The sequence below is a fragment of the Kribbella sindirgiensis genome (genome assembly GCF_004331435.1).
GTDB lineage: Bacteria > Actinomycetota > Actinomycetes > Propionibacteriales > Kribbellaceae > Kribbella > Kribbella sindirgiensis.
In genome coordinates this window covers 1-452006 of sequence record NZ_SJKA01000004.1, presented here as the reverse complement: position 1 = coordinate 452006, position 452006 = coordinate 1, and the positions used below count along the sequence as shown (strand labels likewise).

The following is a 452006-nucleotide window of genomic DNA, read 5'->3' as shown; positions in this document are numbered from 1 at the left end:
GGTTCATGCTGCGGATCGGTTTCGGGTACCCGAGCCCGGCGGAGGAGTGGGAGGTACTACGGCGCCGGATGAGCCGCCGTACTGAGGACCAGTCGGTCGAGGCGGCGACGGATGCCGCCGGGCTGCGTGCGGCGCAGCGTGCGGTCGAGACAGTGACCGTGGACGACACCGTCGGTCAGTACTGCGTCGATCTCGCCACGGCGACCCGTCGGGACTCTCAGGTCCTCGTCGGGGCGTCGCCACGTGGGTCGCTGGCGCTGCTGCTCACTGCGCGCGCGTACGCCGTCATCAACGGACGGGACTACGTCGTACCGGAAGACGTGAAGGCGGTCGCAGTGGCTGCGCTGGCGCACCGGATCACCGTGCGGCCGGAGCTGTGGCTGCATGAGGTCAGTGGCGCGACGGTAGTGCGGACTGTGCTCGCCTCGGTTGCAGCGCCACCCACCGTGGTCAGCGCCCGACCATGAGTTGGCAGCCGACACACGCGCAGGTCCGGGCGATCTGCGTCGCTGCGGTGCTGCTTGGCGCCGCCGTGCTGCTGCGGCGGCCGGATGCGGCCGTGTTCGGTCTGCCGCTGGCGTTTCTCGCCGCCTGGGGGCGGTTCTTCCGGCCACGCGAGCGCCCGGAGGTGCACACCGAGCTGGACGCGGACGTGCTGTTCGAAGGGCAGGGTACGACGTACCGGATGCGGGTGCCGGAGTCCGTCGACCCGGACATCGATCTGATCGTGGCGGCGTTGCCGCGGACGCTCTGGTTCCAGTACGACCCGCCGCAGGCTGCGATCGCCGAGCCGGTCTCGCACGGTGAGGTGCGCCTGGAGGTCGGCGTACGGTCGAAGCGGTGGGGACTGCGGTCGTTGGAGCGGCCAACGGTCGCGGCGACGTCGACGGTCGGGGCGTACCGGATCCAGGTGACGTCGGCGGAGTCGCAAGCGGTCACGACGCTGCCGTTGCGTGAGGGGTTCGAGGCGGTGGACGCCGTACCGCGGCCGGCCGGACTGGTCGGGTTGCACAGGTCGCGGCGGCCGGGCGAAGGGACGGAACTGGCCGGGGTACGGCCGTTCCGCACCGGGGACCGGTTGCGGCGGATCAACTGGGCGGTGTCGGCGCGGACGCAGGAACTGCACGTCACGTCGACGTGGTCGGACCGGGACACCGAGGTCGTGATCATGGTCGACACCGGCGGCGAGATCGGGATCAGCGAGGGGATCGACGGGCGGTCCTCGAGTCTCGACACCGCCGTCCGTGCTGCCGCCGCGATCGCCGAGCACTACCTGCGCAACGGCGACCGCGTGCGGCTGATCGACACCGGGAGCCTGTTCCGCGGTGTGCGGTCCGGGAGCGGGCGGGCGCATCTGCGGCGGATCCTGGACACGCTGGTGCACGCGGACCGGCGCGGCCGGCAGCAGGACGAGGAGCAGTTGGCGCGACGGAACCGGGTCCGCTCGGACAGCCTGGTGCTCGTCCTCAGCCCGTTGCTGCGGCCGACGATCCTCGGCTACATCGTGACGCTCGTCCACTCCGGCTGCACCGTGATCGCGGTCGACACGCTGCCGCCGGATGTTGTGTCGATCATGGACCTCGATGCGCACGACGCGCGTTCGTGGCCGCTCGCCTGGCGCCTGCGCCTCCTCGAACGCCGCCGCGACCTCGACCGCCTCAGCGACCTCGGCGTACCAACCGTCCCCTGGCAAGGCGCCGGCACCCTCGACGAGGTCCTCCGAGACGCCGCCAGACTCTCCGCCGCCCCAAGGATCCGCTCATGACCGTACTGATACCTCGCCTCGGGTGGTGCTCATGACAGCCGACGAGAAGATCACGCTGTGGTTGGCGCAGGTGCGGGCGTCTGGGCAGGCTGTGGTGGTTGCTCGGCTGGTGATTGCGCTGGCGGGTGTGGTTGCGCTGGTCGTGCCTTCGGTGCAGTCGTGGGATCAGGCGGATCTGGTCCCGATCGTCGGCGCCGCGCTGCTGCTGTGCACCGTTGTCCTACCGGATTCCCTTGCTGCCCTGCTCTTCGTGCTCGTGGTGACGCTCGGGTGGCTCATGCGTGCACCCGGCGCTCCGAGCTGGAGCCTCGCCATCACAGCGATTGCGCTCGTCGTACTCCACCTGGCCGCCGCGTTCGCCGGCCAGCTGCCGTCGTACGCGCGGGTGCACCGCGCAGCCCTGCGACGCTGGTGGTTGCCGGGAGCAATCGCCGTACTGCTGGCACCAGCCGTCGCCGGAGCGGCAGCCCTGGTCCGCGATGCCGACGTCGCCGGCTCGCTCCTGGTGACCGTCGCCGCCACCGCACTGGCCGCCGCGACCATCTGGTTCGCCGCCGGCCAGAAACTCGGCCGCGACTAGTGCTCGCCGAACGTTCCCTGGATCTCCTCGGCCCACGGCATCGGGATCGCGTCCGGGCCGAGGACCTGCATGGCGGACATGACGGTCAGCAACATCCCCGCGGAGAGGAACTCCCGGGCCTGCTGGGGTGACGCGCCGGTCAACTCGCGGACCAGGTTGTAGATGCGACCGAAGCGCTCCCGGACACAGTCGCCGATCACAGGGTCGCCGCTGGCGGAGAAGCCCTGCAGCAGCACGAGCAGGATCTCGGGCTCGTCGAACAGCCGCTCGTAGTTGCGGCCCAGCGTGCTCAGCTCCGGCGTCTCGTCCGCGGCGTCGCGGAAGGTCTGCTCGATCCGGTCGCAAGCACTCCGCACGGCGGCCAGGAAGAGCTCCTGTTTGGTGCCGAACAGCCGGATCACGTAGGGCTGTGAGACCCCGGCCAGCCGGGCGATCTCGTCGGTCTTGGTGCCGTCGTACCCGGACATCGCGAACGCCTGGACCGCGGCCTGCAGAACCTCGGCGCCGCGCTCCTTGGCGGTCAGCCGAACCTTGGGCGTCATCCGTGCTCCTTCCACTCCCTTGACATGTTATCAGTCGATGCATACTCTCGTCATCGAGCTTGTTATCAGTCAATTACAACTAGGGGTACGAGATGACATCGACCGCTCTCGACGAGAGGGAACTGACCGCTCCCCGGAGCCGCGGACTCGGGCTGGTGCTGGCCGCCGTGGGGATTCCGGTGTTCATGGTCACGCTGGACAACCTGGTGGTGACGAACGCGCTGCCGGTGATCAAGTCCGAGCTGGGCGCGTCCCTGTCGGACCTGCAGTGGTTCGTGAACGCCTACACGCTCGCCTTCGCCGCCTTGCTGCTGACCGCGGCCGCGATCGGCGACCGGCTCGGCCGGCGGCGGGTGTTCCTGGGCGGGATCGCGCTGTTCACCCTGGCCTCGGCGGCCTGCGCGCTGGCGACCGAGCCGTGGATGCTGATCGGGTCCCGCGCGATCCAGGGCATCGGCGCGGCGGCCGTGATGCCGCTGTCGCTGACGTTGCTCGCGGGCGCCGTCCCGGAGAAGATGCGGAGCGCCGCGATCGGGATCTGGGGCGGTATCTCCGGCCTCGGGATCGCGGTCGGTCCGGTGGTCGGCGGTGCCGTCGTCGACGGTCTCAACTGGCAGTGGATCTTCTGGCTGAACGTTCCGGTCGGAGTCGTCGCCATCGTGCTCGCCGCCCGGGTCCTGACCGAGTCGCGCGGTACGGCGAAGCAGCTCGACCTGCTCGGGCTCGTGCTGGCGACGTCCGGCGTACTGTCCGTCGTCTGGGGTGTCGTACACGGAGCCGATGACGGCTGGACGTCCGCCGGTGTGCTGGGTTCGCTGATCGCGGGTGGGGTGCTGCTGGCCGCTTTCCTCGGGTGGGAGCGCCGGACGGTTGCGCCGATGCTGCCGCTGCGGTTGTTCTCGGTTCGCTCGTTCAGTGTTGTGAACGTGGTTGCGTTCACCTTCGCGGTCGGTGTCTTCGGGGCGGTGTTCCTGCTGGCCCAGTTCTTCCAGGTCGTGCAGGGGTACACGCCGTTCCAGTCCGGTGTCCGCACACTGCCGTGGACCGCGGCCCCGCTCGTCGTCGCGCCGATCGCCGGCCTGATCGTCGACCGCGTCGGTCCCCGGATCCTGATCGTCCTCGGCCAGACGCTGCTCGCCACCGCGCTGGCCTGGATCGCCCTGGCCGCCACGGCAACCACGCAGTACGGCGAACTCGTCGTACCGTTCATCCTCGCCGGCATCGGGATGGGCCTGACCTTCGCCCCGTCCGCGAGCGTCGTGATGGAAAGCGCCTCGGATGCGGATCGCGGCGTAGCCTCCGGCACAAACAACACGATCCGCGAGGTCGGAGTAGCCATGGGCGTAGCCGTACTGGCCTCAGTCTTCGCCTCAGCCGGCTCCTACGAGTCCCCAACCCAATACGCCGCCGGCCTGGTCCCCGCCGTCTGGACCGGAGCCACCATCGTCGCAGCCGGCGCCCTGGCAGCCCTCCTCCTACCAGGCCGCGCTCGGTCAGCCGGGTCGTCGAGCAACTAATCACACCGGGAACACTCCGCAGACTCTGGCGACAGGCTATTACCTGTTCCCAGGTCCCGCCGGGTGTTCCCAACAGCTCGCTCGCCACCCTCCTGAGCAGCAGTGGTGGTGTTGGGGGCGGGGGGTTCTAGAGTGTGGGGGGTGTTGGATGCTGAGGATGTGCGGCGGGTTGCGCTCGGGTTGCCGGGGGTTGTGGAGAAGCAGCGGTGGGGGCATCCGACGTTTGATGTGGGTGGGCGGATGTTCTTGACCGTGCCGGATGATCAGACGTCGTTCGCGGTCCGGTGTCCTCGGTTGGAGCGTGAGGAGTTGATCGCGGCGGAGCCGGAGAAGTTCTGGGTGCCGAAACACGAGGCGGGCTCGAACTGGGTTCGAGCCCGCCTCGGGGCGCTGGAGGACGCCGACGAGCTGTACGACATCCTCGTCGACTCCTGGCGGCAGGTGGCGCCGCCGGAGTTGTCAGCTGACGTTGGCCGGTGACGCCGAGAAGGTGTTGCAACTGGCCGGGTTGGCCGTGTTGAACGACTTCCCCATGAAGCGTGCCTGACTGGCCACGCTGCCGTGGTCGCCTTCTTCGGGCTTGTCGCCCGCGGTGACGACGTACTTCTTCCACACGTACAGCAGGTTGCCGTTGATCGGGTAGCTGCGCTTGTTCGCGGCCAGGAAGACACCGGCGAAGCAGTTCGCCTGCAGCTCCATCCGGCGCGTCATCCGGGTCCGGCCCTCGTAGTCCGGCTGCTCGTAGCGCAGGTTGCTGGACGACTGCAGGATTCCGGTCAGGAACTGCACGGCGTGGCCGTACTCGTGCGCGATCGAGCGGCTGTACCACATCCGCGCGTACGCCTGGCCGATCGGATCACCCGGGTACTGGGTGTACGCCTTCACGAAGACGTCCACCTTCATGTACATCATGTGGTTGCCGGAGCAGTAGAACGGTACGGCGACCGGTCCGTCGCCGCACGGCGTGGACATCGAGGTCCCGGACCAGTACGTCATCCGCGGCGCAGTGAACTTGTAGCCGGCCTTCGCCACCAGCGGCGCCCAGGACTTGTCCAGGCAGGGCTTGATCGCGGCCCAGTACGCGGCCGCGCCGCGGGCGTTCGTCGGCCGTGCCTTCGGCTCCTTGCAGTTGACCGTCTTCATCTGGCCGACCTTGTAGAGCGCGTTCTTGCCGACCACGACGGCGTCGTCCGGCTTGTTCGGAGTACTCGACGTCTCCGTGGTGGTGGGCTCCGTGGTCGTCGGCTCCTCGGACGGCGACTCGGAGGGCTCCTCGGTCGGCTCCGGCGACTCGGTGGGCTCCTCGGTCGTCGGGGAGCCCGTCGGCGACGGCGTGTACCGGCTCGGCGTCACCGGCGGGGTGGTCACGTCGGTGGTGGCCTTGCGGACCAGGCCGATGATCGTGCCGCCGACGACGGCGATCCCGACGATCGTCAGGATCGCGATCAGTGGCGCCTTCGACTTCTTCCGCGGCTGCTGCGGCTGCCATCCCATCCCGGGACCGCCAGGACCGCCAGGACCACCCGGGCCGAAGCTAGGGCCCCAGCCGAAGCCAGGACCCTGCGGCGGAGGCCCGTACTGCGAAGGGCCGCCGTACTGGCCCTGGGGCGGACCTCCGTACGGCGCCTGCGGCGGCGGACCGCCGTACTGGCCAGGGGGAGGACCGTACTGACCCGGTGGCGGGCCCTGCGGTGGGCCCTGCTGGTACGGCGGGTTCTGGCCGGGCGGCCCGTAGGGTGGCTGGCTCAACGCCGTTCCTCTCGTCCCTCGTGCTGGCATTCAGCGACCGCCACAGTATCGGCAACAAACAGGTCAGTCCCCGCTGCCCTCGACAGGTAGGGTCGATCAGGTGACTGCAGCCACCACACCGAACAGCCCGATCGACCAGCTCGCCGAGCGGCACCTGGAGCAGGAGATCGTGCTCGACCCGATCCTGGCGACCGAGCTGGGCGTCGCCGGCCACGACCACGAGCTGCCGGACTTCACACCGGCCGGATTCGAGGCGCGGCTCGAGCTGCTCAAGAGGTCGCTCGCCGAGGCCGCCGCGATCGAGCCGGCGAGTCCGCGGGAGGAGGTGGCCAAGGACGCGTTCGTGGAGCGGCTCGGCCTGGAGCTCGAGCGCCACGAGGCCGGCGTACCGCAGCACCAGCTGAACGCGATCGCCTCGGTGCCGGCGGGGTTGCGGCAGGTGTTCGACCTGATGTCGACCGGCACCGAGCAGGACTGGGAGATCGTCGCGATCCGGCTGAATCAGGTCGGTACGACGCTCGACGGGTACCGCGAGACGCTGCTCGAGCAGGCCGATCAGGGCCGGATCTCGGCGGTGCGCCAGGTGACCGGGCTGGCCGGGCGGATCGCCAGCTGGACCGGTGCCGAGGGCGACGACTTCTTCGCGGGCCTGGCCGCGCAGGCGCCCGAGAGTGCCGTGAAGCCGACCGTCGAGGCCGCAGCCGCGGCAGCGCGGAAGGCGTTCGACCAGTTCGGGTCGTGGCTGACGTCCGAGCTCGCGCCGCGGGCGCCGGAGCGGGACGCGTGCGGCCGGGAGGTGTACGAGCTGGCGTCGCGCAGCTTCCTCGGCGCCAAGATCGACCTCGAGGAGACGTACGCGTGGGGCTGGCAGGAGCTGGCCCGGATCGAGAACGACATGCAGGCGATCGCGGCCGGCCTGAACGGCGGCGACCGGAACATCGAGGCGACCGCCGCACTGCTGGACGACGACCCGGCGCGGACGATCCACGGCAAGGACGCGTTCCGGGACTGGATGCAGCAGCAGTCCGACGCGGCCGTCGCCGAGCTGGCCGGTACGCACTTCGACATCGCCGACGAGATCCGCCGGCTGGAGTGCATGATCGCGCCGACCTCGGACGGCTCCATCTACTACACGCCGCCGAGCGAGGACCTGACCACCCGGCCAGGCCGGATGTGGTGGGCGGTGCCGAGCGGCGTCGAGAAGTTCGCCACCTGGCGCGAGGTCACCACGGTCTATCACGAGGGCGTGCCCGGGCATCACCTCCAGTGCGCGCAGACGATGCTGCGTACCGACCTGCTGAACCGCTGGCAGCGGATCGCCTGCTGGGTCTCCGGCCACGGCGAAGGCTGGGCGCTGTACGCCGAACGCCTGATGGAGGAACTCGGCTACCTCGAGGACGCGGGCGCGCGGTTCGGCATGCTGGACGCGCAGGGGTTCCGCGCGGCGCGGGTGATCGTCGACATCGGCATGCACCTGGAGCTGGAGGTGCCGAAGGACAACCCGTTCGGCTGGCGGCCGGGGGAGCGCTGGAACGCCGACCTCGGGTTCGAGTTCCTGCGGGCGCACTGCCGGATGGAGGTCGAGTTCCTGCAGGCCGAGCTGAACCGCTACCTCGGATGGCCGGGCCAGGCGCCGGCGTACAAGGTCGGTGAACGGATCTGGCTGCAGGCGCGGGAAGAGGCCAAGCAGCGCAAGGGATCCGCGTTCGACCTGCGGACGTTCCACACCGACGCGCTGAACCTCGGGTCGATCGGGCTCGACCCGCTGCGCCGGGCGCTGGCGAACCTGTGAGCGTCCGGTTCGTCCTGGCGTCGGCGTCACCGGCGCGGCTGAAGACGCTGCGCGCCGCGGGGATCGAGCCGGAGGTGATCGTCTCCGGTGTCGACGAGGACAACGTCACCGCGGAGAGCCCCGGTGAACTCGCCCGCCTGCTCGCCACGCTCAAGGCCCGCGCGGTGGTCGCGAACCTGACCGATCACGCGACGGTCCTCGGCTGCGACTCGGTCCTGGAGTTCGACGGCGTCGCGTACGGCAAGCCCGAGACCCCTGAGGTCGCCCGCGAACGCTGGCGGATGATGCGCGGGCGCAGCGGCGTACTGCACACCGGTCATTGCCTGTTCGACACGACCTCCAAGCAGGAGATCCGGGAGCTGGCGTCGACGCAGGTCCAGTTCGCCGACCTCACCGACGAGGAGATCGACGCGTACGTCGCGACCGGCGAGCCGCTCGTGGTGGCCGGCGCGTTCACGGTGGACGGACTCGGCGGCCCGTTCGTCACGGCGATCGAGGGCGACTACCACAACGTCGTCGGGCTCTCGCTGCCGTTGCTGCGCCGGATGCTGACCGACGTCGACATCACCTGGCCCGAGCTCTGGCGCTCCCAGAAACCCTTCACGTACGACGAATCCGTCGCGGAGACGTACGACGAAACACGCGGCGGACCCGCCCGCGCCGCAGCCGCCGCGCGCGCTGCCGACTCCCTGCTCCCCAAGGGCGGACGAGTTCTCGAACTCGCGGTCGGGACCGGGATCGTCGGCGCCGAGCTGGTTGCTCTGGGCAACCTGGTGCACGGCGTCGACCTGTCCGCGGCGATGCTGCAGCGCGCGAAGGTCCGGCTGCCCGGGCATGTCGCGGCCGCCGACGCGGCGCGGTTGCCGGTGGCCGATCGCCGGTGCGACGCGGTCGTCGCCGTCTGGCTGCTGCACCTGCTCGACGACAGCGAGCCGGTGATCGCCGAGGTCGCGCGGGTCCTGCGCACCGACGGCGTCTTCGTCACCACCGCCGAGAAGTCCGACGCCGGCCGCTACGCCGACGGCCGCGGCCCCAACGACACCCGCTCCCAGGACGCCCTCGCCCACCTGGTCGCGGTTGCCGCACGCCACGGTCTGGTCCTGAACGGTGCGACCACCTTCCCCGGCCCGCCGCGCAACACCGGCGAGGCGCCGACGTACCCGCTGGTCCGCTTCCGCCGGCTGTGAACCCTTCGTAGCGGACTCTGTAACCCGGCAACGGGAAAGGGGTACGAGGTGGCGGTCGTGCACGACAAGGTCTGGCAGCTGCTGCAGCAGACGCGGGCCGCGATGCGTGACGTCGGCAAGTTCTACGGCGGCGGTCACCCGGATCGGACCAGGCTGGAACGCCCACAGGTCGACTGGAGAGTCGGGCGCGCGCTGGTCCCGGGCCCGGGCGTCGAATCGCGGGCGGTCTTCGGAGCTGACGCCCACGACGCCCTGAAGGACCTGGTCGCACCGAGTGCGGCCAAGCGCTTCAGCCGGTGGCGGGGCGGTCCGGAGCAGGCCGCGCAGGAGGCCCACGACAATCACGCCGTACGGCAGAGTGCGCTGATCGACTCGGTGCGAATGGTTGCCGAGCTGTCCGAGTCCCGCAGCTACGCGAACGCCGACCCGGCGTCCGAGGACGTGGAGTACGGCGCATTGCAGGAAGCGGTCGGCGGCGCCTGGACCGCGGCGCATTTCGACCGGGTCGTCGAACGGCTCGAGGGCTTCGGGCACCTCCCGCAGGGCACGGCCGCGCAGGTCGCTCTCGGGTGGAACGAGGCCGACCGGCAGCAGATCCTGGACCGCGTGCACCCGCAGGCTCCGTCCGGCTACGCCTTCGCCGAGGAGGTCGGCAAGCAGGCCGGTATGTCCGCGGACCGCACTCTGCACTGGTTGAACAACGCGCCGCCGCACGTCGCTCCGGGCGTCGCGGCCGACCTGCTGATGCGGGGCTCGGACGCCATGCAGACGCTGGCCGAGCAGAACCCGGTCGAGTACGCGCGCTTCAAGGGGGACCTCGGCGAGAACATCCGCGAGAACTTCGAGGAGCTCAACCACACGCTGGACAGTCACGAAGCGCGGACCGCCGGCGTCGACCACGCGACCCAGGCGTCGAACGGCGGCCGCCGGATCGCCGACGCCGCCCTCGCACTGATCGCAGCGAAGGAAGCCGAGCTCACGTCCGCGGCAGGGCCGGCGTCCGTCGCGCGCGACACCGCGGTCGAGTTCGACCCGCGGGTAGGCGTGGGCGATCCCCGCGGGTCAGCGCCTGCCGAGCCGGCGTCGGGTGCGCCGACGGTGGTCTGGGCTCGCCCCGACCGTTCGCCAACCCGCGATCAGGGGTGAGCCGAGGCGCGCCACTGGCCCGGTCCCGGGTGGAACGGGGTGCGCGCATTACGCCAGTACGTGGCCCAGTTGCTGGCCCGGTCCGGGTCAGCAGCCGGTGCCGGTACGGCGGCCCGGGCGGCGATCACCGTGATCAGAGCGGCGAGCTCTTCCGGTGTCGGGTTGCCTTTGCGGATCTCGATCACAATGGGATGTTCCCATGCTTCTTCGGGGGCAGGGTGTCGCGCTTGGTGCGGAGCAGGCGGAGGGCGCGGACGATCTCGGCGCGGGTCTCGCTCGGTTTGATCACCGCGTCGATGTAACCGCGCTCGGCGGCGATGTACGGGTTCGCCAGGTGGTCCTCGTACTCGGTGATCAGTTCCTGGCGGCGGGTCTCGACGTCCTCGGCCGCGGCGAGTTCGCGGCGGTGCAGGATGTTGACCGCGCCCTGGGCGCCCATCACCGCGATCTGCGCGGTCGGCCAGGCGATGTTCATGTCGGCGCCGAGGTGCTTGGAGCCCATGACGTCGTACGCGCCGCCGTAGGCCTTGCGGGTGATCACGGTGATCATCGGGACGGTCGCCTCGGCGTACGCGTAGATCAGCTTCGCGCCGCGGCGGATGATGCCGTTCCACTCCTGGTCGGTGCCGGGCAGGAAGCCGGGGACGTCGACGAAGGTCAGGATCGGCAGGTTGAACGCGTCGCAGGTCCGGACGAACCGGGCCGCCTTCTCGGACGCGTCGATGTCCAGGGTGCCGGCGAACTGCATCGGCTGGTTCGCGACCACGCCGACCGGGCGGCCCTCGACCCGGCCGAAGCCGACGATCAGGTTCGGCGCGAACAGCGTCTGCACCTCGAGGAAGTCGCCGTCGTCGACGACCGCCTCGATCGCGGTGTGCATGTCGTACGGCTGGTTCGGCGAGTCCGGGACCAGGGTGTCCAGCGCGAGGTCGGTCTCCGTCGGCTCGAGATCGGCGGGCGCGTCGTAGACAGGCGGGTCCTCGAGGTTGTTCTGCGGGAGGTGACCGACCAGGGCCTTCACCCACTCGATCGCGTCCTCCTCGTCGGATCCCAGGTAGTGCGCGTTCCCGGACTTGGTGTTGTGGGTCCGGGCGCCGCCGAGTTCCTCCTGGGTGACGTCCTCGCCGGTGACGGTCTTGATCACGTCCGGGCCGGTGATGAACATGTACGACGACTCGTCGACCATCACGGTGAAGTCGGTGACCGCGGGCGAGTACACCGCGCCGCCCGCGCACGGGCCCATGATCAGCGAGATCTGCGGGATCACCCCGGACGCGCGGACGTTGCGGCGGAAGATCTCGCCGTACAGCCCGAGCGAGACGACGCCTTCCTGGATCCGGGCGCCGCCGGAGTCGTTGATGCCGATCAGCGGGCAGCCGATCTTCATCGCCAGGTCCATCACCTTGACGATCTTCTCGCCGAACACCTCGCCGAGGCTGCCGCCGAAGACCGTGAAGTCCTGCGCGAACACGCACACCTGACGGCCGTCGATGGTGCCGAACCCGGTCACCACGCCGTCGCCGTACGGGCGGTTCGCGTCCAGCCCGAAGCTCGTCGAGCGGTGCCGCGCGAACTCGTCCAGCTCGGAGAAGGAGCCCTCGTCCAGCAGCAGCGTGATCCGCTCCCGCGCGGTCTTCTTACCGCGGGCGTGCTGCTTCTCCACCGCACGCTCCGACCCGGCGTGGACGGCGTCGTCGAGCCGCTGCTCGAGGTCCGCGATCTTCCCGGCGGTGGTGTGGATGTTCACGGTCTCTCCCATGAACGGGCAGCCTACGCGCCAGTACGCCGTACCGCCTGTGACGTCGCTCGCAGCGGGTCGCTGAACCGGTCCGGGCGATAGGTTCCGCAGGTGGCAGACGCGAATGTCGACAAGCTCGTCCAGAAGGTCAACCAACTCGTCGTGCTGGACAGCATCGACGGCGTGTCCTCGCTCCGGCGCGGGCAGACGCTCGACCTGAGCGACGGGCATGTCGAGATGCTCCGACCGCTCGCCGACAACCTGGACCTTCCGGGACGGCTTGCGAGCTCGCTCCATTCGATCTCGGACACCCGAGGGCGTTGGCACGACCGGCGGGAGGACGCCCGCGCCGGGCTGACCGAACTGGTCGCGCTGTGTGCGGACTCACTCGAGCCGGACAGCTCATTGCCGGAGCCGGCTGACGCCGCAGCGCGGGACCGGCTCGCGACGGCCGTGTGCCGCGCGTACGCCGCCAACGCAACACCGCGACTGGTCGCCGGACTGTTCCCGAACGGGCGGCCGGACGACCTCGGGCGGTTCCCGCTGCCGCAGCTCGAGGGCGACGTCGCGGCCGCGCGGGCGATGGCGGTCGCGATCGGGGCGCGCACCGCGTCCGGCGAGGACGCGGTGCTGAAACGGCTCGTTGCCGCCGGCCACGGTGGGGCCGCGTACGAGGCGGCCGGGATGCTGCTGGAGGCGCGTATGGACTACGCGCGGCTGCCCCAGGGACAGCGGGCGGGGATTCGCCGGCAGCTGGCCACGAGCATCGAGGCCGGATTCGCCGAACGGGACTTGGAGCGGGCCGCGGCGCGCGAGCTGACCGAGGAACTCGAGAACCGGCGTGAAGACGTCACCGGCGGCGCCGGCGCGATCGACACGGCCAGCGGGATCGCCACCGAAGAGGTCGGCAAGCTCCACGAGTTCCTGCAGAAGATCGACTACTGGGAGAAGCCGGCGGACCAGCCGTTGCCCGGTCTGCCGGCCGAGCGTCCGCAGTCGCTGGAGGACCTGTTCCAGCGTGTTCACGGGACGGTTGGCGAATTGACCGGAGCGCAGGAGTCTTCCTGGAACGGCGAACAGGCTCCGTGGCCGGACATGACCGGCCGGGCGACCCAGTCGCTCGACGGGATGCTCCATCTCACCCGCGACGCCCGACTTGAGCTGCACGAGCTGACACGGCACGGGTCGAGTCAGCTCACACCGGAGCAGGTCAGCGGGGCGCGCGGGGCACTCCGGGACCTCACCGCGGAGTACGCGCTGATGGCGGGGCACGCTCGTCAGGAGGGGCTGGCCGCCAGCTTGACCGAGAGGGAGTTCACGCCGGCCGAGCGGGCCGTCGCTGCCGAGTTCGCGGCGCAGAACCTCAACGACGTCGCCGTACGGACGTTGCCGCCGGAACTGGCTGCCCAGGTGGTGATGCCCGAGCCGGCGTACCCCGACACCCAGCACGGTCAGGTCGTACGGGGCTTCGCGAACGCGGTCGACAACCTGAAAGGCCTGGAGACCCGGCCGAGCGAGTCCCTGCGCCGCATGGCCGGCAGCGCCGACTTCGGAACCACCGCGGGCGAGTTGCTGGTCGTTGACTCGGAGCTCCCCGAGTCCGCCCAGCCGGCCGCCGTACAGGCGATCGCCGCGACGGTCGACCGTGGCCTCACCGACGTACCCTCCACCGCCACCGCGAACGAGGCCCTGATGCACGGCCAGGAACTCGGCCGCAAGGCCTACGCCCACACCCTCGCCCCCGACTCGCCGGCCCGGTTCGCCGTCGACGCTGCGCTCACCCGCCCACAGACCGCGGCACCGACGAGTGCTCCCACCACAACTGCCAAAACCACCCAACCCAACCCCACTCAGACCCGCGACCGCTGATTACAGAGGGCCGGCGCTGAAGAGTTTGGGGAGGCGGGCGGCTTGGGCCAGGTCGCCGCGGACCGAGAGGCGTTGTTTGAGGACGGCCAGGACGGGGTCCTCGTTGCCGGTGACGATGCGGAGCAGCGTCGTGGGGTCGGTGCGGATGGTGATGTCCGGGGGAGTGGCGCCTGGGGACTCGAGCGTGCAGCGACCGTCGTGGACGCGGAGCCAGTATTCGTCGACCGTCTCGCGGCGTCCGCCCCCGCCCGCGCCGGTGATCTGCCAGCTGATGACAGCATCGAACCCGGCGGCCCGGGCGGGTCGGAGGTACTCCGGCATCCGTCGAAAGATCTCGCGCAACGCGATCTCTCGTACACCCCCGATGAGTCGATGCCGGAGCTCCCGCTCCGACGTCCGGTCGACCAGCCGGGCGAGCTCACCCGCGTCCAGAGCCGTGAGGCCGTCGGACTCGAGCCAGCCGGCGCTGCCTCGTACGGTCATGGACCACCCCCGTTGGCAGTTCGAAGGAACACTCGCCGGACATCCTTCGGCGCTTGCGGCGCCCAGGCACGCACCTGAACACCGCAATCACTCGAAGGCTGTCCGGCGAGTGTTCCTACCAGACCGTAGGAATTTCCTACGATGCGATAGCTTTGTCAAGTGGTCGATGACGGTGAGAGGCGCCGGCGCGCGCCGCACCTCGGGCCGGAGCGTCGCCGTCCGCTCGTCCTGGACGCGGCTCTGGAGGTCTTCTCCGCGAAGGGGTACGCCGGGACCACGATGCAGTCGGTCGCGGACGCGGCCGGGGTCACCAAACCGGTCGTCTACGACTGCTTCGCGAACCGTGACGAACTGCTGCTGGCCCTGCTCGCCCGCGAGGAGCAGCACCTGGTCATCTCGATCGTCTCCGCGCTGCCCGCCGACCCGAACGTCGGCACCCCGGAGCAGCACGTCCTCGAAGGCGTGACCGCGTTCCTCACCGCCGTCGCCAAGCAGCCGCAGTCGTGGCGGATCGTCTTCGGCGCACAGTACGGCGCCGCGCCCGTCGTCGCCGAACGGGTCCTCGCGGCCCGCGCCTTCCTGGTGGAGAGCCTGCGCCTGACCCTGGTCAAGTCGCTGCCCGGCGTCACCGACCCGGACGCGAACCTCCCGGTGCTGGCCGAGCTGCTCGCCTCGATGATCGAGGCCAGCGCCCGGATGCTCGTCGTCGACGGCACCGACCGCACCCCGGCCGAACTCGCCAGGACGGTGGCCCAGGTTGTCGGCGGCGGCTTCGGCACCGTCTGACCCCGGCTTACTGTTTCGGATTACTGTGGAGTAGCTGGGGGTGCGGTCACGGTTGGCTTCCAGGGGGCGGACTTGTGCGGCATCGACGGGCGTCCGCCGATAGGGTGGGCGAACGTGAGCGAGACCGGAAGTGAGACCCGTACCCGCGCGCGGTTCGAGGTGCCTGAGGAACTCAGGGCCGACGTCCGCCTGCTCGGCGAGATCCTCGGCAAAGTTCTGGTCGAGTACGCCGGTCAGCCGCTGCTCGACGACGTCGAGAAGCTGCGTGAGCTGACCATCGCCGGTGACGGCGCCGCGGCCGAGCAGCTGGTCGCCTCCTGGCCGCACGAACGCGCTGAGGATGTCGCCCGCGCGTTCACCTGCTACTTCCACCTGACGAACCTGAGCGAAGAGCTGCACAGGGCCCGCGTCCTGCGTGAGCGCGACCGCGCCGGCAGTGAGGCCGTGGTGTCCGAGCTGGCCCAGGCGGTGGAGCAGATCACCCGCGACAGCGGCGAGCAGCAGGCCCGTGCGCTGCTGAACGGCCTGGAGTTCCGGCCCGTGCTGACCGCGCACCCGACGGAGGCCCGGCGGCGCGCCGTCCTGGCGACGATCCGCCGGATCACCTCGCTGCTGGACGAGCGCCACGACCCACGGGCGGGTGACAGCGACCTGGCGGAGAACCGTCGCCGCCTGGTCGAGCAGGTCGACATCCTCTGGCGTACGTCGCAACTCCGCACCAGCCGCCCCTCGCCGCTGGACGAGGTGCGCTCGGCGATGGCGGTGTTCGAGGAGACCCTGTTCAACGTCGTCCCCAACGTGTACCGCCGGCTTGACGACGCACTGGCCGGTGACGAGGCCGGCACGCGCACGCCGGTGGTGGCGCCGTTCGTCCACCTGGGCTCGTGGATCGGTGGCGACCGCGACGGCAACCCGAACGTGACCGCGGCGATCACCCGGGAGGCCATGCAGATCCAGGCCGACCACGTCCTGCGGGCGCTCGAGCAGGCCACCGAGGCGCTCGGCCGCGCGCTGACCCTGGACGCCGCGACCACACCGCCGTCCGCGCCGGTACGCCGCATCCTGGAAGACGCCCGCGCGGTCAACCCGGAGCTGATCACCGACATCGAGACCCGCTCGCCGGCCGAGCCGCACCGGCAGCTCCTGCTGCTCGCTGCTCGCCGGCTGGCCGCGACCCGCGCCCGCGACGCCGACTTCGGGTACCCGCGGGCCGCTGACTTCCTGCACGAGCTCAAGGTCCTGCAGGACTCGCTGGTGACCGCCGGTGCACCGCGTCAGGCGTACGGCGAGCTGCAGCAGCTCATCTGGCAGGTGAACTCGTTCGGGTTCCACCTGGCCGAGCTGGAGGTCCGCCAGCACTCCTCGGTGCACGCCAAGGCGCTGGAGGAGGTCCTCGGCGGTGGTGAGCTGTCCGACCAGACCGAGGAGGTGCTCGCCACTCTTCGCGTGATCGGTCAGATCCAGCAGCGCTTCGGCCCCGAGGCCTGCCGCCGGTACGTCGTGTCGTTCACCCGCAATGCCGGCGACCTGGCGGCTGTGTACGAGCTGGCCGACGCGGCGCTGGACGGGCGCCCGATCGAGCTGGACGTCGTACCGCTGTTCGAGACCGGTGAGGACCTGCAGAACTCGGTGGAGGTGCTGGACAACGCCATCCAGCTCACCCGGGTCCGGCACCGGCTCACCGCGAACGACCGCCGCTTCGAGGTCATGCTCGGGTACTCCGACTCCGCGAAGGACGTCGGGCCGGTGTCGGCGACGCTGGCGCTGTACGACGCCCAGGCGCGGATCACCGCTTGGGCGCAGCGCAACGCGATCCGGCTGACGCTGTTCCACGGCCGCGGTGGCGCGCTCGGGCGTGGCGGTGGCCCGGCGAACCGCGCCGTACTGGCGCAGGCTCCCGGCTCGGTGGCCGGGCGGTTCAAGTTGACCGAGCAGGGCGAGGCGATTCCGGCCCGGTACGGGAACTCGGCGATCGCGCAGCGGCACATCGAGCAGGTGACCGCGGCAACGTTGCTGGCGTCGACGCCGGCGATCGAGGAGCGGGCCCTGGTCGCGGCTGACCGGTTCGCTGTCGTCGAGAAGACGCTCGACGAGGCAGCGCGTACGGCGTACCACGCACTGGTGAAGGCTGACGGCTTCGCGGAGTGGTTCAGCACTGTGACTCCGCTGGAGGAGCTGGGCCAGCTGCCTCTCGGGTCGCGGCCTGCCAGGCGTGGGGTTGCGGTGTCGTCGCTGGAGGACCTGCGGGCGATCCCGTGGGTGTTCGCGTGGTCGCAGGCCCGTGTGAACGCCCCTGGTTGGTACGGCCTCGGTACGGCGCTGGCCGCGGTGGGAGACGTCGACCTGCTGCGGGACGCGAACCAGAACTGGCCGTTGTTCCAGGTGATGCTGGAGAACGCGGAGATGTCGCTGGCCAAGACGGACCGGCGCATCCTCGGCCGCTACCTGGAGCTGGGCGACAGGCCGGAGCTCACGCAGAAGATGCTGGACGAGCATGCGCTGACTACCGAGTGGGTGCTCAAGGTGCTCGACCAGGAGCGCCTGCTGCAGGGACGCCGCGTGCTGGGCCGTGCGGTCGAGCTGCGCAACCCGTACGTCGACGCGCTGAGCTACCTGCAGCTGCGGGCACTGCGGACGCTGCGGACCGATGACTCACTGGACGAGGAGCAGATCGTCCGCACTCGGCGGCTGCTGTTGCTGACCGTTTCTGGCGTTGCTGCCGGTCTGCAGAACACCGGATGAGGTTCAGCGACCTGGAGCGGCCCCCGCTGGATGAGCAGTTCCTGCGGGGGCGGTTGGTGCGCCCCGGTGCGTTGTGGACGCAGATCGACGTACTCGCGGAGACACCGTCGACGAATGCGGTTGTGGCAGCTGCGGCCGCAGGTGGTCAGCCTGAGGGGCTGGTCGTTGCTGCGGAGTACCAGTCGTCCGGTCGCGGGCGGCTGGGGCGTACCTGGACCACACCGCCGCGCTCTGCGTTGCTGATGTCGGTTCTGCTGCGTCCGACCGCTGTTGAGGCGTCACGGTGGCCGTGGCTGGGCCTGCTGGTCCCGCTGGCGGTGGCGGCGGCGGTGCGGAAGGTCGGCGAGATTCCGGCGCAGGTGAAGTGGCCGAACGACGTACTGGTCGAGAACCGCAAGCTCGCCGGCATCCTGCTGGAGCGGGTCGAGGGACCGGCGGCCGTCATTGGCATTGGTCTCAACGTGACCCTCCGCGAGGACGAGAAGCCGCACGAGGCAGCCACCTCCCTGGGGCTGGAGAAGGCGGCAACCACTGACCGAGCCACGGTCATGGCGGCAGTACTGCGTGAGCTCGCTGCGCGCTACCGGTCGTGGGTAGACGCCAACGGTGATCCGGACGCGGTTCTCCCGGAGTACCGCGAACTGTCCGCGACCCTGGGGCAGGCGGTGCGTGTGGAACTCCCCGACGGCACCTTCCTCGAAGGCACGGCCCGCGACCTGGCCGACGACGGCCGCCTGATCGTCGATACCGCGGACGGTCCCCGGCCGCTCGCAGCCGGGGACGTCACGCATCTGCGAACTAGTGCGTAAAGAGTTTTGCCGCGGTGATCAGGGTCTGGATGATGCCGTACCCGAGGAGTACGGCGACCAGTAGCCAGGAGATCACCAGGCGCGGGGTCTGGTTCATCGGGTTGCCTCCACGGTCGACTCGGCCTTCTGTTCGTGGAATCGCTCGGAGACCGAGCGGATCAGCAGGTTCGCGACGAACCCGACGGCCAGCACGCCGACCATCGTGAACAGCGCCGGCCGGTACGCCGCCGCGGTCAGCGTGCCCGGTTTGCCCTCGCGGTCCAGGAACCCGTTGATGATCAGCGGACCCGCGATCCCGGCCGCCGACCACGCGGTCAGCAGCCGGCCGTGGATCGCGCCGACCTGATAGGTACCGAACAGATCCCGCAGGTACGCCGGAACCGTCGCGAACCCACCGCCGTAGAACGAGATGATGACCGCGGCGAGCAGTACGAAGACCACCGTGCTGGTGTGCCCGACGGACGCCAGCAGCGTGTACGCGACGATCCCGACGCCGAGATACATCGCGTAGATCGGCTTCCGCCCGATCACGTCGGACGTCGACGACCAGCCGAACCGGCCGGCCATGTTGAAGATCGACAGCAGGCCGACGAACCCGGCCGCGGCCGCGACCGCAACGGTCGACTTGCTCCCTGCGCCACTGTCACCGCGGAAGAAGTCCTGGATCATCGGGCTGGCCTGCTCGAGGATGCCGATCCCCGCGGTGACGTTGCAGAACAGCACGACCCACAGGAACCAGAACTGCGGCGTCTTGATCGCGGTCGCCGCCGAGACGTTGCCGGTCGTGACGAGCGCCTTCTGCCGCACCGCCGAGGAGTCGAACCCGGCCGGCGCCCAGCCGTCGGCGGGGACACGGATGTTGAAGACGCCGAACATCATGATCACGAAGTAGCCGACGCCCAGCGTCAGGAACAGGCCGACCAGCGCGCCGCCGCCGGCCACCGACGTGCTCACGTTCGGGTCGTAGCCGGAGTCGTAGAGGCCGAGCAGTTGGCGGGACAGCGGGCTGGCGACCAGCGCACCGCCGCCGAAGCCCATGATCGCCAGGCCGGTCGCGAGGCCCGGACGGTCCGGGAACCACTTGATCAGCGTGGAGACCGGAGAGATGTACCCGATCCCGAGGCCGATGCCGCCGATCACGCCGTACCCGAGGTAGACCAGCCAGAGCTGGCCGGTGCCGATGCCGAGCGCCCCGACCAGGAACCCGGTCGCCCAGAAGCAGGCGGCGACGAACATCGCCTTCCGCGGTCCGTTGCGTTCGACCCAGGTGCCGCCGACGGCGGCGGACAGGCCCAGCATCACGATCGCGATGCTGAACACCACGCCGACCGCGGTCTGGCTGGTGTCGAAATGCTTCACCATCGACGTCTTGTAGACGCTGGTCGCGTACGCCTGGCCGATGCACAGATGGACGGCGAGCGCGGCCGGCGGGATCAGCCAGCGGCTGTAGCCCGGCGGTGCGACGGTGTGCTCCCGGTCGAGAATCGACAAGACTGCCATCACGGCTCCTTCTGGTCCCCAGCTTGTTAACCCACCGCGCATCCTGGCTCACTGTATGCATTTTGTGAAGTGTTAAACCTTTTCGTCCCTGGATGCTGCCCGTGTGGCTGCCCTCGATCGTGTCGGGAGGGGACAACCGAACCCGGTACCTGTGAGACTGGGGCCATGGCGATCTCGGCGAAGTTGTTGGGTGAGGACGAGTACGTCGTCGTCAGCACCCGGACGCACTGGAAGGCGCTGATCGGGCCGGTCTTCCTGCTGCTCGTGGTGGCGGGCCTGGGCGGCTTCCTGGCCGCGATCGTGCCGACCGGGTCGCTGCAGACCCCGGCCCGGATCGCGATCCTCGCGGTCGGAGTGGTGATCCTGGCGACGTTCGCGGTGAAGCCGTTCCTGAACTGGTTCTTCTCGACGTACACGATCACCAACCGGCGGCTGATCACCCGGCACGGCATCCTCACCCGGACCGGCCGGGACATCCCGCTGATGCGGATCAACGACGTGTCGTACGAGCACGGCCTGGTGGATCGCATCCTCGGCTGCGGCACACTGCACATCGAGTCCGCCGGCGAACGCGGTCAGGTGGTGCTCCCCGACGTACCGCACGTCGAGCACGTCCACCTGCAGATGTCCGACCTCCTCTTCGGCGGCCCGGAGGGCCGACCCGGCGACGGCATCCTCGAGGACGAGCAACCCCCGGAACACATGCGCCGCCGCCCACAACAGCAACAGCCCCGAACCGACGAAGGCGACACCATCTTCAGCTCGGACGACGACCGCTAGCGCAGCAGCACGGACGGGTACAGCTGCTCGGCCCGGGCGAGCAGGAGTCTGCTGGCGGTCAGGCAGCCGACGTGGAAACCGGTGGCGAAGCCGGTGTCCCCATTGATGGCACCGGACGGCGCGACCTGAGCCGCCAGTTCGAGGAGGCGCTGTCGGATCTCGAGCCGTTCCTTGCGGGCGGCGCTGAGCAGATTCCACTGGTCGAGGAGATCGCGCCGCAGCTCCTCCGCGGCCAACTGGTGGGCCTCGGCCTGCTGCTGGCTCGTGTCCACGACGTCGAGTGGCGGGAGCCCGGTGGCCAGCGCCCGGACGACCGCAGCCTGCTCCGGGCACTCACCGAAGTACTCCCGGAACAACCGGTTCAGGTGCGCGACCCGCTGCTCCTGCGTGCGCAGGCCGACCACGTGGATGGTGAGCGGCCGCCCCGACAGCTGTCCGGTTCGGTCGACGCGTGGGTGGATCGGATCGATGAGGCTGCGAGCCGTCCGGCCTTCGTCACGGGCATAGTCGAGTACTTCGTTGCGCGCGGACTTCAGACCGGCCCGCCGGCCGTCCGCGAAGACGCTCGGGTGCTTCGACGGCCGGAGCACCAGTGCGTCGGCGACAGCGCGCAGCTCGTGACGCAGACTTCCGTAGCGCCTGGGTGCCTCGACAGCCCGGAGGTGGTCGACGACCGCGGCGTTGTGCCGCCAGACCGAGTCGGCCTTCTCCAGCGCTTCGACCTCTGGTGACGCGTCCATGACGGAGTCGACGAATCGTTCCACGGAGCGCCAGGCGCGTGGAAACACGTCCCAGAGCGCATCGACCAGGGCTGTCCTGGTGTGCTCCGGGAGGTACGGCTCTCCTCCCGGTTTCCGGAGCTGGTGGTCGATCATGCTGCCTCCGGGTCCTGGTTCGTTCCAGGAACCTAGTCAGCAGCGATGACATCTCGATGACATCGGCGTCAGAAGACCTCCAAGCTGACGGGTGCGATCGGCCAGTTGAAGGCGGCGGTTGCGCGGTTCAGGGTGGCGGGGGTGTGTTCGGTGACGCGGCCTGTCGGGGCGAATTCGGTCAGTGGGCGGCCGCCGAGGTAGATCGCGCCGAGGGTCCCGATCGGCAGACTGAGGTCGGCGGGGGCGTCGGTGCGTTCGCAGGTGACCGACGACTCGTCGGCGGTCAGGCGGAAGCGGCCGGTGTTCGTCTCGATCAGGTCGTCGGTGACGTCGAGGACGACGTCGACCGGTACGGCGTACTGCCGCTGCTGGAGCGCCCGCGGTACGTCGGTGACGCGCAGCCACAGGGACTCGCCGACGCGGCGCTCGAGGGCGGTGGGTGTGCTGACGAGTTGCTGCAGCGGCTCGTCCACGGCGGCGTACCCGTAGCCGAGCTTCGCGCTCAGATCCATGGTCAGCAGGTGCTGCCACAGCACGCGGTACGCCGTGGGGTCCGGCGCGACGAGTTCCTCGACAAGGACCTCGTTCGCCGGGCCGGTCGGGACCCAGTTCATCTTGCCGCGCCAGAGCGCGTACCCGGTGATGGTGCCGGCCTCGTCGCGATGCACCAGGATCTGTCGCGCGGTCCGCCCGTTGCGGTCGTCCGGCTTGTCCTCCAGATGGCCCTGCCACCGCAACTCCGACCGCCCGGACACACCGGGGCGTTGCTCCTGCGCGCGCCGCAGTACGGTCGGCAGCTCCTTGAGCGCCTCGTCCACGGTCAGTACGCCGAGCGCGCCCGGACGGATCCTGTCGTCGGTCGGACCGACGCGGCGCAGGTCGATCTCGTAGTTCGTGCCCCACGCGGCCGCGCCGTACCCGAACCGCCCGTAGATGGCCGGCTCGCTCGCCCACAGCACCGCGATCGCCTCCTGCACCTCCCGCAACTGCCGCCCGATCAGCGCGGACATGACACCACGCCGCCGGTACGTCGCGCGCACGCCGACGCCGGTCACATGGGCCGCGTCGACCACCGCACCGGGCACCGAGAGGTCCCGCGTCAGCGCCCTGGTCGTCCCGATGACTTCCGCGCCGTCGGTCGCCATCAGCGCCCGCTCCGGCTCGAACAACTGCCGTCCGAGCTCACTCGGCGTCGCATCGAACATCATCGCCTCGCCGAACACCCCCGAGGCCACATCATGCTCGTCCGCCCGCGCTACCCGCACCTCGAAGTCAGTCACCACCGCATCTTCACATGCCCTACCGACAACCAACGCGCCTGATCGACCATCAAGGCAGGTAAGGGGGTGGTACCAATTATCAAACAGCCAATCGCGGCCGCCGTGCTCGTCGCCGCAACCATGGTCCCCACGACCGCGTCCGCCGCACCCACGGCCAACTGCGCGCTCGGGGTGGGATCCGTGACCGCCGGCGGCGACCACACCGCCCAGGTCGTCGTGGCCACCAAACCGCCGACCGCGCGGGCCAAGGAGACGACGGCGAAGGACGTGTACGCGCCCGGGCAGATCAGGGTCAGCGCGTCGATGAACGTGCTGGACGACGGCTTCGGGGGCGTCAACGTCTTCGGCTACGTCATCGGCGGCAGCACGCTGTACGCAAGCGGCTATCACGCGACGAACGGCGTCCACGACGGTGCCCCGCTGGCGCCGATCGGCGGTGGCTGGGGGAGTTTCGTCAGCCTCGAGGAGGCCGACTACCAAGGGCCCACGCAGACGCACATCACGCGCAGGAACACGTACGCCCTGCGCAACGACGGCACGCTCTTCCGCTGGACGCTCGTCAACGGTGCCTGGCGGTACAGAGCGTCCGCGCCGGGGTTCGCGGCGGTCAAGACGATGGCGCTGGTCAGCAAGTCGGCGACGTACGACACGTTCGTCGCGACGACGCGTGGCGGCGCGCTGTACACGATCCACGTCCCGACGAGCACACCCATGAAGCCGGTGGTGAAGCGGGTCCGGAGCAGCACCTGGCAGGGCTTCGAGACGCTGCTCGCCCAGAAGTGCGGTGTGTACGGGACGTTCCTGGTCGGCATCGACCACGACACGAACTCGGCGTACGCGTACGCCGTCGGCCGCTTCAACGGTGCGTCGACCGTCATCCAGGGCCTCGGCAAGATCCCCGGGACGTTCCCCGATGCGCTCTACTTCCGCTGGAAGGACCCGGGAGCGCCGCTCACCGGGGAGTGACCGCTACCGAACGACAGGCAGGTCGCCCGTGGACTCTCCGTCGAGTTCTGCCGGGGAGTCCGGGGCCGGGGTGTGTTCGGCCTCGTCGAGGGCGAGCTCTTCCCGGAAGACGAACTTGCGGTACGACCAGAAGCGGAACAGGGTGCCGAGGCCGAGGCCGATGAAGTTCGCGGCGATGTTGTCGGACAGCCAGCTGTGCAGGTCCAGGACGTACCGCGAGAAGGCCAGGCAGCCGGCCGCGATCAGCAGGCCGATGCCGTTCAGCACGAAGAACAGCACGTACTCACGGTGCAGGCCGGAGCGCTCCCGGTGCCGCCACGTCCAGTAGCGGTTGCCGAAGTACGTCACGATCGTGGCGACCGTGACCGAGATGAACTTCGCGGTCAGCGGCTTGTGGTGCAGCATGCCGACCCCCGAGTCGGCGAGCACCAGCGGGTTGTTGAAGACCAGCCAGTTGTAGATCGGCAGGTCGACGACCAGACCGAGCAGACCGACCACACCGAACTTGGCGACTTCGTGCACCAGGTGCTGGAACTGGCGGTACAGCGTGGTGACGAGCTTCAACGGTCTTCGGAACCTTCTGTGATCACACCGCGACGGGGAGGGCAGCTTCCCACGGTACCCGGCGACCGGTCCGACTCCGAAATCGCCCGCGCGCCGCGACAGCCGCCGTACGACCGATGATGTATGGACATTAGGCTCACGACCGTGAAGTTCGATCGTAAGGATCTCCCTGTCGGTACCCCGGTGGTCGGCATGGTCGGTGGCGGGCAGCTGGCCCGGATGACCCAGGAGACGGCCGTCGCCCTCGGAATCCAGCTGCGCGTGCTCGCCGAGGGCGAGACGGTGTCGGCCGCGCAGGCCGTCGCGGACGCCCCTGTCGGCGACTACAAGGACCCCGAGACGGTACGGCGGTTCGCGGCCGAGTGCGACGTGGTGACGTTCGACCACGAGCACGTGCCGACGGACCTGCTGCATGCGCTCGAGGCGGACGGTGTGAAGGTTCACCCCGGCCCGGACGCGCTGGTGCACGCCCAGGACAAGGCCGTGATGCGCGCCCGGCTGGACACCTTCGACGCGCCGGCGCCCGCGCATCAGGTGGTCGCCACGCCCGGCGACGTCGCGGATTTCGCCAAGCGGGTCGGCGGTTTCCCGATCATCCTGAAGACCACCCGCGGCGGATACGACGGCAAGGGCGTGTGGTTCGTCGACGGTCCGGAGGACCCACAGATCGCGACCGCGTTCGGCAGCGGCGTACCGATCCTGGCCGAGGAGAAGGTGGACTTCGTCCGCGAGCTGTCCGCGATCGTGGCGCGCTCGCCGCACGGGCAGGCGGTCGCGTACCCGATCGTCGAGTCGGTGCAGCGGGACGGCATCTGCGTCGAGGTGACCGCGCCCGCGCCCGACCTGGCGCCGGAGCGGGCCGCTCAGGCGCAGCAGACCGCGTTGCGGATCGCCGGCGAGCTCGGCGTGGTCGGCGTCCTCGCGGTCGAGATGTTCGAGGCGCGGGACGGGCGGCTGCTGGTCAACGAGCTGGCGATGCGCCCGCACAACACCGGGCACTGGACGATCGACGGCGCGGTCACGTCCCAGTTCGAGAACCACCTGCGGGCTGTGCTCGACCTCCCGCTCGGCTCACCGGCCGCGCGAGCGCCGTACACCGTCATGGTCAACGTGCTCGGCGGGGACGTCGAGGACATGCACCGCGGCCTGCTGCACTGCATGGCGCGCGACCCGGGCCTGAAGGTCCACTTCTACGGGAAGTCGGTGAAGCCGGGCCGCAAGGTCGGCCACGTCACGGCGTACGGCGACGACCTCGAGCAGACCCGTGAACGCGCGCGGCACGCCGCGGCGTACCTGACCGGCACGATCGACGAATAGGACAAGAGCATTGATTGGCATCGTGATGGGGTCGGACAGCGATTGGCCGACCATGAAGGCCGCGGCCGAGGTGTGTGCCGAGTTCGACGTGCCCTTTGAGGCAGATGTGGTGTCGGCGCACCGGATGCCGGCCGAGATGATCGACTACGGACGGTCAGCACACGAGCGGGGTCTGAAGGTGCTGATCGCCGGCGCCGGTGGGGCCGCGCACCTGCCCGGGATGCTCGCGTCGGTGACCCCGCTGCCGGTGATCGGCGTCCCGGTGCCGCTGAAATATCTCGACGGCATGGACTCGCTGCTGTCGATCGTGCAGATGCCGGCCGGTGTGCCGGTTGCGACCGTCTCGATTGGGAACGCTCGTAATGCCGGGTTGCTCGCGGTACGGATCCTGGCTGCGTCCGACGAGAAGCTGCGGGACCGGATGATCGCGTTCCAGGAAACTCTCGCGGAGGTGGCACGGGCCAAGGGCGTCACGGTGCGTGATGGGGCGGCAGAGCTGCGTAAAGGCTGAGGCAGTCAGTGGTTTTCCACAGGAGGGGGCGGGTAGTCATGAGTTCCCATTGCTTGTCGTCTAAGGTCGTCGATCGTGACTCCGCCCACTGACTCGGATACGCAGCGCATTCCGGTCCGCTATTGGATCTGGCTGTTCGGCGCCGTCGTGTCCCTCCTCGGTGATCTGACGATGACGTTCGCCATCAGCTGGTCCGCCACCCGGCACGGCGGCAGCGTCGCCGGCCTGATCCTGCTGCTCGCCGCCTCCCCGCGAGCCGTCCTGCTGCTGGTCGGTGGCGCGATCGGCGACAAGTACGGCGCCCCGCGCGTGCTGCTCGCGAGTTGTACGGCGATGTTCCTGGTCACCGCGGCCCTCGTCCCGGCCACCCTGGCCGTCGGCGAACCCGTGTGGCTGCTGATGATTCTCGCCGTCGTGGTCGGCACGATCGACGCGTTCTTCCTCCCGTCGTCACGCTCGATGCCCCGCCTGCTGGTGCCGCCGGCGCAGGTGCCTCGAGCGCTCGCGAGCTTCCAGGTGACCGGTGTGGTCTTCGCCGTCACCGGCACCGCGGTCGGCGGCGTCCTGGTGAGCTGGGCCGGACTCACCGCGGCCGCCGGTTTCGACGCCCTGACGTTCGGCGTGATGATCGTCGTCCTGATCCTGCTGCGGAAGACGATCGCGCCCCCCGGCCGGATGCCGGCCGGCATGTTCCGGTCGATCGGCGCCGGCATCCAGGTTGCCTTCGGCCGCCCGCTCACCCGGGCGCTGCTGATCACGATGACGGTTGCGGCCGGTCTGCTGATGCCGATGGACGCACTGCTGTTCCCGCTGCTCGCCCGCGACCACGGCTGGGACGCCGCGACCGCCGGTCTGCTGGTCGCCAGCCGCAGCCTGGGGGTGGGGGTGATCGCCCTACGCATCCTGATGTGGGGCGCGTTTCCCCGGCCAGGGATCTTCGCCGCACTCGGACTCCTGGTGGCGGCTGCCGGACTGCTCGGCCTTTCGGTGCTCGATCCGCTGCCGTTGACGTTCGCCGCCGGTGTGCTGAGCGGGATCGGCGTCGGCACGTTCACCGGTCACGTGCTGCCGCTGCTGATGAACTCGGTGGAGCGTGAGTTCCAGTCCCGCCTGCAGTCCATCGTCGTGCTCTGCCAGAGCATCGCGATCATGGTGGGGAACCCGCTGCTCGGCGGCCTGGCCGATGTGAGCGGCATCGGCATCACCGGCGTCTGCCTGGGGATCTCGGTGGCAGCCGCCATCACCGGGTGCGTCGTACTGACCCGCCCGGTGCTGCGGTCGGCAACCGTCGCTTAGGGCCTGCCCGGCGCGCGGTAGGTCCAGCCCGCGGCGCGCCACGCCGGGGCGTCGAGGTTGAGGCGGGCGTCGATGACGACCGGGTTGGTGACGACGTCCCTGAGTGCGGCCGGGTCGAGCTGCCGGAACTCTGGCCACTCGGTCAGGTGCAGTACGGCGTGCGCCTCGCGGCACGCCTCGACCGCGGTGGACGCGTAGCGCAGCGTCGGACGGACCTTCCGGGCGTTCTCCATCGCCTCCGGGTCGAACACGGTGACGTTCGCGCCGTGCAGCTGGACCCGCCCGGCGACGTCCAGCGCGGGCGAGTCGCGGACGTCGTCCGTACCGGCCTTGAACGCGGCACCGAGCACGGTGACGTTCTTGCCGATCCACTGGCCGCCGAGCATCTCGTGGGTCAGGTCAACGATCCGGGCCCGACGGTGCTGGTTGATGTCGTCGACCTCACGCAGCAGCGTGATGACCTCTTCGACGCCGAGCTCACCGGCGCGGTGCATGAACGCGCGCAGGTCCTTCGGCAGGCAGCCGCCGCCGTACCCGGGGCCGGCGTTCAGCGCGCCGCGGCCGATCCGGTTGTCGTACCCGAGCGCCTCGGCCAGCTGGGTGACGTCCGCGCCGGTCGCGTCGGCCATCTCGGCGAGCGCGTTGATGAACGAGATCTTCGTGGCCAGGAACGCGTTCGCGCCGCCCTTCACCAGCTCCGCGGTCGGCAGGTTGCACACGACCACCGGTGAACCCTCCTCGATCGGGGTGGCGAACACCTCGCGCAGCCGGGCCTCCGCGGCCTCGGACTGGACGCCGAACACCAGGCGGTCCGGGTGCAGCGTGTCCTCGACGCCGTGCGCCTCGCGGAGGAACTCGGGCTGCCAGGCGACCTCGACTGCCGACCCGGCCGGGGCCTGGCGGTGCAGGCGCTCCTCGACCGCCTTCGACGTACCGACCGGGACCGTGGACCGGCCGACCACCAGGGTCGGCTCGGTGAGCAGCGGGGCGAGCATGTCCACGACGGAGTACACCTGGGACAGGTCGGCCGCCTCGCTGCCCTCGAGTTGCGGGGTGCCGGCGCAGATGAAGTGCACGTCGGCCCAGTCGGCGATCTCGGTGTAGTCGCTGGTGAACCGCAGCCGGCCGGAGTCCACGTGCTTCTTCAGCAGCGGGTCCAGCCCGGGTTCGTACAGCGGGGCCTTGCCGTCGTTCAGCAGCTTCAGCCGGTGTTCGTCGATCTCGACCCCGATCACGTCGAAACCGAATTCGGCCATCCCGGCGGAGGTGTTGCAGCCGAGGTAGCCGGTGCCGATCACGGCGATCCGCAGGGGGCGGGAGGTCGCTTCACTCATGTCCGGGACTCTACCCATCGTGGTTATCGGCCGGTGACCGGCTCATGTCCGGCCCGTGCGTACTTGGTCACTTTCGGGGTACGACGTCCTCCGTCGGCGAGAGGTTCGTCGTACTGTGTGACTCGTGAGTAACTCATTCGAGCTGTACGCGCTGTCCGAGGAGCACCAGGCGATCCGCGAGGCCGTTCGCGACGTCTGTGACGCCAAGGTCGCCCCGCACGCCGGGGACGTGGACGAGCTGGCCGAGTTCCCGAAGGCGTCGTACGACGCGCTGAAGGCCTCGGACTTCCACGCGCCGCACATCCCGGAGCAGTACGGCGGCGCCGGGGCGGACGCGCTGGCCACGGTGATCGTGATCGAGGAGGTCGCCCGCGCGTGCGCCTCGACCTCGCTGATCCCGGCCGTCAACAAGCTCGGCTCACTGCCGCTGCTGCTGTCCGCCTCCGACGAGGTGAAGCAGCGCTACCTGCCGCCGGTCGCGGCGGGCGACTCGATGTTCTCGTACTGCCTGTCCGAGCCGGAGGCCGGTTCGGACGCGGTCTCGATGAAGACCCGCGCGGTGCTCGACGGCGACTCGTACGTGCTGAACGGCGTGAAGCGCTGGATCACCAACGCCGGCGTCAGCGACTTCTACACGGTCTTCGCGGTGACGGACCCGGACGCCCGGTCGAAGGGGATCTCCGCCTTCGTGGTGGAGAAGTCCGACGAGGGCGTCTCGTTCGGCGCCCCGGAGAAGAAGCTCGGCATCAAGGGCTCGCCGACCCGCGAGGTGTACTTCGACAACGTCCGGATCCCCGCATCGCGGCTGATCGGCGACCCGGGCACGGGCTTCGGCACCGCGATGGCGACCCTCGACCACACCCGCGTGACGATCGCCGCACAGGCGCTCGGGATCGCACAGGGCGCCCTCGACTACGCGCTCGGATACGTGAAGGAGCGCAAGCAGTTCGGCAAGGCGATCGCCGAGTTCCAGGGCCTGCAGTTCATGCTCGCGGACATGGGCATGAAGATCGAGGCGGCCCGCCAGCTCACGTACGCCGCGGCCGCCCGCTCCGAGCGCGGTGACTCCGACCTGACGTACTTCGGCGCCGCCGCCAAGTGCTTCGCCTCCGACGTCGCGATGGCCGTCACCACCGACGCCGTCCAACTCCTCGGCGGCTACGGCTACACCCACGACTACCCGGTCGAACGCATGATGCGCGACGCCAAGATTACTCAGATCTACGAAGGCACCAACCAGGTCCAACGCATCGTCATGGCCCGCCAACTCCTCAAGGGCATCAGCTGAGGCTGTTTCCGCAGGTCAGCAGCATATTCTGGCTTCCCGGCCGGCCTCTGACACGCTCGGCCGGCGGCGCTCAGGCTGCAGCCGAATCGTCTCTGCTCCGTGACTGCTCCGTCAGCCGCAGACGGAGCCTCGCGAGCCGCCGATCGACGGCCTGACGCGCGCGGTCGTGCGACGACGGCAGAAGATGCGTGTAGAGGCGAAGTGTGAAGCTCGGGTCGTGATGGCCCAGGTACTCCGCGAGCTCCTTGATGTTGACCCCGTCCTGGAGCGTGACACTGGCGTAGTGGTGCCGCAGAGCGTGCATGCCGGTCTTACGATCTGTGACAAAGTGGCGGCGGCCGCGGTTGTCTCGGGTGGGGGCGGGATGACGCCCGCCAGCGCGAGTGAAGGCTTCCAGATCGTCTCGTCGAAGTTCCGCGCTCGGATCTGTTTGCCGTCCGACCACGTGAACATGAGCCGAACGGCCTGGAGGTCGCCATCGAGCCGCTCCCAGGGGAGCGAGACCTCAGTCGTCCCGAAGCGGGCGATGTGTTCCTGTACCAGCTCGGCGACCGAGTCCGGCATAGGCACGGTCCGCACCTTGTCGTTCTTCGGAAGCGCGAAGACGAAGTCCTTGCCGAGCTTCTTCACCTGCCGACGGACCCGGATGACCCGCTCCTCGAAGTCGAAGTCGTCGGGCGACAGCCCGAAGATCTCCCCTTGGCGCAGGCCCGCTGCGTCACCAATGATCGGGATCAGACGGTACTGCTCCGGATGTGCAGCGATGATCGCGTCGACGGTCTCGTCAGGCCAGACGACGATCGAGGGATCGACCGTCGGTGGTCGCTTGACGAGCTTCGACTTCGCCGGGTTCTTCTTCAGCGCCTCGTCCTCGACCGCCAACTCGAGGCATCCGAACAGCACCAGGAACGCGCTACGCGCGGTCGACGGCCCAAAGGTTGCCGTCAGCTCCTTCAGCCAGACGGCGATCTCAGACGGCTTGATGCTCTTCACCTGCCGCTTCCCGAATGTCGGCGCGACGTGCAGCCGCCACTTCGACTCGTACTGGATCTCGCTCGACGGATCAACCGACCGTGACTTCATCCACCGCTCCGCGACTTCCGCAAGCCGCATCTTGCCGGCAGCCGGATCGATGTACTCGCCGCGAGCGATGTCGGTCTCCATCGCGTTCCCGTGTCGCTCGGCCGCGATCTTGGTCTCGAACGCCATCGACACCTCGTCGCCGTTCGGGCCGTGCCACACGGCAAGCCACCGCTTACCCTTGCCCCACCGCGCAGGCTTCCGCTCCCGCACTACCTCACCGCTGGGCTGCTTCACCGCCCGCGTCCACTGATCCTTTACGAACGCCACCGACCACACCTCCGGTTCCATGGACTCCGGTGGCTCAACGTACGGCTGCAGATCCGTTTGGCTGTGATCGCGAGACGCTGCCTGTGGATAACTGAGGTCAGGTTGACGCGATCCGGCTGCTCGTCACACCAACCGAGGGATGATTCGACTGAGCCAGCTCGCGCAGTTGCTGAAGCTCTCCGGAGTTCCACCCCTTGCTAGCGGCGGGTGGGATTCTGCCGCCGGAGGATGTTGGGCGCACGGATCGCACCGATCGGCGCAGCGCTGACGGTGAGGCCCACGAGCCCCAGATGACGATGCCCCACCCTGCGGCGGCGGGATAGACGACGAACCGAACATGGCGACAATCTGCCGACCCGATCCTTCGAATGCATGGGATGTTCTGGTTTGGTGGGCGTGCGATTTCGCCCTTTTCTGTTGGAGTTTGAGTGCGACGCGCGAGCCGCGCGACGGATTCCCAAGTTGTCGGGCCGGGGTTCTACCCTGATGGGTAGCCCACCGAGCGTCGACGGGCTGCATGAGGGATCACGCCGAGCGCCGTCAGTCCCTGGATGCTCCCCTCGAACACCATGGCGGCGGTGGGGGACCCAGGAGTTTGGGTCTCGACCGTGAGTGGTCGGAACCCTGGGGTGAAGTCCGCGGGAGCGGACCGGGCCATGAATCCCAGCCCGAACCCGACAGCTAACTTCACAGGCGTCTGAGGATTCGTCATGCCCAGAACCGGGCTCACCGCGCGCTTCGGCGTACCCGGAACCTTGCCGGCGCCTGTTGCCGCCCCGACGTGGCCGGTGCCACGTCCGCCGTGTCCCAGCACGGCCACGCCCACCCTCGCACGTACCAGCGCGGCCCGCTCGGAGCAGGCCTGCGCGGAGCCGGGAAAAAAAGTTGGTTCGGAGTTGGGGGGTAATCGGCAGAAGTGCATATACGAGGGGGTGACCCCGACGGAGTCGCGGTCTCTCCCGACGAAAGAGGCAGGTCATGCAATCCGGTGAGGCGGACGAGCTGGGGAAGCAGCCAGCTGCCGCAGCGCCGTTACAACCGGACGTAGGTGTCGGCCTCGAACCGCACTGGAAGAAGGCGGCGGCGACGTTCAAGGAGGCCGACCACGTCGACCGGTTGCAGGCCGACTACGAGTTGGTCGTTGAGCTGGGCTGGCTGAACTTCGAGGGCCCGGAGTACGACTACTTCCAGAGCGAGCTGGTGAAGTACGCGATGGCGGTGTTGACGTCCTGGATCCGGAAGCGGACGATCTTTCACTACTGTCGGCAGCGCGGGCATGGTGGTCTGCCGCCGGCGCCGGCCGGCGCGTTCGAGGACCCGGGGTACGTCGAGGATCTCGTCGTGGAGACCGTGGGTAAAGCGCTGGTGAAGTTCCGCGACTACGTCCTGGTCGGCGGCCGCTGGGACTACCGGCGTGGTGCGTCGCTTCGGACGTACTTCGTCGGGCAGTGCCTGATCCAGTTCGCGAACGTGTACAACTCCTGGCGGCGGCACGACGCCGACCGGGTCCAGGCGGTGGCGGTGGCGGAGCCCCGCGAGTTTCTCCAGCGGCACGACCCCAGCCCGGAGGAACTCGTGGTGCAGCAGGAGTACGTCGCCGGATTCCTGCGCGGCATGAAGCCGCGCGACCGTCAGATCTTCACCATGATCGGCCAGGGCCTGACCCATCTGCAGATCGCCCAAGAACTCGGGGTCACGGTCAAGGCGATCGAGCGGGCAGTTGCCAACCAACGCGACCGACTGCGCAAGGAGAGGGAAGCATGAGGAGCGAGTTCCGCAAGAAGGTCGAGAGGTCGTCGATCGGTACGCCGGCAGCGCGCGCTGCCCGGGAGACCGTGTCGACCAGGAGGGCCGCGGCGGTCGTCGCCCGGGCCGCGCAGATTCGCCGAAAAAGTTCGCGGAGGGATGGGGGGTAATCGCGATTTCTGCATATACACCAGGGGTGTAGAGCCGGGTTCAATCCAGAACCCGGCGTACCGCACACCAAGGAGAACCGATTATGGCCAAGAACACCGGGAACAACTCCCGAAAGGGCGCCGTCACGGGCCGCTCGCAGGTCCGCACCCCGAGCGGGTGGACCAAGCGCGACACCGGCACCGGGCGCTTCATGGACGGCAAGGCCGACGGCAAGCCGTTCAAGGGGGTCCGCCGCGAGGACTGACCTCGTGGCGCGGTGACGGCCCGGGGTACCGAGAACGCCTGAATCGTTCTCGGTATCCCGCGGCCGTAGTTTGCAAGCACCAGACGTGAGAGCCCGCGGTGGGAGAAGGAGCCGATGTCCATACCGTCGACAGCGACCCAGTTGCTGATCATGCTGCTGTTCGTCGTACCCGGGTTCGTCTACCAAGGCGTGAGGGTGAACCTACGCGGCCGACTGGCGACCGATGTCGACCTGTCGACCCGCCTGGTCGGGGCGATCGTCCGGTCGGCGATCTTCGGGCTCGTCTACCTCGCGATTGGCGGAAAGCTCCTGGTCGAGGCTGCCAACGGGAAGGGGTGGCTGATCGATCACGTCCGCGTAGCCGCTCTCATCGCGCTCGTCGGTGGGTTCGTTCTGCCGGCGCTCCTCGGGCTGGTGACAGCGCCGGACAACGCCGCGCTAGTGAAGTGGTTGCGGGAGCGGGAGGTCTCGCAGTGGTTCAGCAACCTGTTCTCGTACGACCACACGCCGACGGCTTGGGACAAAGCCTTCCAGGACCGCACCCCGTGCTTCGTGCGGATCCTGACCTCCGAGAAGGAATGGATCGCCGGCTACTACGGCCTGAACTCCTACAGCACGTCATTCCCCGAGAAGCACCAGGTGTTTCTCGAGGCCTGCTACGAGGTGTCCAAGACCGGCCAAATCGGAGATCCAATCCCAGGCTCAGAAGGTGTGATCGTCTCGTGTGAGTCGGCGATCTCGATCGAGCTGATCGCACTCGAGGAGTCGGATCAGCGCACACTGGAGCAGGTCGAGGAAGGAGCGCCCGATGGTTAAGAACCTTCCGCCAGGTCGCGGCGGCTACCGAGCAAAGACAGCGACCCCGGCCGCCAAGACGACCGGCGCGGAGGGCACCAAGACGAACTCGCCCCCCACCCGGTTTCTCCCCAAACCACCCAAACCAAGCAAAGGCGGTCCAACAAGTGCCGAATGACCATTACGGGGCGACGGGCCCTGGAGAGACTGAGGAGAAGGGCTGGAAGCCCAAACCAGCCACAGCACCCCCCGCGCCTCGGACCCCACCTCCACCTCCCCCACCAAAACCGGCGAAGTAGAAGGGATCATCATGCCGAACGCCAACCCGCGCGGCCGCTCGCCCAGGGGCCCGTTCAAAGGTGGCTGGAAGGTGGCTCCGCCGAGGCCGCCTGAATCGGTCAGCAAGCCGCCGCCACCGCCACCGCCGCCCACATCCAGCGGTGGTGCAACCTCGAAGAAGTGACGGCATCCTGAGCGGACCACGGCTCTGGTCGGGTCCCTCCCTCGTTCCGCCAGTTAGAGCCGATCCAGCAGTTCGTCGTCCCGCCGTACCGGGTCCTGGCACGGTGCCGACTGCCGGGTGATGATCGCCAGCAAGCCGAGCAGCCACGGACCCGATCCGCGATGTACGGATCGGGTCGGGACTGCCGGTACTGGCAGCGTCGTCGCGTCACAGATCTCCACTCCTCCCCTGGAAGAGATATCGGGATCGCGTCGTACGCCGTTACGTCGGCCAGCCGCTACACCGCGTCCGGCGAGTGGGTGGATCACGGCTTCTTGTACCCGAGCACGCCGCACGTCGCGGCCCACACGGTGCCGATCACGCCCGCTGCGATGGCGTGGCCGGCCAGGGCGAGTATGACGATCGCGGCGAACGCGACCACCGTCACCGCCAGGATCAGGACCACCAGGTTGGGTGGGGACGGTGGCCTGCCAGCGGTCGAGGTCTCTACGCTCATGGATGAGCTGCCTTTCCTGAGTTGGTCTCCGGATGTGGTTGGTCAGCCGGGGCGGCCCCGCTCCCACGGGACCGCCCCACCTTCTGCCCGCAGAAGGCCGAGACTTGGGGCTGTTTGTGACAGCTCTTCCTCGAGTTCTTCGGGGTGGTTCGTGCAACAAGCGGCGGTTTCGCTGCCTGACGACTGGCAGGCTGTACCAGCCGCAGGCTTAACGTCGCGTCGAGCGATCGACAGCGGTGGGACCTTTGCCCGTGTCGGAGATTAGGTGTGTCATCCAGGGCCCGCGTGCTCGAGTTTCAGGTTGTGTGACCTACGGCCTCGCCGTGCTCACCGCTAAGAGGTCTCCGGAACAGCATGGCTGTGCTCAGTGGAGTTGGGTCAGCCGAGCCGCTCGTGCTCACTCGGCGCGTCGTGTCCGAGTACAACTTGGACCCTCAGGTTGGCGTAGATCTTCTGGACCAATCGCCCAGGTGGTGCAGATTCGCCGGGTCGCAGACGAACCGGAGCAGGTGCGGCGAAGACGTCCGTGATGATCGGCGACCCGATGGACACCGACATCTCGAGCCGATCATGAAGGAACTCATCGGCCGCGACCTGCGGTAGATCTCTGGTTTCCTAAACGGTGCGTGGTTCTTCGTCCTGGTCCCTGAGCCGAAGACGGTGAAGAACCAGACATCGCGGTCCGAGGGGGCTTGTTGGTGCAGGTCCGGAGCTGCCGGTGCCAAGCTCGGGAAATTTGGGGGTGGTCGCCACTATCGTGCGTCGAATGAACCTCAAGTGGATGGTCGAGCGCATCCTCGCCTTCCGCACGACCTGCGTCCTGATCTCGCTGTCCCCGAGCCGGATCGACGGAACGTTCGCACCTGAAGATCCCTGGATTGCGCGGCTCGCGCCAAGGCCCGACTTGGAGGCGAGGTACAGGTCCCAGCTCCCGACGTTCTTGAAGATCGCCAGGGTGCTCGAGGTGGCGCTGCCGGGCACAGTGCCGGTCGACGTGAGGAAGCAGGCCCGCATCTACAGGCGGGTCACTGACACAGCGTTGGGGGTCGCCAGGGACTGGGAGCTGGTGAAGAAGAACCTCGCCCCTGATGGTCCGACCGTTGGTGCCGACCAGTTCCACCCCCACGTCTGGGCAGCTGCCGAACCTCTGTGGGGTACCGGCCAGTTCCGGGTCGCGGTTGGAGCAGCTGCCACGTCGCTGTCAGCCCACATTGCCCAAAAGGCCGGCAGCGACCTCGTAGACCGTGCGCTGGTCCAGGACGTCTTCGCCCCGAAGGCCACGTCTGGACGGCCACGGCTGCACTTCCCCGGCGACCCGAACAGCGACCTGTGGCGGTCTCGCCAAGAAGGGCTCCACCTCACGGCGCAGGGCGCCTTCGCCGGCATCCGCAACGTGGCCGCTCACAGCCACGAGGAATGGTCGGAGCAGTACGCCCTGGAGATGCTGGCGGTCCTGTCCGTCGTCGCCCGCTGGACAGACCAGACCGAGCTGCGGGCAGGCTCGACCGATGCAAGACCCGCCGCCCAAGCCGCGGGCGAGATTCGGGTCTGACCGGAGAGGGTGCCGACCTCGTCGACGAGATGCGCGAGTACACGCGGTGTGACGGCCTTAGAGGACGGCGGTGGGTGGTGATCGGGACCATTAAAAACTCCTCACCGGGCGTGCAGGTGGTTCGCCCGGGGAGGAGTTCGACCAGCTGAATCAAGCTGTACCGCTGCACTTGCGTCCAGCGGCACGTGTCCGTACCGAACAAGTACGGCGTACCCCCTCACCGCCGCCGCCGAGAGCGCCCCTTTGCGTTCTTGGCCTTGAGCGACCGCGTGCGCGACGCACGGGCCGCTGTCGGAAGCGGGTGCACGTTCGGCGGCGCCGGCTTGGTGGGCGGCTCGTCGTCCGGGTCGCTGGAGTGGCGCTTGCCGAAGAAGTAGGCGACCACGATCAGCACCAGGTTGAAGATGTGATCGAAACCGATCATCACCCACGTGATTGCGTCCTCGGGGTTGAGCCTGGTCACCACGATCGCGAAGACGACGAGCATCTCCGCCATCAGTGCGAACACGCCGATGATCAGACACCGACGCGCCCAGTCCGGGGTGGACAGACTCCTCTTCACTTCCCGTGTGAGATCCCTGCCTGCGCCGTACTTCGGCTTCGGCCTGGATTTCCACTCTCCTCCTGTAACCACTGGTTTTCCTTCCTCGCCCGGGAGGGGCTTGGGTTCCGAAGAAGCCAGGTGCTCAGAGGGGAGGTTCGTGCCGTTCACCAGGGGAGATGGCACGACCACTGATGGCAGTGGTGCCGGCGACCAAGGGATACCAATCGATCACTGGTCATATCTGAGCTAGTCAGCATTGTGGCTGAAGAGTGCCTAAACACGCAATGAACACTGTCGTATGACGGCCGTGGTACTTGTGCTTTACCCTCAAAATACTGATAGTGGTAACCCGATCGGTGTGCAATTTTACGAAGAGTGATCACTGATCGGCGCTTGGTGACCCCCGGGAAGGGGTTTCCAGGGTTCGGACAGGGCTTCCCCGAGTGAGATGGAGATCACAATGCCGGAAGTGCAGAAACTGGACACGGAGCGTGCAAACCGGGGAGGTACCGACACCCCGGGTGTCGACAACGCACGACTGCAGATTGTTCTGGGACGCGAGGCGATGACGTCCCTGAAGGAGATCGCTGGCCGAAAGGGGATCAACGTCAGCGAGGCAGTCCGTCGAGCCGTCTCTCTGTGGGAGTACACGGAGAGGGCGATGGACCGAGGCGCGACGCTGGCCACGATCGAAGACGAGAACGGCAAGACCAAGATCAGGGAGGTGGTTCTCCTCTGATCTGGCGCTGCTTCACCGCATTACCAGCACAACCCGCCCCCGGCAGCTCAATCAGTCGGCGAAGCCCTAGCCGTACGAGGGTGTGGTTGAACCGCCGGCCCAACCCCAGAGGTGAGAGTGAAGGTACGGGCTGAGGCGCCCGGCTCCATGTGGTCAACTCGCCGACTACAAAACCAGAGGTCCCCAGGGAGGGAGTGACCTCTGAATCCCCGATACCGCCACAACAGGCACTAGAAGTTGAGGGACCCCCCGAGAGGCCGGGCGGGTCCCTCCTTCATTTCGTTCGACACACGGTCGTTTCTCGTACCGTCCGACGCGGCTGATCGGAGCTGGCCCGGAGCGCAGGGGCCCGTAGTAGTTCTCCGCGCCCGTTCTCCGGGAACTTGATCCAGTTGGTCAGATCGGTGACCTGATCGAAGCTACGGTCCGGCGGCCACGCGATCGAGCAGCTCGTCGTCGCGACGTACCGCGCCGGGCCCGCGCACCGGCGGACCGGCGACGAGTGCCAGCAGTCCGCGGAGCCGGCGAACCAGGTCTGCGGCGTACGGGTCCGGCTCGCCGGACCCGTACCTGCAGCGTCGTGTCACGGATCCACTCCTCCCATGAGAGGAATCGGGGTCACGTCCGCCGCCGTTACGTGCACCCCGACGGGACGGGCGTCCGCTGAACGTACGGATCTTGTCGTCGGCGTAGCTGAACTCGGCATGCGCCGATGTCCGCTGAGGATCTGGTGAATGTTGAGGCTCCGCGACTCGCTGAGTGGCTCGCATACGTGGGCTGGCATTCGACGAATTCGATCACCTCGCGAGAGCGCCGGCTTCAAGGCCCGACTGCAGACCGCTCTCACGGGAGTTGCTGGCGCTCGGTCTGGCGAGGAGGGCAGCTGGATCCGAGACCGAGTTCAGCGGGCTCCTGGATTGCGTGATCCTGGTTCTGCGGCGGGGTTGGGAAGGCGATCTTCGGCTCATGGATCCTGAGAAACCGGACGTTGAACCTGCTGCAGCGCGAGGGCGGCTGCATGCTGAGACTGGGGCGGATCGCTCTGGATGGAGTGTCCGCAAGCTCATCGAGTTGGTTGATGAGGCGATCGATTCGGCGGGGGCTCAGTTGGCCCGTTCGGCTGGGCTGCGGGCGGACTCGACTGTTCCGTTCCGTGAACTTGATCGGCCGGTGGTGCGTCGCCGGTCTGCCTCGCTGCCAGCGCGGTCGCTGCTGGAAGAGCCAGACAGGTACGACGGCGTCGGTCCTCTGTAATACGTAGTTCGGCAACGGTGTCCTTGATCCTTGGTTCCAGGTTCTGCTGGTCGCGTGGTTGGGGTGAGCTTCGAGGCAGTCAGAGGTTCAGCGGCTTCGGAGGTCTTGGTGAGTTCTCAGGGGTTTGGGCTGTCGATTGATGAGCGGCGGCGGTTGCTGGCGGCGAATGCTGCGGCTGCGCAGTTCTTCCGGCGAGAGTTGCTGCGGGCAACTACCGGGTGGCCGTTGGAGTATTTGAGGGCCTATGGGGCTGGGTCGGTATTGTCGGCGGAGTCGCCGTGGAAGGTGGGGTACGCGCCGCAGAGCTGGTCGAATCTGGTTGATCATCTCCAGAAGCAGGGGTTTGCGTACGGGACGCTGGTGCGGGCCGGTCTGCTGACCTGGAATGAGCACGGTGATGCGGTTGATCGGCATCGGGACAAGTTGATGTTCGTCGCTCATGATCGGCGGTCATCGGCGGTTGGGTTTGTCGGTATCGGTCCGGATGGTGTGGCGCGTTCAGCGACTCAGCTGACGCCGATTCATCGGCCGTCGAACGTTCTGGTTGGAGCTGTGGAGCAGCGGGGTCTGCTTGCCGGTGGTGCGGTTCCGGTGATCGTGGACGAGCCCGTAGATGCACTCGCTGTGTCGAATGCCGGCGTACAGGCAGGTGGCCGGTGGGCTGGGATCCCGGTGTACAGCGGAGGCTTGTCCACGGCCCAGGCGAAGTTGCTGCGCGAGTTCAGTACGAGCGACAAGGTGGTCGTTGTTCTGGCTGGGAACGAGGCGGAGCGGAATCAGTCGGCTGGTTACTTGCTGGATCTCGCGTTCTTCTTCGACAAGGTTCGGGCGGTTGCGTTGCCTCCGGGGGAGTCGTTGGCTGGTTTGGCGCAGGAGTCCGGCGCGCAGCGTGTGCACGATCTACTGCTGACGTCGCGCCCGTTGATGACGTATCGGGCCAGCGGGCGCGGCTTCATGGCGCTGCACAGCACGGATCTGGATCCGCCGGGAACGGGGCCCGGACTCTGATGCGCGTTGTTGCGTTGGAGTTCCTGGAAGTCGTGATCCGGGTTCGGAAGCGAGCGATCTGAGGAGACCTTCGAGGCCGGACGTTTCGGCTCTCGGAGGTTTAGATGAATGATCCTGGCTTTGCGATCACCATGGAGGAGCGGCGGCGGTCGCTCGAGGCGATCGTCTCCGCCGCGCAGTTCTTCCGGGGTGAGTTGCTGCGGGCAACGGGTTGGCCGTTGGAGTACTTGAAGGAAGAGCAGATCGAGCAGGTGCTGTCGGTGGACTCGGCCTGGATGGTCGGATACGCCCCGGACACCTTGACGAGCTTGGTAGACCACCTTGCCGCCGAGAACTTCGCGTACTCGACAATGGAAAGTGCGGGATTGATCGACCGCGTGGGGGATGGCGCCGTCACGGATCGGTTCCGCGATCAGCTGGTGCTGGTCGCCAGGGACGCCCATCTGCATCCGACAGGATTCATCGGGATCGGGCGGGATGGCCGGGCTCACTCTCTTAGCCCGGCCACGGCGATTCATCAGCCGTCCAACGTCCTGGTCGGGATCGCGGAGCAACTGGATCTTCTGCGGGGCGGAGCGGTTCCGGTGCTCGTGGATGACCTGGTCGACGCCATTGCCGTGTCGAGTATGAGCCGGGAGACCGATGGCCAGTGGGTGGGGATTCCGGTCTTTGGCGCCGGGCTGTCGACCGCGCAGGCGAGGATGCTGCGAAAGTTCAGCCTCGGGGACACAGTGATCGTTGTTGCCCACGGCGACGAGCATCGTCGGAAGCTGACAACGGGCTATCTGTTCGATCTGGCGCTGTACTACGACCGGGTTCGCGCGGTCGTGCTGCCGCACAGCCCGAGCAGCATCGTGAACGCCGAGCACGGCCCGCAGACCATGAACGACTTGCTGACCACGGTTCGGCCGAGCCTGACCTACCGGTTCGGCGGTGCGGTGGCTGCCGAGCTCATGGGTTATCCGGAGCCACCGGATCGTGGACCGGACTTGTGAAGGACCGGCTGTACGACGCTCACGTCGCGGCCGTCTCGTTCTATCGGCGGCAACTTCGGGAGCGGCCTGGCGGGTGGGCAGCCGAACATCTGTGCGCCCGCGGCCTAGGTGCGGTGCTGGCGCCCGGCTCTGAATGGTCGGTGGGCTATGCGCCCGACGGCTGGTCACAGTTGGTCGGCCATCTCCGCCGCGCTGCGTTCGACGATCTGGAGATCGTCGCGGCAGGTCTGGCGTTCGTGACCAGCAACGGCTACCTGGTCGATCGATTTCGAGACCGCATCATGTTCCCTGCGCCCGACAAGTAGCTCCGCCCGGTCGGCTTCATCGGACGTGCCGCCGGCGATCGACTGCGCTACCTGAACACGCGCAACACGGAGATCTACGCCAAGGCGCACACGCTTGTCGGACTCGATGCTCAGGCCGATCGGCTGCGCTCGGGTGCGGTGCCTGTGCTCGTCGAAGGCACGATGGATGCACCTGCCGTCAGCCTCGCGGGCGATGAATGGGCTGGCCTGGCTTGCTGCGGTGCGGCGATCACGCCTGAGCAGGCCCTGATCGCGCGATCGCACTCGCAGACCGGCACGGTCCTCGTTGCTCTGGACGGTGACCTGGGAGGCCAGGCTGGCGCAATGCGGAGCCTGCCAGTGCTGTCAGAGGCGTTCGACGAAGTGCTCTTTGCAAGGCTGCCGAACAAACAGGATCCGGCTGCGCTGCACGCCGCTGGCCGAGGTCTGCTGCGTGACGTGCTGGGATCGGCGCGTCCTCTGGCCGACTTCGCGATCGAGGTCGAGCTCGCGAAATGGAGCAACGTTCTCGATCACCTCAGCGGCCAGGTCAACGCCGTCCGGGCCATAGCGCCATTGGTGGCGAGCCTGCCCACTGGGCGCGTTGCCGGCGAGATCACGAGGCTCGCGCGGGTTGTGCACCTGGACGAACACATCGTGTCGCGCGAGGTACTCGCGGCCGTTGGGAGTCGGGGGCCGACACGGTCGCGACAACGAGCAGTCCGTAGGACGGGCGCTGATCTGGAGATCAACGTACCGCACAGCTACAGAGATCTGTGACGCTGCGGGAGATTTCCAGGAGTCCTTGATCGCGGGATCCAGGTTCTGGATCGGGGCGGCGGACAGCAGATTGTGGGCATGGACGTTGACCTGGAGGAACTGATCGCGGAGGCGGCTCGGTCGGGGTGGGCTCCGGAGCCTTCGCGGCGGCTGGCCGAGGAGATCGAGTCTCACATCGTTGTGCCGCTGTGGGGCCGGTTGCGGGACGTGCTGGGGCGTGACGAGGCCGAGCAGATGGCGCGAGTAATCGCTTGGGAGCGGTGTCTTGAGTTGGCGACTGCGCCGCCAGCGGATGGGGTGTCGTGGGGCTACTTGGCCAAGTTGGTGCGGTGGCGGCTGCTGGACGCAGCCCGTGTGACGGTTCTGCATCACCGGCGACACAAGTTGACACACCGGCTTCCCGAGCCGCGCCCTACGCATCGCTGGTCCCTCGGACCGCATCTCGAGCGGATCGCGTACGAACTGGAGAGCGAGGGTTTGCCGGCTGCGGTCGGCCGCCGGCTGATCCGCGTCGCAGCCGACGGACCGCCGTACTATCGCGCGGGGATAATCGCGCGCCTTCGGCGAGCGCGTGCGACGGCCGAGCAGGCGGAGGGCTTGGCCTGGTTGCTCCGAGGCGGGGCCGGCAGGCCGTCGGCGCTCGCGCGACTGGCCCTTGGCGAGGCTCCGGACGAGGTCTTCAACGATCCCGGCGTACGGCGATGGATCCGGGCCGCAGCCGGCGGTGACCAGCGGTTTTTCAGCGGACCAAGCCGTCTCGGCCTCCGCCGAGCGGCCGGCGTCGAGTGGCTCGCCGCAGCTTGACGAGCCGCCTGACGAAAAGTCTCCCGGGCAAATCCGTTGAGACCCGGCATGACCAGCATCCACCTTCGTCCACCCAGCCATCACCTGTTCGTCCAGTGCTGCCGCGCGCCGTTCAAACTCGCCTCCCACCTCTTCGTGGCGGCGTGGATCATCCCGCAGCTGGTGGCAGCCGCCGGGTCCGCGGCGGTACGCCGTACCGAGCTCACCACGAAAGGAATGCCTGTGAAGTCATCGAGCCGGCCCAGGGTCGCGGTCGCGATCCTGGCTGTCGTTGGCGTGGCCGCGTTGATCGCCATGGTGGTCGCGCGCTGGCAAAGCCCAGACGAAACGCGCGGTACGGCGAGCACGGGCGGCACGACCTACCCAGTCGAGGCGCCTAGGCAGCTGGAGGCCTGGGCACGTCCGACCACGACTGACCCGCGCGCGTTCGCCATCGCCTATGCCCGGGCGATCTGGACCTACGACACCTCTCGGCACAGCTATGTCGACTGGCAGAACGCGGTCAGCCTGTTCGCCGATCCGACCTCGGCCGCGCCCCAGGTCGCCAAGAGCCTGTTGCCGCAGTGGGCGGAGTGGGACCAACTGCAGTCGAGCAAGGCCCACGCCGTGGTCGGCGGCATCACCGCAGAGGTCACACCGGCGCTCGAGGCAATGATCAACCGCGGCCAGGCACTGCCCGGCTGGCACGCCTACGTCATCCACGGCAAGCAGACAGTGATCACGGACACCGACACCAGGTTCCTGGACCGGCAGGCAGCGGTCGCCGTCGTCTGCACGCCAACCTGCCGCTTCTGGTCTGCGACTGCACAGGTGTCCCCGTGATCGTCAAAGTGGCCCTCGCATCGGTGCTGCTGCTCGCCTCCACGGCGCTCATCGCTCCGATCGCGCTTGCCGCGCGCGACACCGAAGGTTGCGTTGAGACAACAACCACCGACACCCCGAGCAGCCCGAACCCCCGCCAGCCCGCCTCGGCTGGCCTGGCTCCGGCCCCGACCGAATGCCAGACGCCGTCCGACGCGGGCGGCGCGCTTGCTGGAGCCGATCAGGCCGTTGCTCGGGCGATGAACCTGGTCGGAAGTCACGGTTACTACCAGCTGTGTGCGCGGCTGGCGGCGAACATCTGGGGCCGGCCTCGTGCCGGGTACTTCTCGGCCGCCGAGCAGTGGCGCCAAGTGGTTGCCACCAACAACGCGCACCCGGGCGACCGACTACCGCCCACTGGTGCTCTCGTGTTCTGGGACACCGGCGGACCGTACGGCCACGTCGCGGTGTACGTCGGCGACGACCGCATCGTCTCGAACGACATCGGCGACACCATCCCTGGCGAAGGCGGCGTGTACCTCGTCGACTTCGCACTCATCGAGTCCCAGTGGGGTGCCACGTACCTCGGCTGGGCGCCGCCCATCTACTCGACTACGTGAAGGAAATCGACGTGTTCCAAGGCAACGCATCGCTTCGGCAGCTGGTGATCATGCAGGACCCGGGCGTCAAGCCGAACACCTACGGTCTGCCGGGGCTTCCCGCCGTACAGACATTGGCCGGCGCGACGATCACGTTCGCGCTCGTGTCGTGCGTGGTCGCACTGATCATCTCCGCGGCCGCATGGGCCCTGGGCAACATCAACAGCAACGCGCACGTCGCGAGCCGGGGCCGGATCGGTGTCCTTGCGTCGCTCGGTGCGGCGATCCTGATCGGCTCGGCCAACGCCCTGATCCGCTTCTTCAGCGGCATCAGCATCAGCTGAAAGGACCGCCGATGCCTTGGAAGGATTGCTTGCTGAATCCGGCCGATTGCGCGCGGGATGCAGTCGACGGCACAGCCTGGAACATCGTCGCCAACTGGATGGCCAAGGGGCTCTCGGACATGGCGATCAACGTGTTCGACAAGTTCAGTGCCAGTACGACGCCCGACTTCAACCAGACGTGGTGGCGAGACAACCTCGACATGATCGTGACGATCTCGTTGCCGCTGCTCGTCATCGCATTCGTCCTGCAATGCGCGGCGGCCGCGATCCGCCGCGAGCCCGCGCGCCTCGGCTCCGCGCTGTTCGGAGCCCTCCTGGGTACGGCGGGCGTGCCATTCGCGATCGCGGTGGTCGTGGCCAGCGGGCATATGGTCGATCAGATCGCCTCCACGATCCTCGGCCACAACCCCGCGACCATCCAAGGTTTCCGGCGCATCGTCGACATCACGAGGGTGCTCGGGCACGCCACCAACGGCGGGTTTCTGATCATGGCGATCGAGTTCGCGATCCTCGCGACGATGGCCCTGTACTTCGTGATGCTGGTCCGCGAGGTAGCACTCGTCGCCTTCGTCGTACTAGCACCCATCGCGCTCGCCAGTTGGACCTGGAACGCGACCCGGCATTGGCTGCGTCGCTGGATCGAAGTCGTCGGCGCTCTGCTGTTCTCGAAGATCATCATGGCCGTCATCTTCACCATGGGACTGTCGGCCATCGGCAACACCGACCAGGCCGGCGACTCGAGCCTTGGCACGTTCCTGGCCGGAAGCCTGCTGCTCGCGATGGCCGCCTTCGCGCCGTTGGCCACCTACTCGTTCATTCACTGGGCCGGCGATCAAGGGCAGAGCGCCCTGTACGCCGTGCAGCAAGGAACAGCGGGCGCGTCCGCGATCAAGGATCGTCTGGAACAGGCCCAGCGCTGGGCTGCGTTCGACTTCACCGGTTCCCGCGGCCAATCAGGGCCGGGTCCTGTCGTCGGCGGAGACAGCGAGTCAGGCGACGAGACCGCATCGGGCAACGATCCCTCTACTCAGGGACAGCCCGGGAGTGACATCGGACCGGATTCGTCGCCTGCGACCGCGCCTGCCGATGTCGCGGGCACCACTCAGGCGTCAGTCGATCGGTCCGTGGGTCCGGGGGCGGATCACGAGCCCGGCAGTCACGGCGACAGCGATGGCCAAGGCGGTGAGACGCGGTGACAAACCCCGATATGCTCTCGACCCGCTTTCCGCGGCCTGAGCAGCACGCCGTGCTGCTTGGGCTCCGACCGGTGCAGGTCGCGCTGCTCCTGACTGCGATCGGCCTCGTCACCCTGTCCTTCCTCACCCAGATGTCCGCGGTCGTGAAGTTCGGCGGACTGCTGACAGCTTCCGCCTGCGTCGCCGTGGCGTTCGGTCGAGCCGAAGAGCTTCCCGTGTATCGATGGTTGGTCCTCCGCGCGATCCACGTCTGGAGATCGCTTCGCGGTCAGCAGTCGTACCGCGCTCGCGTGCTCGAGCCGCGCCAGCACGGTCGTCTGCAGTTGCCGGGGGAGCGTGGGACGTTGCGTGTCCTGACGGCGGCCTCGGGGTTTGGCGTCGTACACGATCCGCGGCGTCGACGGCTGATTGCGGTGGCACGGATCGAAGGCCCGGCACATCTCCTGCAGAACGCGGATGAGCAGGATCGGCGGGTTGCGGCGTACGGGCAGCTGATCGCCGGCCTGTGCCAGGGCAACCGGATCGCACGCGCGCAGATCCTGGAACGCACGCTCCCCGATCCTGCTGATGAGCTCGGACAATGGGCCAAGACGCGGAAGCTGGATCCGCATACGCCGGCCGGCGCGATCTACACCGACCTGCTCGCCCAGGCAGCACCGACCGCGGCGAGACACGAGACGCTGTTCAGCTTTGCGGTCAACCTCGACGCCGTATCTCGTGAGGTCCGCAAGCACGGCGGCGGTCTGACCGGTGCGACCGCAGTCCTGGAGTCCGAGGCACGAGCGTTCCAGACCTCGCTCGCTGCTGCGGGGGTGGCTGGTGCTTGGCTCGGCGCTGGAGACATCGCGTTTAGTCTGCGTACTGCCTTCGACCCGGTGGCCACTCGGACGGTGCCGAACCCGCAGGCTCTCGACGCGGTCGACGCCGCGCCGCTGGCGGTCGACGCGACGTGGGATCGGCTGCGGACGGACTCGTCCCTTCACCGCGTGTACGTCATCACCGAATGGCCACGGATCCGCGCGACGCCGTCGTTCCTCAGCCCGCTGTTGTTGAAGCCAGGCATCCGCCGTACGTTCACGCTGGTGCTGCAGCCGATCCCGATGGCCAAGGCGCTACGCGATGCGCGCCGTCACCAGGTCGAGCGCGTCAGCGATCGAGCCACTCGCTCAAGGATCGGGCAGTTGGAGACCGAGCAGGACCGCCAACTCGACGCCGACGTAGCCCAACGCGAGCGCGACCTCGCGGCCGGCCACGGGGATGTGCGGTGGCTCGGTCTGCTCGTCGTCTCGGCCGACACCGAAGAGGCACTGGACGACGCATGCATGGAGATCGAAATCGCCGCCACACAGGCACTTCTCGATCTGCGGCGGCTAGTCGGTCAGCAGCTGGAAGGCTTCATCGCCGCGGCCCTGCCGTTGGGGGTTGGGCTCTGATGACTCGACACTCGGTGTACTACGAGAGCGAGGGTGCTGACCGTGTCACCAGGCGCGCGAATCGGCGGGCGAAGCACGACGTACCCGCAAGGCCGCGGCCAAGTGCCATCGAGGGCGAGTCGGGGACCGGCCGCGGTCGGCCGCTCCGTGTCGACACCCATCGAGCCACGACCAGGGTGCTGCGGGTCGCCTACCCGTTCCTGGCCGAAGGCGGACTCGGTGCCGACGGCACCTACATCGGGTCCGACGTGTTCAGCGGCGGCTCGTTCGTCTACGACCCGTGGGAGCTCTACCAGCGCCGAGTCATCACCAACCCGAACGTCTTGCTGGCGGGCGTCATCGGCAGTGGCAAGTCCTCGACGGCCAAGGCCTTGATCACCCGTTCCCTTGCCCTCGGCCACAAGGCATACGTCCCATGTGATCCGAAGGGGGAGTGGACCGCAGTTGCCGAGGCGATGGGCGGTGCCACGATCAAGCTCGGTCCCGGACTTGCAACTCGACTGAACCCGCTCGATGCCGGGCGCAAGCCGGCAACCGTGCAGGCCGACGAGTGGCAGCGGATCGCCTGGTCTCGTCGCCGAGCCTTGCTGGGCACGCTGGCCGAGTCGACGCTCGGCCGGCCGCTTGCTGCTGTGGAACACACGGCGCTCGACCTGGCGCTCGACACAGTGTCCAGCCAGGTCACCACGCCGACGATCCCAGACGTGGTCGTCGCACTCTTTACCCCGGACTCGGCGTTCGCTCAGCGCGCCGGCCTACGCACGACGAACCTGACTGACGACGGCCGCGAGGTCGCTCACGCGATTCGCCGTCTCGTCCACGGCGACCTGTCCGGAATGTTCGACGGTCCGTCGACGACCGAGTTCGACCCGACCTTGCCGATGGTCACGCTCGACTCCTCGTGGCTCGGAAGCGGCGGCAACGACGAAGCCCTTCGCCTCACCCTGGCCTGCGCGTCGTCCTGGCTCGAAGCCGCAGTCGCCGACCCCGCCGGCGGCAACCGCTACATCGTGTACGACGAGGGCTGGCGCGTTATGCGCGACGCCGCACTGCTGCGCCGCATGCAAGAGCAGTGGAAACTCTCCCGGGCGTGGGGCGTCTCGAACATCCTCATCGTCCACCGCCTGTCCGACCTCGCAGCCGTCGGCGACCTCGGCTCCGAAGCCCGCGCCCTCGCCGAAGGACTGCTCGCCGACTGCTCCACCAGAATCATGCTCCGGCAAGAACCTGACCAGCTCTCCCGCACCGCGAGCCTGCTCGGCCTCACCGACGTCGAGATCGCCACAATCGCGAAACTACCCAAAGGCCGCGCGCTGTGGCGCCTGCCCAACCGATCCTTCGTCGTACAACTCGTCCGCCACGCCCGCGAAGTCGAACTCTTCGACACCGACGCCCGGATGTAGAGATGCAAAAGCCCCAACAAGACTTCACCGAGACCCTCTTCATCGGCGCCGGGATCCTCTTCTGCTGCGCCGGCATCTGCTATCTGGCAGGCGGACTCACGCGCCTAATCTCGGCCGGTCGCTGGGTCACATCGCAGTGGATCGACGCCTTATGGGTCGTCAGACATCCGGGCGAGCCAGCGCGCGCCTTCGGTCTCCCCGCGACAGAGATCGGCCCTGTCACCTACTGGTGCATCCTCGCAGTTCTCGTCCTGGTTCCTCTCTCCGTTGGACTGCTCGCTATCCGGCTGTTCCAGGGAAGGAGATCCAGCCGGACAAGTCGACGACGCGCGCTCGCGGCCCGCCCAGGGCTGGCAACCGGGGCCGAAGTCGAGGCTGCCGTCGGTCGGCGGCAGATCGTACGACGAGGACGGTCAGCCCGACCCCAAGCGCCCACAAGATCGGCGCGTGAGGTCGGAACCTTGCTCGGCCACTCCCGCCGCCGCGAATGCTGGGCGTCCGTCGAGGACTCACGCATCGACGTCGGCCCGCCGCGTTCCGGCAAGGGCCTCCATCAGATCATCGGCGCGATTATCGACGCACCAGGCGCAGTGGTCACGACCTCGACCCGACCCGACAACCTCGCCGCCACCCTCGAGCTCCGCCGTGACATCGGACCCGTTGCTGTGTTCGATCCGCAAGGTCTCGGCCGCACCGAGGGCATCCGCTGGTCACCCGTCCGCGGCTGCGAGAACCCCACCACGGCGATGGTCCGCGCCAGCGGCCTCGCAGCCGGCGCAGGGTTCACCAAAGGCGGCGTCACCGATGGCGCCTTCTGGCACGGCCAAACCGAAATGGCGCTCCGTGGACTTCTGCACGCCGCTGCGCTCGACGACACGGGCATCGAACAGCTCTACCGTTGGAGTCTCGAACCAGCCTCTGCCACCGAAGCAGTCACGATTCTCAACCGTTCTGACGACGCTGCCGAAGGCTGGGGTGACACCCTCGACGGCATCGTCCGCATGGACGGCCGCACCCGCGATGCCATCTGGGCCGGCGTCCGCTCAGCCCTGTCCGCGCTCGCGGACCCCGCCGTACGACGATCCTTCGACCCACCACCCGGCCAAGGCCTCGAACCAGCCTCGTTCATCCGCGAACGCGGCACCATCTACCTCCTCGGCACCGGGGCAGGCGCCAGCGCCACCTCGGCCTTCATCGCAGCCCTTCTCGAAGACATCACCGAAACAGCCCGCCAACTCGCCGCGCATAACCCTGGCGGCCGCCTCGAACCACCGCTTGCCTTGGTACTCGACGAGATCGCCAACCTCTGCGCCGTTCCCTCCCTGCCCGGGCTGATGGCCGACGGTGGCGGCACCGGCATCTCCACCCACGTCGTCATCCAATCCCTCGCCCAAGCCCGTGAACGCTGGGGCGAACAAGCCGCAGCCGCCATGTGGGACGCCGCCACCCTCCGCCTCATTCTCGGCGGCTCGGCTCAACCCCGCGACCTCCAAGACCTCGCAGCCGTCTGCGGCGAACGCGACGAAGAGATCCGCAACTGGAGCCGTGGCCCAGACGGCGGCCGCACGACGTCGACCAGCACTCGGCGAATCCCCATCCTCCCGCCCGACGTCATCCGCACGCTCCCGTTCGGCACCGGCGTTCTCCTGGCCAGAACCGCCCCACCCATCCTGCTCACGATGACGCCCTGGACCGGACGCCCCGACGCCGACCGAATCCGCGGCAGCATCGGCCGATCGCTCCTCCGATGAACCCCGACGACGACCTCGCCCGCGCACTCGCGTTCGCCCCACCGACAGACCCGTACGTCGTCTGCTGGCGCGACCTCGACCCCACCAGCACCACCGAAGAACTAGAACGCCTCGCCGACTGGGTCACCTGGGCCACCACCCGCTACACCCTCGACCACAAAGTCATCCCAGCCTGCTGGCCCCACCACGGCGCCATCGTCGAAGAACTCTCAGCCCTCCGCACATTCTGGGAATCCAGCTACCAACCCGACGCAGCCCCATCTGAGCCGCTGGCCTTCCATCGAGACCTAACCCTCGCCCTCCGCCGCCTCCGAGACTGGACTTCCCTCCTCGGCTGCACACGCACGACGCACCGCCCCCAAGCCGGCAGTTGACCGGAGGCAGCAGACCAAGCGGCAAGATGAATTCACGCTAGGTCGCCAGCCATGAGCCGGGCTGTCTGCAGACCTTCGTCATCTCGGCGTCGGTGGTGGTGGATGCGTTCGAGGGGCGCGCACTGCTCGATCGCTTGCGATGTCCGGGGCGTGCCTCATATCTCCTCGTGCGACACGAACTGCCTTAAGGCCCGCCTGCACGTTCAAACATGCCTGCCGCGTAAGACTCGGATTGTGACAGACGAGACCGTCAACCGAGGCGCCGGCGGAGCGATACAGAGCGCTGCGAAGTCACTCTCTCAGCTTGCCGCCAAGATTCTGGAACAACTCTCCATCAGCGCATGGCTGCCGTCTGCGGCCTTGGCGCTCCTCACCCTGTTCGTCATGGAGCTTGGTGCAGTGTTGGATGGGAGCAGCAGCGATCTTGAAGGCAGACAACCCTCACTGGACCCTGGGGTCGCCATCCCCTTGGCTCTGCGTGCGATGGGCAACACTTCGCTCGGTGGGCTGGTGCTTCTCGTGATGGCCGTGGTCGTGCTGACCATGCTCACACAGGCGTTCGCTTTCGAGTCCATTCGACTACTCGAGGGGTATTGGGGCGTGAGCCGCCCACTCGAATGGCTCGCCGACGCCAGAGCTGAGCGATGGCGCAAGCATCACAAACATCTCGCGAAGCGGCACGCCAGGTTCACCAAGGCTGCATGGAAACGGGCGAAGCGGCAGATCGCAGCGCGTGAAGACTTCACACGGGAAATGATCGCCGTTCTGCAGGTTCAGATCCTGGGTAGCAGGTCCGCCGCTGGATCCGAGTTGTCGAACCGGCAGGAATCGCGCCTTGAGTTGACCGACGAGGAACAGAGCAGAGTCGACGAACTGGACTGGCGGCTACTAGCTCCCGGTGAACTCCTGCGCCGCCGGGTGAATCTGGAGCTCAAGCTGGACGATTTCCCGGTCCACCGGAACATCATGCCCACCCGCCTTGGCAATGTGCTGCGTCGCTATGAGGACGAGACTCGCCGCCAGACGGTTGAGTCACTCGTCGATCAAGTCTTCGATTCACTGCCGCCCTCCTTGCGCTCCTCACATGATGAACAGCGCGGCCGACTGGACTTGTATTGCACGATGTATCTGGTACTAATGCTTGCGGGCGTGATTGCTGTTCTTCGGTTCATCCCTGTTCACTGGGGCTACAGCGTGGCCGCAGTCGGCATCACGGCGCTGAGCGTGTGGACCGTCTACCGTGCCGCCGTCGCTAGCGCCCGCTACTACGGCAGCTTGCTCGTCACCATCGCGAACTACGACGACCGCCACGGCGCAGCGACGGACGAGGCACAGCCGTGACCGGGCGCGAGCCCCAAGAGCACGGATGCTCAGTCCGGTGCTCGGTACTTGGCGCAGCGGAGCGCATCAAACCTTCGGAGCCCTGGGCGCGACCAGGAACTCGCCGGGATGCCGTGGGCACTCTGGCGGCCTGCTACCGCGTCTCTTCAGGCTGGCATCACCTGGGGCTTGCGGACATACCCAGACAGGTTCACCCTTCTGAGGCCCCGGAACACGGCGGTCGATCACAGAACCAGGATGATCCCGAGTCGCACGAATGTCGATATCGGGACCAAACGTAGTGCCAACACCATCCCGCCTGCCCTAGAAAATCCCCTATTCGCCGCGGCATGAGTCTGTCTCGTGGAGTGGTTGACGCTCTTCGGCATGTCGGTACGAGCATGGCGCCACACCTGGCAGCCGCTACGCCCGGAATCGTGGTGTCTGGCGCCAAGGTTCGCTCATGCTGTCACCGATCTGCATCGTGCGCGGCGGGCAAAGTGCGCTCAGGATGACGTTCGACGGCACCAGAATGTGCGGTGCGGAACATAGACAGCAAACGCTCGTATTGACGGCGTTGGAGGCGCTGATCGCTTGAAGGTGTCGTGCCGAGCGGCGAAGCGCTGTGCACGCCGTATCGCTCCCTGTAGGCGGCAATGTCGCGTACGAGTGCCTCGGTCGCGGTCAGCGATTCCTCCAGTTGCTGGTGCCAGATGGGTCTTTCGGACATTGCCTCTGACGCCAGCCAGTCGGCGCGCTGGGCGATCTGCGCCTCGAGTTCTCTGAGCGGACCTATCAGCGTGGGGTCGTTGACGTGAATCGCCGGTATGACGAGGCCGGCGATTTCTGGTGCGGCGCCCTGGCACCGATACCTTGCCATGAGCCGCCCGACTCTGGCGTGAAGGACTGCGGCGAGGTCATGGGCGTTGGCGGTTGTTGTTTGGTTGACGGCGCGACGCAGAAGCTCTGGGACGTCGATGCCTGCATTCTCCGCGCGGCGTAGCTGCGCGATGAAGGGGCCATAGGCCGGAGAGGCTTGGAGTGCGGCCCGGTCCATTGAGTCGAGGCCGGAGGAGGCGATTGCCGGCTGGTAGCGACTCTGGGCGTCGAGCTGGCAGAGGTGTTCGTGGATTGGAACAAGGCGATCGAGACAGCTGGCGTTGTCGAGTTCTCGGCGCATGACCTCGTGGGCGGATTGTTCAACGCCGGGGTCGCTGAGGACGGCGTCGAGTACGTCTTGCATGGTCTGTTCGGGGTGGGGTTCGTGAAGGTCTGACGTGGTTTGGTGGGTGGCTACGTAGGCGGCGTTGGTGTGGCGGCCGCGGGTCATGCCGACGTACATCAGGGCCCGGGTGAGCTGGTCTGTGACGACGAGGTGGGCTGCGTCGACGGTGGCGCCTTGGGCTCGATGGGCTGTGGTGGCGTAGGCGAGTTCGACGGATTCCTGGACGTAGCCGCTGGGCAGGGTGACAGTGTCTCCGCGATGGTTCTGGACGGAGAGCGAGCCGTCTGGCCACCGCTGGATCACCGTCCAGTGGTCGCCGTTCTTGACGAAGTTGGTCGTGCCGTATCGGAGCCGGCGGTTGTTGAGGCGGGTGACGACGTGGTCGCCGAGGCCGACGTGGTTGCCGTTGTGGAGCTCGATGCCGTCGGGTTCGACCTCGCCCGTGGTGATGCGGTCCAGGCGGGCGCGGTCGTTCAGGCGGGCGACGGTGGTGTTGTCGGCGGCGATTAGCAGGCTGGACCGGCCAGCTCTGGCGTCGGCGTGCCAGGCTTTGTACGCGGCGTCCTCCATCTCTTCTGATGATCCGGTGGTGAGCCGGTTGTGGCCGTCGTAGATGTCAATGGCGGTGATGTCACCTCGCCGGAGCGCGAGGCTTGCGTCGCGCTCCCAGGGGTTGGTGAAGCGCCAGACGTCGGTCAGTTCCGCGGCTTGAGTGTCTTTGGCGATGAGGCGGAAGGCGCCGCCGGTGTCGGCTGCCGAGAGCTGGGCGTCGTCGCCGACGAGGAGGAGTTTCGCGCCGGCGGTGTTGGCGGCGCGAGCGAGGGTGGCGAGTTCCATGGTGCTAGCCATGGAGGCCTCGTCGACGATGATGAGTTGGTTGGTGCGGAAGTTCCACTTGTCGTGTTCTGCGTGCAGCGCCGCTAGCTGAGCGGTGAGGCGCTGGTGGCGGCGTTTGCGACGGCCACTGTAGGCGAGGGTGGCGGCGTACTGGGTCTGCTGGATCATGTCGCGGCGTTGTTCGGCGCCGAGGCCGGCGGATTCGTAGAACGGCCGGCACTGTCGACCACCTGTGTGCGGGTGCTGGGGGAGAAGGTCAAAGCAGCTGTCCGCGACTACGACCGCTCGGAGTGCTGTCCTCCTCCGCGGAGGAAGGCACTCGCAAGCTGAAGGAAAGAGGCGCCCGATCGGCCGCGGCGCCGTACCCACAAGCTGCTCGTGTGCTTCGGCGGATCGTCGTACGACGGGCAAGGTCGAGGCGCAGGCGTAATGAGGGTGCGCAGCGGAGGGCAGCGCCTCAAGTGGCGAAGAGACCGACCAGCGGGCGACGTTGGATGAGCTGCTTGGCGTGGAAGCGCTCGCTGCCGGGCCGGGTCGTGCGTGCACAGGCCGGTCAGAGGGTTGGCCAAATTGGCGCGGCGTGTCATGTTTGGCACTGTGCCATTTGTGCCATACTCGAATCATGACTCCTCCGATTCCGCTGTCGCAGTGGGCAGAGCAGAACGGCGTGCCGCGTCGTACTGCGTACAACTGGGTGAAGAACGGCAAGCTCCCGGTGCCGTTCCACAGGACCATCACGGGCCGGGTGATGGTCCTGACCGATGACGAGCAGCAGGACAAGGGCGACCGGGTCCATCCGTTCAGCCAGGCGTACGCGGAGGCGCTGAATCTGCCGGCCGAGGTTTACAGCGGTGCGACTTACTACTCACCGCTGCTCGATGCGTGGGGCCGTGATCTGTATGACTCGGTCGACGTCGACCTGCGCCCGGCGGCGCTGCATCTCGCGATACCCGCGGCGTGCAACCGTCCGAAGCGGGATGTGTTCTTCCGCCTGGCTGACTGGCTCGGCCGGGTCGAGCCTGCGGCGTGGTACGTCGACACCGGCTTTCTTGAGGCCGCCAAGATGTTTCCCGGTCGCCCGGTCATCGTCGACGCGGACAGCTTTCTGCGGGGCTGGCCGACAGGCGCGCATTCCTTCGAGTGGCGTGACCGGCTCGACAAGGTCGTGGACGAGTACGCCGACCAGAGTGCTGCGCGGTACGACGATGCGGAGCCTGCGGTCGAGATGCTGGCAGAGTACGGCTTGGTCGCCCTCGACACTGCCGGCTTCGTGTGGCGTCGCGAATCGATGAGGAACGCCCTCGATCCGTTGTCGCGAGAACGTGACGGCGACCGGACTCTGCAGGTCCATGGTCCAGATCGGGGTGACTTGTGGGATCTGAAGGCTCTGCTCAACGAGCCGATGTATACCTCGGTGCGGCCGCTGGCGCGTGCGACTGCGCGGATGTTGTGTGCTCAGTCGGGGATCGCGCCGGATGACCCGGCGCCGGCTGACGGGCATCCGGTGTACGAGCTTGGCTATGGCGCTTGCAAGGCCGCGGTACGGGCTGCGATAGCTCCGTTGGTTCACGCCGCACATGTGCGCGAGATGGAGGCATTCCGGCTGGTCGCGTTGGGCAAGTCGTTCCCTGAGTTGGGGGAGGCGGTTGGGAATGGAGCGTGAGAAGGCCATCGCGTTGGTCGATGTGATGCTCGATCACCTCGACGCAGGGAAAACGGAGTGGCCACTCAGCCTGGTGCGCGAGGTCGCCGTGTTCGGGTCGTTCGCGCGCGGAGCGGTGCAACCCAAGGACGTCGACCTCCTGATTACGCGGGATACGGACGAACGTTGGGTCTCGCACTTTGTCACTTGTCTGTCCTACGGGCGAGATCCCTACAGCGTGTTCCGGCAAGAGCTGATCGGGCGACGCCGTGGTTGTCAGCTCGTCTTCGAATACGGTGATCCAGCTGAACTCAGCCCGATCGTCTTGTGGCGGGTCGGTGACTCGGTCGAGACCGCGCGGCAGCGGCTCCGAGCGATCCCGACCGATCCGACCGCCGGCAGGGCACCGCGTCACGCGATGCTGCCGGAGTTCGAAGGTCTGGAGGACTGGATTCCACGAGCCGACCGTGAGGTGTTGTGCAACGCGCTCGACAAGGGAGCGATCGGCCTCGAGCGACTTACGCTCGAAGAGGGTTCGGTCCGTAGCCGGTTCGCGATGGAGCACGCTGAGGATCGTTGGGCGCCATCCAGCCCGCTGTTCCGCGCAGGCATCGCAGTCCTCCGGTATTGGGAGAGCTGCGGCGTCAATCCAAGGCTCGGCCACTTGCACGGCGTGGATGTCGACAAGCCCGTTACGCCGTACTTCGCGGGCTTCAACCAGCGCTACTTGCGCTCCATCCCGCGCTGCCTGACGGAGTTCGGAGGCAAGGAATGGATCGAGGTCGTGCATCCCACCAAGACCAGACCGCTCGAGTGTCTTCGGATCACCCCACGTGACACAGACGTGCTCGCAAGCCTGGACTTCGGGTAGAGCGCCTGACAGCCAATCTCCGTTGTGGACGGACGTGTCACCAGCAGCGACAGGCGATCTTGTTCTCGAACCCGCTTGAGCTGCTAGGAGGAGAGCATGGAGAAGCCGCCCCAGAAGACCACTGCCCGGGAAGTTGTCGAAGCGACCGTCGAGGGCGCGGCAGGCATGATTCCGGTGGTCGGCAGCCCTCTGGCCGTCGCCTTCGCGGTCGCGATGGGATGGACCCACAACAAACGAATGACGCAATGGTTCGAAGATCTGGCCGATACCGTCACTGAGCTGCAGGAACAGGGCTCCGGCCTGACCTTCGATCAGCTGGCCGATGACCCGATCTTCACCGACGCGGTGATCAATGCAACCCGCGCCGCCCAGGCAACACACCAGCAAGAGAAACTTGACGCACTCCGCAACGGTGTACTGAATAGCCTCGGTCCTGGAGCGCCGTCGGTCGACGAACAGAGCAGATTCTTCCGTCTGGTCGACGAGTTCGGGGTCGCGCACCTAACGATGCTGACCTTCCCGCACAACCCCCGCGGCTGGTTCGACGACCGCGGGCTACAGCAGGAGACGTACATGATGGGCGGCCGAGGTCTCCGTACGCCGTCCGCGAAGAGCGCTACCAGAACGTGCACCCGATCCGATGGTCTGGGCGGGGCCAGATGACCCTGCTCGCGCTCAAGCGATATGCGAGGCCGTTAGTTGCTCGCCGGCGCGTGCTTCAAAGATCACCAGAACAGATCGTGAATGCGGCAAGACCTCGCGCATCCCGGCGACCGTGATGTTGTTGCTGGTGAAAGGACCGAAAGCGCAGTCATGGTGGGGGATTTCAGGTGACGATGGGCGAGGCGATGACGACGGTGACGTCGGCCGGCTCGGTGCCGGTGCGGTAGATATGAGGGGCGTCGCCGGCGAAGGCGAGCAGGTCGCCCGGTGCAAGCGGGTGAGGCCCCTCTGAAGGGCCAGCGGTCAGATGCCCCGTGGCAACGAGTAGGTGTTCCACGGTTCCGGTCGCGTGTGGAACTCCTGCCAACTCGGTGTCAGGCGGCATCCGCAGCCGCCAGATTTCGAGGCTGTGCCCGCTGCTGATCCGGCGCAGCAATTCGCGGCTGACCTCGTTCTGGGCGAGGTCGGTGCCAGGCACGAGGACCGGGCCGGGATCGGTATCGCGGGTGAGCAGATCGTTCAACGGGATCCGGAGAGCTATCGCGAGCGCGTCGAGTGTTTCGATTGTCGGGTTTCCCCTGCCGGCTTCCAGTTGCGACAGTGTCGCCTTGCTCAGGCCCGCCCGACGCGCGAGCTCGGAGCCGGTCATCCCACGCTGTTCCCGACGCTTGCGGATCTGCGCTCCGACCGCTTCGGCAGTGCTGCTGGTGGTGCGGCCTCGTGACGGAGTCATGAGCGTGACTCGTGGCTTGCCGAGTACGAGACGCGGATGCGGCCGCGTTTGACCTTCAGTGTCGACAGATCCACGTCACTCAGGTCACCGAGGCGGCGCACATGGGTGCCGCCGCATGGAGCGGAATGCAGCGAACCCAGAGAGACCGCACGCCGGCCCTGCTCGTCTACAGCCGCGGTCACGGGCAGGCTCTCCGCAATCGCAGCCGCGACAGTTTTCCGCAGCTCGGTCAGTATTTCCTGGCGGCCTTCGGGCTCGGTCAATCGTGGATCCACTTGCGGGGTGGTGAACTCTATGCGCGCCTGGCCGGGGAAGTGGTTGCTTCCAGCCGGCTCCCATCCCTGTGCACGGCCGGCAGCATCGATCAGATGTCCGGCGGTGTGCAGTGCCGCGTGCGCCATGCGCGCGTCCAGGTCGATTCGTGCTCGCACCGCCTGCCCCTTGGCGAACTCCGGCCAACCGGCGCTCGCGGACGCGGACATCACCGTAACCAGTCCCAACCGGTGGTCCCAAACGGGGACGACCTCGATGTCCTCCAGGGATCCCCGGTCCGCGGGCTGGCCGCCGCCCTGCGGATGGAACAGGCAGTGTTCCACGGCTACCCACGGGCGCCCTTCATGATGTCCCGTGGCGATCACCCTTGTATCGACCTGCTCCGCATAGGTGTCGTCGAGATACGTCCGGATCTGCATCGCGTCCCTCCGGAATACTGAACGTTATGTCGATTATATCGAACATCCGGACGGTATCCGCGTGCGCTGCCTCGCGACAACAGGTTTCTCGGACAGCAGTGCGGGCTGGAGCGCACGGCGCGGCAGCTGCTCGTCGGCAACCCGCGGCGCCACGAGTGATCCATGCGTCGGCGTACGGCGTACGGCGTACTGCTTGTCGTGGAGTCGGAATGACGAAAGGAATGGCGATGACTCACAAGGTAGCTTGGCGGACGATCTGTGCCAGCCTGTTGGCGGTTCTCGGGTTGGCTGGCGGCGCGTCTGCAGCGGTCCTGCTGCCGGATGCCGCGCATGTCGACCTGACACAGGCAGCGGACCCGGTCGGTAGTTCTTCGACGAACCACAATGAGGTGTTGCTCCAGCTGTGAGTCGCTTGATCGAGGGGAGGGATCTGCGACGAGCCGGCCGGTACCGTGAGGCTATCGCCGTACTGCGCGAGGTGCTGGAGCGGGCAGGGGCCGAGATCGAGCTGGTGGCACCACTGAACGAGCTGGGAATCGCCATGAAGTACACGGGAGATCTGGACGAGGCCCGGCGGCTGTATGGACAGGCTCTGCGAATCCTCGACACACACCGCCTTCGAGAGAGCGTCCAGGCAGCTGATCTCCTGCACAACCTCGCCGGCTTGGCGCACTCGCGACGTGAACTCGAAGCGGCCGAGAAGCTCGCCCGCGAAGGGATCCGCGTCCGTTTGCGCCTGCAGCCGGTGGACTCGCTGGCCCTCTCGCGGGATCAAGCGGCGTTTGCCGCGATCCTTGTCGATGTTGGTCGACCCAGGGAGGCTCTCGAGTTATTGAACGAGGTACGAGCTGTATATGCGTCCACGTACGGTCCGGCGCACCATGAGATCGCGGTGGTGCTCCACAATCTGGGGAGCGCTCATGCTGTGCTCGGTGACACCGACGCAGCGTCGGACCGCCTTCAGGAGGCCGTGGTCATGAAGGAGCGCGTGCTCGGTGGAACGCATCCTGAGCTTGCCACAACATTGCACAACCTCGCGTGCGTCCAGCTGGCGCAAGCTCGGATGCAGTCCGCCGAGGCCAATCTCGAGCGCTGCGTCGCGATCCTGGTCTCGACGGTGAACCGGGGTCACCCGACGCTCGAGTCCGCGCGGTGCAAACTAGATGCGATCAGGCTCCGGGTGCCGAGCTGAACGCAATCCGCACGATCGGCCCTGGTTGCCCCGTGAACTGCGCCGGGGGTCAAGCGGCACCGTCGAAACGCGCTTTGTGGGAGGCGGCGGTGACCGAGGTGCTGGCCGGGTACATCCAAGGGCTGCAGGCACCAGAGAAGAGTCCACTGGTGTGCGCCGCCGCCCACCCCTAGTTCATCGCGGCAACGAACCAATGCTGAGCGGAGCTTCGTACTCGTAGGGAGACGAACAGGCCGGCCGCAGATTCCGCCGGTCGCGATGGAGGTGTCGATGAAACCCTTTCGAGTGGCGTTGGTGGGAACCAGTGGTGCCGGGAAGTCGACTACCGCCAAGCTTCTCCGTGATTGGACAGGCTGGATGGTGCTGTCCGGTGTGCGGAGCCACGAATCGGTCACAGGTCCGTTGTGGGATCTTTCGCTGAGCCTGGAGGCAGCTTCGGCGCTCGCCGACAGGTGCGACAGCGCCGACTTGAAGCTCCTGACCTCCTATCTGAAGCTATGTATGTTCGGCCCTATGGAGAGGTTCTGCGCAGACGCGTACGCACCCGACGTCGTCATAGCCGACCAGCATCCGCTGGTCGACGCGGCAGTTGAGCTACCTGTGTCGGGCCACCGGTTGACCTTCGGCGACATGCGGCCGTTCCTGAGAATGATCGATGCGGTCGGGCGACCGCAGATCGTTGCGTGGGCAGATGCTCAGGCTCGAAGGCTCGGACGTGCGTTGGAACCTCGGGACTTCGTCATCGAACTCGCGCGGCTGAGTTCACTCCGGCTCGCCGATCGGCTGCAGGCTCTCCAGAATCTGCTGAACTGCGAGCTGCCGGATCTCATCGTCCACCTGGACGTTGCAACTGAGACAGCCAGGCGCCGGGCCGAAAAGCGCGACGGTGCAGGAGACCGTGACCTGATGGCTGATCCTGAGGAGCGCGCACGGTATTCGGATCTGCTGGCCCATCTTGACCCGACGCCGGTCGTTCGAATCGATGTGGGCACCAGATCTCCTGACGCGATTGCTTCACTCACCCTGCAGGCGATCCGGGCAGCCAAGGGCTAGGCGGCCGGCGCGATCCGAGCACTGCACGCGGCGGCCGTTGCCCCACGAGAGTTGCTCGTCCGGCGGCGGGCAACGGCCGCTGGCCCAATGACAAGAGAGACGCTTCGAGGAACTGGAGATCCGAGACCGCCGGAATCTTCGTACTCCTGTGTTGGCGTGCGCGACGCACGCAATCAGACATCGGAAAGGACGTTCGATGCTCGTTCCGGCTCAGCCCCTGTGGGAGCGTCTCCAACGCAAGCGTTCAATCACCAGCCTTGCATGTGCCCTTGTCATCGCCGTGATGGCCACACTGCAGACGGTGGGCACTGTCGCGGGCTCCGCCCACGCGGATGCGATCGTCACGACCGGGCCGCTACCGCAGCCGAACTACGATCCCATCGCGGTCGGCAGCCAGACGGCCACAGTGTCGGCGACCTCGACACCGATGGGAGGCACTTCAGGATCGTTCACGGTCGGTGAGAACGGCGAGGCCCAGTACGAGGTCCCGCTGCAGGTAGTGCCGGGACGAGGTGGATTCCAGCCACGATTGTCGTTGAGCTATCGCAGTGGTGGAGGAAACTCTCAGCTCGGCAAGGGCTTCACCTTGTCCGGCCTGGCGCTGATCAGCCGTTGTGCGAAGACCGTCGTGGACGATGGCATCGCGATGGGGGTGCGACTCGACAGCACAGACAGGTTCTGTCTGGGTGGGAAGCGGCTGGTTCCGGTCAGCGGCACGTACGGCGCGGACGGTGCCGAGTATCGGACCAAGCCGGACTCTCATGTGCGCATCCGCTCCTACAAGAGCAGCGCCGACGCCGAGGGGCCGACCCACTTCAAGGTATGGCTCCCGGACGGGACGGTCCAGGAGTACGGCCTGACCGGCGAGTCGACAGCGAAGGTCTATGTGGACGGGCCGGCCGGCTATTACGCGAACATCGCCTGGAATTTGTCGAAGGCGACGGACCGGTCTGGCAACACGATCACGTACAGCTATGGGGTGCGGTACCGGTCCGCGTCGGTGCTGAGCGAAGTCGAGCGCTGGATCAGCCGTATCGCCTACGGCCACGGCTCAACATTGGACCGCGAGGTGACGTTCGGATACGAAACTCGCCCCGATCGGCTGCTTGGCTTCGCTCTCGGTGAGCGTCGGGAGAGCACGAAGCGACTCACATCGATCACGATGAGCAGCTACAAGGGGGCGATCGCGGGGTGGGCGCAGGCGCGCTCATACTCGCTCGAGTACCTGAACCTCGGCGTCGGCAAGGCGAGCAAGTTGTGGCGGTTGAAGGAATGCGGAACTGTCCAGACCGAGTGCAAGCTGCCGACAGTCTTCTCCTGGTCGCCTGGTTACGAGGGCCTCGAGGCGCCGGTGAACCAGACGTCGACGACGGGCGCCTCGCTGGTGCCTTCGTCCGATGAGAGCCAGCTCATCACTGCCGATTTCACCGGCGACGGCCGAACCGACCTGGCCTGGCCGGAAGGCAACGAGTTGGGCGAGAAGAAGGTATGGAAGCACGTGGATGCGAGCGCGCTCGGTGGTTACAGCGTGGTGCACGAGGGTGTCGCCAACCCGTTCAAGAGGGCCGCGACAGCGTATGCGGTGGACTACGACATCGACGGTATGGTCGATCTGATGCCGCGCAGCGCTGCGATCACGTCGTACCGGCCGATCCTGTCGCGTCCGGGTGATGTGCATCGCATGGCCGAGACGACGTTCTACGGGGGCTTCAATCTACTGAACAACTCCGCGAGCAACTCCGGTGCGCTGCTGGGGGACTTCGACGGCGACGGCTATCAGGACGTGCTCGAGTACCGCGACCCGAAGAGCACATCACTTCCGGACTACCAGTGGCAGTTCCGTCGCCGCACCGGAGAGGTGAACCCCAAGATCGACAACACCGGTCCGTTCAGCGATCCGGCGACGCGGCCCTTCGACGACAAGGCATTCAGCGCGCCGACGGTCGTGCCGTGGCTGGACAATGTCGCGCCGGACAAGGCGGTGGTGCTCGACCTCGAAGGTGATGGCCGCGATGAGTTGTTGTGGGAGAAGAACCCGAGCGGGGACCTGAGTCTCTCCGATCCCGCCGCACCTACGCCCGGCGTCAAGTACACCAGGAACCTCAATGCGTCGCTGCTCAAGACCGACTCCTTGTTCCTCGATCTCAACGGAGACGGCCTCCTCGACGTGGTCAACGACGGAGTCGCTCCGAATGACAAAGGCCGCCTGTTCTACCAGCTGAACACCGGTCTTGGCTTCTCCGTCAGTGAGGCAACGAGCATCGTCTTCAAACCGGGGTCCCTGAAGGCGGCAAAGGTCTTCGATTACGACAGCGATGGACGACAGGATTTGCTGCTGCCGCACTGGGGCGGGACTGCTTTCACTGGCATGGATGTGGTGCGGGCAGCCACCTCCACCAGTGGCAGTGTCACACTGTCGGTCACCCCGCAGGTCGTCTCGTTCGCTCCGAAGGCACTTGACACGCTGGTCAAGCAGGAGCGTGTGGTTGATGCCAACGGCGATGGTCACGACGACCTGTTGCTCGTGGACCGGCCGGCCACAGGTCCGGCCGCGCTGAAGCTGTGGCTGCACAATGGCAGCCGTACCGTCACCGACAGCGGGCCGGCGCTTGTCAAACAGGACTTGCTGACGAAGGTGACCGAGGGCAGCCTGACGACGACGACGCCGGCGAGTGTCAGCATCACCTACTCCACGCTGTCCGACACCGAGGTCTACAACCGAGGTCCGTGCCCGCGCACTCCGTACCAGATGTGCATGGTTGGCGGCACTTACGTGGTGAAGCAGCTACTCACCGACGCCGGACTCCATGACAACCCTTCAGTGAAGAACACTGCGAGGTATGAGTATCGCGCCGGTCGACTGGACAAGAAGGCACGTGCGTTCCTGGGATTCGCGGAGATCCGAGTACACGACAAGAGCGGCTTCGGCGGCTACGACCCGGGCCTGCGGCGGACCTTCTACTCCAACACTGTGCCGCAGAAGGACCCGCGGCCGGTCGAGACCTGGACCGTTAACGCGCTGCCTGGAGGCAAGTACGCCATGCAGCGAACCAATCTTGAGTGGCAGGATCGGTCCACGGTGGCAGGCAGCTACTTCCCGTACGTCACGCTGACCAAGGAACGCACCTACGAGTACGCGATCGCGTCGTGTGTCCCTTGCCACGCTGACTGGACGCCGGCGCACTTCGACAGTCTCGGCAAGGCTCCGTACGTCACTGTCACCGAAACCGTCAGCGGAATGGACGAGTACGGCAACGCCAGGTTCCTCGTCTCGGACACGAGCGACACCGGCGGATCTGCCAGCACTACCACTACGGAGGTGATACCTGACGTCGACACCGCCGAATGGCTGGTTTCCAGGGCGGACAAGGTGATCACGACCGACACGCGGCACGAAGGAGTGGACTCAGCGCAGACCCGGATCACTGAGTACGAATACAAGCCGCTGACATCGCTCGTCGTGCAACGGCGGGTCTCCGGAGGGTCGCTGCCTGGCGGGAACGTCCTGGTCGAGACGTTCGGTCATGATGCCGAGGGCAACGTTATACGGATCGAGTCCCTCGACGAGAAGACCGGTGAGTCCGTGGAAGCGACAGCGGTGTACGACCCGTACGGTTATCCGCACGCCATGATGAATGCGCTCGGTCACATCGTGCGCACTGGACACGATCAGGTGACGGGGTTGCGCAAGGTGCTGGTCGACGCAAACGGGCTGCGCAGCGACTTCACCTACGACACACTCGGCAGGACTGTAAAGGCCCGGACACCGGCGGGTGCGCAGACGAACGTCGTGTACTCCTCTGAGCCTTCTGGCCAGGAGGTCCTGAGCAAGGCACGAATCACCCTCGGCACGGGTGCGGTTTCCGAGGTGCTGACCGACAGGCTGGGCCGTGCCGTGGTCGAGCGGTTCAAGGGCTTCGACGGAACAATGCGCATTCGCGAGGCCGGCTACGACAGTCGTGGACGCCTGATCTCGACCACGCTGCCTAGACCTCTGGGTGCCACGACGTCACCGGAGAAGGTCACGTACACCTACGACGACTTGGGCCGGCCGGTCTCGCAGAAGGATCCGGCAGGCGGGCTGCAGACCTGGTCCTACGAGAATCTGAACGTCTCCTACACAGATGCCGACGGGCGCAAGAAGCAGACGTTCGGCAATGCCCGCGGTGAGACGACGCGCACCGTCGATGGCGGCGGCAGCAGTGCGGAGACCGCACGCAAGTACGAGTACGGGCCGTTCGGAAATCTCACCAAGACCTTTGTAGAAGGTGTCAGCGGCTCAACCTCGACGTTCACCTATGACGCTCAGGGCCACCAGTTGACGAGCAAGGACTCCGAGCGTGGAACGACAGTCAACACGTTCAACGCGTTCGGCGAAGTGGTGACCAGTACCGATGCTCTCGGCCGCCTGACGACAACGAAGCGTGACGCGGTCGGACGTGTCGTAGAACGGTCGGTGACCCAGAACGGCATCGGCAGAAGTCACTCCAACTTCTTCTACGACAGCATCGGCGGTGCTGCCGTACACAACGGCAAACTGATGCGGGCAGTTCTTCTTGACGGAGGTGAGTCCACCTCGATCACCAACACCTACGACAGCATGAGCCGTCTCTCGTCGGCGGAGTACACGCTGCCGGTGCAGAACGATCCGCAAGACCAGGACTTGGAGGAGACCTTCCGAATCGGCTACGACTACGACGCGCAGAACCGGGTCACCGGCGTTCGATACCCGGCCCTGCCAGGACAAGTTGCTGGTGCTCTGGTGGCTTATGAGTACGGCGGCAATGGTCGTCTTGGCGCCGTCAAGGTGACCGAACCCGCCGCCGAGGCCGCGACGATCTGGACGGCGAAGGGCACTGACGCCCAGGACCGACTCGTGACCCATGAGTCCGGCGACGGGACGAAGACCAGTCGCACGTTGGACTGGCGAGGCTCTGTCCGCGATCTGCTGGTAACGACGTCCGAGGCGGACGCCGATCCGTCCCGTGAGCTGTTCAACGAGGAGTATTCCTACAGCCTGGCCGGTAACCTGACCGCGCGGAGTCGCCGCGACCCGAACAACGGCCTGCAGCGTGAGCTCTTCGGCTATGACGCACTGAACCGGGTGTCCTCCCAGGTCCTGAGTTACACGTTGTCGAGCGGGCAGCCGGTGACTCAGCAGACAGACGACTGGGCCTACGACAAGCTTGGCAACCTCACCAAGAGCAAGCGCCGCGGCTCCTACGGCTACGATCCGGCGCGTCCCACGCTGGCGACGTCTGTAACAGGCGGAATCTTCGGTAACCGAGCGTTCAGCTACGACGCGGTCGGCAACCAGATCGCACGCCCGGGCGAGCAGGTCACCTACAACGACTTCAACCTTCCGTCGAAGTCCCTCTCCGCCAAGAACGGTGACTCCACGTTCCTCTACTACCCCGACGGCGAGCGTGCGCGGAAACAGACCACGAAGGAAATCGTGACCACCGTGCCGGGTCTGTACGAGCGGCACACGACGGCGGCCAAGACACAGCATCGGCTACTTGTGCAGGCTGACGGTGCGACCGTCGCGGCCTTGGAGTACGACCAGGTCACCGGGCAGGCCGATGTCGCGAAACAGCCGACGTTGCACCTGCATGCTGATCGACAGGGCACGACGAGCCTTGTGACGGCTGATGACCTGGCGGGCGGTCTCAAGGCCGCCGTCAGGGAAGCGCGCAGCTACGACACGTTCGGCAAGCTGCGCAATCCCGACTGGCGGCTGGGCGACGCCGGATACACGCAAGGGATCCAGCCGGCGACCGTCGATCAGGGGTACACCGGGCACGAGGACGACCGCGACACCGGCCTGATCAACATGGGCGGGCGAATGTACGACCCGGCGCTCGGGAAGTTCCTCACCCCCGACCCCAACGTCGACGGAGCAAATGCCACCCAGGCTTGGAACGGTTACACCTATGTCTCGAACAATCCACACCGCTATACCGACCCCAGCGGATTCAAATCGTGTATGAGCCACTGCTCCCTTCCCGATCACGTCTGGGGGTTCGTGAACGCATCGCAGATGTTCTGGAATTCAGGCGCCTGGGGCATCTCGCCAATGAACCCGGACTCGCCAGAAGGTGGCAAGCGGTTCGAGAGCGAGATGGAGCGGTACTACGAGCGTCAGTATGAGCGTGACTTCGGATCCGGAGGCACCGAGGAGGCGACGCCGTCCATCGACGGCACCGCGACGCCGGAGGACACCCTGGTCTGCGCCGATGGACCATCGGGACCGAGCTGTAGCGGTGTCGGGGTCGCGCCGGAGGTCACAGTCCAAGCGACGAATCCAGTGAACGACTGGGGGCACACTTGGTGCGGTCCGGGAATTCCCTGTGGCCTTGAAAGTCAGATGCGCGCTGAGGCCTGGGCCACCGAGCTCGAGCGCACCATGAACGCCTTGGTCGTGGAACAGGTGATCAACTGGCTTTCAGTGTTCGGCGTGGCGAGGGGCGTTGGCGGGCCAGAAGGTGAGCCGGGAGTGCTCGACGTTCACGGCGGCAACAAAAAGATCCCGCCGGTTCCAGTTCCAAGCGCGGTCCCGGCATCGCCGGCGCCTGCCCAAGTGGCGCCGTCGAAGGTCGACTCCATGTCGGCCACCGGGCAACGACCGGACCAGGGAAACCTGACGCAGGCAGGTCGCTCCTATCAGAAGCACATGGCGAGAGGAGAGCTGCCCCAGGTCCCTGGCAAGGAGCTCAACCGTGCCGGTCAGGACCTTCTCGACGGCATCTTGACGGATCCGCACGCGGATGTTCAGCCCATTAACAAAGGTGTCTTCAATGGTGGTACCAGAGTAATTAGCAATACGACGTACAATGACAGATTCCTGGGGGCGGCATTCAATGCCTCTGGTGAATTCCAGTACTTTGGAACTTACCAATGAGTGAACGGAGGGACGAGCGGATGTCCTGGGAAGCTCTGCGCCACTTCGTGGGCAGGACGGTTGACCGGATCGACTATCTGGTGTCGGCGGGAGACGGGTCGACGGGGATCTGGGACAGGCAGCTGTGTCACGAGGTTGACCATGGAGTGCAGTTGTCGATGAACGACGGCGCCGTCCTGAGGCTGAGTTGGGAGATGTCGGGACTTGACGAGTTCTTGACGACAGACTCAGCAGCTTTGAATGAGTCGATCGCGCATGGCCGTATCAGGGCGGTCGATGTGTCTTCGGTTCAGCCTTGGCCATCGGCAGTCGGCGCGAGCATTGTGCGCGCTGGTGTGGCACTGCACGCTCCGGGCGAGGGCGACACGCAGATGCCCTGGGCTGCCCGGCTTGAGCTGTCCACAGGTTTCGTCGTGGCGGTTGCTCTCGGAGAGGTGCATCAGGATGCACCGCGGTATCTTCCGGAGTCGGTCGTGGTTCTGTTCCGTCGGGCGGCCGCGGAGGCCTATCAACCGGAAGCAGGCGGGAGCACCGCCTGGGGTGTCGATGTCTGACACAGTGTTGGACGGCACCGATCTCAGTGGCCAGTGAATCAACACGATTTCTGTTGCGTACTGGTAGGTGAACGGGCTGCTGCAGAGAAAGCACCTGTGCTCGTTGCGTACTGACTCCTCGGGACGCACAGACGGCGATCGCCCTTGGCGCCACCTCGGGCGATCGCCGCGGTCCGTTGTGTCGACGAAAGGTGCGGCACTGGCTCCGCGGCTCTTGGGCCACTGGCGTCAGGGCATTCCCAATCAACTCTGACGCATAGCCGGCGTGATCCAGCGGGGTCCTGAAGTGCGTACTGCTCCGTAGGGCCGCTGACGTGTGGCCAACGGACCGCACAGAACACGGAGTAATCGTGAAGATCGGCATCGGGATGCCCAATCAGGTCAGGAACGTTCAGGCGCGGGGTATTCCAGCCTGGGCTGCAGCCGCGGAAAGCGCTGGGTTCAGCAGTCTGTCGTCGTTCGGGCGTCTTGCTTACCCGGGCGTCGCCGACACTGTCGCACTGGCCACCGCGGCAGGCGTGACGACGACGATCGCCCTGACTTCAAGCGTTCTGATCGCTCCAGTGTGGCCGGCGGCGCTTCTCGCGAAGGAGCTTGCTGGCATCGATGCCGTCTCCGGTGGCCGGCTCACGGTCGGCATTGGGGTGGGACCGCGTCCGGACGACTTCACGTCCGAGGAACTGGCGTTTGCCGACCGAGGGCGCCGTCTGGATCGTGACCTTGCGATCTACCGTGACGTGTGGGACGGGAAGCCGTTCGGGAACGGCGACAACCCCGCGGTGTCGTCCGATGCCCGGAGGATTCCGATGCTGTTCGGCGGGTTCGCTCCGGCCGCCCTGCAGCGGATGGCGAGGTGGGGAGAGGGCTACATCACCGGCGCCCTTGCCCCAGAACTGGTGGTCCAAAGTCTTGACGCCGCGCGATCCGCGTGGAGGAGCGCCGGCCGCACAGAGCGGTTGCGCCTGGTCGCGATGTCGTACTTCTGCCTCGGAGACGAGGATCTCGCTCACAGAAACGTGCACGACTACTACAGTTCGGTTCCAGATTTCGCGGGCCTGGTGTCGCAGGGGGTTGCCGTCGGGCCGGCTGCAGTCAAGGAGAGAGTCGCCGCGTTCAAGAATATGGGCGTAGATGAACTCATCTTCGCTCCGACCGTCGACGATGGCGACGACTTGCGCCGCCTGGCAGACGCAGTGCTGTGACGCTCTGGCTTGTCTGACCGCGAAGGCGTACGCGAACGGGATGCTGCGAGATGGCCTGAAGATCGATCATGACGTCGTACGGCGGGCTTCAACCAACTCTTCCTGCAGGTTGAGCAGGAACTGACATTGACGACCGCCGAGCTGATCAGGGCTCAACTCGTGTGCCGCCTTGCATTCGCGCAAGCCGGCCCGCAGCAGTTCACTCGTTCGTTCCTAGGGAAGATGCGGCAATTCGCCAAGTACGCCGGACGCGGCCGGAGGGACGTGTCCTGCCCGCGCACCAGATGGCCAGCGCCGCCGGAACGATCGGCCAAAACCCATCGGTCCGCCTGGTCGAGCCACTAGGTGGCCGAGTTGTCGCCGCTGCGGGACGCCTGTCCGTGGCCACAGAGAGGCACTTGCCACCGCCGCAGCTGCTACCTGGCAACGTGAGAACCGAACCGATGTCTCTCGACACGGGGACCGAGAACTCGATCGCGGTTTGTGAGTAGGATCCCCAGGCTGGGTTCCGCGCCAGCGACGCCAACGCGAAGGCCGAGGTCATGAAACGGTCCGCGGGAAGAAGTCCGGCCGGATCTGAGCCCGACTCTCGATTCCGCGGGGCCGCTCGCTTTCAACCAACGTCAGCTTCGCCAACAGGGACGTCAGACTTCTCGGTCAAGCCCACTTTGTGGATCGAAGGCGATCGGACTCATTGAACCGCCTGCTGAGGCCGATTGATGAGCAGACGTGGCAGGGCTGCGGAAGGATCCGGTCAGCGATCGGATGACGTCGTTCGGAGTCGGCATCGCATGGATCTCATCGCCCACGACACGAGCTGCGTCCGCGTACCGAGGTTCATGGAGGAGCCTCTCTGCCGCTTCGGTGATGGCGATTGAGATTTTCCCGGTGCTGTTGATTGCCAACCCAACGCCCGCCCGCTGGACGGCCGCGCCGTTGTCGAACTGGTCGGCGCCCTGTGGCATCACCAGTTGTGGCAGTCCATGCGCTAGTGCGCCCAGGACGATTCCGGCTCCTCCCTGGGAGACAACCAACCGGCAGCGGGGCAACAACAGTGCGTGGGGGAGATACCGCTCGACCACAACATTCGGCGGTTGCGGGCCGAGGCTTGCGGGGTCAACTCCCGGTCCGACTGTAGCGATGACGTTGGCGTCCAGGTCCCGGAGGGCCGCGATTGCTGCCGCGAGCAGGCCTGGCCTGCGTTGGTGAAACACGGTTCCGAGGGTGAGATGGACGTTCTCTTCGTACGGCAGGTCCGCCAGCACCGCAGGAAGCCGTTCACCCGGCGCCGGCTCACCCAACGCGGGACGCACGGACAAGAGCTTCCGATCGCGTAGCTCCGCCGGACGCAGGGATGGTGGAGCTACGGAGAGGTGCGTTGCGCTTCGATATAGGTCGAGAAGGTGGGGGAGGCTCAAGGTCGTCCCGAGCCGGTCCACTTCCGACGCGAGCACCTTCCCATCACCAGCTGCAGTGATGCCGAGACCATGGACAAGTAGAGGCGTCTTGTCTCGGGCCGCAGCGACGACACCGCCGAACTCCAACTCCTCCGAGATCACGAGATCGGGACGCCAACGAGCCGTGAGTGAGGTCAGATTGTCTGCACGCTGCTGACCCGTGTGCCGGAAGAACGCCGGCGAACTGGGCGTTCCCGCTTCGTCCGCCGTAGGGCCGACCTTCCAGAATGTGAGACCGCGATTGGAGACGTGGGCTGCGAAGTCGGCACCGCTGGCGAAGCGAACCTCGTGACTGGCGCGCTTGGCGGCCAGCGCGAGCGGAAGGATGGTATTTACGTGACCGTAGAACGGGCTGGCGGTGAAGAGAATACGCATCGGTGTTTCCTTTAAGGTTGCGGCGCGGGGACGGTCAGCGATCCCCGGCACCCGGCGAGTCCGCAGGTCAGAGCCATGCTTCTAGATCGCGTCACCTGAGCAATACGCCGAAGAGCGCCGCTGCGGTTTGCGCTGCGCGGTCTGACCTGCTGATCCCGTAGGTGACCGCCTCGTCGACTGTGACCTTCACACGGGCAGTCTCGATCAGGCTGATCCGGGTCTTGCGCCAGCCGAGCCTGGCGACGGGCAGACCAGCTTGGTCGCTCCACAAAGCAGCCCGTCCAGGGCGGTCTGTTGCCTGTGGCTAGTCGCATGCGCTGGGCTGCGGCCATTGTCCCGTGACTCCTCAACCTGCCTCTCATTGCGTGTCCGCCCCCGAGGAGGCGAGTTGCGACTGATTGGAGGTGCGCGGGTTCGGGTTGTGGAGAACCGATCGCAGTGTCGATCTCGTATGTACGAGTTGGGCGCGCATGCGTGGGTTTGTGATGTGGGTGGTGGGTGCTTCGCCGAGCAGCGTTCGAGACGGTCCGCGGTTAGGCAGCCACCCATCGCGCGCGCAGTAGCTGCTGCCCTGAGCAACCACTGCGCCCAGGCCGCTGCGCAGCTCTGATTGAGAAGTGAGGGATTGCCCGCATATAGGGCGCGACAAGATTCCTACAAGCTGATCTCCACGTGGCTCGATTCGCAGCCAGGTTTCCAGCTCCGTGGGGAATGCGAGGGATGGCAGCGTGAGCAGGCACAGTAGACGAACTCCTGATACCGACCTGGTGGGCGGGTCGGGACGTCTGCTGATCGCGCCAATCACTATCACTGCGACGAAGCCGTTGTTGCCAAGTCACGCGAAGGGTCTCTTCTGGGTAGATGTCGCGTACCGTGCTACTCGACGAGTTGCGGACGTGGATTATCACTGGAGTTCGAGGCTGCCGCATCTGGCTGGCCAGACTGTTCGATTCTGGGAGTATCTGGACCGAACATCAGGGGCCGTCGACTACGCACGCTGGTCCGAAGACGAGCTCGGGCAGGCTTATGTACGCTTTCACACCGAACCTGAGCCGCGAACCTATGAAGAGATCCGCCCGTACGTCGAAAGGGCTGAGACCGACGGATGGGTTCACCCGGCCAGTCGCCGACTGCTGCAGTGCTGGAAAGAGCAGTTGGAGCTGCTCGGGGTTGTGGACCCTGGACTGGAGCGCAACCAGCCGTTGGCTCTGTCGATCGACGGGTTGATCGAACAGCTCGGCCAGGCAGGGCTCGTGCTGGATCATCGACGATTCGGCGGGCCGGCGTACCTAGACGGCACGAGGTGGGGTCTACCGCTGCGGCCGGGAATCAGCGCCGATGGTCATGCGAACTATGTCGTCATGTTGTTGCGTGACCTGTTGCCGATCGTCGGCGACTATTCGGCGGTCCTGATGATCCATGATCAGGAGGTCACGGCGGACTATGTGCTGCTCGCTCGGATCCTCGAGGCTTTCGGCGGAACGATTGTCCGGATGCCGCTGGCACGTGTGCCGATCGAAGGCACAGTGCAGTCGAGCAGATATGGCGGTTGGGCCGGCGTCACGCTGCGCGAGCTCATCGCAGCATGTCGGCAGGACTTCTCGGATGACGCCTGCCGGCTCGGGATGCGGATGTACTTCATCGCGATGCTGCAGCGTGCCGCGAGTGACTCGTTTCGTTTGGACCTGTTGCGCCGTGCGGTGGCGCGAGCTGAGCGCATTCTCGAATCAGCTGACGACCGTGCCGATGCCAAGGATTTGGTGAGGCATCAAACGGAATATGGATGGGTCGATCCGTACCAACTGACGGCAGATCTGTTGAGCCGCCGGAGACCACCAGGACAGGCGCTGCTGCGCGCTGTCTACTTGTGAGGCAAGGAGTGATGCAGTTGCCAGCGTTCAGCCATCAGGCAGAGCCTGTTCGCCAGGTACCCGTCAGCGAGAAGCAATCGATCGTGCTGGCCGAGATGCTCGCGGCGAATCGGGAGTCGGCGTTCGGGCACGCGCACGAGCTCGGCAAGGTCCGGACGATCGACGACTATCGGAAGGCTGTTCCTATTCGATATCAAGAGGAGTTTGCGCCTTGGGTGCAGCGGATGGCCGACGGTGAGTCCCGCGTACTCAGCTGCGAGCCACCGATCGCGTTCCTGGCAAGTAGCGGCACCCTTGGAGTCCCCAAACGAACTCCGGTCACCCGCACCTACCTCGAGCGGTGCTACCTGCCCTTCTATCTCGAGGCTAGCGCCCGTCTGATCGGGCTGCAGCCGGAGGCGCTCGGTCGCAGCGACAGCGCGCTCAACCTTTGGCAGGACTGGCGCGGACACGGCGAGGGAGCCTATGTCGGCCCCAGTCAGCTTGACTATCGCAGACTCGGCGTTGGCGCCGCCGGGGGAAGTCAGGCTCCATGGACCTATCTGCCTGCCGAATTCGACCACTCCGGGCCGTGGGACAGGGCGTACCTCCGCCTCAGGATTGCGGTTGAGCACAATCTGCACTTCGTGATCGCGATCAATCCGGCGATCGCGGCCGCGCTTCCGTATCAACTCGACCTCTGGTGGCCGCGACTCGTCGAGGATCTGGCGCGCGGGACAGTCGGGGGGATCCCGTTCGGACCGCCCAACCCGCAGCGTGCGCGCCAGATTGAATCCGTTGCCCAGCGCACGGGAAAGCTTCGGCCGTCCGACATCTGGCCGGAGCTGAAGGCCGTACTCACGTGGAACTCGTACATCGCTGAGTTGTACTTGCCGTCGGTCTTGGCCGAGTACGGTGCGACGGTACGTGCCGTTCCGGCGCCGATCGGATCATCTGAGGGGCTGATCGCGCTGCCGACCGACCCGGATCGAACGGATGGCCCGCTGGCCGCGAGTACCTGCTTGTATGAATTCGTTCCCGCGGATGGAGAAATCAGCCCCGACAGCCCGACACGGCTGGCGCACGAACTGGAGGCAGGCCAGGACTACCACGTAGTCCTCTCGCATCTGGGAGGTCTTTACCGATGCGCGACACGGGACATCGTGAGCGTGACCGACCACCAGGAGGACACCCCGTGGCTGTCGTTCGCAGGCCGTGACAGCGGTGCGCCGGCACCGGGGGGAGCGAAAGTTTCCGAGCCACAGATCCTGCGTGCTATGAAGGGCGCGGTCGCTGCGACTGGAATGCAGATCCGAAACTTCACTTGGGCGCCCCAGTCCGATGCACATCGGCTCGCGATCGCGTTCGACCGAGCGCCGGCACCTGCAGACGTCACGCAATTCAGCCGGATCCTCGACAAAGAGCTCGCCTCGCAGAGCCCCGCATACCGTGGTGCGCGCGCCGCCAACCGTGTCGGCGCTGCGACGACTCTCGCCGTACCTAACGCGAACTTCCTTGCGCATTGGAGCGGTCGAGTCCAGGACGGAGAGCGGCCACCGTTGGTCAAGGACCGAGTCTTTCAACGGGACATCGGGATATGGACTGAACTTACATCTGAACCGTTGTCCGGAGGTGGGGACTGAAGATGGTTGCCTTGGGCTCACGCCTCGTAAAGGGCTGCCGGCGAAGGGGACCTCGAGGTACGGTGGTGCCTCCGCTGCGGGTCGCGTTGGTTGGCATCGACGGGTCTGGCAAATCGACTGTCGCCCGGCTCCTGCAAGGGGATGCCGGCTGCGCCGTCTTGTCCGGGATGCGAAGCCATACGAGATCCGATGCGCCCCTGCACGATCTGTCGATGAGTCTGGCCACGGCGTCGGCGGTTGCTGATCGGACGGCCGATCTGCGTCTGAAGCTGCTGGTCCTCTATCTCCAGTTGTGTATGTTCGGTCCGATCGAACGGTTCTGGCTCGATGCCTGCGCGCCAGATGTACTGGTCGCGGATCGGCATCCGGTGATCGACGGCCCGACATACCTGCCGGTCTTCAGCCAACGGCTCGCGTCCGCGAGCGGAGGCCCAGATCTGAGCGCCGTTGACCCGATCGACCTGGATCGAATTCTGTGGTGGGCGGATGCTCAGGCGTCTCGTTTGGGTCGATCGCTTGATCCGGGGCAGCTGATTGCCGAGCTCGTGGGCCTGGGCGAACTTGATGACGGCGCGTTGTTGCGCGAAGTTCCGGCCTGGCTGAACTGCGGCTTGCCTGATCTGGTCCTGCAGTTCGTTGTGCCGCCGGAGGCCGCTGCGGCACGATTGCAGGAGAGAGGCGACAATCGTGAGCTGCACGAGAACGTCCGAACGCTGGCGGTGCTCGACGCCCGCTACGACGCCATGGCCGGGCGGCTGGATCAGGCTTCCTTTCGTCGTCTCGATGCATGTCAATCTCCCGAAACAGTCGCAGAGCTGGCCAGGCAGGCGATCGACGAGGCGCGGGCGCAGCTGTGTTGACCCAGGCGTGGCTGAAAGAGGCGTACGAGCGCAGGGTCGAACGCATTCTTGCCTTGCCCGGCGACGGGCAGCAGGTGCGTGCGGTAGCCGTGGTGGGCGAGTTCGATCTCGCCATGTTCGTCAGATCCTCAGCGGACTTCGCCGCATGCGTTGATCCGGATATCGGCATGGCCTGGCAGCAGAGCTTCACGCGCACGATCTTCCTGGCGGGCGATCCACACAATTTGGTCGAACGCCAGCCCGCAGCTCATCTCGCTGACGATGGAAGTGTTGCGTGGTACGGGCCTGATCGCCCGGAAGCCTACGAGGGGCTGAGTCGGCTGCTACGGCCCCTCAGCGGACCGACGGGCCTGGGTGTTGTCGCGGAGCGGCCCGAGGTGCCGTTGTCATGGTCCGCTGATCGATCCGTTGACCTCGTGGCTGTGACTTCCGAGGTCAGCCTGGAGGCGACCGTTGTGCACATCAACCACTTGGTCGCGGAGGCGGTTCTTACCGGCGCTCTGAATTCGGCCGGTGCGATCAAGATACGAACGGTTGAACAGATCGACGCCATCGAGGGGGAGTGCCTCGCGTTCCGCGTGGCGCCCAGGGACGGGAATGACGAGTCGCTTCGATGCTTCGGGTATCTCCGCTGGTCGGAATGAGTACTCCACCAGCCAGACCATCTCGAGTTGACAAGGAGGAATTCGATGACAGCCGTTCAGATGGGATCCGCCCCGGACATCCTTATATGGAGTCGTCGGCAGATCGATGGGGATCTTCGGCGCGCCATCGAAAGTCTGCCTATCGCAACAAGGAGAGTCGCTGCCTATCACCTCGGTTGGGAAGATGAGGACGGGCGGCCGGCGCACCTTGATGGGGGTAAGGCGATTCGACCGGCGCTTGTGCTGCTCGCAGCACAAGCAGTCGGCGGCATCTCGGAGGTCGCAGTGTCGGCCGCGGTCGCGGTCGAGCTGATTCACAACTTCTCCTTGCTACACGACGATGTAATGGACTGCGACCTGACACGAAGGCACCGCGCGACTGCATGGACCGTGTTCGGGCTTGGACCTGCGATCATGGCCGGCGACGCTTTGCTCGGCCTGGCATTGGATGTGCTTCTCGCGACTGGCCATCCGCGTGGCGGCGACGCCGCTCGGATGCTCGGTGCTGATGTGCAGAATCTGATCGAGGGGCAGATGGCGGACGCTGACATGGAGCGCCGGGACCACGTGGACTCCGCCGAGTGCCTGCGGATGGCACAGTTGAAGACAGGCACCCTCCTGGGCGCCAGCACGGCCCTCGGCGCCTTGCTCGGGGGCGGCGATCCCCGGCAGATCGAACATCTCAGGCGGTACGGAGAGAATCTGGGGCTCGCGTACCAGTACGTCGACGACATACTCGGGATCTGGGGCGCGTCGGATGTCACCGGCAAACCCGTGTCGTCCGACTTGCGCAGGCGAAAGAAGTCTCTCCCAGTTGTGGCTGCTCTGAACTCAGGTACGTCGGCGGGTCGCAAACTGGCCGTCCTGTACCGGCGGGAAGTGGACCCAACCGATGCCGATCTCGTCGAGATGGCTGAGTTGATCGAACAGGCCGGCGGGCGTCGCGACAGCCAGACCCGAGCGAATGCGCTGTTGACGGCGTCGTTGGAGGAGCTGACGGCGTCGGGCATACCTGCGGCTGAGGCCACCGGGCTGGAGAGGCTGGCGCGGCTGGTTACCTCTCGCCAACACTGAAGGGAATCTTGTTGACGACTCGAACCATTCTGCTCCCGTCGCCACGCGCGTTCTGCGCCGGTGTCGAGCGAGCTGTCGAAATAGTTGAGCGGCTCCTTGCCGATCAGGGGAGCCCGATCTACGTGCGTAAGCAGATCGTGCACAACCTCCACGTTGTGGACGACCTACAGAGCCGCGGAGCGGTATTCGTGGACGAGCTCGACGAGGTTCCCCCGAGCGCCACAGTGGTCTTCTCTGCGCATGGCGTGGCGCCGGCGGTACGCGCTGAGGCCGTCCGGCGCGGGCTGGACGTGGTCGATGCAACCTGTCCATTGGTAACTAAGGTGCATGCGCAGGCACGCAGGTACGCCGCGGCGGGGGACACCGTGATTCTGATCGGCCATGCCGACCACGAGGAAGTGGAAGGGACGATGGGTGAGGTGCCTGAACAGACCGTGCTGGTCGAGACCGTTGATGACGTCACCGGGCTGACCGTCAGCGACCCAGATCGCATCGCATATCTGACCCAAACCACCTTGAGCGTGGACGAGACTACTGTGATTGTCGAGGCACTGCGCAGCAAGTTCCCAAGCTTGCGTGGCCCGGCAGTTGCCGACATCTGCTACGCGACGAGCAACCGGCAGGCGGCGCTCAGCGCAGTGGTCCATGAAGCCGATATCGTCCTGGTGGTTGGGTCCGAGAACTCCTCCAACTCGCGCCGGCTGGTGGAGCTTGCGCTGCGCAACGGCACACCCGCACGTCTCATTGACGACGCGGACGAGCTACAGCCTGAGTGGCTCGACGGTGCGCAGGTGATCGGGATCACGGCCGGTGCATCTGCTCCGCCCAGGCTCGTCGACGAGGTCGTTCGCCGAATCGCATCCCTCGGCCCGGTCGAGATCATCGAGCGCGCAGTGGCCGTCGAGGACATGACCTTCACCCTGCCGTTGTCCGTGAGACAGCCAGCATCCACCGAGGTCGGACGTGGCAACTGAGAGCCCTGAACCGTCGTCCAAGCGCCGTGCGTACTTGATGACATCACATCGCTCCAGTCTCTCTTGGCCCGACGGCGACGGTTCGATCAACCCGAGCATGTCGGACACATCATCTGGGACCGGAAGGAGACCGGCACATGATGGATTGGCGCGACAAAGCCGCCTGCCGTACCGAGAATCCCGAACTGTTCTTCGCCGGGGACGGGGGAATCGACTCCCGGCAGGTCAAGGTGGCCAAGCGGATCTGTAGACGCTGCGTAGTGTGCGGCGAGTGTTTGGCTTGGGCGCTGAAGGTCCGCCAACCGTACGGAATCTGGGGCGGAAAGTCCGAGACCGAGCGGAGGGTCCTGCTTCTAGCGACCGAGGATCAGAACAACGTGTGACGTAGCCAGTCCCTCCTGTCCGTCGGAGGCGCACCAGATCGATCTCGCGCGTCGTGTCGACTCTGAAGCGATCCACTGCGGTGCTCATCTGCGTACTGCTCTGCACATCGGACACTAGAGGAGATCCGTGGTGAGAGTTCTAGCCGGAAAGTCCGCGCTCGTGACGGGAGCCAGCAGGGGGATTGGCCGCGCTATCGCACTGCGTCTCGCACAGGACGGCGCACAGGTCGCCGTTCACTACGGAAGCCACGAGACCGATGCTCAGGAAACCGTCGCATCCATCGATGCTGCAGGCGGCTCCGCGTTCGCGATCCGGGCGAATCTTCGCGAGCCCGACGACATACGCGCCTTGTGGACCGCGTATGACGCCGAGGCTTCGGGGGTGGACATCATCGTCAATAATGCCGGAACCGCACTACTGCAGCCCTTCGAGCAGCAGACCGCGGCCGACTTCGACCAGGTGTTCGCGGTGAATGCGCGGGCACCGTTCCTGCTGATTCAGGCGGGCGCACTGAGGCTGCGCGATGGCGGGAGGATCATCAACATCTCGTCGGCTGTTACGCGCGTCGCGTTCCCCGATGACGTCGCTTACGCGATGACCAAGGGCGCGTTGGCGACGATGACGTTGACGCTGGCAAAGGTCTTCGGTCCTCGGGCGATCACCGTGAACGCCGTCTCCCCAGCCGTCGTTCGGACGGATATGACCGCCTGGTTGGCGAATCCGGAACTCGAGCAGGCAGCGGCACGGCTCTCGACCTTCGGCCGGGTTGCCGAGCCGGGTGACATCGCGGACGTCGTCGCCTTCCTGGCGTCGGACGACGCGCGGTGGATCACCGGCCAATGCCTCGACAGCAGCGGTGGCACCCAGTTGTGAATTGAGGTCAGTCAATGAGTTCGGCCGTCTGTCACAGCTCTAGTGTCAGCGGGATTCTGCTCTATGCGGTGGCGTTGAGATCGCTGGTCGTGAGTTCGGCTCCACATGAGTGGGTCTACCCGGTTGTGACGGACAACCGAGGTCGGGAGCTTGTGCTCCGGAAGGATGTTCATCATGGAGTCCACGGGCGAGAAGAAGCCGGGGCCTCGTCGTTGGTTCACGTCTGAGTTCAAGGCCGAGATCGTCGAGCTGTGCCAGCGCGGTGACCGGTCGATCTGTCAGGTCGTGAAGGACTTCGATCTGACCGAGGCAGCGGTGCGGGAGTGGCTGAGGCTGGCCGAACGTGGCGCCGGCACCGGTGATGGCGGCTTGACCTCGAGCGAAAAGGACGAACTCGCGCAGTTGCGCCGGGAGAACCGGCGGTTGCGCGAGGACCTGGAGATCCTCAAGCTGGCCGCGGCCTTCTTCGCGAAGGAGGCCCAGTGAACGTCTACCCGTTCATCGACGCGGAGAAGCAGGGCGACCACAACGACAAGCGGGCATGTGAGTTGCTCCGAGCCTCCCGTTCGGCCTACTACGTCGACCGCGCCGGTGGGCCTCCTCGCGTGCGCAACGCGGCGCCGAGCTGACAGGCAAGATCGCCGAGATCCACGATGACTCCCCGAGAAACGTACGGGTCGCCGACTAGCGCGGACGGATGCCCAGGAGGTCGAAGAGACCGCCGTCGCTGACGCCCCATCCGCCGCGCACGCCGGGATCTGATCGGCGGTAAAGTCCCGATCGATCCCGACGGGCCGGCCGGCTGCACACTCGACGGTGCCGCGACATCGACTGCATCCGGACCTGGGAACGCTGGCTCGACCTGGCCACCGTCACCGACCTCGCCACCCGACGCGTGGTCGGGTGGGCGGCCGCCGAATTCACCTTCGTCCACTTGATCCGGTGAGCTTCGTGGCTATCGATTGGTCGGCCGGTGGTCTGTTAGCTGTCGGGACCGGCGTGGCGCAAACGTGTCGTGCACGACGAGCCCTCGGGCCCGGGGAGCGGCCGGCCTTGGCCGAAGGCATCATTGACGCCTGCAGCCAGGGCCTGGCGCGCGATGGGCTGGCGACGGGTCATGCAGCTGTACGCCGTGTATCCGGGTTGAATCTGTTGCCGCGGCACGTGGCTCTGCGTGTCCGTCTGACTCGCATAGCTCGTCGACCTGGGACTTGGATCGAACACGCTCTGATGATCCGATCAGCTCGGCCGGGCCGTACTGCGTTCCAGGCAACGTGATCAACAGAGAGGAACGCCATGGTCGAGGAGAATCAGATCTTGGACGATGACTTCAAGATCGAGATCGAGGACGTCCGCGAGCCCGACTCCTACGCGGCCGAAGTCCTGATCATCCATCTCTACTGAATCTCACAAGCGGGTGGCAGGGCTTCGGCGCCCTGTCGCCCGTCGGGCGCCATCACCGTCGGGAGTGTCAGACGTGGACTCCAATCTTCTTGCCAGCCTGGTCGATGACAGCGACCAGTTCATCGCGGAGCACTGGCTCGAATCGCCGTACCTGGGCCGCTCCAAGGTTACTGATCCGGCAGCACTGCTCTCGATCGCGGAGCTGAACAAGATCCTGACGAGCACGGCGTTGCGAGGACCGCACATTCGCGTGATGAAGCGTGGCCGTCCGGTGGCTCGGCAGGACTACCTGCGGATGTTCCAGACGACGGCTGACTACATTCCGGACAGAGCAGAACCCAACCTGGTAATCGGCGAGTTCGCGAGCGGCGCGACGCTGGTGATCGATCGGGTCGAAGACTTCGCTCTGTCGGTCCGTGAGGCCTGTGACTCGTTGGCGCACAGTCTCGCGACGACGATGCGGGCCCATGCCTTCATCACGCCACCTGGCGAGACCGGATTCCAAGCGCATCATGACCCACTGGGCGCGTTCATCGTGCAGGTGCATGGCGAGAAGCTCTGGCGAATCTATTCGCGGATGTCGACCGCGTCCGTTGGTCGCATCTACCCTTCCGACGGCGAGGGACGGGCGCTGGATCTAGGCGATCCGATCATTGAGACGACCCTGCGCCCCGGCGATGTCCTCTACCTCCCTCAGGGCTTTCCGCATGTCGCGACAGCCCCTGACGTCTTGTCCGTGCACATCACCATGGTGTGCCAGACTCCCGACTGGGCCGCCCTCGTTCGCCCGCTCGTCGACGAGGTCTTGAACTCGACCGAATTCCTGCAGATCCCGAATCTGCTCACAACCGATTCGACGAGCCTTCACCAAACACAGTTGACGCGTGTCGCTGACTTCACGCGGCAGTTGGCCGAGAAAGCCGGCCACAATCGGACCGAGCTTGGTGTTGCTCCCACGGACACATCCTCCGTCCTGACGAAGCTCGAGATCCTCGCGCGCCTACCCGCGGAGGAGATTCGGATAGCTGCGCTGCCGACTCTGCAGGAACTCGCCGGTTCCGAGACGCACGACGCTCTCGAGGTCGAAGGAGCGATCATCAAGCTACCGGCGGCCTTCAGGCCCGCCCTGCGACTGATCCTTCAGAACCAGGAATGCCTGCTCTCAGAACTTGTCGACGCCATCGGCAGACGACCCGCGCTGTCGCTCATCAGCAGACTCGCAATCCACGAGGCGGTCTCGGTTGCCGACAGGCGCGGCGAAGGCAGGACATGAGACCGTCAGACTTGGCCGACACCGGCGATCGTGGCTCACACGAGCTTTTCCTAAGCGAAGCGCTCGTTCCGGATGAGCCATCGATCCCGTCGCCGCCGGACATCGACCGCGGTACCGGCAAGGCGGTGATGCTCGGGACTCATCGCGTCGTGACAGCGAACGCGACCTGGCGGCGTGCGCGAGACGTGTTCTCCATCGTCGGCATCAGCCGCGTCGGCGATCTCACGATGCTCGACGAGATCGGAATCCCCGTGTGGCAGGCGGTTCGTCCGAACGCGGCGACCCTGTCCGTCTCCCAGGGCAAAGGAATCAGCCACGATCTCGCCCGGGTATCGGCAGCGATGGAGGCGATTGAGCTGTGGCACGCCGAGCAAGCCCGGGCTCCGCACGTCGTCGACTCCATAACAGACCTCCAGCCGGTATTGACCTACAACGTCCGGACGTTGCATCTCGCCGGCGGATCACTGCTCACCGAAGCTCTGGAGATCCCGTGGATCGAGGGCGAAGACGTGCTGACCCTCTCACGGACGCTTGTGCCGCTCGAGTACATCGTGCTCAACGATGAGCCGTCCGGCGACCTGTCCGCGCCACTCTTTGTTCAGTCCAGCAACGGTCTGGCCAGCGGGAACTCTGTAGCCGAGGCAACCTTGCACGGCCTGCTCGAAGTGCTCGAGCGGGATCTGACAGCTACCGTCGGTAGGTCATCACCCTCGTACGTCGGGCAGGTAGATCTTGACAGCATCGAAGACGGCTGCAGCCGTGTACTCGTCGATCTGCTGTTGTCCGCAGACGTCCACCTGCGCGTCACCGACTGCGGGACGGACGGCATCGCCTGTTTCTCGGCATCGATTTGGTCGGTGGACTTCCCATTTGTGTTTGACGGGTTCGGCTGCCACTTCGACCGGGACGTTGCCCTTGCGAGGGCCCTGACGGAGGCCGCTCAGTCACGCCTGACCGCGGTGGCCGGCGCCCGCGACGACCTGCCTTTTTCGGTCTACCGTGACGTTCAACTGCCCAACAGCGCCCACCCTCCCTGGCCCCCAGCGCCTGTTCGGTCTGATGTCCGCTTCACCGACATCGCTACGACCTGTCGACCTGGTATCGAGGATGATGTACGGGCCGCGGCGTCATTGATCGCTGCGAGAACGGGACAATCCCCGATCGTCGTTGATCTCACCCACCCCCAGGTGGGCATCCCGGTCGTAAGAGTCGTGGGCCCAGGACTGGGCATGGGAAGGCAGCGAGCGGCGTGAGCAAGACCTACATCTTCGTCGGGCCGTCTGCGACACGGTCCGGCAGAACGCCGTCCAGGACGCCTGATCGTCACTGCGTACTGCTACCTCCGGCAGAGGCAGGCGACCTGCTGGATCTGGACGCCTCGCCGGGAGACATCGTCGTGCTCATCGACGGCTACTTCTACAAGCGGCCCGCGGTTCGGCACAAAGAGATCCTGTATCTACTCAGTCGCGGCATTCGCGTCCATGGGGGAGCGTCGATGGGCGCCCTCCGGGCCGCTGAGCTCCACGACTACGGAATGGTGGGGCACGGCTCGGTCTTCGGCGCGTTTCAGGATGGAGCTCTGGTCGGCGACGACGAGGTCGCTGTCCTGCATGCCGACGCCGAGAACGGCTTTCGTCCTCTGACTGAGGCGCTCGTTTCGGTTCGGTACCACCTGAGCCGCGCCGTCGGCTCGGGAGTCTGCGACGACGAACTGGCACGGTCGGTGGTGCAAGCGGCGAAGACGTTGCATTTCTCGCGCCGTACCTGGCCGACGATTCTAGCCGGCGTGCGAACGAACTCGCCCGATGCCGGGCGGCTGGCCGAGCTTCACGACTTCGTTCGCAGTAGCGTCGATGTCAAGCAGGTCGACGCAGCGACAATTCTGACAAGAGCTTTGGACGGCACCCTCGATCTGCCTCGCGACGAACCGCCTGGTTGGCTGTTTCACGAGACGGCCATGTTCTTGCAGTGGCGGCGGCCTGAGCCCGAATGGCTTCGTCTGTGCAGGCTCTTTGCCGCCGACTATCCGGCCTTTCATGAAGCGACGGCGCTCGAGGACCTGGCCCGACGCGGGCACGGGCCCGTTACGACAAGGCAAGCCGAGACAGTGACGGCTGCCCTTCGCTTTGCGGCGAACAACCGCTTGGTCGACGTCAAGGCAGCTCCGTCCACCTACTCGTACTGGCTACTCAGTGCGGAACGTGAGCTGGCCACGGAGGTCCAGTTGGCGAAGGTCGCCTCGCGTGCACTGTACGGGGAGCGGGCGCGGCTCCGGACCGACCCGATGTGTACCGAGGCGGCAGCGCTTGCTGTCCGGGCGGAAGCGAGCTCGTACCTGCTTCTCAACGACGCTCAGCGATCGCATACGCCGGTGCCCGACCATGAGCTGGACCCGCAGCGGGTCATCGATTGGTTCAGACGACGCTGGTGCGTCGACGCTGCCGACTTCTTGCCGATGATGCGGGCACGAGGGTTCGACAGCACGCGGTCCTTTCTTCGTGCGGCCCGTCCGTACTATCTGTTCGACCGCTACCACCAGCCGATCCACCTCAGCATCAGGAACGACGAGGCCTCTTCGTGACAGGTCGGCCGACACTGAGTTTGGCCGACTGGCTGCACGTGAGGTGTTGACGGTGGCCAGATGCTGTGTCGGCCCGGCGAGGAAGTGACGGTCGTTCCCCAAACGTTTCTTGAACCGCGTTGTCCTCCTTGGTGTCACAGGTGCTTTCGCGATCGCCGCCGACCCGACCGCCGGCTGATGGACCGCCGGCGCGCTGGGCAAGGCCAACAAGCCCGGCGCAGATCTCCCCTACACGGCGCGGAGCCAGCCGTCCTGCACAGACTTGAGCTCGACCATCCGCATCGCTTCATAGACTCCCGACGCCGGAATTCGCCAAAAGTGGAACCGTTCTTCGAGGCCGAAGCCATCGACCTCCCCGATTGGATCCGACAAGCTCGCCACGTGCGTAGTGCGGTAGAGAGCGAGAGGCGGGAGTCTGATGACCTACGGATTGCAGCTCGACGAAGGTGAGCTGAATCGCTATCGAGCGATGTCAGCAGCCGCGTCCGAGCATGAGATGGACGACTGGCAGTTGGCCGGCGTGTGTCCTGGCGCGTCGGTAGCCGATGTCGGGTGCGGTCCCGGTGCGGTGCTGCGCAGGCTGTCCGAGGCTGTAGGAAGGTCCGGACAGGTGGTTGGCGTCGACCGCGACCCCGAAGCGTTGCGGTTGGCAACCGTCGAGGTCGACGACCTGCCAAACGCGAGCGTTGTCTCAGGGTCCGCCCAGGACACCGGACTGCCGCTCGGCACCTACGACGTGGTGATGTGCCGGCATGTGCTTGCGCACAACGCGTCCGATCAGGCGGCTATCGTCGGACACCTGCGTGACCTGACGAGACCTGGGGGAGCTGTCTACCTCGTCGACGCCGATCTCACCAGTGGCGTCCTGTTTCCTGAGCCGGAGCCCCTCCTTGTCGAGCTCGGGGAGCGGTACCGCCGTTATCAGTCGTTCTTGGGCAATGACGGCCGTAATGGAGCACGTCTCGGCGGTCTGCTGGACCTGGCCGGTCTGTACGTCGAACGCTTTCATGTGCCGAACCCTGCATTTCGCCTTCCTGCACGCGTTCGAGGACCGGAGTGGACTGCCCGTGCTGCCATGGTTGCTGCAGGTTTCGCGACGTCCGAGGAGGTCCGGGCCTGGGAGGCTGCCTTCGAGCGCCTCGACGAGGCACGATATCGCCCGTGGGTGGTGCTGCCGATGTACGTGGCCATCGGACGTAAGCCTGCCCGAGACGTCCCGATAGCCCCTACATCTGAGGGATTACCCGCATAGGCGTGAGAGTCATGGCCGAGCAGGATGAGTCCCTGCAGGGGCCGAGCGGGCCGAAAGTCGCCTGACACATCGGCAGATCCTCTAAGGATGGATGTCACATGACCCGAACTCGTGGAAGACGCGCCGCGCTCGTCGGCCTGGCCATGTTGGCCGGCCTCGGTTTGCCACTCACGGCCGCGGCGACACAGGTCTACTACCGGGCGCAAGCGCTCGGCGAACAGACCAACAGAGTCTGGACCGCTGTCGGGGGTGCCGGCGAACAGATCCTCGACAGCGTCGCCAATGGATCCTCCGAACAGCAGTGGGAATCGGTGCCTGCGGTCGGCAGGCCGTCCGGGCAGGTCAACTTCGTCAATCGGGGAACCGGCCTCTGCCTGGATGTCGACAAGACCGGTCCCTTCGGCGTGATGACCCTGGGGGCAGCTCTTGTCCAGTCGTCCTGCGACGGCAATCTCAGCCAGGTCTGGGTCTATCGGACGGACTTCGATCCGTGGTTCGCCCACGCGTACAGCGTCCAGAATCAGGCGAGTCTGTATTACGTCACGATCAAGGACGCCAGCTCGGCCGACAACGCACCACTCGTGCAGGACGAGCAGTTTGGGCCATGGGGTGGCGGCAAGCACCAGTTCTGGCGTCTGACTCCGGGGGGATGAGGGCAATGATCTCGGGCGTTCTTGAAGCATCGTTGCGAACATCCGTCAGGTGGCTCGAGCGGAGAATGGGCAGCCGGTCCCCGATCGGCGACCAGCCCTTCTTCTCCACCGACGTGTTTCCGTGGATCCCCCGTCTCGAACAGCAGTGGACCGAGGTTCGCGCTGAGCTCGACGCTCTCCTTGTCCATCGAAGCGCGTTGCCGAACTTCCAGGACATCTCGGCTCGGCAGCGAGAACTGTCCGACGACGACAACTGGAAGACGTTCTTCTTCGCCGGATACGGACTGCGAATGGAGAAGAACCGAGAGCTGTGTCCGCGGACAGCAGCCCTGCTCGACGAGGTTCCGGGTCTGACGACGGCCTTCTTCTCCATCCTCGGTCCTGGCAAGCACCTTCCCGAGCACCGTGGTCCGTACAAGGGGGCTGTGCGATATCACCTCGGGCTGAAGATCCCGGATCCTGCGTCGGCATGCGGTATCCGCGTGGGCGGCGTTACGGCTCACTGGCAAGAGGGTCGCAGCCTGGTGTTCGACGACACCTATCCACACGAGGCCTGGAACAACACCACGGAGGACCGGGTGGTCCTGTTCGTCGACATCGTCCGACCGTTGACGTTCCCGTACTCGCTGATGAACAACCTGCTGATGTGGGGGATCGCCCGCAGTGCGTTCATCCGCGACGCGAAGAACGCGCATGACGCCTGGGAGCAGCGGTTCGAGGCGCTGAAGGACAGACGCCCCGCGACCTGACCCTCTTGCCGGCCTCCGAGGAACGAGCTCTCCCGTCACCGCGGGGGAGCTCGCTCCATGATCCGCGCGTGTCCGACGGTGCGTACTGCTGGCTGGACGGGCCCGCTCCAGGGAAAGTGGGATCGTCCAGGGTGCGCTCCCAAGAGGAGCGCACCGCGGCGATCGTCCCGAGGTCACCTCGGACGATCGCCGCATCCATTGTGTGCTTCAAGCTTGAGCAATGGCCGGACGGTCAGTTGCGGCAAGGCAGGTCGCCGTGGATCAGGTACGACAGTTGTGGTCCGAAGTGTGGGATCGGATGGCCCTCTCGGCTGACCGCCATGCCGATTCTGCGGTAATAGGGCACCATCGGCCCGGCGCACATGCCGTACGCCTGAGTGTAGGCAGAGTTCGCGATCAACCAGCTCGCGGCACGGTACAGCAACAGGCACGCCGTTCCCACGCCCGCGGCAGGGTGCGCGACGAAGCGTCCGACTTCGAGGCATCGATCGTCGAGCGGCGGCAACGCGAACGGCAGATCGACTCCTGAGAGCTCGCCGATCCCGGACGAGTACGGCACCGCCCGGATGGTTGCCAAAAGCATGTTGTCCGCTTCGGCCATCCAGACGAAACCCGCCTGGTCTCGAGCGTCGTCCTGATCTGGGTGAAACCAGGATTGCGCGTCACACTCAGTTCGGCGTAGTTCCTGCACGCGGCAGAGGTCGCGATCGGTCTCGGCAAGGCGTACGACCAGCGTGTTGTACATGCGGGGCTCCTAGAGGACGACGTCCGGCGAATCGGACCGTACACGAGATCCTCGCGTCCGACATGGGGGGCAAGGTGAGGAGAATCCCTCATGTCTTCGGGGTTCCCACTCGTTATGGTGCTGACGAGATGCCCAGAGCTGACCCGGCACACCAGGAGGTACCGACTGTGGAATCGAACGCCGGCGACTACACGCTTGATGACTTCCTGGCCGAGTTGGCTTCCGTCGTCGAGTGCGTGAAGTCGCAGACCTACGACATCGGCGCTGCGACGCCGATCGCTCAGCTGGGTCTCGACTCTCTTGAAATGCTCGAGGTTCTGGTCATGATCGAACAACGGTGCAGCACGACCCTGATCGGAGACCCTGGCCTGGTTCGCGCCACCACCTCCGAAGACCTGTACAGGCTCGCTCAGCTCAACCGGACGAACGATGAACCGTCTTCGAGACCCGTTGCGTATAGCCAGGTAGGAAGACCCGGTGAATGATCGGCGCATCCAGCGTTCTGGTCGCCCCGTGATGCGCCCGCACCGAGTCCGGTGATAGGTCGGTCGAGCCCCCTCGCTCCGATTCGATCGACGTCACCACTGCCGCTGCCTGGCCGGTTCCACCCCCCTGACGGCCGGGCAGCGGCCCCTTACAAGACGAAGCTCCGGGATGCCGATTCGTCGGCATCCCGGAGCTTTGCGTTCGGCGTCGAGCCGGGATCTACTTGGTGGTCTTCTTGATCACCGGCTTGCCGTCGGCCTTGACGACAGACCAGTTGCCGCCGACACCCTCACCCTTCATGTCGGTCGGGACCTTGTCATCCTGGAATTTGTACAACGGCCATCCTCCGAGTGTGACCTGGGTGTACTCGGTGCGGTCAGGTCGGCCGACCGTGCCGACCAGCGACTGATCGATGCCGTCGACCTCGACCTTGCTGCCGTCGGTCAGCGCCGGCGGCCAGGTGATGAGGCAGTCGAAGCCACAATTGACCTTGGGTGGCTTGTTCCCGTCTGCCTCGAAGCGGTATGCCGTCCAGCCGTTGATCGTGACGATGTCTGCCTCGACACCTTTCACCGTGGCATGGCGGAGCTCCAGCTTGATCGGACCTGGAGTGACCGTCGGACTGGGGACCGGCTCCGCCGGACTTCCGGGTTCCGTGGTGGTAGCCGACGGCTCCTGAACGGCCAGGCTGGGCGAGCTCGCCGACCCGCCTGAGCTGTTGCCGGTGCTGGAGGCGTCGCAGGCAGTGAGGCCGAGTACCACTGCACAACTGATGGCCAGTAGGGGTGTGTATCTCATCGCTGTCTCCATGACGTGGCTACCGCACGTCGTGTGACGGGCAGCGCCGGGGATGACGCGCGGTCGGGACGCCGACCGGCATCCGGTCACCTGTCTCTACGAACGGCATGACGCGATCGGTTCTCGGGACGAACCGATCGCGGCTCGGCGTGCGTACTGCCGCGCGAGGGAACAACAAGGGACGGATCGAGCATGGACGAGATCGAGATGCGCGCGAAACCGGCGACGAGAACTGGTCGGCCGAGTCATCACAAACCGCGTGAAGTGGCGGCAACGGCGCTGGCAGGTGTGGCGCTCGTCGGAGCACTGGTGGCGGTCGCCCTCGGGACGTACGGCCGGTCCCACACTCCGACCGGCAGGCCGCTCGCACTGGTCATCGGCTTCACCGACATGGCCCCGATGAAGGCGTGGCTTGCGACCGCCGGGGTGCTCCTCGGCCTCGCTCAGGTGTTGTCCGCGGCCTGGATGTGGGGTCGCCTGCCAATACGCCGAGAGGCCCCGCACTGGCTCGGGCAAGCTCATCGATGGTGTGGCTCGCTGGCTTTCGTCCTCACTCTGCCCGTCGCCTACCACTGCCTGTGGAGTCTTGGGTTCGGAACGGATTCGCCCCGAACCGTTCTGCACTCGGTCTTCGGCTGCGCGTTCTACGGCGTCTTCGCCAGCAAGATGCTTGCCCTGCGCACCAAACGACTGCCCGGCTGGCTGCTTCCTGCTGCCGGCGGCCTGCTGTTCGCACTACTCGTCGGGGCGTGGGCGACCGCGTCGTTGTGGTACTTCACCCAGCCCGGCGTGCCGCTCAAATGATGCCACCTATGAAGAGGAGTCACCGATGATGACGCATGGCCGCTCCCTGGATCGCCGCGCGGTCCTGCTCACCGGTTCACTGGCAGTCGGCGCCGCCCTGACCGGCTGCGTGGTCGAGCAACCGGCGAGTTCTCCGGCCGCCCCACCACCGGCATCCACCGGGTCCGGCAACGGACAGCAGCCCGAGCCTACCGAGCGGCCTCAAGGCGGCGGGGTCAAGCCGCTGGCCGTGGTCAACGACATCGCGCCGCAAGGCGGCGTGGTCGTCAAGGACGAGAAGGTCGTCGTCACACGCGACGCGGAGGGCACGCCGCACGCGTTCTCCGCGGTCTGCACGCACCGCGGATGCCTGGTCGCTTCTGTTGAACAGGGAACCATCAACTGTCCGTGTCATGGGAGCAAGTTCGACATCGCCACCGGCGCTCCGGTCGGCGGGCCGGCCAAGAGCCCGCTCGCCCCGGTGTCGGTCGAACTGCGTGACGGCTCCATCTTCCGGGCGTGAGTCGTCGTGCCTTGGATCAAGAACCTGCCGACGACCATCTGGGTGGCCGCCGCAGCCGCCACACTGACGTGCTTCAGCCCGGTCGTTGGTCAGGTCGTCACCAGTCCTGCAGCGACGTCGAGTGCGGTCGCGCCCGAGGCGCCGGTCGACGCTGGAACCGTGACGACGCCTGGGGGCGAGGCGCCTGCTACGCCGCAGTCCGTCTCGCCGCCAAACACACCGCCTGTCGAGTCGAGCACGCCTAAGCTGTCGGCCGAGACAGTCGCGGCTGGAGCGACGGCCCTGGGGCCTGCTGCTGTCGACAAGGACGGCCACACGTTGTACCTGTCGGTGCTCGACAGCAACGACCCGCCGCGCTCGGTCTGCCTGAGTGACAAGTGCCTCGCCGCCTGGAAGCCGCTGTACGCGCCCGACGGCCACGCGAAGCCAACAGCAGGCCTTGGAGTCGATCCCTCACGTCTTGGTGTCCTGGAGCGGCCGGACGGGCGACGACAGGTGACGCTCGGGGGATGGCCGCTCTATCGATTCGACGGCGACACATCGCCGGGCGAGGTCCGAGGAGAGGGCCTCAAAGGCACCTGGCACGTCATCCGTCCGGACGGCAAACGGGCACGGTAATCGGAGCGGCTGACTGCGAACCGTCACCGCTCTACCCGGCGTAGTGCTGAGTGACAGCAACGGTGGACGGAGGCTGGGAAGAAGATGAGGGACGAGCAATCTCAGGATTCGGTTGCGAGCGGTGATCGTGAACTCGAGTCGCTCCTCCGGCTACCGGAGATGTGGGCTGCGGTACCGACAGACCTGAAGGAGCGCTGCCTCGCGGTCAACCGAGCGCCCGGGTCAGATCTGGAGAATGTCGTGCCGTTCGGGCGTCCCCGTTCGCTCCGTCATCGCGCTGCGCGGTCACGGCGACGCTTGGTGGTTCTGGTCGCGGCGGCCGCGGCCATCGTCGTGGGCGCCACCGGTTTGGTGACCACGCTTACGCAACCGGACGCACAGACGTTCGCGCTCTCCGGTACAGAGCTGGCGACAGGTGCCAAAGCGCGGGCCGAACTGCGGGACACACCGAGCGGTGTCGAGATCACCCTGCGGACGAGCGGCCTCGACGGCGCCGCCCCCGGCACGTACTACGAGGCCTGGGTCAAGGGAGCAAAGGGACTGGTTCCGATCGGCACCTTCCACCTTCGCGGCGAGTCGGATCGCGTTGTTCTCTGGTCCGGGGTCGACATGGCGGCCTATCCCGCTATGACCGTGACGGTTCAGCCGGAAGGGGGAGGCGCCGCGTCGTCGGGACGCGTGGTTCTGTCCGGAGCGGTACCTCCCGGCAAGCGCTGACCCGATCTCACTCCGAGCCTTGTTGCCCGTGCGGCAGCAGGGCTCGGCTCGCCATACCTAGGCATAGCGGCGCGTCTAGGTATCCGTTCGCACGCGGAATTAGGCATTCACATGCCGATGCTGCCCACCACCGGAGTGCCGCATCTTCGAGGAGTTGGGGAGCTCGATCTAGGAGGAGCGGGGACATGTCCGGACGTGGCGGTTGGTGGATGAAGGCAACCGATGGCTGAGCAGTTCTACGGCGAGCCGACACTTGCTGAACGCTTTCGCGACGGTGACTCATCCGCGTTGTCCGAAATGTACGGGAAATACTCGGCGCCGATGTTCGTCATCGCGCTCAAACTTCTCGGTCGGCGTGATCTCGCGTCCGATGCGGTGCAACGGGCGTTCGTTCAGGCATGGCAGGCGGCCGATCGTTTCGACGTCAGCCGTGAGTTGCAGCCGTGGCTGTATGCGATCACGCGAAGGGCAGCGATCGATGTCTTCCGGCGCGAGCGCCGTGCTGCGGACACACTCCCCTTGGAGCCAGAGCAGCTCGACCGCGTGGTGTCCGTGGAGGACGTGACGATGGAAGAGACATGGCGGATCTGGCAGGTCCGGCGTGCGCTGGACGAGCTGCCGGCGGACGAACGCGATGTACTGCGTCTGGCCTATCACGAGGGCATGTCGCAGAGTGAGGTCGCACAGCATCTCGGCATCGCACTCGGTACGGTCAAGAGCCGGACGGCGCGCGCTCAGCGTCACCTTGCGGAGAAACTTGCCCATCTCCGGGAGGACGTGCCGCTCTGACGCGGTCGAGAACCGGTGCGCCGTGTGCCTCCGTACTCCTTGGCAGACAGTCAAGTCACCAAGAATCTCTGCAAGGAGTACCGATGAAGAATATGTCGCGCCGCCTGCTCGGCGTAGCCGTTACCGCCGTCGTGGCGGCAGGTGTGGCCGTCGCGAACCCGGTGGCCGCTCAGGCCGCGGACCTCCCGCTCGCGGAGGTCGGCATCCGGTCGGACGCCAACCAACTGCTGATGATCACTGCCAACAAGGGGTTCAGCGGCATCGCGAACGTCTTCTTGGGCAAGGCGCTGCCGACCTCGCCCGTTCCGGACACTCAGCGATTCCTTCCGTTGAAGATGAGTGACGGGTCGTATGCCCTGTGCAGCAAGAGTGTCTCGGCCTCCGGCGGTACTCCCCTCAGCATCAGCTGCCTGGACATCACGGCCGACTCGACGGCACCGGGCGCGACGCTGATCATCAAGCCGTTCGACGGCACGCCGTCGCAGCGGTGGGTGGTCGAGAACAAGGATCCGGCGCGTCCGAAGACGTTGACCCTCCGCAGCAAGTGGAGCGGGCTGTACGTTGACGCCGGTACGAGCCCGGTTGACCACTCGCTGCCGAAGCAGCAGAAGTTCAAGCCAGGCCCGAGCCAGCGGTTCTTCATCAAGACCGCCTGATCCACCGGCGCGTAGAGGAGACGAGATGCCGCAGCGGCGCCCCGACATCCATCCGGTGCTCCGGCAGCGCTGGAGTCCGCGGTCGTTCGACCAGCAGGCGGAGCTGTCGAACGACGAGTTGAAGTCGCTCCTGGAGGCGGCTCGCTGGGCGCCATCGGCGGGCAACTCGCAGCCATGGTCATTCCTGCTCGCGCGGCGGGGCGACGACCAGCACCGTCGCATTGTCAGGCACCTGGCGCCGAGCGCGGCCGCGTGGGCGCCTGCTGCCGGCGCACTGATCGTCAACCTCTGCCATCGGTACGTCGAAGGCACCGACTGGGACTACTCGGAGTTCTCGGTCTACGACCTGGGACAAGCTGTCGCCCACCTGACGATTCAGGCGACGTCGATGGGTTTGGCCGTGCGCCAGTTCCGCGCCTTCGACAAGCAGGCGCTGACCACCGATCTGCAGGTTCCGAATCACTGGGACATCATGACGATCGCCGCAGTCGGTGCATCCGTCGCAGGACAGGGCGCACAGCGTGACCGCCGGCCGGCCCATGACCTCCTGTGGTCGCCGGCTCGAAAGCCTGCCGAGTCAGAGATTCTCGTTTCGTAGTCCAGTCTGAACTCCGGTGAAGCCGGCACGGCAAGTCCGCCGTTCTCGATGCGTTCCTCGGCCGCGTCGATACGACGGTCGACGTGCTGGTCGGACGACGCGATGACCTGCTGGCGCCCAGGGTCCTGGACCCGATCAAGGAGGCGGTCCGTGGCTTCGGCGGGTGGTCCCCGGCTCCGCGGATCTGGACCTCGTCGAGCTGCTACTCGGCGGCGCAGTCACGGTTCTGGCCGAAGCCGCTGGGGGGCCTGACGGTCGATCGGGGACGTCTCTCCTTCCGCCGCGAGATTCGCCAGATGCACCGTCGAGCAATCATTTCCGGTGGTGCGCCGGCGGCTGCTGAACCAACGCGTCGTGGAGGCGCTGCAGATGATCCGGAGCCAGATCTCCCGTCGATCGTCCACCATGCGGCCTACGCACGTGACTATCCCAACGTACTTTGGTTCGCACCTCAGGCCGCGCGCCAGGCAACCGACGCCTGCTCGCACCGCCAGGCGTTGACGACCCTCGAGGCAGTGCTACCGTACGCCGGCCCTCTGCCGTTCCGGCTATGCGCAGATCTGTACCACGGGTGTGCCAGAAGTTGCAGGCTGCCAGACGGCGAGCACGTCGCACGGGTGCGGATTCATCGCTGCCTACGCCTACTTCAGCCTCGCCGAAGTAGCGTGCCGAATCGTGTGGTGGGCCGGGCCGGCGGAGGAGATCGAGGCAGAAATAGCGCTGCCCGGAGAAGTTGCTGCTGGTTCTGTGCGAGGGAGCTCGCGGTCATTTCGATATCGTGATTCTGATCGCGAACAGGCTGTCTGATCCCGAGATCGCCGCCAAGCTCGTTCTCGGTCCGGACCGTGCATCACCACGTCGCGGCCATCCTCCGGAAGCTGAATGTATCGAACCGCCGAGAGGCAGCGGCGACGGCGCGTTCATTGGGTCTCTTCGGAGACCTGCGGTAGCGATTGGCGCTCCGAGCAGGTTCCGCTGTGCAGCGGCTGCAGATCAGAACCGCCCTGGTCGTCGTGCGCGATCGGGAAGCCGCACACGACGCAGGTCCGGAACGGGAACTCGCGCGCCACTAGCGAACGGTTCCGGGCAGTTTGGAGGCTGATGGCCGTCATGTCCGGGTCACTCCTTCATCGTCGGCACTCCTGTCAGGCTGTACGACCGGGTCTCCGGCAGTGGTTCGCGGGGTCCGATCGGTGGTCACCGAGAACCGACCGGGGCCGTTGGTGCGTAGTGCACTGATCAGGAAGGTGGTGCCGCCATGGCTTTGACCGTTGAGGACGACTATCTGTCGTCACTGCCCCAGCTCCGCTACTTCTCGACGCCACGACGCGTTCGCGCGGAGGCCTTCGGCCGAGTTCTCGTCGAGAGCGGAAGCGCCCGCCTCGTGTGGGAACCCGGCCGGGTCGTTCCGCAGTACGCCGTACCAGTCGCGGCGTTGCGGGGTGAGCTGTCCGACTCCTCGGCCGCGGTACCGGACGCGCGGCCGGTCACGTTCCTCGGCGTGGAGGCGCTCGATCCGAGCACGCCGTTCGGGGTCCATAGTTGCCCAGGGCGATCAATGCGGCTCCGGGCGCCCGGCGGAGATCTGGACGGCGCCGTTTTCCTGCCCGCCGACCCGGATCTGGACGGCTGGGCGGTCCTCGACTTCGAGGCGTTCGACACCTGGTTCGAAGAGGACGAGGTGATCTTCGGTCATGCGCGTGATCCTCGCTCGAGGGTCGAGGTACGACGATCCGCCCGGCATGTCGTGGTCGAGGTGAACGGCACGGTCGTCGCGGACTCGAGACGGCCTGTGCTGGTGATGGAGACATTCCTCCCGACGCGCTTCTACTTGCCCCGGGAGGACGTGGCCATGCGGCTGCTACGGCCCAGCAGCACCCGGAGCACGTGTGCGTACAAGGGTCATGCCTCGTACCTGTCCGTGGACCTCGGTGCGGATCTGCACCAGGATCTCGCCTGGACCTACGAGGACCCGGTCGCGGAGGTGGGAAAGATCGCCGGACTGATCGCGTTCCTCGACGAGAGGGTGGACGTGACGGTGGACGGCGAACACCAGCCACGTCCCAGGTCCCCTTGGAGCTGAGGCGCACCCCGAAAGGGGGGCGGTCGGCTACGTCGACCGCGCTCGCTTCTTCGCCGCGATGATGGTGCGCCAGGGAATCGGTGGCGGGTTCTGACCGGTGCGGCGCAGATAGCCCTCTGCGTCCTCTCGCGACTTGGCGAGTGAACGAAGGGCCGTGCGCATCAGACCGACCGGATTGCCCCGATTCCGCATGATCCATCGGAACTGTGCAGGCATGAACACGATGCCCATGCCGTCGGACGTCGTCGTTCCCTTGGCGATCAGGCCGCGCAGCTTCCAGCCGTGTTTGTCGTGGCTGTGCGCCATCAGACAAGCGGGTCCGGAATCGAAGCGGAGCCACGCGGGTCGCCGGATCCTCAGAGCCTGGCCGTCGTTGACCGGCTCCGGTCGGCAACGAACGGCTACCGGATATCCGTCGGGTTCGACGAGCGCGAGAACGGCGCCGTACTCGAACGTGATTATCGCCTGGTTGATCTCGCGTCCGAGGCTCACAGTTTCACCACCTTCGGGCTGGTCGTCATGTCGCCGTCCGGCCACCAGCGGATCCGTTGTGGTACGACGTGGATCTTGACCCGTTGGTAGTACCACGACATGTACTTGCGTGTGATGGGGTCTGTTCCGATGCCTTTGGTCTGCTTCTGCCAGGCCACCGAGTACCACTCGGCCAGCTCGTCGTCCCAGGAGGTGACGGCAGAGACCGTGGCGTCGCCCTGTATGAGGACCGCCGGTTCGCCGTCGAGCCCGCTACCTGTCGGGTCCGAGTAGAGTACTGACACCTTCGGCGTCCGGCGGATGTTGTAGATCTTGTGCGGCAGTCCGATGCCGGTGGTGACCATGACGCGCTGATGCCGGGACTGCCAGAGCGGCAGCACCGGGACGGTGACGGGTTGGCCTTGTTGGGACACGGTGGTCAACTCGGCTGTGATGTAGGCCGTCAGGACACTCATGACCTCGGCCGGAACGGCATTCATCAGCACACCATGCCGCCGACAGTCCACGCGCGCCATAGGCGATGGATGCCCATTTCCACCGCGGTCGGTGTCCACGGAGTACCTAGGCAGACGGTGAACTGCGCGATCATGACGGAGCGAGCAGTTGCCGGCAGACCGCCTCGTGCAGCCACCACTCGAACTCGTCGGGCGACCAGCCACGGTCGAGTACCAGTCGCACGTAGACGTGTGGATCCGTGTGGAGCCACGCGATGTCGACCGCATGCTCGATGCGGAGATCCTGCCGAAGTGCACCCAGCTCGCGGAGACGGGGGATGACCAGTTCGGACATGAACTTGCGCCGCTGCTCCTCCAGCTCGTCGAGCAGTACCCGAGCGGCTGGGTCCTGGCCTGCCGCCGCGATGAGCACCTCATAGAGAGCGCCCAATCGATTGTTGATGCCGGCAACGATCCGGGCCAGGCCTCTGAGTAGGGCGACCGGATCTGATTCCAGCAGCGTCGAACGCATCTCTGGTCGCTCGGCCAGTGCGATCGCTTGCTCGTCGCCGACGAGAAGCCAATCCAGCGCCACCTTCAGCAGTTCGACTTTGCCACCGACAGAGGTGAAGACCGTCTTGCGGCTGACGCCTGCTGCGTCGGCGACCGCGTCGATGGTTGTTGGCCCGAACCCGCGCTCGATGAACAGCCTCGTGGCTGCGGCGACGATTGCCTCTTGGGTTCCCCGGGCTTGCCGCGCCCGCAACGTCGATGTGTAGGTCCGCTTGACTGCGTCGACCATTTTAGGTAACCATAAGTGTAGTCATTTCCCTGAATGTAACACTAAATCGGCTCCCGAGTACAGAGCCACCTGAGCTGGATGCTGCAGTCGGAGGGGTGTATTGGCGATGTCGGGCGCGAGGAGGGCGAAGTCCGTACTCGTGGAGCGGGATGGCGTCCTTGAGGGACTTGTGTCCGCCGCCAAGCGCTTGCGAGCAGGTGGCAGTTCTGTGGTGATGATGAGCGGTGAAGCCGGCATCGGCAAGACCACCGTCATCAACGCCTTCGTCGAGCGTCTGGACACCGACTTTCGGCTGCTCCGTGGCAACTGTGACGATCTGCTGGCGCCGACCGCCCTCGGTCCCTTGCGTGAAGCCTTCCGCGACAGTGACGACGGGGTCCGGGCACCTATCGACGTTGGCGATCTGGGTTCGGTACTGCCGGCGATCGTTGCCGACCTCAGCGGCAAACGCGCGACTGTGTTGATCCTCGAGGACATGCATTGGGCTGATGACGCATCGATCGATGTCGTCCGGTATCTGGTGCGGCGGCTCACGCAGCTCAACGTCCTCCTGGTGATAACCGTCAGGTCCGACAGCCTGGCGGCGCGTCGCCCCTTGCGAGCCCTTCAAGCAGCGCTCAACGGCGCGTTCGTGCAGCGAGTCGTCCTCGGACCTCTGTCGCCGGCCGGAGTTCGAGTCCTGGCGGAGGGCTCCGGCCGGGATCCGGAATACTTGCACAGGTTGTCTGCGGGCAACCCGTTCTATCTCACCGAGTTGCTCGAGGCACCCGGTGACGGCGGCACCCCGCTGACGGTCGTGGACGCGGTCGTCGGTCGGGCCATGGCCCTCGATCCTGCAGACCGGGCGGCAGTTGAGCAACTGTCGATCGTACCCTGGCCTGTCGATCTCGACTTCGCCGAACGGCTGCTGGGCGAGGGGTTCAAGGGCCTGGCCACCGCAGAGACCAACGGTCTGCTCGAGTTGAGTTCCGGAACCGTGCGCTTCCGTCACGAGATCGCGCGCCGGGCGATCGAGGAGACGATCCCTCAGATCCGTCGCATCGCGATGCACCGGGCGGTGGTCACAACTTTGCTGGCCCGCGTCGAGGTCGACAGCGCCGCAGTGGTGCACCACGCCGTCGAGGGTTTCGATGTGGCGACCATCCTCCGTTTCGCCCCGAGCGCCGCGCGGCAGGCGGCGCGCGCCGGATCGCACAGGCAAGCCCTGATCTGCTTCGAGGCGGTGGTGCCGTTCGCAGACGGATTGGAGGCCAGCGAGCGGGCGCAGCTTCTCGACGACTATGCGTGGGAGCTCCATATCGCCCACCGGTTCGATGACGCCGTCAGGGCGGCTGGGCGCGCGGTCGGTGTTCGCCAGGAGGTCGGCGATGTCGTGCCGTGGATCGAGACGATGCTGCGGTTGGCCCGCCATCGCTACATGGCTGGTGATACGGCCGGTGCTATCACGACCATCGAATGCGCCGAGCAGCTTGCGCGGCCGTCCGATTCCGCTGAGGCGCGGGCAGCGACGATGACGTACCGCGGCATGATCCTTGTGCAGACCGGACTGCTCGACGCCGCGATCGCCCTGCTACCCCGAGCGCGCGACGCCGCGGTGCAGGCGGGCCGGCCAGAGCTCGTCTCACTCTGTTCGAACTATCTCGGCGTCGCCCTGACAGACGCTGGTGACGCGCGCGGTCTGGCCTGCTTGCGGGACGCGCTTGCGAGCGCTCTGGAAGGTGGCCACGACGAGGCTGCGGCGCGGGCCTACACCAATCTGGCGGAGATCCTCTTCCGGCATGGCCTGATCGACGACCTCGGCAGCGTGCTCGAAGCAGGAGCGCGGTTCACCCAGGAGCGCGGTTTCTGGTCACACGCCTTCGGCCTCGAGGTGCACGAGGCACAGTGCAGTCTGCGTCGGGGCGACTGGGACGATGCCGAGCGCCGGTTGCAAAGCCTGGAGGACTCCGCACCGGATCCCGGGATGCTCGCCGTCTACCATCAGCCGATGGCAGCCCGGCTCCGGCTGCGTCACGGCGATCTGGTCGAGGCACATGACCTGGCTAGGGCGAGCTGGCACCAGGCCTGGATCCAGCAGTCTGTTGTCGGCATCTTGTACGGCGGGGTCGCCTACGCCGAATGGGCGTGGGTTGCCGGCCGTGGTGACATCGCCCAGGAGATCCACGATCGGCTCGCCCAGTACGACGTGCCCGCCGGTCTGCTCGAGAGCTTCGGCCAGATCTACCGGTTGCTGGCCCTGGCAGGCGCCGACGTGAAGGCATCGGAATCCATCGGCTCGCCGCCGATCGCCATCCGGGACCCGTACGAGCGCGCGGCCGGACTGGCATCCTCCGGATCGGTGGGCGATGCGCTGCAAGCGATCAGCATTCTCGACGCCCTGGGAGCAGTCGCGCCCGCGGACGATCTCCGCGGGCAACTGCGCAGGTTGCGGATCGCTGGCATTCCGTCCGGGCCGGTCTCTCGGGTCGGTGGCGGCAGGTTGACGCGCCGGCAGGCGGAGGTGCTGCGGCTGCTCGGAGCAGGACTGACAAACGCCGAGATCGCTGCCAGGCTCGTCGTCTCGGTCCGGACCGTCGACCATCATGTCTCGGCGATCCTCGGTCGTCTTGCCGCGGGCACCCGTCGCGAAGCCGTCGGACAGGCGGTGGCCCTCGGCCTGCTGGCAGCTCCGGTGGATGAGAAATCTGGCTGAGCCGAGAACCGTCGGCCGGTCGGCGCGCGTATAGCCTGACGAACCTTGATCGCGGGTCAGTGGCGGCCGCCCACGGGCGGGAAGGCAGCTGGGGCACGGAGCCGGCGATTCATGGTGCGCGAGTTGCGCGGTCGTCCGCCACAGTGCTGTTGTCCCGGCGGCCGCAGGCGACTCGAGCGCGGCCGCTGCCCTCCTCCCCAATGTGGGCAGCGGCCGCTTCATCAGCCACGGCTGTGCCACGCGACGTTTCCGTCGTGAATCAGTTTGAAGGTAACCCCCGATATCCCCAGCTACGGATCAGGCTCGAACGACGCGCTGCGAAACGTGGATCCGTCTGGCCACCGGTGCGGTATGTGCGGATGAGGTCACTATCTATGGCTACCCGCTGGACCCGGACGACGATGTCACCAACCCGGGAGGCTGATGACGATCACGGTTGTCGGAGCAGGGTGTCGTCGCGGTCATCGTGCTCGGACCAGGACCCGCGGCTCTGGCCGCGCTGTGAGCACGGGCAGGACGCGGTACCCAGGTGCTGCGTCCGGCCGCCTACGGTAGGCACGATTCCGGCGGAGTGATGACCTCGGAGCCGTAGAGGAAGGTTGCAAGCCGCACCCGTGACCGGACGTTGAGTTTCGTGAAGATCGAGCTCAGATGGCGCTCCACCGTCTTCTCGCTCAGGAACATCGCAGTCGCAATCTCACGGTTGGTGAGGCCGCGCGCAACATGTCCGGCCACTTCGTACTCCCGACGGCTCAAGGTTCCGAGGCGCTCCTCTGGTTGGTGCTTGCTGGAGGTGGGGGAGTAGTGGACTCCGTGTCGACGCAACTCGCGAATCGCGGCCTCCTCGAGGCGTACGGCGCCGGCAATGGTGAACGCCTGATGGGCCGCCCGGAGCTCGCTGACAGCGGCGCTCCGCTTGCCGTCGGCCCGGAGCGCACTGCTCAGAACGACACGAGCCAGCGCAGCCTCCACTGGCATGGGCACAGTTGTGAAGAGTTGCTCGGCCGTGGCAGCGCGCTCGACTGCCGCCGCACTGTCGCCGCGGTCGAGGAGCAGCCTGCTCTCCGCAAGCGCCGAGTAGGCAGCCGCCGATCCTCCCAGCTCCTGGCTGGCCTTGACGGCCCCAGCAACCAGCTGCCGCGTAAGGATTCGATCTCCGCGCGCCAGCGCGGCGCGCACGAGGAGTTCGAAGGTCGCGGATCTCCCAGTTGGATGGAGGCCGGCCAGCTCAACACCGCCGCAGCCGCGCATCACGGCTTCAAGGCAGGACAGCGCCTCGTCGGCGTCCAGCAGCACCCGGCCATTGGCCTCGACGCAGCAGGCTGTCACCCAGTTGGTCCCACTGCGCTCCTTGAGCCGAACAGCATCCGCGAAACGCGCCGCCTCCGGCCTGTCGCCCTGAAGTAGCACGACCTCCACGAGTACCGCCGAGGAGAGCAATGCGAGGTGATCGGAATCCAGCAGCCGTGCGAGCTCGAAGGCTTCCAGCAGCGCCCGCCGTGCCTCGGCCAGCCGGCCGAGGCGGCGAAGCGCATGGCCATGAACGGTCAGCAGGAGGGCAAGAGCCAAGACCTGCTCGGACTGACGGGCAAGCGCAACTGCGCGAACGAGGCGGGCGATCGTCGAATCGGCGCGGCCCGAGACCAGCAAGGCCCAGGAGCACCAGGCGACCACGATGACATCTTCGAGCAGCGCTGCGTCGGGCATCGAATCGATGGCCTCACCAGCGAGGTCCGCATGGTGCGACCCGGCTCTGAGATCACCGTCGAGGACGAGCACGTACGCCGCAACGCATCGGGACGCCACACCGATGCTCGTGCGCCCGAGTGGAGCCGCTTCGGAAAGGAGTCGATTCACGTCTCGTCGTGCGCCGACGCGGTCACCCTCAAACCACCGGGTCAGCGCACGATGCTGAACAAGCCTTGTCGCTGTTGCGGACGGGCGCGTCACGCAGGCGTCGATCTCGGCGCTCAGGACTGCATCGGCCTCGGCGTACCTGCCGCTGTACTCGGCGGCCTTCGCAGCGCCTAGGCGGGCTCTGGACCGAAGCGCCGAAGGCAGTTCGGCATCTCGTAGCGCATTGAGGAACACTTCCCTGCTCTCCTGCAGCGCGCCGGCATCCAGGCCCGCCTCGGCCTGGGCGACCATGAGCTCCGCTCGGCGCGAGTTGGATCCGGCGTCGTCCGGAAGAAGCCGGAGTGCACTGCGATACCAGCGTGCCGCCGACGCGGGCGAGGTCCATCGGGCCGAGTCGCCGGCGCGCACGAGGACCTCGATGGCGTCGCGGTCGCCCACCGTCGCTGATTGCTCGACATGGTGTGCCCACAGCACTGCCGACGCGTGGCTGTCACGAAGTGCCTGCGCGGCCCGGAGATGGGCCAACCGGCGCCAACCTCCGCCGGAAGTCTCGTAGACCGCATCGCAAACAAGGCGATGCCGAAACGCGAGTCGCCCCGGAGTCTCGGAGAAACGAAGGATGTCCCGCCTCTCCAGGTCGTCCAAAGCCATGACCACTTCCTGGGAAGGGAGATCTGTCACGGCAGGAATCAATGCTGGATCGAAGTCCGGCCCAAGCACCGAGGCGGCTTGCGCTACCAGCAGAGTCGGTTCGTTCAAAGGTGCCAGCTCCGCTTGCAATGGTGCCGAGATGCCGGCGTTCGTCGGACTGCGTCCGTGGTCGGCGGCGAGGGCCAGAAGGTACTGCGGGATGCCGCCACTCAGAGCGTGCAGGCGATGCGCATCGAGGTCCTGGATGTCGTCGGCCAGCAGTTTTCGCGTCTCGCCGACGGATAGCGGAGCCAGCGGCTGACTGATGGCGTCGCCGGCTACAAGCATGGCGTCGACCACTGCGGTGAAGGTGCCGGGCGTCTGGCGAGGTCGGTAGGCGAGACCGAACACCACCCCGGTCGGAGGCCGGCGACACAGCTGCCCGAGGAGGTCGAGTGTGCCCTCGTCCGCCCACTGGAGATCGTCGATGATCAGGGCAAGAGGGCTCTGGTCGGCCAGCGCTTCCAGGAGGATGCGCGCCGCGGTCACCCGTCGTTGCGTGGCAGGCGGTCCCGGGACGGTGGCACGGGCCGTCGATGACGGTACGAGTGGCCGCAGTTCGGAAGCGAACTCATCGAGGATGGTGCTTACTCCGGGCGCGTCGCGATGTCGTGCGACGTACGGGTCCAGCGCGGCCGCCAAGGTTGCGAAGGGCCGGGGCGGCCGCAGTTGCCGGCCCTGAGCCGTGAGCACCGTGTGGCCGAGGTCGATGGCGTGGTCACGGAGCTCCGTGAGGAGTCTTGACTTGCCGAGCCCGGGGTCAGCGATGACAACCAGGGTGCGAGGTGATCGGTCGGGCCGGCGAAGCACAACGTCCCAGCTGTTGAACTCGGCCTCCCGGCCGACGAGGCGCCGGCGGTGCCTGCTGGTCTTCGGCCCCACTAGCATGCTTCAACACCACCAGTTCTCGGCTGATCCCGTACCGGTACAAGGATCAGTACGAACGCTCGGGTGGGATCGGATCACTAGCGGCCGGCTTCTCGCGCGACGACGTCGATGACAATCTGCCTGCCGATGATCAACCAATGACGCCTGCCGTGCCGATCCGTCCAGGGCGGGCGAAGCAGGCCGTGCACCGCGTCGCGCCAGGCTCGTGCTTCCGTGCGTTCGCCGGCAACCTCGATGGACAGGCGTTCGGCGGAGGCATGGATGTGCCGCACGCCCTCAGCCAGCGCAGGATCCTTGAGGATCGCGTCGTACCGGGTGATCAGATCCTGGGAACCGGATGTCGTCCGCGGCGGGTCGCTGGCCATCTGCTCAGGCCTTTCGCGCGGTGACGAGCCATGCTGCCGAGTTCAGCAGAACTCCGCCGGACACGAGTTGCCGAGCGGTCAAGGCAGCCCGCAGCTCGTCTTGCTGGCGGCGGTCGTGTGGATCCCGGGAGACGACAGCGCGCACGAACATGTCGGCTTCCTCGGCATCGACCCCGAGGAAGAGCGGTTGCCGGACGTCGGTGAAGGCGATGCGATCGAATCCGGCGTTGGCCAGCAGGTCGTCGATGACTTCCGGGCCACCTGTTCCGTCGTCCGTCCATCCGAACATGTGCGACGCCCTTGGGCCGAGGGAGTCGTCGATGACTCGGACCCATTCGTTTCTGTCCCGCGTCTGCCAGACAAGCATTGTCAGCTGTCCGGCGTCTTGCAGGGCCTGCCCGATCCGGTGGAAGGCGGTCGCGGGCTGCCGGAAGTACATCGTTCCGAACCGGCTGATGATCGCCTGGTAAGCCTGTGCCCTGAGGGGATACGACTCCGCGTCCGCCTGGAGGTAGGAGACGTTGGACTGTCTTCTCGTGTGCTTGCGGGCGACTGCGAGGACTGCCGGGGAGAGGTCGATGCCGAGCACCCTGCCGGACGGCGCCAGTTCGGCGGCGGCACGTGTCAACGTGCCGGTTCCGCAGCCGATGTCGAGTACCTGGTCGGTTCGCGAAATGCCTGTCATTGCCAGGAAGGCGCCGTTGTACCTGGCCAGCATGCGGTCGAACCGCGGCTGATGGACGGCCCAGACCTCGCCGAGCCGGTCCGTCCAGGACGCCATTCCCGCACAGCTCGGCGATACCGTCGTTCGGCTCTGAATCATGGTCGGATCGCTCCTCTCGGATGGTTGCATCTCTGGGGGCTCAGCAGGCATTACGGCCCTGCCCCACCCTGCGGATCACTCGTCGGTGCCGCGGTCGGGAACTTTGGGGGACTTCCCTACTCCGGAATGTGGCCGAACGGGATGCACGATCCGTAGGACTGCTGTCAGGGAGATCTGGAGGAACGGATGGAGAACATCAGCGCCCCGCGTGGCCTGCTCGACTGGCTGGAGAGGCCGACGGGGCAGTTCGAATTCCTCGACGATCGGGGGACCTGGCAACCTTGCCCGCTGCCTGATCTGGCGGCCCGGACGAACGGAAACGCGGCCCGGCTTCGGGCTCTGGGGCTACGGCGCGACGACCGCGTGGTCGTTCTGCATCGAAGTGGTCCCGCGTTCGCTGTGTCGTTCTTCGGGGTCCTCGCCGCCGGTGGAACACCGTGCCCGCTGGCCCCGCCACAGGCGACCGGATACGTTGAGCGGTGGCTTGAGGGGGCGGCCAGGGTCATATCGGCCTCAGCCGCACGCCTCGTTGTCACCGATCCGGAGCTTGTCGATCTCGCAAACGACGCCGTACGGCGCAGCGGACGGTCGGCCACGGTCTGCGAGGTGGACATGTCCGCCTCGGAGGACTTTCAGCCACAAGCGGCCGCGGAACTCGCCCTGGTGCAGTTCACGTCTGGCTCCAGAGCTACGCCGAGAGGCGTACGGGTCTCCTGGGAGAACCTCGAGTCGAACATCGAAATGATCTACCGGTGGATCAACCGGCCTGAGTCCCTCGGTACAAGTTGGTTGCCGCTCCACCACGATATGGGCCTGGTCGGCGGCTTCCTCGTTCCGCTGGTCCGGCAGTTGCGGCACGGGCTGATGCGCCCCGAGCAGTTCATCAAGAACCCGCTCATCTGGCTCGAGCGCTACGGGACAGGGATCGGTCAGGTCATGGTGATGCCGAACTTCGGCTACGACTACGTCGTGCGACGAGTCTCGCCCGACCAGCTGACCGGGCTGGACTTCTCGGCGGTCGAGGTGGCGGTCAGCGGCGCCGAACGGGTGCGCCGTTCGACTCTCGATGCCTTCTACGACCTGCTCGGTCCGTTCGGTCTTGATCGGAAGAGCATGCAACCCGCGTACGGGCTGGCCGAAGCCACCTTGGCGGTGACGGGCGTCCGCTTCGGAGAACCGCCGCTGGCCGTCGGCGTCCCGCGTGGGAGCGATCGGCAGTCTGCGGAGATCGCCGTCGTCACCGAAGCCGGTGCGGATCGATGGGGGGAGGAGCCTGCGACCAATGACCTCGTGTGGCACGTGAGCTGTGGACAGCCGCTGAGTGGCATCGACGTCACGATCATTGACGACTCAGGTCAGCCCGTCGGTGAACGCATCATAGGTGAGATCGCCGTACGGGCGCCGTCCGTGGCAAAGGGCTACACGCAGAACGTGTCCGGCTCGTCGACAAGGTTCGTTGCCGACCAACTGCTGACCGGTGACGCCGGGTTCAAGCATCGGGGCGAGCTCTTCGTTCTCGGCCGCATCGGCGACAGCATCCAGGTTCGGGGCCGGAACATCTATGTCGAGGACGTCGAGAGTGCGCTGTCAGATGCCTTCGTACGCGCTTCCGGAAGGATTGTCGCGATCGCGGGGTCTCGTGACGGCGTGCCGACGATCTGTCTTCTCTCGGACCATGAGATCCCGGTGGTCGACGTCGACCCGATCCGGAGGCGGGTCGAAGATGTCACCGGCGGCAAGGTGCCGGTCGTGCTGCTTCGGGTACGTCGGAGTGCCCTCGAGTACACCTCGAGCGGCAAGCCGCGCCGAGTCTCGATGTGGAACAAATTCCTTGCTGGCGAACTTGCCGGTGCTGTCGAAATCCATGATTCGGCTGCGTCGTGAATCCACCCCTGGCACGGGAGACGTACTGATGTCCGGGCGGCGTCGAGCCGGCCCACCGACCGATGAGGAAGTCGCGCGAAAGGCCAGTGGGAATGATGATCGACTATGCCGCCCGGATGATCTGGAGGTGGCGCGAGCGCCGCTTCGCGTGGACACCGACGGCGGAACGTCTGGTGCGTTCAGCAGATGTTTGGGCGTCGGTGCCGAGGACCTTGGAGGTCGAGGTGCAGGCGGCTTTGGGAATCGGTCCTGACGGTTGGTCCGTCGGGACCCGGTCACCGTTCCACCGTCCGCGGGCCAGCAGGTGGCGGATCTATGCGCCGAGCAGCGTCGCCGCCGCGGCTGCGACGCTGGTGCTTCTCGCCACTGGCTATCTTGCGCAGGCCGAGGCCGACGCGACGCGGACTGCGGCGTTGTCCGGGCCGGCGAACTCATCGACGCCGGCGGCGTGGGCCGACCTGCGGAACAAGCCCAGCGGCGTGGAGATCACGTTGAGATCGGCGACGCTGCATCCGGCGCCGGCCGGCAAGTACTACGAAGGTTGGGTCAAGGGAGCTCGGGGAACGGTCTCGATCGGCACGTTCCATCTGCGACACCAGTCCGAGAAGGTCGTTCTCTGGTCGGGGGTCGATCTCGACGAGTATCCGACGATCGCAGTCACGCTCGAGTCTGAGGACGACGATCCTGCCTCGTCGGAACAGGTCATCGCGTCCGGCGCAGTCTCGCCGACGGATCGCTGATCGGGCAGTCAGCCGGCCCTTCGCAGTTCCCTTAACAACTGCTGCCTCGTGAGGCGGCGATCAAGGTCGCTGACGGTGGCGGCGTGTATGCCCGAAAGATCAGGTTCCCGGCCGCTTGACGCGTACGCTGCCCGCCACATCTCGGTCCGCGCGCGATCTTGAGCGACCACGTCCTCGAAGTGTGGAGCTATACGACCGACAACCTCCTTGTCGACCTCGAGCGTTTGCGCGGCCAGGTCGGTTGGATACTTGCGCAGCGCCTCGGAGATGATCACCGCCTGTTCCAGCGCTAGTGATACGCCCAGCGCGAAGACCTGATTCGTCATGCAGAGGCTGTCGCCGACCAAGTGCAGGCCATGAACCACCGGCCTCCCGTCATGGGATACCAGGCGACGCAGTCGGTTCCGCAGCGCACCGATCGCCAACGGCCGATCTGTGACCGGTCGGCTCCGGTTCGGATCAACCCATGCCGCGATCGCCGGCAGCTGTGCGGCGGCAGCGGCGAAGAAGGCGGGTTCGCGCAGCAACTTGAGTTCTGGGTCGTCGGGCAAGACACCGAAGCTCACCGAGAAAAGGTTGTTGTCGGCAAGCAGCAACTTTCCCGCGAACCCGTCGTAGACCCCGCCCGCGCTGACGGGACTGTCCAGCGGTCCCGGGGCTGCGTCCTGGCGCAGTCGGTAGAACCGTGAGTACATCGTGAGATGGGTGGATGTCTCAAGCAGCCAAGGCGCTGGAGCTCCGTCCCCCAGGAGCCATTCGGAGGTTCGATCCCGACGACCGCCTGCGGAGACGACCAGGTCGGCGAGAAGGGGGCCTCGCGTTGTTCGGACGCCGATGACGCGACGCGGAGCGACCGCGTTCGCGAAGCACAATCCGCTGACCTCGGTGCCGGCGGCGTAGGTGATGCTGGATCGCCGGGTCACGGCGCGGCGGAGAGCGGCTTCGAGGACCGCCCGGCGAACCAGCAGCACGGTGGACCGACGTCGTCCGTCATCCTCAGCTGCACGATGACCCTGGACTACGCGTTCCTCGCCGCCGGCTGCGCGCACCTCGGCCAGGACGTCGGGAGCGAACCTCTCGAGGACACGGTGCGTCTGTTCGCGGAACAAATGCGGATGCTGCCAGTGGGGCACCGATCGGCGCCGATCCGTGTCAGGGAGATCCCGTTCGGCGATATGAACCTCGTGGCCGTGAGCGGCGAGTATCAGTGCGCAGGCGAGGCCGGCCACGCTGCCACCGGCGATCACCGCACGGGACATTGGCCGGATCCCGGATGCCGAAATGCGATGGGTAGATGCTCTAAACCTCTCCGGAGGAGACCCGAACGCCAGCGCAGAGTGCCGGCGTCGGCGTCGAGGCGTAGGTCTGGAAGGCGATCGAGGACGGCGGCGAACACTATTTCGCCCTGGAGCCTGGCGAGTGGTGCACCCAGGCAGTAATGAATGCCGAAACCGAACGCGACGTGTTTGGAGCCCGCGCGCGAGAGCTCGAGGCGGTTCGGCTCGTGGAACGCTGCCGGATCCCGGTTGGCGGCGCCGAGCGAGACAAGGACCGGATCACCGGCACGGATCAGCGAGCCGGCGAGCTCGAAGGACTCGGCTGCGAAACGCCACGTGGTGATGTCGACGGGGGAGTCGAAGCGCAGCAACTCCTCGATCGCGGGACCGAGAAGGGCCGGCGTTCCTCGGAGGTGCTGGAGCTGCTCGGAATGGGTGAGCAGTGCGTGCAGACCGTTGCCGAGCAGGTTGATGCTGGTTCCGTGCCCGGCGATCAGCAGCAGGAAGACCGTCGAGATCAACTCTGATTCGTTCAGTTCGCCGTCGTCCGTCGCGAGGACGAGGTCGGCCAAGAGGTTCTCTCCCGGCGCCCGCCGTGTTGCGTCGATCAGTTCCCGGACGAATCGGCGCATCCGTCGGCCGGACCGGCCGACGCGTCCACGAGCACGATGTCCAGCAAGATGGGGATCCGTGATCTCACGGAACTCGGCCTGCAGGTTGAGCGGGACGCCGAGCAGCTCACACAGGACGAGCGTCGGCAGAGGATGCGCAAAGGCGGCCATGAAGTCGGCATGCCCCTGATCGACAAGTGGATCGAGCAGCTGGGCCGAGATGGCTTCGACTCGGCTCCTGAGTAGTTCTGTCCGGCGAGGGGTGAAGGCGGCACCGGCTACTCGTCGCAGCCGCCGGTGGTCCGGCGGGTCGGCGTTGACCATGTGATGACCGAGTCCCAGCCGGAACTCGTCCGGGAGCCCGACGGCCTGGCGCGGAATCGAGGGTGACAGGAACCGCGGGTTCTTCGACAACCTGGGGTCGGCCAGCGCCTCGCGTGCCGCTTCGTGGCTGGTGACGAGCTTCACCGGCACACCGCGTGGCAATACGACGTGCGCGACAGGCTGAATCGATCTGAGCCAGGAGTACGTCGGATACGGATCCTGCATGAACTCCCTCGTGAACAGCCCGGGCAGCTGCGCCGGAGGCGATGGCTGTGCGAAGTCTTCCTCGAGCCTGCCGCCCATGTCTGCTCCTCGTCGTTCGACATGTCGCCACAACAGCAAAGGACCCGGGTTTTAGAGACCCAGGCCCTTGTGCTGTCCGGCCGTGGTTCGAGAACTCCGGCCGAGTGCGAACCCGAGTTTTAGAGACCCTGGCGTCGCGGGGCGTCGGCAGCTGGTTTTAGAGACCCTTTGCTGACGTCGGGACAGTGGTCCGGAGACCCTGGCCCTGCTCCTGAACCTTGGTTTTAGAGACCCTGGCTCCTTGAGCGATGTCTTAAGACTAGGCCCGGATTTGGAGCGGTCCCATAGCCACTATGCATGTCTTCCCAGCCGAAACTGGTCTCCTCCGAACGCCCTTGGTCTCGATCCGCCGCTGCCGCCGGCTGCGTACTGCCGAGCGAATGGTGTCCTTGCCGGGCGATCGGGCTGGGGTGAGCAGGAAGGCAGACCGAAGCATGCGAGTCTCCTCGGTAGTGCGGCTACCGGTTGCCGTGGATCGGCACAGTCCGCATTCGCTCAGTCGGCAGATCGTCGATCAGATTGTCCTGGCCATCGAGTCGGGAGCGCTCGGCGCCGGATCTGAGCTCCCCTCCAGCCGTGCCCTGGCGCAGACGCTCGGGATCTCGCGCAGCGTCGCCCTGGCTGCGTACTCCGAGCTCTTCGCGCGCGACTACCTACGATCGCTTCCCGGCTCGGGAACCTTCGTCTCGGATGTGGTGGGCGCCAAGGTGCCGGCTGCCGATGCGGCCACATCGTCGCAGCGATGTTCGGTCGATTTCAGCCCTGGGATGCCGAATCTGGAGCGCTATCCCAGGTCAGCGTGGAGATCTGCCTGGCAAGCGGCGAGCTACGTTCCGCCCACGGCGACCCACGCGCCTCGGATGGGTCTGCCACAGCTCAGAGAGCAGGTGGCAGCACACCTGAACCGAACCAGGGGCATCGGCTGCGTACCGGGGCAGGTGATGATCACGGATGGTCTGGCGCAGGGCCTCGAGGTTCTCGCCGAGCTGGCCGGGCCTGAGGCATCTGCGGTGATCGAGGATCCGGCCCATCCGCTCCTCGCGTACCTCCTGGAGCGACGTCGGCTGGCGACGGTTCCGGTTCCGGTCGGTCCAGCCGGCATCGACCTCGAGTTGTTGCCGGCTTCGGCCTCGTTGGCTGTCGTTACCCCGTCCCAGCAGTTCCCACTCGGTCGTCAGATGCCGCTGCACAGGCGTCATGAGCTGCTCAGGTGGGCAGAGCGCAGCGAGGTGTTGCTGGTCGAGCTGGACATCGCGGACGAGTTGCACAGTCGCGAAGGATTCGTTCCGTGCCTTGCGTCACTCGATATGTCGGGGATCGTCGCATATCTCGGGACGTTCGAGCATGCCCTGTCACGCGACCTGCCACTTGGGTACCTGGTGCTGCCTGAAGCGTTTGGTAAGTCTGCAGAGACCCTTCCGATGGCAACCACCGGGCCTACGCCTCTCGCCCAGCGTGCCGCGCTCGAGCTGTTCTCGCGGGGCGACGTCGCCAGGTATGTGAACCGGCTGTATCGAAGCTACCAGGAGAAGCGAGCAGTGGTCCGTCGGCAGCTGGAGATGCTCCCTGTCGAGTCCGTGACCGGTCTGTTCGGCAACCACGTTGCCGTTCAGCTGAGCCCCGGGCGATCGGCGGAGGGTGTCAGTGAACGCCTCGTGAATGCCGGGGTTCTGATTCCTCCGGCTTCGGCCTACCGTCGACGCTACGCCCCGGACCACGTCGACGACCGAACGGTTGACAGCACCCTGATCGTCGGCTTCGGCCATCTCACCAGCGCGGAGATCGAGCAGGGTCTGCGGGCCCTGGGCCGAGCGCTCGACGTCAGTTAGTACCCTGAGAGGGCCGCGGGTGACGCTCGGCGAGTAGTTCGAGCTTTGCCAGGAGGGCGGCGGTAAGGTCGACGTCGAGCACGTCCGCGAGCCGGAGTATCGACCAATAGATGTCGCCCATCTCGCACCGCACATCGGCGGCGAACCGCTGATCGGCCATCCTCGCCGCTGCCTCGCTGGGCGAGAGCCAACGGAAGAGCTGCGCCAGCTCACCTGTCTCGGCGACGAGGTTCAGCAACAGTGCTGCCGGAGCCGAGATCTCGTCCCAGCCGCGCTCTCCTGCGAATCGGCGCACCTGTGCGCGCAGGTCGTCCGGAGAACCGGACGCACCTGGCGGGTCGCCGTCGTAGCTCAGCATTCGCGGCTCGACACCAGGAGATCCAGCGCCTGGTCAGGCGACGTCGCCCATCGGATGTAGCGGTGGAGCTCCGACGACATCATCCCCTGGGTGAGCAGCAGATCGAGCTGGGCGCGGAACAGTGCGAAAAGAGCGTCAGGGTCCAGGACGACCAGTGGCTTGCGATGAGCATCCAACGCGCGCCCGGTGAGAACCTCGAGCATCTCGCCGAGTGTCCCTACTCCGCCCGCCAGCACGACGAAGGCATCGGCGCGTTCGATCATCAGCTGGTTCCGGACCTGGAGGTTCGGTGCGACGACCAACTCGTCGGCGTCACCGTCAGTCAGGTCAAGGCGATCCAGCAACGGTGCCCGGACGGCGATCCCGACAGTCCGGGTCCCGCCGGCTCGTGCTGCTCTGGCGAGTGCGCCCATACTGGACACTCGGCCGCCGCCGCTGATCACGGTGTGCCCGCGGCGGGCGAGCTCCGCTCCCAACTTCTCCGCAAGTGCAAGGTGGCGCGGATTGCTGGACTGCGCGGAGCAGAAGACGCACACGGCCGCTGGCTTTGTCACTCGGTTCGCCGGGCGACGACGTACCGCATCGGAATGTCGACTGCTGCACCTTCCGCCGATGTCTCGGTCGAGCGCCACAGATGCGAGCCTGAGGCAACGATGCGGTAACCGGCATCGAGGAGCAGATCTTCGGTCTCATGCTCGCCGAGGTCGGCCGGCTGGATGCCGTAACGCAGGATGCGTGCCACCTTCGGCGGTGGACCGTCCGGCTGGGCCAGCAGCTCGGCGAGCAACCGCCCAGCGGCCGGGGCCGGTTCGTAGCTGAATAAACGGCCAGCGGCTCCGTTGAGGACCGCAAACGAGGCAACGGCCGTTGCCCGCTCGTTTGGGGTGAAGAGGTGTAGGAGTCCACGTGCGTAGACATTGCTGTCTCCGGTGAGGAGATGAATGGACGCCGCGTCCGCAGGATCCAGAACATCCAGCCGACGGAACTGCACTCGATCGTCGACCCCGGTACGGGCTCGATCGAGCGCTGCGACGGAGATGTCCACGCCGAGGATCGTCGGGAATCGATCGGCGAGCGCTCCGGCGTGTGTGCCGTTGCCACAGCCGACATCGATGAGAGGTAACTCGGGATGGAGATGTCCGGAGACCAGCTCGTACGGGACCGAGCTCGCCGGATCGCCATCCCATAAGGCCTCTCCCTGACCTGCGGGAAGATCACGCCAGTAACTGTCCCAGATCGTGCTGTAGGCGGTAGAACTCACCTTGTACGCCCTCTCATCCATTCACCTGGTGATGTCAACAGCTGCGCGATTCGCCGGATGGAGCAGGCACGCCGAGCCCGGGTAGACCCAGCGAGATCGCCGGCCGCTTCGGCGCTGTCCGGAACAGGCGCCCCTCCCACGCGTCGCCGGCGCGGGTCCTCCGATGCGTCAAGACTCCACCGTCAGCGATCAGATGATGCGGGGCGGCGTCGGTGATCTGAACCGTGACGACGTCACCGGGACGGATGGACTTCTGGGCGCCCTGCACCGCATCGCCGGACGGGCGTGTTGCGCGGAAGTGCACCAGCCGGTTGTCCTCAGCGCGACCCGACATCCGTCCCGTCGACTCGTCCTTGCGCCCGTCGTCGGCGGAGACGAGGAGCGCGGCGGTCTGCCCGAGCTGCCGCTGGTTCTCGCGTAGAGAAATCTCATCCTGTAGGACAACTAGGCGCTCGTACCGCTCCTGGATCACCTCCCGCGGGAGTTGCTCGGCCAGGTCAGCAGCTGGAGTACCGGGCCGTTTGGAGTACTGGAAGGTGTAGGCGCCGGCGAATCCGGCCTGGCGTACGACGTCCAACGTGTCCTGGAAGTCCCGCTCCGTCTCACCGGGAAAGCCGACGATGATGTCGGTGGTGATCGCCGCCTGGGGGATCGCAGTGCGAACGTGGTCGATGATCGACAGGTAGCGCTCCTGCCGGTACGAACGTCTCATCAGTCGCAGAATCCGATCGGAGCCGGATTGCAGTGGCATGTGCAGGTTCGGCATCACATTGGCAGTCGACGCCATGGCGTCGACGACGTCTCCCGTGAACGCCGCCGGGTGTGGACTGGTGAACCTGACCCGTTCGAGTCCCTCGATGTCACCGCAGGCCCTGAGCAGCTTTCCGAAGGCCAGCCTGTCGCCGAAGTCCACACCGTAGGAGTTGACGTTCTGCCCCAGCAGCGTGATCTCGAGGACTCCCTCGCCGACCAGCGCGGTGATCTCCCGCAAGATCTCGCCCGGTCTGCGATCGGTCTCCTTCCCGCGTAGGGCCGGCACGATGCAGAACGTACAGGTGTTGTTGCAGCCGACCGATATTGCCACCCACGCTGCGTACGCCGAATCGCGGCGGGTCGGCAGGCTGGAAGGAAACGTCTCAAGTGTCTCGAGGATCTCGACCTGAGCTTCCTCGGCGAACCGCGCGCGATCCAGCAGCGATGGCAGGGAAGCGAGGTTGTGGGTACCGAAGACAACGTCCACCCACGGCGCACGGCCGAGGATGTCACCGCGGTCCTTCTGGGCAAGACAGCCGCCGACCGCGATCTGCAGGTTCGGGTTGGCGCGCTTCAAAGGAGCGAGGTTCGCCAGACTCCCGTACAGCTTGTTGTCCGCGTTCTCGCGCACTGCGCAGGTGTTGAAGACAATCAGGTCCGGGACTGCGCCCGCAGCGACCGGGGTGTAGCCGGAGACGTCGAGCAGCCCGGAGATGCGCTCGGAGTCGTGGACGTTCATCTGACACCCGAACGTGCGCACCTCGTAGGTGCGGCCGAGGCCGTCCGGTGCCGCTCGAACCGGGTCATTCGGCATGTGGGCCCCCAATCATGAATTGTCTCCAGGCCCCTCAAGGTTCATCAGAGATCGCGCGGACGCCAGATCCGGATTGAGACCGGATCGCCCGCTTTCCGGCTCGCGTATGTGGTTCGGTACGGCCACAGGCTGGGAACATGCACCCCACACCTGTGATCGCGGTCGTCGGTACGACCGCCTCGGGAAAGTCCGACCTCGCAGTGAGCCTCGCGGAGGCGCTCGGTGGCGAGATCGTCAATGCGGACTCGATGCAGCTCTACAAGGGCCTGAACATCGGAGCGGCGAAGATCACTGCGGGACAAATGCGGGGCATCCGGCACCACCTCCTCGACGTCCTTGACCTTGATCGGCCGGCCGACGTCTCCTGGTACCAGGAGACGGCCCGCGAGGTCGTCGATCGCCTGCGCGCTGCGAGGCGAGCCGCGATTCTCGTCGGCGGATCGGGTCTGTACCTGCGTTCCGTTCTTGACGACCTGAGGTTTCCACCGACCTCGGCCCCGCTCCGCCATCGATTGAATACAGAGCTCGAGCGCGTCGGATCAGTCGGTATGCACGCGCAGCTCCTGGCGGCGGCGCCCGAGGTCGGGGCTCGCGTCCCGGCAGGGAACGGGCGCCGCATCGTCCGGGCACTGGAGGTACTGGCCCTCACCGGGAAAGGCCCGGCCACCGCACTGCCCGAACCCCGCTACGTGTATCCCGCGGTGCAGATCGGTCTGTCCGTACCGCGCGACGTTCTCCATCGGCAGATTGCCGCTCGACTCTACCGGATGTGGAACAGCGGGCTGGTCGAGGAGGTCCGCCAACTCTTGGACCTGGGGCTGCGCGACAACCCGACCGCTCGGCAGGCACTCGGCTACGCGCAGATCATCCGTCACCTCGACGGCGAGTGCACCGCGGAGCAGGCCTATCGTGAAACTCTCCGCCGAACCAAGCGCTTCGCAAAACGCCAGGACACCTGGCTCCGTCGCGACTCACGGATCAACTGGCTGGACCACGACCGCCCAGACCTCGCCCAAGCCGCCCTCGCGATCGTCCGGCAACATTCCGAGGACCCACCCCAAGATGTTGCCTAAGACAACTACGCCATCCCACAAGGAGTCTCTGATGCGGTCCGTTCGACGAGTGTCACGACTTCGGTCGGTCCTGTGCCTGACTCGCCGAGTCGATGACTGCCGCTCCGCTGCGCGTCGAACGGAGCTGACCGAGCGCGCAGCGGAGCCTGGTTCAGAAGCCGCCCTTGTTGCTGCACTTCCGGCACACCGGGATCGGCACGCCGTCACTGGTGTCACCCACGCCGCTGTCCGCGGACGCGGTCGAGGTGACTGGCGCAATCGCAACCAGAGCCACGACCGCACCCGACAGGGAGATGGCCGTTCGTACCAAGCGCTGGATCACTGGAAGTCCTTTCTCGTGGTCACGGAACAGCCACACGCGATGACGCCGTTCCGATCGGTCATCAGAGCAGTACGTACAGGTATGCCGGATCGGATGCGGCAGACCTCACTCGAAAACAGGAGGCCACCGTGCCCGACGACGCAGCTGATCGACGCAGCGATGTGTTCTTCTACGGGCTTTACATGGATCCCGAAGTCCTGGTCGGCCAGGGAGTTGAACCCTGTCGTCCGCGGCCGGCGGCCGTGAACGATCACGTACTTCGGATCGGGAAACAAGCGACGCTCGTGCCATGTCATCACGAGCAGGCGTTCGGAATGGTGTACTCGCTGACACAGTCCGAGGTGAATTCGCTCTACGGGCGACCTGGACTCGAGGGCTACCGAGCCGAGCCTATGCTCGCTCGCCTTATCGAAGGCGGCGTCGTTCCGGCGCTTTCTTACATCCTGTCGAAGTCGCCGCCTGAGGATGAGGAAGCGAACTGCGAGTATGCCCGGGCTCTGCGCGCTGTCATGATCCGTCTTGGACTTCCTACCCCGCCCGAGGCGCCGCCGTGCACCACGAGTTGACGAGTGTGACGAAAGTAGGTTCCGATCAATGACTTCACGGACAGACGACGCGAGGTCCTCCGGCTGAATCGGCCGTCCCAGCAACAGTTTCAGAGAGCCGTGAGGACGGGACGTCCGCTCATCATCGCGGGATGCGCCGAGGAGTTGTCACGCGGCCACACCTACAGCCTCGACCTTCTACAGCGAGCCATCGGCAACCGGCGGATCGAGGTCGACAGGCGACCGTCCAGGAACACTCCTCAGGATCCCCAGTCGAGACCTGACTTCCAGCGTGTCCGGTTCCAGGACTTCCGCCGGCGGCTGATGACCGAGACCTTCGACGGGCCGCGGACATACCTGCAGGACGACGTCAACCACATGCCGGGCCTGCGGCCCTTCTACGGTGAGCCCGAGTACCTGCGTGATGTGACAGTGACCAGGACAAAACTCTGGGTCAGTGGTCGAGGGCTGGTTACGCCGCTCCACTATGATCCGGTGGAGGTCGTCCACTGGATGATGGAAGGCAGCAAGCGGTGGGTGCTGGTTCGACCAGGTCTGCGGAACCTGTACCCGTACGGCCTGCGTACGAAGGCGGCGATGTTCAGCCGGGTGGATCCGGATGCTCCTGACCTGAAGGCGTTCCCGCGCTGGCGCGGGGTGCGTCCCATCGAGTTCGATCTTCAGGCAGGCGAGTTGCTGTACATCCCCGCGTTCTTCTGGCATCGAGTGGAGTCGACGTCGGATTACAACGTCTCGATGAACTACATCTGGGTCGCATCGCTGCGCAAGATGTTGCGCTATCTGCCTGAGTTCGGACATGCCGTGCCGTTCGTCAGGTGGCAGGCCAAACGCATCTCCGCGGCACGGACAACGATGCACGAAGACAGGCGGGTGCGCCTGTAGAGCGCCGAGCTGTTTGTCGTCAAGTAGCGAACGGGCCGTGGGACTCGTTAAGGCTCTCGTTGCTTTCGGCAACTGTACTCAAAGACGTCGTACGGCCTGTCCGCCTCTGGGTGTTGTCGACGGGATGCTGTTCGGTGGATCGGCCGGCTGGCTGTACGCCGAGGTGATCCAAAGCGCACGCCTACGCGTACAGCAACGCGAATGGTCCCGCGTATGCGCTTAGGAGGCGATCGATGCGGCCCGATCCCGAGCTGTTCGTCCGAGGAATTCGTCCCACATCCAGCGGAAGACCTCGCATCCGTTGGCTCCTGGCGCGGGCTGCAGTGATCGCCACTGCGATCGCCGTCGCCGTGCCTGGTTCGGCCTCGGCTCAGCTGCCATTGCCCACGAAAGATCCGGCCAAGGTGGCGAACCCGTCGTCAACGGTGCCGGTCGGCGCCCAGGCGGTCGGCGGCGTCAAGGGGTCGGCGTCGGTGAGCGCGACCGGTGTCGCGGAGTACGAAGTACCTCTGACCGTCGTCCCCGGCCGAGCCGGATTCGGGCCGAACTTGTCGGTCAAGTACTCGAGTCAGTCCGGCAACGGCCAGCTCGGGATGGGTTTCAATCTGAGCGGTCTGTCCCAGATCTCGTTGTGTGCGAAGTCGGTGGCCGACGATCAGGTGGCGCAGGGCGTGCAGTTCAACGGCTTTGGCCCGTTCTGCCTTGACGGCCAACGGTTGATCGCGAAGACCGGTCAGTACGGCGCGAACGGCACGGAGTATCGGACCTTGCCGGACACGCACGTGCAGGTGAAGTCGTTCCGAGCCGCGGGCACCCCGTCGTCCGAGATCGGTCCGACGTACTTCGAGGTGCGCCGGCCGGACGGCCGTGTGGAGACGTACGGCGACACGTTCAGCGACAACGCCCGTGCGCGGGTGGCCGCCGGCAACCAGATCGTCAACACCGCGTGGCACATCCAGTGGTCGCGTGACCGTTCCGACAACGAGATCAAGTTCGAGTACGGCCGCCGGACGGCGGCGGCCTCGAACCCGTCCGAGATCGAGCGCTGGATCGACAGGATCAGCTACGGCCGCGTCGGGCAGATGGACCGGCTGGTGGAGTTCGGCTACGAGACGCGGCCCGATCCGCGGTTCGGGTACTCGCTGGGACAGCCGCGCGAGAGCACCAAGCGGCTGAAGTCGGTGACGATGAGCCTGCTCGACGGGGTCGAGAAGAAGCGAGCACGCGAGTACTCGTTCTCGTACCTGAACGACGGAGCGACCAAGAACAGCAAGCTGGCTACGCTGCGCGAATGCGGTGTGATCGCGTCGGACTGCAAGCGCGACACGCACTTCACCTGGTCGTTGGGGTCGGAGGGCTTCGCGGCCGGGAAGGCGCAGACGACCCCCTCGGGCGGGTCACTCGTGCCGCCGTCGGTGAACAGCCAGCTGATCGCCGCGGACTTCGACGCCGACGGACGGAGCGACCTGGCCTGGCCGGACGCCTCGAACTGGAAGTATCTCCTGGCTCAGCCGACCTCCGGCAGCCAGATCTACACGACCAAGCTCTCCGGCCCCGAGAACTCCCTTGGTGTCGGTGCCACGGCGTGGCCGCTGGACTATGACGGGGACGGCAGGGTCGATATGGTCCGGCGCTCCTGGCCCGGCGACCCGAGTTGGAAGGTCCTGCTGACGAAGCTGGTCGGACATGGCCCGACGACGCTGGTGTCGACCCCGTTCACCGGCGGCCTCAACCACAACGATCCGGATGCCGGCGCGATCCCGGGCGACTTCGACGGCGACGGCTACCAGGACGTGATCGAGTACGCACGCCAGCCCGGCACCAACCTGTGGAATCGCTGGTGGCGGCGTAACTCCGGTACCGTCAGCCCTGGGATCGACAGCGCGACACCGTACGACACCCAGGCTTTCTCGGTCCCTCTCGATGCCGGGCTGAGCAGCGAGAACCCGGCGAGCCTGACGGTCGCCGATGTCTTCGGCGACGGCCGGGACCAACTGCTGTTCGGCGTTGACGGTCAGTTGATCGCCAAGGACATCGCGAAGGGGACGACGGTCGACACGAAGCTGCCGTCGAACGTCCTGAAACTCGACAAGCAGTGGCTGGATCTCAACAACGACGGACTGACGGACCTGCTCACGAACGGTACGGCGAGCGGGGTCAAGGAACCGAAGCTGTATTACTGGCTGAACACCGGCCGCGGCTTCAGCGGCGCCAAGTCGGCTGGTGTTTCGGCGGATGGGTTCGCGCGAGCTCTGGTCGTCGACTACGACGGCGACGGCACCCGGGATCTGCTGGTGCCGCGGCCGGCCACGGGTGGCCAGATCGTGCCTCTGTGGGTCGGACTCGATGTCGTCCGGGCGAAGGCCACCGCCGCGGACGCGCTGTCGTTCAACCGGCTGGCGACGACTGTTTCCTTCGAGGCGATGCCGACCGAGGCCTTCAGGTTGCAGGGGCCGCGGACGGTGGATGCGAACGGCGACGGACTGACCGATGTGCTGCTGGTCAACCGCCCGTCCGTCGGAACCTCGGGTACTCCGACGCTGCAGTTGTTCCTGCACAAGACCGATGGTGGAGTGTCGGGTGCTCGTCACGATCTCCTGTGGCAGGTGTACGAGGGCGATCAGAATCCGAAGGGTCCGATTGGCTCGCTGCCGCCGACGGTGGAGTTCCGGTACAGCCCGCTGACGAACACAGCGGTCTATGACCGCGGCAGTTGTGCACGTGCTACCGGCTTCGCCTGTCAGTTCGGTGGCGGCGCGTACGTCGTGGAGAAGGTTCTCCGCGACTCCGGCATCGACGACCATACTCAGATGGTGTCGGAGTATTTCTACCGCGACGGCCGCACCGACAGGTTCCGCAGGCAGAGCCTCGGGTTCGCCGAGCGGCGGGTGATCAGCTATCCATCCGACCATCCGGACCAGCGGATCACCGAGAGGGCGTTCTACGACAACACTGTTCGCTGGAGCTCGCCCCGGCTCGAAGAGCGGTGGATCATCACGCCGCTGTCCGGTGGACGGAAACGGCTGGAGCGCGCCGAGAACGACTGGGCGAACCGGACTACCGGATCCGGGAGCCAGCTGTTCTTCAGCTATCCGTCGGAGACCAGGCAACGCAGCTACGAGTTCCCTGACGTCGCGAACCTGGCGGTGATGACACCGTCCCAGTTCACCGTGCTGAACAAGAAGGCGTTCAGGGCGATAACGACGCTGGTGAGCGGGATGGACGAGTACGGCAACGCCGGGACGACCGTCACGCGCCGGGTCGCCATCGACAAGGTGCAGGAGAACAAGACCACGCTGACGCTCACCCCGGATCTCGACGTCGCGAACTGGCTGGTGAACCGTCCGAAGAAGATCGTGGAAGCAGACCAGAGCGTCGATCAGGCAACTGGCACGTTCCGGCCGGCGCAGACCCGCACGAGCTCGTACACCTACGAGGGACCCACGAAGCGTGTCGACACGCTGAAGACCTACGGCTCCGACGCCGCGCCGGGGCGGCAGCTGCTGACGTCGTTCGACTACTCGTCGGGAAACGTCATTCGTCGCACGATGACCGACCTCGGCACCGGTGACGCTCGGGAAACTACCTACGCGCACGACGGCTTCGGCTACCTGCATGCGACGCAGAACGGCAAGTCGCAGACGGCCTACACCGGCTACGACCCGGTGCTCGGGGTGCTGAAGGTCGCTGTCGACATCAACGGTCTCCGAACGGATCACACCTACGACACGTTGGGGCGGCTGGTGAAGACGCGAACGCCCAGCGGCGTGGAACGTACCATGACCTTCACCCAGGTGCCGGTCGGCACTGAGAACCTGCTCCAGATCGAGGTGAAGGACGGGAGCGGCGCCGTGACGCAGTCGGTTGCGGATCGCCTCGGCCGACCGGTGACTGAGAGGTTCAAGGCCCGCGACAACGGCATGCGTCAGCGGTTGCTGACCTACGACGGCCGGGGCCGGCTGGCGTTCGACACCACGTTCCACCCTGTCGGTACGGTCGTGACGGAGAAGACGAAGTACGGTTACGACAACGCCGACCGGATCGTCTCGGTGCGCGAGCCCTACACCGCCGCGCCCGCCACCTGGAGCTACTCCGAGCTCACCACGACATCCACGGATGCCCGCGGCAACACCAAATCGAGCACGGTCAACCAGAACGGTCAGGTGGTGCGTCAGGTCGATGACGACGGCACGTCGACGCCGCCGACGAGGACATATGTCTACGGCTCGTTCGGCACCCTGCTGAGCACGAGAAACTCGGCCGTCGCCGGCAGCGAAACCCGCTACGAGTACGACGCTCTGGGCGCCCAGGTCACCAGGACAGATGGTGAACGAGGCAAGACGAGCTACGCATACAACGCCTTCGGTGCTGTCATCGGGATCGACGATGCGAACGGCCGCCACGCCGCGATCACGTACGACGTACTCGGCCGGGAAACCCTGCGGAGTACTTCGAAGAACGGGATCGGCACGTCGACGACGACCCACACCTGGGACACCGCCGGAGGGCGGACGTTCCGTGGCGCGCTGATGCAGGTGACCGCTGACGAGCGGATCATCCCGAAGGCCATGGCAGTTGTGACGACCGACTACTCGTACGATGCGTTCGGCCGCCTGGATCTGGTCAGCCAGACCCTGCCGCAGACCGCGAGTCCGACCGCTCCGCTCGAGACGTTGTCTGCCGACTACGACTTCGACAAGTTCGGCCGGCTAAGCACCCTGCGTTACCCGAAGCTCAAAGGACAGACCGAGGGCACGAAGGTGCAGTACGCCTACGGAGCGCCAGAGACGACGAACGGTCAGCTCAGCGGCGTCACCTCAGGTGCCGCGACGTTGTGGACCGCCGACGAGGTCGACACCCAAGGACGTCTGGTCGGCGAGGAGTCGGGCGACGGCGTGACCACCAGCCGGACCCTGGGCTGGGACGGCCGTGTCCTCGACATCAAGTCGCTCACCTCGAGCACCGACATCCACCCGAACAAGGTGCTCTTCGGTGAGCAGTACACCTACGACGACCAACGGAACCTGGAGAGCCGCGTTCAAGGCGCGGTCACCGAGAGGTTCACCTACGACCAGCTCAATCGGCTGGCCACCGGCAAGACCTACAATTCGACGACCGGCGCGGTCTTCCAGACCGATGACTGGCATTACGACAAACTCGGCAACCTCAGCTCGAGCGAGCTCCGCGGCACCTACACATACGGCGATCCGTCCCGTCCCACCCAGGTCACGAAGGTGACGGGCGGACTGTTCGGAACCCGTTCCTACGGGTACGACCCGGTCGGCAACCAGACCGTTCGGCCGGATGCCAAGCTCACCTACAACGACCGGAACCTGCCGGTCCTGCTCGCTCCCGCCAGCGGAACCGCGACGTCGTTCTCGTACGACGGGAACGGGGAACGCGTCCGCAGTTCCGGCAATCGGGGAACGACGACGTACCTGCCGGGCCTGTACGAACGTCAGCAGAGTGCGGCCGGCACCGAGCATCGGCTGCGTGTCCAGGTCGAGGGCCGCGACGTCGCGACCCTCGTCTATCAGGAGGCAGTCGGAGCCGCAGGTGTGACCAAGCAACCCACGCTCTACCCGCATGGAGATCACCTCGGCTCCACCCGCTTGGTCACCACGAACAAGTCGGTCACCGACAGCGCCTTCCAGGCGATCCCCGTCGAGACACGGAGCTACGATGTGCTGGGGAAGCGTCGCAATCCCGACCTGACCCGCGGGGACGACCAGTACACGAACGGCATCCAGCCTCGTGTTCTGAACCAGGGTTTCACGAGTCACGACGATGACGACGACGCCGGCCTGGTGAACATGCGCGCACGTCTCTACGACCCGGACCTCGGTCGCTTCACGACGCCCGATGCGTTCGCCGCGGGCGCCAATCCGACCCAGATGTTCAACCGCTACACCTACGTGTCGAACAACGCGCTCCGCTACACCGACCCGACCGGGCGCGCGGAGTGCGATGCCGGCAGCCACTGCGATCTCGAGGTCTGCCCGCCGGAAATGACGACCTGCATCGGCGGGACGTCATCCGGCGATGGGGCCGGCGGGACGGGTACACCCTCGGATGGGGACTGCCCGCCAGGCGCATTGTGTGCAGACGAGGTCGTTGTGGTCGGCCGCCCGGAGAAGCCGGTCGGCGATCCGGCGCCCGGGCCGTATCACGGTGGTCAGCCAGGCTCGCATGAGCCCGGCGGACCTGACGAGACATCTGGAGACGGTTGCGGCCGAACCCACACGTGTCACGACATCGAAGACCCGGACGAAGACCCGGACAAAGAAAGCAAGAAGTGTGAGCCGTTGTGCAGGGACGGGTTCGGCTACAAGAACCCGGGCAGTCAGCCGACGCAGACCAACACCGTCACTCCGGCGGGCAGCGGCGGCAACCAGGCCGCGACGGATGTCAAGCCCGACGCCGACGGCTACGTGGTCCCCACGCGGACCCGCGACACCGATAAGTCGATGGGAGCTGACGGAGTGACTTATCCGAGCGCGGCTGCCGCCGCGGCAACCGAGCTGGCAAATCAGCTGGACGCCATCGCCGAGGGGACCCGGAAGAATCCGGTTGCCGGCACCTGGGTGTCGATCGCTGCGGCAACCGGAGCTTCGCCTGCAGAAATGGCCGAAGCCGCGAAGGCGGCCGCACCGTTGTGGGGCGTGGCCAGATGGGCGTCGCCGATGGCGGAAGCCAACGGTGGCTGGCGGCCCGGGATCGGGATCTCCGGCGGGGTCTTTAGCGGCTACTCTGGCGTCATGCAGCACGGCAACACCACCACGAGATGAGGCCGTGAGTTACGCCGCCACAGAAGAATGCCGGGACCTGGAAGGCCGCACCTTCCAGGTCCCGGCGCTCGTTTAGCCCGTTGGCCACACCACCCACCTGCTGATCGGAGCCGACCTGGCTTCGCGGCGCCGAGCGGGTACTGGGTCGGGCTGAACAGTATTTCCGTTCGGCGGGACACCTGGAGTTGTTCCGGTCGGGGACTCCGGCGTGGTGACGTAGGCGGTGCCGCTGAAGGTTGTCGTGGGCCGCAGCGATTTCCTTGGCGATGTCATCTGGATCGCCTCGAGGAGGGACGTTATCAACGGACAGGTTGAGCAGGGATCCGCAACGTTGACCTTTGTCAGCGGCGATCTAGGGCTTGGCAAGACCAGGCTGTTCGAGGAGTTTCGGCGCCGTGCTGAGAGCGACGGTGTTCCGTCAGCTCTGGTACGGCCGACGGAGGCATGCAGACGTCGTCCCTACGCGGCACTAGCCAGCGCCCTCGACCCGCTGGCCGGTGCCCTCCGGGGCGAGATGGCCGACTTCCCGCCAGGCCTGGCGCCGGCCTTGCTGACACTCGCGCCGGCGATTGCCTTGGGCTCCTGTCCGGCGGCCGAGCCGAGGCCGCAACTGTTCGAGGCGGCGGTGCGGGAGCTGGTGACGAGGCTGTCGTATGGCCGAGGGCTGGTCCTGCTGATCGACGACGCGCACTGGGCCGACGACGCGAGTCTGGACGCCCCGCTGTCGTTGTCGCGGACCTCGATCACGGATGGCTTGCGAATCAGCCTGTCGTACCGGCCTCGGCAGCTGTCTCCCCGTCTGACGGCCGCCGTCGAGAACGTCACCCTGAGTGGCGTGGCGCGGATGTGTCGTCTGAGCCCATTGACCGTGGACGAGTCGCGCCGGATGATCGGCGATCGGCGATCGGCTCGACGTCGGGACAGGTTCGCGCGCGCTACATCGTGAAAGCCTCGGGATACCGCAGTACCTGCAGATTCTCTCCCGAAGGACACGGGACCGCGGCGACTCCGGCTTGGTGGTGCTTGCGGCCGAACTCGACTCGCTGTCGCCCGAAGTCCGTGAGATCGGGCAAGCGGCGGCCGTTCTCGGCGAAGTGTTCGATCCGGGCATGGTGTCCGAAATCGCTGGCTGCCCGACCGGCAGGTTTCCGAAGGTCTGGACGAGCCGGCGTGTCGAGACATTATCCGTCCGGCCGCGACTCCGAGAGTGCAGTGTTTTCGGCATGCTTTGATGAGAGATGCTGCGTACAGCCTCGCGAGCCTGGACTGGAGACGGACAGCGCACGCTCGCGCGACAGTGGCTCTGCGCCGTGGTGAGCCCGCGGCCGCCGAGCGATGCGCACTTGAGGCCCGCAGTTCGAGCGAGCAGTGCGGAAACACATTGCTCGCTGGTGCGGGCGCGGCGTATCTCGCCTGGACGTCGACGGTGCAAGGATCCGCCGACGCTCTCCGGCTCGGAGATGACGCGGAGCGGTTTGCCGTGTACAGCTGGTCCGGGCTCGGCGTCTCGTCGGTCGCGGTGATGGGTGAGCTGAGTCTCATGCGGGGTGACGTCGCACGGTGTGTGTCGAGGATCCTGAGCTCTGCCGGGGGGTGTCGAGTTGATCCGTGTTGGGCGTCCCGCACGAGCGCTGGTCTACGAGTTGCTCACCCGGGCCGAGTTGGCGCGGGACGACGTGAAGTCCGCACGGACCTGGGCGGAGCGTGCGTCTGACGCTGCTTGGAGCGTTGATTACAGCGAGGCCGCGGCCTTCGCCATGTTGGCCGGCAGCCAAGTTCAGCTCGCGGCGGGCGACAGGGTGGGGGCTGCGCGACTGGCGCGCACGGCGCTTGAAGGCTTCGAATCGATCGGAAACCATCTGGAGTGCAGTCGGGCTCGCTCGGTGCTGCATCGAGCGTCAGCAGGATGGAGAGACCCAGCCGAGGGAGTCGCGTGGTCCGGCGTGGAATCGAACCAGCCCTCGTACCGCTAATTGATGCTGTAGCCGGTAACAACACGCCCAGTGGAACGCGAACCAACGCCGCGGCGCGGCGCCGCGGCGTTGGTTCGCGTTCGGACCTACCTACTGCTGCATGTTGACGAACGTGCTGCCGAAGATCTGGATGTGCTTGAGCCTCTCGGCGTTCGAGAGGCCGACGTTGACGTTGCTCGGCTCGAGGATCGCCTGACCACTGTTGCTGCCGTTGTTGTTGTTGGTGAGCACCAGCACCTTGCCGGTCCCGGGCAGCAGGTTCTGGAACGTCGACCCGTTGCCACTGAACAAGCTCACTTTCCAGCGCTGACTGAGCGTGCCGTCGCACACCGCGAGGACGACCTTGGCGCCAACCGCCTGCCCCGGGTTCTGCTGGGCTCCGGCCTCGACGTCGGCGCACTTGCCGGTCGCCTTGTTCACGAGAGATACCCCTGTGGAGTTGGGCACGAACTTGACCTGGCCCCAGGCCAACTCTGATGGCGTGTTCGGCACGCCACAGGTCGCACAGTCCGAAGTTCCCTGAAACCGCGGTACGAACTTCAGCGCGGAGTTGTTCTGCGCCGAGCTGATCGACATCTGCAGGCTTGCCTGCTGGCCCGAGATGGACGTGCTGTTGACAGTCCGGAAGAACGTCGCGGCAGAAGCGGTCTGTACCGCCTGACTGGCCAGCGCCAGTCCCGCGGACGCGGCGAGCATGGCGACGGCCGCAGGCCGACGGAGACGAATGGAGCGCATCGGAGTGATCCCTTCAAGAACTTGTTGGCTCGTTCACCAAGCGATACGGCCCTCGCCCCAGAAGCGGTTCGGACCAGAGCTGCCATGTCGGTGTTGCCCCGGCCACGCCTGATCCTGTTGAGGATGGGATCCGGACGTTCATCAATAGACCTCCGGCCGCGCGAGTGACTATGCCTACCGAGGACTTAGCCGCCGGCAGCGATGTGTGAACCGACGCGGCCACCGGCCCCGTACAGCACGTGGAACTGGGCGAGCGTGGAGCCCATATGGCGACGTACAGGAGGCAGGATCAGTGTTCAAGAAGCGGCTCCGCAGAGCGCTTATCGCTTGCGGCATGGTGGCCCTGACGGCCGGTACCGCCGCGGCGACGCCGGCCCATGCGGACGGGTTCCCAGTGGACTCGAGTTTCTCGACCAAGTGGCTGGTACGCAGCAGTGGCAAGGCGTTGGCCGTCGGCTCCTGGTGGCAGTCTCCAGGTAGCGTCTATCAGCAGACCTACGAGGGTCTGGCGAACCAGAAGTTCAAGTATCGCTATTTCGCTGACGGGCATTTCAGCCTCGTCGACACCAGTTGGTGGGGAGGCTGCCTGGATGTGGAGAACGACTCCATCGCGATCGGTGCAAGGATCATTTCCAAGACGTGCGACGGATCGCCGAGCCAGAAGTGGGACTACTCCAGCGATCCAGGAAATCTTGCTCACGTCTACCTTCGAAATGTCTTGAGCGGCCTCTACATGACCCTTGAGTCGCCTTCTTCGCCGACCGTCTTCATCAGATTCGTTCAGAAGCCGAAGACCGGGACCTTCGCACAACAGTTCACCAAGTCAGTCGCCTGATCCTCGAGAGCATTGCCTCCCACGCGGTCGGGCCGGCGTGGCTCGATCGCGCGGGACAGCGCACTCGGCGTCGACGACGGGCTATCGGACAACCTTGCAGATCATCCGCCGGGGCGGTCTTGGCGTGGCTACATCCAGGCCCAGGCCCGGGCAACAGACAGCGGCTGCGAGCGTTCACCACCGTTCGATATCAGATGACCTGACGCGACGTAGATCCGCTCGCGGCGAACAGGACACCGAGAACGCGGCAGTGCGACGGCCGGCCAGGGATGCCTCCGAACGGCACGCCCAGGCATAGAGACTCGGTCACGCCTGAGGAGCCGACCGTGAGCGGGGTCGCTAACACGGCGCATCCTCCGCAGACTTGAAGAGCGTTCTCGAGCAGTACTCCGGATCGAGGCAGCGGTCGCCTCGTCGGCCAGGGTGGCCTCGACCACGACGGAATTCTAGTCGCCGTGGCCGAGGATCACGTGATCGATCGCCGCGGAATCGAAGGATGGCCGGGCGAGCATCAATCAGGCCGTATGCGCCAGCCTGTGACTCCCAAGCCCGGCACAACTCGCAGCACCCGGCTCGGGACCGCTGCTGCAGGTCCTACGTCGCACTCATGATCCGGATCCGCATCAGCTCGCGTATTGCTGATGATCCAGGCCAGCGTCGACAAGAGGGTAAGTCAAAGTGGGAAAGAACATGTCGGCCCGCCAGCAAGTGATGCTGCCCGGCCAGGCGTCGGCACCAGGTGGTCCTGTCGACCTGGTGGCGATGTACATGATGCACTTTGCGCTTCGCCGGGACCTGGCCAACTTCCTAGCGGCAGTGCAGCGAACTCCACCCGCGGACACACCGACCTGGATCGCGCTAGAGCAACGATGGCGGCGTTTCGGCGAGATTCTGCACAAGCACCATTCGGCCGAAGATGCAGGTCTGTGGCCGCTGCTGCAGCAGCGAGCCGCGCAGGCATACGACGTTCACGGGCTGGAAACGCTGCGAGACATGGCGCAGGAACACGCCGGCATCGACCCTCTCCTGGCGGCTTGCCTGGACGGTTTCACATCCCTGGCAAGGGCTTTTGAGGCATCGGCGAGAGACCGGCTCGCGCATGAACTCGCGGAGACCGCCAGAGCCCTCGACTGGCACCTCGGACATGAGGAGCGAGAAGCGATGGCGCTGGTCCAGCGGCACCTCCAGCATGCCGACTGGGTCGCCGTCGAGAAGCGACACTTCAAGACGGCATATGCGCCCAAGGAGATGCCCTTCATGATCGCCTGGGTACTGTCAGGCCTCACCGACCGCGATCGTGAGCGAGTGCGCTACGCCTTTGGCGGTAGGCCTATCGACTTGGTATGGCGCCTATTTCTTCGTCGTGGGTTCGAGCGGAAGGAGAGCGCCGCCTTCCGGTACGTCCCACAGCGGGTGGAACCTCGCTGACGGTTTGGTGACAGGTATCGCGGGCACCGTCGGTGGTGCAGCTCGCGGCGCGCGGGCGCTGGTGCGCGACGTCGGTCGAGCCGCGTTCCTCCTGCCCGAACGGGTGACCCCTGTGCTGGGTGATCTCGGCGATTCCGCATCGGTGCGCGCTGCACTGGTTGGGGTCGAGGCGGCGCTGTAGGTCGCACCGCATGAACCCACTGAGGTCGAGATAGCCCAGGCGGTCATCAGCCCGTGTGAGGACCTGAGACGCGATGACTGTTTGTGGGCGCAAACGTCGACGGCCCCAACGCCCTTTCGCGTTGGGCTATGCGCACCATGTTCTGACTGATGCTTGCTACCGAGCACGTTGCGCATCGGTCAGATGATGGCTGCCCCGAAAGACGCGGCCGGTCGTGTCATCGCTGACCAACTACTTCCACTACGACGAGCTGATCCGCGAGGCTGTCTTGGCAGGTGCATGCCCGCCGCCGCTGAAGTCAACCGGATCGATGTGCGCGATGCAGGCGGACGTGCCGGCGTTCCACCATGCAGCCGCACGATGTCTGCCGACAAACGTCGCCTGTGCTCCCCAGGATCCAGGCGCGAAGGTAGTCGGAGACCGTTGGCCAGGGCGGAGAAGTCGGCAGGCGGCGCCTGCCACAGGCAGCAGTTGTGGGTGGGTGACGGATCGCGTCGCCAATGTCGCGTCAGGGGGTCGGACCCCGCGCGGCCCGGCACCGCCAGCAGGTACGAAGCGGCTGCTGGCCTGCCATTCCGGGTCGGTGGTGCCCGACGGTACCGGCGCGTGCGGCTGATGGTCAGGTGCTGGATGTCCGGCGCCGGGGGAGCGGCCTGGCCGCAGACCAGGTCTGACGAGACTGTGGGACGCCGCTGACTCGCTCTTAACGGGCTCGTGGTCAGGACCTCGTAGAGGCTGCAGCGAGGGCGTCGGAGAACCGGCCGCGCAGATGGGGCGTATTGCTGAGTGACGAGGCGCTCGGAACCGATTGACCTCGCGTGCTGACGCACACTATGCAACGTCTTTAAGAAACGGAGCTCTCATGTTCATGTCGTCTCGTGCTCTTCGCCGGGCGGGCGCAACAGTCATCATTGCGGTTGCAGGAGGGATCATCGGTCCCCTCGCCGCATCAACACAAGCTGCCGCCCAGCCGTCCGCGACAGTCGCCTTCTTCAAGGCACGTAACACCAATGAGCAGCTGTTCGCGACGAAGAACCCGAATTTCAATCTGTCGAGTGTCAAGACTGGGCCTCTCACGGGGAGCCTGGCGGCTTGGGACCTTACGACTTCGCCTGACGGTATCTCCGTCATCGCGAAGAACCGAGCTACCGGACACTGCCTCGACACGCAGGATGGTGGCTCGAGTGGTCTCGTCGCCGGCCGACCCTGTGACGGAACGCTGAGCCAGAGGTGGAACCTCGACTTTGTCTCCGGCGGCTTCAAGCTGATCCGAAACGGCTTCACGGCCAAGTTCCTGACGAAGCAGGTCGGCAGCAGTTCGCCTACCCTGCGAGACTTCAGCGGAAGTACCAACCAACACTGGATCAGGACTCCCTGACAAACCTCAGCCCTGATGAACCGTTCGCGCTCGTCCTTCTGCGGACAAGAAGAACACGTCCGGCGCGCATGCAACGGAGGACGAGAGTGTCGCGGTGGGGTGACCTCCGCCCGCGCTTCGCCGCAGGCCGCTGCTACTGCCGACCGCCGCTGCCGTCGGCGGTGGCGGTGGCGGCGGTCGGGTGAGGAGTGCGGTGGTCAGGCCTTCGGGCCCGAGGTGACGGCCGCTGGGGTGGTCCGGCTGGCCCGCGGGATGACGCTGAAGTGCGCGGCGGTCGAATTGCCGCATGGTGGCGCGAAGTCCGGTATTGCCGCACCGGCGTGGCTGGACACCCGCGAGCAGGACGCGCTGATCCGGTCGTTCGCAGTGCGGATCTCGGACCTGACCGACGACTGGCCAGGCCTGGACATGGGGACGGGCGAGACGGCGATGGCCTGGTGCACGACGAGATCGGCCGATCCGTCGGACGGCCGACGGCCCTTGGCGGGATCCCACTTGACTCGCTGGGGGACATCGCTGCGGCCCGACCGCCTGTGCCGAGACGCTCGATGAAACAGACCGGCTGATGATGGACGGTGCCCGGATCGTGGTGCAGGGGATTCGGTGCGGTTGGGCGTTCGGTGGCGCTGCGGCTGTACGACCGGGGCGCCGGGTGATCGCCGTCTCGGACCTCGAAGGGGCGAGGCGGCCTGCAAGTCGTTCAGCCGACCACACCTCCGCGGCCCCAAGACACCGGCCGGCTGCGCGACGTACCAACCGAACCCAGGCAGTCCCGATCGACCCGAGCCTCAGTGGGCTGTCACGAGGCGGTAGCCGAGGTCCAGGGTGTCGGCGTTGAGGAGAGACTTGCGGCCGTGGTGCCAGCGGCCGGTGGTGATGTCGGCTTTGAGGCGCTGGAGGGCCGGCCCGAGGACGTGGCGGTCGAGGTGCGTGAAGGCGGAGATTGCGGCGCGCGCTTGCGGATCGAGGTACCGATGCGTCTGTCGCCAGTAGGCGCCTAGGAATCCGTCGGTGCAGTCGGCCGGTATCGGAACCGGCACGACGCTCACGTCCGCCCCGACTCGTGCCAACGAGGTCACTACGGCGTCGAGCGAGGTGAGTCCGGCGGTCTTCTCCGCGAGTTCTGGAAGGTACTCTCGCAGCAGCCAGAATTCTCGCTCTGTGACTGGGTCCCAGGTGAGGATCACCCGGCGGGCGGACACTCGTCGCAGCTCGGCGGGGCCGGCTGTCAGGTCGGACCAATGGTGAACCGTGAGGATGGCCATCGCTGCGTCGAGCGACTGTTCCGGGAACGGGAGCGATTCGGCATACGCCCGGGTGACCGGAGCGCTACGACGTCGATTCCGCGAGATTGACGCCATCATCGACCATGCCACCGGCGTTGGGGCTCGTACGATCCTGATCAGCGAATCGCTCGGAGTGGAGCTGGAGGGCCGGGTCGACGTGGTGCTGGCCACGCCGCAGACGACGCACGCTTTCGCCAGCTCCCTTGCCGCACCGATGGCTCTTGTTCACTCACTCACGTTGGAGGTCGCACCGCGCAAATGTGAACGCGCCCTGGACGCTCGTCAACTGACCAACAAGCTTCGTTCCGGGGCCGTAGGGGCCGATCTGGACGTTGACCTTCCCTTCATCACCACTCTGCCGGACGGTGCGGACGGCCCGTGACGAAGTTCAATCAACCGCATCACCATGGAACTCTGTCTGCTCCGTTCCTGCTCCGTCAGAGGCTGACGAACGTCGAGAACTGATGGACATCGTTGGGCACGAACGTGCAGGTCAAGGGCCAGATCGGACCCATGCCTAGATCGGGCCTGTCAGCGACGCCAAGATTACTCAGATCTACGAAGGCACCAACCAGGTCCAGCGCATCGTCATGGCCCGCCAGCTCCTCAAGGGCATCAGCTGAGTTCAGAACGCTCGCGATCCTGCGTGAGGATTGCCGCCCTGTCCTGGTCGTCCATGTCGGCGCGCAACGGACTCAGCAACACCCGATCGCCCAGCAAATGCAGGGAATCGGCCTGGGCGAGGGCTTTGACCGGTACGTCCCAGCTCACCTCGCCTGACCCGGTGTCGAGCCGCGACAACCGCACGTCCTGATCCGCCGAGTCCCCGGAATCATTGCCGCGGACGGTGAAGAGCGCGTCGCCCTTGGCCACCGAGCGCATACCCTGCCTGGCGGCGACCCCACGCAGGGCGGCTGGTCTCGCCGCCGACCTGCACGACGCCGCCGGACGTTGCCGTTCCTTTCAGACCGCCGGCACCGATCACGAGCCTGACGTTGCTGTCCTCGGAGCCGGCCAGTTGCGCGCCGGCGACGCCGTAGGTGTGCGGTACGACGACGGCGCTGCGGGCCGCGCCCAGCGGGGCGACGGGACTCTTCGCGACCGGGAGCGAGCGGAACTGCCCCAGCTCCTTCGACGGGATCTCGTCGAAGGAGGCAGCGCACCGCGCATTCCACACCGGGCGCCCGATCAGGAACCCTCCGCCCGCGAGCCCACCGAGTGCGACGACGATGGCGATCACGAGACGACGGCCGCGCAGCAGTCTTCTGATCACCGTCAGTGATCTACCACAGCGGCGGTCCACACCTTCCCGGCGCTGCCGGGTTACCGGGTGACGCGGTCGATGCGTTGGCCGTGGAGGTCGAAGATGTGGAGGCGGGAGGTGTCGACGGTCAGGTGGATCTTGCCGCCGGTGGTGAGGCTGGTGTCGGCGGCTACCTCGAGGACGAGGTCGGCTCGGCGGTGCGTCGGGGAATCGTCCGGTTCGGTGGGAGGCGGTGCAGCGGAGCGGCGGAAGACCGATCTGGCCATCGTGCTCAGGGCCGATCCGTGGGCGGCGGCATGCCGGATCCGCGGGCGTTCGACCAGCGACCGGGACGTGGTCGGGGCCGGTCCGACGAAGTCGGGGTTGAGTACTTCGATACCGCAATGGATGAAGGCGATCCACTGATTGCCGTGGAACTCGAGGGCGCGCAGCGTTCCGGACAGCTGGTCCGTGTCGTCGCCGTCGGCGGCCGGTGTGATGGCGTCCGAGCGGGCGCCGACGATCACGCGGGCGCCGTCGTGCCGGCTCAGGATCAGTGATCGGCGGTCGGTCGGCGGCAACGGGAGGGTCTGCGTCCCGAAGTCGAGGCTCACCCGGTGCCGTGCGGTCACCCGGACGGTCGCGGACAGCAGGTTGATCCGCGGCGTACCGAGGAAACCGGCGACGAAGGCGGTGGCCGGGTCGTTGTAGATCTGCGCGGGCGTCCCGACATCCTCGATCCGGCCGTCGCGCATGATCGCGATCCGGTCCGCGAGGGTGAGCGCCTCGACCTGGTCGTGGGTCACGTAGACCGTGGTCACCTTGAGATCGCGGACCATGGCCCCGATCTCCTGACGCAGCTCCGTGCGCATCGTCGCGTCCAGGTTCGACAGCGGTTCGTCCATCAGGAAGATCCGCGGCTGCCGCACGATCGCGCGGCCGATGGCGACGCGCTGCCGCTGGCCGCCCGACAGGGTGCGCGGCAGCCGGTCGAGGGTCGGGACGATGCGCAGGATCTTCGCCAGCCCGGCGGCTTTCGTGCTCGCGGCGGCCGGCTCTTCGCCGGCCATCCGGAGCGGGAACATGATGTTCTCGCGGGCCGTCCGGTTCGGGTACAGCGCGCCGCTCTGGAAGACGAACGCGACACCGCGGTCCTTGGGCGTCAGATCTGCGGCCGGAGTGCGGTCGAGCCACAATTCTCCGCCGGTCAGTTCCTCCAGACCGGCAATCATCCGGAGCATGGTCGTTTTGCCGCACCCGGACGGTCCGAGCAACACCATGAATTCGCCGTCGGCGATCTCCAGTGAGACGTTGTCGACGGCAAGATGATGTCCGCCGTACACCTTGGACACCGACTCCAGTTTGATGGCTGTCATCGTCACCTCCTCAGCGCCAACTTGCCGAGTACACAGGTCGGCGTACGGATTGTCCAGAGTTCACCGCGCGACCTGGTCGTTGCCAGAAGCAAGATGAAACGGCCTCACCGATCGCTGTACGGTGACCACGGCCAAATCCTGAAAGGCATCGGATGAGCAATTCGGCGCGGGTGTTTCTGCGGGCGCTCGAGTTGGCGGATATCGCGACCTACGTGTCGTGGGGGCGGGATCGGCGGTTCTGTGAGCATGCCGGGTGGACGGTGGACCTGCCGGACGCCGCGCTCGAGGAGCATTGGCGGGCGCTGGTCGAGCGGCCGAATCCGGATCTTCTCCGACGTGCGGCGGTCGCCGGCGACGACGTGATCGGGTACGTCGATCTTGCGGGCGCGGAGCCGGCGCATCGAGAACTCGGGTACGTCGTCGGGCCCTCGGGTCGTTGGGGTCTTGGCCTCGGAGGGACCGTCGCGCGACTTGGGCTCGAGTGGGGATTCCATGAACTGGGGCTCGAGGAGATCTGGGCCGAGGCGGTGGATGCCAACCAGGCGTCTGTGCGGATCCTGGAGTCGCTGGGGATGACGGAGATCGGGCGCGGGGAGGACGAATCGTTCCTCGGGGTCGCGAGCTACTACCGGCGCTTCACGATCAGAAGACCGTGATGGATTACGGTGTGCGTCGAGCTGCGATGTACTAGGAGGTCCACGGGGTGCCGGATGTGTTCGCCGGGCGGTTCGAGCTCCTCGACCCGATCGGGGTCGGTGGAGCAGGGACGGTGTGGCGGGCCTGGGACCGGCGGCAGGAGCGGCTGTGCGCGGCCAAGGTGCTGCGGCAGCGCGATGCCGGTGCGCTGCTGCGTTTCGTCCGCGAGCAGGGCCGCCGGCTGGATCACCCGAACGTGCTCTCGCCGTACGGCTGGGCGGCCGACGACGACATGGCCTTGCTGGCGATGGATCTCGTCGGCGGCGGCTCGGTGGACAACCTCGTTGCGGATTTCGGACCGCTCCCGCCGCGGCTCGCCGCCGAGCTGCTGAGTCAGCTGCTCGGGGCGCTCGACAAGATCCACACCGCCGGGGTTCTGCATCGCGACGTGAAGCCCGCGAACCTGCTGCTGGAGACCACGGGCACTGGTCGGCCGATGCTCCGGCTGAGCGACTTCGGGATCGCGATCGCGATGGGGGAGCCGAGGCTGACGGTTCACGGGACGGTCGTCGGTACGCCGGGTTACCTCGCTCCCGAGGTACTCGCCGGGGCCGCGCCATCACCGCGGCAGGATCTGTACGCCGCCGGCGTGACCGCGTGGCAGCTGCTCACCGGCGCCGAGCCGCCCGAACGCGGATCCCTGCCCACACGTCCATTCGACGCTACCGACCCGATCTGGGACGTTGTCACCGACCTGACCCGCGCCGACCCCGCCGACCGCCCAGAATCCGCAGCCGAAGCCCTCGCCGCCCTCGCCCCGTCCCTGGCCGAGCCGCTCGTAGTTCCCGTCCACACCCCCGACGGCGAAGTCATCGAAGTTTTCGACCACCTACCCGAGCAAACCCCCGAGCGCCGGAAGGGCGGGCGGCGTACGGCGGTTGTTGTCGCGGCGGCTGTGATGGTGGCGGTGGTTGGGGGCGGGAGTGCTGCGTTGCTGGCGGTGTTCGATCCGTTCGGGGAATCACCTCTGCCGCCGGGGACTTCGGCGTCGCCGCTTGGCACTGGAGTATCCGAAACCGCGACGCCCGCGAGCTCGGCGACACGGTCTGCGGATCCGCAGATCCGGGCCGGGCAACCGTGCGGGTGGCAGGTCGCGGGCACGGTCGAAAAGGCTGCTGACGGCACTCGGGTCGAGTGCCGCCAGCAAGGTTCGTCGTACCTGTGGGTGAAGATCAGTTGAGTGGGCGGCGGTTGCGCAGGATCAGGGCGATCGCGACACCCGTCACCGCGAGCAGTCCGGCGGCCCCTCCGATGACCCAAGGGAGCGCCGACCCGGAGTCGTCCGAGGTCGCCCTACCGTCGATCGGACCGCTCGCAGTCCCGGAGCCGTTCTCAGGGGTGGAGGACGGCGAGCTGGTGGGCGTTTCGCTGGGTGTCGCCTCGGGTGTGCTGTCCACGGTGTTGTACTCGGGTCCGTTCACCTTGGTCCCCGCGACCGCCAGGTCGATCTTGACCGGTACGCCGCCCGCGCCGTCGGCCGCACCGAGCTTGACCATGATGTAGTACCAGCCGTCGACGGCCATCTTCCGGATGTCGGCGGCGCCGCCCTCGCGATTCAGGTACATGACGCGCGTCGTGGCGATCGGCTTGCCGTTGTACGGCAGCGTCATCGTGTTCCCGGTGTACGCCGTGGTGTCGCTGTCGATCTCGTCCCGCACCGGGTTGAACAGCGACGTCGCGACGTTGACGGTCTTCCCGTCCGGCACCCCGCCGTACGTGATCCGGTACGCGAGCCCCTGTCCCCAGTCCAGCTTGACCCGGTAGAACAGCTGCTCGCCGTAGTACACCGTCTCGGCGTACCGGCCGGGACCGGCCAGTGTGGTGGCCTCGTTGAACGACCCGCCGCCACGGACCGCCAGACCGGCGCCGGCCGGCTGTCCCGCGAACTCGACGCGCGCGGCCTGCTCCGGATCGCCCTTCCCGCCGGTGACCGGCGGCTCGACCCGGACCAGCAGCTCGACCGGCACGCGATCGGTGCCCTTGTTGTCGCGGGTGAGCCGCAGCGTGTAGCGGCCTGCTTCGTCACACGTCCTGCTCTGGCTGGTGCCGTCCGCCAGTTCGTCCCAGCGCAGAACGGTGCTCAGGCTCCCGCCGTCGGCCTTGGCGCGGGTGTGGAGTTGCCGTTCGCGTTTGTTGCAGTCGGCGCCGCCCGGGCCGGTGATGCGGATGTCCAGCGCTTCGACGTCGCGGACGTTGCCGCGCGGGAAGATCGCGGTGCCGGCGAAGTACAGCGTCTCGCCGTCCTTCAGATCGACCGTGTAGAAGCGTTCTTCCTGCGAGTTGAGAGTGTCGACGTACTGCCCGGGCGCGACCAGCGGCGCCGTGGTCGGGTCGTTCGTGCCGGTGACCGGCTTGCCGATCGGTTCGTAGTGCCGCAGCGCCTTCTCGGTGACGCGTCCGAGTACGCCGGTCAGCGTGCCGGCGTCGTCGGCGTCGTGGTACGTGCCGCCGGTGGTCTGCGCGATACAGGCGAGCTGCGCGCGGGCGGCGGCGCCGACCCGGAAACCGATGGTGTGAACGTGCAGGTCGATGCCCTGCCGGTGCAGCTCTTTCGCGACCTCGCACGGCTGCGGCGGTGCGCAGGTGTCCTCGCCGTCGGAGACCAGCACGATCGAGCGCTGCCCCTCGGCGGGAAGCTGCGCCGCGGCGGTCCGCAACGACTGGCCGATCGGGGTGTAGCCGCGCGCCTGGGCCCGGTTCACCGCGGCCTTCAGCGCCGGCTTGTTCACCGCGCCGACCGGCTGGACCACCTGGACGTCGCGGCAGCCGGCGGCCTTCTCGGACCCTGCCGATCCGGTGCCGGCTCCGTAGACGGTGAGCCCGACCCGGGCCTGCGCCGGAAGCCCGTCGACCATCGAGGAGACGGCGCGCTTGGCGGCGTCCATCCGGGTCCCCGGGCCGCCGGCGTCCCGCGCCTTCATCGACCCGGACGAGTCCAGCACGACCATCACCGGCGAGTACGGGTCGGCGGCCGGGGTCGCGGCTGCGTTTGCAGACGTTAACGCGATGGCGAGCCCGACTACGGCCAGCAGTGCAGCGCGGCGTATCATTGCTAACTCCCAGTGTTTGCAGATCGGAACAAGTGCGACCCTAGCGTTTGCATTTGTGATTTGCAACCGCAAAGCCTTCGGAGGAACAGTGACCGACGCGCACACCCGCAACGTCGAGCGGCAGATCGAGTGGTACGGCGAACCGCTCGGCGACCGGTTCGGCCGGCTGCTGGCGCGCCTCGGGCTCTCGCAGGCGCAACTCGCCGGAGTACTGGGACTCTCGGCGCCGATGCTGTCGCAGCTGATGTCCGGTCATCGGTCGAAGATCAGCAGTCCCGCGGTGCTCTCCCGGCTGCTGCACCTGGAGGCGATGGTCGGCGACGCCACGTGGGACGAGCTCCCGCCGGACGAGCAGTCGCGCCGGCTCGCCGACGTACGGGCGGCCGAACGTTCCACGCTGACCATGGTGACGCCCGAGGCTCCACCCGCTCGCCCTCAGCAAGCGGGGGATCCGGTGACGGTGATCCAGGACGTACTGCGGGCCGTGGCGTCGGCCGCCGAACTCGAAGCCGCCGCCCACCTGCTCGAGCGGGACCACCCCGACCTGGCCGAGGCCCTCCGCGTCTTCGGCACCGGCCGCACCCCGGACGCCCGCGCGTACTACTCCCGTCTAGTGCGGTAGCTCAGGTCAGCGCGAGATCGTTGACGAAGCTGTCCGACCAGTCGGAGAGCGTCGGCAGGCGTTCGGACCAGATCTTGGTGCGCGGTGTTCCCGCCGTACCGGGCTCGGCGTCGTCGGGCCAGTAGCCGATCATCGAGCGCAGCGTGCCGACGTGCTCGGCGAAATGGTCGTCCACGCGGACGATCGTGGCGACGCGGGCGGCGCCCAGGCGGGCGATGACCTCGGGCTCGCGGAACACGGTCCCGAGCGCGCCGCCGAGGTTGGCCAGCTGGGAGTCGCAGGGATGGGCGGTCACCGGCTCGGTGATCACCAGGGTGTGGGTGTCGGGGAGGTACCACCCGTGGCGCTCGGCGATCCGGTAGAGCTCGGTCAGCCGGGTCCGCAGGTGCGGCGTGGTGGCGAGTCCGGTGCCGGCGTCCTCGCAGGAGGAGGCGTGCAGGTAGGTGAGCGTGCACTCGGTCCAGCTCTGGCACAAAGCCCGGATCGCCTCGAACGACGGCTCCTCGCCGGCCGCCGAATACGTTTTCCGCAGTACGTCGAGGGCCGCCGTCAACGGAACCTCGCGCTCCGCGAGCCGCCGTCCCGCGGCTGCCGCATGCGGCACAGGATCCGATCCACCCGCCAGCGCCTGAAGCAGCGGGCGGAACACCGTGTCGTGGCTCGGCCCGCGCAGCCGATGCCGCCCTCGCGTCGCTGGATCTGGTTCGTGCAGCAGCTTGTCGATCACCATGGCGGGTCCCCGTTTTGACTACCGATCGTGGTCGCCCACCTGGCCGGCGGGCGACTCGTACGCCCTGAGACGCTCGCGCCGCCGATCCATGACGCGAAATTCAGGATCCGGTGGCCGCGGCAGCGTGGAGGAGGCGTTTCGGCCACTCCGGGTCGTTGCTCTGAGCGATCGGATACCCAGAGGCCCAGGGCCCTTCCCAGTGCACCTCGATCCCCGGTCCGTTTCTCAATGCGGTGGCGGCCAGAGTTGGGGCTGGATTGCCGGGTCCGTGTAGTCGGGGTCGGGGTTGTTGCGGGCGAGGAGATCGTTGGAGTGCGTGGACCCGGGGCGCCAGCGGTTGTCGAGTGGCTGGAGGTGGATCGCGAGCGATCGGCGGGGCGCGTTCGAGAGGTTGGCCGAGCTCCCGTGCACCGTCCGGCAGTGGTGGAAGCTGACCTGGCCACGCTTCATCCGCGGGACGAACGGGACGGGGTCGTAGCCCTGGGCGACGATCGACGCCTGCAGGCCGGCGGAGTCCTGCGAGAAGAAGTCGAGCCCGGTGACGGACCAGCGATGGCTGCCGGGCATGAACCCCACCGCGCCGTTCACCTCGTCCACGTCGTGGAACCCGACCCACGCGGTGAGCATCTCGTCCGACGTGCACGACTGCCAGTACTGGCGGTCCGTGTGCCAACCGACCGTGGCCGAACCGCCCGGCGGCTTGAACAGCAACTGGTCGTGCCACAGGCGGATGCCCTCCGCCCCGGACAGTGCAGCGGCCGTCGCGCCGATCGCCGGATGCCGTACCAGCGCGGCCAGTTCGTCCACCCGGAGTGACGCGTAGTCGTTCTTCCGCAGTACGTCGCCGTCCGCCGGCCGCCAGCCGCGCGTCGCCGGTATGTCGGGCAACGCCCGATCGTGATCGTCCGCGTAGAACCGTTCCATGCCGCGCTCGGCCGCATCCAGTACGTCGTCGGGCACGATCACGGGTGAGATCCAGTAACCGTGCTCGCGGTAGAAGGCAATGTCGTCAGCGTCCATGCCCATCAACCTACGAATCGTTCGACCTCCGCGGCGTTGCCGATGTTCAGGCAACTGGACACAATCTTCAGGTGTCCCTCCATCGGCCCAGCGGCCTGCGCGCCGGCTTCCACGCGGACGGATTCGCGCCGGGCAGCGGCCTGCTGCACGCCGGCGAGCAGTGGGTGCCAGAGCAGTTCCTGATCGAGCCGCACGACCACCCGGTGTGGGAGATCTACCTGCAGCAGCACGGCACCACGCACTGGGTCGCCGGCGGCGAGAGCTACGCACTGCGTCCAGGGCACCTGTTCGCCGTACCGCCCGGAGTCACCCACCACCTCGCGGGTCGATCCGGCAATCACCACTTCTATTTCGCCGCGGTCGATCTGGAGGTGGTCGGCGCGCGCCACCCGGGACTCAGGATGCCGCGGACCGTCGTCCATCGAGAGGCCGGCGAGCTCACGTACGCGTTCGCGCAGTTGGTCCGGGAGCTGACCACGCGGTACGAGTACGCCGAGACGGGGCTGGCGCTCGCGGTGGACCATTTGGTGCTCGCGTTCTCCCGGTCGCTGGCGCCGGCCGCCGTACCGCAGCTCGCGATGCATCCCGCCGTACGGACGGTGAAACGCCTGCTCGACCAGGAGTTCCACGAGCACTGGACGCTCAAGGAGTTGGCGGACCGCGTCGGGCTCGCGCCGGCGTACCTGGCCGAACTGTTTGCCGGTGAGCTCGGCCAGCCGCCGCACCGCTACCTCAACGAACGCCGGATCGACCGCGCCCGCCAACTCCTCGAGACCAGCGACGTGACCGTCACCGCGCTTGCGCTGAGCCTCGGCTTCAGCTCCAGCCAGCACCTCGCTCGGGTGTTCCGCCAGCTCACCGGCGCCACGCCGACCGCTTTCAGATCGTCACGATCGCGGTGACGCCGAGCGCGATCCCGACAAGATAGGTGCCCAGGGCACCGATATCGCGGAGCGGTCCGTGCGCGGCGAGCGTAGCGGACCGCAGCATGCCGATCGCGTGCGTGAACCGGACGACGACGGCCGCGACGGCGAGGACGTCGATCAGCCGGCTGTCGGACAGCGCCGAGCAGACCAGCAGCAGCACGATCATCGTCGGGATGTACTCGGCGGCGTTGCCGTGCGCGCGGACCGCGATCAAGAGCCGGTCGGCCGGGTCGGTCGGCTGCTGGTTGCCGCCGCCGCGGAGCGCCCGGTTCCGGGTGACGTTGGCGCCGAGCAGGAACAACAGGATGGCCAGCAGGGCCGTACAGACAACGGTGATCGTGCTCATACCAGTGCTCCCTTGAACAGACTGCTGACGATGGTGTGGCTGAGGTTGGTCCCGAGCAGGGCGTCGGTCTTGTGCATGCCGCCGGGACAGGTGACGTTGACCTCGATCAGCCGGCCGTCGATCACGTCGAGACCGGCGATGACCAGGCCGTGCTCGCGCAGCACCGGTCCGAGGGCGCCGACGATCGCGCGGTCGTGGTCGTCGATGTCGGCCGGCGCGACCGGCGGCCCGATCCGGAAGTCGTCGGCGGCCGGGCGCCGCAGGACCGCGCCGACGATCTCGCCGTCCAGCAGGAACAGCCGCTTGTTGCCCTGTGCAACTGTCGGCAGGAACTGCTGGGCGATCACGTGCCGGCGCCCGCCGTGCGTGGCCGACTCCAGCAACGCGATCGCGCTCCGGTCGTCCCGCACGATCCAGACGCCGATCCCCGCGAACCCGTCGACCGGCTTCACGACCGCCGTGCCCACCCTCCGCACGAACGACCGCAGCGCTTGCGGATCAGCACCGACGTACGTCGGCGGGCACAGCTCGGGGAACTGCAGCGCGACGAGCTTCTCGTGCATCGCCCGGATCCCCTCCGGCCGGTTGATCACCCGCGTACCGGCTTGTTCGACGAGGTCGAGCAGGTATGTCGTGTGCAGGTACCGCGCGTCGACGGGCGGATCGATCCGCAGGTGCACCACCTCGAACGACGCGACGTCGACGACCGCGGTACCGAGCTCGTCCCACCACGTCGGGTCGACGATCCACCGATGATCGTCACTGGCGACCCGCGGACGCAGCCGGATCCGGCGGGCGTGCGCGCACACCCGTCCGTCGACGACCGCGAGCTCTTCCGGACCGCAGCACCAGACGTCGAGTCCCAGATCCTGCGTCGCACCCATCAACCCCACGCTGGCGTCGATCTCGCCCTGCAATCCAACCAGGGGATCGGTGACGAACAGAACGCCGCTCATGCCGCCATCTCCTGATCAAGTGCGCCGACTGCCGCCGCGCGCCACAGCTCTGCCAAACGAGACCCTTCGAGCGCCCGCAGTACGTCGCGCCGGCGTACGTCGTCGTACATGAGCTGCTCGAGTACGGCGACCGCTCGCTCTACTGCGTCCGGTTCAAGCGCGTCGAGGAAACGCACCTCGAGGTACGTCCCGCGCGGGCGGACGGGTGGGAACAGCGTGCTCAGGTGCCCGACCGGCCCGTCGACGAAGACGGTCGCGGCCGCGGCGAAGGCGGCGTACGACGCGACCGGGTCCTCATCGCGCAGCAGGCTGTCGTCGAAGGCGGTCCGTGCCGGGTCGACCGCCAGCCAGGTCGCGAGCCGGTCGCTGCGATTGAAGCGGGCCGCGAGGAACGGACCGGCGAGGTTCAGTACCCGCCACTGCTCGATGCCGGCCCGCCCCGGCCACCAGTCCAGGCAGATCTGAGTGGACGCGGTACGGCGCATCATCCGTCGACCGGCCGGCCCGATGCGGTCGAAGTGCCGTTGCATCGCGACGTACCGCGCCGAGGTCAGCTGCAGCGGCACGTCCGGCCGCGGGTCGACCGGGACCGCCCGCAGCGTGATCCCGCCCAGCCGGCGCCGGAGGTCGGCCGTCAGCGAACGCAGGTCGCCGAGCGGATCGTGCGACGGCGGCAGGCTCAGTTCGAGCTGTCCGCCGGGTTCGAAGCTGAGGTGCGGCGCCGCGGGCGACCCCTCCGCCGCCCGCCGCAGTTCCTCGATCGGCACCACGCTCCCATCGGCCGCGGCGACGACGTACTCCTGCTCGATCGCGACCCGGACCGTCCGCCGCCCCCGCGCGAACAGGTCGGCCACCACCGGGTGCAGCTCCCTGGCCTCCATCGGACCCTCCCTGATACTGTAAGGCTTCCTGTCGAAATATTGGAAGGTATCCTTACGACATGTCAAGGCCTCAGGTGCCACGTCTCGATCGGAAGCCGCTGATCGCGCTGGTCGAGCGCGCCAACCGCGCGCTGCAGTCCGACATGGTCCGCCGTGCCCATGCCGACGGGCACACCGAGGTGAAGATGGCCCACAACTCGGTCTTCGGCTTTCTGCCTTCCGACGGCGCCCGAGCCGCCGACATGGCCGCCCGGGCCGGGATCACCCGCCAGTCGATGGGTGAGGTGATCCGCGACATGGTCGCCCTCGATCTGCTGGAGATGCGGTCCGACCCGAAGGACGGCCGGGCCAAGGTGGTGACGTACTCCGAGCGCGGACTGGCCGTGGCCGGCGACGGCTTCGGGCATCTGACCGAGCTGGAGCGCCGCTTCGCCGAGGAGTTCGGGGAGGAGGAGTACGCCGTCGCACGCGACGTACTCGACCGGCTGGTCGGCGTCCTCGACCGGCTTGCGTCAGAGGAGGATCAGACACCCTCTTCGGCCGGTGGCAGCGTCGGGTAGTCGCCGATCGGGTAGAGGCCGACCGTGAAGCCGTACGTCGTGTCGCCGGCGCGGGGGAGCTGGTCGAAGGTGTGGATCAGTGCGTCGACCTGCTGCCAGAACTCGGCGGCCCGCTCCTCGGGAATGCGGGCGTGCCGGATGAACGAGCGCATCTGCCCCGCGTCGTACGCCGGTTTCGACTCCTCGGCCGCGACCTCGAAATCGTTGAAATCGTGGGGCAGCTGCCCGTGGTCGCCCTGCCGGCCGAGGCCGACGAAGAACATCCGCGCGGCGCGCCCGTAGAACCGTTCCTCGATCGCCCGCACCCGCCGGGTCCGGACCACCTGCAGGATGCCGGCGTCGGCGAGCACCTTCACGTGGTGCGCGACCGTGCTCTTCGGCCGCCCGACCGCGGTGGCCAGCTCCGTCACCGTCGCCGCCCGTTCGTGGAGCAGCCCGAGAATCGTCGTCCGGAGCGGATCGCTGATCGCCCGCACCTGCTCCGCGGTGGTCAGCTCGACGGTGTCCGCGAGTTCGTAGTCGGGGACCTTGTTCGGCATGGTTCGAATAGACTAGCATCGCCGATTGTTCGAGATATTTGGATCATTGGAGCTGATGATGGCCGAGGTCGTGCTGTACCACCACTCACAGGGGCTGACCGACGGGGTGAAGGCGTTCGCCGACGAGCTCCGGCAGGCGGGCCACACCGTCCACACGCCGGACCTGTACGAGGGCAACACCTACGCGACGCTCGAGGAGGGGATGGACTACGCGCGGACCACCGGTTTCGGCGTCGTCGCGGAGCGCGGCGTCCAGGCGGCGCAGAGCCTGCCCGAGAACGTGGTGTACGCCGGGTTCTCGCTCGGCGTGGTGCCCGCGCAGCAGCTGGCGCAGACGCGTCCCGGTGCCGCCGGCGCGCTCTTCTACTACTCGTGCCTGCCGGTGGAGGAGTTCGGCGCCTGGCCCGACGGCGTACCGGTGCAGGTGCACGGCATGGACGAGGATCCGTTCTTCACCGAGGAAGGCGGCGACCTGGACGCTGCCCGCGCACTGGTCGCCGCCGTCGACGAAGCCGAACTGTTCCTCTACCCCGGCAAGGAGCACCTGTTCGCCGACTCCTCACTCCCGGGCTACGACGAGGTCGCCGCCAGACTCCTGCTCCAGCGCACCCTCGCCTTCCTCGCCTAGCTGCGGGAGAACAGTACGTATACCTCCACTACGCCTGATTCGCCGAGCCGCTGAGCGTGACCGCTTCTGCAGTGGGGGTATACGTACTGTCGAGCTGCTGCTCGGTGCGGCGGGTGGGGATGAGGGATGCGATGGCGAGGGCGGTTAGTGCGGCGCCGGCGCCGATCAGCAGGACGACCCGGAAGCCACTCTGCGAAGGCAGGGTGTAGCCGCCCAGGCTGATCGTCAGGTTCGCGAGGATCACGCCCGCGACCGCGCTGGACACCGAGGTCCCGATCGACCGCATCAGGGTGTTGAAGCTGTTCGCGGCGGCGGTCTCGGAGACCGGTACCGCGCTCATGATCAGCGCGGGCATCGCGCCGTACGCCAGGCCGATCCCCGCGCCGATCAGCAGCGACACCAGCACGAGCTGCCAGACCGAGCTCATCAGCACGGCGCCCACGCCGTACCCGGCCGCGACCACGAGCGCGCCGAGCATCAGCGTCACCTTCGGGCCGCGGGTCTTCGAGATCTTCGCCGAGAACGGTGCGGCGACCAGCATGATCAGACCCGACGGGCCCATCACCAGACCGGACGCGAGCATCGACTGGCCGAGTCCGAAACCAGTTGCCTTGGGCATCTGCAGCAACTGCGGCAGGACCAGCGACATCGCGAACATCGCGAAGCCGAACACCATCGACGCCAGGTTCGTCAGCAGCACCTGCGGGCGTGCGGTCGTGCGCAGGTCGACGAGCGGCTCGGTGGTACGACGCTCCCACCAGCCCCAGGCGAGCAGCGCGACGACTGCGAGCGCGAACAGGCCGAGCGTCCGGGCGCCGGTCCAGCCCCAGCTCGCGCCCTGGGAGATGGCCAGCAGCAACGAGATCAGGCCGATCGACAGTCCGAGCCCGCCGAGCAGGTCGAACCGGCCGCCGGAGCGGACCGCCGACTCCGGGACGAACCGCAGGACCAGGCCGAAGACGATCACGCCGAGTCCGGCCGACAGCCAGAACAGCGTGTGCCAGTTGAAGTTCTCGGCGAGCAGCGCCGCCGTGGGCAGTCCGAGTGCGCCGCCGACACCGAGCGAGGCGCTCATCTGCGCGGTCGCCGTACCGAGCTTCTCGGTCGGCAGTTCGTCGCGCATGATGCTGATGCCGAGCGGGATCACGCCCGCGGCCAGGCCTTGCAGCGCACGGCCGGCGATCATCGGCGTCAGTGAGTCGCTGAGTGCTGCGACGACCGAGCCCGCGATCAGCATGCCGATGCTGATCAGCAGCATCCGGCGCTTGCCGTACATGTCGCCGAGGCGGCCCATGATCGGGGTCGCGACCGCGGCGGCGAGCAGCGTGGCGGTGATCGCCCAGGCGGTTCCGGCGGCCGAGGCGTGCAGCAGCCGCGGCAGCTCCGGGACGAGCGGGATCACCAGGGTCTGCATCAGGGCGACCGTGATACCGGCCGAGGCGAGCACCGGCACGACGGCACCGGTGCGAACCGGCGCTGGTGGCGCCTCACCCAGGTCGGTGGGGGTAGCGGACATCGGGAGCCTCCGGGGACGAACTAGATAGTTGGTTTGTGCAACTAGACTTTAAGTCAGGCAGTTGACTTAAACAAGTCCAGCGGGCAAGCTGGAGAGGAAATCAACGCGGAGGTGGTTTCCAGTGACGGATGGTGACGAGATCGTGGACTACCCGATCCCGCCCGTGAACGCGATCCAGCCGCCGGCGGAATGGGAGCGGCTGCGGCAGCGATGCCCGGTCGCCCACGTCCGGCTGCCCAGCGGCGATCAGGCCACCTTGCTGACGCGGTACGACGACGTGAAGCAGGTGCTGGCCGACCCGCGGTTCACCCGTACCGCAGACGATGCGGCCCGGGTCAGTGAATCCGGTGGCGTGTTCAACAGTGAGATGGCGAGTTCGCTGCCGCAGTCCGGTGCCGCGCACCAGCGCTGGCGGCGGCGGATCACCAAGTGGTTCACGGCCAAGCGGATGATCGCGCTCCGCCCCGGAATCGAGGCGATGGCCGACCGGCTGGTCGACGAGATGATCAAGCAGGGCAGTCCGGCCGATCTCAAGGCGAGCCTGGGATTCCCGCTGCCGGTCTGGGTGATCTGCGACCTGCTCGGCGTCCCGGAGTCCGATCGCGACCGGTTCGCCTACTGGTCCGACACCCTGCTGAACCTGACCCGCTACGAGCAGGCGGAGATCGACTCCGCGCAGGCGGAGTTCGTCGCCTACATGGCCGGTCACATCGCCGCCAGGCGCGAGGCTCCGGGTGCGGACCTGCTCAGCGAGCTGATCACCGGCACGGACGCCGCGGGGGAGCGGATGACCGACCGGATGCTCGTCTCCACCGGCATGGGTCTGCTGGTGGCCGGCCACGAAACCACGGCCAACATGATCGGCAAGATGCTGGCGATGCTGCTGGCCGACCGCGGGCACTGGGAGGCGCTGCTCGCCGACCCGGCCCTGGTCCGGACCGCCGTCGAGGAGACCTTGAGGTACGACGCCAATCCCGGTTTCGGCATGATCCGGTACCTGTCCGAGGAGGTCGAGGTGTCCGGCGGTGTACTGCCTGCCGGGACGACCGCGGTCTGCAGCATGGGCTCGGCGAACCGGGACGAGGCGGCCTTCGAGGACGCGGCGGAGCTGGACCTGAGCCGCAGCCCGAACGTGCACCTGTCCTTCGGGGCCGGTCCGCATTCCTGTATCGGGCAACCACTCGCGCGGCTGGAGTTGCAGGTGACGCTCGAGGTGCTGCTGCGCCGCCTCCCGACGCTGGAGCTGGCCGTCGCGGCGGCAGACTTACGTCCGGTCGAGGGGCTCGCAGTCGGCGGGCTCCGGGAAGTGCCGGTGAAGTGGTGATGATGATGGCCAAAGACGTGCGAGCGGTCCGGGTGAACGCGACCCGCGAGCTGATCCTGACCACGGCGGAGCGGATGTTCGCCGAGCGTGGTGTGCACGAGGTGTCGAACCGGCAGATCAGCGAGGCGGCCGGGCAGGGCAACAACACCGCGGTCGGGTACCACTTCGGTACCAAGACCGATCTGGTCCGGGCGATCGCGCAGAAGCACGCGGGACCGATCGAGGAGCGACGCAAGGAACTGGTGGCCGAGGTCGAGGGCAGCACCGAGGTCCGCGACTGGGTGACCTGCCTGGTGCGGCCGGCGACCGACCACATGGCCGGCCTCGGCAACCCGAGCTGGCTGGCCCGGTTCAACGCCCAGCTGATGAACGATCCGGTGCTGCGCGAAGTGCAGATCGAGGAATCACTAACCTCGCCGACCCTCCGGCAGATCCTGGACGGACTCAACGCGTGTCTGGCCGACCTGCCGATTCCGGTGCGGATGGAACGCGGTGACATGGCGCGGCACCTGATCGTCCAGATGTGCGCCGAGTACGAGCGTGCTCAGGCCGAGGGGACGCCGACCGCCCGCGCGACCTGGCAGGAGATGGCGGACGGTCTCATCGACGGCATCGTCGGTCTCTGGACCGCGCCGGTGACTTCATGAGCGTCCTGGTCGTCGGTGCGTCGGCGGCCGGACTGTCGACCGTGGAAGCCCTTCGGCGTAACGGATGTCAAGAGCCGATCACCGTGATCGGCGCCGAGTGGCACCTGCCGTACGACCGGCCGCCGCTGTCCAAGCAGTTCCTCTGCGGAGACTGGGACGAGGACCGGACCAGGCTCCGTCCGGACACGATGCTCTCGGCGCTCGGGGCCGAGTTCGTCCTCGGCGACTCCGCCGTCGGGCTCGACGTGGACCGGCGTACCGTGCACACGGCGTCGGGCCGGGAGTTGCAGGGGGACGCGGTGGTGATCGCGACCGGATTGCGAGCCCGCGTACTGCCGGGGCAGGGCGGTCTCGACGGAGTGCACGTACTGCGGACGCTGGATGATGCCGCCGCGCTTCGAAAGGAGCTGCTGGAGGCATCCCGAGTGGTCGTCGTGGGCGACGGCGTACTCGGCGCCGAGATCGCTGCCACCGCCCGGAAAATGGGCCTGGCGGTCACGATGGCAGGGCCGCAGGCGGCGCCGTTGCAGAGCCAGTTCGGTCCGGTGGTGGCCGGGTTGCTCGCCGAGTTGCACGCCTCCGCGGGGGTGCACCTGAAGCTCGGTAAGGCGGTGACCGGGCTGACGGACGACAACGGCCGGGTGAACGGCGTACGGCTGGAGACCGGCGAGGTGCTGCCCGCTGATGTCGTCGTGGTGGCGCTCGGTGCCGCACCGGCGACGGAGTGGCTGGTGGACAGCGGCCTGCGGCTCGACAACGGGGTGGTGTGCGATACCCGCTGCCGTGCGGCCGCAGGGATCTATGCGGCCGGTGATGTGGCTCGATGGCAGCACGAGGACTCCCTGCTGCGCTTGGAGAATCGGACCAACGCCACCGAGCAGGCGGCCTGTGTCGCGGCCAACATCATCGGCGACGAGCAGCCCTATCGTCCGGTGCCGTACTTCTGGACCGATCAGTTCGCCACCAAGATCCAGGTCCACGGCCTGCCGTCGGCGGCCGCCGACGTGACCGTTGCTGAAGGCAACCTCGACGAACGCCGGTTCGTCGTCCACTACCGCCGGGACGGCCGCGTCGTCGGCGTCCTCGGCTGGAACATGCCGAAACAGACTCGCCTGCACCGGGAACACCTGGTGCCTGCGTAGACCTCTCTGGGGAAGGACTCGCATGACCACTCCCGTCTATCCGATGGCCCGGGCGGAAGGCTGCCCGTTCGATCCACCGCCGAAGCTGCGCGAGCTGCAGGACGAGGCTCCGCTGGTGAAGGTGCAGGTCTTCGACAAGACCGCCTGGCTGGTCACCCGGTACGCCGATCAGCGCAAGCTGCTCGCGGACCCGCGGCTGAGCGCCGACGTCACCGCACCGGGGCATCCGAGCCAGACCGCGATGGCGCCGCAGTCCGGTGAGGGGGTCGGGATCGGGTTCATCCTGATGGACGATCCCGAGCATGCCCGGCTGCGCCGGATGGTGACCGCGCCGTTCATGATCAAACGGGTGGAGGCGATGCGCCCGGCGGTGCAGAAGATCGTCGACGGGCTGATCGACGACCTGCTGGCCGGTCCGAAGCCGGTCGACCTGATGGAGGCGTTCGCGCTGCCGGTGCCGTCACTGGTGATCTGCGAGCTGCTCGGTGTCCCGTACGCCGACCACGACTTCTTCCAGGTGAACAGCAAGCAGCTGATCAGCCTCACCGCGACGCCCGAGGAGCGCGGTCAGGCGCACGGCAACCTGGGCGCCTACCTGTACAACCTGGTCGGCGAGAAGCTCGAGAACCCCGGCGGCGACCTGCTGTCCGGGCTGACCGAGCGGGTCAAGGCCGGTCAGCTGACAAAGCAGGACGCGGCTGGGATGGGTGTGCTGCTACTGCTCGCCGGGCACGAGACCACTGCGAACATGATTGCCCTCGGCACTCTCGCGTTGCTGGAGCACCCGTCGCAGCTGGCCGTGTTGCAGGACACCGATGACCCGAAGGTTGTCGCGGGTGCGGTCGAGGAGTTGCTGCGGTACCTGAACATCACCCACAACGGCCGCCGCCGCGCGGTGCTCGAGGACATCGAGTTCGACGGTCAGCTGATCAAGGCCGGCGAGGGTCTGATCTTCCCCAACGACATCGGCAACCGGGATCCGTCGGCGTTCCCGGACCCGGACACGCTCGACCTGCACCGCGACGCCCGGCATCACGTGGCGTTCGGCTTCGGCGTACATCAGTGCCTGGGGCAACCATTGGCGCGGATGGAGCTGCAGGTCGTCTACAGCACCCTCTACCGCCGCATCCCCACCCTGCGCCGGGCGGCCGAGCTGGCCGAGATCCCGTTCAAGCACGACGGATCCGTGTACGGCGTCCATTCGCTGCCCGTCACCTGGTAACCAGAGGAGCCACTATGAAGATCATCGTCGACCAGGACAAGTGCGTCGCGTCCGGCCAGTGCGTCACCGCGGCCGTCGACGTCTTCGACCAACGGGACGAGGACGGCATCGTCGTCCTCCTCAACGACAACCCGCCGGAGGACCTCGCCGCCGACGTCCACCAGGCCGCGGCCGTCTGCCCCGCCCTCGCGATCGTCGTCGAGGACTGAGCCCTCTTTGGGCACGGGTCAACCAGAATCCGGCGCGGACTTTGGTTGGTGCGTGCCCAAGGTCGTCGGTGTGTGGCGTTAGGCGAAGGTCGCGAGGTTCCGGTCGGCCCAGGCGCGGAAGGTGTGTGCTGGCCGGCCGGTCAGGTCCTCGACGGTCGTGGTGACGAGGTCGGAGGCCGGGCGGTTCTGGGCGCTGCCGATGAGCGCCTCGACGAGAGCCGGCGGGCGACCGTCCGCGAGCAGCTGGGCGCGCGCGTCGTCGAACGGTGTCGCGTCGAACCGCAGTTCGCGACCGAGCGCCTCGCCGAGGATCCGCACCTGATCGGCCCGGCTGAGTACGTCGGGACCGGTCAGCGTGTAGGTCGTGCCGGGCCGCGAATCACGCAGTACGGCGGCAGCGACCGCGGCAATGTCCGCGGGGTCGATCACGGCGGTGGCGGCGCTGTCCGGGCCGCGTACGACGTCACCCGCCTGCAACTGACCCGCCCAGCCGAGCGCGTTGGACGCGAACGTGTCAGCGCGCAGGATCGTCCACTCCAGCCCTGACGCCTGCACGGTGGTCTCCAGATCGGCGTGCAGCCGCGTGATCGGGTCCGTGTCGGCCCCGAATCGGACCGCCGACGACGACAGATAGACAACCTTTTGCGCGTGCTCTGCGATCTTCGGCATGAGTGTGCGTGCACCCTCGGACGTGAGAAATGGCCAGACCAGGAAGACGGTGTCGACGCCCTTCAGGTCGAGCGTCTCGGGCCGGGCGAGATCGGCGCCGGACGAGCGGTCGAGGGTCCGCGCCTCCGGTAACAGCTCGTGGAGTTCGCGCCCGACGTTGCCCGTTGCACCAGTCAAGAGGATCACTTAGTCGGCAACCTGCCCCGGCACTGTCGGTATTCCCGGCTACAGTGCTGAAGATGATCAACGAGCGCATCGTTCCGGTTGCCAGGCGGGGTGAGGTCGGCCTGTTCGAGCCGTTGCACGAGCGGGCGCATGATCTCTGAGTTCCGGATCGCCGTACCGGACGCGGAGGTTGTGGACCTGCGTGACCGGCTGGAACGAGTTCGTTGGCCTCGGCAACTACCTGGTGACGGGTGGGACCGCGGGGTGCCGGTCGGGTACTTGCAGCGGGCGGTTGAGCGCTGGGCGGCGTACGACTGGCGGGTCTGGGAAGCGCGGCTGAACGCGTATCCGCAGTACACGACCGAGATCGACGGGCAGACGATTCACTTCCTGCACGTGCGATCGGCCGAGCCGGACGCGGTGCCGTTGGTGCTGACGCACGGGTGGCCGGGGTCCGTCGCCGAGTTCCTCGACGTCCTCGGTCCGTTGACCGATCCGGCGGCGTACGGCGGGGACCCGCGCGACGCGTTCCACGTCGTCGCGCCGTCCGTGCCCGGGCACGGGTTCTCGGTGCCGTTGACCTCAGGCTGGAACCACGAACGGATCGCGCGCGCGTGGGCGGAGCTCATGCGTCGCCTGGGGTACGAGCGGTACGGCGCGCAGGGCGGTGACACCGGATCGGTCGTCTCGCCCCTGGTGGGACAGGTGGATCCGGCGCACGTGGTCGGCGTACACATCAATGGGGGACTGGCCTATCCGGCTCTCGAGCCGGGCGATCGCTCCGCTTTGACCGCGGTTGAGCGCGAGCGGCTCGCGGCCGCCGAGAGGTTGCGCGCGGTCGGCACCGGGTACGCCGACCTGCAGGGGACCCGGCCGCAGACGGTCTCGTTCGCGCTGAGCGACTCACCGGTTGGGCAACTGGCCTGGATCCTGGAGAAGTTCTGGGAGTGGACCGACCCGGCGCGCGACCTCCCCGAAGACGCGGTAGACCTCGACCACCTGCTGACGGACGTCTCCATCTACTGGTTCACCAACACCAGCGCCACCTCCGCCAACCTGTACTACGAGAACCGCTCGGGTGCGAACGACGTACGACCAGGTGTGCCGACCGGTGTAGCAGTCTTCCCCACCGACCCAGCCATCCGCCGTGTCCTGGACCGCCGCCACCACATCATCTACTGGTCCGAGTACCCCCGCGGCGGCCACTTCGCCGCGCTGGAAACCCCCGACCTACTCGTCAACGACATCCGCACCTTCTTCCGCCTGCTCCGCTAGCCGCGCCGGCCGGCGGGGCTGGGGACAGGAAACGGGGACTGTGGACAGGCTATTTCGTGTCTCCAGCCATCACAGGGTGTCTGCGGCCCCGTGAACTGGCAGCGAGGATCCAAGATGCCGGCCGGCTCGGCGCCATCACGCGGGCTGGGGCTGTGAAGGACAGGAGGGCTCCGTCGCGTTCTACGGTCGCGTCGGGCCAGCGACGGCGGATCATTCGGAGGGAGCGTTCGTTGGCTGCGCTGACGACGAAGAGGAAGTGGGTGGCGCCGGCTGCGATCGCGTCGGCGGCGGCGATGGAGAGCATTCGGATGCCGAGGCCGCGGCGCTGGTCGTCCTCGGCGATCACGGCCGCGAGTTCGGCGGTGGATTCGCCAGGTGCCCAGGCCCACATCGCGTGGCCGACGATCGTCTGGTCGCGGGTTGCGACGAAGGCGGTGCCGGTGGGGCACAGCATCCGCAGCAGCAGCGCCGGGCGTGGCGGCGTACCGATCGCGGTCTGGAACCGGAAGTAGCGGCTGAGGTCCGTCAGCCCGGACAGCATCCTCGCCAGCTCGTCCGCGTCAGGTTCGCCGGCGCGGCGGACGAGTGGCGGTCTCGTCTGAGTCTGGTTCACGGATTCAGCCTGGCTCGACTTGGCTGAGTCTGTCAAGCGGACTTATCATCGAGGTATGGGTACGGCAGTGAGCGAACAGATGCCGGAGGCGATGAACTGGTCCACGGAGAACTGCACGATCTCCCGGACGATGGACATCCTCGGCGACAAGTGGACTTTTCACGTCCTGCGCGAGGTCTTCGTCGGCGTCCGCCGGTTCGAGGACATCCGCGCCCGGGCCGGCGTACCGCGTCAGGTCCTCACCGAGCGGCTCGCCGCGCTGATCGAGCGCGGTCTGATCCGGCGTCACCCGTATCGCCTGCCTGGCCAGCGCGAACGCTCCGAGTACCGGCTGACCCAGGCGGGGCTCGACCTCTATCCGGTGCTGGTGGCGATGATCCAGTGGGCCGATCAGTACCTGCCGCTCGACTCCGGCCCGCCGATCGAGCCGCGGCACCGCGGCGACTGCGGCGAGCGCGTCACCGTCGTCATGCAGTGCGAGGCCGGCCACGAGCCAAGCCCGCGTGAAGTTGCCTTCCGCCCCGGCCCGGGCGCGCAACCGCGTTAGGTCCTAGAGGTCGAGGTCCGCGATCGCCCTGCGGAGGATGGATTCGGTCTCGCGGGGCTGGGCCGCGGTGATCGACACGGAGTCCATGGTGACGACGTACGTGTCCAGTTCCTCGCGCTTGTCGAGGTAGACGGCGCTGGTCAGGTGCTCGATGTAGACGATGTCGGGAAGGTCGGCGTCGTTGAACCGGAGCAGTGTGAACGCGCCGCCGGTCGCCGTGTACCCGCCCTTCTCGAACGGGATGATCTGCAGCGTCACGTTGTGCCGGCGCGCCGCGTCGATCAGGAACTCCAGCTGGGCCTTGAGAATCTGGCGGCTGCCGATCGGACGTCGCAGGACCGCCTCGTCGATCACCGCCCAGAGTCGCGCGGGTCGTTGCCGTGTCAGCACTTCCTGGCGGCTCATCCGCAACGAAACAAGGCGATCCTGCTCGGCCCGCGACAGCGGCTTGTCCTGCCGGCCGAGTTGTACGACGGATCGCGCGTAGTCCGGTGTCTGCAGCAGACCCGGTACGAACTGCAGCTCGAACGTACGAATCAGGTCGGCCGCCATCTCCAGGCCGAGGTAGGAGTGGAACCACTGCGGCGTCAGGTCGTCGTACCGTTGCCACCAGCCCGGGTTGTTCGCGTCCCGCGCCAGCGCGAGCAGCCGGTCGCGCTCCTCCGGGTCCTCGAGCTTGTACAGCGTCAGCAGGTCGTCGACGTCGCGGACCTTGAACCCGACGCGGCCGAGCTCGAGGCGGCTGATCTTCGATTCCGAGCCGCGGATCGCCCAGCCCGCGTCGGTGCGGGAGACGCCCGCGTTCTCACGGAGCCGGCGCAGGTGCACCCCAAGCATGATGCGCAGGGCGGTCGGGCCGCCGTACGCCCCCGGCTCGGTCACCTCAGGCCTCCCAGCAGCAGCGTTCCGGTGTGCAGCAGTTGATCATTTCATGACGGATCGTGATTGTGTCCAGCCGCACGCGCCGACACGGTGTGTTCAGTGCGCCGTACTCTCGGTAGAGTCGGGCGCACAGACGCACCCTTCACTCTCTGCGAGGTCCACTGATGGTCGATGCCGCCAACGCGCCAAGCTCGATCCCGGTCGGCGTCGACACCAGCCGGGCCAGCATCGCCCGGGTGTACGACGCCTTCCTGGGTGGCAAGGACAACTACGAGGTCGACCGCGAGGTACTGCGCGGGGTCCAGGCCGCGGCGCCGCAGGCGCAGGACCTGGCCTGGTCGAACCGGAACTTCCTGATCCGTGCCTGCCGGTTCCTGGCCGGCCAGGCTGGGATCACGCAGTACCTCGACTGCGGGTCCGGTCTGCCGACCGCCGAGAACACCCACCAGGTCGTGCAGCGGATCCAGCCCGAGGCCAAGGTCCTCTACATCGACAACGACCCGGTGGTGCTCGCGCACGGCCGCGCGCTGCTGGAGGAGAACGAGAACACCCTGTTCGTCAGCGCGGACATCTTCGACCCGGACGAGGTGCTGAGCCACCCCGAGGTGCGGGCCTTCCTCGACTTCAGCCAGCCGGTCGCCGTGATCCAGAACGGCACGCTGCACCACTACATCGGCGACGAGGGCGCGCAGATCATGCAGAAATACGTCGACGCGGTGGTGCCCGGGTCGTACACGGTGGTCTCGCACTTCTTCGACCCGGAGACGCCGGAGCACACCGAGGTCGCCCAGAAGATGGAGGACAAGTTCATCCACAGCCCGATGGGCAGCGGCCGGTTCCGCACCCGTAAGGAGCTGATGACGTTCTTCCCCGGCCAGGAGCTCGTCCCCCCGGGCCTGGTGCTGTGCGACGACTGGTGGCCGGACGGCCCGCGGCTCAAGCCGCTGAACCAGGTCGAGGAGTGCATCGTCGGCGGGATCGGCCACAAGGTCTAGCAAGGGATCTTCACCGTACGTCGCGACGCCCGGGACCGCTGTGTGCGGTCCCGGGCGTCGTCCGTTGTCAGACCGTCCAGCGTTGCGCCGCCGAGTTGTTGCAGGTGGCAACAGTCACGGGATTGCCCAGGGTTGCCGGTGCGGTGAGGCAGCGGCCGCCGGACCGGATCGTGCCGTCGCCGGGCAGCGTCCACTGCTGGTTCGTGCCGCCGTGGCAGCTGTAGAGGATCACGGTGCCGGCTTGTGTGGCACTCGCGTCGAGGCAGCTGAACAGGGCGTGGAACGTGGAGTTCTCCGCGTGCACCCAGTTCTGGTTGTTGCCGCCGGTGCAGGTGTACAGCAGGATCGTCGTACCGTCCGAGCCGGAGACGTCCAGGCAGCCGCCGCTGCCGCGGATGTCGCCCGAGGCCGAGTTGCCGATGCCGTTCTCCTGGACGGCGGTCGATCCGTTCAGCGTGACCTGGCTGTCCGCGGCGCAGCCGCTGCTCTCCGACGTACCGGTGAAGTGCGCGGTGAGGCTGCCGCTGGTCGGCACGCTCATCGTCAGCTTCGAGTACGGCTCGTCGTCGCAGGTGGCCTTGTCGTTGTTCCAGTCGAAGTACTCGGTCCAGCTGACCATTCCCGACGTACTGATCGTGTTCCCGGAGCCCGTTTGCAGGCTGCCGAGTTTGAACGACGTACCGGCGGTGAGGTCGCGGACCGTCACGCCGTACCAGCCGCTGCCTTCGCTCGCGACGGCGAACCTGTAGGTGTGGCCGGGGGTCGGAGCCTGGTCGAGGCGGCAACTGCCGCCGGTCCCGTCCTCCTGGAACTGGATGCAGTACGTGCCCGCGTCGCCGGCCTTCCAGGCGGTCGAGTTCCAGAGTGAGTACAGGAACATGCCACCGCCGTCGCGGTGCGCCTGCATGCCGGTGTACCCGCCGACGTCGCCGCCGGTGAAGCCGAACTGGTTGGCCCAGTAGACGTTCGCGCGGCCGGGGGAGGCGTTGATCGTCATCGTGAACTCGGCCTGGGTGAGCGAGGCGGTGTCGAACGTGTAGTTGACGTAGGTGCCGGGCGTGACGCCGACGGCCGACGCACTACCCGGGACGAGGGCGGCGGCGAGGCCGAGAAGAGCGCACAGCAGTAAGGACTTGAGTCTCATCGGGGGTGCTACCTCCAAGCGAAGTGGGGCGGACTTCAGCCAGAGAGCTCTCTCGATGACGATGATGCGCAGAGCTGCGCGCAGATGTCCAGAGGTGAGCGGTTAACGTTACACGTGCTCGGAAATGAGCGTGGCGACTGTTCCTTCCTCCAGGGCTTGGAAGATGTGCGGGAGGTCGCCCGGATAGGCGATGTAGTCGCCCGGTTTGAGTTCGACCGGGTCATCGAGCGGGCCGACGAGGGCGCGGCCGGAGCCGAGGACGACGTGTTCGACAACACCGGGCATATGCGGCTCGGACTTCCGGCCGGGGCCGGGGGCGACGACGATGCGGTAGATGTCGCGGCGTGCGTTCGGCGGGCTGGAGGCGACCAGCGTGGCGCTGTAGTCGGCCTGGTCGGAGTAGATCGCCGGGCCTTCGCCGGCGCGGATGACCTGGACCTTCGGGCGCGGCGGGTCGAGCAGCGCGGCGAACGGGGTGTCGAGCGCGACGGCCAGTGCCCACAGGGTTTCGACGCTCGGATTTCCGGTACCGGACTCTAGTTGGGACAGCGTGGACTTGGCGACCCCGGCGCGTTTCGCGACCTCGGTCAAGGATAGTCCGGCGCGGGCGCGGTGCCGGCGCAGGGACGACGCGATCACGTCGAGGGGTGCCTTGGTGTCCATCGCTGTTCGCTCCATCGGTCTATTCGTTCGGCTTGACGAACGAGGGGTGCGCTGTTCATCATAATGCCCATGCGTTCGATATGGCGAACACTCGATCGGGGACTCGCCCGTGACATCGGTCTGGTCTGCCTGGCCGACGGTGTCGTCGGGGTGTCGTACGGCGCGATCAGCGTCGGCGGCGGGCTGCCGTTGTGGGTGCCGATCGTGCTGTCGATCGTGGTCTTCGCGGGCGCGTCGCAGTTCCTGTTCGTCGGGATCGTCGCCGCCGGCGGGAGCCCGATCGCGGCGATGGTCGCGGGGCTGCTGGTGAACACCCGGCACATCGCGTTCGGGCTGGCGGTCAGCGACGTGATCGGCGGCGGGTGGCGGCGCTGGCCGGGCAGTCACCTGATGACCGACGAGAACGTCGCGTTCGCGATGGGACAGGACGAGCTGAAGCAGCGGCGCGCGGCGTACTGGGCCGGCGGGATCGGCATCTTCGTCTGCTGGAACATCGGGGTCGTGATCGGCGGACTGGCCGGCTCGGTGATCACCGACACCGACGTCTTCGGACTCGACGCGGCCTTCCCCGCGGTGCTGCTGGCGCTGGTCCTGCCCGCGCTCCGTGACCGGTCGACCCGTACGGCGGCGTTCGTCGGTGTTGTGATCGCCTTGATCGCTACGCCGTTCCTGCCGTCTGGCCTGCCGGTACTGCTCGCGCTGGCCGGTCTGCTGTTCTACCGCGCCGGGAAGCCCGCACTGGAGGACGCGCACCATGAATAACACCCCACTGCTGCTGGTCGCGATCGGAGTGCTTGCCGTAGGCACCTTTTCGATGCGGTTCGCGGGGCCGGCGCTGCGGAGCCGGTTCGAGGTGCCGGAGCGCGCACAGCAACTGCTCGCCGCGGCCGCGATCGTCCTGCTGACCGCACTGGTCGCCACCTCCGCACTGACCGACGGCCACGGCCCCGCGGGCGTAGCCCGACCGGCAGGCGTACTCGTCGGCGGCATCCTCGCCTGGCGCAAGGCGCCGTTCGTACTGGTGGTCGTCGCCGCCGCGGCAACCGCCGCCGCCCTACGCCTGCTGGGTGTGCCGTAGCCGGCTGGTGGTTGCTCTTTGGTGGAGGCGGGGGACGATGGCGAGTTTGGTGGGTGGGTGGACGTCGTGGGTGTGGTGCCCGCGGCTGGAGAGGCGGTCGACGATCATCTCGACGGCGCGCTTGCCCAGAGCAACGCGGTCCGGCGCGATGGCACTGAGGCCGCCGGCCGGGTTGCTGGGGAGCCCGTCGTCGTACGACAGGATCGACACCCGGTCCTTCAGGAACTCCCGGGCGGCAACTGCGTCTTCGTCGGTGTGGATGAAGAGCGCCGTCGGCTCCTGATCGCGGAAGACCTGCTCCAACGCGTCGGTCAGCACACGTCTCTGGTCGGAGGAGCGTTGCAGGCGGGTGATCCCGAGCGTGACCCCGCGCGCCGGAGCGATCGTCGCGCCGTACGCCGATGCTGTTCGCAGCAACGTCGGCGCGGTCGGGGTGTCGCGGATCAGGCAGTGGATCGTCCGGTGTCCAAGGGCAGCGAGGTGATCGAGGCCCAGTACCGCTCCGGCCTCGTGGTCGGTGAACACGTGGTCGACGGGCGAGCGGGCGGCGGCCACGGACGTTGCCGGGTCGAGGTCGCGGACCCAGCCGAGCTCCCACGGCCGTTCGATCAGCACGACCGGTACGTCGGTGCGGCACAGCTGACCCCACGTCGTCGCCGGGAGATGCGGCGTGACGAGTAGTCCGTCGAGCTCGAGGCTGGTGATGCGTGCGTACCGTGCCGCGGCGAGATCGTCGGTGTAGTCGTAGTCGGCCTCGATCAACGTGCTGCCACTCGCGGCCGCTGCCTGTTCCGCGCCCGCGAGGACGGCGTCGAAGCAATAACCCCGCGTCGGGACCAGGATGCCCAGCCGCAGTTGTGCGTCGACAGGCTTGCGGCGCCCGGCCCCGACAGCTCCGCCGTGAACGCGGGTCAGCCGCCCGGCCGTCGACAGTTCCTCGATGTCCCGCTGAATTGTGCGGACGCTCGCGCCCAGAGCCGTTGCTGCCTCGAGGGCAGACACCGAGCCCGTGCGCTCGATCCACTTGACCAGAAGCTCTCTGCGCTGTGCCCCGAGAAGCTGCCTCATGCTCCCAGGACGATACGTGAGGACGTGTCGTCTTTTGTCCGAATCGGCGCGCCGCGGCGGGCAGCCGTGGTGACCTGTCGTCGGAGGTGGTCAGCATGAGACTGAAGATCGCGCTGGCGTTCGTGGTGCTGCTCGTGGCCTCGGCGCTCACCAGCGCCAACGCGTCGGCGGCAGGGTCCTCGTACTACGTCGACTGTTCGGCGGCGTCCGGCGGCAACGGCAGTCAGGCAGCGCCGTGGAACTCGCTGGCGACCGTCAACGCGCACGTGTTCGCGGCCGGAGACAGAGTGCTCTTCGCCCGCGGTGTCACCTGCGCCGGCCAGCTCAAACCGTCGGGATCCGGAACCGGCGCCGCGCCGATCACCGTCGACGCCTACGGAACCGGCAGTTCGCGCCCCGTCGTCGCCGGCGGGGGAACCGTGTACGCCGCGGTCCACCTGTACAACGTCCAGTACTGGGAGATCCGCGGTCTGGAGGTCACCAACCAGGGCGCCGCGGTCGCCGAGCGGAACGGGATCCTCGTCGAGCTCGCCGACTTCGGCACCGGCTCGCACTACGTCGTCGACAACGTCTACGTGCACGACGTCAACGGCGGCGACACCAAGAACAGCAACGGGATCCAGTTCCGGGTCAGCGGGACGACGACACCGACGCACTTCGACGGCGTCACCGTCGAGAACTCCGAGATCTACCGCGTCGACCGCGAAGGTCTCACCACCTCGTCCAGCTGGGGCTGCCGCGCGATCTACGCGTGCACGTCCGGGCCGGTGTGGACCGCGAACACCGGCATCGTCTTCCGCAACAATCGCATCCACGACATCGGGGGCGACGGGATCGTCCTGCGGATCGGCGCCGACGCGGTGGTCGAGCACAACACGGCGTACGACATCTGGATGCGCTCGGCGGGGAACAACGCGGGCATCTGGACCATCAACAGCGACCGGACCCTGGTGCAGTACAACGAGGTCTACCGGGTACGCCGGCCGTGCTGCAACGACGGGATGGCGTTCGACTCCGACGGCGGCAACCGCGGCGTGATCTTCCAGTACAACTTCAGCCACGACAACGAGGGCGGGTTCGTCCTGTTCTGCGGCTGTTCCAGCGGCTGGAGCACCTCCGGCACCATCGTGCGGTACAACCTCTCGATCAACGACAAGTCCCGCATCCTGTACGCCGCGGGTGAGAGTGCCGCGCAGATCTACGGGAACACGTTCTACATCCCCAGCGGATCGTCGACGAAGGTGATCGAGGACAACGGGTCCGCGTCCACCAAGGCGACCTGGACGAACAACGTCATCTACAACCTCGGGACCGGCGGGTACGACCAGGTCGCGAACCACGTGTTCCGCGGAAACCTCTACTACGGCAACCATCCGTCGTCGGAGCCGGCCGATCCGTACAAGTCGATCGCGAACCCGCTCCTCGCCGCGCCGGGCAGTGCGACACCCGACGGGTACAAGCTCGGCCCCGGATCGCCCGCCCTGCGGACCGGGCTGAACCTGGTCGGATCCAGTCCCAAGGACTACTTCGGCGGTCCGGTCCCGGTCGCCTGCCGGCCGGACATCGGCTTCCATCAGCGCTCGACCTTCGACGACACGGCCTGCGCCGGCACGAACCTCATCCCGGCCGGCGCGTTCGAGTCGGTGAAACTCGGTCCGGCCCCGGCGAGTGCCGAGCAGGTCGTCACGGTGCAACCCAGTACGACGTACGTCCTGTCCGGCTGGGGTCGCGTCTCGGCGTACGACACGGAGATCGTGATCGGGGCGAAGGCCTTCAACGGTACGTCGGAGGTCCGGGCGCCCTCGTTCGTCAACACCACGTGGCGCGGCGGAAGCGTCACGTTCACCACCGGCCCGAGTGCGACGACTGCGAAGGTCTACTGCTTCACGCGAGCGGGCGCCGGGTTCGGCTACTGCGACGATCTGACCCTCACGCGGCAGTCTCCGTAGCAACCTGCACCAGATACCGTGCGGGTATGACGTACCCCGGAGCTCCGGCCGAGAAGAAGTCGGTCCTGCCGAAGATCGCCATCGCGTGTTTCGTCGTCGGCGCGCTGGTGGTCGGGTTCTTCGTCTGGCGGATCGTCGTGACCGCGCCGCGGACGCCGCAGCCGATCGAGGACGGGGTCGTGCACCTGACGAAGGAAGGGCTGACGATCTACGCGTCGATCCCGGTGCTGACCCCGCCGTGCGAGGTGCAGGACGCGAATGGCAACGACGTACCGATCAAGCCGCCGACCGGGTCGGAGACGATCACGATCAACGGCGAGAGCTGGTACGTCGTCGCGCGGTCGACGCGGACCGTACCGGCCGGGGACTACAGCATCTCCTGCACCGACGACGAGACCAGTGCGACGTACGCGGCCGGTCCGAAGTCGTCGGTGGTCGCGTTCGTGCTGTCGATCCTCGGCACCGTGTTCTCGTTCCTCATCTTCCTCGGCCTCGGCATCACGTTGCTGACTGTCGGCGCGGTGAAGAAGCGGCGGCGCAACCGTCCCGCGAACACGTTCCCCAATCAGCCCGGTGCCTACCCGTACCCGCCGCCGCAGAACCACACCTTCCCGGAGCCCCCGCCCTACAATCCGGGACCGAACCCGGACCGCCCACAGGACAGGTGACAGCGATGGATCTCGATTGGCCCGGCTGCCGCAACGTCCGTGACGTCGGCGGCCTGCCGACCGCCGACGGACGTGTGGTGCGGGAGGGCGTGCTGATCCGCGCGGACAGCCTGCAGTACCTGAACCCGGACGGCGTCGAGGCGGTCCGCCGGTCCGGCGTGAGCCGGATCCTGGACCTGCGCGGTGACGGCGAGGTCGCGATCGCGCCGACGCCGTTCACCGGTACGCCGTTGGCGGTCCGGCAATCGCTGGCGGATCCGGCGGATCCGGATCACGGGCAGCCGACCATCATCGCGGCGTGCATCTGGATGCTGGACAAGCGGCCGGAGCTGTTCGCGGCGGCGGTGAAGGCGATCGCGGACGAGCCGGAGGGCGCGGTGGTCGTGCACTGTCACGGCGGCAAGGACCGCACCGGCATGATCGTCGCGCTGGCGCTGAGCGTGGCCGGCGTACCCGAGGAAGAGATCGTTGCCGACTACTACCTCACGCAGTCGCGGCTTGCGCCGTGGCTGGAGGAGCAGCTCGCCGAGGAGTTCGACGTCGCGAAGCACCCGGAGCTGATCGAGTTCCGGGACACGCGGGCCGAGTCGATCGTCGCGATCCTGCGGCATCTCGACGAGAAGTACGGCGGACCCGAGGCATACCTGCGGCACGGTGGTCTGACCGACGACGACCTGGACAAGCTGAGAGCCCGCTTAGTGGCCTGACCTGAGTCACCGCCACGTCACACACCGCAGTACATTGGCGCAATGCCAACCGCCGCAGAGCAGACCGATGCCGCGGCGTTGGCGCGACGCTACGGACTCTCCAAGAGCTCTGTCCGCCCACCGCTCGGCGCGTACCTGCACGAGTTGTGGAGCCGTCGCCAGTTCGTCGTCAGCTACGCCGCCGCCCGAACCTACGCCATGTACGCCGGGGCACGTCTCGGGTCGATCTGGCAGGTACTGACGCCGCTGCTGAACGCGGCCGTGTACTACCTGGCCTTCGGTGTCCTGCTCGGCACGAAGAACGGGATCGACAACTACGTCGCGTTCCTGCTCAGCGGAATCTTCGTGTTCACGTTCACGCAGCGCTGTATGACCGAAGGCTCGCGGTCGCTCGCGCTGAACCTGTCGCTGATTCGCACGCTGCACTTCCCGCGCGCGACCCTCCCGCTCGCCTACGTGCTGAACGAGCTGAACCAGATGCTGGTCTCGCTCGGCATCCTGTTCGTGGTCGTCGGGTTCACCGACGGGCCGGCGTGGCGGTGGCTGCTCGTCGTCCCGGCGATGCTGCTGCAGGTCATGTTCAACATCGGGATCACGCTGGTCTTCGCCCGGATCGGGACGTTCGTCTCCGACATCACCCAACTGCTGCCGTTCGTCACCCGCACCTGGCTGTACGCGTCCGGGATCTTCTTCTCGCTGCCGGCCAAGCTGCACCAGATCGACGCCCCGGGCTGGGTGGTCCAGGTGCTCGCGTTCAACCCGATCTCGGCGTACATCGACATCATCCGCCGGTCGTTGCTCGACGAGCACGAACCGAACCAGCTGCCGCACGCCTGGTCGATCGCGATCGTCTGGTCGTTCGTGATGCTGGCGGCCGGATTCCTCTACTTCTGGCAGGCGGAGGACCGTTATGGGCGAGGCTGAGCCGACGGTCATCGCCGACCGCCTCGACATCATCTACAAGGTGATCGCCGGGCAGGGCGGCAAGGGTACGGCGGCGACCGCGCTGCGCCGGATCGTGAAACGCCAGGACCGGCCGACGATCCGCGAGGTGCACGCGGTCAGAGGAGTCAGCTTCACGGCGTACAAGGGCGACGCGATCGGCGTGATCGGCCGCAACGGCTCCGGGAAGTCGACGATGCTGCGCGCGATCGCCGGTCTGCTGCCGCCCGCGTCCGGGGCCGTCTACACCGGCGGCCGCCCGTCGCTGCTCGGCGTCAACGCGGCGATGATGAACGACCTCACCGGCGACCGCAACGTCGTCCTCGGCTGCCTCGCGATGGGCATGTCCGCGGCCGAGATCCAGCGCCGGTACGACGAGATCGTCGACTTCTCCGGGATCGGCGACTTCATCGACCTGCCGATGTCGACGTACTCCTCCGGGATGGCGGCCCGGCTGAAGTTCGCGATCGCGTCCGCGAAGACGCACGACATCCTGCTCGTCGACGAGGCGCTGGCGACCGGTGACGCCGAGTTCCGGGTCCGGTCGGAGCGCAAGATCAAGGAACTCCGCGACCAGGCCGGCACGGTGTTCCTGGTCAGCCACAGCCTGGACGTGGTGCAGGAGACCTGCAACCGCGCCCTCTGGCTGGACGCCGGCGTGCTGAAGCTCGACGGCCCTGTCGACGAGGTCGTGGCCGCCTACATCAAGTCGACCCGCGGTTAGACGGCCTTCGGCCTCTCGCGGAGGCCGATGAGGAAGCCGAGGCCCCAGGAGACGTGCATGGTCGCGCAGACCAGCGGCATCCAGAACAGCGCCTTCCAGGGCAGGTAGCGGCCTTCCATCGCGGAGCCGAAGATCAGCAGCAGGGCGTAGCCGATCGGGGCCAGGAAGCCGATGTCGAGCCAGCTGATGCCGGTGGCCAGGCCGATGATGCCGAGGACGGTGCCGACGGCCAGCGCGATCACCGCGACCGGCGGTGCCAGGTACCGCTTGCTGGCGGTCTCCGGGTGCCGGCGGATCACCTCGCGGCGCCACTGGCCGGTGTGGAAGAACTGCTTCGCCACCGCGGACAGCGACGAGCGCGGCCGGTACGTGACGGACAGGTCCGGGCTGAACCAGATCAGGCCGCCGGTCTTGCGGATCCGGTAGTTCAGCTCCCAGTCCTGGGCCCGGTGCATGGTCTCGTCGAATCCGCCGACGCGCTCCAGCGCGGCCCGACGGAAGACTCCGAGGTACACGGTGTCGGCCGGACCGGCCTTGCCGCCCTGGTGGAACGTCGACGCGCCCAGACCCAGCCGGGAGCGGTACGCGCAGGCGACCGCCATCTCGGTCGGGGTCCGGCCCTCGGCGGCCATCACGCCGCCCACGTTGTCCGCGCCGCTCTCCTCCAGCACCTCGACCGCGCGGGTGATGTACCCGTCGGTGAGCGCGCCGTGCCCGTCGACCCGGACCAGGATGTCGTGCTTGGCGTGCGCGATGCCGACGTTCAGCGCGGCCGGCGTCTTGCCGGTCGGGTTCGGCACGATGCTGATCCGGTGGTCCTTCTCGGCCAGCTTGTCCGCGATCTCCTGGGTCCGGTCCTTGCTCGGGCCGATCGCGAGGACGACCTCCAGGTTGCCGGGGTAGTCCTGCTCGAGGACGCGGCCGACCGCCTCCTCGAGATGGCGTTCCTCGTTCAGCACGGGCATCACGACGGACACGGGTGGCCAGTGGGACAGCGGCATATCAGGTCAGGCCTTACAGATCGATGCGACGTCGTCGACGCCGGTGGCGGGTGTGGTCGGTGAGCTGGTCGGTTTCTTCGTGGTACCGGAGGTCGGCTTCTTCGTCGTACTGGTCGTCGGCTTGCTGCTACTCGGAGTGCTCGAAGTCTTACCGTCTCCTCCCGAGCCGCCCTTGTCCAGCTGTTCGGACTTCGTAATCGCCTCGGCGACCTTCGTCCGGATCAGCGCGAAGTCCGGGTTGCCGGTGTGGATCAACGGCGGGACCGCGGAGAAGCTTGACACCGGCAGCTTCTTCGCGTCCAGCGCGAGATCGGTGAAAGTGCCCAGTTCACCCGCCGGAATGTTCGTCTTGACCACCTGTTTGCTGGCCGCCGCGATGCCCTGGAACTTGGTCAGCACCGTCTGCGGGGACAGCTGGTTCAGCATCGCGGACATCACGCACTTCTGCCGCGCCATCCGCTCGTAGTCCGACGACTCGGCCCGCGAGCGGGCGAACCACAGCGCGTGGTATCCGTCCAGGTGCTGGTTCTTGCCGGCCTCGATGTAGCCCTTGATCGGCGAACTGCCGCCGCCGATCGGGACCCGTTTGCCGATGTCCAGGGTGATGCCGCCGACCGCGTTCAGCAGGTCGCGGAAGCCGGCCAGGTCGATCAGCACGTAGTAGTTCAGCTTCAGCCCGGTGACGGCCTCGACGGCCTGCATGGTCGCGGTCTCACCGGGGTTCGCGTCGCCCGGGAACAGGTTCTTGTGGTTGACGGCATAGGTGTAGACGGCGTTCAGCAGGCACTCGGAGCCGCAGTCCTTCCACTTGAAGCCCTCGGGGAACTGCTTCGCCATCGCCGTACCGGCCGGGAACGGCACCTTGGCCAGGTTCCGCGGCAGGCCGATCAGGACCGTCCGGCCGGTGTCCGCGTCGATGCTCGCCACCGTCATGCTGTCCGGCCGGGTGCCGATCCGGTCCGCACCGGAGTCGCCGCCCATCAGCAGCACGTTGTAGCGGCCCTTGTCGGCCTTCGACTTCTGCCCGTTGCCGAACACGCTGGCGACGAAGTCACGCTGGGTGTTCACGATCACGCTGGCGTAGACCAGGGCGCCGACGACCACGAAGATCAGGACGCCGTCGAGGATGCTGGTGATCAGCCGGTGGTTGCGTTCCAGCGTCAGCGGCTGCGCGATCCGGTACGCGTCCACGAACAGGGCCGCCCAGCCGATCGCGAGCAGGATCAGCAGCACCTGCACCAGCCGCAACGTGCCCGGCCGGGCCAGGAAGTTGATCGTCCCCGAGCGCCAGATCAGGCCCAGGACGACCAGGAAGACGACGATCGCGATCAGTCCGGCGACCACCCGCCAGGCCCAGCGGCCGGCCCGCTTGCTACCGGCGACGATCTGCGCCGAACCCGGGAGGACCAGCGTCATCAGCAACAGTGTCAGCGCCCGCTGGAACCGCTTCGGCTCGCGGAGATTGCGCAGGTCTGGCTTCTCCTGCGGCATGACGTCCTTCCCCTGAAAATCCGACGCAGTCCTCCGGGCGGCTCTGCCGACCGTACCCTGCCGTTCCTCGTCAGTCGGTATGACGTGCCGGGGTCGGCGATGGTTCGAGACCGGGCGGATCCGGAAACGAAGAGTAGCAGGATCGATACTCAGCGCAGGAAAACCCCTGATCTCACCCTGCTTCACACAGCTGTGATGGTCGGCGGCGGTGGGATGCGTTACGAAGACCTGTACGCCCAACAAGTGAGGAAACCGCCCCATGAAACTGTTCCGCACGCTTTTGGCTGCCACCGCGGTCGTCAGCACCTCCGTCCTCGGCACCACCGTCGCTCAAGCCGCGCCGGGTGCCGACTTCACCGGGATCGCCGCGCTCAGCAACTGCTCCGCGTCCCTCGTCCGGTACGCCGAATCGGTCAGCACCGACAAGGCGCTCGTACTCACCAACGGGCACTGCTACGAGGGCGGGTTCCTGCAGCCCGGCCAGGTGCTGGTGAACAAGAACTCGACGCGCTCGATCACGCTGCTGAAGCCGGACTCCAGCCGGGCCGGCACGATCCGCGCCGAGAAGATCCTGTTCGGCACCATGACCAAGACCGACATGATCGTGTACCAGGTCAACGAGACCTACGCGTCGATCAAGAGCCGCCTGAACGTGACCCCGCTGACGCTCGCCAAGCAGGGCCCCGCGGACGGCGCCGGTATGGCCGTGGTGTCCGGGTACTGGAAGCGGATCTACACCTGCTCGGTGCAGGCGACGATCCCGCAGCTCCGCGAGGGCGACTGGACCTGGCAGAACTCGATCAAGTACCAGCAGCCCGGCTGCGAGACGATCGGCGGTACGTCGGGATCGCCCGTGGTCAGCACCTCGACTGGTGAGGTGATCGGTGTGAACAACACCGGTAACGAGGACGGCGAGCAGTGCACGGTGAACAACCCGTGCGAGGTCGACGCCGACGGCAACGTCACGGTCGACCAAGGCGCGGCGTACGGCCAGCAGACGTGGTGGCTCTACACCTGCCTGACCGCGAACCGCACCATCGACCTGAACAAGTCCGGCTGCGAACTCCCGAAGCCGACCCGTCGGCACTGAAGGCGCTGACCGCAATTTGAACAGAAAGTAACGATGCCTGCGGGGTGACGCAGAGCACTTCGATATCCGGTAACGTCGCCCCGCATGGCAGTCGACTCCGCTACTGATCCCGTCGTCACGACCGGTTGGCCGAGCCCGTTCGGGGTTCGGACGCGGTTGGTCGCGTCCAGCGCGCTGATGCTGTTCGTCGAGCTCGCGCTGATCCGCTGGACCGGTTCCAACGTCGTGCATCTCAGTTACTTCTCGAACTTCGTGCTGCTGGGCTCGTTCCTCGGGATCGGGATCGGCGTCCTGCGCTCCGGCCGGGCGAAACGGCTGCCGTACTACTCGCCGATCATGCTCGGCCTGCTGGTCCTGGTGATCGCGTGGAAACCCGTCACGGTCGACCGCGGCAGCTCGTCGAGCGTCATCTACTTCACCAGCCTGAACACCACGGGCCCGCCCGTCTGGGTGATCCTGCCGATCGTCTTCGTCGCGGCCGCCGTGGTGCTGGCCGGGCCCGCCGAGCTCGTCGGACGTTGTTTCGCGGAGCTTCCGCGACTGACGGCGTACCGGTTCGACCTGGTCGGATCGCTGATCGGGATCATCACGTTCACCGCGCTGTCGTTCCTGGGCGCACCGCCGATCTGGTGGGGGCTCATCGTCACGGTGGTGTTCGCGGTGCTGATGATCCCGCGGGCCTCCGGAGCCGGCCGAAAGGCGGTCGCGACCGCGCTGAGCGCCGCGATGGTGCTCGCGCCGCTGCTCGTGATGCTCGGGGTGCTGTTCAAGGAGTCGACCAAGTCCGACAACAGCTGGTCGCCGTACTACAAGGTGCAGACGAAGCAGTACACCTGGGAGGGTGTGCCGCTGCTGACGATCACGGTGAACGGCGTACCGCACCAGCAGGCGATCCCGGCCGACGCGCGGCTGCAGTGGGAGCCGCAGTACGGCCTGCCGTACGAGCGCGCGAACGCGGGTAAGCAGCCGAAGAACGTGCTGATCATCGGCGCCGGATCGGGTTCGGACGTGGCGATCGCGCTGAAGAAGGGCGCGCAGCACGTCGACGCGGTCGAGATCGACCCGCGGATCCGGGACCTCGGCAAGGCGCTGCACCCGGACCGGCCGTACCAGGACCCGCGGGTGAGCTCGCACATCGACGACGGGCGGGCGTTCCTGTCCCGGACCGACAAGAAGTACGACCTGATCCTGCTGGCGCTGCCGGACTCGCTGACGCTGGTCAACGGCGCGAGCTCGCTGCGGCTGGAGAGCTACCTGTTCACGCAGCAGGCGTTCGAGTCGGCGCGCGACCACCTGAACCCGGGTGGCGCGTTCGCGATGTACAACTACTATCGCGAGACCTGGCTGATCGACCGGCTCGCGTCGACCGCGCAGCACGCGTTCGGGCACAAGCCGTGTGTGGACAAGATCGGCGACGGCCTGCAGCAGGCGGTCGTGACGGTCGGACTCACCGAGCAGGACCAGAACTGTTCCGCCGAGTGGGCCGGTGCGACCGCGGAGACGCCGCCGCCGGCCACGGACAACCGCCCGTTCCTGTACCTGTTCACGGACCGGATCCCGTCGCTCTACCTGGTCACGCTCGGGCTGATCCTGGTCGCCGGTCTCGTCGGCGTCGGGATCGCCGGCGGCGGGTCGTCGTACCGGCGGATGCGCCCGTACGCGGACCTGTTCCTGCTCGGGGCCGGGTTCATGTTGCTGGAGACGAAGAGCATCACCGGGTTCGCGTTGCTGTTCGGTACGACGTGGGTCGTGAACGCGATCGTGTTCGCCGGCGTGCTGGTGGCGGTGCTCGCGGCGGTCGAAGTGACGAGACGGTTCAAGACACCACCGATCAAGGCGATGTTCGCCATTCTGTTCGGCGGGCTCGCGTTGTCGTGGGTGTTCCCGGACAGTTGGCTGCTGTCGATGCCGGTCGGGTTGCGGGCGCTGGTCGCGGTGCTGATCGCGTTCCTGCCGATCTTCGCGGCGAACGTGATCTTCGCGAAACGGTTCACCGACACCGCCGACGGTACGGCGTCGTTCGGCGCGAACCTGCTCGGCGCGATGCTCGGCGGCTGTCTCGAGTACGCCGCGCTGATCATCGGCTTCCACGGCCTGCTGATCATCGCCGCGCTGCTGTACGTCGGAGCGTTCGTCCTCACGCCAAAAGTCCGTGCGGTCACGCGGAGCTAGTGTCCTGCGTCGCAACTTCGCGTCGTAAGTCAATCCTGATGCGATCGCGGCCCAACTGACAGAGCCCGCAGCTCCCGACCAGCACGGTCCGTGGACGGGACCGGGGAGCGTTACAGCCAATTTCGGGAGGGTAGAGCTCCCCAAAGCACCCTTCGTCGTGGGCGCAGCGCTCGGTCTCGTGCCGACGCGCTGGTGCGGTGCCCGATCCGGGAGTACACACCCCCGGACCTCGCTGGATAGCTGCTAGGTTCTGATGTCTGGGTCGCTCGGACCTCCGCGAACCTGGAGGTTGCGCAGATGAACGAGCTCGCCGACTACTACCGCGAGCGTGCCGGTGAGTACGACGTGGTGTACGAGAAGCCTGAACGGCAGGAGGACCTCGCTCGCCTGCGGGCCCTCCTGCCACCGCTCGTCGCGGGTCGCTCGGTGCTGGAAGTTGCCGCTGGCACCGGTTACTGGACGAAGGCGTTGGCGACCACCGCGGAGTCGATCGTCGCGACGGACCTGAACGACGAGACGCTCGCCGTCGCGCGGACGCGGTCCTACGGTCCGGCCGACGTACATTTCGAAACCGCGGACGCGTACGACCTGGGCGTGGTCCCGGGGTGCTTCGATGTGATCTTCGCCGGCTTCTTCTGGTCGCACGTGCCGCGGTCCGACGGACGGCGGTTCGTCGAGGGCCTGCGGGACCGGGTCGAGCCGGGTGGTGTGGTGATCCTCGCGGACAACCGGTACGTGGAGGGCAGCAACTATCCGATCACCCGGATCACGGACGACGGCGACACGTACCAGACGCGCCAGTTGTCGGACGGGCGGACGTTCGAGGTGCTGAAGAACTTCCCGAGCCGCGAGCAGTTCGCGGCCGATGTGGCGCCCGCCGAGGTGGAGTGGACCGAGCTGACTTACTTCTGGCTGGCAACTGTCTGCTAGTTGGTACAGGTTCGGCCCGTTTCCGGGGTCCCGGTCGGATTCCGGTGGCAGGATCTGAGACATGACGTGGCTCGTGACTGGTGGTGCCGGATACATCGGGGCGCATGTGGTGCGCGCCTTCCGCAACGACGGGATCGACGTGGTCGTGATCGACGACCTGTCGAGCGGGAAGGCGGAGTTCGTCCCGGACGGCGTGCCGTTCGTGCAGGCGAACCTGCTCGACGGTACGGCGGTCCGCCGGGCGCTGGAGGGTGTCGACGGCGTCGTCCATCTCGCGGGCTTCAAGTACGCCGGGGTGTCCGTGCAGCGCCCGCTGCACACGTACACGCAGAACGTGACCGCGATGGTGTCGCTGCTCGAAGCGATGGCGGAGACCTCGGTGCGCAACATCGTGTTCTCGTCCAGCGCCGGCGTGTACGGAACCCCGAAGGACGAGGTGGTGACCGAGGACACCGCGCCGGACCCGCAGTCGCCGTACGGCGAGTCGAAGCTGATCGGAGAGTGGCTGCTCCGCGACCAGGCCGCCGCGACGGACCTGCAGCACACCTCGCTGCGCTACTTCAACGTCGTGGGATCCGGTGACCCGACGGTGTACGACGCCTCGCCGTACAACCTGTTCCCGATCGTCTGCGACCTGCTCACCAAGGGCAAGGTGCCGCAGATCTACGGCACCGACCACCCGACCCCGGACGGCACGTCGGTCAAGGACTACGTGCACGTCGCCGACCTGGCCCGCGCCCACGTCGCGGCCGCCCGGGCCCTCGAGTCCGGCAAGACCCTCGAACCCGTCTACAACCTGGGCAGCGGGACCGGTACGTCGGTCCGCGAGATCATGGACGCCGCCCGCCGGGTCACCGGCATCGACTTCACCCCGACCGAGGGCCCGCGCCGCCCCGGTGACCCGTCCCGCGTCGTTGCCAACGGCGACCTGGCCGCCCGCGACCTCGCCTGGCAGAACACCTTCACGGTCGACGACATGTTCGCGACCGCGTGGGAGGCCTGGCCGAAAAGCTGAGTGGTGACGATCCCCCGGCGGTTGTACCCTGTGGCGCAGTTCACAGTTGCGGCCCGGACAACGGGCGCCGATCGAGGGGTGCGATCCATGAGTTACGAGAGCCTGCCGCAGTTCCTGGCGAAGATCGACCTCTTCGAAGGACTGCCGAAGGAGACACTGTCCGAGCTGATCGAGCGTGGCACCACGCTGAAGGTTCCGGCCGGTAGTCATGTGGTCGAGCAGGGCGCCCACGACGCGGGCCTGCAGGTGGTGCTGGCGGGCTCGGCCGTGGTGTCGGTCAACGGCGTCGAGCGTGAGCCGCTGGAAGTCGGTGACTACTTCGGCGAGGTCTCGCTGATCGACGGCCTGCCGCGCTCCGCGACCGTGGTGGCCGGGCCGGACGGGCTGAGCACGTTCGCGCTGTCCGCGCTGGCGTTCGAGCCGGTCGTGCGGGCGAACCCGGACGTCGCCCAGTCGCTGCTCAAGGCCCTGACCGCCCGGATCCGCAGCCTCGAGTCCGGGAGCTGAACCGATCCGGCAGCCGCCTGGGGGCCCCATGACCGAGGAACGCAAGGTCGTCACGGTGCTGTTCTGCGACCTCGTCGGGTTCACCACCGCGTCCGAGGTCGCCGACCCCGAGGACGTCCGGCGCTGGCTGGCGCCGTACCACTCGGCCCTGCGGCAGACGGTCGAGCGGTACGGCGGGACCGTGGAGAAGTTCGCCGGGGACGCCATCCTGGCCGTCTTCGGCGCACCGCGGTCCCGGGAGGACGACGCCGAACGGGCGGTCCGGGCCGGCCTGGCGATCCTCGAGGCGGTGCGGACGCTGCCGGACGGGCCGCTGGAGGTCCGGATCGGTATCGAGACCGGCGAGGCGCTGGTTGAGCTGACCGCGCGACCCGAGCTCGGCGAGCCGTTCGTCACCGGCATGGTGGTCAACCTCGCCGCCCGCCTGCAGTCCTCCGCGCCGATCGGGGCGATCGTCGTCGGTCGCGGCACCCACGAGGCGACGAGTCGCGTCTTCGGGTACGACGCGCTGGAACCCGTTGCGGCCAAGGGCATCAGCCGCCCGGTCGAACGCTGGCAGGCCGGCTCGCCGCGAGCACGTTTCGGCACCGACGTGATCCGCGATCTCAGTACGCCGATGGTCGGCCGGCAACGCGATCTGACCTTGCTGTGCACGGCGTTCGAGAAGGCCATCGCGGAGCTGGTGCCGCAGTTCGTCACGTTGCTCGGCGAGCCGGGGATCGGCAAGTCCCGCCTGGTCGCGGAGTTCGGCGCCTGGCTGGATCAGCACGACGAACTCGTCACCTGGCGCGAAGGCCGGTCGCTGCCGTACGGCGAGACGCCGTTCGGGCCGATCGCCGAGATCTTCAAGATCCAGGCCGGGATCCTGGACACCGACCCGCCGGCGCAGGCCGTCGCCAAGCTGGACGCGATCGTGCCCGACGGCGCGGACCGTGCCTGGCTGCGGGCGCGGGTCGGGCCGCTGGTCGGCGCCGACCAGTCCGCGCAGCCGGGATCCGCGGCCCAGGAGGAGTCGTTCGCGGCGTGGCGGCAACTGCTGGAGTCGTTCGCGGAGCAGTCGCCGGTGGTTCTGGTGTTCGAGGATCTGCACTGGGCGACGGACGCGATGCTCGCCTTCGTCGATCACCTGGCCGAATGGCTGACCGGCCTGCCGCTGGTGGTCGTCGTCACCGCCCGTCCCGAGCTGCTCGAACGCGGACCGCAGTGGACCCGTGGCGTGCAGAACGCTCTCACCGTCGGCCTCTCGCCGCTCACCGCGGACGAGACCGAGCAACTCCTGACCGGGATGTTCGCCGGTCAGGAAGTCCCGGACGAGACGCGTCGTCAGCTGGTACGCCGAGCCGACGGCAACCCCTTGTACGCCGAGGAACTCGCCCGGGTGGTGACCGACTGCGGCCCGGAGCAGGCCGGCTCGGACGACTTGCCGGTGGGCATCGCGGCGCTGATCGCGGCTCGGCTGGACACGCTGGAGCCGGACCGCAAGGCCTTGCTCGCGGATGCCGCCGTGATCGGTCCGGTGTTCTGGGCCGAAGCCGTCGCGGCGCTGTCCGATCGTGATCCGGGCGAGGTGCTCCAGGCACTGCAAGAGCTGGCCCGCAAGGAGCTGGTGCGGCCGGTTCGGCGATCGTCGATGCTGGGCCAGCGCGAGTACGCCTTCTGGCACGCACTGACCCGCGACGTCGCCTACAGCCAGGTGCCGCGCGCGGTCCGGTCGGCACGGCACCTCGCCGCCGCCGCGTGGCTCGAGCTGCGCTGTGCCGCCTGTCAGGCGGAAACCCCGAACCTGATCGCGTACCACCTGACCACCGCGCTCGACCTGGCCGCTGCACGGGGCGACACCGACGCGGCGGCGCAGATCGCGCCGCGAGCCCGCCGGTACCAACTGATGGCCGCGGAACTGGCGATGAACCTCGACACCAACGAGGCGCTCGCCCTGCTCGACCGTGCGCTCGCCCTGAGCCCGGCCGGCGACCCCGAACGACCCACGGTCCTGCTGCGCTGGGGCTGGGCGGCTTTCCAGGCGGGCCGCCTCGACGACGCCCAGGCGGCGTACGGCGAGGCGATCGCCGGATTCGAGGCGATCGGGGACACCCGCGGCGTCGCGCTGGCGTTGCGAGCCTCGACGTACTCGCTGAGCAGCATGGAGGAGAGCCTCGCCACGGTCGACCGGGCGGTCGGGATGCTCGAGGAGCTCGGGCCGAGCGAGGACCTGGTGCTGTTGCTGTCCGGCCAGGCGAGCATCCGGGTGGTCGCGAGCCGCTACCAGGATGCGATCGACTCGGCGAACCGTGCTCTGCGGATCGCGACCGAGCAGGGGTACGAGGTGCCGCACCGGGCCCTGGAGTCGCGGGGGCTCGCCCGGGTCGGTCTGGGTGACACCGGTGGGCTCGTCGACGTGAAGGAGGCGCTCACTGCGCTGCTCGAGGGCGGCCGGGGGCGCGATGCGGCGGTGACGTGGCTGAACTACGGCTGGGTGCTGTGGCAGATCGAGGGCCCGGTGGTTGCCTTGGGCGAGCTGGAAGCGGCTCGCGAGTTCTCCGCCCGGCGCCGGCTGGCCGAGATGGAGGAGCAGATCGGCTGCACCGTCCTGCAGTTGATGATCGAGACCGGCCGGTCGGCCGAGGTGATCGCGGCGTGCCGGTCGCAGCTCGAGCACCCGTCACCGGCGTTCACCCTGCTGCGGCGCATCGAGGTCCTCGGCGCGCTGGCGGTGGCGGAGGCCGAGGCGGGTCTTCCGGGCGCTCGTGATCACGCCGAGGAGGCGTACCGGCTGGCGGTCGAGGCGGGCTGGCCGGACATGATTGCCGTGGCGGCCGCGCCCGCGGCGACGACGCGTGCGCACGACGGTGACCGGGACGGTGTCCTGGAGATCCTGCAGTTGCTCGCCTCGCTGGCCGATCTGCACGGCAGCATCGAATTCGACGTCCGCCTGCCGTCCCTGGTGCGCGCGGCGCTCGCTGTCGGCCACGTCGAGGCCGCGGCTGTCCTCGCGGACTCCGTGGAGCCGGTGCTGCCGATGCGCGAGTACGCGGCGACTACGGCTCAGGCGCTGCTCGCCGAACACCGCGGCGACACCGAGACCGCGGCCGCCGGCTTCACCCGCGCCGCCGCGGACTGGGGTGCCTTCGGCAACAAACTCGAACAGACCCAAGCCCTCCACGGACTGCACCGCATCAGGGCGCTGGATACTCCTTCTTGAAGGGGCCCGAGGTGGTCAGGTCGAGGACGCCGGGGCCGGTGAGGACGCCGCCTTCGACCGGGAGAGTGTGGCCGGTGATCCAGGAGGCGTCGTCGGAGGCGAGGAAGGCGACGGCGGCGGCGATGTCCTCGGGCTCGCCGACCCGGCCGAGCGGGTACATCGTGCCGAACTTCTCCAGCGTGTCCGGCTGATTGTCCCAGTTCGGCGTCCGAATGGTGCCGGGGGCAACCACATTGAACCGGACGCCGAGGTTGCCGTACCGGGCGGCGTAATTGACCGTCATCGCGACCTGCCCGGCCTTGGCGGCGGAGTACTCGATGTTGCCGAAGGCGGCGATCCCGTTCACCGAGCTGATCGTGACCACGTTGCCGCGGTTCTGCACCAGCTGGGGCAAAGCCGCCTGGATACAGCGCGCGGCGCCGACCAGTGTGAGGTCGAGCTGCGCGTGCCACTCCTCGGCCGTGGCGTCCTCGGGTACGGACCGCACGATGCACCCGCCGGCGTTGTTCACCACGACGTCCAGACGGCCGAACCGCTCGACCGCGGCCGCGACCGCCGCGTCGACATCGTCCCGGCTCGTCACGTCGGCCTTGAGCCCGATCGCGTTCGAGCCGATCTCCTTCGCGACCTCGGTGACCTTCTCCTCCTGGAGATCGGTCAGCACCACCGACGCGCCTTCGTCGGCGAGCCGCCGCGCGACCGCCGCACCGATGCCCTGCGCCGCCGCCGTGACCAGTGCGACCTTCCCTTGGAACCGCTGCACGCTACCCCTCCAGAACTCGGTCGACCTTCTCGTCCGCGACCCGGCGCTCCAGCTTGGCCGGGTCCAGGTTCCTGCAGAGCACGATCGAACCACCTCCGGCGATCACCCCGACCAGCAGTCCCAGTCCGTGGCGGTCCACCAGGGTCCGGGTGACCAGGATCCGGTCGCTGACCGGTTCCGCCGTACCGATCAGGTCTTCGTGGGTGAGGTCGTCGTACGCCGGTGAGGCCGCTGTCGGCGGGTCGAACGGGACGAACACGTCCGGATGGTTGTAGACCTCGGCTCCGTAGTCCTGGACGCCGTCCGGGAGCGGCTCGCGGAAGCGGCCGCCGAGCGGGAGCAGCGCCGAGGCGACGGTCTCGCGCTCGCCGCGGGGCGTGAAGTCCGGGCCGGTGATCGCGAGGGTGCCGGTGCCGCTGGTCAGCGCCGCGCCGACCGACCAGGTGGACAGCGCCCAGACCACGCCGAGCCAGTGCGGCGGCAGGCCGATCGCGACGGTCTCGCCGGCCTCCAGGTCGTACTCGTCGACGAGCAGGTTGGCGGTCTTCGCGACCCAGTTCGCGGTGGTGACCGCGCTGAGTTCGATCCGCTCGCCGGTCGTGTCGTCGTAGTAGGTGAGGAACGGGGCGCCGCCGTCCCGGCGGACCGCGGCCGCGAACAACTCGGGCAGAACTCGTGACATATGGCCCAGCCTACGGTCCGCGGACCGACGTACGTTGGCAGCATGGTGCTACAGCTCGCACTGCCCGAAGGCGGCGAATGGATCGTCATCCTGGTCATCGTCGTCCTCCTGTTCGGCGCGAAGAAACTCCCCGAACTGACCCGCAACGCGGCCCGGGCGATGAAGGAATTCGACAAAGCCCGCCACGGCGACGACGACGAAACCTCGGACCAGGCGCCGGTCGACGGGTCAGGTGGGCGTGATCTCCGCAGCGGCGGCTCGTAGGGCTGCTGCCAGTACGGCTGTGGGTTCTGGGAGCTTTCCTGGGAGCCGGGCGAGGATCGTACGCCGTAGTTCCTGGGGGCCGCCTCGGACGGTGACGACGCGGACGCCTGGTGGTACCGCCGACGCCATGGACGCGGAGATCGTGGTGAGGCCCGCGCCTGCCGCGACCAGTTGGAGTTTGGCGAGCCAGTCGCGGACTGTGTGCGTGATCACCGGCCGCTCGTCCAGCCCCGGCCAGACGCCCATCAACAGTTCGTTGCTCGACGGCGGACCGGCGATCCACCGCTGACCCCGCAGGTCCGCGACCTCGACCGAATCGGACGCCGCGAGCGGATGCCCGGTCGGTACCGCCAGCCGCAGGCTCCGCTCCGCGAGCGTCTCCAGCTTCAGCGCCGGCGACTCCGCGTCCGGCGGCCGGAACGGCGGAGCGGCCGCGATCACCGCGAGATCGATCGTCCCGGCCCGGAGTGCCCGGACCAGCGCGGGCGTGGACCCTTCCCGGGTCGTCACGGTGATCGCCGGGTGCGTACGACGTACCGCACTGATTGCCCGCGGCAACAAGACTGCACCGGCGCTCGGGAACCAGCCCAGCCGCACGGTCCCGCCCGCGGCCGGAAGACCGGCGAGCTCGCGCGCGGTCGCATCGATCTGGTCGAGGACGGCGGCAGCGTTCCGGAGTACGACCTGTCCTGCGTCGGTGAGCGCGACGCCTTCGCGGCGGCGCTCGAGGAGCTGGTTGCCCGCGGCGCGTTCGAGCGTGGCGATCTGGCGGGAGACGGCCGACTGCGTGTACCCGAGCGCAGCGGCCGCGGCCGTGAACGTACCGCGTTCGGCGACCTCCCGGAACACGCGCAGCGCGACCAACGAGACGTCGGTGAAGTCCATGACGTCTACGCATACCACGTGTGCCCAACTTTCGTTGGAGTCATACCCGCCGCGGACCTACGTTGGCCACATGAGAACCGCACTGATCACCGGCGCCAACCAAGGCATCGGATATGCACTGGTAGCAGAACTCGCCAACCGGATGAATCCCGACGACCTGATCCTCCTCACCGGCAGAAACCCGGCCCGAGTGGCCGCCGCAGCCGCTCAGGTGAACGGAAGAGCGCGGGTTGAGGGGCGGGTGCTGGACGTCACGGACGGGGAGGCTGTACGGCGGTTGGCGGGGGAGCTGGGTGCGGTGGACATCGTGGTGTCCAACGCCGTGGGGCCGCTGGAGCCGGGGAAGGCTCCGGCGGAGCAGGTGGACGAGTTCGTGGATGTGGCGAACCTGGGTGCGCAGCACATGCTGCGGGCGTTCGGGCCGATTCTGCGGCCCGGTGGTCGGCTGATCGTGGTGGCCAGCTCGCTCGGGACGCTGGCGCAGTTGCCGCAGCAACTGTGGGACCGATTCGACGGAGCCTCGCTGGAGGACATCGAGAAGGTCGTGGAGGAGTGGCGCACGGCGGTCCACGACGGTACGGCGCAGGCGCAGGGCTGGCCGGAGTGGATCAACCTCCCGTCGAAGGTCGCGCAGGTCGCCGCGGTGCGCGCGGTCGCGGCCGAACGACGGGAACGGGACCTCGCCGAGAACACCCTGGTCGCGTCGGTCTGCCCCGGGCTCGTCGACACCCGCGCGTCCCGCCCGTGGTTCGAGGACTTCAGCCAGGCGAAGTCGCCGGCCGATGCCGTCGTACCGATCGCCGACCTGATCCTGGCCGGAACCGTCGATCCGGCCCGGTACGGCGAACTGGTCCGCGACGGCGAGGTGCTGACCTGGAAGCCGTCCACCCCTCGGTAAGGCCCTCGTCCGGCTGTGCTGGTTAGGTTAACCTAACTTTCTGTGAGGGGAACGACGATACGCGGTGAGATCAGGCGGCTGACGCGTTCCGGCGACTCCCGGCTGATCTGCCCGGTCCGGGTCGAGACGGTCGAACCGCTGACCTCACGGTTCAGCTGGGTGACCGTGCAGGGCGACGGCCTCGCCGCGTACCGCACGATCTGCCCGGCCGACGCGTTCAAGCTGGTCATCCCGCCGGACGGCATCGGCAGCGTCCGGATGCCGAAGGTGAGTCCGGCCGGGGCGCCGGTCTGGCCGGAGGACCGCCCGACGCCACTGACCCGCGGCTTCACGGTCCGCACCTTCGACCCGGCCACCCGTCGGCTCACGTTCGACGTCGCGCTGCACGGCGCCGGTCCGGCGATCACCTGGCTGACGAACACCCGCCCGGGCGACACCGTCGTCCTGCTCGGGATGCGTCGCGAGTTCCACGCCGGGGACGTCGACCATCACCTGCTGATCGGTGACTCCACCTCGTTGCCCGCGATCGCGAGCATCGTCGAGAGTCTCGACGTACCGTCAACCGTTTTCCTGCAGGCGGAGACGCCCGCCGAGCGGTCGTTGGTCAAAGGCGATGTGCAGTGGATCCACTCACCGCCCGTCACCGGCCCGGGCAGCTCGCTGGAGCAGGCGGTCCGGTCGTTCCGGCGACCGGCTGGGCGCCTGCAGGCGTGGTGTGCGGCCGAGGCGGGTGTCGTGCGTTCGATCCGTCCGTACCTCGTCGACGAGCTCGGTGTGAGTCGTGACGACCTGCACACGGTCGCGTACTGGATCGCGGGCGAGACGGCGGAGCGCGGCGACGTCGTCCGGATGCAGGCGTTCGCCAAGGCGGCCGAGGAAGGTCTCGATGCCACCGACCCCGCGGTCCTGCAGTCGCTGGAGTTCTCATAAGGTCGTCCCATGCTGATCCTGGCCGGCCTGGGCCTGATCCTGGTGCTGACCGTTGCCACCGGCTACTTCGTCGCCCAGGAGTTCTCGTACGTCGCTGTCGACCGGAGCCGCCTGCAGACGCTGGCCGCGGACGGTGACGCTGCCGCCGCGCGAGCGCTGAAAGTCACCGCGCGACTCTCGTTCGTGCTGTCCGGCGCCCAGGTCGGGATCACCATCACCGCGCTGCTCGCCGGGTACTTCGCCGAGCCGTACCTCGGTGAAGGTCTGGAACGCCTGCTCGGCGCGGCCGACGTACCGGACGCCGTGAGCAGATCGGTCTCGGTGATCCTTGCGTTGCTGCTGGCAACGATCATCCAGATGGTGCTCGGCGAGCTGGCGCCGAAGAACCTGGCGATCGCCCGCGCCGAGGCGATCGCGCTGCGGCTGTCCCGGTCGACCCTGGTCTACCTGGCGGTGGCGGGTCCGCTGATCCACCTGTTCGACTCGGCGTCGAACCGGATCCTGCGCCGCGTCGGCATCGAGCCGGTCGAGGAACTTCCGCAGGGCGCGACCGCGCGGGAGCTCGACCGGATCATCGAGACGTCGTACGAGCAGGGCCTGCTGGACCAGGACACGATGCGGCTGCTGGACCGCGGCCTCGACTTCCGCGGCCGGACCGCGGGCGAGGCGATGGTGCCGCGGGTCGACGTGGTCACCGTGCACCGCGAGGAGCCGCTGACCCGGGTGGTCGAGCTGCAGGCCACCGGACACAGCAGGTTCCCGGTGATCGGCGCATCGGTCGACGAGGTGATCGGCGTGGTCGCGATCGGCGAGGTCGTCGAGCTCGAACCGGCCGATCGCGCGACGATCGCGGTCGGATCGCTGGCGTCGCCGCCGGTCGCCGTACCGACGACCCTGCCGCTGCCCGCGGTCCTCGAGCGGCTCCGGGTCGCGCGCCGGCAGCTGGCGATCGTCGTCGACGAGTACGGCGGGTTCGCGGGCATCGTGTCGCTGGAGGACATCGCCGAGGAACTGGTCGGCGAGATCCGCGACGAGGACGACCTGCCGGAGACCGGGCCGGTCCAGGGCGGCGACGGGTCGTGGGTGGTGCCTGCCCGGTGGCGCGTCGACGAGGTCGCCGAGGTGACCGGCGTACAACTGCCGGAGAGCGACGACTACGAGACGGTGTCCGGGCTGGTGATGGCGCGGCTGGGCCGGATCCCGGACGTCGGCGATTCGTTCGTCCTGGAGCTTCCGCACCGGATCGACCACGACGGGCGGCCGGTTCCGCCGGAGTACGTGCGGCTCACGGTGCAGACCGTCGAGCGCCGGGTGCCCGGCATCGTCGTGATGGAGCGGACGGCATGAGTACGACGCTCGCGCTCATCATCTCCGCCGTACTGCTGGCGCTGAACGGGTTCTTCGTGGCCGCCGAGTTCGCGTTGGTCGCGTCCAAGCGGCACCGGCTCGAGGAGGCGGCGGCGTCCGGCAGCCGTTCGGCCCGGGCCGCGATCGCCGGCGTCAGCGAGCTGTCGCTGATGCTCGCGGGCGCCCAGCTCGGGATCACGTTGTGCACGCTGGGTCTCGGCTCGCTGAGCGAACCGGCCGTCGCGCACCTGCTGCATCCGCTCTTCGAACTGGCGCACATCCCGGAAGGCGTCGGGCATGTGATCGCGCTGATCATCGCGGTCGCCGGCATCGGTCTGCTGCACGTCCTGCTCGGCGAGATGGCGCCGAAATCCTGGGCGATCAGCGACCCCGAGCGAGCCGCGCTCGTGCTGGCGATGCCGTTCCGCGGCTTCACGTACGTCGTCCGCCCGCTGCTGAGCGTCCTCAACTGGATCGCGAACCTGTGCGTCCGGCTGGTCGGCGTGACGCCGCAGAACGAGATCGCCAACGCGCACGGCCCGGACGAGCTGCGGCTGCTGATCGAGTCCTCCCGCGAACACGGCACCCTCGAACAACCCGAGCACGAACTGCTGACCGCGATGCTCGCGCTGCAGAACACCACCGTCGGCCAGGTGATGACGCCGATCGCCGAGCTGTCCACGGTCCAGGCGTCCGCGTCGGCCCGCGAGGTGGAGCTGACCAGCCGCCGCGAAGGGCATTCGCGGCTCGCGGTCGTCGGCCGCCGTACCGACGGGTCCACCGGGATCTGCGGCATCGTGCACGTCCGCGACGCGGCCCGCGTGACCACCGCGGGCGACACCACCAGCCGCGCGTCGGACCTGATGACAACGGCCCTCGAACTCGGCGACAACACCCCGGTGGCGAAGGCGATCCGCACCATGCGCGACGAGCGTGCCCAACTGGCGGTCGTCTGCGGCGGCAACACCGCGATCGGCGTAGTCGCCCTGGAAGACCTCCTGGAAGAGGTCATCGGCGAGTTCGACGACGAAACCGACCCCATCATCACCGCCGCCCGCCCCACCCCGCCCCGCTAACCCCCGCCGCCGCGCCCCACCCGCTCCCCGCGCGACGTCTTTGTGCCCCCACCGACCGTTTTCGCGGGCTCAAAGTGGTTGGTGGGGGCCCAAGGTTGCCCGCGGAGGTGGGGTGGGGGAGGTTACGGTGGGGCGGAGCGTGTGGAGGAGGGGTTGTGGCGGTTAGGCGGCTTGGGCTGGTGGTGCATCAGGGGCGTCCGGTGGCGGTTCAGACCGCGGAGACCGTGCGTCGGTGGGCAACCGATCACGGCATCGGGTGCACCGATATCGACGTGTGGACGAACCAGGAACGGCGTACCGGGACCGAGGAGCTGCACCACGCCGGGGATCCGGATCTGGTGGTCACGCTCGGCGGTGACGGGACGTTCCTGCGTGGCGCGCGGATCGCGGCGAAGAACAACGCCGCCGTCCTCGGGGTCGATCTCGGAAAGGTCGGTTTTCTCACCGAGGTCGCCTGCAAGGACGTCGAGGAGGCGCTCGAAGCGGTGCATCACGGCGGAGCGACGTACGAGGAACGGATGACGCTGACGATGCGGGCGTCGCGGCCGTTGGAGATCCCTCAGGGCATCGAGTCCTTGCTGCGGTACGGGCACGGGCCGGCGTTGCCTCCGCCGCCGGTACGGCACGAGATGGCGGAGGGTGACGGCTGGGGGATGGCGCTCGACGTGACCGCGCTGAACGACGTCGTGGTGGAGAAGCTCGCGCGCGACCATCAGGTGGCGCTCGGGGTGTACCTGTCCGGCCGGCTGCTGGCGTCGTACTCCGCCGACGCGGTGATCGTCGCGACACCGACCGGGTCGACGGCGTACAGCTTCGCCGCCGGTGGACCGATCCTGTCGCCGAACACCGAAGCGATCGTGTTCACACCGGTCGCACCGCACATGACGTTCAACCGCACGGTGGTCGCGGCGCCCGACGAGCCGATCGCGCTGCGGGTGCTGCCGCACTCCGGACAGGCCGCGGTCAGTATCGACGGTCAGCTGCGCGGTGTACTCGATCCGGGGGACTGGATCGGGGTGTACGGGTCGCCGCAGCGGTTGCGGCTGGTACGACTGCGTCCGACCGACTTCTACGGACGGCTCCGCGACCGCTTCCGCCTCACCGACGCCCCCGCAACGGGCGTCGACGGACAGCCCGAACTGTTCTGGCAGCCCTCGGACACGCCGGTACCGCCGGACCTCAAGCACCTGAGGATTCCGCAGTCGCCTGGTGACGACCGGTAGGGTCTCTCCTCATGCGAAACGTGGTGATCCTGGCGGGTGGTTCAGGGACGCGGTTGTGGCCGATGTCCAGAGACGACAGGCCGAAGCAGGTGCTGCCGCTGGCGGCCGGGCAGTCGCTGCTGCGGGTGGCGTACAACCGCCTGCTCGGGCTGGTTGCTCCGGAGAACATCTACGTCTGCACCGTCGGTGCGATCACCGACGTGGTGCGCAAGGAACTGCCGGAACTCGGCCCGCACAACATCATCGGTGAACCGGCCCGCCGGGACACCGCGAACGCCGTCGGGCTCGCGTCCGCCGTGGTGGCGCGGAACGACCCGGACGCGGTGGTCGCGTTCGTCGGGTCGGACCACCTGATCAGCCCCGAGGACGAGTTCCGGGCGGCGATCGAGCACGGGTTCGAGGTCGTCGAGGCGCGTCCGCGATCGCTGGTGACGTTCGGGATCGAGCCGACCCACCCGCACACCGGTCTCGGGTACATCGAACGCGGCGCGCCGATCGAGGGTACGTCGGCGTACGTCGTGGACCGCTTCCGGGAGAAGCCCGACCGGGCGACCGCCGAGGAGTACCTGGCCACCGGGCGGTTCTGGTGGAACTCCGGGATGTTCGTGTGGCAGGCCTCCACGGTGCTCAACGTCCTCGACACCCTGCTGCCGGAGTCGGCCAGTCGTCTGCGTGAGGTCGCCTCGGTCTGGGACACCCCAGCGCGCGAGGCGACGCTCGCGGAGATCTATCCGAACCTGCGCAAGATCAGCGTCGACTACGCGGTTATGGAACCCGCGTCCCAAGGCAAGGTCGACGCGGACGTGGTCGTCGTACCGATGCCCGTGCACTGGCTGGACGTCGGCTCGTGGGCCGCGCTGGCCGACACGTACGACGCCGACCCCAACGGCAACCGCACCGACAGCGTCACCCTGAGCTGCCTACTCGACTCCCACGACAACATCATCGTCACCGACGACCCGAACCACCTGGTCGCGGCCGTAGGCCTCCGCAGCCACATCATCGTCCACACCCAGGACGTCACCATGGTCTGCCCCCTCTCAGACGGCGAACGCGTCAAAGACCTGGTAGCCCAAGTCCAGTCCGACCACGCGAACTACATCTGACCCCCAAGCCCAACGTCCGGGGTCGTGTCGAGTCGTGGATCGTGGCTGGGTTTGCCGACCGATATTCACGACTCGAGGAAACGTGGGTCGGTGTGGCCGCGGGGTTCGGGTATTGGGCGTGGGTGCTGGCGGGGTTGGGCTCGGGTGGTTGTACCGGGGGTTTGTGCAAGGTCGACAGTACGTATACGTCCACTGTTTGGTGATCTGGCCTGCCGCGCGGTGCAGACAGGCGGGTAGTAGATGTATACGTACTGTCGAGCTGCCGTTTCTGGCGGATTGAGGTCACTCGTGCGCGCGGTCAGCCGGCTGCCGGGGGAACAGACACCATCCGGGTGCCGCGGACAGGGAATATCAGGTGCTAGCCCACCAGAACCTGTCGCACGGCCCCACAGTTCACCCACACACGCGACAGGACAGCCGGACATCCCCTCGGATGCGTGGGGAGTGGGTCTGCCGCCGTTCGGTTCCTGGGCGTGGGGAGTGCGTCAGCCGCCGTTGGGTTCCTGGGCGTCGGTGGCTGGGTATTTGTCCATGAACTGTTTGAGGGCCTCGCCGCTGACGGAGCCGCAGAACTGGCGGTGGCCGAAGGACTTCTGGGCCGAGTCGGGGCCGCTCCAGTGGGCGAAGGCGAGGTTCTTGCCGTCCGGCCAGCCCTTGCCTTCGTCCTGCTTGAAGGGGGCGGCGATGAACTTGTTGAGCGAGCTCTCGGGCAGCTTCGACTTGGCGATCTTCTCGATCTGGTCGATCTGGTCCTTCGGCAGCGTGTCCTTGTACCAGAGGATCGTGTAGCCGTGCTCGAGGTTGTGCACCAGGTTCTCCACCGCGGGACGGTCGTCCGTCGTGTAGAACTTCTTCTCGAACGGCGCCCAGTTCGCGTAGTGCGGGCCGGAGGACGGCGGGGAAACGGCGTACATGATCTTCTCGCCGTCGGGCCGGTGGTCCTGGGTGCCGCCGCCCTCGTCGTTGGTGGGGGCGTCGCAGGAGGCCGCGGTCGACGCGACACCGAATTCGGTCAGGGCCTGGTCCTTGGTCCGGGAATCCTGGATCAGCTTGATCGCCGGGTAGGCGATGATGGCCAGGCCGACCACGATGGAGCACACCACGATGAGGATCGTCCGGCGGCGGTCCGAGCGGGCCTGCTCGCGCTGCATCTTCTCGATCATCTCGCGGCGCGACTGTTTCTGCGACGACGCTTTACCCACAGTGTTGGTCTTCCCGGATCGGGGCGGCCACCGCGCCGCCATGCGAAGGCAGTGTACGAGGTGCCCCTGAGAAGTTGCCCAGAAAACTATCCGGACCGTGAGCCGAACGTGACCGTCGCCTCGCTGCCCGGTCCGGGACGCACCGTCACGCCGTACCCCTCGGCGTGCAGCAGGACGGCCAGCCGTTCCGCGACCAGTCCCACGGTCACCGGCTCGTCGCCGAACACCGTGACAGCGTTGTCAGCCGCTTCGAGCCGGACGCCGTCGACGTCGGTCAGCAGCCCCGACCACAACGCCGGATCGGCCGCACGCGGTCCGCTCGGCGGTTGCCGATGGAGTACGGCGGCCCGCGCGGACTCCCGCGTACCCAGGCTGAACATGTCGTGCTCGGCGTCCCGCACCAGCGCCCGCGCGCCGGGCCCGTGCTCACCGATCGGCAGGACGACGTCCTCCAGACCACGCAGTACGGCGACCGGTACGCCGTCCGCCTTGCCCTTCACCAGTTCGCTGGCGCCGGCGATCTCGTCGGCCAGCGCCGGCTCGGTCACCGCGAGGACGTTGCCGTGGCTGTCCGTCGTACCGCGGAGGTCCTCGACGACGCGGACGCCGGCGGCACCGATGGCGAGGTCGGTCTGACCGTTGCGCCACGGGCGGCCGAGCGTGTCCGTGACGACGATGCCGACGTTCACGTCGTACCGCTCCTGCAAAGCGGTCCGCAGGTCACGGGCCGACGCGTCCGGGTCGACCGGGAGCAGCAGGACCGTGCCGGGCGCCGTGTTCGACGTGTCCGTCCCGGCCGCGGCCATCACCAGGCCGTGCCGGGTCTGCACGATCCGGGTCTCACCGCGCTGGGCGACGACCCGCACGAGCTCGGCGTCGACCGCTTCCTGGCGGGTGCCGTAGGTCAGCCGGCCCTCCGCCTTGCTGACGATCTTCGACGTCACCGAGACCACATCGCCGTCGCGCAGGTCGGTGCCCTCGGCGATCAGCGCGGCCAGGTCGTCGCCGGCCGCCACCTCGGGCAGCCCTGTCACCGGGAAGATCTCCAGGTGCTTCCTCATCGCCGTACGGCCTCCGCGAGGGTCAGTGCCGCGTCAGCCATCGCGGCGGTGGTGGTGTCGTCCGTCATCCACAACGGCACCGCCTGGACGTGAATTCCGGCGCCGGCGATCGAATCCGCCTGGATCGCGTCGGAGGAGTCGATCAGCCAGCCGTCCAGTACGCCGCCGGACGTGCGGGAACCGTAGTGGCGGGCCACGGCCGACGCGGTGGACGCCACACCGACGGTGGCGAGCACCTTGTCGGCCATCCCGCGGACCGGACCGGTGCCGATGATCGGCGACAGCCCGATGACCGGGGCCTTGGTCTCCCGGACCGCGTCCCGGATCCCGGGGACGCCGAGGATCGTGCCGACCGAGACCACCGGGTTCGACGGCGGCACGATCAGTACGTCGCAGTCCGCGATCGCCTCGAGGACGCCGGGCGCGGGCTTCGCCTTCTCCTGGCCGACGGCAACGATCTGGTGGGCCGGGATCTTGGCCTGATGACGGACCCAGTACTCCTGGAAATGAATGGCCTTGCGCCGCCCGGGCTGTTCCGGGTCGTCCACCACCACGTGGGTCTCGATCCGGTCGTCACTCATCGGCAGCAGCCGGACCGGCAGCTTCCAGCGCGTGGACAGGGCCTCGGTGACCGCACTGAGCGTGTAGCCGGCGTCCAGCATCTGGGTGCGCACGAGGTGCGTCGCCACGTCCCGGTCGCCGAGCCCGAACCAGGTGGGCTCCACGCCGTACGCCGCGAGCTCCTCCTTGATCACCCAGGTCTCGTCCTCGCGGCCCCACTTACGCTCCTCCGAGATGCCACCGCCGAGCGTGTACATCACGGTGTCGAGGTCGGGACAGACCCGCAGCCCGAACAGGGTGATGTCGTCCGCGGTGTTCCCCACGACGGTGATCTCGGCGTCCGGACGGGCCTTCAGGAGCCCGAGCAGGAAGGTGGAGCCGCCGATGCCGCCGGCCAGCACTGTCAATCGCATGGGAAGAGTCTGCCCGAGTCGTCAATGCGTCGGACCACCGCACGACTATGCTGCGGAGGGTCATCACGTCCGCACAGCTCAGTTGTACGGCCCCCCAACATCCGAGGAGCCCTCGTGGTCACCGACGCAACCAAGAAGCTCAGAGAGCCGGTCGCGTACACCTTGCTCGCATTCGCCGGCCTGCTCGCACTGGCCTCGCTGTTCCAGTTGTTCGTCGGCGGGATCGGCTTCGTCGCCGCTTCCGGCGGCGTGCACTCCGTCATTGTCCCGCCGTCCATCACCACGCTGGCGCTGCTTCCCGCGCTGGTCGGTGCGGTCTGGCTGGTCAACGAAGCTGAGCGGACGCCGAACGCACGCATTGTCGTGTTGGGCGCCCTCATCGTCACCGGTCTCTTCCTGCTGATCGGCCTGGTCGCCACGTTCGCGCAGTTCAACGGCAGCGGCACGGCCGGCGAGAAGATCGTCGGATTCATCTTCTCCCTCGGTGGTCTCGCGCTGTACGGCGGTATCGGGCTGTACGCGCTGAAGACGTTCCAGGCGCTGCCGGCGCCGGTGCGTGCGCCGAAGCCGGGTCAGTTCCAGCAGGGTCAGCCGGGCCAGCAGTACGGCCAGACGGCGCCGTACGGCCAGCAGCAGGGCTACGGCCAGCAGGGTTACGACCAGGGCCAGCAGGGTCAGTACGGCGGTCAGCAGGGCTACGACCAGGGCCAGCAGTACGGCGGTTACGCGGCCGCTGGTGCTGCCGGCGCCGCAGGTGGCTACGCCGCAGGCCAGGACCAGGGTCAGCAGTGGCCGCAGGAGCAGGGCTGGAACCAGGGCGAGCAGCAGAACTGGTCGGCCGGCGAGGCCGAGGCCCAGCAGGCCAGTCAGCACGCCGCGCAGCACGCCGGTCAGCCGGGCGCCGAGCAGGCATGGCCCGCCGAGGGCCAGACGGCCGAGCCGACGCAGCCGTGGGCCTCTGAGGGCCAGCAGCAGTGGGGCGGCCAGGACCAGGGTCAGCAGGCTCAGCAGTGGCCGCAGGAGCAGCAGTGGGGCGGCGCTGACGCCGGCCAGCAGCAGTGGGGTGGCCAGGAGTACGGCCAGCAGACCCCGGCCGCGCAGGAGTGGGGCCAGCAGGAGCACGGCGCTGCTGAGGGCACCCAGGAACCGGCAGAAGCCCAGCAGGCTCAGCAGGCGTGGCAGCAGGAGCAGGCCTGGCAGGCCGAGGAGACCCCGGCCGCCGAGCAGCAGCCGGGCGCTGCCGACCCGGCACCGCAGGCCGAGGCCGCCGACGAGACCCGGATCGACCCGCGGGCCGAGTCGGACAAGAACGACCAGAACCCGCAGGGTCAGGGACAGCAGGGCTGGTGGTCGCAACCTTCCTGATCACTCAGTGATCCAGGACGGCAAGCCCTTGCCGAGTACTGAGGAAAAATCCCGGCAGTACAAGGTTTGAGGTCGGGTACACAGCGCGAGAGGCCTGTATCTACAGGCCTCTCGTTCTTTTGCGGCCGTGTTGCGGATGATCCCAATAGCAGAGCACGGCTTGACTTTCGTGGATTGCAGGAATGTAATTTCAACCGTGTCGTTCGTTAGGACACTCGGTATCGGGGACCGTTGCAGAGCGCAGGACGGACGAGGTCAGGCATGTGGACCGCAAACCCACATGTACAGGGGAACGAACAGGGTCGAGGAGGTCGTACCGTGACAGAGCTGATGGCGATTGTCGACGGTGAGGCGATCGAGGAGGAGCCGAACTGGCAGGAAAGGGCGTTGTGCGCCCAGACCGATCCAGAGGCTTTCTTCCCGGAGAAGGGCGGTTCCACCCGCGAGGCCAAGAAGGTGTGCCTCGGTTGCGACGTCCGGGGCGAGTGCCTCGAGTACGCGCTGCAGAACGACGAGCGCTTCGGGATCTGGGGCGGCCTGTCGGAACGGGAACGCCGCAAGCTGAAGAAGAAGGCCGTCTGACCGTCGGTATCCAAGGCACCACACATCAGGACTTCCGCGAGGCCCCGGGCGAACGTCGCCCGGGGCCCGCGGCTTTCCTGAGCCGGGGGCCGCGGCTTTCCTGACTCCTCGACGGCGGCTGTATGGTGAGTCCTCGCCGGGACCTGCGGTCACGGTGACCGTCCGCAAGCATCGAGGTGTCACAGCTCCGCATGGAACAAGAAGCCCCGGCCGGCTGGGAATTCTTCGACTCCGTCGATTTCCCGACCGATCACACCGGCGACCACATGCGTCGTCCGCGGGTCCGGCATGTCGTCACCGCGGTGGTGGTCGGGCATGAAGGCGCGGCCTGGCTGCCGCGGCTGTCCGAGGCGTTGTGGGCGCTCAACCCGCGCCCGGACCGGCTGATCGCGGTCGACACCGGATCCACCGACGAAACCGCCGAACTGCTGGCCGGGATGCCTGGCGTCGAGCCGGTCGTCAGCGTCTCCGCGCGGACCGGTTTCGGGGTCGCGGTCGCCCGCGGTCTCGAGGCCCACGGCTTCGCGCCGATCCCGAGTGCCGTCGGCCCGTACGGCGACGACGGCCACATGCCCGTGGTGGAGTGGCTGTGGCTGCTGCACGACGACTGCGCGCCGGCGCCGAAGGCCCTGGAGAAATTGTTGCTCCAGGCCACCATTGCGCCGAACACCGGTGTCTGGGGCCCGAAGCTGCGGCTCTGGCCGCGGGACCGGGAGCTGCTCGAGGTCGGCGTCACCACGTCGCTCGGCGGCCGCCGCGACACCGGCATCGAGAACGGTGAGCTCGACCAGGGCCAGCACGACCAGCCGCGGAACGTGCTCGCGGTCAGCTCGGCCGGCATGCTGGTACGCCGCGACGTCTGGGAGGCGCTGCGCGGTTTCGACCCGCGGCTGCCGATGTTCCGCGACGACATCGACTTCGGCTGGCGCGCGAGCCGCGCCGGCTACCAGGTAGGCGTCGCGCCCGACGCGGTCGTCTACCACGCGCAGGCCGCGGCGACGGGCGAGCGAGCACTGGCCGGTACTCGCCGGCACGCGTACCAGCTCGACCGCGCCCACGCGTACTACACCGTGCTCGCGAACGCCCCCGGCAAGCTGCTTCCGCTGCTGATCCTGCGGTTCCTGTTCGGCACCGTGATGCGGTCGATCTGGTTCCTGCTCGGTAAGACACCGTCCGGCGCCGTCGACGAGTGGACCGCGTTGCTCGGCACTCTCCTCGCCGGCGGCTGGACACAAGCACGCAAGAACCGCCGAAGTCTCGACCAGGTCCCGTACGACGACATCAAGGGACTGTTCTCCCGGTCCGTGCACGCACTGCGGCACAACCTGGAGGAGACGACCAGCACGATCTCCGAGCGGATCCGCGAAGCGTGGGCGGACGAGCCGGAAGAACAGGTCGTCACCACTGCCCGGCGGGCAAAGTCCACCGCGCGCGTGGCGGTCGACCAGCCGAGGTGGCGGCGTCAGCTGATCCGGCGGCCGTTCCTGATCGCGTGGGTCGTGCTGGCCATCGGTGCACTGATCGCGGCCCGCGATCTGATCGGCGGCGGAGTACTCCGTTCCAACTTGCTGCTGCCGGCGCAGGAGAACCTCGCGGCGTTGTGGCACGCGGCGGCGTCCGCCCCGCCGGGCGTGACCCCGCCTGCCTGGCTGGCGCAGTTCTGGGCGTTCTCGACGGTCATGTTCGGTCCGACCGGGGCGACCAACGTCCTGCTGCTCGGTGCGGTGCCCCTGGCCGGTCTGGCCGCGTGGGCGTTGCTGCGCGCGTTCGTGGTCGACCGCGTGGCACGGGCCTGGGGCGCATCGGCGTACGGGCTGGCTGTCTTCACGAACGGTGCGATCACTCAAGGGCGGATCGGGACGTGTGTGGCGGCGATCGTGCTGCCACTGCTCGGTGCGGCCGTTCACACCGTTGCTCGACGGCGGCGTGTGGTTGTTCAGGGCAGTTGGCGGGCCGCGTGGTTCGCGGGGATCTGTCTGGCGGTGCTGTTCGCGTTCACGCCGGCACTGGCTCTGCTCGTCAGCGTCATCCTGGTCCTCGGCGCAGTGCTGGGGCTCGGCTGGCGGCGGCAGGGGCGCCAGTTGGTGTTCTCGGTCGTGCTCGGCCTGCTGCTCGTGCTTCCGTGGACGCTGGACCTCGTGCAGCACCCGTCGAAGCTGGGCTGGGAGGCGGGCGGTCCGCCGACCGCTGCGATCGGTCCGGGCGACAGCCTGCCGCATCTGCTGACAGGTACGCCGGTCGGTGCGCCGGCGCCGTGGTGGTTCGCCGTACCGCTGATTCTGGTGGCTCTGGTCAGCCTGCTGCGTCAGTCGCGGCAGCGGTACGAGCTGCTCGGGTGGTTCGCCGCACTCGCCGGTCTGGCCGGGACACTGGTCGCCAGCCGGCTCGGCGGTGGCAGTGGGCCGTTGATGTTCCTGATGACGGCCGGCTGGATCATCACCGTCGCGGTCGCCTGGGACTCGGTCGGCAAGTCCACCGAGATCATCGTCCAGGGCGTGCTCGGCATCGTTCTGCTGACGACTGTGGTGACGGCCGGGTTCTGGCTGGTGCGTGGGGTCGACGGTCCGTTGTGGCGTGGTCCCGCTCAGGACCTCCCGGCGTACCTGGTCGCTTCGCAGGACCCGCCGGACAACCAGTCGATCCTGGTGGTGCGGAAGGCGCCGGAAGGCCAGATGCGGTTCTCGCTGGTCAAGAACGGCGGACCGCGGATGGGGGCGCTCGAGGCGGCTCCGACCGCGGCGCAGACCAAGCCGCTCACAGACGTCCTGGCAACACTCGGTGGTGGCGGCAGCGGCGAGGAAGGCCGCCAGCTGGCCGCTCTCGCGATCGACTACGTGTACCTGCCTGGTCCGGTGGACCTGACGCTGCAGTCGACGCTCGACTCGCTGCCGGGCCTGACCAGGGCCAGTGCGAACGACGGCGACGCCTCGTGGCTCGTCGACCGGTCGAAGATCAAGGGCGAGACGCCGCTGGTCGACCAGACTCACAACGTCTGGCGCATCCTTGGCCTGATCGGCTGGATCCTCGCGCTGATCTTCTGTCTGCCGACGGTGCGCCGCACCGTCGCCGTACCGCAGGGCACCCACGCGAGGAGGGACCGGTGAGCCGGTTGCTGTCCGACCCGCGTCTCCGGATCGGAGCCGTCGTCGTCGCCATGGCCGCACTGGCCGGGATCGGTCTGGTCATCAAGCCCGAGAAGGCCGACACCCAGGCGCAGGCCGCTGTCACCGAGCCTGCCCGCACAGTGGTGAACCGTACGGCGCTGTCCTGCCCGGTGCTGTCTCCTGGCGGCAAGATGGCCAGCGTGGTGAACGGTGTGGCGCCGACACTGCCGGAAGGTACGCCGACGGCGCCGGGGACCGCTGACCCGTTGACGATCGCTCCGCTGCCGACCACGTCGGACCCGGTCGGGTCGCTGCTGAAGCGCGGAACGATCGGCTCGAGTGCGGTAGTGGTCAAGCCGGAGCCGTTGTCCATCAAGGGCACCGGACCGCTGGCCGCGGGGACGGTCGGCACGAGTACGACGACCGCGCAGGACGGCGTGAACCGCGGGATGGCCAGCGTGCCGTGCCAGGTGCCCGGGTCGGACTTCTGGTTCGTCGGAGCGTCCGGTGCGAGCGAACGGCGTGACGTGCTGGTGCTGACCAACCTGGACAGCATCAACGCGGAAGTGAACGTCAGTGTGTACGCGCGGAACGGTGCGCAGGACCTGCCCGCGGCACGGGGCATCGTGGTCCCGGCACTCGGCACCTTCGAGCTGTTCCTGAAGCAGGTCGCTCCGAACCTCCGCGACCTCGCCCTGCACGTGGAATCGACAGGTGGTCGGGTAGCGGCCGCCGTCCGGTCCAACGCGTCGAACGGCAGTCAGCCCGCCGGTGTGGACTGGCTGAACACCTCAGCGGCGCCCGCGACCAAGGTGTTCGTGCCCGCGGTCGCTCCCGGCGCCGGTCTGCGGATCCTGTCGGTCGCGAACCCCACCGACCTGCAGGCGACCGCGAGCCTGACCGTGAACGGGCCGAACGGGCCGTTCAAGCCGGCCGGTCTGGAGACCATTCAGATCGAAGCGGGCTCGGTGAAGACGTTCATGCTCGACTCGGTGCTGCACGGTGACGCCAGCGCGATCACCGTGACGTCGGATCAGCCGGTGACCGCGTCGGTGCGGTCCACGGACGCGAGCCGGACCGAGTTCTCGTCGATCGGGTCGGCGGAGGCGCTGACCGGACCGGCGTACCTGGTCATTCCGGCGCACAAGCAGCCGGCCGTACTGCAGGTGACCGCGCCGGGGAAGACCGGCAGCGTGAAGTTCGAGCTGCGGGACGCGGCCGACCGGGTGCTGACCACGCGGGCGCTGGACATAGTGGGTGGCGCGACGACACCGATCTCGTTCCCGGCACAGCCGCGGCCGACGTACCTGATGGTTCAGCAGACCCGCGGGACGGTGGTCGCGGGCGTCACGCTGATGCCGGCGGCGAAGCCGGGCGATGACGACGTACCGCAGGTGGCCGCGTGGCCGTTGACGACGTCGCTGGTGTTCCGCGCTCAGCTGGGCGCCCAGCCGGACGTCAGCGCTGCGCTGCGGTAACTAGGCCCTAGCCTTCGTTGGTGTTGGCGCCCGGGTCCTGCAGCATGCGCAGGTGGCCGCGGCGGGCCACCTCGACCGGAGCGCCCGGCGTACCGGTGCCGGGCTCGCGGCGTGGCAGGGGACGTGCTGCCTCGCGGACCGCGTTCGCCAGAGCTTCCAGGTCGTCGGACGACGGGCCGGCAGCTGCGGGGTCCGGAGCGAGCCGGATGACCTCCCAGCCGTTCGGAGCGGTGAGGCGGTCGGCGTGGTCGGCGCACAGGTCGTAGCAGTGCGGCTCGGCGTACGTCGCGAGCGGACCGAGGACGCAGGTCGAGTCGGCGTACACGTAGGTGAGCGTCGATACGGCAGGCTTCTGACATCCGGCGCGCGAACAGATCCTGGCGATGCTCACGACCAGACATTACGCCCACTAGGCTGAGCGCGTGACCGAGGCTCGCCGTCATCGCAGGCACATCGACCGCCATGGGCGCGGCATGCTCGGCCCGATCAGCCGGCCGAGCACGTTCGCGCCGCGTGGTCTGCCGCTGCAGCGGTCCGCCGCCGCGCAGTTCGACGAGGTGGTCGCGATCGAGGTGACCCGGCTGGAGAAGCGGCTGCCGCAGGTGGTCGCGCGGGTCGAGTTCGCCATCGAGGACGTGCCGAACCTGGACCTGGACGCCACCGAGATCCCGCTCACCCACGCCAGCGGCGGTACGTCGCACGAGCCGTACCGGATCGTGGTGTTCCGGCGCCCGATCGAGCTCCGGGCCGAACGCTCCGGCGCCGGCCTGTCCTGGCTGGTCCGCTCCGCGCTGGTCCTGGAGTTGGCCGACGTGCTCGCGCTGTCTCCCGAGCAGATCGATCCGGACTTCGACACCGACGACGACTGATCCACCCTGGCCCACCCTGGCCTGCGCTGCCGCGTGACCTGTCTGTTACACCAAGCGGGTTGACGGGTGTTCAAACCTGTTCCGTAGTGTGGGAAGCAGTTGTGTCCTTCGTTGTCATCGGGAGAGGATCGTCTCTGTGAACGATCAAAAACTGCGGGTCGGTGTCGTAGGACTGGGCTTTGCCGGACGGACGGCGCTGGAGGCGTTCTCCGAACTGCCGGACGTCGAGGTGATCGGCCTGGCCGGTCTGGAGAAGGACATCCTGACCAGCCTGGGCGAGAAGCACGGCGTACCGCATCTGTACGAGCGGTGGGAGGACCTGCTCGAGACCCCGGGGCTGGAGGCGGTCAGCATCGGTACGCCGACGCAGCTGCACGCCCCGATCGCGCTGGCGGCCCTGCAGAAGGGCCTGCACGTGCTGTCCGAGAAGCCGCTGGCCCGGACCGTGGCCGAGGGCACCGCGATGGTCGAGGCCTCCAAGCAGGCCGGCCGGGTGCTGAAGGTCGTGTTCAACCACCGCGAGCGCGGTGACGTCGCGGCGCTCAAGCACCAGATCGACGAGGGCCAGCTCGGCCGGATCTACTACGCGAAGGCGCACTGGATGCGCCGCAACGGCATCCCCGGGATGGGCGGCTGGTTCACCAACCGCGAGCTGTCCGGCGGCGGGCCGCTGATCGACCTCGGCGTGCACATCCTCGACATGGCGCTGCACCTGATGGGTGAGCCGCAGGTGAGCACGGTGTCGGCGAGCACGTTCGCCGAGCTCGGCCCGCGCGGCAAGGGCAGCCGGGACCCGAACGCGAACACGCTCGGATCGGCGTTCGAGGTGGAGGACCTGGCCACGGCGTACCTGCGGTTGCAGGGTGGCGGCGCGCTGCAGCTGGAGACCAGCTGGGCGACGTACCGGGCGCCGGGCGACAACTTCGGGATCGAGCTGTTCGGGACCGACGGCGGCGCCAAGATCGAGGTGCAGAACTACACCAACGAGGACACGCTGCGGATCTTCACCGACGTCGGCGGCGTACCGGCCGAGGTGAAGCCGGCGACCGGCGCCGGGCTCGGCCACCGCGCGGTGGTCGCGGAGTTCGTCCGGATCGTCAAGAGCGGTGAATGGGAAGGCCAGAACGGGTCCGAGGCGCTGCTGCGGACCGAGATCATCGACGCCTGCTACGCCTCGGCGAAGGCGGGACGAGAGGTTGTGCTCCATGACTGAACCCATTCGCGTGACGGTGTGGGGCGAGAACGTCCACGAGGGCCGCGACGAGACCGTCCGCAAGGTCTACCCGGACACCATGCACGAGACGATCGCGGCGGCGCTGCGGGACAAGCTCGGTCAGGAAGTGGTCGTCCGTACGGCGTGGCTGCAGCAGGACGAGCACGGTCTGACCGAGGAAGTGCTCGCCGACACCGACGTACTCACCTGGTGGGGGCACGCCGCGCACGGTGACGTCGACGACGCGATCGTCGACCGGGTGCAGCAGCACGTGCTGTCCGGCATGGGCCTGATCGCGCTGCACTCGGCGCACTTCAGCAAGATCTTCATCAAGCTGATGGGCACCACCTGCTCGCTCGACTGGCGCGCCGAGAACGACCGCGAGCTGATCTGGACGGTCGCCGCCGGGCACCCGATCGCGCAGGGCGTCCCGCACCCGCTGGTGATCGAGCGCGAGGAGATGTACGGCGAACTGTTCGACATCCCGCAGCCGGACGAGCTGGTGTTCGTCAGCTCGTTCTCCGGCGGCGAGGTGTTCCGCTCGGGCTGCTGCTACCGCCGCGGCCAGGGCCGGGTCTTCTACTTCCGCCCCGGCGACCAGGAGTACCCGACGTACCACCAGCCCGAGGTCCAGCAGATCATCGCCAACGCCGCCAAGTGGGCCGCCCCGACCAGCCCGCGCCAGCTGCCGACCGTCCACCACCGCAAGGACCCGGGCTGGTTCGAGAAGGCCTGATCACGCCTGATCTTCTTGCTGTACAGGACGTAGCCGTACGTCGCCGTCCTCGGTGGTCGTGACCCGGAGCAGGGTTCCTGGTGCCAGGAGTTCGGCGACGTGCGGTGGTAGCGGCAGGGAGCCGTCGGTGGCGACGACTGCGAACTCCTCGCCGCTGCGGCCCTCGGAGGCGATCCGTCCGTCGCGGATGGTGACAGTGCGGGGGAGCAGGGCGGCGACTTCGGGGTCGTGTGTCACCAGCAGGACCGTCATACCGGTGCTCGCGTTGATGGTCGAGATCGCGGCGAGCACCTCGTCCCGGGCCGCGTGGTCCAGTTGACTCGTGGGCTCGTCGGCCAGCAGCAGACCGGGGAACGTCGCGATCCCGACGGCGACCGCACAGAGCTGGATCTGCCCGGGTGTCAGCGACTGCAGCCGAGCGTGGGCGTGGTCGGTCAGGCCGACGAGGTCGAGTACCTCCTCCGGTGCCGGCAACGACCGATCGCCGGCCGCGGCGCGCTGTGCGTACTTGACGTTGTTCACCGGCGACAGGTATGGGACGAGGTTGCGCCCGGCGCCCTGCAACACGATGCCGACGTCGCTGGCGCGCATCCGGTCCAGCTCGGGCTCGGTCATCGTGGTCAGGGTGTGTTCGCCGATCTGCAGACGCCCGGCGCTCGGCGTCAGCAGACCGCCGCAGAGCTGCAGCAGTGTGGACTTGCCGGCGCCGGACGGGCCGAGCAGACCGACGATCTCGCCGGGCCGCACAGCGATCCCGATCCCCGACAAGGCAGCGACGTCATGGCCTTGGCTGCGGTAGATGTGCACCAGGCCGCTGGTGCTGATCGCCAGTCCGCTCATGACAGCTCCTCCCGGATCCGGCCGTAGCCCGCGCGCCTGTTCACGGTCGTGCCCAGGACCAGCGTCGTGGCAGTCAGTACGACGGTGCCGCCCAGCCAGAGGATCAGCGCCACGGGCCAGTTGATCGCCAGGTCGAGCGGTATCGGCGACGGTTCGGTGGTCTCCGCGAACAGCGGGAACATCGGCAGCGCGATGTGGGCGCCGATGACCCCACAGGCCGACCCGAGCAGCGCTGCCAGCACGACCGGTCCGGTCTGTTCCCAGCGCGCGGCCCCTCCGGTCGTGGCCGCCGGTACGCCGTTGATGCGCAGGCTCGCGTAGTCCTGCGCCCGGGAGCGCCAGGAGCTGACGCCCATCAGCAGCAGTACGACGACTGCGAGCGCCCAGCTGGCGAATCCGACGATCGGGGTGAGCTGCAGCGCGAGGGCGCTGGCGGAACGCCCGTACCCGGCGATGCGGTCCGACCGTTGATCGACGAGCGTGGGCGTGACTCCGGCCGCTTTGAGGCCGTCCATGACCTTGCCGACGTTCGCCAGCCCGTCGGCGTTCAGCCAGAGCTCGAACTCGGTCGAAGCGCGGTCCACGCCGCCACCGAACCGGCGGGCGGTCTCCAGATCGAGCACGGCGACCAGGTCGGTGTGGCGCGGCACCGGGATCCGCGGATTGCCCAGCTTCGCGATCGGGATCGCGATCCCGTCGAAACCCGGCACCGTCAGAGAATCGCCGACGGCGTCCGGGCTGACCAGCGCCGGCACCGGCGTGGGGGCGGCGGCATGCTGGAGGTTCAGTTCGCCGCCGAGGCTCGTGACGTCGAGCGTCAACCCGTTCGGCCCGTCCGTTGCCGTGATGCCACCCTGATCGGCTTCGATCTGCTGGCCGCTCTTCCAGTTCTCTGCCTTGCCCAGCGGGATCTGCTGGGTGTCGGTCGTCAGCCGGCTGATCGCGACCTGCCCCCTGACGCCTGCGACATCCCCGACTTCGCGGGACACCCCGAGCCGGAGCAGCAGGCAGGACGGCTCGCAGCCGATCACCGTGCTCAGCGTGACCGGACCGCCGCGACCCAGCGGTATCGGCGGGAAACGCACGAGATACCGCCCGCCGCTTTGCTGGTTGACCACCGTCGCCTGCAGGACCACCGACTTGGCCGGCTCCTCGGGCGCAGGAATCACGCCGTCATCGGTCGGCGGCTCGTACGGCGAGACGCCGCTGACGTCCGCGGTCACCGTCATCCGCTGACCGGTCAGCTCGATCGGTTTCGGATCCGTGGGCGCCCGGAGCTTGCTGAAGCCGTCGGCATCGGTGAGCCGGTCGCCGCGGAAGGCGATCCGCTGATAGCTGTCCGGCTCGATCAGCACGGCACGCAGGCTCTCCGCGGACGGTGGACTGGTGAGTACGACGGGGGTCAGCCACCGGCGCTCCGGGTCGACCTTGTCGGCGGCCGCGGTGAACTCGCCGAGGTTCGCGGTGTCGATCGCCAGTACCGCCTCGGCGCCGGTTTCGTAGCCGGCCCGGGTGTCCCGGTTGCGATCGCCGACCGAAGCCGCCTGACCGGCGAACGACGCCAAGCCGGTCGCGACGGCGACGACGGCCACGAGCCGCGTCACGGCTGGCCGCCTCGCCACCTGCAGAGCGCCGAGCGCGAGACCGAGCCGCCCGCTGCGCAGCGCCTGCCGGCTGACCAGTCCCGCGGCCGGCAACAGCAGGTGCGCGAAGGCGAGACCCACGGCCAGAGCGAGCAAGGTGGGAGTCAGGATGGGGAGCGGGCCGCGGCCGCCACTGGTCAGTCCTGTCACCAGTCCGGCCGATGCGACGACGATGACCGTGAGATCGATCAGGCCGATCGTGCGGTGCCGTCCGCGGAGCGGGATCCTCCGCAGCAGGCTGGAGATCGGCCGGCGGACGACGGTGCGGACCGACAGCACGACGACCGTCAGCCCGGCCAGCGCCGCCACAGCGACCGCTGCCGGAACCGTCCACGGCATCTCCAGGGGCGCTCCTCCGCCCAGCCAGGCCACTCGTACGGTGAGGAGCATCGCGAAGCCGGCCACCGCGCCGACCACGGTACCGAGCAGCACGGGTACACCTAGCTCGACGGCCAGCGTCCGGCCCGTCGTACCGGCGCCTGACCCGCGCAGTCGGGAGACCGCCAGTTCCGGTCGGCGCTGGTCGACCACCGTGGCCAGCGCCAGCGCCAGTACAACCACTCCGAACAGGGCCACCTGCACCATGACCAGCGGGATGATCGTCGTAGCCTGCCGCCGTTCCGCCTGGATGCTGTCGATGACCGAGATCAGCCCTGAGCTGTTCTGCGCGTCCATACCGCGTTCGGCGATCTGTATCTCGAGTTGATCGGTCGCCTGCCGGATCCGGTCCAGGTCGTCGGCTCGCGCGCTGCCCGGCCGCGGGCGGGTGTCGAGGGTCGAGTAGGCACCCAAGGCCTTGCCGGCGAGCGTGTCACGTTCGGTGAGGAGGAAGTCGCCCAGCGGCGGCTGCGAGTCGCTGGCCTGCCGCGAGTTCCCGATCGGCCTGCGGCCGAACCAGTAGGCGTCCTCGGCGTCCGCCTGGTAGATCCCGACCACGCGGAGCGGGCTGCGCGTCGGGTCGCTGGCGGTCTGGGCCCTGAGCGTCGTACCGATCTTCAGGCCGAAGTTCTTCGCGTCCGCTGTCGACGCGGCGACCTCACCCGGGCCGCCGGGGCACCGGCCGGCGGTCAGTTCGAGCTGGGCGCAGTAGCCGTCCCGCCACACCACTCGGCCCTGGACGGTCGGCCTGTCGTTGCCGCGACCCCAGATCACCGCGGCGGCCCGTCCGTACACCGGTGGGGTGAACAGCGGCTTCAGATCGGCCGGGACGAGCTGGGCGAGGTCCTCCGGCGGCGTCGATTCGGCCGGTCCGCGGACGGCCGTCGACGGGATCGTCTTGAGCTGCCAGGCCGCGGAGTTCCACTGGTGCGTCAAGGCCTCGGTCGTGACGGTCTGCTCGACCGCGCGCGCGAACCAGGGCGCGAACGCTGCGCAGGCGCCGATCAACAGGCTGATCCCGGCCAGGACCAGCGCCTGCGACCACCGGTACCGCAGAGCCATCCGCAGGAACATGCTCGGCCACCCCCCAGGTGCCAGGTCACGCCGGTCGGTGACCAAGGACCGAACATACGACAACGAGAGGCTGAGATACAGCTTGGTCGCTGTGCCGGATAGGGTCCGTGCATGGTTGATGTTGCGGGGATCTTCAAGGCTTATGACGTCCGGGGGGTTGTTCCGGACCAGTTCGACGAGTCGGTGGCCCGGGCGACGGGGGCTGCGTTCGTCGAGGTCCTGGACGTGCTGGGCGGGCCCGGCGCGGTCGTGATCGGGTACGACATGCGGCCGTCCAGCCCGGGGCTGGCGGCTGCCTTCGCGGAAGGTGTTGCGAGCACCGGCGCCGACGTGATCGACATCGGCCTGGCGTCGACCGACCAGCTGTACTTCGCGTCCGGCCGGCTCGATCTGCCCGGTGCGATGTTCACCGCGAGCCACAACCCGGCGCAGTACAACGGCATCAAGCTGTGCCGCGCGGGCGCCGCGCCGGTCGGCTCCGACTCGGGGCTGCGCGACATCGCCGACCTGGTCGCCAAGGCGCTGACCGAGGGCCCGGCGACCGGATCCGCCGCGGGCCACATCACCCACAAGGACCTGCTGACCGCGTACGCCGACCACCTGCACCACCTGGTCGACCTGAGCGGCATCCGCCCGCTGACCGTGGTCGTCGACGCCGGCAACGGCATGGGCGGCCACACCGTCCCGGCCGTGTTCGCCGAAGGGCCGGTGACGATCGTCCCGATGTACTTCGAGCTCGACGGCAGCTTCCCGAACCACGAGGCCAACCCGCTCGACCCGAAGAACCTGGTCGACCTGCAGGCCAAGGTCCGCGAGACCGGCGCCGACCTCGGCCTGGCCTTCGACGGCGACGCGGACCGCTGCTTCGCGGTGGACGAGAAGGGCGACCCGATCTCGCCGAGCGCGATCACCGGCGCGGTCGCCGTCCGCGAGCTCGCGAAGCACCCGGGGTCGGCCGTCATCCACAACCTGATCACGTCGAAGGCCGTCCCGGAGCTGATCACCGAGCACGGCGGTACGCCGGTCCGCGCGCGCGTCGGCCATTCCTACATCAAGCAGAAGATGGCCGAGACCGACGCGGTGTTCGGCGGCGAGCACTCCGCGCACTACTACTTCCGCGACTTCTGGCGCGCCGACACCGGCATGCTGGCGGCGCTGCACGTCCTGGCCGCGCTGGGTGAGCAGGACAAGCCGGCCAGCGAGCTGTTCGCCGAGTACGAGCGGTACGTCGCGTCCGGCGAGATCAACAACAAGGTCGCGGACGCGGCGGCGACCGTCGCGGCGATCGAAGACACATATTCTGGCCTCGAGGGCGTGACCGTCGACCATCTGGACGGGTTGACCGTGTCGGCGGGACAGTGGTGGTTCAACGTCCGTGCGTCGAACACGGAGCCGTTGCTGCGGCTGAACGTCGAGGCGGCGGACCGGCCGGAGATGGAACGCGTCCGCGACGAAGTACTGGCCCTGATCACCGGAGCATCGGTGGAGGAGAACTGAATGGCAGTCAATCTGGACCCGGACCTGCTGAGCATCCTGGTCTGCCCGAAGTGCCGCTCGGAGTTCCGCGTGGACGACGAGGCGAACGAGCTGATCTGCACCAACGCCGCCTGCGGGCTGGCGTACCCGGTGCGCGACGACATCCCGGTGCTGCTGATCGACGAGGCCCGGGACACCAGGGAAACAGCCGCGACAGAGAGCTGACACTTAGCTGATGAGCGTCTTCGACGACACCCGGCTGGACGACCCGGCCGCACTCCAGGCAGCGGACCATCTGCTGCGACGGCTCGCGATGGCCGGCGCCCGGGTCCGCGCCGAGCTCGAAGCGTCCGACGACGTGCTGTCCACGCTGACGTCCGACGGTTTCCGGCCCCGCGCTGTGGTGGCCGCCGGCCGGGACGCCCGGCTGGTCCGGGCCGTGCTGGAGCCGGTGTGCCCGGTTCCGTTCCTCGCCTGGCCCGGTCCGGGACTGCCCGGTTGGGCGGGTCCCCTCGACCTGGTCGTCGTACTCGCCGGTGCTTCCGAGGACCTGGACGCGGTCTCGGCCGCGGGCGAAGCGGTACGACGTGGTTGCGGGCTGATGGTCGCCGCGCCGGAGGACTCGCCGGTGGCGATCGCCTCGGCCGGTCTGCGGCACGCGATTCGCCTGCCGTCCCAGTCCGACGACCAGCTGGCGTCCGCGGTCGCCGTACTGCAGGCGCTGCACCAGATGGACCTGGGACCGGAGGTGGACCACAAGGCCGTCGCGGCGATCCTGGACGAGGTAGCGATCGAGTGCTCGCCCAACAAGGACGTGGCCTCCAACCAGGCCAAGGACCTCGCACTGGTGCTCGCGGACGCGTTGCCGCTGGTGTGGGGCGGTTCGGTGCTCGCTGCGCGGGCGGCACGGCGTGTGGTCGAGGCGCTGCGGCTGGCGAGTGGTCGGCCCGCTCTGGCCGCTGACGCCGGTCACCTGCTGCCGGTGCTCAACCAGCCGCCGCGGGACCTGTTCGCGGACCCGTTCGACAAGGCGGAGGAGCTGCGGCCGGCTCTGATCATCCTCGACGACGGCGTGGAGGATTCGGGCGTCGCCGAGCACCGCCGCAAGCTCGAGCAGAAGGCACAGGCGCACGACGTCCGTGTGCACACAGTCACGCAGGCCGACGGCACGGACATCGCCCGGTACGCCGCCCTGACCCAGCACGGCCGGTACGCCGCGGCGTACCTCGGGATCGGCCTGGGCCGCTACGGTACGGCGGTCGACGACGATCCGGCCGAGCCGGGGATTCCTTCGGAGGACCCAGCGTGGTAGTTCCGCTCCAGAACACGATCCGCGACTACGCGTGGGGTTCGCCGACCGCCCTTCCCGAGCTGCTCGGGGTGCAACCGGACGGCAAGCCGCAGGCCGAGATGTGGATGGGCGCCCACGAGTCCGCCCCGTCGGTCCTGCCGAACGGCGACACGTTGTACGACGTGGTGTCCGCCGACCCCGCCGCGGTGCTGGGCGCGGAGACGACCGAGCGGTTCGAGGGCCGGTTCCCGTTCCTCGCGAAGCTGCTCGCGGCCGGACAGCCGCTGTCGGTCCAGGCGCACCCCTCCCGGGAGCAGGCGATCGACGGGTACGCGCGGGACGAGGCGGACGGGATCCCCCGGGACGCCGCGGACCGGAACTACAAGGACGCCTGGCCGAAGCCGGAGATCCTGATCGCGCTCGAGCCGTTCGACGCACTGGTCGGTTTCCGGCCGCTGGAGAGCACGGTCGCGCTGCTGGACGCGTTGGGGCCCGCCGGGTTCGGCGAGCTGACGGACCTGCTGCGCAACGGCAAGCTGCGCGAGGCGTTCACCGACTTCATGAGCCGCGACCGGGACGCGATCCGTCCGCTGGTCGCCGCCCTGGGGTTCGCGATCGACACCTACACCGGTGACGCGTTCGCGCTGGAGCGCGAGACCATGAGCCGGCTCTGCGCGGATTTCCCGGACGATCCCGGCGTCCTCGCGGCCCTGCTGCTGAACCGGGTGCGGTTGCAGCGGTTCGACGCGGTCTACCTCCCGGCCGGGAACGTGCACGCGTACCTGCGAGGGCTCGGGTTCGAGGTGATGGCGAACTCGGACAACGTGCTGCGCGGTGGGCTGACGCGCAAGCACATCGACGTACCGGAACTGGTGTCCGTGGTGGACTTCGAGCCGCTGGCGGATCCGGTGCTGACCGCGACCGCGGACGGGGTCTACGAGACCGGTTGCCCGTACTTCGCTGTCCAGCGGGTCGATCTGGACGGCGGCGAGCGGACCGTGGAAGGTGCCGGGCCGCGGATCATCTGCTGCGTGGCCGGGACCGTCGATGCTGTCGGCAAAGAATCTGCTGAGAGCTTGTCCGCAGGGCAGTCCGCGTTCGCCTCGGGAACCGAAGGACCCTGTACCCTGCGTGGTTCCGGCACGGCGTTCGTCGTGTCCGCACGCTGATCTCTTTCCGGAGGACTCGAACAACCATGGCTGGTGGCGGAAACAAGGCCGTTGTCGCGGCTTTGCTGGCGAACACCGGGATCGCGATCACCAAGTTCGGCGCCTGGGCCCTGACCCAGTCGGCGTCGATGCTGGCCGAAGCGATCCACTCACTCGCCGACGCGGGCAACCAGGTGCTGCTGCTGGTCGGCGGTCAGCGGGCCAAGCGCGCGGCCGACGAACTGCACCAGTTCGGGTTCGGCCGGGAACGGTACGTCTACTCGTTCATCGTGTCGATCGTGCTGTTCAGCGTCGGTGGTCTGTTCGCGCTGTACGAGGGCTACCACAAGGTGCACGATCCGCACGGCATCGACAACTGGAAGTGGGTTCCGGTCGCGGTGCTGGTGGTCGCGATCGTGATGGAGACCCTGTCGTTCCGGACCGCGATCGTCGAGGCGAACAAGGTCCGCGGGCACGTGTCCTGGACGCGGTTCATCCGGAACGCGCGGGCTCCGGAGCTGCCGGTCATCCTGCTGGAGGACTTCGCCGCGCTCACCGGTCTGGTGCTGGCGCTGATCGGCGTCGTGCTGACACTTGCCACTGGCAACGGTGTGTACGACGGCCTGGGGTCGATGGCGATCGGCGTGCTGCTGGTCTGCGTCGCGATCTTCCTGGCGATCGAGATGAAGTCGCTGCTGCTGGGTGAGTCCGCGACCCGCGAGGCGCAGCAGAAGATCGTCGACGCGATCGAGAACACCCCCGGTGTGCAGCGCCTGATCCACATCAAGACCCTGCACCTCGGCCCCGAGGAGGTCCTGGTCGCCGCCAAACTCGGCGTCGAACCAACCGCCGACGCGGCCGTCGTCGCCGAGGTCATCGACGCCGCCGAACGAGCAGTCCGCGAAGCCGAGCCGATGAGCGTCCACATCTACCTCGAGCCCGACGTGTTCCAGGAGAACCACGTCCCCGACGAGCGTCCCGCCGTACCCGAGGCGCCTTCCCACTGAGAGGCCCTCTGACTGTCAGCGTGCCGCGGCACGTTTCCTTTCGAGCCGGTCCCGGTCGGGCCACCTGACGTCGTACGCCCAGCCGAACTGTTCGAATCGCTTGATGATCCAGGCATTCACGTCGATCTGGCCCTTGAGTACGCCGTGGCGTGCGCAGGTGGGGTCGGCGTGGTGCAGGTTGTGCCATGACTCGCCCTGGCTGAGGATGGCGAGCCACCAGACGTTGCCCGACCGGTCGCGGGCGCTGAACGGCTTCTTGCCGGTGACGTGACAGATCGAGTTGATCGAGAACGTGACGTGGTGCATCAGGGCGACGCGGACCAGTGTGCCCCAGAAGAATCCGGTCGCCGCGCCGTGCCACGACCTGTCCCACAGCCCGCCGATGACTGCGGGCGCCAGCAGGGAGACCGCGGCGAGCGCACGGAAATGCCGTGAGATCGCGGCCAGGTCGCGGTCGCGCAGGAGGTCCGGTGCGTAGTGCCTCGGGTCGGCGCGATCCGAACCCCAGAGCACCCAGCCGGCATGGGCGAAGACGAATCCTTTGGTCACCGCCCAGGCCGTGGTGCCGTAGCGCCAGGGTGAGTGTGGATCTCCGTCGCGGTCGGAGAACTTGTGGTGCTTGCGGTGGTCGGCCACCCAGCGGATGACAGGTCCTTCGAGCGCGAGGCTGCCGGCGATCGCGAGCGCGATCTTGAGACCACGCCTGCTCTTGAACGAGCCGTGGGTGAGGCCGCGGTGGTAGCCGGCGCCGATACCGGTCGTGGTGATCACATAGAACACGACCAGCAGGACGATGTCGTGCCAGCCGATCCAGCCGCCCCAGGCGAAGAACATCCCGGGCAGTAGCGCGAGAGTGGGTACGACGATGAACACCCAGATGAGCGCTCGTTCGAGCCTTCCGCCGACTGCCTGGAACTCGCCGGGTGGGGCATCGTCCGGAACTGCCGCTGTAGCCATGATCGACACCCCGCAAGTACTCCGTCGGAGTGCGCCGGGGGCTGGGGCAGCACCGCTCCGGATCTGGCGGAGCGTGACACTTCGGTACCCAATCTACGCCCGTCGAACCACGCCGGCCGGCCTCGGAGGTCAGTGGGGTTTGGGCGGGAGTACACCGGAACGTCCCAGCCATCTGAGCGCGCGGTCGCGGTCGATCTGCGCCTGGGTGGGCGGGGCGGTCAAGCGGCCGGTGCGGTAGCCGAGGTTGCGGATGTCGGCGGCTACGGACGGTTCGGCGAGGGCTCGCAGGGCGAAGGCGAGGGCGGCCGGCGTCACGTCGTACCGGCGTTCGAGATCGAGCGCCAGCCGGACGGCGGCCAGGTCGCGGTCGTCGTACTGGCGTTGTGCCGTGTGCTCGGATCTGGAGCGTGGCAGCAGGCCGAGTGCCTCCCGGTAGCGCAGCATGCGCGGAGTGGTACCCAGTTGGCGAGCGGCCTCGGTGATGCGCATAGCATCAATCCTGACATTTCGGTGTCAAAAATGCGCCTGGAGCGATCAAACCGCGTGGCTCGGCCCTCTAGGCTCAGCACGGAACCAATCACTGTCTTCAGCACTGTCTTCAGGGGAGCGGCATGACCTTCGACTACAAGGTGGCGGACCTCGGCCTGGCCGAGTTCGGGCGCAAGGAGATCCGGCTGGCCGAGCACGAGATGCCCGGCCTGATGGCGATGCGCGCGCAGTACGGCGAGAGCAAGCCGCTGGCCGGCGCGCGGATCATGGGCTCGCTGCACATGACGATCCAGACCGCGGTGCTGATCGAGACGCTGACCGCGCTCGGTGCCGAGGTGCGCTGGGTCTCGTGCAACATCTTCTCCACCCAGGACCACGCCGCCGCGGCGGTCGTCGTCGGCCCGGAGGGTTCCGCCGAGAACCCCGCCGGTGTGCCGGTGTTCGCCTGGAAGGGCGAGACCCTGGAGGAGTACTGGTGGTGCACGGAGCAGGCGCTGAAGTGGCCCGGTGAAGAGGGCCCCAACATGATCCTGGACGACGGCGGCGACGCCACGATGCTCGTCCACAAGGGCACCGAGTTCGAGAAGGCGGGCGCCGTACCGGACCCGTCGACCGCGGACTCCGAGGAGTACGGCGTCGTCCTGAAGCTGCTGACCCGCACGCTGCAGGAGGACCCGCAGCTGTGGACCACGATCGGTCAGGGCATCAAGGGGGTCACCGAGGAGACCACCACCGGCGTGCACCGGCTGTACGAGATGCACAAGGCCGGCGCGCTGCTGTTCCCGGCGATCAACGTCAACGACTCGGTGACCAAGTCGAAGTTCGACAACAAGTACGGCTGCCGGCACTCGCTGATCGACGGCATCAACCGCGCCACCGACGTACTGATCGGCGGCAAGGTCGCGGTCGTCTGCGGGTACGGCGATGTCGGCAAGGGCTGCGCCGAGTCGCTGCGCGGCCAGGGCGCCCGGGTGATCGTCACCGAGATCGACCCGATCTGCGCGCTGCAGGCGGCGATGGACGGGTACCAGGTGACGACCGTGGACGACGTGGTCGGGATCGCCGACATCTTCGTCACCACCACCGGCAACAAGGACGTCATCACCGCCGATCACATGGCGGCGATGAAGCACCAGGCGATCGTCGGCAACATCGGCCACTTCGACAACGAGATCGACATGGCCGGGCTGTACAGGACGGCCGGCGTCGAGCGGGTCAACATCAAGCCGCAGGTCGACGAGTTCCGGTTCCCCGACGGCCACACGATCATCGTGCTGTCCGAGGGCCGCCTGCTGAACCTGGGCAACGCGACCGGGCACCCGTCGTTCGTGATGTCGAACTCGTTCACCAACCAGGTGCTGGCGCAGATCGAGCTGTTCGTGAAGACCGCCGACTACCCGACCGAGGTGTACGTGCTGCCGAAGCACCTCGACGAGATGGTCGCCCGCCTCCACCTCGACGCCCTCGGCGTCAAGCTCACCGAACTGACCAAGGAGCAGTCCGCGTACCTGGGCGTCCCGGTCGAGGGCCCGTACAAGGCCGAGGCCTACCGCTACTGAGCGGACGCCCAGGCAGGCACAACCCCCTCCAAACGGTCCGGAACGGCCTTTTGGTGGGGGTTTTGCGTGCGTGCAGGTTCAGGTTCGTCGCTACGGCGTCAGGACCACTGACTCGACTCGTTGCTGCCCGGGGCGGCCCAGCCTTGGGCGTTGACTGTTGCGGGGTGGGGTGTCGACAGCGGTGGCGGCGGGGCGAACGGGCCCGGCGCGGGTGGGGGCGGCGGGAGAACGCCGTACGGGCTTGGTGGGGCGAACGGGCCGGTGTGGGTGAGGCGTTGGGTGGAGAGGCGGTGGAGTTCTCGGCGGCGGCGTTCGGCGAGGACGGCCGACAGGTAGGCGGGGGCGATGATCTGGGTCGGCGGTGCGGGGGCGATCACGGCGGCTACACGGGCGGCCAGTGCCTCGCCGATGGCGTGCTGGGCGCCGGGCAGGAGTTCGGCGTACCGGGACAGGTAGTCGCGGGCGGCGTTGGCGAGCTCGTCGGACAGCCGGGACAGCTCGAGCGACTGTGCCCACTGGACCAGGTGGCCGGGGACGAACAGCGGCGGTGACGCCATCGACTGGTGCCGTTCGCGAATGACGACCGTACCGGCGACCATGTCCCCGATCCGCTTGCCCTGCTTGTTCATCAGGCTCGCCACGATCCCGGGGCAGGCCGCGAACCACGGCGCGAAGTCGACGAAGAACCACATCAGCGTCCGCACCAGCGCGTGCCGGAACCGGATCGAGCTGCCGTCGTCGCGTACGACCTTCAGCCCGAGCACCATCTTGCCCAGTGTCCGTCCCCGGGTGAGCGTCTCCATGACGACCCGATAGCCGACCACCACGAGCAGTACGACGATGAAGATCAGCGCGATCGCCAGCGCCTCACTGGACTCGCTCCCGAACAGGAAACCGGCGAGCAACGCGATCAGAACGGTCAGGACGATGCCCTGCAGCGCCATGTCGATCGCACACGCCAGTGCCCGCGTCGGCATCCGCGCGATCCGCACCTGGAGGACTACCGCTTCGCCGGTGACCAGCTGCGACACCTAGCCGCCCCCCTCCTCGGTAGACACTCAGTCCGGTTAGTCTGCCACCAGTCGGGTGGAGGAGGTGTGGCGGTGGACGTAGAAGCCTTTGTCTCGGTGCACCAGCCGCAGTGGGACCGCCTGGCCTATCTGACGCGTCGGCAGCGCCGCCTGTCCGGTGCGGAGGCCGAAGAGCTCGTGGTGCTCTACCAGCGCGTCGGCACCCACCTGGCTGCGCTGCGAGCGGCCGGAGCGGACCCGGTGTCGATCGGTCGCCTGTCCGGGCTGATCGCCGACGCGCGTGGCGCCGTGACAGGTGCTCAGGCTCCCGTCTGGCGTGACATCTCGAAGTACTTCCTGGTCAGCTTCCCGGCCGCGCTCTACGCGTCCAGACGCTGGTGGCTAACCATCGGTCTGCTCTTCTACCTGGTGACGGCCTGGGCCGCGTGGCGGGTGCTGGCGCACCCGGAGGTGATGGACTCGATCGCTACGCCGGGCCAGATCAAACAGCTCGTCGAGCACGACTTCGAGTCGTACTACTCGGAGAACCCCGCACAGGACTTCGCACTCCGCGTCTGGATCAACAACGCGACGATCAGTGCCGCCGTCCTCGCGCTCGGCATCCTGCTGATCCCGTCCGTCTTCATCCTCTGGGACAACGCGCTCAACCTCGGCCTCAGCGCCGGGCTGATGATCGGCCACGACAAGGGCGGTCTGTTCTTCGGTCTGATCACTCCGCACGGTCTGCTCGAGCTCACCGCGGTGTTCGTCGCGACCGCGGCCGGTCTGCGGCTCGGCTGGTCCTGGGTCGTGCCGGGGCCCCGGACCCGCATGCAGTCCGTCGCCCAGACCGGTCGCGCCACCGTCGGGATGGCGATCGGTCTCGCCGCGGTCCTGCTCGTCACCGGGCTGATCGAAGCGTTCGTCACACCGTTCCTGCCCGTCGCGGTCCGCGTCACCATCGGCATCCTCGCCGAGCTGGCGTTCTTCACCTACGTCTGGACCCTCGGCCGCCGCGCCTACCGCCAGGGCGAGTACGGCGACATCGACGCAGCGGACCGCGAGGCCACGGCACCTGTCTCCGCCTGACAGTTCCGCCTGACCGTTTCGGTCCTGGGCACTGGGCAGGATATGAAAGCAGCCCAGGAAGTCCGCCACAGCAGACCGTACGAACTCGCGATCACGACCGGACTGGTCGCGTACGGCGTCGTACACCTGCTGATCGCCTGGATCGCGCTGCAACTCGCGTTCGGCAAGTCATCGCAGGAGGCTTCGCAGCAGGGCGCTCTGCAGGAGCTGGCCGGTGGACCGCTCGGTGGCGTGCTGTTGTGGGTCGTCGCGATCGGTCTGTTCGCGCTGGTCGTCTGGCGGGTCCTGGAGCTCGGGTGGGGCCATCTCGACGTGGAGAAGAAGGTGTCCTCGATCGGCCGCGCCATCGTGTACCTGGTGCTGGGCGTCAGCGCGGTGAAGATCGCGGTCGGCTCCGGCAGTTCGGGCAGCGGGCAGCAACGGACGCTCTCCGCTCGACTGATGGAGCACGGCGGGGGACGGGTGCTGCTGGTCGCCGTCGGTATCGGGATCATCGCGCTCGGCTGCTACCACGTGTACAAGGCGGTCACGAAGAAGTTCCTCGAGGACCTGGTCGGCGGAGTCTCCGATGTGACGATCCTGCTGGGCCGGATCGGGTACGTCGCGAAGGGGATCGCCTTCGCCGTGGTCGGCGTGCTGGTCGGGTGGGCGGCGATCGACTACGACCCGCAGAAGGCCGGCGGTCTCGACACCGCACTGCACACGATCAAGGAGCAGCCGTTCGGTTCGGTGCTGCTGACGGTGCTGGCGGCCGGGATCGCGGCCTTCGGCGGGTACTGCTTCATCTGGTCGCGGAACGCCCGCCACTGAGCTGTTTGCTCTAGGCCGGCAGGTCCCTCCGGCGCAGTCCGACCAGACCGGCGAGACCGACGACGACCGCGATCGCCAGCAGGACGATCAACGGACCGGCCGACACCGACCCGCCCGGCAACGACGGGAGATGGGTGAACGGCGAGATGTCGCGGATCCAGTCGGCGGTGCTGACACCGGCGCTCACCAGGCCGATCAGAATGCACACCGTCGGCCCGGCCCAGGACGCCATCGAGGCCTGCGGGAAGAACCCGAAGATCGCGATCGCGATCGCGGCCAGGACCCAGACGGCCGGCAACTGGGTGAGCGCCGCACCGACCAGCCGGGGCAACTGTCCGCCCACATCGCCGATCGCCGCGCCGTACGCGAGCCCCTCGGCGACACCCGCCGCGAGCAGTGCGACGGCCGGTCCCAGCAGGCTGAACACGAGATGGCTCGCGGCCCACTGCCAGCGACTCGTCGCGGTCGCCAGCACCGGCTCGACCCGCCCGCTGCTCTCCTCGACGCGCATCCTGAGGGTGGCCTGGACGGCGTACGCCGAGGCGATCAGGCCGACGAGCATCATCACCCCTGCCAGGAACGAGTCGATCAACCCGGCCGCACCACCCATCCGCTGGAACATCTCCTGGATGCCCGGATCGTCGCGCATCATGTCGCCGACGCCTTCCGCCACACCGCCGAACAGCAAGCCCAGCAAGGCGAATCCGACGGTCCACGCGGCGAGCAGACCGCGGTGCAGCCGCCACGCGAGCGCGAGCGGTGAGCCCAGGGTCCCGTCGGTTGGCCCGAGCCGGTCGGGTAGCAGGCCGGCGCCGACGTCCCGCCGTACGGCGAGACTCACCGCTGTGATCACCAGCAGCACGGTCGCTGCGAGGAGGACGACCGCCAACCACCAACGGTTGTCGGCGTACGGGTGGATCCGTTGTGCCCAGGCGATCGGGGACAGGTACGACAGCCACGCGAGCGGGCCGTCAGTGTGCGCACTGGTGTCGCCGGCGGCCCGCAGTACGTAGGCGCCGCCGAGTACGCCGATCGCGATACCGCGTGCCGCCCCGGCGCTCGCGGTCAACTGGGCCGCGACGGCGCCGATCGCCGCGAAGAGCCAGCCGGTACCCGCGTAGACGATGCCGATGGCAACCGATCCGGCGAGCGGCAGGTCCTGGCTGTGCATGCCGAGGGCAAGCAGTACGGCGAGCACCAGGTTCGCGCCGAGCACCGTGATCAGTGCGGCGGCCAGCTGCGCGTGCCGCCCGACGACAGTTGCCCCGAGCAACTCACGGCGGCCGGTCTCCTCCTCGACACGGGTGTGCCGGATGATCGTCAGCAGGCTGATCAGCCCGACCATCACCGGTACGAACCCGAGTCGCCAGGTCACGAACTCACCCAGGCTCGGCCCGGACAGTTCGCCGTACAAGGTGATGAAGCCGGCGTTGCTCGCGTACTTGACCCGCGACTCCGGCGTCGGGAACAGGTCGCCGTACTCCTGCACGTAACTCACCGAGATCGCCACGAGCAGCACGATCCACAGCGGCAGTACGACGCGATCGCGGCGCAGGATCAGCCGGATCAGGCCGCCGGTGCCGGCGAGGGATTTCATCGCACGGCCTCGGGTTCGTACAGCCGCAGGAACAGTTCCTCCAGCGACGGCGGCTGGCTGACCAGGCTTCGTACGCCGATCTCGGTCAACCGACGCAGTACCGGGTTGATCTCGTCGGTGTCGACGTCGAACTGGACCCGTCCGTCGATCGTCTTGAGGTCGTGGACGCCGGTCAGCTGCGCGAGACCGTCCATCGGGCCGACCAGCTCGGCCTGGATCGACGTCCGGGTGAGGTGCCGCAGTTCGTTCAGCGTGCCGCTCTCGACGGCGCGGCCGGCCCGGATGATCGTGACGCGATCACACAGCGCCTCGACCTCGGACAGGATGTGGCTGGACAGCAGGACCGTCCGGCCGTCGCGGTCGCTGATCTCCTGCACGACCTCGCGGAAGACCTCCTCCATCAACGGATCCAGGCCACTCGTCGGCTCGTCGAGAAGCAGGAGCTCGACATCGGAGGCGAACGCCGCGACCAGGGCGACCTTCTGCCGGTTGCCCTTCGAGTACGCGCGCGCCTTCTTCCGCGGGTCGAGGTCGAACCGCTCGAGCAGCTCGGCCTTGCGTTTCTTGTCCACACCGCCGCGCATCCGCCCGAGCAGGTCGATCGCCTCGCCGCCGGACAGGTTCGGCCACAGCGTCACATCGCCCGGCACGTACGCGAGCCGGCGGTGCAGCTCGGTCGCGTCCGTCCACGGGTCGCCGTCCAGGACCACAGCCTTGCCTTCGTCGGAACGGGTCATTCCGAGCAGGATGCGAATAGTGGTCGTCTTCCCCGCGCCGTTCGGGCCGAGGAACCCGTGCACCTCACCGGTTCGCACCGTGAGGTCGAGACCGTCCAGGGCGTGCGTACGCCCGAACCGCTTGACCAGACCTTCCGTGCTGATCGCAGCCGGCATGATCACTTCTCCTGATTCCGCATGGTGTCGGTTTGTTCTTGGGTGAGCAACGGGATCGTGAAGACCTCCATCAAGGCCTGCCCGATCCGGTTGTAGCCCTCGAGCGTGGTGATGTCCTCGCCGATCGCCTTTGAGACCTGGTCGCGGAACACGAACACGCTGAGCTTGATCGCGGCCAGCGCGGCGGCGTACCCGCGCCGGTCCTTGGGGTCGATACCGAAACTCTTCGTCCAGTCCTCGACTGCGTCGACCCCCTCGAGGAACAGCGCGGTCGCGGTCTCCGAACCGTCCATCATCGAACGCACGAGATAGAGCTGCAGCGGAAACGCCAACGGATGCAGCGCCAACGGGTCCAGCCCTGTCAGGTCGTGATCCCGCGTCAGCTCGGCGCCGATCTGCAGCATCCGGTCCTTCGCGTACCGATCACACGCCGCCCGCAACGACTCCTTCGACCCGAAGTGATGCCGCACCAACCCCGACGACACCCCCGCCGCGGCCGCGATGTCCCGGATCGACGCCCCCTCGATCCCCTGCTCCCCGAACAACCGAATCGCCGCATCCCGAATCCGGGCCCGCGCCGTCAGATCCTCCGCCGACCGCTCCATCCCCAACTCCTCTCCCTACACACAACAGCAAACTACTACACGATCGTGTAGTCAAGTCGTCAGGGCGCGGTGAGCAGGAGCCGGCGGCTGCGGTGGGCGGGCGAGAAGTGGTGGGTGGGGACAGGAAGTGGTGGGTGAGGAGTTGTTATTTCCTGTTCAGCGCCGCCAGATCAGGTCGGCTGCACGCCGTCTACTCGACGGACCATCGCGTCGAGGGTCGGCCAAGGCGGACCTTCGCGGAGCACGCGCAGCAGTTCCTGGCCGAAGCGCCTCCCGTTCGGGAACTGGTCGCCGACGTCCCAGCGCCACGCCGCGACCATCGCAAGCACGAGCTGGCGGCAGTCGTCGAGCAGCTCTTGGTCAACGCCCGGGTAGTGCGCGCAGACCGCAACGGGAGCATGCGCGAGATCGAACTCGACCGGTCCACGGCAGCACGTCTCGAAGTCGATGAACAGCGGGCCGTATGTCGTACTGAGCAGGTTCCCCGGATGTGGCTCACCGTGCAGCAACTGCTCCTCGGCACCGCGCTCGTCGATCGCCCGGCGCAGGCTCCGCAGTCTGTCGCCGAGGAACACGCGGTCGGCGTCGGGGAGCTCCGGCGACACCTTCGGGTCGGCAACGATCTGTTCCGCCTCGGAGATCCGGTCCGAGAAGTGCGGGCTCGCCAGATCGACCTTGCGCATGCCGGCGTGCAACTGCTCGAGCGCCTTCGCGTAGTCGGCCGGTGCGACCTGCGGTGTGGCTGGCTCGTAGTAGGTCCACAGCGTCACTGCGAAGCCGTCACGCGTGTACACCAGCGGGTCCACCCGAGGCTCCAGTGCGGCCACCGGCGACCCGACCTCGGCAAGCCGCTGAGCCAGCTCGACCTCGAACTGCGCGACCTCCTCCCCCACGGGGGCGACGCGGGCAAAGACGTCGTACGGCGTCAGTCGTAGCGCCAGCTTGTTCGAGTTGTGGAGAACGATCGCGTCCTCGGCCGGCAGATCGAGCGATCCGGCGATCGAAGTCGCGGCCGCGATCGCACGCGTGAGCTCGGGCATCTCCATGACTCCGTGAGGCTACCTTCGCGAGCTCGTCCTGTCCCTCGCATTTCGGCAAAGCCCGGTAAGAAGGTTACTTCGGGGTGACAAAGTTTCGTATCTTGTTGACACGGTGGTGGTTGCTGGTGTGGGTTCTTCCCCAAACACCAACACCAGCTGAAGGTGGGGCGGACCGGATGAGGAAGTTGTTGGCGGTGCTGGCGGCGTTGTGCGTGCTGGCGGCGGTTCCTGGTACGGCGGTAGCGGCCGAACCGGCGTCGAAGAAGGTCATCAAGATCGGGGTGACGCAGTCGGTCGACTCGATGAATCCGTTCCTCGCCGTCCGGCTGGTGACGGGATCGATCCAGCGGATGATCTACGGGTTCCTGACGGTGCCGGACTCGAAGACGCTGCAGCCGAGCCCGGATCTGGCCGAGTCCTGGACGACGTCGCCGGACGGGTTGACCTGGACGTTCAAGATCCGCCAGGCGAAGTGGTCGGACGGGCAGCCGATCACCGCCGCGGACGCGGCCTGGACGTTCAACAAGATGATGACCGACGACGGCGCGAAGACCGGCAACGGCCCGGCGGTGGAGAACTTCCAGAGTGTCACCGCGAACGGCCAGGAGCTGACCATCAAGCTCAAGGCCCCGCAGGCGTCGATGCTGGACAACCCGGTGCCGATCATGCCCAAGCACGTCTGGGAGAAGGTCACGGACATCTCGAAGTACGAGGCCGAGGTGTACCCGACCGTCGGCAGCGGGCCGTACGTGGCGGTGGAGCACAAGAAGGACCAGTTCGTCCGGCTGGAGGCGAACCCGGACTACTGGCGCGGCCGTCCGAAGATCGACGAGCTGCAGATCATCTTCTACGACAACCCCGCGGCCTCGATCGTCGGCCTGCGGAAGGGTGACATCGATCTGATCGGCCGTCTGAACCCGTCGGACTTCGAGTCGCTGAAGAACGACGGCAACATCGTGCAGTGGAACACGCAGGGCCGGCGCGCGACGTACCTGCAGATCAACCACGGTGCGACGACCAGCGACGACAAGCCGATCGGTGACGGGCATCCGGCGCTGAAGGACCCGAAGGTGCGGACCGCGCTGCACTACGCGATCGACAAGCAGAAACTGGTCGACGAGGTCCAGGGCGGGCTGGCGAAACCGGCCGACGGGTCGATCGTTCCGCCGCTGTACAAGGACTTCTTCTGGGAGGCCAGCGGCGCCGAGAAGGTCACCTTCGACCTCGCGAAGGCGAACAAGATCCTCGACGACGCGGGGTACAAGAAGGGTGCGGACGGCATCCGGACGATGCCGGACGGGTCGCGGAAACTGCAGTTCCGGTTCAGCATTCACACCGACACCCCGATCGAGGACAAGCTCGCCGAGTACCTGACCGGCTGGTACAAGGAGCTCGGTATCACGCTGACCACCAAGCGGCTGGACTCCAGCAAGTTCAGCGAGGAGACCGGTACGACGGCGCTCTTCGACATCGCGATCAGCGGCTGGTCGGTGAACCCGGACCCGGAGGAGGTGCTCGCCACGCACCTGTGCAGCCGGCGTCCGGGCGCCGACGGCAAGGGCGGCGGCACCGAGTCGTTCTACTGCGACCCGACGTACGAGAGCCTCTACCTCGAGCAGCAGAAGGAGCTCGACCGCGGAAAGCGCGCGGAAACGATCAAGAAAATGGAGGAAAGGCTCTACACCGACGCTCCGGTGATCGCGCTCTACTACCCGAACGACCTCGAGGGCTACCGCAAGGACCGGATCGCGAGCATCACGCCGATCCCGGAGGACAAGGGCCTGCTGTACGGCGGTTCCGGGTACTGGCCGTTCTACACGCTCGAGGCGGTGTCGAAGGACGGCGCGTCGGCTGACGGCGGTGGCTCGAACGCCGGGGTGATCGCGGGTGTCGCGGGCGGTGTCGTCGTCCTCGCACTGGCCGGCTTCTTCGTCCTGCGGCGCCGCGGCGGCGCGGCCGACGAGCGCGAATGACGGTGGCATGACCAGCGCTGTCGAAGAGCTCGAGCAGACGCCTGTCCGCCATGGTCTGCTGCGGTACGCGGCGACCAAGGCGGGCGGGGCGTTGCTCAGCATCGCGATGGTGATCGTCGCGACGTTCTTCCTGTTCCGGATGCTGCCGGGCGATCCGGTCCGGGCGCTCGCGCAGGGCCGGAACATGACCCCGGAACAGCTGGATCTGGAGCGTGCGCGGCTCGGGCTGGACAAGTCGATTCCCGAGCAGTTCCTGCATTTCGTGGGCCAGACGCTGCGGTTCGACCTCGGGGTGTCGTACGAGTACAAGCGGCCGGTCCTCGACCTGATCGGGGAGCGGATCGGGTCGACACTGCTGCTCACCGGTACGGCGCTGGTGCTCGCGGTGAGCCTCGGTCTCTGGCAGGGAGCACGCGCCGGATGGAAGCCCGGCAGCAAGTTCGACAAGGTGTCGACCGCCATCTCGCTGGTGCTGTGGTCGGTGCCGACGTTCTGGCTCGGGTTGCTGCTGCTGATGGTGTTCGCGGCCGGAATCGGCCCGATTCCGGGGATGTTCCCGACCCGCGGAAGTTCGAGCGTCGACAAGCCGGACGGGTTTGCCGGCGTCCTGGACGTCGGGCAGCACATGGTGCTGCCGTGCCTGACGCTGGTCGCGGTCGTCTACGCGCAGTACCTGCTGGTGATGCGGTCGTCGGTGATCGACGAGGTCGGCCAGGACTACATCACGACGGCGCGGGCGAAGGGTCTGCGCGACGACGACATTCGACGGAAACACGCAGTACCCAACGCGTTGCTGCCGACCGTGACGTTGGTGTTCATGCGGATCGGGTTCGTGGTCGGGGGCGCCGTGACAGTCGAGGCGATCTTCAGCTGGCCGGGGCTCGGGCAGCTGTTCTACGAGGCGATCCGGGTGCCGGACTTCACGTTGATGCAAGGAACGTTCCTGCTGATCACGGTGTCGGTGATCCTGATGAACACGTTGGCAGACGTGGTCTACCACGTGCTCGATCCGCGAGTGAGGTCAGCATGAGCAATGTGACCTGGGTACGCCGTCGGCGCGCCATCGGAAGGTTCTGGGCGGATTTCCGTACGCACCGGGCCGGTGTCGCGGGACTGGTGATCCTCGCCCTCGCCGTAGTGCTAGCGCTGCTAGCGCCGCTCTTCATCGACTCCAGCGTGACGAACGTCGTGAGCGGCACCGGCGAGAAGATGGCGCCGCCGAGTCTCGACGACCCGTTGGGGACGGACGAGTCGGGGCGGTCGGTGCTGCTGATGATCTGGTGGGGTTCCCGGACCTCGCTGCTGATCGGTTTCCTCGCGGCACTGCTCAGCATGGTGATCGGCACCGTGCTCGGCATCGCGGCCGGGCATTTCCGGCGCTGGATCGGTGCGGTGATCCTGCGGGTGACCGACTGGTTCCTGGTGCTCCCGTCGCTGGTCACCGCACTCGTCCTGGCGGCGATCCTGGGTGGTTCCACCGCGACGATCATCGTCGCGATCGGCGTGACGTCCTGGCCGTCGACGGCGCGACTGATCCGTGCGCAAACGTTGGCCGTGGAGGCGCGCCCGTACATCGAGCGCTCCTTGGCGCTCGGCGCCGGTCACTGGCACATCGCGACGCGGCACGCGCTGCCCAACGTGGCACCGTTGCTGCTGGCCAGTACGACGCTGGAGGTGGCGAGTGCGATCGTCACCGAGTCGACGCTGGCGTTCCTCGGAGTGAGCGCGAACAAGACCTCGTGGGGCACGATGCTGCGCGGGTCCTACGACTGGGGTGCGGCGACCTCCGGCGCGTGGTGGTACATCCTCGTGCCGGGTCTGTGCATCGTGACCGTGGTGATGGCTTTCACCTTGTGCGGAAGGGCTTTGGAGACAGTGCTCAACCCCCGGCTGCGGACGCGTGCCCATGCTTGAGCTCGACGAGTTGTCCGTCACGTACCGGCTCGATTCGGCCGACGTGCCCGCCGTACGGGGAGTTTCGCTGGAGTTGGCGGCCGGGGAGGCGCTCGGGCTGGCGGGGGAGTCGGGATCGGGGAAGTCTTCAGTTGCGCTGGCGCTGCTGAGGCTTCTGCCGCGTTCCGCCGTCGTCGGTGGGCGGGTGATGCTGGACGGCGAGGACGTGCTGGCGATGAAGTGGGGCCGGCTGCGGGCCGTCCGGTGGTCGTCGGCGTCGATCGTGTTCCAGGGCGCGCAGCACGGGCTGAACCCGGTGCAGCGGATCGGCGACCAGATCGCGGAGCCGCTGCTCGTCCATCGGCAGGCGTCCGGCACGGACGCGGCGGCCAGGGTGCGGGAGCTGCTGGCACAGGTCGGTCTCCCGGCCTGGCGCGCCCGGAGCTATCCGCACGAGCTGAGTGGTGGCCAACGGCAACGAGTGATGATCGCTATGGCCCTCGCTTGCGGTCCGCAGCTGATCATCGCCGACGAGCCGACCACCGCGCTCGACCTGATGGTCCAGGCGCAGGTGCTGACCCTGATCCGCCAGTTGATCGCGGACCACGGCATCTCGCTGCTGATGATCTCGCACGACCTGTCGGTGCTCGCGGACGTGTGTGACCGACTCGCCGTGATGTACGCCGGGCGGCTGGTCGAGGTCGGTCCTTCGTCCGAGGAATTCCGGCACCCGTACAGCCAGGCACTGGCGGCCGCGTTCCCGACCGTCGGCGATCCCGCGTCCCGCCTCGCCCCGCGCGGGCTGGCCGGAGACCCGCCGGACCCACAACAACTGCCGGGTGGTTGTGCCTTCCACCCGCGCTGCCCGGTCGCACTCGACTCCTGTGCGACTTCCGACGTACAACTGCGGGCGTCCGGAACAGACCGGACTGCCGCCTGTGTGCTGGTAGGGGAGTGACTCTTGCTAGAGGCAACTGATCTTCGAGTCGAGTTCCCCGGCCGCGGCGGCCGCCGGGCGCGGGCCGTCGACGGCGTGAACCTGTCCGTCGGCGCGGGTGAGATCGTCGCCCTCGTCGGCGAGTCGGGCTGTGGCAAGACCACGCTCGCGCGCACGCTGCTCGGGCTGGAGCGTCCGACGTCCGGCAGGATCGCGTACGACGGCACGCCGCTGAGCTACTCCGGCCGCGCGCTGCGGGCCTTCCGCCGTCAGGTGCAACTGGTCCTGCAGGACCCGATGGGATCGCTGAATCCCCGCCACACCGTGTACGAGGCGGTGGCCGAAGGCCCGCGGATCCACGGCCTGCCCGACGAGGAAACCGTGGTTTCCTCGGCCCTCGCACGGGCCGGTCTGCGGCCGCCGGAACGGTTCTTCCAGCGTTTTCCGCACGAGTTGAGTGGTGGTCAGCGCCAACGCGTCGTGATCGCCGGAGCGCTCGCGCTCGACCCCAAGGTACTGATCGCCGACGAACCCGTCGCGTCCCTGGACGCCTCGGTCCGCGGCGAGATCCTCTCGCTCCTGCTCCGGCTGCGCGACGATCTCGGGCTGTCCGCGCTCGTCGTCACCCACGACCTCGGGCTGGCGTGGAACATCGCCGATCGGGTCGCCGTCATGTACCTCGGCAGGATCGTCGAGTCGGGCCCCACCGAGGAGGTCCTGAAGAACCCGCAACACCCTTACACACAAGCGCTGCTGAGTGTTCTCCCCGAGTCCCCGGAACGCATCGTCCTCACCGGTGAACCGCCGGACCCGACGCGCATCCCGGCCGGCTGCCGCTTCCACCCCCGCTGCCAACTCGTAGCCGCCGGCAACGGAAAACCGGAGTGCAGCACGCAACCCTTGCAGATCCTGCCCGCAGGCACGGATTCTCAGGTCGCGTGCTACCTCGCGACGACCTGACCCGGCTCAGACTTCGTCGTCGTCCTCGGGCTCCTGCTCGGCGTCGGCGAGCGCCCACTTCAACTGGAACTCGACCTCCTCCTCGTCCTCACCGCGTTCGTGCTCGACGCTGATCCGCGCGTTCTTCGGCACGGTGAACCGCTCACCCGCGACCTGGATCCGGAACGGCTTGCCCGATTCCAGCGCGTCCGCGAGCCGCCGCAGCTTGGCCGCGAAGTCGGCGACCGAGTAGTCCTTCTCGACATCTCTTTCACTCATGCCGCCATCCAACCAGTCCGCGGGTTCTTCGAGTGGTTGACAATAGTTAACAAGAAGTAGAACTATTGCGGTATGGCGGAAGATCAGGTGGACCGGTTCTTCGAAGTGCTGGCGGATCCCACCCGGCGGCACGTCGTACAGCTGCTGGGTGAAGGCCCGCGGCGCGCCGGTCAGCTGGCCGCCGCGACCGGGGCGTCGTCGCCCGCGATGAGCCGGCACCTACGGATCCTGCTCGAGGCCGGCCTGGTGGCCGACGAGCGCGTCCCGGACGACGCCCGGGTCCGCGTCTTCCGCCTCAACCCCGAGCCCGTCGTCGCCGTCCAGGCCTGGCTCGACCAGGTCCAGGCGCACTGGCGCGAACAACTGGGCTCCTTCAAACGCCACGTCGAGCAGAAGGGAACTTCCCATGACTGAGCCGTCCGCGACCGCATCGGTCGAGGTCGCCGTCGACCCGGCAACCGCGTTCGAGGTGTTCACCGGTGAGATCGACCAGTGGTGGTTGCGCAATCCGATCGACTTCTTCGACTCCGGACGGGCCACCGCGATGCGGATCGAGCCGGGTGTCGGCGGGCGCGTGCTGGAGGTCTACTCCGGTGACGACGTCCTCGAGCTCGCCACCATCACCGATTGGCAGCCCGGTACCCGGCTCGGGTACCGCAGTTCCGTCGACGACACCGAGACGCGCGTCGACTTCGAGCCGGTCGCGGGCGGGACGCGAGTGACCGTCGTACAGTCCCTGATCACCGACGACGGCCAGGCGTTCTACTTCTGGCCGCGCGTGATCCGCTGGCTCCCCGACTGGGTCGGTCGCCGGGCCGCCGCACTCGGGAAACCGCCGCGGGAGATCGAACGGCTCTCGATCGCCTTGTACTACGACGATCCGGCCGCCGCGGCGCGCTGGCTGCACGAGGTGTTCGCGATCAACTCCTGGGACACGCTCCCCGCCGAGGGGGAGCACCCGATGTGGATCGAGCTGCATGTGGGGTCGGTCGCCGTACTCCTGTTCGAGCGCACCGGTCCGCGCCCGACCGCGGTCGACCACAATGTCTGGGTGTACGTCGACGACCTCGACGCGCACTTCGCGCGGGCGCAGGCCGCCGGTGCGAAGATCCTCAGCGAGATCCACTCGCACGGATACCGTTGCTACGAAGCCGAGGACCTGGAGGGCCATCAGTGGACGTTCGCTCAGGCCCGCCCGACGATGGCGTGACCGAGCAGCCGCTCACCGGGGGCCGCATGACGCCCGGGGTGGTCCGTGTCGCCGACACGGTACGGCGGCCCGCGTCGGACAGCTCCGCGTTCACGGCGGACCTGCTGCGGCTCCTGGACGAGCGGGGCTTCGGCGCGGTGCCGAAGTACCTGGGTCAGGACGAGAGCGGCCGCGACATCCTCACGTACCTCGAGGGCTGGGTGCCGCACAGGTACCAGCGCTGGTCCGATCAGCAGGTCGCCGCCGCAGGTGCACTGCTCCGCGCCTTCCACGACGCAACCCGCGACAGTCCGCTGGCCGCCGGCCAACCGGTCGTCTGCCACCATGACCCGGCCCCCACCAACTTCGTCTTCACCGATGACCTCCCGGCCGCCCTGTTCGACTTCGACCTGGCCGCCCCGGGCGATCCCCTGGAAGACCTCGGGTACGCCGCCTGGACCTGGTGTATCGCGTCCAAGTACGGCGACGCCGACCGCCAGGCCCACCAGGTCCGCGTCCTGGCCGACGGCTACAACCTGCCCACCAGGGATCGCCCTGGCCTGCTCCCGGCCGTCCTGTCCCGCCTGCTCCGGAACGTCGGCTTCTGGGCCCAGAGGCCCTGTCCGGAAGCCGCCGAGCGCATCGCCTGGTCCCACCGCGAGCACGCCTTCACAACCGCCAACCGCGACGTCTTCGAGGCAGCGCTGACCTGCCGCACGCCAACGGCCGACGATCGAGGAGGACCGCTATCGGATCCCCTCGATCGCAGCGAGAAGCTCGAACATGGTTGAGGAGGGATTGTTGTTGGGAAACTCTGTTCCGTCCTGCTCGTGGCGGGCGACGAGGTTGGCAGCGCGACTGCACGCATCATGCCTCAGCGGCATGTACTTGGCGCCGTCCAACCGCTTGCCTTGGCGTCCGTCGAGTCGACGGCTGATCATCTCGGCTCTGCGGTTGTCGAGAAAGGCTGAGTGATCTTGGAAGTGCAGAATCAGCCACAGCTCGAAGCACGGGTTCGTGACCGCGACCCCGATCCCTTCGGCTGAGGCGAGTCGTAGGGCGCGATCCAGGTTCGGATGATGCTTCGGCCATTCCACGTCGAACACGCACCAGCATTCGTCGATCTCGGAGTCCGACCTCTTCCGATGTGCCGCTTTCTCCACCAATTCCAGCGGAACACCAGGGGATGGATCGATCATCAGATTGATCGCGGTGCTGCTCCGGATCTCCGGCAGCCGCTTGAATGCGTTGAGATAGTCCGGTTCAGAGGCCGCACCCTCACAGAAGATCAGCACCGTCCTGCGCTCTGGCCGGCTGGCTGTTCGTCGTCGAAGACCCCGGCCGCCGCTGCGCCGCGGTGCCATCAGGCGATCAAGCCCATGGCTCGGAGCAGCTCGGTCCGGTCCGGGTCGGGCAGAGCGCCGAATCTGCCGTGGAGGTAGGCCCTTTCCAGATTCACCGAGGTTCTGACTCTTTCACCTGCGAACTCAGCCAGAGCGCCGAGCCGGGTAGCACCGTCGTCTGATTTCTCGGTGAGCCACACCTCATCGCGGTTCAGGTGGTTCAGCAGGCTGGTGTCGTGCGTGGTGAAGACAAGTTGGGCGTCCCGGGGGTTTGTCGCCCGATCCTGGAACAACGAAATCACCTGCTGGGACAAGGTCGGATGCAGGCTCGCGTCCAGTTCGTCGAAGAGGAGCACCGAGCCTTCCTTCAAGGCCATCAGTAGGGGTCCGATCATCCGGAACCAGGTTCGCGTGCCGGATGACTCGGCCGAGAAATCGAGAGGGATCGATCCAGTTGCTGTGCGGTGAGTCAACTGCAGGCGCTGCGTCCGCCCGCGCCGCGCCGGTCCGTCCGGATCGTCCGCGACGACAACGCCGTCGATACCCAGATCGGCCAGCCGAAGGAGCGCGAGTCCCTGTGCGCGATCGCTCGGGTCGAACCCGAACATCTCGCCCAACGAGAAGAGTGTGTCGTGAAACCCTGACTCGGGCTCGAACAGGCTGGTTGTCAACATCTGCTCGTTTGTCGCGACCGCTCGACGTCCGTGTGCAGGCAAGCCCAAAGTCTGGATCCGCAGGAGCTCGGCGGCGAAATCCGAAACCAGTGGCTCATCGAATCGCCTGGCAACTGACAGGGCAAGAGCGCGGCTGGTCAGAAGCTCTCTCGTTCCGGACAGGTTGCCCAGCCCTCGTTGCAGCTTGAGATCGTCCCCTTCGCGCTCGAAGACTCGCCGCCTCTTCCTTTCGGGATAGTGAAACAGACCTTCGTATGCAACGGACCGGCGGTCGAGTTCGATGACGTACTCGAATCGGATGCCGTGGATCACGCACTCGACGGTGAACATCGAAGGATGCTCAATGCCTCCGGCGAACGCGAAGGGCTCCGTGGGGATCCCGTCGTCCCAGAGGAGCAGAGAGTCCTGTACCGCGCTACGCAACCACGTGAGAGCAGCAATGATGTTCGATTTGCCGGAGGCGTTCGCGCCTAGGATCGCCGCGACGTGGAGGAGGCTCTCGCCAAGATTCGGGACCTCCCGCGCTTCCTTGCGTGCCGAGTCGATCGCGATCATCGACAGCTCGACAGGCTCGCGGATCGAGCGAAAGTTCGAGACTTCGAAACGTATCAACATGGATGGTCCTTACGTCGCTGACCGCAAGCATACCCGCAGAATTGTCGAAAACCTGCAGATTCGCGGAGTTGTTGACGTCGAGCCTGCGCGTAACCAGAGTGGCCTAGAGCCGGCCAGCCTTCTTCAACGAGAGGTACGTGTCCGCCAGCGCCGGGGCGATGTGTTCCGGGGGTTCGTCGACGACTGTGACGCCGGCCCGGGTGAGAGTGGCGGTCAGACGGTCCCGGTCGAGGCGGGTGCGAGCCGCCGAGGCAGCGCCGTACACGTCCAGCAGATCGCCGCGGGCGGCTTCGAGCTCCGTGAGGCGCGGGTCGGCCACGGACGCCAGCAGTACGACGTGACGGCGCAGCAGCGGACCGATGACAGGTAGCAGGGACTCCTCGATCACCGCCGGGTCGAGGCCCGTCAGCAGGACGACGAGCGAGCGTTGACCCAACCGCTCCAGCACCTGTGACACGACAATGCGGAAGTCGGTCTGTACGAGCTCGGCCTCGACGTTCGCAAGAGCGTTCACGAACGACGGCAGCACGTCTTCCGGCGCAGGACGCCGTACGTCGGCCCGCACCGCGGAATCGCAGGCCAGCAAGGAGACACGGTCCCCGGCGCGGGTGGCCAGCGCGGCCAGCAGCAACGCGGCGTCCATCGCGTGGTCCAGCCGCGGCGCATCGCCGACGCGGCCCGCGGACAGCCGCCCGGAGTCGATCACGATCACGACCTGCCGGTCCCGTTCCGGCCGCCAGGTCCGCAGTACGACGTTCCCGCGCCGCGCCGTCGCGCGCCAGTCGATACTCCGTACGTCGTCACCCGGCACGTAGTCCCGTAGCGAGTCGAACTCCGTCCCCTGCCCGCGTACCAGCAGCGCCGTACGGCCGTCCAGCTCCCGCAACCGGGCCAGCCGCGACGGCAGGTGCTTCCGGCTCTTGAACGGCGGCAGCGCCCGCAGCGTCCAGGCGACCTGATGCGATCCCTGACGCCCGGCGAACCCCAACGGGCCGATGGACCGCACAGTCACCCGGTACGCGTGCCGGTCGCCCCTGCGCGTGGGGACCAGATGTGTTGTCAGCCGGCGCCGCTCGCCCGAGGGCAGGTCCAGCTTGTGCGGTGGATCCAGGACACCGGCAGACGGCGGCCAAGCGTCCCGCAGCAACCCGCGCACTCGCCGTCCCGGGTTGGTGATCAGCAGGTTCACCGCAGCCTGCTCACCGAGCCGTACGGCGTTGTCACCTTCCCGACTGAACTGCAGCCGCCGCGGCGACCCGGCCAGCAGTATGTCCACCAGACACACCACCAGCACCGCGGCAACGACCACACCGACACCGGCCCACGACGGCATCACCAGAGCGACGAACACCACTCCAGCTGCAGCCAGGATGCCGGCTCGACCAGTCAGGACCATCAGCGTGGCACCGGCACCGTCGCGAGCACGCTCTCCAGCACCGCGTCCGCGCTGACACCCTCCAGCTCGGCCTCGGGCCGCACCTGCACTCGATGCCGAAGGCAAGGACGCGCCATCGCCTTCACGTCGTCCGGGATCACGTAGTCGCGGCCCGACAGCCAGGCCCACGCGCGGGAGACCGCCAGCAACGCCGTGGCACCACGTGGCGAGACACCCAGTTGCAGCGACGGCGACTGGCGCGTGGCGCGGCACAGGTCGACGACGTACGCCAGTACGTCCTCGCGGACCGCAACCCGGCGTACGGCGTTCTGTCCGGCCAGCAGGTCCTCCGGGCCGGCCACCGGGCGCAACCCAGCAGCCTCCAGATCGCGGGGGTCGAAGCCCTGCGCGTGCCGAGCGAGTACGGCGATCTCCGCGTCGCGTGGCGGGATGTCCAGCGTCACCTTCAGCAGGAACCGGTCCAGCTGCGCCTCGGGCAGTGGGTAGGTGCCCTCGTACTCCACTGGGTTCTGGGTCGCGGCGACGACGAACGGAACCGGGAGCTTGCGCGGCTCGCCGTCCACAGTGACCTGGCGCTCCTCCATTGCCTCCAGCAACGCCGCCTGTGTCTTCGGTGGCGTCCGGTTGATCTCATCCGCCAGCAGGATGTTCGTGAACACAGGACCCGGCCGGAACTCGAACTCGCTCGTCTTCGCGTCGTACACCAGCGACCCGGTCACGTCACCCGGCATCAGGTCGGGGGTGAACTGCACGCGCTTGGTGTCCAGCCGCATTGCCGTCGACAGTGCCCGCACCATGAGCGTCTTCGCCGTACCCGGGACGCCCTCCAGCAGCACGTGGCCACGGCAGAGCAGGGCGAGTACCAGTGCGGTCACAGCAGTGTCCTGGCCGACCACCGCCTTGCCGATCTCGGTCCGGAGCGCGACCAGCGCCTGCCGGGCCTGGTCCGCGGTGACCTCGGTAGTCGTCACGGGTGTCGTACCTCCTGCGTCAGTACGTCGAGTTCCTGGGACAAGGACATCAGAGCGGCGTCGGTGAGCGGCGGCAGGCCGTAAAGCAGCTCGTACAGCATGGCGGGGTCCCGGCCGGTCCGTGCGGCGACAGTCGCGACCACGGCCGACGGATCGGCCCGCCGCGGGATGCCGTGCGCCTCGTGCAGTTGGCCGAGTGCAGACTCGCGCAAGGCCGATGCGGCGCGGTCTCGGGCCCGGGAGCGTCGGTAGAGCCTGGCCCTGCCCTCGGTCGTCTCAGCCGCGTGCACGATCACCGGCAGCCGCTCTGCCACCACAGGGCCGAGCCGCCGCCCGCGCCAGATCGCTACGACCAGTACGGCGAACGCCAGCGCCCAGGCGATGTAGCGGACATCAGGCGGGATCAGCTGTGCGCTGCTCTCGCCGTCGGAGTCGGGGTAGTCCGACTCCCACTGCGGCAGGTACCAGGTCAGGTCCTGGTGCGTGCCGAGCAGGTTGAGCGCCAACGCCGCGTTGCCGTCCTCTGCGAGGCGGTCGTTGATGAACGACGACGGCGTACCGATCACGTCGACGAGCCGGTCGCCGACCTGCAGCCGGATGACGGTGTTGTTGATGCCGTCGCCGTAACAGGTGGTCGCACCCTCAGGAGCGGAGTACGTCGGTCCGTTGACGGTGACCGTGCCGGCCTTCACCGCGGCGGGAAGCTCACAGCCAGGCTCACGGCTGCGGACGGCCAGCGAGTTACCGGTCGGCCGTACACCGGGCGCCAGAGCGTCCAGAGCGCGGCTGCCGGGCCGCATCAGGATGACGTGGCTCCACTGCGCATCCGCGATCCGCCGCCAGTCCCCGTCGTCCAATGAGCCGCCTGGCCCGATGAGGAGCGTACTGCCGCCTCCTGCTTGTACGGCGTCGTTCAGCGACTCCGTGCCGTGTACGTCGACGTTGTGGTCCTCCAGCAACGCTGCCAGCGCCCGTGCCCCCGTCGACTCGGTGGAGTCGGGGCTGAACTGTCCTGACGTCCGTGCGGTCGTTGCGATCAGGACAACGATCGCAGCCAGCACAATGAGGCCAGTGACGAGGAGCGGTGTCCGCAACGCACGCCAGCTCTCGCCAACGCTCCGCCCGACCGGTGTACTCATGCAGCCACCCGTGCAGTCCGTGCGGCGTCATCAGCCGCCACGACAACGGCGTACCGCTCCGGCGTCCCGGGGCGGTTGCCGTAGACAACCTCCGTGAACACCAGTGCGGCCGGCTGCAGCGGGTCACGCAGCACCGGTGCTGCTCGCGACGCATCAGCAACGACCTCGTACGCCGTACGTCCGGGCCGCTCGTCCAGCACGGTCCGCTCGGTCAGCTCCGCTACACACGCCCGGAAGCGGCTGCGGATCGCCAACGCGAAGTCTCCGGCCGCAGCCTCCCGCTCCGCCAGTGCGCGGTACTCCGCGGCGCTGTGCGGACGGGTGGTGTCGAAAACGGCCTGGGCCTTCACCCTCCGGCTGGTCCGCAGTACGCCGGACCGCCAGAGCACCACGACCACCACAAGGACCAGCAGGCCGATCAGCATGGTCAGACCGGCGTGGCCGTTGGGTGACGAACCGGTGAGGCTGTCCAGCAGGTCTCCGATCCAGTCCACCACCTTGCCGAGGGCCCGCTCGATCAGTGAGCCGGAGTCCCGGTACGCGGACTTGGACAGCTCCTTGGCCGCCTCCTGGGCGGCCTGGTCCCGGTCGATGTCGACCGGCGGCTCCAGCGGGAAGAAGGTCACGAAGAAGGTCACACCGGCTCCTCGAACCGCAGGGCCGGCCGCATCCACAGGTCGAGACCTTCCCGGCGGACCCGGAGGTCGAGGTAGATCAGGGCCTGCACGGCGGACATGAACGCCAGGCTCGCGATCAGCGTCATCAGCGTCGCGATCCCGGCCGCCACGCCCAGCACGATCGTCACCACCACGGCACCGGTGCTGTCACTCAGATCGGCCCACGCGCCGACGGTGATGATCAGCGCGCTCACGCCGAACTGCAGCGCGTAGCCGATGATGTTCACCACCAGCCCGCCGAACAGCAGGATCCCGAACACCCGCCAGAACTTGCCCTTCACGAGCTGCCAGGACCGCCGCAGCGCACCCCAGACACCCACCCGGACCGGGATGTACAGACCGATATCCGGTGCATGCCGGCCTTCCATCAGCACCACGGTGCCCGCGAGCACCAGCCGGACGCCGAAGATCAGCACCAGGACGCCGGCGACGAACATCATCGCCAGCGCTGCGGCCCCGGCCGCCGCGGAGGACACCGCGGCGTCCGCTCCGGCGCCGATACCGAGCACTGCGAGCCCCCAGCCGCCGATCAGCAGCATGAACGACAGGGACTGCACCAGGCCGACAGCAGCGAGTGCGGGCAGCGCAGGTCGCACCAGGCGCATCAGCTCGCGCGGACCGGCCCGGTGCGCCAGCTGGCTCCGTACCGCGGCCAGCGCGATGATGCCGGCCAGCATGCTCGACACCACCGAGAACAGCACCACCTGTACGCCGTACGTGAGCAAAAGGGCCGCACCGGCCTGCCCGAACGGATCCTCCGTCCCGAAGAACCCGCCGAGCCCACCCGGTACGGCGACCTCGGTCAGGACGGCCTGCACCGCGACCAGGGCGATCCCGGCGAGCACCGGCAGCCCCAGCATGATCGTCTTGTTGTCGGAGATGGTCCGGGCGGCGTTGTCGAGCAGATCCGCCGGCAGCCACGGCCGCAGCGGCTCGGTCGCCACGTCGTCGTGCAGGCGCATAGTCTGGTCGGCCACTGCGTCCCTCCTCCCGGTGACTGTGTCGGGTGAACCGTCGTGCCAACCGGCACGTGAGTTGTGGTGAACCCCCGCAGTGCACCATGATCCCGGATGATCACAGCCCAACTCGGGGTCATACGGCGATCCGGCGTGTGCAGTACCGGGGGAATGGGACACTATCCGTAGTGCGTACGGCCTGGCACCCGCCGGGCGCACCCCGAGCAGTCGAATCGGTCGGCAGCGGACGGCAAGGAGCTAAGGGCGTGGCAGACGGTAACCGGACGATGCGGGGCCGCATCCTCATCGTCGACGACGACACAGCGTTGTCGGAGATGCTCAGCATCGTGCTGCGCAACGAGGGCTACGACACCTATCTGGTCGCAACCGGTGACAAGGCGGTACCGGCGTTCCGGGAGTTCAAGCCCGATCTGCTGCTGCTCGACCTGATGCTGCCGGGTATGGACGGGATCGACGTCTGCCGGGCGATCCGGGCGGAGTCCGGCGTGCCGATCGTGATGCTGACCGCCAAGAGCGACACGGTCGACGTGGTGCTCGGGCTGGAGTCCGGCGCCGACGACTACGTGGTCAAGCCGTTCAAGCCGAAGGAGCTGGTGGCCCGGATCCGGGCCCGGCTGCGCCGGATGGACGAGCCCGGTCCGGAGTCGCTGACCATCGGCGACCTCACCATCGACGTCGCCGGCCACTCGGTGAAGCGGGCCGGCGAGACGATCCAGCTGACGCCGCTGGAGTTCGACCTGCTGGTCTGCCTGGCGTCGAAGCCCTGGCAGGTGTTCACCCGCGAGGTGCTGCTGGAGCAGGTCTGGGGCTACCGGCACGCCGCCGACACCCGGCTGGTGAACGTGCACGTCCAGCGGCTGCGCTCCAAGATCGAGAAGGACCCTGAGCACCCGGAGATCGTGGTCACGGTCCGCGGTGTCGGATACAAGGCGGGTGCGGACTGATCGAGTACGGACGCGGCCAAGAGTCGCAGGCTGCCGCCGACGACTCCGGTGTGGACCCCGGCACCGAGGTACACACCGGACAGATCGCCGACCACCAGGGCGGGCAGCCGACGGCACCGCCCGAGCAGGAGGCGGCCGAGGCCCGCGGGACAGAGTTGGTGACCGTCGCCGCGGTGGATTGGTCTGCCCAGCCGCAGCCGCTGTGGCGGACCCACCCCAAGCACTGGCCGGACATCTGGCGGCGGTCCATCCAGGCGCGGATCGTCACCGGCACCTTGCTGATGTCGACGCTGGTCCTGATCCTGGTCGGCTGGGTGATGATGAGCCAGGTCACCGACGGTGTCCTGGAGTCCCGCCGCGACAGCGCCCAGGCGGAGGTCCGTGCACAGCTCCAGCAGCTGACCGTGCGGATCGACGCCGCCAACCGCAACACCGTCAACCAGGAGCTGTCCAAGCTGGTCCTCGGCTCCAACCGCCCGGGCCTGTACGACGTCCTGCTGGTGCCGACCGACCAGGCGGCGTCCAACGCGATCCGCTACACCGGACTGGTCGACAGCAACTCGATCCCGCAACCTCTGGCCTCCTCCGTGGTGAGCGACGGCTCCAAGCTGTGGGACACGTACACGCTGATCAACTACCGGGAGAGCCCGAGCGTCCCGGGGCTGGTGATCGGTTCGCAGATCCGGATCGACTCCACCGGCGACAAGTACGCGATCTACTTCCTGTTCCCGCTCACGGCGCAGCAGGAGACGCTGGACGTCGTACAGCGGGCTCTGGTGACCGCGGGTCTGTTGCTGATCGTTCTGCTCGGTGCTGTGGCCTGGCTGGTCACCCGGCAGGTCGTGACCCCGGTGCGGATGGCCCGGCGCATCGCTGAGCGGCTGGCGGCCGGCAAGCTCGAGGAGCGGATGCAGGTCCGCGGCACCGACGACCTGGCGCGGCTGGCGGTGTCGTTCAACAAGATGGCCTCCAACCTGCAGCGGCAGATCCGCCGGCTGGAGGAGCTGTCCCGGCTGCAGCGCCGGTTCGTGTCGGACGTGTCCCATGAGCTGCGGACGCCGCTGACCACGGTCCGGATGGCCGCCGACCTGCTGCACGAGAGCCGTGACCAGTTCGACCCGATCAGCCGCCGCTCGGTGGAGCTGCTGCAGAACGAGCTCAACCGGTTCGAGGAGCTGCTCGCCGACCTGCTGGAGATCAGCCGGTTCGACGCCGGAGCGGCCGCCCTGGACCTGGAGGACGTCGACCTGCGCGACATCGTCAACCGCGTCCTGGAGAACCACGAGACCCTGCTGGACCGCAAGGGCTGCCCGGTCGAGCTGGACATGCCGCGGCCGTGCCGGGCCAAGGTCGACTCCCGCCGGATCGAGCGGATCCTGCGCAACCTGATTGGCAACGCGATCGAGCACAGCGAAGGCCTGCCGATCAAGATCAGCACGGCGTACGACGACGATGCCGCCGCGGTGGCCGTCCGCGACCACGGGGTCGGGTTCCGGTCCGAGGAGGCGGAGATGGTGTTCAGCCGGTTCTGGCGGGCCGACCCGGCCCGGGCCCGGACCACGGGTGGCACCGGCCTCGGCCTGTCGATCGCGCTCGAGGACGCCCGGCTGCACGGCGGCCGCCTGGATGCGTGGGGTTCACCCGGCGACGGCGCGTACTTCCGCCTGACCCTGCCGCGCCGCCCGGACGTGGCGCTCACCGGGTCGCCGCTGCCACCGCGCCCGGCCGACGCGACCCGGGTCGTCACCGAGCTCGTCGACGTCGGTGCGCCGTACCAGAAGCTGAGCGGCGGTGAGGAGCTGTGAGACGCCGGCTGCTCGGAGTACTGCTGGCCGTGGCGCTGCTCGGCGGCTGCGCGACCGTACCGACCAAGGGCACCGTCCGCAACGGCGAGCGCCAGGGCCTCGCACCGGACCTGGGCGGCGTCGGCGTCGAGGCGAAGCCGCCGCGGGCGAACGTCGACGACATGTCCATCGTCAGCGGCTTCCTGGAGGCGATGTCGGACTCCCAGGCGTACGACGTGGCGCGGCAGTACATGACCCCGGAGGCCGCGGGGGAGTGGAAGCCGGAGTCGCAGACCGTGGTGTACGACCAGAATCCCGAGTCACTGACCCGGAAGGACGGCGGGATCCAGCTGACCGCCAAGAAGATCGCCACGATCGGTGCGCGCGGTGAGTGGACCCCGGCCGCGTCGAACGAGAAGGCCGACTTCTTCTTCCAGCTGAAGAAGGTCGACGGGCAGCTCCGGGTCGCCAAGGCGCCCCCGGGCGCGTACCTGGGCAGCAACCAGGTCGACCTGAAACTCGCCCCCCGGGACCTGTACTTCTTCAACCAGCCCAGGAACCTGCTGGTGCCGGACCAGGTCTGGCTGCCGCAGAACCTCCCGTCCGGCCAGGCTGCGACGCAGCTCATCCAGGAGCTGCTGAAAGGCCCGACCACGCGGCTGGGCAACGGCGTCGTCTCCATCGCACCGCCCGGCACCGAGGTGCAGGTGTCGGTCCCGGTGGACCTCGGCGTGGCCACCGTGGCGCTGAACGACACCGCCGGATCGCTCCGCGACCAGGACCGGCGGCTGCTGGCGGCGCAGATCGTCTGGACGCTCAACCAGCTGAACCTCCGGGCCAAGATCACCGTCGGCGGCGCGCCGCTGCTTCCGGACGAGCCGGAGGTGCTGCCGTTCACCAACTTCAGCGCGTACGACCCGCAGGCGTCGGTCGGTGCGATGACCAAGCTGTACGGGCTGCTGGGGGAGAAACCGCAGCGGATCGTCGGGCTGGACGGGTCGTCGAACATCTCCGCCGAGCCGCTGAACTCGGGCCCGCTGGCGCTCCACAAGGCACGGGCCTTCGCGGTCACGCTGGCGGGTGACGCCGGCGCGATCGTCACCGCCGACGGTCACAAGGTCGTCTACGGGAAGCTGGAGCCGGCCGACAACGCCGGCAAGGCGACCCAGATCCCGGTCGACGGAAAGACCTTGACGCCGAGCTTCGACGGCCAGGACAACCTGTGGTTCCTGGACAGGGCCGACAGCGACCACCCGCGGCTGCGCGTCCGCCGCGACGACGGGCGTCTGGTCCCGGTCGCGACCGACTTCGGGAAAGACACTCCGGTCGCTCTGAGGATGGCGCCGGACGGTGTCCGGGCGCTGCTGGTGATGCACAGCGCGGCCACCGGGCAGAACTATGTCCAGACCGCGACGGTCCAGACCACGGACGGCGGCAAGCAGTTGATGCTGGGGGAGTTCCGGCAGCTGAGGCTGCAGCTGACCAACATCACGGACGCGGCCTGGGACAAGCAGAACATCATCGTGATCGGGTCCGGCAACGCGGCGCCCCAGGCCTGGCTGGTCAGCACGGACGGCTCCAGCCTGCAGTTGCTGCCCGGTTCGGCGCCGGGCTTCGTCCCCGAACACGTCGCGTCGAACACGCACAAGGACACGCTGCCGGTGATCCAGGACGACGCCGGCCGCATCCACTGGCTCAGCAAGGACCTCGGCTGGGTCTCCATGGACTCCGACAACAGCGAGGCCACCATCATCCCCACCTACCCCGGCTGACCCCCGGCTGACCCGTTGTCCACAGGCTCGGGCGGCCGCGGTTGCGGGGGCCGCCGCGGATCGTGGACCGTGAGGTGGTGCGCGGGTGGGACGGGTACGTGGACCTGGTGCTCGGCGGGCGGTGCGCGGGCTGCACACGGCCCGGCGTCACTCTCTGTGGTGGTTGCCGTCGGCTACTGACCGAACTGACTCCGTTCCGTACATGGCCCGACCCGCGTCCACCTGGTCTCGCGCCCCCGACCGCCGCCGCGCCGTACGCCGGGGAGCTCCGGAACCTGATCCTCGCGCACAAGGAGCACGCGCGGTACGCCCTCGCCAGGCCACTCGGCGAGCTGCTGGCGAACGTCGTACGGGCGGCCCTGGACCAGCGGCGGGCGGCGTGGATCTGCCCGGTGCCGTCGCCGCGGGCAACGGTCCGCCGGCGCGGCCACGACCCGCTCGGGCGGATTACGAAGGCAGCCGTCAGATCCCTGCGCAGACAGGGAATCGACGCGCGGACGGCCGCCGCGCTGCGGGTCGTGGGACGTCCCGACGACCAGGCCGGGCTGTCCGCGGAACGCCGTACCGCGAACCTGGACGGGGCGTTCGGGCTGCGTTCGCGCTGGGCTGAAACGCTGATCGATCAACCGGTCCTGCTGGTCGACGACGTGATCACCACCGGATCCACGCTCAGCGAGGCCTGCCGCGCCTTGGAATCCCGGGGAATCCAGGTCCTCGGCTGTGCGCTGCTCGCGGCGACCTCGCGACACCGGACGTCTGGTTCATGAGAACTTCTCTACCGGTTTTCGCCGAAGCCGACTAGCGTTGGCTTATGACACCCGCTAGGGCTTGTCGGGCAGTGGAGTGGTGGAGGACCGGATCAGCCGGATTCCTCGCCACCGGGTCCGACGGGTTCGACAGCGGGTGTTCTCGTTTCGGGCACCGTCACCACGAGTACGGGGGTCCGAACACGTAAAAGAAGTCGCCGATCGATGGAGGTTTCCGTGGACGTCGTTGTCAAGGGTCATCACTGCGAGGTCAGTGACCGCTTCCGGCAGTACGTCGAGGAAAAACTCGAGCGGATCGAGAAGGTCGATCACCGGGTACTGCGGTGCGAGGTGGAAGTCAGCCAGGAGAAGAACCCGCGACAGCACGATCGGGCGATGCGTGTCGAGCTCACCATGTACACCAAGGGTCCGGTGGTCCGCGCAGAGGCGTGCGGGGAGACCAAGCAGGCAGCGTTCGACGTCTGCCTGGACCGGCTCCGGTCCCAGGTCCGCAAGGCGGCCGACCGCCGCCGTGTGCACCGTGGTGAGCGTACGCCGGAAGGCCTGCGGCACGTGAACGCGAAGCAGCCGCTCAACGGCAACGCACCTGTAGTGGAGGAACCAGTCGCCGAGGACGAGGTGGCGACGCACAAGTACGGATCTCTCCTGGTCACCGGCGACGGACCGCTGGTGATGCGCGAGAAGACCCACACCGCCAAGCCGATGACCCTGGACCAGGCGCTCTACGAGCTCGAACTGGTCGGGCACGACTTCTACCTGTTCGTCGATGCCGATGAGAACCAGCCCAGCGTCGTCTACCGGCGCCGCGGCTACGACTACGGCGTCATCCGGCTGGCCGTCTAGGACCTCAGGAGGTGCACGGACGTCGGGGCCCGGGCGATCCGCCCGGGCCCCTTCGCTGTCGCGCTCGGTCAGCTGTCGGTCAGCTGTCGATCTGTTGCTGCAGTGCGGCGGCGTACGTCGCGACCTCGGCGTACACGCCCGGGTTGCCGGCGTCCGCGCAGCCGACGCCCCACGAGACCACGCCGAAGAGCCGGCCGTTCAGGACCAGCGGGCCGCCGGAGTCGCCCTGGCAGGAGTCCTTGCCCCCGTCCTCGTAGCCGGCGCAGATCTCGCCGTCGGCGGTGTAGCCCTCGCTCGCGTACGCCTTCTCGCAGTACGCGTCGCCCAGCACCGGTACGTCGACCTTCTGGAAGGTGTCCTCCGGGCCGGTGCCCTCGGTGCTGCCCCAGCCGTAGACGACCGACGCGGCACCGGCGGCGTCCGTGGCTTTGTCGGTCTCCAGAGCCAGTGTGTCGACCCCGTCGAACGGCGTCGTCAACGTCATCACGGCCACGTCGTGACCGGGCGACTTGCCGTACTCCGGGTCGACCCAGATGCTGCTGATCTTGGACTCCTTGCCGCCGGAGGCGGTGAGCACATCGCGGCCCTGGATCGCCGTGTAGGTGGACGCGGCCTCCTGGGCGCAGTGCGCGGCGGTGACGATCTTGTTCGCCTTCACCAGCGTAGAACCGCACCACTGGCCGCTCGGCGAGGGGGAGCCGCTGTTGTTCAGCGCGATGGCCCACGGGGTGTCTGCGGTGTGGGCGATGGTGCCGCCGACGATCCGGGTCTTGGGTCCGTCGGGCGACTGCGCGGCCGATGCGGAGCCTGCGACGGCCACCGCACCGAGGGACGCCGCAGCCAGTACGCCGGCCGCGAGGGCAGCGCGAACCGCATGCTTCTTTCCTGTCATGCCTCACTCCAGGGTGATAGGGGCCGCACGGGCGGACGGCCTCCTCGCAGGTTCCCCCGAACACCATCCGTAGCGCACCTCCCACTTTGGGTAACACCAGAGTTATGCCCGCCCAGTTCTGTCGGTGGCACCCGGCAGACTTCGGGTATGACGACGCAGCTCCAGCTCTCGACGGCTCAGGCGCGCCGGGTGGCGCTCGCAGCGCAGGGGTTCACCGACCCGCGGCCCAAGGGCGTCCCGGACATGCGGGCGCTCAGCCGGGTGCTGGGGCGGATCGGGTTGATCCAGATCGACTCGGTCAACGTGCTGAGCCGGACGCAGTACCTGCCGCTCTACTCCCGGCTCGGTCCCTATCCGCGCGACCTGCTGGACCGCGCGGCCGGGAAGGCTCCGCGCCGGCTGGTCGAGTACTGGGCGCACGAGGCGTCGCTGATCCCGGTCGAGACGCACCCGCTGATGCGCTGGCGGATGGCCCGGGCGGCGACCGAGGCGTGGGGCGGCCCGCGGTCGATCGCGAAGGAGCGGCCGGACCTGATCAAGCAGGTGCTCGCCGACGTCCGGAGCCACGGTCCACTGACCGCCCGCGAGATCGACGACGACGTCGAGCGGGCCCGGGACAACTGGGGCTGGAACTGGTCCGACGTGAAGCGCGCCCTCGAGTTCCTGTTCTTCGCGGGCGAGATCACGGTCGCCCGGCGCAACCAGCAGTTCGAGCGGCTGTACGACGTACCCGAGCGGGTGCTGCCCCGCGCGGTCGTGGAGACGCCGACCCCGACGCTCGACGAGGCGCACCGCGGGCTGGTGTCGATCGCGGCCCGGGCGCACGGGGTGGCCACCGCGCAGTGCCTGCGGGACTACTTCCGGACCGCACCCGCACCGACGCAGCAGGCGATCTCCGAGCTGGTCGAGGAGGGCGAGCTGGTCCCGGTCCGGATCGACGGCTGGAAGCGCCCGGCGTACCTGCATCGCGATGCGCGGCAGCCGCGGCGGGTGAACGCGCGGGCCCTGGTCAGCCCGTTCGACTCGCTGGTGTACGAGCGCACCCGGACCGAAGTCCTCTTCGACTTCCGGTACCGGATCGAGATCTACGTCCCGGCCGAGAAACGCGTCTACGGGTACTACGTGCTGCCCTTCCTGCTCGGGGACCGGCTGGTCGCCCGGGTCGACCTCAAGGCGGACCGCCCCGGCGGGGTGCTGCTCGTCCAGTCGGCGCACGCGGAGCCGAAGGCGCCGGTGGAGACCGCCGAGGAGCTGGCCGCGGAGCTCGTCCAGCTGGCCGGATGGCTCGGGCTGGACCAGGTCCGGGTGGCCGGCGGCGGTGACCTGTCGCCAGCGCTCAGTGACGCTCTGCGCGGTTCCTGAGACCGCGCTGGGAACTTTCGGGCTCGCCCGGACGTGGGTGAGGTAGGGCTCGAGGCACGCTGCGGGCGTGGCTTGGCACACCCGGCCCCGTACGATGGGGTCGCACGCCTTCCCGGTGGGTCGGCCGTGCCCTGTCGGCGTTCGGCCGCAACCCAGGCTTCAGCAGCAAGGAGTGAACTCCCCACCATGAAGGTTGTCGACAAGGTCCTGCGGATCGGCGAGGGCAAGATCCTGCGCCAGCTGCACGGCATCGCGAAGATGGTCAACTCCATCGAGGACGACTTCGTCAACATGTCCGACGAAGAGCTGCGCGCGCAGACCGCGGAGTTCAAGGAGCGGCACGAGAACGGGGAATCCCTCGACGCGCTGCTCCCGGAGGCCTTCGCGGTGGTCCGGGAGGCCGCCAAGCGGACGCTGCACCAGCGGCACTACGACGTCCAGATCATGGGTGGGGCCGCGCTGCACCTGGGCAACATCGCGGAGATGAAGACCGGTGAGGGCAAGACCCTGGTCGGCACCCTCCCGACGTACCTGAACGCGCTGTCCGGCAAGGGCGTGCACGTGGTCACGGTGAACGACTACCTGGCCAAGTACCAGGCCGAGTGGATGGGCCGGGTGTACCACTTCCTCGGCCTCGACTACGGCGTGATCCTGCCGGAGATGACCCCGGCCGAGCGCCGGATCGCCTACGCCAAGGACATCACGTACGGCACCAACAACGAGTTCGGCTTCGACTACCTGCGCGACAACATGGCGGGCAGCATCGAGGACTGCGTCCAGCGCGAGCACAACTACGCGATCGTGGACGAGGTGGACTCGATCCTGGTCGACGAGGCCCGGACCCCGCTGATCATCTCCGGCCCGGCCGAGGACAGCCAGCGCTGGTACGTCGAGATGGCCCGGATCGCGAACACGCTGAAGGCCTGGACGCTGGCCGACGAGGCGGAGCTGAAGCGGAAGAACCCGCGCGTCACCGACCTCGAGATCGACGAGACCAAGCGCCGGGTCGCCGACTACGACGTCGACGAGAAGAAGCGGACCGTCGCGATCCTCGAGCGCGGGATCGAGAAGGTCGAGGACCGGCTCGGCATCGACAACCTGTACGAGTCGGCCAACACCCCGCTGATCAGCTACCTGAACAACGCGCTGAAGGCCAAGGACCTGTTCCACCGGGACAAGGACTACGTGGTGGTCGACGACGGTGAGGTCCTGATCGTCGACGAGCACACCGGCCGGACGCTGCACGGCCGCCGCTACAACGAGGGCCTGCACCAGGCGATCGAGGCCAAGGAAGGCGTCGAGATCAAGGAGGAGTACCAGACCCTCGCGACGATCACGTTGCAGAACTACTTCCGCCTCTACACCAAGCTGGCAGGTATGACCGGTACGGCGATGACCGAGGCGAACGAGTTCTCCAAGGTCTACAAGCTCGGTGTGGTCCCGATCCCGACGAACAAGCCGATGATCCGGGTCGAGGAGCGGGACCTGATCTTCCGCACCGAGGACGCCAAGTTCGACGCCGTGGTCAAGGACATCGTCGACGCGCACTCGACCGGGCAGCCGATCCTGGTCGGCACCACGTCGGTGGAGAAGTCCGAGCGGCTGTCCCGGCAGCTGCTCAAGGAGAACATCAAGCACGAGGTGCTGAACGCGAAGCAGCACGCGCGCGAGGCGGCGATCGTCGCCGAGGCCGGCCGCAAGGGCGCGGTCACGGTGGCCACCAACATGGCCGGCCGTGGTACCGACATCATCCTCGGCGGGAACCCGGAGTTCCTCGCCGACAAGGAGCTGCGAGCCCGCGGGATCGACCCGGCCGAGGACATCGAGCAGTACGAGGCCGAGTACCCGGCGATGCTCGAGCAGTTCGAGAAGCAGGTGAAGGAGGAGCAGGAGGAGGTCCGCGAGCTCGGCGGCCTCTACGTCCTCGGCACCGAGCGGCACGAGTCGCGGCGGATCGACAACCAGCTGCGCGGTCGCGCCGGCCGTCAGGGCGACCCGGGCAAGTCCCGGTTCTACCTGTCGCTGGAGGACGACCTGATGCGGCTGTTCAAGCGCGAGATGGTCGACTGGGCGATGTCGCGGAACAACGACGACAGCCAGCCGCTGGAGAACAAGGTCGTCACGAAGGCGATCGCGTCGGCGCAGGGTCAGGTCGAGGCGCAGAACTTCGAGACCCGGAAGAACATCCTCAAGTACGACGACGTGATGAACCGGCAGCGGCACGTCGTGTACGACGAGCGCCGCCGCGTGCTCGAGGGCGCCGACCTGCGCGACCAGGTGACCGACATGCTGGAGGAGACCGTCACCGGCTACGTGCAGGGCGCGACCGCCGACGGGTTCGCCGAGGACTGGGACCTGGATGCGCTCTTCACCGCGATGAAGACGCTGTACCAGACCGAGCTCACCGAGGAGCAGCTGATCGAGGAGGCCGGCGGCGAGAAGGCGGGCCTGACCCAGGACTTCCTGGTCGAGCGGTTCCTCGAGGACGCGACCGCGGCGTACGAGCGCCGTGAGGAGTCGCTCGGCGAGGAGGCGATGCGCGAGCTGGAGCGCCAGGTCGTGCTGAGCGTGCTGGACCGCAAGTGGCGCGAGCACCTGTACGAGATGGACTACCTGCGCGAGGGCATCGGCCTGCGGGCGATGGCGCAGCGCGACCCGCTGGTCGAGTACCAGCGCGAGGGCTACGACATGTTCGCCGCGATGATGGAGTCCATCAAGGAGGAGTCGGTCGGCTTCATCTTCAACGTCGAGGTGAACGTCGAGGCGATGCGCGCCGAGAAGGAGCTCGCCGACGAGGCGGCGCTCGCGGACGAGGACAACCTCCAGGGCCGCCGGATCCAGGACATCCTCGCCTCAGGCCCGGCCGCCGCGGAGCTCGTCGACGGTGACGAGGAGCGGCCCCAGGACACGCCGCGGCCGCGGGACACCCCGCGCCTGCGGGCCAAGGGCCTCACCAACGAGCCGCGTCCGCAGCGACTGACCTACTCAGCGCCGACGATCGACGGAGACGACGAGGTCGCGATGCACCAGGACGCCGTCGAGGAAGGCACCCTGCAGTATGCCGGTACGCCGCGCAACGCCGCCTGCCCCTGTGGCTCCGGCAAGAAGTACAAGCGCTGCCACGGCGACCCGCAGTCGGACGTCTACAAGTTCTGAGCAACGCCCAACGGCCGGTTCCCCACTCGGGGAGCCGGCCGTTTCGCGTGGGCGTGAACAGGAAGTGGGATGTGGGCGGGGGAAATAGCGGCTCTCGTGGCTGAGGTGTGGGTGCCCCGGGGCGGTTGAGTGTGCTCCGAGGACACGCACCGGGAACGCGCAATGGGGACTGGGGACAGGCAATGGGGACTGGGGACAGGTAATAGCAGGTGCCCACTCACCATTTCCTGTTGCACGGTCCCGGATCGGGTGATCGCCGTCCCACACGTCGGACAGTAGAGCCGAAATAGCCTGTTCACCCCCACCGGCACCCGGGCACACCCCCGAGAACCGTGCTGACCGACGGTGGGTGATGCCGGCCGTGGCGAGGGTGGGGTGGGGCGCGGTGTGGTGGCGGCCATGGCGGTGGGGGGGGGGGCTGGTGTGTGGTGCTCTGGGGTGTATGTGGCTGAGTGAGCGGTTCGGGGTGACGGTTCCGGTGGTTGGGGCGCCGATGGCGAACGTGAGCGGCGGGCGGCTGACTGCGGCGATCTCCGCGGCCGGTGGATTGGGGATGCTGGGGGCCGGCTCGGCCGTTACCGCTGACTGGATTCGCACCGAGGGAGCGATCGCGGCGGCGGGCGGGACGCCGTACGGGATCGGGTTGATGGCGTGGTCGGTGAAGGATCATCCTGAGCATCTGGAAGCGGTGCTGGAGTTGCGGCCCGCGCTCGTGTCGTTGAGCTTCGGGGATTACACGCCGTACGTCGGAACGCTGCAGGAGGCCGGGATTGTCGTCGCGACCCAGGCCGGGACGGTCGCAGATGCGCGGGAGGCGGTGGACGCGGGCGTGGACGTGATCGTTGCCCGGGGCGCCGAAGCGGGCGGGCACGGGCGCAACGCGGTGGCGACGTTGCCGTTGCTGCAGGCGATCCTCGACGTGACCGACCTGCCCGTGCTCGCGGGCGGCGGGATCTCCGGGGCCCGCGGCCTGGCTGCTGTGATGGCCGCCGGCGCGGTCGGAGGGTGGATCGGTACGGCGTTCCTGACCTGCGTCGAGGCGCAGACGAAGGAATCCGCGCGGCAGCGCATCATCGAGGCGGACGAGACCGAGACCGTCTACGGCACCGTGTTCGACGCCGCCTCGCGCGCCGGCTGGCCGGACGAGTTCGGCGGCCGCGCACTCCGCAACGCCTTCTTCGACACGTGGGAAGGACACGAGGAGGAGCTGAAGACCAAGGACTCGGCCCACGACCTGTGGGTCGAAGGGGCCGCCGACCCGGCCCGCGCGTCGATCTACGCGGGCCAGGGCGTCGGCGCACTGACCGGGCAGCCGACCGCGGCCGAGGTCCTCGCCGGTTTCGCGACGTACCGCGACTACCTGAGCGCCGCTCTCAACGACGGGTCCAAGTAGTTGCGGTGAGCAAGCACCAGGTCGTTGCACAGCTCCCAGATCTGCTCGACGGGTAGCGCGGCCGCGGTCGCCGGGTCGACCATGACGGCTTGCCGGATCGCCCGCGGATCCTCCTCGATCGCTGCCTGTACGGCGAGTTCGGCGACGCTGAGGTAGGCGCGGTTGAGAGCCGCGCACTGTGCCGGGAGGGCGCCGACCGCGGTCGGCCGGACACCGGACGCGTCCACCAGACAAGGAACCTCGACGACCGCACCGGGCTGCAGGTTGGGGATCAGGCCGGTGTTCGGGACGTTTCCGTAGACCGTCCGGGGAGTGCCGGTGACGATACTGTGGATGATCTGCGGCGCGTACTCCATCGTGGGCTCGACCTCGACGGGATCGCCGGTCTTGAGGGCGTTGCGGGTGTGCTCGTACGACGCGAGATTCTCCGCGACGATGTCGAGGTACGCCCCGATCGGCAGCCGGAGCCGCTCGACCTCGCGGGCGTGGCCGAGGTACCACGGCACGTACTCCGCGGAATGCTCGCTCGTCTCGGTCGGGTAGAACCCGAGCCGCCGGTACATGTCGACCCGGACCCGGCGCAGCAACTCCGGATCCGCCGCGATCGCCTCGTCCAACCGGTCGTACAGGTTCTCGGAGCCGCGTTCGAACCGCAGTACCCACGACTGGTGGTTCACCCCGGCGGCCAGGTACGTGACGTCGTCGTACGGTACGCCGACGAGCTCGGACAGCCCCTGCATCGTCCAGTACACCGAGTGGCAGAGCCCGACGACGTTCCGCACCCCGAGCGCCTTGAGGTACCAGACGTTCATCACCATCGGGTTGGTGTAGTTGAGCAGCCACGCGTCCGGGCACATGTCGGCGATGTCCTGCGCGAGCCCCCGCAGGACGGGAAACGTCCGCAGCGCGCGGAAGACGCCGCCGACGCCGAGGGTGTCGCCGATCGTCTGCCGGATCCCGTACCGGGCGGGGATCTCGAAGTCGGCGTGGGTGGCCGCGTTCATCCCGACCTGCACGATGTTGATGACGAAGTCGGCGCCGTCCAGCGCCGCGCGCCGCTCGAGATGCGTGCTGATCTGCGGTACGACGCCACGCTCCCGAGCGATGTACGCCGCCGCGGCCGCAGCGGTCTCGAGCCGCTCGGGGTCGATGTCGTGCAGAGCGATCTGCAACGGCCCGAGCTCGAGCGCGAACAGGTCCGCGAGCAGACCCTGCGTGAACACCACGCTGCCCGCGCCGATGAACGCAATCCTGGTCATGACGTCACGCTTTCCACTGCTAGGTCCCAGTCGGGTTGTGCTGCGGTGCCGCCTGCTGCGCGGGTCGAGAGCGAGCCGCACGCCGCGGCGATCGCGAGGGCGCGGTCCGGGCGGAAGCCGTTCAGTACGGCGGCCACCCAGCCGGCGTCGAAGCTGTCGCCGGCGCCGACGGCGTCGACCGTGTCCACCTTCAACGCCGGTGCCGTGATGACTCTGGAGCCGTTGTGGGCCAGGGCTCCGTCCGGACCGTTCTTGACCACGACGAGGGGGCCGCGGCGGGCGAGGATGCCGGCGGCGTCCTCGACCTGGTGATGGCCGGTCAGCGCCAGTGCCTCGGCCGCGTTGGGCAGGAAGTAGTCCGTGACCCGCAGCACCGGGTCGAGAACCGTCCGGTCCCATTTCCCGGCCGGATCGTCGTTCGGGTCCAGCGACGTGGTCGCCTTCGCGGCCTTGGCCTCCTTGAAGATCCCCGCGAGTCCCGCGGCGAGCTCTGGCATCAAGTAGAACGAGGCAGCGTGCACATGTCGCACCGACCTGATGAGGCTGGGCGGTACGTCGTCCGCTGTGGTGCTGGGTAGACATCCGGGGGAGGTCAGGATCGCGCGGTCGTCCCCTGAGGTGAGGATCGTGGTCAGCGGTGTCGGCAGGTCTGGGTCGGTCACCAGCGCGTCGACGTTGACCCCCCGGTCCGCGAGCGACGTACGGACGAAGTCGCCCGCCGGGTCGTCGCCGACCCGGCCCGCGAAGGCGACGGTCAGCCCGAGCCGGGCCGCGCCGCACGCCATGATCGACGCCGAGCCGCCGAGCACGAGCGAGCCACCGGGAACGAGGCGTTCCCGTTGGCCGAAGAGGATCGGCTGGTCGACGGGCCCGACGACCACGTCGGGGTTCGCGTCACCGATCACGAGAAGATCGAACATTCTGGTCAGCCTTTGAGTCCGGTGGAGGCCAGCGAGCGGATGAACGCCTTCTGGGCCAGGAGGAACCCCAGCAGGACGGGCAGCACGGTGATGACGTTGCCGGCCATCACGGCCGACCACTGGGTGTGGTGCTGTCCCTGGAACGTGGTGAGTCCCAGCTGGAGGGTGTAGGTGGAGTCGCTGTTGATCGCGATCAGCGGCCAGGTCAGGTCGTTCCAGGTCGCGAGGAACGTCAGTACGGCGACGGTGCTCAACGCCGGCCGCGCGAGCGGCAGCACGATCGACACCAGGATCCGGAGCCGCCCGCAGCCGTCGATCCAGGCCGCTTCCTCGAGTTCGCGGGGCAGCGAGACGAAGAACTGCCGGAACAGGAACACGGACAGCGGTGTCACCAGCGACGGCACGATCAGCGCGCCAAGCGTGTCGATCAGGCCGAGCTGCTTCATCACCAGGAAGGTCGGGATCATCGTCAGCTGGAACGGGATCACCATCGTCGCCAGCATCAGTCCGAGGACCAGCTTCGACCCGGCGAACCGGATCCGCGCGAACGCGTACCCGCCGAGCGACCCGAGCACCAGGTTCGCCGTCACCGCCACCGCGGAAACGATGAAGGAATTCAGGAACCAGCGCGGAAACAACGCGTTCCCGAGCACGTACCGGTAGCCGTCGAGCTTGATCGCGTGCGGCCACAACGCCGGCGGAAAACGGTTGATTTCCGCGTTGCTCATCACCGAGCTGACCAGCAGCCAGACCAGCGGCAACGCGAACAGCACCGCCAGCGGGGCGAGGACGAGGTGCCAACCGCTGATTCGCTTCATCGGGCGGCCACCCGCCTCCGGTAGATCTGCAGGGCGCCGCCGATCACCAGCAACGCGACGGCCAGCGTGTACGCCGCGGCCGCGCTGTAGCCGGCCGTGAACGTCTTGAACGCCTTCTCCCAGATGAAGTACACGATCACCGTAGTCGAGCCGAGCGGCCCGCCTTTCGTGGTGACGAACACCAGGTCGAACACCTGCAACGCGTTGATGGTCTGGAACAGCAGCAGGAAGATCGTCACCGGTGCCAGCGCGGGCAGCGTCACGTGCCGCAGTACGCCCCAGCGGCCGGCGCCGTCGATCCGCGCCGCCTCGACCAGCTCGCTCGAAACCCCTTGCAGGCCGGCGAGATAGACGATCACGCAGAACCCGGTGCCGCTCCACAAGGAGATCGCGACCAGCAGGTACAGCGCCTGACCGGGATCGCTGAAGAACCCCTGCGCCGGCAGCCCGAGCTTGTGCAGCAACGAGTTCGCGACACCGAATTCCGGATCCAGCACGAACGAGAACAGCACGCCCTGCGCCGCCGCCGACACCACGAACGGTACGAACACCAACGTCCGGTACAGCCCGATGAACGCGATCTTGCGATCCAGCGCGATCGCGATCCCCAACCCGGCGACCACGCTCAACGGCACGTACAGCGCGGTGTAGATCAGCGTGTGCGAGACCGCGGACCCGAACGCCGGGTCCTTCACCAGCGCCTTGTAGTTCGCCAGCCCGACCCACTCGCTCGGCGACACCAGGTCGTTGACCTGGAACGACAACAGCAACGACCACAGCACCGGTACGACGCTCAGTCCGAGAATGATCAGCACCGACGGGCTGACGAACGCCCACCCGGTCGCACCTTCACCGCGCGCCCGCCCCTTCGGCGCCCGGGATCGTGGATCGACGGTGAACGTCCCGACCACACTGGCCATCAGTTCGGCACCGCCAGCACCTGGTTGCACTGGTCGACGGCCTGCTTCAACGCATCCGCGGGGCTCTGCTTCCCGAGCAGTACGGCGGCGATCGCCTGGCCCATGTGCTCCGAGATCTGCGGGTACGTCGAGATCGTCGGCCGTACCTTCGCGGTGTCGAGGGCGGCCACGAACACGTCGAGCCCGTTCGTCGCGGCGGAATGCTTCTTCCATTCAGGCATTTCCGCGGTGGCCTTGGTGATCGGCAGGCTGCCGCCCTTGACGTCCCACTGCAGGTCCTGCGTCGGTTCGGCCAGCCAGCTGACGAACTCGGTGGCCGCCTGCACCTTGGCCTTGCCGTTGTCGAAGACCGTCCAGGTGTCCGGCCCCGAGATCGTGATCGGCTTCCCGGAGTACGACGGCAGCGGCGCGACGCCGTACTCGAGGCCGTTGTCCTTCAGTTCGGGGAGCTGCCAGGGGCCGGTGGCAACCATTCCCATCCGGCCGCCGAGGAACACCTGGTACAGCTGCTCGCTGCCCGGCTTCGGGTCGACGTACAGCGACTTGTCGGTGCGCAGCCGGTCCAGCGTCTCGAGGGGCTTCTGGCCGACCGAGTCGAAGCCGACCTTCTTGCCGTCGCCGCTGACCACATCGCCGCCGAGGTCCCAGATCATCGGCCAGATCCGCCAGACCGTGTCCTCGTCGCCGACGCCCGGCCACCCGGTGCCGAAGATCCCCTTGGCCGGGTTGGTGAGTTGCTTGGAAGCGGCAACGAAATCGTCCCAGGTCCAACCGGCCTTCGGCGGGGCCACACCGGCGGCCGCGAACAGCTTCTTGTTGTAGACGACGCAGAGCGAGTCGAGCAGCGCCGGAGCCGCGCGCACCTTGTCCTTCACGCTGACCGCGTCCTTCGCGGCCGGCCAGTAGTCGTCGATCTTCAGTTTGCCGGTCAGATCGGCGACCTTCGGAGACTTGGTCAGGCTGGCGAGGTCCGACCCGAAGATGTACGCGATATCCGGGTAGGACCCCGCCGCCAGGCCCGCGGTGACCTTCTGCAGCATGCTGTCCGCGGTCACGCCGCCACCGCCGCCCACCACCTTGATCTTCGGGTGCGACTGGTTGAACGCGGTGATCAGGGAGTCGATCGCGGCCTTGCCGAGATCCACCTGGCCGTGCCAGAGGTCGAGGGTCACGACGCCGTCGGCGCTTAGATCCTCCTGCTTCCCGCAGGCGCCCAAGGTGCCGACGGCCGCGACGGCCGCGGCCGCGCGAAGGACGTCACGACGGGACAGGTTTCGAGCATGCTGAGACATGACGGTCTCCAGAAAGGGGTGGAGGAAAGGGAGTTTCAGCAGGTCTTGCGGACGTACCCGGAGTCGCCCGGGACGGAGACGTCCACATCGCGCTGCACGATCGACAGCGTGCCGCCGTACTGCGAACACGCTTTCCGCCGACCGTTGTCGGTGTACTCGACGACGATCACGTTGTTGCCGAAGGCATCCACGTAGTCGCCGCACTCGTCGTACTGGCCGCATTCCTCGGCGACCGCGAAGTCGAGGCCGACCGTGGATCGGGCGCCGGCCAGTTCGACCGTGTTCTTCTGGCCGATGGCGAGGCTCTTGCCGTGTGCGTGGGTGGCCAGCAAGGTCAGGTACGCCTTCGCCTGGCCGGCGGTGAGAAGGTTCTTCGAGCGGGTGTAGCTGTCGTAGTTGTCGGGCTCGATCGCCTGGTAGCCCTTGGCGGCGCAGCCGTCGATCCAGCCGTTGACCTTGGCCGCGATCCGGGTCCGCTGGTCCGCCGTTCGGAGGTCGAGGAGCGGTTCGCCCCAGTCCTCGTCGATCACCAGGTTGCCCTTGGCATCGCGGAGCAGCAGGTCGGAGGCCCACTGGCCCTGTTCACCGGGCTGGACCTGAAAGGCGTTGACGTAGCAGATGTTGTAGAGCCCGGTCGCCGGTGCGGCGGTCCGGTCGCGGGTGACGACCTGGACGCCGGCGGGCGGGGTGTACGCGCCGCCGATCTGGTAGTCGAACTTCGCGTGCGCCGGCGGGAGCGTGACGGCCGCATCGGCGGGGGTTCGGGTGAGAGTGGACGCGGTGACTGCGAGGGCGGTGGCCGCGGCTGCTACCAGCAGGCGGCGGGTGAGTCTGGACACGATTGCTCCATCGGTCCCGGGGACGCGACCCCGCCTCGGGTTTCTCACCACCCTGGCGCCGGGAAACCGGACTTCAGGCCGTCGGCCTGGTACCGGCTGGGTGCGTCACTGCGGACCAGTGAATCGCTCGCCGGGCGCGCCCGTCAAGCGATCGGCTGCAAACGAGTGCGCGGAACTGCCCGGAGATTGCGGTACTGCGCAGCACGCGAGATCTTGACAGCTCGGCTTTAAACCGGTTTAGATGCTCTTTAAACCGGTTAAAACGGAGGATCGAGTGACGAAACGGCCGACGATCGCGGATGTGGCGCGCCGGGCCGGCGTGTCCAAGGGCTCGGTGTCGTTCGCGCTCAACGGGCGCCCCGGGCTGGCGCAGCCGACCGTGGACAAGATCCTCGCGGCCGCCGACGAGCTCGGCTGGCGGCCGAGCAACCGCGCGCGATCGCTGTCGGTCTCGAAGGCGTTCGCGCTCGGCCTGGTGATCACCCGGGATCCGGCCGTGCTGTCGTCGGACCCGTTCTTCCCGGCGTTCATCGCCGGCGTCGAGAGCGTGCTGTCGACGCGCGGTCAGGCCCTGGTGCTGCAGGTGGTCGCGGACGGCTCGGAGGCCGACGGGTACCAGCGGCTCGCGCAGGACGCGCGGGTCGACGGGGTGTTCCTGTCCGACCTCCGGCACGACGACCCGCGGATCGACCTGCTGGTCGAGCTCGGTCTGCCGGCGGTCACCCTGAACCGGCCGGACGGGGACTCGCCGTTCCCGGCGGTCACCCTCGACGACCGACCTGGTACGGGGGCGGTCGTCGAGCACCTGCTCGAGCTCGGCCACACCCGGATCGCGCACGTCGCCGGCCCGCCCGCGTTCGTGCACGCGACGGCGCGCTCCACCGCCTTCGTCGAGACACTGGCTGCTGCTGGTCTGGAGCCGCTCGCGGTCGAGACCGGTGACTTCACGGCGGCCGGCGGGATCGAGGCCACCCGGCGGCTGCTCGCGCTGCCGGAGCCGCCGACCGCCATCGTCTACGCGAACGACCGGATGGCGATCGCGGGCCTCGGTGCCGCCCAGGCCGCGGGCCTGACCGTGCCGGACGACCTGAGCATCGCCGGCTTCGACGACAGCGAGCTCGCCGAGTACGTGCATCCCGGCCTGACCACGGTCCGCGCCGACCCGTTCCGCTTCGGCGAGACGGCGGCCCAGACCCTCAACCGGGTCGTCGACGGCGAGACCGACGTACCCGACGTCGAGCTGCCGCCCGCGGAACTCGTCGTCCGCCGCTCCACTGCCCGCTTAGGAGGAACACGATGAAGGTGCAAGCTGGATTGCTGGCCGTGGTTCTGGCCGGTTCACTCGCCGCGTGCGGGAGCGGCGGTGACGGCGCTGGTGACGCCGACACCGCGGCCCAGGCCCGCGGACCGATCACGATCTGGTACTCGAACAACGCCGAGGAAGTGGCCTGGGGCAAGCAGATGGTCGCGGCCTGGAACGCCGAGCACGCCGACCAGAAGGTCACCGCCCAGGAGATCCCGACCGGGAAGTCGTCGGAGGAGGTGATCGGCGCCGCGATCACCGCGGGGAACGCGCCGTGCCTGATCTTCAACACCTCGCCGGCGTCGGTCTCGCAGTTCCAGAAGCAGGGCGGTCTGGTGCCGCTGGACGCGTCCTACATCGAGGAGCGGTCCGGGGACGTCGCGCAGCAGTACAAGTCCGCGGACGGCAAGTACTACCAGCTGCCGTGGAAGTCGAACCCGGTGATGATCTTCTACAACAAGAAGATCTTCGCGAAGGCCGGTATCACCGATCCTTCGCTGAAGACGTACGACGAGTTCCTCGCCGCGTCGCGCAAGGTGGTCGCGTCGAAGGCCGCGAAGTTCGCGATCTACCCGGCGCCGAGCAACGAGTTCTATCAGTCCTGGTTCGACTTCTACCCGTTGTACGCGGCCGAGAGCGGCGGCAAGCAGCTGGTGGCCGACGGCAAGGCGACGTTCGCGTCCGACGAGGGCAAGAAGGTCGCTGACTTCTGGCGGACGATGTACAAGGAGAAGCTGGCGTCGCAGGAGAAGTACACCGGGGACGCGTTCGTGGACGGTACGGCGGCGATGGCTGTGGTGGGTCCGTGGGCGATCGCGACGTACAAGGGCAAGGTCGACTGGGGTGTCGTCCCCGTGCCGACGTCGTCGGGTAAGCCGGCGGACGAAATTCACACGTTTTCCGATGCCAAGAACGTTGCCATGTACTCCGCCTGCAAGAACCGCGGAACGGCGTCGGACGTGCTGAAGTTCGCGACCAGCAAGGACCAGGACGGAAAGTTCCTGGCCGCGACCGGGCAGATGCCGCTGCGCAAGGACGTCGCGTCGACGTACGCCGACTACTTCGCGAAGAACCCCGCGTACAAGACGTTCGCGGACCAGGCGTCCCGGACCGTCGAGGTCCCGAACGTGCCGAACTCGATCACGATCTGGCAGACCTTCCGCGACGCCTACTCCAAGTCCGTGATCTTCGGCCAGGAAGACACCGGCTCAGCCCTCGACGGCGCCGCCCAGAAGGTCGACCAACTCGTCAAGCAGTCATGAGGTCGCGTGGTCCGCTCGGCCGGATCCTCGGTGAGCATCCGGTCGGGACCGCGTTCGTTACTCCGTACGTCGTTTTCCTGGCGGCTGTGTTCGCGTATCCGCTCGGGTTCGCGGTCTACATGTCGTTCCACGACTACTTCTTCGCGGCGCCCGGGGCGATCGTGGACCGGCCGTTCGTCGGGTTCGACAACTACGTGACGGTGCTGTCGGATCCGGCGGTCCGGCGGGCGTTCGGAAACGTTCTGGTGTTTCTGGTGATCAACGTTCCGCTGACGGTCGTGCTGTCGCTGCTGCTCGCGAACGCGCTGAATGCGGCGATCCGGTGGCGGACGTTCTTCCGGGTCTCGTACTACGTCCCGTACGTCACGGCGTCCGTCGCGGTCGTCGGCGTGTGGCTGTTCCTGTTCAACTCCAACGGCCTGGTCAACTCCGTCCTCGGTCCGCTCGCGCCTGATCCGTCCTGGTTGGTGAACTCGTCGTTGGCGATGCCGACGGTCGCCATCTACGTCACGTGGAAACAACTCGGCTTCTTCATCCTGCTCTACCTGGCCGCGCTGCAGAACGTGTCCAAGGACCTGTACGAGGCCGCGTCGATGGACGGTGCCGGACGGTGGAAATCGTTTCTGAACGTGACCGTTCCGGGTGTCCGGCCGGCGACGACGCTCGTCGTGCTGCTCGCCACCGTGACCGGCGCGAACCTGTTCACCGAGCCCTACCTGCTGACCGGAGGCGGCGGACCGGACGGCGCTTCCGCCTCGCCGGTTCTGATCATGTACCAGCGCGGGATCGAGCAGGGTAACCCTGACGTGGGCTCGGCGATCGGTGTGCTGCTCGTCATCGGAGTGCTCTTGCTCGCGTTGATCGAACGGCGTTTCGTGGGGAAGGAGGAGTCGTGAAGCTCAAGTTCGTCGGGTTGCTGATCGGGGCCTTCGTGTTCCTGTTTCCCTTCTACTACATGCTGATCGGCTCCCTGCAGGCCGAGCCGGATCCGTCGGTTTCCGGAGCATTTCCGTCGCCCGGCAATTTGACGGGGCACAACTACGCCGAGATCAACCAGGCGATCCATCTCGGCCGGTCGTTGCTCAACTCCGGGATCTTCACCGGCGGCGTGATCCTCGGGACGCTCGTGTTCGGGGTACTCGCCGGGTACGCGCTGGCCCGGCTGCAGTTCCGCGGGCGCGGCCTGGTGTTCAACCTGATGCTGCTGATCCAGGTCGTGCCGTTCCAGTTGCTGACGATCCCGCTGTACGTGCTGATCGTGCGCAGTTACGGGCTGGCGGATTCCTATCTCGGGATGATCCTGCCGTTCCTGATCAACTCCACCGCGGTCTTCGTTTTCCGGCAGTATTTCCTGCAGTTGCCGGCCGAGCTGTTCGACGCGGCGCGGATCGACGGGGCGTCGGAGCTGAGCATCCTCTGGCGGGTCGCCGTACCGCTGGTGCGGCCGGCCCTGCTGACCGGTGTGCTGCTCACGTTCATCGGGCCGTGGAACGAATTCCTGTGGCCTTTCCTCATCACCAAGCAGCAGGACCTGCAACCGCTCGCGGTCTCGCTGTCCAACTACCTGACCACTGTGTCCGCACGTGCCGCGAACCCGTTCGGCGCTGTGCTCGCGGGCGCCTGCGTCCTCGCCGCACCCGCGGTGACCCTGTTCATCATCTTCCAGCGCCGGTTCATCTCGACCAACCTGTCGTCCGGCGTCAAAGGCTGAAAGGTTTCCTGTGACTGTTCCCTACACCCTTACTCGCGTCGGCGTGCTGATGACGGCCGAGCCGGGCAACAACCTGGAGGCCGAGGGGGTGCTCAACCCCGCCACCGGGCACACGCCGGACGGTCAGCTGTACCTGCTGCCCCGACTGGTTGCTAACGGCAACGTGTCACGGGTCGGCCTGGCCGCCGTCGAACTCGAGGACGGCGTACCGGTCGGTGTCCGGCGCGAAGGTGTCGTGCTCGCACCGGACGAGGGCTGGGAGCGCGGCACGAACAACGCCGGCGTGGAGGATCCGCGCGTCACGTTCGTTCCGTCCCTCGGGCTGCACGTGATGACCTACGTCGCCTACGGTCCGCTCGGGCCGAAGCCGGCCCTCGCGGTGTCGTCGGATCTTCGGGAGTGGCGGCGGTTGGGTCCGCTGCACTTCGAGTACCAGCCCGATCTGGACACCGACCTCAACCTGTTCCCGAACAAGGACACCGTTTTCTTCCCCGAGCCGGTGCCGGGTCCGGACGGCGAACCGGCGTACGCGATGCTGCACCGGCCGATGTGGGATCTCGGATGGTTCCGTGAGGGCGAGGGCGTGCACCTGCCGGCGGGTGTCACCGACGACCGGCCGGGGATCTGGGTGTCGTTCGTCCCCGTCGCGGCCGTCGAGGCCGATCTGCGGAACCTCGTCCACCTGCGTCAGCACCGGCTGGTGGCGATGTCGGAGTACCCCTTCGAGGAGTTGAAGATCGGCGCCGGTCCGGCCCCGCTGCGGGTCCCCGAAGGCTGGCTCGTCATCCACCACGGCGTCACCGGCGAGCAGCCGGAAGGCTTCGACCCCACCACGCAGAAGGTCTGCTACGCGGCGGGAGCGCTGATCCTCGACCCCGACGACGTCACCCGGGTCGTTGCCCGGACCACCGAACCCCTGATGGTCCCGGAAACCGAAGCGGAAAAAGTCGGAACGGTAGGAAACGTTGTTTTCCCGACTGCTATCGAAGAGGTCGACGGCGTGCACTACGTCTTCTACGGCATGGCCGACGCCGCGATCGGTGTCGCCAGATTGGACCGGTTGACATGAACCTGACCCGCCGCACCGTCCTCGGCGGAGCACTCGCGGTGGCCGCCGCCTCGACAGTTACTCTTCCCGCTGCTGCCACCACTCGCCTGACCAATCTCGCCCACCTCGACTTCCTCCGCGCGTCGGTCTCGCCTCCTGCCGCCGCGGGCCACACGACCTACGGGTCCGGGCCGCTGGGCGTTCTGTGGACGTACGCCGACCACCAGGCGGACGGCTCGTACCGCCGGATCGGTGGTGGGACCTACGACCCGGCGACGAACACCTACGGACAAGGCGCGTACAACGCGGACGACATCGCGCGGGCCGCCGTCGTCTACCTGCGGCACTGGAAACTCTTCCACCAGGCGCCTTCGCTGCAGACCGCCCGGGACCTGCTGCGGGCCCTCACGTTCCTGCAGTCGCCGAACGGAAACGTCGTGCTGTGGATGCAGCCCGACGGCACCCTCAACCCGAGCGCCGAGCCGGTCGAGCTTCCCGATCCTTCCGACTCCGGGCCGTCGTACTGGCTGGCGCGGACCGTCTGGGCGTTGGGGGAGGGGTACGACGTTTTCCGCCGTACCGATCGAGCGTTCGCCGGCTTCCTCCGGGATCGCCTCGAGTTGGCGATCGCTGCTCTCGAACGCCAGGTGCTGATCCGCTACGGCCAGTACAACGTCGTCGACGGCCGCCGCCTGCCCGCGTGGCTGATCGTGAACGGCGCGGACGCCACCTCCGAAGCGGTCCTCGGTCTCTCGGCGTACGTCGCCGCCGGCGGATCTCCGCGCGCCCGTCGAGCCCTCACGCGGTTCGCCGAGGGCATCGCCCAGATGCAGGCCGGCTCGACCCGTGAGTGGCCGTTCCGCGCGCTCCTGCCCTGGGGCGAGTCGATCTCCGACTGGCACGCCTGGGGCGCCCAGATGTCCTCGGCCCTCGCCGCCGCGGCGGCCACGCTCGACGAAAACGTTTTCCTGACCGCGGCGATCGGTGACACGGCCGGCTTCACCCCGCTCCTGCTCACCGCCGGCGGACCCGACAACGGCTGGCTTCCGGCGCCGATCGACCGCTCCCAGATCGCGTACGGCGTCGACGCCCGCCTGCAGGCGCTGCTCGCGATCGACCGCCCCGGCCAGAAACACCTCGCCGCCTTCGTCGCCGCCTGGTATTTCGGCGCCAACCGCGCCGGCCAACCCATGTACGACGCGACCACCGGCCGCACGTACGACGGCATCTCGGGCGACGGCGTGATCAACCGCAACTCCGGCGCCGAGTCGACGATCCACGGTCAGCTCTCGATGCTCGCCCTCGACGCCCGCCCGGACATCACCCGCCTGTCGGGCGCATCGGCGTACGACGGGCTGCAGGTCGTCGAAGCGGAGACGGCCACGGGCGGTGCGGTCGTCGTACCACCCTCGGCGTGGACCGGAGAATCCCAATGGAGCAACGGGTCCTACCTCTCCGTCGACGGTACGGCGACGTGGACCGTGCCACCGTCGGCGCAGCCACGGCTGGTTCTCCCGGTCGTCAACCTCGTTGACACACCTACGCCGGCTCGGACCACCTGGACGAGCGGCGGCCGCACTCTGGGCACACTGGTGCACGTCTGCGGCCCGCAAGGCATTTCGGCCGCACCTGGCGCGCTTCAGCCGCTGACACTCGCCAACCCGCTCCCTGCCAACGCGACCACCCTCAGCGTGCAGTCGACGGGTACAGCTCAGCTTGACGCAGTACTGCTGCTGCCAACGATCAGTAGCTTCCGGATCGGTACGGCGACGTTGCTGGTCAGCGTTGATACCCGTCCGCGCGTGGTCGCGGCTAGCGGGCACGCCTACACGTACGACTCCGGCGGCCGCCTGGTTGCCCGCGGCAAGCCACTTGTCGTACCTGGAGGTTTCACCGTCGTGCTCGGCTGAGCGCCTCGGCACACCAGTCAGCAACGAACAGCAAGGCCTGTCCACGCTGGTGGAACAGGTACCGGCTGTCGACCTGGCGGTGGTAGGCGTTGTGCGTCGTGTCCGCGGCCCGGCCCAGCAGGCCGGGTAGCAGCCAGGCGTACTTCACACCGGACGCCATCACCGCCAGGCGCACCTGGTCCGGGTCACCGCGCCAGCCGGCCTCGTGCAAGCCGTCGAGGTAGTTGGCGATGCAGGTCTCGGCCAGCTCGGGAAGGCGCTCGGCCGGCCAGAACAGGTCGAACACCGCGTCCGGGATGTAGTTGCCGATGTCCTCGCCGAGCGCGCCGTCACCGAGGAACGACCAGTCGAACAGCGCGAGCTCACCGGTCGGCCGCTGGATCACGTTCGACACCCAGAAGTCGAGGTGGCAGCGGGCGCGCGGGAGGGTCGCGACGAGGTCGAGCAGTGCATCCCGATGGACCAGCAGACCGGTCCAGGCTTCGCGCAGTTCGGCCGGCCAGGTCTCGCGGATCAGCGGCTGCCGCCAGGCCGCGTCGTCGGTCATCAGCTGCCAGGGGACGTCGCGGGTCGTCGAGTAGTCGCGCAGGAAGCCCGTCGACGTCCACGGCCGTTCGGGTGCGGGGCGGGCCTGCCAGCGGCCGCAGGCGCGGGCGAGCGCCGCGTGTTCCGCAAGGCTGAAGTGTGTTCCCGGCGTACCGGCGATGTCGTCCATCAGGAGTACGGCGCCGTCAGGCCGCTCGTCGACCTCGGCGGCGGGGAGGACCAGTCCGGCGTCGGCGAGTTGGTCGCGGAGCTCGTCGTCGCGGTAGACCTCGAGTTCGCGGCGCCAGTAGTTCCAGTGCCGCGGCTCGGTCGACGCCGCCCACGGCCCGGATGAGTCGCTCGGCCGCCGCAGTTCCTTGCGTACGGCGGTCCGCCCGTCGGCGTACGTCACCCGTTCGACGTTCGCCGTCACCGCGTTGAGCGGGTTGTGCCGCAACGTCGTCGTACCGACTTCGGTCATGAGAAGAGTTTGTCAGCCCAAGAGGATCTTCGGTGGCAGACCGGTGAGGGCTTTCACATCGCGGGTGAAGTGCGCCTGGTCGGCGTACCCGGTGAGTACGGCGACGTCGGCGAGCGGGAGGCCGGTGCGCGCGTGGTCGAGGGCAACGTTCATCCACAGGACCCGGTCGAGTGTCTTCGGGCCGTAGCCGAAGGCGTCCAGGCAGCGCCGGTGCAGTTGCCGCTCGCTGAGACCGATCGTCGCCGCGAGACGGGAGACACCGGCGGTGCCGCGAAGCAGGCCGCCGCGGACACTGCGCAGTACATGCGCGGTCAGCCGGTCGGTGGGGTCCTCGAGCAGTTTCGCGACCTCGAGGTCGAGCGCTGTCGCGCGGTCGGGCGCTGCCCGGATTCGGTCCAGTAGACGCCGGCTGCGGTTCGGCGACCACAGATCGGCGAGGCGGACCCGCTGGTTCAGCAAATCGCGGGCCGGTACGCCGAGGAAACCCGGCGCGGCGCCCGGCGCGAACCGGATCCCGGCGTACCGCGTGCCCCGCGGCGCGCTGCCGGTCCAGGCGCAACTGTCCGGACCGGCGACGATCAGGTCGTCGTCCATCAGCAGCAGATCCATACAGCCGTCGGGGAGGATCCGGTACTCACCGCCCTCCGCCGTCCGTGTCCACAGGTCGGCGCCGGCGATGCGCGCCGGGCGCTCCCGGTACGGCTCGACAGCTACAGTCACCTCTCCAGTCTGCTACGCGCCGCCGACAGTTTGCTGTTGGCCGTTCGGGGCATAAGAGGTCCTGTGACGCGACGTGACGACCTGTCAGGGGTTCCGCTGCTCGGGCGGACGATCGCGCCGGAGGGATCCGGCCTCGTTCTCGCCGAGTGGGAGGCCGCGGGACGTACGTCGGACGCGGTGGCGTGGCAGGCGCCGCTGCATGTGCATCACACCGACGACGAGGCCTGGTACGTGCTGTCCGGGACGATGCGGATGCGGATCGACGGCGAGGACTACGACGTACCGGCCGGGTCCGGGATCGTCGGGCCGCGCGGGGTGCCGCACACGTTCGGCAACCCGGGCGAGGAGCCGGCGCGGTACGTGCTGGTGATGTCGTCGACCACCCACGCGATGCTGCGCGAGTTGCACGGCGGGTTCTCGGGGGATGTGGCGGCGCTGTTCGAGAAGTACGGGTGCTCGCTGCTCGGGTGATTCAGAGCAGGACGTCGAGGACTGGTACGTCGACCGGCAGGTACTTGACCAGGGCAACGTTCTCGCGGATCAGCTCGTCGCGGACCGGCGTACCCGTGCGGCGATCGATCACGGTCCGCCAGATCTCGTTGCGCCGGAAGTAGTCCGCGCCGACCCGGAGGAACCGCTCTTCCTTGGCGAACACGCGGTACGACTCCGCGCTGTCGGCCTCGGCGCGGATCTCGCCCTCGAGATAGCGGTCGCCGACGTCGACGCGCAGCTGGAACGCCTGGTCGGTGTCGTTGCGGAACTGCAGGTCCACGTAGTTGTAGACGATGCTGCAGCCCACGCCCCACGGCAGTACCCGCCCGTTGTCCGGGAACGGGTCGAAGCTGTGCGTGGACCGCTGCGTCACGGTCAACGGCGAGTGCAGGACCATCCAGTGCAGCAGGTTCGCCAGCTGGCAGATGCCGCCGCCGATACCCGGCTTCGCCTGGCCGTTCGACAGGCGCATGCCCTTCACGTAGCCCTTGCGGCGGGTCGCGTTGCCGACCACCTTGTTGAAGGAGAACGTCTCACCCGGCCGGATCACCAGCCCGTCGACCTGTGCACAGGCGAGCCTCAGATTCGTCACCTTGTTGTGCTGCATCCACATCTCGGTCTCCCCGAGTTGGCGCAACAGCAACGACTTGTGCCGCTTGATCCTGATCGGAAGGTCGTTCACCTGGCGCGTCCCGGCGTACGGCGTCCTGGACGTCATCCACTCCAGCCGCTTCGCAGCACGGTGGTAGCGCACCGCCAGCGGATACAACACACGCACGCGCTCGCTCCACCGCCGGCGACGTACCGCGGGCAGAACCCGCTCCCGCTCAGCCGCGGTCAACTCCCGCACATCAACCTGCCACGCAGCCGCACTCTGCAACATGCCATTCCCCCGAACCAGACGACCCCGGCCACCGTACGCCGCCCCAGCAGCGGCCAGATGACGAAATACCCACAATCAAATTGCGCTCTACCCGAGTTCGAGTGCGGTGCAGACCCAGCGGTTGCGGCGGACCTCCAGCCGAAACGCGACCGCCCGCGAACGCTGCCCGTGCCGCACATGCGCGGCGACCTCGGCGATCCGCGGCTCCGGCATGAACACCCGCACCGAACGCACGGTGCTCTTCTCGTTCGCGCCACGAGTGCCCGCGGTCGAGTTCATCCCGAGCATCCGCACCCGCCGGTTCAACTCCATGAACACCACGTCGTCGGTGAACCGCACCAGCTGCGAAATCGGCCGATCCCCCGCCAGCACCTCCGAAACCGCCTGAGCCAACCGAGCCCCCCAAACCCGAACCTCCGGCAACACCGGACCCGCCCCCGGCACCCCCGCCCTGGCGAGGGCGGTGTCGGTTGGCTTGAGCGGCGCCTGGGCCCCGTCAGGTTGCCCAGGCGCCGCGACCGAGTGCGTGACGCCTGCAACCGACGGCACCACGCTGTCCTCCTCTTCTGGAGCAGCGGTCAACGGTGGCACCGACACGACACCGAGGCGCGTGATCGCCTGCAACCGCAGCGCCAACGCCCCATCGGTCAGCTCGCCGGCGTAACGCGCGGTCGCCGGCACAGCGTGCTCACCCCCGACAACCGACGCCAACCGAGGCCGAGCCACCGCAGCCAACATCCCCACCACATCCACCGGCGTGCCAGTAGCCGGAGTGTCAGCGGCTGCAGGCTTGGTTGTCGGGGCATCTGTGGCGGTGGGGACAGCGTGAGGGGCAGGCGATGTGGTTGGGGCGGCCATGGGAGCCTCCGTTGCGTCCTGGTGGGTGGGGGCGGCGGTGAGCGGAGCAGTGGGCTGGGGGTGTTCCAGCGGGAGGTCTTCCGGCTGGAGGCGGTGGGGCTGGCTCATGTCACTGCTCCTGGGAGTGGGGCGGGAGGTGGTCGCCGGTGGGTACGGGCGGGATGCGGAGTACCTGCCCGGGGAGGATGAGGTCGGGGTCGTTCCCGATCACGTGGCGGTTCGCGGCGTACCAGTCCGGCCAGCGGGCGGCGATCGCTTCGGCGGTCGCGCTCGGGCCGAGTTCACGGGCGGCGAGGCTCCAGAGCGAGTCGCCTTTCCGTACGACGACCCGCACGGGAACGGCCGCCCGCAGTTCCGTGTACCGGGTCGGCGCACCAGCCGTCGGCCGATCCGGCACCCCCACCCGAGCCCGCCCGCCCACGGGCGCGTCGTTCCCGCCCTTCTCTCCGTTCGTGGGCAGGTGATTCCCGTTCTTCGGGGAGTCGGTGGGAGCTGCAGGCCGCCCAGACGCCGTACGCCGGTCCGTGGTCGTGCGGCTGGTGGCCTCATCGGGTGTCGTCGGGGCGGTCAGGTGGACTTGGGAGGGTGGCTCGGTAGCGCGGTGGTTGGGCTGCGGCGTGCTGCCCAGCTCGACCGTGGAGCGGGGCTCGGTCGCTCGGTAGTCGTCGGTGTTGGCCGTGCTCTCGGTGCCGCGCACGGCGGGCTCCTGGCCGCCGAGCTGCACGGTCGACGCGGGCTCAGTGGCGCGATAGTCGGCGCGCGGCCGGGTGACCTGCTCCGGCGCGGTCTCGGAGCCGCCGAGTTCGACCGCCGAGCGGGGTTCGGTGGCGCGGTAGTTGTTCGTGGTGGCGGGGTTGGTCCATTGCTGGACGTGGGCGGTGTCGCTGGGGGCGGCGTGGGCCGCGCTGACGGTCAGGGGAGTGACGGCGGCTACGCCGAGGCCGGAGCGGAGTAGGGCTCGGGCGGTCTTGGTGGTGATCCGGCCCGCGATGGCTCCGGCGAGAGCGCCGACCGCGCCCGGGATCTGCTCGAGTGCCGTGAGTACGACGGCCAGCACCAGCCACCCGTACGCGATCCAGGCGACCGTCCCGACGGCGAGAACCGTCAGCGAGTCCAGGTCGTAGGTCCGCAGGCCGCTGATCGAGCCGGCGGTGAACCACCGCAGGAGCAGGCCGAGGCCGACCAGACCTGCCAGCGCGAGCGTGCCTTTGATCACCCGGATCATCGCGTTCATCCCGCTTCGCCCCCGACCTATGAGTTTGCGTTAGTTTGCTTTGGCTTGACCACTATAGACCGGTACTACGTCAGCTTTGCAAGTCCTTAACGCACGCTGCGTTGGTTTCCACGGCGGACGGTGACGGTCGCGGGGCGCGGTGGAGCCCGGGACCGGTAGGTTCACGGTCATGCGGTGGGATGCGTTGTTCGCGGACCTGGAGTCGCAGTTCGAGGCGCTCCAGGAGAGCGATCTGTACGGCGAAGTGGCCGATCGGATCCGCGCCGAGGTCGGGAAGATCACGGTGCTGGACCGTCTGCGCGGGGCGGTGAACACCGTCGTACGCGTCGAACTGATGGACGCGGAGCCGGTCCGCGGGCTGCTCAGCCGGGTCGGGAAGGACTGCCTGCTGCTCGAGACCGAGCGCTACGAGGAGTGGCTGATCCCGGTCGACGCGCTGGTCGCCGTACACCGGCTCGGGCCGTGGGCGGAGCCGGCGGTCGGAGCTGTCGAGGGGAAGCTCGGCCTGACGCATCTGCTGCGGGGGATCGCGCGGGATCGCTCACCGGTCACACTGTTCTGCAGTGCGGGAGGTCCGGTCACCGGCACCATCGACCGCGTCGGCGCCGACTTCTTGGAGCTCGCCGAGCACCCACTGGACGCCCCCCGCCGCCGCAGCGAGGTCTACAACGTCCGCCTGGTCCCCACCCAAGCCCTCCGAGCCCTCCGCCGCCGCTAACCCCCGGCCAGCACACCCCGCCTGGACTCCCCGACCATCCACCGTGCCAGTGCACCCCTCCCGGAGGCGCGGAACAGGTTATTGCTTGTTTCCAGACCCCACTTCCTGTGCCCTGCCCCTCTAGCGCCAGCCCGCTGAGAGAGGCGGAAGTCAGAGGTTGGCGTCCTCGGTGGTGTCGACCTCTTCGCCGAAGGGGTGGGTGTCGATGAACTGTTTGGTTTCGGTGTAGAGGCGTTCGATGTACTTCTCCAGCTCGGCGGACTCGACGCGCCATTGGCCGCGGCCGCCGATCTTGACGGCGGGGATGTCACCGCGGCGGACCAGTGCGTAGACCTGGTTCGCGGAGATGTTGAGGACCTCGGCGACGTCGGCGAGCTGGAGGAAGCGGGGACCCGGCATCGTCGTACTCCTTCGGATAGTGGCTGGTTTCTTCAGTTTGCCACGGTTGGCGGGTGGATCGCCGAGTTTGTCCCCAGGCCATGACAGCCTGTGGATGACCGTTCACCCTGCGAGCGGCGAGCAGGCAGAATGTCCCGGGATCGGGATCCAAAGACGCCGACTGGGGAGACGAAGTGGTCGAGACTGCAGTGCGAAGTGGCTTCGGCGCGCCGGCCGCACCGGCCCAGCGCAACCGGAAGGCGCGCTGGAAGGACGGCCGCCTGGTGCTCGGCGTACTGCTGGTCGCCGTCACCGCGCTGGCCGGGGCCAAGCTGCTGTCGTCCGCCGACGACACCACCACGATCTGGGCGGCCAAGCACGAACTGAAGGCCGGGACCCCGCTCACCGACGACGACCTGACCACGGTCAGGGTCCGTTTCACCAGCGGTGACGACTCGGCGCGGTATCTGGCCGCCGACGCCGATCTGAAGGGTCTGGTCGTCGGCCGCACGGTCGGTCAGGGCGAGTTCGTGCCGAAGGACGCCGCCGTACCCGAGTCCGACCAGGACCGCACCGAGTTCCCGCTGTCGGTCGCGGCCGGCCGCCTCCCGTCCGACACCGCGCCCGGCGATGTGGTGGACGTGTGGGTGGTGCCGAAGGAGGAGGGGCAGCCCGCCCGGCCGTTGTGGAGCAGTGTCCGCGTGCTGCAGATCGACTCGGTGAAGGGCGTGTCCGGCGGTTCGGCGCGCAGACAGGTGACCATCGCGCTGGCCTCGGCTGATCTTCCCCGGATCCCGGCCGCTCTCACCGCGCTCAGCGCCGGCGAGCCGACCCTGGTCCGGAAGGACAGCTGATGTCGGTCCCAGTGTTGCTGGCCGTGACCGGGGCTCCGTGGGAAGCAGATGTCGTACGCCGGACCGAGGGCGCTCCCGGGATCCGGATCGTACGGCGCTGTGTCGATGTCGCTGACGTGATGGCGGCGGCTGCGAGCGGCCAGGCCCGTGCGGTGCTGCTCGCCGACGCGTTGCCGCGGCTGTCGTCCGACGCTGTCGCCGCCCTGTACGCCCGCGGTATCGCCGTGCTCGCCCTGGTCGACCCTCTGGAGACCGGTGCGCCGTTCGGTGCCGAGGACCGGCTGAGCCGGATGGGAATCGAGCGGATCCTGCCCGCCGACGTGAGTCCCGCGGATCTCGGCCGCGCGATCTCCGAGGCGGTCGAGGCCGGCCCGCCGGTCACGAGCTCGCACTTCGCGGGCGGCTTCGTCCCGCTCTCGCCGGAGAACGCAGGCGACCCGCAGCCGCCTGCCTTTCCGCAGGGCACGGGCAGGCTGGTCGCGGTCTGGGGACCGACCGGCGCGCCCGGGCGGACGACGGTCGCGGTGAATCTCGCCGCTGAGCTGGCCGCGAAGCGGGTCCCGACGCTGCTCGCGGACGTCGACGTGTACGGCGGGACCGTGGCGCAGATGCTCGGGATGCTCGACGAGACCTCCGGTCTGGCCGCCGCGGCACGCTCGGCGTCGAACGGCTCGCTCGACATGGTGATGCTCGCCCGGCACGCCCGCGAGATGAACCCGCACCTCCTGGTGCTGACCGGCCTCAGCCGGGCCGACCGGTGGACGGAGCTGCGGCCCGCTGCGGTCGAGGCAATCTGGTCGACCGCGCGCACGCTGGCCCCGATCACGGTGGTGGACGCCGGGTTCTGTATCGAGACCGACGAGGAGATCTCGTTCGACTCGCTGGCGCCGCGGCGCAACGGGGCGACCGTGGTGACGCTCGAGGAGGCCGACGAGGTCGTTGTCGTCGGTACGGCGGACCCGGTCGGTCTGACCCGCCTGATCAGGGCGGTTCACGACCTGCGCGCCGTCGTACCGTCCGTCAACACCCGAGTGGTGGTGAACCGGCTGCGGTCCGGGTCGCTCGGCGGTTCACCGGGTGACGCGGCGCTGGACGCGCTGCGGCAGTACGCCGGGGTCGACAACGCAGCCCTCCTGCCGTACGACCTGAGCGCGGCCGACACCGCGGTCGCGCACGGGCGCAGCCTGGCCGAGGCCGCGAAGTCGAGCAAGCTGCGGAAGGCGTTCCAGCAGCTCGCCACGGCGGTGGCCAACGACCTCCATTCCGTCCCTGCCTGACGCCGGAACCAGGGTCGAGTTGGGGGATATCCCCGCCGACAGCAGGGCCGCGATGTGCCAGTGTTGGAAGCACTTCGACCTGTACTTGAGGGAGCGTCATGTCCGATGTCCAAGGCCGGCCGCGGAGCTCGATGAGCGTCGAGCGGCGGTACGGGATCGCGATCTCCGTCGCTCTTATCCTCGGCGGGGCGTACTGGGCGCTCACGGGGCTGACCGAGGGCACCAAGAACAGCCAGACCAGCTACCCGGTGCAGGGGAATGCGCTGCTCGTGAAGGGCGGCTCCGCGACGATCGAGGTACGGCCGGGTGACGGGACCGAGGTCAAGGTCGACCGGCAGTCCGAGCGGAACGTGTTCGGCTCGGATCCGGACGAGACGTACAGCGAGAGCGAAGGCAAGCTCGAGCTGGACAGCGGCGGGTGCGGATTCCTGTCGTTCGGGTGCAAGACGACGTACGTGCTGACGGTGCCTCGGGATGTGAAGCTCACGGTGGAGAGCAGCAGTGGGCGCATGACGGTCACCGGCATCGAGGGCGCGACCCAGCTGAGGTCGAGTTCGGGTGATATCGAGGCGCATGAGATTCGTGGGCCGCTGGATCTGAAGTCGAGCTCCGGTGATCTCGAGGCGGACGGGATCGGTGCGACGTCGGTGACGACGCACAGCAGTTCCGGGAGTACGTCGCTGGACTTCAGCGTCGCGCCGCAGACGGTCGAGGCCAAGACGAGTTCCGGGGATGTTTCGATCCGGATCCCGTCCGGGACCGAGGCGTACAAGGTCGACACCGACACGTCGTCGGGTGACGAGTCGGCCAACGTGAAGATCGATCCGGGCGCGACCCGGACGATCACCGCGAAGACCTCATCCGGTGATGTGAGCATCGAATACAACCGCTGAACCAAGGTTGACAGCGTGTGACGGGCAGGGTCGGGAGGGTGAGGGCGACCGTCGGCTGAGTAGGCTTGCGCGCATGGTCGAGGAGCGGTCGGTGCCGCGTGGTCTGCTGGTGGACTGGGGCGGTGTGCTCACCTCGGGCCTGGAGCCGGCGTTGCGGCGCTGGGCGGAGCTGGACGATTTCGACTTCGACTCCTACCTCGAAGCGGTCATGAAATGGCTGCCCAACGAGACCGTGACCGCCGAGCTCAACCCGGTGCACGCCCTCGAACGCGGCCAGATCGCCGTCCCCGACTTCGAGCGCAAACTCGCCGCGATCCTGGTCCGCCGCGACGGTACGCCGGTGCCCGCGGAGGGACTGATCGAGCGGATGTTCGCGCACTTCGAGCACCAGCCCGCGATGTCCGCGCTGGTCCGCCGGGTCAACGAGCACGGGATCCGGACCGCGCTCCTGTCGAACTCCTGGGGCAACACGTACCCGCGGGACACCTGGGACGGGATGTTCGACGACATCGTCATCTCCGGCGAGGTGGGCCTGCGCAAACCCGAGCCGGAGATCTTCCGGCTCGCCGCGGGCCGGCTCGGCCTGGAGCCGGCCGAGTGCGTGTTCGTCGACGACATGGAACTCAACGTCGACGGGGCCCGTGCGGTCGGGATGACCGCGATTCTTCACACCGAGTACGACGAGACCCGGCGAGCGCTGGAAACCCTGTTCGGAGCCGACCTGACGTGACCGTGACCACCCCTGCATCCTCCCCAACTCGTCCGGCCGGTCGTCGTCGCGTCGTCATCGCGATCGCCGGATGCGCGATCCTGGTGGCGCTCGGCGCCTGGATCGGCCATCTGTACGGCGGCATGATCGACCTGCGCGTCTACCGGATGGGCGGCTCGGTGCTGCTGCACGGCGACTCGCTGTACGACGCGAAGCTCCCGGGCGGCTCGAACCTCCCGTTCACGTACCCGCCGTTCGCCGCGATCGCGATGGTCCCGCTGGGCGCCGTACCGTGGGGTGTCGCGCTGGTGGTCTGGACGACGATCTCGGTGCTGTGCACCACCGCGCTGTGGCGGGCCAGCCTGACGAAGACGTTCTGGTCGTTCGTGACCCAGCGCAAGCGTACGGCGGTGCTGATCGCGCTGACCGTGCTGTCGCTGCTGCTCGAGCCGGTCTGGCAGACGATCCAGTTCGGCCAGATCAACCTGTTGCTGACCGCAATGATCCTGCTGGACCTGATCCGCCCGAACGACGCGCGCCTGCGCGGGTTCTGGCTCGGTGTGACGATCGGCGTCAAGCTCACCCCGCTGCCGATCCTCGCGTTGCTCGTGGTCACGAAGCAGTGGCGTGCGCTGCGCAACGCCGTACTGGGGTTGCTCGCGACGATGGCGATCGGGTTCGCGATCGTGCCGCACCAGTCGTGGCGGTACTGGACCGACGTGATCCTGGACGCGAACCGGGTCGGCGGGCTCGCGTACACCGGCAACCAGTCGTTCAACGGTTTCCTGCACCGGATCGGTGACGAGGCGAGCTGGGTGCAGCCGACCTGGTTCGTGCTGTCGGCCGTGTTCGGGTTGGCGGTGCTGTGGCTGGCCCGCAAGTACTGGCTCGCCGACGAGCGCGTCACCGCGATCTCCGTGATGGCGCTCGCGGTCCTGTACGCGTCACCCATCTCGTGGAGTCACCACTGGGTGTGGATCATCCCGCTCGGCGTCAGCCTGATCCGCGGCATCAACCGTGTCTGGGGCCTCAACCCCGCGGTCGTCACCGGCGTACTGTTCTACGGCCTGTTCGTCCTGCGCTCGATCTGGTGGGTCCCCTTCCGCGACGACCGCGAACTCGACTGGACCTTCTGGCAGTCGATCCCCGGCAACTCGCACCTGATCGTCGGAATGATCGCCTTCATCCTCCTCGCAATCACAAGCCGCGGCCTGCGTCAGGACGAGAACAGTAAGAGCAGGCCGGCGCAGGTGTAGCCGACCATGACGATCAGTAGGGGGAGTTGGCCGGCTAGGGCCTTTGTGCGGGGGAACAGAGCTACTGCGCGGTCGTGGGCGGAGACGACGCCCAGGAGGTGGCCGCAGACTACTGCTGCTACCTGGATGACCGAGATTGCCGTGCTGTGGTTGGTGATGCCGGTGTTCACCGCGAGGAGGCCGGTGCCGAAGATGTTGGCGCCGTTGCTCAGGGGGTCGCTCAGGTAGATCAGCGTCCGCTGACCCTCCAGGATGAACAGGGTCAGGTAGTGCGCGACGACGTACCCGAAGGCGATCGGTACGACGGAGTGCGCGAACAGGCCCGGTAGTGAGGTCCGTGAACTGTCGGAGAGCCGGCCGGCCAGGACCGTCGCACCGGAGTACGTGATCAGCACGAACAGGACGAAGACGATCAGCGCGCCGGTCCCGAGCCAGGTCATCGAGATGTCCTGGTTCTGCGCCCAGCCGATCCACGCGGACGAGTTCGAGAAACCGTCGTACGCCGTCGAGCCGAGCAGAGCGGCGACCATCCCCACGAGTCCGGGTTGCGCGCGCAATCCGTCGAGGTTCTCCAGCGGCCGGCGGAGCACCAGACGCCCGTCGGTACGGCGACCCCACGGGGACAGGCGCGACATCAGGGTCGCGTACACCTCGAACGGATCGCCCTGCGCGAACCACCGGTCCCCGAACAGGACCGCTCCGAACAGCGTGATCACGACGTACAGCGCGATCCAGGCCTGCAGGACCGGGATCGTGGCGCGGTCCGGCGCGACCAGTTCCAGCCAGGTGAACGCGAAGATGCCCAGCGCGGCCGGCCACAGGCCCACCCAGGCCGGGAGCTCGAGCAGGCCCTTGGACGGCGGCTGGCGGAGCAGCTTCGAGAGCAGCAGGTGCACGGTGCGCAGCGGGTTCAGCGTCCGCCAGACCGGGCCGAAGACCAGGGAGATCGGCACCAGCCCGACCCAGACCAGGATGTAGATGAAGCCGAAGATCGGGTTCGTCAGCCGGTCGACGCCGAACGTCAGCGACACCATCGCGTACAGGAAGGTCGCCAGCCCGAACAGCCGCACGATCCACCGGAACCAGCCGGCGTCGACGGTCCGGGTGATTGCGATCGGCAACGGTACGCCGGACGCGTTGCCGCGGTACTTCGGACTACGCCAGGCCAGCCCGAGGACGACGAAGGACAGCGCGACCGCGACCGCGGCCCCACCGACCGCCAGCCCGAACGGAACCGGCAGGTCCTGACGCCCCCCGATCCCGTGGAGGGGAATCATCATGAGACGACGAGCTTGGCGACCAGCTTGCCGCTCTCGTGGGTCTCGACCTCGAAGGTGCCCTTCATGTTCGCGGTGAACTTGACCGAGGCGGGCTTGCCCGGAGCGAGCTGCAACTCCTTGTCGTACCCGTGGATGTGCAGCTGGTCGGCGGCGTCGCTGATCGCCTTCACCAGCACGGTCTGGCCGGCCTTCACCTTGATCGTCGCGCCGCTCGGGTTGACCTTGCCGTTGGCAACGGTGACGTCGACGGTGACGTCGGCCTGCTCACCCGACGGGTCGGCGGTGTTCGACGGCGAGGTCGGGTTCGGCTTGCCCGGGGTCGGGGTGCCGGTCGGGACGGTCGGCTCGGTCGATGCCGGCGTACTGGCCGGGGCGCTCGGGGAGGGAGTGGTGGTGCCGCCGGTGGAGTCCCCGCCGCAGCCGGCGAGGACCAGCATGCCGAGTGCGGGCAGAAGAGCGGTGGCGGCACCGCGAGTGAGCGTCGAACGCATCGGTCCAGGAGCCTTTCAAGGGGTCATGTGACATATCCAGGTGCGTGACGCACCCTCTTGCCTGACGAACACGGATAGCTCAGTGTTCCCGTACGGCCAGTGTCGCAGCCCACTGTCGGTCGAGGCAGCTAGGGTGAGAATCCGTCGAACTGAGAGGAAGGTGACCGCCGTGCCCGACCGGTTGACGTCGCTCGACCTCACCTTTCTCAAGGCCGAGTCGCCGGCCACCCCGATGCATGTCGGGACGGTCGACATCTTCGAGCCGCCGGTGCACGGTGACGAGGGGTTCGACTACGAGAGCCTGGTGGCGCTGATCCGGGACCGGATCACGTTCGTGCCGAGGTACCGGCAGCGCGTCCAGCAGGTGCCCGGCCGGTTCGCCGGGCCGGTGTGGGTGGACGACGAAGAGTTCGACATCACCTTCCATGTCCGGCGCTCCGCCCTGCCGCGCCCCGGGACGCACGCGCAGCTGCTCGAGCTGGTCGCCCGGATCATGTCCCGGCGCCTCGACCGGGCCCGTCCGCTGTGGGAGATGTACCTCGTCGAGGGCCTGCAGGGTGACCGGTTCGCGATCATCGCGAAGTCCCATCAGGCGCTTGTCGACGGCAACAGCACGGTCGACATCGGCCAGGTCGTGCTGGACTCGACGGCGCACCCCAAGGACACACCGACCGACACCTGGCAGCCGGAGCACCCGCCGTCCGCGCTGGAGCTGCTCGCCGGGGTGTTCGCCGACGCCACCAAGCATCCGAGTGCCGTCCTGGAGCTGGCCCGGGCCGAGATGGCCAGCCTGACCGGCTCGACCTCGGTCCGCGAGGTGCTCGGCGGCGTGGTCGGCTCGCTGGTCGCGCAGCGGCACGCGCAGGAGAGCTCACTGCACGTGAAGACGTCGGGTCAGCGGCGGTTCACCACCGTGCAGACCGGCCTGGAGGACTACCGGACCATCCGTGCGGCCCACGGCGGCACGGTCAACGACGTGATCCTCGCCGTGGTCGCGGGCGCGTTCCGGGCCTGGATGATGACCCGCGGCGAGGGCGTCGGTCCGACGCGGAGCGTGCGCGCCGTGGTCCCGGTCAGCATCCGCGACGACGAGGACGACGAGCCCACCTCGCTCGGCTCCCGGGTGATCGCCTCCAGCGTGAACCTGCCGGTCGGCGAGAACTCCCCGGTCATGCGGCTGCACCAGATCTCGTACCAGACGAAGGTGCACAAGGACACCGGCCGCGCGGTCAGCGCCCGTTCGCTGGTCGGGATCGCCGGGTTCGCCCCGACCACGCTGCATGCACTCGCCGCCCGGGTCGCGACCGCCACGGTCCGGCCGATCGACGACGTCGTGATCACCAACGTGCCGGGTCCGCAGTTCCCGCTGTACGCGCAGGGCGCCCCGATGCTCGCGTCGTACCCGGTGGTTCCGTTGATGCCCGGTCAGGGCCTGTCGGTCGGCGTCACGTCGTACGACGGGAAGGTGTACTACGGTCTGAACGCGGACCGCACCGCCATGCCGGACCTGGCCGTTTTCGCCCAATGTGTGACCGATGCGCTGGACGAGTTGCTGGACACCACCAAGGGCAGCCGGAACCGGGCGTCCCGGGGCCGGAAGAAACAGACCAAGAAGGCGGGCTCATGAGGGTCTACGTCCCATCCACGCTCGCGTCGCTGAGTGCGGTGTGCAACGCCGGCGAGATCGGCCCGGCGCCGCTGACGGCGTACGGCGTGACGCCGGCGCTGCGCGAGTGGTACGTCGAAGGCGACGACGAGGAGCTGGAGTACGCCGCGATGGCGCAGGCGGCTCGCGCCTCGGTAGGACTGCTGGCCGCCGATCCGGGGACGGCACGGAGACGGGTGGTGATCGCGGCCGAGGTCAGCGCCGTGCCGCCCGCGGACGGGTCCGTGGAGCTCGGCGACGCCCGGCTGGAGCTGCATGTGGTGATTCCGTGGCGGTCGGTGGCGTCCGTGCATCTGGACGCACCGCAGGCGACCACGGTGATCGGTAAGGCCGCGGACCTCTGGGAGGCCGCACGCAACGGTGACGACGACGCGGTGTTCGCCCTGGATTCGTGCGAAGGTGAAGACCTGATGTGGTACGCGACACAGGAGATCCCCGATCTGCTCGCGGCGGAGGGGCCGCGTAGCGGGCTGAGCTGACAGGGAGCTGATGGCGATGCAGGCGATCTGGAAGGGGGCCATCTCGTTCGGGATGGTGACGATCCCGATCAAGGTGTTCTCCGCGACCGAGGAGAAGGACATCTCGTTCCGTCAGGTGCACGTCGCCGACGGGGGCCGGATCAAGTACAAGCGGGTGTGCTCGATCGACGGCGAAGAGGTGCCGTACTCCGATATCGGCAAGGGGTACGAGATGCCGGACGGCCGGATGGTGGTGCTGGACTCGGACGACTTCGCCGACCTGCCGCTGTCCAGCAAGAAGGTCATCGACGTGCTGGAGTTCGTGCCGGCCGACCAGGTCGACCCGCTGTACCTGGGGAAGTCGTACTACCTGGCGGCCGACGGCGGACCTGGTGCCAAGCCGTACGTACTGCTCCGGGACGCGCTCGAGGGCTCCGAGCTGTATGCGCTGGTCAAGGTCGCGCTGCGGTCCCGGGAGAGCCTGGGGCTGCTGCGGACGGTCGACGACGTCCTGGTGCTGCAGGTGATGCTGTGGCCGGACGAGATCCGGGACAAGGCGTTCGCGGCGCCGCCGGAGGACGTGGAGATCCGGTCCCAGGAGAAGGCGATGGCGTCGTCGTACATCGACACGCTGCGCGGTGAGTTCGACCCGGACCAGTACCACGACGAGTACCGGCAGGCGCTGGAGAAGGTCGTTCAGGCGAAGGCCGAGGGGGTGCCGCTGCCGGAGTCCGAGGAAGAGGAGGCGGAGGGCGCCGAGGTCGTCGACCTGGTGGCCGCGCTGCGCGCCTCGGTCGAGGCCGCGAAGGCGCGTCGAGCGGGCGGTGGGTCCGGTGCGGCCGAGGCTCCGAAGGCACCCGCCAAGAAGGCCGCGGCGAAGAAGGCCCCGGCCAAGAAGGCGGCCGCCGCCAAGAAGACCCCGGCGAAGAAAACCGCCAAGAAAGCCACGAAGAAGAGCGCATGAGCGAGCGCAGCGAGCGAACAGAGGGTAGAGCCGAGCGGACTGAGATTCCTAAGGATGCTTCGGAGATTCCGGATGATCCTGGTGCTCCGGTGGTTGCGGCTGGGGCGTTTCTGCTCGAGCTGATTCCGGTGCCGGTGTCCGATATCGATCGGGCGAAACGGTTCTACTCCGAGCAGTGCGGATTCACTGTCGACGTGGACGTGTCGCCGGCCGACGGCGTCCGCGTCGTACAGCTGACGCCGCCCGGCTCGTACTGCTCGATCAGCCTGCTCAAGGGCCTGCCGATGGCGGACATGGCGCCAGGATCTCTGCGCGCGCTGCATCTGGTCGTGAAGGACATCGAGGCCGCACGGCAACAGCTCATCGGCCGAGGCGTCAAGGTCGGCGAGACCGAGGACCTCGGCGGTGTGTACTACGCCTGGTTCGAGGACCCGGACGGCAACACCTGGGCCCTCCAGCACATGCCCTGGCGCCGCTAGCGGAACTACCGCCCCAAGGGACGACGCCTGGGAACCACCGTCCGGCGGCTGATCAGCCAGCCGTCGGGCGTCCGGACCACCACGTCCTCGTAGACGAGACTCGCGCAGCTCCCGTTCGCCATGATCCCGATGGCCTTGGACCGAGCGGTGACCTCGTCGGGCCCGACCTGGGTCAGCACGATGTTGGTCACGTGATGCCCCACCGGATTGTTCTCGCCCAGTGCGAGCCCGGCCTCCCACAGCGCGGCCCGCCCGGCGATCACACCACCCCCGAGCCCCGACACGTCGTACTCGACGTCCGGCGTGAACAACGCGTCGTACCGCTCGCCGCTGTCGACGAGATGCCCGTGCAGATTGATCAGGTCGGTGATGGCGATCCGGTCGGCCGCGTCCATCGTCGCTCCTAACTGGGGAAGTCCCCGATTAGTGCTAGTGTAACCGAGGATGTCCCCACTTAAGCCCCTCCGGGCCGACGCCCGGCGGAACCGCGACCAGCTGATCGGCACCGCGCGGACGGTGTTCGCCGAGGTCGGCACGCACGCGCCGCTGGACGAGATCGCGCGCCGTGCCCAGATCGGCAACGCGACGCTGTACCGGCACTTCCCGACCCGCGACGACCTGATCGTCGCGGTGTACGCCGAGGAAGTCGCGGAGCTGTGCGAGGTCCCCGAGACGGGCGACCCGCTCGACGGACTGTTCGACTGGTTGGAGGCGTTCGTCCGCCATGTGACCGAGAAGGGCGATCTGGCTCGTAGTCTCGAGCCGTCGGCGCGGCGGTCCGGCCTGCACGAACAGTGGCATGCGGCGATGTCCGAGACGGTCGGGCGGCTCGTCGACCGGGCTCAGCGGGCGGGGGTGCTGAGGGCGGACGTCGACCCGATGGACCTGCTGCAGATCGCCGCCGGAATGGCTGCCGCGGAGCCGGCCAGGGTGCGACGGATGCTGCACATGGTGCGACGTGGAGTGGGTACTTCCCGACCGGACCAGTAGGTCTTGTGGTCGGTTCTGTGGTCAGGTTCGTTTCCCGTGGTGAGTCATGGCACCATGCTTGTGTCATCAACGGGCAGGCCGCCCACCCACACCGGCCCCCACCCAGTAGAGGAGCTTGCACCATGGATGCGGTTACCGCTGTTCCGACGCCTGCCAACGAACCCGTCAAGGGGTATGCGCCTGGTTCCGGGGAGCGTGCGAGCCTGGAGGCGAAGCTCAAGGAGTTCAGCGCGGCGGGAGCGATCGATCTGACCTGCACGATCGGTGGCGAGCAGCGGGTGGGTGGCGGTGCGCCGATCGAGGTGGTGCAGCCGCACAAGCACGCGCATGTGCTGGGCACGCTGGGGAACGCGACCGAGGCCGACGGCCGGGCGGCGGTGGAGGCGGCGCTGGCGGCGGCTCCGTCGTGGCGTTCGCTGTCCTTCGACGACCGCGCGGCGATCTTCCTGAAGGCCGCCGACCTGCTGGCCGGCCCGTGGCGCGACACCCTGAACGCGGCCACCATGCTGGGCCAGTCCAAGACCGTGCAGCAGGCCGAGATCGACGCCGCCTGCGAGCTGATCGACTTCCTCCGGTTCAACGTGGCGTTCGCGCGGCAGATCGTCAGCGACCAGCCGATCTCGTCACCGGGCGTGTGGAACCGGGTCGACTACCGGCCGCTCGAGGGCTTCGTCTACGCGATCACGCCGTTCAACTTCACCGCGATCGCCGGCAACCTGCCGACCGCGCCGGCGCTGATGGGCAACACCGTCGTGTGGAAGCCGTCGCCTACGCAGCAGTTCGCGGCGCACTGGACGATGCGGCTGTTCGAGGCCGCCGGCCTGCCGGCCGGTGTGATCAACCTGGTCACCGGTGACGGCATCGACGTCAGCAAAGCGGCGCTGACCCACCCGGACCTGGCCGGTATCCACTTCACCGGCTCCACGAAGACGTTCCAGTCGCTGTGGGGCACGGTCGGCGCGAACATCGCGTCGTACAAGACCTACCCGCGGCTGGTCGGCGAGACCGGCGGCAAGGACTTCATCCTGGCGCACCCGTCCGCGGACCCGGCGGTGCTGAAGACCGCGATGGTGCGGGGCGCGTTCGAGTACCAGGGGCAGAAGTGCTCGGCGGCGTCGCGTTCCTATGTCCCGCGCTCGGTGTGGAACCTGATCAAGGACGACATCGTCGCGGAGACCGAGTCGCTGACCATGGGTGACGTGACCGACCTGTCGAACTTCATCGGTGCGGTGATCGACGACCGTGCGTTCGCCAAGCACAAGGTGGCGCTGGACCGGGCCCGGGCGACGGACTCGATCGACGTTGTCGCCGGTGGCACGTACGACGACAGCGAGGGGTACTTCGTCCGCCCGACGCTGCTGGTCTCCGACGACCCGACCGACGAGATCTTCACGACCGAGTACTTCGGGCCGATCCTCGGCGTGCATGTGTACGACGACGCGGACTACGCGCGCGTGATGCAGGGCATGGAGCACTCGGCGCCGTACGGGCTGACCGGCGCTGTCATCGCGCAGGACCGGCATGCGGTGGCGGAGGCGGCGGAGTACCTGCGGTTCGCGGCCGGGAACTTCTATGTGAACGACAAGCCGACCGGTGCGGTGGTCGGGCAGCAGCCGTTCGGTGGCGCGCGGGCGTCCGGTACCAACGACAAGGCCGGTTCGATGTGGAACCTGATCCGGTGGGCCTCGCCGCGGTCGATGAAGGAGACCTTCGCGCCGCCGACCGACTACCGCTACCCGCATCAGGGTTGAGAAACAAGAAGCAGACGACTATCTAGCGTTCCGGCGCGGGCGGTTCGCGACATAGGTCCGGAGCAGGTGCCGCGCCGGTCAGCTGTAACCGGGGGTAGGGGGCGTGTGGGGAGTTCTACCCTCCCGATTCGGGCAGTAGCGCTCCCCGGTCCTGGTGGAAAGTCTCCCCAAACCGGTTTGGGGAGACTCTGTGCGTGAACTGGGGAGCGGCGGCACTTGCCGAGCTGCGTTGAGGACATGCGCCCCCGCCGGCGGACAACCAGCACCCCGCACCAGGGCTGAGTCAGGGTTTTCCCGGGAATCGGGCCGTGGTGGGAGTACTGCGGTCAGCGTCCTCGTTTCACCGGTATGCATGCGACCGATCTGCACCTCGAACCGAACGAAGCCTCCGACCTGTGCCGCGTCTTCACGCCTGACGTGCTGGCGCGGCACGGCTGGGACAGGGCGTTCGTCACCGTCCTGGACGAGACGACCGCGGAGGACGCGCTCGCGTTGCTCGTGCACGCCGCCGGAGCGGCACTGGACGAGGGCTGGTCGGCTCGGCGGATCCACGCCGACGGAGGCCTGAGCGCGGGCAAGACCGAGGACGCCGAGGCCTGCGCCGCCCGCGACGGCTACGTGTACCTGCTCGGTTCGCAGTTCGGGAAGAAGGCCGGGCCGCTGTCGGCCAAGCGGTCCTGGATCGCGCGGGTCGCGGAGCAGTCGATCGCTGGTGACGGGCCGGTCTCGCTGGAGATCGTGCGGTTCCGGTTCGGTCTGCATCGGGCGGTGAACGACGCGCTCGCGGACGTCGAACTGCTCCCGGTCGGGGAGCTCGGACGGCAGGCGTACGTCGAGTCGACGATCGCTCGTGGACAGCTCAAGGCCAAGAGCTGGGACGGTACGGTGCGTCCGGCCGATCATCCGATCAACGTCGAGGCCGCCGAGTTCCGTGCCAACGGCAACCTTTTGCTGGGGTTGCGGTACCCGGTGACGGCTGACGGGCATCCGCTGCTGGTGGAGCTCGAGAACGTCGGTGAGCTGTTCGACGATCGGGACGCCCTACCGCGCTGCGGCAACGTCTGGGTTCTTGGCGATGCCGGCAGTGTGGAGGCACCGGCGGGGCTGCGAGCTCTCGATACGCGGGGCGGCGATGTGTTCGACGCCGTGGTGGGGGATCTCGACGCGTCGGGTAAGTCGGCGACGGTCCTCGCGGACCACCCGGAAGGTGCCCGCGCGGACTCCGAGCACATCCGCTTCGAGCTGCCGTCCGAGTCCGGCGGGGTGGTCGGGAGCAAGCTGGTCCACCACTTCGGCGATGTCCGCCGGGTCGAGGGCATCGCGGTCGACGACGAAGGCCACGCGCATTACGTCATCGACGAGGAAGGGCACGTCGCCCTGCGCACGCTCGTGTTCGACTGAGGTCAGGTCGCGAGGCCCCGCCGTACCGTGATGTAGAAGGTGGTCAGGTCGTCGATCAGCGCCTCGACCTGCGGCGGGGCGCTGAGGTCCGCGTCCAGCAGCCAGTCGGAGACCAGGTCGAACATGCCGCCGATCAGCCCGATCGCGACGCTGTGCCGGGCCGTGCGCTGCTCGTCGGGCTGCGGTCCGTCGTACCGGTCCCAGAGCTGGACGAGGAAGCCGGCCGCCCAGCGCCGGTTGATGCGGCGCTGCCGTTCGACCGACTCGGAGATGCCGGACGCCATCCCGAAGGTGACCTTGGTGATCCGCGGATCGTCGACCAGCGCGTGCACGAAGATCGCGAGCAGCCGCGGAGCCTCCTGCCGCTCGTTCCCGGTCGCCTGCGCGGCGGCGCCTTCCATCAGCGCCTCGAGGCGTTCGGACGTCCGCCGGAGCAGCGCCAGATAGCACTCCTCACGGCTGGTGAACAGCTCGTAGAAACTCTTCGTCCCGATGTACGCCGTACTGCAGATCTGCTCGATGGACGTACCGAGGTATCCGTTGTCGGCGAACAACTTGAGTGCCGCGTCCAGCAACTGCTCGCGGCGTTCGGCCCGGCGCTGCCCGGCGTCCAGTCCCCGTATCGTGCGACCCATGCGCAGGACACTACCCCGAGTGGCGGATTCGTAACCGACTGATCTTGTTATGAATACGAGCTCTTGTTTATAACCTGCCGACGTGCTCCACTACCCGTGATCCAGTGATCACTCATCGACACATTCACGGGGAGTATGTCATGCGCCACCGCCTCCGCCGAACCGCCGCGGTTCTGCTCGCCGCCGTCCTCCTCACCGGAGCTCTCACCGCGGCCCCGGCCTCCGCTGCCACGACCTCGGGGTTCGACGACTGGACGTGCAAACCGTCCGCCGCGCATCCGAACCCGCTCGTCCTGCTGCACGGCCTCGGCGGCAACGGTCCCGGCAACTACTCGTACCTCGGCCCGTTCCTGGCCGCGAAGGGCTACTGCGCCTTCACCCTCACCTACGGCCAGGCGACGCCGGCGATCCCGGTCGGCGGCACGGTCTCGATCGCGCAGTCGTCCAAGGAGATCGCGTCCTTCGTCCAGCGCGTCCGCACGGCGACCGGCGCGGCGAAGGTCGACATCGTCGGGCATTCCGAGGGCGGATTCCAGTCCATCTACGGACCGAAGGTCCTCGGGTACGCCGATCAGGTGGGCAAGGTGATCGCACTGGCCCCGCCGACGCACGGTACGACGTTCGGCGGGCTCGTCAGCGTGGGTGACTATCTCGGCCTGGGCCCGCTCGTCGACCAGGTCCTGCGGCAGTTCGGCTGCCCGGCCTGCGACGAACTCATCGTCGGCGGAGCGGCCGTCGAGAAGCTGACCGCGGGCCCGATCGCGCAGCCGGGCGTGAAGTACACGGTGATCGCTTCCCGCTTCGACGCCTTGGTGACGCCGCACGAGACCTCGTTCATCCGCGAGCCCGGCGTGCGCAACGAGTACGTCCAGGACACCTGCCCGCTGGACCCGGTCGGTCATGTCGGCCTCGCCTTCGACCCGACCGTTGCCCAACTGGTCGCCAACGCGCTGAACCCCACGCACGCCACCCGGGTGATCTGCGCGTTCGGCCCGCCGCTGTAGCCATATTCGGAGGCGGTGCACACGCACAGCTGCATATCCTCGCCACCGTGACGTCCAACGAGCTCAGCACCTACGCGGGGACGGTCGGGGGAGATCACCGGGAGGTGGAGCGTGTACTGCGGGAGGCCGGGTGGACTCCTTGCGGGGCGGGGGACTGGGCGATCGCGTTGCGGTCTCCGGACGGTCGTGCGGCGGCGCGGATCAGTCCGTTCGATCCGGCAGCGCCGTACACGGTGGCGTTGTACCGCGAGGCGGCGTACACCCGTCAGGTTCCGCGGCTGTTCGCGCATCGGCGGCTGGTGGGCGGCGGGGACCTGCAGATCATGGAATGGCTCGAACCGGTCGACGCGGACGAAGCGGCCAGGTTCCACCGGGCGCTGGCGGCGCGGGAACCGGAGGTCGCCGAGCTCGCTGACGTCGTACGGCGGGTACACGAGCGGGGGCGCCGCGAGGTGCCGTGGTTCGGGCCGAAGCTGGACGACAACCCGGACAACATCATGCGCAACGCGGACGGCCGGCTGGTCGCCGCGGATCTCTTCGGCGCCGACGGCCCGAGGCTCTACGCGGCAGTCGTCGACGACCCGCAGCTCGTGGTGACTACCATCCCCGAGCCCGAACGCCGCTTCATGACCGAACTCCCACTCACCAACACCGGCCCCTGGCCCCCCGACGTACGCGAAACCATGCGCGCGAACCTCGCCACCGCCGACGCCGCGCACCAGCCGTAGGAGTCAGGCGGATCGGTGGAGTTGCTGGGTGGGTGGGTCCACCAGGAGTGCGGAGCCGCACTTCACGCAGATCCACTCGTCAGGCTCGTCCACCAGGTAGTCCGACGGCTCGATGCGTTCGAAGGGCATGACGGTGGCGCAGAACGCGCAGTACTGGGCCGCGTCGGTCGACGGCGGCCGATCGTGTTTCTTGCGCAGGGAACTTCGCATCAAACGGGTCACCTCCGGTGCAACACTTCTTCTCAGACTGCCACCGGAGGCGACCCGCTCAGCGCAACGACACGGGTTACTTGCCGCTCCAGTCGTGGCCCAGGTCGTGTTCCTTCTGCAGGCCGGAGCGGATGGCATCGACGACGAAGGGCTCCAGCTTCTTGCCGATCAGCGGTACGGCGACCTTGATGTCCAGGTCGATGGCCTGGACGGTCTGAGCGCCGTCCTGGGCGATCCGGGCGGTGCCCTTCAGAGTGACCGGAGTGTTCGTGATCTCGCCGGACACGTCCGCGGTCCGCGAACCGTCGGCCGCGGCGGCGTGCCAGGTCTCGGTCTGGACGACGGTCAGGGTGTCGCCGACGAACTTGCGCGCCATGTCGGGGATGTCGGTGGACTCCATCTGGCGGGAGACCCGGACGACCGTGTCGGTCCCTGACGTGCTCACCGTGACGTCGTACGACAGTGCCTTGGTCTTCTCGCAGGCCTGCTCGCGGAAGGCCGTGTCCGTCACGATCGCGAACACTTCCTCGGGGGTGGCGTCGTACGACGCCGACATCTTCAGCTCCATGCCCGTCATCATGGCATCTAGCGGGTGGCCGCTGGCGTCAACGTGACCGTGACGGTGCGGTTCTGGGCGTCGGTGCGGTACGGCGGGTGCGCCTGGTCGCCGGACTGCATCGTGAACGCGGTCAACGGGAGACCCGACGCGGTGCTGAGCTCCTGGGTCGCGACGCGGGCTCGGAGGAGTGCGGTGCGGGAACCGCCGGAGTTGGTTCCGCCCGGTACGACGACCGAGTAGCCGGTCACGGTGATTGTTGCCTGCAGCCCGGGGAGTCGTTCGCCGAGTGCTGCCAGGGCGCGCTCGCCGGCTGGGCTCAGGTCGGTGCCGGTGGCGAACACACCTTCTGTGAAGACGACGCGTACGGCGTTCTTCTCGCGGTGCACGAGCACGCCTGCGCCGGCAACGCGTTGTGCGATCGCATTCAGCTTGGCTGCGGTTGCAGCTGCTTCGGCGCGACGCTGCGCCTCCAGCGCTGCCAGACGTCGAGCCAACTCAGCAGCCCGCTCCTCGGCGCCGGAGTCGACAGTTGGCGTAGGAGTCGGCGTTGTGTGCACCGGAGTCGCCTGCACCACAGGCGCATCCCCACGACCCCCCAACACCACCACACCACCACCAACCACCGCACCCACCAGCACCACAGCCAAAACCCCCGGCAACACAGGCCGCGAAGCCCGCCGACGCCCCCGAATCCCCGCAACCACCCGCCGCCCCGCAGCAGCCCCCGCCACCAACCCCCCACCTGCTCCGGCCTTCTCCACCTCTGCCCATAGGGTGTCGGCTTCGGCCCATCTCCTTTGCTGGGCTCGGATTCGGGCCAGCAGATCGAGTACCTCGACTGACGGATCGTCGAGGTCGGTGAGCAAAGTGGCGGCACCGGAGAGGTCGCCCTGGCGGGCCAGTTCGGCAGCTCGGGCGAGGGCTACCTGCTGGCGGACGGCACTCATTGGGTGAGTCCGATGATGATCTCCCGCTCATCACGGGGAAGCATCCGGATCATCTGCTGCACAACGTGTTCCACCGCCCGCTGGTCGCGCCGGTTGATCGCATCCCGACCCTCCGCCACCAACCGATCGGACTCAGCGGTCGGCGGCAACATCCCGGGCGACCGCACAACCTCCCAGTACACCGCCTCGTACCACCCCGGCTGCCGCCGGTACAACCGCGCCATGAAGATCTCGGTCCGCTCCGTCGCCGCGTCCATCGCCTTGAGATCGCGGTCGTCGATCGCCTGCTGCGCCGCCTCCCGCAGCGCGGTCAGCTCCTGCTCGTCCCGCACCGCACCCGACTGCTGAACCAGCTCGCCCGCCTCCGCGAGCAGATCGAGCAGCTGCCGAGTACGACGCGGCAGCGCGGCCAGATCGTCGATGTCGTCGAGCTCGGCCTGGAAGTCGCGCAGCCGATCCTCGGCCGTCGCCGCCGCACCAGCATCCGTCGCAGACGCCCGTACCTGCTCCCGAACGGTCGGCAACGTGCCCTCCGCCTCGAGCCGCCGCAACCGCTCGTCCACATCCGGCAGATCCGCCGACTGCCGCAACACGTCGTACCGGTCCTCGGCCTCGGCCAGTTGCTGCGTCAGTACGTCGGCCGACGGCGTTCGCACCGACCCGAGGTCGATCTCCGCCTCGAACTGGGCCCCGATCAGCGGTACGTCGGCGACCACCGTGACCAGGTTCGACGCGTCCACCTCGAACGTGACCTCGACCTCGGTCCCGACCGGCAGATCCATCCGCAGGTCGACCGGTTTGATCGTCAGCATCCCGACCGGCCGGTTCCGGTTCGCGCGGACCCGTTCCCCTTGGACGACAGGGATCTGGATCATCGCCTCGTCGTCGCGCCGGAGCAGGGTGTACGACGTGCGGAACCTCCCCGTTTCCGTCGTCGGCACGCCGGCGCCCTTGCGGAGCAGCGGCGAGAACGTCTTGTCGGCCAGTTGGATGCCGAGCGAATGCGCCAGCCGCGCCCCGCCGAACGTCTCGGTCCGGTGCGTGATCGACAACGTGTTCGGCACCACCTTCTGCGGCGCGCCGGCCGGGTCGATCAGCTCGACGGTGAACCGCGACGTCCGGCGCTCGTCCACGTCGACCTCGGTCGCGAACGCGCCGACCCGGTTCAGCGCGATGTTGGCGGTCCGGAACGGCGGCCGGCCTTCGGGGTTCGCGAGGACGACGGAGTACCCGGTCCAATCCAGGTCCCGCCCGGCGCGCAGCCGCCCCGCCACGGTGGTCGTGGTCGTCGTGACGGCCGGTTCGTACGAGAGCTCGACCGCGAACTCTCCCGCCGCCGGGGCCGCGGCCAGCGGTGCGGGATGCCGGATCGTGCTCGCGAACAGGGCCGCGCCGCGCGCGACCACGGTCGACGGGTCCAGCCGGGTCTCGAGTTCGATGCCGATCCCGGCGACCGGGTCGGCGAGCCGTTCGCGCAGACCGGGTGAGAGCGTGACGCCGCCGACCAGCAGCAGCTTGTCGATCGCGTCCGCGGACAGGCCGTTCTCCCGCATCGCCTCGCGGCAGAGGTTGATCGCGCGCACGTAGTACGGCTCGGCGACGTGGTCGAGGGCGCCGCGGGAGAGCGTGAAGTCGAACGTCTCGCTGTCGCCGCCCGGGGTGTCGAGTTCGACCAGGACGGACGTCGACTCGATCCCGGACAGCGCGATCTTCGCTTCCTCGGCGGCCGCCTTCAGCCGGGCGAAGTTGCGGGCGTGCCGCGGGTTGTCGCGGCGGAAGTCGGACAGCCCGAACTCCGATGCGGCCGCCGGCGCGAGCACGCGCTCGACCAGCGCCCAGTCGATCAGCTTGCCGCCCAGGTACGGGTCTCCCGCGTGGTGCAGCACCCGCAGTTCGCCGTCGCGCTTGTTCACCACCGCGGCGTCGAACGTGCCGCCCCCGAAGTCGAACACCATCCAGTACGCCCGGTCGCTGGTGTCCTGCAGCCCGTACGCGAACGCGGCCGCGGTCGGCTCCTGCAGCAGCGGCGAACCCGGAACGAACCCGGCCAAGGTGGCCGCCTCGACGGTCGCCTTGTTCTGGTTCAGCGCGAACGCTGCCGGGACCGTGATGACGGCCGCGGTCGGAGCGTCGTTCAGGAACCGGGTCGCGTCGCTGCGCAAGGATTTCAGGACTTCGGCCGACAGTTGCGGCGGCGTGAGCTGGACGCCGGCCCGGACGAATTTCCGGGCCACATCCGCCAGACCCATCTCCAGCTTGAACTCGGACGCGGTGTTCTCCGGATCCGACTCGACCCGGCCGCGGGCCTTCAGGCCGACCCGGACCTCGCCCGCGCGCGGCATCCAGACCGCTGACGGCGTGGTGTCCTGGCTCTCGTTGTTCTTGATCACCGTGACCGTGTCGCCCTCGGCCAGGGCGATCGCGCTGTTGGTGGTGCCGAGATCGATCCCGATGTCGATGGTGTCACGCATGGCTTTCCTCACTGTTCTTCGAGCCGGTGGGTACGGCGACGATCACCTGCGCGGTCTGGATCCGCCGGTCGTGGTGGTACACGGCGGGCCGCACGGTCTCGGCGACGGTCTCCACCGTCACCTCGGGATCGTCGGAGTAGAGCAGCACGTCGACCGAACGGCCGGCGTGGAACGGCTCCCCGTCATGGTCCTGAACGGTGAGCCCCGCGGACGCCAGCGCACCGGCGCAGGTCCGCAGGTACCGCGCGGCCTGCTTCCCCTGACCGTCGTTGCCCTGGGCAAGCTTGCGGCGAGCCCGCCACAGATTGGTCGCGGCCTCGGCGAGCGCGTCGTCGTCCGCGTCCTCGGCGGGTTGCGCCGCGGTCTGCCCGAGCTCGGCGAGGGAGCGTTCCAGCTCGTCGTACGCCGAACCGGACCAGCTCGGCGCCGCGATCCGGAACGCCTTGTGCTGCCGCCATTGGCGGAACCAGGCCCAGGTCATTTCGCTGCTCCCTTGAACGGCTTGTTGTCGGCGCGGTGTACCACGCAGATGGCGTACTTGACCTGTTTCAGGTCCTTCCACGACGGATAGTCCGGCGGCCCGACCCAGGTCGCGAAACCCGGCAGGCTGGGAATCCTGGCCGCGCAGGCTCTCCGGGACAGGTCGTTGACCTCGCTGTCGCCGGGGAAGGACTGGCCGGCTTCGTAGAGCGTCGGGTAGCCGAAGATCTGCCCCCAGTGCCACTCGGTGCAGCGGACGATCATGACCTGGTCGATGAGTGCTCCGTCGGTCACCTGGCCGTTGATCCGGTCCCGGACACACGTGCCGACCGGCGCGTTGTCGGCGACCTTCTCGGCCTGCAGGTCCATCGCGACCGGCTTCGGATCCTTCAGCTCGGCGACCGGTGTCACGCCGCTGTAGAGGTCGAGACCGTCCTGCCGATGGACCACACAGGCCGCGTAGTTCTCGTACTTGCTGGCGTTTCTGCCGTTGTTCCAGCGTTGTGCGGGCGCGTGGAGCGTGGTCACGTCGTACACGTCGTCGTTCAGACGCTGCTGGACCATCTTCTCGCCGCACAGGAACTGGCCGAGCGCGTTCGCCTGGTCGTCGCCCGGGTACGTCGCGGGCACCTTGGTGATTGCGACGTACCCGATGATCTCGCCCCAGTGCGGCGAGTCGCAGTCACTGCCGCGGAGACCTGTCTGCGGGCCGGCCGGTTGCTCGTCCAGACAGGTCCCGGCCGGTGCGTTGTCGGAGATCTTGTCGTGGGCGATGCTGATCTTCTGCGGCCACCAGTGCCACACGCCCAGACCGATCAGTGCGAGGACGAGCAGCCAGGCCACCAGCCGGCGACGGCGACGGCGCTTCGTGGACACGGGTTTCCGCGGCGGTCTGGCCGGTCTCGTTGTCTGTGGTGAAGGGGAGTAGAACGAGTTGAACGTGCCGGCCGAGATCTCGGCGAGCATCTGGTCGATCTCGGCGCGGACCGACGGCGAGCTGGTCTGCGCCCGCGCTTGCCGGAGCAGCCGTTGGGCGGCGTACTTCCCGCGCATCCGGAACAGGTACTCGACCTGCTCGCGGAACTCCCGCATCGCCCGCTGGTTCTCGAGCAGCGCCTCACGGTTCTCGGTGATCAGATCCCGGTCGCGCTGGTCGATCACCAGTTTCGCCGCGCGGTCCAGCCAGCGTTCGGCGCGGCCGTCGCCGGCGTCGCCACGGTTCATCAGCTCGACGGCGCAGTTGTTGAGCAGGATCGCGAGCTGGTCGTGCAGCGCCGAAGTCCGGTGGTTGTCCTTCGCCGGCAGCAGGGCGTCGAGTCGTCTCAGCTGCGGCAGCAGGTCGCGTTCGATCTCGGCGACGAGCGGGTCGACCGCTTCCTCGCCGATCCGCCGGGCCACCTGGGTACGGCGTTCCTCCAGGTCCTCGTACAGCGGAGCGGCCGCGGCCTCGAGCAACCGTCGGTGCAGGCGCTCCGCGTTCGGGAATCTCCCGGCGATGTCGACCAGTGTGCCGGCGCGGCTGACCGGACCGGTGACGGCGAGATCGACGAGCGGCTGCACCAGAGTCCGTGGAAGCTCTGTCTCGATCGTGGCCACGGCCGCGCGGTCGAGCTGCCGGTCGTCCAGCTCCCGCACCCGTGACTCGAGGTGGGAGGTGGCGTCGGCGAGGAACAGGGACCAGATCTGCCAGACCGCCTTCCACTCCTCGTCGGGCCGTCCACCGTCCTGTTCCTGGCTGATCGTCGCACTGTGCGCCGCGACCGCGGAGTCGTGCATACGGTGCATGAGGGATTCGCAGCCGCAGCGGGAGACGTCGTCGCCCCAGGGCGCGAACATCTCGTGGACCAGCCGGCGGCGCGGGTCGCCGAGGATCAGGTCACAGGCGGCCTGGACCTCGTGCGGGTCGCGAGAAGTCGCCGTACCGAGGTCGATGTCGGCACCCACCTCGAGCGCCGCGCGCAACCGCTGCGCGACCTGCCGAGTGGTGCGTGCGTCCGCGTCCGCGCGCAGACCGCTGATCAGAAAGGCGTTCCGCCGATACAGCTCCGGCCCGGCCAGTCTGCGTAACTCGTCGACAATCGGATCCGCCACCGGCTCACCCCCAGGGTTGTCGGGTCCTGTGCGACCCCGTCACTTCACCCTGACACCGGAAACGGACCCTTTCAGCCGCCTTCAGACCGGTCTGGACCTCGCCTGGATCCCCTGTGGACAGACCTTGGACCGAACCTGCATTTCAGACCGCGTTGAGCAGATCCAGCGCGGAGTGCTGGCGGGCGGCGTCGAGTTTGTCGACCGGGCCGTACCAGCGCAGACCGTACTGGTCCATCGGCGTCCGGTCGGCCGCGAAGGCGCGGTCGGCCTGGCGCTGCAGGTACGACGTGTACGGGTGGTCGGACAGCGCCGCGTTCAGCTTGCCGAGGCCGCGGACATGCGCGCCCTTGAACGACGGGCCGTCGCCGCCGCAGTCGCCGTTCTCGCACGGCTCACGCAGGATGCCGTCGGCGGTGTGCAGCGACGACGCGGTGGTCGACGCGTCGGCGAGTTGGCGGGCCGACGTCAGGTACGCCGTGTTGTTCGTTGCCTTGGACAACTCGGTGAGTGCGCCGATCAGCACGCCCTGGTTGTACGTCCACGCGGTGTCGCCGTTGTTCTTGCAGGTGGACAGGTCGATCCCGTCGTTCACCAGATGCGAGCCGTTGATCATCCCGGTCTGCTGGAACCACGTCCAACCGGCCTGTGCGCGTTGCAGGTACGTCGTGTCGCCGCTGATCCGGCTGTGCAACTGCGCGTTCAGCTGGATGTAGAGCGAGTTCGAGATCGCGTTCTTGTACGTTTTCGCCTCGCTCCACCACACGCCGCCGCCGCACGTGCTGTCCCAGTACGCCGCCATGTGATCGGCGTCCGCCCGGGCCGTCTGCAGGTAGCGGGCCTCCCCGGTGAGGTCGTACGCCGCGACCCACGCGAGTCCCCACCACCCGGTGTCGTCGATGTAGTCGTTGCGGAACTGGCCCTCGAACCTGGTCAGGTTCAGGTCGTACGTCTTGCCGATCGCGTACCGGTAACTCTGCATCCCGCTGACCCGGGCGTTGTCGATCAGCGCGTTCAGCGCGTTCGCGGAGTTCCACCAGCCGGTGGTGTCGAACAGTCCGCTGGTCAGGTTGTAGTCCTGCATCAACGCGGTCGCGGCCGCCGTACGACGGTCCCAGGCGTTCCACGTCGTACGGGCCCACGGCGTACAGGCGATGTCGGCGCGATCGCCGGCCTTGCCGCACGCGCGGAGTGCTCCGACGCCGAGGTTGTTCCAGTCGTCGACGTTGTACATCTGCGTCCGCCACCCGCGTTGGCCGGCCGGGATCGCGGTGTTGCCCAGGCGGCTGCCGCCGGACCAGGTGCGGCCGCCGTCCATCGAGCGGTCCAGCCAGACCTCGTCGCCGGGGTTGCCGTTCTCGATCGAGGCCCAGCCCATCGCGTCGTCGTCGTCGAAGTGCAGGGTGATCGTGCGGCCGAAGAGCGTTGTGGAGACCGGGGCGCGGTCGGTGGGCGCGAGGGCCGGGTCGCGGGCGTCGCAGTACTTGTTGCAGATCGTTGCCTGGGCCGACATGTTCACCGAGGGGGTCTCAGCCGGCGCGGGCGGTGGTGCGCCGAGGGGAGCGATCAGCAGGGACAGGCTGGAAACGATTCCAACGTACATCACAGATCTCCCTGGGGCGGTAGGAAGAAGCGGTGTGACCGAAGGTAGGTGGGTGGCGACACTACGTCAAGACGTGATGCGGGCTAGAGCGTGAGGAGGCCGGTGATGATCGTGGCGGTGACGACCAGGGTGACCGCGATCGCGAAGTGGCGGCCGCGGGCGCGGCGGCGGGCGATCGCGGTCCGGTCGGGGCGGAGGGTGCACGGGTCGAAGCCGAGCTCGTCGGCCGGTGCGAGGGCGCTGCCGAGGCGCGCGAGGACCGACCGGCGCCCCGCCTGCCGAGTCGCCTCGTCGACGACCCGGCGGCGCAGGAACTCCCGGTGCCTGGTGGCCGGAACCCTGACATCCGGCGGCACGGTCAGGCTCGACGGGAGGGCGAGGGCGCTCGGGAGCGGAAGACCCGGCGGGAGCGCCCGCTGGACGACGGCGTGCGCGGCCGCCACCCGCCTCGCCCGGCTGATCGCAGGCGGGAGGATCAGATAAGCGAGGTGGACGAGCGACCGGTAGTCGTCGAGCAGCAGGGCCTCGATCAGCGGCTCTTCACGCGTCGGCCCCTGAACCGGACCGGGAACGATCGGCGTCTCGACCGTGGCGGACATGCAACTCCTCAACTCGGCGTACGGAAGAACCAACGAACGAATCACTGACCGGTCACGAAATGGTCGGTTAGTCTCCGTGTCATGAGCACTGGTGACGGGGTTGCGGGGCAGTGGGGCGGGGTCGACGTACATTTCGGTGAGGAGGGCGGTCGGCTCACGTACGGCAGCTACCTGCGACTGGCCGAGCTGCTCGACCAGCAGCGGCTGGAGTCCGATCCGCCGGCGCACGACGAGCTGCTGTTCATCACGATCCATCAGGTGTACGAGCTGTGGTTCAAGCAGGTTCTGCACGAGCTGACCGCGTCCCGGGACGCGATGCTCGCCGGCGAGCACTGGCTGGCCGAGCACCTGCTGCGGCGGGTGCACACGATCGAGCGCGTGCTGACGCAGCAGGTGGACATCCTCGAGACGATGACCCCGCAGGACTTCGGTGAGTTCCGGCACCGGCTGTCGCCCGCATCCGGGTTCCAGTCCGTGCAGTTCCGGGAGATCGAGTTCCTGTCCGGCGCGAAGGATCCGTCCTTCGTACGCCGGTTCCGCGGGCTGACCGAGATCGAGAAGGACCGCCTGCGCCGCCGCCTGGAGGAGCCGACGCTCTGGGACGCGTACCTCGACGTACTGGGGAAGTCCGGCTTCGACACCGACTCCGAGGACGCCATCCGCGACGCGCTCCGCAAGGTCGCCGGCGACCGCTCGCACTACGCTGCTATCTGGGAACTCGCCGAGGCCCTCGTCCAGCACGACGAACTCGCCGCGGCGTGGCGCGCGCGGCACGTGGTCATGGTCGAGCGCATGATCGGCACCAAGCCGGGCACCGGAGGTTCGTCCGGCGCCAACTACCTCCGCAGCCGTCTCGACCTCCGCTACTACCCTCTCCTCTGGAACCTCCGCAGCAACCTCTAGCCAGGGCGGGCCTCTTGAAGCTCTACGCCGACGTACCGGTTCAGCGGTTCGGGCAGGTTGTCGGTGATCTGGTGCTGGCGGCGTGGGTGTGGGCGTGTGTGGAGCTCGGTCTGCTGGTCTACAAGGTGACCGATGCGCTCGGGGCGCCGGGGCGGAAGGCGGCTGAGGCGGGGGACGGACTGGCGGGGGATCTGCGGCGGATGTCCGAGCCGATCGGGAAGGTGCCGGCGGTCGGGGATCAGCTGCGGGCGCCGATCGACGGGGCGGCCGGGGCGGCGGGGAAGCTGGCGCAGGCGGGACGGGACCAGGCGCAGGCGGTGGAGCAGTTGGCGTACGTGCTGGCGGCCGTGACGATCGGGGTGCCGGTGCTGTTCGCCGTACTGATCTGGGTGCCGCGGCGGATCCGGTTCGCGCGCCGGGCGACGGCGGCGCAGCGGTTCATCGACGACGCGGCGGATCTGGACCTGTTCGCGCTGCGGGCGATGGCGAACCAGCCGATGCACAAACTCGCGAAGATCTCCGCCGACCCGGTCGCCGCCTGGCGCGACGGCGACGTCGAGGTCGTCAGGGCGTTGGCGACTCTCGAGCTCCGGAGCACCGGGCTGAAGCCACCGCCGGATCTCCAGCACTCAGAAACCCCCTCCGACACCCCGTGAACCAGGCCCGCCCAGCGTGGCCGACTGTGTGGGCGCGAGGTTGGTGAGTGGTGGACGTCCGCCCTTAACACCAGCTTGAGGATCCGATAACGCGCCGGCGGATACGCTCGGGGCATGGCGCGGGTGCTACTGGTCGAGGACGACGATGCGATTCGGACGTCGTTGGGGAAGTCCCTGACGGCGGCCGGGCACGTGGTCTCGGCGGTCGCGGCCGGCGCCGACGGGGTCGCGGCGGTCGCGCGGGAGCGGCCGGAGGTGCTGTTGCTCGATCTCGGGCTGCCGGACCTGGACGGGCGCGACGTGCTCGCGATGGTGCGGGCGGTCAGTGACGTACCGGTGATCGTGGCGACGGCGCGGGACGACGACGCGAGCGTCGTACGGCTGCTGGACGCGGGCGCGGACGACTACGTGATCAAACCGTTCAGCGCGGCGCAGATGGATGCCCGGATTCGCGCCGTACTGCGGCGGCTCGGGCAGGACCCGCACGAGGAGTCGACGGTCGAGGTCGGCGGGTTGCGGATCGATCCGCGGAGCCGGGAGGTGACCGTGGACGGTGCGCCGGTCGACCTGACCCGCAAGGAGTTCGACCTGCTGCTGGCGTTGTCGCGCCGGCCCGGAGCCGTGGTGACGAAGCGGGAACTGCTGGCCGAGGTCTGGGGGCTGCCGTGGGGCGGCGGTGACCGGACCGTCGACGTCCACCTGTCGTGGTTGCGCCGGAAGCTCGGCGAGACGGCCGCGGCGCCGCGGTTCCTGCACAGCGTGCGCGGTGTCGGGATCAAGCTCTCAGTGCCCGACGGGGACGGCTGAGCATGCGCCGCCGGATCCTGCTGCTCTCGGTGGGCATGACCACGCTGGTCGTGCTTGCGTTCGCCGTACCGCTGGTGATTCTGCTGCGCAGTACGACGGCCAACGAGTCCAAGGACAAGGCGCGGTACCTGGCGGAGAGCGTCGCGTACTACGTCGGCGACAAGGACCACACGAACGACGACATCACGGCGTACCTCGAAGGCCTGAGCGATCATCCGGGCCGGATCTCGGTGCGGATGCCGGACGGTACGACGCTCGGCGACCCGCCGCCCGGTGGGGTGCCCACGCCGAAGAACGTGCCGGCCGGGTACGGCGACGGCGACCGTGACGACAAGGGCCCGCCGAAGATCGGCGACGCCGACTACCGCGACGTCGGCGGCGGTCTCGCGGTGGACGTCGGTGTCGGTACGCCGAACGGCGTGGCCTCCGTCTGCCTGTATCTGACCAGCGACGAGCTGTACGACGGTGTGGTCCCAAGGATCCTGGTCCTCATCGGTGGAAGTCTGCTCGTCCTGCTGCTCAGCATCGCCGGCGCCGAACTGGTGTCCCGGCGCCTCGCGCGCCCGTTGGAGGAGACCGCGAGTACGGCGGAACGCCTTGCCCGCGGCGACATGGACGCCCGCGCCCCGACGACCGGACCGACCGAGGTCGCGAAGGTCGGCTCTGCGCTGAACGGGCTTGCGGACCGGATCGACGAGGTGATTGCGGTCGAACGCGAGGCCGTCGCGGACCTGTCGCACCGCCTGCGGACGCCGTTGACCGCGCTGCGCCTGCAGGTCGAGGCGCTCCCGGACCGGGAGAGCGCCGACGAGCTGAACACCCAGGTCAACACGCTCGAACGGACACTGACCGCGGTGATCAGCGCGGCCCGCCGGCCGCAGCGCGAGGGTCGTGTCCCGCATTCGGACGCGGTCGAGGTGACGCGTCAGCGGGCCGCGTTCTGGGAACCGCTGTTCGAGGACCAGGGCCGCGAGCTCGCACTGGACCTGCCGAACGCGCCCGCGACGGTGCGCTCCTCCGGCGAGGACCTCGGCGCGGCGCTGGACGCCCTGGTGGAGAACGTAGTCGCGCACACCCCCGACGGAACGCCCGCGCGCATCACCCTGACCCGCGCGGACGGCGTCGTCCGGATAGTTGTCGCCGACAACGGTCCTGGCATCCCGCTGGGCGCCGGCGAGCGCGGCCGCAGCGATCGCGGCTCCACCGGTCTGGGTCTGGACATCGCCCGCCGCTGCGCCGAAGCCGCCGGCGGCTCCCTGACCCTGCACCGCAACGAGGTCGTCATCACGCTTCGAGCTTCTACTGAATCAACCCTTTGACGACGGCCAGTGCGCGCTCCAGGTGCGGCGCTTCGTCGTCCGCTCGCGTGGCGGCCGCCAGTTCGACGGTCGCGGACCCGGTGAGCGCGCGGTAGGAGACGCCCGGAATCAGCAGCTCGGCGACGGGCGCCGGCACGATCGCGATCCCGAGCCCTGCCGCGACGAACGTCACCAACGTCGACGTCTCCGCCACCTCATGCCGTACCCGCGGCTCGAACCCGGCCTCCCGGCAGCGCGCGAGCACGGTGTCGTGCATGACCGACCGCCCGGCGCCCGCGTGGACCACGAAGTCCTCGTCGGCCAGCTCCCCCAGTCGCACCCGGCGCCTTCCGGCCAGCCGATGCCCGTCGGGTACGGCGACGATCAGCGGATCGGCCCGCAGTACTTCCACCCGCAGCGACTCGTCCTCGACCGGCGGCCGCAGCAGCCCGAGATCGATCCGCCCGTCCGCGAGCGCCTGTGCCTGGTCGGGTGCGAGCATCTCACCCTGCACGGCGACCTCGACGTCCGGAAGCTCCTCCCGCAACGTCCGGACCAGCTGCGGCAGCAGGCTGTACGTCGCCGAGCCGACGCACCCGATCGCCAACCGCCCCTGCAGCCCGGCCGCGACCCGCTGCGCCTCACCTGCCGCGGACGAGACCGCCGCGATGATCTGCCGCGCCCGCACCAGGTACGACTCGCCCGCGGGCGTGAGCTCCACACGTCGCGTCGTACGGCGCAGCAACTGCAGGCCCAGCTCGCGCTCCAGCTGACGGATCTGCTGCGACAACGGTGGCTGGGCCATGTGCAGGCGGGCTGCGGCGCGACCGAAGTGCCGTTCCTCGGCGACGGCGACGAAGTACCGCAGGTGACGGAGCTCCACACGATTGATATTGGCAGAGTCTCGATCGAGCGTAAATGAGTATTTCTCCATATCGTTCGTGGCGACGTACCGTCGAGGGCATGAGCGATGTGGTGATCTGCGAACCGATCCGTACCCCGGTGGGCCGGTTCGGCGGCGCGCTGTCCGCACTGTCCGCGGCCGACCTCGCCGCCGTCGCTCTCACCGAGCTGGTACGCCGGACCGGTCTGGGCGAAGGTGATGTCGACGATGTCGTGCTCGGCCAGTGCTACCCGAACGGCGAAGCGCCCGCGGTCGGCCGGATCGCCGCTCTGGACGCCGGCCTCGGCGTCGGCGTACCGGGTGTCCAGGTGGACCGTCGCTGCGGCTCGGGTCTGCAGGCCGTGCTGTACGCCGCGGGCATGGTCGCCACCGGCGCCGCCCGTGTGGTGGTTGCCGGAGGCACCGAATCGATGTCGCAGGTCGAGCACTACGCCCTCGGCCTGCGCACCGGCGTCCGCGGCAACGTGGAGCTGAACGACCGTCTCGTCCGCGCTCGCGAGACCGCCGGCGGGAAGTATCACCCGGCGCCGGGCGGCATGCTCGAGACCGCCGAGAACGTACGCCGGGAGTACGGCATCACACGCGCGGAGCAGGACGAGTTCGCGCTGCGCTCGCACCAGCGGGCCGTAGCCGCGCAAGCCGAGGGCCGGCGGCCAGGGCATCGCCGCGATCTTCGAGGCCGTCCGATGAAGGGCGCGATCAGCAACCGGAACGAGGACGGCTCGTGAGTCTCGACAAGGTCGTTCCTACGCCGGCTGCGGCGGTTGCCGATATCGCGGACGGTGCGAGTCTCGCGGTCGGCGGATTCGGGCTGTCCGGGATCCCGTGGTTCCTGATCGGGGCGCTGCTCGAGCAGGGCGCGAGCGATCTGACTGTGGTGTCGAACAACTGCGGTGTGGACGGCGCGGGGCTTGGTTTGCTGCTCGAACGCGGGCGGATCAGCCGGGTGATCGCGTCGTACGTGGGGGAGAACAAGGAGTTCGCGCGGCAGTACCTCGCGGGGGAGTTGACGGTTGAGCTCACGCCGCAGGGCACGCTCGCGGAGCGGCTGCGGGCGGGCGGTGCCGGGATCGGGGCGTTCTTCACGCCGACCGGTGTCGGCACGCTGGTCTCCGAAGGCGGGCTGCCGTGGCGGTACGCGCCGGACGGCACGGTCGCGGTCGCGTCGCCGGCCAAGGAGGTCCGCACGATCCAGGGCCGGGACATGGTGCTCGAGGAGGCGATCGTCACCGATGTCGCGCTGGTCCGCGCCGCGGTCGCCGACCGGGCAGGCAACTGCGTGTTCCACGCGGCCGCCCGGAACTTCAACCCCGTCGCCGCGATGGCCGGCCGACTGACGATCGTCGAGGCCGAGCAGGTCGTCGAGGTCGGCGAACTCGCGCCCGACGCGATCCACCTACCGGGAGTCTTCGTACAACGCGTCGTACCACTGACCCCCGAGGAGGCCACCCGCAAGTCGGTCGAGAAACGCACCACCCGCCCCCGCCCGCCCGCCTCCGCCGCCCTACAGGAAGCCAGCGCAGCCGCCATCACCTGACAAATCCCCCAGCCTGTTGGCAGAAATGTTCCGCCAATCAGCCCTGGACCGAACTGGGAACAGGAAATGGAGACTGGCCACAAGCAACTACCTGTTCACAGTCCCCGCCGCAGGTCCCCAGTGCGGTAAAGGTTTGCTGCCCGAAAGGGCAAGGATCTCGTCAGATGTCTGCGGGCTCAGCTATAGTCAGCCGATCTCGAGGTCTACGAGACAATCTTGGAGGGGGAACTCCTATGAAATTACAGCGTTGTGCGCTCGCGTTGGCCTCGGTCGGCCTGCTCGGCGCCGCGGTGGCTTCGACCCCGGCGGCCGCTTCCGGCCAGGCCGACCCGAAGCCGTACCTGTCGAAGCAGTCCGGGGGAGCGCTGTCGGCAAAGGCCGCAGGCCCATGCCTGAGCGCTGTGGGCGTGCCGACCGCCGCGGGCACCATGCAAGAGATCGATGCGACCCCGTCGACGCCGCCGCGGGCTGACGTCTTCGAGACGTTCCCGTTCGTCGGCACCCGGCTGGACGCGACCTGGTACTTCGCGACCAACGCCTCGCAGACCCAGTTCTACTACTACGGCCTGCTGGTGCAGGGCACGAGCCTCTACCGGCACACGACGTACCTGCCGGCCGACTCGACCAAGCCGCCGGTGCCGACCTTCAAGAGGGTCGGGTCGGGCTGGGGCAGCTTCAAGTCGATCGCCACGTCGAACTACAGCGTCGCGACGCCGCGGCACGCGTACCTCTACGGCCTGAACACCAACAACAGCCTGTACCGGTACCAGATCGTCGGCGCCGGCTTCAAGGCGTTGGGCCCGATCCCGGGCTTCCGCGGCTTCAAGACGATGACGGTGATCAGCGAGTCCGCGACGTACGACACGTTGCTGATGACAACGGCCGCCGGTGCGCTCTGGACGGCGCACATCCCGATCGCGGCCGGGGCCAAGCCGGTGATGAAGCTGATCCGTTCCTCGGGCTTCGGGCAGTACGAGTCCCTGGTCGCGCAGAGCTGCGGCACCCGCGGCGGCACGCTGCTCGTCGCGGTCGACCACGACACGGACTCCGGCTACCAGTACGCGCTGAGCCACGCGAACGGCACCGCGACCGCGGTCACGTCGTACGGCAAGATTCCCGCCGTCTTCAACGGCGTCGATCACGTGTCGCTCACGTCGCACTACTTCCAGCTGGTCGGCGAGTAAGCACCTAGCGATTCGAGCTGGCCGAGGCCCCGTGCCTCGGCCAGCTTTCGTTTGTCAGCGGACGAGCGGCCAGTAGCGGGCGGTCGGCGGGGCCTGGATCTGCCAGGTGGGTGGGGCGGTCGGGTAGATGCGGGTGCTGAGGACGCGGCCTGCGCTGGTGAAGACTTCCAGGATCGAGCCGTCGAGGATGATGCGAGCGGCCGGGCGGTCCGATGCGGAGTCGAAGGCATCACTGACCTGCATGCGGCCGCCGTGCGCGTGGTCGTCGCGGCTGGCCTGACTGCGGTCGATCGTCAGCGTGTCGGCGTCCAGCTCGATCACCACACGTTCCTGTTCGCTGAAGTGGATGACGACCTTCCCGGAGCCTTCCGGTACGACGATTTCGCACTGGGCGCCGGTCGATGCGCCGTCGGCGGGTGAGCCGGTGCCGACGCGGAGCGTGTCGACCGTAGGCACGGGTGCACTGCGGAGTGACGAGTCCGGACCGAGCCACACGACCCGGGGCAGCGAGATGACTCCCGCCCAGTCGTCCGTCCAGCCCGCACGGTCCCGCCCCTCGGTCAGCCAGCCGAACAGGAGCGGCCCGAACCGGCTGTCTCGCAAGGCGGAGGCCGCGTAGAAGTTGGTCCCGTGATCGAGGCGCCGCGGAACCACCGGGGCGTCGACGTCGAACGACAGCACTTCGGCAGGGCCACCCTCCGGCGACCACGACGCGACCACCGCGATCCGGCGGCCGTCGATCGTCAGCATCTGCGGGCACTCCCACGCGGCACCGGTGTCGTGGCCGTCCAGGACGCCGCGGGGCAGTTCGGCGAGCGGACCGGCGTACGTCCAGTTCTCGAGGTCTGTCGAGCGGTACGACGGGATGCTCGCCCCGCGGTCGGCGTACCCGGCACCGACGACCATCCACCAGGTGCCGTTCTCCCACCAGACAAAGGGATCGCGGAACATGATCGCGGGGTCGGACGGATCCGGCACCACCTGGTGGGGCGGCCCGAACGACGTACCGCCGTCGTCGGACACGGCGGTCAGCACCGACTGGTACGGGCGTCCCTCGATGTGACCCGAATAGAACGCGCGGACCCGTCCGCCGTCCAGGACCGTGTTGCCGGACCAGCAGCCGTCGGTGTCCGGCCCGCCCGGCCGTGGCGCCATCGCGGGCCGGTGCAGCGTCCAGCGCACGTAGTCGGGCGAGGTCGCGTGCCCCCATTCGACCGGTACGTGCATGTCCAGGACGGGCCGCGATTGGAAGTACAGATGGATGTCGTCGCCCACCTCGATCGGCCCGTTCGGGTCGTTGAGGTATCCGCGCGGCGGCCGGACGTGGAACGCGGGGCGGAGGTGTGCGGTCGTGTGGGTATGGGCCTGGACCTGGGTCACCGGGATGCTCCTGCCGTGATGCCTGCGATGAAGTACCTCTGGGCGAAGATGAACAGCACGACGCTCGGCAGGATCGCCAGGACGACGCCGGCCAGCACGACCGAGATCGAACCGGTGCCGAGGTTCCCCTGCAGACCGACGAGTCCGAGCGGGAGGGTGAAGTTGTCCTGCGACTGCAGGAAGATCAGCGGCCGGTAGAACTCCGCCCAGAAACCGGAGAAGTTCAGGATCGCGAGCGTCGCGATCGCCGGACCGGCCATCTTGGCGTAGATCATCAGGAAGGTCTGGAAGTGACTGGCGCCGTCGATCCTCGCCGCCTCGCCCAGTTCGCGAGGCATCTGCATGAAGTACTGGCGCATCAGGAACGTCCCGAACGCGCTGCCGAGGGCCGAGACCACCAGCGACAACGGGCTGTCGGAGAGTCCGAAGTACCGGATGATCACGAACACCGGGATGATGATCGTCTGCAGCGGAACCATCATGGTGGCCAGGAAGATCCCGAAGACCACCGAGCGCCCCGGGAAGCTGATCATCGCGAACGCGTACCCGGACAACGTGCAGGTGATGGTCTGGCCGACCACGATCAGCCCGGTGACGACGACGCTGTTGACGAAGAACCGGCCGATCGGGATCCGGTCGAAGACCGCGCTGTAGTTGGAGAAATCGGGGTGCAACGGGAACCACTGCGGCGGGTTGCTGAACGCCTCGGCCGGTGTCCGCAGCGAGGTCGTGACGGTCCACAACAACGGGCCGAGGGCAATCATCGCGGCGATCACCAGCACCGCGACGCCGGTGATCCGGCCGATCCGGGCCAGTGTTCCGGTGGATTCTGTCATTGGTAGAACACCAGCTTTCGGGCCGCGAGGAACTGCAGCCCGGTGATGACCAGGATCGCCGCCAGCAGCACGATCGCGATCGCCGAGCCGTACCCGAACTGCAGGTTCTGGAAGCCCTTCTGGTACATCGAGATCGTCACCGTCGTGGTCGCCGATCCCGGGCCGCCCTTGGTCATGATGTACGGCTGGTCGAACAGCTGCATCGCGTTGATCAGGGCAACCACCGCGGCGAACAGGATCGTCGGGCTGATCAACGGGATCTTGATCCGGAACAGCGTCCGCAACCCGCCGGCGCCGTCGATCTGCGCGGCTTCCAGGACGTCGGTGGGGACCGACATCAGCGAGGCGACGAACAGTACGAAGGTGAACCCGATCTGCTGCCACACCGCGATCAGCACGATCGTCGCGGCCGCCCCGAACCCGCTGGTCAGCCACGGTACGTTCGGGATGCCGAGCAGGCCGAGGTAGTAGTTCACGACCCCGAACTTGTAGTCGAACAGGTAGCCCATGAAGATCGACACGGCCGCCGTCGACGCGAGCAGCGGCAGGTAGAACGCCGTACGGAACAGCGTCCGTACCCAGACCAGCTTGCGCTGGTTGACCAGGACGGCGAGCCCGAGCCCGATGGTCAGCTGCAGTACGACGATCGCGAGCGCCATCCCCAGCGTGACGCCGAACGACTTGAGCACCGGCCCGTCGGTGAACAGCCGCCGGTAGTTCTCCAGCCCGACGTACTCCGGTGTCGAGATGACGTCCCAGGAGAAGAACGACAGCCCGAGTGAGGCGACGATCGGGATCGCGGTGAAGACCGCGACGAACAGCACCGACAGCCCGATCATCGCGAACCCGAAACGGGCCTCGCCGTGCGACGACGGGTGACCGCGCCGCTTCTTCACGACGGCCTCTCGCACCTCCGCGGTGACAGCGGACATCAGCTCGCTCCTGCCGCCTTCTCGAGGTCGGACTGCAACCCGTCCAGGGCCGCCTTCGCGTTCCCGGACGAGATCGCCTGGGTGGTGCGCTGGTTCAGCGCGGTCGCGAGCGCGTTGTAGTACGGCGGGGCCGGGATCGGGGCCGTGTCCGGGTGCTTGGTCAGCGTGTCGTAGAAGACCGACCAGTGCTTCGGACCGGTCTTGGCGTACCGCGCGGCCGTCACCAGGGACTTGCGGCCGGGCGTGGTCACGTTGCCCGGGAAGACCAGGTCGAACGTCTCCGGCTTCACCAGCAGTTTCAGGACCTCCCAGGCCAGGTCCTTCTTCTTCGACGACTTGAAGATCGCGTACCCGCCGGCGCCGAACAGGTGCCGCTGGCTCTTCCACTTCGGGAACATCGTGACGTCGAAGCTGCCGTTCTTCATCCCGGCGTTCGTCAGCCCGCCGGCCCAGAACCCGCCGCCGATCGACATCCCGATCCGGTTCGACGCGAACAGGCCCTGCAGGGTGCCGCCACCGCCGACGTCGGGTGACGGCGACAGGCCCTTCTTGGTGAGCTCGATCATGTAGTTCAGCGCCTCCACGGTCGCGTCGGAGTTCGCGGTCGGTGCGCCCCATTTCCAGCCGCCCTTGCGGCCCGCGGCGGCAGCGTCACCGGCGTACGCCTTGTTCCACAGCCAGTCGCCGCCGTCGTACTTGCCCTCCTCGAGCAGGTTGGCGTTGTTCGCGTACATGAACGACGTCCAGCTGCCCCACAGCCGGACAACCCAGCCGAAGGCGTTGATGCCCTTGAACTTGGCGATCTTGGTGGCCGCGGTCTCGAAGTCGTCGAGGGTCCAGCTCTCGCTCGGCGGTACGACGCCGGCGCGCTGGAAGAGCTCCGTGCTGTAGAACATGTTCCCGGCGTTGAAGCTGTCCGGGAGCTCCCACAGGTGACCCTGGTACATCATCGACTCGACGAGGGCCGGGTGGATGTCGGCGAAGTACTCCTTCAGCGCGTCCAGGTCCTTGGTGACGTAGTCGTCGAGCGGGATGGCCAGTTCCTTCGACGCCATCAGCTGCAGGCCTTCGGTGGCGACGCTGATGATGTCCGGCGGGGTCCCGGCGGCGATCTGGGTCAGCACCTTGGCCAGGAAGTCGTTCCAGTCGGTGCCGTTGATCGCGGAGATCTCGAACTTGATGGTCGCGTCGAGCTTGGCGATCTGCGGCTGCAACCGGTTCTGCAGCTGGGTCGCCTGCGCCTGCTCGCCGAAGTACAGCATCTTCAGCGACTTCGACGAGCCGCCGCCGTCCTTGCTGCAGGCGGCCAGATCGGCCAGGGCGGCCAGGCCGAGACCACCGGCTCCGGCCTTCAGCAGCGTACGGCGGGCCAGCGAGCCTCCGGGCGGATGAATACCTGTCATGGGGTTTCCTCCTTCTACCCAATACGTATTGACTCGGGACCGTAGCAGCGGCTTAGAGTGGGGTCAATACGTATTGGCTCGATCTGTGATAGTTAGTTGTCGGCGAGACGCCGCGCTGTGTGAAGGGGGACGGATGCCGAGGAAGCCTGCCGGTGGGCCGAAACGGGTCACGATGACCGACGTGGCGCGGCGTGCGGGGGTGTCCCAGCCGACCGTCTCGTTCGTGCTCAACGACCGTCGCGACGTCGCGGTGGCCGAGGAGACCAGGCGGCGCGTGCTCCAGGCGGCGGCCGAGCTCGACTTCGTCCCGAACCGGGCAGCCCAGCTGCTGCGGTCGAACAAGTCGTTCACCGTCGGCGTCGTGACCAGCGGGATCGTCTCCCAGCCGTACGCCGGTCTGATCGTGCTCGGCCTGCAACAGGTCGTCCAGCCGGCGGGCTACGTGTGCATGGTCGTCGACACCACCGGCGACCCGGGACAGGGTGACGACGCCGTGGCCAGCCTGGTCGGGCAAGGGGTCGCCGCGATCGTGTACGCGTCGCTCGCGCCCCAGCCGCTGCACCGCAGCCCGCGCCTGGACGGGATCCGGACGATCTTCGTCAACTGCTGGCCCGAGGAGGGGCCCGCGGAAACGATCCTGCTGGCCGACGAGTACGCCGGTGGGCGCGCCGCGGCGGCGTCCGTCTTCGATCGCGGGCATCGCGATGTCGCGTTCCTCGGCGGCATGCGCAACGACTACGCCTGCAAGGAGCGCCGGCGCGGATTCGACGACGCGGCGCGGGCGGTGGGGCTGCGTCCGGCCGACCTCGTGCATCGGTACGGCACCTACCAGATCGGGAACGGGTACGACCTGGCGACCGAGGTGATCACCGAGCATGCCCCGACCGCCTTGGTCTGCGGGAACGACCGGATGGCGATCGGTGCGCTGCTCGCCCTGCATGCACTCGGACTCGAGTGCCCGCGAGACGTCAGCATCGTCGGTTTCGACGACCAGCCCGATGTCGCGGATCAGGTCCGGCCGGGTCTGACCACCGCCGCGCTGCCGCACCTGATGCTGGGTCGACGGGCCGGCGAACTCCTGCTGGCCGGTCCGGACGACGCGCCCGAGCGGGTGATCGTCGACTGCGAGCTGATCGAGCGGGAGTCGGTCGGCGATCCGCCGCCCCGGCGGCCGCGGCCCCGGGCGGCTGCGAAATGATCCACTGGCGCCCGTCGTCGGGCTTCGTCGGTGATGTGATCCCGTTCAGCCATGCCGGGCGGATCTGGCTGTTCTACTTGCTGGACGAGCGTCCCGAGGACCCGACCGCAGGAGCGAGCGGGATGCCGTGGGCGTTGGTGTCCACCACGGACTTCGTGCAGTACACCGACCACGGCGTCGTACTGCCGGCCGGGGATCGGGATGCGGTTGATTTCGACTGCTACACGGGCAGTGTGGTTGCCGATGGGTCTCGGCTGCACCTGTTCTACACCGGCCACAATCCGCGGCTCGGCGATGGGGACGGCTCGTTCCAGGTGGTCTGTCACGCGGTCAGTGACGGCGATCCGACGCAGTGGACCAAGCAGCCTGCGCTCACGTTCGGCGCGCCTGCGGGATTTGTGCCGCAGGACTGGCGGGATCCGTTCGTGTACCGGACCGCAGCCGATCAGCCGTGGCAGATGGTCCTGGCCGCGCGGTACGTCGACGCGCCCGATCGCCGGTGTGGTGTCGTCGCGCGCTTGACGTCGACCGACCTGGAGCAGTGGACTCCCGCGGAGCCCTTGTGGGAGCCGCACCGGTTCATCACGCAGGAATGCCCGGATGTCTTTCAGTGGGGCGACTGGTGGTACTTGGTGTACTCCGAGTTCACCGACGCGTTTCAGACACGCTACCGGATCGCGCGGGGGCCTTCTGGTCCGTGGTTGGCGCCTGGGCGGGACACCGTCGACGGGCGGGCGTTCTACGCGGCGAAGTCGGTGTCGTTCCAGGGGCGCCGGTTCTTCATCGGCTGGATCCCTACGAAACAAGGGGATTCCGATGCCGGGCGGTGGCAGTGGGCAGGCGACCTCGCCGTACTCGAAGCACATCAGGAGGACGACGGGACGTTGGCGTTCGGTCTTCCCGCGGAGGTTGTGGCGGCGTATTCCGACGTACAGGATGTCAAGCTGTCACCGCTGGGCGGCGCGGATGCCGAGCCAGGACAGGGAGCGATCGACCGGTACGCCGCTTGGATCGGTGACGCCGTTCCCGAGCATTGCCTGATCACGCTGACCGTCGACGTCGAGGCAGGCACGCAGTCGTTCGGCTTGCTGCTACACGCCAGCGCGGACGGCGAGGACGCCACCGTCGTACGCCTCGAACCCCAACGCAACCGCCTCGTCCTGGACCACTGGCCCCGCGGCCGCACCGGCCCGGCCCAGTGGCAGGTGGACGGCGACGTACCGCACGCCGTAGAACTAGAACGCCCTTGCCCACTCCCACCCGGCCCCCACACCGTCCGGGTCCTGCTCGACGGCACGAGCGGTCAAGCAGTCGTCGACAACCGCGTCGCCCTGAGCTTCCGCCGCCACGAGTTGGGTGCGGGCCACGTCGGCCTCTTCGTCACTGACGGCGCCGTCAACCTCAGACAACTCACGACCGCGAGCTAGCAGGCTCGTCTTGCAAGGGTCTCAGGTTGGCCCGGTGGGCGGGTTAGGTTGCGGGGACCTCGTCCGCCCAGGGTTTGTGGAGGTTCTTGTGCGTCGGTTACCTGTTGTGCTGGCTGTTCTTGCTGGTGTGGTTGCTGTTGTGGGGCTGGTTGTTGTGCATCCGGGGAGTGCGGCGCGAGCTGATGCTGCGGTGACTGCGCAGGCTGCCGCGGCGCCGAGCAGTGTGCGGCGGGTCGGGACCGAGGAGTTCGCCGACCCGGGGTTCGCGCACCTTGGTTCGAAGTACTACTTGTTCCGGACCGGTGCGGGATACGGCACGCGGTGGACGACGAGCGGTGGTTGGTCGGCGGTGCACAAGTCGATGGCGGCGATCCCGGCTTGGGTCGATCGCGGGAAGCCGCTGCTCTGGGCGCCCGAGGTCTTTCAGAGTTCGGACAGTCGTGGCGCGTTGTACGTCATGTACTTCACCGGCGAGTCCGCGTCCCGGCACGTGCACTGCATCGGCGTCGCGACCTCGCGCCGTCCGGCCGGGAACTACACGCCGGGTTCCAAGCCGGTCGTCTGCTCGCCGTGGGTCTCCCGCGGGTACGAGGCGATCGACCCGGCGGCGTACCGGGCCAAGGACGGCAAGCGGTACCTGATCTACAAGAGCGACTACCGCAACGCGTCCGGCTTCCAGATCCGCGCGGTCCAGATGGACACGCAGACCGGGACCCGCGTGGTCGGCAAGAGCATCGCCAAGATCGTCAGCTCGACCAAGATCGAGGGCCCGTCGGTGATCGCGCACGGCGGCAAGGTGTGGCTGTTCGCCTCCCGGGGCGACTACATCAACTGCTCCTACAACACCGACGTGTGGTCCGCGGATACCTTCTGGGGCGGCCGGTTCACCCGCGTCAAGACCCTGATGACCACCAAGTCCAACCGCCTCTGCGGCCCGGGCGGCGCCACTGTCATCAACGTCGGCGGTACGACGCGCATCGCGTTCCATGCCTACGTCGACGCGAACCACAACGGCGTGAAGGACTCGAACAAGCGGCAGGCCTACACCGGTGTCGTCAAGTGGACCTCGAAGGGGATCCCTTACCTCGCCTGACTGATCCAGTTCAGCTCTTCTCGCGCAGAGATACCGCCCTTGAGTTGCTGGGCACTGAATCGGTACAGCTGAGGAGTGCGGCCACGACGCGCCTGTCAGTGAGAATGTCGGGATGATGATCGAAGCGGTTGTGTGATGGGGGTTCTCGACAAGTTCTCGCTGGGTGGGCGGACGGCTCTGGTGACCGGCGGGTATCGCGGGCTCGGGCGTGCGTTTGCGGCTGGGTTGGCCGAGGCCGGGGCCGATGTGGTGATCGGGGCTCGTGATGCCGTGGCTTCGCAGCGGGCGGCCGAAGCGCTGGCGGAGGAGACCGGGCGGACGGTCGTCGGCGTCGGCCTCGACGTGAACGACCGGGAGTCCGGCAGAGCTGCGATCCAGGCGGCGCTGGATGCGACCGGGCGGTTCGACATCCTGGTCAACAACGCCGGGGCTTGCGTTCACCGGCCGGCGCTCGACGTACCCGACGACGAATGGGACAGCGTCTTCGCGACGAACGTCGACGGTCTGTGGAAGCTCAGTCAGGAGGCGGCGCGGCACTTCACGACCGTCGGCGGTGGCACCATCGTCAACATCGGGTCGATCTCCGCGCACATCGTGAACCGTCCCCAGTGGCAGCCGGCGTACAACGCGTCCAAGGCCGCGGTCCATCAGCTGACCAAGTCCCTGGCCGCGGAGTGGGCACCGTTGAACATTCGCGTGAACGCCGTCGCGCCCGGTTACGTGAAGACCGAGATGGCGCCGGTCGACGAGCCCCAGTTCAAGGCCCGCTGGATCGACGACGCTCCGATGCAGCGCTACGCCGTACCGGAGGAGATCGCGCCGACCGTCGTCTTTCTCGCCTCACCGGCCTCGAGTTTCATGACCGGCTCGGTGGTGGTGATCGACGGCGGCTACACCCTCCACTAGCGGTATCGGTCGAGGAATGCGGTGAGTTCCGCGAGGTACGCCGGGCGGTTGTCGCGGCGTACCGAGTGTCCGGCGCCGGCGATCTGTGCCGCGCGGAACTCACCGGCGGCCGCTTCGGCGCAGCGTTCGGCGTACTCGGTGGAAATCAGTGAGCCGCGGTCGGTGTCGCCGTGGATCAGCAGGACCGGGCACGTGATGTCGGCCAGCAGACCGGTCAACGGGCCGGCGTCGCGGAACGTCAGATCGAACAGCCGCGGGTTGACCTGCGCCTTCGACACGGCCCAGGGTTCGAGTTCGTCATCGGCCCAGCCGGGGTCGTTGGATCGGCCTCGCGCGATCCGTGCCGGCAGATCGAGTACGCGGAGATCCGCGAGCCAGCCCGGCTCGGACCACGGTACGTCGAGCCGGTCGCCAGGCGATCCGGGCGGCGGGTCTTCCAGTACGACCGCACGGACCAGGTCCGGGCGCGACGCGGCCAGGTGGGCGGCCGCCATCGCGCCCATCGAGTGACCGACCACGACGACGCCGCCGTCACGGGGCTGGCCCGACAGCACGAGCGCGGCATCGTCGCGGTGAGCTTCATAGCGGATCGGCTCGTCCGGAAGCCCGGACTCGCCGTGCCCGCGGGCATCGATCGCGAGCGCCCGAATCCCGGGCAGCTCACGGATCGCCGGCGCCCAGCACTGCGCGGAGTCCGAGAAGCCGTGCAGGAACGCGACCTCGGCCTCCGCCTCATCGGTCCGGTACCACGCCAGATGAGCGGTCGTGCCTCGCACACTGAACATGCTTCCGGACCCTAGCGCGCAGTGCAGCCGCAATCGCACGCCGGGTGGCAGGGTTTGCGGGGCGTCGCGCAGACCTGGTGCGGATGGAGGACCGGGCCGACGCCTGGGGCCGCCTGACTGCGGGCCAGGCGCAGCAAGGAGTCTGCGGCGAGGCGGGCGTTCTCGCCGGTCGCGGACATCCGTGCGGCGATCATCCCGGCGACCAGAGGCGCGGAGAACGACGTACCGCTCCAGCTGGCCAGCCCTTCGAAACGCAGAACCTTGTGCGGAACGGGATCCTCGAAACACTCGTAGTCGCCGACCGCGAAGGCGTTCACCAGATCCACGCCCGGCGCGTAGACGTCGACCCAACCGCCGTAGTTGGAGAACCATGCGCGGCTGTTGCCGTCCGCGGACAGCGCGCCGACGCCGACCACCCACGAGTACGCCGCGGGGAAGGTCGGCTTGTACGTCGTGTCGTTGCCGGCCGGCGCGACGATGACGACGTTCAGGTGCCGCAAACGCCTGTCGTAGAAGGTGTTGAAGGTGAGCAGCGGCCGATGGAAGCGCGTGAAACCGTCGAACTCGCAGACGATCACCTCCGCGCCGCAGTCCATCAACTCGTTCATCTTCTGGATGATCTCGTGCTCGTACGCCATCCCGGCGTGCGGCCGGTTGTCGATGTACTCCGCCTTCTTGACGTGAACCATCGCCTTCGGCGCGACGACGCGCACACACCCGGCGACGAACGTCCCGTGGCACGCGTACGGCTTGATGCGTCCAGTGCCAGCCACGAACGGGTCCTCGGTCTCGCCGGTGACCCCCGCCATCCACGGCCACACCTGCACACCGTCGACCAGGCCGCCGTCGACGACACCGACGAACACGTCACGACCGTCCCATCCGCGCGTTCCGCAACAGATCCCGGTGCTCACCGGCGGTTCCGGGCTCGCCGCGTTGCCTGGTACGCAGTCCGGCTCGGTGGCGGGGCAGGGGTGCCCGTTACCGCAGTACGCGAGCCCGTGGTCCGGTGATCCCTTGTTGGGGCCGACCCGCCGATCCAGCTCGGCCAGAACGTTCGGCACCGACAGCGGATCGTCGTCCTTGTACCGCCCGTCGTACTCGCCGCCGAACTCGGAGCCGCCGAGCATCCCGGGCCGTCCCTCGCTCACCCGGCGGAAGTCCCGGCCGTAGCGCCAGACGAGGGCGGTGACGCCGTCGATCACCGGCAGTACGTCGATGGCGACGGGTTCGGGAATGATCGGGCTGCGTGCCTCCTCCGGTGTGGCGTCGTCCCGGAGCGTGTTGTAGACCAGCTCCGCGTCGTCCGCGCGGACGAGGATCGTGTCCCGGCGGTAGAAGTAGTCGACGTACCCCACTTCTTCCCAGTTGTCCGGATACACGGCCGTCGTGCCGTGCCATTGCTCCGGCCCTCGTTCTCCCTCGTCCTCCAGGATCAGGCGCAGTGCGTCTCTGAGGCGTTGGTCTGCTGGCATTTCGTCCCCCTAGTTGGTCAGAAACCTTCCAAAAACAAGGTGGTACGGCGTATTAGGATCGGAACAGGGGAGGGGGCAGGGTTGTGGATGCCGACGAGTTGCATGCGCTCGCACTGTCGCGGCCTGCCGACGCCCTGAAGATCGCCCGCCAGGTCCTCGCGAACTCCCCGTCCGACGCCGACGCCGCGGCCGCCCACAAAGCGGCGGGAGTCGTCCATCGCGACTTCGGTGACATCGACGAGGCGGTGACCGAACTCAAGGCGGCGTACCGGCATGCGCGCAAGGCCGCGGATCCCGACGGCGAGGCGGACATCCTGGCGAGTCTCGGCGTGGCGCTGGTGATGGCCGGGCAGACCCGACGCGGCCTGTCCGTGCTCGACTCGATCGTCCCCGGCCGGACCGGGGTGCTCGCCGGCCGTATCCTCATCCGCCGGATCTGGGTGCGCGGAGCGCTGCTCGGCAGGTACGCCGAAGCGCTGGCCGACGCCGAACAGGCGGTCGAGCTGCTGACCGGCACCGGTGACCTGATGTGGGAGGCGCGGGCGCTGACCCACCGGGCGATGGTGCTGCTCGCGATGGGCGCGATCGAGCGCGCCGACGTCGACTACGCGCGGAGCGAGGAGCTGTTCGCGAAGTGCGGTCAACAGGTCGAGTACGCCGATACCCGGCAGGCGCGTGGTGCCGCGGCGTTCGCGCGCGGTGACCTGCCGACGGCGTTGCTGTACCTCGACGACGCGCAACGGGTGGTCGACGAGCTCGGGGTCCTGGAGCCGGACCTGTTCGCCAACAAGTGCGTGGTGCTGCTGGCGGCCGGCCTGACCCGTGACGCACTCACCGAGATCAACAGTGCGCTGGAGCGATTCGAGCACCAGCGCGGCTCGACCGCACGACGCGCGGAGTTGCTGTACTGCGCCGGACTCGCAGCCCACGCCGCCGGTGCTCTGGAACTGGCCGAGAGTCGCAGTCGTGCCGCCATGAAGCTGTTCCGCCGCCAGCAGCGTCCGTGGTGGGCGGCGCGTGCTGAGCTCGTCTTGCTGCAGTCGCGCTACGCGGCTGGTGAACGTACGCCGCGATTGCTGCACGCCGGCCAACGACTCAGCACCGAACTCGACGGACTCGACGCGGACCTCGCGACCGAGGCGCATCTGCTGACGGGCAGGCTCGCTCTCGCCCGTTCCGAGTCCGCCGAGGCCCGACGCCACCTGAGCATTGCGGCGGCTGCCCGGAACCGCGGCTTGCGAGCGCGCGGCGCCGGCTGGCTCGCCCAGGCCACGCTCCATCACAGTGACGGCCGGGCGCGCGCGATGCTGGCTGCCTGCCGACAGGGCCTGAGCCTCATCGAGGTCTACATGCACACCCTCGGCGCCACGGAACTCCGGGTCCTCGCCACCGCTCAGGGCGCCGAACTCGCCGCCATCGCGCTCCGGTACGCAGTCCAGCGCGGCAACGCCCGCCAAGTCCTCGAGTGGAGCGAACGCTGGCGCTCCACAGTGCTCGCGATCCCGCCGGTCCGGCCGCAGGAGGACGACGGCCTGGTCGCGGACCTCACGGCGCTGCGCAGCCTGACCTACCGGCTGGAGACCAGCTACGACCAACGACTCGGCCCTGCCCCGCTGCATCGCGAACGCCGGCGCCTGGAAGCCGCCGTACGCCGCAGAGTTCTGGTGACACCCGGCACCATCGGCGACCGGCCCGACCAGTTCCGCAGTGCCGACCTGCTGGCTCATCTCGGAGACCGCAGCCTGATCGAGCTCACCGACGTCGACGACCAGTTGTACGCGATCACGGCGGCGCGCGGCCGGGTCCATCTCGCGTCGATCGGCCCGACCCAGGAGGCGACGCGGCGGCTGTCGCACGCGCTGTTCGCGCTGCGACGTGAGGCGACCGGACGTGGTGAGGACCGGCTCGACCTGGACGCCATCGGAGCCCGCCTGGAGACGGCACTCCTGGGCGACGTCGCCAAGCACCTGGCCGACGGCCCGGTGGTCGTCGTACCGACCGGCCGGCTGCATGCGGTCCCGTGGAGTCTGCTGCCGTCGTTGCGGCATCGGCCGACCTCAGTGGCCCCGTCGGCGGCAGCATGGTTGCGCGCCCGGAGCGCCGTACCGCCGGCGACCGAGCGGGTCGTGCTGATCGGCGGTCCGCAGCTGTCGACCGGACCGGAGGAGGTACGTCGACTCTCCGAGCTGTACCCGGACGCGGTGGTGCTCACCGAGGGCGGTGCGACGGCGGAGGCAGTACTGGAAGCGATGGACGGGGCTTCGCTGGTGCATGTCGCGGCCCACGGAACGTTCCGCGCGGACAGTCCGCTGTTCTCCTCGCTGCAGGTGGATGATGGGCCGCTCACGGTGTACGACCTCGAACGGCTGGACCGCGCGCCGCACCGAGTCGTGCTGTCGAGTTGCAGCTCCGCGCTCGGCGGTCCCAGTGGCGCGGACGAGCTGCTGGGCCTGGTCAGTGCGCTGGTGGCACTCGGGTCGTCCGGCGTGGTGGCCAGCGTCGTACCGGTGAACGACCCGGCGACGGTGCCGCTGATGCTCGGCCTGCACGACAGGCTGCGGGCCGGTGACGATCTGGCCGAAGCACTCGCCCAGGCACGGGTGTCGGCCGGAGACGACCGGCCGGCGCGCACAGCCGGACAGTCCTTCATCGCGCTCGGAGCCTGATCTGGGGCTTGATTCATAGCCGGACCCAGTCGGTGACTACCCGGCCGGTCGGTGTGTCGCAGCGCAACCGGACCGCGTCCGCAGGCAGCAACGGCAGTTGGAAGAAGCCGGATTCGTCGGCGCTGACGGTGTACTCCGTGCCGTCCGGGTTCTCGACGTGGATCTCGCCGGGGCCGGGCGGGAGGATCTGGCCGACCACTTCGTCCTGGTTCACCTCCAGCTCCATCGACAGCGGAGTGGAGGTGAACACCAGCAAGCGCGTCTGCCCGGGTTCGGCCCGGGTCCCGGCCAGCGCATCGAGCGAGGAGTCGAAGGTCAGACTCGCCTGCAGGAGGTCCTCGTCGATCGTCCGCCAGGACAGCACGCCCTCGGCCTGCGCGGCGATCGCCTCTGCCAACGGTCGCGTGGCACGGACAGCTTCGGCGAGATCCTCGAAGAGGCGATCGTCGTCATCCCAACGTCGCCGCGTCATGGTGAGCACCTCCTGACGGCTCGGATCGCTCTGATCGCTCTGAGGATTCGACGTACGCCCGGACCCGCGGAGACCTGCGGAGCCGTTCGAGCGCGCGTGAGCGGGTGGGGCCGATGCTGCCCGCCGGTATGCCGGTGCGCTCGGTGATCTCGGCGTACGACGGCCGCGGATCCTCGAGCAGCAGCAACAGCAGGTCGCGCTGCCGGTGCGGCAGTTCAGCCAGCCCGGCCAGCAGCGCCTCGTGCCGCTCGGCCCGGAACAGACCTTCCTCGGGTTCCTCGAGGTCCGCCGCGATCGCCTGGAACGCGGGATCCAGCGGGTCGTCGGGGCGCAGCCGACGGCCGGACGACAGGTACCGGAGCGCCTCGCGGCGGGCGGTCGTGATGATCCACCCCGGCATGGCCCGAGGTTCCTGCAGGCTGTCCAGGTGGCCGACGAGCCGCAGCCAGACGGTCTGCGCGACGTCCTCGGTCTCGCTCTGCGTCAGCCGGAACTGCCGGATGACGGAGACGAGCAACGGTGCGTATCTGCTCACCAGTTCGCTCCACGCCTGCTGATCGCCACCGGCCGCGGCGGCCACCAGGGCGGCGACCGGTGAGACTTCCTGTTCCATTCCGGCCCCCCTCGATGCCGAGTCCTACTGAACGGACCGCGCCGGAGGGCCTGCAGATACATGCCAATCCCGCGTCAGACCGGTAGCTCTGCGTAGGCCGAGGCGGGCAGCAGCCTCAGGCCGGTGTGCAGAGTCACCAGCTCCTGGAGCGCGTACCTCGCGGAGCGCCGGAAATCGAAGCCGTGCGCACCGAGGGACACCTCGACGGAGCAAGCGCCCGGACTCAGCCCGATCAGCAGGCCGCGCTGGACGGTCAGCAGAACGCTTTCGAGTGTCAAGAGCACCGTGAGGTCGAAGGTGATCGTGTACGGCGCCTGCCCGTCGACGATGACGTCCACCTCCGGGTGATGGACGGACGAGATCTCGTGCTCGGCCAACGTGACGTACTCGGGCGGCCCGGTGCCCGCGAGGGTCGCGCTCGCTGCCTTCTGGAGGTCGCGGTGCGTCCGCCAGGCCCACAGGATCGGATCACCCAGGTCGTGATCGAAGGTCGCTGTGAGGGCATCGGCCACCGGAGCAGACACGAGCCGGCGGGCCGAACCGAGGTGCGGCACCAGTTCGAGCACGTTGCTCCTGGCGAGCAGTCCGTTCAGCTCGACGGAGGTGTGCCGGCCGGTCTGGCCGAAGTGCGAGGCGATGGTGACTCGGTGGCTACTGGTGTTCATCGGTCTTCTCCTGCAGGTACTGGCGCCCGCGATCGAGGCGAGCGTCGACGCGGATTCGGTGTGCGGGGCCGGACTCGTGGATCCGCGGAGCCCCCGGAAGCAGTCGCCCCTCCGCACGAACATGAGGCATCGGATCGATCGGCTGTTTCGGTCCACGTCGGTGCTGGAAGCGGCCGGCCGCCCCGACTGCCACGGCGGCCGTCACGAGCAGCAGTGGCACCAGCCACGACGGCCAGGTCGATTCGTCGGCGGCGAGGTTCACCGTGACCGTCGTACCGGTTGGGACGAGCTCCCCGGCGCGCGGCTGCTGGCTGACGATGTGACGCTCGCCGCCCGAAGCATCACTCCCACGGATCAGCGCGAGGATCAGCTCGACGTCCTCGATCGCGCCGCGGGCCTCGGCCTCGCTGCGGTCGAGCAGGTCGGGAACCGGTACGAGCGTCGGCTTCGGCGCGCGGGTGACGTCGACGGTGACGACGGTGCCGACGTCGGCCTCGGTGCCGGCCCGCGGACTCTGGTTCAGGACGATCCCTGGAGCGTTGCCGGGACGGACCACCCGAGACCGGAACTTCAGCCGGGCGGCCCCGATCGCCTGCTGGGCGGTGGATTCGAGACGACCGACGACGTCCGGCACCACGGTGCGGACCACGACGGGCGGTGCTGGCGTTGGTGTCGTTGGTGTTGTCGTTGGTGTTGTCACGGGCGTCCGGCGGATGTCGGCTGTCACCTTCGTGCCGCGTTCGACCCGCTCACCTGGCTGCGGTTGCTGGCTCACCACACGCCCGGGGCGCTTGCCGTCCTTGAGGATCCGTTGCGCGTAGACGAGCCCGGCCGTCTTGACCATCGCCGCGGCGTCGGTCTCGGTGTGCTCGATCAGAGTCGGTACCGGCACAAGATCCGGCTGGGCGGGTTCGGCGAGGATCAGCGTGACCGCCCGTCCGAACACCACGTAGCCGCCGGCGCCAGGCCGCTGCTGGCGGACGGTCCAGTCGGCAGCTGCGTCGGAAGGCGACGTACGGACCAAGAGGCCCAGTTGCGTCATGGTCTCCTCGGCGACGCGCAACGTCTTCCCGGTGAGATCAGGCATCACCACGCCGAGCGAGAGAGCGACCAGCGATATGCCCCCGTCGGGGTCGCTTTCGGTGCGTGTCTGCTGCGCGGCGACGACGACGGCTTGTTCATCGACACCGGCGGTTTTGACGTTCGCAACCGTGCAGTTGTAGTCGGCGGCCTGCAGAGTCGTCGCTGCCGTCGCCAATGACTGGCCGCGGACGTTGGGAGCAGGGTTCGACGGCGTGAGGGCCCAGTCGTCGGTGCAGGTCGCCTGCGAAACGCCGGCGGCGGTGACTCCGCCGGACAGCAGCGTCGCGACCGCAAGGGCTGCGGCGGCGATCAGATACTTGGCCCGATAGGTGCTCACACTGGTCTGACCGGGCCGTCCGCCCGGTTGATACCCGATTCCCTTCGTGTGGATGCAACCAACTTCGCTCTCGGAGGCGTGTCTAACCCGGTATCGAAGAGGGGAGATCAGATGAGTGATCGGGACGCGGCGTTCGAGGCGTACTTCGCGGCACGTTCCGACGCCATGCGCGGCACGGCGTACCTGCTCTGCGGCGACTGGCATCGTGCGGAAGACCTGGTGCAGCAGACCTTCACGAAGCTCTACCTGGCGTGGCGCCGGATCCAGCGGCAAGAGGCGATGGACAACTACACCAGGCAGACACTCATCCGGACGTTCCTGTCCGAGCGGCGCCGGGGGTGGTTCCGGCACGAATCGGTCGAGATCCCGACGGCCGACCGGGCAGCGCCCGCGGCCGACCTCGCCGACGAACGGCTCATGTTGCTGGAGGCCCTCGTCAAGGTGCCCCCGAGGCAACGCGCCGTCCTGGTCCTTCGGTACTGGGAGGACCAGTCCGTCGAGCAGACGGCTGCGCTCCTCGACTGCTCGGCCGGAAATGTCAAGAGCCAGGCCTCGCGCGGGTTGGCGACGCTGCGCGGTCTGCTGGAAGAGGAGAAGGTTCGATGAAGGAAGAGGATCTCAACGAGGCCCTGCGTGACGTGATCGTGCGCAGCACTCCACCTCCGTCGATGGATCCCGCGCACACTCTCGACCGGGCGCGCCGCGCACGCAAGCGGCGCCGGGCGGCATGGGCCGGGGTCGCTGCCGGAGTGCTGGTGGTCGGCGTCGGGGCCGGTCCCGCACTGGTCGCGAACATCACCGGTCCCCGATCGGTGGGCCAGATGGTCGCTGGCAGCCCGGGCACGCCGTCGGCATTCCCGTCGGCATCCACGCCGCCGCCGGTCTCCACTGTGGCGCCGACGACCGCGCCGAATACCCGGAAGACCGGTGACCCGTGGCCGGAGGGCCAGGTGGACCGTACGGCGTCCGCAGGTCCGCGCGCGGACCGGTCCGTGACGCTGATGAACGACCTGAGCTCGTCAGTGCCGGCAGGTTTCAGCACGCCGAACCTGAAGGACTCCGACGGTCATTCGTTGCGGTGGCCGCAGACCCAGTACGCCTCCAGCGACGGCGAGCCGGACTACTGGGAGTACATGGCCACCATCCCGGTGCAGAAGGACAACCGGGTCGGCCAGCTGCTGGTGCAGTCGGTCACGCCCGACGGAAAACCGGCCGCGGACATCTGCACGGTGGCGAAGAGGTTCTGGGGTGGGACCGGCACCTGCACGGTCACAGACGTCAGCGGCAAGAAGGTCGGCGTACTGACCACCAAGGGCGACGGCAGCTACGACCAGTGGGCTGCCTACCGGTACGACGACGGCACCGTCGTCTTCCTCGCACAAGCCAAGAAGTGCGACCGCGCGGGCCGGACACCGCTGACCCAACCGATCTTCACCGCCCGCCAACTGGCCGAACTGGCGATCTCCCCGAAGTTCAAGATCAGCACCTGACATCCTGCGGGCACCGCTTCTGCGGCTACTGGCACGAGACCCCGGACCTTCGTGATCGCTACGACGAAGGTCCGGGGTCTCGTGCTGCCCTGTCCAGTTCGTGTTCCAGGGGTGCTGCGAGGTAGCGATCCAGGGCGAGCGCCGCCGAGGCGTGCGGCCAGTTGAAGCCGCGGCTGCCTTCGTAGTACCGGACGCTCATGATCAAAGGGACCACCCGGCCGAGATCCTGTGCCCGGGCCTGCCGGAGTTGCCGCAACTGCTCGGTGTCCTCGTACTCCGATCCCGGTACGACGAGGTGGGACACGAGCCCGCCGGCGTCTAAGCGCTGGGAGACTTGTCTGTCGTGCTCGTCCGACGATGCCGCTCGGAGCGTCCTGGCGGGCCGGTATGGCCCAGCGCCTCCCAGAGGAGGCTTCCAACGACGAGCACTCCACCCGCAAGGTGGAGAGGGGAGACGTCCTCGCCGAGGACCACCGCGGCGAGAGCAACGCCGAACAGGGGTATCAGTGTCAAGTAGGCCGCGGCACTGCTGACGGGCATCTTCGTCAGTGCGACCAGGTACAGCCAGAACGGAAGCGCGTAGTTCAGGATCCCGGACCCGGCCGCAAGTAACAGGTCGGTGAACTGGGGCTCGGTCCAGCCCGTCGTTCCCGTTACGACGAAGGTCGCGAGGAGGAACGACATGACCAGCGCCAGCGCCCACAACTGCTGGCCGATGGCGGCGGCCAGGGGCGACAGGTCGACGACCTGGGTAGAGGCGAGGACGACGTACAAGGCCGCCGCTGCGACGCTTGCCAGGATCAGCAAATCGCCGTGCCAGTCGGACCCGGCGGTGGTCCCCGAGGCGGAGACCAGGAGCGAACCGATGGTCGCTGCCACGACGATGACGGCAAGGCGCGGTGCCGGACGCTCTCGGAACAGCAGGAGCGCCAGGATCGGCACGAGCACGGGTTCCAGGGTGCCCAGGATGCTCGCGTTGATAGCGCTGGTGAGGGTGAGCCCGGCGAGCGCCAGATAGTAGGAAAGGCCCGGTTCGAGGAGTCCGACCCATCCCTTGGTGAGTCCGCCGCGCACCGGCGTGCGCGTCACCGCTGCAGCTGCGGCGAGGACGAGGAGGGACCCGGCCAACTGGACCGTGAGTACCGCGGTGGGTGTAGCTCGGGTCTGGTTGAGCACCCACTTGGTGGCGACCAGACCGGCAGCCCAGGCGAGGGCGCTGCCGACCATGAGCAACGGACCCTGGTGCGCGGCGCGGTCCCGAACTCTCGATCCGGTCATCCTGGGTGCCCCCGTCAGATCAGCGGTATCTCGGCGTCGAGTGCGTCGGCGGCCGGGTGGTGGTGAACCGGGCGCGGTAGTCCGTCGGCGAGGCGCCGACGATCCTGTGGAAGGTCCGTCGGAGCGTCTCGGCGGTGCCGAATCCGTGGCGGTGGGCGATCGTCTCCACCGGATCGTCGCGTTCGGAAAGGTCGCGTTGTGCCGCCTCCACGCGGACGCGCTCGACGTACGCCGCGGGTGTCATCCCGACCTCTTGGGTGAACCTGCGTTGCAGGTGGCGAGGGCTGAGGCCGGCCACGTTCGCGAGATCTGCGATCCCGTGCGGACCGCCGGGGTCGGCATGGATCGCGTCGACGACCCGGCGCATGATGTCGTCGCGCGGCGGGGTGGACCAGAGCGGCACACTGAACTGGGACTGGCTCCCGGGACGGCGGAGGAACAGATTCAGCTCCCGAGCGGCCGCGAGCGACGCCTGCGGGCCGAGGTCGTCCTCGACCATCGCCAGGGCCAGGTCCATCCCAGCAGAGACCCCTGCGGAGGTCCAGATCGGTCCTTCCTGGACGAAGATCGGGTCGCAGTCAACGGTGAGCGAGGGGTACTCCGCGGCCAGCCTGTCCGCCTTGCGCCAGTGCGTGGTGACGCGGTGTCCGTCGAGGATCCCGGCCTCAGCGAGAAGGAACGCCCCGCTGCAGACCGAGGCCACTCTGCTGGCGGAGGTCGCCGCGTCGGCCACCCATCGCACCAAATTCTTGTCCTGTTGCGCGACATGGACGCCCGCGCCGCCGACGACCAGCAGGGTGTCGACGTCGTGCGGGTCCGCAGTCCGCACGGAGTGATCGGGGTTGACGGACAACCCGGCGTCGGAGGTGACCGGCCCCTTGGCCGGCGCGACGGTCCGGAGGTTGTAGCCGGCCTCTCCGAAGACCTCGACCGGCCCGGCGAGATCGAGGGTGTCGAAGTTCTCGAAGACGACGAAGGTCACTGTGCCCGGAGCCATGGGCCCATCCTGGACCGATCCGCCATCTGGCATCAACGACGCGTGCCCCACAGATAGTGCCGTCCGAGACGGTGGCGTGATCTGTGGGGTGGTCGTCGTGGACGACAGCCAGACCTTGCCTCACCGTGAAGGCATAGCGATCGGCTGTTGCTCATCCGGAAGGAGCGCGCATGACAAAGCACATCGGCATCCTGTTGTTCCCCGACGTCGAGGAACTCGATGCGATCGGGCCCTGGGAGGTCCTGGCGTGGTGGACCAAGACGTTTCCGGAGGACGGGTACGCCGTCACCTGCCTCGCCCGCGAAGCCGGACCGATCGAGTGCGCGAAGGGCCTGACCGTGATCGCCGACCACGGCTTCGACGACGCGCCGACGTGCGACGTACTCGTGCATCCCGGTGGCGGTGGCACCGGGGTCTTGCGGAACGACGAGGCACATCTCGACTGGCTTCGCAGGATGCGTAAGGACGTTCCGCTGTTGACCAGCGTGTGCAGCGGCTCCCTGGTGTTCGCCGCCGCCGGACTGCTGCGCAACCGTCCGGCAACGACCTACTGGAGTCAGCTCGACAGTCTGGCCGAACTCGACCCCACGATCGAGGTGCGCCCCGACGACAGGTTCGTCGACGACGGCGATCTGATCACGGCCGCCGGCATCTCCGCCGGCATCGACATGGCCCTGCACCTCGTGTCCAGGCTGGTCGGGGTCGAACGGGCCCGTCAGGTGCGCCGTGGCATCCAATACGACCCAGTCCCGCCGGTCTGATCCGGCGATCGGGCCCTACCAGGTATTCGCCGGGATGCCCGACACCGAAGTGATGTTCTGCGCGGCTGCGAAGGGTCGGGTCAGCGACGCCAAGGACCGGCTGCACCTCGACGTCCAGCACACTTTCGATGAAGTGCCGGCCCCCGACGTGCTGCTCGTGCCCGGCGGCAACGTGGTCAGGGAGATGACGAGCGGCCATCCCATTCTCGACTGGATCCGCTCGGCGCACCGAAGCACCACCTACACCACCTCGGTCTGCACCGGCTCGCTGCTGCTCGCCGCGGCGGGCCTGCTGCGCGGGCTGAGGGCCACCACGCACTGGGTCGCCTACGACGCGCTGCGTGAGTACGGTGCTGAACCGGTCGAGCAACGGGTCGTGTTCGAGGACCGGATCGTCACCGGTGCCGGAGTCTCCGCCGGAATCGACCTGGCTTTGGAGGTCGCGGCCCGGCTCCATGGTCCCGAGGTCGCCCAGGCGATCCAGCTCAACCTGGAGTACGACCCTCAGCCACCCTTCGACTCCGGGTCGCCTGCGAAGGCCTCTCAGGCCGTGATGGACCGGCTCGACGACCTGGTCGCGCTCTGGCAGGCATGACGCGGATTGGAGTCAACTCGTGCTGGCAGTGGCGTGCAGAGTGGCGAGCGGCGACTCTCGTGACGGCTGAAGATGGCAGAGTTGACGTCATCGAGCAGCCTTGATCCGCAGCGCGACGGTTCGCCTGTCGCGCTTCCGATGGGCGGAAGGTCCGGTGGCTGGTACTTCTGTTCTGCTCCGTCACTGCTCCGTGAGAGGTCGTTGGGTCACTTGGTGGCGGCCTGTAGGTCGTGTTTGTGCAGGTCGAGCCACTTTTCGAAGGATTCCAGGCCCGGGTTGAGCTCGCGGACCTTGGTGAGGTCGCGGTTGCCGGTGAACTCGTCGTGGTTTTCGGCGTAGAACTGGAACATGTTGGCCATTTCGACGGCCATCGGGAAGGGGTATTCGCGGTACTCCTCGAGGGTCGGGGAGTGGTACGCGACCTTTTCGCCGAGGGCTTCGGTGAGGGCTTCGGCGTACTGGTGGCCGGTGAGGTGGTCGCCGGCGATGCCGATGGTGGCGCCGATCAGGTCGGGGCGCTTGAGGATCGCCAGGGCGCTGCGGCCGATGTCGTCGACGGCGATGCCGGACAGGCGCTGGTCGCCCATCGGCAACGTGATGGTCAGCGTGCCGTCGGCGGTACGGGTCGGGGCCATGGCAGTGGCGAACGCGTCGAAGTAGAACGTGGTCCGCAGGAAGGTCGTCGGTACGCCGTACTTCGTGAACAGCTCGTCCGCCTCGCCCTTGGCGTCGAAGTGCGGGACCTTGTAGCGCCCGTCGTCCAGGCTCGGTACGTCGTCGCGCCCCGCGAAGAACGGGCGGGTGTCCTCGAGCGTCGACCAGACCAGGTGCTGTACGCCGGCGTCGCGGGCCGCCCGCGCGGCGATCTCGGCCTGCTCGAGCTCCATCTCCGCGCGCGTCCGCGCCGCCTCCTCGTCCGCGGTCAGCGGCGCCCAGTAGTTCGTCACCACGAACGCGCCGTACGCGCCGTCGAACGCGGCCCGGATGCTGGCCTCGTCGTCGAGGTCGGCGGCGACCACCTCGGCGCCCGCGGCGGCGAGGTCCTTCGCCGCGGCGGAGTCCGGGTTCCGGGTCAACGCGCGGACGGTGAACTCGCCGGACGGATCCGCCAGAATCGCGCGGGCCAGCCCGCCGCCCTGGGCTCCGGTCGCTCCGACGACGGCGATCAGCTTGCTCATAACGTTCACTCCCAAGAGTCAGGTTGATGTGTCAACTCAACCGATCGTAGCGCGATTGGTTGATGTGTCAACCCGAGCGGGTAGGATGGCTCTCGTGAGCAAGGGACCGTGGCTCGACGACGACGAGCAGAAGGCGTGGCGCAGCTACCTGCTGATGAACCGGACGCTGGAGACGCACCTGGAGCGGCACCTCCAGCGGGACTTCGGCCTGTCCAAGTCGGACTTCGAGATCCTGGTGAACCTGTCCGAGTCGGAGTCCGGCCGGATGCGCGCGTTCGAGCTGAGTCGTTCCACCCAGTGGGAGAAGAGCCGGCTGTCGCACCACCTGACCCGGATGGAGAAACGCGGCCTGATCCGCAAGGAGGCCTGCGACTCGCGGTACCCGGAGATCGTGATCACCGAGGAGGGGCTGGCCGCGATCAAGGAGTGCGCGCCGGTGCACGCCGCGCGGGTGCGGGAGTTCTTCGTCGACGTGTTCGGCCCCGACCGGCTGGCCGTTCTCGGTGAGGTCGCCGACGAGATCGTCGGCACGATCGGCAAGCACTGCGACGACGACTGCCCGCTGGAGGCCCGCTCCTGAGAACTGCTCTCAGAGAGCTCTCAGCAGAACTTGACGGTGGCTTGATCTTCTCTTGGAGTGCGGCTGACAGGCCTCGAACGAGGCTTACGGCATGGTCACCACAGACGAATCCCAACCCAACCGCCGGCGCTGGCTGCACCGAGCGTCCGCGGCCGCGATAGCCACAGCCGTCCTCGGAGTCGGCGCGACCGGGATCTCGGTCGCCGTCGTGTCGTCGAAGCACTCCGACAGCACCAGCACGAGTACGACGACGTCCACCAGCTCAGGCTCCTCGGTCGGCTCGAGTTCGAGCTCGGACGACAGCAGCAGCTCGAGCGGGGTCGGGTCGGCCGACTCCGGCTCCACGTCGCAGGGCGGGAGCAACGGGTCATGACCGCCTCCCGCACGTGGAACGCGTGGAGTTGCACGGTCCGGCTGACCGTCGACGACCCCGCCGTACTGGGGGCGGCGTGCGGTGAGCTCAAGGCGCTGATGGACCGCGTCGACAAGGCCGCGAGCCGGTTCCGCCCGGACTCCGAGCTGTCGATCGTCAACACCAGGGCCGGCGCGCTCGTACCCGTGTCCCGGCTGCTCGTCGACCTGGTCGACGTCAGTCTGGTCGCGGCCCAGCTGAGTGGTGGGGCGGTCGATCCGACCGTCGGCCCGGCGGTGATCGCGGCCGGGTACGACGCCGATATCGAAGCGGTACGGCGGCGCTTCCCGCAGGCGCCCGAGGACCCGACGCAGATCGCCGGCTGGCAGGAGGTCCGCCTCAATCGGAAGCTAGCGCTGCTAGGAGTACCGAAGGACTGCGCACTCGACCTCGGCGCCACCGCCAAGGCCTGGACCGCGGACCGGGCGGCCAACGTGATCAGCAAGCGCTACGGCTGCGCGGTCCTCGTCGAGATCGGCGGCGACCTGCGGGCAGCTGGTACGCCGAAGAAGCCGTGGGTCATCACCGTCGCGGAGCGCGCCGGTGACCAGGGTGTCCTCGTGACGCTCGCCCACGGCGGTCTGACCACGTCGACCCGGACCGTACGGCGTTGGCAGACACCGACCGGCTACGGGCACCACGTCATCGACCCGCGCACGGGGCGTCCCGCGGAGGGTCCGTACCGGACCGCGTCCGTCTGGGCGCCGACCGCCGTACGGGCGAACACCTTCAGTACTGCGCTCATCGCGACCGGCGATGCGGCTGTCGGGCGGCTGAAGCTGTCCGGTCACCCGGCGCGGCTGATCGCCGACGACGGTGAGGTCACCGAGCTGTGCGGGTGGCCGGCAGCGAGCAGGGCCGCCTGATGACCCTGTGGTACCTGGCCCGTGCGGCCGGCGTGGTCACCATGATCATGTTCACGCTGTCCGCCGTGCTCGGAATGGTTATGCCAGGCGTGCGTCGGCCGGAGAGGCGGTTCTGGCTCCAGTACGTGCACCGCTCGGCTGCTGTGACCGGGCTGGTCCTGCTGGCGACACATGTGGTCGCGGTGATTGCCGACAGCTATGTGGACATCAGTCCGACCGTTCTGGTGTGGCCGTTCGGCTCGGGCTACCGGCCGTTCGCGATGGTCATCGGTGCGCTTGCTCTCTACAGCCTGGTGCTCGCGGCCTTCGTCGGAGCGGCACGTGGTCGTCTGGCCGTGTCCGAGTCGTTCGCGAAGCACTGGCGCAAGCTGCACATCGCCGCGTCGGTCGGCTGGCTGCTGTCCATCGGCCACGCCCTGCTGGCAGGTACGGACCGCGGTACGCCGTGGATGCTCGGCATCACGCTCGGCTGCCTCGCCGCGGTAGCCACCGCTGGCGCGTACCGCCTCAACAACGCGACCCCTAAGACCATCCGTTCCTGGAGGACCCAATGATTACCGTCGAGGACACCAGAGTCATCGGCGAGGCCAGGGTGCTGGCCGGCCTCGACCAGAACCTCCAGCAGCACCTTCTTACGCACGGGCCACTGCCTGAGCTCAGCCGTGAGGACTACGTGCGGCTCTGTGAGGCTGTAGGACTCAGGGGGCGCGGCGGGGCGGCGTTTCCGGTTGCACTGAAGCTGCAGGATCTGCCAGCTCGCGGTGTGGAGGCTGTCGTGGTCAACGGCTCGGAGAGCGAGCCTGTGAGCCGGAAGGACCGTCTCCTCCTCACCCGGGCGCCCCACCTCGTTCTGGACGGCGCAGTCGGTCTTGCACATGCACTGCGGGCCCCGCACGTGCTGATCGCCGTACACGACACGGCCGCGGCCACCTCCCTCCGGCAGGCGCTGATGGAGCGTGACGACCACCTGGCGATCGAGGTGCTCGACACCCCGGGCCGGTTCGTCGCAGGTGAGGCCCGTGCGGTCCTGAGCGCCCTCGAAGGCGGTGTCGCGGTCCCACCAGGCCGGCGGGTGCTGCCGACGCGGAAGGGCTACCACCAGCGGCCGACGTTCCTGTCGAACGTCGAGACGTTCGCACAGCTCGCCGTACTCGCGCGGCTCGGGTCCCGTGGGTTCAGCAGCACCGGTCTGATCAGCGAGCCGGGTACCCAGCTCCTGACGGTCGACGGGGCGGTCCGACGGCCCGGTGTGATCGAGACACCGACTGGTGTCCCACTGAACACAGTCCTGGAGTACGCCGGTGCGGAACCGGGACCTGTCCTGCTGGGTGGGTACCACGGGCGCTGGCTGGCGCAGACCGACGGCGTACTGCTGCAGCGACCCGAGGTGTCCGCCGGGATCGTCCTGGCACTCGGCTCCAGCACCTGTCCGCTCGGTGAGGTCACCAGGGTCGCCGAATGGCTGAGGGGTCAGTCGGCCGGCCAGTGCGGGCCGTGTGTCTTCGGTCTCGCCTCACTCGTCGACGACTTCGCCCGGCTGACGGTCGGCGACCCGCAGGGATGGCATGACGCCCACCGGCACCTCGGTCTGATCCCGGGGCGGGGAGCCTGCGCGCATCCGGACGGGACCGCGAGATTCCTCACGTCGGCGCTCGAGGTGTTCGACGACGACGTACAGCTGCACCTCACCGGGCGTGGGTGTGGCCGACCGGTTCTGGGAGTCCTCGGAGGTACCCGATGAACAAGCTGGAGATCGACTGGACCCGGTGCGACGGGCACGGCCTGTGCGCCGGTCTGGCGCCTGACGAGGTCCTCCTCGACGAATGGGGGTTCCCGGTGCTGCGGGGCCGCGAAATCACCGCCGGTGAGCTCCCGGACGCGCGCCGCGCAGTCCTCGCCTGTCCAGCTCTTGCACTACGCCTCAGTAGTCGGTGACAGGCCCGTCCCGACACCACACCAGTGACAAAGGTGGACTAATCTCTGAGTGACCGCACAATGTCGTGCGGTCCGGCGCGAGCGACGCCGAAGTCACGTGTGGAGACGGTGGGGAATGCAGAGCAAGCTGGACGTCCAGAAGGCGGATGTGCTCGCCAAGGCGGTGGCCGCGGGAACACATGGGCACGACAAGTCGGCCGACCCGGGCAAGCTGAAGACGTTCCTCGAGCAGTACTACCGGCACGTCGCCGCCGAGGACGTCGCCGAGCGCCAGCCGAACGACTGCCTGGGCGCCGCGCGGCACCACTACAAGTCCGCGATGTCCCGCCCGCAGGGTACGGCGAAGGTGCACGTCTTCACGCCGACGCTCGAGGAGCACGGCTGGTCCGCGAGCGGCCGGACCGTGGTCGAGATCGTCATCGACGACATGCCGTTCCTGGTGGACAGCGCCTCGATGGCGATCACCGAACGCAACCTCGAGCTCCAGCTGCTGATCCACCCGCAGTTCGTGGTCCGCCGCGACGTCGCCGGCACGCTGCAGGAGGTCCTCGACGACAGCGCGACCGCGGACGGGCACGACCTGGTCCGCGAGAGCTGGATGCACCTGGAGATCGAGCGGATCGCGGACGTCGCCGAGCACCGCGCGCTCGAGCAGGACCTGCAGAAGGTGCTGAACGACGTCCGTGAGTCGGTCGAGGACTGGCCGAAGATGCACGAGAAGGCCGTCACCATCGCCGCCGGGCTGAACGCCGCCGACCTGCCGGTCTCCGAGAGCGAGGTGGAGGAGGCCCGCGAGCTGCTGGAGTGGCTGGCCGACGAGCACTTCACCTTCCTCGGCTACCGCGAGTACGACTTCACCATGGAGGGCCGGCAGGGCATCCTGCGCGGCCGCGCCGGGACCGGGCTGGGCATCCTCCGGCCGGACCCGAAGCCGGGCTCGGGCAAGCTGCCGCCCGAGGCGAGCGCGCGGGCGCAGGAGCAGAAGCTGCTGATCCTCACCAAGGCGAACTCCCGGTCAACGGTGCACCGGTCGACCTTCCTGGACTACGTCGGCATCAAGCAGTTCGACGAGAACGGCAACCCGGTGCGCGAGTGCCGGTTCATCGGTCTGCTGTCGTCGACGGCGTACACCGAGAGCGTCATGCAGGTGCCGGTGCTGCGGCGCAAGGCGCTGGAGCTGTTCCGGCTGACGGGCTTCGACCCGAACAGCCACAGCGGCAAGGGCCTGCTCGACGTACTGGAGACCTACCCGCGCGACGAGCTGCTGCAGGCACCTGTGGAGGACCTGCTGCCGATCGTGCAGTCGGTGCTGCACCTGCAGGAGCGGCGCGCGGTCAAGCTGTTCGTACGGCGTGACGTCTACAACCGGTACCTGTCCTGTCTGGTGTACCTGCCGCGTGACCGCTACACCACTGCGGTCCGGCTGAAGATGCAGCAGATCCTGAAGGACGCGATCGGCGCCGAGACCGTCACGTACGCCGCCTACGTCACCGAGTCCGTGCTGGCCCGCGTGCACTTCGTGGTGCGGATGAAGCAGGGCGAGACGGTCAGCGAGTACGACGCGGACCTGCTGGAGCAGCAGGTCATCGAGGCGACCCGGGCCTGGCAGGACGACTTCACCGCGGCGCTGCACGCACAGGGCGGGGACGGAGCGGTCACCAAGCTGTCCCGCCGGTACGCCAACGCGTTCCCGGAGGCGTACAAGGAGGACTTCGACGCGCGCGTCGCGGTCAACGACGTACACGTCCTGGAGGGGCTGCCGTCCGACAACGGGCTGGCCATGTCGCTCTACACCCCGCTCGACGAGGAGTGGGAAGGTGAGCGGCGCTTCAAGGTGTACCGCACCGGGTCGTCACTGTCGCTGTCGCAAGTGCTGCCGCACCTGAGCGCGATGGGCGTGGAGGTCGTCGACGAGCGCCCGTACGAGATCCGCTGCGACGACGGCACGATGGCCTACATCTACGACTTCGGCCTGCGGGCACCGGAGAACACCGAGGAGCGCGAGGAACTGCGCACCCTGTTCTCCGACACGTTCCAGGCGGTCTGGGAGGGCCGGGCCGAGTCCGACAAGCTGAACGCACTGGTGCTGCGTGGCAGCCTCAGCTGGCGGCAGGTGTCGATCCTGCGTGCGTACCAGTGCTACCTCCGGCAAGGTGGCACGCCGTTCAGCCGGGACTACATCCACAACACGTTCCTCAACCACGTGGACGTGGCGAGTCTGCTGGTGCAGCTGTTCGAGACCAGCTTCGACCCGGCACGCGGACCGGCCGACGACCCGGACCGGACGATGCGCACCGACCAGCTGGAGAAGGAGATCCTGGCGGCGCTCGACACGGTGCAGAGCCTGGACGAGGACCGCATCCTGCGTTCGTACCTGACCGTCATGAAGGCGACGCTGCGGACGAACTACTTCCAGCCGGGCGCCGACGGGAAGCCGCGGTCGTACATCTCGCTGAAGCTGGAACCGAAGGCGATCCCGGACCTGCCGCAGCCGCGCCCGGCGTACGAGATCTTCGTGTACTCGCCGCAGGTCGAGGGTGTGCACCTGCGGTTCGGCGCAGTCGCGCGCGGCGGTCTGCGCTGGTCGGACCGGCGGGAGGACTTCCGCACCGAGGTGCTCGGCCTGGTGAAGGCGCAGATGGTGAAGAACTCGGTGATCGTGCCGGTCGGTGCGAAGGGCGGGTTCTACGCCAAGCAGTTGCCGGATCCGTCGGTCGACCGGGACGCGTGGCTGGCCGAGGGCATCGCGTCGTACAAGACCTTCATCTCCGGGCTGCTCGACATCACCGACAACATTGTTGCCGGTGACATCGTTCCGCCCGCGTCCGTGGTCCGGTACGACGGTGACGACGCCTATCTCGTCGTCGCGGCCGACAAAGGCACGGCGACGTTCTCGGACATCGCCAACGGCGTCGCCAAGGAGTACGGGTTCTGGCTCGGTGACGCGTTCGCGTCCGGCGGCTCGGTCGGGTACGACCACAAGGCGATGGGCATCACCGCCCGCGGCGCGTGGGAGTCGGTCGAGCGGCACTTCCGCGAGATGGGCCACGACTGCCAGAGCGAGGACTTCACGACCGTCGGTGTCGGCGACATGTCCGGTGACGTGTTCGGCAACGGGATGCTGCTGTCCGAGCACATCCGGCTGGTGGCCGCGTTCGACCACCGGCACATCTTCCTCGACCCGACGCCCGACGCCGCCTCGTCGTTCGCGGAACGGCGGCGGCTGTTCGACCTGCCGCGGTCGTCGTGGGCGGACTACGACAGGTCCCTGATCTCCGCCGGTGGCGGGGTGTTCCCGCGCACCGACAAGGCGATCCCGATCTCCGTCGAGGTCCGTGCCGCGCTCGGGATCGAGAGCACTGCGCCGACGTTGACGCCGGCCGAGCTGATGAACGCGATCCTGAAGGCGCCGGTCGACCTGTTCTGGAACGGCGGCATCGGCACCTACGTTAAGTCGTCCGGCGAGTCGAACGCGGACGTCGGCGACAAGGCCAACGACGCGATCCGGATCAACGGGTCCGACCTGCGCGCCCGCGCGGTCGGCGAGGGTGGCAACCTCGGCTTCACCCAGCTCGGCCGGATCGAGTACGCCGCGGCCGGCGGCCGGATCAACACCGACTTCATCGACAACGTGGCCGGTGTGGACACCTCCGACCACGAGGTGAACATCAAGATCCTGCTGGACAAGGTTGTCGCCGACGGCGACCTGACCGAGAAGCAGCGCAACGACATCATCGCGTCGATGACCGACGAGGTCGGGGCGCTGGTGCTGAAGAGCAACTACCGGCAGAACATCGCCCTGGCGAACGCGGCCGAGCAGGCGCCGGCGCTGATGCACGTCCACCAGGACTGGGTCCGGCGGCTCGAGAAGGAAGGGCTGCTGGACCGGCAGCTGGAGTTCCTGCCGAGCGTCACCGAGTTCAAGAAGCGCAAGGCGGAGGGAGGTGGGTTGACGTCGCCGGAGCTGTCGGTGCTGATCGCGTACACCAAGATCGTGCTCGACGCCGAGCTGCTGAAGACGTCGCTGCCGGACGACCCGTACCTGGCGCACAAGCTCGCCAGCTACTTCCCGAAGGCGATCCAGGAGCGGTTCACCGACCAGATCCAGAGTCACCAGCTGCGCCGCGAGATCATCACGACCCAGGTCGTCAACGAGTTCGTGAACACGTCGGGCATCACGGCGTACCACCGGCTCTCGCTGGAGACCGGCGGGAGCATCGAGGACGTGGTCCGGGCGAACCTGGCCGCGTCGCGGATCTTCTCGCAGCCTGAACTGCTGTCGAGCAACGCCGAGCTCGACAACGTGGTCGACGCCGGGACGCAGACGCACATGCGGCTCGAGACGCGGACGCTGGTCGAGCGCGCCACCCGTTGGCTGGTCAGCAACCGGCGGCCCCCGGTCGACATCGAGGAGCTGATCGAGTTCTTCGGCCCGGGGATCGCGAAGCTGACGTCGGCGTTGCCCGACGTACTGCGTGGTCGTGAGCTGGCGCTGTTCGAGCAGCGGCGCGAAGCCCTGCTGCAGAAGGGGGTTTCGGACGACTTCGCGACCCGGATCGCGGTGCTGCCGCCGGCGTACGCCGGTCTCGGGATCGTGGAGACCGCGTCGCGCGAGGACATCGACATCCTCGAGGTCGCCAAGGTCCACTTCGCCCTCGGCGAGCGGCTGGAGCTGGGCCGCTTCCTGGAGCGGATCATCGGCCTGCCGCGTACCGACCGCTGGCAGACCATGGCCCGCGCGGCGCTCCGCGACGACCTGCACGCCGTCCACGCCCGTCTCACCCAGCAGGTCCTCGCCACGACCGACCCGTCGGCCGACCCCGAGGACCGCGTCATCACCTGGCAGGACCAGAACGCCACCGCACTGGCCCGGGCTGCCACCATGCTGGAAGAAATCGTCGAAACCGAAGGCCCCGAACTCGCCCACCTCTCAGTAGGCCTCCGCCTGGTCCGAACCCTGATCGCCAACCAGGCCTGACCTCCCGTTACGTCCGAAGAACCGGCGAGACGTCTCACCGGTTCTTCGGACGTCAGCGTTCGGAGACGACCACGTCGACGGAGTACTGGTCGGCGCGGTAGCAGTGGTTTCCGTATTCGACGGGGGAGCCGTCGGCGGCGTAGGCGGAGCGGGTCATGGTGATGAGCGGCTCTGCCTTCGACATGTGCAAGGTACGGCGTTCCTCGGCGGTCGCGTTGCGGGCGCCGATGCGTTGCCGCGCGACCGTCGGGCGGATCCCGCGGGCCCGCAGGACGGCGTACAGACCGTCCTTCGTGAGCTCCTCCAACGTCAGGTCGTCGAGGGCCGGCGGCAGCCAGTTGCGCATGATCGCGAGCGGCAGGTCGTCGGCGTACCGGAGCCGGACGATCGCGACCAGCGGGGTGCCGGGCGGGACCTCGAGGACGGCGGCGGCGCGGTCGTCCTGCGCCGCGCAGTCCAGCGCGAGCACCTCGGTCCGCGGCGTCCGGCCCTCGCGGGCAAGGTCGTCGTACAGGCTGGTCAGCTCGGCCTTGCGGTGCACCATCTGGTTCGCGACCGTGGTGCCGATGCCGCGGCGACGGACCAGCAGGCCCTGGTTGACCAGCTCGGAGATCGCCCGCCGGACCGTCGGACGCGACAGGTTCAGCCGGTCGGACATGCCGATCTCGTTCTCGAACGGGTCGCCCGGCCGCAACCGGCCGTCGGTGATCGCGGCCGTCAGCTGCTCGGCCAGCTGGTGGTACAGCGGCACGGGGCTGCTCCGATCGAGCTGGATCGGCAGGGCATTCATAAGCGGATGTTACCCGGTCATGTCCGTACGTGAGAATGTGTTAACAAAGTATTGACACCCCCCGCACGGGCCGGAAAGCTGAACGGCAACCAGCGCGCCGCAGGGGCTGTGGCGCGCCTGTTCTTCGAGAGGGGCAGCGCGGATGCGGATCGGGTTGGTCGGGGTCGGGCGGATCGGGGCGTTCCACGCCGCGACGCTGAAGGAGTTGCCGGCGGTGGATCAGGTGGTCGTCGCCGACGCGGACCCGGCCCGGGCCCAGGCGGTCGCGAAGGAGCTGGGCGTCACGTCGGTTCCCGACGTACCGGCGCTGCTCGCGTCCGGCCTGGACGGGTTCGTCATCGCGGCGGCGACGTCCGCGCACGCTTCGTTGATCTCGTTGGGTTTGGCGGCCGGCGTGCCGACGTTCTGTGAGAAGCCGGTCGCGCTCGACCTGGCGGAGACCTCGCGGGTGGTCGAGCTCGTCGAGGCGTCCTCGGTGCCGGTGCACATCGGTTTCCAGCGCCGGTTCGACGCCGGGTACCAGGCGGCGCGGGCGGCCGTACAGGCCGGCGAGCTCGGGTTCGTGCACCACATCCGGGCGAACACGAACGACGCGTTCCCGCCGCACCGCGAGTACATCCCGCAGAGCGGTGGTTTCTTCCGCGACTGCACGGTGCACGACTTCGACATCATCCGCTACGTCACCGGCCGCGAGGTCGTCAGCGTCTACGCCACCGGCGCGAACCGCGGCGAGACGTTCTTCGGCGAGTACGGCGACGTGGACTCGGCGGCCGCGCTGCTGACGCTCGACGACGGTACGTTCGTCGCGGTCAGCGGGACCCGGTACAACGGCGCCGGGCACGACGTACGGATGGAGTTGCACGGCAGCCTCGGGTCGATCGCGGTCGGACTGGACTCACACACCGCGCTGCGGTCGGCGGAGCCGGGAGTCAGCTTCCCCGAGGGACCGCCGCACATGACGTTCATGGACCGCTTCCAGCCCGCGTACGTCGCGGAGCTGACCGCCTTCACCGAGGTCGTCGCCGGGACCCGCGAGGTGCCGTGCACGGTCTGGGACGCGCTCGCCGCGTTCCGGATCGCCGACGCCTGCGAACTGTCCCGCCACGAGAACCGCGTCGTCACGCTGTGAAGGGTTTCGAGATGACTGAACTTGCTGCCCGGATCGCCGGTGCCCCGATCTCGTGGGGCGTGTGCGAGGTGCCGGACTGGGGCTGGCAGTACGACGCCGCGACGGTGCTCGCCGAGATGCGCGCGGTCGGGCTGGCGGCGACCGAGTTCGGCCCGGACGGGTTCCTGCCGGACGAACCGGAGGAGAAGGCGAAAACCCTGGCAGACGTCGGTCTTCGGGCCGTCGGCGGCTTCGTGCCGGTCGTACTGCACGACCCGTCGCACGATCCCGCGCCCGAGGTCGCCACCGCGCTCGAAGGCTTCGTCGCCGCCGGCGCCGGGACCCTGGTCCTCGCCGCGGCGACCGGCCAGGACGGGTACGACGGCCGGCCTGTGCTGGACTCGGCCGGCTGGGAGGTGCTGCTCGCGAACCTGGACCGGCTGTCGGCGCTCGCTGCCTCCCGGGGCGTACTGGCGACTGTCCACCCGCATGTGGGGACCATGGTCGAGAACGCTGACGACGTCGAACAGGTGCTGAACGGTTCGTCGATCGGCCTCACGCTCGACACCGGCCACCTGCTGATCGGCGGGGTCGACCCCGTGGCGCTGGCGGTCGAGCACACGTCGCGGATCCGCCACACGCACCTCAAGGACGTCGACGCCGCCTGGGCCGCGCGGGTGCAGGCCGGTGAGGTCTCGTACACGGACGCCGTACGCGCCGGGATGTACCGGCCGCTCGGAGCCGGTGACATCGACATCGCCACGATCGTCAGCACGCTCGAGAAGTCCGGGTACGACGGGTGGTATGTGCTCGAACAGGACACGATCCTGCGCGCGCGCCCGGTCGACGACGGGCCGCTGGCCGACGTACGGGCGAGTGTCGCGCACCTGCGGTCGATCGCGGCGGGGCTCGAATGACCGCCGCCGGGACCCGCGTGGATGGGATGGTCTGATGGTGGACGACGTACTGACGATCGGGCGCATCGGGGTCGACCTGTACCCGCTGCAGATCGGGACGCATCTGGAAGATGTCACCTCGTTCGGCAAGTTCCTCGGTGGGAGCGCGACGAACGTAGCGGTGGCGGCGGCGCGGCACGGGCGCAAGTCGGCGGTGATCAGCCGGACCGGGAACGACCCGTTCGGCGTGTTCATCCACCGCACGCTCGGCGAACTCGGGGTCGACGACCGCTTCGTCTCCGGAGTCGACGGCCTGCCGACGCCGATCACGTTCTGCGAGATCTTCCCGCCGGACAACTTCCCGCTCTACTTCTACCGCTTCCCGAAGGCACCCGACCTGGTCATCAACCCGTCGGAGCTCGACCTGGACGCGATCCGGGACGCGCGTATCTACTGGTCCACGGTGACCGGCCTGTCCGCCGAGCCGTCGCGATCCGCGCACTTCGCCGCCTGGGAGGCTCGCGGGCGGCGCCCGATCACGGTGCTCGACCTCGACTACCGCCCGATGTTCTGGGCGGACCCGACGGAGGCCCACGAGCAGGTGTCGCGCGCGCTCGAGTACTGCACGGTTGCTGTCGGCAACCGTGAGGAGTGCGAGGTGGCCGTCGGCGAGACCGATCCCGACAAGGCCGCGCAGGCGCTGCTCGACCGCGGTCTCGACCTGGCCGTCGTGAAGCAGGGTCCGCGCGGCACGCTCGCCCGGACCCGGGACGAGCGCGTCGAGGTCCCGCCGTACCCGGTCGAGGTGGTCAACGGACTCGGTGCCGGGGATGGGTTCGGTGGGGCGCTCTGTCATGGGCTCCTGTCGGGCTGGCCGCTCGAGAAGATCATCCGGTTCGCGAACACCGCGGGCGCGATCGTCGCCTCCCGTCTCGAATGCTCCACCGCCATGCCCACGACCGACGAGGTCCTCGCCCATCTGGAGGCCGAATCATGACCTCCCACGAGGAAGACCAGTACTCCGAACACGCCCGCCCGCTTCCGATCCAGCGCCCTCACGAAGACCCAGACGCTACAACTCTCACGCCGGGTCCCAACGACCCCACGGTCGTCGCCAATCGGCCGACGCCGCCGGGTTCGCAGACGCCGACCGCGGGTTTGAACGACCCGACGGTCGTCGTGCCTCGCCCGGGCGCACCCGGTCCTGACGACGTGACGGTGATGATGGACACCCATCCCACATCACCCGACGGCCAAACAACGGTAATCGGCAACCTGAACCTCACCCCCGAACCCCCTGCCCAGCAACAGACCACGGACGAACAGGCCGTTGGCGAGCAGGCCGCGGGTGAGCAGGCTGGGCTTGAGGAACAGTTGGCCAGGGTGGAGGCTTCTCCAGGTCATCAGGTGAGTGGTCAAACGGTCCGTGGAGAGCAGCGAGCAACACTGCCCGCACCCACCGCAAGCCAACCACCTGCGACCACACCACCCGCGGTCCCGCCCACCCCGCCGGCGGAGGAGCCGCCCGCTGACCAGCAACCGACCGTGGTGTTCAACCCCGGGGTGTCGGGGGACGCGCGGGAAGCGAGTGTTCCGGAGCCGGAGGAGGACGCCGGACAGGTCCTCGAAGACGAGGCAAGCCTGACGGAAGCCGCGATCGACTCAACTCACTCGACCGACGCCGGTCTTGGTGGGGTGGGGCGGGTTGGGTTGGTTCGGGGGGTTGGGGAGCGGTTGGGGGAGTTGACGGAGATTCGGGTTCGGCATCCGGAGCGGGTGGCTGAGGGGTGGTTGCAGCGGCGTACTCGGGCGTTGGTGGGGGATGACGGGCGGCTGCTGATCGTGGCTGCTGATCATCCGGCGCGAGGGGCGTTGGGCGTGCGGGGCGATCGGATGGCGATGGGGAGCCGGGCCGATCTGATTGCCCGGTTGCTGATCGCGTTGCAGCGGCCGGGTGTGGACGGCGTACTGGCGACTCCGGACGTGCTGGAGGACCTGCTGCTGCTCGGTGCGTTGGAGGGCAAGGTCGTCATCGGGTCGATGAACCGGGGCGGCCTGCAGGGAGCGGCGTTCGAGTTGGACGACCGGTTCACGGCCTACCGGAGCGCTGACGAGATCGCCACGCGGCGGCTCGACGGCGGGAAGATGCTGACTCGGATCGACCTCGGTGATCCGGGGACCGTGGCGACGCTGGAGAGCAGTGCCGCGGCGGTGACCGGGCTGGCCGAGCACAAGCTGATGGCGATGGTGGAGCCGTTCTGGTCGACGCGCGGCGAGGACGGCCGGGTCGCGAACCTGCTCGACCCCGACTCGGTCATCAAGTCGATCCAGATCGCGTCCGGTCTCGGCGCGACGAGTGCGTACACCTGGCTCAAGCTGCCGGTCGTCGACGAGCTCGATCGGGTGATGGAGGCAACGACTCTGCCGACGCTGCTGCTCGGTGGCGATCCGACCGCGGAGCCGGAAGCGACCTACGCCTCGTGGGGTAAGGCGCTCGAACTGCCCTCGGTCCGCGGACTCGTGGTCGGGCGGGCGCTGCTGTTCCCACCGGACGGTGACGTGGCCGCGGCCGTCGACCACGCTGCCGCTCTCGTCCACGGCGTCACCACATGACCGGGACCGCTGACGTGCTGAGGAAGGACAGTTGGGATGACTGAATGGGTTCGGCCGGCCGGGACCGCGGCGAGCAACGGGTTCGAGCTCGCGGTGCGGCCGGGCGAGGCGGAGTGGCATCACACGGGGTTGCTGGTTCGCACGCTGCTTCCTGGGCAGTCGGTGGAGATCGAATCGGGCGACTGTGAGTACATCGTCCTTCCGTTGAGTGGGTCGGCCGAGGTGATCGTGGACGGCGACGCGGTCCCGCTGGGCGGACGCGCGGACGTGTTCGCGGGCGCCACCGACCTGGCGTACGTGCCGCGGAACACGACGTTCGCGGTGGTCAGTGCCGGTGGCGCGCGGATCGCCTTTCCGCATGCCAAGGCGGCGACGGACCATCCGTTCCGGCGGATCGGCGCCGACGAGGTCGAGACCGAGCTCCGTGGCGCAGGGGTCGCCTCCCGCCAGGTCCGCAACTTCGGTACGCCGGGAGTCCTCGAGGCGGACTCGATCATCGCGTGCGAGGTGATCACGCCGGCCGGCAACTGGTCGTCGTACCCGCCGCACAAGCACGACGAGCACAAGCCGGGGAAGGAGAGCGAGCTCGAGGAGATCTACTACTTCGAGCTGCAGCTGTCCGACGACGTCCCGGAAGGTGTCAAGGGCAACGATCCGATCGGCTACCAGCGGGTCTACGGCACCGAGGAGCGCCCGATCGACGTCCTGGCGGAGGTCCGGAGCGGTGACGTGGTGCTGGTCCCGCACGGTTGGCACGGCCCGGCGATGGCGCCGCCCGGCTACGACATGTACTACCTCAATGTGATGGCCGGACCCGGCACCGAGCGCCAGTGGCTGATCACTGACGACCCGCAGCATGCCTGGGTCCGCGAACTGTGGAACTCCCAACATCTTGATCCGCGCCTACCTTTCGGACAAACAGGAGATGAGTCATGACGGTGCGTCTCACGGTCGCGCAGGCGCTGGTGCGATTCCTGAGCGTCCAGTACTCGGAGCGTGACGGACTTCGGCAGCGGCTGATCGCCGGGTCACTGGGCATCTTCGGCCACGGCAACGTGGCCGGGCTCGGCCAGGCGTTGCTGCAGTCCGAACTCGAGGACCCGAAGGCGTTGCCGTACATCCTGGCCCGCAACGAGCAGGCCATGGTGCACACCGCGGCGGCGTTCGCCCGGACCCGTGACCGGCTGCAGACCTATGCCTGCACGGCAAGCGTGGGCCCCGGCTCGACCAACATGGTGACCGGTGCGGCCCTAGCGACGGTCAACCGGTTGCCGGTGCTGATCCTCCCTTCGGATGTCTTCGCGACCCGGGTGGCGACACCTGTGCTGCAGGAGCTGGAGAGCTTCGGCGCCGGTGACGTGTCGGTCAACGACGCGTTCCGCCCGGTGTCGAAGTACTTCGACCGCGTCTGGCGGCCCGAACAGTTGCCCTCGGCACTGATGAACGCGATGCGCGTGCTGACCGATCCGGTCGAGACCGGCGCGGTGACGCTGGCCTTGCCGCAGGACGTCCAGGCCGAGGCGTACGACTGGCCGGAAGAGCTCTTCGTCGAGCGCACCTGGTACGTCGCACGCCCCTTGCCGGAGGCCTCAATTGTCGACAAGGCGGCAGATCTCCTACGGTCCGCGCAGCGACCGCTGATCGTCGCGGGCGGCGGTGTGCACTACTCGGGCGCAGAGGATGCGCTGCGCGAGTTCGCCGAGCGCACCGGCGTACCGGTGTCGGAAACCCAAGCAGGTAAGGGATCTCTGGCCTTCGATCACCCGCAGGCGGTGGGTGCGGTCGGCTCGACCGGGACCACGGCAGCCAATGCACTGGCCCGTGACGCGGACCTGGTGATCGGGATCGGCACTCGCTACAGCGACTTCACGACGGCGTCGCGGACCGCCTTCCAGAATCCGCGGGTCCGGTTCCTGAACATCAACGTGGCGCGGTTCGACAGTGGCAAGCATGCCGGCCTCCCGGTGGTGGCCGATGCGCGGGAAGCCCTTGTTGCGTTGGGATCCGCACTCGGCGAGTGGTCCGTGGACGACAAGTACACAGCCGAGGCCCAGGAACTCACCAGGAACTGGAACGGAACTGTTGACGCAGTTTTCCGGCCCTCCGCCGACGTGACCGCGAAGCTGGCCGAAGGACTGCTCACCCAGGGCGAGGTGATCGGCGCCGTCAACGAATTGTCGGCGGCATCTGATGTGGTTGTCTGTGCGGCCGGCTCGATGCCGGGTGACCTCCACAAACTGTGGCGGCCGCGCGACCCGAAGGGATACCACGTCGAATATGGCTTCTCCTGCATGGGATACGAGATCGCCGGCGGACTCGGTGTCCGGCTCGGCGCCCCGGATCGCGACGTGTTCGTCCTGGTCGGCGACGGGTCGTACCTGATGATGTCCAGCGAGCTGGCCACCGCGGTCCAGGAGAATCTGAAGATCATCGTGGTCCTGGTGCAGAACCACGGCTTCGCGTCGATCGGTGCGCTCTCGGAGTCCCTCGGTTCGCAGCGCTTCGGGACGGCGTACCGCAAGCGGACCGGGGACGGCCGGCTCGACGGGGACTACCTGCCCGTCGACCTCCCGGCGAACGTGCGCAGTTTCGGTGTCGACGTGATCGACGTCCACAGCCGGCCCGAGCTGGAGAAGGCGATCCAGACCGCGAAGGCGGCCACCGGGCCGATCGCGATCCACGTCACGACCGACCCGTTGGTCGGCGGTCCGGACAGCGACTCCTGGTGGGACGTCCCGGTCAGCGAGGTCTCGGAGCTGCAGTCCACACAGGCCGCCGCGGCGACGTACGAGGAGAGCAAGAAGGCCCAGCGTCCGTATCTGGCTCCGGCTGAGAGGGACGCCTGATGGGCAGAGTCGACATCGGTACGGCGCCGGACTCGTGGGGAGTGTGGTTCGCCGACGACCCGCGGCAGACGCCGTGGACGCGGTTCCTCGACGAGGTCGCCGCGGCCGGGTACACGCGGATCGAGCTCGGTCCGTACGGGTACCTGCCGACCGACCCGGTCAGGTTGCAGGACGAGCTCGGCCGGCGCGGCCTGACGATGACCGCCGGTACGACCTTCGAGCAGCTGCACCGCCCCGACGGGTGGGACGCGACCTGGCGCGACGTCGTCAAGACGGCCGAGCTGACGGCAGCGATGGGTGCACAGCACCTGGTCGTGATGCCGTCGATGTGGCGCGGAGACAACGGCGAGGTCGTCGAGGAGCGGCTGGACCACGAGGGACAGGCCAGGCACGGGAAGGCGGTGACCGAGCTGGGCCGACGCCTGAAGGAAGAGTTCGGCCTCCAGACGCAGTACCACCCGCACGCTGACGGGCATGTCGACACGCAGGACACGGTCGAGCGCTTCCTCGAGGAGACTGACAGCGCCTTCGTGAACCTGTGCCTCGACACCGGCCACATCAGCTACTGCGGCGGTGACAACCTCGAGCTCATCCGGAAGTACCCGGAGCGGATCGGCTACGTCCACCTCAAGCAGGTCGACCCCAAGATCCTCGCGGAGGTCGAGGCCGAGGGCCTGAGCATGGACGAGGCGGTACGGCGGGGCGTGATGTGCGAGCCGCCCCACGGCGTACCCGAGCTGCCGCCGGTCCTCGACGCGCTGGCCGCGCTCGACGCCGACGTGTTCGCGATCGTCGAGCAGGACATGTACCCGTGCGCGCCCGACGTACCGCTGCCGATCGCGGAGCGGACGCTGGCGTATCTCACTGGATATGGGGGTGGCGGATCGAGATGACGGCCGCGGGAGTGTGACACTCTCGGGTCCCCAAGCACGTCCGCGCAACGTCGCGCGGTTCACGAAAGGCTGGTAGCAAGTCATGGTTCGGTGGCAGAAGAAGGCGGGGGCCGCGGTCGCGGCTGTCGTACTCGCCGCGGCTCTGGCCGCGTGCAGCTCCTCCGGCGGCAAGCAGAAGGAGCAGAGCTCCGGCGACAGCGGCGGCAACGTCGCGGACACGCCGCGGATGAAGGTTGCCATGATCACCCACTCGGGTCCCGGCGACACCTTCTGGGACATCGTGCGCCGCGGGGCCGACGCGGCCGCGAAGAAGGACAACATCGAGCTGCAGTACTCCGCCGACCCGGACGGCGCGGCCCAGGCGAACCTCGTGCAGACCGCGATCGACTCCAAGGTCGACGGCATCGCGGTCACGCTGAACAAGCCGGACGCGGTGATCCCGAACGTCAAGAAGGCGATCGCGGCCGGTATCCCGGTGACGATTCTCAACGGCGGACTCGACCAGTGGAAGACCACCGGCGCGCTCGGGTACTTCGGCCAGGACGAGCGGATCGCCGGCCAGGCGACCGGCGAGAAGCTCAAGCAGCTCGGCGCGAAGAAGGTCATCTGCGTCATCCACGAGCAGGGCAACGTCAGCCTGGAGGCGCGCTGCCAGGGCATCAAGGACAAGTTCGGCAACGTCGAGAACGTCAACGTCAACGGCACCGACCAGCCGGGCACGCAGGCGACCCTGACCTCGAAGCTGCAGGCGGACAAGACCGCCGACTATGTCGTCGCCCTGAACGCGGGCATCGCGCTGACCGCGGTTCAGGCAGCCAAGGACGCGAGCTCGTCGGCGAAGATCGGCAGCTTCGACATGAGCAAGGAGATGGCCAAGACGGTCGCCGACGGCACCGTGCAGTTCGCCGTCGACCAGCAGCCGTACCTGCAGGGCTACCTCGCGGTCGACGCGATCTGGCTCTACCGGACCAACGGCGACACCATCGGCGGCGGCGAGGCGACCCTGACCGGGCCAGCGTTCATCGACAAGTCGAACATCGCGGCGGTCCAGAAGTACGCCGAAGCCGGGACGCGCTGAGGTAGCACCATGGCATCGACCATCACCTCACCCGCCGCGGCGGACGACCGCGTCTCGGCCCGGTCCATCGGCGCCCGGCTGCTCAGCCGGCCCGAGATCGGGTCGCTCGTCGGCGCGGCCGTGATCCTGGTGTTCTTCGTGATCGCCGCGCCGCCGTTCCGCGACATCAACAACACCGGCACGATCCTGTACCAGGCCGCACTGATCGGTGTGATGGCCGTGCCGGTGTCGCTGCTGATGGTCGGCGGCGAGTTCGACCTGTCGGCCGGGGTCGCGGTGACGACCTCGGGCCTGACCGCGGGCCTGTTCGCCTACCAGTTCAGCGTGAACGTCTGGCTCGGCGTGATCGTCGCGCTGGCGCTCTCGCTGGCGATCGGCGCGTTCAACGGCTGGCTGCTGATGCGGACGGGCCTGCCCAGCTTCCTGGTGACGCTGGGCACCTTCTTCATCCTGCAGGGCCTGAACATCGCGGTCACCCGGCTCGCCTCCGGCGCCGTCGCGTCGAACTCGATCAGCGACATGGACGGGTTCGGCGCGGCGAAGGCGATCTTCGCGTCGGAGTTCAAGCTCGGCGGCGTGACCATCAAGATCGTCGTCGTCTGGTGGATCGTGTTCGTCGCGATCGCCGCCTGGGTGCTCCTGAAGACGCAGATCGGCAACTGGATCTTCGCGGCCGGCGGTGACGCGGCGGCCGCGCGGGCCGTCGGCGTGCCGGTGAAGAAGGTCAAGATCGGCCTGTTCATTACGGTCGGGTTCTTCGCCTGGTTCACCGGTATGCAGTTGCTGTTCGTACAGAACGGCGTGGTGCAGTCCGGTGAAGGCGTCGGCAAGGAGTTCCTCTACATCATCGCGGCGGTTGTCGGCGGCTGCCTGCTCACCGGCGGCTACGGGTCGGTCGTGGGCGGCGCGGTCGGTGCGCTGATCTTCGGAATGGTCCAGCTGGGGGTCGTGTACGCCGGCTGGAACCCGGACTGGTTCAAGGCGTTCCTCGGCGCGATGCTGCTGCTGGCGACCATCGTCAATCTCGTCGTCAAGAACCGGGCGGAGGCACGATGACCACCACGGAGTCGTTCGCGGACGAGGCGTCGACCAGCCCGAACACGCCGATCGTGCTGCTCGAGGACGTCGGCAAGAGCTACGGCAACATCCAGGCGCTGCGCGGGGTGTCGCTCTCGGTCCGGCAGGGCGAGATCACTTGCGTGCTCGGTGACAACGGTGCGGGCAAGTCGACGCTGATCAAGATCATCGCCGGACTGCACGACTACACGTCCGGCCGGATGTCGGTGAACGGCGAGGAGCGGCACTTCGGCTCGCCGCGCGAATCGCTCGACAGCGGGATCGCGACCGTCTACCAGGATCTCGCGCTGGCGCCGCTGATGTCGGTCTGGCGGAACTTCTTCCTCGGCAACGAGCTCACCAAGGGGCCGTTCCGGCAGCTGGACGCGGCGAAGATGAAGCGGATCGCACAGGACGAGCTGACCAAGATGGGGATCTCGATCCCCGATCTCGAGCAGCCGGTCGGCAAGCTGTCGGGCGGTCAGCGGCAGTGTGTGGCGATCGCGCGGGCGATCCACTTCGGCGCCAAGGTGCTGATCCTGGACGAGCCGACCGCGGCGCTCGGCGTGAACCAGTCGGGGGTGGTGCTGAAGTACGTCGTGAAGGCGAGGGACGCCGGGATCGGGGTCATCTTCATCACCCACAACCCGCACCACGCGTACCTGGTCGGCAACCACTTCGTCGTACTGAAACTCGGCCGGGTGGCGCTCGACACGCACCGGGCCGACATCACGCTGGAACAGCTGACCACGGAGATGGCCGGCGGTTCCGAGCTGGAAGCGCTGAGCCACGAGCTGCGGGAGATCAACCCCGAGGTGGTCGTGGATGATGGACAGAAGCGGCAGGAGGGGACATGACCGATCTGCGGGTCGGGATCGTCGGCGTCGGAGTGATGGGCGCCGACCATGCCGAACGCGTTGTCCGGAAGACCGCGGGCGCACGCCTGGTTGCGGTCTCCGACGCGGATGCGGGCCGGGCCGAGGCGCTCGCCGGCAGGCTCTCGCCACGGTCGGCCGGTGAGCCCGCCAGTACGGCGAGGCATTCGGGCGGTACGGCGTACGCGGAGACCGTTCGCGTGGTCGAGGACCCGATGGATCTGATCGCTGCCGACGACGTCGACGCGGTGATCCTGGCGTCGCCGGGGTTCGCGCACGCGGAGCAGCTGTTCGCCTGCTTGGAGCACGGGAAGCCGGTGCTGTGCGAGAAGCCGCTGACGATGGACGCGGCGTCGGCGTTGCGCGTGGTCGAGGCCGAACACAAGCTCGGACGGCAGCTGATCCAGGTCGGGTTCATGCGGCGTTTCGACCCGGAGTACGCCGCTTTGAAGCAACTGCTCGACTCGGGTGACCTCGGGCGGACGCTGCTGCTGCACAACGTGCACCGGAACAAGTCGGCCGCGCCGACGTTCCGCAGCGAGATGATCGTCCGGGACTCGATGGTGCACGAGGTCGACGTCGCCCGGTGGCTGTTCGGCGAGGAGATCACCCGGATCACCGTGCACACCCCGGCGCCGACGAGTCTGGTCGGGGACGGCGTCCTCGATCCGCAGCTGGCCGTGTTCGAGCTGGCGAACGGGGCGATGGCCGACGTCGAGGTGTTCGTGAACTTCCAGGTCGGGTACGAGGTCCGGTGTGAGGCGGTCGCCGAGCGGGGGAGCGCCACGATCGGTCTCGGGTCCGGCGTCTTCACCCGGGCCGGCGAGCGGTGGGGCGGCACGATGCCGGCCGACTTCCGGATCCGGTTCGAGCAGGCGTACGACATCGAGGTGCAACGCTGGGTCGACGCCACTGCGCGCGGTGCGATCGACGGGCCGAGCGCCTGGGACGGCTACGCGGCGGCGGCCGTTTGCGAGGCCGGGCTGGAGTCGTTGAGCACCGGCAAGCCCGTCGACGTCGCTCTCGCCGATCGGAGCAAGGTCCTGGGATGAGCCGCGGGCAGCAGGACGGACAGCGTTTCGGAAACACCACCGGCAGTGAGGAAATATCGTGAGTACTGACAGCAAGCGCATCACCCACCTCGTCGGCGGCAGCTCGTGGACCGGCGTGGCCGAGCGAACCAGCAAGGTCTACAACCCCGCGACCGGTCAGGTCACGGGTGAGCTGGACCTGGCGTCGGCGGCCACGGTCGACGAGGTCGTCAAGGTCGCTCACGAGGCGTCGAAGACCTGGGCCCAGACATCGCTCACGAAGCGCGCGCAGGTCCTGTTCGCGTACCGCGAGCTGGTGAACCGTGACAAGGACCGGATCGCGCAGCTGATCACCGCCGAGCACGGCAAGGTGCTGTCCGACGCGCTCGGCGAGGTGACCCGCGGCCTCGAGGTGATCGAGTTCGCCTGCGGGATCCCGCACCTGCTCAAGGGCGGGTACAGCGAGGGCGTCTCGACCAAGGTCGACGTGTACTCGATCCGGCAGCCGCTCGGCGTCAGCGCGGTGATCTCGCCGTTCAACTTCCCGGCCATGGTGCCGATGTGGTTCGTCCCGATCGCGGTTGCCTGTGGCAACAGTGTGGTGATCAAGCCGTCCGAGAAGGACCCGTCCGCGGCGAACGCGATGGCCGGGCTGTGGAAGGAGGCCGGCCTGCCGGACGGCGTCGTGAACGTCGTGCACGGCGACAAGGAGGCGGTCGACCGGCTGCTGGAGCACCCCGACATCAAGTCGGTGTCGTTCGTCGGGTCGACGCCGATCGCTCGCTATGTCTACGAGAACGGCACCCGCAACGGCAAGCGGGTGCAGGCGCTCGGCGGCGCGAAGAACCACATGATCGTGCTGCCGGACGCGGACCTGGACCTCGCCGCGGACGCGGCCGTGAACGCCGGGTTCGGGTCGGCGGGCGAGCGGTGCATGGCGATCTCCGCCCTCGTGGCGGTCGAGCCGATCGCCGACGAGCTGATCGGCAAGATCAAGGAGCGGATGGGCAAGCTGACGACCGGCGACGGGACCCGCGGCTGCGACATGGGCCCGTTGGTGACCGGCGAGCACCGGGACAAGGTCGCCGGGTACGTCGCGGCCGGGGTCGAGGCCGGTGCGGAGCTGGTGGTCGACGGGCGCGCGGGTGACTTCGACGGCGCGGCCGACGGGTTCTGGCTCGGTCCGACGCTGTTCGACAAGGTGACGCCGGAGATGTCGATCTACACCGACGAGATCTTCGGCCCGGTGCTGTCCGTGGTGCGTACGTCGTCGTACGACGATGCGCTCGAGCTGGTGAACTCGAACCCGTACGGGAACGGGACGGCGATCTTCACCAACGACGGCGGGGCGGCGCGCCGGTTCCAGAACGAGGTGGAGGTCGGGATGGTCGGGATCAACGTCCCGATCCCGGTACCGATGGCGTACTACTCGTTCGGCGGCTGGAAGAACTCGCTGTTCGGCGACACCCACGCGCACGGGGCCGAAGGCGTGCACTTCTTCACCCGCGGCAAGGTGGTCACCTCACGCTGGCTGGACCCGTCCCACGGCGGCATCAACCTCGGCTTCCCAACCCACGACTGAACGGCGCTTTGGGTGTAGCGTCGAAGGTGACCCCCGGGGCATGAGGAGTACCGCGGCGTACGCAGGGCCGTCGGCCCGTCCTCAGTCGCGATCTGCAAGCTCCGGAGTGCGTCATGTCCAAGAACAAAGGCGGGCGTGAAGTCCGCAAACCCAAGCAACCCAAACGGCCGAAACCGAACCCGAGCGACAGCTCGATCATCCCGCCCACCAAACAAGGGCGGAAGTAGCCGTCCGGACCGCAGTTCCCCGGGGACTGCGGTCCCGGGCGGGCCGGCGCGCGTGACCGTTGACCGGCGGGGTCGGGCTGGGTACCCTCGCTGATGCGTTCGAGGGCGCACCGAGACTCGCCGGAAGGCTGGAAGCCACCTCGATTCCAGAAGCCGAGTGCGATCGATGACGCTCTCTTGAGACCCGTGCGAGTCCGGGTGCGAGAGGACGCATCATGAAACTGCTGCCCGATCGGCCCAGCATCGAGTACCTGCGCAAGGAAGCGAAGGATCTCCTCGCGGTACTGCGGGAGTCCACGCCGGACGCCTCGCTCGCGGACGCGCAACGTGCGCTGGCCGCGGAGTACGGCGTCCGCGACTGGCCGGCGTTGAAGGCCGAGGTCGAGCGCCGGGTCGCGGACACGCCCACCGCGCCTGAAGGCCTGGCCGAGGAACTGGCCGAAGCGTTCGGCCTGGGGACGTTGACCGCGCCCGCCAAACCCGTCTTGTTCACGGCGATGGGGCGCTGCTGGGACCTCACGACCGACCGCGGGCGATGGCTGGCCGTCACGGTCTACGACTGGATCACGAACGAGCAGGCCGAACTCGGCGCCCGGCTCCGTGACGCCGCGGTCGCGGCGGGAGTCGCCGCGCCTGCCGCGGCGATCAGTCCGCGCGGCCGCCTGATCGAGAAGGTGCGCGGCGAGAACTGGCGCGTGCACGAGTGGCTCGAAGTCGGACCGGAGCCGGTGCTGCCGGTGTCGACGGCGATGGCCCGTCGAGCGGGTGCCTTGTTCGGGACGTTGCACGCGTTGGCCATCCCGAGCGACGAGCCGATCCACGGCTACCTGACCTACCGCCGCTCGGAGGCCGAGTGGCAGCACCTTCTCGGTCGTGCGCGGGCGGCAGGCAAACCATGGGCCGAGCAACTCGACGCACGCTTGCCGGTGTTTCGTGAGCTGCAGGCGATCGAACTCGAGGCACCGGACGAGCTCATGCTCTGCAACCGGAACCTGAACCCGGAGAACGTTCGCCAGGGACGCGATGGAGAGCTCACCGTGATGGAGTGGGACTTCGCCGGATCGCTCAGCCCCGAACTCGAGCTCGGGTCCGCGCTGACGCACTGGCTGATGCGGCCGGACGTCAACCAGCGTGGGCTGTCAGCGTTCCAGGACGGGTACGGCGAGGTGCGGGAATGGCCGAAGCTTGGGCTGGACTCGTTTGCGGTCGCGATCTCCGGCTGGCTGAACTGGACGTACAACGCGATCTGCGAGGCGATCGACCCGGAGGACGCCGATCGCGCGGTCTTCGCCGAGCGGGAGGCTGTCGAGGTACTTGACCGGCCGATGACACGTGGTGCCCTGGAGCAACTACTCGCGGTCTGAGAGGGCGGAGGCCACGGCTTCAGCAGCCGGGTCGGAGAGATGTCCGTGCAGGAGCTCGGTGCGGTGGACCAGACGTGGCGAGGTGAGTGAAACGGCCGCGAGGTCTGGTGTCACGACTGAGCGCGGGAGCACCGCCAAACCATGGCCGGAGCTGATCAGGGTGAGCAGCGTGTGGAGGTCGGTGCCGTAGTAGGTGAACGCCGGGCGGAGCGCGTCGGAGCCGGCAGCGGCGCGCAACGTCGCGAGCGGGGCGGCGATGTCGGGGGCGTCGATCCACCGCGCGTCAGCGAGATCGCCGAGTGAGAGACCAGGACCGGACCGGGCCAGTGGGTGGGTTGTGGGTAGGGCTACGACCAGGGCGTCGTGGGCGACCGAGGTGGTGCGGAGCTGTACGGCGTTGGTCAGGTTGAGGGGGTCGGTGGGGGTGGCGATGCCGTCCACGAGGCCGAGGGTGAATGTGCCGGCGGCGATACCGGCGACGACCTGATCGCGCCCACAGACGGTCAGCGACGTCTCGGTGCCGGGATAGGCGCGTCGTACCTCGGCCAGCGCGGTCGCGAGTGACCGGGTCGCCAGGGGAGACGCGGCGAGCGTGAGGGTGCTGGGCGGGTCCGCGACGGTACGGCGTACGTCGGCGCGGGCCGCGTCCAGCCGGAGCAGGATCGGGCCGGCGTGTTCGAGCAGGCGCTCGCCCGCCGCTGTCGGTACGACGGGTCGTCGGCGGAGCAACGGCGTACCGAGGTCGCTCTCCAGGGCGGCGATGTGCTGGGACACCGCGGACTGGGTGTAGCCGAGTCGCGAGGCCGCGGCGGAGAACGAGCCGCACTCGGCGACCGTGACGAACGTCCGCAGCAGATGAGGATCCACGGGTATCAGTAGTATCAGTATCTCTGATCGACCATGCAGAGATCATCGTTGGCGCTGATGCTCACGTCGCCCCGAGGATGGACCCATGAACGCCTACTCCGGACGCCTCGCCCTGGTCGGGGACCGCTCACCGCATGTCCGTTCGCACGCCCGGATCCCCGGCCTGCTCAAGGAACTCGAAGCGCGCGATCACCTGGACCTGGACGTCTACTGGGTCCCGAGCGACGACGTGGATGCCGCGCTCGAGGGCTTCGACGGAATCTGGCTGCTGCCCGGCAGCCCGTACCGAAGCGAGGCCGGGGCGGTCACGGCGGTGCGGATCGCCCGCGAGCAGGGGATCCCGTTCCTCGGTACGTGTGGCGGGTTCCAGCACGCGATGCTCGAGTTCGCGCGCAACGTGTGCGGCGCAACCGGCGTACAGCATGGGGAGAGTACGCCGGACGCGGACGAGCTCCTGATCGTGCCGTTGCAGTGTTCGCTCGACGGACACGAGGGCGGCGTACAGGTGCGACCAGGAACCCGTGCAGCCGAGCTACTCGGTTCAGAGCGCTCCATGGAGCGGTACCACTGCTCCTACGGCCTGGACAGCGGCAAACTCGACCTACTGCGTGAGCACGGCATGATCTTCAGCGGGTACGACGACGCGGGGGAACCGCGCATCGCGGAGCTGCCGGGACACCCGTTCTACCTGGCCAGCCTGTTCCAGCCGGAGCTGGCCGGCGACGGCGGGCGCCCGCACCCATTCATCCAGGCGTTCGCGCACGCGGTCGCCGGCCGCAGCGATCAGATCGCGGAGACCGGTCGCGGCGCCATCCCCGCGGCGACGTAACAGGCGTCGATGAGCTCCATCGTGGCCAGTGCGTCGTCGGCGTCGGTGAGGAGCGGAGCGCCGTTGCGGACCGCCCCCGCGAACGCCTCCAGCTGATACGTGTACGACGTGCGCGTGCCGAGATGCTCGACCCACGTGTCTTCCTTGGTCGTCACGATCACCCGGTCGTCCTTCTGCGGAAGCACGTAGAACGGCGCGAACGCCTCACCGCGGCTGCCGACGACCTTGAGACTGAACTCGACGTCCTCGGCCGCCATACTGGTCCGCACCACGCCGGTCGCGCCGTTCGGGAATTCGAGGTCGGCGTTCAGCCACTCGTCGACGCCAGGCATCCGCTTGCGCTCACCGGCCCGGGCGCTGACCAGCGTCGGCGCGCCACCGGCGTACGGCCCGAACATTCGCTGCGCGTGCAGCGCGTAACAGCCGACGTCCATCACGGCGCCGCCGGCGAGCGGCAGCGACCAGCGGGGGTCGGCGTCCGGCGGCGGGGGCATCACCATCGTCGCCTCGACCTGCTGCAGGTCGCCCAGCTCGCCCTTGGCGACCAGCTCCTGCAGCCGCCGCATCACCGGGTGGTACGCGTAGTGGAACGCCTCCATGAACACCAGACCGGAGGTGCGCACGGCGTCCCGGACCTCCAGCGCCTCGGCGGCGTTGCTGGTCGACGGCTTCTCGGTCAGCACATGTTTGCCTGCGGCAAGAGCCCGCAGGTTCCACGGCCCGTGCAGTCCGTTCGCCAGCGGGTTGTAGACGGCTTCGATCTCCGGATCGTCCAGCAGTTGCTGGTACGACGCGTGGACCCGTTCGACACCGTGCTCGGCGGCGAAGGTTTCGGCCCGGCCGGTGTCGCGCGCGGCGACCGCGACCAGCCGCGCGCCGGTCAGCTTGGCCGGCTCGACGATGGCCCGGCCGGCGATCCGGGCGGTACCGAGGATGCCGATGCGAAGCGGTTCCATGCGTTCTCCCTTGCTGACGAAGCCGTCATCCTCCCCCAGCATGACCGGGCTCCAAACCCGGTGCCCGCGATCCGGACCGTGGTGGCCGGAAAGTTCACCCGGCGTTCAGCGGGTGACGGCTCCGGCAGCGGACCGCGCCAGGTCTGATCAAATTCGGGTGGTGGCTCGACGGATTCCGGTCCAGCCTTCAGGATGAGCCCATGAGTACCGTCCAGGTCCAGGTCGATCGGAACAGCCGTACGCCGTTGCACGTGCAGCTGGCGCAGCAGCTGGAGGCGGCCATCCAGGGCGGCGAACTGCCCGTCGGGTCCCGACTGAGCAACGAGGTGGACCTGGCCGAGGCCTATGGACTGAGCCGGCCGACCGTCCGCCAGGCGATCGCCCGTCTGGTCGACCAGGGCCTCCTGGTCCGCAAACGTGGTGTCGGGACCCAGGTGGTCGGCAACTCCGGACAGGTACGTCGTTCGCTCGAACTGACCAGCCTGTACGACGACCTCACCTCGGCGCACCGGAAGCCCGAAACCGACGTGCTGCGCTTCGGAATCTCACCCGCGACCGCAGAGGTCGCCACTGCACTGCAATGCGAGCTGGGCGACCGGGTGCTGCGGCTGGAGCGACTGCGGCGTGCAGACGGCGAGCCGCTCGCTCTGATGCGCAACTGGCTGCCGCCGGAGATCCTGGAGACCGACCCGGCCACGCTGGCCGAGCGTGGTCTCTACCAGCTGCTGCGAGCTGAGGGGGTCCGGCTGAAGGTGGCGCACCAGACCATCTCCGCTCTACCGGCAACACCCGAGCAGGCGAAGCTGCTGTCGGAGGAGCCGGGCTCACCGCTTCTGGCGACCACACGGATCACGTACGACGACCACGGCCAGCCGGTCGAGTACGGCTCCCACCTGTACCGCGCGAGCCGCTACTCCTTCGAGCACACGCTCGTACACCGCTGAGCCCCCGGAGTCGCCTGGCGGGGCGGGAAGACCCAGTGCGGGCTGCGAGCGATCTCTGCCAGTTGTGCCGCTGTCAGCAGCGGACTGGTTCGGGTGTGCTCGCTCTTCTCCTTGGGGGCGTTGAAGTTGGTCAGGCTGATCTGAGTGCCGTTGGGCCGGAAGAGCTCCACGATGGTCTCTCGGACGCCACCGGGGGTCGGCCGGTCCGGGTACAGCGGCTGGTTGTCGTACACGACGTGCACGCTGCGGTCTGCATGGATCGTGCACGTACCGGGTGGAAACGGGTTGCAGTCGGTGATGGCGGCCGCGGTGGTGATGCTCAGCGTGAGCAGCGAGGCACCGGCTCCGTCGTCCAGCAGCACGCTGGCCTCGTTGGTACCGAGGCCGTAGCCGCCGGACTTCGTGGAGGCGATCGGGGTGAGTCCGTTCGGGAGGAGGCGCGTCAGCGTCGCCAAGGTCTCCGCCGGTGTCACTGGTTGCGAAACGGTCGGCTTCGGCGTCACAACCGTCGTCACAGTCGGAGTGATGGTCGGAGTGGTGGCCGGTTCTACCTGGGCACGCAGTACCTGACTGCTGCCGATGACGACTCCAAGGGTGGCCAGTACGGCAGTTGCGCCGGACAGGCCTGCTAACGCGGTCCGGCGCCGTCGCAGCACCTTGCCGCGACGGATGCCGCGGGCAACCAGCTCGGGGGTGGCGGGCTGCAGGTCCTCGGTCGCCCGCCGCATCAGGTCCGGGAGGCTGTCGTGCAGGTTGGTCATCGGGGCTCCCAGGTCATAGTGCGGCCAGATGGACGGCTTCGTCGCCCAGGACGGCCCGGAGGCGGCTCAGTGCGCGTGACGTGCGGGTCCGGATCGCGCCGGTGTTCTTGCCCAGGTCGTGCGCGACCTGCTCCGCACTGCGATCCTCGAAATACCGCAGTACCAGGACTGCTCGGTCGAGTGGGGACAACTCGGCCATTGCCTGCAGCAAGGACAGGCGGAGCTCGTGGTCACCGGTCTGGTCGGCTCGGTCGGGTGTCCGCTCCACAGGTCGCTCCGTCGAGCTGCGTCGGCGCCGCTGGGAGATGTACGTCCGCGCCAGGACGGTCTGCGCGTACGCCGCCGGGTTGTCGGTCTGCTCCACCCGCCGCCACGCCCGGTACAGCTTGGCCAGCGTCTCCTGGACCAGGTCTTCGGCCAGGTGGTGCTCACCGGCCAGCAGCCACGCCGACCGGTACAGCTGCGGCGTCCGCGCTCTGGCGAACTCGTCGAAATCCTCCGTCGACCGTGTCAAAGCCACCCTCCCGAGGTCCTGTCACCCGGTTCGACGCCGTGAGTGGCGGTTCTGTTACCTGCGGAATTGCAACAAGCTGCAGTTTTCTGGACCCGGCCGTGACTCGATCGATACGGTGAGTAAGCCAATGGCATGTCACGGTTGTCCACAGGGCAGCGGACGCAGGTGGCGCCGGATGCCCCACGGTTGAAAGGATGGTCCCCGCATGGTGACCGAGCGTGGTCGCCGGACGGGACTCACACGGGGAGATCGATGACTGCGGACAGGCTCGACGCGCACCGCTCGGGCTGGAGCGGTGCCATCGAGCTGATCGACGCGCAGGTGCGCGACGTGGTGCGCCGCGAAGGCATCGACCCGCTCCGGGACCCGGGCGCCGTGAACTCGATCGTCGCCACCGTCGTCCGGGAGTACGACGAGCGCAGTCTGAGCGGTGTGGTGCCGCCGATCGGCGACCTGGAGGCGGTCAGCCGCGAGGTCCACGACCGGGTCGCGGGGTTCGGGCCGCTGCAGCGTTACCTGGACGACCCGTCCGTCGAGGAGATTTGGATCAACGAGCCGAGCCGGGTGTTCATCGCCCGCGAGGGCCGGCACGAGCTGACCACGACCGTGCTGACCGAGGAAGAGGTCAGCGACCTGGTGGAGCGGATGCTGAAGACCACCGGCCGCCGGATCGACGTCTCGCAGCCGTTCACCGACGCCCGGCTGCCCGACGGAAGCCGCGTGCACATCGTCCTCGGCGGCATCACCCAGCGGTATGCGGCGATCAACATCCGCAAGTTCACTGTCCGCGCGACGCGGCTGACCGACCTGGTGCAGCTCGGGTCGCTGACGCCGCACGCGGCCGCGGTGCTCGAGGCGTCGGTTGCCGTCGGCCTCAATGTGCTGGTCTCCGGCGGCACGCAGGCCGGCAAGACCACGATGCTGAACGCGCTGGCCGGTTCGATCCCCGGCAGCGAGCGGGTGATCAGCTGCGAGGAGGTCTTCGAGATCAAGCTGCCGATCCCCGACTGGGTGTCGATGCAGACCCGGCAGGCCGGTCTCGAGGGCACCGGCGAGGTGCGGTTGCGCGACCTGGTGAAGGAGTCGCTGCGGATGCGGCCGTCCCGGGTGATCGTCGGCGAGGTGCGCGGCGAGGAGTGCCTCGACCTGCTGCTCGCGCTGAACAGCGGCCTTCCCGGTATGTGCACGATCCATGCGAACTCGGCGCGTGAGGCGCTGACCAAGATGTGCACGCTGCCGCTACTGGCCGGCGAGAACATCGGCTCCCGGTTCGTGCTGCCGACGGTGGCCGGCTGCGTCGATCTCGTCGTACACCTCGGGATCGCGGCGGACGGGCGCCGGCGGGTGCGCGAGATCGTGGCCGTCACCGGACGGCTGGAGGAGCAGGCGATCGAGACCGAGACCCTCTTCAACACCTACGACGGGTACCTGCGCCGCGCCGAGGGGCAGTTGCCGCATGCGGAGCGGTTCCAGCAGGCCGGGTACAACGTGGCCGGGCTGCTCACCGAGTTGCCGCGTGGGGCGGCGAGCTGATGGGGCTCGTGATCGGGCTGTTCTTCGGTGTCGGCCTGCTGTTGATCATCGCGGCGTTCGTGGCGCCGATCGAGACCGTGCCCGGTTCGGACGGGCGGCTGCGCGGCAAGAGCCGGGACCTGCTCGCGAGTGCGGGGGTCGAAGGTCTGACGCCGGGTGCGTTCATCGGCGCGTGCGTGATCATGGGGCTGGTCGCGTTCCTGCTGATGTTCGCGGTGTCCAAGACGCTGCCCATCGGTGTGGTGTTCGGGCTGATGGCCGGCTGGCTGCCGATCGCACTGGTGCGGTCCCGGGCGCGGAAGCGGCTGGCCGAGTTCCGCGAACTGTGGCCCGATGTGGTGGACAACATCGCTTCGGCGGTCCGTGCGGGGCTGTCATTGTCGGAGGCGCTGGCTCAGGTGGGCGAGCGCGGGCCGTCGCAGTTGCGCGAGCCGTTCCGGCGGTTCGGTGCGGACTACGCCTCGACCGGCCGGTTCGCCGAGTCTTTGGATCGCCTGAAGGCGCGGCTGGCCGACCCGGTCGGCGACCGCGTGGTCGAGGCGCTGCGGATCGCTCGCGAGGTCGGTGGCGGCGACCTCGGCCGGCTGCTGCGGTCGCTGTCGTCGTTCCTGCGCGACGACGCGCGGACCCGGTCCGAGCTCGAGTCCCGGCAGTCGTGGTCGGTCAACGGCGCCCGGGTCGCGGTCGCGGCGCCGTGGCTAGTGCTGCTGTTGCTGTCCTTCCAGGGCGACGTCATCCAGCGGTACAACTCGCCGGTCGGCGCCCTGATCATCGCCGTCGGCGCCGTGATCTGTGTGATCGCGTATCGGGTGATGCTGCGGATCGGCCGGTTGCCCGAGCCCGAGCGGGTGCTGCGATGAGCCCGATGCTGCTCGGCGGTTTCCTCGGCGCGGTGCTCGGCGCCGGGCTGCTGATCGTCGTCCTGCGGTTGCCGTTCCTGCGCAAACCCACGGTGGACGAGCGGATCTCGCCGTACCTGCGGGATCTCGGTGCGCCGGACGTGTTCGTCGGCGTGATCGACTCGCGGTCGCCGTTCTACGCGATCCTGCGGTTGTTCGGTCCGTCGCTGCGGTCCGCGGCGAAGCGGCTCGAGCGGATCCTCGGCGGCGCGAACACGATCCGCCGGCGGTTGCAGCGGGCCGGGCTGGACCGCACGGTGGAGGAGTTCCGGATCGAGCAGTTGCTCTGGGGAGCGATCGCCTTCGGCGCCGGGATCGTGATCTCGGTCGTCGCCGTCGCGGTCGGCCTCGGGGATCCGGTGGCGCTGCTGGTGTTCTGCCTGGTGCTCGGGATCACCGCGCTGCTCGGTCGCGACACGTACCTGACGTCCCAGGTACGGCGGCGTGAGCGGCGCCTGCTGGCCGAGCTGCCGACGGTGGCCGAGTTGCTCGCGTTGTCGGTGGCGGCCGGTGAAGGTCCGGCCGCGGCCCTCGACCGCGTCGCGCGGTCGTCCCGGGGTGAGCTGGCCAACGAGCTGAAACGCGTCCTGGCGGAGACCAGGGCGGGAGAGACATTGGTCCGCGCGCTCGACGCGCTCGCGGACCGCACCGGGTTGCTGGCGCTCTCGCGCTTCGCGGACGGGCTGGCGGTGGCGCTCGAGCGCGGCACGCCGCTGGCCGACGTACTGCGGGCGCAGGCCGGTGACATCCGGGAAGCCGGGCGCCGCGAACTGATCGAGTCCGGGGCCCGGCGCGAGGTGGCGATGATGGTCCCGGTGATCTTCCTGGTCCTTCCGGTGACCATCGCGTTCGCCTTCTACCCGGGCGCTGTCGGAATCCGGCTGATCGCCGGATGAACTGAGGAGAGGTCATGTCCCTATACCTGACGAGGCTGTTCCTGACGTTGCTGCTGAAGCCACGTCCGGCGCGGACCGAGCGCGGCGACGTACCCGGCTGGGTGCTGATCACCGTGATGACGGCCGGCCTGGTCGTCGCGATCTGGAAACTGGCCGGCGACCAACTCGCCACCATGCTCCGCAACGCCCTGTCCTCGGTCAGCAACAAGTAATGCGCAGGGCCCGCGGTGAGCGGGGGTCGGCGGTTGTCGACTTCGTGCTGGTCTCGACGATCCTGGTGCCGTTGTTCCTCGGCATCCTCCAGGTCGGCCTGTTCCTGTACGTGCGCAACACGGTGACGGCCGCGGCCTCCGAAGGTGCGCACTACGCGGCCGTGCTCAACCGGGAGCCGGCCGACGGTGCGGCACGCACCAGGGACTTGGTCAACGGCGTGGTGACGGACGGGCTGATCGACTCGGTGTCCGCGGAGGAGACAGACATTGACGGGCAGCCCGGCGTCGAGGTGTCCGTCCAAGCGCACATGCCGCCGCTCGGGCTGTGGGGACCGGGCATCTCGTTCACCGTCGAGGGACATGCCGTGAAGGAGACCGGCGAGTGAGGCGCCGCCGGGACGAACGCGGGAGCGCCGTCGTGGAGTTCTCCTGGTTGGCGATCCTGCTGATGGTTCCGCTGGTGTACATGATGCTCGGCGTGTTCGACGTACAGCGGGCGTCGTACGGCGCGACCGCGGCGACCCGTGCGGCCGGGCGGGCGTTCGTGATCGTGCCGGACGGTGTCTCCGAGGACGAGGCGCGGGCGCGCGCGTTCGACGCCGCGGAGCTGGCGATGAAGGATCAGGGGATGGAGCTCAGTTCGGACGAGCTCACGATCAGTTGCGATCCGGCCTGTCTGGAGCCGGGGTCGACGGTCACGGTCACCCTGGAGACGAAGGTCCGGCTGCCCCTGATCCCGGACGCGCTCGGCGGCGAACCGCCAGCCATCCGGATCAGCTCCGCGCACACCGAGGCGTTCGGCGACTACCGCCAGGCGAAAGGCGCCGGATGATGGCCCGGCGGGCGCGAGGTGAAGAAGGGCAGGCGGCCCGGCGGAGGCGGGGTGACGAGGGGCAGATGACTGTGCTGATCGTCGGGTTCACCGTGGTGATCCTGCTGATGGTCGTCGTGGTCACCGATATCTCGAAGGCGTTCCTGGTCCGCCGGGACCTCGACGCGACCGCGGACGGCGCCGTCCTCGCGGCCGCGAACGGGCTCGCCGCGGTGTACGCCCAGCCCGGCGCGGGCGGCAACGCGGCGATCGATCCCGACCAGGCGCGGCGGCTGACCGCGGACTACCTCGACGACGTTGCCGCGAGCAACAGGTTCGACAACCTCGACTGGTCGGTGGACGTCGAGGGTACGACGGTGACGGTGCGGCTCAGCTCCACCGCCGACCTCCCGTTCCAGCCGCCCGGCTTCCCGGGCACGGCCGACGTCGCCTCCGAGGCCGCCGCGATCGTCCCGATCCGCTGAATCCGGCCGGTCCACCAGTCGGAGGTCGGACAGGCGGCCGTGGGAGGGAACAGGTTGCTGCGGTCCTTGTGACTGATGGGTGGGCGGTGATCAACTCGGTCCGGGATCAGGCAACAGGCAATGGTGGGTAGGCACCTGGTATTGCCTGTCCCGAGTCACCATTGCCTGTTCCCGGTCCCCAGTGCATGTTCACGCGACTGGTACTCACACCCCGACGGTTGACGTGGTGTCAGGTGAAGAGGCCGGGGTTGTCGGTGAGCCAGGTGGTGAAGGTTCGGGCGGTGTGGCCGGTGAGGAGTTCGACGCCGGGTTCGATGGCGGCTGGGGTGCCGACGCGCGACGCCCAGTACGCCAGCAATGTCTCGCGCTGCCCTTCGTCGCGCATCCCCATCTCGGCGCGGGCCTGGTCGGGAGTGAGGTCGACGGCTTCGATCGGTACGCCGGTGACCTCGGTGATCAGCCCGATCTGGTGCCGGCGCGTCATCGACTCCGGTCCGGTCAGCGGGTATCCGCGACCATCGTGCCCGTTGCCCGGCCCGTCGAGCAGCACGCGCACGGCCGCGTCGGCGATGTCCTGCTCGTGGATCGGCGCTTCCTCGGCCTCCAGGTAGGGCAGCCGGATCTGACCGATCGCGCGGACCTGATGGGCCCAGTACTTGGCGTTGCTCATGAACGCACCGGGCTGCAGCCGGGTCGTCGCGTACGACGCGTTGGCGACCACGTGCTCGGTCTTCGCATGGGGATCCTCGGGACCGCCCAGTGCGGACAGCGACGAGAGCAGGACGACCTGCTTCACGCCGGCCGCCTCGGCCGCGGCCACGAAGGCGGGTGCCGTCGACGGGGCGGAGTACAGGAAGACCTGGCTGATGTCGCGCAAGGCCGGTGCGGGGTCCAAAGGGTCGTAGGCGACGGCCGACGGGAGGGCGGAGGGTTCGCGGCTGGCGACGCGGACGTCCTGTCCGGCGGCGATCAGGCCGGCGGTGACGGCGCGGGCGATCGCGCCGCGACCGCCGGTGACGAGAACAGTCATTGGATGTGCTCCAAAATTAGAGTGACTACAACAATGGAATCAGTAAAGCAGATCGGCTAGGGTCGGTGCAATGGAGCTCGGGCGGCGGGAACGCAAGAAGCAGCAGACGCGGCAGGCCATCTCGGACGTGGCCACCACGCTGTTCCTCGAGCGCGGCTTCGACGCGGTCACCGTCGCCGAGGTGGCGCGGGCGGCGGATGTCGCCGTACAGACGGTGTTCAACCACTTCCCGGCGAAGGAGGACCTGTTCTTCGACGAGCCGGGGTGGTGGACGGGGCCGGCGCGGGCGATCCGCGAGGCGCCGCGGGAGGCAGATCCGGTCGATGTGCTGGAGGCCGAGTACCTCAAAGGGACCCGGGAGCGGCTGGAAGTCGGGCACCTCAAGACCTGGAAGCAGTTCGTACGCACGATCGAGAGCAGCCCCGCGCTCCTCGCCCGGCGCCGGCTGACCGCCGACGAACTCGAGAAATCCCTCACCCAGGCGCTCGACGAGCGATCACCGGATCACCTGCGCAACCGCCTGATCGCAGCCATGTACGCCGCTGCGCAAAAGGTCCTGGAGGAGCAGTTGATGCACGCCCTGCCCGACGACGCAGCACCCGACGAACTCGAAAACGCGCAGGCAGCGCTGGAACAGGCGATCACCCAGGTCTTCGCCGTTCTTCGTCGCGGGCTGGCCTAGGAGGGCGGATGGGGGTCCTGCGCCTACTGCGCGGCACTCGGTGGGCACCTGCTTGCTACGGCGCAGGACCCCCATCCGCCCTCTAAGCTAAGCTGCTTAGTTGTGGCTGGACTGGATTTTGACGCGGAGCTGAAGCAGCTCGACGCGACGATGACCTCGATCGAGAAAGTGCTCGATCTTCCTGCGATGCGCAAGGAGATCGACGAGCTCGGCGAGCAGGTCGCTGCGCCCGATCTCTGGGACGACCAGGCGAACGCGCAGAAGGTGACGTCGCGGCTGTCCAGCCTGCAGGCCGACGTCGAGCGGGTGACGAACCTGCGCGGCCGCCTCGACGACGTCGGCGCGCTGGTCGAGCTGGGTCGCGAGGAGAACGACGCGGACAGCCTGGCCGAGGCCGAGAAGGAACTGGGCTCGGTGGCCAAGGCGATCCAGTCCCTCGAGGTCCGCACCCTGCTGTCCGGTGAGTACGACGAGCGTGAGGCGCTGGTGACGATCCGCTCCGGCGCGGGCGGTGTGGACGCCGCGGACTTCGCCGAGATGCTGCAGCGGATGTACTTGCGCTGGGCCGAGCGGCACGGCTACCCGACCGAGGTCTACGACACGTCGTACGCCGAAGAGGCCGGACTCAAGTCGACGACGTTCGGGGTCAAGGCGCCGTACGCGTACGGCACGCTGAGTGTCGAGTCCGGGACGCACCGGCTGGTGCGGATCTCGCCGTTCGACAACCAGGGCCGCCGGCAGACCTCGTTCGCCGCGGTCGAGGTCGTTCCGGTACTCGAGCAGACCGACGAGATCGACGTACCGGAAGAAGAGCTGCGGATCGACGTGTACCGGTCGTCCGGTCCGGGTGGTCAGAGCGTCAACACGACCGACTCCGCCGTCCGGATCACGCACATCCCGACCGGCACCGTGGTCTCCTGCCAGAACGAGAAGTCCCAGCTGCAGAACAAGGCCAGTGCGATGGTCATCCTGAAGGCCAAGCTGCTCGCGCTGAAGAAGGCCGAGGAGCGGGCCCAGATCGACGCGCTGCGCGGGGACGTGCAGGGCTCGTGGGGTGACCAGATGCGCTCGTACGTCCTGCACCCGTACCAGATGGTGAAGGACCTGCGGACGCAGTTCGAGTCGGGGAACACGTCGGGTGTGTTCGACGGTGAGATCGACGAGTTCATCGAGGCCGGCATCCGCTGGCGCCGCACCGGCCAGACGGTTGCCGAACAGAACTGATCTGCAGGCCGACTGCGGTAGCTGCGTCGGCCTCTGCTGTGTCGTCCTGACGTTCGCGCGGTCGGCGGACTTCGCGATCGACAAGCCTGCCGGTGAACCCTGCCCGAATCTGAGCGACGATCACCGCTGCACGATCCACAGCCAGCTCCGCTCCAAGGGCTTCCCGGGCTGCACCGTGTACGACTGCTTCGGCGCCGGCCAGGAGCTGTCGAAGCGCGGGCCGGAGATGTTCGCCGCGCTCCCGATCCTCCGGCAGCTGCACGAACTGCTCTGGTATCTCACCGAAGCCCATGAATACAACAAGGATCTGCAGCCGGCGATCGATCGCGTGGAGGCCGTGAGCCGTACGGCGGACCTCACGACCGTCGATGTGGTGGCGGAGCGGGCCGTCGTCAACGAGGTCCTGCTGCAGACCAGTCAGCTCGTCCGCGGCAAGCAACCGAAGAAAAAGGAACGCCGCGGCGCCGATCTCATCGGTGCGCGCCTGCGCCAGGCCGACCTCGCGAAAGCCAACCTGCGCGGCGCCTACCTGATCGGTGCCGACCTCAGCGGCGCGGACCTCCGCCAAGCGGACCTGATCGGCGCCGACCTCCGTGACGCCGATCTGAGCGGCGCTGACCTGACGGGTGCGCTGTTCCTCACCCAGTCCCAGATCAACGCCGCTCGGGGCGACCACACCACCAGGCTTCCGAAGGCGGTTACGCGCCCTTCCCACTGGTCCGCAACTGGTGCGTGACGGGCGTCATCAGCAACGAGATTGCGGTGATCGCGAGCGCTACGGCGGCTAGTGCGCCGCCCTGGTCCCAGGAGGTACCGGCCAGGGCGAGGTACGCCGTACCGACGGTGGCGGCTCCCAGCGCGAGGCATGTCTGCTGGCTGGTGAGCAGGATGCCGCTGCCCAGACCTGCTTGAGCAGGCGGGACCTGGCTGAGCACTACGCCCATCAGCGGCACCATGACGAGGCCTGAGCCGAAACCGGCGATCAACATCGGTACGGCGAGCTTCAACGGGCTGACGTCCGGCCACAGGGTGAGGGCGACGGCCGCGAGTACGGCGTACCCGACGCCCTGGATGATCCAGCCGCGGACGATGAGACCCGCGCCGTACCGGACCTGCAGCCGCGGGCCGTAGATCGAGGTGATCAGGAAGCCGACCGCCATCGGCAGCAGGCTCAGACCGCCTTCCAGCGGAGACATGCGCGCCTCGCCCTGGGTGGCGAGCGCGAAGACGAACATCATGAAGCCGCCGAACGTGGTGAAGAACGCTACTGCCAGCAGGAGGCCGATGCGCATCGCCTTCAGCCGCAGGACGGTAGGTGGAATCAGTGGAGCCGCACCGGAGCGCTCAGCCCGGTGCTGGTGTACACCGAGCAGCACAACGGCCGGAATCGTTGCTGCCAGGCACAGCCACGTCCAGAGCGGCCAGCCGAGCGGCCGGCCCTCCGTGAGTGGCAGGAGCAGCATGACCAGCGTCAGAGCGAGCAGAGCGGCTCCAACGAGGTCGACGCGCTGTGCCTTGGCTGCCTTGGTTTCCGGGATCAGCCGGATCGCCGCAGCCACGCCCAAGATGCCGACAGGGACGTTGACAAGGAACACCGCGCGCCAGCCGAGGTCGAACACGTTCGCCTCGACGAGTACGCCACCGAGGATCTGGCCGAACGCTGCAGCTGCTCCGCCCGCCACGCCGTACATGGCCATCGCACGGGCGCGGTGCTGGCCGGTCAGGAGGCTGGTGATCGTCGCCAGCACCTGTGGGGTGACAGCGGCACCTGCGGCGCCCTGGACGACCCGTGCGACGAGTAGGACGCCGATGGTCGGGGCGATGGCGCAGATGAGCGATGTCACGGTGAAGCCGATCAGGCCGATCAGGAAGAGGCGCTTGCGGCCGAACGTGTCGCCGAGGCGACCGCCGACTACGAGCAAGGTCGCCACGGCGATCCCGTAGCTGCCGACAACGAGCTGGAGCTCGCCGGACGTGGCGCGCAGGTCGGAGCCGATCGCGGGCAGGGCGACGTTGATGACGAAGAAGGAGAGCATCGGCAGGAAGGCGCCGAAGATGAGAGTCGTGAGCGCCACCGGCTTGAGCGGCACCGCAGCGGCCGGCGGCCGAGCGGTGACCGGAGTGGTGGCAGCCTGGAGCTGGTCTGTCATGACATTCAGCCTGCATGCGCTCGGAGCCTGGTGGTGAGAGCCTGCTTATCCTATTACTCGCAGCACCTGGCACCCGGTTGCGCCGGTGTCCATGATGGAACCATGACCACTGTCCCAGCTGCCACCGACACTACGGCGACGGCCCGGCGCCGTGAGCTCGGAGTGTTCCTGCGGAGCAGGCGCGAGCGCATCCGCCCGGACGAGGTCGGGTTCGCTCCGGGCGGCCGACGCCGTACGCCGGGGCTGCGGCGCGAGGAGGTCGCACTACTCGCAGGAGTGGGCGTCACCTGGTACACGTGGCTGGAGCAGGGCCGCGACATCAACGTGTCCGCCCAGGTGCTGGATGCGATCGCGTCGGCGCTGCGGTTCGACCGGCAGGAGCGCAGCCATCTGTTCCGGCTGGCCGGGCTGCGGTTCGGTCCGGCGCAGGGCGTGTGCTCGGCGCTGCCCCCGTCGGTGCAGAAGACGCTCGACGCGGTCACGCCGTACCCGGCGGTGGTCCTGAACGAGCGGTACGACATCCTCGCCTTCAACGAGGCGTACTGCCGGGTGGTGCTCGACCTCGAGACGGTGCCGGTCGAGGAGCGGAACATGCTCTGGCTGAACTTCGTGTCCGACGGGTGGAAGTGCAGTTTCGTCGACGCCGAGATGACCAAGCACCACATGGTCGCAGCGTTCCGCGCAGCGTCGGCCGATCACCTCGGGGACGCGCTGTGGCAGGACCTGATCCAGGGCCTGCTCGGGAGTTCACCGTACTTCGCGGAGCTCTGGGAGCGGTACGACGTGGCCGCGCCGAGCACCCGGACGAAGATGCTCGAGATCGACGGCTACGGCCTGCTGCGGATCGAGCCGATCAACCTGTGGTTGTCGCAGCTCGGGCCGCTCCGGGCGACCGTCTACACCGCACTGGACGAGGAGACCGAGGACAAACTCCGGCAGATCGTCGACGCGCCGCCTGCCGACCCGGCTGACGGGGCGGGTCAGCCGGGCCGGGATCAAGAACGTCAGCAGAGCTTCAGGTGACCGGGATGCCTGGGTTGGTGAGGGCCTTGCCGCCGGTCATCGTGTTGCTGCGGTCGATCGTCACCTTGCAGCTGGAGGCGTTGTAGTTGGTGATGTTGAACGCGTACCGCCCGCTTCCGGTCGCGCCGGAAAGATCGGAAACATTGCCACGGAACATCGTTCCGCACCCCCAGCCGGACTGCTGGGTGTGCGTCTCGTACCCGTTGTTCGTGGTGTTCTTGCCGGTGTTGTTCTCGATCACGTAGTTGTTGCCCTTGACATCGATCCAGCTGTCGTCGTAGTTCGCGCCGGTCAGGCCGCGCCCGTCGAAGCTGTTCCCGGACACGAGCCCGCCGGTCGTCCCCTCCTTGAGGTCGACCGCCTCGCCGCCGACGTCCGGGCCGATCGTGTTGCCGAGGATCTGCACGTGGTCGGACTTGTCCGAAGTGCCGCCCGCGCTGCCGACGTACACGCCCTCGCCCATCCCGCGGCCGTCGTTGCCGGTGTCGTAGATGCGCGAGTTCTTGATCACGCCGTACGTCGAGCTGTTCCGGAAGTGCACGCCCTCCATGTCCAGCCCGTGCACGGTGACGCCGTCGATCGTGACGCGGGTGGCGCTGTCGATCATGATGCCCTTCTGCCCGCCGGTCACCGTGATCCCGCGGACGTTCCAGTACGACGCGCCGTTCAGGTGCAGGCCGTACCCGCCGCCGGCCTTCAGTACGGCGTTCGCGGAGCCGGTCAGCGTGATCGGCGCCGAGGACGTGCCGTCGACCGTGGTCTTGAAGTTGCCGGTGTAGGTGCCGTCGGCGAGCTTGATGGTGTCACCGGGCTTGGCGTTGGTCAGGGCGGCGGTCAGCTCCGCGGACGTGCCGACCTCGGTGGTTTCGGTGGAGGCGGTGCGGTTGCGGATGTGATCGCGGATCCACACACCGGCCGGCTTGAGTACCGACGTACCGGCGAAATCGTTGCCGGCGCAGGTGCCTTCCTTGAAGACCGCGCCGGAGCGGAAGTCGTCGGAGAAGTTCCAGTTCGTCCAGCCGATCTGTTTGCTCTCCAGGAAGTCCAGGTACTTCTGCGACCAGGTGAAGTCGTTGCCGCCGTCACCGGTGTACGTCTGGGTGCCGAACTCCGTGACGAACAACGGGATCCGGTCCGCCGCGCGGGACAGGGCGTCGAAGTACTCCTGCTTGTGCGACGCGGCGTAGAAGTGGAACGTGTACATCAGGTTCGTCGCGTTCACAGGGTTGTTGATGACATCGGCCTCGCTGCCGCCGTCGGAGACGCCGAGCGACGCCCAGCCGTGGGTGCCGACGAAGATCACGCCGTCGGGGTCCTTGGCCCGGATCACCGGCACCATCTGCTCGGCGTACGACTTGATGCCGGCCCAGCTGACGCCGTTCGGCTCGTTGGCGATGTCGTAGATGATGTTCTTCTTGTCCTTGTGCCGTTCGGCGATCTCGGTGAAGAATGTCTTCGCCAGTCCGAGGTTCGCGTTCGGGTCGCCCGGGTCGAGTTGGTGCCAGTCGACCAGCGCGTACATGCCGCGCCGGGTCGCCTCTTCGATGTAGTTGTTCACCAGGTTGGTGAACTTCTCCGGGTCGGTCTCGTAACCGTCCTCCTGCACGTACATCGAGATGCGCAGGATGTCGGCCTTCCAGTCGGTCGCGAGCGCGTCCAGGGACGCGGTCTTGACGCAGTTGGCGTACCACTGCAGGCCGTGGGTGCTCATGCCGCGCAGCTGGACGGGTTCGTTGCGCTCGTTGCAGAGCTTGGTGCCGCAGACATGCAACTGCCCGTTGCGGCCGACCGGGGTGTCGTCGGCCTGAGCACTCGCAGGTACGAGGGTTGATGCGGCCAGCAGTACGCCGGCCACGAGAGAGTGGATCATGAACTTCCTCCGAGGGGGCGTCGGGGAGGATGATGATTAGGAAGGTTTCCTAATAGTTCCGTCGAACCTAACGGCAGGCGCGGAACGCTGTCAATTGGTCGCGCAAGGTGATCAATAGTGATCAGGCGGTATCGCGTGAGGGCCAGGCTGCCTTCAGGGTCGCGAGCGTGACGGTGATGGCCGGCCGACGGGACGTGGTCGTGCGCCAGACGGCGTACAGGCGGCGGCTCGGCGCAGGCTGCAGCGGTACGACGACAACGCCGCCGGGGACCGGTCCGCGGCCGAGTCGGGGGAGCAGCCCGATGCCCAGGCCGCGGGCGAGCATCGCGAGCTGGGTCTGGTACTCCGCGACGGAGTACGCGACCTCCGGCTCGACGCCGGCACGGCGCATCGTCCGGATCAGCCACTCGTGGCAGATCGACCCGACCGGCTGGCAGATCCACCGCTCGCCGACCAGGTCCTCCGCGCGGACGAACTCCTTGCCTGCCAGGCGATGCGTCGCCGGCACCAGTACGTCGGCGGGATCGGAGCCGAGCTTCACCCGCGACAACCCCTCGGGCAGACCGAGTGGGGTGTTGTGCCAGTCGTGGACGATCGCGATGTCGATCTCGCCGCGGTTGACGGCGGCCACCGCCTCGAACGGGTCCGTCTCGACGACCCGGACGTCCAGCCGATCGTGCTCGTCGACCAAGCGCGCGAGAGCGGGCGGCAACAGCCCGCGTGCCGCGGTCGGGAACGCGGCGATGCTGAGCGTCCCGATCGCCTGACCGCGTTGCTCTTCCAGTGTCAGCTCGGCGTCCTCGACCAGCTCGAGAATCCGCGCCGCCGTCGACGCCAACTGCTGGGCTGCGTCCGTCAGCACGATCCCGCGCCCCTGCCGCTCGATCAGGGTCGTCCTGGTTTCCCGCTCCAGCTTCGCCAGTTGCTGCGACACTGCGGACGGCGTGTACCCGAGCACCTCGGCTGCCCGATTGACCGATCCGTAGAGCGCCACCGCGTGCAGTGCCCGGAGTCGTCCGAGATCAATCATGAAGCACTCCTACATCGTTAGCGGTAGCAATCGGTGCTGGTCCTTAAGTGTACTCTCGCCAACACTGGACCGTATGAAGCCTCGTGACCTGCTCCTCGCCCTCGCCGTCGTCGTTGTCTGGGGCATCAACTTCGTCGTGATCGAGGTCGGCCTCGAAGGAATGCCGCCACTCCTGCTGTCCGCGCTGCGCTTCTTCTTCGCGGCCGTCCCCGCGATCTTCCTGCTCGGCCCGCCACGTGTCGCCTGGCGGTACGTCGTGGGCGTCGGGCTCGCACTCGGGGTCGCGAAGTTCGGGCTGCTGTTCATCGCGATGGATCACGGCGTACCTGCCGGGTTGTCGTCGCTCGTGCTGCAGAGTCAGGTGATCTTCACGGTCCTGTTCGCGATCGCCGTACTGCGGGAGCGGCCGCGGCCCGCGCAGCTCGCCGGCATCGTCATCGCGTGTGTCGGGATCGTGCTGATCGTCCTCGACCGCAAGCTGTCGGCGCCGCTGGGCGCGCTGGTGCTGGTGATCGTCGCGGCCGCGTTCTGGGGTGTGGCCAACCTGATCACCCGGTACGCGAAGCCGCCGGACACGCTGCGCTTCATGGTCTGGGCCAGCGCGGTCGCCGTCGTACCCCTCCTGTTCCTCTCGCTGCTCACCGAGGGGCCGACGACGGACGTCGACGCGATCCGGGCGATCGACCTGAGCGGCATCGGCGCGATCGCGTACCTCGCCTTCGGCGCGACCCTGTTCGGGTTCGGCGTCTGGGGTTACCTGCTCCGGCAGTACGACGCCAGCACGGTCGCACCGTTCTCGCTGCTGGTCCCGGTCGTCGGGATGTCCGCCGCGTGGGTCCTGCGCGGTGAGGCCGTCGGACCACAGCAGGCGATCGCGGCGGTGCTGGTGATCGGCGGCATGGCCTGCACGATCATCAGGCGCCGGAGCCCGCGACCGACGGAGACCCGTGAGCTGATGAAGGCAGCTGCGTGAGCGGCGGCATCTGCCACCCGCGCGCCAGTGACGAGGGGTACGCCGGAGCGCCGCCCGCGAAGTACTCGGTGAACTTCATGATCAGCGGGTCCCAGCGCAGCGGGTCGATGTAGCGGTCGTTGCTCATCAGCAGGTTCTCGCGAACCCGGACCCGCTCGACCTTCATCTCCAAGGCGCACAGATGCGAATCGGGCCCGCCGATCTCGCGGATCGTCTCGATCCGGCCCTCGAGGTTGATCGGGCTCTCCTGGACGGAATCCGGGCCGGACAGTTCACTCGGTTCGCGGGTCAGACCGCCGGCGGCGAACTTGTCCGGCACGTACCGGTACCCGCGCGCCCGCTTCGACTCCGACATCTCCTCCGACCCGGTCAGCAGCGCGATCCGGTCGAGGGCCGCGACCATGTCCGGCTCGACCAGGTTCAGCACGAGCTCCGGCCGCTCGCGGAGGTTCTTCACGGTCTGCGAGCTCGTCGCCATCCCGAGCATCGCGGTGTATCCGAGCCACCAGGCGGACGACATCGGGGCGAGGTTCGTGGTGCCGTCGGGGTTGGCGGAGCTGATCAGGACGACCGGCGTACCGAAGTACAGGACCTTGGGCTCGACTGTGCGCTTCATGCGCATGAAACGGTGATGCGACAGGATGTGTGAGTGGACGCATCTCAAGTCGCTCGGCTGACTGCGCGATGGATCGCCGAACTGCCCGGCGAGGACAGCACCGTGATCTCCGGTCTCGGCGTCCAGCCGCTGCTCGCGATGCTGGCCGAGGTCGCGGACGAGCCCGCTCACACCGAGCTGGCCGAGGCCGCGGGCGGACGGTACGGCGGCCTGCTGCAGGCGCCCGAACTACGGATGGCGTTGGGACTGTGGACGCGACCGGAGATCGAGCTGCAGCCGGGTGTGGATCGCTTCCTGCCGCCGGAGGTCCGTGGGACGTTGACCGATCGCGCCGCGCTCGATGCGTGGGTGGTCGAGCAGACGGACGGGCTGCTGCAGCGGATGCCGGTGCAGCTCACGCCTGAGGTGTTGCTGGTGCTCGCGTCGGCGCTGGTGCTGAAGACGGAGTGGGCACTGCCGTTCGAGGAGTACCCGCGGAACGATCGGCGGTGGTTGAGCCGAGCGGACACCGACCTCGACAGCTTGCAGGTGTACGACAGTGCGGCGGGGCCGTTGACCGTGGTGACGGTGCGGGGGACCGGCGAGTTCGACGTACGGCTGGTGGTTGGTGACGGTGGTCGTGCGGCCGTGCTGTCCGCTGCGTTGGAGCTCGACGGGGACGGGGTCAGCGGGTCCGAGCTGCTCGCGGCGGAGCGGTCGGCGCCTGGTGTACAGGTGATCGACTCCATGCAGCCGACGGTCGCGCTGTCGATGCCGTACTTCGAGATCGAGGCGGAGCATGACCTGCTGGAGCATCCCGAGGTGTTCGGGCTGACGTCCGCGTCGGACGCGAGCAGCGGGCACTTCCCGGGGCTGAGCCCGCAGCCGTTGGCGATCGGGCAGGCGCGGCAGGCCGTGATGGCGCGGTTCTCGGCGACCGGCTTCGAAGCGGCCGCGGTCACCGCGATGGCGATGGCCGCGGGCGCGGCGTTGGGCGCGAAGGCGCTCTACGTGAACCTCGAGCGGTCCTTCGGCTTCATCGCCGTACACCGCCAGACCGGAGTGCCCGTCGTCGCCGGCTGGCTGAATTACTCGTAAGGGTTGGCCGGTGCGGCCACCGGCTTGACCGTGTCGACCGTGAGCGCGGCGACGTCGCCGTCGGCGCGTTTGGTCGGCTCGGCCCACTTGCCGGTCACCGTGATCCATTGGTTCTTCGGCGGCGCGGCCTGGCCGCGGGCCTCGACCATGAACGCCGTACCGTCCGCGACACAACAGGTCAGGCCGATGCGGGTCACGTACCAGACGCCGTTCTTCGCCGGGGTGACGAAACCGGTCAGCTGGAACGACCGGCCCTGCATCGTGTCCTTCTCCCACACCGCCCAGACCGAGTAGTCGCGGACCGTAATGGGCCGCGGGCCGTGCGACTCGTCGCCCCAGTACGCGTTCCCTTGCGGCTCGACCGGTTTCGCCGGCTTCGCGGCGACCGGTGACTGCCGTTGCGCGGCATCCGCGCCGAGCGCGGGCGGATCCACGACGAGCAACGCGAAGATCGGTACCAGCAGCAGCCAGGCGGCCCGCGGCAAGCCGTGCCCATGGTCCTGCCGGGACTTGACGAGTACGTCGGTCACCGCGAGCGCGACCAGCACGATCCCGGCCGCGAGCAGCATCCACCGCATCCCGGGCTTCACGTACCGCAAGTACGTCCCGGACGTCGCAAGCTGCACCATCGCAGCCCCGACGAACACGATCACCAACCCGGCGACGTTGCGCTTCACAACAACCACCACCCCACGAGAAGACTGGCCAGGAGGGCGACCACGAAGGTGGCCGGGGCGAACCGGACGGCGAACTTCGGGCCGAAGGTTCCGGTCTGCAGGGCGATCAGCTTCACGTCGACGATCGGGCCGACCACCATGAACGCGAGCCGCGCCGTCAGCGAGAACTGGGTCAGGCTGGCCGCCACGAACGCATCCGCCTCGGAACAGATCGCCAGCAGCACGGCGAGCAGGCCCAGGATCAGCACCGACAGCAGGAGGTTCCCCGCGACGTGGTCGAGCCAGGCCCGCGGGACGACGACGTTCAGCGTGGCCGCGGCGGCCGCGCCGACCACCAGGAACCCGCCGGCGTGCAGGAAGTCGTGCAGCATCGCGGACCGGAACACCTCGAACTTGCCGTCGTCGTGCGCGTGCCGGTTCTTCGGCATCTTCAGCCACGACCCGCCCTTGCCGGTCAGCAACCACAACCAGCCGAGGATCATCGACACCGCGAGCGAGGTCACCGCACGAGCGACCACCACCTTCGGCTGCCCCGGGAACGCCACCGCGGTCGACGCCAGCACGACCGGGTTGATCGCCGGCGCGGACAGCAGGAACGCGATCGCCGCGGCCGGGGTGACGCCGCGGTTCATCAACGCCGCCGACACCGGCACCGACGCGCACTCGCAGCCCGGGAGCACGACTCCGGACGCGCTGGCCACCGGTACGGCGAGAGCGGGATGCTTCGGGAGCGCCTTCGCGAAGAAGGAGGCCGGGACGAAGGCGGTGAGGGCGGCCGAGAGCAGTACGCCGAGCACGAGGAACGGCAGCGCCTGCACGGTCACGCCGACGAACATGGTCGCCCAGGTCCGGATCCCGTCGTCGGTGAACCACGCGTTGAACAGCCGTCGCCCGAACAGCGCGAGTCCGACCAGCAGCACGAGCGTCGCGGTGAACGCGATCGAGGACCCGGACGGCTCTTTCTCCGTCGTCTCGGGCAATTCCTCGACCTCGGTTGGCGTACTCACGGTGCGCATCCTGACACAACAGAGTGCGCCCGGACGACCACCCACCGCGCCCTTGAAATGAAAATCAGCGTCATTCCGGCAAATACTGGTGTGTGGCAGTGTTGAGGGTATGGATGCCGACGTGGTGCGCGCAGTCACCGACCTCACCACCCGCTGGGCCCGGACGCTTCCGGCGGAGAACACCGTGGTCGCCGGGCTCGGTCTCTGGCCGCTGCTCGCGATCCTCGCGACCGGCGCGGACGAGCCCGGCCGCGCCGAACTCGCCGCGGCCGCCGGGGTGGATCCGGCCACCGGGTCGACCGACGCGATCCGCCTGATCGAGGCGATCGAAGCCTCCGCCGACCTGAACGCCGCGCTCGGCGTGTGGGTCAGCGAGCAGCTCAAGCTCGCCGAGTCGTTCGACAGTGTGATGCCCGCGCCGCTCGTCGGCCTGCTGACCGGCAACCCGGCCGTGGACAAGGCGAAACTCGACGCCTGGGCCGCCGAACACACCGACGACCTGATCCGCGAGATGCCCCTCAACCTCGACGCCGACGTGATGCTGGTCCTCGCCTCGGCGTTGCTCCTGCGAACCACCTGGGTCCGCCCGTTCACCGAACAGGTCCGTCGGGTCGGCAAAGGCCCGTGGGCGGGTTCGTGGCACTGGCTCGAGCGCACGGACTTCGACCTGGACACGGTCCGCCGGTACGACGACCTGACCGTGGTCACGGTGCGCGGCGACGCGGACGTCGACGTACTGCTGGGGATCGGCGACGATGCCCTTCCGGCGCTGCTCAAGGCGGCCGCCCGGCCGAACGACGGCGTACCGGGAAGTCAGCTCATAACCGAGGACGAGCCCGGGCCGGGGCTGTCGATCGGGCGGAACACGGCGTCGCGGCCGGATCTGAAGGTGTCGCTGCCGTCGTTCAGCATCGAGGTCGAGCACGATCTGCTCGCGGATCCTCAGCTGTTCGGACTGGCCGCGGTCACGTCGGATCCGGGCGCACGCGGGCACTTCAGTGCGCTCAGCCCAACGCCGCTCCAGGTCGGGCAGGCGAAGCAGAAGGTGCTCGCGCGGTTCTTCGCGACCGGGTTCGAGGCCGCTGCGGTGACCGCGATCGCGATGACCCGGGCCGCGATGGTCACCCGGCAGGAGCGTCGCCTGGAGCTCACGTTCGACCGGCCGTTCGCGTTCACCGCCGTACTGCGGGATTCGCGGTTGCCGATCGTGGCGGGATGGGTCGAGCGGCCTACCGAACCGGGAGCGTGAACAGCCGGTTGAGCAGCGCGGACGCCTCGTCGACGCCCGCGCGATCGCCGGTCAGGAGCAGGTCGAAGAGCAGGCCCCGCGAGGCGGCCAGGCCGAGCCGCGCGTACGCCGGTGCCTCCTCCGGCGGGAGGCCGGCGCGGACGCAGAGCTCGATCAACGGGGGCAGCCAGACGTTGATCAGGTCGGCCTTGAGGGACTCGGTGTGCGGCAGGTCCTGCATCGCGTGGGCGCTGAGCTCGAAGAACAGCGGGCCGTAAACGAGCGCTGCCTCGGTGACGCGGCGCCAGAACTCCTCGGCCTGCTCCTCGACCGGAAGGTCCGACAACGCGGCGAGGAGGTCGCGTTGTTGCTGCTCGACCGTGCGGACCACCTCGGCGAGCAGACCCTCGCGGGAACCGAAGTGGTAGATCAGCATCCGGTGACTGGTGCCGATCGAGGTCGCGATACTGCGCAGGCTCGCGTCCCCGATCCCGTTCTTCGCGAAATGCTCGATCGCGTCACCCAGCAGGCTGGTTCGACTCAACCCCGTCCTCGCTTCGCTCCGGGCGCGGCTGAGCCGCGGACGCTGTGCCTTCTTGGAGTGAACTCGCTTCGCTCCTTCACTCGCAGACTTCCTTCAGTTTGGCGGTCTCGGTGGCGATGTAGTCCCGGGTGAGCTTGGCGTACAGCCGGCCGAAGAGCCAGCCGAGCGGGCCCTCCTGGATGATCGTCGCGGTCGCGACGGTGCCTTCCGGCGTGCTGATCACGCGGTGGCCGCCGGTGGTCTTGATGCCGGGGGCCTTCGAGACCCATTCGAAGTACTCGCCTTCCTTGAGCTCGGTCACCTCCCAGACGGCGACCGGGAGCTTGGGCTGGCGGATCCGGGTGCGGGCGCCGACGTGGATCCGGCCCGCGTCCAGCCGCTCGACGGAATCGACGGTCGGGGTCCAGTCGGGCCACCGCTCGACGTCGCTGAATACCTCCCAGACCCGGTCGGCCGGGGCCTGGATCGTGCTGGAATGATCGAAGCGCATGTACCAAATGGTACACGGACCCCCACCACTCACCAACGCCGTTTTCGCGCGTCACGACGCGGTGGACGGAGCGTGAGCAGTCGGTAAAACCCGACCCTTGGTGAGTGGTGGGGGTCCGGGGTGCCGGTAGGGTCTTGGGCCATGGCTGACCAGAACGTCCCGCAGAACATGCAGAACCTGCAGAACCTGGAGAACGAGCAGGACCCGGGCGCGAACACGCAGATGTTCCGCGCCTTCGTCAACGAAGGCGCCACCGAGGCCGCCAGCGAACCGAAGGTCAACGGGCGGATCCTCGCGATCGTCGGCGGCGCGGTGCTGCTGATCGCGATCATCGCCGCGATCGCCGTTCTCTGAGTTGAACCTCCCGGTCGAGGTCGTCAGGGTCTTCGCCGACCCGGACGGCCGGTTCGGCAACCCACTGGGCATCGTCGACGGCCGCCTCGTCGGTGAGAGCGACCGGCAGCGCGTGGCCGCCGAACTCGGCTACAGCGAGACCGTGTACGTCGACGACGCCGCCACCGGCACGCTCCGTATCTACACCGCCACACGCGAGATGGCCTTCGCCGGGCACCCCACCGTCGGCGCCGCCGCCTGGCTCCACACCCACGGCCACCCGGTCGACACCCTGCAAGTCCCCGCAGGCCCCATCCCCGTCACCCGCTCCGGCGACTTCTTCGCCGTCCGAGCCGACACGACCTGGGGCAGCCCCTGGGACTGGCGCCAGCTGGCAACTCCCGAGGACGTCCTGGCAGCCGACCCTTCGTCGTACTCAGCCGGCCACACCTTCCTCTGGTCCTGGCAGGACGAGCCCGCCGGCATCATCCGAGCCCGAGCCTTCGCCCCCGCCATGGGCGTAGTAGAAGACGAAGCCACAGGCTCGGCCGTAACCCAACTAACCGCCCGGCTGACCCGAGACCTCCTGGTCATCCAAGGCACCGGCTCCCACCTCCGAACCACCTGGCACCCACCCACCCACGCCACAGTCGGCGGCCGCGTACTGCCTGCCGACCCACGAACCCACACGATCTGACGAACAGCGCTTTCAGGTGGGTGAACTCCACCGAACCCAGTTGCAGGTGCCGTCCGTCCGGTAGCGCCCTCCGTCGTCGAAGCGCCACTCGGCAACCAGCCGCCGCGCGGCGGCGGGCACCCGGCGCTGCGGTACGAGGGCCGCGGTGAGCTCCTCGTACCTAGGGTCGACCCCCCGCGCAGGATGGGTGTCGACTGAGGCCTCCCCAGCTTCGTACAGCTGGTTCCAGCGCACGAAGACCGCCCACGACTCCCGCTCGAGCATCACCGCGTGCGGCTCCGCGGGCCAGACGAGGTATTCGTCGAGCCGCTCCCCGTCCGGGGCGTCGACGCGCTCGAAGTAGTGCGGTACGCCGTCGAGGTCGACCATCCCGGCGCGGGGCCCGTCCCACCAGTCGAGCTCGACGTACACCTGCTGGAAGCCGTCGGCGATCAGCTGCGCTCGGTCCCAGGTCTCGGCCATGTGCGGAGGTTACCGATGTCCCGCATCCGTTGACGGGTGGCCCGGGGCGGATGGAGCATGGGACCTCTACTTGGGGAGGTCTTGTGGCGGAGGTTGTCAGGGCTGCACTTGTTCAGACGTCGTGGACGGGTGACAAGGAGTCCATGATCAAGGCGCACGAGGACTACGCCCGGCAGGCGGCGGCCGCGGGCGCGAAGGTGATCTGTTTCCAGGAGCTGTTCTACGGGCCGTACTTCTGCCAGAAGCAGGACGCCGAGTACTACGAGTACGCCGAATCCGTGCCGGGCCCGACCACCGAGCGGTTCGCCGCGCTGGCGCAGGAGCTCGGGATGGTGATGGTGCTGCCGATGTACGAGCAGGAGCAGCCGGGCGTGCTGTACAACACCGCCGCGGTCGTCGATGCCGACGGCACCTATCTCGGGAAGTACCGGAAGAACCACATCCCGCAGGTGAAGGGCTTCTGGGAGAAGTTCTACTTCCGGCCGGGCAACCTCGGGTACCCGATCTTCGACACCGCGGTCGGCCGGATCGGCGTCTACATCTGCTACGACCGGCACTTCCCGGAGGGCTGGCGGGCGCTCGGCCTGGCCGGCGCGAAGATCGTCTTCAACCCGTCGGCGACCAGCCGCGGACTGTCGGCGTACCTGTGGAAGCTCGAGCAGCCGGCCTCCGCGGTCGCGAACGAGTACTTCATCGGCGCCATCAACCGGGTCGGGATCGAGTCCGAGTTCGGCGACAACGACTTCTACGGTACGTCGTACTTCGTCGACCCGGAGGGGAAGTTCGTCGGCGACGTCGGGCACGACCACGATCCGGAACTGATCGTCCGCGACCTGGACCTGAGCCTGCTGGACACGGTCCGGGACCGCTGGCAGTTCTACCGCGACCGCCGGCCCGACGCTTACGGAGACCTGACGAAACCGTAGAAGGGGAACCGGGATGTCTTTGCTGGTCAAGGGTGGAACCGTCGTCGGACCGACCGGGACCCGGGTCGCGGACGTACTGGTCGAGGGCGAGAAGATCGTCGCGGTCCTGGATCCGTCGTTCAGCCCGACGATCACGGTCGACGAGGTGATCGATGCCACCGGCAAGTATGTGATCCCGGGCGGGATCGACGCGCACACGCATATGGAGCTCCCGTTCGGCGGGACCGCGGCCAGCGACACGTTCGACACCGGCACCCGCGCGGCGGCGTACGGGGGGACCACGACGATCATCGACTTCGCTGTCCAGCGCACCGGCGAGGTCGTGCAGGACGGGCTCGCCGCGTGGCACGCGAAGGCCGAGGGCGAGTGCCACGTCGACTACGCGTTCCACATGATCCTGGGCGGTGTCGACGCCGACGCGCTGAAGGCGATGGACCAGCTGGTCACCGACGAGGGCATCACGAGTTTCAAGCTGTTCATGGCCTACCCGGGCGTCTTCTACTCCGACGACGGGCAGATCCTCCGCGCGATGCAGACCGCGCGCGAGAACGGCGCGATGATCATGATGCACGCGGAGAACGGCATCGCGATCGACGTCCTGGTCCAGCAGGCGATCGCCAAGGGCCAGACCGACCCGATCTACCACGGCATCACCCGCCCGGCCGCGCTCGAGGCGGAGGCGACGAACCGCGCGATCGCGCTCGCCGAGGTCGCGCAGGACTGCCCGCTGTACATCGTCCACCTGTCCGCGAGCCAGGCGCTCGAGAAGGTCGCCGAGGCGCGGCACGACGGCCGCAACGTGTTCGCGGAGACCTGCCCGCAGTACCTGTACCTGACGCTCGAGGACCAGCTCGGCGCACCCGGCTTCGAGGGCGCGAAATGGGTCTGCTCGACACCGTTGCGCAGCAAGCACGAGCCGCACCAGCGGGACCTGTGGAAGGGCCTGCGGAACAACGAGCTGGCGATCGTGTCGACCGACCACTGTCCGTTCTGCATGAAGGATCAGAAGGAGCTCGGCCTCGGCGACTTCTCCAAGATCCCGAACGGGATCGGCGGCGTCGAGCACCGCGTCGACCTGGTCTACCAGGGCGTGGTGGACGGGAAGCTGTCACTGGAGCGCTGGGTGGAGACCATCGCGACCACGCCGGCCCGGATGTTCGGGCTGTATCCGCAGAAGGGGATCGTGCAGCCCGGGTCGGATGCCGACCTGGTGATCTACGACCCGAACGGTACGACGCGGATCGGGGTCGCGACGCACCACATGAACATGGACCACTCGGCGTACGAAGGGGTCGAGATCAAGGGCCGGGTGGGCACCGTCGTGTCCCGCGGCGAGGTGATCGTGGCTGACGGCAACTACCATGGCCGGAAGGGCCGGGGCAGGTTCCTGAAGCGCGGCCTCTCGTCGTACTTGATGTAAGGGGGAAGTCGTGGACTTCGGTGTGGTGTTCCAGTGTGATCCGCCCGCGTCCACGGTCGTGGAGCTGGCCCGGAAGGCGGAGGACGCCGGGTTCTCGCACGTGTGGACGTTCGACTCGCACCTGCTCTGGCAGGAGCCGTTCGTGATCTACAGCCAGATCCTCGCGGCCACGAGCCGGGTGGTCGTCGGGCCGATGGTGACGAATCCGGGGACCCGGGACTGGACGGTGATCGCGTCCCAGTTCGCGACGCTGAACGAGATGTTCGGGAACCGGACGATCTGCGGGATCGGGCGCGGCGACTCGGCGCTGCGGACGCTGGGCGCGCAGCCGGGCACGATCGCGGAGATGAAGCAGTGCGTCGAGGTCGTCCGGTCACTCGCGCGCGGCGAGACCGTCGAGTACCGCGGTCAGCAGTTGAAGTTCGCCTGGGTCGACAACGGCGCGCTCGACGTGTGGGTCGCGGCGTACGGTCCGCGCGCGCTGCAAGCGACCGGTGAGGTCGGCGACGGGTACATCCTGCAGCTGGCGGATCCGGATATCGCGGAGTGGATGATCACCGCGGTACGGCGTTCCGCGGAGCAGGCCGGCCGGGATCCGCTGGCGATCAAGTTCTGCGTCGCGGCACCGGCGTACGTCGGGGACGACCTCGACCACCAGCGCGAACAGACCCGCTGGTTCGGCGGGATGGTCGGGAACCATGTCGCGGACATCGTCGCGCGGTACGGGGCGTCGGGCGCCGTACCGCAGGCGCTGACCGACTACATCGAGGGCCGCAAAGGGTACGACTACGCCAAGCACGGGCGCGCCGGGAACACGCACACCGACTTCGTACCGGACGAGGTCGTGGACCGCTTCTGCATCCTCGGCCCACTCGAGAACCACCTGGACCGCCTGGCCGCCCTGAAGGACCTCGGCGTAGACCAATTCGCCCTCTACCTCCAACACGATGCCAAGGAGCAGACCCTGGCGTCCTACGGAAAAGACATCATCCCGAACGTCTAAGGGGTCCAGCGGTAGGCGCCGGGGAGGAGATCGGTGGCCAGGACCGCGGCCGGGCCGTCCTCGGTCGGGAGGATGACGCGGATCGTGGGGTGGTAGTCGACGAGGACCTGGCGGTCGCGGCCGCAGGGGGCGACGACGCCGCGGCCTTCGTTGCCTACGGCCACGATCGTGGTGAGTTCGCGGGCTCCTTCGGCGCGGGCGCGGCCGAGGGCGACCAGTTCGGCGCAGGGGCCGCCGGTGAAGTGGTACAGGTTGATGCCGGCGTACATCCGGCCGTCGACCCCGCGGACCGCGGCGCCCATCGTGTAGACGCCGTCGGGTCCGTCGGTGTTCGAGTCGACCGTCCGGCGGGCCAGCTCGATCAGCTCGCGGTCGTCGTCGGTCAGTGGTTGAAGGTTCACCATGCGCCTCACCCTGCCACGCCCGGCGCGGCCGATGGGAATGAACTGTGCGGATTCGTGGTTGTATGGGGTAGGTCGATTTTCAGTAGCTGTGGTTTATTGCGATCTTTCCTTGCGAGAGATGGTGTGCCGCCGGCGCGACAACGGCCGGGTCTACCGCGACCGCGGTGTGCCCCATCTCACGAAGGAGCAACAACATGGCACAGGGAACTGTGAAATGGTTCAACGCCGAAAAGGGCTTCGGCTTCATCACCGTCGACGGCGGCGGAGCGGACGTGTTCGTCCACTACTCCACCATCCAGACCGACGGCTTCCGTAGCCTCGACGAGAACCAGCGCGTCGAGTTCGACGTCGTCCAGGGCCCGAAGGGGCAGCAGGCGGAGAACGTCAACGTCGTCTGATCCCAGGTCAGCACGGACGCGGCCCCTCACCACACGGTGAGGGGCCGCGTCCGTTCGTCAGCCGGTGATGCGTGTGAGTTCGGCCTCGGTCACCGACTTGACGGTCTTGATCTCGGCCGCCGGGTCGGCGCCACTGCGGATGATCTTGTTCAGCGCGTCGGTGTACGCCGTACCGGCCTTCGGCGACCACAGGAGCGGGGTCTGGGCGTGGCCGTTCTCGGTTGCCAGCTTGGCCGCGTCGGCAGCCGGGCCGGACTTCAGCTTGCCGGCCTTCTCGACCAGGCTCTTGCGGGCCGGGATGTGGAAGCCGTACGACTGCGCGAAGTCGAGCTGGTCGTCGGTCTGGTCGACCCACAGCCACTTGACGTACTTCTTCGCGGCGTCCACGTTCTTCGACTTCGCGTTCACACAGGACCCGTACGCGCCGATCGGCACGCTCGGCTTGCCGGTGGTGGCGTTCAGCTTCGGCCAGGGGAGAACGCCGTAGTCGCCCGGCAGCGCCTTCTCGATGGCGGGCAGCGTCCACAGACCGGTGAACTGCATCGCGGTCAGGCCCTGGGTGAAGGCGGCCGGGTCGGACCAGTCGGTCGGTGCCCCCAGCAACAGAACCTTCGCGGTCCAGAACTCCCGCAGCTTGCGCAGCGACTCGACCGCCGCGGGATCGTCGAAGCCGAACTGGTTGTCCGCCGTCAGGTAGTCGAGTCCGGCCGACCACAACGCCGGTCCACCGAGCACCCCGACCCCGCCGTCGTTGCCGACGAACAGGCCCTTGACCTTGTCGGTGGTCAGCTTCTTCGCCGCCCCGAGCAGCTCGTCCACGGTCTGCGGCGGTTGGACGCCGGCCGCGCTCAACAGGCTCTTGCGGTACACGAGCAACTGCATGTCGATCACCTGCGGGACGCCGTACAGCTTGCCCTGGTAGGTCATCCGCTCGATCAAGGCCGGGTTGAAGTCGTCCTTCGCGTCACCCAGTACGTCGGCGAGCGCGACGACCTGCTTGCTCTTGATCATGTCGATCGTCGGACCGTTCCCGTATTCGAACACGTCCGGGCCCTGATCGGTCAGCAGCGCGGTCGAGGCCTTCTTGTCGTAGTCGCCCGGCGACCACTGGATGCTCACGGTCGCGTCCGGGTAGGCCTTCGCGTAGCGCTCCACGGCCTGCTGTGTCCCGGCCTCGCCGTACTGGTGGTACCACTGCTGCAGCGCCGGCTTCGACCCGTCCGATCCACCGGACGACGGCCGCCCGGAGTTCGACCCGCATCCCGCCACGGCCATCGCGGCCAGTCCGGTTCCGAGCCCGAGTACCTGCCGCCGACTGATCGTCATCGCCTGCACCTCTCCGTCCAGCGCGGTCCCACAGCCCGCGCACCACCCCAGACACTACGACCGCCGGAGCCCAGTACGCCGACATTTCCAGCCGCCGAGAACGACCTGTAGGCTGACCCGCATGTTCTCCGACCGTGACTAGAGACGGCTCCCACGCCTCGCGTGGTCTCGAGCCCATTCCACAGTGAATCTCTAGGAGCGTTCTCGTGTCCGGCACAACTCGTGCCGGGAGCTACCGTGACGTCCTGCTGTTGCCGTCGGCGCTGCGCACGTTCGTGCCTGCGTTGCTCGGCCGGCTGTCGTACGGTCTGCTCCCGTTGTCTCTGCTCTTCACCGTCCAGCAATCCACCCGTTCCTTCGCCACAGCCGGCGTCTCGGTCGCGGTGTTCGGGTTCGCGTCGTTGTCGATGCCGTACAAAGCGCGCCTCGTCGACCGCTACAGCCAGCGCCGCGTCCTACCGCCCCTCGCACTCGGAGCAGCCGTCGGCCTGGCCTTCATCGCAACCCTCGGTACGTCGGATGCCGCCGTACTGCTGCTCGTCGGCGCGACCGGGCTGCTCGCGCCGCCGTTGGGGCCGTCGATGCGGTCGAACTGGCGGCAACTCACCGAGGGCACGACCCTGAAGGAACGCGCGTACGCCCTCGATGCGGTCTCAGAGGAGTCGCTGTTCCTCGGCGGGCCGCTGGTCGCGGGCACGCTGATCGGTGTGGTGTCCGCACCGGCCGCGCTCGGCTGCTCGGCCGCCCTGATGGTCGTCGGCACGTTCGCGATGGTGACGAGTCCGGTGACGACCGCGACGTCGGCGTCGGTACCGGCCCGGCATCCGATGGGGCCGTTGGTGATCCCCGGCCTGCGGCGGATCCTGCTCGTCATCATGGTCACCGCCTCCGGGATCAGCACGGCGTACGTCTGCGTGGCAGGTGTCGCGCAGCACGCGGGACGTCCCGGAGCGGCCGGGTACGTCGAGGCGGCGATCGCGGCGGGCAGCGTGGCCGGCGGGATGCTCTGGGCGCGCCGGCGTCATACCCGGTCCTGGCCGACCCACCTCGGCGGGCTGATCGCCGTACTGGCCGCCGGGCTGCTCGCGGCGTCGTTCGTGACCGACCTGGTCGTGCTCGGGGCCGTGCTGGGTATCGCCGGCGCCGCTGTCGCCCCGCTGTTCGTGGTCTCGTATCTGGCCGCCGACGATGTCACGCCGCCGCACCAGCGGACCGAGGCGAGCACCTGGATCAACACCGCCAACAACCTCGGCTCCGCTGCGGGATCGGCAGCCGCCGGGCTGGTGCTCGAACGTGCCGCGCCGTCCTGGGGATTCCTGGGCGGCGGCGTACTGCTTGTCCTGGTCGCGCTGGCGGTCCGCGCGTCAGGCGTCCGACAGGCGCGCGATCGTGGCCGAGGCGCGGCGGACGATCGGGACCGGGCCGGCCGGGAGGACGTCGCCGATGAAGGCGTAGTGCTCGAGTACGGCGGGGTCGACGTCGCCGGGGCGGTGGCGGCTGTGGTCGCGGACCCAGTCGATGATGTCGCCCCAGCCGGGCGCCGCGAGGGAGCCGCCGAAGTGCTGGACCGAAAGGCCCGCGCACAGGTTGCCGAAGGCCAGGCGGTGCGCGAGCGGCCAGCCGCGGAGGGTGCCCAGCACGAGTGAGGCGAGGAACACGTCGCCGGCGCCGGTCGGGTCGTACGAACGCACCGGCAGCGCCGGCACCTGCTCCTCCTCGCCGGTCGCCGAGTCGATCGCCAGTACGCCGTCCGCGCCGTTCGTCACCACTGCGAGCGGTACGCGGTCGGCCAGCTTGTGCAGCGCGGCCTTCGGGGTGTCGGTGCGGGTGTAGGCCATCGCCTCCGCCGCGTTCGGCGTGAAGGCGTGGAAGCCTTCGAGGACGTCGAGCACGGCCGGGGACCACTCGTCGGTCGGATCCCAGCCGACGTCGCCGAACAGGAGCGCTCCGGACTGCCGCGCCTCGACCGTCCAGCCCGGCAGTTCCTCGGCCACCGGGACGATCGCCGACCGCGTCTTCAGCCCCGGACCGACCAGCTTGCTCGGATCGCCGGGCGCCTCGTGCGCGTGCGTGACCATCGCCCGGTCCCGGTCGATCGACATCGACACCGTGACCGGCGAGTGCCAGTGGCCGATCCGCCGCGAGTGCGACAGGTCCACGCCCTCCTGGTCCGCGAGGGTCCGCCAGCAGAAGTCGGCGTACGCGTCGTCACCGAACACCGAGGCGAGACCGGTCCGCAGCCCGAGCCGCGCGGCCGCGATCGCGAAGTTCGCGACACCGCCCGGGCACGACCCCATCCCCTCGGCGAAGATCTCCGTACCGGTGGTCGGGGCGGACGCCAGCCCGGTCATCACGATGTCGAGAAACACCGTCCCCTGCACGAACACGTCGTAGCGGTCCTGCTCGTCCGTCACGGTGACACCGCCCCTTGTCATCCTGGTCTGTCGGTGGTGGGTGGAATGCTCCTTCGTAGCATCATCGACCGGTCAAGACCACGGAATTGGGAGGACGCTGTGAGAGCGTGTCTGAGTGCCGGGGTGTGTCCGTGATCCCTACCTGGATCTCGATCGTCGGGGTCGTGATGACGGTGCTGAGTCCGCTGCTCGCGCTGGGTGGTGTGTTCCTCGGGTCGTACCTGACGCGGAAGTCCGATCGCGAGCTCGACGTCTGGCGGCACCGCGAGGAGACGATGCGGATGGTCCGGTGGGCCGTCGAGCAGATTCTCGAGGGTGAGGACGCCGGGACGGATGCCGGTGTGGTGACGCTGCGTTCACTGATGAGATCCGAGCTGTTACAAGCTGAGGACTACGATCTGGTCGCCGCGCTGACCGCCGCCGTAGCGATCGACCGCATCGGCGCGTCCGCGTACGCTGATATCGCGGACACCGACATCGAGGTCGTCGAGGGAGACAGTGACCATGGCTGAGAAGAAGACCGTGAAGGTCTCCCGCCAGGCTGTCGAGCTGGCCCGGTTGCACGTCGAGGCCGCCCGCAGAGCCGGCCGCAAACCCGACGCCGGCGTCGCCCGGATCGCCGACGCCCGCCCCGACAACGGCAACGGCACCCCGTCACCCGCCCCGGCCTGACGGACGAGCCTGACCGCACAGTCGTTTCAAACGCGCCGGGTATCGGACGCGGGCGTACGGACCGGCACGTCTGGTCGGCGGCACGCCGTGGAGCGCCTAGACTGATCGCCGGCCGCTCCGGTGGCGTACGGTGCACTTCGTGGTTACCGTCGCGTCGCTCCCTGTTCCCGACCACGGCCGGATGAACCCGTGATCCGCTTCGAGAATGTGTCCAAGACGTACGAGGGCCAGTCCAAGGCCGCTCTGCTGAACGTCAACGTCGAGATCGAGAAAGGCGAGTTCGTCTTCCTCGTCGGTACCTCCGGGTCCGGCAAGTCGACGTTCCTTCGTCTGACCCTGCGCGAGCACCGGACGTCCAAGGGTCACATCATGGTGGCCGGCAAGGACCTGAACCGGCTGCCCAACTGGCGGATCCCGCAGATGCGGCGCCAGATCGGCACCGTGTTCCAGGACTTCCGGCTGCTGCCGAACAAGACGGTCGCGGAGAACGTGGCGTTCGCGCTGCAGGTGATCGGCAAGCCCCGCGCGCACATCCGCAAGACGGTGCCCGAGGTCCTCGAGCTGGTCGGTCTGGACGGCAAGGAGGACCGGATGCCGGACGAGCTGTCCGGCGGTGAGCAGCAGCGCGTCGCGATCGCCCGCGCGTTCGTGAACCGGCCGATGATCCTGATCGCCGACGAGCCCACCGGAAACCTCGACCCCGGTACGTCGGTCGGCATCATGAAGCTGCTGGACCGGATCAACCGGACCGGGACGACCGTGGTGATGGCCACCCACGACGTCTCGATCGTCGACCAGATGCGCAAGCGCGTGATCGAGCTGGAGAACGGCCATGTCGTCCGCGACGAGTCGCGCGGCGTCTACGGCTACCAGCACTGACCAGGGGACTGACTGACTGATGCGCTTGAACTACATCCTCTCCGACCTCGGGATCGGCCTGAAGCGGAACCTCTCGATGACGATCGCGGTCGTCGTCACCATCTGGGTCTCGCTGTCGCTGTTCGGCAGCGCGCTGCTCGCCCGCGAGCAGGTCGACCTGATGAAGGGGAACTGGTACGACAAGATCCAGATCTCGGTGTTCCTGTGCACCAAGGACTCCGGCGGCCGCGGCTGCTCCGGCGCCGAGGTGACCCAGGAGCAGAAGAACCGGATCCAGCAGGTCATCCAGACGAACCCGGACACCGCGCCCGACGGCGTGTTCTCGGAGTCGAAGAAGGAAGCGTTCGAGTCGTTCAAGAAGCTGTACAAGGACTCGCCGATCGTCAGCACGGTCACCGAGGACCAGATGCAGGAGTCCTTCCGGGTCAAGCTGCGAGATCCGACCCGCTATCAGAACCTGGTCAGTGCCGTCGCCGGCCTTCCCGGTGTCGACACGGTCCAGGACCTCCGCCAGTACCTCGATCCGCTGTTCAAGGCCCTCAACGGCCTACAAGTCGGTGCCTTGATCGCGGCCGGTCTGCTGCTGGTCGCGGCCCTGATGCAGATCTCCAACACGATCCGGCTGGCGGCGTACGCCCGGAGACGGGAGATCGGCATCATGCGCCTGGTGGGCGCCTCGAACTTCTATATCCAGCTGCCGTTCCTCCTGGAGGCGGTGCTGGCCGCCTTGGTGGGCGCGATCTTTGCCTGCGGCACCCTGTGGGTCGGGGTGTACTTCGTGGTCATGCAGCGGGCCCAGGAGACGTTCCGTGTCTGGCAGTGGGTCGGCGCGACCGAAACCTTCCGGGCCACGCTGATCATGGTCGTGGTCGGCCTGATCCTGGCCGTGATCCCGACATTCCTGACAACGCGGAAATACCTCAAAGTCTGATCCGGGTGACCTATGGTGCTGTATCAGGAGTAACAGCAGTCACTCCTGTACCGCACACAACTGCATCCCAGAGCAAGGGGTCGACCTGTGGTCCCGCACTTCCCCGGTGCGAACCCGCGCGAGCGGGGGAGCATCAAGCGAGACGACAGCACCGGCACCTCCACCGCGCCGTACCAGCGATCACGTAAGCGACCGCCGGGCCGGCAGACGGCGGTTGCCGCTTGCTGCCTTGTCCTGTCCCTGTCCGCCGGCGTCCTGGCGGCGGTTCCGTCCGCTCCGTCCGCGGAGGCGAAACCGCCGGATCCGGTCGCCAAGAAGAAGCAACTCGACGCGCAGCTCGGTCAGCAGAAGGCCGATCTCGACGACGCGTCCGACCAGCTCGGCAAGTCCGTTGCCGCGTACAACCAAGCTGTCGTGAAGTACCAGGCCGTCCAGGTCCGGTACGCCGCCGCGCAGGGGCAGCTCGCCGCCGCGAAGGCCGCCGACGCGGTTGCCGCGGGCAAGCTTGCCGCGGCCGAGGCGGCGTTGCGCAAGGCGGTGTCCGACGTGGAGACCGGCGAGAAGCTGATCGCGGAGAAGCGGGCCGTCGCGGGGCGCGCCGTCCGGTCGGCGTACCAGCAGCAGAACGGTCTGGTCGGACTGTCGATCGCGCTGCGCGGTGCGGCGCCGGCCGATATCGCGACCGGGATGCAGGTCCAGCGGAACGTCTTCGGTATCCAGAGCAACGCGATCACCAACCTGAACAACGCGCAGGCGCAGCTGGCCAGCAAGCGCGTCAAGGTCGCGGCCGCCGAGAAGGAGTCCGAGGCCGCGCGGGCCGAGGCCGCGGCGACGGTCAAGCGCGTCAGCGAGCTGACCAAGCAGGTCGCGGCCGACCGGGCCGAGGCCGCGGCGATCGCGAAGGTCAAGCTGACCGCGTTCAAGGCCGCCGAGAAGGAGAAGAACACCGAGCTCGCGCAGTACAACTCGCTGCTGCGGGAGCGGAACCGCGTCGAGCAGCTCCTGATCGCGCGGGCGAAGGCGGAGAAGGAGGCCGCCGCGCGCCGGAAGGCGGCAGCCGAGAAGGCCGAGCGGGAGAAGGCGCGCAAGGAGAAGCGGAAGCCGCGGGACATCCCGGACGATCCGCCGGCCTCCGGCGGCGGGGGCCTGAGCTACCCGGTCAGCAGCTACATCACGTCGCCGTACGGGATGCGTTTCCACCCCGTCCTGCACTACTGGAAGCTGCACGACGGCACCGACTTCCGTGCTCCCTGCGGTACGCCGATCCGCGCGGCGGGCTCCGGGGTGGTGACGGACAAGTACTACAACGGTGGTTACGGGAACCGCCTGTTCGTGTCACATGGTGTGATCGACGGGTCGTCCATCACGACCGTCTACAACCACCTGTCGCGGTACAAGGCGCGCGTCGGTGAACGCGTCCAGAAGGGCGAGATCATCGGGTACGCCGGAACGACCGGCTACTCCACCGGTTGCCACCTGCACTTCATGGTCTACCAGGACGGCCGCGTGGTTAATCCGATGAAGTGGTTGTGAGCCACCTGCGATACTGGTCGGATGGTGAAACAGACCGGCCGGGAGAAGCCGATCGCGCAGAACCGTAAGGCGCGACACGACTACCACATCGAGGACGTGGTAGAGGCCGGGCTGGTGCTGACAGGGACCGAGGTCAAGTCCCTCCGGCAGGGCCGGGCCTCCCTCGTCGACGCGTTCGCCGCCGTCCGCGGGAACGAGCTCTGGCTGCAGGGCATGCACATCCCGGAGTACAAGCACGGCACGTGGACGAACCACGAGCCCCGCCGTACGCGGAAGTTGCTGCTGCACAAGGACGAAGTCCAGAAACTGATCCGCGAGGTCGAGCAGCAGGGGGTGTCGCTGATCCCGCTGTCGCTGTACTTCAAGGACGGCTACGCGAAGGTCGAGCTCGCCACCGGGCGCGGCAAGAAGGACTACGACAAGCGCCACGCCCTCGCCGAACGCCAGGCGAACCGCGAGGCCCAGCGCGCCCTGTCGGACCGCCGCCGCCAGTAGTACCCCCTGGGTGGGCTAGGTTGCGATTGTGCTCGCTCTCGCGGTGCCTCGCTGGCTTGAAGCCGTGGGCGGAATCCTGTTCGGGATGGCCCTGGTCATCGGTGGAATCGTCCTGTTCGGTCTCCTGATCGCGCGCATCGGCGGTCCGTGGGTCGACCGGGCGAACGCCGAGCTCGCCAGGGAACAGGCCGGCGCCGAGGGGTACGGCTGGCTCCCGGGGACCGACGCCGACGGGCAGCTGCACGCAGCCGGCTGCCGGATCTTCGCCCCGGACGGGGACCTGCGCCGGATCCTGGCCGGCGAGTACCAGGGCCGCCCGATCCGGATGGCCGAGTTCGTCTACACCGAAGGCGGCCGGTTGCCGAGCACCTCGGTCAATCACCTGGTCGCGATCGAACTGCCCGTCCGGCTGCCCGAGCTGGCGATCGGTCACGACCTGGACATCCGCGCCGAATCCGTCCTCGACGAGAGGGCGGCCGTCGAGCCGCGGATGGAGCGGGTCGAGGTGGAGAGCGAGACCTTCAACCGCCAGTTCCGCGCGACCGCTCTCGATGCGCGGTACGCGTCCGCCGTACTGCACCCGCGGATGATGGAATGGCTGCTCAACCAGCCGCCACTGAACTTCTGGATCTCCGGCAGCCTGCTCGTCGCGTACGCCGCCAAGCCCTGGACGGTGCCGCAGACGCTGACGGCGCTGCCCGTGCTGAGCGGGGTCGCCGACCTGATCCCGCCGTTCGTACTATCGGACTACGGGCAACCGGTGCGCTGATCCGGGTTCGGTCAGGGGCGCTTCGGGGGCGAACCCGATGGGGCGGGCGGCCGTCGGCGCGCAGAGTGGAAACATGTCCACATCAGAGCTGCTCGTGACGCCGGCCCAGCGCGACCGGGCCGTCGAGATCCTGAAAGAAATGTACGCCGACGGTCGGCTCGACCACATGGAGTTCGACCTCCGGCTCGAGAAGGCCCTGAAGGCCCGCACCCGGGCCGAGCTGAACAGCTCGTTCGACGGGCTGGTCTCGCGGCCGGTCCCGACGTTCGCGCCGGCGGCCTTCACCCGGCCGGCGCCGCTGCAGACGTACCGCGGCGACGGGCGCGGGATGGGCACGATCGCGCACTGGCTCGGCTACCCGACGTCGTTCGTCGGCCCGGCGCTGGTCGTCGCGACCTCCGGCCAGAAGAATCCCGCCGTACGCCGGCACGCCGTCGAGGCGCTGAACTTCCAGCTGACCGCGTTCGGGGCGTTCGCGCTGCTGGGGATCGCGACCGGGATCACCGACGGGTTCCTCGGGTTCCTGTTCCCGATCCTCGGGATCCTCTGGTTCCTGCTGACCGGCATCGGCGGCCTGGCCACCGCGGCGGGCGGCAAGTTCCGCTATCCGTTCACCCTGCGCCTGATCAAGTAGGGGAATGTCAGGTGCGGGCAGCTTGTTGGACTTGATAGTGTGGATCTTCCACCGCGGTACGGGTGGGAGTTTGACAACTCAACAGGGGGTGAACGGTTTCGACTTTGGACGTACGTTCCAAGGGAAGCGGGCCGAGGATCCAGGGTTATCTCGTTAACGATCTCTGGAAACCAATAACTGCCGATTCCAAGCGCAGTAGCTTCGCTCTCGCCGCCTGACGGCCTGAGCACTTAAAGAAGCGGTCAGCCCGGGGATGCTCTCGCCCCGGCCCCTGGCCTCATCTAGAGAGCTTGCTTTGCTAGCCCGGTCACGGGGTTAGCACGGGACATTTACAGTGACTGAGCCTGTCAGCGAGATGTCTGTACAAACGCTGGGGCTGAGAAAAGCGCCATTCAGACTGCGCCCGGAGAAGCCTTGAAGCGACGCCGAAGGACGCGGGTTCGATTCCCGCCACCTCCACCCCTTGAGAACGCCCAGGTCAGAGCCATCTGACCTGGGCGTTCTGCTCGGAGGCTCAGCGGGCCAGGCCGGCCATCTGCCCTCGAAGGCCTTCGAACGCTTCTTCGAAGCGAGGCAGTTCGTGGGCGGGTACGCTGTTGCTGAGAGCAACTTCCTTCCAGCCTGCGGTGCCCTCGAGTACGTCGCGAAGGATTCGGCGGGCGTCCCCGGTCGTGAGCCGGAACGAGTCCGCGTACGACATCAGGCCGGTCAACTCGTCGTCGCGGTGGTATGCCCCTCCGATACCGGTCACCCGTTGCATGCCGACTTCTGGGTTCGGGTTGAGATCGAAAGCCGGCGACAGTCGCCAGCCGGATCGGCCGTCACGGAGGAAACCGTGATTGCGCAGGTGGTCGTCGGTGTTGTGGACGGCGACCGAGAAGGCGATCCGCCGCCACAGCTGCCGCAGATCTGCGCCGACCCGCGATCCGTACTCCGCCAGCGTCTCTGCCACCTCGAGATAGTCGGCCGGCGTGCCGTCCCGGCCATGGACCATCGTCATCGCACTCATGTACCCGACCCGCCGCCCGGTCTCCCGGTCGAATCGCTCGAGTGCGAGGACGGATCGGCCACCGATCGAGACGAGTCTCCGGGCCGGCGCCTCGACGCCCGATCGCTGCGCCAGATCGAGGGCCGACTTCTCCCAGCCGATGACATCCCATTCGTCGCCCGGGTGCGGGAACTTGGCGATGAACAGTCTTTCACCGCTGACATGTCGTCGGGATCTCGGGCCGCGGCGTCGGCTGCCTGCAGTAATCTCGGCAGCTCCACCAGCTTGGGAACCGTCAGATCCGGATCGAGGTACGGGCCGTCGGGTGTGGTGCGGAACCGCAGGGCTCCTTGGCGGGTCAGATCGCTGACGCCCAGCAGGTAGTCCACATCGCTCACGGCCGGGCTCGTTCTGCCCTCTCGAAGGGCTCGTACCCGCAGCAGCTTGGCGATGAGATTCCGGCCCCAGCGGTCCGGAGAACAGTCGCTGAGCGCACCGGGCATCCCGCTGACCGTGTGGTTCCCTTGCGCGAGAGGCATCGCCGGGTCGACCGTGTAGGCATCCGGTCGCGACAGGTAGGTCTCGTCGTACCGGAATGCCGTGGAGAGCACGTTGCGGCGACGGCTGAAGTAGGCCGTACCGACGGTGACCGGCCGTCCGTCGAGATCCACCGAGACGATGACGGCATCGCTCATCGCCGGACTCGTTTCGGTAGCGCCTGATCCGCGCGGGCGCGGCCGAGATCGGTCTCGTACGGGTCGAGCGCTTCGACCAGGCGATCGAGAGTGCCGAGCACCCGGGCGACGTTGAGGAACACGTCGAGACCGACCGTGGTCTCCCCGTGCTCCAGTTTGCGGAGCGTGTCGCGGGAGAGGCCCGCACGATCCGCGACCTGTGCAGCAGTGAGACCCTGCAACTTGCGCCAAGCCGTGAGATGCGCACCGATCCGCTCCCCGGCAAGCCGCGTCCGCGCCGGTACGGGCAACCGCGCCATGACGCTCACACTCCCTGACGTAATGACGCCTATCGTAGTCATTGTAGCCGGTAGTGGCGACGGTAGTAGCCATTATGCGGATCGGTCGCGTCTCTCAACGAGCCGAACTTCCGACTCACGACAACTAGACCGCCGGGATCCATACCCGCATCGCGTGCTGGCCGCGGTTTGCCCAGGTGTAGTAGGGGATCAGGGTGATCGGGACCGGTTTGCCTTCGGTTGACCGGCCGTCGTAGGGAACGTATGGCGAGTCCTGCGCCGAGACCGCGAGTCCGGTGGTGTGCAGGGTTGTCACGCCGTCGAGCAGGTTGGGGCGATCCTGTGCATCCAGGTTGGCTGTGGGATCGATGCGGAGGTCTTCGACGGTCGCCGCCTGGTCGGGCTGTTCGGCGGCGTACACCAGTGGGCCGCGCGCGACGGCAACGCAGCCCCGGGTTGCATCGGCGTTGGCGCCGGACACCACCAGGCGCGGTGACATGGGCAGGTCCAGGACGACCGCGTCACCGGCCTGGAACAGTCTGCTGACCTTGGCGTACCCAGGGGCGGCGGGGTGGCCGTCGATCGCCGCCCCAGTCGCCCACTCGGGGATCCGCAGGGCCAGCTCGACCTCGTGATCTGGCGCATCCGTCACAGTGATGGTGATTCGGCCGTTCCACGGATAGTCGGTCTCGACGTCAACGGCGAAGGTCCCGGAGCGGAGCTTGCCGGTGGCGTATTGGTGGATCTGCAGTGCGTCCTCGCTGCCGGTGGCCAGGTACGCAGGCAGGCTGGCGAGGGTGCGCATCACGTTCGGCGGACAGCACGCGCAGTTGAACCACGGCCGGCGCCCGTGCGCCGGCGAGCGCTGCAGGTCACCCCGAGCGTCGGTCCGCCGATGCAGCGTGTTGACGTAGAAGTACTCCGCCCCACTGAGCGAAACCCCAGGCAGTACGGCGTTGTAGAGGATCAGCTCGATCTGCTCGGCGTACTGCGGATCGCCCGTCGCCAGCAGCAGCCGCCACGCCCAATGCAGCGTTCCGATCGCGGCACACGTCTCGGCGTACGCCCGGTCCGGTGGCAACTCGTACACATCGCCGAACGCTTCACCGTCCCATCGCGATCCGACCGCACCGTTGACATGCTGCTTCTGCCGGCGCATCGCGTCGTACTGGCCGCGCACCGCCGCGAGCAGTTCCGCGTCTCCGGTCTCGATCGCGACGTCGGTGGCGCCGGCCGCGAAGTAGACCGCACGGACGGCATGCCCCTCGACGGTCGTTGCCTGACGCACCGGGACCCGATCCGCGTAGTGCGCAGGGTTGCCGTAGTGCGACGGATCGAAGCCCGGTTTCGTGGCGCGACCGTGGCCGCGGGCGTCGACGAAGTACCTCGCGAGCTCCAGGTAGCTCGGCTCGCCGGTCTGCCGGTACAACTCCACAAGACCCATCTCGACCGCCGGATGCCCGTCGAGGTCTCGGCGCCGGTCCGGGCCGAACGTCGCGACGAGCTGGTCCGCGAAGCGCGTCGCGACCGTCAGCAGTTCGGTGTCGCCGGTGGCGCGAGCAGCAGCCACCGCGGCCTGGAACAGGTGGCCGGCGCAGTACAGCTCGTGGCTCATCCACAGCCGCTCGTAGCGCTTCTCGCCGCGGACCTGGATCGCCGAGTTGAGGTAGCCATCGTCGCGCTGAGCCGCCACGATCGTGCCGCCCAGCGCCTGACCGAGCGGTGATCCGTCCCACGCCGCGGCCTCCAGCCACTTGTACACGTCGGAGTCCCGGAAGCTGCCGCCTTCGGCCGCGCCGGTCTCCTGGCCCGCCGCGATCCGGAGATTGCGAATGTTGCCCGCAGCAACCAAACGTTCGTGCCCCACCGGGATCGCCGCGCGGTTCGCCACCATCCGCCGGTGCCAGAATCCGCCCATCACCTGGTTGTCCGGCAGCGGCCGCAGGACGACCGCTGCCGACGGCATCACCGGTGCGATCATGCCGGCTGCCTCCGGAACCGGACGGCATCGGCGACGACGACGTTGTTCGCCGCGTCACTCAGCTCGACGTACCCGTCCAGCCCGGCCGCGAACCGGAAGACCCCCAGCGAGACCCACTCACCGGTCCGCACTTCGGGTACGCCGTTCTTCGTCTGATCGACCGTCACCGGAGTGACTCCGTCGGCGTGGTGCACGACGTACGTCGCGTCGGTTGCCCGGTTGGTGGTCGCGGAGTACGACGCGAGGACCTCGTACCGGTCGCCGCCGGGCAACGCCGGCCGCCACTGGGCAACGTTGGCGCCGGTGCCCTTCGCGTGCGAGACGTAGTTGAAGCCGTAGTATCCGGGCACGCCGCGGCTGCTCGGCCAGGTCCCGACGACCGAGAAGCCGAGGTCGCCTCCGTTGTCGACGGTGACCTCCTCGCGTACGTCGGGGGCGTGGACGGACTGCACCATGCTCAGCTCGTCGAGCGACATCGTCGTACCGCCGCCGCGCCCAGGTGCGGCCAGGGTGAAGCGGATCGTGTGCCGGCCCGCCCGCAACGACAGACGATCGAGCAGTGCGACGGCGTACCCGTCCATGCGGAAGGTGGTGAAGTCGAAGCTGGAGTTGCGGAGTTCGCGACCGTCCACCGTGACGGTCACCAGGCCGCCGGTGGAGGAACGGAAGTAGCGCAGCCAAAGCTCGTACTCGCAGTCACCGGCCGCGGTGAACGAGTACTCGAGGTAGTCGCCGACGGCTGCTGGAGTGAAGACCGCGCGGGCGCCGCGACGGGCGGTGGGCTCGCGGACGACGGTGATTGTGCCGCCCGAGCGCCGTGCGGCCGGCGCACTGTTGCCGAGGTCAACGGTTCGCTCGGTCAGCTGCGGACCGGTCCCGAGGCTGTCGCGGCCCTGTGTCAGCCACTCGAGGTTGAAGCGGGCCACGGAGACCCGCTGCGGGCTGCCGTCGAGGTCGCCGTCGCAACCGTAGAGCAGGACGATCGTGCCGTCGGAGAGGTTAGCGAGGTCGGAGTAGTACGAGCGGCCCGGATGGACGGTACGGCCGTAGCGGAACGAGTAGCCCTCGTCGTAGCTGACCGAGACGGTCATGTTCCAGCGCATCGGCGCGTCCGGGCGGCTGAACACCATCCGTCGGCCGGGGTAGTTGATGAGGCTGTTGTCGCAGCCGTTGAAGAGGCCCGCGCTGAAGTCGAGGACGGACTCCGACCAGGTGAGTCCGCCGTCCGAGCTGACGGCGATGCCGCGCGGCCAGTCCTGGCCGGAGCCGGGCCGGCTGTTGATCACGACCGTGCCGTCGGAGCGTTCCACCAGCCTGGCCTCACCGAGCGTGGGCAGCCCCGCGATCATCGGGACCTCGCCGCCGGCGTGCCAGGTCCGGCCGTGGTCGTCGCTGTACAGGGTCGATACGCCGTAGTTGCGGTCGGCCGCCGGTACGCCGGTGATGATCGTGCGGTGCGAGACGGTGACGATCAGCCGGCCTGACGTGAGCTGGATGCCGTGGCCGGGACCGGGGCCGTGCATCGCCCAGTTGTACGGGAAGTGGTCGAACATCCCGGCGAGGCTGCGGCGCTCGCTCCAAGTCACGCCGCCGTCGGTGCTGGAGATGACGTAGACGGTGCTGGAGTCGGCCGAGCAGCTGGTGTTCTCCGGCAGTTGCACGCAGAGGTTGTGGAACAGGAACACCTCTCCGGTGGTCCGGTCGACGACGAACGTTGGGTTCGCCCACGTCTCCCGGTCGACCGCCACCGCGACCGCCTGCGTGGGCGTCCAGGTCTGGCCGCCGTCGGTACTGCGGCGGATCAGCAGGTCGTGCGGTCCGGCGTCACAGGTCTCGTGCCTGCCTTCGGTGCAGGCGATGATCGTGTCGTCCGGCAGCACGACGAGGCCGTAGACGAAGTAGCTGGCCAGCGGGTCGACGGCCGAGTCCCAGAGCGTGGTCTCGGCGAAGTACGGCGTACGCCCGGATCCCGCTGCGCTGCTCGGGGCCGTGGATGCGGCGGACGCGGTGGCGGGGAGTGCGGCCGCGGCGGTTCCGGCGGCGATCCCGAGCGTGAAGTTCCGGCGGCTGATTGACATGCACTTCTCCTTGGCGGCAGAGCGGGATTGGCCGGGACGCTATCCACGATCGGGGCTGGGCGCCAGACGCTAATGGGTATTAGCTTTCCGATCGGCCGGATTGCCACCAGGTATTGACACATGGGCGATCCAGGAATGAAACTCGGCGATCACAGGTGCTAGCCCGTATTAGCAGAGGTGATCGGAATGAGTCCCGGAGCGGCGCGGCGGCCCACCCAGGCCGATATCGCCCGGCTGGCCGGAGTCAGCCAGGCCACCGTGTCGCTGGTGCTGAACGAGCGCGATTCCGGCGTCCGGATCAGCCCGGTGACCCGGGACCGGGTGCTCGCGGTGATGCGCGAGTGGGGGTACGTCGCGAACGCCTCGGCGCGATCACTGGCCGGTGGCCGGAACAAGATCCTCGGCGTCTACACGTTCGAGGCGGTGTTCCCGACCACGAGCATGGACTTCTACTTCCCGTTCCTGCTCGGGATGGAGCAGGAGGCGGCCGAGCTCGGGTACGACCTGCTGCTGTTCACCAGCACCGAGGGCGAGCGGCAGATCTACCGCGACGGCTCGACCCGGCTGTCCCTCGCGGACGGCGCGTTGCTGCTCGGCCGGAATCCGCGCAGCGAGGAGATCGAGCAGCTGCGCGACTCCGGCTACCCGTTCGTCTACGTCGGGCACCAGGAGGTGTCCGGGGCGCCGGTGTCGTACGTCGCCGCGGACTACGCCGGCGCGACGGAGCAGCTGACCGAGCGGCTCTACGGGCTCGGACACGAACGCGTCGCGTACGCCCGCCTGGGTGACGGCGAAGCGCAGCCGAGCCGCGATCGTGAGCGGGGCTTCCGGCAGGGACGGCGGCAGATGGCTCCGGTCTGGACGCTCGAGTCCGTCGACGAGGTCGACGGACTGATCGCCGAGATCCGCCACGGCGGGATCACCGCGGTGGTGGCGGAGCAGGTCCTGCTGGCCGAGGAGATCGAGCGGCGCGGAGTGTCGATCCCGGACGAGCTGAGTGTCGTCGTCCTCGGTGACTCGATCGGTGCCCAGCGCAACGACACGACGTGGACCGGTCTGGTGGTTCCCCGCGAGGAGATGGGGCGACGGGCCACCCGGTTGCTGGTCGGCCAGCTCGAGACGCCCGAGACCGCCGCCAAGAACGAGAGCGTCGAGTGCCCGCTCACCGACGGCACCACCGTGTCCCCGCCGAGGAGCGTGTCGTGATTCGCGTCGTGGTCAAGCGGCTGCTCGTCGGCGTGCTGGTGATGTGGGGTGCGGCTTCGCTGATCTTCGTCATCGTGCGCGTCGCGCCCGGCGACCCCGCGACGTTGATGCTCGGTCCGGACGCGCCGCCGGACCAGGTCCGCGAGCTGACCGCGACGCTGGGCCTCGATCGGCCGATGCCGTTGCAGTACCTGAGCTACCTCGGGGACGTGGTCCAGTTGCGGTTCGGCGACTCGTACCTGTTCAACCGTCCGGCGATGGCCGAGGTATTCGAGCGGATGCCGGCCACCGCCGAGCTGATGCTTGCCTCGACCACCATCGCGGTGATCGCCGGCCTGGCGCTCGGCCTGCTCGCCGGCGGACGGCCGGGCGGGCTGCTCGACCGGGTGGTCTCCGGCGGCACGATCGCGCTGCAGTCGTTCCCGACGTTCTGGACGGGGATCATGCTGATCCTGATCTTCGCCCTGGCGTTGCGGGTGCTGCCCAGCGCCGGCACCGGGACGCCCGCCCATCTGGTGCTTCCGGCGATCACGCTGGCCCTGCCGTTCACGGCCACGGTCGCGCGGCTGACCCGGACGAGCGTGGCCGAGACGATGCACGAGCAGTACATCCGGACCGCCCGTTCCAAGGGCCTCACCGAACGTCAGGTGCTGCTCGGTCACGCACTGCGGAACTCCCTGATCCCGGTGGTGACGATCATCGGCCTGCACATGGGCGGCCTGATGGGCGGGGCGGTCGTGGTGGAGAACGTGTTCGCCTGGCCCGGCGTCGGAACGCTCGTCGTCGAGTCCGTCGCCAACCGCGACTACACCGTCGTGCAGGCGGCGACCTTCCTCGTGGCCGGGATCGTGATGGCGTTCAACCTCGCCGCCGACCTGGTCTACTCCCAGCTCGATCCGCGGATCCGGATGGAGAGCGCCGCATGACCGCGTCCATCACGGCGTCCGCCGTCCGGCCGGCCGTTGTACGCCGACGTACCGCTGCTCGCCGGTGGCTGAGCCGGATCCCGTACGCCGTCCTCGCCATCTACGCGGCCGTCGCCGTGGCCGGCCCGCTGCTCGTCGACTACAACCCGATCCAGACCGACCTCGCGAACCGGCTGCTCAAGCCCGGCGCGCACCTGTCGTCCGGCGGTACCGCCTGGCTGGGCACCGACGGGCTGGGCCGCGACATCTTCGCCCAGCTCGTGTACGGCGCTCGCACCTCGGTGCTGATCGGTGTCTCGACCGTCGTCGTCTCCGCGGTCGTCGGTACGGCGATCGGCGTCACGGCCGGGTACTTCCGCGGCTGGCTGGACACCGTGCTGTCCCGCGGCATCGACATCCTGCTCGCGTTCCCGGCGATCCTGCTGGCGATCGTGATCGCGGGATCCTTCGAGCGCAGCGTCGTCGTGGTGGTCGGTGCGCTGTCGGCCACCGCATGGATCTCCTTCGCCCGCGTCACCCGCGGTACGGCGCTCTCGGTGCGCGAACGCGCCTGGGTCGACGCCGCCCGCGTACTCGGCGTGAAGCGGCGGTTCATCCTGATCCGGCACGTGCTGCCGTTCACCGCAGGGCCGGTGGTCGCGCTCGCCACGCTCGAGTTCGCGCTCGTCGTACTGGCCGAAGCCGGCCTGAGCTTCCTCGGGATCGGCCTGCCCCCGTCCGCGGTCTCGTGGGGACAAACCATTGCCAACGGCAAACAATATCTCGCCACCGCCTGGTGGATCTCGGGCCTGCCCGGCCTCGCGCTGTCGCTGCTGATCGTCAGCATCGGGATCCTCGGCGACCAGCTCACCGCCCGCTTCGGGCGCGGTCAGCTCAGATGACACCCATCGTTCGAACCTCGGCAGACAGGAAAGACGTCATGACCAGATCCCCTGCCTCAGGAAAGGCCTGGCGCGCGGCGGTGGGCCTCGCGCTCGCGGCAGCGCTCGCGCTCACCGGCTGCAGCACGACCAGCGGCGGCGGTGGCGGGAGCGGCAAGAGTGAGATCACCGTCGCCGGTACCTATCCGATTCAGAACCTCGACCCGGCCAGCCCGTCGGGCGGCAGCAACACCGGTACGCAGCTCGTCGCGCAGGAGCTGTTCAGCCGCCTCGTGCGAGTGCGTCCGGACGGCACCGTCGAGGGTGACCTCGCCACCGAGTGGAAGGCCAACGCCACCGCGTCGGAGTACACGTTCACGCTGCGCAAGGACGTGAAGTTCAGCGACGGCTCGCCGCTCACCGCCGACGATGTGGTGGCCTCGTTCAAGCGGCTGCTCGACCTCAAGAGCACGAACGCGGCGAACTTCACCGACTACACGATGACGGCGCCGTCGCCCGACCAGGTGGTGCTCAAGGCCACCAAGCCGGATGCGGCGATCCTGCGCAAGCTGTCGATCTTCTACGTCATCCCGGCCAAGGTCACTGGTGAGGACCCTGACTTCTTCAAGAGCCCGGTCGGCTCGGGCCCGTTCAAGCTGGAGAAGTTCGACCCCTCCGGCTCGGTCGCCCTGGTGCCGAACGCGAACTACTACGCGGGCGTCCCGAAGCTCGACCGGGTGACCTTCCGGACGATGCCGGAGCTCGCGGCGCGGATGACCGCCCTGCGTACCGGCGAGGCCGATCTGATCTGGGGGATCCCGGACGATCAGCTGTCGCAGGTGAAGAGCGACAGCAACCTGACCGTGGAGACGGTGCAGAGCACCGCGGTGTTCACGATGTGGTTCAACTCGTCCGAGCCCGCGTTGCGGGACGCGAAGGTCCGGCGGGCGCTGTGGCAGGCGGTCGACTTCCCGACGATCATCAAGCAGCTCTATCCGGAGACCGGCAGTTTGGCGGACTCCCCGGTCTCGCCGGTGACGCTCGGGTACGTGAAGCAGCAGCCGGTGAGCTACGACCCGACCGCTGCGAAGGCGGCGCTCACCGCGGCCGGATTCGACTTCGGCAAGAAGCTCCGGCTGCAGTTCGCGAACGCCGAGTTCCGTCCGTTCAACCAGGCGATCGTCTCGGACCTGCAGAAGATCGGTGTGCAGGTGGATCTGCTGGAGAAGGAGCAGGCCGTCTTCACCAAGGACCTGCTCGCGCTGAACTGGGACGTCAACTTCCAGCAGTTGTCCAACCCGACGTACGACGCCGCCAACACCCTCGGCCGACTGTACACCTGCAAGGCCAAGCGCAACGGCTACTGCAACCCGGAGCTCGACAAGCTGCTCGCCGCCGCGGCCGCGTCCCCCGACGAGAAGGAGCGGACCCGGCTGTACGGCGAGGCGAGCAAGATCATCTGGTCCGACGCGGTCGGCATGTTCCCGATGGCGGTCAAGTACGCGTACGCGTGGAACAAGCGCCTGACCGGCTTCACGCCGGACCCGGCAGGCCTCCCCGACTTGGCCAAGGTACAGGTCAGCAGCTCATGACCGTTTCCCTCGAGGTGGCTGGGCTGGTCGTCGACCTGCCCGGCCGCGACGGCCCGGTGCGGGTCGTGGACGAGGTGTCGTTCGACATCGCGCCGGCGACCACGGTCGGGCTGATCGGCGAGTCGGGCAGTGGCAAGACGATGACCGCCAACGCGGTGATCGACCTGCTGCCCGACGGCGCCAGAACCGGCGGCGCCTTGCGATGGCAGGGTGAGGACCTGTTGCAGGTGTCCGCGTCGCGGCGCCGGCGGGTGCGCGGGCACGAGATCGCGATGATCTTCCAGGACCCGTTGGCTGCTTTGAACCCGACGCAGACTGTGGGACGTCAGGTGGGGGAGATCCTCCGCCGAGCGGGCCGCCCCTCCGACGAGGTACGCCGCCGCGTGCTGGAGCTCCTCGATCGGACCGGGATCCCCGAGCCTGCCACCCGGTCCCGCAACTATCCGCACGAGTTCTCCGGCGGTATGCGGCAGCGGGCGATGATCGCGCTCGCGCTGGCCGGCAGCCCCGCACTGCTGCTGGCCGACGAGCCGACGACCGCCCTGGACGTCACCGTCCAGGCACGCATCCTGCGATTGCTGCGCGACATCCAGGAGGACGAAGGACTCGCGATGCTGCTGGTCAGCCACGACCTGCGCGTCGTCAACCACGTCGCGCACCAGGTGGTGGTCATGTACGCCGGTCGCGTCGCCGAACGTGGACCGACCGCCGCGCTGCTGAGCAAACCGGCGCACCCGTACACACGGGCGCTCGTGGACAGCGTTCCCGCCGTACGCACGCGCACCGCGCTCGCGCATCCGCTGCCCGGGACACCCGCGACACCGGCGAACCGCCCGTCGGGGTGTGCCTTTCACCCGCGATGCCCGATCGCCCGTGAGCTGTGCCGGACCGAGCAGCCCGCGGTCCGGGAGGTCGGCGCCGGTCGCTGGACCGCATGCCACTTCGCCGAGGAGTTGGTGGGTTGATGCTGGAAGTCCGTGACCTCGACGTGAGCTTCGGCCGGGCCCGGCGCAGGTTCAAGGCTGTCGACGGCGTCAGTCTGACCGTCGGCCCCGACGAGACGCTCGGCCTGGTCGGCGAGTCCGGATCCGGTAAGACGACGGTGGCCCGCGTGGTCGTCGGCCTGGTCAAGCCGGACTCCGGAGACGTCCTGTTCGACGGCAAACCGCTCGGACCTGTCGGTCGGCGGCCGGCGTCGCTGCAGCGCGCCGTACAGATGGTGTTCCAGGATCCACGATCGTCGCTGAACCCGCGGATGACGGTGTCGGCCGTCATCGACGAAGCCTGGCGAACCCATCCGGAGTCGGCTCCCACCGGCGACCGTACGGCGGGCTTGCACCAGCTGCTCGACGATGTCGGGCTGGACGCGACGGTGGCCCGGCATCGCGCCGGTGAACTGTCCGGCGGGCAATGCCAGCGCGTCAGCATCGCGCGGGCGCTGGCGGTCAAACCCCGGCTGCTCGTGTGCGACGAGGCGGTCTCTGCGCTCGACGTCTCGGTCCAGTCGCAGATCCTCCGCCTGCTGGTCGATCTCCAGCAACGGCACCACCTCTCGATGCTGTTCATCTCGCATGACCTCGGCGTCGTCCACCAGATCGCGGACCGGATCGCCGTCATGCGCCGCGGCGTCCTGGTCGAGGAGGGCGTGGCCACCGACGTACTGAGCGACCCACAGCACGAGTACACCCGCAGCCTCCTCGACGCCGCCCTCGAACTCACGAAGGAATCATGACGAACGAATACGCTCGTATTCAGACGGATCTCGCCCGCGGCTGGAACACCTGGGACACGCGGAGTGTGCTCACCCAGGTCCTGCTGCCCGACGCGCTCGGACTGTCCTTCGGGCTGAAGGAGTACTACCGCGGTACGTCGTTGCGTACGGCGCAGATCGGCCGGCGGACCGAGGGAGCGGAGACCGTCACGCTCGGCCCGCACGCGTACGACGGGAGCTACACCGAGACGACCGTGCGCTGGGCCGGGATCACGATCCGCGTGCAGACCGCCCACGCCGAAGGCGATCTGGTGGTGCTCGTGACGCCGACGGCGAACCAGTCGAAGAGCGCGCTGCTGACTGTTGCCGTCGGCTACTTGTGGAACCGGCCGGGCACGGTCGACCGGACCGGTGACCGCATCATGGCGACCGGTGCTGACGGCAATATTGTCGAGGTGTTCGCCACCGCGCCGATGGTCGAGGATCCGTACGTCGACATCGACGGGCCGCACCTCGCGCTCGAGCTCACCGGCGCGGTCGGCGTCAGCACGGGGCGCCACCGCGACCTGCGCGAGATCGCGGCGATCGTCGACGCTGCGTCGGCGCCGTACCGGCAGACGGATCCGCATCAGGACATCGTCCGGGACGCGATCTCGTGGAACACGATCTACGAGCCGTCCAAGTCGCGGGTCGTCACCACCGTCAGCCGGCTGTGGAACGTCGGCAAGCGCGGCGGATACGCACTGTTCTGCTGGGACGCGTTCTTCAACGCGCTGCTGGCGGCCGTGTCCAGCAAGGAGCTCGCCTACGTCAACACCGTCGAGATGCTCCGCGCGATCACCCCGGACGGCTTCGTCCCGAACGTCGAGCAAGGCACCGGCCGGAAGACGTACGACGGTTCGCAGCCGCCGGTGGGATCGCTGGCCGTGCTCGAGCTGTACCGCAAGTTCGGCGAGCGCTGGTTTCTCGCCGAGACGTTCGACGCGTTGCTCTCGTGGAATCGGTGGTGGTGGCGGGTCCGTCGCGACGGCGAGCTGCTCTGCGCGGGGTCGACGTACTTCGATCCGGAATTCCCGTCACCGCAGGACATTCCGCGCATCCACCAGCACTTCGGCGCGACCTGCGAATCGGGGTGGGACGGTCACCCGGTGTTCGACGACGTACCGTTCGACAAGTCCAAGAGTCTGCTGGCCGCACACGACGTCGGGTTGAACAGCCTGTACGTCGTCGATTGCGAGGCGCTGGCCGCGATCGCGGACGTCCTCGGCGAGACCGCCGCCGCGGCCGAGCTGCGTGAACGGCGAGAGGGCGTCGTACGCGCGATGGACTCGTTGTGGGACGAGTCGGTGGGGATCTATCGCAGCCGTCGGACCGACACCGGATCGCTGACCGAGCGCCTGTCGACGATGAGCTTCTATCCGATGCTCGCGGGCGTCGGGGCGGGGGAGCGGGCGGCCCGGATGGTGACCGAACATCTGCTGCCGGAGGACAGGTTCGGTGGTGAGTGGATCCTGCCGACCTCGCCGCGGTACGAGCACATCGACCTGAAGGAGACGAGCTACTGGGAGTACCGAGCATGGCCGCCGGTGAACTTTCTGGTCTACCTGGGGTTGCTGCGCGCCGGCGAGAAGGACGCGGCTGCCTGGCTGGCCGAGGGCAGCTCCCGGCTCGTGCTGAAGGAGTGGAACGAGCACCGGCACGTGCACGAGAACTACTCCAGCATCCACGGCGGCGCCTGCGACAAGCCCAACAGCGAGCCGTTCCAGACCTGGGGTGCGTTGCTCAGCCTGATCGTGCTGATGGAACGCGGTGACGTGGACATCTTCACTGACCTGACCGACAAGGAGAGTGGCGCGGTATGACGACCTCCGAGGCCGATGTGCTGATCGTCGGAGGCGGACTGGGCGGTGTCGCGGCGGCCTTGGCCGCGTTGCGCCGTGGCCGGACCGTCCTGCTCACCGAGGAGACCGACTGGCTCGGCGGGCAGCTGACCAGCCAGGGCGTGCCCCCGGACGAGCACCCGTGGATCGAGCAGTTCGGCGCGACGCGCTCGTACCGCAAGCTCCGCGAGGCGATCCGCGATCACTACCGGGCCTGGTATCCGCTGACCGCCGAAGCGATGGCGACGACCGATCTGAACCCCGGCCAGGGCACTGTCAGTCGGCTGTGCCACGAGCCTCGGGTTGCGGCCGTTGTGCTGGCCGCGATGGTCGGTCCGTATCTCGCCGCCGGGCGGCTGACCATCCGCTACCTTCACCGGCCCGTGTCGGCCGAGGTCGACGGTGATCGGGTCACGGCGGTGACTTTTGCCGGTCCGGACGACGAGTTGTTCCATGCGGCTGCGCCGTACGTGCTGGACGCTACCGAGCTGGGCGATCTGCTCGAGTTGGCGGGCATCGAGCACGTCACCGGGTTCGAGTCCGCTGCGGAGACCGGCGAGCCGAGTGCGCCGGCGGAGGCGCAGCCGGACAACATGCAGGCGTTCTCGTGGGTCTTCGCGGTCGAGCATCGCGCGGGTGAGGATCACACGATCGACCGTCCGGACCAGTACGGGTTCTGGCGCGACTACCAGCCGTCGTTCTGGCCGGGCCGACTGCTCGGGCTGCTGTCCCCGGATCCCCGCACGCTGAAGCCCGTGCAGCGGACGTTCGTGCCGAACGCGTCGTCGGGCCCGGTGGTCGCCGACCAGAGCCTCGGGCCTGGCGACGAGGACCTGTGGGTGTTCCGGCGGATCGTGTCCCGCGAGCTGCTCCGGCCCGGGTTCGCGGCGAGCGACGTCACGATCGTCAACTGGCCGATGATCGACTACCTGCCCGGCCCGCTGATCGGGGTCTCCGACGACGAGCGGGCCAAGCATCTCGACGGCGCCCGGAGCCAGGCGCTCAGCATGCTGTACTGGCTGCAGACCGAGGCGCCGCGCCCGGACGGCGGCACCGGCTGGCCCGGGCTGCGGCTGCGCCCGGACGTGATGGGCAGCACCGACGGACTGGCCAAGGCGCCGTACATCCGCGAGTCCCGGCGAATCCGCGCCCGCCGCACGATCGTCGAGCACGACCTGTCGCTCGCGGTGCGCGGCGAACACGGCGCGGTGCAGTATCCGGACAGCGTCGGGATCGGCATGTACCGGATCGACCTGCACCCGTCGACCGGCGGGAACAACTACATCGACGTGGCGAGCTGCCCGTTCCAGATCCCGCTCGGTGCGTTGCTGCCGGTCCGGGTCCGCAACGTCGTTGCCGCGGGCAAGAACCTGGGGACGACGCACATCACCAACGGGTGCTACCGGTTGCACCCGGTGGAGTGGAACGTCGGCGAGGCGGCTGGCGCGCTGGCGGCGTACTGCCTGGAGAACGGGTACGAACCGGCGCAGGTGTCCGAGGATCCCGCCGTACTGGAGAAGTTCCAGCGCGAGTTGGTCGCGGACGGTTTCGAGCTGGCGTGGCCGCAGGTCCGGGGGTACTGATGCTCGAAGGAGTCGTCGTACCGCTGGTGACGCCGATGAGCGAGCCGGGCATCCCGTCGGCGGCGGCCGCGGAGCCACTCCTGGCAGCGATGGCCTCAGCCGGCATCGAGCGGTTGATGTTGCTCGGCAGCAACGGGGAAGGACCGCTGATCCCGTACGACCTGGCCGGGGAGTACGTCGCCGGCGTGGTCAAGCAATGGCGTGAGCTCGTGCCCGGCGGCGTGATCATGGTGAACGTGACCGCCGCCGGGACGCAGGAATCGGGCCGGCGCGCAGCAGACGCCGCGGCGGCCGGCGCCGACGCGCTGGTGTCGAGCCCGCCGACGTTCTTCCGGCATCGCGACGACGAGGTGATCGCGCACTTCGCGGCCCTCGGCACGTACGGATTGCCGGTGGCGGCGTACAACACGCCACGCTCGACACCGCTCAACCGCGCGATCGTCGACGCGTTGGTCGCGATGCCGCACCTGATCGGGGTCAAGGACTCTTCCGGCGATCCGTCGACAGTGGCCTCCTTGCTCGCGGCACCGGGACTCCAGGTGAGCCAGGGCGACGAACAACACCTGGCCGACGCACTGCGCGCCGGCGCCCATGGCATCACCCCCGGCATCGCAAACCTCGCCCCACGGCTGGCCCTGGAGCTGGCAGCCGATCCCACCGACCACCTCCAGCACCTCGCGACCGCACTGACGGCGATCCACAAGATCCGCCCCGGCGTACCAACCGTCAAGGCCCTCCTCCACACCCGCGGCCTCTGCCCACCCCACTCGTCCCCGCCCCTCACCCCCTGCACCCCGGCCGAGCTGAACAACCTCCTCCAGACAGTCGAACCATTGGAGCCCTACCTCATCAGACAGGTTGGAACGGGGTGCGGAGGAAGGTGAGGAAGGTTTGGCGGAAGGGGGAGGGGGTTTGGGTGTTGGGGGTGTAGAGGACTTGCTGGGCGTGGCCGGAGCCTGGGGGGAGGAGTAGTAGGCGGGATCGTGGGGTGGTCTTGCTGATCGACGTGATTTCTGGGACGGAGGAGGCTGTGTCGTCTCGGGCCAGGACGTAGAGGACGGGTTGGCGGATGGTTCGGGCTACCGAGGTGGCGCTCGCGGTGGGGGCGTCGGCGGTGCCTAGGGGTGTTGTCAGGCCGGCGGTGGAGAGGGAGACGGCGGCGGTGATGCCGGAGTTGGGGCGGGCTGCGGCGACCAGCGGGATGGAGCCGCCCGCGGACGCTCCGACGACTACAACCTGGGTGGCTCCGCGTTTACGCAGGTCGGCGACGACCGCGAGCAGGTCCTCGACCGGGCGGACCTCGTTGACACATGTGCTCGAGCCGACACAGGTCTGGTCGTAGCCGACGACGTTCAGTCCGGCCTTGGCCAGCCAGCCGATTTCGCCGGCCCAGTTGCAGATACCCCGCGATCCCGAGCCGTGGACGAGCACGACGCCGAGCCGTCCGCTGCCCGCAGCGGCCGAGTAGAGCTGTACGTCGTTGCGCACCTTCACCACTCGTGGCGTCGCGGCGGGCTGATCTGCCACGCCACACCGCTCACCCAGTGCACTGAGTTCCACAGAAGGCGACGGCGACGGGGACTGGGACGACTGACTGGGTGACGGTGTGCCGGTGGAGTCCGGGGCGGACGGCTCCGAGCATCCGGCGAGCAGCAGACCAGCACATACCAAGACCGCTCCAAGTGGACGCACGATGACAGATCCTTCCGGTCGCCGGTCGGTGGATCATAAGCCGACGATCACGACCGAGGCCAGAACGTTCATCGGCCTGCCACGGCAGTCATTCCACCGGTTCGGGCCGCACTGCCAAAGTGATCATCACTGAACCTGTTGGCCACCGGAGACGGGAGCACCGTGATCACGATCGACGTTGAGGAAGCCGACCGCGACGCCGGCGGGCTGGCGCCGGAGAAGTTGCAGGCCGCACTGGAGGCACTGCGGACCGACGGCCTGGTGGTGCTGGCGGACGTCGTCGACCTCGAGCACATCGACGCCCTCCATGAACGCATGCTCAGCGATCTGGCGCTGCTCAAGGCCCGGCCGGATGCGCCGTACAACTGGACCGCGGGCAACATCCAGCAGGATCCGCCGCCGTTCGAGCCGTACCTGTTCGAGGACGTCCTCCTGAATCAGCACGTCATCGCGGTGACCGCGGCGATCCTCGGGCCGGGTCTGCGCAACGTCATGTACAGCGGGAACACGTCGCTGCCCAGTGACACCCGGCAGCCGGTGCATGCCGACATGGGGCACCTGTGGCCGTCCGAGGCCTTGGAGATCGCCCATCCGCCGGCACAACTGGTGGTGAACGTCCCCACCGTCGACGTCTCGGCCGAGAACGGCGCCACCGAGATCTGGCTCGGAACCCACCGGGACCTGACCGTCGGCGTCGGCGGGGACATCGAGGTGCCGTTGGACGCTCTCGAGGCCCGGCGGGAGATCGAGCCGCCGATCCAGCCGGTCATCCGGCGCGGCAGCGTGCTGATTCGCGACGTACGGCTGTGGCACGCGGGGATGCCGAACCACACCGACCGGCCGCGGCCGATGATCGCCATGGTGCACGTCAGCCACTGGCTGGAGGTCGGGACCCCATTGGAGTTCCCGGCCTCCAGCAAGCCGTTCTTCGAGCACCCTGTGCTGACCACGGCTGCGCGCTTCACCGATCAGCCGTCGGATCACATCTACCGAAGCCAGGGCTTCGGAATGGTCGACGCCTAGTGTCCTGAGTCGGAAGTTCGACGGCGCTTTCGGCGCCCAGGCACGCACCTCGCGGCACTTGCCCAGCGCCCACGATGCTCCGCATCGAGGCCACTGACCAAGCACCCCGATGCACGCACCTGACCACCGAAATCTCTCGCCGAACTTCCGACTCAGGACACTAGCGGGCGATGGCCGCGGCGAAGTTCGCCGCGGCTTCCGGCCGTTCCGGTACTCGCGGGAGTTCGTTGCGCCGGGCAAGGTCACCGAGCCAGGCCAGGCTCGGCTTGGGCGTCCGGACGAAGGTCTCGTGGTCGACGGCGATCAGCCCGAACGTCGGCTCGTACGATCCCCACTCGTAGTTGTCCAGCAGCGACCAGTGCAGATAGCCGCGAATGTCGCAGCCGTCCTCGATCGCCTCCGCGAGACCGCTCAGCGCCCCGCTCGTGTAGTCGATCCGCCGGGTGTCGTCGGCGGTGGCCATGCCGTTCTCGGTGACCATCATCGGTACGCCGCCGGTGACCTCGCGGGTATGGCGTAGCGCCTGCCCGAGCGCTTCCGGGTAGTACTCCCAGCCGGTGAGCGTGCGTTCGACACCGTCGGCGAACGGCACCGGTCCGTCCGGTCCGATGATCGTCCGCAGGTAGGACTGCACGCCGACGAAGTCGTCCTCGCGGCTCTGCTCGAGGAAGAAGTCCTCGCGCCAGTAGCCCCACTCGTCGCGCTCCTTCTCGTGGCCGGGCACCGCCTGGTAGACCTGGTTCGCGACCGACCAGCCGGCCTTCACATGGCCGAGGCCGCGCAGGACCTCGACCGACGCGTGATGCGCGTCGGCGATCACCTGGGCCGCGTGCGGCGACGGCCCGGGGAAGTTCACCCCGACCTCGGTGTCGATCCGCGCCTCGGTCTGGTTGACCATCATGTTCGGCTCGTTGATCGTGATCACCCAGGTGACGTCGTCGAGGATCCGGGTCGCGGTCTCGGTGAAGACCCGGAACCGGTCGACGGCGTCGTCGGCGTACCAGCCGCCTTCCTGGTGCTGCCACAGCGGCACGGTGAAGTGCTGCAACGTCACGATCGGTTCGACGCCGGCCGATCGGCAGGTGTCGATCATGCGCCGGTAGTGGTCGAGTTGCGCCCGGGACACCTCACCCTTGGCCGGCTCGATGCGGGACCATTCCAGCGAGAACCGGTAGGCGTTCAGGCCGGCATTCGCCAGTAGGGCGATGTCCTCGCCGTACCGGTGGTAGGAGTCGCACGCATCGCCCGAGGGTTCCTTGGCCCAGGTATCCGGGGCGTGCTCCAGCACCCAGTGGCCGGTGTTCGTGTTGCCGCCCTCGATCTGGTGACCGGCGGTCGCGGCACCCCAGAGGAACTGCTGGGGTGCAGGGGTCGAGGAAGTCATATCTGCGGGTCCTTTCGGCGGGGGCTCAAAACCGCAGCAGCGCGTGGCCGCGGGCGGGGAACGTGGTCTGTCGTTGCACCTGCTGCCTGTCGACGCTGATCGACGCGCTGATCGGGTACGGCGCCACGTTGACGGCGATCAGCAGGTTGCCGTGCTCCGACGTCACCGGCACGGTCACCAGTCCGGTCCGGTCGGCCTCGATTCCGACCCGGGGCCGGACGCCGAACCTCGCGAACAGCGCGTGCCAGTTGCCGAGATGCGCGGCCGGGAAGTCGCAGCCGACGAAGATCAGCGAGCCCGCGCCCAACTGCGCCTGGACCGCGCAGGGTAGCCCGGACCCGACTTCGCGGAGCAGCACCTCGGCCTCGGCGGGCGCTTGCAGCAGTTGCGCCGAGCTGACCCGCAGGTCGGCGTCCAGGGGGAAGGTCGCTGAGCCGGTCACCGTCGGCCAGTACGGTCCCGACTCGTCCCGCCGGTCGATGCGGACACCGGCCGATGAGAGCCCGAAGGCATCGGCCAGGATCGTGCACGGCGTACCGTCGTGGTCGCGATCCGGCAGCAGCCCGGTCAGCAGCAGGTTGCCGCCGTTGCGTACGTGGTCGGCGAGCCACCGCTGGACCTTCGCGCTCAGCGTGCGCGGGCTGCCGAGGACGATTGTGCGGGGTGCTTCGGGCGCGGTCGTACCGGCTGTCCAGGCCGACTCCGGATCGGCGAGCGCCTGCAGGTCGACTGCGTCGACGTGGTAGCCGCCGAGCACGATCGCCCGGCCGAGCGCGTCCCGCGCGCCGAAGCCGCGATAGCGTTCGAGGTCGTCGACCTGCTCGTGGCGGGCCGTGGCCGCGGGATGGGCGTACTCGGTGAGGTAGTGATCGGCGACGAAGCCGAAGCCGACATCGTCGGTCAGTTGCCGCCCGGTGGCGAGGATCGGCTCGTACGACCGAATCTCTTTGATCACGGCCGCCAAGGCGTCGAAGGCCGGCGTCGTCCGTCCTTCGGGATCGATCGGCGCCGCGAAGCCGTGGCGCTCGCCGGTGAAGGCGATCCGCGGGATGCCGTCGTTCCCGGAGCCCTCGAGGACCGGGTTGCGGCCGCCGGTCAGCAGGTAGTAGTTGATCAGCCGATTGCCCTGGCCGAGTGTCAGCAGCGTCTTGTGTACGCCGGACTCCGGTGAGCTGAGCGCGTCGAGATTGTCGCCGTAGTCACCGGTCCCGATCTCGAACTCCAGCGAGGACGCCGGCTGGTCGGGACCGTTGACGCAGGCCAGGATCGCGTTGCACAGATAGAGATCCGCGACGTTCTGGACGGTCAGTTCGCCCAGATAGTAGTCGGAGCCGGCGACCAGTCCGTCGCGTCCCCGATAGGCCGGGGCGAGCTGGCTGACCCCGATCGGGAACGTCGTACCGCGCCCGCCGCCCGTGCCGTGGACGTTGATCAGCAACGGCACCGCGATGCCCCGGTCGCGGGCGAAGGACTCGAGATGCTGCAGGTAGTCCGCGAAGTCGTCCCGAGCCCAGAGCCCGAGCTTTTGGTGGAACGCGAGTGTCTGTGCCGGATCGCCGGCGGCGCGGACAGCAGCGTTGTTCAGGTGTGGCGTGTTCGACACCCAGGCGAGCATGCCGACCTCGTTGTCGAGCTGGACGCCGACGATCGGGCCGTCCGGAGCCTGTCGCGGTGCCAGTAGCTCGAAGACGGCATCGAGCCAGCGCTCTGCCTCGGCACGGAAGCCGGGGTGCTGATAGTCGAGGTCCTCGGTCGGGGCGATCCTGCCGTCCCAGCCGGTCGGCTTGGCGTCCGGGTGTTCGCGATGGATCCGGTCCGGGATGCCCTCGTTCTTCAGCTCGGCCATCACGAACGGACCGGGCCGGGCGAGAAACCGCAGGCCGAGAGAGTCGCACAGGTCGATGAAGGCCGGCAGGTCCCGTTCCGGGCTGGTGCGCCCGGTGAGGTCGAGGTCCCCGTTCGGCAACTCGTGCCAGATCCAGGGGATGTAGCTGGCGACGGTGTCCAGGCCCGCGTCCCTGGCCTGGGTCAGCCGGTCGGCCCATTCGTCGCGGCGCAGCCGGAAGTAGTGCACTTCTCCGGACAGCAACAGGGTGGGCGTTCCGGCGACCTCGATCTGCCCCGATCGCACGGTGATCTGCCCGCGCTGCGGGCGTGGGCCGGTCTCGGCTGCTGGGCTCATGAGGCTCCTGAGGCTCCTTCATGGGGCGCGGTAACGCTCCGGTCGGGTCTGGCAACGAGCTCTGGCGGTTGGAATTGTAACCGGTTACACTCCCAACCCGGCAAGCCCTTACCGATCCGGAAAGGAGATCCGTCAGTGACTGACGACCGCATGAGCGTGCGTGAGATCGCCAAGCTGGCGGGCGTTTCCACGGCCACCGTGTCGCGGGTCTACCGCGGCGTCGGCAGCGTTTCGGCCGCGACGCGGGCCAAGGTGCAGGCCGCGATCGAGCAGTACGGTTACCGGCCCAGCCACCTCGGTGAGGCGCTGGCCAATCGGCGTCACGGAGCGCTGGCGGTGGTCTTCCCGGGCCTGTCCGGGCCGTACTTCGCCGAGTTGATCAACGGCGTCGAGAGTGTCGCCGTACCGCGTCAGGTGAGTGTTCATGTGATCGGTACCCACCTGCGGCGGGAGGCGCCGGACGAACTGCTCGACGTCGCCCGGCGCGTCGACGGGATGGCCATCCACGGCGGCACCGTTCCGAAGACCGTGATCAAGGAACTGGCGGCCCGGCATCCGGTGGTCATGATCGGTCCGGATCCGCATCCGGCGCCGATCGTCGTCCGGACCGATCATCAGGCGTTCCGGCAGCTGGTGAGTCATCTGCTGGCCGATCACGGCCTGCGGAAGCTGATCTTCGTCGGCAACCCGGCAGGCTCGCCGGACCTGACCGAGCGCTGGGACGCGTTCGTGGCCGCCCACGAGGAGCTCGGGCTCCGGCCGGGGAAACAGTTCCGGACCGGCCTCGAACAGACTCACGGCGTACAGGCCGCCGACGAGGTCCTGGCCGGCGGGTACGACGGTGCCGTCTGCGGGAACGACGAAACCGCGCTCGGCCTGATGATGGCGGTCCTGGGACGCGGCCTCCGGGTCCCCGGCGATCTGGTGATCACCGGCGTCGACGACGTCCCGATGAGTTCGCTGGTGAGCCCCGGGCTCACCACAGTCGCCCGGCCGCTGGCCGAACTCGGAGCGACAGCGACCCGGCTGCTGCTCGACCTGATCAACGGCGCGGACGTCGCGCCGGAGACCGTACTTCCGTCGCGGCTGGTCCGGAGGGCCAGCTGCGGCTGTGAGGACTGAAGCGAAACAACTTCCAGTACAGCATCCGAACCAGGTAGCAACCTGACACACGGAGGTGTCGTCATGACAAGTACTTCGTTCCGCATCCGACGGGGGCAGCGGTCATGGCGGGGGGTCCTAGTCGCGGTATCGGCGGTGGCCGTTCTGGCGCTGCCGGCGTGTGCCGGCAGTCGCGTCGCCGGTGAGAAGCAAGCGCAGCAGGGGAGCACGGCGGCGTCGGGCATGATCCCGGAGCTGAATCTGAGTTCCGAGTCCGACGCGGCCATGGGGAGTCTGGTCAACTACAACCCGTTCGCGGTCCAGCAGACGGTCCGCACCTGGCTGTTCGAGCCGCTGATGCAGCAGAGTTCCCTGGACTGCAAGGTCGTTCCGTGGCTCGCGACGGCCTACACCTGGGAGAGTCCGAGCAAGCTGGTGTTCACGATTCGCCAGGGGGTGAAGTGGAGCGACGGCTCGCCCTTCACCGCGAAGGACGTCGCGTTCACCTACAACCTGACCAAGAAGTACCCGCCGATCGACCTGGCCGGTGTCTGGAACAACACCTTCGGGCCGAAGGCGAAGTCGGTGACGGCTGACGGCGACAAGGTGACGTTCGAGTTCGAGGGGCCGGCGGCCACCAAGTTCCCGTACCTGATCGGCCAGAAGATCGTCTCGGAGAAGGAGTTCGGCCCGGCTGGTGACCCGGCCAAGTACGTCTCGAAGAACCCGATCTCGACCGGACCGTTCAAGGTTGCCTCCTACAACGGACGGCAGTTGGTGCTCGAGCGCCGGCCGGACTACTGGCAGGCCGACAAGGTCAAGGTCCAGAAGCTCGTCCTCGAAGGCCACTACAGCGACAACGCCAACCAGGCGGCGGCCAAGCTGAAGGCCGGCGAACTGGACTTCTACAGCGGCGAGATTCCCAACCCGGAGAAGGCGTTCGTCGCCGACGACCCGAAGACCAACCACGTCTGGTACGCGCCCAACGGCGTCACCGTGGTCGCGCCGAACCTGACCAAGAAGCCGTTCAGCGACGTGAAGTTCCGGGAGGCGCTGGCGCACGGTATGGACAAGCAGCGGGCGACCGAGAAAGCGACGTACGGCCTGATGAAGGTCGCCAGCCAGTCCGGGCTGCCGTTGCCGCAGAAGGACGACATGCTGCCGTCGAAGTATCCCGCCGACAGCACGGTGATCCCGTTCGACCTGGCCAAGGCCAACCAGTTGCTCGACGACGCCGGGTACCGGAAGGGTTCGAACGGCGTCCGGCAGAATCCCGACGGCTCGCCGATCAAGATCACGTTCTCGGTGCAGGCCGGCTGGATCGACTACGAGGCGATGGCCGACGAGATCACCAGCAACTTCCGCAAACTGGGGCTGGACATCACGGTCAGCAAGATGCCGCCGGAGGCCGTCGACCAGCAGAAGAAGTCCGGCAACTTCCAGCTGATGATCAACTACATGGGCGCCGGGTGTGACTACGCGCACGGCATGGGAGCGACCGTCTCGACCGCGGAGATTCCCGACAAGACCACGATCAAGGGCAACATCGGGCGCTACTCGAATCCCGCCGTGGACAAGGCGATCGGGGCGATGGCGTCCGCGACCGACGAGGCGGCGACGAAGCAGCAGGTCGGCGTACTGGTGGACGCGATGATGACCGACTATCCCGTGCTGCCGATCCTGTACGCGCCGGCCCGGGCCATCTACCGCACCGATCACGCCGTCGGCTGGCCGACCGCCGACGACCCGTACGCGAACCCGCAGGACCAGCCGCTGGTGTGGATCACGCACCTGACCGCGGCTCCGTCGAAGTAGCCGGATGCGGTACTTCGCGCGCAAGATCGGCTTCTTCGTCCTCACCCTCTGGGCGGTCGTGACGCTGAACTTCCTGATCCCCCGGCTGCAGCCGGGGGATCCCGCCGAGCTGATGGTGCAGAACCTCGCCGGGAAGAACGCGCAGCTGAATCGCGCGCAGGTGGAGGCGATGCGCGATCTGCTGGGCGCCCCGTCCGGCTCGCTGTTCAGCCAGTACTGGAGCTACCTCGGACAGCTCGCGCACGGCGACCTCGGGATCTCCTACACGTACTTCCCGTACACGGTGGCGGAGGTGATCGGGAAGGCGTTCTGGTGGACCGTCATCCTGGTCGGCGCCGTCCAGCTGCTGTCGTTCGCGATCGGGATCCTGCTGGGCGCCTTCGCCGCGTGGCGGCGGAACAGCCGGTTCGACACGTCGGTGACCGTGATCTCGACCTTCGTCGGGACCCTGCAACCGTTCTGGATCGCGCTGCTGCTGATCTACGGGCTGGGCTACGGCCTGGGCTGGTTCCCGACGGCCGGCGGCTACGAGGCGTCGACCCCGGGCTTCAACGGCGCCTTCCTGTACGACGCGTTGTCGCACGCGTTCCTGCCGGCGCTGACGTTGATGATCGTGACGCCGATCGGATGGATCCTCGGGATGCGGAACACGATGATCATGAACCTCGGCGAGGACTACATCAGGCTGGCCCGGGCCAAGGGGCTGCCGGACCGGATGATCGCCCTGCGGTACGCCGCCCGGAACGCCCTGCTGCCCAGTGTCGCGGGGTTCGCGCTCGCGCTCGGCGGCATCCTCGGTGGCACCATCCTGGTGGAGTCCGTGTTCGACTATCCCGGCCTCGGCCGGCTGATGGGCGAAGCGGTCGGCATCAAGGACTATCCGCTGTTGCAGGGCCTGATGCTGCTGACCGCGGTCGCGACGTTGGTGGCCAATCTGATCGCCGACCTGCTGTACGGCGTCCTCGACCCGCGAGCCAGGAGGGCAGCCGCATGAGCACCGTGGCCACAGAAACAGTCACAGCACCAGCTGTCGCCGACCGCTGGTACCGGGTGGTGTGGAGCAGCAAGAAGGCCCGGGTGGGGATCGTCGTCGTGGCGATCTACACGCTGGTCGCACTGCTGGCGCCGGTGATCGCGCCGTACGGGCCGACCGACGGTTCGTTCACACCGTTGACCGGACCGTCGGCGCAGCACCTGCTCGGGACCAACGTGGCCGGTGTCGACGTGTTCTCGCAGGTGATCTACGGCAGCCGGGTCTCGCTGATCGTCGGGCTGCTCGGCGGGTTGCTGGCGACCGCGATAGCGCTCGTGATCGGAATGGTCTCCGGCTACGCGGAGGGTACGTTCGTCGACGACGTACTGACCTTCCTCACCAACACCGCGCTGGTCATCCCGGTGCTGCCGTTGATCATCACGCTGGTCGCGTACTCCGACACCCGCGGCATCCCGTTGATCGTCGGGGTCATCGCGTTCACGTCCTGGGCGGGCGCCGCGCGGTCGAAGCGGGCGCAGATCATCACGTTGCGGAACCGGGACTTCGTCACCGCGGCGAAGTTCTCCGGCGACGGCACGTTCCGGATCATCTTCTCCGAGATCCTGCCGAACATGACCTCGCTGGTCGCCGCCGCGTTCGTTGGTGCGGCCACCGGTGCGATCGGCGCGGAGGCCGGGCTCGCGGTGCTGGGACTCGGCAGCAGCGACTCGGTGTCCTGGGGGACGATCCTCTACCAGGCCGACGCCGCCGGCGCGATTTCCCAGGGGCTGTTCGTCTGGGTGTTCGTCCCCGGTCTGGTCCTGGCGATCCTGATCACGTCGATGGCCTTCATCATCTTCGGCATCGATCTCCTCAGCAATCCGCACCTCAGGGAGGACTGAGACATGGCGCTCCTCGACGTCCGCGATCTGTCGATCCGCTACGAACCCAAGCAGCGGCCCGCCGTCGACGCGGTCGATCAGCTCAGCTTCAGCATCGACGAGGGTGAGTTCGTCGGCCTGATCGGCGAGTCCGGTTCCGGCAAGACCACGGTCGGTATGGCCGTACTCAGGCTGCTGCAACGGCCAGGACGGATCAGCGGCGGCTCGATCACCTTCGACGGCACCGACATCGCGCACCTCAGCCAGGACGAGCTACGCAAGTACCGCTGGCGCGAGATCTCGACGGTCTTCCAGAGCAGCATGAACGCGCTCAACCCGGTGACCCGGGTCGAGGCGCAGTTCGCCGACGTCATCCAGTGCCACACCCAGTTGCGCGGCGGTGAGGTCACCGAGCGGATCAGGACCCTGTTCGACATGGTCCTGATCGACCCGAAGTTCATGACCGCGTTCCCGCACGAGCTGTCCGGCGGTATGCGGCAGCGGATCAACCTCGCCCTCGCGCTGGCGATCGGGCCGAGGTTCGTCGTACTCGACGAGCCGACGACCGGGCTGGACGTCGTCGTACAGCACAGCATCCTGGAGAACGTCCGGCGGCTGCAGGCAGAGCTCGGCTTCGCGGTGCTCTTCATCAGCCACGACCTCGGCACCGTTCTCGACCTCTCCGACCGGACCATGGTGATGTACGCCGGGAAGCTCGCCGAGGAGCAGGCGACCCGGCAGCTGCTCCGCGACCCGCTGCACCCGTACACCAAGGGATTGCTGGGATCGTACGGCGACCCTCGCGCGGAGACCGTACGGATCACGTACGTTCCGGGCCGGCCGCCGGACCTGGCGCATCGTCCTGACGGGTGTGCGTTCGCCGCGCGGTGTCCGGAGCGGATCGACCGCTGTGCCGAGATCGAGCCCGCACGGACGGAGGCCGGCGAGGGGCTGGTGGCGTGTCATGTGGCGGCCATTCAGCGTGGTGCCGATGGATCCGGCATCGAGGTCGGCCCGCCGATCCGCACCTTCGCCGGACCGCAGTTCGTGAAGTCGGCCGCCGCCTCGGCGGAGGCGGCTCGGGGTCTGCCGCTGGTCACCGTCGACGACGTGTCCAAGACCTACGTCCGCCGGCAGGGACTGCGCGCTGTCCGGACCGAGGCGGTGTCCGGGGCGAACTTCGTCCTCCATCGTGGCGGCGTGACGGCCCTGGTCGGGCAGAGCGGCAGCGGCAAGTCGACGCTGGCCCGGATGATCACCGGAGTCGACGCACCGACCGCGGGCCGGATCACCTTCCACGGCTCCGATGGTGACCAGGTCGTCGCACGGATGCGCGGCCGTCGGCTGCGCAGCTATCGCGGCAGCGTCCAGATGGTGTTCCAGGACCCGTACTCGGCGCTGAATCCGACGAAGACCCTCGGCGCCACACTCGCCCGGCCGTTGATCAACTTCCAGCAACTGCACGGTTCCAAGCTCCGGGAACGGGTGATCGAGCTGCTGGAGACGGTCGCGCTGTCGCCGGGAGAGCGGTTCGTCAACCGCTATCCGCACGAGCTGTCCGGGGGCCAGCGGCAACGAGTCGTGATCGCCCGCGCGCTGGCCGTCGAGCCCGAACTGATCGTCGCCGACGAACCGATCTCCAGCCTCGACGTGTCGATCCGGGCCGAGGTGCTCGAACTGTTCGACAAGCTCGTCCACGAGCGGAACGTCGGCATCCTCTACATCACCCACGACCTGCTCAGCGCCCGGATGCTCTGCGACGAGGTCGTCGTACTCAACGAGGGCAAGGTGGTCGAGCAGGGCCCTGCTCTGGACGTGATCCGTTCACCCCAGGACGACTGCACCCGGCTGCTTCTCGATGCGATCCCGAACCCGTTCGCCGCGGCCCGCTCCTGAGCACTCAGGCGCGCACGGTTCCGTCGACCAGGAACGGTTCGAAGGAACCGTGCGGCGCCGTACCGTCGGCGTTCATGATCACCTCGGGGGAGTACTGGAGCAGGTACACCTGGCGCAGCTTGTCGGTCAGGTTCGCTCCGCTGCGGTGGATCACGGTGCTCGAGAAGCAGACGATCGACCCGGCCGGGACGATCACCGGCATACCGGGGTCGGAGCCGAAGTAGCAGACCCGGTCACCGGTCTCGATTGTGACGTGCTTGATGTAGGACTTGATCCCCGAGCGGCTGTACGGCAGCAGGTAGACCGAACCGTTCTCCTCGGTCACGTCGTCGAGTGCGATCCAGCAGGTCAGGTACGGCGTGTGGTTCTCGTGGACGTACCCCGAGTCCTGGTGCCAGGCGAACGTGGTGTCGGGATCGCCCGCCTTGATCACGTACTGCTCCCAGAACAGGTAGGCGTTCTCGCCGAGCACCCGGCGGCAGATCTGCTCCATGATCGGTCCGAAGATGAAGCTCCGCAGCTCCGGGCGCTGCTGGTAGATCATGTTGCTGAAGTACCGCTTGCCCTTGGCGTTGATGCCGATCCGGTCCACCCCGGCGGCGTCCATGGCGGCGTCGAGGCGATCGATGGAGAACTGCGCGGCACCGCGCAACAGCTCCAGGTCCTCCGGGCCGATCACGCTCTCCAGGACGAAGTAGCCCTCGTCGGCGTACTGGGACATCTGCTCGTCACTGACCAGTTGGGAGTTCTCCGTTTGCGTCATGATGATCACTCTGGCAAACCGGCAGCAGGCGGTGGAATGCTCGCGGTGGCTGTTCGATGTACGTTTTGGCGCGTAGGTTGACGGTCATGGCCGGCGGCTACCAGCGGATCACGATGTCGGACCAGGGCCCGACACCGTTCGGCCGAGTGCTCCTGGCCGGCGAGGTCTCCGACGCCGAGCCGATTGTGGCCGGACCGCTGCGCACCTTGCCGGGCACGGTCATCTCACTCGTCACCGCCGGGACCGGCTTCTACCGGCACGCCGATCGGCACATCGAGCCGATCGTCGGACCTTCACTGACGGTGGTGCTGCCCGGCGAGCAGCACTGGTACGGCACCCACCCCGGTCAGCGCTGGAGTGAGTGGTTCGCGGTCGTCGAAGGGCCGGCGTTCGACCTGTTGCGCGAGACCGGACGGCTGACCTGGTCGGGTCCCCGGCCGCTCCCGCGTGGAGTTCGCGAGGCCGACCTGGCCCTCCTGCTCCGCAGCGCACCGCCCGGCTCGGGAGCCGAGCAGCAGATCTGGGCACTCGCAAGCTGGCTGTCCGGAGCGCTGGCTCCATCCGTAGACGACGAGACAGCCCTCTGGGACCAGGCAGCCCGCCTACTCAGCGAGGACCTACCCCACCGCCTGGAGATGCGCGACGTAGCAGCCCAACTGGACCTCGAGTACGACCGCTTCCGCCGGTCCTTCCGCGACCGCTTCGGCAGATCCCCCCTGGCCTTCCGCAACGACCGGCGGCTGGAGGCGGCGGCTACGTTGCTGCGGGCAACCAACCTGACCTGCCGCGAGATCGCCCGGCGGGTCGGCTTCTCCGACGAGTTCCACCTGTCGCGCCGGTTCCGCGCCCGGTACGGCGTACCACCGACGAGCTATCGAACCGACTGAAGACGTGCGGCCCGTGATCGAGCCTCCTGCGGCCGGCGGTGGATCAGCTGGGGAGGGTGCCGCGGATCAGGCTGTCGTGGGAGTGTTCGGGGTTGCCGTCCTCGGGTTCCAGGGAGATGTCGACGATGCGGTAGCCCTGGGCCGTGGCGCCGGTGGGGATCTGGAACGTGCCGCCTGCTTGGGGATTCAGCACGCCCAGCGACACCATGCGCTTTCCGTCGGTGTTGATGAGCCAGACCTCGTAGAAGCCCGGGCCGGCCGCGAGTCCTGAGGCAGACACCTTCAGTTCCTCGGCTCCGGACACCTGGACGATGCCCGCGCTGCCCGTGCCGCTCTTGCCGGCCAGCGGCTCGAGCCGGATCGCCGTCGGGGTGGCCGGCGTCTCCTCATCGGTGGCCACGAGCGTCGCACCTACGCCGATGCCGGCGCCGGCAACAGCGGCCACCGCAGCGGCGGCGGCCAGGGTCCGGCTCCGGAACCGTCGCTCCGGCCCGACCTGCTCGGTGGAGTCGAGTTCGCCGGTTATGCGTGTCCAGACCTCGTCCGAGGGCTGTTCCATGGACGGCAGCGAGTGTGCGAGGTCGCTTACTCTGCGGAGCTCGTCGAGCTCCGCCTGGCAACGGTCGCAGGAACGCAGGTGGTCGGCGGCGGCCGGATCCGGCGCGTCGCCTTCCACCGCCCACCGTGCCAGCTGCTCCTCATCGACGTGCATCGTCACCGCTCACCTCCCGCAATCGGTCCCGCAGTTGCAGCAGGCCTCGTCTGATGTGGCTCTTCACCGTTCCGAGCGGCAGTCCGAGCTGCTCGGCGATCTGCGGATGCGTCCGGTCTTCGTAGAACGCGAGCCGCAGGATCGTCCGCCGCGGATCGTCGATGCGTGCCAGTTCGTCGGCGATTACCACCCGGTCCACGACGGCCTCGTCGACGACCTGCGGCGCGGCCCCGCCGTCGGCCAGCCGTACGGCGGCCTCGGCCTTGCGGACGTCCCGCTGCCGAACGGCGAACCGGTCGGCGATGCAGTGCCGGGTGATCCCCGTGATCCAGGCGCCGAGGTCGCCGTGGTCCGGGTCGAAGGTGCCGCGGCCGCGCCAGGCCGCGACGAAAACCTGCTGGGTCACGTCCTCCGCGTCCGCACGGCTGCCCAGCGACCGTAGCGCGAGCGTGAACACCAGACCGGACCACCGCCGGTAGGCAGCGCTCAGACCGGCGTCGCGGCCCTCGGCGAAAGCCGTCGCGATCTCGGCCGCCGTCGGATCACCGGCGTCCTTGCTGGTCACGGCTCGAACTGTAACCCACGCCGGACCGGCGGAAACCCGCCACAACGCAGCACCTGTCACCTCGAGCTCCCGCCGTATCGCGATCCTCACCAGGTACTTGGGCTGCGGAACGTCTTAAGGATGCACCGTGCCGATCCGGGACGCTCACTATTGTGGATTCATGGCCGAGCTGTCCGGAACGCGGACGTCGCTTCCACGCGACGCGGTATGGCCTGTCGGGCACGTGGCCGCCGAACTGGGCGTGCCCGCGGTGACGTTGCGCGCCTGGGAGCGCCGGTACGGCGTCGGGCCGTCCTTGCGGACCGATGGCAGGCACCGCCGGTACTCGACCGCGGACGTCGAACGCCTGCGCCGGATGATCGCGTTGCAGGACGCCGGTATGTCGGCGATCGACGCCGCACGCCTCAGCCGCCGGCCGCCTGGCGCTCCCGCGAGCGTCGACGACCTCCTGAACCGGCTCGAGTCCTACCAGCTGGCCGAGGTTGACGACGTGCTGGCTCACCTGTTCGACGATCGCGGTGCGGAGCCTGCCTGGGACGAGGTGATTGCTCCGGTGTTCCGGGAGCTGGGACGCCGTGCCGGCCGCCGCCCCGACTGCGCCGACCTCGAGGTGCTCTTGGCTGCCGCGGTCGAGAGAGCCGCGCAGCACCACGCTCAGCTCGAGCAAGCCGGAGACGCAGTCTTACTGGTGCCTTGTCCTGGCGAGGCGCACACTGCCCCGCTCGCGATCCTCCGTGCCGCACTGATCGAGCGCGGGCAATCGGCGATCGTGTTGGCGCCGGGTGGAAACGACCTGTCCCTGCTCGCGGCGGCCCAGCGCGTCCGGCCCGTCTCTGTGGTGTTGTGGTCGATGGCCAGGCACGCCGGGCAAGCCGCGCTCCGCCGTCGTCTCGAGGACGAGGGCCACCAGGTCGCTACCGCCGGGCCGGGCTGGCCTCGGTCGGCGCGCGACCTCGACGATCTCCATCAGGCCGTCACCTTCCTGCTTACGCAGCACGCGCGGTGACGACAAGGTTGTCTCGGTAGCCGCCCCGGTCGCGGTTGTACGGGCCGCCGCAGGTAACGATCCGCAGTGCCCGGCTGCCGTCGCGCGCGAAGACGCGGTCCAGCGCGAGGCTGGTCTTCCGCACTTGCTCGACGTCGCCGACTCGGTACGTCGCCGTGCTGCCGGCGGAGCGGAGGACGATCAGCGCGCCGGGCTGGAGTTCGCGGAGTCTTACGAGCGGGCCGACGCCGTACTCCTTGCTGTCCAGGTGACCGCCCAGGACGACTGAGCCGGCGGGGCTGTCGAGGCTGGGGCCGAAGCGGTACCAGCCGATCGTCGCGGGATCGGGAGGTAGGTCCATCTGGCCGTTCGGGGCGACTCCGACGGGCAGGACGGGCATGTCGATGCCGATCGCCTGGATCTGTAGCCGGATCGGCGCTGTCGAACGCTTGGCTGTCGGCGGATCGGCCGGGCGGGCAGCGATGCCGGCACTCGAGGGCCGCGGGGTGAGCGACGAGGCAGGCGATGGAATGGCCGGGGTGGGCGGGGAAAGTGGAACGGTGGTCGCCGGGCCGGTGCGCTCGCGGGCAGGACGGTCCGGCGAGCTGCAGCTGCTCGTCAGCGTGACAACGGCGAGTGCGGCCGTCGCGAGGACGGCCGCACCACGGGTGCTGATCACGAATGCCTGCGTACCCGGACTGCCGACGTACCGAAGCCGAGGACGGCAAGCGCGACGATCGCGAGGACGGCGGTCAGCCACCCTGCGCCGGCAGGCGAGCTCTGCTCGGCAGCCTGACCACCTGTACCGCCCGGAACGCCCGACGGGTTGCCGTGCAGACCCGAGATGGTCTGCACTGCCAGCTTGAGGTTCTTGCCGGCTGCGCTGCCCCACGCGTACACGATGGTGTTCGTGCCCTCTTCGAGGTTCACCTCGGCCGGGCCGATGGCGACGGTCGACGTCCCGGCCAGGACCACGTCGGCCTTGATCGTGCCGGCCGGCAGGTCCGCCTTGACCTCCTTCGGATTCGTCAGCCCCTCGAACACCGGTTTGCCGCCGGCCCGGACATCGACGGCGGGAGCGGCCGCGGCGTGCCGAACCGTCACTCGCGCCTTGCCGGCCGCGAGCTTCGCGACATCGTTCACGTACGGCGTCAGCACGGGCTTACCGGCCGCGTTCAGGTGCGCGACGACGGTGATGTTCGCGCCGCCCGGCACCTTGACGTCGTCGGCCTGGATGACCGCGGCTCCCTTGGCGCCGGCACCGGCCGCGGTCACCTTCAGGTCGTACGTGCCCTCGGGGAGCTTGACCGGGTCGGTGAGCGTACCTGGCTTGAAGTTCGTCAGCAGCGCCTTGCCGTTCGCGTAGACGTCGACGGTTGCTCCCGGTACCGCGTGCAGTACGGAAACGGTCGCGGACGCCGTCGGTTTCGCCTGCGCGCTGACCGCAACAGCCGCCGAACCGCTGACAGCGAGCACGCCGGCGGCGAGCAGCGCAGTAACACGAGGTACAGAAACACGAGGTACAGAAACACGACGTACAGACATGGAGGCCCTCCTCAGGGCTCGGAACTCTCTTGCCCCCACTTCCGCCGGACCCCGCGATCTGGATGCGGAAACTTCGACAAAACTTGTACAAAGCCTTCAGGGGCCCGTGAAAGTCGGTGCCAGCGGGAAGACAGTCGCGTGTCAGTGCTGTTGGACATCCTGGGGAGCGGAGCGAGGGAGGTCCGGGGATGCGGGGCACAGAGGAGTGGGTGCGGGGGCTGGTCGCGGGGGTCGAGGTCTCGACGACCGGGGCGGGGCCGGGCGTGGTGGTGATCCCGGGTGTCAACCGGCGGTCGCACCACTACAAACAGTTGGCGCGCGGATTGGCCGGAGCCCATACCGTGCACGTGATCGAGCGTCGCGGACGCGGGGCGAGTGCCGCGCGCGGGCCGTCGTACAGCGTGGAGACCGACGCGGACGACGTACTCGCGGTCCTGGAGCACACCGGCGCGCGAGCGGTCTTCGGGCACAGTTACGGCGGGCTGGTCGCGCTCCACGTAGGGCTGCGACAGCCTCTGGACGCGCTGATCGCGTACGAGCCCGGGGTGAGCATCGACGGGTCGTTCGACGGGAGTTGGCTGGGGGCGTTCACCCGGCACCTGGAAACGGGCCGGCGGGTGGCTGCGATGACGACGTTCCTCAAAGGTACGGACCTGTTGCCGTTCCGCGCCTCACCACTGCTGTGGGCGGTCTCCCTCCTGCTGGTGCACGGGCCCCGCAGCCGCGAGACGCGCGAGATGATGCCGACGACCCCGGGTGAGATCGCCGAGATCGTCCGCCTCGACTCCGACGCCGGCCGGTACGCCGGGATCGCGTCGAGAACCCTGCTGCTCGGCGGATCCAAGTCGCCCGCGTATCTGACCGGTGTCCTGCCGCGGCTGGCCACGATCCTGCCGAACGCCGAGTTCCGGGTTCTCCCGGACCTGGACCACAACGCCCCCGACGAGAACGCACCCGACGCGATCGCCCAGCAGATCCGCGTGCACCTGGTTCGCGGCGAACGCCACCACTACGAAGAGCAGAATCGCTAGTCCACCACAGGTTGTACGACGTCCCAGTGTTCGACGATCTGGTTGTTCTCGAAGCGCCAGATGTCGACCACGGACTGGGTGGATTCGGGGGTGGTCATCAGGTAGTGGACGACGACGTGGGTGTCGTCGGCGATGACGCGGTGCAGCTCCAGCTTTGCGCCGGCGACGGGGGCCTTGGCGATGAACTCGATGAAGGCGTCGCGGCCGGAGGGGTTGCCGGGGCTGTGTTCGACGAAGTTCTCGTGCAGGAGCGGGCGGAGCGGTGCGAGGTTGCCGTTGGCGAATTCCTGGAAGGCGTGCAGGGTGAGCTGCTTGATCGTCATGGGTACGACGATCCGGCCCGGGATGCGGTGGTGTCGATTACATGGCTTGTAATGGAGGGGTGAACGACAGGCCGGTGGGTGAGCTGCTGCGCGAGTGGCGGCGGCGCAGGAAGCTGAGTCAGCTCGAGCTTGCGATCCAGGCGGACGTGTCGTCCCGGCACGTGAGTTTCGTCGAGACCGGGCGAACGATTCCGAGCAGTGCGATGGTGGTGCATCTCGCCGAGCACCTCGCCGTACCGCTGCGGGAACGCAACCGGCTCCTGGTCGCAGCCGGCCACGCGCCGGTCTACCGGCAGACGCCGCTGGACGATCCGGACATGAGCCGGGTCCGCGCGGCCCTCGAACAGTTCGTCCAGGCGCACGCGCCGTACCCGGCGGTCGCCGTCGACCGGCGCTGGAATCTGTTGCTTGCCAACGATTCCTTCAAGGTGTTCCTGGCCGGCGTCGACCAGAAGTTGCTCGCGGCACCGATCAACCTGATGCGTCTCGGCCTGACCCCCGGCGGCCTGGCGATCCGGAACCTGGAACAGGTCCGCGGCTACCTGCTGCCCCGCCTGGCCCGGCAGGCCGCCGCCTCCGGCGACCCCGAACTGCACCAGCTGTACGACGAACTAGTTGCCCAAGGCCCCGTCGATACCACGCCACCGGATCCCGCCGACCTCGCCCTCCCGATCCACATCCACTACCGCGGCACCGACCTCACCTTCCTCAGCACGGTCACCACCTTCGGCACCGCCTTCGACATCACCCTCGAGGAGGTCGCCGTCGAGACCTACCTGCCCGCGGACGAGCGCACGATGCGGTACTTCACCGGAGCTCGCGGAACGTTCGCCTGAGGTCGGCGGTCCATTCCGTGGGAACCTCCCACGGGATGAAATGGCCGCCGTGAGGGTGGGCGGTGATGTTGGTGTGGTTGTACCAGGCGGCGCGGTCGCTCGCGAGGAAGTTCTGGACGCGTTCGGAGGGAGTGCGGACGCCGGGCGGGTTCTCGTAGCCGACGAACGTGATGCCGGTCGGGGCCTCGATCACCGGCGTACGGTCGTGGGACGGCGTCCACGGGTAGCGATTGTTGTTCGCGTACGTGCGGATCGAGGTGTCGATCGCGTCGCCCGCCCAGTAGATCGTCGCGTGGGTGAGCAGGTCGTCGTCGCTGAACGGCTCGTCCTCCGACCAGCTCAGCCAGCGCTCCATGATCCACGCGAGCATCCCGGCGGGGGAGTCCGCGAGACCGTAGCCGAGCGTGGTCGGGTGCAGCACGTGGGCGGCGAGGTGCGCGGCGAACCGGCGTTCGAACTGGACGATCCCTTCGTGGATCTCGGACGGCAGCCCTTCCGGGATCGGCCGTCCGCCGCTCAGGTCCCAGCCGCGATCGCCGTTGAAGAAGTCGAGTTTCAGCGCCGACCCGATATGGATCCCGTACAGCTCACCGGCGTACTTGTGGCCGAGCTGCCCCGTCACCAGCGCGCCGACGTCACAGCCGGCCGCGGCGTACTTCGGGAACCCGAGGACGCCGGTCATGAGTTCGTGCCAGACGTCGGCGATCTTCCAGAAGTTCATGTCCGGGCGGGTCGGCGTCGAGAACCCGAACCCGGGCAGCGACGGGACGATCACGTCGAACGCGTCCGCCGGATCACCGCCGTACGCCGCGGGATCGGCCAGCCGGTCGATCACCTTCGACCAGTGCCAGAACGTCCACGGCCAGCCGTGACTCAGGATCAACGGGATCGGCCGCGGGCCGACGCCTGCGCGGCGCAGGAAGTGCACCGGTACGTCGCCGACGTCGACGCGGTAGTGGTCGTACTTGTTGATCGCCCGCTCCGCCGCGCGCCAGTCGAAACCGTCCGCCCAGTACTCGACGAGCGGCTGCAGACGGGTTCGGCGTACGCCGTAGAAACCGTCGTCGTTGCCGGCGTCGCGCGGCCACTTCGTCGCGCGCAGGCGGCGGCGGAGGTCGTCGAGGACCTCATCCGGTACGGCGATGGGCGTTGGGATCATGGGGTGTCCTCGGCGAGTGCGGTCAGGCGGTGGAGTACGTCGATCGAACCCGCGAGCACCGCGCGCTCTTCGGGGGTGAGCTGCTCGACGAGCCCGGTCAGCTTCGTGACCCGATTGGTGTGGCGGGACCGGACGAGCTCCTGGCCGGTGCTGGTGAGCGACAGGAGGCTGGCGCGGCCGTCGGCGGGGTCGGGTCGGCGCTGGACGAGCCCGTCCTGCTCGAGCTTCGCAACCAGGCTGGTCAGGGCGGGCTGCTTGAGCTGCTCGGTCGCCAGGAGGTCGGTGAGGCGCAGCGGCCCGCGCCGGTGGAGCGTGTGCAACACCGAGAGCGCCGAGAAGTTGAGCCGCCGTACCGAGGGCAGGCGGATGAAGATCGTGTTGAAGTCCTCGATCACCGTGGTCAGCCGATCGACGTCCAGCACACCCTCCTCCTTCCCCACCGCGACGCGGGTGAGGCCGACTATATCAATTTTCGATGTAAGTCGGTGGAGGGGGTGTTAGTTGCTGAGGGTGATCTTGGAGATGGCGAAGCTCGTGGAGCCGGACTTGAACGTGAGCACCGCCGCGGTGGCGCTGTCCGGGAGGTGGCCCTTGAACGTCAGGGTCCCGTGTTCGGTCCCGCCGGGCGCGATCCGGCTCGGCCAGGCGCTGCGTCCGGGGTCGGCCCTCAGCGCGGTGCCGTCGGCGGCGGTGAACGTCGTACCGTCGATCGGGACCGTGATCGCTTCCTTCGACGTGTTGACCAGCTTGACCTCGACGCGGGTGAAATGGCTCGTGTACGTGACGTTTTCGACGGTCATCGTGACGCCGGTGCCAGGTTTCGAGACCGGTTTGATCAGGCGATCCTCGCCGGTCTCGTTGCCGGTCAGATAGCCGCCGACGTACTCCGCGCCCGCAGTCAGCGCGAACCCGCCGACGCCCACGCCTACCAACACCACGGCCACCGCCACCAGAACCGACACATCCAGACGGCCTGGCCGGTGGTACGTCGGACGCGCCGCGTCAACCAGCGCGAGCACCATCGCCACGACAAGGGCGATCCCAGGCGCCACCAGCCACCTGAGCACACCCCCAGGCCCGTCGGCCAGGAACGTGACCACCAGGTTCACGACAATCCCAAGCAAGACGATCGCCCCAGCCACAACCAGCACCCGAGACAACCGCACAGTCCCCACAGCGTCATCACCCGACGCCCGCTCTACCTCGGGAAGCCGATCCTCGCCACGAGACGCCTGATCCGCCCCACGCTGCCCACTCCCTGAGGCTCGCCGCTCCCGCCCAACCGCCCGCACCCCACCGGCAGCCTGCTCGTCACCCGCCCACTCGTCAGCACGTACCCGCTGCTCACCCCGCGCCCGCTGGTCGGCGCCGGGAACGGTTGGGTCGGGCCAGCCTGCGGATTCGTTCCAGTTCGCTTCCGACTGGTCGATCTGCGCGGAGATCTCCCAAGGCGACCGCACCGGCTCCGGATTGTCCGCCGACGGATAAGCCGCCCAAGTCCCACCGTCCCGCCCCCCGTCGTCCCCCACCTCAAACCCAGGAACAACCCCCGCAGCCCCGTACTCCCGACCACCCGCGCTGCCCTCGTACGCACCGGCGTCTGCGAACGGGGTTGCGGCGGGCAGTTCGTCTGCCTGGGAGGGATGGTCGGTGGCGGGTGAGTGGAAAGGGGTTGGTTCGTGCCGGGGTTCCGGTGTGGGGGTGGCGTGGTCGGGTGGGCTCGGTGGTTCGGGCGCGGCGTACGACGGCTCAGGGATCGGTGTGGCGGACTCGGGGACGGCTGGGCTTGTGGGGGCCGGCGGGGCTACCGGTGTGGATGCCGCCAGAGGGGGTGCCGCGGGAGGGGCCGCCGGGGGAGGTGCCGCCGGGGAGGCGGCGGGGGACTCGCCGGGTGATGTGTCTGCGGGGGTGGTGGGTTTGTGGAAGGTGAGGACTGAGCGGCCGATGTGGATTCGGTCGCCGGTGGTGAGAGCGGTGGGGGCGGTGAGGCGGCGGCCGTTGAGGCCGGTGCCGTTGCGGGACTCGTCGTGGAGGGTCCAGGTGGTGCCGTCGCGGCTCAGGCGGGCGTGGATGCGGGAGATCTGGTCGTCCGCCTGCAGCCGGATGTCGGCGTTGGAGGCGCGGCCGATGGTGATCGTGTCGGTCCCGGCCTGCAGCGTCCACTGCTGTTCGCCGAGCGACAGCACGAATTCGGTTTCCACTCACACCCCAGCCGGCGTCGTCCTGATCGCGATCCGGTCCCGCCGCCAGGGTGTCGCACCCCCGCAGCAGCCAACCCGTCTGCGCGATTCTGCCATTCACACCAGCCCCAGACCACCAGCAGACCCTCCCCACCACGGTCCGCAACGACCCCCTCACCCGAACCCGCGGGTGCGCCGACCGTCGTGATGATTCTCAGGTTGGGCCACGTTTGTCAGCGCTAAGTGATGATGACAACGCGGTCAGTTGTCATCGGGGTGCCAACGGCACGACCGCGTCTTGCTCGGGTGCGGGGTCGGACATAGTGTCCGTCCGCGCGATCCATCGGGGCTGGATGGAAAGGGGTCTTCCGGACAGCCGTGCCGAGGGGTAGGCCGGAGGTTCCAGGCGGAGTGGTGCACCGCCTGCAGTCCGGCGAGGCGCAACCCGCCCAGCACCACCTCGCGAAGGGACCACATCCATGGTCTTGTTTCAGCGTTCCCGCAAAGCTGCGGCCGTCATCGGGGTGACCAGCCTCGCAGCGGCTGCTCTCGCCGGGTTCGGGTCGTCGGCCGGTGCGGCGACGAGTGCGGCGCCTCCGCCGCGACCCACACAGGCGCAGTCGAAGGCGTTCGCCGTCGACTCGGCCGCGTCACTCGTGGCGGGCAGGCCGAGTGCCCTGCACGCGTCGAAGGACGACACGTTCATCGCGAAGCCGGTGATCTCGGAGCAGTCCGGTCTGCAGTACGTCCCGTACGAGCGTTCGTACAAGGGTCTCCCGGTCGTCGGTGGTGACTTCGTCGTGGTCACCGACGAGAAGGGGGCCGTGATGTCCACCTCGGTCGCCCAGACCACCGCCGTACCCGAGCTGTCGACGACCGCGAAGGTGACCCCCGCGGCCGCGAAGGCGACGGCGACCAAGCAGTTGAAGAAGGTCGACTCGTCGACCACGCCGACGCTCGCGGTCTACGCCCTGAACGGTACGCCGAAGCTCGCCTGGCAGTCCCGGGTCAGCGGCAGCAACGGTCACGAGCCGTCGAGCCTGTCGGTGTACGTCGACGCGCAGAGCGGCAAGGTGCTCGGTACCAAGGAACACGTGCTGGCCGGCAACGGTACGGCGGTCTACAGCGGGCCCAGCCCGTTGCACCTGGACACCACGCTCTCCGGCAGCACGTACTCGATGAAGGACCCCGGCACCACCAACCTGTCCTGCCAGGACTCGGCGAACAACACCACGTTCTCGGGCCCGGACGACAACTGGGGCAACGGTACGGCGACCAACAAGGAGACCGGCTGCGTCGACGCCCTGTTCGCGGCGCAGACCGAGAAGAAGATGCTGACCGAGTGGCTCGGTCGCAACGGCATGGACGGTAACGGCGGCGCCTGGCCGATCCGGGTCGGCCTGAACGACCAGAACGCGTACTACGACGGCACGCAGGTCCAGATCGGCAAGAACACCGCCGGTGGCTGGATCGGGTCGATGGACGTGGTGGCCCACGAGATGGGTCACGGGATCGACGACCACACGCCGGGCGGGATCTCCGGTAACGGCACCCAGGAGTTCGTCGCCGACACGTTCGGCGCGGCCACCGAGTACTACAGCAACCAGGGCGCGTCGTACGACCCGCCGGACTTCCTGGTCGGCGAAGAGGTGAACCTGGTCGGCCAGGGGCCGATCCGCAACATGTACAACCCGTCGGCGCTCGGCGACCCGAACTGCTACTCGAGCTCGATCCCGGGCACCGAGGTGCACGCCGCGGCCGGTCCGGGTAACCACTGGTTCTACTTGCTGTCCCAGGGCAGCAACGCGAGCCCGGCGAGCCCGACCTGCAACAGCTCGACCGTGACCGGCATCGGCATCCAGAAGGCGATCCGGATCATGTACAACGCGATGCTGATGAAGACCAGCAGCAGCTCGTACCTGAAGTACCGGACCTGGACGCTGACCGCGGCCAAGAACCTGTACCCGGGCAGCTGCACCGAGTTCAACACCGTGAAGGCGGCCTGGGACGCGGTCAGCGTGCCGGCGCAGACGGCCGACCCGACCTGCTCCACGTCGGGTGGCGTCACGGTTACGAACCCGGGCAACAAGACCGGTACGGTCGGTACGGCGATCTCGTCGTTCACGCTGACCGCGACCGGCGGCACCGCGCCGTACACCTGGTCGGCGACCGGTCTGCCGGCCGGTATCACTCTCGGCTCGTCGACCGGCACCGTGTCCGGTACGCCGACCGCGAGCGGCACGTTCAACGTCACCGCGACGGCGACCGCGAGTGCCGGCGGTTCGGGCAGTACGTCGTTCACCTTCACCATCGGCGGTACCGGCGGCTGCTCCGGCCAGAAGCTCGGCAACCCCGGCTTCGAGACCGGTACGGCGGCTCCGTGGTCGGCGTCGGCCGGAGTGATCGACAACAGCACCTCCCAGCCCGCGCGCAGCGGTACCTGGAAGGCCTGGCTGGACGGCTACGGCCAGACGCACACCGACACGCTGAGCCAGTCGGTCGCGATCCCCGCCGGATGCTCGGCGACGCTCTCCTTCTACCTGCACATCGATTCCGCGGAGACCACGTCGTCGACGCAGTACGACAAGCTGACGGTGAAGGCGGGCTCGACCACGCTGGCGACGTACTCGAACCTGAACAAGGCGAGCGGTTACTCGCTCAAGTCGTTCAACCTCTCGTCGTTCGCCGGCCAGACGGTGTCGATCAGCTTCACCGGCACCGAAGACAGCTCCCTGCAGACCTCGTTCGTCATCGACGACACGGGCCTCAACCTGAGCTGACCCCCTGAAAAGAACCCGGCCGCCGCACCTTCGGGGGTGCGGCGGCCGGCCCTTGTTCTGGATCAGTTGAGGGTCATGCGCGGTTCGCCGTTCAGCAGGCCGGTGCCGGCGATGGTGCAGGTGCCGCCGCGGTTCTGGGTGTAGGTCTGGCGGACGCAGGAGCGGAGCGCGAGCTGCGCCCAGTAGTTCGGGTGCAGGGACTCCTGGATGTAGTAGTTCGAACCGACCGTCGTCACCGTGCGGATCTGGTTGATCCACTCGGTCCTGTCGACGGCGGTCGGCTGGGTCCACGAGCTGAGGCCGACCTCCTCGTACAGGCCGACGGTCTTCTCACACAGCCGGCGGCCGTTGAAGGCGGACTGGAGTTCGAGGAGACGGGCGTTGGACAGACCCGACTGGCCGATCGCGGCCCGGACCGTGCTGTTGATCGTGACGAGCGCGGTGCTGTTCGCCCAGTCGGCGTCCGCGTTCCAGAAGCCGCATCCGCCGACGCTCTGCCGGGTGTAACCGGTCTGCCCGTACCGGAATCCGCTGGCGGCCGGGATCGGTGACGGATACGTCTGTACGACGAGATTCCACGAACTGTCGCCGTACCCGGCGTTCCGCATCGCCGTCCGGACGTTCTGGAACGCCGTCGCGATCTTGGCGCGGACCGCCGTGACGTTGCTGCTGGTGAAGTTCGCGACGACGGACGAGTCGTCGCGGCAGTAGTCCGGGTTCCAGGACGGCGAGAGCAGGAAGTCCTGCACGCACTGGGTGACGACCGACGCGAAGTTGAAGTCGTTGCCGCCGATCGACACGACCACCTGCTTGACGTTGTGGGTCGCGGCGAAGGCCTGCAGCATCTTCGCCTGTCCCTGCTTGCCGGCGCCGTCGTCGTAGAAGTCGAGGCCCGGCTTGAAGTCGCTGCCGGTGCCGGTCGTGGTGCGAGCGCCCGAGCAGGCCAGGTTCAGCCCACCGACGCCGCCGCCGACGTACGCCTCGGCGGACAGGCTGCGGTGGCACTTCGGGATCAGCTCGGCGGTGTGCGTCGCGTTGTCGTGGTAGGCGTGCGCACCGAGCGCGTCGGCCGGTGCCTCGGAGTCGTTCGAGCTCCCGGCCCACCGGCCGGCCTCGCCCGAGATGTAGGAGTCCCCAACGGTGACGACGTACGGCGTTCCCGATCCGGGACCGTCGGCGTGCGCCGGGGACGCGACCAGGCCGAGCCCGGTCAAGGAGAGTAGGAGAACTGCTGCTGACACTCGACGACTTCTCGGAGCTTTCATCCGGAAGGCCTCTCTCGCCGGAGTTCGGTGATCTCAGGACCCCCACCAGATCACCGTCGGCAAGAAATGTACTTCCCGGTAACCAAGCCCGGTAGACCGAGAGTGCTGACACCTTTGCGCCCTGTCACCGCCGTGCCGTTACTCCGGGAGCTTGAGCTCCTCCGGATAGCGCTCGGTCCACCACGCACGCCAGCGGGCCTCGAGCGCGTCCTGGTCGGTGTCGCCGTACACCGACAGGATCGCCATCGTGGCGCCGTCGGGCTTCAGGTCGCCGGGCGGGATGTGGCTGAGTACGAGCAAACCGTTGCCCCAGGCATCTACCGTGAGGCCGAGCTGGTGGTCGGAGCGGTACCAGACCTCGCACTTGACGCGCTCACCGATCAGGTCGAGGTCGAAGGCGTCTTCGGCCGGGATCCGGAGGTCCTCGATGGGGGAGACGGCGCCGGTTCCGGAGTAGAACAAGGTACGGCGCGGGTCGCCGGGGTGCCGTTCGACGGCGAAGCGGAGCTGGTGGAGGAACGTGATCCAGCCCTCGGTGACGTCGTCGTAGTACGCCTCCCACTCGGGGTCGGCGCCACGCGGTGCGCGCGTCAGCGTGACCCGGGAACCGCCCTCGACCGGCTCGACCTCGAAGCGGTCGCCGTGGCCGAGTGTCAGCGTCGTACCGTCCTCGGTCGTCTCGGTGAAGTAGATGAGGTCGATCTCCTCTTCCAGGCCACCCTGGGGACCTTCGTACTCCCAGCCGTGCCAGTGCCGGATCTTCTCCTTGTTCCGCAGGGCGTCCCAGACGGCCTCGACCGGCGCCGCGACGGTGACCACGATCTTCATGACTCTCCTTCGGTACGGCGGGGTGCCGGGTGGCCGCCCGCGATCAGCCGGTACGGCCGCCCGTCAGGGCTGTCGAACTCGTCGACCACTTGCTGCAGCGCCGCGGTCAACGCGTCGGTGAATCGGTGGACGTCGCCCGGCTCCGCGAACCGCACCTCGGTCTCGAGCGTGAACGTCAGCAGCCGCTTCCCGTCCGCGTCGGCCGCGGTCTGCATCCGCGCCACGTCCCGCACCGTCCCCGCGGCGACCTCGACCAGGTGCTCGGCGGCGTACTGGTCCTGGATCTGGGTGAACGCACGACCCATGACCCCTGGATCGACGACCAGATCGGCCGCCGCGCGCAGGATCCGCTCGGTGAACCCGCGCCGCTGCCGCTCCTCGACGAGCTCGACCAGGCCGGCCTTCTCCAGTTCGCGCAGGTGGTAGTTCACCCGCTGCCGCGGCAAGTCGAGCGCGGCCGCGAGCTGCGTCGCCGACGACGGCTCCCGCAGCAGTTCGAGCAGCCGCCGCCTGATCGGCGACAACGCCAACCGCACCTTCTCCGGCTCCTCGACATACCGCAGCATGCCCTCAATCTCCACTTGACAGAAAAATTTGTCAAGAGAGTGCTGGACACCCAGGCCATCCCAATTGGAAGCTGCCGGGGCTGCCACGCGGGGAGCCGTCCGGGCGGCGCAATTGTGATGGCCTGGGCGTCCGGGCTCGGGCAGCGCGGGGCGGTGGACTGTGATGGCGGCATGGTCCGCGGGTCGGGCAGCATGGGCGGGGTGGGAGTTCAGGGGCCGCAGTTGCCGGTTGGCACGCAGGTGGTGGTCCGGGTCGCGGCGCCCGACGATCGGGGCGGTACGGCGCAGCGCGGGGCGACCGGGAGGGTCGCCGGCGTGACCCCGGACGGCCGCTACACGGTCCGCCTCGTGGACGGGCGAGAAACCCTGGCTCGGCGCGATCAGCTCAGCCTGCGGACGGCGTACCAGGACGAAGCGATCGAGCTGGACCAGCCGGACGGCGACCGGCTGGTGCGCGAGCACACGATCTACGCCGCGGTCGTCGGGTCCCGCGCCTTCGGGCTGGACACCGACGATTCGGACACCGACACGCGTGGTGTGTACGTCGCCCCGACCGAAGCCTTCTGGTCGCTCGCGAAGCCGCCGACGCACGTCGACGGACCGGAGCCGGAATGGTTCTCGTGGGAGGTCGAGCGGTTCTGTGAACTCGCGCTGAAGTCGAACCCGAACCTCCTCGAGGTCCTGCACTCACCCCTCGTCGTGCAGCAGACACCCCTGGGGGAGGAACTCGTCGGACTCCGTACGGCGTTCCTGTCCCAGCTGGCGTATCAGACGTACTCGGGCTACGTGCTCAGCCAGTTCAAGAAGCTCGAAACGGACTTCCGCCGCGACGGTACGCCGAAGTGGAAGCACGTCATGCACCTGATCCGGCTGCTGCTCTCGGCCCGCGAACTACTGCTCGAAGCAACGCTCGTCGTCGACGTAGGCCCGCACCGCGAACGCCTCCTGGCGGTAAAACGCGGCGAACTCCCCTGGGACGAGGTCGAACGCTGGCGCCTCACGCTCCACGAGGAGCTCGACAAAGCACTGCAACGCACAGTCCTCCCGGCGGCACCGGACGTCACCACCGTCGACACCTGGCTGCGCTCCGTACGCAAGAGAAGCCTCACCGACACGTGACCTGCGGCCCCAAACCGGTTTGGGGAGGGTGGGGGTCACGGCTTTTCCTTCGTTGTAGAGGGCTCTAGAGTATTTACTTAACTTCGTGAAGCATTGACAACGGGGCTGGCGGGGTAAATAGTTCCGTCCTGAAATCAATCAGAAAGCAGAGTGAATCAACAGTGTCGAACATCGAGATTCTGCAGCTTCGCGCCGGTGGTGTCAGCCTGGTGCTCGACTGCTCCGGGCCGGCCCTTCCGTCTGTGCTGCACTGGGGTGCGGATCTGGGCGAGTTGACCGAGAAGGCTCTGCTGGAACTGCGCCGGGGCGCGGGTGTGGTGCAGGACGGGAACGGCCTGGACGAGAACCGTCCGATCGCGATCGTGCCCGAGTACTCGGCCGGCTGGTTCGGCCTCCCGGGCCTGAACGGCCACCGTGACGGTCAGGACTTCTCCGCGAGCTTCACGCTGAACAGCGTCTCCCGGACCGACAACACCGTGCAGATCGACGCCGTCGACGCCGGGCTCGAGCTCCGGCTCACCGTCGAGCTCACGGACTCGGGTCTGGTGCGGACCAAGGCCGACCTGACCAACACCGGCGCGACGCCGTACACGCTCGACGGGCTCTACCTCGCCCTGCCGGTGCCGACCGAGGCGACCGAGTTGCTCGACATGACCGGCCGGCACATCGGCGAGCGGCACCCGCAGCGGCACGCGTTCACGCAGGGCGCCCACATCCGCGACAACCGCCGCGGCCGCACCGGCGCCGACGCCACGCTCCTCCTGCTGGCCGGCACCGAGGGCTTCGGCTTCCGCACCGGCGAGATCTGGGCCGTGCACACCGCCTGGAGCGGCAACCACCGTTCGTACGCGGAGCGCGGCATGAGCGGGTACGGCGTGATCGGCGGTGGCGAACTGCTCCTCCCGGGCGAGGGCCGCCTCCAGCCTGCGGGCACCTACAGCACGCCGTGGATCTACGGCTCGTACGGCGTCGGCCTCGACCAGGTCTCGCACCGCTTCCACGACTTCCTGCGCGCGCGGACCAACCACCCGCAGACCGAGCGTCCCGTCGTACTGAACACCTGGGAGGCCGTGTACTTCGACCTCGACCTGGACAAGCTGAAGTCGCTCGCGGACGCGGCCGCCGAGGTCGGGGCCGAGCGGTTCGTGCTGGACGACGGCTGGTTCCGCGGCCGTCGCGACGACCACGCCGGCCTCGGTGACTGGTACGTCGACGAGGGGATCTGGCCGAAGGGCCTGCACCCGCTCGTCGACCACGTGAAGGGTCTCGGGCTGCAGTTCGGCCTCTGGGTCGAGCCGGAGATGGTGAACCCGGACTCCGACCTGGCCCGCGAGCACCCGGACTGGATCCTGGCCGCCGGCGACCGGATGCCGCCGACCGCACGCCACCAGCAGGGCCTGAACCTCGGCGTCCCGGCGGCGTACGACTACATCCTCGAGCGGCTGGACAGCATCCTGTCCGAGTACGACATCGCGTACCTGAAGTGGGACCACAACCGCGACTTCGTTGACGGCGGCAACCAGCACACGGGTACGGCGGGTATTCACGAGCAGACCCTGGCTGTGTACCGGTTGATCGACGAGCTCAAGCGCCGGCACCCGGGGCTCGAGATCGAGTCCTGCTCGTCGGGTGGCGCCCGTGTGGACCTCGCCATCCTGGAGCGCACCGACCGGATCTGGGGCAGCGACAGCAACGACGCGCTCGAGCGCCAGACGATCCAGCGCTACACGCAGCTGCTGCTGCCGCCGGAGCTGATCGGTTGCCACGTCGGCCCGCCGCGGGCGCACACCACCGGCCGCACGCAGACGCTGTCGTTCCGCGCGATCACCGCGCTGTTCGGGCATTTCGGTATCGAGTGGGACATCGCCTCGGCCAGCTCTGAGGAGCGCGCGGAGCTCAAGGGATGGGTCGCCCTGCACAAGGAGTTGCGGCCGTTGCTGCACACCGGTCGCGTGATCCGCGCCGACCGCGGTCCCGAGGACGTCCTCGTGCACGGTGTCGTCGCGCAGGACGGTCAGCGTGGCGTGTTCAGCGTCGTACAGACGAAGCAGTCGGTGACGTCGGCCGTCGGGCGGGTTCGCCTGCCCGGGCTCGACCCGCAGCGGACGTACCGGATCAGCAAGGTCGCGACGCCCGGGCCCGCGTCGCGATCCACGGCCTGGTCGGCCGACGGCGGCAGCGTGGAGCTGAACGGCGCCGCCCTCGCCTCGGTCGGAGTACTCATGCCCGCGCAATGGCCCGAGAACGCGATCTTGCTGGACGTGACAGCGATCGGGTAAGCCCACTCGATCGCCGACAGACAAGGAGATCCCCGTGACCGCCACCACCAACGCACCACCTGCCAGGAAACGAAGTCACGGGGACTCGGCAGCACCACCAGGGAGACGGCGAAACCTGGGGGACCTGAAGGTCGCGATGATCTTCATCGCCCCGGCGACCCTGGGTTTCGTCGTGTTCTACATCTGGCCGACGCTGCGCGGCGCGTACCTGAGCTTCACCGAGTACAGCCTGCTCGAGGCGCCGAAGTTCAACGGGCTGGCCAACTACGAGCGGATGGTCCAGGACAGCTTCTTCTGGAACGCGCTCGGCGTCACGGTCGAGTACGTCGTGATCAACATCGGGGTGCAGACCGTCCTGGCCGTCGGGATCGCGATGCTGATGTACCGGTTGACGAAATCGATCACGGTCCGCGCGATCGTGCTCGCGCCGTACCTGGTCGCGAACGTCGTCGTCGCGCTGGTCTGGTACTGGATGCTCGACGTGCAGGTCGGCGTCGTGAACACGTTCCTCGGCTGGGTCGGGATCGACCCGGTGGCGTTCTTCGGCGACTCGCACTGGGCGATCCCGACGGTCGCGGGGATCAACGTCTGGCGGCACATGGGGTACACCGCGCTCCTGGTGTTCGCGGGACTCCAGACGATTCCGTCGTACGTCTACGAGGCCGCCGAGGTGGACGGGTCGACCGAGTGGAAGACGTTCTGGCGGATCACGCTGCCGCTGCTGCGGCCTGTTCTGGTGATGGTCCTGGTGGTCACCATGATCGGGTCGTTCCAGATCTTCGACACCGTCGCCGTGACCACGCAGGGCGGTCCGATCAACGCGACCCGGGTCATCTACTACTACATCTACGAACGGGCGTTCACCCGGTTCGACTTCGGGTACGCGTCGGCGATGGCGCTGGTGCTGTTCGCGATCCTCGCGGTCGTGTCGCTGCTCCAGCTGCGGCTGCTGCGGGCGAAGGAGAGTGATCTCGCATGAGAAAGCTCGGCGTTGGCAGGACAGTCGCCTGGGTGATGCTGTTCATTCTTCTCATCGTCACGCTGTTCCCGTTCTACTGGATGTTGCGGACGGCGTTCTCCGACAACACGCAGCTGCCCGGTCACCCGAATTCGCTGCTGCCCGTGGAGACCACGCTCGGCGCGTTCAAGCGGGTGCTCGGACTGTCGACGATCGAGGAGGCGCAGGCGCAGGGCGGTTCCGGTGCGGCCGTGAACTTCTGGCTGTACCTGCGCAACTCGTTGGTGGTGGCAACCATCACGACGGTCTGCCAGGTGTTCTTCAGCGCGATGGCGGCGTACGCGTTCGCCCGGCTGCGCTGGCCCGGGCGGGACAAGGTGTTCGCGTTGTTCCTGGCCGCGCTGATGGTGCCGCCGATCTTCACCACGCTGCCGAACTTCGTGCTGATCAAGAACCTCGGGCTGCTGAACAGCTTCGCCGGCATCATCCTGCCGGGCGCGTTCATGACGCCGTTCGCGATCTTCTTCCTGCGGCAGTTCTTCCTCGGGATCAACCGGGAGCTCGAAGAGGCGGCGATGATCGACGGCGCCGGGCACCGGCGGATCTTCTTCGGGCTGATCATCCCGATGAGCGCGGCGCCGATCGCGACGCTCGCGATCCTGACCTACATCAACTCGTGGAACGACTACTTCTGGCCGTTGCTCGTCGGTCAGCAGGAGAACGTGCGGGTGCTGACGGTCGCGCTCGGGGTGTTCCGGTCGCAGACGCCGCAGGGCGGACCGGACTGGGCCGGCCTGATGGCGGCGACGCTGATCGCGGCGCTGCCGATGATCATCTTGTTCTTGGCGTTCGCCAAGCGGATCACGAACTCCATCGGATTCTCGGGGATCAAATGATGCTCACACGGAGGACCCTGCTGAAGGCAGGACTGGCGAGTCTCGCCGTACCAGCTGTTGCCGCCTGCAACAACGGGGCCGCGGCGCGGGCCGACGGCGAGATCATCTACTGGTTGTGGGACTCGGCGCAGCTGCCGATGTACACCGAGTGCGCGAAGGTGTTCCACGAACAGAACCCGCAGTACTCGGTGAAGATCGAGCAGTACGGCTGGAACGACTACTGGTCGAAGCTCGTCACCGGGTTCATCTCGGACACCGCGCCGGACGTGTTCACCGGGCACTCGTCGAAGTACCCGCTGTTCGCGGACAAGGGGCAGGTGCTGCCGATCGACGACTACGTTGCCCGGGACAACGTTGACCTGGGCATCTACCAGAAGGGTCTGGCGGATCGCTGGATCGGTGCGGACGGCAAGCGGTATGGCCTGCCGAAGGACTGGGACACCGAGGTCTACTTCTACAACAGCGCGTTCACCGAGGCGGCCGGGATCAGTGCCGAGCAGCTCAACTCGATGACGTGGAACCCGAAGGACGGCGGGACGTTCGAGCAGATCGTCCGCCGGCTGACGGTGGACTCCAAGGACCGTCGCGGCGACCAGCCGGGGTTCGACAAGGACAACATCAAGGTCTACGGGCTCGGGTACGCCGACGCCGGCGGTGGTGACGGGCAGACCAGTTGGAGCTGGTACGCCGCGATCAACGGCTGGAAGTACTCCGAGGGCGAGCCGTGGGGGACGAAGTTCTTCTACGGCGACCCGAAGTTCACCGAGACGATCGGGTGGTGGCGTGGGCTCATCACCAAGGGGTACATGCCGACGTACGCGCAGGCGAAGTCCGGCGTGGACGTGACCACCTCGTTCGGGGCGGGCAAGTACGCGATCACCCCGAACGGCTCCTGGATGCTCGGGACGTACGGGACGCTGAAGCAGGTGAAGTCGAAGCTCGCGCGGCTGCCGATCGGGCCGGTCGGCAAGCGGATGTCGATGATGAACGGGCTGGCGGACACCATCTGGGCCGGTACGACGCAGCGGGACGCGTCCTGGGCGTGGGTGAAGTTCCTCGGCTCGCAGACGGCGCAGGACATCGTCGCCAAGGCCGGGGTGGTGTTCCCGGCGGTGGCCGCGAGCATGCCGGCGGCGAAGGCGGCGTTCGCGAAGAGCGGGTGGGATGTCACGCCGTTCCTGGAGCCGGTCGAGGCCGGTGACGTGTTCCCGTACCCGGCCAACCCGAACGCCGCGGACGTGACCGCGGTGATGACACCGGCGATGGAGTCGGTGATGTCGTTCGAGGCCGAACCGTCGTCGCTCGCCAAGGCGAACGACGACGTGAACCAGATCCTCTCCGCGAACACCTGAGGGAACACCTGAGGGTTCACCCTGGGGTGCCCTACGCCCGGGGGAGTACGTCGTACTGCGTCCAGCGGTGCAGTGTGCTCCTCCGGGGGTAGGGGAGGTGTCGCCGCTGAGGCGACGCGGTGGGAGGGGTCCGAAAGACAGTCTTGGTGCCGTTGGAAGAACAACGAGCACCGAGGAGTGTCATGAACGACGAGAGGCCGGGCGGATCGATCCGCATCGGCGACAGTGAGCGTGAGGACGCCGTCCGGCGTCTGGGCGAGCATTACGAAGCCGGCCGGCTGAGCGCGGACGAACACTCCGAGCGCGTCGAGCAGGCACTACAGGCCAAGACGGGTGCGGATCTGGACGGTTTGTTCGCGGACCTGCCGGGCGCACACCAAGCCACCGAGGGCGCCGCAGCTGCTGGCGCCGGAGCCAACGGCCCGGGCGCTGGAACGGGCGCGGGACCGGGCGGTGCCTGGAGTGGGCCGAGGCGGCCGGCGTGGGCCGCGCGTGGGTTCCTGGGGCGGGTGCCGTTCCCGTTGCTGATTCTGCTGGGCGTGGTCGGCGTACTGGCTTCGATCGGGTGTGTGGTGGGTGGCGGGCATCCGCCGGTGCTGCCGCTGCTGCTGATCGTGGCGGGTGTGCTGATCGTGCGGAAGCGGCGGATGGAGCGGCGCGCATGAGGAACGCGTACCGGATCGTCGGGATGCTGATCGCGGTCGCGGTCGTGCTGCAGATCGCGTCGATCGCGCTGGCCGGGTTCACGATCGCGAAGGACGCCGACGACGGCACCTCGATCGGCGCGGACTACAGCAACTTCGGCCAGAGCTACCACAGCATCGCCGGTACGGCGATCGGGCTGCTCGCGCTGGTGTTCCTGATCGTGTCGTTCCTGACCGACGTACCGCGTGGGCGCACGCTGGCCGGGATCGTGGTCGGTCTGGTGGTCGTGCAGTTCCTGCTCGCGGTGGTGTCCTTCGGGGTGCCGGCGCTCGGCCTGCTGCACGGCATCAACGGACTCGCGATCGCCGGTGTGGCGAGTGCGGCCGCCCGGCGCGCCGTCGTACCGAATCAGCCTGTGACCAGTGGCTGACGTCAAGAACCGTCGGTGGGGCCGGCTGGCTGCTCTGGGGGTGACCCTGGCGGTACTCGTACCGCTCGGGTACCTCTGGGCGACCAGCCTGGTCCCGGGAGAGTACAACCCGGCGGAGATGGGGTACGCCGACTACGGCGGCGGACCGTCGATGAATCACGAGCACCACACGATGAGCGGCACGAGCGTCGCCGACCTGACCGGACCCAAGACGGGTACGCCGAACGTGGACGTGACGCTCGTGGCGCGGAAGCAGAAGTTCCAGCTCGCGTCCGGGGAGACGATCGACGGGTACACGGTGAACGGGACGTCGCCCGGTCCGCTGATCCGCGCGCGGGTGGGCGACCTGGTGCAGGTCACGTTCGTGAACGAGTCCGTGAAGGACGGCGCGACGTTGCACTGGCACGGGATCGACGTACCGAACGCCGAGGACGGGGTCGCCGGGGTGACGCAGGACGCCGTACCGGTGGGTGGGAAGCACGTGTACCGGTTCAAGGCCGCGCAGGCGGGGACGTACTGGTACCACTCGCATCAGGTGTCGAGCGACGAGGTCAAGGGCGGTCTGTTCGGTCCGATCGTGATCGCACCGGCCGCGTCCGGCGAGGTCGTCGCGACGATCCACACGTACGACGGGAAGCGCACGATCAACGGGCGCACCGGGACGGAGCAGGTGGATCTCCCGGACGGTACGACGGCACGCGTGCGGGTGATCAACACCGACAACGCGATCCTCCGCGTCGGGCTGCTCGGGACGCCGTACAAGGTGGTCGCCGTCGACGGCCGCGATGTGCACGGGCCGACGGCGGTGACGGCCGCGTATGCGCTGACTGCCGGTGGACGGGTGGATCTCGAGGCGGTAGTGCCGGCCGGTGGGATGCGGCTGGTGGCAGGTACGTCGGCGCTGTCGCTCGGGATCGGGCCGGTCGACCCGCCGAAGGGCGAGCTGCCGGCGCAGACGGTGGATCTGCTGACCTACGGTACGACGGCGCCGATCGGGTTCGACCCGGCGAAGGCGGACCGGAACTTCGAGTACCGGATCGGGCGGCGGCCCGGGTTCCTGGACGGTGTGCCGGGGTTGTGGTGGACGATCAACGGCCACAAGTTCCCCGACGTACCGATGTTCATGGTCGCCGAGGGGGACGTGGTCCGGATGAAGATCTCCAACACCAGCGGTCAGGCGCACCCGATGCATCTGCACGGCCACCACGCCGTCGTCCTGTCCCGCAACGGCGTCGCGGCGACGGGCTCACCGTGGTGGGTCGACACCCTCGAGGTCGGCAACAACGAGACGTACGAGATCGCCTTCGTCGCCGACAACCCCGGCCTCTGGATGGACCACTGCCACAACCTCCCCCACGCCTCCGAAGGCCTCATGACCCACCTCATGTACGAGGGCGTCACCACCCCGTACCGAGTAGGCGGCGACTCCCACAACGAACCGGAGTAGGTGCTCAGGAGGCCTGCTGGAGGGCGGCGAGGTGGGCGCAGGCGGCGTCCAGGGCGGCTCGTTGGGTGGTGTAGGAGCCGTGCCAGAGGGGGTTGTCCGGTTGGGGGTCGCGTTCGTCGTCGACGTCGGCGTACCACTCGTCCGCTGTGCGGAAGATCCGCGCGTGCAACTGGTTGTCGTTCACCGCACCACTCCTGGAGTGAGAACCGTGTACGTCTCCAGGATGTGACTCCGGTACGCCGGAACGTGCCAGCGACACGCGGCGGATCAGGTGACGAGGACGGTGATGCGCTGGGCGGTGTTGTTGCTGAAGCCGCCGCGGTTCCACGGCGCCTCGATGGGTTGTTCGCGACCGCTGGCGTCGTACGCGCGGACGGTGAGGACGTGCTCGCCCGGTGTCGCCTCCCAGTCGAAGGCGAAGGCCCGCCAGGCGAGCTCGTCGTCATCGTTGCTGGGGGCACCCAACTTCGCCTCGTGCCAGTTCACGCCGGCGTCGGTGCTGACCTCGACCCGCTCGATCGGCGCCCAGCCGGACCAGGCCCGGCCGAACAGCGGAACGGTGCCCGCGGCAACGAAGCGGTGGCGGCTCATGAAGTCCGGGAAACCGGGCGGCACGAGCAGCGCCCGCGGCTCGATCCGGGTGACCGCGACGCCTTGGTCGTCGGCGTCCGTGCGGATCCGGTACGCCACCGCGTTCTGGAACCCCTCGAACGCGTGGTCGATCACCTCGATCGACCGCAGCCACTTCACACTCGCCATCCCGTACCAACCGGGTACGACGAGGCGCAGCGGGTACCCGTGCTGCGGCGGCAAGGGCGCTCCGTTCATCTCCCAGGCGATGAGCGCGCCGGAGTCGATCGCCTCCTCCACCGACAACCCACGCTGGTAGTCCTGCTCGACACCGCGCTCCACGCCATGGTCCGCGCCGGTGAACACCACATCCACGGCGTCGGAGCGCAGCCCGGCCAGCCGGAGCAGATCGGCCAGCAGCACGCCCGTCCACTCCGCCGTACCGACCGCCTCCGACAACCACGGCTGACTGATCGGTCGCGGCTGCAGCGTCGCCCGGCCGTTGCCGGCGCACTCCAACGTGACCCGGACGGTACGTCGTCCCATCGCGCGCAGCTCGGTCAGCCCGAACGTGAGCGGTTGCTCGACGCACCCGTCCACGGTGAGCAGCCAGTCGCCCGCATTCGCTGCCGGGATGTCGTAGTGCACCAGCACGTAGTGCAGTCCCGGCGGCGTCACGTCGTACCTCAGGCCCTCCAGCGGCATCCCGTGGTTCCGGGCCGCCAGCTGCAGCTCGTCGGCCGTGATCCCCTCACCCGTGTCCGCCAACCGGCCCCGCACACTGAAATTCTCGATCGACATCGCAGAATCCCCCTCCCCTGAAAGAACAACCCTAGAGGTAGAGACCGGCTACAACCACCCGTTGTCGAGGGCAATGCGCGCGGCTTCGGCCCGGGTCCGGGCGCCGGTCTTGCCGATGGCGGCGGAGAGGTGGTTGCGGACGGTGCCTTCGGACAGGTGCAGTTCCTTGGCGATGTCGGCGACGGTGCCTCCCTCCCGGGCGGCCCGCAGTACGTCGGACTCGCGGCCCGTCAACGGGCTGGTACCGGCCACCAGGGTCTCGGCGGCGAGCGACGGGTCGACCACGCGGAGCCCTTGGTGCACCCGCCGTACGGCGTCCGCCAGCTGGGTCGCGGGCGTGTCCTTGACGACGAACCCGGCCGCGCCGGCCTCCATCGCGCGGCGCAGGTACCCCGGGCGGCCGAACGTGGTCACCATCAGCACCCGCACCCCGGGGACGGCGGTCCGCAGGGCGGCGGCCGCCTCGATACCGTCCAGCCCGGGCATCTCCACGTCGAGGAGCGCGACGTCGGGCCGGGCGCTCTTCGCGGCGTCGATCACCTCGTCGCCGCGACCGACCTCGGACACCACCTCCAGGTCGGGCTCCAGGTCGAGCAACGCGGCGAGCGCACCGCGTACCAGCGCCTGATCGTCAGCGAGCAACAGTCGGATCGTCACAGCCCCATCCTCACAGGCCGACCTTGACAGCCAGGCGGAACCCGCCGCCGGGGGCCTCGCCGACCTGGACGTTCGCGTCGGCCTGGTCGGCCCGTTCCCGCAGCCCGACCAGCCCGTGCCCCGACGTGCTGCCGCCCGGCGTCGGTCCCAGGCCGTCGTCGAGTACTTCGATCTGCGCCGCCGTGATCCGGATCGTGCAGCGCTTCGCGCCGGAGTGCCGTACGACGTTCGTCACGCCCTCGCGCACCACCCAGGCGAACAGCTCGCGGTTCTCCTCCGGTACCTCGTCGACCGTGGTCGGCAGGTCCGCCTTGATCTCGGCGGCCTGCAGCGCGGCCCGCGCCGAGACGAGCTCACCGGCCAGGCTCAGCTCCCGGTACCCGGCGACCGCGGCCCGGACATCGGCCAGCGCGGCCCGGGCCAGGCTCTCGACGTCCGCGACCTCGGCGGCCGCCCGCGCCGGATTCGCCTCGATCAGCTTCCCGGCCAGCTCCGCCTTCACCGTGATGACGGTGAGCGAGTGGCCGAGGATGTCATGCAGGTCGCGGGCGAACCGGTTGCGCTCTTCCTGCACCGCCAGCTCCGCCATGTCCTTGCGGGCGGCGTTCAGCTCGATACTGCGCTGGATCGCCCGTCGCATGCCGAACACGGCCAGAGCGCCGAGGAAGATCGCGAACCCGAAGCTGCCGTCGTCGTTCCAGCCCGGCACCACCCGCATCGCCAGCTCGACGCCGCCGAGCAGCAGCGCGACGACGCCGATCGCGATCCGGAGGTCGAGCGCCATCATCGCGACCGCCGAGATGTACACCAGGCAGGTCAGCGCCTGCTGACCCGCCGACGGCAGCAGCAGGAGGCTCAGGGCGAGCATCCCGGCCAGGTACGCCAGCCGCTGCCAGGTCGGCATGCCGCCGCGGCCGATGCCGACCCAGCGGATCCACCCGAAGAACCCGACGTACGAGAGCGCGAACAGGGCGAGCGTGACCAGCCCGAGGATCCGGGTCGTCCCCTCCCGGTGGACGATCTCCTCGAACGGCTGGGACAGGTAGAACAGCCAGACCGCGGCGGCCAGCCAGCCCCACCGCCCAGGACCTGGGCGGCCGCCGCGCTCGGCGAGCGCGTCCATCAGGGTCGGCGAAGTCTTCACGGTGGTCACGCTATCGCCCGGATCTTCGGTCACGGGACGTGTCAGGCGCGGGCCGTGTCGGCGCGGTACCGGCGGAGCCCGATCATCCCGAGCACGACGGTCCAGCCGATCACTACCAGCAGCGCGTCGGTGTCCACACCGCCCGCCGTCAGCGCACTCCGGGACGTCTGACCGGTCCAGTACGCCGGCGTGAGCTGGGCGATGTGCTTCATGACCGACGGCATCTGGTCGACCGGCAGCCACAGGCCGCCGAAGGCCGCGATCAGCATCGTGCTCAGACCGGTGATCGGCTGCACGCTGTCCGGCTTCGCGATGTACCCGATGACCAGCCCGATCGCCGCGAACGGCAGCGCGCCGAGCCACGACACGAGCGCGACCGTCAGCCACTGCGTGGCGCTCAGGTGCACGTGCCCGAAAGCCATGCCGCACAGGAACACCACGATCAGCGGCGGCACCGCCAGCAGCAGGCTCAGGATGACCTTGTTCACGACGTACGCCTGAGGCTTCAGCGGGGTGAGCCGCAACGTCCGGTTCCAGCCGCCGTCGCGTTCGGCCGCGATCACGCCGCCGCTGCTCATCGCCGCGGACATCGAGCCGAACATCGCCATACTGACCATCACGTACGCGATCGCGGAGATCCCGGCCTCTCCTGCGTCCTGCGGCAACGTCATGCCGAAGATCAGGAAGAGCACCAGCGGCATCAGGATCGAGAAGATCAGCACCCGCCGGTTCCGCAGCGTGCGGCGGATGTCGAAGATCAGGTAGTCGCGGTTCATGCCAGGCTCTCCTCTTGTGCGCTGATGGCCAGTACGGCGTCCTCGAGGTCGGCCGAGGTGACCTCGATGTCGTGGGCCTCGGTGGTGCCCAGCAGGTGCCGCAGGGTGTTGTCGGAATCGGCGCACTGCAGCAGGACCACATCGCCGCGGGTCTCCACGTTCCGTACGCCGGGCAGCGCCGCCAGCGCGGCCAGATCGGCGCCGGGAATCGTGGCGCGGATGGTCCGGCCGGACACGCTCGCCTTGATCTGCGCGGCGGTGCCGTCGGCAACGACCTTGCCGTTGCGCATCAGCACCACGCGGTCGGCGTACGCATCCGCCTCCTCGAGGTAATGCGTCGCGAACAGGACCGTGCGGCCGCGGGCCGTCTCGGCGTGCATCGACGCCCAGAAGTCGCGGCGGGACTCGACGTCCATACCGGTCGTCGGCTCGTCCAGCACGATCAGGTCGGGCTGCGGGATGATCGCCATCGCGAACCGCACCCGCTGCTTCTGGCCGCCGGACAGGCCCTTCATGGTCCGCTTGGTGAGGTCGGCGATCCCGGCCCGCTCGAGTGCCTCCTCGACCGGCATCGGGTCGTGGTGCAGGCCGGCCACCAGGTTCAGGAGTTCGCCGACCTTGGCGTCCTCGATGATCCCGCCGCTCTGCAGCATCACGCCGACCTGCCCGTGGGCGATCGCGTCGGTCGGCGTACCGCCGTACACCTGAACCGTGCCCTGGTCCGGTTTCACCAGCCCGAGCAGCATCTCGATCGTGGTCGACTTCCCGGCGCCGTTCGGCCCCAGCAACGCCACCACCTCACCGGCCCGGATGGTCAGATCCACCCCGGCGACGGCCTGCACGTCCGCATACCTCTTGGTCACACCCCGCAGGCTGACCGCAGTCGTTGTCGTCATACCCAAGAGCTTCGCGAACGACGGCGGGGGAGGCCTGGATCGGCCGTCACCACCCGTCCATGACATCCGTCAGCCCGCGCTCAGGGTCGGACCTCAGGGTTGTTCGGCGGGCTCCGGGGTTGTCAACTGGTGGTTGTGAGGGAGGAGTGGGATGGCGACGTTGACGGTGTGGAAGTTCGAGACCTGGGACGGGGCCAACCAGGCGATCGGGACTCTGGAGAGTCTGGCGAAGCAGAAACTGATCAAGATCCATGACGCGGCGTCGGTGTCGTGGCAGCCGGAGAAGCGGCGGCCGCGAACCCGGCAGGTGCGGAACATGACGGGACCGGGAGCGGTCGGCGGGATGTTCTGGGGGATGTTGTTCGGGACGATCTTCCTGATGCCGTGGGCGGGGGCCGCGATCGGCGCGGCAGCCGGGGCGGTGGCGGGTTCCCTGATCGACGTCGGGATCGACGACGACTTCATCAAGGAGGTCCGTCGGCAGGTGACGCCTGGTACGTCGGCGTTGTTCCTGCTGTCCAGCGAGGAAGTGACCGATCAGGTACGCGCGACCTTCCAGCGCACCCGTCTGCGCGCCAAACTGATCCACACCGACCTGACCGACGACCAGGAAGCTGCCATCCACGAACTGTTCGGGAACTGACTGCTCTACTGTTTCGCGAAGTCCAGAGCGTGCAGCCAGTCCTCTTCGAGGAGATCGTGGGTGCCGGGGCGGAGGTGGTAGCCGATGCCGTTCGGGCCGAAGGCGGGTCGGGCGGCGACGACGGCCAGGTACTCGCCGACCGGGTCGGCCCAGGCGTCGTCCTCGGCGCTGGTGACGTACACGCGGCGTGGGGCGATGCTCGCCAGCAGTTGATCCTGGTCGACGGGCAGTTCGCTCTCGCGGCCGGCGTACGACGAGAACGACGGGACGAACCAGTGCGGGAATCGGCTGGTGATCGCGGCGATGTCCTCCCCGCCTGGGTGCCGGAACAGCGCCGCACCGCAGCAGCCGGAACCGTTCGCGACGGTGACAGCGAACCGCTCGTCCTGCGCACCGGCCCACAGCGCGGCCTTCCCCAGCCGCGAGTGCCCGAGCACGACCGCATTCACCGGATCCACCCCGTCGATACCTCCCGCGATGTCGAGGAGCCGGGACAGTCCCCACGCCCACGCAGCCACGGCGCCCCAGCTCTCAGCCTCGAACAGTGTGCGGACACCACCGCGCGCGTTCGGATCGTCCGGCTCGATCTGCTGGTAGTCGACCGTGAGTACGGCGTACCCAGCCTCCAGCACCGTCGCAGGTGGCGCGTCGTCGGCCTTGAAGGTGAGCGCGACGACCAGGGGCGCGGGGTGCTGCGGGCTCGCACCGGCGGGCAGATGGGTGGTGGTGTCGAGCTCGAGATCGCCCAGCGGGCAGGCGATCACGGCGCGATGGTGCAGCCGATCGAACGTGCCGGTGTCCCGCGAACGCAGTACCAGGTCGGTCAACTCACCGCCCACCGGCGTCGACCCGTAGATCGTGCGCGCGAACTCGCCGAGGACATCGGGCCCGGCTGACGGCAGCGGTGGTACGACGGCGCGCTGCCACGCCTCAGGAAGCTCCACGAAGCAAGCACTATAGGCCCTGCCTCGAAATCGGTTGACCGTACGGCGTCCGGGTGTGAGGGTCGCGCCGTGACGGGTGTTCCGAAGCTGCATGACGACGAGGTGGACATCGACTCCGCGGTGGTGGAGCGATTGCTGGCGGAGCAGTTCCCGCGGTGGGCAGGGCTGCCGGTGCGGGTGATCGAGCGGTCCGGGACCGACAACGTGACCTTCCGCGTGGGCGACGACCTGTCGGTTCGCCTGCCGCGGACGTCGCGGAACCAGGGACAGGTCGAGATGGACCTGACCTGGATGCCACGCCTCGCGCCGCACGTTTCACTGCCGATCCCGGAACCACTGGAGCTCGGCCAACCCTCGGAGATCTATCCCTTCACCTGGGGCGTCTACCGCTGGTTGCCTGGGGCACCGTTCGTCCCATCGGCGGACGACACGCAGGCGGCCCACGACTTGGCTCGCTTCGTGCGGACCCTGCGAGAAGTCGACGCCACCGGCGCGCCGGTCCCCGACGATGACCCCTTCAGCCGCGGTACGCCGCTGGCGCCGCGCGACGCCATGTTCCGCGAGGCGCTGGACGAACTACGGGAACACTTCGACACCGCGCGCGTCCTGGCCGCCTGGGAGGAGTCCTTGGCGGCCGACACCTGGGACGGTCCGCCGTCGTGGATCCACGGCGATCTCATGTCGGGCAACCTGTTGGTTGCTAACGGCAAGCTCTCGGCGGTGATCGACTTCGCCACGGCCCGCGCCGCCGACCCCGCCGGCGACGTACTCCCCGCCTGGTGGATCTTCGAAGGCGAATCCCGAAAGGTCTACCGCGAAGCCCTGGAGGTCGACGAAACCACCTGGCTCCGAGCCCGCGGCTGGGCCCTGTCCCTCGTCATCATTGCAATTCCTTACTACATGACCCGTTTCCCCGATACCCTCCCCAACGGACAGGCCACAGTCACCGACATCCTCTCTACGCAAGGGCCTGCATAAATCTGTGGATAACAGATTCCCTTGAAAATAAGGGGTTCTGGCTTTGAAAACTGTCGGTGGGGGTGTCTAGGCTTTGATGTATGGACAGGCCGCCGGAGTTGATGAGCGACGCCGAACTGGTGCACGCTCTCGACCAGGCCGACGCCGACCTCGCCCGCCTCGAGACCCGCCGGCTGCGACTCATCGCGGCCATGGACAACTCCGGGTACGCCGAACGAGTCGGTGCCCGCGACACGGTCCAATACATTGAATTCCGCTACCGCCTCGACCACACCCGCGCCTACCGCGACGTGAAACTGGCCCGCGCCCTACCCAAGTACGCGGCGGTCACCGCAGCGCTGCCCGATCCCGAACTGGCCGAGGACGGGGAGGCGTCTGAGGTGCCGGTGGTGCGGTTGCGGCCGGCGCAGGCCGAAGCGATCGTGACCGCCCTGGAGAAGGTCCCGACGACCGTGCCGGTCGCCGACCTGGAGTTCGCCGAACAAGAACTGGTCCGCCTCGCCCGCCACCTGGCCCCCGCCGATCTGCGCAAGGCCGCTGAGCAGTCCCGTGACATCCTCGACACCGACGGCCCCGAACCCGACGAACACAAAGCCGCCGCCCGCGAAACCCTCACCCTCAAAGCTGCCGACCACGGCGTGAAGTTCACCGGTTACCTGGCCAACGACAACGCCGAACTGTTCCGCACCCTGATCACCACCGGCGCCCGCCCGCACAAGACCCTC

435 protein-coding genes, 1 other RNA gene, 4 pseudogenes and 1 riboswitch (1 of these 441 running past the window's edge) are annotated in these 452006 nt (G+C 68.0%); of the genes and pseudogenes, 272 read left to right on the top strand and 168 right to left on the bottom strand.

Going from position 1 to position 452006, the window contains the following annotated elements:
• The 3 genes in view from E0H50_RS13960 to E0H50_RS13950 are tightly spaced (at most 31 nt apart) and all read left to right on the top strand, a layout consistent with a single transcriptional unit that may run on beyond the window.
• Window positions 1–467, top strand: the 3' end of a protein-coding gene (locus tag E0H50_RS13960) for an AAA family ATPase (RefSeq protein ID WP_131288572.1). It extends 514 nt beyond the left edge of the window; 467 of the gene's 981 nt are visible here — the last part of the coding sequence; its start codon lies off the left edge, out of view; the stop codon is at window positions 465–467.
• Window positions 464–1765 carry a DUF58 domain-containing protein gene (locus tag E0H50_RS13955; protein ID WP_131287980.1) on the top strand — a complete coding sequence of 434 codons (1302 nt, stop codon included), beginning with the start codon at window positions 464–466 and terminating at the stop codon, window positions 1763–1765. The genes E0H50_RS13960 and E0H50_RS13955 overlap by 4 nt, the downstream gene beginning before the upstream one ends.
• Before the next feature lie 31 nt (window positions 1766–1796).
• Window positions 1797–2345 carry a hypothetical protein gene (locus E0H50_RS13950; protein WP_131287977.1) on the top strand — a complete coding sequence of 183 codons (549 nt, stop codon included), beginning with the start codon at window positions 1797–1799 and terminating at the stop codon, window positions 2343–2345.
• Here E0H50_RS13950 and E0H50_RS13945 read toward each other — a convergent pair.
• Window positions 2342–2887 carry a TetR/AcrR family transcriptional regulator gene (locus tag E0H50_RS13945; protein ID WP_131287974.1) on the bottom strand — a complete coding sequence of 182 codons (546 nt, stop codon included), beginning with the start codon at window positions 2885–2887 and terminating at the stop codon, window positions 2342–2344. The two genes, E0H50_RS13950 and E0H50_RS13945, sit on opposite strands and share 4 nt — an antisense overlap.
• Window positions 2888–2979: 92 nt before the next feature.
• On the opposite strand from E0H50_RS13945, the gene E0H50_RS13940 reads away from it, so the two are divergent.
• A complete protein-coding gene (locus tag E0H50_RS13940; RefSeq protein WP_131287971.1) occupies window positions 2980–4404 on the top strand; it encodes a DHA2 family efflux MFS transporter permease subunit in 1425 nt (474 codons plus the stop codon).
• 141 nt (window positions 4405–4545) lie between these two features.
• Window positions 4546–4884 (top strand): MmcQ/YjbR family DNA-binding protein, encoded by a 339-nt coding sequence (locus E0H50_RS13935; RefSeq protein ID WP_131287968.1) that lies wholly within the window; start codon window positions 4546–4548, stop codon window positions 4882–4884.
• Here E0H50_RS13935 and E0H50_RS13930 read toward each other — a convergent pair.
• Entirely contained in the window at window positions 4864–5898 is a 1035-nt protein-coding gene (locus E0H50_RS13930; RefSeq protein ID WP_165547122.1) for a neutral zinc metallopeptidase, read from the bottom strand. The two genes, E0H50_RS13935 and E0H50_RS13930, sit on opposite strands and share 21 nt — an antisense overlap.
• A gap of 355 nt (window positions 5899–6253) precedes the next feature.
• On the opposite strand from E0H50_RS13930, the gene E0H50_RS13920 reads away from it, so the two are divergent.
• The 3 genes from E0H50_RS13920 to E0H50_RS13910 are packed head-to-tail and all read left to right on the top strand — an operon-like array spanning window position 6254 to window position 10278.
• Window positions 6254–7945, top strand: a complete 1692-nt coding sequence (locus E0H50_RS13920; RefSeq protein ID WP_238150954.1) for a DUF885 domain-containing protein — start codon at window positions 6254–6256, stop codon at window positions 7943–7945.
• Window positions 7942–9132, top strand: coding sequence for a Maf family nucleotide pyrophosphatase (locus E0H50_RS44390; protein WP_131287959.1), 1191 nt, complete (start codon window positions 7942–7944; stop codon window positions 9130–9132). Before E0H50_RS13920 ends, E0H50_RS44390 begins: the two co-directional genes overlap by 4 nt.
• Window positions 9133–9180: 48 nt before the next feature.
• A complete protein-coding gene (locus E0H50_RS13910; RefSeq protein WP_131287956.1) occupies window positions 9181–10278 on the top strand; it encodes a hypothetical protein in 1098 nt (365 codons plus the stop codon).
• Here the strand turns inward: E0H50_RS13910 and E0H50_RS13905 are convergent.
• Window positions 10269–10463 (bottom strand): acyl-CoA carboxylase subunit epsilon, encoded by a 195-nt coding sequence (locus tag E0H50_RS13905; RefSeq protein ID WP_420323245.1) that lies wholly within the window; start codon window positions 10461–10463, stop codon window positions 10269–10271. The genes E0H50_RS13910 and E0H50_RS13905 overlap by 10 nt on opposite strands.
• Complete coding sequence (locus E0H50_RS13900; protein ID WP_131287954.1) at window positions 10460–12037, bottom strand: acyl-CoA carboxylase subunit beta; 1578 nt, start codon at window positions 12035–12037, stop codon at window positions 10460–10462. The genes E0H50_RS13905 and E0H50_RS13900 overlap by 4 nt, the downstream gene beginning before the upstream one ends.
• A gap of 90 nt (window positions 12038–12127) precedes the next feature.
• On the opposite strand from E0H50_RS13900, the gene E0H50_RS13895 reads away from it, so the two are divergent.
• On the top strand, window positions 12128–13885 hold the full coding sequence (locus E0H50_RS13895; RefSeq protein WP_131287951.1) for a hypothetical protein: 1758 nt from the start codon (window positions 12128–12130) through the stop codon (window positions 13883–13885).
• Here E0H50_RS13895 and E0H50_RS13890 read toward each other — a convergent pair whose 3' ends face one another.
• Window positions 13886–14368: an SCP2 sterol-binding domain-containing protein gene (locus E0H50_RS13890; protein ID WP_131287948.1), complete on the bottom strand. Its 483-nt coding sequence runs from the start codon at window positions 14366–14368 to the stop codon at window positions 13886–13888.
• A gap of 159 nt (window positions 14369–14527) precedes the next feature.
• Between E0H50_RS13890 and E0H50_RS13885 the strand changes: the two genes are divergently transcribed.
• The 3 genes from E0H50_RS13885 to E0H50_RS13875 all read left to right on the top strand — a co-directional run bounded on the left by E0H50_RS13885 (window position 14528) and on the right by E0H50_RS13875 (window position 18705).
• Entirely contained in the window at window positions 14528–15154 is a 627-nt protein-coding gene (locus tag E0H50_RS13885; RefSeq protein ID WP_131287945.1) for a TetR/AcrR family transcriptional regulator, read from the top strand.
• A gap of 114 nt (window positions 15155–15268) precedes the next feature.
• Window positions 15269–17896: a phosphoenolpyruvate carboxylase gene (locus E0H50_RS13880; RefSeq protein ID WP_131287942.1), complete on the top strand. Its 2628-nt coding sequence runs from the start codon at window positions 15269–15271 to the stop codon at window positions 17894–17896.
• A complete protein-coding gene (locus E0H50_RS13875) occupies window positions 17893–18705 on the top strand; it encodes a biotin--[acetyl-CoA-carboxylase] ligase (protein ID WP_131287939.1) in 813 nt (270 codons plus the stop codon). The genes E0H50_RS13880 and E0H50_RS13875 overlap by 4 nt, the downstream gene beginning before the upstream one ends.
• On the opposite strand, the gene E0H50_RS44495 is transcribed toward E0H50_RS13875, so the two are convergent.
• Together E0H50_RS44495 and E0H50_RS13870 are read right to left on the bottom strand one after the other, a co-directional pair.
• A complete protein-coding gene (locus E0H50_RS44495; RefSeq protein WP_420323244.1) occupies window positions 18695–18802 on the bottom strand; it encodes an MFS transporter small subunit in 108 nt (35 codons plus the stop codon). The two genes, E0H50_RS13875 and E0H50_RS44495, sit on opposite strands and share 11 nt — an antisense overlap.
• Complete coding sequence (locus tag E0H50_RS13870; protein WP_131287935.1) at window positions 18799–20205, bottom strand: OFA family MFS transporter; 1407 nt, start codon at window positions 20203–20205, stop codon at window positions 18799–18801. Before E0H50_RS13870 ends, E0H50_RS44495 begins: the two co-directional genes overlap by 4 nt.
• A 165-nt stretch (window positions 20206–20370) precedes the next feature.
• Here E0H50_RS13870 and E0H50_RS13865 point away from each other — a divergent pair, with 165 nt between their 5' ends.
• Window positions 20371–20985, top strand: a complete 615-nt coding sequence (locus tag E0H50_RS13865; protein ID WP_131287932.1) for a PH domain-containing protein — start codon at window positions 20371–20373, stop codon at window positions 20983–20985.
• On the opposite strand, the gene E0H50_RS13860 is transcribed toward E0H50_RS13865, so the two are convergent.
• Together E0H50_RS13860 and E0H50_RS13855 are read right to left on the bottom strand one after the other, a co-directional pair.
• Complete coding sequence (locus tag E0H50_RS13860; RefSeq protein ID WP_131287928.1) at window positions 20982–21860, bottom strand: hypothetical protein; 879 nt, start codon at window positions 21858–21860, stop codon at window positions 20982–20984. The two genes, E0H50_RS13865 and E0H50_RS13860, sit on opposite strands and share 4 nt — an antisense overlap.
• Before the next feature lie 68 nt (window positions 21861–21928).
• Window positions 21929–23140 (bottom strand): GNAT family N-acetyltransferase, encoded by a 1212-nt coding sequence (locus E0H50_RS13855; RefSeq protein WP_131287925.1) that lies wholly within the window; start codon window positions 23138–23140, stop codon window positions 21929–21931.
• A 180-nt stretch (window positions 23141–23320) separates the two neighbouring features.
• Here E0H50_RS13855 and E0H50_RS13850 point away from each other — a divergent pair, with 180 nt between their 5' ends.
• Complete coding sequence (locus E0H50_RS13850; protein WP_238150953.1) at window positions 23321–24106, top strand: hypothetical protein; 786 nt, start codon at window positions 23321–23323, stop codon at window positions 24104–24106.
• Window positions 24107–24109: 3 nt separating this feature from the next.
• Here the strand turns inward: E0H50_RS13850 and E0H50_RS13845 are convergent, their stop codons facing one another.
• Window positions 24110–24670 carry a GtrA family protein gene (locus E0H50_RS13845; RefSeq protein WP_131287922.1) on the bottom strand — a complete coding sequence of 187 codons (561 nt, stop codon included), beginning with the start codon at window positions 24668–24670 and terminating at the stop codon, window positions 24110–24112.
• Between the two features lie 144 nt (window positions 24671–24814).
• On the opposite strand from E0H50_RS13845, the gene E0H50_RS13840 reads away from it, so the two are divergent.
• The 3 genes from E0H50_RS13840 (at window position 24815) to E0H50_RS13830 (ending at window position 27794) form a co-directional block, all read left to right on the top strand.
• A complete protein-coding gene (locus E0H50_RS13840; RefSeq protein WP_238150952.1) occupies window positions 24815–25987 on the top strand; it encodes a 5-(carboxyamino)imidazole ribonucleotide synthase in 1173 nt (390 codons plus the stop codon).
• A gap of 25 nt (window positions 25988–26012) precedes the next feature.
• Window positions 26013–26498, top strand: a complete 486-nt coding sequence (purE, locus tag E0H50_RS13835; protein WP_131288564.1) for a 5-(carboxyamino)imidazole ribonucleotide mutase — start codon at window positions 26013–26015, stop codon at window positions 26496–26498.
• A gap of 75 nt (window positions 26499–26573) precedes the next feature.
• Entirely contained in the window at window positions 26574–27794 is a 1221-nt protein-coding gene (locus E0H50_RS13830) for an MFS transporter (protein ID WP_131287916.1), read from the top strand.
• On the opposite strand, the gene E0H50_RS13825 is transcribed toward E0H50_RS13830, so the two are convergent.
• Complete coding sequence (locus E0H50_RS13825; RefSeq protein WP_202868129.1) at window positions 27791–29128, bottom strand: UDP-glucose dehydrogenase family protein; 1338 nt, start codon at window positions 29126–29128, stop codon at window positions 27791–27793. The two genes, E0H50_RS13830 and E0H50_RS13825, sit on opposite strands and share 4 nt — an antisense overlap.
• A gap of 124 nt (window positions 29129–29252) precedes the next feature.
• Between E0H50_RS13825 and E0H50_RS13820 the strand changes: the two genes are divergently transcribed.
• Complete coding sequence (locus E0H50_RS13820; RefSeq protein ID WP_131287913.1) at window positions 29253–30416, top strand: acyl-CoA dehydrogenase family protein; 1164 nt, start codon at window positions 29253–29255, stop codon at window positions 30414–30416.
• A gap of 70 nt (window positions 30417–30486) precedes the next feature.
• Here E0H50_RS13820 and E0H50_RS43785 read toward each other — a convergent pair whose 3' ends face one another.
• Together E0H50_RS43785 and E0H50_RS44660 are read right to left on the bottom strand one after the other, a co-directional pair.
• Window positions 30487–30720, bottom strand: coding sequence for a tyrosine-type recombinase/integrase (locus E0H50_RS43785; RefSeq protein WP_238150951.1), 234 nt, complete (start codon window positions 30718–30720; stop codon window positions 30487–30489).
• Window positions 30721–31373: 653 nt separating this feature from the next.
• A pseudogene (locus tag E0H50_RS44660) lies at window positions 31374–31529 on the bottom strand (tyrosine-type recombinase/integrase); the annotation flags it as partial.
• Between the two features lie 785 nt (window positions 31530–32314).
• A riboswitch (cyclic di-AMP (ydaO/yuaA leader) is annotated at window positions 32315–32477 on the top strand.
• A 267-nt stretch (window positions 32478–32744) separates the two neighbouring features.
• Here E0H50_RS44660 and E0H50_RS13810 point away from each other — a divergent pair.
• The 3 genes from E0H50_RS13810 (at window position 32745) to E0H50_RS13805 (ending at window position 34743) form a co-directional block, all read left to right on the top strand.
• On the top strand, window positions 32745–33530 hold the full coding sequence (locus E0H50_RS13810; RefSeq protein WP_131287907.1) for an RNA polymerase sigma factor: 786 nt from the start codon (window positions 32745–32747) through the stop codon (window positions 33528–33530).
• A gap of 235 nt (window positions 33531–33765) precedes the next feature.
• Entirely contained in the window at window positions 33766–33927 is a 162-nt protein-coding gene (locus E0H50_RS42905; protein WP_165547120.1) for a hypothetical protein, read from the top strand.
• A gap of 114 nt (window positions 33928–34041) precedes the next feature.
• The gene (locus tag E0H50_RS13805; RefSeq protein WP_131287903.1) at window positions 34042–34743 is read left to right on the top strand and encodes a DUF6338 family protein; all 702 of its coding nucleotides are present in this window, start codon (window positions 34042–34044) and stop codon (window positions 34741–34743) included.
• 495 nt (window positions 34744–35238) lie between these two features.
• Here E0H50_RS13805 and E0H50_RS42900 read toward each other — a convergent pair whose 3' ends face one another.
• Complete coding sequence (locus E0H50_RS42900; protein WP_165547119.1) at window positions 35239–35406, bottom strand: hypothetical protein; 168 nt, start codon at window positions 35404–35406, stop codon at window positions 35239–35241.
• An 83-nt stretch (window positions 35407–35489) separates the two neighbouring features.
• Window positions 35490–35681, bottom strand: coding sequence for a hypothetical protein (locus E0H50_RS13800; RefSeq protein ID WP_131287900.1), 192 nt, complete (start codon window positions 35679–35681; stop codon window positions 35490–35492).
• 766 nt (window positions 35682–36447) lie between these two features.
• On the opposite strand from E0H50_RS13800, the gene E0H50_RS13795 reads away from it, so the two are divergent.
• On the top strand, window positions 36448–37233 hold the full coding sequence (locus E0H50_RS13795; protein ID WP_131287897.1) for a TIGR02391 family protein: 786 nt from the start codon (window positions 36448–36450) through the stop codon (window positions 37231–37233).
• Between the two features lie 217 nt (window positions 37234–37450).
• On the opposite strand, the gene E0H50_RS13790 is transcribed toward E0H50_RS13795, so the two are convergent.
• The gene (locus tag E0H50_RS13790) at window positions 37451–37795 is read right to left on the bottom strand and encodes a hypothetical protein (RefSeq protein ID WP_131287895.1); all 345 of its coding nucleotides are present in this window, start codon (window positions 37793–37795) and stop codon (window positions 37451–37453) included.
• 442 nt (window positions 37796–38237) lie between these two features.
• Here E0H50_RS13790 and E0H50_RS13785 point away from each other — a divergent pair, with 442 nt between their 5' ends.
• The gene (locus tag E0H50_RS13785; RefSeq protein WP_165547118.1) at window positions 38238–38516 is read left to right on the top strand and encodes a ribbon-helix-helix protein, CopG family; all 279 of its coding nucleotides are present in this window, start codon (window positions 38238–38240) and stop codon (window positions 38514–38516) included.
• 419 nt (window positions 38517–38935) lie between these two features.
• Here E0H50_RS13785 and E0H50_RS42895 read toward each other — a convergent pair whose 3' ends face one another.
• On the bottom strand, window positions 38936–39103 hold the full coding sequence (locus E0H50_RS42895; protein ID WP_165547117.1) for a hypothetical protein: 168 nt from the start codon (window positions 39101–39103) through the stop codon (window positions 38936–38938).
• Between the two features lie 775 nt (window positions 39104–39878).
• Between E0H50_RS42895 and E0H50_RS13780 the strand changes: the two genes are divergently transcribed.
• The 14 genes from E0H50_RS13780 to E0H50_RS13715 all read left to right on the top strand — a co-directional run bounded on the left by E0H50_RS13780 (window position 39879) and on the right by E0H50_RS13715 (window position 52883).
• Window positions 39879–40778 carry a hypothetical protein gene (locus tag E0H50_RS13780; RefSeq protein WP_165547116.1) on the top strand — a complete coding sequence of 300 codons (900 nt, stop codon included), beginning with the start codon at window positions 39879–39881 and terminating at the stop codon, window positions 40776–40778.
• A 218-nt stretch (window positions 40779–40996) separates the two neighbouring features.
• Window positions 40997–41773, top strand: coding sequence for a hypothetical protein (locus E0H50_RS13775; RefSeq protein WP_165547115.1), 777 nt, complete (start codon window positions 40997–40999; stop codon window positions 41771–41773).
• Entirely contained in the window at window positions 41770–42078 is a 309-nt protein-coding gene (locus tag E0H50_RS42890; RefSeq protein ID WP_165547114.1) for a hypothetical protein, read from the top strand. Before E0H50_RS13775 ends, E0H50_RS42890 begins: the two co-directional genes overlap by 4 nt.
• 138 nt (window positions 42079–42216) lie before the next feature.
• On the top strand, window positions 42217–42837 hold the full coding sequence (locus tag E0H50_RS13765; RefSeq protein WP_131287880.1) for a toprim domain-containing protein: 621 nt from the start codon (window positions 42217–42219) through the stop codon (window positions 42835–42837).
• A 78-nt stretch (window positions 42838–42915) separates the two neighbouring features.
• A complete protein-coding gene (locus E0H50_RS13760; RefSeq protein WP_131287877.1) occupies window positions 42916–43641 on the top strand; it encodes a hypothetical protein in 726 nt (241 codons plus the stop codon).
• Between the two features lie 48 nt (window positions 43642–43689).
• The gene (locus tag E0H50_RS13755; protein WP_131287874.1) at window positions 43690–44463 is read left to right on the top strand and encodes a hypothetical protein; all 774 of its coding nucleotides are present in this window, start codon (window positions 43690–43692) and stop codon (window positions 44461–44463) included.
• Window positions 44460–45062, top strand: a complete 603-nt coding sequence (locus E0H50_RS13750) for a CHAP domain-containing protein (protein ID WP_131287871.1) — start codon at window positions 44460–44462, stop codon at window positions 45060–45062. The genes E0H50_RS13755 and E0H50_RS13750 overlap by 4 nt, the downstream gene beginning before the upstream one ends.
• Window positions 45059–45385, top strand: coding sequence for a DUF6112 family protein (locus tag E0H50_RS13745; protein WP_238150950.1), 327 nt, complete (start codon window positions 45059–45061; stop codon window positions 45383–45385). The genes E0H50_RS13750 and E0H50_RS13745 overlap by 4 nt, the downstream gene beginning before the upstream one ends.
• A gap of 11 nt (window positions 45386–45396) precedes the next feature.
• Entirely contained in the window at window positions 45397–46581 is a 1185-nt protein-coding gene (locus E0H50_RS13740) for a TrbL/VirB6 family protein (RefSeq protein ID WP_131287867.1), read from the top strand.
• Window positions 46578–48014, top strand: a complete 1437-nt coding sequence (locus tag E0H50_RS13735; protein ID WP_131287864.1) for an SCO6880 family protein — start codon at window positions 46578–46580, stop codon at window positions 48012–48014. Before E0H50_RS13740 ends, E0H50_RS13735 begins: the two co-directional genes overlap by 4 nt.
• Complete coding sequence (locus tag E0H50_RS13730; RefSeq protein ID WP_131287861.1) at window positions 48014–49417, top strand: ATP-binding protein; 1404 nt, start codon at window positions 48014–48016, stop codon at window positions 49415–49417. Before E0H50_RS13735 ends, E0H50_RS13730 begins: the two co-directional genes overlap by 1 nt.
• Window positions 49418–49878: 461 nt before the next feature.
• Window positions 49879–51168, top strand: coding sequence for a type IV secretory system conjugative DNA transfer family protein (locus E0H50_RS13725; protein WP_202868128.1), 1290 nt, complete (start codon window positions 49879–49881; stop codon window positions 51166–51168).
• A complete protein-coding gene (locus tag E0H50_RS13720) occupies window positions 51165–51542 on the top strand; it encodes a hypothetical protein (RefSeq protein WP_131287852.1) in 378 nt (125 codons plus the stop codon). The genes E0H50_RS13725 and E0H50_RS13720 overlap by 4 nt, the downstream gene beginning before the upstream one ends.
• Window positions 51543–51776: 234 nt before the next feature.
• Window positions 51777–52883: a hypothetical protein gene (locus E0H50_RS13715; RefSeq protein ID WP_131287849.1), complete on the top strand. Its 1107-nt coding sequence runs from the start codon at window positions 51777–51779 to the stop codon at window positions 52881–52883.
• A 448-nt stretch (window positions 52884–53331) separates the two neighbouring features.
• On the opposite strand, the gene E0H50_RS13710 is transcribed toward E0H50_RS13715, so the two are convergent.
• Window positions 53332–55092, bottom strand: coding sequence for an ATP-dependent DNA helicase (locus tag E0H50_RS13710; protein WP_165547113.1), 1761 nt, complete (start codon window positions 55090–55092; stop codon window positions 53332–53334).
• Between the two features lie 454 nt (window positions 55093–55546).
• Here E0H50_RS13710 and E0H50_RS13705 point away from each other — a divergent pair, with 454 nt between their 5' ends.
• The 3 genes from E0H50_RS13705 (at window position 55547) to E0H50_RS13695 (ending at window position 58100) form a co-directional block, all read left to right on the top strand.
• A complete protein-coding gene (locus E0H50_RS13705; protein WP_165547112.1) occupies window positions 55547–56587 on the top strand; it encodes a hypothetical protein in 1041 nt (346 codons plus the stop codon).
• Window positions 56577–57437 carry a nucleotidyltransferase domain-containing protein gene (locus tag E0H50_RS13700; protein WP_131287841.1) on the top strand — a complete coding sequence of 287 codons (861 nt, stop codon included), beginning with the start codon at window positions 56577–56579 and terminating at the stop codon, window positions 57435–57437. The genes E0H50_RS13705 and E0H50_RS13700 overlap by 11 nt, the downstream gene beginning before the upstream one ends.
• 96 nt (window positions 57438–57533) lie before the next feature.
• Entirely contained in the window at window positions 57534–58100 is a 567-nt protein-coding gene (locus E0H50_RS13695; protein ID WP_131287839.1) for a hypothetical protein, read from the top strand.
• A gap of 163 nt (window positions 58101–58263) precedes the next feature.
• Here E0H50_RS13695 and E0H50_RS13690 read toward each other — a convergent pair whose 3' ends face one another.
• A complete protein-coding gene (locus E0H50_RS13690) occupies window positions 58264–58833 on the bottom strand; it encodes a helix-turn-helix domain-containing protein (RefSeq protein ID WP_131287835.1) in 570 nt (189 codons plus the stop codon).
• The gene (locus tag E0H50_RS13685) at window positions 58830–59525 is read right to left on the bottom strand and encodes a metal-dependent hydrolase (RefSeq protein WP_131287833.1); all 696 of its coding nucleotides are present in this window, start codon (window positions 59523–59525) and stop codon (window positions 58830–58832) included. Before E0H50_RS13685 ends, E0H50_RS13690 begins: the two co-directional genes overlap by 4 nt.
• Before the next feature lie 403 nt (window positions 59526–59928).
• On the opposite strand from E0H50_RS13685, the gene E0H50_RS13680 reads away from it, so the two are divergent.
• The 5 genes from E0H50_RS13680 (at window position 59929) to E0H50_RS13660 (ending at window position 70427) form a co-directional block, all read left to right on the top strand.
• A complete protein-coding gene (locus E0H50_RS13680; protein WP_131287830.1) occupies window positions 59929–60717 on the top strand; it encodes a tetratricopeptide repeat protein in 789 nt (262 codons plus the stop codon).
• Window positions 60718–60987: 270 nt separating this feature from the next.
• Entirely contained in the window at window positions 60988–61770 is a 783-nt protein-coding gene (locus tag E0H50_RS13675) for a nucleoside/nucleotide kinase family protein (RefSeq protein WP_131287827.1), read from the top strand.
• A gap of 196 nt (window positions 61771–61966) precedes the next feature.
• Window positions 61967–68671 carry an RHS repeat-associated core domain-containing protein gene (locus tag E0H50_RS13670; protein ID WP_131287824.1) on the top strand — a complete coding sequence of 2235 codons (6705 nt, stop codon included), beginning with the start codon at window positions 61967–61969 and terminating at the stop codon, window positions 68669–68671.
• 20 nt (window positions 68672–68691) lie between these two features.
• Entirely contained in the window at window positions 68692–69225 is a 534-nt protein-coding gene (locus tag E0H50_RS13665; protein WP_131287821.1) for a hypothetical protein, read from the top strand.
• Window positions 69226–69575: 350 nt separating this feature from the next.
• The gene (locus E0H50_RS13660) at window positions 69576–70427 is read left to right on the top strand and encodes an LLM class flavin-dependent oxidoreductase (RefSeq protein ID WP_131287818.1); all 852 of its coding nucleotides are present in this window, start codon (window positions 69576–69578) and stop codon (window positions 70425–70427) included.
• Window positions 70428–71071: 644 nt separating this feature from the next.
• On the opposite strand, the gene E0H50_RS13655 is transcribed toward E0H50_RS13660, so the two are convergent.
• Window positions 71072–72259 carry a glycosyltransferase gene (locus E0H50_RS13655; protein WP_131287815.1) on the bottom strand — a complete coding sequence of 396 codons (1188 nt, stop codon included), beginning with the start codon at window positions 72257–72259 and terminating at the stop codon, window positions 71072–71074.
• A gap of 728 nt (window positions 72260–72987) precedes the next feature.
• On the opposite strand from E0H50_RS13655, the gene E0H50_RS13650 reads away from it, so the two are divergent.
• The 16 genes from E0H50_RS13650 (at window position 72988) to E0H50_RS13580 (ending at window position 88473) form a co-directional block, all read left to right on the top strand.
• Window positions 72988–74130, top strand: coding sequence for a hypothetical protein (locus tag E0H50_RS13650; protein WP_131287812.1), 1143 nt, complete (start codon window positions 72988–72990; stop codon window positions 74128–74130).
• A gap of 11 nt (window positions 74131–74141) precedes the next feature.
• Complete coding sequence (locus E0H50_RS13645) at window positions 74142–75752, top strand: GH3 family acyl-acid amido synthetase (RefSeq protein ID WP_165547110.1); 1611 nt, start codon at window positions 74142–74144, stop codon at window positions 75750–75752.
• Window positions 75753–75964: 212 nt separating this feature from the next.
• A complete protein-coding gene (locus E0H50_RS13640; RefSeq protein WP_131287806.1) occupies window positions 75965–76612 on the top strand; it encodes a hypothetical protein in 648 nt (215 codons plus the stop codon).
• On the top strand, window positions 76609–77256 hold the full coding sequence (locus tag E0H50_RS13635; RefSeq protein ID WP_165547109.1) for a DUF6182 family protein: 648 nt from the start codon (window positions 76609–76611) through the stop codon (window positions 77254–77256). Before E0H50_RS13640 ends, E0H50_RS13635 begins: the two co-directional genes overlap by 4 nt.
• A 45-nt stretch (window positions 77257–77301) precedes the next feature.
• Window positions 77302–78330: a polyprenyl synthetase family protein gene (locus E0H50_RS13630; protein ID WP_131287800.1), complete on the top strand. Its 1029-nt coding sequence runs from the start codon at window positions 77302–77304 to the stop codon at window positions 78328–78330.
• An 8-nt stretch (window positions 78331–78338) separates the two neighbouring features.
• Entirely contained in the window at window positions 78339–79304 is a 966-nt protein-coding gene (ispH, locus tag E0H50_RS13625) for a 4-hydroxy-3-methylbut-2-enyl diphosphate reductase (protein WP_337590374.1), read from the top strand.
• A 140-nt stretch (window positions 79305–79444) separates the two neighbouring features.
• Complete coding sequence (locus E0H50_RS13620; RefSeq protein WP_131288558.1) at window positions 79445–79687, top strand: WhiB family transcriptional regulator; 243 nt, start codon at window positions 79445–79447, stop codon at window positions 79685–79687.
• Window positions 79688–79817: 130 nt separating this feature from the next.
• Window positions 79818–80561, top strand: coding sequence for an SDR family oxidoreductase (locus tag E0H50_RS13615; protein WP_131287794.1), 744 nt, complete (start codon window positions 79818–79820; stop codon window positions 80559–80561).
• A 174-nt stretch (window positions 80562–80735) separates the two neighbouring features.
• Window positions 80736–81047: a transposase gene (locus tag E0H50_RS13610; protein ID WP_165547108.1), complete on the top strand. Its 312-nt coding sequence runs from the start codon at window positions 80736–80738 to the stop codon at window positions 81045–81047.
• A complete protein-coding gene (locus tag E0H50_RS42885) occupies window positions 81044–81190 on the top strand; it encodes a hypothetical protein (RefSeq protein ID WP_165547107.1) in 147 nt (48 codons plus the stop codon). The genes E0H50_RS13610 and E0H50_RS42885 overlap by 4 nt, the downstream gene beginning before the upstream one ends.
• A gap of 848 nt (window positions 81191–82038) precedes the next feature.
• Window positions 82039–83238: a JmjC domain-containing protein gene (locus tag E0H50_RS13605; protein WP_165547106.1), complete on the top strand. Its 1200-nt coding sequence runs from the start codon at window positions 82039–82041 to the stop codon at window positions 83236–83238.
• 11 nt (window positions 83239–83249) lie between these two features.
• Window positions 83250–84491, top strand: coding sequence for a YcaO-like family protein (locus E0H50_RS13600; RefSeq protein ID WP_165547105.1), 1242 nt, complete (start codon window positions 83250–83252; stop codon window positions 84489–84491).
• Complete coding sequence (locus E0H50_RS13595) at window positions 84488–85819, top strand: TfuA-like protein (RefSeq protein WP_131287782.1); 1332 nt, start codon at window positions 84488–84490, stop codon at window positions 85817–85819. Before E0H50_RS13600 ends, E0H50_RS13595 begins: the two co-directional genes overlap by 4 nt.
• 418 nt (window positions 85820–86237) lie before the next feature.
• Window positions 86238–87071, top strand: coding sequence for a class I SAM-dependent methyltransferase (locus E0H50_RS13590; RefSeq protein WP_131287779.1), 834 nt, complete (start codon window positions 86238–86240; stop codon window positions 87069–87071).
• A gap of 98 nt (window positions 87072–87169) precedes the next feature.
• Entirely contained in the window at window positions 87170–87724 is a 555-nt protein-coding gene (locus tag E0H50_RS13585) for an RICIN domain-containing protein (protein WP_131287776.1), read from the top strand.
• Window positions 87725–87789: 65 nt separating this feature from the next.
• Entirely contained in the window at window positions 87790–88473 is a 684-nt protein-coding gene (locus E0H50_RS13580) for an aspartyl/asparaginyl beta-hydroxylase domain-containing protein (RefSeq protein WP_202868126.1), read from the top strand.
• Window positions 88474–88705: 232 nt separating this feature from the next.
• Here E0H50_RS13580 and E0H50_RS13575 read toward each other — a convergent pair whose 3' ends face one another.
• Window positions 88706–89218: a hypothetical protein gene (locus E0H50_RS13575; RefSeq protein ID WP_131287770.1), complete on the bottom strand. Its 513-nt coding sequence runs from the start codon at window positions 89216–89218 to the stop codon at window positions 88706–88708.
• 167 nt (window positions 89219–89385) lie between these two features.
• Here E0H50_RS13575 and E0H50_RS13570 point away from each other — a divergent pair, with 167 nt between their 5' ends.
• On the top strand, window positions 89386–89703 hold the full coding sequence (locus E0H50_RS13570; protein WP_165547104.1) for an acyl carrier protein: 318 nt from the start codon (window positions 89386–89388) through the stop codon (window positions 89701–89703).
• 220 nt (window positions 89704–89923) lie between these two features.
• On the opposite strand, the gene E0H50_RS13565 is transcribed toward E0H50_RS13570, so the two are convergent.
• Window positions 89924–90502: a hypothetical protein gene (locus tag E0H50_RS13565; protein WP_165547103.1), complete on the bottom strand. Its 579-nt coding sequence runs from the start codon at window positions 90500–90502 to the stop codon at window positions 89924–89926.
• A 192-nt stretch (window positions 90503–90694) separates the two neighbouring features.
• On the opposite strand from E0H50_RS13565, the gene E0H50_RS13560 reads away from it, so the two are divergent.
• The 8 genes from E0H50_RS13560 (at window position 90695) to E0H50_RS44485 (ending at window position 96136) form a co-directional block, all read left to right on the top strand.
• Window positions 90695–91306, top strand: coding sequence for a DUF6529 family protein (locus E0H50_RS13560; protein ID WP_202868125.1), 612 nt, complete (start codon window positions 90695–90697; stop codon window positions 91304–91306).
• Between the two features lie 25 nt (window positions 91307–91331).
• Complete coding sequence (locus E0H50_RS13555) at window positions 91332–91808, top strand: Rieske (2Fe-2S) protein (RefSeq protein ID WP_131287760.1); 477 nt, start codon at window positions 91332–91334, stop codon at window positions 91806–91808.
• A 6-nt stretch (window positions 91809–91814) separates the two neighbouring features.
• Entirely contained in the window at window positions 91815–92426 is a 612-nt protein-coding gene (locus E0H50_RS13550) for a COG4315 family predicted lipoprotein (protein ID WP_131287758.1), read from the top strand.
• A 300-nt stretch (window positions 92427–92726) separates the two neighbouring features.
• Window positions 92727–93143 carry an anti-sigma factor gene (locus tag E0H50_RS13545; RefSeq protein ID WP_238150948.1) on the top strand — a complete coding sequence of 139 codons (417 nt, stop codon included), beginning with the start codon at window positions 92727–92729 and terminating at the stop codon, window positions 93141–93143.
• A gap of 222 nt (window positions 93144–93365) precedes the next feature.
• Window positions 93366–93932 carry an RNA polymerase sigma factor gene (locus tag E0H50_RS13540; RefSeq protein ID WP_131287751.1) on the top strand — a complete coding sequence of 189 codons (567 nt, stop codon included), beginning with the start codon at window positions 93366–93368 and terminating at the stop codon, window positions 93930–93932.
• A gap of 83 nt (window positions 93933–94015) precedes the next feature.
• Window positions 94016–94588, top strand: a complete 573-nt coding sequence (locus E0H50_RS13535; protein WP_131287748.1) for an RICIN domain-containing protein — start codon at window positions 94016–94018, stop codon at window positions 94586–94588.
• A 25-nt stretch (window positions 94589–94613) separates the two neighbouring features.
• On the top strand, window positions 94614–95186 hold the full coding sequence (locus tag E0H50_RS13530; RefSeq protein WP_131287746.1) for a nitroreductase family protein: 573 nt from the start codon (window positions 94614–94616) through the stop codon (window positions 95184–95186).
• An 845-nt stretch (window positions 95187–96031) separates the two neighbouring features.
• Window positions 96032–96136, top strand: a complete 105-nt coding sequence (locus E0H50_RS44485) for a response regulator transcription factor (RefSeq protein WP_165547101.1) — start codon at window positions 96032–96034, stop codon at window positions 96134–96136.
• Here E0H50_RS44485 and E0H50_RS13515 read toward each other — a convergent pair.
• Window positions 96107–96298 (bottom strand): hypothetical protein, encoded by a 192-nt coding sequence (locus E0H50_RS13515; RefSeq protein WP_131287740.1) that lies wholly within the window; start codon window positions 96296–96298, stop codon window positions 96107–96109. The two genes, E0H50_RS44485 and E0H50_RS13515, sit on opposite strands and share 30 nt — an antisense overlap.
• A gap of 146 nt (window positions 96299–96444) precedes the next feature.
• On the opposite strand from E0H50_RS13515, the gene E0H50_RS13510 reads away from it, so the two are divergent.
• A complete protein-coding gene (locus tag E0H50_RS13510; RefSeq protein ID WP_131287737.1) occupies window positions 96445–97269 on the top strand; it encodes a DUF427 domain-containing protein in 825 nt (274 codons plus the stop codon).
• A 27-nt stretch (window positions 97270–97296) separates the two neighbouring features.
• Here E0H50_RS13510 and E0H50_RS13505 read toward each other — a convergent pair whose 3' ends face one another.
• From E0H50_RS13505 to E0H50_RS13495, 3 genes are all read right to left on the bottom strand, one after another.
• The gene (locus E0H50_RS13505; RefSeq protein WP_131287734.1) at window positions 97297–97761 is read right to left on the bottom strand and encodes a hypothetical protein; all 465 of its coding nucleotides are present in this window, start codon (window positions 97759–97761) and stop codon (window positions 97297–97299) included.
• Window positions 97758–98240 (bottom strand): pyridoxamine 5'-phosphate oxidase family protein, encoded by a 483-nt coding sequence (locus E0H50_RS13500; RefSeq protein ID WP_165547100.1) that lies wholly within the window; start codon window positions 98238–98240, stop codon window positions 97758–97760. Before E0H50_RS13500 ends, E0H50_RS13505 begins: the two co-directional genes overlap by 4 nt.
• A gap of 106 nt (window positions 98241–98346) precedes the next feature.
• On the bottom strand, window positions 98347–98997 hold the full coding sequence (locus E0H50_RS13495; protein WP_131287728.1) for a TetR/AcrR family transcriptional regulator: 651 nt from the start codon (window positions 98995–98997) through the stop codon (window positions 98347–98349).
• Between the two features lie 106 nt (window positions 98998–99103).
• On the opposite strand from E0H50_RS13495, the gene E0H50_RS13490 reads away from it, so the two are divergent.
• On the top strand, window positions 99104–101689 hold the full coding sequence (locus E0H50_RS13490; RefSeq protein ID WP_131287725.1) for an ATP-binding protein: 2586 nt from the start codon (window positions 99104–99106) through the stop codon (window positions 101687–101689).
• Between the two features lie 546 nt (window positions 101690–102235).
• On the opposite strand, the gene E0H50_RS13485 is transcribed toward E0H50_RS13490, so the two are convergent.
• The 3 genes from E0H50_RS13485 to E0H50_RS13475 form a co-directional block, all read right to left on the bottom strand.
• A complete protein-coding gene (locus E0H50_RS13485) occupies window positions 102236–105124 on the bottom strand; it encodes a helix-turn-helix transcriptional regulator (protein ID WP_131287722.1) in 2889 nt (962 codons plus the stop codon).
• Window positions 105125–105201: 77 nt separating this feature from the next.
• Entirely contained in the window at window positions 105202–105489 is a 288-nt protein-coding gene (locus tag E0H50_RS13480) for a hypothetical protein (protein ID WP_131287719.1), read from the bottom strand.
• A 4-nt stretch (window positions 105490–105493) separates the two neighbouring features.
• Window positions 105494–106270, bottom strand: a complete 777-nt coding sequence (locus E0H50_RS13475) for a class I SAM-dependent methyltransferase (protein WP_165547098.1) — start codon at window positions 106268–106270, stop codon at window positions 105494–105496.
• Window positions 106271–106498: 228 nt separating this feature from the next.
• Here E0H50_RS13475 and E0H50_RS13470 point away from each other — a divergent pair, with 228 nt between their 5' ends.
• Window positions 106499–108196: an AMP-binding protein gene (locus tag E0H50_RS13470; protein ID WP_131287713.1), complete on the top strand. Its 1698-nt coding sequence runs from the start codon at window positions 106499–106501 to the stop codon at window positions 108194–108196.
• A gap of 92 nt (window positions 108197–108288) precedes the next feature.
• A complete protein-coding gene (locus tag E0H50_RS13465) occupies window positions 108289–108936 on the top strand; it encodes an anti-sigma factor (protein WP_165547097.1) in 648 nt (215 codons plus the stop codon).
• An 8-nt stretch (window positions 108937–108944) separates the two neighbouring features.
• Here the strand turns inward: E0H50_RS13465 and E0H50_RS13460 are convergent, their stop codons facing one another.
• Both E0H50_RS13460 and E0H50_RS13455 read right to left on the bottom strand, forming a co-directional pair.
• Window positions 108945–110195, bottom strand: a complete 1251-nt coding sequence (locus tag E0H50_RS13460) for an FAD-dependent oxidoreductase (RefSeq protein WP_131287707.1) — start codon at window positions 110193–110195, stop codon at window positions 108945–108947.
• Entirely contained in the window at window positions 110180–111451 is a 1272-nt protein-coding gene (locus E0H50_RS13455) for a cytochrome P450 family protein (protein WP_131287704.1), read from the bottom strand. The genes E0H50_RS13460 and E0H50_RS13455 overlap by 16 nt, the downstream gene beginning before the upstream one ends.
• A 434-nt stretch (window positions 111452–111885) precedes the next feature.
• On the opposite strand from E0H50_RS13455, the gene E0H50_RS13450 reads away from it, so the two are divergent.
• Window positions 111886–113280, top strand: a complete 1395-nt coding sequence (locus tag E0H50_RS13450; protein ID WP_165547096.1) for an aminotransferase-like domain-containing protein — start codon at window positions 111886–111888, stop codon at window positions 113278–113280.
• Here E0H50_RS13450 and E0H50_RS13445 read toward each other — a convergent pair.
• Genes E0H50_RS13445 through miaB form a run of 4 tightly spaced genes read right to left on the bottom strand, consistent with a single transcriptional unit; the run spans window position 113273 to window position 116466 of the window.
• On the bottom strand, window positions 113273–113638 hold the full coding sequence (locus tag E0H50_RS13445) for a MazG nucleotide pyrophosphohydrolase domain-containing protein (RefSeq protein WP_131287698.1): 366 nt from the start codon (window positions 113636–113638) through the stop codon (window positions 113273–113275). The genes E0H50_RS13450 and E0H50_RS13445 overlap by 8 nt on opposite strands.
• Window positions 113632–114192 (bottom strand): LOG family protein, encoded by a 561-nt coding sequence (locus tag E0H50_RS13440; RefSeq protein WP_131287695.1) that lies wholly within the window; start codon window positions 114190–114192, stop codon window positions 113632–113634. The genes E0H50_RS13445 and E0H50_RS13440 overlap by 7 nt, the downstream gene beginning before the upstream one ends.
• Window positions 114189–114899 (bottom strand): class I SAM-dependent methyltransferase, encoded by a 711-nt coding sequence (locus tag E0H50_RS13435; RefSeq protein ID WP_165547095.1) that lies wholly within the window; start codon window positions 114897–114899, stop codon window positions 114189–114191. Before E0H50_RS13435 ends, E0H50_RS13440 begins: the two co-directional genes overlap by 4 nt.
• A gap of 34 nt (window positions 114900–114933) precedes the next feature.
• Window positions 114934–116466: a tRNA (N6-isopentenyl adenosine(37)-C2)-methylthiotransferase MiaB gene (gene miaB / locus E0H50_RS13430; protein WP_131287690.1), complete on the bottom strand. Its 1533-nt coding sequence runs from the start codon at window positions 116464–116466 to the stop codon at window positions 114934–114936.
• A gap of 137 nt (window positions 116467–116603) precedes the next feature.
• Between miaB and miaA the strand changes: the two genes are divergently transcribed.
• Window positions 116604–117539, top strand: coding sequence for a tRNA (adenosine(37)-N6)-dimethylallyltransferase MiaA (miaA, locus tag E0H50_RS13425; protein WP_131287687.1), 936 nt, complete (start codon window positions 116604–116606; stop codon window positions 117537–117539).
• A 151-nt stretch (window positions 117540–117690) separates the two neighbouring features.
• On the opposite strand, the gene E0H50_RS42880 is transcribed toward miaA, so the two are convergent.
• Complete coding sequence (locus E0H50_RS42880; protein ID WP_165547094.1) at window positions 117691–117861, bottom strand: hypothetical protein; 171 nt, start codon at window positions 117859–117861, stop codon at window positions 117691–117693.
• Window positions 117862–117989: 128 nt separating this feature from the next.
• Here E0H50_RS42880 and E0H50_RS13420 point away from each other — a divergent pair, with 128 nt between their 5' ends.
• The 4 genes from E0H50_RS13420 (at window position 117990) to E0H50_RS13405 (ending at window position 127043) form a co-directional block, all read left to right on the top strand.
• The gene (locus E0H50_RS13420; protein WP_131287684.1) at window positions 117990–118427 is read left to right on the top strand and encodes a gamma-glutamylcyclotransferase family protein; all 438 of its coding nucleotides are present in this window, start codon (window positions 117990–117992) and stop codon (window positions 118425–118427) included.
• A gap of 24 nt (window positions 118428–118451) precedes the next feature.
• Window positions 118452–119309, top strand: a complete 858-nt coding sequence (locus E0H50_RS13415; protein WP_131287681.1) for a cupin-like domain-containing protein — start codon at window positions 118452–118454, stop codon at window positions 119307–119309.
• 323 nt (window positions 119310–119632) lie between these two features.
• Window positions 119633–126097 (top strand): FG-GAP-like repeat-containing protein, encoded by a 6465-nt coding sequence (locus tag E0H50_RS13410; protein WP_165547092.1) that lies wholly within the window; start codon window positions 119633–119635, stop codon window positions 126095–126097.
• Between the two features lie 223 nt (window positions 126098–126320).
• Complete coding sequence (locus E0H50_RS13405) at window positions 126321–127043, top strand: AAA family ATPase (RefSeq protein ID WP_131287676.1); 723 nt, start codon at window positions 126321–126323, stop codon at window positions 127041–127043.
• 1117 nt (window positions 127044–128160) lie between these two features.
• Here the strand turns inward: E0H50_RS13405 and E0H50_RS13400 are convergent.
• The gene (locus E0H50_RS13400) at window positions 128161–128805 is read right to left on the bottom strand and encodes an RICIN domain-containing protein (protein ID WP_131287673.1); all 645 of its coding nucleotides are present in this window, start codon (window positions 128803–128805) and stop codon (window positions 128161–128163) included.
• A 292-nt stretch (window positions 128806–129097) separates the two neighbouring features.
• On the opposite strand from E0H50_RS13400, the gene E0H50_RS13395 reads away from it, so the two are divergent.
• From E0H50_RS13395 to E0H50_RS13380, 5 genes are all read left to right on the top strand, one after another.
• Window positions 129098–129640 (top strand): RICIN domain-containing protein, encoded by a 543-nt coding sequence (locus tag E0H50_RS13395; RefSeq protein WP_131287670.1) that lies wholly within the window; start codon window positions 129098–129100, stop codon window positions 129638–129640.
• 678 nt (window positions 129641–130318) lie between these two features.
• On the top strand, window positions 130319–131068 hold the full coding sequence (locus E0H50_RS13390; RefSeq protein ID WP_131287667.1) for a hemerythrin domain-containing protein: 750 nt from the start codon (window positions 130319–130321) through the stop codon (window positions 131066–131068).
• A 7-nt stretch (window positions 131069–131075) separates the two neighbouring features.
• The gene (locus E0H50_RS42875; RefSeq protein WP_165547091.1) at window positions 131076–131249 is read left to right on the top strand and encodes an SDR family oxidoreductase; all 174 of its coding nucleotides are present in this window, start codon (window positions 131076–131078) and stop codon (window positions 131247–131249) included.
• A gap of 862 nt (window positions 131250–132111) precedes the next feature.
• Window positions 132112–132627, top strand: a complete 516-nt coding sequence (locus E0H50_RS13385; RefSeq protein WP_131287664.1) for a hypothetical protein — start codon at window positions 132112–132114, stop codon at window positions 132625–132627.
• A gap of 99 nt (window positions 132628–132726) precedes the next feature.
• Window positions 132727–133179 carry a Glu/Leu/Phe/Val dehydrogenase dimerization domain-containing protein gene (locus E0H50_RS13380; protein ID WP_202868124.1) on the top strand — a complete coding sequence of 151 codons (453 nt, stop codon included), beginning with the start codon at window positions 132727–132729 and terminating at the stop codon, window positions 133177–133179.
• 236 nt (window positions 133180–133415) lie between these two features.
• Here the strand turns inward: E0H50_RS13380 and E0H50_RS13375 are convergent, their stop codons facing one another.
• The gene (locus tag E0H50_RS13375; protein WP_131288553.1) at window positions 133416–133988 is read right to left on the bottom strand and encodes a class I SAM-dependent methyltransferase; all 573 of its coding nucleotides are present in this window, start codon (window positions 133986–133988) and stop codon (window positions 133416–133418) included.
• Between E0H50_RS13375 and E0H50_RS42870 the strand changes: the two genes are divergently transcribed.
• Window positions 133885–134295 (top strand): MurR/RpiR family transcriptional regulator, encoded by a 411-nt coding sequence (locus tag E0H50_RS42870; protein ID WP_165547073.1) that lies wholly within the window; start codon window positions 133885–133887, stop codon window positions 134293–134295. The two genes, E0H50_RS13375 and E0H50_RS42870, sit on opposite strands and share 104 nt — an antisense overlap.
• A gap of 154 nt (window positions 134296–134449) precedes the next feature.
• Window positions 134450–134536, top strand: a pseudogene (locus tag E0H50_RS13370) (acyl-CoA dehydrogenase family protein); the annotation flags it as partial.
• Here E0H50_RS13370 and E0H50_RS13365 read toward each other — a convergent pair.
• Genes E0H50_RS13365 through E0H50_RS13355 form a run of 3 tightly spaced genes read right to left on the bottom strand, consistent with a single transcriptional unit; the run spans window position 134529 to window position 136532 of the window.
• A complete protein-coding gene (locus tag E0H50_RS13365; protein ID WP_131287661.1) occupies window positions 134529–134786 on the bottom strand; it encodes a hypothetical protein in 258 nt (85 codons plus the stop codon). The pseudogene E0H50_RS13370 and the gene E0H50_RS13365 overlap by 8 nt on opposite strands.
• Window positions 134746–135186: a hypothetical protein gene (locus tag E0H50_RS13360; RefSeq protein ID WP_131287658.1), complete on the bottom strand. Its 441-nt coding sequence runs from the start codon at window positions 135184–135186 to the stop codon at window positions 134746–134748. The genes E0H50_RS13365 and E0H50_RS13360 overlap by 41 nt, the downstream gene beginning before the upstream one ends.
• 50 nt (window positions 135187–135236) lie before the next feature.
• Window positions 135237–136532, bottom strand: a complete 1296-nt coding sequence (locus E0H50_RS13355) for an ABC transporter ATP-binding protein (protein ID WP_165547090.1) — start codon at window positions 136530–136532, stop codon at window positions 135237–135239.
• A gap of 152 nt (window positions 136533–136684) precedes the next feature.
• Here E0H50_RS13355 and E0H50_RS13350 point away from each other — a divergent pair, with 152 nt between their 5' ends.
• A complete protein-coding gene (locus E0H50_RS13350; protein ID WP_131287655.1) occupies window positions 136685–137188 on the top strand; it encodes a GNAT family N-acetyltransferase in 504 nt (167 codons plus the stop codon).
• A 47-nt stretch (window positions 137189–137235) separates the two neighbouring features.
• Complete coding sequence (locus E0H50_RS13345; protein WP_131287652.1) at window positions 137236–138408, top strand: serine/threonine-protein kinase; 1173 nt, start codon at window positions 137236–137238, stop codon at window positions 138406–138408.
• Here E0H50_RS13345 and E0H50_RS13340 read toward each other — a convergent pair.
• A complete protein-coding gene (locus E0H50_RS13340; protein WP_131287649.1) occupies window positions 138401–140278 on the bottom strand; it encodes a vWA domain-containing protein in 1878 nt (625 codons plus the stop codon). The two genes, E0H50_RS13345 and E0H50_RS13340, sit on opposite strands and share 8 nt — an antisense overlap.
• An 88-nt stretch (window positions 140279–140366) precedes the next feature.
• Here E0H50_RS13340 and E0H50_RS13335 point away from each other — a divergent pair, with 88 nt between their 5' ends.
• Window positions 140367–140900 (top strand): helix-turn-helix domain-containing protein, encoded by a 534-nt coding sequence (locus tag E0H50_RS13335; protein ID WP_131287646.1) that lies wholly within the window; start codon window positions 140367–140369, stop codon window positions 140898–140900.
• Window position 140901: 1 nt separating this feature from the next.
• Here the strand turns inward: E0H50_RS13335 and E0H50_RS13330 are convergent, their stop codons facing one another.
• Both E0H50_RS13330 and E0H50_RS13325 read right to left on the bottom strand, forming a co-directional pair.
• Window positions 140902–141630 carry a hypothetical protein gene (locus E0H50_RS13330; RefSeq protein ID WP_131287643.1) on the bottom strand — a complete coding sequence of 243 codons (729 nt, stop codon included), beginning with the start codon at window positions 141628–141630 and terminating at the stop codon, window positions 140902–140904.
• 225 nt (window positions 141631–141855) lie between these two features.
• On the bottom strand, window positions 141856–142650 hold the full coding sequence (locus E0H50_RS13325) for a phytanoyl-CoA dioxygenase family protein (RefSeq protein WP_238150947.1): 795 nt from the start codon (window positions 142648–142650) through the stop codon (window positions 141856–141858).
• A gap of 71 nt (window positions 142651–142721) precedes the next feature.
• Here E0H50_RS13325 and E0H50_RS13320 point away from each other — a divergent pair, with 71 nt between their 5' ends.
• On the top strand, window positions 142722–143552 hold the full coding sequence (locus tag E0H50_RS13320) for a helix-turn-helix transcriptional regulator (protein ID WP_165547089.1): 831 nt from the start codon (window positions 142722–142724) through the stop codon (window positions 143550–143552).
• On the opposite strand, the gene E0H50_RS13315 is transcribed toward E0H50_RS13320, so the two are convergent.
• From E0H50_RS13315 to E0H50_RS13305, 3 genes are read right to left on the bottom strand one after another with little or no spacing between them, the layout of a single operon-like run.
• Window positions 143530–143922 carry an MAPEG family protein gene (locus E0H50_RS13315; RefSeq protein ID WP_131287635.1) on the bottom strand — a complete coding sequence of 131 codons (393 nt, stop codon included), beginning with the start codon at window positions 143920–143922 and terminating at the stop codon, window positions 143530–143532. The two genes, E0H50_RS13320 and E0H50_RS13315, sit on opposite strands and share 23 nt — an antisense overlap.
• Window positions 143919–144878 (bottom strand): ATP-grasp domain-containing protein, encoded by a 960-nt coding sequence (locus E0H50_RS13310; RefSeq protein ID WP_131287633.1) that lies wholly within the window; start codon window positions 144876–144878, stop codon window positions 143919–143921. The genes E0H50_RS13315 and E0H50_RS13310 overlap by 4 nt, the downstream gene beginning before the upstream one ends.
• Window positions 144875–145759 (bottom strand): glutamate-cysteine ligase family protein, encoded by an 885-nt coding sequence (locus E0H50_RS13305; RefSeq protein ID WP_131287631.1) that lies wholly within the window; start codon window positions 145757–145759, stop codon window positions 144875–144877. The genes E0H50_RS13310 and E0H50_RS13305 overlap by 4 nt, the downstream gene beginning before the upstream one ends.
• A 59-nt stretch (window positions 145760–145818) precedes the next feature.
• Here E0H50_RS13305 and E0H50_RS13300 point away from each other — a divergent pair, with 59 nt between their 5' ends.
• Entirely contained in the window at window positions 145819–146319 is a 501-nt protein-coding gene (locus E0H50_RS13300) for a MarR family winged helix-turn-helix transcriptional regulator (RefSeq protein WP_131287628.1), read from the top strand.
• Here the strand turns inward: E0H50_RS13300 and E0H50_RS13295 are convergent.
• The gene (locus E0H50_RS13295) at window positions 146283–146858 is read right to left on the bottom strand and encodes an ArsR/SmtB family transcription factor (RefSeq protein WP_131287625.1); all 576 of its coding nucleotides are present in this window, start codon (window positions 146856–146858) and stop codon (window positions 146283–146285) included. The two genes, E0H50_RS13300 and E0H50_RS13295, sit on opposite strands and share 37 nt — an antisense overlap.
• A 25-nt stretch (window positions 146859–146883) precedes the next feature.
• Here E0H50_RS13295 and E0H50_RS13290 point away from each other — a divergent pair, with 25 nt between their 5' ends.
• The gene (locus tag E0H50_RS13290; protein ID WP_238150946.1) at window positions 146884–147486 is read left to right on the top strand and encodes a dienelactone hydrolase family protein; all 603 of its coding nucleotides are present in this window, start codon (window positions 146884–146886) and stop codon (window positions 147484–147486) included.
• 28 nt (window positions 147487–147514) lie between these two features.
• Here the strand turns inward: E0H50_RS13290 and E0H50_RS13285 are convergent, their stop codons facing one another.
• A complete protein-coding gene (locus E0H50_RS13285; RefSeq protein WP_131287622.1) occupies window positions 147515–149002 on the bottom strand; it encodes an MFS transporter in 1488 nt (495 codons plus the stop codon).
• 121 nt (window positions 149003–149123) lie between these two features.
• Between E0H50_RS13285 and E0H50_RS13280 the strand changes: the two genes are divergently transcribed.
• From E0H50_RS13280 to E0H50_RS13260, 5 genes are read left to right on the top strand one after another with little or no spacing between them, the layout of a single operon-like run.
• A complete protein-coding gene (locus E0H50_RS13280) occupies window positions 149124–150326 on the top strand; it encodes a cytochrome P450 (protein ID WP_131287619.1) in 1203 nt (400 codons plus the stop codon).
• A gap of 5 nt (window positions 150327–150331) precedes the next feature.
• Window positions 150332–150973 (top strand): TetR/AcrR family transcriptional regulator, encoded by a 642-nt coding sequence (locus tag E0H50_RS13275; RefSeq protein WP_238150945.1) that lies wholly within the window; start codon window positions 150332–150334, stop codon window positions 150971–150973.
• Complete coding sequence (locus tag E0H50_RS13270) at window positions 150970–152115, top strand: NAD(P)/FAD-dependent oxidoreductase (protein WP_131287617.1); 1146 nt, start codon at window positions 150970–150972, stop codon at window positions 152113–152115. The genes E0H50_RS13275 and E0H50_RS13270 overlap by 4 nt, the downstream gene beginning before the upstream one ends.
• A gap of 22 nt (window positions 152116–152137) precedes the next feature.
• Window positions 152138–153337, top strand: a complete 1200-nt coding sequence (locus tag E0H50_RS13265) for a cytochrome P450 (RefSeq protein ID WP_131287614.1) — start codon at window positions 152138–152140, stop codon at window positions 153335–153337.
• A 14-nt stretch (window positions 153338–153351) separates the two neighbouring features.
• Window positions 153352–153546, top strand: a complete 195-nt coding sequence (locus E0H50_RS13260) for a ferredoxin (RefSeq protein ID WP_131287611.1) — start codon at window positions 153352–153354, stop codon at window positions 153544–153546.
• Window positions 153547–153624: 78 nt separating this feature from the next.
• Here E0H50_RS13260 and E0H50_RS13255 read toward each other — a convergent pair whose 3' ends face one another.
• The gene (locus E0H50_RS13255) at window positions 153625–154401 is read right to left on the bottom strand and encodes a Rossmann-fold NAD(P)-binding domain-containing protein (protein WP_131287609.1); all 777 of its coding nucleotides are present in this window, start codon (window positions 154399–154401) and stop codon (window positions 153625–153627) included.
• Between the two features lie 129 nt (window positions 154402–154530).
• Here E0H50_RS13255 and E0H50_RS13250 point away from each other — a divergent pair, with 129 nt between their 5' ends.
• A complete protein-coding gene (locus E0H50_RS13250; RefSeq protein ID WP_131287606.1) occupies window positions 154531–155655 on the top strand; it encodes an epoxide hydrolase family protein in 1125 nt (374 codons plus the stop codon).
• Between the two features lie 49 nt (window positions 155656–155704).
• Here the strand turns inward: E0H50_RS13250 and E0H50_RS13245 are convergent, their stop codons facing one another.
• A complete protein-coding gene (locus E0H50_RS13245; protein ID WP_238150944.1) occupies window positions 155705–156268 on the bottom strand; it encodes a GNAT family N-acetyltransferase in 564 nt (187 codons plus the stop codon).
• Between the two features lie 55 nt (window positions 156269–156323).
• Here E0H50_RS13245 and E0H50_RS13240 point away from each other — a divergent pair, with 55 nt between their 5' ends.
• A complete protein-coding gene (locus tag E0H50_RS13240; protein ID WP_238150943.1) occupies window positions 156324–156815 on the top strand; it encodes a winged helix-turn-helix transcriptional regulator in 492 nt (163 codons plus the stop codon).
• A gap of 3 nt (window positions 156816–156818) precedes the next feature.
• Here the strand turns inward: E0H50_RS13240 and E0H50_RS13235 are convergent, their stop codons facing one another.
• Window positions 156819–157697: a helix-turn-helix domain-containing protein gene (locus E0H50_RS13235; RefSeq protein WP_238150942.1), complete on the bottom strand. Its 879-nt coding sequence runs from the start codon at window positions 157695–157697 to the stop codon at window positions 156819–156821.
• 164 nt (window positions 157698–157861) lie between these two features.
• Between E0H50_RS13235 and E0H50_RS13230 the strand changes: the two genes are divergently transcribed.
• Window positions 157862–158692: an SAM-dependent methyltransferase gene (locus E0H50_RS13230; protein ID WP_131287603.1), complete on the top strand. Its 831-nt coding sequence runs from the start codon at window positions 157862–157864 to the stop codon at window positions 158690–158692.
• A gap of 67 nt (window positions 158693–158759) precedes the next feature.
• On the opposite strand, the gene E0H50_RS13225 is transcribed toward E0H50_RS13230, so the two are convergent.
• Window positions 158760–159836: an RICIN domain-containing protein gene (locus tag E0H50_RS13225; RefSeq protein WP_131287601.1), complete on the bottom strand. Its 1077-nt coding sequence runs from the start codon at window positions 159834–159836 to the stop codon at window positions 158760–158762.
• Between the two features lie 108 nt (window positions 159837–159944).
• Window positions 159945–160514 carry a helix-turn-helix domain-containing protein gene (locus E0H50_RS13220; RefSeq protein WP_238150941.1) on the bottom strand — a complete coding sequence of 190 codons (570 nt, stop codon included), beginning with the start codon at window positions 160512–160514 and terminating at the stop codon, window positions 159945–159947.
• Between the two features lie 54 nt (window positions 160515–160568).
• Here E0H50_RS13220 and E0H50_RS13215 point away from each other — a divergent pair, with 54 nt between their 5' ends.
• Window positions 160569–161261 (top strand): AzlC family ABC transporter permease, encoded by a 693-nt coding sequence (locus E0H50_RS13215; protein WP_131287598.1) that lies wholly within the window; start codon window positions 160569–160571, stop codon window positions 161259–161261.
• Complete coding sequence (locus tag E0H50_RS13210) at window positions 161254–161577, top strand: AzlD domain-containing protein (protein WP_131287595.1); 324 nt, start codon at window positions 161254–161256, stop codon at window positions 161575–161577. Before E0H50_RS13215 ends, E0H50_RS13210 begins: the two co-directional genes overlap by 8 nt.
• Here the strand turns inward: E0H50_RS13210 and E0H50_RS13205 are convergent.
• Complete coding sequence (locus E0H50_RS13205; protein WP_131287592.1) at window positions 161554–162645, bottom strand: substrate-binding domain-containing protein; 1092 nt, start codon at window positions 162643–162645, stop codon at window positions 161554–161556. The genes E0H50_RS13210 and E0H50_RS13205 overlap by 24 nt on opposite strands.
• A gap of 95 nt (window positions 162646–162740) precedes the next feature.
• Here E0H50_RS13205 and E0H50_RS13200 point away from each other — a divergent pair, with 95 nt between their 5' ends.
• From E0H50_RS13200 to E0H50_RS13180, 5 genes are read left to right on the top strand one after another with little or no spacing between them, the layout of a single operon-like run.
• Window positions 162741–164594, top strand: coding sequence for a right-handed parallel beta-helix repeat-containing protein (locus E0H50_RS13200; RefSeq protein WP_131287589.1), 1854 nt, complete (start codon window positions 162741–162743; stop codon window positions 164592–164594).
• Between the two features lie 26 nt (window positions 164595–164620).
• On the top strand, window positions 164621–165262 hold the full coding sequence (locus tag E0H50_RS13195) for a hypothetical protein (protein ID WP_131287586.1): 642 nt from the start codon (window positions 164621–164623) through the stop codon (window positions 165260–165262).
• 5 nt (window positions 165263–165267) lie between these two features.
• Complete coding sequence (locus tag E0H50_RS13190; RefSeq protein ID WP_131287583.1) at window positions 165268–165969, top strand: tyrosine-protein phosphatase; 702 nt, start codon at window positions 165268–165270, stop codon at window positions 165967–165969.
• Between the two features lie 42 nt (window positions 165970–166011).
• A complete protein-coding gene (locus E0H50_RS13185; RefSeq protein ID WP_131287580.1) occupies window positions 166012–166893 on the top strand; it encodes an ABC transporter permease in 882 nt (293 codons plus the stop codon).
• The gene (locus E0H50_RS13180; RefSeq protein WP_131287577.1) at window positions 166880–167635 is read left to right on the top strand and encodes an ABC transporter ATP-binding protein; all 756 of its coding nucleotides are present in this window, start codon (window positions 166880–166882) and stop codon (window positions 167633–167635) included. Before E0H50_RS13185 ends, E0H50_RS13180 begins: the two co-directional genes overlap by 14 nt.
• Here the strand turns inward: E0H50_RS13180 and E0H50_RS13175 are convergent.
• Both E0H50_RS13175 and E0H50_RS13170 read right to left on the bottom strand, forming a co-directional pair.
• The gene (locus tag E0H50_RS13175) at window positions 167632–168636 is read right to left on the bottom strand and encodes a glycosyltransferase family 2 protein (protein WP_131287574.1); all 1005 of its coding nucleotides are present in this window, start codon (window positions 168634–168636) and stop codon (window positions 167632–167634) included. The two genes, E0H50_RS13180 and E0H50_RS13175, sit on opposite strands and share 4 nt — an antisense overlap.
• A 6-nt stretch (window positions 168637–168642) precedes the next feature.
• Window positions 168643–170127 carry an LCP family protein gene (locus E0H50_RS13170; protein WP_131287571.1) on the bottom strand — a complete coding sequence of 495 codons (1485 nt, stop codon included), beginning with the start codon at window positions 170125–170127 and terminating at the stop codon, window positions 168643–168645.
• 259 nt (window positions 170128–170386) lie between these two features.
• Here E0H50_RS13170 and E0H50_RS13165 point away from each other — a divergent pair, with 259 nt between their 5' ends.
• The 6 genes from E0H50_RS13165 to E0H50_RS13140 all read left to right on the top strand — a co-directional run bounded on the left by E0H50_RS13165 (window position 170387) and on the right by E0H50_RS13140 (window position 179040).
• Window positions 170387–171217, top strand: a complete 831-nt coding sequence (locus E0H50_RS13165) for a S1 family peptidase (RefSeq protein ID WP_131287568.1) — start codon at window positions 170387–170389, stop codon at window positions 171215–171217.
• An 84-nt stretch (window positions 171218–171301) separates the two neighbouring features.
• The gene (locus tag E0H50_RS13160; RefSeq protein ID WP_131287565.1) at window positions 171302–173389 is read left to right on the top strand and encodes a spermine/spermidine synthase domain-containing protein; all 2088 of its coding nucleotides are present in this window, start codon (window positions 171302–171304) and stop codon (window positions 173387–173389) included.
• A 297-nt stretch (window positions 173390–173686) separates the two neighbouring features.
• Window positions 173687–174319: a class I SAM-dependent methyltransferase gene (locus E0H50_RS13155; RefSeq protein WP_131287562.1), complete on the top strand. Its 633-nt coding sequence runs from the start codon at window positions 173687–173689 to the stop codon at window positions 174317–174319.
• 61 nt (window positions 174320–174380) lie between these two features.
• Entirely contained in the window at window positions 174381–175334 is a 954-nt protein-coding gene (gene galE, locus E0H50_RS13150; RefSeq protein ID WP_131287559.1) for a UDP-glucose 4-epimerase GalE, read from the top strand.
• A gap of 87 nt (window positions 175335–175421) precedes the next feature.
• Entirely contained in the window at window positions 175422–175841 is a 420-nt protein-coding gene (locus E0H50_RS13145) for a cyclic nucleotide-binding domain-containing protein (protein ID WP_131287556.1), read from the top strand.
• 28 nt (window positions 175842–175869) lie between these two features.
• A complete protein-coding gene (locus E0H50_RS13140) occupies window positions 175870–179040 on the top strand; it encodes an AAA family ATPase (RefSeq protein WP_131287553.1) in 3171 nt (1056 codons plus the stop codon).
• On the opposite strand, the gene E0H50_RS13135 is transcribed toward E0H50_RS13140, so the two are convergent.
• Entirely contained in the window at window positions 179015–179803 is a 789-nt protein-coding gene (locus E0H50_RS13135) for an SDR family NAD(P)-dependent oxidoreductase (protein ID WP_131287550.1), read from the bottom strand. The genes E0H50_RS13140 and E0H50_RS13135 overlap by 26 nt on opposite strands.
• Window position 179804: 1 nt before the next feature.
• Entirely contained in the window at window positions 179805–180485 is a 681-nt protein-coding gene (locus E0H50_RS13130) for a TIGR03089 family protein (RefSeq protein WP_131287548.1), read from the bottom strand.
• Between the two features lie 42 nt (window positions 180486–180527).
• Between E0H50_RS13130 and E0H50_RS13125 the strand changes: the two genes are divergently transcribed.
• Window positions 180528–180749 carry a twin-arginine translocase TatA/TatE family subunit gene (locus E0H50_RS13125; protein ID WP_131287545.1) on the top strand — a complete coding sequence of 74 codons (222 nt, stop codon included), beginning with the start codon at window positions 180528–180530 and terminating at the stop codon, window positions 180747–180749.
• Here the strand turns inward: E0H50_RS13125 and E0H50_RS13120 are convergent.
• Window positions 180714–181634: a LysR family transcriptional regulator gene (locus E0H50_RS13120; protein WP_131287542.1), complete on the bottom strand. Its 921-nt coding sequence runs from the start codon at window positions 181632–181634 to the stop codon at window positions 180714–180716. The genes E0H50_RS13125 and E0H50_RS13120 overlap by 36 nt on opposite strands.
• Window positions 181635–181704: 70 nt before the next feature.
• Between E0H50_RS13120 and E0H50_RS13115 the strand changes: the two genes are divergently transcribed.
• From E0H50_RS13115 to E0H50_RS13090, 6 genes are all read left to right on the top strand, one after another.
• Window positions 181705–182532, top strand: a complete 828-nt coding sequence (locus tag E0H50_RS13115; protein ID WP_131287539.1) for an SDR family NAD(P)-dependent oxidoreductase — start codon at window positions 181705–181707, stop codon at window positions 182530–182532.
• 42 nt (window positions 182533–182574) lie between these two features.
• Window positions 182575–183462 (top strand): siderophore-interacting protein, encoded by an 888-nt coding sequence (locus tag E0H50_RS13110; protein WP_131287536.1) that lies wholly within the window; start codon window positions 182575–182577, stop codon window positions 183460–183462.
• A 9-nt stretch (window positions 183463–183471) separates the two neighbouring features.
• Complete coding sequence (locus E0H50_RS13105; protein WP_131287533.1) at window positions 183472–184809, top strand: hemolysin family protein; 1338 nt, start codon at window positions 183472–183474, stop codon at window positions 184807–184809.
• On the top strand, window positions 184806–185885 hold the full coding sequence (locus E0H50_RS13100; protein WP_131287530.1) for a hemolysin family protein: 1080 nt from the start codon (window positions 184806–184808) through the stop codon (window positions 185883–185885). The genes E0H50_RS13105 and E0H50_RS13100 overlap by 4 nt, the downstream gene beginning before the upstream one ends.
• 107 nt (window positions 185886–185992) lie before the next feature.
• On the top strand, window positions 185993–187108 hold the full coding sequence (locus E0H50_RS13095) for an NAD(+)/NADH kinase (protein WP_337590373.1): 1116 nt from the start codon (window positions 185993–185995) through the stop codon (window positions 187106–187108).
• Between the two features lie 11 nt (window positions 187109–187119).
• A complete protein-coding gene (locus tag E0H50_RS13090; RefSeq protein ID WP_131287524.1) occupies window positions 187120–188214 on the top strand; it encodes a mannose-1-phosphate guanylyltransferase in 1095 nt (364 codons plus the stop codon).
• Between the two features lie 485 nt (window positions 188215–188699).
• Here E0H50_RS13090 and E0H50_RS13085 read toward each other — a convergent pair whose 3' ends face one another.
• Genes E0H50_RS13085 through cofD form a run of 3 tightly spaced genes read right to left on the bottom strand, consistent with a single transcriptional unit; the run spans window position 188700 to window position 191451 of the window.
• Window positions 188700–189458, bottom strand: a complete 759-nt coding sequence (locus E0H50_RS13085) for a DUF3105 domain-containing protein (RefSeq protein ID WP_238150938.1) — start codon at window positions 189456–189458, stop codon at window positions 188700–188702.
• 44 nt (window positions 189459–189502) lie between these two features.
• Window positions 189503–190477, bottom strand: coding sequence for a coenzyme F420-0:L-glutamate ligase (locus E0H50_RS13080; RefSeq protein ID WP_131287521.1), 975 nt, complete (start codon window positions 190475–190477; stop codon window positions 189503–189505).
• Complete coding sequence (cofD, locus tag E0H50_RS13075; RefSeq protein WP_131287518.1) at window positions 190474–191451, bottom strand: 2-phospho-L-lactate transferase; 978 nt, start codon at window positions 191449–191451, stop codon at window positions 190474–190476. Before cofD ends, E0H50_RS13080 begins: the two co-directional genes overlap by 4 nt.
• A gap of 114 nt (window positions 191452–191565) precedes the next feature.
• Here cofD and E0H50_RS13070 point away from each other — a divergent pair, with 114 nt between their 5' ends.
• From E0H50_RS13070 to E0H50_RS13055, 4 genes are all read left to right on the top strand, one after another.
• A complete protein-coding gene (locus E0H50_RS13070) occupies window positions 191566–192816 on the top strand; it encodes a hypothetical protein (protein WP_131287515.1) in 1251 nt (416 codons plus the stop codon).
• Window positions 192817–193146: 330 nt separating this feature from the next.
• Window positions 193147–193398: a WhiB family transcriptional regulator gene (locus E0H50_RS13065; RefSeq protein WP_020389877.1), complete on the top strand. Its 252-nt coding sequence runs from the start codon at window positions 193147–193149 to the stop codon at window positions 193396–193398.
• 191 nt (window positions 193399–193589) lie between these two features.
• On the top strand, window positions 193590–196502 hold the full coding sequence (locus E0H50_RS13060) for a glycosyltransferase family 2 protein (RefSeq protein ID WP_131287513.1): 2913 nt from the start codon (window positions 193590–193592) through the stop codon (window positions 196500–196502).
• Window positions 196499–197980, top strand: coding sequence for a DUF5719 family protein (locus E0H50_RS13055; RefSeq protein WP_131287511.1), 1482 nt, complete (start codon window positions 196499–196501; stop codon window positions 197978–197980). The genes E0H50_RS13060 and E0H50_RS13055 overlap by 4 nt, the downstream gene beginning before the upstream one ends.
• 7 nt (window positions 197981–197987) lie before the next feature.
• Here E0H50_RS13055 and E0H50_RS13050 read toward each other — a convergent pair whose 3' ends face one another.
• Window positions 197988–198371: a DUF3499 domain-containing protein gene (locus E0H50_RS13050; protein WP_131287509.1), complete on the bottom strand. Its 384-nt coding sequence runs from the start codon at window positions 198369–198371 to the stop codon at window positions 197988–197990.
• A 31-nt stretch (window positions 198372–198402) separates the two neighbouring features.
• Between E0H50_RS13050 and E0H50_RS13045 the strand changes: the two genes are divergently transcribed.
• From E0H50_RS13045 to E0H50_RS13035, 3 genes are all read left to right on the top strand, one after another.
• Window positions 198403–198849, top strand: coding sequence for a metallopeptidase family protein (locus E0H50_RS13045; RefSeq protein WP_238150937.1), 447 nt, complete (start codon window positions 198403–198405; stop codon window positions 198847–198849).
• A gap of 136 nt (window positions 198850–198985) precedes the next feature.
• Window positions 198986–200062 carry a Gfo/Idh/MocA family protein gene (locus tag E0H50_RS13040; RefSeq protein WP_131287507.1) on the top strand — a complete coding sequence of 359 codons (1077 nt, stop codon included), beginning with the start codon at window positions 198986–198988 and terminating at the stop codon, window positions 200060–200062.
• Entirely contained in the window at window positions 200055–200798 is a 744-nt protein-coding gene (locus E0H50_RS13035) for a ThuA domain-containing protein (protein ID WP_131287505.1), read from the top strand. The genes E0H50_RS13040 and E0H50_RS13035 overlap by 8 nt, the downstream gene beginning before the upstream one ends.
• Here E0H50_RS13035 and E0H50_RS13030 read toward each other — a convergent pair whose 3' ends face one another.
• Together E0H50_RS13030 and E0H50_RS13025 are read right to left on the bottom strand one after the other, a co-directional pair.
• The gene (locus E0H50_RS13030; protein WP_131287503.1) at window positions 200799–201638 is read right to left on the bottom strand and encodes an ABC transporter ATP-binding protein; all 840 of its coding nucleotides are present in this window, start codon (window positions 201636–201638) and stop codon (window positions 200799–200801) included. It abuts the gene before it with no gap.
• Complete coding sequence (locus E0H50_RS13025) at window positions 201635–204733, bottom strand: FtsX-like permease family protein (protein WP_131287501.1); 3099 nt, start codon at window positions 204731–204733, stop codon at window positions 201635–201637. The genes E0H50_RS13030 and E0H50_RS13025 overlap by 4 nt, the downstream gene beginning before the upstream one ends.
• Window positions 204734–204844: 111 nt before the next feature.
• Between E0H50_RS13025 and E0H50_RS13020 the strand changes: the two genes are divergently transcribed.
• From E0H50_RS13020 to E0H50_RS13000, 5 genes are read left to right on the top strand one after another with little or no spacing between them, the layout of a single operon-like run.
• On the top strand, window positions 204845–206230 hold the full coding sequence (locus tag E0H50_RS13020) for a phosphomannomutase/phosphoglucomutase (RefSeq protein ID WP_131287499.1): 1386 nt from the start codon (window positions 204845–204847) through the stop codon (window positions 206228–206230).
• Window positions 206231–206434 (top strand): Trm112 family protein, encoded by a 204-nt coding sequence (locus E0H50_RS13015; RefSeq protein ID WP_130382481.1) that lies wholly within the window; start codon window positions 206231–206233, stop codon window positions 206432–206434.
• A gap of 10 nt (window positions 206435–206444) precedes the next feature.
• A complete protein-coding gene (locus E0H50_RS13010; RefSeq protein WP_131287497.1) occupies window positions 206445–207521 on the top strand; it encodes an SIS domain-containing protein in 1077 nt (358 codons plus the stop codon).
• Window positions 207515–208669: a mannose-6-phosphate isomerase, class I gene (gene manA, locus E0H50_RS13005; RefSeq protein ID WP_131287495.1), complete on the top strand. Its 1155-nt coding sequence runs from the start codon at window positions 207515–207517 to the stop codon at window positions 208667–208669. The genes E0H50_RS13010 and manA overlap by 7 nt, the downstream gene beginning before the upstream one ends.
• Before the next feature lie 26 nt (window positions 208670–208695).
• Window positions 208696–209655, top strand: a complete 960-nt coding sequence (locus E0H50_RS13000; protein WP_131287493.1) for a cation diffusion facilitator family transporter — start codon at window positions 208696–208698, stop codon at window positions 209653–209655.
• Window positions 209656–209670: 15 nt separating this feature from the next.
• Here the strand turns inward: E0H50_RS13000 and E0H50_RS12995 are convergent, their stop codons facing one another.
• Together E0H50_RS12995 and E0H50_RS12990 are read right to left on the bottom strand one after the other, a co-directional pair.
• The gene (locus E0H50_RS12995; RefSeq protein ID WP_131287491.1) at window positions 209671–210612 is read right to left on the bottom strand and encodes an acyl-CoA desaturase; all 942 of its coding nucleotides are present in this window, start codon (window positions 210610–210612) and stop codon (window positions 209671–209673) included.
• A gap of 129 nt (window positions 210613–210741) precedes the next feature.
• Window positions 210742–211101, bottom strand: coding sequence for a MerR family transcriptional regulator (locus E0H50_RS12990; RefSeq protein WP_131287489.1), 360 nt, complete (start codon window positions 211099–211101; stop codon window positions 210742–210744).
• Between the two features lie 122 nt (window positions 211102–211223).
• Between E0H50_RS12990 and ahcY the strand changes: the two genes are divergently transcribed.
• On the top strand, window positions 211224–212660 hold the full coding sequence (ahcY, locus tag E0H50_RS12985) for an adenosylhomocysteinase (protein WP_131287487.1): 1437 nt from the start codon (window positions 211224–211226) through the stop codon (window positions 212658–212660).
• 98 nt (window positions 212661–212758) lie between these two features.
• Here ahcY and E0H50_RS12980 read toward each other — a convergent pair whose 3' ends face one another.
• Window positions 212759–213691, bottom strand: coding sequence for an RDD family protein (locus E0H50_RS12980; protein WP_238150936.1), 933 nt, complete (start codon window positions 213689–213691; stop codon window positions 212759–212761).
• Window positions 213692–213763: 72 nt separating this feature from the next.
• Between E0H50_RS12980 and E0H50_RS12975 the strand changes: the two genes are divergently transcribed.
• Both E0H50_RS12975 and E0H50_RS12970 read left to right on the top strand, forming a co-directional pair.
• On the top strand, window positions 213764–214759 hold the full coding sequence (locus E0H50_RS12975) for a stage II sporulation protein M (protein ID WP_131288533.1): 996 nt from the start codon (window positions 213764–213766) through the stop codon (window positions 214757–214759).
• A gap of 42 nt (window positions 214760–214801) precedes the next feature.
• Window positions 214802–215569, top strand: coding sequence for a DUF1206 domain-containing protein (locus E0H50_RS12970; RefSeq protein ID WP_131287485.1), 768 nt, complete (start codon window positions 214802–214804; stop codon window positions 215567–215569).
• 10 nt (window positions 215570–215579) lie between these two features.
• Here E0H50_RS12970 and E0H50_RS12965 read toward each other — a convergent pair whose 3' ends face one another.
• The 4 genes from E0H50_RS12965 to E0H50_RS12950 form a co-directional block, all read right to left on the bottom strand.
• Window positions 215580–217166 carry an ABC transporter permease gene (locus E0H50_RS12965; RefSeq protein WP_131287483.1) on the bottom strand — a complete coding sequence of 529 codons (1587 nt, stop codon included), beginning with the start codon at window positions 217164–217166 and terminating at the stop codon, window positions 215580–215582.
• The gene (locus E0H50_RS12960; RefSeq protein WP_131287481.1) at window positions 217163–218059 is read right to left on the bottom strand and encodes an ABC transporter ATP-binding protein; all 897 of its coding nucleotides are present in this window, start codon (window positions 218057–218059) and stop codon (window positions 217163–217165) included. The genes E0H50_RS12965 and E0H50_RS12960 overlap by 4 nt, the downstream gene beginning before the upstream one ends.
• A 2-nt stretch (window positions 218060–218061) precedes the next feature.
• Entirely contained in the window at window positions 218062–218664 is a 603-nt protein-coding gene (locus tag E0H50_RS12955; protein WP_131287479.1) for a TetR/AcrR family transcriptional regulator, read from the bottom strand.
• 170 nt (window positions 218665–218834) lie between these two features.
• On the bottom strand, window positions 218835–219704 hold the full coding sequence (locus E0H50_RS12950; protein ID WP_131287477.1) for a phosphotransferase: 870 nt from the start codon (window positions 219702–219704) through the stop codon (window positions 218835–218837).
• A 176-nt stretch (window positions 219705–219880) separates the two neighbouring features.
• Here E0H50_RS12950 and E0H50_RS12945 point away from each other — a divergent pair, with 176 nt between their 5' ends.
• Genes E0H50_RS12945 through E0H50_RS12925 form a run of 5 tightly spaced genes read left to right on the top strand, consistent with a single transcriptional unit; the run spans window position 219881 to window position 225467 of the window.
• Window positions 219881–221677, top strand: a complete 1797-nt coding sequence (locus tag E0H50_RS12945; protein ID WP_131287475.1) for an ABC transporter substrate-binding protein — start codon at window positions 219881–219883, stop codon at window positions 221675–221677.
• 7 nt (window positions 221678–221684) lie between these two features.
• The gene (locus E0H50_RS12940; RefSeq protein ID WP_131287473.1) at window positions 221685–222707 is read left to right on the top strand and encodes an ABC transporter permease; all 1023 of its coding nucleotides are present in this window, start codon (window positions 221685–221687) and stop codon (window positions 222705–222707) included.
• Entirely contained in the window at window positions 222704–223591 is an 888-nt protein-coding gene (locus tag E0H50_RS12935) for an ABC transporter permease (RefSeq protein WP_131287471.1), read from the top strand. The genes E0H50_RS12940 and E0H50_RS12935 overlap by 4 nt, the downstream gene beginning before the upstream one ends.
• Window positions 223584–224528 carry an ABC transporter ATP-binding protein gene (locus tag E0H50_RS12930; RefSeq protein ID WP_238150935.1) on the top strand — a complete coding sequence of 315 codons (945 nt, stop codon included), beginning with the start codon at window positions 223584–223586 and terminating at the stop codon, window positions 224526–224528. The genes E0H50_RS12935 and E0H50_RS12930 overlap by 8 nt, the downstream gene beginning before the upstream one ends.
• A 3-nt stretch (window positions 224529–224531) precedes the next feature.
• Window positions 224532–225467, top strand: coding sequence for an ABC transporter ATP-binding protein (locus E0H50_RS12925; RefSeq protein ID WP_131287467.1), 936 nt, complete (start codon window positions 224532–224534; stop codon window positions 225465–225467).
• Window positions 225468–225473: 6 nt separating this feature from the next.
• Here the strand turns inward: E0H50_RS12925 and E0H50_RS12920 are convergent, their stop codons facing one another.
• A complete protein-coding gene (locus E0H50_RS12920) occupies window positions 225474–225725 on the bottom strand; it encodes an amphi-Trp domain-containing protein (protein WP_131287465.1) in 252 nt (83 codons plus the stop codon).
• A 72-nt stretch (window positions 225726–225797) separates the two neighbouring features.
• Between E0H50_RS12920 and E0H50_RS12915 the strand changes: the two genes are divergently transcribed.
• From E0H50_RS12915 to E0H50_RS12905, 3 genes are read left to right on the top strand one after another with little or no spacing between them, the layout of a single operon-like run.
• Window positions 225798–226139, top strand: coding sequence for an ArsR/SmtB family transcription factor (locus E0H50_RS12915; protein ID WP_131287463.1), 342 nt, complete (start codon window positions 225798–225800; stop codon window positions 226137–226139).
• Window positions 226132–226935 carry a VOC family protein gene (locus E0H50_RS12910; protein ID WP_131287461.1) on the top strand — a complete coding sequence of 268 codons (804 nt, stop codon included), beginning with the start codon at window positions 226132–226134 and terminating at the stop codon, window positions 226933–226935. Before E0H50_RS12915 ends, E0H50_RS12910 begins: the two co-directional genes overlap by 8 nt.
• The gene (locus E0H50_RS12905) at window positions 226932–227705 is read left to right on the top strand and encodes a phosphotransferase (protein ID WP_202868120.1); all 774 of its coding nucleotides are present in this window, start codon (window positions 226932–226934) and stop codon (window positions 227703–227705) included. Before E0H50_RS12910 ends, E0H50_RS12905 begins: the two co-directional genes overlap by 4 nt.
• On the opposite strand, the gene E0H50_RS12900 is transcribed toward E0H50_RS12905, so the two are convergent.
• The 7 genes from E0H50_RS12900 to E0H50_RS12870 form a co-directional block, all read right to left on the bottom strand.
• Entirely contained in the window at window positions 227661–228278 is a 618-nt protein-coding gene (locus E0H50_RS12900; protein ID WP_131287459.1) for an RloB family protein, read from the bottom strand. The genes E0H50_RS12905 and E0H50_RS12900 overlap by 45 nt on opposite strands.
• The gene (locus E0H50_RS12895) at window positions 228278–229546 is read right to left on the bottom strand and encodes an AAA family ATPase (protein WP_131287457.1); all 1269 of its coding nucleotides are present in this window, start codon (window positions 229544–229546) and stop codon (window positions 228278–228280) included. Before E0H50_RS12895 ends, E0H50_RS12900 begins: the two co-directional genes overlap by 1 nt.
• Before the next feature lie 103 nt (window positions 229547–229649).
• Window positions 229650–230942, bottom strand: a complete 1293-nt coding sequence (locus E0H50_RS12890) for a DUF58 domain-containing protein (protein WP_131287455.1) — start codon at window positions 230940–230942, stop codon at window positions 229650–229652.
• A complete protein-coding gene (locus E0H50_RS12885; RefSeq protein WP_131287453.1) occupies window positions 230942–231913 on the bottom strand; it encodes an AAA family ATPase in 972 nt (323 codons plus the stop codon). Before E0H50_RS12885 ends, E0H50_RS12890 begins: the two co-directional genes overlap by 1 nt.
• The gene (locus E0H50_RS12880) at window positions 231910–233052 is read right to left on the bottom strand and encodes a DUF4350 domain-containing protein (RefSeq protein ID WP_131287450.1); all 1143 of its coding nucleotides are present in this window, start codon (window positions 233050–233052) and stop codon (window positions 231910–231912) included. Before E0H50_RS12880 ends, E0H50_RS12885 begins: the two co-directional genes overlap by 4 nt.
• Window positions 233049–233690 (bottom strand): DUF4129 domain-containing protein, encoded by a 642-nt coding sequence (locus E0H50_RS12875; protein WP_238150934.1) that lies wholly within the window; start codon window positions 233688–233690, stop codon window positions 233049–233051. The genes E0H50_RS12880 and E0H50_RS12875 overlap by 4 nt, the downstream gene beginning before the upstream one ends.
• Window positions 233687–234706: a hypothetical protein gene (locus tag E0H50_RS12870; RefSeq protein WP_238150933.1), complete on the bottom strand. Its 1020-nt coding sequence runs from the start codon at window positions 234704–234706 to the stop codon at window positions 233687–233689. Before E0H50_RS12870 ends, E0H50_RS12875 begins: the two co-directional genes overlap by 4 nt.
• 266 nt (window positions 234707–234972) lie before the next feature.
• On the opposite strand from E0H50_RS12870, the gene mtrA reads away from it, so the two are divergent.
• The 5 genes from mtrA (at window position 234973) to hpf (ending at window position 240816) form a co-directional block, all read left to right on the top strand.
• Window positions 234973–235650 (top strand): MtrAB system response regulator MtrA, encoded by a 678-nt coding sequence (gene mtrA / locus E0H50_RS12865; RefSeq protein WP_130445425.1) that lies wholly within the window; start codon window positions 234973–234975, stop codon window positions 235648–235650.
• A gap of 50 nt (window positions 235651–235700) precedes the next feature.
• Window positions 235701–237455, top strand: a complete 1755-nt coding sequence (gene mtrB / locus E0H50_RS12860; protein ID WP_238150932.1) for an MtrAB system histidine kinase MtrB — start codon at window positions 235701–235703, stop codon at window positions 237453–237455.
• Entirely contained in the window at window positions 237452–239206 is a 1755-nt protein-coding gene (locus E0H50_RS12855; protein WP_131287449.1) for an LpqB family beta-propeller domain-containing protein, read from the top strand. The genes mtrB and E0H50_RS12855 overlap by 4 nt, the downstream gene beginning before the upstream one ends.
• 74 nt (window positions 239207–239280) lie before the next feature.
• Window positions 239281–239973 carry a ComF family protein gene (locus E0H50_RS12850; RefSeq protein ID WP_238150931.1) on the top strand — a complete coding sequence of 231 codons (693 nt, stop codon included), beginning with the start codon at window positions 239281–239283 and terminating at the stop codon, window positions 239971–239973.
• Between the two features lie 216 nt (window positions 239974–240189).
• Window positions 240190–240816 carry a ribosome hibernation-promoting factor, HPF/YfiA family gene (gene hpf / locus E0H50_RS12845; RefSeq protein WP_202868119.1) on the top strand — a complete coding sequence of 209 codons (627 nt, stop codon included), beginning with the start codon at window positions 240190–240192 and terminating at the stop codon, window positions 240814–240816.
• Window positions 240817–240895: 79 nt separating this feature from the next.
• Here the strand turns inward: hpf and E0H50_RS12840 are convergent, their stop codons facing one another.
• Window positions 240896–241708: a S1 family peptidase gene (locus tag E0H50_RS12840; RefSeq protein ID WP_131287445.1), complete on the bottom strand. Its 813-nt coding sequence runs from the start codon at window positions 241706–241708 to the stop codon at window positions 240896–240898.
• 147 nt (window positions 241709–241855) lie between these two features.
• On the opposite strand from E0H50_RS12840, the gene E0H50_RS12835 reads away from it, so the two are divergent.
• The 3 genes from E0H50_RS12835 (at window position 241856) to E0H50_RS12825 (ending at window position 247619) form a co-directional block, all read left to right on the top strand.
• On the top strand, window positions 241856–243070 hold the full coding sequence (locus E0H50_RS12835) for a winged helix-turn-helix domain-containing protein (protein ID WP_131287443.1): 1215 nt from the start codon (window positions 241856–241858) through the stop codon (window positions 243068–243070).
• A 186-nt stretch (window positions 243071–243256) separates the two neighbouring features.
• Window positions 243257–246226 carry a preprotein translocase subunit SecA gene (gene secA / locus E0H50_RS12830; RefSeq protein ID WP_131287441.1) on the top strand — a complete coding sequence of 990 codons (2970 nt, stop codon included), beginning with the start codon at window positions 243257–243259 and terminating at the stop codon, window positions 246224–246226.
• A 442-nt stretch (window positions 246227–246668) separates the two neighbouring features.
• The gene (locus E0H50_RS12825) at window positions 246669–247619 is read left to right on the top strand and encodes an NAD(P)H-dependent flavin oxidoreductase (RefSeq protein ID WP_131287439.1); all 951 of its coding nucleotides are present in this window, start codon (window positions 246669–246671) and stop codon (window positions 247617–247619) included.
• On the opposite strand, the gene melA is transcribed toward E0H50_RS12825, so the two are convergent.
• From melA to E0H50_RS12795, 6 genes are read right to left on the bottom strand one after another with little or no spacing between them, the layout of a single operon-like run.
• The gene (gene melA, locus E0H50_RS12820; protein WP_131287437.1) at window positions 247583–248878 is read right to left on the bottom strand and encodes an alpha-glucosidase/alpha-galactosidase; all 1296 of its coding nucleotides are present in this window, start codon (window positions 248876–248878) and stop codon (window positions 247583–247585) included. The two genes, E0H50_RS12825 and melA, sit on opposite strands and share 37 nt — an antisense overlap.
• A complete protein-coding gene (locus E0H50_RS12815; RefSeq protein WP_131287436.1) occupies window positions 248875–249798 on the bottom strand; it encodes a carbohydrate kinase family protein in 924 nt (307 codons plus the stop codon). The genes melA and E0H50_RS12815 overlap by 4 nt, the downstream gene beginning before the upstream one ends.
• A 5-nt stretch (window positions 249799–249803) precedes the next feature.
• Complete coding sequence (locus tag E0H50_RS12810) at window positions 249804–250616, bottom strand: carbohydrate ABC transporter permease (RefSeq protein ID WP_131287434.1); 813 nt, start codon at window positions 250614–250616, stop codon at window positions 249804–249806.
• Window positions 250613–251536 (bottom strand): carbohydrate ABC transporter permease, encoded by a 924-nt coding sequence (locus tag E0H50_RS12805; protein ID WP_131287432.1) that lies wholly within the window; start codon window positions 251534–251536, stop codon window positions 250613–250615. The genes E0H50_RS12810 and E0H50_RS12805 overlap by 4 nt, the downstream gene beginning before the upstream one ends.
• Window positions 251536–252828 (bottom strand): ABC transporter substrate-binding protein, encoded by a 1293-nt coding sequence (locus tag E0H50_RS12800; RefSeq protein ID WP_131287430.1) that lies wholly within the window; start codon window positions 252826–252828, stop codon window positions 251536–251538. The genes E0H50_RS12805 and E0H50_RS12800 overlap by 1 nt, the downstream gene beginning before the upstream one ends.
• A gap of 35 nt (window positions 252829–252863) precedes the next feature.
• Window positions 252864–253667 (bottom strand): endo alpha-1,4 polygalactosaminidase, encoded by an 804-nt coding sequence (locus tag E0H50_RS12795; RefSeq protein WP_238150930.1) that lies wholly within the window; start codon window positions 253665–253667, stop codon window positions 252864–252866.
• 274 nt (window positions 253668–253941) lie between these two features.
• On the opposite strand from E0H50_RS12795, the gene E0H50_RS12790 reads away from it, so the two are divergent.
• The 6 genes from E0H50_RS12790 to E0H50_RS12765 are packed head-to-tail and all read left to right on the top strand — an operon-like array spanning window position 253942 to window position 260901.
• Window positions 253942–254967, top strand: coding sequence for a LacI family DNA-binding transcriptional regulator (locus tag E0H50_RS12790; RefSeq protein ID WP_131287428.1), 1026 nt, complete (start codon window positions 253942–253944; stop codon window positions 254965–254967).
• Window positions 254964–256232, top strand: coding sequence for an extracellular solute-binding protein (locus E0H50_RS12785; RefSeq protein WP_131287426.1), 1269 nt, complete (start codon window positions 254964–254966; stop codon window positions 256230–256232). The genes E0H50_RS12790 and E0H50_RS12785 overlap by 4 nt, the downstream gene beginning before the upstream one ends.
• On the top strand, window positions 256229–257128 hold the full coding sequence (locus E0H50_RS12780) for a carbohydrate ABC transporter permease (protein ID WP_131287424.1): 900 nt from the start codon (window positions 256229–256231) through the stop codon (window positions 257126–257128). The genes E0H50_RS12785 and E0H50_RS12780 overlap by 4 nt, the downstream gene beginning before the upstream one ends.
• On the top strand, window positions 257125–257943 hold the full coding sequence (locus tag E0H50_RS12775) for a carbohydrate ABC transporter permease (protein WP_131287422.1): 819 nt from the start codon (window positions 257125–257127) through the stop codon (window positions 257941–257943). The genes E0H50_RS12780 and E0H50_RS12775 overlap by 4 nt, the downstream gene beginning before the upstream one ends.
• 10 nt (window positions 257944–257953) lie before the next feature.
• Window positions 257954–259012 carry a glycoside hydrolase family 130 protein gene (locus E0H50_RS12770; RefSeq protein WP_238150929.1) on the top strand — a complete coding sequence of 353 codons (1059 nt, stop codon included), beginning with the start codon at window positions 257954–257956 and terminating at the stop codon, window positions 259010–259012.
• On the top strand, window positions 259009–260901 hold the full coding sequence (locus E0H50_RS12765; RefSeq protein ID WP_131287420.1) for a hypothetical protein: 1893 nt from the start codon (window positions 259009–259011) through the stop codon (window positions 260899–260901). The genes E0H50_RS12770 and E0H50_RS12765 overlap by 4 nt, the downstream gene beginning before the upstream one ends.
• Here E0H50_RS12765 and E0H50_RS12760 read toward each other — a convergent pair.
• A complete protein-coding gene (locus E0H50_RS12760) occupies window positions 260882–261907 on the bottom strand; it encodes an aminoglycoside phosphotransferase family protein (RefSeq protein WP_131287418.1) in 1026 nt (341 codons plus the stop codon). The genes E0H50_RS12765 and E0H50_RS12760 overlap by 20 nt on opposite strands.
• A 12-nt stretch (window positions 261908–261919) precedes the next feature.
• Window positions 261920–262627, bottom strand: coding sequence for a helix-turn-helix transcriptional regulator (locus tag E0H50_RS12755; RefSeq protein WP_238150928.1), 708 nt, complete (start codon window positions 262625–262627; stop codon window positions 261920–261922).
• A 63-nt stretch (window positions 262628–262690) separates the two neighbouring features.
• Here E0H50_RS12755 and E0H50_RS12750 point away from each other — a divergent pair, with 63 nt between their 5' ends.
• Window positions 262691–263098 (top strand): cupin domain-containing protein, encoded by a 408-nt coding sequence (locus E0H50_RS12750; protein ID WP_165547087.1) that lies wholly within the window; start codon window positions 262691–262693, stop codon window positions 263096–263098.
• Between the two features lies 1 nt (window position 263099).
• On the opposite strand, the gene E0H50_RS12745 is transcribed toward E0H50_RS12750, so the two are convergent.
• The 3 genes from E0H50_RS12745 to E0H50_RS12735 all read right to left on the bottom strand — a co-directional run bounded on the left by E0H50_RS12745 (window position 263100) and on the right by E0H50_RS12735 (window position 266094).
• Window positions 263100–263897, bottom strand: coding sequence for a VanW family protein (locus E0H50_RS12745; RefSeq protein ID WP_238150927.1), 798 nt, complete (start codon window positions 263895–263897; stop codon window positions 263100–263102).
• 192 nt (window positions 263898–264089) lie between these two features.
• Window positions 264090–264683 (bottom strand): Rv3235 family protein, encoded by a 594-nt coding sequence (locus E0H50_RS12740; protein ID WP_131287413.1) that lies wholly within the window; start codon window positions 264681–264683, stop codon window positions 264090–264092.
• Between the two features lie 286 nt (window positions 264684–264969).
• A complete protein-coding gene (locus E0H50_RS12735; protein ID WP_202868117.1) occupies window positions 264970–266094 on the bottom strand; it encodes a LysM peptidoglycan-binding domain-containing protein in 1125 nt (374 codons plus the stop codon).
• Between the two features lie 169 nt (window positions 266095–266263).
• Here E0H50_RS12735 and E0H50_RS12730 point away from each other — a divergent pair, with 169 nt between their 5' ends.
• Entirely contained in the window at window positions 266264–266812 is a 549-nt protein-coding gene (locus E0H50_RS12730) for a hypothetical protein (RefSeq protein WP_131287411.1), read from the top strand.
• A 150-nt stretch (window positions 266813–266962) separates the two neighbouring features.
• Here the strand turns inward: E0H50_RS12730 and E0H50_RS12725 are convergent, their stop codons facing one another.
• Complete coding sequence (locus E0H50_RS12725) at window positions 266963–267211, bottom strand: helix-turn-helix domain-containing protein (protein WP_131287409.1); 249 nt, start codon at window positions 267209–267211, stop codon at window positions 266963–266965.
• 173 nt (window positions 267212–267384) lie between these two features.
• Between E0H50_RS12725 and E0H50_RS12720 the strand changes: the two genes are divergently transcribed.
• From E0H50_RS12720 to E0H50_RS12700, 5 genes are all read left to right on the top strand, one after another.
• Window positions 267385–268044 carry a CpaB family protein gene (locus E0H50_RS12720; RefSeq protein WP_131287407.1) on the top strand — a complete coding sequence of 220 codons (660 nt, stop codon included), beginning with the start codon at window positions 267385–267387 and terminating at the stop codon, window positions 268042–268044.
• A complete protein-coding gene (locus E0H50_RS12715) occupies window positions 268044–269321 on the top strand; it encodes a CpaE/TadZ family protein (protein WP_131287405.1) in 1278 nt (425 codons plus the stop codon). The genes E0H50_RS12720 and E0H50_RS12715 overlap by 1 nt, the downstream gene beginning before the upstream one ends.
• A 98-nt stretch (window positions 269322–269419) precedes the next feature.
• A complete protein-coding gene (locus tag E0H50_RS12710) occupies window positions 269420–270214 on the top strand; it encodes a DUF4097 family beta strand repeat-containing protein (RefSeq protein WP_131287403.1) in 795 nt (264 codons plus the stop codon).
• A 73-nt stretch (window positions 270215–270287) separates the two neighbouring features.
• A complete protein-coding gene (locus E0H50_RS12705; protein WP_131287401.1) occupies window positions 270288–270944 on the top strand; it encodes an HAD family hydrolase in 657 nt (218 codons plus the stop codon).
• Window positions 270941–272179 carry a glycosyltransferase 87 family protein gene (locus tag E0H50_RS12700; protein WP_238150926.1) on the top strand — a complete coding sequence of 413 codons (1239 nt, stop codon included), beginning with the start codon at window positions 270941–270943 and terminating at the stop codon, window positions 272177–272179. Before E0H50_RS12705 ends, E0H50_RS12700 begins: the two co-directional genes overlap by 4 nt.
• Here E0H50_RS12700 and E0H50_RS12695 read toward each other — a convergent pair.
• On the bottom strand, window positions 272140–273459 hold the full coding sequence (locus E0H50_RS12695) for a hypothetical protein (RefSeq protein ID WP_131287399.1): 1320 nt from the start codon (window positions 273457–273459) through the stop codon (window positions 272140–272142). The two genes, E0H50_RS12700 and E0H50_RS12695, sit on opposite strands and share 40 nt — an antisense overlap.
• Window positions 273456–273950, bottom strand: coding sequence for a cupredoxin domain-containing protein (locus tag E0H50_RS12690; RefSeq protein ID WP_131287397.1), 495 nt, complete (start codon window positions 273948–273950; stop codon window positions 273456–273458). Before E0H50_RS12690 ends, E0H50_RS12695 begins: the two co-directional genes overlap by 4 nt.
• A 169-nt stretch (window positions 273951–274119) precedes the next feature.
• Between E0H50_RS12690 and E0H50_RS12685 the strand changes: the two genes are divergently transcribed.
• From E0H50_RS12685 to E0H50_RS12670, 4 genes are all read left to right on the top strand, one after another.
• On the top strand, window positions 274120–275577 hold the full coding sequence (locus tag E0H50_RS12685; RefSeq protein ID WP_131287395.1) for a WS/DGAT/MGAT family O-acyltransferase: 1458 nt from the start codon (window positions 274120–274122) through the stop codon (window positions 275575–275577).
• Window positions 275574–276095, top strand: coding sequence for a DUF6912 family protein (locus tag E0H50_RS12680; protein WP_131287393.1), 522 nt, complete (start codon window positions 275574–275576; stop codon window positions 276093–276095). The genes E0H50_RS12685 and E0H50_RS12680 overlap by 4 nt, the downstream gene beginning before the upstream one ends.
• Window positions 276096–276111: 16 nt before the next feature.
• Window positions 276112–277038 (top strand): non-homologous end joining protein Ku, encoded by a 927-nt coding sequence (gene ku, locus E0H50_RS12675; RefSeq protein ID WP_131287392.1) that lies wholly within the window; start codon window positions 276112–276114, stop codon window positions 277036–277038.
• A gap of 89 nt (window positions 277039–277127) precedes the next feature.
• Entirely contained in the window at window positions 277128–277517 is a 390-nt protein-coding gene (locus E0H50_RS12670) for a VOC family protein (RefSeq protein ID WP_238150925.1), read from the top strand.
• A 5-nt stretch (window positions 277518–277522) separates the two neighbouring features.
• Here E0H50_RS12670 and E0H50_RS12665 read toward each other — a convergent pair whose 3' ends face one another.
• Window positions 277523–277912, bottom strand: coding sequence for a nuclear transport factor 2 family protein (locus E0H50_RS12665; protein ID WP_131287388.1), 390 nt, complete (start codon window positions 277910–277912; stop codon window positions 277523–277525).
• A gap of 49 nt (window positions 277913–277961) precedes the next feature.
• On the opposite strand from E0H50_RS12665, the gene E0H50_RS12660 reads away from it, so the two are divergent.
• From E0H50_RS12660 to E0H50_RS12650, 3 genes are all read left to right on the top strand, one after another.
• Entirely contained in the window at window positions 277962–278507 is a 546-nt protein-coding gene (locus E0H50_RS12660; protein ID WP_131287386.1) for a TetR/AcrR family transcriptional regulator, read from the top strand.
• Window positions 278508–278629: 122 nt separating this feature from the next.
• Complete coding sequence (pruA, locus tag E0H50_RS12655) at window positions 278630–280258, top strand: L-glutamate gamma-semialdehyde dehydrogenase (RefSeq protein WP_131287384.1); 1629 nt, start codon at window positions 278630–278632, stop codon at window positions 280256–280258.
• A gap of 348 nt (window positions 280259–280606) precedes the next feature.
• Entirely contained in the window at window positions 280607–281659 is a 1053-nt protein-coding gene (locus E0H50_RS12650) for a hypothetical protein (protein WP_131287382.1), read from the top strand.
• Window positions 281660–281661: 2 nt separating this feature from the next.
• Here E0H50_RS12650 and E0H50_RS12645 read toward each other — a convergent pair whose 3' ends face one another.
• On the bottom strand, window positions 281662–282294 hold the full coding sequence (locus E0H50_RS12645) for a TetR/AcrR family transcriptional regulator (protein ID WP_131287380.1): 633 nt from the start codon (window positions 282292–282294) through the stop codon (window positions 281662–281664).
• A 140-nt stretch (window positions 282295–282434) separates the two neighbouring features.
• On the opposite strand from E0H50_RS12645, the gene E0H50_RS12640 reads away from it, so the two are divergent.
• Both E0H50_RS12640 and E0H50_RS12635 read left to right on the top strand, forming a co-directional pair.
• On the top strand, window positions 282435–283298 hold the full coding sequence (locus E0H50_RS12640; protein WP_131287378.1) for an alpha/beta fold hydrolase: 864 nt from the start codon (window positions 282435–282437) through the stop codon (window positions 283296–283298).
• A 47-nt stretch (window positions 283299–283345) separates the two neighbouring features.
• The gene (locus E0H50_RS12635) at window positions 283346–284026 is read left to right on the top strand and encodes a hypothetical protein (protein WP_131287376.1); all 681 of its coding nucleotides are present in this window, start codon (window positions 283346–283348) and stop codon (window positions 284024–284026) included.
• Between the two features lie 3 nt (window positions 284027–284029).
• On the opposite strand, the gene E0H50_RS12630 is transcribed toward E0H50_RS12635, so the two are convergent.
• From E0H50_RS12630 to E0H50_RS12595, 8 genes are all read right to left on the bottom strand, one after another.
• Window positions 284030–284236, bottom strand: a complete 207-nt coding sequence (locus E0H50_RS12630) for a hypothetical protein (protein ID WP_131287374.1) — start codon at window positions 284234–284236, stop codon at window positions 284030–284032.
• Between the two features lie 76 nt (window positions 284237–284312).
• Window positions 284313–284804 (bottom strand): DUF2505 domain-containing protein, encoded by a 492-nt coding sequence (locus tag E0H50_RS12625; RefSeq protein ID WP_131287373.1) that lies wholly within the window; start codon window positions 284802–284804, stop codon window positions 284313–284315.
• A 17-nt stretch (window positions 284805–284821) separates the two neighbouring features.
• Window positions 284822–285370, bottom strand: coding sequence for a hypothetical protein (locus tag E0H50_RS12620; protein ID WP_165547086.1), 549 nt, complete (start codon window positions 285368–285370; stop codon window positions 284822–284824).
• A gap of 368 nt (window positions 285371–285738) precedes the next feature.
• Window positions 285739–288213 carry an Hsp70 family protein gene (locus tag E0H50_RS12615; RefSeq protein ID WP_131287369.1) on the bottom strand — a complete coding sequence of 825 codons (2475 nt, stop codon included), beginning with the start codon at window positions 288211–288213 and terminating at the stop codon, window positions 285739–285741.
• Window positions 288206–288694: a nucleotide exchange factor GrpE gene (locus E0H50_RS12610; protein ID WP_131287367.1), complete on the bottom strand. Its 489-nt coding sequence runs from the start codon at window positions 288692–288694 to the stop codon at window positions 288206–288208. Before E0H50_RS12610 ends, E0H50_RS12615 begins: the two co-directional genes overlap by 8 nt.
• On the bottom strand, window positions 288691–290784 hold the full coding sequence (locus E0H50_RS12605; protein ID WP_131287366.1) for a hypothetical protein: 2094 nt from the start codon (window positions 290782–290784) through the stop codon (window positions 288691–288693). Before E0H50_RS12605 ends, E0H50_RS12610 begins: the two co-directional genes overlap by 4 nt.
• A 142-nt stretch (window positions 290785–290926) precedes the next feature.
• Window positions 290927–292384 (bottom strand): glycoside hydrolase family 76 protein, encoded by a 1458-nt coding sequence (locus tag E0H50_RS12600; RefSeq protein ID WP_131287364.1) that lies wholly within the window; start codon window positions 292382–292384, stop codon window positions 290927–290929.
• A gap of 83 nt (window positions 292385–292467) precedes the next feature.
• The gene (locus E0H50_RS12595) at window positions 292468–292983 is read right to left on the bottom strand and encodes a hypothetical protein (protein WP_131287362.1); all 516 of its coding nucleotides are present in this window, start codon (window positions 292981–292983) and stop codon (window positions 292468–292470) included.
• An 81-nt stretch (window positions 292984–293064) separates the two neighbouring features.
• Here E0H50_RS12595 and E0H50_RS12590 point away from each other — a divergent pair, with 81 nt between their 5' ends.
• The 4 genes from E0H50_RS12590 (at window position 293065) to E0H50_RS12575 (ending at window position 296668) form a co-directional block, all read left to right on the top strand.
• Window positions 293065–293886, top strand: coding sequence for a tryptophan 2,3-dioxygenase (locus tag E0H50_RS12590; RefSeq protein ID WP_131287360.1), 822 nt, complete (start codon window positions 293065–293067; stop codon window positions 293884–293886).
• 14 nt (window positions 293887–293900) lie between these two features.
• Complete coding sequence (locus tag E0H50_RS12585) at window positions 293901–294542, top strand: hypothetical protein (protein WP_131287358.1); 642 nt, start codon at window positions 293901–293903, stop codon at window positions 294540–294542.
• Between the two features lie 114 nt (window positions 294543–294656).
• Window positions 294657–295349 (top strand): response regulator transcription factor, encoded by a 693-nt coding sequence (locus tag E0H50_RS12580; protein ID WP_131287356.1) that lies wholly within the window; start codon window positions 294657–294659, stop codon window positions 295347–295349.
• Between the two features lie 2 nt (window positions 295350–295351).
• Complete coding sequence (locus tag E0H50_RS12575; protein WP_131287354.1) at window positions 295352–296668, top strand: sensor histidine kinase; 1317 nt, start codon at window positions 295352–295354, stop codon at window positions 296666–296668.
• Here the strand turns inward: E0H50_RS12575 and E0H50_RS12570 are convergent.
• Window positions 296649–297530 (bottom strand): LysR family transcriptional regulator, encoded by an 882-nt coding sequence (locus E0H50_RS12570; protein WP_131287352.1) that lies wholly within the window; start codon window positions 297528–297530, stop codon window positions 296649–296651. The genes E0H50_RS12575 and E0H50_RS12570 overlap by 20 nt on opposite strands.
• 80 nt (window positions 297531–297610) lie before the next feature.
• Between E0H50_RS12570 and E0H50_RS12565 the strand changes: the two genes are divergently transcribed.
• From E0H50_RS12565 to E0H50_RS12555, 3 genes are all read left to right on the top strand, one after another.
• Window positions 297611–298279 carry a thiolase family protein gene (locus E0H50_RS12565; RefSeq protein ID WP_131287350.1) on the top strand — a complete coding sequence of 223 codons (669 nt, stop codon included), beginning with the start codon at window positions 297611–297613 and terminating at the stop codon, window positions 298277–298279.
• Window positions 298276–299088 carry a CoA transferase subunit A gene (locus E0H50_RS12560; protein WP_131287348.1) on the top strand — a complete coding sequence of 271 codons (813 nt, stop codon included), beginning with the start codon at window positions 298276–298278 and terminating at the stop codon, window positions 299086–299088. The genes E0H50_RS12565 and E0H50_RS12560 overlap by 4 nt, the downstream gene beginning before the upstream one ends.
• A gap of 233 nt (window positions 299089–299321) precedes the next feature.
• Window positions 299322–300272: a hypothetical protein gene (locus E0H50_RS12555; RefSeq protein ID WP_131287346.1), complete on the top strand. Its 951-nt coding sequence runs from the start codon at window positions 299322–299324 to the stop codon at window positions 300270–300272.
• A 54-nt stretch (window positions 300273–300326) separates the two neighbouring features.
• Here the strand turns inward: E0H50_RS12555 and E0H50_RS42865 are convergent, their stop codons facing one another.
• Genes E0H50_RS42865 through E0H50_RS12530 form a run of 4 tightly spaced genes read right to left on the bottom strand, consistent with a single transcriptional unit; the run spans window position 300327 to window position 304823 of the window.
• Window positions 300327–301652 (bottom strand): glycoside hydrolase family 32 protein, encoded by a 1326-nt coding sequence (locus E0H50_RS42865; RefSeq protein WP_165547085.1) that lies wholly within the window; start codon window positions 301650–301652, stop codon window positions 300327–300329.
• On the bottom strand, window positions 301649–302488 hold the full coding sequence (locus tag E0H50_RS12540) for a carbohydrate ABC transporter permease (protein ID WP_131287342.1): 840 nt from the start codon (window positions 302486–302488) through the stop codon (window positions 301649–301651). Before E0H50_RS12540 ends, E0H50_RS42865 begins: the two co-directional genes overlap by 4 nt.
• Window positions 302485–303420 carry a carbohydrate ABC transporter permease gene (locus E0H50_RS12535; protein ID WP_238150924.1) on the bottom strand — a complete coding sequence of 312 codons (936 nt, stop codon included), beginning with the start codon at window positions 303418–303420 and terminating at the stop codon, window positions 302485–302487. The genes E0H50_RS12540 and E0H50_RS12535 overlap by 4 nt, the downstream gene beginning before the upstream one ends.
• Window positions 303420–304823 (bottom strand): ABC transporter substrate-binding protein, encoded by a 1404-nt coding sequence (locus E0H50_RS12530; RefSeq protein WP_131287341.1) that lies wholly within the window; start codon window positions 304821–304823, stop codon window positions 303420–303422. Before E0H50_RS12530 ends, E0H50_RS12535 begins: the two co-directional genes overlap by 1 nt.
• Before the next feature lie 133 nt (window positions 304824–304956).
• On the opposite strand from E0H50_RS12530, the gene E0H50_RS12525 reads away from it, so the two are divergent.
• From E0H50_RS12525 to E0H50_RS12510, 4 genes are all read left to right on the top strand, one after another.
• Window positions 304957–306021 (top strand): LacI family DNA-binding transcriptional regulator, encoded by a 1065-nt coding sequence (locus E0H50_RS12525; RefSeq protein WP_131287339.1) that lies wholly within the window; start codon window positions 304957–304959, stop codon window positions 306019–306021.
• Window positions 306018–307448 carry a glycoside hydrolase family protein gene (locus E0H50_RS12520; protein WP_131287337.1) on the top strand — a complete coding sequence of 477 codons (1431 nt, stop codon included), beginning with the start codon at window positions 306018–306020 and terminating at the stop codon, window positions 307446–307448. Before E0H50_RS12525 ends, E0H50_RS12520 begins: the two co-directional genes overlap by 4 nt.
• A gap of 190 nt (window positions 307449–307638) precedes the next feature.
• Window positions 307639–308541, top strand: coding sequence for a family 43 glycosylhydrolase (locus tag E0H50_RS12515; protein ID WP_165547084.1), 903 nt, complete (start codon window positions 307639–307641; stop codon window positions 308539–308541).
• Window positions 308542–308676: 135 nt separating this feature from the next.
• On the top strand, window positions 308677–309447 hold the full coding sequence (locus tag E0H50_RS12510) for an SDR family NAD(P)-dependent oxidoreductase (protein ID WP_131287333.1): 771 nt from the start codon (window positions 308677–308679) through the stop codon (window positions 309445–309447).
• Here the strand turns inward: E0H50_RS12510 and E0H50_RS12505 are convergent.
• Both E0H50_RS12505 and E0H50_RS12500 read right to left on the bottom strand, forming a co-directional pair.
• Window positions 309444–310232: an alpha/beta fold hydrolase gene (locus E0H50_RS12505; protein WP_131287331.1), complete on the bottom strand. Its 789-nt coding sequence runs from the start codon at window positions 310230–310232 to the stop codon at window positions 309444–309446. The genes E0H50_RS12510 and E0H50_RS12505 overlap by 4 nt on opposite strands.
• Window positions 310233–310243: 11 nt before the next feature.
• Window positions 310244–311707 carry a S8 family peptidase gene (locus E0H50_RS12500; RefSeq protein ID WP_131287329.1) on the bottom strand — a complete coding sequence of 488 codons (1464 nt, stop codon included), beginning with the start codon at window positions 311705–311707 and terminating at the stop codon, window positions 310244–310246.
• An 83-nt stretch (window positions 311708–311790) separates the two neighbouring features.
• Between E0H50_RS12500 and E0H50_RS12495 the strand changes: the two genes are divergently transcribed.
• Window positions 311791–314373: a CHAT domain-containing protein gene (locus E0H50_RS12495; protein WP_131287327.1), complete on the top strand. Its 2583-nt coding sequence runs from the start codon at window positions 311791–311793 to the stop codon at window positions 314371–314373.
• 13 nt (window positions 314374–314386) lie between these two features.
• Here the strand turns inward: E0H50_RS12495 and E0H50_RS12490 are convergent, their stop codons facing one another.
• The 4 genes from E0H50_RS12490 to E0H50_RS12475 all read right to left on the bottom strand — a co-directional run bounded on the left by E0H50_RS12490 (window position 314387) and on the right by E0H50_RS12475 (window position 317543).
• On the bottom strand, window positions 314387–314845 hold the full coding sequence (locus E0H50_RS12490; protein WP_131287325.1) for a hypothetical protein: 459 nt from the start codon (window positions 314843–314845) through the stop codon (window positions 314387–314389).
• Complete coding sequence (locus E0H50_RS12485) at window positions 314823–315458, bottom strand: RNA polymerase sigma factor (RefSeq protein WP_131287323.1); 636 nt, start codon at window positions 315456–315458, stop codon at window positions 314823–314825. The genes E0H50_RS12490 and E0H50_RS12485 overlap by 23 nt, the downstream gene beginning before the upstream one ends.
• A 74-nt stretch (window positions 315459–315532) precedes the next feature.
• Window positions 315533–316123 carry a hypothetical protein gene (locus E0H50_RS12480; protein WP_131287321.1) on the bottom strand — a complete coding sequence of 197 codons (591 nt, stop codon included), beginning with the start codon at window positions 316121–316123 and terminating at the stop codon, window positions 315533–315535.
• Window positions 316110–317543 carry a PASTA domain-containing protein gene (locus E0H50_RS12475; protein ID WP_165547083.1) on the bottom strand — a complete coding sequence of 478 codons (1434 nt, stop codon included), beginning with the start codon at window positions 317541–317543 and terminating at the stop codon, window positions 316110–316112. The genes E0H50_RS12480 and E0H50_RS12475 overlap by 14 nt, the downstream gene beginning before the upstream one ends.
• Before the next feature lie 111 nt (window positions 317544–317654).
• Here E0H50_RS12475 and E0H50_RS12470 point away from each other — a divergent pair, with 111 nt between their 5' ends.
• Complete coding sequence (locus E0H50_RS12470) at window positions 317655–318149, top strand: SigE family RNA polymerase sigma factor (protein WP_131287317.1); 495 nt, start codon at window positions 317655–317657, stop codon at window positions 318147–318149.
• Complete coding sequence (locus tag E0H50_RS12465; protein WP_131287315.1) at window positions 318146–319033, top strand: hypothetical protein; 888 nt, start codon at window positions 318146–318148, stop codon at window positions 319031–319033. Before E0H50_RS12470 ends, E0H50_RS12465 begins: the two co-directional genes overlap by 4 nt.
• Before the next feature lie 58 nt (window positions 319034–319091).
• On the opposite strand, the gene E0H50_RS12460 is transcribed toward E0H50_RS12465, so the two are convergent.
• Genes E0H50_RS12460 through E0H50_RS12450 form a run of 3 tightly spaced genes read right to left on the bottom strand, consistent with a single transcriptional unit; the run spans window position 319092 to window position 321308 of the window.
• Window positions 319092–319337, bottom strand: a complete 246-nt coding sequence (locus E0H50_RS12460; RefSeq protein WP_131287313.1) for a hypothetical protein — start codon at window positions 319335–319337, stop codon at window positions 319092–319094.
• A gap of 14 nt (window positions 319338–319351) precedes the next feature.
• On the bottom strand, window positions 319352–320311 hold the full coding sequence (locus E0H50_RS12455; protein WP_131287311.1) for a DMT family transporter: 960 nt from the start codon (window positions 320309–320311) through the stop codon (window positions 319352–319354).
• A gap of 19 nt (window positions 320312–320330) precedes the next feature.
• A complete protein-coding gene (locus E0H50_RS12450) occupies window positions 320331–321308 on the bottom strand; it encodes a GlxA family transcriptional regulator (protein WP_131287309.1) in 978 nt (325 codons plus the stop codon).
• A gap of 170 nt (window positions 321309–321478) precedes the next feature.
• Between E0H50_RS12450 and E0H50_RS12445 the strand changes: the two genes are divergently transcribed.
• Window positions 321479–322069 (top strand): DJ-1/PfpI family protein, encoded by a 591-nt coding sequence (locus E0H50_RS12445; RefSeq protein ID WP_131287307.1) that lies wholly within the window; start codon window positions 321479–321481, stop codon window positions 322067–322069.
• On the top strand, window positions 322035–322664 hold the full coding sequence (locus E0H50_RS12440) for a DJ-1/PfpI family protein (protein ID WP_272948496.1): 630 nt from the start codon (window positions 322035–322037) through the stop codon (window positions 322662–322664). Before E0H50_RS12445 ends, E0H50_RS12440 begins: the two co-directional genes overlap by 35 nt.
• A 206-nt stretch (window positions 322665–322870) precedes the next feature.
• On the opposite strand, the gene E0H50_RS12435 is transcribed toward E0H50_RS12440, so the two are convergent.
• The gene (locus E0H50_RS12435; RefSeq protein WP_131287303.1) at window positions 322871–323842 is read right to left on the bottom strand and encodes an NmrA/HSCARG family protein; all 972 of its coding nucleotides are present in this window, start codon (window positions 323840–323842) and stop codon (window positions 322871–322873) included.
• An 85-nt stretch (window positions 323843–323927) separates the two neighbouring features.
• Here E0H50_RS12435 and E0H50_RS12430 point away from each other — a divergent pair, with 85 nt between their 5' ends.
• Window positions 323928–324422 (top strand): MarR family winged helix-turn-helix transcriptional regulator, encoded by a 495-nt coding sequence (locus E0H50_RS12430; protein WP_202868116.1) that lies wholly within the window; start codon window positions 323928–323930, stop codon window positions 324420–324422.
• Window positions 324423–324506: 84 nt separating this feature from the next.
• Here the strand turns inward: E0H50_RS12430 and E0H50_RS12425 are convergent, their stop codons facing one another.
• On the bottom strand, window positions 324507–324785 hold the full coding sequence (locus E0H50_RS12425; protein ID WP_131287299.1) for a hypothetical protein: 279 nt from the start codon (window positions 324783–324785) through the stop codon (window positions 324507–324509).
• Window positions 324786–324791: 6 nt separating this feature from the next.
• Between E0H50_RS12425 and E0H50_RS12420 the strand changes: the two genes are divergently transcribed.
• From E0H50_RS12420 to E0H50_RS12400, 5 genes are all read left to right on the top strand, one after another.
• The gene (locus E0H50_RS12420; RefSeq protein ID WP_131287297.1) at window positions 324792–325700 is read left to right on the top strand and encodes an FAD:protein FMN transferase; all 909 of its coding nucleotides are present in this window, start codon (window positions 324792–324794) and stop codon (window positions 325698–325700) included.
• A complete protein-coding gene (locus E0H50_RS12415) occupies window positions 325700–326254 on the top strand; it encodes a hypothetical protein (protein ID WP_165547082.1) in 555 nt (184 codons plus the stop codon). Before E0H50_RS12420 ends, E0H50_RS12415 begins: the two co-directional genes overlap by 1 nt.
• Window positions 326251–327441 (top strand): NADH-ubiquinone oxidoreductase-F iron-sulfur binding region domain-containing protein, encoded by a 1191-nt coding sequence (locus E0H50_RS12410; protein ID WP_131287293.1) that lies wholly within the window; start codon window positions 326251–326253, stop codon window positions 327439–327441. The genes E0H50_RS12415 and E0H50_RS12410 overlap by 4 nt, the downstream gene beginning before the upstream one ends.
• A complete protein-coding gene (locus E0H50_RS12405) occupies window positions 327438–327635 on the top strand; it encodes a ferredoxin (RefSeq protein ID WP_131287291.1) in 198 nt (65 codons plus the stop codon). The genes E0H50_RS12410 and E0H50_RS12405 overlap by 4 nt, the downstream gene beginning before the upstream one ends.
• A 115-nt stretch (window positions 327636–327750) precedes the next feature.
• Complete coding sequence (locus E0H50_RS12400; RefSeq protein WP_131287289.1) at window positions 327751–332613, top strand: NAD-glutamate dehydrogenase; 4863 nt, start codon at window positions 327751–327753, stop codon at window positions 332611–332613.
• Between the two features lie 52 nt (window positions 332614–332665).
• On the opposite strand, the gene E0H50_RS12395 is transcribed toward E0H50_RS12400, so the two are convergent.
• Window positions 332666–333403 carry a GntR family transcriptional regulator gene (locus E0H50_RS12395; RefSeq protein WP_131287287.1) on the bottom strand — a complete coding sequence of 246 codons (738 nt, stop codon included), beginning with the start codon at window positions 333401–333403 and terminating at the stop codon, window positions 332666–332668.
• A 142-nt stretch (window positions 333404–333545) separates the two neighbouring features.
• Here E0H50_RS12395 and E0H50_RS12390 point away from each other — a divergent pair, with 142 nt between their 5' ends.
• The 13 genes from E0H50_RS12390 (at window position 333546) to E0H50_RS12330 (ending at window position 348972) form a co-directional block, all read left to right on the top strand.
• Entirely contained in the window at window positions 333546–334532 is a 987-nt protein-coding gene (locus E0H50_RS12390) for a Gfo/Idh/MocA family protein (RefSeq protein ID WP_131287285.1), read from the top strand.
• 11 nt (window positions 334533–334543) lie between these two features.
• Entirely contained in the window at window positions 334544–335428 is an 885-nt protein-coding gene (locus E0H50_RS12385) for a sugar phosphate isomerase/epimerase family protein (RefSeq protein WP_131287283.1), read from the top strand.
• A 34-nt stretch (window positions 335429–335462) separates the two neighbouring features.
• Entirely contained in the window at window positions 335463–336404 is a 942-nt protein-coding gene (gene iolC, locus E0H50_RS12380) for a 5-dehydro-2-deoxygluconokinase (protein WP_131287281.1), read from the top strand.
• A gap of 737 nt (window positions 336405–337141) precedes the next feature.
• Window positions 337142–338020, top strand: coding sequence for a Cgl0159 family (beta/alpha)8-fold protein (locus E0H50_RS12375; protein ID WP_131288509.1), 879 nt, complete (start codon window positions 337142–337144; stop codon window positions 338018–338020).
• Window positions 338021–338056: 36 nt separating this feature from the next.
• Window positions 338057–338956: a 5-deoxy-glucuronate isomerase gene (gene iolB / locus E0H50_RS12370; RefSeq protein ID WP_131287279.1), complete on the top strand. Its 900-nt coding sequence runs from the start codon at window positions 338057–338059 to the stop codon at window positions 338954–338956.
• Window positions 338953–340866, top strand: coding sequence for a 3D-(3,5/4)-trihydroxycyclohexane-1,2-dione acylhydrolase (decyclizing) (iolD, locus tag E0H50_RS12365; protein WP_131287277.1), 1914 nt, complete (start codon window positions 338953–338955; stop codon window positions 340864–340866). The genes iolB and iolD overlap by 4 nt, the downstream gene beginning before the upstream one ends.
• Window positions 340866–341759 carry a TIM barrel protein gene (locus tag E0H50_RS12360; RefSeq protein WP_131287275.1) on the top strand — a complete coding sequence of 298 codons (894 nt, stop codon included), beginning with the start codon at window positions 340866–340868 and terminating at the stop codon, window positions 341757–341759. The genes iolD and E0H50_RS12360 overlap by 1 nt, the downstream gene beginning before the upstream one ends.
• A gap of 82 nt (window positions 341760–341841) precedes the next feature.
• On the top strand, window positions 341842–342837 hold the full coding sequence (locus tag E0H50_RS12355) for a substrate-binding domain-containing protein (protein ID WP_131287273.1): 996 nt from the start codon (window positions 341842–341844) through the stop codon (window positions 342835–342837).
• Window positions 342838–342846: 9 nt separating this feature from the next.
• On the top strand, window positions 342847–343893 hold the full coding sequence (locus E0H50_RS12350; RefSeq protein WP_131287271.1) for an ABC transporter permease: 1047 nt from the start codon (window positions 342847–342849) through the stop codon (window positions 343891–343893).
• Window positions 343890–344750: an ATP-binding cassette domain-containing protein gene (locus E0H50_RS12345; RefSeq protein WP_131287269.1), complete on the top strand. Its 861-nt coding sequence runs from the start codon at window positions 343890–343892 to the stop codon at window positions 344748–344750. Before E0H50_RS12350 ends, E0H50_RS12345 begins: the two co-directional genes overlap by 4 nt.
• Window positions 344747–345820: a Gfo/Idh/MocA family protein gene (locus tag E0H50_RS12340; RefSeq protein ID WP_131287267.1), complete on the top strand. Its 1074-nt coding sequence runs from the start codon at window positions 344747–344749 to the stop codon at window positions 345818–345820. Before E0H50_RS12345 ends, E0H50_RS12340 begins: the two co-directional genes overlap by 4 nt.
• Window positions 345821–345878: 58 nt before the next feature.
• Window positions 345879–347381 (top strand): CoA-acylating methylmalonate-semialdehyde dehydrogenase, encoded by a 1503-nt coding sequence (locus tag E0H50_RS12335; RefSeq protein ID WP_131287265.1) that lies wholly within the window; start codon window positions 345879–345881, stop codon window positions 347379–347381.
• Between the two features lie 442 nt (window positions 347382–347823).
• Window positions 347824–348972 carry an aminoglycoside phosphotransferase/kinase family protein gene (locus E0H50_RS12330; protein WP_131287263.1) on the top strand — a complete coding sequence of 383 codons (1149 nt, stop codon included), beginning with the start codon at window positions 347824–347826 and terminating at the stop codon, window positions 348970–348972.
• Here E0H50_RS12330 and E0H50_RS12325 read toward each other — a convergent pair.
• Window positions 348958–349839: a LysR family transcriptional regulator gene (locus tag E0H50_RS12325; RefSeq protein WP_131287261.1), complete on the bottom strand. Its 882-nt coding sequence runs from the start codon at window positions 349837–349839 to the stop codon at window positions 348958–348960. The genes E0H50_RS12330 and E0H50_RS12325 overlap by 15 nt on opposite strands.
• A gap of 85 nt (window positions 349840–349924) precedes the next feature.
• Between E0H50_RS12325 and E0H50_RS12320 the strand changes: the two genes are divergently transcribed.
• Window positions 349925–350668 (top strand): CTP synthase C-terminal region-related (seleno)protein, encoded by a 744-nt coding sequence (locus E0H50_RS12320; protein WP_131287259.1) that lies wholly within the window; start codon window positions 349925–349927, stop codon window positions 350666–350668.
• Here the strand turns inward: E0H50_RS12320 and E0H50_RS12315 are convergent.
• Window positions 350623–351624 carry a Gfo/Idh/MocA family protein gene (locus E0H50_RS12315; RefSeq protein WP_131287257.1) on the bottom strand — a complete coding sequence of 334 codons (1002 nt, stop codon included), beginning with the start codon at window positions 351622–351624 and terminating at the stop codon, window positions 350623–350625. The two genes, E0H50_RS12320 and E0H50_RS12315, sit on opposite strands and share 46 nt — an antisense overlap.
• Before the next feature lie 200 nt (window positions 351625–351824).
• Between E0H50_RS12315 and E0H50_RS12310 the strand changes: the two genes are divergently transcribed.
• Window positions 351825–352568 carry a GntR family transcriptional regulator gene (locus tag E0H50_RS12310; protein WP_131287255.1) on the top strand — a complete coding sequence of 248 codons (744 nt, stop codon included), beginning with the start codon at window positions 351825–351827 and terminating at the stop codon, window positions 352566–352568.
• Here E0H50_RS12310 and E0H50_RS12305 read toward each other — a convergent pair.
• Together E0H50_RS12305 and E0H50_RS12300 are read right to left on the bottom strand one after the other, a co-directional pair.
• Entirely contained in the window at window positions 352535–353329 is a 795-nt protein-coding gene (locus tag E0H50_RS12305; protein WP_131287253.1) for a hypothetical protein, read from the bottom strand. The genes E0H50_RS12310 and E0H50_RS12305 overlap by 34 nt on opposite strands.
• 13 nt (window positions 353330–353342) lie before the next feature.
• Entirely contained in the window at window positions 353343–353843 is a 501-nt protein-coding gene (locus tag E0H50_RS12300; RefSeq protein WP_131287250.1) for a SigE family RNA polymerase sigma factor, read from the bottom strand.
• 252 nt (window positions 353844–354095) lie between these two features.
• On the opposite strand from E0H50_RS12300, the gene E0H50_RS12295 reads away from it, so the two are divergent.
• From E0H50_RS12295 to E0H50_RS12265, 7 genes are all read left to right on the top strand, one after another.
• Window positions 354096–355376: a TadA family conjugal transfer-associated ATPase gene (locus E0H50_RS12295; RefSeq protein ID WP_131287248.1), complete on the top strand. Its 1281-nt coding sequence runs from the start codon at window positions 354096–354098 to the stop codon at window positions 355374–355376.
• Window positions 355376–356236: a type II secretion system F family protein gene (locus E0H50_RS12290; protein ID WP_131287245.1), complete on the top strand. Its 861-nt coding sequence runs from the start codon at window positions 355376–355378 to the stop codon at window positions 356234–356236. The genes E0H50_RS12295 and E0H50_RS12290 overlap by 1 nt, the downstream gene beginning before the upstream one ends.
• Window positions 356233–357171 carry a type II secretion system F family protein gene (locus E0H50_RS12285; protein ID WP_131287243.1) on the top strand — a complete coding sequence of 313 codons (939 nt, stop codon included), beginning with the start codon at window positions 356233–356235 and terminating at the stop codon, window positions 357169–357171. Before E0H50_RS12290 ends, E0H50_RS12285 begins: the two co-directional genes overlap by 4 nt.
• Before the next feature lie 14 nt (window positions 357172–357185).
• A complete protein-coding gene (locus E0H50_RS12280) occupies window positions 357186–357383 on the top strand; it encodes a hypothetical protein (RefSeq protein WP_131287241.1) in 198 nt (65 codons plus the stop codon).
• Window positions 357383–357769: a TadE/TadG family type IV pilus assembly protein gene (locus E0H50_RS12275; RefSeq protein WP_131287239.1), complete on the top strand. Its 387-nt coding sequence runs from the start codon at window positions 357383–357385 to the stop codon at window positions 357767–357769. Before E0H50_RS12280 ends, E0H50_RS12275 begins: the two co-directional genes overlap by 1 nt.
• Complete coding sequence (locus tag E0H50_RS12270) at window positions 357766–358215, top strand: TadE/TadG family type IV pilus assembly protein (protein ID WP_131287237.1); 450 nt, start codon at window positions 357766–357768, stop codon at window positions 358213–358215. The genes E0H50_RS12275 and E0H50_RS12270 overlap by 4 nt, the downstream gene beginning before the upstream one ends.
• Window positions 358216–358280: 65 nt before the next feature.
• Window positions 358281–358679 carry a pilus assembly protein TadG-related protein gene (locus E0H50_RS12265; RefSeq protein ID WP_131287235.1) on the top strand — a complete coding sequence of 133 codons (399 nt, stop codon included), beginning with the start codon at window positions 358281–358283 and terminating at the stop codon, window positions 358677–358679.
• A 229-nt stretch (window positions 358680–358908) separates the two neighbouring features.
• Here E0H50_RS12265 and E0H50_RS12260 read toward each other — a convergent pair whose 3' ends face one another.
• Window positions 358909–359709: a Rossmann-fold NAD(P)-binding domain-containing protein gene (locus E0H50_RS12260; RefSeq protein ID WP_131287233.1), complete on the bottom strand. Its 801-nt coding sequence runs from the start codon at window positions 359707–359709 to the stop codon at window positions 358909–358911.
• Between the two features lie 70 nt (window positions 359710–359779).
• Here E0H50_RS12260 and E0H50_RS12255 point away from each other — a divergent pair, with 70 nt between their 5' ends.
• The 3 genes from E0H50_RS12255 (at window position 359780) to E0H50_RS12245 (ending at window position 362351) form a co-directional block, all read left to right on the top strand.
• Window positions 359780–360391 (top strand): TetR/AcrR family transcriptional regulator, encoded by a 612-nt coding sequence (locus tag E0H50_RS12255; protein WP_131287231.1) that lies wholly within the window; start codon window positions 359780–359782, stop codon window positions 360389–360391.
• Window positions 360392–360493: 102 nt separating this feature from the next.
• On the top strand, window positions 360494–361615 hold the full coding sequence (prfB, locus tag E0H50_RS12250) for a peptide chain release factor 2 (protein WP_131287229.1): 1122 nt from the start codon (window positions 360494–360496) through the stop codon (window positions 361613–361615).
• A complete protein-coding gene (locus tag E0H50_RS12245; protein WP_131287227.1) occupies window positions 361599–362351 on the top strand; it encodes a pentapeptide repeat-containing protein in 753 nt (250 codons plus the stop codon). The genes prfB and E0H50_RS12245 overlap by 17 nt, the downstream gene beginning before the upstream one ends.
• On the opposite strand, the gene E0H50_RS12240 is transcribed toward E0H50_RS12245, so the two are convergent.
• Window positions 362314–363765 (bottom strand): MFS transporter, encoded by a 1452-nt coding sequence (locus E0H50_RS12240; protein WP_131287225.1) that lies wholly within the window; start codon window positions 363763–363765, stop codon window positions 362314–362316. The genes E0H50_RS12245 and E0H50_RS12240 overlap by 38 nt on opposite strands.
• Window positions 363766–363867: 102 nt before the next feature.
• Here E0H50_RS12240 and E0H50_RS12235 point away from each other — a divergent pair, with 102 nt between their 5' ends.
• Window positions 363868–364788 (top strand): helix-turn-helix transcriptional regulator, encoded by a 921-nt coding sequence (locus tag E0H50_RS12235; protein ID WP_131287223.1) that lies wholly within the window; start codon window positions 363868–363870, stop codon window positions 364786–364788.
• On the opposite strand, the gene E0H50_RS12230 is transcribed toward E0H50_RS12235, so the two are convergent.
• Entirely contained in the window at window positions 364781–366658 is a 1878-nt protein-coding gene (locus tag E0H50_RS12230) for a cellulase family glycosylhydrolase (RefSeq protein ID WP_131287221.1), read from the bottom strand. The two genes, E0H50_RS12235 and E0H50_RS12230, sit on opposite strands and share 8 nt — an antisense overlap.
• A gap of 121 nt (window positions 366659–366779) precedes the next feature.
• Window positions 366780–367688 (bottom strand): LysR family transcriptional regulator, encoded by a 909-nt coding sequence (locus E0H50_RS12225; protein WP_131287219.1) that lies wholly within the window; start codon window positions 367686–367688, stop codon window positions 366780–366782.
• A 73-nt stretch (window positions 367689–367761) separates the two neighbouring features.
• On the opposite strand from E0H50_RS12225, the gene E0H50_RS12220 reads away from it, so the two are divergent.
• Entirely contained in the window at window positions 367762–368661 is a 900-nt protein-coding gene (locus E0H50_RS12220; protein ID WP_131287217.1) for an EamA family transporter, read from the top strand.
• On the opposite strand, the gene E0H50_RS12215 is transcribed toward E0H50_RS12220, so the two are convergent.
• Entirely contained in the window at window positions 368603–369277 is a 675-nt protein-coding gene (locus tag E0H50_RS12215) for a flavin reductase family protein (protein WP_131287215.1), read from the bottom strand. The genes E0H50_RS12220 and E0H50_RS12215 overlap by 59 nt on opposite strands.
• 33 nt (window positions 369278–369310) lie before the next feature.
• Between E0H50_RS12215 and E0H50_RS12210 the strand changes: the two genes are divergently transcribed.
• The gene (locus E0H50_RS12210; RefSeq protein ID WP_202868115.1) at window positions 369311–370354 is read left to right on the top strand and encodes a serpin family protein; all 1044 of its coding nucleotides are present in this window, start codon (window positions 369311–369313) and stop codon (window positions 370352–370354) included.
• On the opposite strand, the gene E0H50_RS12205 is transcribed toward E0H50_RS12210, so the two are convergent.
• Together E0H50_RS12205 and E0H50_RS12200 are read right to left on the bottom strand one after the other, a co-directional pair.
• Window positions 370345–371031 carry a TIGR03943 family putative permease subunit gene (locus E0H50_RS12205; RefSeq protein ID WP_238150923.1) on the bottom strand — a complete coding sequence of 229 codons (687 nt, stop codon included), beginning with the start codon at window positions 371029–371031 and terminating at the stop codon, window positions 370345–370347. The two genes, E0H50_RS12210 and E0H50_RS12205, sit on opposite strands and share 10 nt — an antisense overlap.
• Complete coding sequence (locus E0H50_RS12200; protein WP_238150922.1) at window positions 371028–372038, bottom strand: permease; 1011 nt, start codon at window positions 372036–372038, stop codon at window positions 371028–371030. The genes E0H50_RS12205 and E0H50_RS12200 overlap by 4 nt, the downstream gene beginning before the upstream one ends.
• Before the next feature lie 109 nt (window positions 372039–372147).
• Between E0H50_RS12200 and E0H50_RS12195 the strand changes: the two genes are divergently transcribed.
• Window positions 372148–373287, top strand: coding sequence for a serpin family protein (locus E0H50_RS12195; RefSeq protein ID WP_131287211.1), 1140 nt, complete (start codon window positions 372148–372150; stop codon window positions 373285–373287).
• Here the strand turns inward: E0H50_RS12195 and E0H50_RS12190 are convergent.
• Both E0H50_RS12190 and E0H50_RS12185 read right to left on the bottom strand, forming a co-directional pair.
• Complete coding sequence (locus E0H50_RS12190; protein ID WP_131287209.1) at window positions 373268–373810, bottom strand: TetR/AcrR family transcriptional regulator; 543 nt, start codon at window positions 373808–373810, stop codon at window positions 373268–373270. The genes E0H50_RS12195 and E0H50_RS12190 overlap by 20 nt on opposite strands.
• A 76-nt stretch (window positions 373811–373886) precedes the next feature.
• Entirely contained in the window at window positions 373887–374300 is a 414-nt protein-coding gene (locus E0H50_RS12185; protein ID WP_131287207.1) for an SRPBCC family protein, read from the bottom strand.
• 141 nt (window positions 374301–374441) lie between these two features.
• Between E0H50_RS12185 and E0H50_RS12180 the strand changes: the two genes are divergently transcribed.
• Both E0H50_RS12180 and E0H50_RS12175 read left to right on the top strand, forming a co-directional pair.
• A complete protein-coding gene (locus E0H50_RS12180; protein WP_131287205.1) occupies window positions 374442–374654 on the top strand; it encodes a hypothetical protein in 213 nt (70 codons plus the stop codon).
• 1 nt (window position 374655) lies between these two features.
• A complete protein-coding gene (locus E0H50_RS12175; RefSeq protein WP_131287203.1) occupies window positions 374656–375330 on the top strand; it encodes a PhzF family phenazine biosynthesis protein in 675 nt (224 codons plus the stop codon).
• A 12-nt stretch (window positions 375331–375342) separates the two neighbouring features.
• Here E0H50_RS12175 and E0H50_RS12170 read toward each other — a convergent pair whose 3' ends face one another.
• Window positions 375343–375792: a hypothetical protein gene (locus tag E0H50_RS12170; protein WP_131287201.1), complete on the bottom strand. Its 450-nt coding sequence runs from the start codon at window positions 375790–375792 to the stop codon at window positions 375343–375345.
• 50 nt (window positions 375793–375842) lie between these two features.
• On the opposite strand from E0H50_RS12170, the gene E0H50_RS12165 reads away from it, so the two are divergent.
• From E0H50_RS12165 to E0H50_RS12155, 3 genes are read left to right on the top strand one after another with little or no spacing between them, the layout of a single operon-like run.
• On the top strand, window positions 375843–376718 hold the full coding sequence (locus E0H50_RS12165; RefSeq protein ID WP_131287198.1) for a nitrilase-related carbon-nitrogen hydrolase: 876 nt from the start codon (window positions 375843–375845) through the stop codon (window positions 376716–376718).
• 13 nt (window positions 376719–376731) lie between these two features.
• On the top strand, window positions 376732–378138 hold the full coding sequence (gene hydA, locus E0H50_RS12160; protein ID WP_131287196.1) for a dihydropyrimidinase: 1407 nt from the start codon (window positions 376732–376734) through the stop codon (window positions 378136–378138).
• Between the two features lie 10 nt (window positions 378139–378148).
• Window positions 378149–379141, top strand: coding sequence for a TIGR03842 family LLM class F420-dependent oxidoreductase (locus E0H50_RS12155; RefSeq protein ID WP_131287194.1), 993 nt, complete (start codon window positions 378149–378151; stop codon window positions 379139–379141).
• Here the strand turns inward: E0H50_RS12155 and E0H50_RS12150 are convergent.
• The gene (locus E0H50_RS12150; protein WP_131287191.1) at window positions 379138–379545 is read right to left on the bottom strand and encodes a cytidine deaminase family protein; all 408 of its coding nucleotides are present in this window, start codon (window positions 379543–379545) and stop codon (window positions 379138–379140) included. The two genes, E0H50_RS12155 and E0H50_RS12150, sit on opposite strands and share 4 nt — an antisense overlap.
• 194 nt (window positions 379546–379739) lie before the next feature.
• Between E0H50_RS12150 and E0H50_RS12145 the strand changes: the two genes are divergently transcribed.
• Entirely contained in the window at window positions 379740–379943 is a 204-nt protein-coding gene (locus E0H50_RS12145; protein WP_130382162.1) for a cold-shock protein, read from the top strand.
• Between the two features lie 57 nt (window positions 379944–380000).
• Here E0H50_RS12145 and E0H50_RS12140 read toward each other — a convergent pair whose 3' ends face one another.
• On the bottom strand, window positions 380001–381269 hold the full coding sequence (locus E0H50_RS12140) for an ABC transporter substrate-binding protein (protein ID WP_131287190.1): 1269 nt from the start codon (window positions 381267–381269) through the stop codon (window positions 380001–380003).
• A 407-nt stretch (window positions 381270–381676) separates the two neighbouring features.
• Between E0H50_RS12140 and E0H50_RS44380 the strand changes: the two are divergent.
• Window positions 381677–382621, top strand: a pseudogene (locus E0H50_RS44380) (MFS transporter); the annotation flags it as partial.
• A 12-nt stretch (window positions 382622–382633) separates the two neighbouring features.
• Here E0H50_RS44380 and E0H50_RS12130 read toward each other — a convergent pair.
• On the bottom strand, window positions 382634–383683 hold the full coding sequence (locus E0H50_RS12130) for a carbohydrate kinase family protein (RefSeq protein WP_238150920.1): 1050 nt from the start codon (window positions 383681–383683) through the stop codon (window positions 382634–382636).
• Window positions 383684–383814: 131 nt separating this feature from the next.
• On the opposite strand from E0H50_RS12130, the gene E0H50_RS12125 reads away from it, so the two are divergent.
• From E0H50_RS12125 to ssrA, 9 genes are all read left to right on the top strand, one after another.
• Window positions 383815–384195, top strand: a complete 381-nt coding sequence (locus E0H50_RS12125) for a hypothetical protein (RefSeq protein WP_238150919.1) — start codon at window positions 383815–383817, stop codon at window positions 384193–384195.
• On the top strand, window positions 384188–384355 hold the full coding sequence (locus E0H50_RS42860; RefSeq protein WP_165547081.1) for a hypothetical protein: 168 nt from the start codon (window positions 384188–384190) through the stop codon (window positions 384353–384355). The genes E0H50_RS12125 and E0H50_RS42860 overlap by 8 nt, the downstream gene beginning before the upstream one ends.
• Before the next feature lie 189 nt (window positions 384356–384544).
• Window positions 384545–385234, top strand: a complete 690-nt coding sequence (gene ftsE / locus E0H50_RS12120) for a cell division ATP-binding protein FtsE (RefSeq protein ID WP_131287181.1) — start codon at window positions 384545–384547, stop codon at window positions 385232–385234.
• A gap of 19 nt (window positions 385235–385253) precedes the next feature.
• Window positions 385254–386165, top strand: a complete 912-nt coding sequence (gene ftsX / locus E0H50_RS12115) for a permease-like cell division protein FtsX (protein ID WP_131287179.1) — start codon at window positions 385254–385256, stop codon at window positions 386163–386165.
• Between the two features lie 87 nt (window positions 386166–386252).
• Entirely contained in the window at window positions 386253–387698 is a 1446-nt protein-coding gene (locus E0H50_RS12110) for a M23 family metallopeptidase (protein ID WP_131287177.1), read from the top strand.
• Window positions 387699–387719: 21 nt separating this feature from the next.
• Window positions 387720–388193 (top strand): SsrA-binding protein SmpB, encoded by a 474-nt coding sequence (smpB, locus tag E0H50_RS12105; protein WP_131287175.1) that lies wholly within the window; start codon window positions 387720–387722, stop codon window positions 388191–388193.
• Between the two features lie 85 nt (window positions 388194–388278).
• Window positions 388279–388962, top strand: coding sequence for a DUF3137 domain-containing protein (locus E0H50_RS12100; RefSeq protein ID WP_238150918.1), 684 nt, complete (start codon window positions 388279–388281; stop codon window positions 388960–388962).
• Window positions 388963–389035: 73 nt separating this feature from the next.
• Window positions 389036–389596, top strand: a complete 561-nt coding sequence (locus E0H50_RS12095) for a DUF1707 and DUF4870 domain-containing protein (protein WP_131287171.1) — start codon at window positions 389036–389038, stop codon at window positions 389594–389596.
• 84 nt (window positions 389597–389680) lie between these two features.
• Window positions 389681–390058, top strand: a transfer-messenger RNA (tmRNA) gene (ssrA, locus tag E0H50_RS12090).
• A gap of 52 nt (window positions 390059–390110) precedes the next feature.
• On the opposite strand, the gene E0H50_RS12085 is transcribed toward ssrA, so the two are convergent.
• The 5 genes and pseudogenes from E0H50_RS12085 to E0H50_RS12065 form a co-directional block, all read right to left on the bottom strand.
• Complete coding sequence (locus E0H50_RS12085) at window positions 390111–390746, bottom strand: type II toxin-antitoxin system HipA family toxin (RefSeq protein ID WP_238150973.1); 636 nt, start codon at window positions 390744–390746, stop codon at window positions 390111–390113.
• A 275-nt stretch (window positions 390747–391021) separates the two neighbouring features.
• Window positions 391022–391279: pseudogene (locus E0H50_RS43765) on the bottom strand (HipA N-terminal domain-containing protein); the annotation flags it as partial.
• The gene (locus E0H50_RS12075; RefSeq protein ID WP_131287167.1) at window positions 391276–391578 is read right to left on the bottom strand and encodes a helix-turn-helix domain-containing protein; all 303 of its coding nucleotides are present in this window, start codon (window positions 391576–391578) and stop codon (window positions 391276–391278) included. The pseudogene E0H50_RS43765 and the gene E0H50_RS12075, both read right to left, overlap by 4 nt.
• Before the next feature lie 124 nt (window positions 391579–391702).
• A complete protein-coding gene (locus E0H50_RS12070) occupies window positions 391703–393538 on the bottom strand; it encodes a glycoside hydrolase family 127 protein (RefSeq protein ID WP_131287165.1) in 1836 nt (611 codons plus the stop codon).
• The gene (locus E0H50_RS12065; protein ID WP_131287163.1) at window positions 393535–395616 is read right to left on the bottom strand and encodes a golvesin C-terminal-like domain-containing protein; all 2082 of its coding nucleotides are present in this window, start codon (window positions 395614–395616) and stop codon (window positions 393535–393537) included. The genes E0H50_RS12070 and E0H50_RS12065 overlap by 4 nt, the downstream gene beginning before the upstream one ends.
• Window positions 395617–395802: 186 nt before the next feature.
• Here E0H50_RS12065 and E0H50_RS12060 point away from each other — a divergent pair, with 186 nt between their 5' ends.
• Genes E0H50_RS12060 through E0H50_RS12020 form a run of 9 tightly spaced genes read left to right on the top strand, consistent with a single transcriptional unit; the run spans window position 395803 to window position 406258 of the window.
• Window positions 395803–396822 (top strand): LacI family DNA-binding transcriptional regulator, encoded by a 1020-nt coding sequence (locus E0H50_RS12060; protein WP_131287161.1) that lies wholly within the window; start codon window positions 395803–395805, stop codon window positions 396820–396822.
• The gene (locus E0H50_RS12055) at window positions 396819–397748 is read left to right on the top strand and encodes an ABC transporter permease (protein WP_131287159.1); all 930 of its coding nucleotides are present in this window, start codon (window positions 396819–396821) and stop codon (window positions 397746–397748) included. The genes E0H50_RS12060 and E0H50_RS12055 overlap by 4 nt, the downstream gene beginning before the upstream one ends.
• Window positions 397745–398629 carry an ABC transporter permease gene (locus E0H50_RS12050; protein WP_131287157.1) on the top strand — a complete coding sequence of 295 codons (885 nt, stop codon included), beginning with the start codon at window positions 397745–397747 and terminating at the stop codon, window positions 398627–398629. Before E0H50_RS12055 ends, E0H50_RS12050 begins: the two co-directional genes overlap by 4 nt.
• Window positions 398630–398667: 38 nt before the next feature.
• The gene (locus E0H50_RS12045; RefSeq protein WP_165547080.1) at window positions 398668–400200 is read left to right on the top strand and encodes an ABC transporter substrate-binding protein; all 1533 of its coding nucleotides are present in this window, start codon (window positions 398668–398670) and stop codon (window positions 400198–400200) included.
• Window positions 400197–401165, top strand: a complete 969-nt coding sequence (locus E0H50_RS12040; RefSeq protein WP_131287153.1) for an ABC transporter ATP-binding protein — start codon at window positions 400197–400199, stop codon at window positions 401163–401165. Before E0H50_RS12045 ends, E0H50_RS12040 begins: the two co-directional genes overlap by 4 nt.
• On the top strand, window positions 401165–401932 hold the full coding sequence (locus E0H50_RS12035) for an ABC transporter ATP-binding protein (protein ID WP_131287151.1): 768 nt from the start codon (window positions 401165–401167) through the stop codon (window positions 401930–401932). Before E0H50_RS12040 ends, E0H50_RS12035 begins: the two co-directional genes overlap by 1 nt.
• Window positions 401929–403773, top strand: coding sequence for an MGH1-like glycoside hydrolase domain-containing protein (locus E0H50_RS12030; protein WP_131287149.1), 1845 nt, complete (start codon window positions 401929–401931; stop codon window positions 403771–403773). The genes E0H50_RS12035 and E0H50_RS12030 overlap by 4 nt, the downstream gene beginning before the upstream one ends.
• Window positions 403770–405374, top strand: a complete 1605-nt coding sequence (locus E0H50_RS12025) for an FAD-dependent oxidoreductase (RefSeq protein WP_131287147.1) — start codon at window positions 403770–403772, stop codon at window positions 405372–405374. Before E0H50_RS12030 ends, E0H50_RS12025 begins: the two co-directional genes overlap by 4 nt.
• Window positions 405374–406258 (top strand): dihydrodipicolinate synthase family protein, encoded by an 885-nt coding sequence (locus E0H50_RS12020; protein WP_131287145.1) that lies wholly within the window; start codon window positions 405374–405376, stop codon window positions 406256–406258. Before E0H50_RS12025 ends, E0H50_RS12020 begins: the two co-directional genes overlap by 1 nt.
• On the opposite strand, the gene E0H50_RS12015 is transcribed toward E0H50_RS12020, so the two are convergent.
• Window positions 406224–406901 (bottom strand): alpha/beta hydrolase, encoded by a 678-nt coding sequence (locus tag E0H50_RS12015; protein ID WP_165547078.1) that lies wholly within the window; start codon window positions 406899–406901, stop codon window positions 406224–406226. The genes E0H50_RS12020 and E0H50_RS12015 overlap by 35 nt on opposite strands.
• A gap of 327 nt (window positions 406902–407228) precedes the next feature.
• On the opposite strand from E0H50_RS12015, the gene E0H50_RS12010 reads away from it, so the two are divergent.
• On the top strand, window positions 407229–408089 hold the full coding sequence (locus E0H50_RS12010) for a phytanoyl-CoA dioxygenase family protein (RefSeq protein ID WP_165547077.1): 861 nt from the start codon (window positions 407229–407231) through the stop codon (window positions 408087–408089).
• Window positions 408090–408249: 160 nt separating this feature from the next.
• Here the strand turns inward: E0H50_RS12010 and E0H50_RS12005 are convergent, their stop codons facing one another.
• Both E0H50_RS12005 and E0H50_RS12000 read right to left on the bottom strand, forming a co-directional pair.
• The gene (locus E0H50_RS12005) at window positions 408250–409473 is read right to left on the bottom strand and encodes a glycoside hydrolase family 1 protein (protein WP_131287139.1); all 1224 of its coding nucleotides are present in this window, start codon (window positions 409471–409473) and stop codon (window positions 408250–408252) included.
• A gap of 25 nt (window positions 409474–409498) precedes the next feature.
• Window positions 409499–411655 (bottom strand): beta-galactosidase, encoded by a 2157-nt coding sequence (locus tag E0H50_RS12000; protein ID WP_131287137.1) that lies wholly within the window; start codon window positions 411653–411655, stop codon window positions 409499–409501.
• A 135-nt stretch (window positions 411656–411790) separates the two neighbouring features.
• Here E0H50_RS12000 and E0H50_RS11995 point away from each other — a divergent pair, with 135 nt between their 5' ends.
• The 5 genes from E0H50_RS11995 (at window position 411791) to E0H50_RS11975 (ending at window position 418321) form a co-directional block, all read left to right on the top strand.
• Complete coding sequence (locus E0H50_RS11995) at window positions 411791–412777, top strand: LacI family DNA-binding transcriptional regulator (RefSeq protein WP_202868113.1); 987 nt, start codon at window positions 411791–411793, stop codon at window positions 412775–412777.
• 135 nt (window positions 412778–412912) lie between these two features.
• Complete coding sequence (locus E0H50_RS11990; RefSeq protein ID WP_165547076.1) at window positions 412913–414571, top strand: ABC transporter substrate-binding protein; 1659 nt, start codon at window positions 412913–412915, stop codon at window positions 414569–414571.
• Between the two features lie 4 nt (window positions 414572–414575).
• Window positions 414576–415565: an ABC transporter permease gene (locus E0H50_RS11985; protein WP_131287133.1), complete on the top strand. Its 990-nt coding sequence runs from the start codon at window positions 414576–414578 to the stop codon at window positions 415563–415565.
• Complete coding sequence (locus E0H50_RS11980; protein WP_131287131.1) at window positions 415562–416446, top strand: ABC transporter permease; 885 nt, start codon at window positions 415562–415564, stop codon at window positions 416444–416446. The genes E0H50_RS11985 and E0H50_RS11980 overlap by 4 nt, the downstream gene beginning before the upstream one ends.
• 3 nt (window positions 416447–416449) lie before the next feature.
• Window positions 416450–418321 carry an ABC transporter ATP-binding protein gene (locus E0H50_RS11975; RefSeq protein WP_131287129.1) on the top strand — a complete coding sequence of 624 codons (1872 nt, stop codon included), beginning with the start codon at window positions 416450–416452 and terminating at the stop codon, window positions 418319–418321.
• A gap of 4 nt (window positions 418322–418325) precedes the next feature.
• On the opposite strand, the gene E0H50_RS11970 is transcribed toward E0H50_RS11975, so the two are convergent.
• Window positions 418326–419084: a phytanoyl-CoA dioxygenase family protein gene (locus E0H50_RS11970; RefSeq protein ID WP_131287127.1), complete on the bottom strand. Its 759-nt coding sequence runs from the start codon at window positions 419082–419084 to the stop codon at window positions 418326–418328.
• A gap of 86 nt (window positions 419085–419170) precedes the next feature.
• Here E0H50_RS11970 and E0H50_RS11965 point away from each other — a divergent pair, with 86 nt between their 5' ends.
• Complete coding sequence (locus E0H50_RS11965; protein ID WP_165547075.1) at window positions 419171–419971, top strand: helix-turn-helix transcriptional regulator; 801 nt, start codon at window positions 419171–419173, stop codon at window positions 419969–419971.
• A 43-nt stretch (window positions 419972–420014) separates the two neighbouring features.
• Here E0H50_RS11965 and E0H50_RS11960 read toward each other — a convergent pair whose 3' ends face one another.
• Together E0H50_RS11960 and E0H50_RS11955 are read right to left on the bottom strand one after the other, a co-directional pair.
• On the bottom strand, window positions 420015–420683 hold the full coding sequence (locus E0H50_RS11960; protein WP_131287123.1) for an anti-sigma factor: 669 nt from the start codon (window positions 420681–420683) through the stop codon (window positions 420015–420017).
• Window positions 420670–421248 (bottom strand): RNA polymerase sigma factor, encoded by a 579-nt coding sequence (locus E0H50_RS11955; RefSeq protein WP_238150917.1) that lies wholly within the window; start codon window positions 421246–421248, stop codon window positions 420670–420672. Before E0H50_RS11955 ends, E0H50_RS11960 begins: the two co-directional genes overlap by 14 nt.
• Window positions 421249–421408: 160 nt before the next feature.
• Here E0H50_RS11955 and E0H50_RS11950 point away from each other — a divergent pair, with 160 nt between their 5' ends.
• Window positions 421409–422254, top strand: a complete 846-nt coding sequence (locus E0H50_RS11950; RefSeq protein WP_131287119.1) for a MerR family transcriptional regulator — start codon at window positions 421409–421411, stop codon at window positions 422252–422254.
• On the opposite strand, the gene E0H50_RS11945 is transcribed toward E0H50_RS11950, so the two are convergent.
• Both E0H50_RS11945 and E0H50_RS11940 read right to left on the bottom strand, forming a co-directional pair.
• Window positions 422235–422912 (bottom strand): class F sortase, encoded by a 678-nt coding sequence (locus E0H50_RS11945; protein ID WP_131287117.1) that lies wholly within the window; start codon window positions 422910–422912, stop codon window positions 422235–422237. The two genes, E0H50_RS11950 and E0H50_RS11945, sit on opposite strands and share 20 nt — an antisense overlap.
• The gene (locus E0H50_RS11940; protein WP_131287115.1) at window positions 422909–423778 is read right to left on the bottom strand and encodes a DUF4397 domain-containing protein; all 870 of its coding nucleotides are present in this window, start codon (window positions 423776–423778) and stop codon (window positions 422909–422911) included. The genes E0H50_RS11945 and E0H50_RS11940 overlap by 4 nt, the downstream gene beginning before the upstream one ends.
• Before the next feature lie 188 nt (window positions 423779–423966).
• On the opposite strand from E0H50_RS11940, the gene E0H50_RS11935 reads away from it, so the two are divergent.
• Entirely contained in the window at window positions 423967–424809 is an 843-nt protein-coding gene (locus E0H50_RS11935; RefSeq protein WP_131287113.1) for an alpha/beta fold hydrolase, read from the top strand.
• On the opposite strand, the gene E0H50_RS11930 is transcribed toward E0H50_RS11935, so the two are convergent.
• Entirely contained in the window at window positions 424806–425132 is a 327-nt protein-coding gene (locus E0H50_RS11930; protein ID WP_131287111.1) for a nuclear transport factor 2 family protein, read from the bottom strand. The two genes, E0H50_RS11935 and E0H50_RS11930, sit on opposite strands and share 4 nt — an antisense overlap.
• A 59-nt stretch (window positions 425133–425191) precedes the next feature.
• Between E0H50_RS11930 and E0H50_RS11925 the strand changes: the two genes are divergently transcribed.
• Window positions 425192–425968 carry a helix-turn-helix domain-containing protein gene (locus tag E0H50_RS11925; RefSeq protein ID WP_238150916.1) on the top strand — a complete coding sequence of 259 codons (777 nt, stop codon included), beginning with the start codon at window positions 425192–425194 and terminating at the stop codon, window positions 425966–425968.
• Here E0H50_RS11925 and E0H50_RS11920 read toward each other — a convergent pair.
• The 3 genes from E0H50_RS11920 to E0H50_RS11910 form a co-directional block, all read right to left on the bottom strand.
• Window positions 425940–427127 (bottom strand): epoxide hydrolase family protein, encoded by a 1188-nt coding sequence (locus E0H50_RS11920; RefSeq protein WP_131287107.1) that lies wholly within the window; start codon window positions 427125–427127, stop codon window positions 425940–425942. The two genes, E0H50_RS11925 and E0H50_RS11920, sit on opposite strands and share 29 nt — an antisense overlap.
• Window positions 427124–427549: a MarR family winged helix-turn-helix transcriptional regulator gene (locus E0H50_RS11915; RefSeq protein WP_238150915.1), complete on the bottom strand. Its 426-nt coding sequence runs from the start codon at window positions 427547–427549 to the stop codon at window positions 427124–427126. The genes E0H50_RS11920 and E0H50_RS11915 overlap by 4 nt, the downstream gene beginning before the upstream one ends.
• 75 nt (window positions 427550–427624) lie before the next feature.
• On the bottom strand, window positions 427625–429328 hold the full coding sequence (locus E0H50_RS11910) for an FHA domain-containing protein (protein ID WP_131287105.1): 1704 nt from the start codon (window positions 429326–429328) through the stop codon (window positions 427625–427627).
• Window positions 429329–429786: 458 nt separating this feature from the next.
• On the opposite strand from E0H50_RS11910, the gene E0H50_RS11905 reads away from it, so the two are divergent.
• Window positions 429787–432087, top strand: coding sequence for a M4 family metallopeptidase (locus E0H50_RS11905; protein ID WP_131287103.1), 2301 nt, complete (start codon window positions 429787–429789; stop codon window positions 432085–432087).
• 62 nt (window positions 432088–432149) lie between these two features.
• On the opposite strand, the gene E0H50_RS11900 is transcribed toward E0H50_RS11905, so the two are convergent.
• The 3 genes from E0H50_RS11900 to E0H50_RS11890 form a co-directional block, all read right to left on the bottom strand.
• Window positions 432150–433328: an SGNH/GDSL hydrolase family protein gene (locus E0H50_RS11900; protein WP_131287101.1), complete on the bottom strand. Its 1179-nt coding sequence runs from the start codon at window positions 433326–433328 to the stop codon at window positions 432150–432152.
• 162 nt (window positions 433329–433490) lie between these two features.
• Window positions 433491–434180 carry an SRPBCC family protein gene (locus E0H50_RS11895; protein ID WP_131287099.1) on the bottom strand — a complete coding sequence of 230 codons (690 nt, stop codon included), beginning with the start codon at window positions 434178–434180 and terminating at the stop codon, window positions 433491–433493.
• Window positions 434177–434746 carry a winged helix-turn-helix domain-containing protein gene (locus E0H50_RS11890; RefSeq protein WP_131287097.1) on the bottom strand — a complete coding sequence of 190 codons (570 nt, stop codon included), beginning with the start codon at window positions 434744–434746 and terminating at the stop codon, window positions 434177–434179. Before E0H50_RS11890 ends, E0H50_RS11895 begins: the two co-directional genes overlap by 4 nt.
• A gap of 201 nt (window positions 434747–434947) precedes the next feature.
• Here E0H50_RS11890 and E0H50_RS11885 point away from each other — a divergent pair, with 201 nt between their 5' ends.
• From E0H50_RS11885 to E0H50_RS11850, 8 genes are all read left to right on the top strand, one after another.
• Entirely contained in the window at window positions 434948–435865 is a 918-nt protein-coding gene (locus tag E0H50_RS11885; RefSeq protein ID WP_238150914.1) for a nucleotidyltransferase domain-containing protein, read from the top strand.
• Window positions 435866–436026: 161 nt separating this feature from the next.
• Window positions 436027–438144 (top strand): alpha-galactosidase, encoded by a 2118-nt coding sequence (locus E0H50_RS11880; protein WP_131287095.1) that lies wholly within the window; start codon window positions 436027–436029, stop codon window positions 438142–438144.
• 136 nt (window positions 438145–438280) lie between these two features.
• Complete coding sequence (locus E0H50_RS11875; RefSeq protein WP_131287093.1) at window positions 438281–439123, top strand: carbohydrate ABC transporter permease; 843 nt, start codon at window positions 438281–438283, stop codon at window positions 439121–439123.
• Window positions 439120–439998 carry a carbohydrate ABC transporter permease gene (locus E0H50_RS11870; RefSeq protein ID WP_131287091.1) on the top strand — a complete coding sequence of 293 codons (879 nt, stop codon included), beginning with the start codon at window positions 439120–439122 and terminating at the stop codon, window positions 439996–439998. Before E0H50_RS11875 ends, E0H50_RS11870 begins: the two co-directional genes overlap by 4 nt.
• Complete coding sequence (locus tag E0H50_RS11865) at window positions 439998–441350, top strand: ABC transporter substrate-binding protein (protein WP_238150913.1); 1353 nt, start codon at window positions 439998–440000, stop codon at window positions 441348–441350. Before E0H50_RS11870 ends, E0H50_RS11865 begins: the two co-directional genes overlap by 1 nt.
• Window positions 441351–441532: 182 nt before the next feature.
• Window positions 441533–442015, top strand: coding sequence for a DUF1707 SHOCT-like domain-containing protein (locus tag E0H50_RS11860; protein ID WP_131287087.1), 483 nt, complete (start codon window positions 441533–441535; stop codon window positions 442013–442015).
• Entirely contained in the window at window positions 442012–442425 is a 414-nt protein-coding gene (locus tag E0H50_RS11855; protein ID WP_131287085.1) for a hypothetical protein, read from the top strand. Before E0H50_RS11860 ends, E0H50_RS11855 begins: the two co-directional genes overlap by 4 nt.
• A complete protein-coding gene (locus E0H50_RS11850) occupies window positions 442418–443872 on the top strand; it encodes a multicopper oxidase family protein (protein ID WP_238150912.1) in 1455 nt (484 codons plus the stop codon). The genes E0H50_RS11855 and E0H50_RS11850 overlap by 8 nt, the downstream gene beginning before the upstream one ends.
• A 4-nt stretch (window positions 443873–443876) precedes the next feature.
• On the opposite strand, the gene E0H50_RS11845 is transcribed toward E0H50_RS11850, so the two are convergent.
• The 6 genes from E0H50_RS11845 to E0H50_RS11820 form a co-directional block, all read right to left on the bottom strand.
• Complete coding sequence (locus E0H50_RS11845; RefSeq protein WP_131287083.1) at window positions 443877–444056, bottom strand: hypothetical protein; 180 nt, start codon at window positions 444054–444056, stop codon at window positions 443877–443879.
• Window positions 444057–444139: 83 nt separating this feature from the next.
• Window positions 444140–445243 carry a sulfite oxidase gene (locus E0H50_RS11840; protein ID WP_131287081.1) on the bottom strand — a complete coding sequence of 368 codons (1104 nt, stop codon included), beginning with the start codon at window positions 445241–445243 and terminating at the stop codon, window positions 444140–444142.
• Between the two features lie 48 nt (window positions 445244–445291).
• Window positions 445292–445900, bottom strand: coding sequence for a response regulator transcription factor (locus E0H50_RS11835; RefSeq protein ID WP_131287079.1), 609 nt, complete (start codon window positions 445898–445900; stop codon window positions 445292–445294).
• A 10-nt stretch (window positions 445901–445910) separates the two neighbouring features.
• A complete protein-coding gene (locus E0H50_RS11830; RefSeq protein ID WP_202868111.1) occupies window positions 445911–447044 on the bottom strand; it encodes a sensor histidine kinase in 1134 nt (377 codons plus the stop codon).
• Window positions 447045–447085: 41 nt separating this feature from the next.
• Window positions 447086–447820: an ABC transporter permease gene (locus E0H50_RS11825; RefSeq protein WP_131287077.1), complete on the bottom strand. Its 735-nt coding sequence runs from the start codon at window positions 447818–447820 to the stop codon at window positions 447086–447088.
• Window positions 447817–448716, bottom strand: coding sequence for an ABC transporter ATP-binding protein (locus E0H50_RS11820; RefSeq protein ID WP_131287075.1), 900 nt, complete (start codon window positions 448714–448716; stop codon window positions 447817–447819). The genes E0H50_RS11825 and E0H50_RS11820 overlap by 4 nt, the downstream gene beginning before the upstream one ends.
• A gap of 151 nt (window positions 448717–448867) precedes the next feature.
• On the opposite strand from E0H50_RS11820, the gene E0H50_RS11815 reads away from it, so the two are divergent.
• Complete coding sequence (locus E0H50_RS11815; RefSeq protein WP_131287073.1) at window positions 448868–449359, top strand: DUF1269 domain-containing protein; 492 nt, start codon at window positions 448868–448870, stop codon at window positions 449357–449359.
• A gap of 5 nt (window positions 449360–449364) precedes the next feature.
• Here E0H50_RS11815 and E0H50_RS11810 read toward each other — a convergent pair whose 3' ends face one another.
• Window positions 449365–450303, bottom strand: coding sequence for a glucuronyl esterase domain-containing protein (locus E0H50_RS11810; RefSeq protein WP_131287071.1), 939 nt, complete (start codon window positions 450301–450303; stop codon window positions 449365–449367).
• 69 nt (window positions 450304–450372) lie between these two features.
• Between E0H50_RS11810 and E0H50_RS11805 the strand changes: the two genes are divergently transcribed.
• Window positions 450373–451281, top strand: coding sequence for an aminoglycoside phosphotransferase family protein (locus tag E0H50_RS11805; RefSeq protein ID WP_238150911.1), 909 nt, complete (start codon window positions 450373–450375; stop codon window positions 451279–451281).
• An 80-nt stretch (window positions 451282–451361) separates the two neighbouring features.
• Window positions 451362–452006, top strand: a 645-nt coding sequence (locus E0H50_RS11800) for a DUF222 domain-containing protein (protein ID WP_131287066.1), incomplete at its 3' end; no start/stop codon positions are given.

Excerpts from the sequence above, each read along its gene's own strand:
- E0H50_RS13185 (WP_131287580.1), top strand. The coding sequence starts at position 166,012 with ATGCCAACCGCCGCAGAGCAGACCGATGCCGCGGCGTTGGCGCGACGC.
- E0H50_RS12230 (WP_131287221.1), bottom strand. The coding sequence starts at position 366,658 with ATGATCCACTCTCTCGTGGCCGGCGTACTGCTGGCCGCATCAACCCTC.
- E0H50_RS43785 (WP_238150951.1), bottom strand. The coding sequence starts at position 30,720 with ATGCACGCTCTGCGGCACCACTACGCCAGTGTCACGCTCCAGGACGGG.
- E0H50_RS13215 (WP_131287598.1), top strand. The coding sequence starts at position 160,569 with ATGCGTTCGATATGGCGAACACTCGATCGGGGACTCGCCCGTGACATC.
- E0H50_RS12835 (WP_131287443.1), top strand. The coding sequence starts at position 241,856 with ATGACGACGCAGCTCCAGCTCTCGACGGCTCAGGCGCGCCGGGTGGCG.
- E0H50_RS13200 (WP_131287589.1), top strand. The coding sequence starts at position 162,741 with ATGAGACTGAAGATCGCGCTGGCGTTCGTGGTGCTGCTCGTGGCCTCG.
- E0H50_RS13275 (WP_238150945.1), top strand. The coding sequence starts at position 150,332 with ATGGCCAAAGACGTGCGAGCGGTCCGGGTGAACGCGACCCGCGAGCTG.
- E0H50_RS12140 (WP_131287190.1), bottom strand. The coding sequence starts at position 381,269 with ATGACGATCAGTCGGCGGCAGGTACTCGGGCTCGGAACCGGACTGGCC.
- E0H50_RS12455 (WP_131287311.1), bottom strand. The coding sequence starts at position 320,311 with ATGACCGGATCGAGAGTTCGGGACCGCGCCGCGCACCAGGGTCCGTTG.
- E0H50_RS13730 (WP_131287861.1), top strand. The coding sequence starts at position 48,014 with ATGACTCGACACTCGGTGTACTACGAGAGCGAGGGTGCTGACCGTGTC.
- E0H50_RS12645 (WP_131287380.1), bottom strand. The coding sequence starts at position 282,294 with ATGGGTCGCACGATACGGGGACTGGACGCCGGGCAGCGCCGGGCCGAA.
- miaA (WP_131287687.1), top strand. The coding sequence starts at position 116,604 with ATGCACCCCACACCTGTGATCGCGGTCGTCGGTACGACCGCCTCGGGA.
- E0H50_RS13720 (WP_131287852.1), top strand. The coding sequence starts at position 51,165 with ATGAACCCCGACGACGACCTCGCCCGCGCACTCGCGTTCGCCCCACCG.
- secA (WP_131287441.1), top strand. The coding sequence starts at position 243,257 with ATGAAGGTTGTCGACAAGGTCCTGCGGATCGGCGAGGGCAAGATCCTG.
- E0H50_RS13080 (WP_131287521.1), bottom strand. The coding sequence starts at position 190,477 with ATGAGGAAGCACCTGGAGATCTTCCCGGTGACAGGGCTGCCCGAGGTG.
- ahcY (WP_131287487.1), top strand. The coding sequence starts at position 211,224 with ATGACCTTCGACTACAAGGTGGCGGACCTCGGCCTGGCCGAGTTCGGG.
- E0H50_RS13270 (WP_131287617.1), top strand. The coding sequence starts at position 150,970 with ATGAGCGTCCTGGTCGTCGGTGCGTCGGCGGCCGGACTGTCGACCGTG.
- E0H50_RS13940 (WP_131287971.1), top strand. The coding sequence starts at position 2,980 with ATGACATCGACCGCTCTCGACGAGAGGGAACTGACCGCTCCCCGGAGC.
- ku (WP_131287392.1), top strand. The coding sequence starts at position 276,112 with ATGCAGGCGATCTGGAAGGGGGCCATCTCGTTCGGGATGGTGACGATC.
- E0H50_RS12035 (WP_131287151.1), top strand. The coding sequence starts at position 401,165 with ATGCTGGAAGTCCGTGACCTCGACGTGAGCTTCGGCCGGGCCCGGCGC.
- E0H50_RS13240 (WP_238150943.1), top strand. The coding sequence starts at position 156,324 with ATGGGTACGGCAGTGAGCGAACAGATGCCGGAGGCGATGAACTGGTCC.
- E0H50_RS11865 (WP_238150913.1), top strand. The coding sequence starts at position 439,998 with ATGCTCACACGGAGGACCCTGCTGAAGGCAGGACTGGCGAGTCTCGCC.
- E0H50_RS12505 (WP_131287331.1), bottom strand. The coding sequence starts at position 310,232 with ATGTTCAGTGTGCGAGGCACGACCGCTCATCTGGCGTGGTACCGGACC.
- E0H50_RS11975 (WP_131287129.1), top strand. The coding sequence starts at position 416,450 with ATGGCGCTCCTCGACGTCCGCGATCTGTCGATCCGCTACGAACCCAAG.
- E0H50_RS12240 (WP_131287225.1), bottom strand. The coding sequence starts at position 363,765 with ATGACAGACCAGCTCCAGGCTGCCACCACTCCGGTCACCGCTCGGCCG.
- E0H50_RS13785 (WP_165547118.1), top strand. The coding sequence starts at position 38,238 with ATGCCGGAAGTGCAGAAACTGGACACGGAGCGTGCAAACCGGGGAGGT.
- E0H50_RS12880 (WP_131287450.1), bottom strand. The coding sequence starts at position 233,052 with ATGAGTACACCGGTCGGGCGGAGCGTTGGCGAGAGCTGGCGTGCGTTG.
- E0H50_RS13065 (WP_020389877.1), top strand. The coding sequence starts at position 193,147 with ATGGCGATTGTCGACGGTGAGGCGATCGAGGAGGAGCCGAACTGGCAG.
- E0H50_RS13890 (WP_131287948.1), bottom strand. The coding sequence starts at position 14,368 with ATGACCGTACGAGGCAGCGCCGGCTGGCTCGAGTCCGACGGCCTCACG.
- E0H50_RS13755 (WP_131287874.1), top strand. The coding sequence starts at position 43,690 with ATGACCAGCATCCACCTTCGTCCACCCAGCCATCACCTGTTCGTCCAG.
- E0H50_RS12945 (WP_131287475.1), top strand. The coding sequence starts at position 219,881 with ATGAGGAAGTTGTTGGCGGTGCTGGCGGCGTTGTGCGTGCTGGCGGCG.
- E0H50_RS12385 (WP_131287283.1), top strand. The coding sequence starts at position 334,544 with ATGACTGAACTTGCTGCCCGGATCGCCGGTGCCCCGATCTCGTGGGGC.
- E0H50_RS13580 (WP_202868126.1), top strand. The coding sequence starts at position 87,790 with ATGGGCAGCCGGTCCCCGATCGGCGACCAGCCCTTCTTCTCCACCGAC.
- E0H50_RS12235 (WP_131287223.1), top strand. The coding sequence starts at position 363,868 with ATGACCACTGTCCCAGCTGCCACCGACACTACGGCGACGGCCCGGCGC.
- E0H50_RS13670 (WP_131287824.1), top strand. The coding sequence starts at position 61,967 with ATGCTCGTTCCGGCTCAGCCCCTGTGGGAGCGTCTCCAACGCAAGCGT.
- E0H50_RS13445 (WP_131287698.1), bottom strand. The coding sequence starts at position 113,638 with ATGCTGAGCTACGACGGCGACCCGCCAGGTGCGTCCGGTTCTCCGGAC.
- E0H50_RS12060 (WP_131287161.1), top strand. The coding sequence starts at position 395,803 with ATGAGTCCCGGAGCGGCGCGGCGGCCCACCCAGGCCGATATCGCCCGG.
- E0H50_RS13575 (WP_131287770.1), bottom strand. The coding sequence starts at position 89,218 with ATGTACAACACGCTGGTCGTACGCCTTGCCGAGACCGATCGCGACCTC.
- E0H50_RS12815 (WP_131287436.1), bottom strand. The coding sequence starts at position 249,798 with ATGTTCGATCTTCTCGTGATCGGTGACGCGAACCCCGACGTGGTCGTC.
- E0H50_RS13100 (WP_131287530.1), top strand. The coding sequence starts at position 184,806 with ATGAGTACGACGCTCGCGCTCATCATCTCCGCCGTACTGCTGGCGCTG.
- E0H50_RS13035 (WP_131287505.1), top strand. The coding sequence starts at position 200,055 with ATGACTGAACCCATTCGCGTGACGGTGTGGGGCGAGAACGTCCACGAG.
- E0H50_RS13700 (WP_131287841.1), top strand. The coding sequence starts at position 56,577 with ATGGAGCGTGAGAAGGCCATCGCGTTGGTCGATGTGATGCTCGATCAC.
- E0H50_RS12540 (WP_131287342.1), bottom strand. The coding sequence starts at position 302,488 with ATGACAGAATCCACCGGAACACTGGCCCGGATCGGCCGGATCACCGGC.
- E0H50_RS13000 (WP_131287493.1), top strand. The coding sequence starts at position 208,696 with ATGGCTGGTGGCGGAAACAAGGCCGTTGTCGCGGCTTTGCTGGCGAAC.
- E0H50_RS12310 (WP_131287255.1), top strand. The coding sequence starts at position 351,825 with ATGAGTACCGTCCAGGTCCAGGTCGATCGGAACAGCCGTACGCCGTTG.
- E0H50_RS12780 (WP_131287424.1), top strand. The coding sequence starts at position 256,229 with ATGAGGTCGCGTGGTCCGCTCGGCCGGATCCTCGGTGAGCATCCGGTC.
- E0H50_RS13085 (WP_238150938.1), bottom strand. The coding sequence starts at position 189,458 with ATGGCGGCGCGGTGGCCGCCCCGATCCGGGAAGACCAACACTGTGGGT.
- purE (WP_131288564.1), top strand. The coding sequence starts at position 26,013 with ATGGGGTCGGACAGCGATTGGCCGACCATGAAGGCCGCGGCCGAGGTG.
- E0H50_RS12215 (WP_131287215.1), bottom strand. The coding sequence starts at position 369,277 with ATGAAGCGCACAGTCGAGCCCAAGGTCCTGTACTTCGGTACGCCGGTC.
- E0H50_RS13865 (WP_131287932.1), top strand. The coding sequence starts at position 20,371 with ATGGCGATCTCGGCGAAGTTGTTGGGTGAGGACGAGTACGTCGTCGTC.
- E0H50_RS12935 (WP_131287471.1), top strand. The coding sequence starts at position 222,704 with ATGAGCAATGTGACCTGGGTACGCCGTCGGCGCGCCATCGGAAGGTTC.
- E0H50_RS13010 (WP_131287497.1), top strand. The coding sequence starts at position 206,445 with ATGAGCGTCTTCGACGACACCCGGCTGGACGACCCGGCCGCACTCCAG.
- E0H50_RS12100 (WP_238150918.1), top strand. The coding sequence starts at position 388,279 with ATGGCCCTGGTCATCGGTGGAATCGTCCTGTTCGGTCTCCTGATCGCG.
- E0H50_RS13540 (WP_131287751.1), top strand. The coding sequence starts at position 93,366 with ATGGCTGAGCAGTTCTACGGCGAGCCGACACTTGCTGAACGCTTTCGC.
- E0H50_RS12285 (WP_131287243.1), top strand. The coding sequence starts at position 356,233 with ATGAGCCCGATGCTGCTCGGCGGTTTCCTCGGCGCGGTGCTCGGCGCC.
- mtrA (WP_130445425.1), top strand. The coding sequence starts at position 234,973 with ATGCGGGGCCGCATCCTCATCGTCGACGACGACACAGCGTTGTCGGAG.
- iolB (WP_131287279.1), top strand. The coding sequence starts at position 338,057 with ATGACTGAATGGGTTCGGCCGGCCGGGACCGCGGCGAGCAACGGGTTC.
- E0H50_RS12430 (WP_202868116.1), top strand. The coding sequence starts at position 323,928 with ATGGCTCTCGTGAGCAAGGGACCGTGGCTCGACGACGACGAGCAGAAG.
- E0H50_RS12465 (WP_131287315.1), top strand. The coding sequence starts at position 318,146 with ATGAAGGAAGAGGATCTCAACGAGGCCCTGCGTGACGTGATCGTGCGC.
- E0H50_RS12020 (WP_131287145.1), top strand. The coding sequence starts at position 405,374 with ATGCTCGAAGGAGTCGTCGTACCGCTGGTGACGCCGATGAGCGAGCCG.
- E0H50_RS12995 (WP_131287491.1), bottom strand. The coding sequence starts at position 210,612 with ATGGCTACAGCGGCAGTTCCGGACGATGCCCCACCCGGCGAGTTCCAG.
- E0H50_RS13510 (WP_131287737.1), top strand. The coding sequence starts at position 96,445 with ATGGCTTTGACCGTTGAGGACGACTATCTGTCGTCACTGCCCCAGCTC.
- E0H50_RS12690 (WP_131287397.1), bottom strand. The coding sequence starts at position 273,950 with ATGCGTTCGACGCTCACTCGCGGTGCCGCCACCGCTCTTCTGCCCGCA.
- E0H50_RS12340 (WP_131287267.1), top strand. The coding sequence starts at position 344,747 with ATGACCGATCTGCGGGTCGGGATCGTCGGCGTCGGAGTGATGGGCGCC.
- E0H50_RS44495 (WP_420323244.1), bottom strand. The coding sequence starts at position 18,802 with ATGAACCAGACCCCGCGCCTGGTGATCTCCTGGCTACTGGTCGCCGTA.
- E0H50_RS11960 (WP_131287123.1), bottom strand. The coding sequence starts at position 420,683 with ATGCACGTCGATGAGGAGCAGCTGGCACGGTGGGCGGTGGAAGGCGAC.
- E0H50_RS13795 (WP_131287897.1), top strand. The coding sequence starts at position 36,448 with ATGAACCTCAAGTGGATGGTCGAGCGCATCCTCGCCTTCCGCACGACC.
- E0H50_RS12150 (WP_131287191.1), bottom strand. The coding sequence starts at position 379,545 with ATGGTGAACCTTCAACCACTGACCGACGACGACCGCGAGCTGATCGAG.
- E0H50_RS12535 (WP_238150924.1), bottom strand. The coding sequence starts at position 303,420 with ATGTCCGCTGTCACCGCGGAGGTGCGAGAGGCCGTCGTGAAGAAGCGG.
- E0H50_RS12580 (WP_131287356.1), top strand. The coding sequence starts at position 294,657 with ATGGCGCGGGTGCTACTGGTCGAGGACGACGATGCGATTCGGACGTCG.
- E0H50_RS12290 (WP_131287245.1), top strand. The coding sequence starts at position 355,376 with ATGGGGCTCGTGATCGGGCTGTTCTTCGGTGTCGGCCTGCTGTTGATC.
- E0H50_RS11970 (WP_131287127.1), bottom strand. The coding sequence starts at position 419,084 with ATGACGCAAACGGAGAACTCCCAACTGGTCAGTGACGAGCAGATGTCC.
- E0H50_RS13695 (WP_131287839.1), top strand. The coding sequence starts at position 57,534 with ATGGAGAAGCCGCCCCAGAAGACCACTGCCCGGGAAGTTGTCGAAGCG.
- E0H50_RS13170 (WP_131287571.1), bottom strand. The coding sequence starts at position 170,127 with ATGCCGCAGGAGAAGCCAGACCTGCGCAATCTCCGCGAGCCGAAGCGG.
- ftsX (WP_131287179.1), top strand. The coding sequence starts at position 385,254 with ATGCGCTTGAACTACATCCTCTCCGACCTCGGGATCGGCCTGAAGCGG.
- E0H50_RS13590 (WP_131287779.1), top strand. The coding sequence starts at position 86,238 with ATGACCTACGGATTGCAGCTCGACGAAGGTGAGCTGAATCGCTATCGA.
- E0H50_RS12170 (WP_131287201.1), bottom strand. The coding sequence starts at position 375,792 with ATGGCCGAGACCTGGGACCGAGCGCAGCTGATCGCCGACGGCTTCCAG.
- E0H50_RS13500 (WP_165547100.1), bottom strand. The coding sequence starts at position 98,240 with ATGAATGCCGTTCCGGCCGAGGTCATGAGTGTCCTGACGGCCTACATC.
- E0H50_RS12930 (WP_238150935.1), top strand. The coding sequence starts at position 223,584 with ATGCTTGAGCTCGACGAGTTGTCCGTCACGTACCGGCTCGATTCGGCC.
- E0H50_RS13860 (WP_131287928.1), bottom strand. The coding sequence starts at position 21,860 with ATGATCGACCACCAGCTCCGGAAACCGGGAGGAGAGCCGTACCTCCCG.
- E0H50_RS11840 (WP_131287081.1), bottom strand. The coding sequence starts at position 445,243 with ATGTCGATCGAGAATTTCAGTGTGCGGGGCCGGTTGGCGGACACGGGT.
- E0H50_RS12410 (WP_131287293.1), top strand. The coding sequence starts at position 326,251 with ATGATTACCGTCGAGGACACCAGAGTCATCGGCGAGGCCAGGGTGCTG.
- E0H50_RS11985 (WP_131287133.1), top strand. The coding sequence starts at position 414,576 with ATGCGGTACTTCGCGCGCAAGATCGGCTTCTTCGTCCTCACCCTCTGG.
- E0H50_RS12725 (WP_131287409.1), bottom strand. The coding sequence starts at position 267,211 with ATGCCGGGTCCCCGCTTCCTCCAGCTCGCCGACGTCGCCGAGGTCCTC.
- E0H50_RS12295 (WP_131287248.1), top strand. The coding sequence starts at position 354,096 with ATGACTGCGGACAGGCTCGACGCGCACCGCTCGGGCTGGAGCGGTGCC.
- E0H50_RS12220 (WP_131287217.1), top strand. The coding sequence starts at position 367,762 with ATGAAGCCTCGTGACCTGCTCCTCGCCCTCGCCGTCGTCGTTGTCTGG.
- E0H50_RS12345 (WP_131287269.1), top strand. The coding sequence starts at position 343,890 with ATGACCACCACGGAGTCGTTCGCGGACGAGGCGTCGACCAGCCCGAAC.
- E0H50_RS12520 (WP_131287337.1), top strand. The coding sequence starts at position 306,018 with ATGATCCACTGGCGCCCGTCGTCGGGCTTCGTCGGTGATGTGATCCCG.
- E0H50_RS13710 (WP_165547113.1), bottom strand. The coding sequence starts at position 55,092 with ATGATCCAGCAGACCCAGTACGCCGCCACCCTCGCCTACAGTGGCCGT.
- E0H50_RS12390 (WP_131287285.1), top strand. The coding sequence starts at position 333,546 with ATGCGGATCGGGTTGGTCGGGGTCGGGCGGATCGGGGCGTTCCACGCC.
- E0H50_RS12840 (WP_131287445.1), bottom strand. The coding sequence starts at position 241,708 with ATGACAGGAAAGAAGCATGCGGTTCGCGCTGCCCTCGCGGCCGGCGTA.
- E0H50_RS13455 (WP_131287704.1), bottom strand. The coding sequence starts at position 111,451 with ATGGGCGGCAGGCTCGAGGAAGACTTCGCACAGCCATCGCCTCCGGCG.
- E0H50_RS13900 (WP_131287954.1), bottom strand. The coding sequence starts at position 12,037 with ATGGGAGAGACCGTGAACATCCACACCACCGCCGGGAAGATCGCGGAC.
- E0H50_RS11890 (WP_131287097.1), bottom strand. The coding sequence starts at position 434,746 with ATGCTGCGGTATGTCGAGGAGCCGGAGAAGGTGCGGTTGGCGTTGTCG.
- E0H50_RS12180 (WP_131287205.1), top strand. The coding sequence starts at position 374,442 with ATGGCTGACCAGAACGTCCCGCAGAACATGCAGAACCTGCAGAACCTG.
- E0H50_RS13515 (WP_131287740.1), bottom strand. The coding sequence starts at position 96,298 with ATGACGGCCATCAGCCTCCAAACTGCCCGGAACCGTTCGCTAGTGGCG.
- E0H50_RS13015 (WP_130382481.1), top strand. The coding sequence starts at position 206,231 with ATGGCAGTCAATCTGGACCCGGACCTGCTGAGCATCCTGGTCTGCCCG.
- E0H50_RS13305 (WP_131287631.1), bottom strand. The coding sequence starts at position 145,759 with ATGGAGGCCAGGGAGCTGCACCCGGTGGTGGCCGACCTGTTCGCGCGG.
- E0H50_RS13490 (WP_131287725.1), top strand. The coding sequence starts at position 99,104 with ATGTCGGGCGCGAGGAGGGCGAAGTCCGTACTCGTGGAGCGGGATGGC.
- E0H50_RS13690 (WP_131287835.1), bottom strand. The coding sequence starts at position 58,833 with ATGACTCCGTCACGAGGCCGCACCACCAGCAGCACTGCCGAAGCGGTC.
- E0H50_RS13375 (WP_131288553.1), bottom strand. The coding sequence starts at position 133,988 with ATGGCGTCAATCTCGCGGAATCGACGTCGTAGCGCTCCGGTCACCCGG.
- E0H50_RS12075 (WP_131287167.1), bottom strand. The coding sequence starts at position 391,578 with ATGGCGCGGTTGCCCGTACCGGCGCGGACGCGGCTTGCCGGGGAGCGG.
- E0H50_RS11815 (WP_131287073.1), top strand. The coding sequence starts at position 448,868 with ATGGCGACGTTGACGGTGTGGAAGTTCGAGACCTGGGACGGGGCCAAC.
- E0H50_RS13460 (WP_131287707.1), bottom strand. The coding sequence starts at position 110,195 with ATGTCCCGTGCGGTGATCGCCGGTGGCAGCGTGGCCGGCCTCGCCTGC.
- E0H50_RS12005 (WP_131287139.1), bottom strand. The coding sequence starts at position 409,473 with ATGACTTCCTCGACCCCTGCACCCCAGCAGTTCCTCTGGGGTGCCGCG.
- E0H50_RS13655 (WP_131287815.1), bottom strand. The coding sequence starts at position 72,259 with ATGCGTATTCTCTTCACCGCCAGCCCGTTCTACGGTCACGTAAATACC.
- E0H50_RS13535 (WP_131287748.1), top strand. The coding sequence starts at position 94,016 with ATGAAGAATATGTCGCGCCGCCTGCTCGGCGTAGCCGTTACCGCCGTC.
- miaB (WP_131287690.1), bottom strand. The coding sequence starts at position 116,466 with ATGCCGAATGACCCGGTTCGAGCGGCACCGGACGGCCTCGGCCGCACC.
- E0H50_RS11820 (WP_131287075.1), bottom strand. The coding sequence starts at position 448,716 with ATGACGACAACGACTGCGGTCAGCCTGCGGGGTGTGACCAAGAGGTAT.
- E0H50_RS12810 (WP_131287434.1), bottom strand. The coding sequence starts at position 250,616 with ATGAAGCGAATCAGCGGTTGGCACCTCGTCCTCGCCCCGCTGGCGGTG.
- E0H50_RS12695 (WP_131287399.1), bottom strand. The coding sequence starts at position 273,459 with ATGATGATTCCCCTCCACGGGATCGGGGGGCGTCAGGACCTGCCGGTT.
- E0H50_RS12070 (WP_131287165.1), bottom strand. The coding sequence starts at position 393,538 with ATGATCGCACCGGTGATGCCGTCGGCAGCGGTCGTCCTGCGGCCGCTG.
- E0H50_RS12045 (WP_165547080.1), top strand. The coding sequence starts at position 398,668 with ATGACCAGATCCCCTGCCTCAGGAAAGGCCTGGCGCGCGGCGGTGGGC.
- E0H50_RS12950 (WP_131287477.1), bottom strand. The coding sequence starts at position 219,704 with ATGCCCGAGCTCACGCGTGCGATCGCGGCCGCGACTTCGATCGCCGGA.
- E0H50_RS12915 (WP_131287463.1), top strand. The coding sequence starts at position 225,798 with ATGGCGGAAGATCAGGTGGACCGGTTCTTCGAAGTGCTGGCGGATCCC.
- E0H50_RS11875 (WP_131287093.1), top strand. The coding sequence starts at position 438,281 with ATGATCTTCATCGCCCCGGCGACCCTGGGTTTCGTCGTGTTCTACATC.
- E0H50_RS42860 (WP_165547081.1), top strand. The coding sequence starts at position 384,188 with ATGGCTGAGAAGAAGACCGTGAAGGTCTCCCGCCAGGCTGTCGAGCTG.
- E0H50_RS13740 (WP_131287867.1), top strand. The coding sequence starts at position 45,397 with ATGCCTTGGAAGGATTGCTTGCTGAATCCGGCCGATTGCGCGCGGGAT.
- E0H50_RS12970 (WP_131287485.1), top strand. The coding sequence starts at position 214,802 with ATGAAAGCAGCCCAGGAAGTCCGCCACAGCAGACCGTACGAACTCGCG.
- E0H50_RS12000 (WP_131287137.1), bottom strand. The coding sequence starts at position 411,655 with ATGAGCCCAGCAGCCGAGACCGGCCCACGCCCGCAGCGCGGGCAGATC.
- iolC (WP_131287281.1), top strand. The coding sequence starts at position 335,463 with ATGGTGGACGACGTACTGACGATCGGGCGCATCGGGGTCGACCTGTAC.
- E0H50_RS12355 (WP_131287273.1), top strand. The coding sequence starts at position 341,842 with ATGGTTCGGTGGCAGAAGAAGGCGGGGGCCGCGGTCGCGGCTGTCGTA.
- E0H50_RS12600 (WP_131287364.1), bottom strand. The coding sequence starts at position 292,384 with ATGTACGTTGGAATCGTTTCCAGCCTGTCCCTGCTGATCGCTCCCCTC.
- E0H50_RS12910 (WP_131287461.1), top strand. The coding sequence starts at position 226,132 with ATGACTGAGCCGTCCGCGACCGCATCGGTCGAGGTCGCCGTCGACCCG.
- E0H50_RS13475 (WP_165547098.1), bottom strand. The coding sequence starts at position 106,270 with ATGGCGTCCTGGACGGACCGGCTCGGCGAGGTCTGGGCCGTCCATCAG.
- E0H50_RS13210 (WP_131287595.1), top strand. The coding sequence starts at position 161,254 with ATGAATAACACCCCACTGCTGCTGGTCGCGATCGGAGTGCTTGCCGTA.
- E0H50_RS12360 (WP_131287275.1), top strand. The coding sequence starts at position 340,866 with ATGGGCAGAGTCGACATCGGTACGGCGCCGGACTCGTGGGGAGTGTGG.
- E0H50_RS12555 (WP_131287346.1), top strand. The coding sequence starts at position 299,322 with ATGAAATTACAGCGTTGTGCGCTCGCGTTGGCCTCGGTCGGCCTGCTC.
- E0H50_RS11860 (WP_131287087.1), top strand. The coding sequence starts at position 441,533 with ATGAACGACGAGAGGCCGGGCGGATCGATCCGCATCGGCGACAGTGAG.
- E0H50_RS12530 (WP_131287341.1), bottom strand. The coding sequence starts at position 304,823 with ATGACAGGTATTCATCCGCCCGGAGGCTCGCTGGCCCGCCGTACGCTG.
- E0H50_RS13090 (WP_131287524.1), top strand. The coding sequence starts at position 187,120 with ATGCGAAACGTGGTGATCCTGGCGGGTGGTTCAGGGACGCGGTTGTGG.
- E0H50_RS13610 (WP_165547108.1), top strand. The coding sequence starts at position 80,736 with ATGGAGTCCACGGGCGAGAAGAAGCCGGGGCCTCGTCGTTGGTTCACG.
- E0H50_RS12730 (WP_131287411.1), top strand. The coding sequence starts at position 266,264 with ATGCGGTGGGATGCGTTGTTCGCGGACCTGGAGTCGCAGTTCGAGGCG.
- E0H50_RS12735 (WP_202868117.1), bottom strand. The coding sequence starts at position 266,094 with ATGAACGCGATGATCCGGGTGATCAAAGGCACGCTCGCGCTGGCAGGT.
- E0H50_RS12640 (WP_131287378.1), top strand. The coding sequence starts at position 282,435 with ATGCGCCACCGCCTCCGCCGAACCGCCGCGGTTCTGCTCGCCGCCGTC.
- E0H50_RS13225 (WP_131287601.1), bottom strand. The coding sequence starts at position 159,836 with ATGAGACTCAAGTCCTTACTGCTGTGCGCTCTTCTCGGCCTCGCCGCC.
- E0H50_RS11855 (WP_131287085.1), top strand. The coding sequence starts at position 442,012 with ATGAGGAACGCGTACCGGATCGTCGGGATGCTGATCGCGGTCGCGGTC.
- E0H50_RS13295 (WP_131287625.1), bottom strand. The coding sequence starts at position 146,858 with ATGCCGAACAAGGTCCCCGACTACGAACTCGCGGACACCGTCGAGCTG.
- E0H50_RS13645 (WP_165547110.1), top strand. The coding sequence starts at position 74,142 with ATGCAGTTGCCAGCGTTCAGCCATCAGGCAGAGCCTGTTCGCCAGGTA.
- E0H50_RS13630 (WP_131287800.1), top strand. The coding sequence starts at position 77,302 with ATGACAGCCGTTCAGATGGGATCCGCCCCGGACATCCTTATATGGAGT.
- E0H50_RS12765 (WP_131287420.1), top strand. The coding sequence starts at position 259,009 with ATGAACCTGACCCGCCGCACCGTCCTCGGCGGAGCACTCGCGGTGGCC.
- E0H50_RS13230 (WP_131287603.1), top strand. The coding sequence starts at position 157,862 with ATGGTCGATGCCGCCAACGCGCCAAGCTCGATCCCGGTCGGCGTCGAC.
- E0H50_RS12990 (WP_131287489.1), bottom strand. The coding sequence starts at position 211,101 with ATGCGCATCACCGAGGCCGCTCGCCAACTGGGTACCACTCCGCGCATG.
- E0H50_RS12715 (WP_131287405.1), top strand. The coding sequence starts at position 268,044 with ATGTCGGTCCCAGTGTTGCTGGCCGTGACCGGGGCTCCGTGGGAAGCA.
- E0H50_RS13315 (WP_131287635.1), bottom strand. The coding sequence starts at position 143,922 with ATGAGCACGATCACCGTTGTCTGTACGGCCCTGCTGGCCATCCTGTTG.
- E0H50_RS13870 (WP_131287935.1), bottom strand. The coding sequence starts at position 20,205 with ATGGCAGTCTTGTCGATTCTCGACCGGGAGCACACCGTCGCACCGCCG.
- E0H50_RS13950 (WP_131287977.1), top strand. The coding sequence starts at position 1,797 with ATGACAGCCGACGAGAAGATCACGCTGTGGTTGGCGCAGGTGCGGGCG.
- E0H50_RS13465 (WP_165547097.1), top strand. The coding sequence starts at position 108,289 with ATGATGATCGACTATGCCGCCCGGATGATCTGGAGGTGGCGCGAGCGC.
- E0H50_RS13930 (WP_165547122.1), bottom strand. The coding sequence starts at position 5,898 with ATGGGATGGCAGCCGCAGCAGCCGCGGAAGAAGTCGAAGGCGCCACTG.
- E0H50_RS13945 (WP_131287974.1), bottom strand. The coding sequence starts at position 2,887 with ATGACGCCCAAGGTTCGGCTGACCGCCAAGGAGCGCGGCGCCGAGGTT.
- E0H50_RS13665 (WP_131287821.1), top strand. The coding sequence starts at position 68,692 with ATGTCCTGGGAAGCTCTGCGCCACTTCGTGGGCAGGACGGTTGACCGG.
- E0H50_RS12225 (WP_131287219.1), bottom strand. The coding sequence starts at position 367,688 with ATGATTGATCTCGGACGACTCCGGGCACTGCACGCGGTGGCGCTCTAC.
- E0H50_RS13300 (WP_131287628.1), top strand. The coding sequence starts at position 145,819 with ATGTCAAGGCCTCAGGTGCCACGTCTCGATCGGAAGCCGCTGATCGCG.
- E0H50_RS11895 (WP_131287099.1), bottom strand. The coding sequence starts at position 434,180 with ATGAAGATCGTGGTCACCGTCGCGGCGCCGGTCGAGGCCGTCTGGGAC.
- E0H50_RS12050 (WP_131287157.1), top strand. The coding sequence starts at position 397,745 with ATGACCGCGTCCATCACGGCGTCCGCCGTCCGGCCGGCCGTTGTACGC.
- E0H50_RS13030 (WP_131287503.1), bottom strand. The coding sequence starts at position 201,638 with ATGAGCGGACTGGCGATCAGCACCAGCGGCCTGGTGCACATCTACCGC.
- E0H50_RS12920 (WP_131287465.1), bottom strand. The coding sequence starts at position 225,725 with ATGAGTGAAAGAGATGTCGAGAAGGACTACTCGGTCGCCGACTTCGCG.
- E0H50_RS13955 (WP_131287980.1), top strand. The coding sequence starts at position 464 with ATGAGTTGGCAGCCGACACACGCGCAGGTCCGGGCGATCTGCGTCGCT.
- E0H50_RS12405 (WP_131287291.1), top strand. The coding sequence starts at position 327,438 with ATGAACAAGCTGGAGATCGACTGGACCCGGTGCGACGGGCACGGCCTG.
- E0H50_RS13130 (WP_131287548.1), bottom strand. The coding sequence starts at position 180,485 with ATGTCACGAGTTCTGCCCGAGTTGTTCGCGGCCGCGGTCCGCCGGGAC.
- galE (WP_131287559.1), top strand. The coding sequence starts at position 174,381 with ATGACGTGGCTCGTGACTGGTGGTGCCGGATACATCGGGGCGCATGTG.
- E0H50_RS13265 (WP_131287614.1), top strand. The coding sequence starts at position 152,138 with ATGACCACTCCCGTCTATCCGATGGCCCGGGCGGAAGGCTGCCCGTTC.
- E0H50_RS12480 (WP_131287321.1), bottom strand. The coding sequence starts at position 316,123 with ATGAACACCAGTAGCCACCGAGTCACCATCGCCTCGCACTTCGGCCAG.
- E0H50_RS13585 (WP_131287776.1), top strand. The coding sequence starts at position 87,170 with ATGACCCGAACTCGTGGAAGACGCGCCGCGCTCGTCGGCCTGGCCATG.
- E0H50_RS12040 (WP_131287153.1), top strand. The coding sequence starts at position 400,197 with ATGACCGTTTCCCTCGAGGTGGCTGGGCTGGTCGTCGACCTGCCCGGC.
- E0H50_RS13140 (WP_131287553.1), top strand. The coding sequence starts at position 175,870 with ATGACCGAGGAACGCAAGGTCGTCACGGTGCTGTTCTGCGACCTCGTC.
- E0H50_RS13760 (WP_131287877.1), top strand. The coding sequence starts at position 42,916 with ATGGACGTTGACCTGGAGGAACTGATCGCGGAGGCGGCTCGGTCGGGG.
- E0H50_RS13485 (WP_131287722.1), bottom strand. The coding sequence starts at position 105,124 with ATGCTAGTGGGGCCGAAGACCAGCAGGCACCGCCGGCGCCTCGTCGGC.
- E0H50_RS12195 (WP_131287211.1), top strand. The coding sequence starts at position 372,148 with ATGGATGCCGACGTGGTGCGCGCAGTCACCGACCTCACCACCCGCTGG.
- E0H50_RS12630 (WP_131287374.1), bottom strand. The coding sequence starts at position 284,236 with ATGCGAAGTTCCCTGCGCAAGAAACACGATCGGCCGCCGTCGACCGAC.
- E0H50_RS13875 (WP_131287939.1), top strand. The coding sequence starts at position 17,893 with ATGAGGTTCAGCGACCTGGAGCGGCCCCCGCTGGATGAGCAGTTCCTG.
- E0H50_RS12330 (WP_131287263.1), top strand. The coding sequence starts at position 347,824 with ATGAAACTGCTGCCCGATCGGCCCAGCATCGAGTACCTGCGCAAGGAA.
- E0H50_RS12165 (WP_131287198.1), top strand. The coding sequence starts at position 375,843 with ATGGAGCATGGGACCTCTACTTGGGGAGGTCTTGTGGCGGAGGTTGTC.
- E0H50_RS12705 (WP_131287401.1), top strand. The coding sequence starts at position 270,288 with ATGGTCGAGGAGCGGTCGGTGCCGCGTGGTCTGCTGGTGGACTGGGGC.
- E0H50_RS12350 (WP_131287271.1), top strand. The coding sequence starts at position 342,847 with ATGGCATCGACCATCACCTCACCCGCCGCGGCGGACGACCGCGTCTCG.
- E0H50_RS11950 (WP_131287119.1), top strand. The coding sequence starts at position 421,409 with ATGGCCGAGCTGTCCGGAACGCGGACGTCGCTTCCACGCGACGCGGTA.
- E0H50_RS12500 (WP_131287329.1), bottom strand. The coding sequence starts at position 311,707 with ATGCCAGCAGACCAACGCCTCAGAGACGCACTGCGCCTGATCCTGGAG.
- E0H50_RS12320 (WP_131287259.1), top strand. The coding sequence starts at position 349,925 with ATGAACGCCTACTCCGGACGCCTCGCCCTGGTCGGGGACCGCTCACCG.
- iolD (WP_131287277.1), top strand. The coding sequence starts at position 338,953 with ATGACGGTGCGTCTCACGGTCGCGCAGGCGCTGGTGCGATTCCTGAGC.
- E0H50_RS12785 (WP_131287426.1), top strand. The coding sequence starts at position 254,964 with ATGAAGGTGCAAGCTGGATTGCTGGCCGTGGTTCTGGCCGGTTCACTC.
- E0H50_RS12760 (WP_131287418.1), bottom strand. The coding sequence starts at position 261,907 with ATGACCGAAGTCGGTACGACGACGTTGCGGCACAACCCGCTCAACGCG.
- E0H50_RS12665 (WP_131287388.1), bottom strand. The coding sequence starts at position 277,912 with ATGGACGCGGCCGACCGGATCGCCATCACCGACCTGATCAATCTGCAC.
- E0H50_RS13800 (WP_131287900.1), bottom strand. The coding sequence starts at position 35,681 with ATGAGCGTAGAGACCTCGACCGCTGGCAGGCCACCGTCCCCACCCAAC.
- E0H50_RS12890 (WP_131287455.1), bottom strand. The coding sequence starts at position 230,942 with ATGGTCCTGACTGGTCGAGCCGGCATCCTGGCTGCAGCTGGAGTGGTG.
- E0H50_RS11980 (WP_131287131.1), top strand. The coding sequence starts at position 415,562 with ATGAGCACCGTGGCCACAGAAACAGTCACAGCACCAGCTGTCGCCGAC.
- E0H50_RS13675 (WP_131287827.1), top strand. The coding sequence starts at position 60,988 with ATGAAACCCTTTCGAGTGGCGTTGGTGGGAACCAGTGGTGCCGGGAAG.
- E0H50_RS13180 (WP_131287577.1), top strand. The coding sequence starts at position 166,880 with ATGGGCGAGGCTGAGCCGACGGTCATCGCCGACCGCCTCGACATCATC.
- E0H50_RS13165 (WP_131287568.1), top strand. The coding sequence starts at position 170,387 with ATGAAACTGTTCCGCACGCTTTTGGCTGCCACCGCGGTCGTCAGCACC.
- E0H50_RS11825 (WP_131287077.1), bottom strand. The coding sequence starts at position 447,820 with ATGAACCGCGACTACCTGATCTTCGACATCCGCCGCACGCTGCGGAAC.
- E0H50_RS12065 (WP_131287163.1), bottom strand. The coding sequence starts at position 395,616 with ATGTCAATCAGCCGCCGGAACTTCACGCTCGGGATCGCCGCCGGAACC.
- E0H50_RS12145 (WP_130382162.1), top strand. The coding sequence starts at position 379,740 with ATGGCACAGGGAACTGTGAAATGGTTCAACGCCGAAAAGGGCTTCGGC.
- E0H50_RS13705 (WP_165547112.1), top strand. The coding sequence starts at position 55,547 with ATGACTCCTCCGATTCCGCTGTCGCAGTGGGCAGAGCAGAACGGCGTG.
- melA (WP_131287437.1), bottom strand. The coding sequence starts at position 248,878 with ATGACCAGGATTGCGTTCATCGGCGCGGGCAGCGTGGTGTTCACGCAG.
- E0H50_RS12305 (WP_131287253.1), bottom strand. The coding sequence starts at position 353,329 with ATGACCAACCTGCACGACAGCCTCCCGGACCTGATGCGGCGGGCGACC.
- E0H50_RS12805 (WP_131287432.1), bottom strand. The coding sequence starts at position 251,536 with ATGGCCAGTGTGGTCGGGACGTTCACCGTCGATCCACGATCCCGGGCG.
- E0H50_RS12575 (WP_131287354.1), top strand. The coding sequence starts at position 295,352 with ATGCGCCGCCGGATCCTGCTGCTCTCGGTGGGCATGACCACGCTGGTC.
- E0H50_RS13470 (WP_131287713.1), top strand. The coding sequence starts at position 106,499 with ATGGAGAACATCAGCGCCCCGCGTGGCCTGCTCGACTGGCTGGAGAGG.
- E0H50_RS13805 (WP_131287903.1), top strand. The coding sequence starts at position 34,042 with ATGTCCATACCGTCGACAGCGACCCAGTTGCTGATCATGCTGCTGTTC.
- E0H50_RS13325 (WP_238150947.1), bottom strand. The coding sequence starts at position 142,650 with ATGGACGCTGACGACATTGCCTTCTACCGCGAGCACGGTTACTGGATC.
- E0H50_RS12450 (WP_131287309.1), bottom strand. The coding sequence starts at position 321,308 with ATGGCTCCGGGCACAGTGACCTTCGTCGTCTTCGAGAACTTCGACACC.
- E0H50_RS13530 (WP_131287746.1), top strand. The coding sequence starts at position 94,614 with ATGCCGCAGCGGCGCCCCGACATCCATCCGGTGCTCCGGCAGCGCTGG.
- E0H50_RS13810 (WP_131287907.1), top strand. The coding sequence starts at position 32,745 with ATGCAATCCGGTGAGGCGGACGAGCTGGGGAAGCAGCCAGCTGCCGCA.
- E0H50_RS13340 (WP_131287649.1), bottom strand. The coding sequence starts at position 140,278 with ATGATACGCCGCGCTGCACTGCTGGCCGTAGTCGGGCTCGCCATCGCG.
- E0H50_RS13555 (WP_131287760.1), top strand. The coding sequence starts at position 91,332 with ATGATGACGCATGGCCGCTCCCTGGATCGCCGCGCGGTCCTGCTCACC.
- pruA (WP_131287384.1), top strand. The coding sequence starts at position 278,630 with ATGGATGCGGTTACCGCTGTTCCGACGCCTGCCAACGAACCCGTCAAG.
- E0H50_RS13220 (WP_238150941.1), bottom strand. The coding sequence starts at position 160,514 with ATGGAGCGAACAGCGATGGACACCAAGGCACCCCTCGACGTGATCGCG.
- E0H50_RS13330 (WP_131287643.1), bottom strand. The coding sequence starts at position 141,630 with ATGGTGATCGACAAGCTGCTGCACGAACCAGATCCAGCGACGCGAGGG.
- E0H50_RS13355 (WP_165547090.1), bottom strand. The coding sequence starts at position 136,532 with ATGACAGCCATCAAACTGGAGTCGGTGTCCAAGGTGTACGGCGGACAT.
- E0H50_RS13105 (WP_131287533.1), top strand. The coding sequence starts at position 183,472 with ATGCTGATCCTGGCCGGCCTGGGCCTGATCCTGGTGCTGACCGTTGCC.
- E0H50_RS12680 (WP_131287393.1), top strand. The coding sequence starts at position 275,574 with ATGAGGGTCTACGTCCCATCCACGCTCGCGTCGCTGAGTGCGGTGTGC.
- E0H50_RS12260 (WP_131287233.1), bottom strand. The coding sequence starts at position 359,709 with ATGACTGTTCTCGTCACCGGCGGTCGCGGCGCGATCGCCCGCGCCGTC.
- E0H50_RS13060 (WP_131287513.1), top strand. The coding sequence starts at position 193,590 with ATGGAACAAGAAGCCCCGGCCGGCTGGGAATTCTTCGACTCCGTCGAT.
- E0H50_RS12710 (WP_131287403.1), top strand. The coding sequence starts at position 269,420 with ATGTCCGATGTCCAAGGCCGGCCGCGGAGCTCGATGAGCGTCGAGCGG.
- E0H50_RS12435 (WP_131287303.1), bottom strand. The coding sequence starts at position 323,842 with ATGAGCAAGCTGATCGCCGTCGTCGGAGCGACCGGAGCCCAGGGCGGC.
- E0H50_RS12900 (WP_131287459.1), bottom strand. The coding sequence starts at position 228,278 with ATGGCACCGCGGCGCAGCGGCGGCCGGGGTCTTCGACGACGAACAGCC.
- E0H50_RS12610 (WP_131287367.1), bottom strand. The coding sequence starts at position 288,694 with ATGACCTGGGCCTGGTTCCGCCAATGGCGGCAGCACAAGGCGTTCCGG.
- E0H50_RS12095 (WP_131287171.1), top strand. The coding sequence starts at position 389,036 with ATGTCCACATCAGAGCTGCTCGTGACGCCGGCCCAGCGCGACCGGGCC.
- cofD (WP_131287518.1), bottom strand. The coding sequence starts at position 191,451 with ATGCGATTGACAGTGCTGGCCGGCGGCATCGGCGGCTCCACCTTCCTG.
- E0H50_RS13560 (WP_202868125.1), top strand. The coding sequence starts at position 90,695 with ATGGACGAGATCGAGATGCGCGCGAAACCGGCGACGAGAACTGGTCGG.
- E0H50_RS42870 (WP_165547073.1), top strand. The coding sequence starts at position 133,885 with ATGGCCATCGCTGCGTCGAGCGACTGTTCCGGGAACGGGAGCGATTCG.
- E0H50_RS12400 (WP_131287289.1), top strand. The coding sequence starts at position 327,751 with ATGCAGAGCAAGCTGGACGTCCAGAAGGCGGATGTGCTCGCCAAGGCG.
- E0H50_RS12510 (WP_131287333.1), top strand. The coding sequence starts at position 308,677 with ATGGGGGTTCTCGACAAGTTCTCGCTGGGTGGGCGGACGGCTCTGGTG.
- E0H50_RS11935 (WP_131287113.1), top strand. The coding sequence starts at position 423,967 with ATGCGGGGCACAGAGGAGTGGGTGCGGGGGCTGGTCGCGGGGGTCGAG.
- E0H50_RS12280 (WP_131287241.1), top strand. The coding sequence starts at position 357,186 with ATGTCCCTATACCTGACGAGGCTGTTCCTGACGTTGCTGCTGAAGCCA.
- E0H50_RS12595 (WP_131287362.1), bottom strand. The coding sequence starts at position 292,983 with ATGTCCGCCACGGTCGAGACGCCGATCGTTCCCGGTCCGGTTCAGGGG.
- E0H50_RS11965 (WP_165547075.1), top strand. The coding sequence starts at position 419,171 with ATGGCCGGCGGCTACCAGCGGATCACGATGTCGGACCAGGGCCCGACA.
- E0H50_RS12420 (WP_131287297.1), top strand. The coding sequence starts at position 324,792 with ATGACCGCCTCCCGCACGTGGAACGCGTGGAGTTGCACGGTCCGGCTG.
- E0H50_RS12650 (WP_131287382.1), top strand. The coding sequence starts at position 280,607 with ATGCATGCGACCGATCTGCACCTCGAACCGAACGAAGCCTCCGACCTG.
- E0H50_RS13025 (WP_131287501.1), bottom strand. The coding sequence starts at position 204,733 with ATGTTCCTGCGGATGGCTCTGCGGTACCGGTGGTCGCAGGCGCTGGTC.
- E0H50_RS12960 (WP_131287481.1), bottom strand. The coding sequence starts at position 218,059 with ATGCCGGCTGCGATCAGCACGGAAGGTCTGGTCAAGCGGTTCGGGCGT.
- E0H50_RS13620 (WP_131288558.1), top strand. The coding sequence starts at position 79,445 with ATGGATTGGCGCGACAAAGCCGCCTGCCGTACCGAGAATCCCGAACTG.
- E0H50_RS42905 (WP_165547120.1), top strand. The coding sequence starts at position 33,766 with ATGGCCAAGAACACCGGGAACAACTCCCGAAAGGGCGCCGTCACGGGC.
- E0H50_RS12940 (WP_131287473.1), top strand. The coding sequence starts at position 221,685 with ATGACCAGCGCTGTCGAAGAGCTCGAGCAGACGCCTGTCCGCCATGGT.
- E0H50_RS11940 (WP_131287115.1), bottom strand. The coding sequence starts at position 423,778 with ATGTCTGTACGTCGTGTTTCTGTACCTCGTGTTTCTGTACCTCGTGTT.
- E0H50_RS12825 (WP_131287439.1), top strand. The coding sequence starts at position 246,669 with ATGTGGCTGAGTGAGCGGTTCGGGGTGACGGTTCCGGTGGTTGGGGCG.
- E0H50_RS12485 (WP_131287323.1), bottom strand. The coding sequence starts at position 315,458 with ATGGAACAGGAAGTCTCACCGGTCGCCGCCCTGGTGGCCGCCGCGGCC.
- E0H50_RS13385 (WP_131287664.1), top strand. The coding sequence starts at position 132,112 with ATGTTCATGTCGTCTCGTGCTCTTCGCCGGGCGGGCGCAACAGTCATC.
- E0H50_RS12315 (WP_131287257.1), bottom strand. The coding sequence starts at position 351,624 with ATGGAACCGCTTCGCATCGGCATCCTCGGTACCGCCCGGATCGCCGGC.
- E0H50_RS12590 (WP_131287360.1), top strand. The coding sequence starts at position 293,065 with ATGAGCACTGGTGACGGGGTTGCGGGGCAGTGGGGCGGGGTCGACGTA.
- E0H50_RS13160 (WP_131287565.1), top strand. The coding sequence starts at position 171,302 with ATGGCAGTCGACTCCGCTACTGATCCCGTCGTCACGACCGGTTGGCCG.
- E0H50_RS12965 (WP_131287483.1), bottom strand. The coding sequence starts at position 217,166 with ATGAAATCCCTCGCCGGCACCGGCGGCCTGATCCGGCTGATCCTGCGC.
- E0H50_RS13195 (WP_131287586.1), top strand. The coding sequence starts at position 164,621 with ATGACGTACCCCGGAGCTCCGGCCGAGAAGAAGTCGGTCCTGCCGAAG.
- E0H50_RS13640 (WP_131287806.1), top strand. The coding sequence starts at position 75,965 with ATGAGTCTGGCCACGGCGTCGGCGGTTGCTGATCGGACGGCCGATCTG.
- E0H50_RS12895 (WP_131287457.1), bottom strand. The coding sequence starts at position 229,546 with ATGTTGATACGTTTCGAAGTCTCGAACTTTCGCTCGATCCGCGAGCCT.
- E0H50_RS13260 (WP_131287611.1), top strand. The coding sequence starts at position 153,352 with ATGAAGATCATCGTCGACCAGGACAAGTGCGTCGCGTCCGGCCAGTGC.
- E0H50_RS11920 (WP_131287107.1), bottom strand. The coding sequence starts at position 427,127 with ATGATCCCAACGCCCATCGCCGTACCGGATGAGGTCCTCGACGACCTC.
- E0H50_RS13115 (WP_131287539.1), top strand. The coding sequence starts at position 181,705 with ATGAGAACCGCACTGATCACCGGCGCCAACCAAGGCATCGGATATGCA.
- E0H50_RS13400 (WP_131287673.1), bottom strand. The coding sequence starts at position 128,805 with ATGCGCTCCATTCGTCTCCGTCGGCCTGCGGCCGTCGCCATGCTCGCC.
- E0H50_RS13495 (WP_131287728.1), bottom strand. The coding sequence starts at position 98,997 with ATGGTCGACGCAGTCAAGCGGACCTACACATCGACGTTGCGGGCGCGG.
- E0H50_RS12030 (WP_131287149.1), top strand. The coding sequence starts at position 401,929 with ATGACGAACGAATACGCTCGTATTCAGACGGATCTCGCCCGCGGCTGG.
- E0H50_RS13685 (WP_131287833.1), bottom strand. The coding sequence starts at position 59,525 with ATGCAGATCCGGACGTATCTCGACGACACCTATGCGGAGCAGGTCGAT.
- E0H50_RS12415 (WP_165547082.1), top strand. The coding sequence starts at position 325,700 with ATGACCCTGTGGTACCTGGCCCGTGCGGCCGGCGTGGTCACCATGATC.
- E0H50_RS13145 (WP_131287556.1), top strand. The coding sequence starts at position 175,422 with ATGAGTTACGAGAGCCTGCCGCAGTTCCTGGCGAAGATCGACCTCTTC.
- E0H50_RS12265 (WP_131287235.1), top strand. The coding sequence starts at position 358,281 with ATGACTGTGCTGATCGTCGGGTTCACCGTGGTGATCCTGCTGATGGTC.
- E0H50_RS12490 (WP_131287325.1), bottom strand. The coding sequence starts at position 314,845 with ATGACGCGGCGACGTTGGGATGACGACGATCGCCTCTTCGAGGATCTC.
- E0H50_RS13120 (WP_131287542.1), bottom strand. The coding sequence starts at position 181,634 with ATGGACTTCACCGACGTCTCGTTGGTCGCGCTGCGCGTGTTCCGGGAG.
- E0H50_RS12185 (WP_131287207.1), bottom strand. The coding sequence starts at position 374,300 with ATGCGCTTCGATCATTCCAGCACGATCCAGGCCCCGGCCGACCGGGTC.
- smpB (WP_131287175.1), top strand. The coding sequence starts at position 387,720 with ATGGTGAAACAGACCGGCCGGGAGAAGCCGATCGCGCAGAACCGTAAG.
- E0H50_RS12955 (WP_131287479.1), bottom strand. The coding sequence starts at position 218,664 with ATGGAGCGGTCGGCGGAGGATCTGACGGCGCGGGCCCGGATTCGGGAT.
- E0H50_RS13020 (WP_131287499.1), top strand. The coding sequence starts at position 204,845 with ATGGTTGATGTTGCGGGGATCTTCAAGGCTTATGACGTCCGGGGGGTT.
- E0H50_RS13175 (WP_131287574.1), bottom strand. The coding sequence starts at position 168,636 with ATGCCGCTGTCCCACTGGCCACCCGTGTCCGTCGTGATGCCCGTGCTG.
- E0H50_RS12255 (WP_131287231.1), top strand. The coding sequence starts at position 359,780 with ATGGAGCTCGGGCGGCGGGAACGCAAGAAGCAGCAGACGCGGCAGGCC.
- E0H50_RS13190 (WP_131287583.1), top strand. The coding sequence starts at position 165,268 with ATGGATCTCGATTGGCCCGGCTGCCGCAACGTCCGTGACGTCGGCGGC.
- E0H50_RS12275 (WP_131287239.1), top strand. The coding sequence starts at position 357,383 with ATGCGCAGGGCCCGCGGTGAGCGGGGGTCGGCGGTTGTCGACTTCGTG.
- E0H50_RS11870 (WP_131287091.1), top strand. The coding sequence starts at position 439,120 with ATGAGAAAGCTCGGCGTTGGCAGGACAGTCGCCTGGGTGATGCTGTTC.
- E0H50_RS13310 (WP_131287633.1), bottom strand. The coding sequence starts at position 144,878 with ATGAGCGGCGTTCTGTTCGTCACCGATCCCCTGGTTGGATTGCAGGGC.
- E0H50_RS13155 (WP_131287562.1), top strand. The coding sequence starts at position 173,687 with ATGAACGAGCTCGCCGACTACTACCGCGAGCGTGCCGGTGAGTACGAC.
- E0H50_RS13250 (WP_131287606.1), top strand. The coding sequence starts at position 154,531 with ATGATCTCTGAGTTCCGGATCGCCGTACCGGACGCGGAGGTTGTGGAC.
- E0H50_RS13285 (WP_131287622.1), bottom strand. The coding sequence starts at position 149,002 with ATGTCCGCTACCCCCACCGACCTGGGTGAGGCGCCACCAGCGCCGGTT.
- E0H50_RS12800 (WP_131287430.1), bottom strand. The coding sequence starts at position 252,828 with ATGTCTCAGCATGCTCGAAACCTGTCCCGTCGTGACGTCCTTCGCGCG.
- E0H50_RS13450 (WP_165547096.1), top strand. The coding sequence starts at position 111,886 with ATGCGAGTCTCCTCGGTAGTGCGGCTACCGGTTGCCGTGGATCGGCAC.
- E0H50_RS13125 (WP_131287545.1), top strand. The coding sequence starts at position 180,528 with ATGGTGCTACAGCTCGCACTGCCCGAAGGCGGCGAATGGATCGTCATC.
- E0H50_RS12615 (WP_131287369.1), bottom strand. The coding sequence starts at position 288,213 with ATGCGTGACACCATCGACATCGGGATCGATCTCGGCACCACCAACAGC.
- E0H50_RS13350 (WP_131287655.1), top strand. The coding sequence starts at position 136,685 with ATGAGCAATTCGGCGCGGGTGTTTCTGCGGGCGCTCGAGTTGGCGGAT.
- E0H50_RS12625 (WP_131287373.1), bottom strand. The coding sequence starts at position 284,804 with ATGGAGCTGAAGATGTCGGCGTCGTACGACGCCACCCCCGAGGAAGTG.
- E0H50_RS12525 (WP_131287339.1), top strand. The coding sequence starts at position 304,957 with ATGCCGAGGAAGCCTGCCGGTGGGCCGAAACGGGTCACGATGACCGAC.
- E0H50_RS12660 (WP_131287386.1), top strand. The coding sequence starts at position 277,962 with ATGTCCCCACTTAAGCCCCTCCGGGCCGACGCCCGGCGGAACCGCGAC.
- E0H50_RS12470 (WP_131287317.1), top strand. The coding sequence starts at position 317,655 with ATGAGTGATCGGGACGCGGCGTTCGAGGCGTACTTCGCGGCACGTTCC.
- E0H50_RS11905 (WP_131287103.1), top strand. The coding sequence starts at position 429,787 with ATGGTCTTGTTTCAGCGTTCCCGCAAAGCTGCGGCCGTCATCGGGGTG.
- E0H50_RS13205 (WP_131287592.1), bottom strand. The coding sequence starts at position 162,645 with ATGAGGCAGCTTCTCGGGGCACAGCGCAGAGAGCTTCTGGTCAAGTGG.
- E0H50_RS12025 (WP_131287147.1), top strand. The coding sequence starts at position 403,770 with ATGACGACCTCCGAGGCCGATGTGCTGATCGTCGGAGGCGGACTGGGC.
- E0H50_RS12395 (WP_131287287.1), bottom strand. The coding sequence starts at position 333,403 with ATGAATGCCCTGCCGATCCAGCTCGATCGGAGCAGCCCCGTGCCGCTG.
- E0H50_RS12565 (WP_131287350.1), top strand. The coding sequence starts at position 297,611 with ATGAGCGATGTGGTGATCTGCGAACCGATCCGTACCCCGGTGGGCCGG.
- E0H50_RS12445 (WP_131287307.1), top strand. The coding sequence starts at position 321,479 with ATGACAAAGCACATCGGCATCCTGTTGTTCCCCGACGTCGAGGAACTC.
- hydA (WP_131287196.1), top strand. The coding sequence starts at position 376,732 with ATGTCTTTGCTGGTCAAGGGTGGAACCGTCGTCGGACCGACCGGGACC.
- E0H50_RS13565 (WP_165547103.1), bottom strand. The coding sequence starts at position 90,502 with ATGAGATACACACCCCTACTGGCCATCAGTTGTGCAGTGGTACTCGGC.
- E0H50_RS13825 (WP_202868129.1), bottom strand. The coding sequence starts at position 29,128 with ATGAGTGAAGCGACCTCCCGCCCCCTGCGGATCGCCGTGATCGGCACC.
- E0H50_RS13480 (WP_131287719.1), bottom strand. The coding sequence starts at position 105,489 with ATGGCCAGCGACCCGCCGCGGACGACATCCGGTTCCCAGGATCTGATC.
- E0H50_RS11930 (WP_131287111.1), bottom strand. The coding sequence starts at position 425,132 with ATGACGATCAAGCAGCTCACCCTGCACGCCTTCCAGGAATTCGCCAAC.